The organism is Segatella copri, assembly GCF_026015465.1.
Lineage (GTDB): Bacteria > Bacteroidota > Bacteroidia > Bacteroidales > Bacteroidaceae > Prevotella > Prevotella copri_E.
Window position 1 is genome coordinate 980,417 of sequence record NZ_JAPDUQ010000001.1, and the last position, 461,373, is coordinate 1,441,789.

Sequence of the window (461,373 nt, forward strand, 5' to 3'; positions counted from 1 at the left end):
TTATCAGTCTTCTCGTAGTAGATATGATAATTATCTACGAATGCTTTCGGAGTAAGACGGTTGGCGGCAGAAAAATCTTCATTACCATCCATACGATACTGATAAACAGGTACTCTACCCGTAAACATCAGTTTAAAGATATAGGTAAAGAGATTCATCTTACCATCTGTTGGCTCTACAGGATAATACAAGGCTGCATTGGCATCATCTGTGAGATTGAGTTCACGATAGATGTCTCTTCTCCAAACCACGTCCTCATCCATCGGAATGGCTGTAGGGAAATAGAGTCTGGCACGCAAGGTCATATTGTCAGCATTCGACTGTTGTGCCTTTTGCTGAGCCTGCTTTCTGCGAGCCGCTGGCTGTGCCATGATGCTCTGCACCATTCCCAAAAGCATGAATATGAATAATATCTTTTTCATTACATTGAACTTTGAACATTGAACTTTATGATTAGCAAAGCCGTTGAATTCTTCACTCTTCGTTTTTCACTCTTCACTTACTTCACTTACCTAACGATAACTTCCATTGCTGCCGGCAGATTTCGGGTAATTCCATCAGGACCTACAGCCTTGATATGCGAGATATAGAAGCGTCGGTTTCTTGACAGTTTTCTGAACTCTTCGCGCTGTCGTTCTGAGAATTTGGAACCCGCCGAAGCCAAAGGTATGGCATTTCCCATATTATCGAAGAACACGGTTTCGAAGCCCAGCACCTTAAACGGAATATCAAGGAGTCCGTCATCTATGGCTGCATGAATGCCAGGAGCACCCATCAGAGCACCTTTTGATAGGGCACCACCTCTAAATCTGTCTGTACCCATCGCAATATAAGCTGTTGGGTCAGGAAGTTTTCTTACATGGAATACGAATGGAGGCAGACTTCTCACCTGTCCCTTATCGCGGGCTGTCACATGGATGGTAACATCCTTACCCACCGCTGAAGGTGTAGCCACGAAATGACCATTGCCCTTAGCTACGAAAGAACCGCCTGTCATGGAAGCAGAGATAGCATTTGCCGGAACACCAGGAACGCTGATGCTGATAGGATTGGCATAGCCTGCATAGAGCACATTCATCAGGTCGGCAGCAACGGTAGCTGTATTAGGAACAGGCAATACGGTGTATTTCTGAACGAAATTGCGTCGCATCATCTCGCCATTCTTGCCTCTCATCAGAATGTAACCGCCAAACTGATGCTCACCTACGCCACCTGCCACAAAACTGTATCTGCCATTCTCGGCATTCAGCCTACTACCATTCACATAGATTTCCGGGCGCTGTGTACTGTCTATTGCAGCCATCACCACATGCGAATTGAAACGTTCACCGGCATAGAGGGTTGTTTTCTCTGGAATAACGAATGCATCGAGTTCATTCACATTCAGTTCTACCAGATCTATATTTTTCTTCTCCTCATCCGATTTCTTCCCATCATCGGCAAGACTTTTCTTGATTTTCTCGACAATAGACTTGCCTTTGACACCGAATTCCTCATCTGTAGGAGTATTCAGCGCCAACATAGCCATCAGGATGACATACATCAGGTTAATCATCTTCTGGCGAGGCGAAACCGGTCTTTTCTTGATTGCCATGGATATAAATTTGCTTGATTCTATTTATTTTCTTCGTCTTTACTCTTCACTTGTTACATGAGGAGCCGCCACACGCATATTGATGGTCATGGCATCAATCATACGGGTATAAATCTTGTTCAACTGTTCTATCTGCTTTGCCATCATCTTGGTCTGCTCATTGATCTGGTCAATGGTACCAATCTGCTGGCTGGCACTTTTCAGCTGCATCTCGTATACCCTGCTGATACCTGTCAAGGTACGGTTCAGATTCTCCATCTCCTCGCTGTCACGAGTCAGTCGGCTACTCTGTTCGTTTACCTTACTCAAGGTTTCTACCAGGCTCTTCAACTGTTCTACGTAGCTGTTCTGAACTTCCACCACTTCAGGATTAAGTGGAGTCAGTTCTGGCGCAGCAGTCATTACAGGAGAGACAGGAGAAGAAACCTGAGGTTGAATGGTTTCAGAACGATTCTTGGCAGTCATCATTTCTTCAGCCGACACCTTTCCTTCCAAATACTCCTCTGTAGCATGGGTAGGCAAGTCTCTACCTTCGGCAGTCTTGTCGAAAGGACGGTCGAAAGCAGAAAGGAAGAACACGAGAATCTCGGTTCCCATACCTAAGAAAAGCATGAGATTGGCACCAGGAAGATGGGTCAACTTAAAGAGGGTACCAGCGATTACGATAGAGGCACCCCAGCTGTAAGCATAGTTAAGGAATGTCTGACCCGGCACACTATCCATCCACTTCTGCAAGCGGTATACGATATTGAATTTGCTATAATAGCTCATATTATTTATCTCCTATTCTTATTCTTCAATGGTTTCTGTTTTCCGCTTGCCGTAGTAGCAAGACTTCTCACACAACGGAATCCGATGTATGAGCGAGGCTGATTCTGGTACTCGAAAGTGCGCCATGCCGAACGGATAAACGACTCTGGGTCTTTCCAGGAACCACCTCTTACACTCTTCTTCTTCAAACGGTAAGGATCTTCTATGGCAGCATTATACTGTAAAGTTGGGTTAAAATCGCTCATTGCGTCAACACCCGCCTCTGTATAAACGGTACTTGTCCACTCTGCCACATTACCAGCCATATCGTAAAGTCCATTAGAATTTGGCGAATAGATAGCCACCTTGCTGGTTATCAGGTTGCCGTCTTTGGTATAGTTGCCCCTGTCTGGTTTGAAATTGGCGTAAAAACAGCCATCCCCATTCTTCACATCCGCATTGTCCCAAGGAAATTCATTCTGGTTCTTGCCTCTTGCAGCATATTCCCATTCTGCCTCGGTTGGCAGACGGTAACGCTGCACATATCTAGCTTCAGGACCTAAACCCTTCAACAGATAGTCTGTTCTCCAGGCGCAGAAGGCATTTGCCTGTTCCCAGGTAACACCTACTACCGGATAGTCATTATACGCAGGATTGCTGAAATAACTTCTCAGATAGGTTTCATTCTCTGCATTTCTGAAGTCGTTTACCCAACAGGTAGTGTCAGGATAAACATTCACGATATAGGTATTCAGGAAATCCCATGGTCCTGAAAGCGGACGGTTGATAGTCTCACGCACCACTCTACCCTCATCATCGTAATAAGCAGTATCTTTCGAAATCATCACCACCTCGTCCGGATTTATCTTCACATCGGTGTTGAAGGTACGTTCCTGTGGATTCAGGCGGAACTTACGCTGAGCCGCAGCTGTATAATCATAGATTTCGTATTTATAGTTGAGCTGGCGCCAGTCGATGAGTTTTTCTCCTGTAACCGGATTGGTTTCATACAAACTTTCAAAAGCTCTCTGCTCATCCTCATTAGGTTTCTTAGGCAGCGCTTTCTTCCAGTTTACATGAGGTGTAACCGGATCGCCATTCTTATCTTCAGTAATCATGTAAGTCTCGTCGCCTCCATAAGCAGGATCAGCCAGACGGGTACGAAGAATAGAATCGCGCACATAAGCCACAAACTGCTTATATTCTGAATTGGTGATTTCGGTATCATCCATCCAGAATCCATCCACCGACACATCCTTGCGTGGTGTTTTCATTCCCCAGAGTGAGTCTTGGGTCTCCATTCCCATTTTCAGGAAGCCACGGTTTATCTTTACCATACCATAAGGGGCTGGCTCTACAAAGCTTCTACCGCTCACGCCAACCACCTCGCCACCTCTGCCTGCAACAGAAGCTTGCTTGGCACCGAAGCAGCCGCTCAAGGTGAGCAATATAGCGAATGCACTAAGGAGCAATATACTTTTCTTCATTGTTTTATGATTCTACTATGTTCTTATTTCTATTTACATTATAATATTCTGACGCTCTGATGACGGTTTCTGCCTTTCTTGGTCAGGTTGATATCGGTCTGATACCCTACAAAGAGTTCATGACTGCCATTTCCGGCACTGAGTTTAGAGGTGTATGCCTCGTAACTGTAACCAAGCACTACCCCATGGAAACTACCGCCTACCAGCACGGTTACCGATCTGTCCGGACTATAGGTTACTCCACCATACAACATCCGTTTTTCATATTGGTAAACCAATCTTCCTGTCAGGTCGCCTCGCCATGTGGTACCATCTGTTGTAACAAGAACAGACGGCTTTATTGTTAAGAACGGATTTCTCAGTCGAATATTGTATCCACCTGTCAAATAATATGTGGCATCTATTTTCAATTCGTTGGTCTCACCTAGATTTATCGTAGGCGATGTAAGATGCTGGGCAGAAAGTCCTACGTACCAAGCCTTATGCTGGTAATACAGACCCAGGCTCAAATCCATTCCGCTTCCATTTACGTCTGAAGTAGAAAAGGCAGGGTCACCACTTTCTCCCAAATCCACCTTGCTTCCATCAAACTTCTCACTCAGCATGCCTCCTTGCACACCCACACTCAGCGTTCCACCCAGGAGTTTATTCTGCAAAGCATACTGTAAAGCCAGTCGCTGATGAGTAAAAAGACCAATCTGGTCATTCAGTAGCGACAAACCTACTCCATGCCGGTGATTGAGCAAGAAGAAAGGCATGTCAGCCGCCACCTGAAAGGTACGGGGGTTATGTTCGAATCCAGCCATATCAAGTGCGTAGGCCGCCGCAACATTAAGTTTCGACTGCTTACCCACAGCAGCAGGATTGAATGATGGTTCCATGTCAAAATAATGACTGAAGGAAGGATCATACTGTGCCCTCATTTCGAGCACCCCCACTAGCAGAATCCATATAATGATAAATCTTTTCAACACAATAAGATAACGGAATTTCTTACACATTATTATATATAAGCAAGAAACAAAAGATGAAAAAGGCTACCCTCTTATAAGAGAGCAGCCCTATCATCGAGATTAATACTCGTCATCATTCCAGAGGAATATTAGGGCTGAATACCAAACACTTATAGCCTTCTAACTTTTTTATTGAACATTTTATTAAGGAGTAAAAGTCGCTAAAAGGCTTTTCTAAACCTATCTTGCAACTCCTTGATTCGCTCTAAAAGTTTTTCGAAAGATAAAGTCTGACCATAGATAAAGTGGTTACACATCTCTGCATAATCACCCTCCCAATCCTTCATCAACTCTTGCCTAGGAACGAAATCAATCTCACTCGGCATCAACTTAGAATAATCTACATAACCTACAGCATAGTATATGGAACGATGCTTAACAATACGCTCATACAAGTCCATATCCTGCAGGGCTTGTTTGCCAAATTCTGTATCCATCAAGCGTTCTAAATCATAAAGATGCCTAGACATTCGGACATGACGAGGAGACTGTTTCTGAAACTCCTCACATAGCAAGAATGCCTTCTCCAGGAATGTTCGTGTAGGCACAACTGTTCTGACCGTAGCTGTAGCCGCCGCATCTTCTCCAGGGAAAGTCTGCTCAATATATGATGAAATCAAACGGTCTTCCGTAGGTTCATTCATAGACAAGCAACTAATCTCTATCTTAACTCTTGGCGGAATATACTCTATCGTATGACCAAGCATAGACTCATAATGAACGAGAATGACAGATGGATCCTTATCACTTGCAACGGGACTTGCCTTACCATCCTCATCAATTTCCTCTACTACATTTTCTATATGGTATCCTTCCACACCAAGTTTCTTTAGATTTTCATCCAACTCTGCTGAAACTGTATCAAGAAAATACCTACGTGCCTTCTTGCGAAGTTTTTCACGCTGATTCTTTGTCGTCTTCTCTATACCGAAGAATTCATGGCTTACAGATAAGTCTATATCCTCACTGAATCTTTCTATCAAATTCCATCCTTTACTGAGACTTGTACCTCCCTTAAAGATGAGTTGATCTGCACATGAACATTTGAAAAGAGCGTTGAGCACCACAGTTACCCACCAGTCCTTTTCAATTGCAACCTGATTAATACGAAACTTCTCTTCTGCACGTTGCAACATTGCTATTCGTTCATCTATTGTGTGATTTAACCAAAGTGTCATAATGCTCGTTTTTATCTATTATATCAGTTATCAGCTTTCTCATCCATACTGGCATGAGAGTAAGATCTTGTACAAACAAGTCTTTATGTTCCTCTTCATTGACCAATTTTCTAATGGTAGAGAGTTCTTGATTACCTACATTCTTTTGTCCTAATGTTCTAAGAGCTTGAACAAGAAGCGCTGCCAACACTGTCTGAAAAGCAAAGTTCTTAGGAACACTTCTTTTCAACACTATAGTTCGATTACCAAGAGTCAAGACTCTTCCACTTCCCGAGGTCAGATAAGTATATTTGGTAGGCACCTGTGTTGAGAGTCCAAGTTTGTTGAGCGCTGTAACTCCTGAAGGTTGTATTTGTACCTTATCTCGCTGGGCTATAGCCATCACCATTTCATCTATAGATGGATAGACTATCCCAAATCGGGTATTCTTAGGGCGAAGATAAACCCCATTAGCTAATCGAACTATATTTCCCTTTTTTTCTTCTACAGAAAGTGCACGACTTACCACCTTCTCATTATCATTGATGTCAGAGAAGTCTGAGATGAAGAGAATCTGCCCTTCACTTGTCTCGTATATACGGTTTGCTATTTCTGCCATATCGTTTTCTTTCTTTAATGGTGCAAAAATACAAAAAATCAGCGATATGTGTAACACCCCGCCAATTTAATTAACTTTTTTTATGTAGAAAACTTTGCAAATATTTTCCACAATCACTTATTTTTATTCACTCTTAGCTGTCTGTGGTACTCACGGCTCTTGCATTGTAGTTCTTCCTTATGACTGGCATAATATCGACGTTGATACTCTTTTTTCGTGGCAGTTTTTCACTCTTTAAGAGACATACAGGCAAATTCTCCGAATGAATCTGGATACTGCTTGATTATTGCAGTAAAGACTGCGGACAAGACCTGCACGACAATGGAGTTTCCGGCTCGCCAATATAGAGAATAGTCAGAAGTCTTACGATGACGACCATTTATAAACATAAGTTTCGCTATTTGTTCTTTTGTGTAACCTTCTTTACCTCAAATCCGCAACCTATAGGGTTTAGTGGGATTTTGCTTGCAAAGCGACAAAATTCATTTTATTGTACATATTTCTTGCACAACAGAAATGTCGCAGACACAAAATCCCCTTACCCCATAAAGCGACTTGAGGTAATACGCTGGTTTAACCAGAAAAGCATGGTCTTTAACCAAAGTCTGTCTTGAACAGGTTGGCATAAGCATTGTTGTCTGAGTAAATGTTCAATACATGCCTACGTGATGTCTTAATCCATTTCGCAGGAACAGAGATGAACTTGAAAACAAAGGTCTTGATTCTGCTGGTGGCACGCAATCCAAATTCATGGGTTTTCAATCTCTGCATAATAGCTTTGTAGAAGTTTCTGATGAGAGCTGTCATAAGCAGGAATACAGTATTCTGTGCCATGAACGATTTTGGCAATCGATTCCAGCCAAAGCCATTGTTCATGTCATCGAAGATGCGTTCCTTGCCACCACGAAGATTGTAGAATTCCACGATGTCTCTTGCACTCGACTTGTAATCGTTAGTCAGTATACATCTGTAGGTATATTCGCCTTCCCAAATGTCAAGGTCTCCATCTATTCGCCTTTGTCTCTGTATGACAAGACGATACGGTTTTCCTTTCCATTTCTCAACAAGGATGGAATTCAGCTCAAATTCAATACCGTTGATTTCAACAGTTTTCCATCCAGTCAAGGCAAACATGGAATCGTAGAAGGAAGAGCATCTGTTGGCACGAATATAAAAATGCCTGCAATGAGCCTCTACCATATCTACGATTTCCTCCGAGCATGAGCCGCAATCCATGCGGGCACGGGATATATATACTTCTGATGCCTCCAGTCGCTTGAAGATTCTTTCCAAAGTCTCTCTTTGGTTGAAGCGCACGTTTGTGTTGCCGTCTCTATTTTCAATACCGACAATCATGTCGTTAATGACTGCCACACCTGGACTATAGCCCAGGAACTTCTTGTAGGTTGGTTTTGCATCATGCTTCTCTGTTTCAATGAACTGATGGTCAAAGTCAAAATCATACTCTTGACCGGATTTCAATTGACCAGTAGCAAGCAGGGCTTTGATCAATAAGCAGTTCATCTTGTCTGCAGTATTGAAATCATAGGAGTTGCCAGAAGCAGATTTATAGGTGATGTTCTTACAAGTCAGTTCTTCGATAGTACGCAATATGGTGTCTGCGCTGCAAGTGCGAAGAGTTGGATGAAGAGACAAATGTTTCATCAAGTGAGTTGTAACATCCTCAATACATGAGCCGCCACAAAGATATACGCACATCAGAGAGCGTAGAATTTCGCTATATTGATAACCAAACATAGTGCATCTCAATCCCAAGGTGGAATCTATGGTTTGAGCTAAAAGAGCATCAAATTGCTCCATAATAGAAAAAATTCCTCCAAAAGGAGTGAGTTTCTCAGATTTTATTTGTATCTTTGCCATGTCATATTAGAGTTTTGCTTGTCTTCTTTTCGCAACACTAAGGTAAGTGAAAATTCTGACATGGCAAAATCCTGGGCAACTTTTTGTTGCTCAGGCACTTATAAATAATGTTAAACTATAGTGTTGCGGAATTAAGGAACATGAAAAAAAACAGAAAAAAGCAAATCGTAGTTTTGTGTATAGCTTTAGTTTGCATCTTCATCTTGGTGTTCTCATTGTCCCATAAATCAGCTACAAAAGGTAGCGCGAATCCTCCATTAACAGATGTTTTGACTGATAGCATTTCTCAGATTGTCTCGGCTTGTCCTGGTGAAATTGGTGTGGCGGTTATTATTAATAACACAGATACGGTTAGTGTTAATAATAAAAGCATTTATCCTATGATGAGTGTATTTAAGGTTCATCAGGCATTAGCTCTTTGCAATGATTTTGACAAAAAAGGCCTTTCCCTTGATACCTTGGTAAAGATAAATAGGGAAAAACTTGATCCAAAGACATGGAGCCCTATGATGAAAGATTATTCAGCACCAGTTATATCGTTGACAGTAAGAGATCTGTTGCGCTATACTCTTTCCCAGAGCGACAATAATGCAAGCAATATCATGTTTAAGAATATGCTCAATACTGCACAAACAGACAGTTTTATAGCGAAACTCATACCACGTTCGAGTTTTCAGATAGCTTATACAGAAGAGGAAATGTCCGCTGACCATGACAAAGCTTACTCTAATTACACATCTCCTCTTGGTGCTGCAATGTTGATGAATCGTTTGTTTACAGAAAGTCTTATCAGTAATGAGAAACAAGATTTCATTAAGAATGCATTGAAAGAATGTAAAACAGGTATAGATAGGATAGTAGCTCCACTTCTTGATAAAGAAGGGGTTGTAATAGCACATAAGACAGGTTCTGGTGATGTCAATGAAAATGGTATTCTTGCAGCTCAGAATGATGTAGCCTATATATGTCTGCCTAATAAGGTCTGCTATACCTTAGCTGTATTTGTTAAGGATTTCAAGGGAAATGAATCACAAGCGTCACAATTTGTTGCGCATATATCAGCGGTAGTATATTCTTTATTAATCAATACTGCGTTAAATTAATATTTAATCGTCTGTAAATCAATAACTTATATTAAGAAATGCTTATGAAAACTTAACTGTAAAAAGTTGGTCAAGTCGCTGATTTTCAGTAACTTTGTAGATCACGACAAATACAATATTACATGAATACAGGACTTGACCAATATATGGATATCTTTAAAGATGCAGTTGAAGATTCAGCTGCAAAGATAACAAAAAGTTTCGAGAAAATACTCATCGAGGTGATAATTTTGTTCATGGTAATACCAAGAAAGATAAATTTCACCCAAATGGGGAGGTATGGCTTGCATGTTGAGCAAACCTATCGCAACGCATTCGGCTTGAAAAAGTCGAAGTGCATTGATTGGCTCAAACTTAATGTCTCACTTGCCAAGCGCTTCTTGGGTAAACAGGGAAGATGGGCTATTGCCATTGATCCCAGCTACATCAGTAAAGCTGGCAAGAAAACACCACATATCGGTCGTTTTTGGTCAGGATGTGCTCAGTCTGTTAAACATGGTCTCGAAATCATGGGTATTGGACTCATTGATATTGATACCAAAGACTGCATGATGTTAAGAGCCCACCAGTCGCTAAATAATAAAGAACTGAGTCTTAGAAACAAGACTATGGTAGATTTCTATATCAGCGTCATTAAGCGTTACCGCAAGGAACTTCTTAAACTCTCAACCCTCATAGTTGCAGATACTTACTTCTCTACAAGTACATTTGTTAATGGGATAAAGAAAGAAGGTTTCTCTTTGATAAGCCGCTTTCGTGACAATGCTTGTCTCTTTTATGTCTATGCTGGTCCACGTACAGGAAAACGTGGTCGTCCAAAGACCAAGGATGGCAAGATTGATATGAAGAATCTTGACCTCACTCGAATGGAGAAGATGGAGATGAAAGATATAGAAGGAACAGCTTATACTTTGATAGCCTATTCCAAGGCACTCAAGTGTAAAGTTAGACTTGTCATCTGGCAGATGCCGAATGGCAAGAAGAAACTATTCTTCTCTACAGACACCTCACTTTCGGGTGAAGAGATACTTCTTTATTATAGAACCAGGTTCCAGATCGAATTTTGCTTTCGTGACGCCAAAGGCTATACTGGTCTTATGGACTGCCAGGCTCGCGATAAGTGGAAACTCGATTTTGCTTTCAATGCTTCGTTCACATCACTAAATGTTGCCAAGGTAACTATGAAGGAGATGGGAATGGAATATTCTATGTCTTCATTCAAGTCACTGATGACCAACACTTATCTGGTGAGACGAATTATTAAAGCATGTGGGTACAACCCGAACCGAACTTTAATTAGCAAGATTTTCAAAGATCTCTCGTGCTTACAGCGTATAGCTGCTTAGCACATTATTGAATTATTAACGAACTATTGTTATATGAATCATATATATTTATCTATAAAAGTCATGACTGCAGAAGGCTCTTACAACGCTTGACCGTATTTACAGACACACCGGTAGCTTTACTGATGTCTCGAAGACTAACCCCTTTGCCCAACAAACGAAACACATCTTTATATTGAGTTCGAAAGTCCTCATCACTTTTACGGTATCCGGTCTTGCGTCCTACCTTACCTCCATTGGCACGGAAGTTGTTATAACCGCTCGCCATTCTTTCTTTGATGGTTCTACGTTCCATACGTGCGACTTCAGCCAACAAAGTAATCATGAATTGACTCATTGGATTCACCTTGCCATCAGGTGTAAGAGTCTCTATATTATAGTTCATTATATACAACGAGACCTTTGCCTTATTAAGCATATCAATAGCAGCTAACACCTGGAGGGTATCACGACCCAAACGAGAAAGTTCCGTGACAAGCACCCTATTAATATAATGTACGCGCGCGTATGAGAGAAGAGAAGTAAGTTCTTTACGTTCATCATTCTTCTTGGCGCCACTTATCTTTTCAGTGAAAGTCTCTGCTATCTCCCATTGATGCTTCTTGGCAAACTGAGTTAAGTCTGATACTTGACGCTCGTAGTCTTGAACTTGGGTTGAGACTCTACAATACAAAACGACTTTTTCCATATCTTTACCTATGCTTATTTATCATTATAGCACGAAGATACACAATAAATGGGAATTAAGAAAGAATGGAGCACCTAACTGCATCAAAATAATCTTTTAGATTGAATCTATACGAAAAAGTAAGCTAAAACGAGCTCCTTTAAAGATTAAATTGATACGATTATCATTTTGATGCATTCGCGCTTGTTGCGGATAGTCTTTTCTTCTACCGATAGGCATAATTGTACAGACTGTGTTTCTTCACCTATATGTCATGACTACAGGCATAGTTATAGTTCCATGATACCGATTCTTTCTGATTATACCAGGTAGAAATTGAAGGTTTGTTACTGCCTGCCTGATTCTATACAGGTGCATTAGACTTTATCTGATAGCAGCATGGTTCTATGTATATTGTGGTAGATGTACTCCAGCATGAATTTATCATAAGATGGGATGAATACTTCTTTTAGTATTTATCTTCCCATAAAAAGACGGAACACTTTTACGTTTTAGATAGCAAGTATCCAGAGAACTAAAATCAAGATAACAATAATCCAGAGCTTTAATTCTTTAATATAGTATATGAATCAGAAGAAGTAACTTTTTATAGATGTCAGGGTGAGCGCAAAGCGCTCACAAGGGGGCTTCGCCCCTCTTATCCTAAAACCCTAAAACATAGAGACATAGTTTGTAAAACATAACATGTTGTTACATATATCTATAGTTTATGTTATATTACAGTGTATTCATTTATGTTGTATAATTGTATTGAATAGTTCATGTTGTTATTATATATACATGATATGAATATGTTGTATAGTAACATCTTACTTAGCTTTGTACGACATAGCATTGACTTGTTTTTGACTCATTAGTCTGACCTGTTTTTGACTCATTGCTTAATACTTTCAAATCATTTTTGATTCAAACATAATTTTTTCTCTAAAACAGGTCATTTTTCCAAAATACAGAGATAAATAAATAAAAAAAGATTATATGAAAATAAAAGAAATATTATTCGACTACACAAATCCGATTGACATTCCTACCAAAAATTTGGCAGATGACGCAAACACCATTCTCGATAATTTCAAGAAAGCATTGCATGACAATGTAGGTAGTCCTTATAACACAGAAAAAAGATACCGAGAGTATTTCAAGTCTATCAATAGCTGTTTCAAACATTGTATTTTACACAACAAGAAATCAAAAACTGGTATTTTCGTTAATCAATACAAGAACTATTCTATTGACACTGCAGCAAAAGAGTATTATGACTTTACGGTATCCCGCAACAATCTACTGATGGACTATACTTTTCAAAAACTATACGAAATGACACTCGTCGAAGTATCCATCCTACTTTTTACATATGAAAAGATCTATGACTTCCAAATTAAGTATGCCATCATACATTTACTTCGTAATCGATTCAAATATTACTCTGTAGATTGGGAGGAAAACTATACTATCCTACCATTCCAATATGATGGGGACGAGATAGAACGCGCCTATAATTGGATACTTAATACAGAAACTACAGACCTTCCAAAGATAGCCAATGAACAAGTCACAAAATTCCATAGGCAAAAAGCAGAGATACTTACACCCAAAAGTATCATGGAGCCTAGAAATAAAGATGATCTCGAATTCCTTATAAAAGATTGTACTTCACAAACCGAGAGAAAACAGATTATTGCAAACCATTTCGATATAAGCATATCCACAGCTCAAAGAATGATGAAGAAGTTCGGACTATTAAACAAATCATTCAAAGAGGTACATGAGGAAAGAAGCGCAAGGGAGCATGAGGAAATCAAAACTTTTATCACTAACCAACACGCAGAGACCAATGAGGTTATCAGTGAACAAGCACAGACTATCATTGATACACTTACTCAACAATTGAAAGCTATGTCTAAACAAGTAGATAAACTAAGTGATGAACTCGAAAGTCTCAGAGATGAGAACTTCAAGCTAAAAACATCTCAGAGTATGTTTCCAAACAACCAAAACAAAGACTGGTTTGATGATACAGACTTTCTCAACAAAACTACACCTATTATAAGATAATGTTTTTGAGATGAAGACGGTCTTTCTGTAGCAAATAATTATAAAAATACACTTTTTATGCGACCAAACATAAACTTTTTCGGTTTATGTTTGGTCATTTCAATTAAATTCATTATTTTTGTGCCGCAACTTCGTACCTTTACGTGCGATGATGCTAATAGCCCTACGCCGAAGTCACTTGAAAGAGTGTCGGTAGGTTGAGGGTAAACTTTAGAAAAGCGTTATTGGCGCTTGGTTTTCTGGCATCTTGAAACTTCGAACACTTCATGGTCAGCTAAGAAACCTCGCAACGGTGATGCCTATGGGTATGTAATATACGTACCTTTCATAAGTCAGCTCCCCAAAAGAGCTGGCTCTATGAGAGTGTATCTATACATATCGGCGTGGGGTCTCGTTGCTCGTTTCGGCTGACGGGTAAGTTCGAAGACCTCAAGATGTGAAGCGAGCGACAATGGGCTTCACGCTTTTTTGTGCTTCGACTAGCACTTAACTATTAACAATAACAGTCCGAATGGAGCCATAGGACATAAACTTGATGTCTGGCTCTATGGGCAACAAAATAAGACATAACAGCAAAGCTTTTACGACGTGCGAGCAAAATCGTGCAGTCGTAAAAGCTTTGTTGTTTTTTTATTTTGTCGAAATATGACCAGCCTGATAAAGATAAAAGACTTAATATGAGAAAGACTAACAACAACAATATCTGCAAAGTCATAGAAGAGTACATCAGCAGTTCACCAATACGCCCAGTACTTATATGGTTTCATTCAAATCCAGATATTGACAACGCAAGACATGCTATCAGCGAGATGAATGGTTGTGCAACCTGCGGACAAGCACTTTACGTAGATAAGGCTGGGGCAATCCAAACGCTCACTCCGTCTGGAGATGATGAACAGTTCATCATTCCTGGAACATACAACGAGAGCACTAAGTTCTTCTTGTTCCACCGCTATGAGGAACAGTTAAGAGGAGAATATCTTAAATATGCTCTAGACTTAATGTATGAGACCAAGCTTCCTGTGGTATATCTCGCCAACGACTATTCTAAGGAGGAAGAGCCACAGACTAATGTCTCAGCGTTTGAACAATGGGAGTATTCACAAGAATAACAATCATTAGAGATAAAGGTCATGGAAAAAGAAAAGGACTATGCTTCTGTCACTAATGATGAATTTCTGTTGCAGAAAGAAAAGAAGACTCTTGAAGCGATAGAGTCGAAGTTCACCGCCGTTGTGTGTTACCCGCATTTTATGATAGGAATAACTCCAAAGGGAATATACCTCATCAAGAAAAAGAACGAGGAGTATTACATTGAGAAGGAAATTCCTCATGATTGGGAAGTGGCATTTGGCAATCCTGTCATGTTGAATGGAGAATTGTATCTGTGGACACATGGAACCAGCTATGCTTTGGTAAATACCAGCAATACAGGGCTTCTCTCAAATCCTAAGGCAAGGCTGTCCAAGCCATTATGGACTCTGAGAAATCGCGAAACTTTGTCTGACTACGACATAGAAGAGATGCGAGACTGGCATTGGCATGAGATTGATGCCGATGACTTCTTGTTCGGCTATCTCGGGGCGTCAGGTCGTAGCGACCTTAACACAAGAGTCACAGACAGAGAGTCAAGAGCGCGCAACCGAGAGTATGCATTGGAAGAATTGTGTTCCAAAGACTGGGCAAGAAATGTAGAAGTCAGAGAGAATCAGGCATGGTCTATACAACAGGAAATCCTTAAAATAGACAAAAAACTCAACTCTATCAAATGGGAACGTGAGAAGAAGGTTCGTGAAGAGAAGAAGAATGCGGAACGTGAAGAAATCGGTGCAAAGAAGAACCATATCATTGCAGCATTGCTTGCCATCTTTTTGGGTGGTATTGGTGCTCACAAGTTCTATATGGGCAAGATTACTCATGGTGTGATTTACCTCATTTGCTGTTGGACATGGATACCAGCACTCCTTGGTGTGCTCTCTGGCTTAAAATGGTTGGTAAAAGGCAAAGATTGCTTCATTGATGACATTATAGAAGACGATATACTGTCTTTTTAAAGCTGTAGTATAAAATCATAATAACGACTAATATGGGATTATTTGGAAAGAAAAACAACTGTAAGTTTAAAGACATGTGCAACATTGCAGGTGTCGACGGAACATGTCGCTTTTGTGCGACAGAAAACTATCAAGACTGCGACTTGTATCAAGACTGGTCGGGCGGTGGCATTAACGAGAATAACCAATGTCCCCATAAGGACAAGTGTCCTCATTTTCCTGTCACATGCTTGTGGGGAAACGACCCTGAAAGTTGTTTTCATTACGATCAATTTGAACCTACAAGCTATGACAACTCAGATTCGTCTTGTGTAAGCAATTATGACTGCTATGATTCTGAAAAGAACGAGTATGAACAGGCATTGCAGCGTGAAGTGGAAGTTGATGAGTCTGTAAAAGCAGCAAGGGCTAAAGCTGAAGTAGAACGCATCAAACTTCAACAGCAGATTGATGCAGCAGAACAAAGAGCGAAACTTGCAGAACTTGAAAGAGAGCGCAAGAACGAAGAAGAATGGCAAGAAAGACAGGACAAGAAGAAAGCAGCTATTGCCAAACACCGAGAAGAACTGGAAAATAGCAAAGACTATCGTATTGCCGCAGTACTTGCAATACTTCTTGGATGGATTGGTGCACATAAGTTTTATATTGGCAAGTATACATCAGGTGTTGTCTATGCCATCTTCTGTTGGGCATGGATACCAGGCATCCTCGGAATCATTACTGGACTCAAATGGTTATCTAAAGGGCAAGACAAGTTTATAGATGAGTTAATAGACGATTGGGATTGTTAAATTCTAAAAGGTTTAAACATATGTCAAAATTAAGAATCACTTATTATGCGGAAGGACATCGCAACGGATGTAAGGTAACGCTTCACGATGTGTGCGGTATGGTTTATGACGACTTCATCATTGATGCAAATCGTTGGAATTTATGTGGTGGAGCGAGCGGACAAGAAGCTATCATCTTGGCAACAGCACGCATCAGATACCCGGAAGTAAATTGGGAGAGTGCGCACTATACTGAGATTCATAACGCATAGTAAAGAACATCAAAGAGAAAACCGAAACGCTTTGAAGGAAGTAGGCAATAGAGAAAGTCGAACCGCTCGATAGGAAGTAGACATGAACGAATAAAATTATTAACTTATGCCACGATTAAGAATCAAAGGTCGTGCAAATTATGATGGAATAGTTGGCAAAAGCTTTGATGTTGTTGTTGAAGTTTCTGACACCGTAGGAAGTTCAAAGAAAATTGAAGCTATTCGTGCCCAGCATCCTAATTGGACAGCTATCATCTGTGATAGTTGGACAGAAGTATAATTTGCATGTAGGTCATTAGTAAATATCCTAATGGCTAAGAGGGTGTACCAATCAGGTACACCCTCATTAACCTTTAGATATTGAGATTTTTAGACAGTAATAAAGATAGAAACGATATAGCTATTATAAGAAAATGGCAACAGAAAACTTAACCGAACAGGACATAAAAGACCTGATTATCAAATTCAACCTTGACGAGTCGATTAATGACTTGAAAAGGTATTATTCCACGCCCACGACATGGGAAATCATCAACCAGTCAAGAAAGGAGACAAGACACACCCAATTCTTGGCTTGGTTCTTCGGCAACAAGGATTTTAATGCCGACCCCAATGCTGGACCTATCAAGAAACTGATAGTTCTGTTGTTGAAATGGGCAAACATGCAAGAGAATGCAGCTTTTGATGAAGAACTGGAAAACAGTATTTATTCACAAAGTCTGTCCATCTTGTCATACAATGTCATTGCAGAATATCCCATCTTTATAGAGCGAACATCGAAAGGTAAGCCTGCATACGAAGAAGGGGATATTGACATTGTAGTCAGGTGTGTAGCGAGAGTCTACAATATGGTGAGAAATATCAATATTGCCATAGAGAACAAAATCGGTGCACCCGAAACGACCAAGTGCTTTGACAAGGACGGCATTAGACAAAGCAAGCCCAATAAAAAAAACACAGAAACAATTCTGTATCAAACGGAAGCATACTATCAGTATATTACAGAGAAATACAAGGATGACATCAACCTCTTTGTATTTCTGAAACCAACTGACTGCAACTTGGAAGATATTGAGCGAGCAGAGTGTAAGTGCGACAAATACATTCAGATAAACTATCAGGAAATTCTTGACAATATCCTTCAGCCTGTCAGTGATCAAAAGGACATCTCGGTAGAGAATATGTACAGACTGAAAGACTACATCAAGACTTTGAGCAAGCCTGCCGAAACAGATGACGATACTAATAATAAAAACATAATAATTATGGCAATTACACAGAAAGAAAGAGAATTGTTGACAACATTCTTCAAGAACAATGAGGATCTTATCCGTGCGGCAATCAACGCCCTTGGTGATGAGGAACTCTCAAAGAGCATGGCAAATGTGGAGCGCAAAAGCCGTTCAAAGAACACATATAGCATCAATGGTAAGGGTTGTTACTCTATGTATGAAGTTCTGGAGAAATTTGTGGAATTCCGACTCGCTGACACTTCTGTTAGTGTTCAGGACATTGACAAGGAGATTGCCAAGTTTATCAGCAGTAAACGTGTGAATGTGAGTGACACTCAAGGATACCTGGTTTTTCAAGAAGGTAAGAAGTCTCATGGCACATTCACTTTCAATGGTCGTGAAATCAGATATACTAAGCAATGGAGTGACGGTGGTAGCAATCCTACATTCACCAGATTCCGTGAGGGGGTCAGCGGCAAATATACCAAAGACTTTCAGATAGATGTCATAGGTATAGCGTAGTTTAACTTATTTCCTGTTTTTCCGACACCTCATTCCGCTTTTTCCGAATACGGTATGCAGAGTAAGATGAAGAAAAAGCTGTACCTTTGCACCCGAATTAATAACTTAACGATTTTCTACAATGGAGAAATATCATATAGGACAAGAAATTCTGAAAGAGGTAAAGGCTAAGTTTCCTTCGGTGGCAGCCTTTGCCAGAGAACTGTGCAAGTCGAACTCTGCCACATACGAGATATTCGGAAAGACGAGTCTCGACACCGACCTGTTGCTGAAAGTCTCAAAGCTTCTCGACAGAGACTTCTTCCGCGAGTTCTCGGAGAAATGTCTGAACGGAGAAGTTGCGGTAGTAGACAAGCAGACGGCAGAAAACAACATCTCGCTACTATTGCCAGAAGATAAACTACATACAGTATTGCCAAGCCAAACAATGGATGTGGTGGAAGAGTTTTTTCTGATACCTCGCAAAAAACCGCTCGTAGTGTTCTTCAGTGAGGCACGCAACCGCAACCTGCCCCGTCTTGTATGCAAAAAGGGCGAGGAGATATATGGCAAAGGTATGGTAAGAAGGATTGTGCTCGAACCAGCAGAACTGATGCATTTTGAGCTTGGCGTGATGTCGCTTGCCAAAATGCCGCAGAAGGTGGTCGTGATAAAATGCACTATGGCAAGAGACTATAACTCCCATGTACTCATTGCCGAAAGACTGTCCCAGGAGTCGGGAAAGCACGTCGTGCTGCTATGTCTTGACCCTATTCATATTCCCACACTGCCAAATGGACAAGTGGTGCTGAAGTCGCTCGCCTTATCTACTTTCAACTCTTGGAACCAACGTGCACATATATTCATAGCCGATGATATTGAGAAGCGTTTCGCTTACCTCATTGAACTATTCCATGCCATCAAAGGAAAGGGATATATGGACAGAATATACGATAGCATAGAGGGCAACGAGAATTGGGCAGACACCTTGACAGACTTGCTAGCAGAGGCAAAGCAGAATCTCACCACTTACGAAGACATAGTGTTGGAAGAAAGCAACGATGAGGACAATCGTCAGGTGGAATATCATCAGGTGAGCACCATTCAGCCTACTGTTAACGACTTGAATCGTCCAGAGGGGATTTCACATATCCGCACCCATCTGCGTTATCGTATGATTAAGGAGACTGGTGAGATATTAGAGTATGAACCAATGAGTTTCGACAAAGTGAAGGTAATGAATAATACAGAAGATATGTAAGTTCAAGACTCACTGTTCTATTATTGATTCAACTAAAAAATACAATAAGATATGAATACAAGATTGACAAAAGAAGATCAGGCAATGATCAAGGAAGCCAAAGGCAACAAGGTTTCCGGACCAATCTACAGCGAGGACGGACTTCGCTTGTTGAAAGTACTCGGTAATCCAGAATTCCTTGAAGTGAAAGACGGTGTGAAGGCAATCTGTGACGAGGCATTCCAAGGACTTGACAATCTTCAAGATGTGGTATTGCCAGCATCAGTTACCGACTTGGGCACAAGAGCTTTCGCAAGCTGCATAAAGCTCTTCAAGATAACAATGCCTGGAGTAGATTTCATCGGAACAGAGAGTTTCGCACATTGTGAAAATCTGAAGGAAATTGCCTTGCCTGAGACTTTAGGTAAAATTTGGGAAGGTGCCTTTGCTGACTGCAAAGCTTTGGAAGAGATAAATATTCCAAGCCACATGAAGATTATCGACAAGTCTGCGTTCAGAAATTCCGGACTGAAAAGTCTCAACATTGAGATAAGTGATGGAGGCAAATGTCTTGTTTATGACAAAGCCTTTGCAAGTTGCAAGCATCTGGAGTCTGTATATCTAAACAAGAATGTAAAGATTCTGGAGCGAATGGCGTTTGCCGACTGCACTTCACTAAAGACGATTGAGTTTGAGCAGCCGTCATTGACATGCTGTGCTGGTGAAATAAACGCAACGATGCTCATTGGCTGCACATCTCTCGAAAAGATTATCGTGCCGAAAAACAAGTACAACAAATACCCAGACTTCAACATCCAAGCCTATGAGTCTGCTCAGTTTGAGACTCGCGACTTCAATAGTCTTGTGACTCCGAAGGAATAACCTATGAGATTATGCCTCGTGTGCGCTACAAAAGAAAGTCACATTTAAAATAGAATCATGCTTTATGGAGTATTTGACCACAGTATACTATCGCATTGAAGGCAAACCAAATGACCTTCAAGAGATATATGACCAGTATAGGACGCTTCTAAACAAGAAACTGCTTGAAGAGGGTAAAGACAAGTCTGTATCTTACGCAAGTATGGTGTATAGTCTCGGAGTAGATACCAAAGAACAATATCTTCGGGGCAACATTATAAAATGTGAGTTCGTAGATAATTCATTGAGTATTGAAACCGAGGAAGATTGGGTGACGGCAGACTTCCGACATCCGCTTGAAAGCCACTATGAAGGTATGACCATATACTATATGGTGGAAAGTTATTGCGATGAGACTTATGCAACAAATGATGCAGAGGGGAAATATTTCCCGACACGCGTCAGTGTGGACATTCATTTGAAAGAGCCGGTTTTGTGTGGTTACGAACGGTTCAACAGTATGGATGAGGCATTAGCCTATTTCGCACATGTCTTGAAACGTGACACTCTTACTGTTGATGACATCCACAAGTGGAACTGTGAGCATTGGAAGGACGGCTTCATCTATTTCAATGAGTATGAGGTTGATTTACGATGATGCAGTTGTCGAGATAATAACAGAGACTGCCGAAACGCTTTAAAGGGAGTAGGCAAAACTTTTAAAAAAACGTGAGACATGTTTCTCTTTATATGCGGATTCATAAAAGAGAGCAACAACTAATAATCAATTTAATTTTTAAATAATATGGCAAACAAAGCAGAAAAGCTAAGTCCACGTATATTCATTGACGAAATGGACGCTATCAACACAAAAGCTCAGAAAGCAGCTATTGACTTATTAAGCCAACAAGGCGACAACAGATACATTGTCGTTATGGACAGGGAAGAGGAATACGTAGAATACTACACTGATGATAAAGCCATATCTTTATCAGTATTTGGTGTAGGATTGAACGAAGACAACAACCTTTGCATCGTTGCCACTGTTGACAACCAAGGATATGGCTGCAGTGAAGATGATTTCGAACAAGATTGGGTAGAGACATCTGATTTGGACATACCCAACTATGCCAACCTCTATAGATTCGTTGCAGATAATATAGACAAGGCTACGACGAAAAAAGAAGCCGATAGACTGACAAAAAAATACTGGGATGGAGATGATTACGGCAAGTATGACAGCCAAAATTTTTTCCAATGTGGTTTTGCTATGGTTAAACTTGACGGAAAGACTGGATTCATTAATGAAGATGGAGAAGAAATCGTGCCTTGTAAATATGATGATGCTTCGAATTTCTGGGAAGGATTTGCAAGTGTTAAAACTAAAGGTTTATGGGGATTTGTCAACGAAAATGGTGAAGAGTCAATACCATGCAAATACAAGGTGGTATATGATTTTTCCGGAGGATTAGCTAGAGTAAAAACTAAAGAAGGATGGGGATTTGTCAATAAAGACGGCGAAGAAATCGTGCCTTGTAAATATGATAATGCTCTGGATTTCTATGAAGGATTGGCAAAAGTAAAGTCTAAAGAAGGTTGGGGCTTAGTCAATGAAAATGGAGAAGAAATAATCCCTTGCAAATATGAAGATGCTGATGCTTTTTCAGGCGGATTAGCACGAGTAAAATCTGCAGAAGGTTGGGGCTTTGTCAATAAAGACGGCGAAGAAATAACCCCTTGCAAATACAAGGAGGCAGTTCCAGATTTCTCCGAAGGGTTAGCTAGAGTAAAAACTAAAGAAGGATGGGGATTTGTCAACAAAAATGGTGAAGAAATAATCCCTTGCAAATACAAGGAGGCATACGGTTTTTCCGAAGGGTTAGCTGGAGTAAAAACCCAAAAAGGATGGGGCTTCGTTAATAAAGATGGTGAAGAAATCATCCCTTGTAAATATAAAGAAGTGAGTCTCTTTACAATGCCAGGCGGATTAGCATTGGTAAGATCTAAAGAAGGTTATGGCTTCATCAATAAAGATGGCGAAGAAATAATCCCTTGTAAGTACAAAGATTATAATATTTTATGGTCCGGACCAAACTTAGCAGAGGTCAAACTGAATGGTGAATGGATTACCATTGACAAAACAGGCAAACAGGTAACAGAATAACAAGTGACAACAGAGACTGCCGAAACGCTGCAAAGGGAGTAGGCAAAACTTTTTAAATGATGTGAGACATGCTTTTATTTCTATTTGGGTTTTTGATAGTCGTATTAGGCGGTTACATACTGATAAGTCTCATACAACTCGCCTTTATGATTCTTGGCTGGATTATCCAAGCCATATTCAGTATGTTTGAATAAGTCTGCATATAAAGAAACTTTCATCGTATGTTAAGGAGGCATTACCCAACCCCATCTGATATTCAACAAAAATTCAGAAGTTTTATGATTTCTTTGCTGCCTTTATTTTCTTTTCTCAGAAAAAAGGGATACTATTCGCGCGACAGACAACATCTAAAAATATTAAAAGTATGGCAAACAACAACACTACAACAAACAAGGTAAAGAAGCCTATCATCAACAACGAAGAGGCTCTACGTATAATAACCCTTATCCAGCAGGGAGACTCCCATGCGGAGAACGAGTTGGCAGAACTCGGTTCTGTCTTTGTCAAGGCAGTAGCAAAGCAGTATGTGGGCAAGGGACTGTCTGACGAAGAGCTGATTGCTGCCAGTCGTTACGGAATGTTACGTGCCAGCCACAAGTTCGACAAGTCGCGCGGCTTCAAGTTTGCCTCTTATGCCGTATGGTGGATGCGCGAAGCTATTCTGCAAGCTATTCACAAAAAGAAAATAACTAAAGAAGAAAGAATATGATATACAAAGATTTAGGCGACATCCGTGCGCTAACACTCATCAGAGTGGTTCTTGAACGGACTGAGGACGAAGAGTTAAGAAATCAACTGGAGGAGTATCTTCAGAACAACGAAGAGCTATGGGACGATGCTCACATAGCAGACTTCTATACGTTTGCTACCACACTCGCTAAAGAGTGGCTGGCAAGTAATCAATCATAAAGTAACAAAACAATATAAAAAACAATGAAAGAGATTAATGCAGAAATATATTTAAATGGGAATAATGATGGTACTACCGTCAAGCTCTCTGACAGGGAAGCAGAAAAGTTGCTTGCGCTATGGAGAGAAGCCCAAGATACAATTCTGAAAGACATGGAGGAAGAGGATTATTGGGAAAAGTTCGACCCTTGGCTAAAGGAAAAGAGTCCTAATCTGCATGAGAAGATAATGGATGCCTATTACCAGGAAACCAGCGAGCGATTGAGCGTAGGAGATTGGGCTGAGAGTGATGAATTCATGTCTGTATGTCATGACATAGACGGGGCGTATCTTGGAGACGACAATGAAGTTGTCATCAATCAGATTTTTCCTCCTTCAGAATAAAACTATAAAGAGTACACTATGAAGATATATCTAAGAATACACAAGGACCTAGGACAGTACGTTGCCCACCTTTGGAGCAAACATATCAAGGAACAAATCATAGAAACTGTAAACGCTATGTGTGACTATAGTGAGGGCTATATCGGTTATGGCGATTACTTCCCTACATTCTGGCAAGAGGACATCCATGCCCGTTGCATCAATGTAGGTCGTCTTTCCAGCAGAAAAGGATGGCTCGTTTCTTCCATGTATGTGCTCAGCTTCGTATGGGAGAAAGCCGACTTTGACTTTGAGGATGACTACTATCAGCTGTGCGATGAGGCAAAGTTGCCGTATGACTTCACCTATCAGCCGAGAATCAACGAATTCTACACCGACGACGTATATATCGGTTCGTACGTCAAAGGGCAGGAAGAACCGCTTACCCTCCCCGGACTCCTCTTTGACCCGGAATATGCTGAGGATGGTGAAGTGTTGGCTGACAGTATGTTTGTAGAACTAAAAAAGAACAGAGGATGAAAACTGTTGTTGCTGTTATTGTCGCTTTTCTCATGCTTCTCGCATCATGTCAGCATAAGTCACAGAACACAAGTCTCGATAAGAGTACAGATAAGTCTGACTCTATCGAGACTTACCACTCTATCGTCTCTGATGACAGTCTCGTGACTGCCATCTGGCATGATACTGGCGAAGGGGGAACGGCACCAGACATCGATTGTGTGGTTAAGTTCAAGTCCGAAGATGGTAAGCTACATGAAGAGCATCGCCCATTGTTGCAGCTCGCCCATCCAAAGGATGACTACAGTCACCATGAAGTACAGAAAATTATAAGTCTTGATGATGAATATGGACCGCGTTCATACATATTCTTCCTATCTGCCAAGGTGGGAAGCAACGAGTATGCTCACGACATCGTAGCTTTCGAAATAAGTGGTGACAGTCTCAGATATTTGTATAACTATAAGATTGACTGACGAAATATGGAGAAAGAGTTAGAAGATTTCATAGCATCACAAATGCATAATATAAAAGTACGCTACCACATTGTGGGAAAACAAGAAGAGTTGCAAGAGATATATGACCTCTATCAGACTTTCATACAGAAAGAACGCCCTGCTATGGAAGAAGACGAGGCCGATGATTGGGAAGGAAACATCATCTTAGCTCTTGGTGTGGACTATGGGACTTGCAATCTCTGTGGTAATATCAAGAAATGCGAACTTTCAGAAGGCTTTCTCTATATAGAAGCGGAAGAACTCGCATTGATTACTGACTTCCGCGTTCTTCTCAAAAATCGTTTCAAGGATTTGGAAATCTATTTCGCTACAGAAGATCCAGAAAACGAAACATATGTGACTAATGATGCAGATGGCAAGTATTTTCACGACCTGCCTGATGATCATTTCATAGCTCCATTAGATTATTGACGTATGGGACCAAAAACATTTCTAGCAGCTCTAATGTGCCTAATCATCGTAGCCCTCATGTGCTCACCCATTTTCCTCGTATGGCACGGTTTTACTATGGGCGGTTCAGTAATAGTCAGAATAGCATTTATCGTGATAGGGCTCATTCTATTGCGTTTATTCAAGCCAATTTCTAATCTTACTGGCAAGGACTACAAGATATTCTGATAGTTTCGACTATAAATGCTACAAATTTGATCGAAGGTGGTATCACTCTGTTTAGCGTGATACCACCTTCTTTTGTTTGGCATTCATATCAGGAATGAAGCAGAAGCCAAGTTTGCTTACTACAGTCGCAAGGTTGTCTGGCAAGAATTCTGCATAAACTCGCTCTGTGACGCCTGTTGAAGCGTGACCTAACAATCTGCTTATCTCACTGATTTCAGCTCCGTGTGCAAGCGCTAAAACTGCCCAAGTGTGTCTTGATACATGGAAAGTCAAGTCTTGATTCCATTTTAAATCATGAGATATACAGCGAAGCGAAGTATTGATGGTATTATTCCAGGAATTTCTACGACGGTATATCGCCTCATGGTCATTTATATAGAAGTTCTCTGGCAATAGATCAAAAACAAAGACTTTGTTTCTACCCTTCCATTTTTCAAGAATACGAATGAGTGGTTCACTCAAAGGTATGGTGTTTCGGTTTCTCGTCTTGACTTGTATTTTACTGATGAAATTCTTGTTGAAATCAATGTCTTTCCATCGGAGCGTCATCACATCAACCATTCGCATACCGCAAGCATGGAAGGCAAACAGCCACATCTCCAAAAACTCTTTTCGTCGAGGTTGTTCGATGGTATTATAAACGGAAACTAACTCAGCAAGTCTCTCTTCAGTGAGATACTTGATATTCCTCTCTTCTTCATCAAGCCGGTCCTCTTCTTTCATATACAAGTCCTGGAGAGAAGCATTAAGCTGATGAGAGATATAACCTAACTGACAAGCATATTCACACGCCTGAAGAATCGGACATAGAGTCTTGTTGACTGTTGTTGCTTTCTTTTTTGCCAAGAGTCGATACTTACGGAAGTCAAGCAATAAGTCTTCACTAATATCTGAGACATAAATGAATTCCTTATGCTCACCATGTGTACCTTTGTGTTCAAGCAACAGGTATTCCTCAAACTGATTGAGATATGAAATACCATTCTTGCAAGTACTGAAACCTATCTTACCTTTCTCATAACGTTTTTCCATCAACTCTTTAGCAAACTCTATGAAGTCTTTTCCTTCATCAGGTCGCAAAGCATTATCATTGTCTTCGAGAAAAGATCGAATCACATCACAAGTAATATGTTGATGCATTTCATAATACTTATGTATCTTCACATCTATGTCTTCGATACGCTTATGAAGAGCATGATTATAATACTTATAGTCAATATCAGTCGTGGCACGTATTTCACCAATACCGCAATAGCCTTTCTCATTCCATTCCTTTACTGACACACTTATACCAGTTGATTTACGAATAGAATTAGCATGCCAATTGTATTCTATATACAATGGATACTTTTTACCAGACTGCACCATCTTTGGTATACGCAGTCTCAATCGTCCTTTCGGATAAAGTCTTGAAATTCTTCCCATATTAAAATACCTTTTTATTAATTATGGCACTATGTACGCAAAGATAGTAGAAAAGTTTATCATATCACTCCTTTTTTATAAACTTCAGATGATTTTAGTATGAAGTAAGGAGAATAATAAGAGAAGAAAAGATGAAATTAACCGATCAGAAAAGAAAGAATTTCAGGATATACCGATTATTGATCATTTAATTATGTAAAATAAGGCCATTAGAACGGTAAAATTGGCGGTAAAAGACGGCAAAAAGCCATATAGGAATTTCCGAAGAAATCACCTATATGGCTCATTTCCATTATCTTATACTGATAATCGTAATCGATGAACGATTAATACTCGTCATCATTCCACAAGAAGTCATCCTTTGAAGGATAATCAGGCCAGATGTCTTCGATGCTTTCGTAAACATCGCCTTCGTCTTCTATCTCCTGCAAATTCTCTAGAACTTCTAGAGGCGCACCAGAGCGAGTTGCATAGTCAATCAACTCTTCTTTAGTTGCAGGCCATGGTGCATCTTCAAGCTTTGAAGCCAATTCAAGTGTCCAATACATAGCTCTATAATTTAACGTTTCTATTATTTTGGCTGCAAAAGTAATACTTTTATTTTAAATTCCAAATATTTATGGAACAAATTTACGCACAAATCAATAATTTACATTAAAATTCTGCTTATATTTGGTTTTATCGAAGAAAACTATACCGCAATCAACCAAATTAAAGGTCAAAATCGTACGATTATCTGTTACAAGTCGGAGCCATACTTTCCCATATTCTGCATCAAGATTGATGTCTGTAACTACTAAAACCGTATCATCAGACACATTCCAGAGAAACTGCTGGAAATCCTCTCTCTTTAGCAGGGAAGATGCAGAGAGTTCTACTACATTAGGATAAACAGTTCTGATGCGGAAGAGAAGACGTTTCTGTTTGGAGGCATCTTGGGGATAGGAGGAGGAGATTTCAGAATGAGTCTGACAATAGATTCTGAGAAATCCCTTTTCGTTAACCACCTTGCGCAGGAAAGAATAGGCTGTAGGTGATTGTACTCCGAATCCTCGGGTACGAGGCATCCGTAGCATACGCTGACCTAAACTAGCAAACTTCTTTTTAATTCTTTTCCTATTCATGCTGCAAAGATAATAAAAATCTGCGAAATTCCAGACCGAACAGGTCTAAAATCTGTGAGCATCTGTGAAATCTGTGGGAAAACAAAAAAGCCTCAGAAATCTTTCGAAATCTGAGGCTCTTGATAAAAGGAGGCGGCTACCTACTCTCCCGCATTGCATTGCAGTACCATCGGCGCAAGTGAGCTTAACTTCTCTGTTCGGAATGGGAAGAGGTGGGACCTCACCGCAATAACCACCTGATAATGGGTTATGACGTATTTGCACACAAGCAAACTGTTTATCAAGTAAAGAACCACCGTCCCTCTCGATTTTATCGAGAGTCAACAGCTGAAACTATGAACTTTCCTAAAGAAAGTGTTCGGGCAATTAGTAATGCTCGGCTTTGACATCGCTGTCTTTACACCTGCATCCTATCAACGTCATCGTCTCTGACGACCCTCAATGGAGTTCTCATCTTGCGGCTGGCTTCGCACTTAGATGCTTTCAGCGCTTATCCAATCCAGACTCAGATACCCAGCGGTGCGCCTGGCGGCACAACTGGTAAACCGGAGGTCTGTCCATCACGGTCCTCTCGTACTAGTGACGGCACCACTCAAAACTCCCACGCCCACGATAGATAGAGACCGAACTGTCTCACGACGTTCTGAACCCAGCTCGCGTGCCACTTTAATGGGCGAACAGCCCAACCCTTGGGACCTTCTCCAGCCCCAGGATGTGACGAGCCGACATCGAGGTGCCAAACCACCCCGTCGATATGAGCTCTTGGGGGGGATCAGCCTGTTATCCCCGGAGTACCTTTTATCCTTTGAGCGACGGAGTTTCCATACACATCCGCCGGATCACTATGCCCCAGTTTCCTGCCTGCTCGGCATGTCTGCCTCCCAGTCAAGCGCCCTTATGCCATTGCACTCTTTGAGGTCGGTTACCAATCGACCCGAGGGCACCTTTGGAAGCCTCCGTTACGCTTTTGGAGGCGACCACCCCAGTCAAACTACCCACCAAGCAGTGTCCGCGCAACTGCGCGTTAGACCTCAGACAGCCAAAGGGCCGTATTTCAAGGATGGCTCCACGAAAGCTGGCGCTCCCGCTTCGAAGCCTCCGGCCTATCCTACACATCGGATGACCAAGGTCAATGCTAAGCTGTAGTAAAGGTTCACGGGGTCTTTTCGTCCCATCGCGGGTAATCGGCATCTTCACCGATACTACAATTTCACTGAGCTCATGGTTGAGACAGCGTCCGGATCATTACACCATTCGTGCAGGTCGGAACTTACCCGACAAGGAATTTCGCTACCTTAGGACCGTTATAGTTACGGCCGCCGTTTACCGGGGCTTCAATTCAATGCTTCCTCTTGCGAGTGACATCTCCTCTTAACCTTCCGGCACCGGGCAGGTGTCAGGCTGTATACGTCATCTTTCGAGTTTGCACAGCCCTGTGTTTTTGTTAAACAGTTGCCTGGACCTATTCTCTGCGCCTCGCTCATCACGAGGACCCTTTATCCCGAAGTTACAGGGTCAATTTGCCTAGTTCCTTAACCATGAATCTCTCAACGCCTTAGTATGTTCTACCCGACCACGTGTGTCCGTTTGCGGTACGGGTGCCGCATGGGTTAAGCTTAGCGGATTTTCTCGGGAGTATGATTACCCACACTATCAGATTCCTCCGAGGAGGACTCCGTACTGTCAGGTTCAGCTCGGATGGTGGATTTGCCTGCCATCCTCAACGCCTACACCCTTCAACGGGGACTTCCGTCGCCCCGCGGTGGTTTCACTGCTCCGTCTCCACGTCGCCCCATGCGGCAGTGACGGAATATTAACCGTCTCTGCCATCGCCATCGCCGTTCGGCTTAGACTTAGGACCCGACTGACCCCGGGCTGATTGGCATTGCCCGGGAAACCTTGGTCTTACAGCGGGAGGGAATCTAACCCTCCTTATCGTTACTTATTCCTACATTTGCTTTACTCACCGCTCCAGGATAACTTACGTACACCATTCGACGCTGTGAGTATGCTCCCCTACCGATACTTTTAAAATTGCTATCCCGCGCCTTCGGTGTCTGCCTTATACCCGATTATTATCCATGCCCGGACCCTCGACTAGTGAGCTGTTACGCACTCTTTGAATGAATGGCTGCTTCCAAGCCAACATCCTAGCTGTCATAGGGACCAGACTTCGTTAGACTAACTCAGGCAGAACTCCGGGACCTTAGACGGCGGTCTGGATTCTTCTCCTCTCGGGGACGGACCTTAGCACCCGCCCCCTTACTGCCGGACTGCAGACCGTGAGCATTCGGAGTTCGTCAGGACTCGATAGGCGGTGAAGCCCTCTTGTCCTATCGGTCGCTCTACCTCTCACGGTGACCATCCGACGCGGCACCTAAATGCCTTTCGGGGAGTACGAGCTATCTCCAAGTTTGATTGGCCTTTCACTCCTACACTCGGCTCATCCAGAAGCTTTTCAACGCTTATTGGTGCGGACCTCCATCCCGTGTTACCGGGACTTCATCCTGGCCAAGTGTAGATCACTTGGTTTCGCGTCTACCCCCACTGACTGTGCGCCCTCTTCAGGCTCGCTTTCACTGCGGCTACGTGTCTCATGACACTCAACCTCGCCAGTGACGGTAACTCGTAGGATCATTATGCAAAAGGCACGCCGTCACACATTGCTGTGCTCCGACCGCTTGTAGGCGTATGGTTTCAGGAACTATTTCACTCCCCTGCTCGGGGTTCTTTTCACCTTTCCTTCACAGTACTCGTTCGCTATCGGTCTCACGGGAGTATTTAGCCTTACCGGATGGTCCCGGCAGATTCGCGCAGGATTCCTCGTGTCCCGCGTTACTCAGGATACCGCTATGCCTGATCTGGCTTCGTGTACAGGATTATCACCTTCTGTGATGTAACTTTCCAGATACTTCCACTCACCATTTCAGTACAATGTCGCGGTCCTACAACCCCAGCCACGCCTTGCGACGCCACTGGTTTGGGCTGTTCCCCGTTCGCTCGCCACTACTGGGGGAATCATTCATTTATTTTCTCTTCCTGCAGGTACTAAGATGTTTCAGTTCCCTGCGTTAGCTCTCTTACACTGGTAAGAGTAACCGTCCTTCAGACGGCTAGGTTGTCCCATTCGGAAATCTCCGGATCAAGGGTTATTTGCACCTACCCGAAGCTTATCGCAGCTTATCACGTCCTTCATCGCCTCCGTGAGCCTAGGCATCCGCCATACGCCCTTTCTTACTTTCTTTACGACTGTATTCTTGTTACTCGTTTCCGAATAACGAATAAGTAGCTCATACTTTCAGCTGTATTCTAACAAAGTGAAATCTCATCTTGCGATTTGATTTACTTTAGTCTGAACTAAAGTTCATTACTTACAGTTTTGCTTGTGTCAATATGTCAAAGATCTTTTTAAGTGAAGAGTGAAGAATTCACTTGTCTTACTCAACCTTAGAGTGGAGATTGTGGAGTTGAACCATTTTGCTTGAGCCATCCCTATATATATAATGTATAAGGAATCCCAGTCTCCTATTTAATTAAACAGATGGTGCGTACAAGAAGAGAAGCGAACTTTAATCAGTCACTATCTCAATAAATATAAGTGAAGGGATAATCAATAATAATTAATCACTAATCACTAAATATATTCGTCTCTCCAGAAAGGAGGTGTTCCAGCCGCACCTTCCGGTACGGCTACCTTGTTACGACTTAGCCCCAATTACCAGTTTCGCCCTAGGCCGCTCCTTACGGTCACGGACTTTAGGCGCCCCCGGCTTTCATGGCTTGACGGGCGGTGTGTACAAGGCCCGGGAACGTATTCACCGCGCCATGGCTGATGCGCGATTACTAGCGAATCCAGCTTCGTGGGGTCGGGTTGCAGACCCCAGTCCGAACTGAGACAGGCTTTAAGGATTTGATCCGTTTTGCAAGGGACCGTCTCTCTGTACCTGCCATTGTAACACGTGTGTAGCCCCGGACGTAAGGGCCGTGCTGATTTGACGTCATCCCCACCTTCCTCACACCTTACGGTGGCAGTGTCCCCAGAGTGCCCAGCTTAACCTGATGGCAACTAAGGAGAGGGGTTGCGCTCGTTATGGCACTTAAGCCGACACCTCACGGCACGAGCTGACGACAACCATGCAGCACCTTCACAGAGGCCCCGAAGGGCGTCATTGTCTCCAAATCCTTCCTCTGCAATTCAAGCCCGGGTAAGGTTCCTCGCGTATCATCGAATTAAACCACATGTTCCTCCGCTTGTGCGGGCCCCCGTCAATTCCTTTGAGTTTCACCGTTGCCGGCGTACTCCCCAGGTGGGATGCTTAATGCTTTCGCTTGGCCGCTGACCTATTCAGGCCAACAGCGGGCATCCATCGTTTACCGTGCGGACTACCAGGGTATCTAATCCTGTTCGATACCCGCACTTTCGAGCTTCAGCGTCAGTTGCGCTCCAGTGAGCTGCCTTCGCAATCGGAGTTCTTCGTGATATCTAAGCATTTCACCGCTACACCACGAATTCCGCCCACTTTGTGCGTACTCAAGGAAACCAGTTCGCGCTGCAGTGCAGACGTTGAGCGTCTACATTTCACAACACGCTTAATCTCCGGCCTACGCTCCCTTTAAACCCAATAAATCCGGATAACGCCCGGACCTTCCGTATTACCGCGGCTGCTGGCACGGAATTAGCCGGTCCTTATTCATAAGGTACATGCAAAAAGTCTCACGAGACTCACTTTATTCCCTTATAAAAGCAGTTTACAACCCATAGGGCCGTCTTCCTGCACGCTACTTGGCTGGTTCAGACTCTCGTCCATTGACCAATATTCCTCACTGCTGCCTCCCGTAGGAGTTTGGACCGTGTCTCAGTTCCAATGTGGGGGACCTTCCTCTCAGAACCCCTACTGATCGTCGCCTTGGTGGGCCGTTACCCCGCCAACAAGCTAATCAGACGCATCCCCATCCATCACCGATAAATCTTTAATCTCTTTCAGATGTCTTCTAGAGACGTCATTGGGTATTAGTCTTACTTTCGCAAGGTTATCCCCAAGTGATGGGCAGGTTGGATACGCGTTACTCACCCGTGCGCCGGTCGACGCCTATCGGAAGCAAGCTTCCAATATCGTTTCCCCTCGACTTGCATGTGTTAAGCCTGTAGCTAGCGTTCATCCTGAGCCAGGATCAAACTCTCCATTGTAAAATATCATTTTTACTTCATTTCTTCCGAAGAAGAAAGTCGGTGTTTGTTGTCTGTACTTAGGACGAATATCCTTTTTCGTTTATTGAAGCTTAGTAAACCTGACTTGTCAATTGCTTGACGGTTCGTTTCTTTTACCCAGTCAACTTTCTTATTTCTAAGAAGTTAACCGCTTCTTGTACTACTTGTCTGTTTATGTAAAATCTTTCAAAGAACTCTTTCTTTTGTTGCTAAGAGAAAGTGTATTTCTCAAAAGCGAGTGCAAAAGTACTAACTATTTTTCATTCCACCAAATCTTTTCGCAAAAAAGTTGCTTTTTCAGTTAGTTTTTAACATCTATAAAGACTTTATACAAGAGATTTTAGCTGCTTACATTATTGTATATATGCGCTTGCCTATGCACACACTTAGGCGTATACGCAAGCGTATACTATAATAATTGTTAATGATTGAACATTCGCAAGTTTGCACCACACGCTCTGAAAGGGCGTGTGGGACGAAACTTGAAGAAAAATTGCTAATGATTTCACATTAATTCACGTTTAGAAGTTTACGCTTACCCATAGCCATTAACTTTATTTCGCTGATAATATTTTAACGGATTATACATCAGGGATACCGATTAGGCTGGGATTTTAGGAGTTTCTGCAGAAAGAAATCATAAAAAAAAGAGGACTCTCTAAAAAAGATACCCATTTCGGAATCGAAAATAAACGCTTAAAATATGTAAAAACGGAGTGGATTCTTAAAATATGTTTATAAAAAAGCAAGAAACACCCTTCACCACCCTTCACCTATAACTATTTGACACATAAAACGTTAAATAAAAAGGTGAAGGGTGAAGGTTTGAAAACTCTTTTTTATATATACGCGCGGCAAGGGAAAATTAAAGGGGTACCCTAGGGTCAAAAATCGGAAAAACCCTAAAAAAGAATATAATATAAGATTTAAAATATACCCTTCACCCTTCACCTCGTTGCCACAACCCAGTTTCAATATCTTCGTCATCGGAGTACCTACATTTGTCATCTTGGTTTATCCTTCGGAGATATTCTGCTATCTTTCGGAGATATTTTCTTATCCTTCGGAGATATTTTGCTATCTTTCGGAGTTATGTTCTTATCCTTCGGAGATATTCTGCCGAATGATTCCATGATTTTTTCGCACTTTATTTCCCGAATCCACGCAAATCGCACAAATCGCATAGGTAGAAAACGGAAAAGACGTATCTTTGCATTCGAAATAAAACGAATAGCGTATGAGACTGGTAGAAGAAAGAGAAGATAAGAGATTAAGATGGCAATGGCAGATCAATTTCAACCGCAAGGAGACTGACATGAAGTCAGACATCACCATCATTCCTAGCGGCAACTATCATATCCTGATAAAGGGTCTGGAACAGAACGACATCATCAGAATATACGGAGCCTCAGGTGTCCTGGCGCTTCAGAAACAGGCAAAATCTGATACAGAACAGCTTCGCACACCAATAAATGGGACTGTAGCCGTAGAGGTAACACGAGGCGGAAAACAGATAGCCGTAAAGAAGATAGCCCTTAAACAAAGGAATGAATGACGTAAAATTACGGAATAAATGTTAATAAAGCGCAGAGATTATCGTTCGTTTCAATAATTGGCATTATCTTTGCGCTTATTATATTATTCAATAGACCATAAATAACAAAAGAAAATAGAATTATGACAGAAAAGGAAATGTACAATCTGATAAATAGTCAGAACAACCAGCAGAGCAATGGCTTTGCTGTTAATGAGAAAGAGCGAGGTATAAGCGGTGTTTTCTCTGCTTTGATGCGCAAAGTGTATACATGGATGACCTTAGCTCTCCTGATTACGGGCGTTACTGCCTATGGTGTGGCTAGCAGTCCTACCCTGCTGATGACCTTGATGACAAGCCGCGGCTTGCTCTTTGGCCTGATTATCGCAGAGCTCGCCCTGGTATTCATCATTACCGGTGCCCTACAGAGACTCTCCCTGACTACGGCCACCCTACTCTTCATCGTCTACTCGGTTTTGAATGGTGCCATGCTTTCATCCGTATTCGTAGTTTATACGATGACCAGTATTGCCAAGGTATTTTTTATTACAGCCGGCACATTCGGAGCGATGGCTTTCTATGGTTACACTACCAAGAAGGACTTGACCTCTTTAGGAAAAATACTCTTCATGGCGCTGATAGGCCTGATTATCGCTACCATAGTAAACATGTTCCTGAAGAGTTCGGGATTTGATTACATTTTGAGTTACGCAGGTGTAGCCATCTTCGTTGGCTTGACCGCTTGGGACAGTCAGAAAATCAAGCAGATGCTCCAGACACAATACGACATGAGCGAAGGCGCACAGAAACTGGCACTCATCGGAGCCTTGACTCTGTATCTCGACTTTATCAATCTCTTCCTCTACTTGCTCCGCATCTTCGGAGGCAGTAACAAGGAATAATGAAAACGAGAACCGGGAATAAAGTAAAAAACAAAAAGAATAACATACATAACGAGAAAGGTTGGCTTGCCCTCAACGGGTTGGCCAACCTTTATTTTTTATTCCTAGAAAAAGTAAATGCTAGAGTTATATTCTCTTCAAAAAGTTCTATGGTGCAAAGATAGAAAAAAAATTGAGAACCATGGTTTCAAAATAGCAAAAATTAGTTTCAAATGGACAAAAAGTGTCTTTTGACATTTTTCAGTGTAACACTGACTTTTCAGAACAACCTACACATCAACAACTTACACATTTGTCCTATATTTATTAGGAGAGCAACCAAAAGAGGCAAAAAATACTCTTCTGAACGTAGAAATAGAATTAAATCCCGATTTGATGGCGATTTCCGGCAAAGGATAGTTCGTTGACTTCAACAAATTCTCAGCATACTGTATACGATAAGTATTCACATAATCATAAAACGTCTGCCCATTCTGCCGGTTAAAATAGCGACTCAGATAAGTACGGTTCGTACCTACAGCCAGTGCCACATCAGACAATTTCAGTTTCGGATTGAGATAGATTTTATCTTCCTCGAACAACCGCTGCACCTCAGCAGCCATCCCCGAAACATCTACTTCGTTCTGCTCTAACGGTACAATTTCAACATCGCTCAACTCTTCTATCACTGACTCATGCCTATAAACAAAATAATCTATCAGCATCCAGAGTATCAGAGAACTTACCATATAGATATTGTCGTAATCCACATTAATAACGAAACAGCTCAGCGTCCATAAAAACAGAATCAGGAAGAAGGTATTGAGAATGGCAAGAAGCCAATTCAGATTAATATTTTCCTGATAAGAAAAGCGCTCTTTCAGCTGGCGATGATACCTCCGAATCATAAAGATAAGCAATATAAAGGTAGAGCATCCATAAATGGCTCCCCAGACAGAAAGCACATAAAACCAGATGATATTATGGGTAAAAATATAGAACACCGGCAACAAGAGGAAAGGCAATTCCAGCATCAAAGCTTTCACCCATCTGAACCAGCCCGGCTTCACCAGTTCCATCAACACAAAGCTGTAGAACGGAATAATCATCATATCCAACGAAGACGTAAGATACCACGCATGCTCATTGTCAAAACCATAAATCAGAAAGAAAACCATGTCCTTTAACAACTGTAGGTCGACCACAATCATGAGCCACATAATCATCCGAAAGAGCATCTCCTTTCCTTTTCTCCAAAACAGGAAAGCCATCATGGAGAAGAACATCATGCTCATACCATAAATAAAACTCGTTACCGAATCCATGTCTACTTTCTATATAAATAAACAAAAAGGCACACCTATGGAGAGATATTCTAACATTCCAAAGGTGTGCCATGATATAAATTAATGCCTTATATATAATAAGGTGTAATATTAAATGAAATAACCTAATTAGTCGATTTCCTCATCGGCTTCGTAACCACCCATCTCACGGATAGCATTCTTCAGCATCGTATACTGCTGGTAGAGATGGTTTACAGGCTCTTCACCCTTAGTATAATCGTGCATAGGTGCCTTGAGGAAGAAACTCAAGAAACGCTGGATTCCGAAACGGCCTGCACGAGCAGCAAGATCGCTCAACAATGTAAGGTCGAGCAGCAATGGAGCAGCAAGGATAGAGTCGCGGCAGAGGAAGTTTATCTTAATCTGCATTGGGTAACCCATCCAGCCGAAGATATCGATATTATCCCAACCCTCCTTGTTATCGTTGCGAGGTGGATAATAGTTGATACGTACCTTGTGATAGTACTGAGTATCTTCGTCGTTACCATGACCATAGAGATCTGGCTGAGCTTCTGGTTTCAGGATTGTCTCAAGAGTAGAGAGTTTACTTACCTCCTTGGTATGGAAATTAGCTGGTTCATCGAGAACGAGACCATCACGGTTGCCGAGAATATTGGTAGAGAACCAGCCATTCAAGCCGAGACAACGGGTACCGATGATAGGAGCGAAACCACTCTTGACAAGAGTCTGACCTGTCTTGAAGTCCTTACCGGCGATAGGCATCTTGGTCTTCTCTGCGAGTTCCCACATAGCAGGAATATCAACAGTTGTATTAGGAGCACCCATGATGAAAGGAGCACCCTCTGTCAAAGCAGCATAAGCGTAGCACATGGATGGAGCTACATGCTGGCGGTCGTCAGCCTTCATTGCAGCCTCAAGTGCTGCCAATGCACCATGAATCTCCATATCTACAGGAACGTAGATTTCAGTAGATGCTGCCCAGATAACAACGATACGGGCACAACCGTTCTTCTCCTTGAAGTCGCGGATATCCTGACGAAGAGCCTCTACCATCTCCCAGCGGGTCTTGCAATCCTTCACATTGCCGCCATCAAGACGCTTTGCATAGTTCTTGTCGAATGCAGCCTTCATTGGTACTACCTTCTCCAACTCCTCGCGTACAGGGTTGATATCTTTTTCCTTCAATACCTCAGCATACATAGCTGCCTGATAAGCATTCTGCGGATAAACATCCCAAGTACCGAATACGATATCATTAAGGTCAGCAAGTGGAACGATGTCCTTATAGTGCAAATATTTCTTGTCTGCACCCTTGCCAACACGAATTTTGTCGTACTGAGTCATTGAACCTACTGGCTTCGCAAGTCCCTTACGAGTCATGAAAACACCGGTCATGAAGGTAGTAGCTACTGCGCCACAACCAACAACCAAGATTCCCAGCTTACCTTCTGCTGGTTTAACATTCATTTTTTCCATCTTCTAAAGGTTTATTTTTATCAAGTTGATTATAATCAAAGAATTGTGTCTGCAAAGATAACAAAAACTAATTGAACCGATGCGGTTTTCGTAGTCTTTCTTTCAATAATTTACAATAATTAGCTTAAAATAGACAAAAAAGGCTTTTTTGCATCAAAAGCCTTGTGTAGAAAATCTGTATAAAATAACTGAATGTATGCATATTTATTCTATATTCATACATAACAAAAGACAAAATAATGTTATTTTACGCATTTTTCTTTCATTTTATTTGGCTATTTGCAAAATATATTGTAATTTTGCAGCCGTTAAACGAATAAAAATACAGCATATGAAGGCAAAGAATAGCAGATTGGAAACTTTGAAGATGCTTATATCAAGTCAAGAGTTGAGTTCGCAAGACCAACTTTTGGAGGCTCTTCACAAAGAAGGCTTTAAGATTACGCAAGCCACATTGAGCCGTGACTTAAAACTGCTCAAGGTGGCAAAGGCAGCATCTTCGAGTGGAAAATATGCGTATGTTCTGCCCAACGATACATTATATAAGAGAGTATCAAACCATATTCCAGTGAGCAAGATGATGGTGAATACCGGATTCCAGTCTATCAACTTCTCTGGAAACATGGTCGTGATCAAAACCCGTCCGGGATATGCAAGCAGCATTGCCTATAATATAGATAATAGTGATATTCCTCAAATTCTGGGAACCATCGCTGGCGATGACACGATCTTTCTGGTTAAGAAGAAAGGGACAACAGAAGAGGAAATCATCAATGCACTAGCAGAGGTAATTCCAGACGTTCACCATAAATATGTATAAGGTAGTTGCATTTTAATGCAAAACATACACCTTATTATATATAAAGAAAGAATATTAAAACAAAAACATTTTAAGATAGAAGAGAAAAAAATGGAAGAAGCAGAAGTTAAAGTAATGGTGGCTGACGAAAGTCACATCAAGTACATCGACACCATTCTGACTACAATTGCAGAAGCTGCAAAGAAACGTGGTTCTGGTATCGCCAAGCGTTCACCAGAGTATGTTGCCACCAAGATGCGCGAAGCCAAGGCGGTCATCGCTCTCCAGGGAGAGAAGTTCGCAGGTTTCAGCTACATCGAAACATGGGGCAACAAGCACTATGTCACCACATCAGGTTTGATCGTTCACCCAGACTTCCGTGGTTTGGGATTGGCAAAGCGCATCAAGAACCTGACCTTTACGCTCGCCCGACAGCGATGGCCTCATGCCAAGATTTTCTCTTTGACTTCCGGTTCGGCTGTCATGAAGATGAACACCCAGTTGGGTTATCTTCCAGTTACTTTCGCCGACCTGACCGATGACGAGTCTTTCTGGCGTGGTTGCGAGGGTTGCATCAACGTAGATGTGCTCCATCGCACCAACCGCAAATACTGCATCTGCACCGCCATGCTCTTCGACCCAGAAGAACATCTGCCTATCAAGCTTCCTCAGGAGGTAATTGAAAGAATCCGTAAGATTGACGGTCCATCTGCAGAAATTTAAATCCTTATATATAAAAGGTGTTGGCAAGAATGCCAATTTAACACTTAACATTTCACACTTAACATTAATCATAAGGTTATGGCAAATAAAAAAGTAGTAGTCGCTTTCAGCGGCGGTCTCGATACATCATACACAGTAATGAAGTTGACCCAGGATGGCTGGGATGTTTATGCAGCATGCGCTAACACAGGTGGTTTCTCTGCCGAGCAGTTGAAGACCAACGAGGAGAACGCATATAAATTGGGTGCCAAGGCATACGTCACTCTCGACGTTACCCATGAGTATTACGAGAAATCATTGAAATACATGATTTTCGGTAATGTGCTCCGCAACAACTGCTACCCTATCTCTGTATCTTCTGAGCGTATCTTCCAGGCTATCGCCATCGCTCGTTACGCCAAGGAGATTGGTGCTGACGCCATCGCTCACGGAAGTACAGGTGCCGGCAACGACCAGATTCGTTTCGACATGACATTCCTGGTGATGGCTCCTGGTGTAGAGATCATCACCTTGACACGTGACAAGGCGCTTTCTCGTAAGGAGGAGGTTGATTACCTGAACGAGCACGGCTTCTTTGCAGACTTCACCAAATTGAAGTATTCTTATAACGTAGGTATCTGGGGAACCAGTATCTGCGGCGGTGAGATTCTCGACCCAACCCAGGGTCTCCCAGAGGAGGCTTACCTGAAGCACGTTACTGCCAAGGAAGAAGAGGCTGAGTTGAAGATTACCTTCGAGAAGGGTGAGATTGTGGCTGTCAACGGCGAGAAGTTTGATGATAAGATTGCAGCCATCCAGAAGATTGAGGAGATTGGTGCATCTTACGCTATCGGTCGCGACTGCAACGTGGGTGACACCATCATCGGTATCAAGGGTCGTGTAGGTTTCGAGGCTGCGGCTCCTAAGCTCATCATCGAGGCTCACCGCCTGTTGGAAAAGAGCACATTGAGCAAGTGGCAGCAGTATTGGAAGGATCAGGTAGGCAACTGGTACGGAATGTTCCTCCACGAGAGTCAGTACCTGGAGCCTGTAATGCCGGATATCGAGGCAATGCTGACTTCTTCTCAGCGCAACGTAAACGGTACAGCCATCCTGAAGCTCCGTCCATACAATTTCCAGACTGTAGGTATCGATTCACCAGACGATTTGACCAAGTCTAAGCTCGGTGAGTATGGTGAGATGCAGCACGGTTGGACAGCAGAGGATGCGAAGGGCTTCATCAAGGTAAGCTCTACCCCACTCCGTGTTTATTATGGTATGCACCCTAACGAGGAAAGATAAATTAAGTGAAGAACGAAGAGTGAAGAGTGAAAAATTCAAATGCTTTTGTGATGGGAACAAAAAATATCAACGAGTATAATAGAGAGAATTCTCCTTTACATACCAAGAGTTATCTCTTTGCAGTGAGAATTGTAAAAATGGTCAAACATATCAATTCTTGCAAAAAGGAGTTTACCATTACAAATCAAATTCTTCGCTCAGGAACTGCCGTAGGAGCTTTAGTAAGAGAAGCAGAATTTGCCCAGAGTCCACTAGACTTTGCTAACAAATTATCTATTGCCCTCAAAGAAGCAAATGAGACATCCTATTGGTTAAACCTTCTTCATGATACAGATTATATTGATGAAAATGCATTCAAAAGCATAATCATTGACTGTAATGAATTAATAGCACTCCTCGTTTCATCCATAAAAACTATAAAACAAAGAAATAATAAATAACAAGAAGGACAAGAGAATTCTTCACTCTTCGTTCTTCACTCTTCACTTAAATTATGATTAGAGTAGGTATTTTAGGAGCAGCTGGTTATACAGGAGGTGAGTTGATTCGCCTCCTTATCAACCATCCTGAGGCAGAGATTGTATTCGCCAACAGCGAGAGTAACGCCGGCAACCTGGTGGCTGAGGTTCACGAGGGATTGTATGGCGAGACTGATTTGAAGTTTACCGCCGAGATGCCTTTCGACCAGGTGGATGTTATCTTCTTCTGCTTCGGTCACGGCAAGAGCGAGGCGTTCCTGAAGGAGCACAATGTTCCGGAGAACGTGAAGATTATCGATTTGGCACAGGACTTCCGTCTTGCCCCAGAGACAGTGGTTGCTACCCAGCAGCCAACCCCAGCAGCTCACGATTTTGTATATGGTCTTCCAGAAATAAATGAATCAAAAATAGCCGTAGCTCAGCACGTGGCAAACCCAGGTTGTTTTGCAACTTGCATTCAACTTGGTTTGTTGCCTGCTGCCAAGATGGGCCTCATCAACAGCGATGTATCTGTCAACGCCATTACCGGCAGCACCGGCGCAGGTCAGAAGCCAGGCACCACTACCCATTTCTCATGGCGCAACAACAACATGAGCATCTACAAGGCATTCAACCATCAGCACGTGCCAGAGATTCGTCAGAGTCTGAAGCAGACACAGGGTTATCTCGATGCAGCCATCGACTTCATCCCTTACCGTGGCGACTTCGCCCGTGGCATCTTCGCTACAGAAGTGGTAAAGACCGACAAGCCTATCGAGGAAATCGTGGCAGGTTACAAGGAGTTCTACAAGAATGCCAAGTTCACCCACTATGTGGATAAGGCAATCGACTTGAAGCAGGTTGTGAATACCAACAAGTGCTTGGTTCATGTGGATAAGTATGGCGATAAGCTACTGATTACTTCCTGCATCGACAATCTTCTGAAGGGTGCCGTAGGTCAGGCTGTTCAGAACATGAACATCATGTTTGGTCTCGACCAGACAGCAGGTCTCAGGCTAAAGCCATCGGCTTTCTAAGTGAAGAACGAAGAGTGAAGAGTGAAGAATTCAAATGCTTTTCCGGATGAGTCACGCTTTACTCTTACACTATACTTCACTACATAATAATATCAGTTTAACAATAGAAGAACAAAGACTAAGACCATCTCAAAGCAAGAGAATTCTTCACTCTTCGTTCTTCACTATTCACTTAAATTATGATTTTATACGACGTATATCCTCTTTTCGATATTAATATTGTAAAAGGACAAGGCTGCAAGGTATGGGACGACAAGGGTCAGGAATACCTCGACCTCTATGGCGGTCATGCCGTTATCAGCATCGGTCATTGCCATCCTCACTATGTAGAGATGCTCACCAACCAGTTGAACAATCTGGGGTTCTATTCCAACTCTGTCATCAACAAGTTGCAGGTGAAACTCGCAGAGCGTCTGGGCAAGATAAGCGGTTATGAAGATTATCAGTTCTTCCTCATCAACTCAGGTGCCGAGGCAAACGAGAACGCCTTGAAGCTGGCTTCTTTCACCAACGGAAGAACCCGCGTGCTTTCTATAGAAAAGGCTTTCCACGGCAGAACATCCCTTGCCGTAGAGGTAACAAATAATCCTAAGATTATCGCTCCTATCAATGATAATGGTCACGTAACCTATCTTCCTATCAATGATTTGGAGGCTTGGGAGAAGGAACTTGCCAAGGGCGATGTATGTGCTTGTATCATCGAAGCTATTCAGGGCGTAGGTGGTTGCAACATGGTAACTCCTGAGTTTGCCCAGGGTTTGCAGGCAGCCTGCAAGAAATACGGTACTTTCCTGATTTGCGATGAAATCCAGTGTGGTTATGGCAGAAGCGGTAAGTTCTTCGCACACCAGTGGTTGGGCATCAAGCCAGATCTCATCACCGTTGCCAAGGGTATCGGTAATGGTTTTCCTATGGGTGGCGTGTTGATTTCTCCAGAGTTTACTCCTGTATATGGTCAGCTGGGTACTACTTTCGGTGGCAACCACCTGGCATGTACAGCAGCTCTCGCCGTTCTCGATGTATTCGAAAAAGAGAATCTGGTAGAGAATGCGCATGAGGTTGGTGAATATCTCATCGCCCAGCTGAAGGAGTTGCAGAAGCGCAACAGTCACATCACAGAGGTTCGTGGCCGTGGTTTAATGGTAGGAGCCGTACTCGATATTCCTCACAAGGAAGTTCGCAGCAAGCTCATCCACGAGCAGCATTGCTTCACCGGTTGCGCCGGCACCAACATCCTCCGTATCCTCCCTCCATTGGTATTGACCAAGGAAAATGTAGATGACTTCATCGAAAGATTGGAAATCGTATTAAAGGAAGTATAAACCCATTGAGATAAGGGTATAAAGAAAACTCAACCCATAAAAGAAATAGGAATCACTCCTATCGTGAGCAGCAAGCCCTTTGCGGTTTGCTGCTTTTTTGTTCCCCTTATAGGAAATCATCTTAAATGTCTCTACTTTCGAATAAAAGTAATAAAAAATATTTATAGTCGATTCAGCTCTGCATTACCGGCACCAGTTCCCTTGTACTTGCTACGTGTGGTATTGAACTTATAGCGAAGGGTGAATTGCAGGTCTCTCGTACCTCGCTTAGATACTTGCAGGAGTTCCATCTTTTGGTTATAGAGCAAGTCGGCATCCCAACATTTATAAAGCAGGTCGTTGCCTTTTAATTACGAGTTTGGTGGCTACCATCTTATTGCTCACACGATTCTTGGAGTTGATGTTACGAGAATCGTGCTCCTGGCTCTGTTCATCGCTATAGGCATAAGCCCTGTTTGTACTGAAATAGAGGTCGGTATTCAGGTCAATAGTGGTCTTGCCCCAAATGCCGTTGTAGTAGGCATTCAATTGATGGCTAGGGTTGTTCTTGTCGACCGTCAGACCATCGGTTTTGATATAGTCGTAAAACTTACCGTCGGCAGTTACCTGACTATCGAAAAAATCTTTTGAGCGAGAATAGCCTGGCGAGGTCAAGGTGTATCTCGCACCAATGGAATGATTAGCATTGAAATCATAGCTAAAACCACTGATAAGACGGTGCGATTCTATACGACCTGTTACTTCGTTGTTGTTATGCTGTTGCCAAAGCGTATCTACATGTACAGTCTGATTGTAGGTGGCCTTTTGCATCCATGTTGCATCAGAGAACTTATAAGTGGCAAAGAGATTCAGTCCATTATGACGATAGTTCATGTTAACCTGTTGGATGGTATTGTCGTGCTTATTGTACCAATACACAGAGCGAGTATCAAAGCCGAAACCTTCGCCTTTCTTCTTGATGGTCTTGATTTTGATTACCGCATTTACCGAAGCATCGTAGGTCGCTCCTGGATTCTGGATGACTTCCACACTCTTGATGTCGGAAGATTTGATGTTATCCAACTCACTGATGTCTTGCATCTTCCTGCCGTTGATATATATAATAGGTGTACCCTTGCCGACCACCTCATATCCATCTTTCTTCTTCACGATACTCGGCACATGCTTCAATACATCTTCTGCCGTACCCATCTTGCTAAGCACGGTTCCTGCCACGTTGGTCAGCAGTCCTTCGTGTGTCTTCTTATATTGAGGAAGATGAGCTTTCACCACCACTTCGCCAAGTTCTTTGGAGAACTTATCAAATAGGGTCGTGTCGGAAATCTGTTCGCCGTTGATGTTCTGTGCCATCATCTGTGTTATAGTAATGCCACAGAAGGATGCTACTAACGCAAGTCTTTTCATTTTCTTACTATTCTTTATGTTGTTACTATTCTTATTTGTTGCAAAATAGCAAGGCAACGGCTATGCCAAAAACATAAACGACTGATTATCAGAATATATAGAAAGAAAGTCCATAAAAGGACCTGTCTAAATACTTGACACTGCTGTCTAGATATTAGACAGAAAACCCATCAAAAAGGTTACGATGCGACACCATCTCCTTAATATATTCATGGTATTTTCACTTATTTTCCTACATTTCGCAAGCAATTTGTCGCATAACTCAGAAATTTTCCATCCCTTGGCCTACGCTCATGCCGAAGGAACTCCTTCAGGCGCATTGCCAGAACAACCGAGCCGTGATATAACTTTACAGATTAAGATATAGCGAAAATATCTCTTAAGGGAAAATTTTCAATCTCTTCTTTCCCCATTATATAGGTGTTTCTTCTTGATTGTCTATTTCTAGAATATCATTTTACATAGTTTCATCTCCATCATCTATAAGATAGGTAAGTACAAGGAGAAGAGAACCAAGGACGTGGATACTTCCAGAATGGGAGTAAACTAGCGAATTTCTTAAAAAATCGTCAGTAAACAAGCGTACTTTCTTAAAAAATCGTCTACAAAATGCTCTTTTTTCTGATAAAAGTAGTATCTTTGCACCGTAATTGCATTTTAACTATAAGACGACAATGAAAATAACAATTATCGGAGCAGGTGCTATGGGCGGTGCCATGGCTGAAGGACTCTTGCAGAGCGAGAAGTTCACTCCATCAGATATTACGGTATCTGACCATAACCAACCAGTATTGGATCACTTCGCAAGCGAAGGAGCCTGCGTAACCCTCGACAACCAGTTGGCTTGCCACGGCGCAGACATCATTTGCGTAGTAGTAAAACCTTGGTGCGTGGAGAAGACATTAAAGGGAATCAAGGATGCACTCAACTACAAGAGTCAGAAACTCGTCGTGGTAGCAGCCGGTGTGCCATCAGCCAACATCAAGGAGTGGTTAGACAAGGATGGCATCACCCCAACCTTCTTCCTCGTGATGCCAAACATCGCCATCGCCTACAAGCAGTCGATGACCTTCATCACTCCTGTAGATGCATCTGCTACAGAAATCCAGCAGATTACAGAAATCTTCGATGAATTGGGCGAAAGCCTCATCATGGAAGAACGTCTCTTCCCTGCTGCCACAGCCATGTCGTGTGCCATCGCTTACGCCATGCGCTATGTAAGAGCCAATGTGGAAGGCGGCGTAGAAATGGGATTCAAGGCAAAGGATGCCCAGAAGATTGTGCTCCAGACCGTAAAGGGAGCCGTAGAGCTTCTCCAAGCTACAGGCGAGCATCCAGAGGCTGCCATTGACAAGGTTACCACTCCAGGCGGCTGTACCATCAAGGGCTTGAACACCATGGAACAGGGCGGTTTCACCAGTGCAGTGATTAATGGTTTGCTGGCAGGAAAAAGATAAAAGACTTCTCTTAAAAAATGACGAAACAAGAAGACTTCTCTCTGATGAAAATCTGGGAAGAAACCGAAGGGGATGCTGCACAAATTTAATTATTTGTGCGGCATTTTCTTTTTATTGTATTTCTATATTAGAAAAAAATGGCATGAATGTGTGAGATTCAGAATATTTTTCGTACCTTTGCGCCAACATGTCAACTTCTACTTTTCGTAGCAGTTTGACAAATTAGACAAACAATAAAAAAGAGATTTTTATGGATGAAGCAATTAAGCAAATCGGTGAAAGACTGAAAGGTCTACGCGAGGTTCTCAACATTCCAGCAGAGGAGGTGGCTGAACTTTGCGAAATCAGTCTTGACCATTATCTCAAGATTGAATCAGGAGAAGCAGATCCTTCTGTGTATCGACTTTCAAAGATTTCCAAGCGATACGGCATCGATCTCGACGTATTGCTCTTCGGCGAAGAACCTCGCATGAAGGGATATTACGTAACCCGCAAGGGACAGGGACCGGAGATAGACCGCAACAACCAGTATAAATACCAGAGCCTTGCCGTAGGGTTCAAGGACAGAAAGGTAAATCCGTTCATGGTACAGGTGGATCCGTTGCCAGGCGACAAGAAGCCAAACAAAAACGGACACGATGGACAGGAATATGATTATGTGATAGAGGGACAGCTCGAAGTTACCATCGAAGAGAAAGTGATGGTGCTGAACCCGGGCGACAGCATCTACTTTGACAGTAGAAAATCGCATTGCTTCCGCTCACTCAACAATGAGCCAGCCAAGTTCCTTTGCATCATCATTTAAGTTTCCTTATATCATTATTTAGAAGAGTAACTATGATTGAGAGATTTCTTAAACAGACAAAATTCACTTCAGAACAAGACTTCAAGGAGCATCTGGAGTTTATCATACCAGAAGATTTCAACTTTGCCTACGACGTGATGGACGAATGGGCAAAGATCAAACCAGACCACGTGGCGCTGCTTTGGGCAAGCGAACGAGGTGAAGAAATCCGTTTTACATACAAGGACTTGAAGGAGCAGAGCGATAAGGCTGCCGTTTACTTCCAGAGTCTCGGTATCGGTCACGATGATAAGGTGATGCTCATTCTGAAGCGTCACTATCAGTGGTGGCTTGCCATGCTCGGTCTCCACAAGTTGGGCGCCGTAGCCATCCCTGCCACCCACATGCTTACCAAGCACGACATCGTTTACCGCAACAATGCGGCAAGCGTGAAGGCCATCATCTGCTGCGGCGATGATTACGTGGTGGAGCAAATTAAAGAGGCAATGCCAGAGAGTCCTTCTGTAAAGACTTTGATTAGTATCGGTCCGGATATTCCGGAAGGTTTCCACGACTGGATGAAGGAATGGAACGAATGCGCTCCTTTCGTTCGCCCTGAACATGTAAACTCTAACGAAGATACCCTGCTGATGTACTTCACATCGGGAACCACAGGCGAGCCAAAGATGGTGGCACACGATTACCTCTATGCCCTCGGCCATCTGACCACAGGTGTATATTGGCACAATCTACACGAGAACTCCATCCATCTCACCGTAGCCGATACCGGTTGGGGCAAGGCTGTATGGGGCAAGCTCTACGGACAATGGTTTGCCGGAGCAACCGTCTTCGTTTTCGACCACGAGAAGTTTACGGCAGATAAGATTATGCGACAGATTGAGAAGTATCACATCACCTCTTTCTGTGCCCCTCCTACCATCTATCGCTTCATGATTCAGGAGGATTTCTCTAAGTATGACCTCAGCAGTCTTGAATACTGCACCACAGCGGGCGAAGCTATGAACCCATCTGTGGCAGAAACCTTCCAGAAGCTGACGGGCGTTCAGATTTACGAGGGTTTCGGACAGACCGAGACCACCATGACATTGGGAACCTTCCCTTGGATCAAGCCAAAGCCAGGCAGCATGGGCAAGCCAAATCCACAATATGATGTTCACATCCTCCGCCCAGACATGACTGAATGCGAGGATGGTGAAAAGGGTGAGATTTGCATCCGCATCGGCGATGACAAGCCTATCGGTCTCTTCAAATATTACTATCGCGATGAAAAGCAGACCCAATCGGTTTGGCATGATGGTTACTATCACACGGGCGATATGGCCTGGCGTGATGAGGAAGGCTACTTCTGGTTTGAGGGAAGAATCGACGACGTGATCAAGAGTTCGGGTTACCGCATCGGTCCTTTCGAGGTAGAGAATGCCCTGATGACTCACCCTGCCGTAGTAGAGTGCGCCATCACCGGTGTGCCAGACCCAATCCGCGGCATGGTTGTCAAGGCTACCGTCGTACTGAAGGATGAATACAAGAGTATGGCAGGTCCAGACCTCATCAAGAAGTTGCAGGATCATGTGAAGCACGAGACTGCCCCTTATAAATATCCTCGCATCATCGAATTCGTAGATGAACTGCCAAAGACCATCTCCGGCAAGATTCGAAGAGTAGAGATTCGAGAAAAAGACAATAAAAAGAAATAATGATTGAAGGGGCAAGGAATTTTAAACAACAGATTCCTTGCTCCAAATAAATATCGGCATAAAATGGGAAAAAGAATCGTAGTAAAGGTGGGCAGCAACGTGCTGACCCGAGAAGACGGAAAACTGGATGTAACGAGAATGTCGGCGATTGTTGATCAGATTGTCTGGCTCAGAAAGCACGACTATGAGGTGATTCTGGTTTCTTCTGGAGCCGTGGCTGCCGGAAGAGCCGAACTGCATGTTGACCATCATTTGGACAGCGTGGAGCAACGCCAGCTGTTCTCTGCCATCGGACAGGTGAAACTCGTAGGTCTCTATTACAACCTTTTCCGTGAATATAAAATAAAAATAGGTCAGGTATTGACCATGAAGGAGAATTTCGGTGCCGAAGAGCAGTATAAGAACCAGGAGGCCTGCATGCAGGTGATGCTGGAAAACAACGTACTCCCTATCGTCAACGAGAACGATACCGTGTGCATCACCGAGCTGATGTTTACGGATAACGATGAGTTGTCTGGCTTGATTGCCAAGATGATGAATGCCGACACATTGATTCTATTAAGTAATGTGGATGGCATCTACAATGGTGACCCAAGCGAGCCTACCACCCGCATCATCCCATCGGTTTATTACGACCGTGACATCAGTGAGTACATCCTTGCCAGCAAGAGCCGTCACGGCAGAGGCGGTATGACTTCTAAAGTAAAGACCGCCCACGATGTAGCCAATGCCGGCATCAAGGTAATCATCGCCAACGGCAATACGCCAAACATCCTCATCAATCTGAAGGAGCATCCGATGGAGACCCTTCATACTGAGTTTGTGGCAAGACCGCTAAACAAGTAAAATCATTAGGGAAAAAAGATACAGATACCTAAAAAAAAGCAGCAAGCCTATTATAGACTTTGCTGCTTTTCGTTTTTATTATGAATAGTTGATACGTTATTCTAATACCAATACATGGCTGGTTCCATCGGTCTGGCTGAATACATTCAAGCCGACTTTCATCAGATAGTCACCGCTGTACTGCTTGCCATTGCACTCCAAATCAGATTCCTTGCCAGGCATCAGATTGGTCTCCTTTACGGTATAAACCTTATCGGCATCCAATCCCTGCATCTTCACATTCATCACAGGCTCCTTGTAGCGTGGATGCAAGTCGTATGCAAAGAGAACGGCACGCTGCTTGTCCTTACTTACATAGTTAATGGCACAATGGTTGCCTTCGTAAGGAGAAACCAGGCGATACTGGTCGCCCTCGAGAATCATAGGCTTCATGCTATCGTAGTTCTTGACAGCATTCTGCACAAACTTGTAGTCATCACCTGAAAGTGACTTGAGGTCGATATCAAAGCCCAACTTACATGAACTGCAAACATCGGTGCGGAACTTCACACTGGTATTCTTGTTCCAATTGGTTACATGCGAGCCCATGGTCTTGGCTGGGAAGAACTTCGACAGGCTCCACTGGATGTAGAGGCGCTCGTATGGATCCGTATCGTCTGAACACCAGAATTCAGTGAAATACTTAAGCATCTCGTAATCCATTCTGCCACCACCACCAGAGCAAAGCATCATCGGCAACTTAGGATACTTGTTATGAATACGGGTAAGCACCTTGTAGATACCACGGACATGATCGATATAGAAATTACCCTGATTCTCCTTATGATATGGAGAATAGATATTGGTTATCACACTGTTGCAGTCCCACTTGAAGTAAGCCACATCCGGATTCTCCGTCATGATACGATCCACGATACCGAACACATAATCCTGTACCTTAGGATTACTGATATCAAGTACCAGCTGGTTGCGGTAATAATAGGTATCACGCTTTGGCTGCATAATCACCCAGTCGGGATGCTTCTCAAAGAGTTCACTCTTAGGATTCACCATCTCAGGCTCAATCCAAATACCAAACTTTACACCAGCCTTTTTGGCATCTCTAACCAATCCTGGTATTCCATCAGGCAGCTTGCTCTTGGTAGCCTCCCAGTCGCCGAGACCTGCATGGTCGTCCTTGCGAGGATACTTGTTGGCAAACCAACCATCATCAAGCAAGAACATATCTACACCCAGGTCCTTGGCATCCTTCATCAACTCAGCAAGACTCTGCTGGTTGAAGTCGAATCCGGTATTCTCCCAGTTGTTCAAGAGCGTAAGGCGATCTTCCATACCCATGTTTACCTGATACTGGCGAGCCCAATTGTGCAAATTACGGGAAGCCTCACCGATACCATTATCGCTCATGGCAAAGATAAACTCAGGGGTAGTGAACGTCTCACCAGCCTTCAGTTTATAGTTAGAGGCGTATGGATTGATGGCAGGGATAACACGAAGGGCTCCCACGTTATCTACCTCGAAGGTAAAGCGGAAGTTGCCAGGCCATCCGATGGTTCCAAGCATCACCTTGCCCTCATTCTCCTTGGCAGGCTCATCGAATCCCAGTTCAAAGAAAGGCTCCTCCTGCATGGCTGCACGGGTACCCAACTTGGTATCAACAATCTTCTTACCAGCAGTCAACTGGCAAGTCTCTGGCTGTCCTTCCTTAGCCCAGTCGCTATGATAATTGGTTACGAAATACTTGTTTGCCTTGAAATAAAGCATTGTAGAGCTATATCTCCAAAGCGTAACCGGAGCTTTCTCCTTATGAGAGATTTCGCTCCATGCCTTGATGACGTTCTCCTTAGGATAAGCTGCATAGTGGAGCTTCACGGTCAGCGGATACACCTTGTCCTTAAGAGTGATGATGGTCTCAACACCTCCACTGATAGCCTTTTCTTCAGAAGACTGATAATACAAATAGGTGGTCATGTTACCATCGGCATGGGTCACTGCCACTGCCGGCTCGAAGAAATCTTCAGCACCAGAGGTTGCATAAACCTCATGACCTCGCTGGCAGACGGAACCATCAGAGGCTGCATATACATCCCACTTCAGATGATTGTAATCTGAAGGATTCTTCAACTTGTCACCCAGATACACTTGGTAGAGGCGACCCTTAGGAGAAACCTGCATCACGAGGTCGGTCTTGTCGGTTGACACTCGGATGGTCTTTTGAGCAGATGCCATGATAGATGTCATGCACATCGCTGCGATAATCATAAATACCTTTTTCATCGTTCTTTGGTTTTTATGTGATTGCTTTGTTATAATTAAACGCTATAATTCTTTCGTTATTATCTTAGAATTTGATTCCTGCAGAGAATTCCACCGTGAACGGACGGAGATAGCTGCCACTCATGTACTTGCCGTCATATTTGCCAGCTTCCTGCTTGGTAATCAGTTCAGAGCCGCTAATGGTACCCTTGGCACCCTTCTCGTTGAAGATATTGATGACACTCACGCCAAGGCTCAGTTTCTTGTTCACATTCCAGTTGATTCCGCCGAAAGTCTCCCAGTGACCATTGAAATAGAGTGCCTCCTGAAGGTTGGCATAGGTCTTACCGAAGTAACGGAAGCTCAACCAGGCATTCAGATTCTTGGTGATATCATACTTAGGGTCCAACTCGATAAGAACCTGAGGTATCTCCTTGACAATCATATTGTTGGCATTCACACCCATAGACTGACCGTCATTGAACGTTACGCTCGCATTATAGTTCTTATACACCGGCTTCTGATAAGTGAAGAGTGCATGCATGTGGAAGTTCTTGAACGGATTGATTTCTGCCGAGGTTGTCCAACCCAAAGTCTGGATATTATAGATGAGCAACACGGTCTTGCCCTCTGTAGTGCCAGGCTTGGTAAGATTCTGCTGGTCGATATTGTTCGACTTTGATATGTAGGTCACCATTGAAGAAAGGTCAATCCAATCGTTCTTGTAGAAAATACCACCACGAATCAATGGAATGGTTACTCGCTTATACTGCTCCTCGGTAGGTCCTGTTCCTGCATACTCGCTGATGCGTGGGAAACGGGTGGCGATGGTAGCATCGGCAGTCAAACCAAACTGGCGGGTAAGGTTATACGTCAACTGTAAGGTGGCTGCATAATTCAATTTATCCTTGGTTACGTTCTTTGCTTCGATGCTGTGCTCGGTAGCAACAACAGAACCATCAGCAGCAGTGGCGTATGTATTATAGTTACCCATGTGGAATCCTGAGAAACGTGGAGTAGAAATCTGCTCGGCAGACATGCGGTAGTACTCCAATCTACCACCATAGAACACCTTGAACTTAGGACTTACCTTCCATTCGTCGGTAAAGTAGAGTGCCAACTTGTTCTCTGATCCCTTGGTGTATTCTGGACTCAACTCATTATAACCGAAAGTCTCAGAACGATGAGCTGTCTGCGTAGGATCAAGGGGATTGACATACATCTGGCTCAATGTGCGTGGATAAGCTTCTACGGTGCCTGCCCACTGGAACGAAGACGAATAGTAATTGAGATGGTAATACCACTCGTTCAAACCAATCATTAACTTATGGTTGTTCAACTGCTTGGAGATTTCGGTAGTCAAAAGCGCATTGCTTACCTTACCAACATGCAACCAGGTGCGACGGCCTTCTATATAGCCACTGTAGGCAGACCCATCAGAAAGCTGATAGCCATCAGCCTCGCTCACCTGAGAGATGGTACTTCCTCCGAAATCCACAAAATTGGCACGTGGAGCATTCATATACTTGGCGTTGAATTTCCACAACCATCCATTATCAAACTGATACTGGCTGATGAGGGCAATCTCGTTGGCATGATTCTCACTGCCATCGCTCATATTCCATGTCTCCATCTTTCCTGACTTAGTATTCAAGTATTGGAAAGAACCTTGACGCTGCACGTATGAGTCCATACCTGGGTCAAAGCCATCAATCTTCTTGATGCTGCCATCGCCAGAATAGATAAATGGGGCTGCATTGGCAAAATTGCCAGGGTTTTTGCTGTTGGAATACTTATATAATAAGGAGACACGTCCCTTTCCATCATTCAAGATACGAGTGATACCGAAATGATAAAGTTGGGTACGGTCGGCATAATCAGTAAAGCGAAGCTTGAAACTACCTGGATCGAAATTCTGATACATACTGGCAGTATAAAGCCAATTGTCACCGATTCCACCAGACAGGTTGAGGTCTACATTCTGCATACCAAAATGGTTTGCCTTATAGTTGAGCTTGCCTTTGAACTCTTTCTGTCCCAACTCGCTGAAAGAAGAAACTGCGTATGCAATATTACCTGTAGCAATGGCAGACTCAGATGGAGTCATCAAGTCGGTACCTTTCAGTGAGGCATCGCTACGCCAATGGGCAGACAGTCTGTGTACGGAAGAAGAGTAAACGGCTGGAAGACCGTTTTCATATACGGTTACATCCTCGCTTGGCAATCCTATCTGGATTTCACGAGGCTTGTTGGCATCAGATGCGTTGAGCATCACATTACGCTCTTCCTTTTTCTCCTTGTTTTCAGATTCGTCAGAAGGAAGTGCATACACTTGGCTTGCAGCAGACATCGCTACCAAAGCCATAGAAAATGTACGGATTCTTAAGTTCATAATCTTACAGTTGTTTATTCTTAGTTTTACATGATTTCACTTGCCACCGAATGCGATTCGATTGCGGTTGCAAAGTTAAGGAGATTTTTCAGACATTGGCATCATATGTAGGTTATGAGTAGATAAATATTAGGTTTATTAAGTCTATAACCTTCTAATAATCAAGCTATCAAAGATATTAATACTTTTTAATAGAGTAGATGGTAAAAAGAGGAATAAATGTAGTATCTTTGCAGAAAAATACAATTATAAGGCACTCTAATAGTCTATCAGATAGTAACAATAACAATTAAAAAGATAGTTATGAAAGTAGTATTGTGGTTCTTAATGATGTTTATGCCATTAATGGCAAATGCTTCTTCCGTAAACGAGGAACAGCTGTTCCATCGTTTAGACAGTTACATCGCTCAGCGAAGCAAGTTTACCCAAAGAAAAGAAGCGAAACTGCTAAGACTCAAAAAGCAACTATACATGACTTCCGACAAGCACAACCAGCTTAGGCTCTATAACCAGATCTACAGAGAGTATTATACCTACCGTTACGACTCTGCCATGACATACGCCAAGAAGGGCTACCAGCTGGCAGTACAACTTCAGGATGATTATTTCATCAACCTGAATAAAATCAATCGTGCGGCAGTGCTGTCAACAGGCGGTTTCTACAGCCAGGCAGAAGACTTAATGCTAGCAATGGATGTGGAGAAAATGTCACCTAAGTTATTGCAATACTATTATTATACCTTGACTTGGGTATATAACTACTGGGAAAATTTCTGCAACAAGTCGGAGTTTCAAGAAGGATTGGCAGCCAAGAAACGTTTTTATTTAGGCAAGACTCTTGAGCATATCGGCAACAAGGAATCCGCTCTTTATTACTATCTGTCAGGAGAGGTTGAATATCTTAAGCAGCGTACAAGCAAAAAAACACTTCAGTTCTACATGAAGGCGCTTTCTGCCTGTCCCCTGAACAGCCGTGTGTATGCCTCATCGGCTTATTGCATAGCCCGCTATTATTATGATACCGACCAAAAGGATTTATACGAAAAGTATATTGTAGAAGCAGCCATCTCAGACCAGATATGTCCCCTGAAGGAGAATCTGGCCCTTCAGGAGTTTTCCACCTATCTATATAATAAGGATGCCTCCTATGCAAAGAGGGCTTCCAAATACATCTATTGCTCCATGGAGGATGCCCAATTCTACAACAACCGTCTCCGTATGGTTGAGATTTCCCGCATACTTCCCCTTATCACAGAAACAAACCATCAGGCAGAAGTACGCAAGAACCGCATCGTAACAGCATCCCTCGTCATCGTGAGCATCCTGTCGCTAGGATTCCTTGCCATGGCTTTCTTTGCATTCAAGATGAACAAGCGTCTGGCCAAGAGCCGTAGGGAGATAAAAAGCCAAAATACACTCTTGGACGAACTGAACCAGAAGCTGCTCAACACCAATAAGCGAAGAGAGACCTATATGCATTTATTTATGGACATCAGTGCCGTATATATCAAGAAGCTGGATGATTATCGCAAATTGGTAAGCCGCAAAATCAAGGCAAAACAAACTGCCGATCTTCTGACTGCCATCAACAGCTACAAGCTGGCAGAAGAAGAGGCAGCCAACTTCTATATTCGCTTCGACAAGGCATTCATTGACTTATATCCGAATTTCGTGGAAGAATTCAACCAACTGCTGTTGCCAGAAAAACAGATAGTTCTCCCTGCCCCTAACAGTCTCACCAAGGAACTGCGTATCTATGCACTGATGCGACTGGGAATTACGGATGGTCAGGAACTGGCCACCCTCCTGTTCTATTCTACCCAAACCATCTATAATTACAAGGCAGCCATCAGAAAGCGAGCCAAAGAGCTCACCTCTTTTGATGCAGCCATCAACCGACTATGCAATGTGATAGGCTAATCAGAACATATCCTGCTTCGCATCAACCATCATTCCAGTTTTCTTATTGATTTTGAAAACTTGAATCACATGAATGTCACGACACGCCACAAGCATGAACTGTCCGTTAGGCGTGATGGCGAGGATGATATACTTTAAACGTGCGGAATGTACTTAAAAAAGACACATTCCGCACGTTTAAAGCACATTTTCTTAGATATCGCATCATTTTTGGGCTATTCTACATACTCTTTTCTTTACTTTTTATAGCAACAAACGTTAAAAAAACGCTTTAAACGTGCGGAATGTACTTAAAAAAAGATAGATTCCGCACGTTATCTCACTATTTTTTCGTATATTTGCCCCAGAAATATAACTATTTGAACTATGTTAATAGGTAGAAAAGAAGAACTGAAGACACTTCATCAAGCATTGATTGCTGATGAGTCGAAGTTTGTTGCCATATATGGGCGCAGACGAGTGGGAAAGACTTTCCTGGTAAGGGAGGCCTTCAACAATGACTTTGCCTTTTATCATACAGGATTGGCAAATGAGACCAATTGCATACAATTGGCAGAGTTCAACCGTTCACTCACATCATATAGCAAACAGAAACAGTCGAAGTTAAAAGATTGGTATGATGCTTTTGACAGGTTGGAGCAACTGTTGGCACAATCTACTATCCCCAAGAAAGTAGTGTTCATCGACGAGATGCCATGGATGGATTCTCCACGCTCCAATTTTCTTTCGGCTTTGGAACATTTCTGGAATGGATGGGCTTCCGCCCGCAAGGATATTCTCCTCATCGTTTGCGGCAGTGCTACCTCATGGATTATCAATAAGGTGATTAAAAATCATGGTGGATTGCACAACCGAGTGTCTGTCCGTATTCATCTGAAACCGTTTTGCTTAAGGGAATGCGAACTCTATTCCGAAGAAATGGGACTGCGCTTTAATCGCCGACAGGTTTTGGAAGGCTATATGATCATGGGAGGTGTTCCGTTTTATTGGTCTCAACTGAAACCGGGAATGAGTCTGGCACAGAACATCAACCAGTTATTTTTCTCAGAAGATGGCAATCTTCGTCACGAGTTTGATGACTTATACGACTCTTTGTTCAAACAGCCTAAGCCTTATCTCTCGATAGTAGATGCTTTGGCAACCAAGAAAGTCGGAATGACCAGAACAGAAATCTTACAAGCAACCAAGTTGACCGACAATGGCAAGTTGACGGAATACTTAGAGAACTTGGAATACTGCGGATTTATCCGAAAATATAATTGCATCGGAATGAAAGCTAAGAATGCCTTGTTCCAGTTAATGGACAATTACACCTTGTTTTATTATAAGTTTATCAAGGACAGCTATATCAATGACGCACAATATTGGACCAAGATTACCGGCAAACCCGAGTACAACACGTGGTGCGGTTTGGCTTTTGAACGAGTATGCCTACAGCATGTGGAGCAAATCAAGACAAAGCTAGGCATTCAAGGAGTTATCACCACGGTTTATTCTTGGAGTGTAGCTGGGAGCAAGGATAAGCCGGGAGCACAGATTGACTTGCTGATAGACAGGAGCGATGATGTCATCAATCTCTGTGAAATCAAATACTCCAAGGCTCCATTTCAGATAACTAATACGATAGATGCGAGTTTACAAAACAAGCGAGAGCGTTTCATCCAAGAAACTGGCACCGAAAAAGCCGTGCATCTTACAATGATTACGACCATGGGATTATCCGACAATCCTTATGCCTGGGATGTTCAGTCGGTAGTAACAATGGACGACTTGTTTGTTCTCTAAACGTCCTAACTATATTAAGTTGGAGGAGATGGCAACGTCTTTGCGTGAATTAAACGATGCTTGGGAATATCTCCACAACTATACGATGGATATGTAGATACAGCCATAGTTTCTCGAAGTTTGTCACTAGGTTCAGCTGCTCTTCTGAGCCTAGTGACAAATCCAAGCTAGAAGATTTCTACTTATAAATTCAGTAGATTCCATCTGCAGATTGCAATTCCATGACCACATCATCAACAATATACAAATTGCCAACAAAGTGCATATTCTGCCTATCTTCATCCAAAGCTGTGAATCTCTTAACATGACTTTACCTCCTTTCTTGCTAAATCATTTAACGGCTCCGCAGATATTATCATCGGCAATTCCACTATTCGAGTTGTACCATGAAAAACCGTACGCATAGTATTAATTATTTGCTGTTTCCAGACGACGAAGGGCAGTTTGTAAAGCTGCTACAACATAATCTTTACTCTGTGTATGAAGGGCATCAAGCCTTGTGGTAAGACTATGTATCAGTCCAACCTTTTTCATCCGCAAGTACATTTCCTATCTACTGCATCCTTCTGCCTTTGCAGTAAGATCGACACACATCGCTGCAAAAGCCAATGCCTGTTGAGTTTCTGCTGTACCCATAATATTTGTGTTTTATATTAAACGATGATGCAAAGATACTACTTTCTTTTGGAAATACAATTTTTATCTGCAACTTTTTAAACGAAAAAACGAACTTTCTTTGATATCCTGATTTAGAACTCACTATCCTTATGAAAGTTTTGAAACAAGTCACGACTCACATTTCACTACACACAAATACAGCATATCCCCAAATCCCAATTCTAAAAAGAAAACGGTCAGACAACGCCTGACCATTTTCTTTTTAGTTCACACTCTCTATTTTTTTGTGCGAACGTAGCTTGCTACTTCAACAAAACCTTTTTGCCATTAACTATATTTACCCCTTTCGTTACATGATTCAAACGATTTCCTTTTAAGTCATAAATCGTCTTATATTTCGTGTCCATAGTTACATTAGGAGCATCTATAGCAGTAACTATTTCTAGAAGTTTTACAACTTTTCCATTTCCATCGGTCTCATAAGACCAATATCTCTTTTTACAATCACAATCCAAGTTTATAAGTACTTTTTTTGCCCAATCAGTATCGGGAAGATTCACATACTCCACTGCATTACAGCTTTTGAACCCGTAAGTAGAAACATAATTATAATCTTCTGACAGAATATCAATTTCTTTCAGCTCTCGATTACCATAAAATGCATGCATCCCTATTTCTGACACACTATTTCCAAGTACCAAAGACTTCAGTTCTGTACAGCCAGCAAATGCTTGACGTCCTATAGTTGTCACACTGTTCGGAATAACCAATGATGTCATTTCCCAGCCATTAAAAGCTTCATCCCCTATTTCTACCAAACCGTCAGGAAGCCTTAAATCATTCATTTTCCGGCAATACCTAAAGGCACTTTTCCCTATACTTGTCACTGTAGATGGTATATTTACTTTCTCCAACTTATAACCATACTCAAACAAGCCTGGAGATATTGCTGTTAGTTTTTCTGGAAGATGTGCTTCCTTTAAGTTATAGCAACGTGAGAATGCACTTTCACCAACAAATTCCACACTATTTGGAACATCTGCCTTTGCAAGCTTTTCACACAAAAAGAAAGCATAGTCATCTATAGAAAGAAGTTTGTCATGAAAAATTACTTCATTCAACTGATTGCACTCAAAAGCGAGCTCTCCTATTTTCTCGACCTTTTCAGGTATAGAAAAGCTCTCCACCTGCTTCTTCGCAGGGAAATGTAACAGTTCTGTCTTATCCTTGTTGAACATTATGCCATCTTCAGAAGAATACACAGGATTATCAGGGCTAACCTCATAGGCACTCATACCTCCTTCAGAGAAAGCTTTCGCACTTAAATCGGTTAAAGATGCCGGAATATAAATGTTTGACAAAGACAGACTCTTCCAAAAAGCATACGAACCAACACTTTTTAATGTTGCTGGGAGTTTTACACTTCTCAAATAACGACAGTAATAGAATGCACCCATCTTTATATCCAAGACTCCATCCTCTATTGTCACACTTTGTAACTTATCATTTTTCCAAAATGCTTTTTCCCCGATAGACACTACCGTATACGACTTACCAGCTACAGTAATTGCAGACGGAATTGTCACATAGGAAGACGACTGGTCATACCCTATTGCCTCGGCAGTTTTCTTTTCTTCATCTATAGAATAAGAAATACCATTCTGCACGACCTCATTTCCAAACAAGAAAGAGGGCAAAAGCACAAATAATAACATTAAAATATTTTTTCTCATAGAGCCTCATTTTTTAATATTTCAACAAATTCACGTAACTGTTCCAATGTACCTTCAAAAGACTTTACCTGCCAACCGTCAACTACACTATCAATTACTCGATAAACATTTTTAGCTTTCTCTTCAAAGATGCTTCCAAACCAAACCGAACATTTTTCCAAAGAAATAGTCTTAGGTTCTGGTGTAGATATAGAGAAACATGAGCAGTCTCGTATGGTCAAAGAACCAAAATATCCTCCATCAGCGCAAGAAAAACTTAGTTGTCTATCACTTCCCTTCGTGTCAAGAACTATATTATTGATTTTTGCTCCTACAGTATATAATTCGCTTCCCCAAATTTTTTCTACTCCCCCTACAGTTACAGAATGAAGTAGAGCATCTTCGATAACGACATTATCGATTTCACAATCTGACCCAAAATTTACATGTATGCTTTGCGAATTACTTATTGTGAGAGAGGAACACTTAACCAAGTGCATTTGAAAATCTTCAGACAGCACATTATCCTTCAAAGATATTTCATTAACGTTCAGTTTTCTATAAATTTCATATTTATCAAGATTCCCTCCGATCCTGTCATATCCTCTGACACCTGGAAAATTTGCACATTTTTCTACATGGATGGTATTTACTTTGTCTGAGTTAAATTCTATAGCATCTCCATGTTCTTCAAAAGTACAATCGCTAAAGGAGGCATCAGATATTGTACAGCCTGTAGTATGAAAATTTAGCCCCAAAGTAGGAAGAATCTTGACATGATTCATAAAGATGTTCATACCACCCCTTGCCTTATTGTTTTCTATAGTAAATCTACCACCCCAAGGAGCAATACTTCCACCTTCAATTTTAAACGATTGTAAAGTATTATCACTCAGGTCTATATTGTAAATATTATCAATATTCTTCAATATAGCATCACCGACCAAATTGTTATCGTTCAGTTTTAGGGATAATTCCGAATTATACATATTTACCCCATACCAATAATCCAAAGGTTTAGTATTATCCAGCCATCCTCCATTTTGCTTCCAATTTGCTCCACCAGTTGACTCATAAAAAAGAGCAAGACCTTCTTTAAGAGAAGTTTCGTCCTTTTCTTTCTTCAATGTCGTAAATGACAATGTATCAGCATATACTATTTCCCCATCAAGTTCTGCTTTAGCCACATATAAGTATTCCGTTTCATCTTTCAAGCCAGAAAGAGTTTGCTCAAAGACACGACTTGGACTTCCATTTACTGTTCCACATGATACATAAGTAGCGTGACCTTGCATGAAAGCATCTTTCGTGCCATAAACCAGCCCCACCTTAGGATTTTCCGTATTCTTGTCATAGCCAATGAGCCCGCCCGAAATCTTAGCAGAAGATTCGGTCACATCAGTTGCCTCATAAGTACTTAATGTCAATGTCTTTTCCACATCAACAGAAGGATAAGCCTTCAGCTCATGCCCAAAGAGCTTGATGACAGGACTTAACTCATAATCTTTTACCGTGCTCATATTTTCCAATGCTACGGAATAATCAGAGAATGAGGAGTTTTCATTCGCAAACTTTTTGCTATAATACTTAGAAGCTACCTTGTTTCCATTAGAATCAAATGCCCCAAAGCCAACCTCAACAGGCATCAAGCAATCCCCTTCCACATCAGCCTTTGCAGTAATGGTAGAGAAATCACCATGCTCACGATAAGCATTGGGGCTTGTTATTGTTGGAGCCAAACACTTGTCAAATAAAGGTTCACCTATATGACCCTCCCATTCTATTTCTTGACCAAAATTCAAATTAATAATAGGCAAGTCTAACTGATAACCTATTGCTGCGCCCCAATAGAAGTTTGACCAAATGCCACTATTTCTCAAAGTCTCATAAGCCTCTGTATTCTTGATACCTTCTTTCAGAAACTTACTGTTGACCTCAAGATCTCCTCCCACATGAATACCAACCTCGCCCCTTGCATAGAGCTTGGCAATGTCATTTTTACAAAATCCAATATCATTGACAGCAATACCTATTTCTGTATATACGCCAGCATTCAATTCTCCCTTTACGCTACCACCAACATCAAAATTTGTCTCTTGAATTTTAAACGTAAGAGGCTGGTTCCTCAAATTTTCTCTTCTCTTGGTACTCATATTGAGTAGAAAAGCAGAAGATACCTTTTGATTAACAGTTGCATCTACACTTGCAGACAACGAAGCATCCACAAACACGCCAGGGTCTACAAATGCCACTAACAATGGACAATTAGGTATGCATGCTTGCCATCTTTTTTCCCCTGTAAACCTCCAAACTTTATCTACTTTTAAAGAACCATTCAAAGAAAAATTACTCGTTACATCGAAAGTTCCATTACTGGATACACAAACATAAGTACCTTCTTCTGGGGTTACGATCAAAGTTCCACGAAGGGAAACTTTTGGTGAGAGACTAATGGAAGCATCATTATCAACGCTAAAGGCATCGTCATCGTCACTTTCTTCTGAAATAAATGGTAAAAGTTCATCTGTTAATGGATAAGTCAAATCTTTTGCCTCCCATATTGCCTCACCGTGACCATATATAGGATTTATCGCACGAGTTTGTACATTATCATTACTCGTACTATAATATCTCACAAAAATATCACTTAAACTCGCAAGGGTGCAATCGACCTTATAACCACTATTCTCTTTTACAACTTCGACGACCTCACCCGCAAAGCCTGCTGGGAACAAATCCGTTTGTCGCAAGTAAACCAATTTATCCTTTTTTCTCGGCAATAAGTCACTTGGAGTATCAGTCCTAAAAATGATAGTTAGCGAATCTTGTGATACCACATAATTCTCCAACCCATCCTCCAACTTTACCACCCCAGGCTGATAAATTGTCGATGGCGTTACAAAACTAACACTGTCAATATCTGCCAGTGCATAATTAAATACCGTGTCATTCATCCACACTTGCTGTGTGACAAAATCATCATGCTCTATACCGTCGAGGTCAACTTTTGATACAGTCATACTATCTACCATATCGGTATAAAACACTTGTATTCCTTTATCATGGAAATGAAAATAATATGCATTCTGAGCTTTTGACACGAAACAAGCCATCAGCATACAACTACATATTATCACTTTATAAAATATCTGTCTCATCATTTTGCAAACTTATAAGAAAACGAACCTATTTTAATCACATATACACCACTTTCGTAGCCATCAAGAGAGAACGACACCCTACCATCAACTCCAACTCGATGTGTATTAACCTCATAACCCTCAGCCTTATACACATGAACTTCTGAGTTTTCAGGAGCATTAGATATCATAATTTTTCCGCTATTTATAGAAACAAACAACTTATTTTGGGTTAATTTACCCACTATCCCGGTTGAAGTATTTGCAAAATAATATTTTCGGATATTTGAAAATAAAAGACGCACATTCATCTGCTCATTTGTAGTAATGACAACTTCATTATCAGCAAAAGAAATTCTTGGTTCTTCATTCAACACATAGTTAACCTGTTGTCCATCCAACATTTCAAACACTAATGTTCGACTACTCTTATCATTTGCCAATGATGATAACGGTAGTAGTGATGAAAGCAAAAAGAGTGTAATACTCCTAACTTTGTTCTTAGATTTTAGAATACTTATCATAATTATCACAAGCAACCACAGGCTTCTATTGGCCGATTTTTAGTTAAAGACTTACATATAAAAAAAGCGTGAAGCCTATCAGTCGCCCGTTCCACGTGTTGAGGCCTTCGCATTGCCCTATTAGTCGAAACGAGCAACGCTGAAAGCCCCACGCAAAAGTGAATATATAGTACACCATCTTGCGCCATGCACTTTAGTACATAGCGACAATTAGGATATATATAATACACCCCCTGGGGCGTCCCCGCTGCTTTGTTTTTGACTAATAGTTTGAAGTTGCGAAGTTCCAACACGTCAAACACAAAGCGTTCAGTACGCCTTTATGTATATGTATCAATCCCTTAGCTTCCACCCTTAGGGCTTCCAGCTTGGATATGACACCGCAAATTTATGAAATATTTTCGAAACCTCCAAACTTTTATCGAAAAAAGTGAAGAGAAAGATTGCTTTTTCGATATAAAATCGTATCTTTGCACTTTGAACAGCTAAAATCAGTAGCATCATGAAAGAACCCGAAAAGAAATATAACGATGAAGACAACATGCTCGTCAACGACTTGCGCTCCATCGTCAGCAAGGCTCGCAGCAAAGCATTTGCTGGCGTCAATTATTCTCTGGTGGAAAGAAACTGGAGAATTGGACAACGTATGTGGAACAGGAACAGAACGGAGCATCACGTGCTGAATACGGAAAGCATGTAATAGAAGTCGCTTCGGCTGCTCTTACAGAGGAATTCGGAAAAGGATTCTCGGAGACAAACATCATGAATTTCAAGAAGTTCTACCTGAAATTCAAAGAGTTAGCAATTCCTCAGACAGTGTCTGAGGAATTCAAAAAGCAAAAACATCAGACACTGTCTGATGAATCTTCTTTGCTACCCCAAAAAGGTCAGACACAGCCTGCCCAATCCGAGTTACGCCTTCTTCCTTGGTCTCATTACGAGCGTCTTATACGAGTAGAAGACAAGAAGGCTCGTGAATGGTATGCAAAGGAGGCATTCGAGCAAGGTTGGAGTTTCAGAACCTTGAACCGCAATATCAACACCCTATATTATGAACGTCTTCTTATGTCAAAGAAGAAGCAACCTGTCGTTGACGAGATGCAAGACAAGACAAAGGCTTATCAGCAAGACAAACTCGAATACATCAAATCACCAGTTGTCTTGGAATTTCTTGGATTGCCGGAAGACACATCCCTCGCTGAATCAAAATTAGAGACTGCCGTCATCAACAACCTAGAGAAATTCTTGATGGAAATGGGAAAGGGATATGCGCTTGTGGCTCGCCAGCAACATATCCGAACCGAGGAGAATGACTACTATATCGACTTGGTATTCTATAATTATCTTATCAAGAGTTTTATCCTTGTAGATTTAAAGGTCAACCGCATCACCTATCAGGATGTCGGTCAAATGGACATGTACCTACAAATGTATGACAAGATGAAGAAAGGTCCAGACGACAACCCAACTATAGGTATCATCCTCTGCACCGAAACTGACTCTGATGTTGCCAGATACTCCACCCTTGCCAAGAACGACCAGATGTTTGCTGCCAAATACAAGCTCTACCTGCCAAACGAGGAAGACCTCAGAAGAGAGATAGAGCGACAAAAGGAGTTGTACCTCATGGCGCATCCTGACAAATAAGATATAAAATCGCCAAGGGAATATCAGACAAACATAGAGAAGTTTATATCATTTCTTAGCCCAGTATATACTTTCTGGGCTTTTTATTTGTTCTATTCAGAAAAAGCCGTATCTTTGCCATTACAAAAAAGTTGTAACATAAAAAATGTAATGGCGTATGAAACTAGGCAACAGGAAATTAGTGCTTAAACTAGCCAGAGAATATGGTTGCTTAAGTAAGAGAATATGATTGTTTAAGCTTACGGACACTGAATCTCGGGTTAACGGAGATAGTTTCTTGAGTTAGCGGAGACAATTTCTTGGGTAAGAGAATACTGCTTCTCGGAGTTTGCCACTAGGCTCAGCAGCTCTGCTGAGCCTAGTCAGCAGGTCTGCCGACTGCAGTCAGCACATCTGCTGACTATAGTGACAACACCTTATAGTTGTACAATAACACACCTTATAGTTGTACAACCTTATACACTATAGTTGTACAACTACAAACTCTGATACAGAGATACTACTTTCTTTTGGAAATACAATTATTATCTGCAACTTTTTATCGAAAAAAGTGAAGAGAAAGATTGCTTTTTCGATATAAAATCGTATCTTTTAAGAAGTTCTACCTGAAATTCAAAGAGTTAACAATTCTTCAGACACGTGTCTGAAGAATTCAAAATCGGGTAGGAGGTAAATGCTAATCATAAAAGGCATTTGCCTCCTATTTTCACATTTACCGACCTCCCACACCACCGTACGTGCGGTTCCGCATACGGCGGTTTCGTGCTTTCTCATCTTGCGATGTGTGGCAAGTTGATTTCAGTTATCCCTATGAGTAGCGTCACTTCTATCCTATTGTCGGATTCCGTCCTATCGTCTTGGATAGAGAGTTCCTTTCGGACATCTGACGAGGAGTCTCACAAGGTAACATTCAATTACTATTGCACTGCACGATTCAGTCCTTCCCTATAAGCACACGTGCCTTGGGTACTATGACCTCTGCTGACTTCTCACGGCAAGCTTTACTCCGTCATGGTACATCGAATGATTCATCTTCACCCATGCGTCCGTGAGACCTCCTCGGATAAGGGCTTATTCTTTCCATATTATACCCACTTCATTTACACCAACCTTTCCGAATAGCTATGGGACTTTGATTTGTCTTGCAATCTCATCCATGGTCATATGCCTTGTATGAAGTTTCTGTACGTTAGGTCAGATGTTTGCCGCCAGCTTCTTTCAGATTCCACCTCGCGGTGGACACCCTTGCTATTGGCTATACGATTCCCGCTATTAGGGCTCATTAGGGACTTGCACCCATTAGAATAAGCTCATGCCGAGCATACAAGAAAAAACAGCAGACACTGTCTGCTGAATTTTCTTTGCTACACCAAAAAGGTCAGGCGCTGCCTGACCTTTTTAAATCTCATTTTCCGTATAACTATCCATTTATCTATAAAATCATTACTTTTTCTTGCATAAAGTTTGCAATTTCCGATATTTATGCTTACCTTTGCCGTTGTTAAGAGGGAACTCGTAACACATTACAAAATATCTTATCATAAAAATAAGAAAGGAAATAGCGAATGGAACAGAAAGAGACTTTCCAAAAAGTGAAGGCAGCTAGCAAAACACTTGGTTTGCTAACTGATGAACAACGTAATGAAATCCTGCAGGCGGTGGCAGATACCATCATCGCAGAAACTCCTGCGCTTCTCAAAGCGAATGCAGAAGACTTGGCGAAGATGGACAAGGCGAACCCGCTCTACGACCGATTGCAACTCACAGAGCAGCGACTCCAGGATATTGCTTCGGATATGCGACACGTCAGTACCCTGCCCTCACCGCTCGGAAGAGTTCTCAAAGACAAAACACTCGAAAATGGTTTGCATCTGCAGCGAGTTGCCGTTCCATTCGGAGTTATCGGCATGATTTACGAGGCTCGTCCTAACGTAACCTACGATGTTTTCTCACTCTGTTTCAAGAGCGGAAATGCGTGCGTACTGAAAGGTGGAAAGGATGCAAACGCCTCAAACTCAGCGGGTGTCGAACTTATCCACAGGGTGTTGATAACTTTTGGTATTGATCCGAATGTTGTTACACTGCTCCCTGCTACCCATGAGGCTACCGGCGAAATGCTGAATGCCGTGGGCTATATTGACCTCTGCATTCCTCGTGGAGGAAAGAAGCTTATCAACTTCGTTCGAGATACAGCCAAAGTTCCGGTTATCGAAACCGGAGCCGGTGTGGTACATTGTTACTTCGACAAGGATGGCGACCTGGAGATGGGCAAGCGCATCATCACCAATGCAAAATGCCGAAGAGTGAGCGTATGCAATGCGCTCGACTGTCTGCTGATTCACGAAAGCAGATTAAGCGACCTCCCTGTCCTCTGTGAAGGACTCGCCGAGAAGCAAACCAAGATTCATGCTGATGCTAAGGCTTACGAAGCTTTAAAGGGTCACTATCCTGACACCTTATTATATAAGGCAGAGGAAAGCGAAGCGAAGATGAAGGAAACAGATACTAACGTGAAGAGCATCTGGAACACCGAATGGCTCAGCATGCAGATGGGCATCAAAACCGTTGTTTCAGAAGATGAGGCACTCGAACACATCGCTACCTACGGCAGTGGGCACAGCGAGAGCATCGTTTCCAACAATGAAACTGCCCAGAAGAAGTTCCAGGCAATGGTAGATGCAGCCTGCGTTTATGTAAACGCTCCTACCAGCTTTACCGATGGCGCACAGTTCGGATTGGGCGCAGAGATTGGCATCAGTACCCAGAAGCTCGGAGCCCGCGGACCAATGGCACTCGAAGAGATTACCACCTACAAGTGGTTGATTACAGGAAATGGACAAACAAGGAAGTGAAGAACGAAAAGTGAAGAGTGAAGAATTCAATAGCTTTATATCAGAAATAACAAACAAAAAACGAAATAACAATGAAGACATTCTTTAATGTTGAAGACCTTGACGACCTGAAAGCAGCGCTCGCCGAGGCACAGGAAGTAAAAGCAAACCGTTTCGGTTATCAGGAGTTGGGCAAGAACAAAACCTTGCTGATGATATTCTTCAATAACAGTCTCCGTACCCGTTTGAGTACACAGAAGGCTGCGATGAACCTGGGCATGAATGTTATCGTACTCGATGTGAATGCCGGTGCATGGAAACTGGAGACAGAGCGTGGCGTTATCATGGATGGCGACAAGAGCGAGCACCTGCTGGAGGCTATCCCAGTGATGGGTAGCTTCTGCGACCTTATCGGTGTGCGTAGCTTTGCCGGTCTGAAAGACCGTGACTACGATTATGCCGAGACCATCGTCAACCAGTTCGTAAAGTACAGCGGCCGCCCAGTCTTCGCTATGGAGACAGCTACCGTTCACCCTCTCCAGGCATTTGCCGACCTCATCACCATCGAGGAGCATAAGAAGGTGGCTCGTCCTAAGGTAGTTCTGACTTGGGCTCCTCATTGCCGTGCCCTGCCTCAGGCTGTGCCAAACTCATTCGCCCAGTGGATGAACGCAGCCGATGTAGATTTCGTGGTTACTCACCCAGAAGGCTACGAACTCGATCCTAAGTTCGTAGGCAACGCCAAGGTGGAGTACGACCAGAAGAAGGCGCTGGAAGGTGCAGACTTCGTTTACGCCAAGAACTGGAGCTGTCCGGGCGTGAAAGACCCAGCACAGTATGGCGAAATCCTGAGCAAGGATATGAGCTGGACCATCGACGAGGAGCACATGAGCTGGACCAACGATGGTTGCTTCATGCACTGTCTGCCAGTTCGCCGTGGCTTGATTGTAACCGATGATGTCATTGAAAGCAAGAACAGTCTGGTGATTCCAGAGGCAGCAAACCGTGAGATTTCAGCCGAGGTTGTCATCAAGCGTATGCTCGAATCACTCTAAAGTAGGAAATAAGAAAAAGATAGGGGGAAGTAAAGGAAAACAAGCCTTTATTTCCCTCGTTTCCGTTCTATCCAGCCTGTTCCTCTCCCCATATCTCGGTATTTTTATCTTTTCATCCTGTCTATATTCTTATATCTCAGATATTATCCGTACCTTTGCTGCCGAAAAAAAAGAAAAACAAGATGGACAAATACATAATACTTTCACCAGAAGCTAAGGGTTCATTCAATGATCGCCTTAACTTTCTGTATCTAAAACTAGGTAACTTTCTCGATACAGAGAAACTGGAAAACCGTACCTTGCAATATTGTAAGGTATTCCTCAGCGACGCCCAGAACCAGATAAGAGAGTTCGAAGAATCTCTCCTTTATCAGGAGTTTCTGAAAGGCGCAAACCTCACTATCGTGGAACAGACTCCACTGAATGGCAGCAAGGTGAGTCTGCTGATCAAGACAACGGACTCCCAGACTTCCATTCTCTTCCACAGTCTTCGCCTTACAGAGGAGGAGGCTAAGGGAAAGGATTCGTACGAACAGACCCGTCTTCTCTTCAATAAATACCTGAAGACTATCGAAGGTACGGATATGACAATGGAACGCAACCTGATTCGCACCTGGATATACGTCACCAACATCGATGTAAACTATCAAAGCGTAGTAGAAGCCCGTAATGACATCTTCGATAAAGAGGGATTGACAGCCGACACCCACTACATCGCCAGCACAGGTATCGGTGGCGCCACTCCGGTACGCCATGCAGCTGTAGCCATCGACTTCCTCACCATCCCCCATATCAAGGAAGAGGACAAGAAGTATCTTCAGGCACTCGAACATCTGAATCCTGCCCATGAATATGGAGTAGCCTTCGAACGAGGAACCCGGCTTACGCTACCTACCCATACTCTCCATCCAGAAGGAAGCCAGCAGTTCAAGCAACAATACTTCATCTCCGGTACAGCCAGTATCGACAAGCATGGAGATGTGGTCTATGAAGGAGACATCGTGCGCCAGACCGGCAGACTGCTTGAGAACATCGGCGCCCTGCTGAAAGATGGCGATGCCACGATGAATGATATCCAATACTTCATCATCTATCTGCGCGACATCTCCGACTATCATACGGTTGACAGACTGATGCAGCAGTTTTATCCACAAATCCCCCGCATCATCGTGGAGGCAAAAGTATGCCGCCCCGGCTGGCTGATAGAAATGGAATGCATTGCAGAAAAACAAGAACAGAAATAAATGCTGATAAATGCAGGAATTTACAGCCAAAAGCTCTTCACTCTTCACCTTACGCCCTGAAACGCCCATAAACAGGGCGTTTCAAGGGGTGAAGAGTTATCAGCGACTCTTCACCCACTCTTCACCACTCTTCACCTAGGCACGAGGCATCGAGGCATAAGAAGAAACGCAAATCCGCCGAAGCAAAAAGGTGAAGAGAGGTGAAGAGTAGGTGAAGAGTATCCGAATACTCTTCACCTCTCGGAATGCCGATAAACACAGGGGATTCCGAGCGAAAGGTGAAGAGTGAAGAGTATTTCTTCGTAAGCCTTGTATAAAAACGAAACAAAGGCATTGGGGATGGCTGTTTTAGGCGAACAGTCCACTAGCGGCTATAGCGCCAGTAGGCTGTCTGTGGTTTGCCTGTTAACTGTCTGTCGTAAACAGCTTATGAATTACCAATTAGGAGTCTGATTAAAACAGGCAGATAATAACAGTTTCCAACATCATCAAACAGAAAAAGTATTACCTTGCCGCTATTGAGCAGCAAGGTAATTACGTACAGGATTGGCATACATCTCGAGAATTCTCTCTCTCAAGTAAGCTTCATCCTTGTTTGGAAGGTCTATTTTCGCAAGCTGACCAGCCATATATTTTTCAAATTTTGCCTTATCTTCGGCAGTATATTCAGCCTGATGAGCAGTTGAGTTTTCAAGCAAATCAAGAGCCACATAGTTGCCCGGATAGAGGCGGTAGTTCTTGAATATCTGCTCATCCATATAGGCGGCTACCTTATTATATATATCCTGCTTAGGCATATCAGGATCAAGACTGTCCAGATAATCATCAAGACATGGAGCTGCATGATAATGCACATGACCCTTATAACCGAAGATACCGGTCTGCATGCTTACCAGGTCATCCATTGGTCCCTTCTTCCAGTCGGCATTATCGCGCTTCTGCTGGAACTCCTTTGCCTTCAGGAAATCGCATGGATCATATTCGTAACTGATAGAGAGCGGTACAAGATGAAGCTGTTTCAGGCGGTCGATAATGCTGCCCTCACCGCCCATCGACATCATCTGCAGAATACTCTTCTGGGTGCGGTCATTACTGTCCTTGGCTCTACCCTCGCGCTGGGCTATCCAGATGTTCTCGTTCTTCTCCTTGATGGCAAAATGCATATAGTCAGAGAGGCGCTTGCTCGACATCAGCATCTGTCGCATGCTCAGGGCACGCTCTACGATAAACGCCTTGTTGACACGTACCAGGTCCTTGACCCAAGGAAGAGAAAGGAGATTATCACCGATGGCAATCTCACAGGTGGTCTTAAACCCGTTATCGATAAGAAGGACATCGAGAATGGCTGAATCGAGCACGATATCACGGTGATTGCTGATGAAAGTATAATTACGGGTATTATCGAGCGATGTGCAATCCATCTCGCAGCCTGTTGCTGCCTTCTTCAGAATGCCATGAACAAAATCGTAAGCAAAAGCCAACTGGAAATCCAGATTGGTCTTACATGCCTTCAACTTCTGGGCAATCATCTCGAAAGGTACTTGTGGATAGAGATAGGCAAGCACTTGTTTAAACTGATCGTTTGAAAGCAAACGGTCGAATACCTCTGGGAGATCTTCAGGCTCCCAAGGACGGATGGTATCAAATTCTTGAGGGATATTCATAATACATACCTATTAATATATATATATGGCTCTGCGAAAAAATCGCAGAACCATATATGAGTTTGTTATTCTAGAACTGATTCTCCACGATTTCGCTGAGCACATCCTTGATATCAAGACCTGCTGCACGAACCTGCTGAGGAATGAAACTGGTAACGGTCATACCTGGAGTGGTATTGATTTCCAGCATGTTCACCTTGTCTTTACCATCCTTATCCTTAGAGATGATATAGTCGATACGGATGATACCGTTGGCATGAAGAATGTCGTAGATGCGTGATGTGGTCTTGGCTACCTCTTCTGCAGTCTCTGGAGAGAGACGGGCTGGAGTGATTTCCTGTACCTGACCGTTATACTTGGCATCGTAATCGAAGAACTCGTTGGTGGTCACCACTTCGGTAGCCGGCAACACAACGGTCTTCTCGGCTGTCTTGTAGATACCCTGTGAAATCTCTGTTCCATCAAGAAATCCCTCGATCATTACCTCATTACTCTCCATGAAAGCCACACGGAGGGCTGGAGCCAGCTGGTCAGCATTCTTCACCTTGCTCACACCAAAGCTACTGCCGTCAGCAGCAGGCTTTACGAAACAAGGCATACCGATGCGCTTGGCAATCTCTTCTTCATCATAAGCTTCACCGCGACGGAGCAAGATACTGTCTGCTACGTTTATACCGAAACCGCGCAGATAATTATTGAGCACATACTTATCAAAAGTCATTGCCTCTACCAGAACACCGCTTGTAGAGTATGGCAGATGGATGAGGTCGAAATAGCCCTGCATCACACCATTCTCACCAGGCTGTCCGTGGATGGTGATATAAGCATAATCGAAATAGACATGCTTGCCGTTCATAACGAAAGAAAAATCGTTCTTGTCAATCTCGATAGTCTCACCATTATCCAAAGCGACATGCCAGTCGGTACCCTTCACATCGACGAGATAAATATTGTAGCGCTCTTTATCAAAGAAAGAGTACAAACCCTGTCCTGAGCGCAATGATACGTCGTGCTCAGAAGAATCACCACCACATACGATGGCTATCGTTCTCTTGCTATTTTCCATAATTACTAAATATTTTTGAATGTATCTTGTGTGGTGCCAGCGATGAAGCCGCGCCACTTTTCTATTAATTGTCTAAAATCTTCCGGCCACTCACTGTCAAAATCCATCTGCTGCTTGGTTGTAGGATGCACGAAGCCGAGTGTCTTGGCATGGAGAGCCTGACGCGGACAAAGTTTGAAGCAGTTCTGGATAAATGCCTTGTAGCTGCTACTGCGCTGACCTCTCAGAATCTCTGTTCCGCCATACGTTTCGTCCATAAAGAGCGGATGACCGATATGCTTCATGTGAGCACGAATCTGATGGGTACGGCCTGTTTCAAGCACACACTGCACCAAGGTGGTATAACCGAAACGCTCCAACACCTTGTAATGCGTAACTGCCGTCTTGCCTATTCCGCTGTCCGGATCGAAGACCTTCATACGGAGGCGGTTCTTCGGATCACGGCCGATATTGCCTTCTATGCGACCTTCATCTTCTACAATGTTGCCCCAAACGAGCGCATTGTAACTGCGATGGGTAGTCTTGTTGAAGAACTGCTTACCCAGTGCGGTCTTTGCCGTAGGAGTCTTTGCCACAACGAGCAATCCGCTGGTATCTTTATCGATGCGATGCACCAAGCCCACTTCCGGATCATTTGCATCAAACTCTGGCATATCTCTTAAATGCCAGGCTACGGCCTGAATCAAGGTTCCATGAAAGTTGCCCGCACCTGGATGCACCACCATACCGGCTTCCTTGTTAACCAACATCAGCTGGTCGTCTTCATAAACCACATTGATAGCGATTTCTTCAGGTTTGATACTCGTTTCATGACGAGGACGGTCGAGCATCAGAGTAACCAGATCATTAGGGCGCACCTTATAGTTGCTCTTTACCGGTTTACCATTGACATGGATGAATCCGGCATCAGCAGCCTGCTGAATACGGTTACGGCTCTGATAGGCCATCTTATCAGCCAGGTATTTATCGATGCGGACCGGATCCTGGTTGGCATCCACCTGCACCTTCCAGTGCTCATAGAGTTCATCTCCTCCTTCACCAGCAGCAGCGTTTCCTTCCTCCATCCGGAGTTCATCATCCAGTTCGTCCATATCTCCTGCATCATCAAACCCGAAATCATCCTCTACAGGAGCATATACCTTATTATATATATAATCTAAAAATATCATTCGTATTACTATTGAATTCTTCACTCTTCACTTTTCATTTCTCCTACTCCACCACTTCCTTCTGATGGTGTTCATGCGAAGGAGCAGGCTCTGTGGTTTCCGTTCCAGGAACCACCTCGAAGTTGTCTTCATGAGTTTCTCCGCTCATGTCACCTTCGCCTTCCATCACATCTTCTTCGCCGTGATAAACCGGATCTACCACATCGATGGAATCATCAACACTCCGTTTACCATTGCCAACCTGTATGACAAGCACATCATCGATAGAAACTTTATCACCAGCCACAACATGCTTACCCTTTACGAGGATACCATAAACCCAATCCTCTTCACCAGGAATATATTCAGGTGTACCCAGTTTGAATCCCATAGCAGTAAGTTTAGCCATTGCCTCTCGCAACGAACTGTTGTCAATGACATCAGGAATGGTGATACGTGGAGAATGATCAGAATTGATGGTAACATAGATTACATGTCCCGACTTTACCACTTCTCCGAAAACCGGAGTCTGCTCCAGAATGACATCAGGCGGCAAAGAGCGGACATATCCCGTATCCGTTACAACAATTTCCAATCCCGCATCGTCGAGGATATGTGTAGCATCATCGATATTCTTATATCGAATATCCGGCACACGGATGGCCTCACCATGATGGGTATAGATATCAATGCCGTACTTGACACCGGCACAGAGCAACACCAGCACCAGAATCATGGCACCGATATTCCCCCAAAGGAACTTACTCTTAAACTTATTTATAAACTCTGATGAAGTCATATATTATTTTTTGGTGCAAAGATACAAGTATTTGGGGGAAGAACAAAATAAAAAGGAAAGTTTTTGCACTCTCACCACCTAATTTTATGATATAAAAACAAAACATCTTTGTTCCCAAAAGAGCAATCTCAGAAAAGGAAGGGGCGTTATAAACAACAAAAAGCAGCAAAGAATACATCCTTGCTGCTTTTAATGTCATCGTCAACAGACGAATCTTTCCTCGGAATTACTTTCCGTGGTGCTCGTCAGATACAGTTAACTTCTTACGGCCATGAGCACGGCGAGAAGCCAATACGCGACGACCATTCTTAGTTGCCATACGCTCACGGAAACCATGCTTGTTTACGCGACGACGATTGTGAGGCTGAAATGTTCTTTTCATTTTTCTTATTTATTTTTTAATTAATATTCTTCACAAAAGTGCAAAACACGCCCTTTTTGGGCTGCAAAATTACGCATATTTTCTGAAATAACCAAGAAAACTACCAAATTTAGCTTAAATATTTATGTTTTTTTCGATATTTCCTTTGATTTTTCATGTTTTTGCCGTAACTTTGCACTCGATTTTGAGATTATTGTAATAACATTCAAGATAAACAAGAAATGATTAATTCACAGGAAATTAAGATTGGTACTTGCATCCGCATGGATGGCAAAGTATGGGTTTGCATCGACTTTCAGCACAGAAAGCCAGGTAAAGGTAACACCGTAATGAACACAAAATTGAAGAATGTTGCCGACGGTCGTGTATTGGAACGTACATTCCAGGTAGGTTTCAAATTGGAGGATGTTCGCGTTGAGCGCCGCCCTTACCAGTACCTCTACGAGGACGCTACTGGTTGCATCTTCATGAACCAGGAGACTTTCGAGCAGGTGCCTATCGCTAAGGAGAACGTTACTGGTGGCCAGTACATGAAGGAGGGTGACGTTGTTGAGGTGGTTACTGATACAACTGATGGTACTATCCTCTTGGCTGAAATGCCAGTGAAGACTACTTTGAAGATTACTCACTCTGAGCCAGGTGTAAAGGGTAATACTGCTACCAACGCTACAAAGCCTGCTACATTGGAGACTGGTGCTGAGGTTCGTGTTCCTTTGTTCATCAACGAAGGCGAGACTATCCAGATCGATACCCGTGACGGTAGCTACCTTGGTCGTGTAAGCGAGTAATACATCCTCCAACAGGAAGATTGTGCTCTTATTGAGTAAAACTAACCCTTAATAGTAAGAAGAATGAAATATTCCATCATAGTACCTGTATTTAATCGTCCTGACGAAGTGGACGAACTTTTAGAGAGTCTGACTCATCAATCAGAGAAAGACTTCGAGGTTGTCATCGTAGAGGATGGCTCACAGACTCCCTGCGAGGATGTGTGCAAGCGATATGAGCACATGATGGATATACATTATTACTATAAGGAGAACTCTGGTCCGGGCCAGAGTCGCAACTATGGTGCCGAGCGCGCCAAAGGTGAGTATCTTCTGATACTCGATAGCGACGTGGTCTTACCAGAAGGTTATCTGAAGGCTGTAAGTGATGAGTTGAGCCGTGAGCCAGCCGATGCTTTCGGCGGTCCCGACAAGGCGCACTCATCATTTACAGATACTCAGAAAGCCATTTCTTATTCCATGACTTCTTTCTTTACCACCGGTGGTATCCGTGGCGGAAAGAAGAAGATGGATAAGTTCTATCCCCGTTCATTCAACATGGGCATCCGCAGGGATGTTTATCTCAGGTTGAATGGCTTTTCCAATATGCGTTTCGGTGAAGACATAGACTTCTCTATCCGTATCTTCAAGGCAGGCTGCCGTTGCCGTCTGTTCCCTGAAGCATGGGTATGGCATAAGCGCCGCACCGACTTCCGCAAGTTCTGGCGACAGGTTTACAACAGTGGCATCGCCCGCATCAATCTCTACAAGAAATATCCAGAGAGTCTCAAACTCGTGCATCTCCTTCCTATGGTTTTCACCGTGGGTGTAATAGGCACGCTGCTTCTGCTCTTCTTCGGCTTCCTGCCATACATGCTTGGCACCGTTCACGTATTCCCAACCTTGGGCAATGCGATGGCAGCATTGGGCTGCATCGGTCTCGCCGGCATCATTCTCTATACCATCGCACTGTTTATCGACAGCAGCAGAGAGAATCACAGCGTGAAGATAGGCTTGCTGAGCATTCGCGCTGCCTTCACACAGCTGATGGGTTACGGATGTGGATTTCTTTCTGCATGGTGGAAGAGATGCGTACTGGGACAAAGCGAATTCAGCGCATACAACAAGACTTTCTACAAATAAGACTTCCCCGCAAAAAGAGAAGCCAATAATAATCTACTAATCAGTTATTATTATGGCAGAGAAACTAACCATTGCCAATTGGGCAGAAGAAGACAAGCCCCGCGAGAAACTGGAGCGCTTGGGAGCCTCAGCTTTATCCAATGCCGAGCTCTTAGGTATTCTGATTGGTTCGGGATCTACTGACGAAAGTGCCGTAGACCTGATGAAACGCATTCTGAAGGATTGCGACAACAACCTGAACCAGCTAGGAAAGAAGACCATCAGAGAACTGACACAATATAAAGGAATGGGACCCGCCAAAGCCATCACCATTCTTGCAGCCTGCGAACTGGGCAAGCGCCGTGCTCTCGATAAGATTGGCACACGTCCCGACTTAGGCTCATCCCTTTCCATCTACAACTATATGCTTCCGAAGATGCAGGATTTAGACACAGAGGAAGCATGGCTCCTGATGATGAACCAGAACTTCAAGCTCATCAAAGCGAGCTGCATCTCAATAGGCGGCATTACAGAAACGGCAACCGACATCCGGCTCATCATAAAAGAAGCGGTGCTCAACAACGCTACCATTATAGCCCTCTGCCACAATCATCCCAGCAACAATCCTCAGCCAAGCAAAGCCGATGATGTACTTACCCAGAAGATTGCCAAAGCCTGCGAAATCATGCGCCTCTTCTTTATGGACCATGTCATCATAACCGATGGTGCCTTTTATTCATATCACGATAAAGGTAAATTGTAGTCTATTTGGGGTATATTAGACCTTCGGCAAGAAAAAAACAGCTTTTCTTTTTGTTTTGTCTGCAATAATTATTATCTTTGTAGGCAAAAACAAAGATTATTATGACACAAGAAGAAAAGACAAAGATAGAAGAAAAGATCGTAGATGTGCTTAAGACCGTTTACGACCCAGAGATTCCTGTCAACATCTGGGACCTCGGTATGATTTATAAAATAGATGTGAAGGACGATGCCACCGTAGATCTCGACATGACCTTCACAGCCCCTTCATGCCCTGCTGCCGACTTCATCCTGGAGGATGTAAGAAGCAAGGTAGACAGCGTGGAAGGCGTAAAATCTGCCAATGTGAACCTTGTATTCGAACCGGCTTGGGATCAGAGTATGATGAGCGAGGAAGCTCGCGTAGAACTCGGCTTTGAATAAAGACGAAGCTGTTGAACTCTTCACTCCTCATTCTTCACTCTTCATTTAAAAAGAATCGCTTATGAAAAATGTATATTTCCTCTCAGATGCGCACCTTGGCTCATTAGCCATTCCGCATGCCCGCATGCAAGAACGCCGCCTGGTCCGTTTCCTGGACAGTATCAAGACGAAGGCTGCGGCAGTTTATCTCCTGGGTGACATGTTTGACTTCTGGAACGAATATAAATATGTCGTACCAAAAGGCTATACACGCTTCTTAGGTAAGCTCTCGGAGTTGACCGATATGGGAGTGGAAGTACATTTCTTTACGGGTAACCACGACCTCTGGACCTATGGCTACCTGGAGGAAGAGTGTGGCATTACCGTACATTACAAGCCTCAAACCGTAGAGATATACGATAAAGTGTTCTATCTGGCACATGGAGACGGACTGGGTGACCCAGACAAAAAATTCAAGTTTCTGAAAAGAATGTTCCAGAACCAGACCTGCCAACGCCTCCTTAATACGATTCATCCTCGCTGGGGAATGGCTTTGGGCTTGAACTGGGCTAAGCATAGCCGACTGAAACGTGCTGACGGAAAGGAAGAGCCTTATATGGGCGAAAAGAAGGAGTTTCTGGTGCGCTTTGCCAAACAATATATGCAAGGTCACAAGGATATAGATTACTTCATGTTCGGCCATCGCCACATCGAACTGGATCTGATGTTGAGCAAAAAGACCCGACTGATGATTCTGGGCGACTGGATATGGCAGTTCACCTATGCCGTGTTTGATGGCGAACACATGTTTATGGAAGAATATGTGGAAGGCGAAAGCCAACCGTAAATATAATTTATAGTTGATAGTTTATAGCAGGAACCGCTTTAAGCAAGATTGCCCTATAAACTATTAACTATCAACTATCAACTCTTAACTATCTCTGTATGCGCCCTCCCGAAGAAGTCATGTTATTGATGATTTCTTCTTCTGTAACCAGATTCTGATCACCCGGAACCGTATTCTTTATCGCGCTTGCTGACAGTGAGAAGTCCAGGCAATACTGGTTCTTGTCGCCCCACTTCTGATGGGCATGAATATAGGCAGCAATAAAGGCATCACCTACACCCATCGGGTCAACAATCGGCTCAATATCATAGATTCTTGTAGTATAGAGCTGATCTTCTACAGCATCATAGAGCAAGCCGCTCAAGGTATGATGACTGCTGGCAATCTGATTTCTTACCGCCATCACCATCTTCTTACACTTAGGGAAGAGCTGATGCATCTTGCGGAAATACTCCAGATAAGCCTCCTTGTCAATCTCATAGTCTGCATCCAAAGCCTCGAAAGGAATATGAGGCACACCGCTGGCTACCTCCCACTCATTCTGGTCACCAAAGATGATGTCGCTATACTGCATCATCTGGAATAGCACATCATGAGGCTCCAGACCATATCCCCAGAGATTCTTACGGTAATTGATATCGCAGGCTATGATCAAGCCGTCAGAAACTGCAAGTTTGATGGCATCCATAGTTGACTCCATCGCATCACGACTGATAGCACAGGTGATGCCCGAGCAATGGAATACGGCAGCATCAGCCAGCACCTTTTCCCATTTCACCATTCCGCGCTTCAGCGTATAGAAAGAAGAATTCTTGCGGTCGTAAACCACACGGGAATTGCGCATAGCCACAGCTTCCTCGAAATAATAAGTTCCGAGACGTTCACCGCCACGCACAACATGAGAAACATTCAGACCGTACTCTCTGAGATGCATCAACGCCGCCTCACCCATCTCACCGTATGGCACACGGGTTACATACTCTACATTATCGCCTAAATAAGCCAAAGAGATGGCTGCATTAGCCTCACTGCCACCATAATTGCCAAACATATGATGTCCCTGAAATAAACGTTGATAACCAGGCTTAGAAATCCTAAGCAATATTTCTCCGAAAGTTACAATCTTTGTTTTCATAATTCTAAAAATTTAAAAAGGTGAAGACCATTCACTTATGTTTCTAGTCTTCACCTTATTATATATAGCGTATGATTACTTGTTAGCAACCAACTCCATTGTATCGCGAGCGATAACAATCTCCTCGTCGGTAGGAACTACCACTACCTTCACCTTACTGTCGACAGTAGAGATGATAGCTTCCTCACCACGAACCTTGTCATTTACTTCCTTGTTAATCTTGATGCCAAGATACTCCAGGTTCTTGCAAGCTTCCTCGCGCAAGTCGGTCTGGTTCTCACCCACACCAGCAGTAAATACGATTGCGTCAACGCCACCCATAGCTGCTGTGTAAGCACCGATGTACTTCTTGATGCGATATTCATACATGCGGAGAGCCAACTGAGCCTTCTCGTTACCCTCGTTGGCAGCGTTCTCGATGTCGCGCATATCAGAAGAAATACCTGTAATACCGAGCACACCACTCTTCTTGTTCAGGAAGTCAGCCATCTCCTGTGGCTTCATGTTCAACTTCTCCATCAAGTAGGTAACGGCAGAAGCATCGATGTCACCACAACGTGAACCCATCATCAGACCAGCCAATGGAGTCAAGCCCATTGAAGTATCCAATACCTTACCATTCAATACAGCAGCTACAGAGCCACCGTTACCGATGTGGCAAGTGATGATCTTAGAGTTGTTCTGGTCGAGATCGAGAATCTCGCAAACACGCTTAGAAACATAGCGGTGAGATGTTCCGTGGAAACCATAACGGCGTACGTGATACTTCTCGTACAACTCGTAAGGAATTGCATAGAGGTAAGCGTAGTCAGGCATTGTGCTGTGGAATGCGTTGTCGAATACGCAAACCTGAGGAGTGCCAGGCATCAAAGAGTCAACGGCACGGATACCCTTCAGGTGACCTGCGTTGTGAACAGGAGCGAGGTCGCAAAGTTCCTCGATACCATCCTCTACGCTCTTGTCAACGATAACGCTCTCCTTGAACTTGTCACCACCCTGTACGACACGGTGTCCTACAGCGTCGATTTCTTTCAAATCCTTGATAGCGCCGATTTCCGGGTCGAGCAAGCACTTGAACACGAAGTTCACACCTTCCTTGTGGTCAGGCATGTCGTGCATAATCTGCTTCTTCTCGCCGTTAGGCAATTTCACCTTGATGAAAGCGTTATCAAGACCGATACGCTCTACACCACCCTGTGCCAATACAGACTCATCGTCCATATTATATAATTTGTACTTGATAGATGAACTACCACAGTTCAGAACCAATACTTTCATTTTGCTTTCAATTTAAAATTTATAGTTTACAGTCTATAGCATAAACCACCCATCTTACAGCAGCTTAGCCCTATAAACTGTTAACTGTTAACTATTAACTATATACTTACGCCTTCTTTGCATCCTGTGCCTGGCAAGCTGTGATGGCTACCATGTAGTAGATGTCATCAACAGAGCAACCACGAGAAAGATCGTTAACAGGACGGGCAATACCCTGGAGGATAGGACCGATAGCGATGGCACCACCCAAGCGCTGAACGAGCTTGTAGCCGATGTTACCAACCTCGAGGTTAGGAACTACCAAAACGTTAGCCTTACCAGCAACGTCAGAACCTGGAGCCTTCTTGGCTGCTACCTCAGGAACGAGGGCTGCATCAGCCTGAAGCTCACCGTCGAGATGAAGCTCTGGGAACTTCTCCTTAGCAATAGCTACGGCATCCTTTACCTTGTCAATGATATAAACGCTCTTGCCTGTCTCCTTGTTGATGGCATCCTTTGCGCTACCCTTTGTAGAGAAGCTCAACATGGCTATCTGTGGATCAGCAATACCTGCCACTGACTGAGCTGTATGAGCTGTAGTATAGGCAATCTGAGCAAGCTGGTCTGCTGTAGGGTTTGGAGTTACAGCAACGTCACCCATTACTACAATGCCATCCTGACCATACTGCTTCTGGTCTGAGATGAGCAACATAGCACCACTTACGCAAGTGATACCTGGACTGCACTTGATGATCTGAAGAGCTGGACGGAGAGTATCGCCAGTAGTGCTCAACGCACCAGAAATCTGACCGTCAGCGCCCTCAGTCTTGATAATCATACAACCGAGGTAGAGGTTGTTCTTAGTTACGAGTTCACGAGCCTGCTCAACAGTCATGCCCTTCTTTTTACGAAGTTCGGCGAGCTTCTCAGCATACTCCTCTGTCTTAGGGTTGTTTTGTGGATCAACGATAGTAGCCTTGTCGATGTTGTTAAGACCCCACTGAGCAGCGAGATTCTTAATATTGGCAGGGTTACCGATGAGGATGATGTCTGCGAGATCATCAGCCAAAACTTTATCGGCTGCTTTCAATGTACGCTCCTCTTCTGCTTCAGGGAGCACGATGCGCTGCTTGTCAGCTTTAGCGCGAGCTACGATTTGCTGTAATAAATCCATTTTACTTTTTAATATTTTATATATTTTGTTGTTTCCTAAGTAGATCTGTCAAAGTGTAAGGCGCTGTTATCTTGTTTTTCACCTTTTTGCCACATCGACTTTGCAAAAGTACACATTTTCTTTGAAATAGCAGCGATTAAAATGTGTAAAAAAAGCTAAATCGGGAGATTATTCATATCGTAAAGGTTTACGTAGCAGGAAAAGTGATGAATTCTTCACTCTTCGTTCTTCACTCTTCACTTAACTTATATCATTTCCAGAGTAAGGATGCTTTCCAGTTCCTCGGCAGAGAGTCGGAGTTTGAACTCGCCCTTGATGGCCACGCTGATTCGTCCGGTCTCCTCGGATACGATGACGGCGATGGCATCACTGCTCTGTGATATTCCGAGAGCGGCACGATGGCGGAGTCCCAGTTCCTTCGGAATATCGAGGTTATGACTCACAGGCAAAATACATCCGGCTGCCATGATGCGCTTATTGCTCACCACCATGGCTCCATCATGAAGCGGCGAATTCTTGAAGAAAATATTCTCTATCAGCCGCTGGTTAATCTTGGCGTCTATCTCCTCACCCGTATCCATGATGTCCTTCAGTGGAACGCCTCGCTCTATAACGATAAGAGCACCTACGTATTTCTTCGCCATACTCATACACGCCATCACAATCGGCATGATGGTCTCCTTGTTAGCCTCCTTCTGGCTTTCCTTGCTGGAGTGGAAGAAGCGAACCAGCCGGCGCATACCTTTCTGCGAACCTATCTCATAGAGGAATCTACGGATATCCTCCTGGAAGATGACGATGAGGGCGATGACTCCCACGCTCACCAGTTTATCCAGGATAGAACCCAGCAGGCGCATTTCCAGTATCTGACTCACAAAGAGCCAGATAAGAACGAAGAGCATGATGCCCACGAAGATGTTCAGTGAGCGCGATTCCTTCATCAGACGATAAACATAGAACAGCAGCGAGGCTACCAGGAGAATATCGAGAAAGTCTTTGATTCCAAATTCTATCATGTGCGTCCCTCCTTCATTGCTTCTATTATCTTCACAGCCTCAGCAGCTTCTTTTACATCGTGCACTCTGAGGATACTGGCGCCCTTCATCAGAGCGATGGTGTCGAGAACGGAAGTTCCATTGAGCGATGTCGTAGCATCTCCACCCAGCAGCTTGTATATCATACTCTTGCGGGAGATGCCTACCAGAACCGGAAGTTCCATCACGTTCAACTTCTCCATCTCATTATAAATCTGATAATTCTGGATGAGATTCTTGCCGAAGCCGAAGCCTGGGTCGAGAATAATATCCTTGGCTCCCAGATCGCGCAACTGCTGCACCTCTCTGGCAAAGCCCTTCATCATCGTTTCGAGCGTAGGCTGCACCGACATTAATATATAAGGTACCTTCAGTTCGCCCACCACCCGGAACATTTCAGGATATTCCTCCTGTCTCTGCTCCAGCGGCACATTGGCGATGCCTGTAATTCCACCTTCTGATACATCGTTGATGATGTCAGCTCCCCACTCCTCGATACACTTGCGTGCCAAGGTAGGGCGATAGGTATCTACGGAGACGGCAGCATCCGGCTGCTCTCTGCGAACGATGTCGAGAGCGAACTTCAGGCGTCTTCCCTCCTCCTCTTCCGATACTTCATCGGCACCGGGACGGATGGAGAAAGCGCCCACATCAATGATGCTTCCACCTTCTTCTATAATCTGATTAGCTCTCTGAGCTATCTCCATTTCTGTCTGTTTTCTACTGCCAGAGTAGAAACTGTCGGGCGTAACGTTCAGGATGCCCATCACCTGAGGGGTACTCAAATCCATCAAGCGCCCCTTGATATTAATCGTATATTCCATCGGATTATAACTCCTTAAGCCATTTCTTACCAGGCTTTGTATAACTCCAAGCTATAAGAGCAATAACAACAATAGAAGTTATCATAAAAAATAATGCTAAATAGCTCATGATTCTACAATTCTTTAAGCCACTTTTCACCCGACTTAGTATAAGTCCAAGCAATAAAACCAAGACTAAAAATCGAGCATACTAAAAAAAACAATGCCAAATAGCTCATAATTCTACAATTCCTTAAGCCACTTTTTACCTGGCTTTGTGTAAGTCCAGGCAAGAAAGCTTCCACCTATGATTGTTCCAACCACAAAGAAAAACAATAGTCCATTGTAAACTTCCATAACTTAATATTTTAAAATTCGATTAGCAATGCCCGCAAAAATGAAGGTCATTACTATACCAAATATAATTACTACATAATTTTTTACTCCAAACTCTCCTTGCAGAATTGGAGCAATACCACCAACCCCAGTTCCAGTAAACGTCAACTGAGATAAATTAAAGAAATAGCCTGCCAGCTTTTCCTTCCTTACTTTCGTTTTATCTTTTTCATCTCTACTACCCATAAAGAGCCTCACTTTCTAAAGATTCATCGAATATTTCTGCAAAAATAGAAAGAATATTCGAGATTACCATCATTTTTTGGGAAAATTGTTTGTTATGTCCATAATTTAGATTACTTTTGCACCCAAAATAACAGTTATAGACTATGGATATTTCAGAACTCTATCAGATTTACCAAGCGCACCCAGTGATTACCACTGACAGCCGCGACTGCCCAGAGGGCAGCATCTTCCTGGCTTTGAAGGGCGCATCGTTTGATGGCAACAAGTTTGCCGACATGGCTTTGGAGAAAGGCTGTGCCTATGTGATTGTTGATGAAAAAGAGTATGCCAAGGAAGGCGACGAGCGCTACATCCTCGTAGAGGATTGCCTCACCACCTTCAAGGAACTAGCCCGTGAGCATCGCCGCCACTTCGATATTCCTGTAGTAGGAATCACCGGAACCAACGGCAAGACCACCACCAAGGAACTCGTCTCTGCCGTTCTCGGCGAGAAGTTCAACGTGATGTTCACCCAGGGCAACTTCAATAATGATGTAGGCGTACCAAAGACCCTCTTCCGTCTCTCACCAGAGAATGAGATTGCCGTTGTAGAGATGGGTGCTTCCCATCCTAGTGACATCCGAAAACTCGTGGAATACGTGGAGCCAACCTGCGGTATGATTACCAACGTAGGCCGTGCCCACCTGCAGGGATTCGGCAGCTTCGAAGGCGTGAAGAAGACCAAGGGAGAGCTCTATGATTACCTCACAGCCAACGATGCCCTCGTCTTCATCAATGCAGACAACGAGCATCTGATGCAGATGGCAGAGCAGCGCAACATCAACCGCCTCATCACCTACGGCAAGGATGAAAACTGCGATGTATGGGGAGAAGTCATTTCCTGCGCTCCTTTCCTGAAGTTCCGCTGGCGCACCGAGAGTTTCGACTGGCATGAGGTTCAAACCCATCTCATCGGCTCTTACAATATCGACAACATGCTTGCCGCCATCACCATCGGTCTTCATTTCGATGTGAAGCCTCAGCAGATAGATCATGCCCTGGAGAACTACATCCCGAGCAACAACCGTTCGCAGTTGGAAGAGACGGCGCACAATAAGCTGGTGGTAGATGCCTACAATGCCAACCCATCTAGCATGGCAGCCGCCATCGAGAACTTCCGCGTGATGGATGTGCCTCATAAGATGGCAATTCTCGGACAGATGGGCGAGCTCGGCGAAGTGAGCCACGAGGAGCACCAGAAGGTAGTAGACCAGTTGCAGGCAGCCGGTCTGGAGAATGTATGGCTGGTGGGCGATGAGTTCAAGGATATTCCATGCAGCTACCGCAAGTTCCAGAATGTAGAGGAAGTGAAGGAAGCGCTCAAGGCGAACCAGCCTCACGACCATTACATCCTCATCAAAGGCAGCAACAGCGTGAAGCTCTTCCAGCTTCCGGAGTTGTTATAAGAAATTTGAATGCACCCTGAAAAATTGATTTCAAGGATATAAAGAAGAATAAAAAAGTATCTTAGGATACTTGCTCATGTATCTTAAGATACTTGGCAATGTATCCTAAGATACTTTGCAATATAGCTTCATGTGCCCATGAAGCTGTTTCATCGGCTAGCGAAATAAGTTTCATCTCTGGATGAAGCCTACTTGCTGCACATCCCCAGAAAATACTTATGAATCTCCAGACTTTCGTTCAGTTCCGGATGGAAGGCGGTAACCAGCTGGTTACCCTGACGGGCAGCCACAATCTTGCCATCTACCTCCGCAAGAACCTCAGCATCTCCCCACACCTCTTTAATATAAGGAGCACGGATGAAAGTCATAGGGACATTTCCCTCGATGCCCTTCATCGGAGCCTCGATGTAGAAACTGCCCAACTGGCGACCGTAGGCATTTCTCAAAGCCGTGATGTCCATCGAAGCAATGCACTGACTAGGCTCGCCCTCAATCTTCTTGGCAAGAAGAATCAAACCGGCACAGGTACCATAAACTGGCAAGCCGGCAGCAATCGCCTCCTTTACTGGCTCCATCAATCCCAGTTCATTCAAGAGTTTCGCCTGAGTGGTACTCTCACCGCCCGGAATAATCAAGCCATCCTTAGGCTGGTCCCAATCCTTCAACTGGCGAACCTCAAAACTATCCACGCCCAACTGAGCCAACTTCTGTCTGTGCTCAGCAAAAGCGCCTTGTAAAGCTAATACTGCTATTCTCATAACATACTTATCTAATATAAAAGCCCCTTCTTGTGCAGGAGGGGCTCTTATCCATTATCTCATCTATTACTTACCTCTTTCAGCCATGAGCAAAGCAATCTCCTGCTCATTGATACCTACCATTGCCTCACCGAGATCCTCGCTCAACTCAGCCAGCATCTTAGGGTCGTTGTAGTTGGTAACAGCCTTCACGATAGCCTGTGCACGCTTAGCTGGGTTACCGCTCTTGAAGATACCAGAACCTACGAATACACCCTCGGCACCGAGCTGCATCATCAGGGCAGCATCAGCTGGAGTAGCCACACCACCGGCAGCGAAATTAACCACTGGCAACTTGCCGTTCTCGTGAACATACTTCACCAGCTCGTAAGGAGCCTGCAACTGCTTGGCTGCCTCGTAAAGCTCATCCTCGCTCATAGAAACCAGGCGACGGATTTCGCTCTGCATCATACGCATGTGGGTAACAGCCTGAACCACATCACCTGTTCCTGGCTCACCCTTGGTACGGATCATGGTAGCACCCTCAGCAATACGGCGGAGCGCCTCGCCCAGGTTCTTGGCACCACAAACGAATGGCACGTCGAACTGAGTCTTGTCGATGTGATAAACATTATCAGCAGGAGAGAGCACCTCGCTCTCGTCGATATAGTCGATTTCGATAGCCTGAAGAATCTGAGCCTCAGCAAAGTGACCGATACGGCACTTAGCCATTACAGGGATAGAAACAGCCTCCTGAATACCCTTGATCATCTTAGGGTCGCTCATACGTGAAACACCACCTGCTGCACGGATATCAGCTGGAATACGTTCCAGCGCCATTACTGCGCATGCACCTGCTGCCTCTGCGATTTTTGCCTGTTCTGGAGTTGTTACGTCCATAATCACACCACCCTTGAGCATCTGAGCCAAGTTGCGGTTCAATTCTTGTCTATTTTCTGTCATAATTCTTTTAATTTTATCTATTTATGCTTGCAAAGGAAACACTTTTCAGCGAAATAGCAGAAAAATATTCCATTTTCTGCAAACATTGAGTCATTTTGTATAAAGGATGATTCGCAAAAGTATAAGCCAAATTCCGAAATATACAAAACACAACACAGATTGAGCGACAAAGAACAATCTACAGAAAGCTTTCCTTTAAAACTTATATAAATAAATAGGTAAAACCTTGACTTTATATCCGGAAAATGTTAAACATTAATAATTCAAAGGAGTTTATCTTCTAAGCATCTTTATTTTTCGTATCTTTGCGAAAAATTTCGTTACGAAAAATTTCGATCATGGAAAATCCGTTTAAATTTGGCTCATTAGTTGATGCCCCATACTTTACAGACAGAGTGAAAGAACTGGACTACATCGTACAGTTTCTCAAGAGCGAGAACCATCTCGTTCTTATGTCTCCACGACGTTTTGGCAAATCAAGTCTCGTAAAAAAGGCTGTTGTCCAAACCCAACGACCATACCTATGGCTCAATATGCAAGCCGTGCTCAGCAAAGAAGATTTTGCGGCAAAGCTTCTGAAGGAACTGCTCAATCAATTCAAACTGGAAAAGATGAAGCACTATCTTCGTAACTTCCGCATCATTCCATCTATCAACATGAACCCGATGACAGACGAGGTATCGGTTTCATTCCAACCATCAACCGACAATGGATCAACCGCAATAGAAGATGTTTTAAATACAATTCAGAAGGTTTCTACACCTCAAAACAAACTGATTGTTGTCCTGGACGAGTTCCAAAGCATTCTGGAAATCGACAAAAACATGGATAAGCAGCTCCGTTCCATCATGCAGGAACAGACTGGCATCAATTACATCTTTCTGGGTAGTCAGGAATCGATGATGACAGATATCTTTGAACGTGTGAAGTCTCCGTTCTATCATTTTGGAATGCTGATGAGACTCAACAAGATTCCATACGAAGATTTCAAGTCATATATTGCAGACAGATTGGAAGATGTATCAGAACAGCCTACCCAAATTGCAGACGAGATACTGGCCTTTACAAGTTGCCATCCATACTACACGCAGCAGCTTTCATTCGCAGTTTGGAACAACCTGGTAGCTGGTAAAAACGAGAATGTACTCCAACTCTCCATAGAAGACATCATAACGACTCATGATTTAGACTACGAACGTTTATGGTTGAATTTCAACAAGACAGACAAGTATGTAATGGTCAGTATCTGCGAGGGCAACAATCCTGCACAAGACAGGAACCAACCTACCAGCACGATGACCAGTGCCCTATTGCGTTTAAGCAAGAAAGGCTACATCATCCGAAGTGACAGATATGAAATAGAAGACCCCTTCTTCAGGAAATGGATACTCAAGAATATGATTGAGTAAGATTATATACTGAGAAATCGCCAGCGAAACTGTAGAAAGGCTTCGCAGGCGATTCTGCAAGAGAGACTTATCTATGTGTTAAAAAAGCCAACTCATAGTTTTTTGATGCGAAAGGCATAGCTTTTCGGCTCGAAACTCACTATTTTTTGCATCGGGAGGGAATGAAAAATGTATCGGGAGGAAATAAAAACAGCCTGCATGATGGCTGATTATCGCCCTCATGAGGCATCATTTAAGCCTCCTACCGGTCATCATTGATGGCACTTATCTGTCTTCATATAAGGCACTTAGCTATCTTAAGAAGGAACACAAAATGGGTAAGGAAAACAGCCAGGGGTTAACAGGGTTAACAGTTAACACCCCAAAAATGCATACTTCCCCCTACTCACATATAAAAATAAGTATATATATATTTATTATTATATAGGTAAAAAGGAGGGGGACCATGCAAAAAACAGCTGTTAACTGTTAACCCTGTTAACCCCCCAATGAAAAAGTTAATAGTTGATAGGGCGTAGCCGTTAGCAAGATTGCTATAAACTATAAACTTTCAACTATAAACTAACTTATCCTTTCTGCCGGAAAGCAGAAGGCGTAACCCCTCTCATCTTCTTGAAGAACTTGGTGAGATGAGCCTGGGATGAGAAACCGAAGGTATTGGCTATCTCCTGAACCGTATGCGTAGTGGTAGAGAGCTCGCGCTCTATCTCCTTCACGATGTATTCATCGATGATTGCCTTCGGGGTCTTGCCGGAGATGCGGCGGGTAACCTGAGCCAGATAACGGCCACTCACATTCAGCTGGTCTGCATAGAAATGAACATCGCTGTAAGTGCGGCAGAAGTTATTGACCTGCGAGATAAACTGATTGTAGAGTTCGGAACTCCTGCCCTGCAGATTGCTCTGGCGCACGAGTTCTACATTGATGAAATCCTGCGCCTTCGCCAACGCCTCCTCCATCTTCTTGCCCAGATTCAGATAGACGGCAAGAGCTGAAGAGAAACGGTTGATGAGACCATGCGAATTGGCATTGTCGAGGCGATAGATCCGGAGTCCCTGCTTCTCGGCAAGGCTCAGCAGCTTGGAATTCTGCAGAATGATGTCGCTCTCCTTCTTGCGTGACACGACGACAGAACAGAGCGGCAGCAGACGGTATTTGATCTGGCTCACCACATCTTCCGTCATCAGCGCATCGCCCTGGCTCGACCAGATGGCAGGGGCATAGATGATATGGGCAGGACGGTACTTGGTCAGGGCATCGATGACCACATTCAGCGTCTCCACCCTGCGTATCATACCAATCTTCACAATATCAGGCTGCATATCGTTCATGATAGCCTCTATCTGCCCCGAAACAATCTCGGCAGGAATATCGAAGAACTCCTGAATACCGAGCGTATTCTGCACAGTGATGCTGGTTATTGCCGAAACAGCATAACCGCCCAACTCGGCAATCGTCCTGATGTCCGCTTGCACACCAGAGCCTCCGGTGCTGTCTGAACCTGTAATCGTTAATATCATATCCTTAAACTTTGAACCCGATGATAAGTTTGAGGGCAAAGATACAAAAAAAGAGCGAATAATCCGCAGAATTTGCAGATAATTCGCTCTTTTTTTTATTCTTCAGTGAGATCTTTACAATCCTTGAGTATCTCGGCAGGTACCTCATCGCAACGCTTGTAGCGGCTGATGTCGGTAACATCGTCCTTGGCAGTCCATATCATGGAACCCGATGCCAGGAGGCGGGTTACGAGATAACTCTGGTTCCAGTCGCCCTTACCGTTATCATAGCTTCCGCTGATGATGTAGCCCTGGTATGGATCGTTCTTGATAGCGAACGAACCGGTGATATGGCGACCATACATACTGTCAAACTTCTGATACATCTCGAAAGTCTGGTCCTTGCGGTTGAAAACGATGTAGCAGTAGTGCCCTCAGCAAGAGGTTCACCGTTCCACTCAGCCAACTCCCATGTGCCATGAAGATTGGCAGGTGTAACTTCCAGAGAAGGCTCCTCCGGTTCCTCATCATCGCTGCTGCAGGCTGCAAAGCCGCAGGCAAACAAAGCAATCACCAGGAGGGTGAAGAGTTTTTTCAAATATTTCATTGTCTTGGTATTTTTTTCTTTTTTACTTTTTTACCCTTTTACCTTTCTAACTTTACAACGACCTGTATCGTTCTGTCAGACGGACGGGCATCCAAGCCCTCCAGAATAACAGGGAAGGTGAAGGATTCGGGCATCGTAGCCGGAATCTTATCGGCTATGATGGTGATGACGAGGTCAGCCTCATCACCCGGTTCTATCACCTCAGGCTCTGTCGTAAGACGGGCATAAGGAGGAAGAAGGAGGCTGGATATACGGAGCGGCTTGTCACCGCTGTTTCCGCAGAGGATGCGTGCCTCAGGCTCTGTGCCCGGCTTTACCTCTGTGATACTTGCCTTCGCCTGTTTCAGTCTGAGTGCGCCCATCTTGTGCGGATAGCGCGCCCACTGGTCAGCACCCGGCAGCACCTTTCCCGTTAAGGCAAGCTTAACGGCAGGCTGTCCCTCTACCTCTTTCAGATAGAGATAAGCACCTGTATTGATGGTGCCCGGATAGCGGTTAGGCGTGAAGGTGAGCTGCACCTGACAGGTATCGCCAGGCTTCATCACATCGCCCCTGACATAAGAACTGGTACATCCACAGGTGGTTCTCACCTGTGTGATGTGCAGTATCTTCTTGCTCACATTCTTACCTACGAAGGTGAAGGTGCGAGGCGCATCGTCCTCGGTCATCGTACCTGCATCGATAAGCGGATGCTCAAACTTCAGCAGTTCCTTCTGCGCATTCACCGTAACAGGCAAAGCCAGGAAGAAAAGCGATAGGAAAGCAAATATCTTCATATTACATCCAATTACATCCAACCATTGTTACCGGCACTCTTTCTAACGGTCACAACTACGGTCTGGCTGGTACCATCGGCAGCTGTTACAGTGAGCGATGTGCTTCCGGCAGCGAGTCCCTTCACGGTGAGCGTCTTGCCTTCTACCGAAGCAGAAGCTACGCTGCCATTCGCTACAGAGCAAGAGAAGCCCTCTGTCCGACCTGCGAAATATGCAGCGAGGTTGAGAGAAACAGTCTTCTCGATGCCCACATACACGTTAGGCAACTTCATATCAGAACTGAGTTCCTTGTTCTTGATGTTATTCAAGAGCTGAGCTGCATCAATCAGACCAGCACCCATCTTGCCGATGTACTTAGAGAGCTGTACAATCTCTGGCGAAGCACCCACGGTAGTATGGTTCATATAGTAGGTCTTGGTTGCACCATTTCCGTAATGGCTATCCAGTTCCTTCACAGATTTCTTCATCAGGGCTACGAAGTCGGCAGCACGATAATGACGGTTCGTCTTGGCAGCATAAGCGAGACCCAAGGCAGCCACACCAGAAACGTGAGGACAAGCCATAGAGGTTCCCTCCATGTAGCCCCAAGCAGGGTGACCGTTCTGGATCATCGTAGAGAGCACAGCACCTTTCTGCTCGGTTGTCGTCTCTGCCCAGTATTCATCTTCCTGCTCGCCAATCTTGCTGTAATATTCCAAGTCGCCACCAGGAGCACTCAGGGTTACGAGCGAACCGAAATCGGTGTAGCAGGCTGGAGTAAAGTCGGCAGCTAATGAAGATACGCAGACGCACTTAGAGTAAGCACCTGGGAAAGCAGGATTGCCAGCATACTCGTTACCGGCTGCGAAGATTAGCCGACGGAGTCATATCCGTAACCCAATGCTGTCATATTCTTAACCCCACGCAGCCATATCTATAGGCAAACGGAAGCACATCATTTATTTACCTCTTCACCTTCATATATTCCGTAGGAGTCATGCCATACTCCTTGGAGAAGCATTTGGAGAAATAACTGCTGTTGGAAAAACCAACGGTATACATCACCTCGGAAACACTGAACTTACCCTGGCTCAGGAGCTCGGCTGCACGCTTCATACGCATCTCACGGATATACTCTACAGGCGTACGGCCCGTTATCGCCTTCATCTTGCGATACAGCTGTTTGCCACCTATGCCTATCACATCCTGCAACATCGAAACATTGAAGTCAGAATCAATCATATGCTTCTCTATCGCCTCATTGATCTCTTCGAGCAGACGCTTGTCTGCCCCATCCAACTCGCTGACATCTACCGTCTTCTTTTCCTCTTCAGAAGATTCAGAGCGTGCAGGAACTGGTTCTGAGGATGATGACTCAGGCTCAGATACAGGCGAAGCGGATAACCCAGTGGCAACAGAAGATGACACATCAGGTATCTTCACGTTCAGGTAGCGAACCATCAGAGCTGTCACCTCATCAAATGAATGATGAGCTACGGCAGCCTTCAAATCTTCCGTCAGACGGTTGAAGAAGTCCATACGCATCTGTACCTGCTCCAACACCTCAGCCTTCTGCTTCTGGGCATCAGCCAGTTCCTTGCGCAGGAAATACCAGCTTACCAGCCATGCCACAAACACGATGAGTGCCGTGATATAGAAGAGCTTGCACCACCAGGAGAGATACCAAGGCGGCAGAACGGAGATGTCGAGCGAATAAACCTCGGCAGCTATCTTGCCTTCACCATCCACGGCATGAACCGTAAGATGATAATCGCCATAAGACAAACCATTGTAGGTGATATCGATATTGCCGGAGTTCAGATAATGCCAGTCGTGGTCGCTGCCTTCGAGCCTGTAAGCATAAACGGCTGAAGGATGATCGGCAAAAGGAAGGTCGGTGAGCTGCAGGGTGAAGTTGTTCTCATCACTCTTCAGTTTCAGGATTTCTCCACGCTCCTCACGAGCCTCTCCGTTCACGATGATTCCAGCCAGCATCAGGCGGGTAAACTGCTTAGGCTTCTGTGCTACATCGGAACTGATTGCCACATAGCCGTCATTGCCGCCCATCATTACCTCATGAGTCTGTCTGCTGTAACAGATGTTGAGCGGCACAACAGAAGGAATCATGAAGCGCTGGCTCTCGCCCTCAGGATTGATTACGCAGCATTCATTGCCCGATACCACCCATATCTTGCCTTCCACATCGCACATGGTACTTACCTTGCCACCAATCTGCCATGTCTTGGAAGAAAAGCTGTTACCCAGCACAGAACCGGCTGCATAATAACAGGTTACCGAACTGTTATCACCCATCCAGATATTGCCCTTGCTGTCTGCCATCAGATAGTTGACAACATCTGAGTTAGCTACCTGCACCACCTTCATATTGTTCGGATTGATGCAGTTGAGACGGGTATAGGTAGAAACCCAAATCCTACCCTTTCCATCCATCACCATCTGACCCACATGCAGACCAGAGAGCGCATTCTTTCCCTTGTCCGAGTAATGCCAGTCGGCTATGGTCTTGCCGCTCAGAAGAGCCGCCTTATCCATCACGAAGACACCGCCCTGATAAGAACCCATCCATATCCTGCCCTTCTTGTCCTGGAGAATATCGTAAGCCCAGGCTGTAGAATACTTGCCACTCTTATCGTAGACGATGAAGTTGCGCATCTGACGGGAACTGCGATCATAGAAGTTGATGCCATGGTCGGTACAGATCCATACATCGCCGTCATGGTCTTCATAAATCTTGCGTACACGGTTATGACTCAGCGGGAAGGCAGAGCTGTTCTGCTTGTACCATGCCACATTCTGATAACCTTCAGCATTCCGGGTGAAATGAATCAGACCGTTGGTACCGCCCATCCACCATTCGCCGTTACGGGTCTGGAGCATGGCATGCAGACAGTTACCTTCACCCGATATCGTAATCTTATCGAGCGATACATAGCGGTAATAGGTATGGGTAGTGAGACGGGAGAGTCCATTGTCAGTACCCACCCATACATTCTGCCATTTATCTACAAAGCAAGCCCAGACGATGTTGTTAGGAATAGAAGCATCATCGCGGGAATCGTGGATATAATGGATGATGGCATTGGAGAGTGCCATCTGATAGAGTCCGTTATCTGTTCCGATATAGAGATTGCCGGCAGCATCTGTAGAAAGACATTTGATGGAATTGCCGTTCAGAGCTGGAATCTGTGAGAAGTTCCTGAGTTGCAGATCGGCACAATAGAGAGCCCCCTCGGTACCAATCCAGTAGCATCGGCGCTTAGCATCATAGGCGAGTGCATTGACCAGCGGCTGTTCTCCGGCACGGAGCGGAATCAGTCTGCTGCCGAGATGCAGACCTGCGAGCGAACCTACGAGCAAGCCTCGCGGAGTAGAGAGCAAGGCATAGACATCGCCACCGAAGTCAGTCTTACCACCCTTGATATCGAGCACACGGAGTTCCTTCAGCTGCTTGCGCTTCGCCTCATCGGCAAAAGCCTTCATAGCTGGTGTTTCGGCATATTGATAAGATTGCGTATCGAATTTCAGGATGCCGTTGCCAGTAGCCAGATAGAGCATTCTGCCCTCGAAACCGAGCGCATTGACACGCGTATTGCTGAATGTATGTTCCTGAAAATGGCGATAGCCATGATAACCATCATAGCTGTAAAGACCATTGTCGGTTCCGAGCCATATCATACCATCACTGTCCTGGGTAATGGCACAAACGGACTGAGCACCTTCAAGGGAGGTGTTAACGAAACGCTGCGCATGGATGGCGAGCGAAACAAAGAGCATAGCAATTGCCATGCTGATGCGGTTTATAGGTTTTGTTGACTTTTTCATGCGTGCAAATTTACACAATATTCATGATAACGCCAAAAAATATCGGAGGAAATTCATAAAAAAAGAAGAGGGTGTGTCATAAGTATCATGCCAAGAGTATAAATAAGGCACGGATTACGCGGATTACACGGATTTATGGCGCCATTATATAAAGCGATTATCATCTCATAAAGAATCCGTGTAATCCGTGTAATCCGTGCCTAAATTAGTCTATCATCTTATATTGCCTGGAGCGTAATCGACTTTTCGATATTTCGCTTGCTGTCTTTTACCGTCAGGATGATGTCGCCCTTCTGCTTGCTGCTCTGTACGATGACAACGAGTTTGCCGGAGAAGAGTTTCATCTGAGGCTGGGTGAACGGTTCGAGCGATGTGGCATCGCCGTTGCAGGCAGCCTTGAAAGTGCCGGCACCACTCACCTCGAAGGTCAGTTCGTCATCGGCAAGCGGACATTCATTGCCGTCCTTATCCTGCAGACTCACGGTGATGAAGGCAAGGTCGTTGCCATCGGCATTCAGAAGCACATTGTGCTCATCGGTACAACCTTCTACCATGCAGGCAATAGGCTCATGATCAGGAGTTTCTACACTGAACTTCATCTGTGCAGGCTCGCCGGCAGTACGCTTCACGTCCTCGCCAACCTTATCGCCATACTGGTTGTAAGTAACCACGCGAATCTCACCCGGTTCATACTTCACATTGTTCCAGCGCAAACGGTAGCGGTCCAGACGGCTTGACTTGTCCTTGCGCACTCTGCCCTGGCTCTTGCCGTTTACGAAAAGTTCGCCTTCCACACCATCGGTATAGCAATATACAGGGGTAACCTGTCCTTCTCTGCCCTTCCAGTTCCAGTGAGGAAGAAGATGGGTAGTATGCTGCTGCTTGTTCCAGCGGGCACGATACATATAATATCTATCCTTTGGAAGTCCGGCAAGGTCGCAGATGCCAAAGTAGCTGCTGCGGCTTGGCCAGTAGGTATCGTAAGGAGTCGGCTCGCCCAGATAGTCGTAACCGGTCCATACAAACTCACCGATTACCCAACTGTAGTCATCCTGCATCTTCCAGTCATCATCCGGAAGATTGCTCCAGGAACAGTATTCGGTATCATAGCTTGAGCACTGACCATCAGTGTATGGGTTGTTATCGTTGGCACGCACCTCGACAGGGAACTTATACACGCCACGGGAGCTGACCGTAGAGGCGGTTTCTGAACCGAGAAGGAAACCCTGAGGCAACTGCTCAATATTCTTATAATACTTATGTACGCGATAATTGAAGCCCGGTACATCCATGGTCTGGGCAAAGCCGCTCTTCAAGGCATCTTCTGCCCTATCCATGCCCTGGGTAACAGGACGGGAAGGGTCATACTGATGACAGAGGTCCTGCAGATGCTTGGCTATCTCCATACCTTCCTTGCTCCACTGCTCAGGAATCTCGTTACCGATGCTCCACATGATGATGCTAGGATGGTTGCGGTGGTGTTTCACCAAATTGGTGATATCCTTATCGCTCCACTCCTTGAAGAACTTGGCGTAGCCGTTCTTGCACTTAGGATAAATCCACATATCGAAACTCTCTGCCATGACCATCATACCGAGGGAATCGCAGATTTCCATCTGCATGGTAGAAGGCATGTTGTGGGCAGTACGGATGGCATCGCAACCCATCTGCTTCATCATCTTGATCTGACGGATAAGGGCTGCCTTGTTCTCAGCTGCTCCCAACGGACCGAGGTCGTGATGCAGGCAGACACCCTTGATTTTGCGGGTGATGCCATTGAGCTGAAAACCATAATCCTTGGATACGGCAATGGTGCGGATACCGGTCTTCAGGGTCTGCACATCAGCCACCTTCTTTCCTTCATATCGGGTAAGCTTTACCTGATAGAGATAAGGAGATTCCGGAGACCAGAGCTGAGGATTCGCTACCTTCAGAGTAGTCTTGATTTCAGGATTGGCACCTGTGACGGTCTGCTCGGCAACCTTCTTGCCAGCCTCATCCAGCAGGGCTATGACGGTCTTACCCGACTTACCAGTTTTTCCTTCCAACAGCGCGTTTACTTCTACTTCAGCCTCCTGCTTATCAGCCTTCAGGGTACGGACGAAGGTATCCCAGGTAGAGAAGTTCTCGTTACCATAAAGTTCTACGGAAACCGGACGGTAAAGACCGCCTCCCGGATACCAACGGCTGCTCTCCTCTACATTATTAAGATGTACCTCGATGAGATTACTCTTACCAAACTGGATGAAAGGTGTGATGTCGATGCGGAAGGCATTGTAGCCGTAAGCCCACTTGCCTGCCTCCTTGCCATTGACGCTGACAACAGGCTGGCTCATGGCACCGTCGAAGACGAGTACGGCACGTTTATAGCCCTTAGGAGCCGTCCAGTTCATCTTATACATACCCTCACCAATCCAAGGCAGTGCACCAGAACGTCCCGACTTCTCGGTCTTTTCGGTTTCGCCATTCTGCTCGATGGCCACCATCTGCAGGTCCCATTTCTTATCGAAAGGACCCGAGATAGCCCAATCGTGCGGAACAGCTACCTGCTGCCACGCCTTGCCATCACGGGAGAAGTTCCATGAAGGCAGGTTGATAACCTTTCTGCTCTGCGCCTGGCACAGCGTAGTGAGTGCCAGGGCAAGAGTCATGAAAGTAATGCTTCTCTTGATCATATTGCTATTTAATATTCTTATTTATATGCATCGAATACGGCAGTTGGTTTGCCACTGTTGTCGAACGCTCCCTTGGTATATGCGGACCAACCCAGAGTGGTATAGTTGGCTGGCTTCCAGTTGTTGTAAACTTCTGGTTCCCAATAGAAGATACCCTCGCAGGTAGAAATTGCCTTGCAGCCATCCACCATTTTCTTCATCATTGGCGCAGCCTGGTCAGAGCCCCACCACATACCGATTTCAGAGATGATGACATTGCAGTTGTACTGTTCTGATAAAGTCTTAATATTATTCAGACAATTGGTGGTTAAATCCTGCCAATTGTTATCTTCTGGATAAAGTGACATGCCGATGACATCCCATTTTCCACCCTTCTTCTTCAATTCACCAAAGAGCCAGGTATAACGGCCGAGGTTATTACCCTCATCCACATGCACGATGACTTTAGCTTGTGGATAAACCGCCTTTACAGCATCATAACCGGCGTTGATATAAGCAGCAAAGTTGGCTGCATTCTTAGATACCTGACCAGTTACAGCCTCATCGCTGTTGAAGAGCATTCCGTCGCGGGTTTCATTACCCACCTGCACCCACTCTACGTTGGTTACACCTTTATCCTTCAGGGCTGTCAATACATCCTTGGTATGATCAGCCACAGCTTGTTTCATTTGTTCGGCAGTATAGCCCTGCCATGCAGCAGGAACTTTCTGGTTGCCCGGGTCAGCCCAGGTATCAGAATAGTGGAAGTCAATCATCAGACGGAAGCCGAGCTGCTGAGCACGCCAAGCCTTGGCGATGACATCATCCTTGCCACACCAGCCACCTTCCGGATTTACCCAGACACGCAGACGGATAGAATTGGTTCCCTCTTCGCGGAGGAGCTTCATGCATTCTGTAGCCTTGCCATTCTGATTATAGAATTTCACACCATCCTTCTCCATCTCTGTGAGCCAGGAAACATCGGCGCCCTTGGCAAAACCGCTCATATCGTATGTTTTCTCCTGCTCATGAACAGGAGAATCGTCGCTGCTGCAACTTGTTCCCGTAATAGAGAACAAGAGCGCTGTAGCCAGCAACATGGCTTTTCCTAAAATATTCTTCATTGCTATTTTTCTTATTAATTATTCATATTTCCATGTCATGGTGTTGAGGTCGGCGGTAACGGTAAACTCTGTTTCGCCATTCTCATCGCCAAACCAGATTTTCCAAGCGCCATCACCAGAAGTCAATTTAAACTGCTCGCCATCGGCACCATACCAGGTCTTCTTGTCGTCCTTGTTCTCGCCTACGTAGATGAAGTAGAAGTTCTCCCAGGAAGTTGGCTTGTACTTGCAGGTATAAACACCATCGCTCACCTTGTTCATCACGGCAAGAAGGGTGTTACCATTCTCAGAGAACATGCAGAGAGTATTGCTAGCCTCTGGCTCTGGAGTTGTCTGGTCGCCCTCAACGATGGTATATTCCAATTGACTGTGCTCACCAACCTTCACAGTTATGGTATAAGTACCAGCTGAAGGAATAATCACGCTACCAGCACTTTCAGAGTCTGTCATCTTGCCATCAGCCAAGGTATAGTTCATGGTCTTCACCACAGCTGCAGCATCTTCTGTACCAGTAGCCTTGCTGTACTCAGCGCCTGTAGCTACGATGCTGACTGGAGTATTATCGGCTGTAGTTGTAATGACCTTGGTCCAAGCATAGTTAGGAGCATCGTAGGTCATATCTTCACCATTCAGTTGGAAAGATTTGAGGAGAGTTGGCTTAAATTCCTTAGCCTTTGTATCAATAACTGCATAATAGATACCAGCCTGACCTGGGAACCAGAAACTCCATGCAGACTCGGTATTATCCATTTCGTACACATGACCATCCTGTCCTACATTACCCCAAATGGTACCATCGTTTTCCTTACCCCAGAAGTTGAGCCAAGAAGAAGCATTCATATAGCCGGAATAAACTCCATCAGAATTAGGAGAATAGAGATAGGTAAGGGTTTGTTCCTTAGTATCCTTATCCAAGATATTGATGTAGCTCATATCAATGAGGTATGGAGTAACCTTTACCTGGCAGACATTGCTGTAAGCGGCATCAAGATTGTTACCCATCTGACTCTTGATACGGAAATAGAGAGGTGAACTCACATCAGGAGACAAGCCGAGATCCTTGGCTGCAGCATTGAGGTCTGCACCGGTGAAAGCCTTGGAAAGGTCGGTTACGGTGTATTCCTTTTCTGAAGTAAAGTTCTCTGAGGCTGATACCTGCAGATAAGTTTTAAGCACTCCACTGCCCGCAGGCTTGGTCTCGTCGCTCGAAAGCAAGGTAGGATTCTGCCAAGCCAACGAGAGGACAACGTCCTTACTGTTATCTACAGACAGCTTCACATCGGATGCCGATGCCATCAGATCGGATGCCTTGAAGCCATCCAGATCTATCTTGTCGCCACTCTCGTCGCAACTCACCAGGGCGGTGAGTGCGCAGAGAAGCATCATCAGGTTTCTAAATATCTTTTTCATTCTTTTATCCTATTAATAGTTGTCGTTATGAAGATTTGGATTTGCGGTAAGCTCGGTGTTAGGGATTGGATAGATGTTGTACTTGCTGTCAACAGCCTGTCCATCGTGGGTGCCACCCTTCCACTGCCAGATGTACTTATTAGTAGTAAACTGACCATAGCGAATCAGGTCGGTACGGCGATAACCTTCATGATAGAGTTCACGGGCACGCTCATCGAGAATGAACTGGAGGAAGGCATCATCGTTGGCAAAGTTGCTTGCCCATACATCAGAAGCATTAGAGCGTTCACGAAGCTGGTTAATCCAATAGATAGCACCCTGCTTGCGGGAAGCAATCACGGTTGGATCTGTAGCATCACTACCACCAGCCCAGTTATCCCAGTCACCACCAGTACGAACCACGCACTCGGCATACATCAGATAGACATCTGCCAAACGGAAGAGAGGGAAATCGGTTTCTACACCTGCATCAGCAGTATTAGATGCAGTGGTTTTATCATCCTTCAGGTTGCTCCACTTCTCTGAGAGATAGCCGGTGGCTTCATCTGCCATGCTGGTTACATCCTTGCTCTGACCATTGGTGAAGAACTTGCAACGCTTGTCGCCATTGCCATCAATATCGGTCTGAGAAAACTTATCCACGAACTCAGGACGGAGACGGAACTCACTCCAGCCGGCAGTAACACCATAATCGGCTACATTCTGGTTGGCATTCGACATACTTACCTGTCCACAAACCAGATAAGTAGATGAACCCCAGCTTACAGTATGCTCTGCACTTATCGGCAAGGCAAAGATAATCTCGTTGGTACGCTTGTCGTTATCTGCATTGAAGAGCTTGCTGTAATCAGACTCCAGAGAATATCCCATACCCATCACCTTCTCGCAAGCCTCCTTGCACTCGGCATACTTGGCAACGCCGGTATAAACCTCGCTGTTCAGATAAAGCTTGGCAAGCAAGGTATAGGCAGCGCCCTGAGAAGCCTGACCGTAAGGACAGGTGGATGCCGGAAGCATATCGCCTACACAATCCTTCAACTCGCTCTCAATATAATCGAATGTCTGCTGTGGAGTATAACGAGGAGGGATAAAGCTACCCACAGGGTCATTCTCTGTCACCATCGGAATGTTGCGATAGAAATCGAGGGCATGGTAATAGAACAGAGCACGCATAAAACGGACTTCTGCCTTATACTCCTTCATCTTCTCAGCATCAGCACCTGAGAAACTGGCACTGTTGGCATTGCGCAGGAACTCGTTGCAGAGGGCGATGTTGTAATAGATACGATAATACATATCTGATACCCAGGCATCGTTGGCATCCCAGGAAAGATAAGTAAGACCCGTAGTCTGCTCACCTGTCAGCCAGGTAGAGGCAAATTCATCGGTACCACACTCCTGCATATTGATAAACATACGCATGTAATCGAAACCACTACCATTGTTCAATACGGATTCCATATCCTTATTATCGCCGCCCTTGCCCTGACCACTGGTCACCATGGCAGCGTAAATTTTGCCCAGCACTGCCTCGTAATTGGCAAGTGAGGTATAAACATCCTTAGAGGTTGTCTCTGTATGAGGATATTGGTCGAGATCGGAAACACAGCTGGTTGTGCCTGTCAGCACCGCTGTTCCCATCATCATACTATATAATATATTCTTAAGTTTCATTGTTATTTCTACTTTGAACGTTGAACTTTGAGCTTTATGATCAGGAAAGCCTCAATCTATTAACTATTAACTGTCAACTATTAACTAAAACTGAAGTCCGAGGCTTACTGAATAGGTGCGAGGACGTGGATAGAACGAGTTGTCCATTCCGTTTGGCACCTCAGGATCTGTACCAGAGTAACCGGTGATGGTGAATACATTCTGTACCATTGCCGATACGGTAAGCGAAGCCCACTTGTTGATTTTGCCTACATTGTAACTCAAACTCAGGTTGTCGAGTTTCAGGAAGGAAGCATTCTCTACATAGTAATCTGAGAGATACTGGCGGGTCTTGAAACCTGTCTTCAGGAAGCTGGTGTTGAGGTTGTTGAGCTGTGAGTTGTTGTAGCTTACAGTCTCGAAAGCACCTGTACTCATACCCATGCCGTTGTATACATAGTTGTCGATGTTGGCACGGAAACTCATACCGAGTGTCAGCTGCTTGTATCTCAAGGATGTGCTCAAGCCCATGATATACTTAGGGGCTGGAGAATGATAGCGGTAGAGATCGGCATCATTGATTTCGCCATCGTTGTTGAGATCGGCATAAGCACCCTCGATTGGCTTGCCTGTCTTAGAGTCGTAGAGCTGATGGTATACATAGAACATGTATGGCTCATATCCCTCTGAGAGTACCTGGAACTGGTAAGCATCGATAGATGGACCTACCTTCACGTTGGTCTGGCTTCCACCCTTTGTCAATGAAAGGTTCTTCACTTTCATGTTCTGCCAGGTAAAGTTGTAGCTCAGATTCCACTCCCAGTCCTTGGTCTGGATAGGGGTTGCATTCAGAGAAATCTCGATACCCTTACTATCTACATTACCTACGTTGGTAAGAATAGTCTTTGAGAAGTTGGTACCTGCTGCTGTTGGTACTGATGCCAACAGGTCCTTGGTCTTACGGGTATAGAAATCGATGGCACCACCGATACGGCCATTCAGGAATCCGAAATCAAGACCGAAGTTCCAGGAGGTTGTAGTCTCCCACTTCAAGTCTGATACGTATGCCTCAGGACGGTAAGTATTGATATACTGTCCGTTGATGAATGCTTCGGCACCTGTCACACTGTAGGTATAAACCGGCAGATAGTTGTAGTTGCCGATACCTTCCTGCTGACCGGTAACACCATAGCTGGCACGGAGTTTCAAGTTAGAAAGTACCTTCTGGTTCTTCAACCAAGGCTCTTCTGTCAAAGTCCAGCCCAAAGCAACAGATGGGAAAGTACCCCAACGGGTATCCTTAGAGAAACGGGAAGATGCGTCTCGACGAACGGTAGCCGTCAGGAGATACTTTCCATCGAATGAATAGTTGATACGTCCGTAATATGACAACATTACATGACGGTAATCTGATGCCTTTACGGTTGACAGGTTCGTGCCTGCCGCACTTTTGGTATAATAAAGAGGTGTAGTACTCTTCCAGTACTGGTAATCGTAACCGGCTGTCAGATCTACATTACTCTTGATATCTTCGAAATACTTTGCATAGTTGGCATAGAGGGTAAGCAAGCGGTTCTCGTTCTTCTGAGGACCATACTTGTAATCGCTACCGCCCAAAGATTCATCCTTGTTGTAGCTCTGTGCTGCGTAGGCAGGAACATAAACGGTTCCGTCGCCCTTGGCATAGTCAGCACCCACGGTAGCATGGAGCTTGAGGTCTGGCAGGAAATGAACCTTGTAATCTACATCCATAGAACCGATGAAGCGGCTTACCTTACTCTTTGAATCATACAGATCCACCAGACCGCGAGGGTTTCTTACACCGGCATTCACTGGAACACCATCAGCATCGAGTGCCTCATTATAGCCACCATACTTGTCGTTACCGGAATAAACCGGGATGGTTGGGTTGAATGTGGCTGCTGCCCAAACGGCACCACCATTATTGAATGAGTTGTTATTGAGGGTTCCCTTGGCATTGATGGTCAACTTCAGGTGATCCTGGAAGAAACTAGGAGTCAATACCACGTTACCTGTCCAGCGCTCTACATTGTCCTTGCGAACCAGACCGCTCTGGTTGTAATAGCCTACAGACACGCGGAATGGCAACCACTTGTCGATGCTGCCGCTCACGCTGAGGTTATTATCTGTACCGAAGGCAGTACGGTAAACCTCATCGTTCCAATCGGTATTGGCAGTACCGAGCAATGACTTTTGGTTATCTGTACCAAACTGGTTGATGACATTCACGAATTCATCACGGCTCAGCATATCTACCATCTGCGCACGGGTCTGCAAACTGTTGGTGGTATTGAAGTTCACCTTTACAGCCCCCTGCTGTCCCTTCTTGGTGGTAATGATGATGACACCGTTAGATGCACGGGAACCATAGATGGCTGTAGAAGAAGCATCCTTCAATACAGTCATGCTCTCGATATCAGAAGGATTGATCATGCTGAGGAAGTTGCTGCTGTTACCAGAGATACCACCCTGCTCCAATGGCACACCATCGAGCACGATAAGAGGGTCGTTGCTGGCATTAAGAGATGCACCACCACGCACACGGATGGTACTACCGGCAGAGGCAGAACCACTGTTGGACATAATCTGTACACCCGAAACCTTACCGTTGATCAACTGTTCTGGAGAAGAAACGAGACCTTTATTAAAGTCCTTCGATTTCACGGTAGCTACGGAACCAGTCAGGTCACTCTTTCTTGCCGTACCATATCCGATGACCACGACATCAGCCAGCGCCTTGCTGTCAGATTCGAGTTTCACCTTCATATTGTCAGAGATAGAAAGTATCTTATCAATATAACCGATATAAGATACCTTGATCTTCTTGGCTGAAGAAGATACCTGAAGACTGAAGTTACCGTCAAAATCAGTAACTGTACCGCCCTTTTCGCCTTCCACCATGACAGTGGCGCCAATCAGAGCCTCACCATTCTGCGCATCAGTCACCTCACCTTTGATGGTTCTTGTCTGCGCCATGAGTTGCAGACATCCGATGACGAACAATGCCACGAGAAGCAAACTTCTCTTTGCTAAATTCTGGATTGCTTTCATTGTTTTACTTTTAGGTTACGTTTTACGTTTAAATGCGATTACGTTTAAAATTGTTTTCGGTTGCAAAAGTAGAGAAAAGAGAAAAAAACAGCAGATAGATTTAAGACAAAAATAAAGAAAAAACGGACAAAAGCAAATCTTTATCTAGCTTTTGTCCGTTTTGTCATTAAAGAGACAGGAATCTTTAAATCAGTTCTATACCTTTAGTCTTTAACAGGTACAAGTTTAGTACTGCCACCTTCTGTACTACCAGTAGAACCACCAGTCTCGCCACCTTCGCCAGAAGCACCTTCGCCAGAAGCATTGCTTTCACCGAACACCTTAACAACACCAGAAGTATAAGCGTCAAGAATACTTGCCAAAGCAGGCAATGGCTGCTGGTGACCGTTTGTTACGACTGTTTCATCAGGAATAACGAAATCAATGTCACCATGATTCAAACGACCTGCACCATAGAAGCCTTCTACGATAGAAGGAACATCTTCTGCCTTATCTGCAGCGTATGCATACATGAGGCTTGGGTCCGTATCGAAGTTGTTGTAAGAAGTACCACCAACCAAAGTCTTTACGCTTGCAGGAACCTGCTCACTTGGATCAGAAACCTCGTAGGCATCAAAGCTTGTATTGTTTTCTGCGTATGGGATATAGCTGAAGTTATCAGGCTTGTTGGTAAATACATTGCCGTATGCCTTAATCAAACCACCTTTCTCACTAGAGAAAGTACCATCACCCTTGGCATCAGTACCCTGCAGAGAGCTCATGATAGGACGCTTAACAGCATCAAAGTAGTTAGACTCCATGAATATACTTGAACCACTGGTTGCACCAATACCATAAACATCATTGTGCTGATAGTAGTTGTTGTACATGTGAACACTCATAGTACGAATACGAGCCATACGAGAGTCTGAATGGTCGAACCAGTTGTGATGATAAGTAATATAGTTAGGACCAGTTTCACTCTTCATACCGCACATAGAAGCCTTACCATTATCCCAGAAGCGGTTGTATGCTACAGTAACATACTTAGAATCGCCCTTGATGTCTACAGTACCGTCACCCTTAGCCTGGTCGGCAGCACTACCCTTTTTACCATAGAAAAGATCCATGTTGTGAATCCAGACATGGGAGTTATTGGTATCAAGAGACATGGCATCATCCAGGCAACGCATGATAGCAAAGTTACGGAACTCTACACTCTTGGTATTACGAAGCAAGAAACCAAATCCATATACAGTAGCATCATCACCGACTCCTTCGAAAGTCATGTTCATTACAGAGTGAGCACCCTTACCCTTAACCTGCAAACCTTCTGCAGAACTTGAAATGTGATCCAAATCAGAAAGATTTACCTTACCGATGATACGGAAGGCGATAGGAGTAGTATCCTTGCCCTTAGAATAAGCATCAATAATAGACTGAAGACCTGTAATCGTCTCAAGCTTACCAGTATTAACTGTTGTAGAAACGGTCTTAGCTGTCTTGGCTGTAATATACAGAACCTTAGCACCAGCCTTCAAAGTACCATCATTATTATAAGCACCTACACCATCATACTTGAAATGAGCAAAACCCTCACGGTTGTAGTTCTTTACTACCAAATTAGAAACTGTATTTGCACCAGCAATCTCTTTACCGTCAGCATTTACAGGAACAACCTTTACAGAATAAGTACCAGCCTTCAAACCGAGGACATCGGCACGATAGTAAGAAGCATACTGACGAACCAGCTGAGCATCAATCTTCTTGTCACCTACATATACATTATAAGAAGAAGCACCCTCGAATGGAGCCCACTTCAGGTAAGCAGACTCCTGCCAGCCCTTTGCCTCAGAAATCTGAATCACACCTGCAGGATTGTCAATATCACCACTTCCGCCCTGATCTACTTTCTTAACGAAACTGATTTTCTGAACAGAAGCATCATACTCATCATTCTCTGAACCTGATTTAGGTGCTATGATTGCCTTGTCACCTTCGAACTTCACACTTGTCAAGTCTGCAGTATTATAATACTTCACATCACCCGACTTGGTGGTAACATACATCTGGTTAACCTTGCTGTTACGAGCCACGGCATGGGTAATCTTAAATGTCCATGTCTGTGCCAAAGCTGCACTCAAACTCATCAGGAGGAGTGCCAAAGTAAATACGATTTTCTTCATTTTGCGTTCCTCCTTTTTTTATTTGATAATTACTTTCTTACCATTAATAATATAAACACCCTTAGACAAACCCTGGAGGGAAGAACCTACACACTGGCCCAGAAGGTTATAAACCTTTCCTTGCAATGCTTTCTTAATATCTTCTATCTGGCTGATGCCGGTAGTTTGATAAGTGAAAGAAAGGGTTACGAGCGACATGTCTGCCTGATCAGATGTATTATCTGAATACTGAAGAACAACATTGTCTCCATCAAAGGTAATCTCTGAGACAGTCTTTTCTATGACCTGACCATCAATCTTAACCGTCTGTTTGCTGCCGGCAAATACTGCCGTAGACAACATTCCAGCCAACAATAATAAATAAGCTTTTTTCATTTTAACGAATGTTTGTTAGATTAGTTTGTTTTTGAATTTTACAATGCAAAAGTAGTGAAAAAATAGCTATTATAAAACATCCTGGCGCATTTTTCATACGCAAACGTTTGCACAAGTGTAAAATGGAGTATTATAAAAAAGGGCATAAAAAAAGACTGAATCCTGTTACGAAGATTCAGTCTCATAAAGAAGTGGTACCACCAGGAATCGAACCGGGGACACAAGGATTTTCAGTCCTTTGCTCTACCAACTGAGCTATGGCACCAACTTTCACAAATCGCGATTTATCATTTGCGGGTGCAAAGGTAATACTTTTTTCTGGTTCCTGCAAATTTTTCGGGAAATTTCTTTCAAAAAAAGATAAAAAAGTCTATTTTTGTTGGTGTTATCCATTATTTAATGTACCTTTGCAGCAGAAATCGGGATTTAGCGCAGTTGGTAGCGCACGTCGTTCGGGACGATGAGGTCGCTGGTTCGAGTCCAGTAATCCCGACCAAAAGCCGTCAGATGTGCCGTAAACACTGAGGATTTGCCTTGGTCGTGGTCAAAATGGTCGGCGAAAATTCGGTATCACAAGAACTTAAAAATCCGTAAGCCTATGAAGTTTTTAAAGGATTTTTTTTATATCAATTACCATGAACGGCGAGCATTACTCATAATCCTGACCCTGCTCGTTGTCAGTACCACAATGATTTTCATTGTAGGTTCTAAAGAAACTATGCCCTCAGAAAAACAACAAGCCCATAACGATAGTATCATCAGACATGCCACGCGGCAACAGCCAGGCTATTATGACGAAGGACTTCAGTCGAGCGAAGTATTCGCCTTTGACCCCAATACAGCAAGCCAATCTGATTTCCAACGGCTGGGCCTTGAATCATGGCAAGCCAGAAGCATCATCAAATATCGAAATAAAGGAGGTATCTTCAGGACACCTAGAGACTTTGCACGGGTTTACGGACTAACCAAGAAGCAATTCGAAAAACTGCTGCCCTTTATCAGAATTGGTAAAGACTATCAGCCGGCTGCCAACTTTTACCCAAGAGAAAGATACAACTACGGCTATCAAGAGACAGCTATAAGAACTAGAGATGAAAGGAAGAAAGACACTACCCAATACAGTTATCCACGGAAGCTGAAAGAAGGTCAGTATATCAACATCAATTCTGCTGATACGACCGAACTGCAGAAAATTCCCGGCATAGGCTCTTACTATGCCAGAAGCATCATCCGTTACAGAGAGCGGTTAGGCGGTTTTGTTTCCATGAGCCAGATACAAGAAGTGGAAGGCGTGCCCGAGACAGCCCTCCACTATATGAATATTGATGCAAAACATATCAGAAAAATGAATGTCAACCAGCTCAGTTTAACCGAATTGCGCAAACATCCTTACCTGAACTTTTACCAGGCAAAGGAAATCGTAAACTACCGCAGAACCCATGGTCCGCTGAGAAGTGTGAATGATTTGCGTCTTCTCAAAGACTTTCCACCTGCCGAAATAGAAAGAATCAAGCCGTATCTTGCCTACTAGGGGCAAGATAGCCTGTCTGTAAGTTTGCCGGTTTTGCTAAATGACACCAAACTGGTGCAGGAAGATAAGGAAAATACAGATTGGACAGATAAAACGGATGGTGAACAGGAAAACAGGGAAGAGAGTTCCCTTCAAGGTTCCCCAGTTGGTAAACTCATCACGCACAATCTTCTTTGGCACATACCATCCCAGGAACAGACAGGTGATGAACGACCCCAACGGCATGAGCAGCTGGGCAGTAAAGTTGTCACAATTGCTCAAGAAATCCTTGCCGAAGAAGCCCAAATCAGGTACGGCACCCTGAGAGAGCGAACAGAATACAGCTATGATGCAGCAAACGACGGTCTCGAACCAGGCTCCCTTGGCACGGCTTATCTTACCCTCCTCATAAATAAAGGCGGTACCTATCTCGTGCATCGAGATGGTAGAAGTCAGGGCTGCCAATACAAGCAAAGCATAGAACAACACCGAAATCACATAACCGACAACCGGCATGTTACCGAAAGCCTCCTGGAATACGTTTGGCAAGGTAATGAAGATGAGCGAAGGACCGCTGTCTGGCTGCACACCTACCGAGAAAGCTGCAGGGAAGATCATCAAACCTGCCAATACGGCGATTACCGTATCAATGGTCACAATCTGAGTAGCCGACTTCAAGAGATTGGTCTGTCTGTTGAAGTAAGAGGCATAAGTACACAGACAAGCCGTACCCATGCTCAAAGAGAAGAACGCCTGTCCCAGCGCTTCGAGCAACACGTTTTCATCTACCTTAGAGAAATCCGGCTTCAGCAGGAACTCCACTCCCTTCATCGCTCCCGGCAGAGAGCAGGAAGCTATCACAATCACAATCAACAGGAAGAAGAGCATAGGCATCAGTATCTTGGATGCTTTCTCTATACCATTGCGCACACCGCGTACTACCACCATGTGGGTAAGCAGGATAAAACCTACTGCCCATAAGGTAGGACGGATAGGATCGGCTGAAAAGGTCTGGAAATAGGTCTTCACATACTCTGCATCGCCATGAACACCGCCCATGATACTGGCATAGAGATACTGCAGGCACCAGCCAGCCACTACGGCATAGAAACCCAAGATAATCATAGAGGTGATGATACCCATCAAGCCCAAAGCACCCCAAGCCTTATGCTTACCCAGATTGGTATAAGCACGGGCTGCATTGGATGCAGAATGACGGCCGATGATGAATTCACTCATCATGCCAGGCAATCCGAGTAGGATGATACATACCAAATAGATGAGAATGAAGGCGGCGCCACCATTCTGACCTGCCATATAAGGGAAACGCCACACATTACCCAAACCGACTGCCGAGCCGGCTGTGGCAAGAATAACGCCCAACTTACTACCAAAATTTCCTCTTGTTTCCATTATCTAAATCTTTAATGTGTAGTGTTTGTTGTTTTCCGACGAAACGGGAGATGCTACACCTTATTATATATAGTTATATCCGATTACAAATACTTTATCCGAAGACACCAAACTGGTTCAGGAATACCAGGAAGATGAGGACAGGACAAACGAACTTAATCAGGAAAAGATAAATACCGAAGAGACGGCCCTTCAAGGTTCCCCAGTTAGTAAACTCATCCTGTACGATCTGCTTAGGTACATACCAACCCAGGAACAGGCAGGTAAGGAATCCTGCCAGAGGAAGGAATATCTGACCCGTAACGAAGTCGAACCAATCGAACAGCGCCTTTCCGAAGAACGAAAGTTTATCTGTTGCACCCAAAGAGAGCGAACAGAAGGCTCCGATGATGGCACAGGAAACCGTAACGATGGTAGCACCCTTCTTGCGGTCTATCTTCAACTCCTCGTAGAAGAAAGAGGTATTCACCTCATGAAGTGACATCAGCGAGGTCAAGGCTGCAACCGACAGCAACACGTAGAAGAGCAGCGAGATAATCCAACCCAGTACAGGTAACGATGCAAACGCCTGATTAAAGACATTCGGCAAAGTGATAAAGATGAGCGAAGGACCACTATCCGGTGATACCCCTACAGAGAAGGCTGCAGGGAATATCATCAGACCAGCCAGTACTGCTACCAGCAAATCGATGATGGAAATCTGCAAAGCACTCTTAAAGAGATTGGTCTGACGGCTGAAGTAAGAGGCATAGGTACAGATACAGCCCATACCGATACTCATAGAATAGAACGACTGACCCAAGGCATTCAGGAACACGTTTCTGTCTACCTTTCCGAAATCAGGCTTCAACAGGAACTCCACGCCCTTACCTGCATCCGGCAACAGACAAGCTGCTACCACAATGATCAAAAGCAGGATGAACAGGAGAGGCATCATCACCTTAGAAGCCCTCTCTATACCGCCGCGCACACCATGAATAATCACGAAATGACAAATCAGGAATATCGCTACCGTCCACATAACCGGACGCACAGGATCAGAAGAAAACTCCTTGAAGTAATTCGCCACAAAGGTTGGGTCACCATGCAGTTCGCCCATGATGCTGGCATAGACATACTGCAGACACCAGCCCGAAACCACCGCATAATAGCCCGTAATCAGGAAACCGGTAAGCACCTCAAGATAGCCTACCCACTTCCAAGCAGTACCATTAGAGAGTTTGGTATAGGCACGTGCGGTATTAGAGGCACCATGACGGCCAATGATAAACTCAGAAATCATACATGGAATGCCCAACAGGAGCACACTTCCGATGTATACCAGAATAAAGGCTGCGCCACCTTCCTGACCAGCCATATAAGGGAAGCGCCATACGTTACCCAAACCTACGGCGCCACCTGCTGTAGCAAGAATCAATCCAATCTTGCTACCAAAACTTCCTCTATTTGAATCAGTCATTTCTATCTTTCTATTACTAATTTCTTATTTTTTAATTTTTCTTCGTGCAAAATTATAAAATAATTCTGAAATATATGAATTATTTGAAAGCAAAAATACAATTTTAGTAATATTTATGCAATTTAATCCGTTTTAGGACGAAGAAATGACCTTTTCGATACATTTTCTAACGATATTCAGCCGGCAAGGTATCACGCCACTTCGAGAAAGGATTGCCCAAGAGATGCGAATTGTAGAACCGCTTGTCACCTGTTACCTCCATGCCGATGAAATCAGGTTTCTCATAGGCTTCGGTCTCGCTAGCCAACTCCACCTCTGCCATGACCAGACCTTCGTTATCGCCATAGAACTCATCTACCTCGAAGGTATGACTGCCACTTTTCACCAGATAGCGACGCTTATCGATGACGCCACCCTGACAAAGTTGCAGAAGATGCTGCGCCTCGTCCATCGTTATCTCCTTTTCAAACTCATAGCGGGTCATGCCGCCATTTACCGACTTGCCCTTAATGGTAAGGTAAGCCTTCTCATCCCGTGTGCGAACCCGCACCGTAGCCCCCTCGGCAGGAATATATCCCTGCTGGATATGACTAGAAGAAAAGGCGGCACTTTTGTAAGCGTCGCCCTTCTTAACGAGGAATTTTCTTTCTATCTCTAATCCACTCATAGTTTTATGCTAATGATGCTGCATAGATGGCAAAAAGAATACCGAGGACTATCAAGCCACCGAATATCCACTTGATTACTTTCTCGCCTTTTGCAGCCTGTTTCTTCTGATAAGCCTCATGTTTGGCTCTTCTTAAGTCTTTATTTCCACTCATAGTCGTATATTTTTTAGATTATTATTGTTGTTCGTCATCATTCGTAGGGAACTCCATCAGGTATGCCTTGATGAAATCATCTATCTTGCCGTCCATCACGCCATCTACATCCGATGTCTGATAGTTGGTACGGTGGTCTTTCACACGACGGTCGTCGAAGACATAACTTCTAATCTGGCTTCCCCACTCTATCTTCTTTTTACCTGCCTCAATCTTAGCCTTAGCCTCCAGACGCTTCTTCATGGCGCGGTCGTAGAGTTGGCTCTTCAAGAGCAACAGGGCTTTGGCACGGTTCTTTGGCTGGTCACGGGTCTCGGTGTTCTCGATGAGGATTTCTTCTTCCTCGCCGGTATCAGGGTCAGTATACCAATAACGCAGACGGACACCGGATTCAACCTTATTCACATTCTGACCACCGGCACCACTCGAACGGAAGGTATCCCAGGAGAGCTTGGCTGGGTCAACATATACCTCGATGGTATCATCTACCAGCGGAGTTACGAAGACACTGGCGAAACTGGTCATTCGCTTGCCCTGGGCATTGAAAGGAGAAACACGCACCAGTCGGTGCACACCATTCTCGCTCTTCAGATAACCATAAGCGTACTCGCCGCCCTCTATGGTCATGGTGACGCTCTTGATACCAGCCTCATCGCCTTCCTGCATATCGGTGATAGTAACCTTGTAGCCATGAGCCTCAGCCCAGCGCATATACATACGCATCAGCATCTGTGCCCAGTCCTGGCTTTCTGTACCACCGGCACCGGAATTAATCTTGAGCACGCAGTCCATCGGATCTTCCTTCTGGCGAAGCATGTTCTTCAACTCCAGGTCTTCGATGGCTTTTATCGCCTTGGCATAATCGGCATCCACCTCTTCCTCGGTTACCATTTCGTCTTTATAGAAATCGAAGGCAAGCTGCAGTTCATCGGCATAAAGACGTACGGTCTTATAACCGTCGAGCCATTTCTGGATACCTTTCACCTTCTTCATCTGCTCCTGTGCATACTTCGGGTCTTCCCAGAAGTCTGGAGCCTGAGTGCGGAGCTGCTCCTCTTCGAATTCTACTTTCTTCTGGTCTATATTGAGATAGCGATGCAGAGCGTCAGCTCTGTCCATCACATCCTTCAATTGGTCAGCTGTAATCATTAACTATTAACTTTTAACTTTAAACTTTAGATTACTCCTCATACATCTTGTCAATCTCCGCCTTGTAGTTCTTGTTGATGATAGGGCGGCGAATCTTCAAGGTATTGGTCAACTCACCCGACTCCATAGAGAAGTGGTGAGCCAGGAGGGTAATGCGCTTAATCTGCTCATAATAAGCCAGATTTTGCTGGAGAATCTGGATACGGTCCATCAGCATCTTCTGCACCTTCTCGTTAGCACACAAATCTTCACGGCAGGTGAAGGCGATATGATGCTCACGTGCCCAGTCCTCCACGAGACGGAACTCTGGAACGACGAGGGCTGATACGAACTTGCGCTGGTCGGCAATAACAGCCACCTGATCGATAAACTTATCTACCAGGAGCAACGATTCTACCTGCTGCGGAGCGATATATTTACCATTCGATGTCTTGAACAAGTCCTTGATACGCTCGGTGAGATAAAGCTCGCCATCCTTCATGTAGCCGGCATCACCGGTATGGAAGAATCCATCCTTGTCGAATGCCTTCGCATTGGTGGTATCACGATGATAATATCCCGGAGTGATGGTAGGACCCTTGAGGAGCACCTCATTATCCTCACCTATCTTTACCTGAATGCTGGAGATAGGGCGACCCACCGAACCCAGACTGCGTTTCTTGTCAGAATGATCGCAGGATACGGTGGCAAGACTCTCGGTCAAACCGTAACCCACCACCATATTGATACCGATGGCATGTACAAACTCCTCTACTTCCGGACTTACATAAGCACCCGCTGTAGGGAAGATATTCGGTTTTTCCAAGCCCAACTGCTTGCGAACCATGCTCAAAACGGTCTTGTTGATAATCTGATATTCCAACTCCAATGTCAGAGGAGGGCGCTTGCAGTTTGCCAGATATTCTATATTCCGCTTCTTTCCTACCGCCAAAGCATGGTAGAAGAGTTTCTTCTGGATAGGACCGGCATCATCCATCTTAGCCTTTACGGCGATATAAACCTTCTCCCAGAAACGTGGCACACTACACATACAGGTAGGATGCATCTCTCTCATACTCTCCTGAATTTCATGAGGATAAGTATTGATGGTGAGTTCGGCACCTTCGCTCAAGCAGAGATATGCCCATCCACGCTCAAAGATATGGGTGAATGGAAGGAAGTCAATGACACGGTCCTTTTCGGTAACAGGAATGCACTCGTCGTTTGCCTTCAAAGCAGCATAATACTGGCTATAGGTCAGCATCACGCCCTTGCTATCTCCCGTTGTTCCACTGGTATAGAGGATATTAGCCAAGTCATCCATACTAGCCTGCTTGTAGAGTTCCTCCACTTCTGTCTGACGAGGAAGATTCTCACCCAGCTTCAGGAAGTCCTTGAAATAGAGGGCTGCAGGGTCGTGGGTACTGATGCGCACGCTTGAATCGAAGATGATGATACGTTCCAGAGATGGACAGAGGGCAAAGATACGGTGAGCCTTGTCATACTGCTCCTGTTCGCCAACAAAGAGGAAGCGAATCTGCGCATCATTAATCATATATTGAATCTGCTGCTCGCTGCTGTTGGCATAGAAAGGCACAGAGGTAACTCTGATACCGTACGCACCGAAGTCGGTGTACAGATAATGCACACAGTTCTGCGAGAAGACTGCGATTTTGTCAAGAGGTTTAGCCCCAAGATTCAGGAGGGCATTGCTCACTTGTTTCACTCTTAAGGAAAAGAGGTTGAATGAAATCGATTGCCACTGGTCGCTGCCAAACTTTCTGAAAGTTAAAGCAGTTTTCTCTCCCCATTTCTTGGCGAGATCATGTACCAGTACCGAAAGATGACTATTAATCTGCATAAGCTTATATTTATATTCTGATGCAAAGATAATAGAATTTGTCAAGAACACAAAATAAAAAGATATTTTTTCCACTTTATCTGCTCTTTTTTTCGTATCTTTGCAGAAAAAAACAAAGAATAGGGAGATTATGATGACACAAGAAGAATATGTAAGCGATGCCGTGGATTTGCTGAAAAAGCTCATCGCCACCCCATCTGTAAGCAGAAACGAGAAGGATGCTGCCGACATCATGGAGCAGACCATCCGCAAATATGGTTTCGAACCTCATCGTGTGGCGAACAACATCTGGATTATCGACCCTCATTACGATGAGAGCCGACCTACCCTGCTGCTCAACGCTCACATCGATACCGTGAAGCCTGTGGCTTCATGGACACGCAACCCGTTTTCACCGGATGTAGAAGAGGGTGTACTTTACGGCTTGGGCAGCAACGATTGCGGCGGTGGACTCTGTTCGCTCCTCCAGATATTCAGAATGCTGACCGCAAAGCCTCAGCAGTATAATCTTATCTATCTGGCATCCGCCGAAGAAGAGGTGTCGGGAAAGGATGGCATTACCCGTGCCCTGCCTTTGCTTCCGCATATCGACCTTGCCATCGTAGGTGAACCTACCGGCATGAACCCGGCTGTTGCCGAAAAGGGACTGATGGTGCTGGATGTGATTGCTCACGGAAAGAGCGGTCATGCTGCCCGCAACGAGGGAGTAAACGCTATCTACGAGGCATTGGATGATATGCGATGGATTCGTGACTATAAGTTTGAGAAGGTAAGCGAGTTCCTGGGACCTACCAAGATGACGCTTACCGTAGTGAATGCCGGAACCCAGCACAATGTGATTCCGGATAAGTGTACGATGCTTGTGGATATCCGCACCAACGAGTTCTATGACAACGAGGAGGTTTACAAGTTTATCTGCCAGCACCTGAAGAGCGAGGTGAAGGCGCACAGTTTCCGTCTGAAGTCATCCCGCATCGACCCGGCGCATCCTCTTATCAGGAAATGTGTAGCCATGGGCATGAAGCCATTCGGCAGTCCTACCCTCAGCGACCAGGCTCTGATGCACTTCCCTTCGTTCAAACTGGGTCCGGGCGAGTCCTCCCGCTCCCATTCAGCCGATGAATTTATCAAAATAAGCGAGATTTCGGATGCCGTAGCTAAATACCGGAAACTCTTGGATGGAGCCAGCATCTGAAAGAGACATTCGTTCTGACATTTGAAAGCTTTTGCCCTTACTATTATATTTGCACTTGGAAAAATAAAGAGGTGAAAATCTTTATATCTGCAAACTTTTGTTAACTTTGCAGAAAATTAGATAAGTACAATAAAAAAAGAAGAATACTCCATATCCAGCGTTAACCCTGTGCCCTTTCTAGCATAGTAAAGGCTTAGCCCTGTTTGGGGAACTGGATATTTTCTGAGCAGAAGCTTGAGAGTAAATTAGCCTGCTTGTGTAGAACAAGACAGGACTCGTAGTATAGTTGTAGCCGCTCAGAACGGAGCACCCTTCTTATTAAAAACTTCATTCAAAATGCAAATATACGGAATAGATTTGGCAAAAGAGAAATTTGACGTAAGTTTTTTCGACTTGACATCAAAAAAAGTATCAAACCAACCTTCACATAAGGTTGTAAAGAACAATTTTAAGAGTATCGGAAGGTTTTTAGAAACCCTTCCAAGCGATGCTGTATTGGTTGCTGAGCATACCGGAGTTTATGGTGATACTCTCTTGAAGTGCTGCATGGATAGCAATGTGAAGATTGCCTTTGTGGGTGGATATGTCATCCATAGATACAGAGCTACACCTGACCGTGCCAAGACGGATGTCCTGGATTGTGCACTGCTCAGAGATTTTGGAGAGAGATATCCTGATAAGCTGAAATACAAGACGTTTCCAGAAGAGGCTCTATATGAGCTTCGTCAATTGGCACGCCACCGAGAAATGCTCGTAGAACAGCGTAAGCAGCTAATAACAGCCGACAAGAGCGAGGATTGTCGTCCTATCAGAAGTCTTGCCGTCAAGCGAAGCATGGACCGCATCAAAGAGATGTTGGACACGGAAATTGCAGAGACGGAAAAAGAAATGTTGAAAGTCATAAATGGACATGAGAGCATTCGCCACAACTATGAGCTTGTTAAAAGTGTCGATGGAGTTGGGCTGATTACCGCAGTAGAACTATTGGTAAAAACAGAGAATTTCACAAAAATAACTACAGCGCGCCAATATGCTGCTTATGCAGGAACTGCGCCATACGAAAAATCATCGGGGAAAATGGACAAGGGAGCACATATATCCAAGATTGGTAATAGACGGTCAAAGACCTTGTTGTACATCTGCGCAGAAAGCGCCAGATTGCACAACAAGGAGATTAAACTGTATTACGAGAGGCGTACTTTAATAGATAAAAAGCCGCGTCATTATGTGCTAAATGCCATAGCAAACAAGTTGCTAAGGATCATATTCACCCTCGTGGAAAAAGGTGAATACTATGACGCAAACTTCATCAGGCAAGACCCAAGGGTCGTTAAATATAATTAACGTTAAAAAATACGCTCAAAGCTTGCTCAATTAGAGTAAAACAGGGCGTGCTGCTTCTAGCTGCAACTATTCATACATTATCGGCTCATTCATACATTATCGGCTCAGCCAAGCCTCCGGATTGAGCTTGGCAGTCTCCTTGCGAAGCTGGAACTGGAGGATGTTATCAGAGCCAACACTACCCAAAGCCTGACGGGTACTTACCTTCTGACCCTTATGAACGCTGACCGATTTCAGATTACAGTAAACAGAGATGTAGGCACCATGACGGACCAGCACATTCCACATGCCACCATAACCGAAGACGGCACTCACCTCACCATCGTAGATGCTGCGAGCCACACAACCCGGCTTGCCCTGGATATTGATACCCTTATTGTCGAGCGTTACACCCTTCAAACCTTCTACATGATACTGACCGAAATGACTCACCACACGGTAACTGCCGCTGATAGGCATCGGCAATCGGCCACGGTTAGCCTCGAATCCACCGCTCAGCATGCGGTCTACCGAACTCAAGGTAGAAGCCTCCTGTGCCTCCTTCTTGGCAGCGGCAATCTCACGGGTACTGCGTTCCGCATCCATCTTCGCCTTTAACTCGGCAGCCTGTCTTTCAGCCTCTGCCTTTCTTGCAGTCTGTTCGGCAGCAGCCTCACGGGCAGCCTGTTCTGCGGCGGCACGCTTGGCAGCCTCGGCAGCAGCACGCGCCCTAGCCTGCGCTTTTGCCTTCGCCTGAGCAGCAGCCTGGGCAGCAGCCTCCTCCTGAGCCTTTCTTGCAGCCTCGGCAGCCAGTCTTGCTTCTTCGGCAGCCTTTCTGCGGGCAGCTTCGGCAGCAGCCTCACGCGCCTTGGCTTCGGCTATACGACGGGCATTCTCCCTGGCAGCAGCCTCGGCAGCAGCTTTCTTGCGAGCCAGTTCCTCGGCACGCTTCTTGGCGGCAGCAGCGGCAGCAGCCTTTCGCTTAGCCTCGGCAGCAGCACGGGCTCTCGCCTTGGCAACTTCCCGAGCAATCAGACGGTCAATCTGTGCGTTGATTGCCGCATCTTTCTGACGCTGGTCGGCAATCAAAGCCTGAATGGTCTTCTGCTGTTTCTGCAATCCCTGCACCATTTCCTGCTGCTGGGTCTGCTTACCTTCCAATGCCGTCTTCTCCTGCTTACCCTTATATAATAAGGTGTTCTTATGTCCCTTTACATGCTGCAACTGCTGGTGCTTCTCGTTCACCTGCTTCTGCTTAGCCTTTACAGCCTCGCCCTGCACCTTCTGATAGGAAGAATACTGGCGGATGAAGGAAAGGCGGCGATACATCTGTGTCAGATTCTTGGCACTGAAGATGAACATCAGCTTGTCCTGAACCGTATGATGACGGCTCATATAGCGCATGGAACGGATATACTTGTTCTTGCGGTCCTGCAACTGTTGCTGAAGCGTTTTCAACTGTGCCTGCAGAATGCCGATATTGCCGTCAATATGATGGATATCCTTCTGGATACCGTCAATCTTCTTCTGACGCTGGTCTATTTCTCCGTTCAGCGCCATCAGGTCTTCAAGACGTTTCTTCACATCCGCCTTATTTCTCTGCAAAGCCTGCTCCTGTTCTCTGATCTTCTTCCGGATAGAAGCGCGCTGTCCCTGCAAACCTCGGATAGAGGCATTACTATAGGTTGCCGCCTTGCGTTCTGCTCTGGTTGACGCAGCTGATTTGGATGTTTTTCTGGACACATGCCTTCTGCTGTTCTTCTTTCTGGCAGGAGTAGCAGCCTTCTTTTTCGCAGTTACGGCAGTCTTCCTCACCGGCTTCTTCTGGGCAGTATGGTTCTGCGCAAAAGGTGCGAGCGAGAAGGTGATTGCCATGATGAATAATAAGATTCGCTTCATTTCTTATATTAAAAACCCATGTTCTATAATTTCAAACTCTTGATGAGTATTTACATACTCAATATCTTGCTGAGCACATCAGTTGGAGAAATCTGCTTGTATTTGCCCGAAATCTCGGTCTGAGTGCTCCATTTGCTGTCGGTCTTCACCTGATTCAATTCCAGATTGATCTTAGCCTCCTGCTTTTTCCTGGTAGCAGTAGTGGTCATCGACAGATTCAGGGAGGCAGGGAACATCTTGACGCCTACACTCTTGAAGTTGCCGTAGTCGACGTGGAGATTGGAGGTGCCGTTCAGCGCACTCTTATAGACAACATCTGCTGCTGTGATACGGCCGGTAGTGCGGTTGGCTGTCCAGGCATAGGTCATATTGCCGTTCCTGAAACTAACCGGCACAGCATCTCCTGCCACATCCAGTCTGGCATCAAACTTCTTCAGGTCTGATTCCTTCACAGTTCTTTCGCCCGGCAGGAGCAGCTGGTTCCAGAAGAGAGCCTGCAGAGAATAGAAGGAGATGCCCTGCTTCTTGAGGAAGTCTACCTGGGTATAATCTGCCTTGATATATTCCTTGTGCAGACGGTCGATGATAAGTACATGGTCGGGAGTAAACTCCAGACGGCCCACCTCTGTACCCAAGATAGGAATAAAGAGCTGGATGCGGATGATTTCATCCTTACGCATGCTCAGTTTGCCCGGCACAGTAATGTCCTTATCACCAGCCTGGAGAGTAAACGACATGTTGCCTACAATATTCTTGGTATACACCTGATTGTCTGAAACCTTCTGTACGAAAGCCAACTTCTTGAGAGTCTCACTCTGACGAGAGTCAGAACCCTTGGTGGCATTCTCTTTCTGATGACTGGCTGATGATGAGCCAGAGCCCTGTACATTCTTGCTGGTTCCACAAGAACCGAGGAGCAGGATGCTGCAGGCTGCGGCAAGCAGCATCATCTTATTCTTCTTCATTATATATTTCATCTTTCTTGATTTTTCTACTTTCCGTTTATTTCTTCTTACCTTTTCTAACTGACTTTTTCGTAGCGGCAGGTTTCTGCTTTGGCGCATTACGCTTCTTCAGTTCTTCTCCGGTAATATATTGTCTGTTCTTAATCTTCCATGCCAGCACCTCAGTCTGGTTCTCGCCGGTATAGGCTTTCTTCCAGAAATCTACGGATTCATCGGCCATACCATTCATATAATAGATATCGCCGGCATGTTCCAGAACCGTACTGTTATCCGCGGTGGAATCGCGGTTTTTGAGTGCCTGATCTATATAGGTCTTGGCATCAGCATAGCGTTCTTCCATAAAGAGAATCCAAGCATAGGTATCCAGATAAGTACCGTTGTTCGGCTCTGCCTTGATGGTCTTGTAGCTCATCGACTCAGCCTTATGCAGGTCAACGCCCTTCTCGCTCAGATAGTAGGCATAGTTGTTCAGCGCCATCACGTTGTCATCTTTCCATAGCAGGCAGGAGTCGTAAGCCGCAAAGGCTTCCTGCTCTTCACCTTTCTTATGAAGGATATCGCCGGTTACGGCATAGAGGTCGGAAACCAGGTCAGCCGGCGACTGTGCATTCACCTGCGCCAATCCGAGACGGAACTCACGGAGCGCCTCTTCTTCCTTATCTTTCTGATAATACGCCATTCCACCGAAGTAATAGAACACCATTTCTTCGGGATTATACTCCTGAGCCGCCTTACATTGCAGGGAAACCAGGTCATATTTCTTCTCGTTCCAGAGCATCTGTACGAGTTGCATTCTGGCATTCACATTATCCGGCGCTATGGTAAGCACCTTTTCGAAGGCACGGCATACCGAGTCGGCTGGCATTTTCTTCAAACTCATGTAAGCAGCTCTCATCTCTGCCACTTCAGCAGACGGATGAGCTACGTTGAGTGCCTTGTCGAACAGCGCAATCACCTTGGTAGAATCGCCACCTTCGCTCTCGTTCTTCTGAATGAAAGAGCGGTACATCATCACCTTGGTCTCCAGATCCGATTTCGGACTCATCAGGATTTTATCGAGCATCTGCTCGGCAAGCTGCTCCTGACGGGTGGCATTATAATAGTCGTAAAGCGACATCTGGGCATAGGAGTTATCAGGTTCTTCCTTCAGCACATCGGTAAAGCACTTGTAGGCTTCCTTCTGGCGGTTGTGCTGTACGAGCCAATTGCCCAGCATCGTCTTGTACTGCATATCCAGCGGATGCTGGTCTACCAGCGACTTCAGTTCCTGATAGGCAGCCTTCTTGTCGTCCATCAGTTCATAAACTCTCATTTTAGAGAGGGTGAACTGTTCGCTTTCACCTTCTTCCACTTCAAGACGCGAAATGGTTTTGAGTACCGATTTATAATCCTTGTTCTGTGAATAAAGCTGAACCAGAATGCGGAGGGCATCGGTATTATCGTGGTTTTTGGCATACAGATTCTCATAGGCATCGATGGCAAGATCGTATTTCTGGTTACCTATATAATATCTGCCCAACTGCTCTGCATAGGTCTGGTTTTCCGGATTCAGTTCTATTGCCTTCTGCATATAGGCAAGTGCCAGAGAATCCTGTTTGAGCTGAGAATAGAAAAGCGACTCATAGAAATAGGTCTCAGCCGCCTTCGGGTCAATCTTCCTGGCATGTTCAAAGAGGTCGAAAGCCGCCGAATAATTGCCGGCAGCCTGCTGGCGTGCTCCCTCCAGGAAGAAATAGTTGTAGCGCTGGCGGTCGTCCGGAGAGAGATGGTCCTCCTGAACCACCGGCTTCTGAACCGGCTGCACCTTCTTTTTACGGGCAAGCGACGGCATGGCTACCATGCCCAGCAAGACCAGCCCCAATGCCCAACTGATATTTCTAAGATTCATCTTCACGATTCTAATCCTTTCTATTCTATCTTAAACAATTTGTTATTTTACACCCGTATGACCATATCCACCGGCTCCACGTTCGGTCTCATCGAGTTCATTAACCTCGATGAAATCGCATTGTTCGTGCTTAGCCAGCACCATCTGGGCTATACGCTCGCCATCATTGATAACGAAATTCTCTGTAGAGAAATTGATGAGCAGAACCATGATTTCACCGCGATAATCGGCATCGATGGTTCCCGGCGTATTCAGTACGGTAATGCCATGCTTCAAAGCCAGACCGCTGCGAGGACGAATCTGCGCTTCATACCCTGCTGGCAAAGCCATATAAAGACCAGTTGGCACCAATCGGCGCTCCATAGGATGAAGCACGATTGCCTCATCGATGTTTGCACGCAAATCCATGCCGGCACTCTGTGGTGTAGCAAACGCAGGTAGAGGCTGATGCCCCTTGTTGATAATCTGTACTTTTATCATGAATTTTTCTTTTTTATCTGTGTCTGAGTTTAACAATCTGCAAAAATAAGCAATTTTGATGGAATAAATGAATTTTTGAGGATAAAAACATGTAATTTATCATATTTTATTTTGATTTGTGCTTACTTTAGTGTATTTTTGCGCTACAGAATCAAGTAATACAATAATATGGAATGGAAACAACTGATATCCAACAAGCGTTTCGGACAGGAGCATAAGCATGCCGAGCGCCATGATGATCGCTCTGAATTCAAGCGCGATTACGACCGTCTTATCTTTTCATCGGCATTCCGCCGCCTGCAGAACAAGACGCAGGTTTTCCCTTTGCCGGGCAGCATCTTCGTTCACAACCGCCTCACCCACAGTCTGGAGGTGGCGAGTGTGGGCATGTCGATAGGTAACGACATTTCCCGACACGTCATCCGGAAGCGGCCTGAACTGAAGGATACGCTCGTTGAGGAGATAGGTACCATTGTAAGTGCAGCCTGTCTGGCACATGATTTGGGCAATCCGCCTTTCGGTCATTCCGGCGAGAAAGCCATCCAGACTTTCTTCTCTGAAGGACCGGGTCAGAAAATAAAATCAATGGTTTCATCGGAGTTTTGGGATGATATTACGCATTTCGAAGGCAACGCAAATGCCTTCAGAATCCTGACCCACCGGTTCAAGGGGCGCCGTCAGGGAGGCTTCGTGATGACCTATTCCATGCTTGCTTCTATCGTAAAATACCCGTTTGCAAGCAGTCTTGCCGACAACCACGGCAAATTCGGTTTCTTTGCTTCCGAAGCGGAATCTTACAGGAAAATTGCCGATGAATTGGGCATTTTTTGCAAATCTGCACCGGGTGAGCCTCTCAAATACGCCCGCCATCCACTTGTATATATGGTAGAAGCTGCTGACGATATCTGCTACGAAATCATGGACATCGAAGACTCCCATAAGCTCAAGATTCTTTCCTTTGCCGAGACGGAGCACTTGCTGCTGAGTTTCTTCGATGAAGATATCCAGCAGAAGATACGCCAGCGCATCATCGACGAAGAAATGACTGACGAAAACGAGAAAGTGGTTTACATGAGAGCCAGCGTCATCGGCAAACTGGAGAACGAATGTGTGGCAGCCTTCCTGGCGCACGAGGAAGAAATCCTTGCCGGAACTTTCGAGGGCAGTCTCATCGACCACATTTCCGAGCGCCAGAAAAAGGCATACAAGGAATGTGAGAAGATCTCCTACTCTAAGATTTACCAAAGCAAGCCGGTGCTCGACATAGAACTGTCGGGTTATAAAATCATGGCAACTCTGATGGAGGTTTTCATAGAGGCAGCCGTCAACCCATCGCGTTTCTACTCCAAGCAGCTCTTGCGCCGGGTAAGCAGCCAGTATGATATAGAGAACGAGAATCTGGAGGAGCGCATCATGGCGGTAATTGATTATATCAGCGGCATGACCGACATCTATGCGCTCGACATCTATCAGAAGATCAACGGAATCAGTCTGCCTATTGTATAAGGAAGCGGAGTTCAAACATACATATCTTTACACGTTTAGACACATGAAAATGCCAGAACGATACACTTTTCGACACATAAAACCAAAATTCCGCTGCCTTTTCCGAGATTCATTAAGACTATTTAACCGAGGCAAGCAGTTTTTACAGAAAACAAAAATCCCATGTTTCTATTGCCAATAAGCAATAAGAACATGGGATTCTGCGGTATAGTCTAGATACCTTTTTCCTTATAAATCACATTATTGGCTCCGCTCGTAATCTTCAGAGCCTCAGGATGTTCCTTAATAAAACTATTGATATGGCGAACTCGCTTCTCTTCCAAAATCTCATCGATGGCGATGAGGATACCGGTCTCCTCCACATCACCAAAACCATAGTTGATGGCGGTACCGAAAAGCTTCATCGTAGGACTCAGACTCATGTAGGCATTAACAAGAGGAGGAATATTATAACCCAACTTGCGAACTTCACGGTTCAGGATGCGATAGTCTGCCTTGAAGTCATCTTCTGTAAAGATGGCAGCCAAATCACTCTCTGGAGTATCCAATTTCAGCGGTTTCATCGGGAGTACGAGGTTCTCCTTGTCATCGAAATGCTTCTTGAGGAAATAGAGAATCATGTCGCGGCCACGACGGATGTAAGACGGATACATCGTCATCTTGCCGAAGAAATATTTTACTTCCGGATAGAGAACCGTCAAAGCGCCCAAACCATCCCAGAGATTGTCGAGAGCAAAGATACTCTTGGTGTTGGTACGCACATTCTGATATTCGAGCGAAACGAAGGAACGGCCCAACTCTACGGTATAAGGCATATACTCCTTGAGGAACTTGTCGGAGAAATGGAACATGTGGCTGGTTGCCAGCTTAGGCTGTCCCTTCTCATCGAGCTGCCAGTCCCTACCCAGGAGATAACGGTAACCGCCGATAATCTCATCGGCTTCAGGATTCCAAACTATCAGCTGCTTGTAACAGTTGTCACCAAAGTCGAACTCATCAAGATCCATAGATTTGCCCGTTCCGCCTCCCGCTTCGCGGAAAGCGATTTCACGAAGTCGACCAATCTCTTTCAGCACATTAGGCGAATCATTTGCCGTAACGATGTAAATCTCGTTATGGCTCTTATTGGTCATTCTCAGTTGCTTGTCGGGTGTAAGCTCGCTCTTCAGGAGCTCACGGTCAATCGGTTGGATGATTTCTTCTTCCATATTACTCTTCTTCTATGCTATGATTCTACGATTTCGTTAATATAAAACAATGTTCCCGGGTTTTGTAAACCATTAAAGTTCATAAACCCTGTCTTCAACATACTGCGCCCACTCGGTAGCCGACTTGCTCTTATCAAAAGTCTGCCAAGGAATCGGTTTGCCGATGGAGATGCGGAAATGCTTGCCCACATTCCTGTACATCTCGTCAACCAGAAACAGCATGGCGAGATTGAACGGCAGATACTTGTCGCTAAATCGGGCGATGCTGTAGAAACGTTCAGAGTTGCGCCCTCCGAAATGGATAGGCACCACATCGCGCTGATATTCTATACTCTTAGAGATAAACGTCTTCTTCCAAGGCAGGTCGTGGATGGTTCCATCCTTGCGCTTGCGGCTGTTCAAGCCTGCCGGAAACATCAGCATGTGGCTGTCACTCTTGAAGCCCGCCTCCACCATCCGTGGGAAATCGCGACTCTGGCGACCCGTCTTGTTGATGCCGATACTTACAGGTTTCAAACCCGGCAAGTTGAGCAGAAGATCATTCACCAGATAGCGGAACTTGCCATCATAGTGCTTGCCGATGATGGAACCGAGACATACACCGTCCTGTCCGCCCAGAGGATGATTGGAAACAAAGGTATAGAGTTTGCCGTCGTTCTTGTCAGGCAGGTTTTCCAAGCCTACGATTTCAACATCCATCTTCAGATAGCGCACACATTCGGTGAGCCATTCAGTACCCGAAAGGCCACGGCTCTCCCACAAGAACCTGTTCACCTCGTCCTCGTGAATAATCTTCTTGAGCCAGGAAACCAGGAAGCGCGGTACGAATTTCACCTTGCTTCCCATCTTGCTCTTAAGAATCTTATCTATGTCTATCGTTTTCTCTATTGATTCACTCATGTTTGCTAAAACTTATATAAGTTAGTGCAAAAGTAACTCAACTTTTTCAAATACGTGCCATTTTTTCCAAAAAAATAGCAAAAAAGCGAAAATTTATTAGTTTTTTTAAACTATCACGACAAATCGAGCCCATTTTGCACGTATTTTTGCAAAAACATCACACTTGATGAGACCAAAAAGGCGATGCCCGAAACTGGAAGGTGAAGTTGACCAAAAACAACTTTTTCATTAAGTTTTATAAATTTTGTGGGAAAATGTAAGGCTATATGGAGATTTTTATGTACCTTTGAACCCAAATTTATACATTAATAAGTACGCACGCAATATTATAACGCGATAAGACAGCAAAAAGATATATGATAAAGACAGCAGAAACATATCACGTACCGGTGCTCCTCAAGGAGAGCGTTGACGGGTTGAACATACAGCCAGGAGGCATCTATGTAGACGTAACCTTCGGTGGTGGCGGACATTCCAGAGAGATTCTGTCGCGCCTGACTGAGGGAGCGCACCTGTACAGTTTCGACCAGGATGCCGATGCAGAGCGCAACGTGGTGGCAAACGAGAACTTCACCTTCGTATGCTCCAACTTCAGATTCCTGAAAAACTGGATGCGCTACTACGGGGTAGACGGACTCGACGGACTGTTAGCCGACCTGGGCGTATCGAGCCACCACTTCGATGACGAGACCCGCGGTTTCTCCTTCCGTTTCGACTCCCCACTCGACATGCGCATGAACAAGCGTGCAGGCAAGACTGCTGCCGACATCGTAAACGAATATGACGAAGGTGCCCTTGCCGACATCTTCTACCTATACGGTGAGCTGAAGAACTCGCGCCGCATCGCCTCGGCACTCGTCAAGGCAAGAACCGAGAAGCCCATCCTTACCACCAAAGACTTCATGGCAGCCGTAGAGCCCCTCTTCAAGCGGGAACGCGAGAAGAAAGACATGGCAAAACTCTTCCAGGCGCTGCGCATAGAAGTGAACCACGAGATGGACGCCCTGAAAGAGATGCTCCGCTCAGCCACAGAACTTCTGAAACCGGGAGGCCGACTCAGCGTCATCACCTATCACTCGCTGGAAGACAGAATCGTAAAGAACATGATGAAAGCGGGCAATGCAGAAGGCAAGATAGAGCAGGACTTCTTCGGAAGAATAGAAATCCCTTTCAAACTCGTGAACAACAAGGTAATCGTTCCCGATGCCGACGAGCAGGAAAGGAACCCTAGGAGCAGAAGCGCCAAACTAAGAATAGCAGAAAAGAAATGATAAACGATAAAGACATAAACATCAGTGAGAAGCCTATAGCCGAAGAAAAGGCACAGGCATCACAGGAACCGCCGAAGCAGGAAACTCCGCAGCAGGAGCCACAGCAGCAGGAGGCTCCACAGGCTTCGCTCAAGGAAGTGATTGCCAAGCAAGCCATTGAGGAAGAGGCGTCAGGATCATCGAGCTTTACGCTGCGAAAGATTCTGGGTGGAGACATTCTTACCGCACAAATCATACGCCGGCAGATATGGCTCGTTATCCTCATCGTGTTTTTTGTCATTATCTACATATCCAACCGATACAATATCCAGAACGATATCATCGAGTTGGACAAACTGCAGAAAGAACTGCAAGACACCAAATACAAAGCGCTGTCTACAAGCAGCCAGATAACAGAGAAGAGTCGTGAAAGTAATGTGCTCGACATGCTGAAGAACAACAAAGACAGCGTGCTGCACATCGCCACCCAACCTCCATACATCATAAACGTACCCGAAGAATGAGCAGCAAATTTGATCACAAGAAAGTAATGCCCCGCTACAGCGCCATCGCCATCATCATGACGATTTTCGCCATAGCCGTAGTGGGTAAAGCGCTCTACATCATGACCGCCAAGCATGATTACTGGATGAAGGTGGCAGAACGGCAGAAGAAGGATTCCGTGACCGTAAAACCAAACCGAGGCAACATCTTGAGCTGCACAGGACAGCTGATGGCAAGTTCGCTGCCGGAATTTAAGGTTTTCATGGACTTCAAGGCGCTGAAAGATGCAGAAAACGACTCGCTGTGGGATGCCAAGCAAGACTCCATCTATCTTTGCCTGCACCAGATATTTCCGAATCTGAGCGAGTCTGATTTCAAGAAGCACCTCACCGAAGGTCGCGCCAAGATGAGCCGCCACTGGCCGGTTTATCCGAAGCGTGTAGACTATAACACCTTCACCGAGATAAAGAACATCCCTGTATTCCGCCTGAAACCCTACCAGAGCGGTTTCCACTGGGAAGAATATAATGCCCGAACCAGAACTTACGGTTCGCTGGCAGGCCGTACCATCGGAGCCATGTATGGCGCCAAGGATACCGCCCGCTTCGGTCTGGAGCTGAGTTACGACTCCATCCTGCGAGGCACCAACGGTATCGTGCATCGCCGCAAGGTTCGCAACAAGTTCCTCGACATTACCGATACCCCTCCTATTGACGGAGCCGATATCGTGACCACCATCGATGTGAGCATACAAGACCTTGCCGAACGCTCACTCATCGACGAGCTGAAGGAAATCAACGCCAATGTGGGTGTAGCCATCGTGATGGATGTACCTACGGGCGACATCAAGGCCATCGTAAACATGGAGAAATGTTTCGACGGCGAATACAGAGAAATCCACAACCATGCCGTGAGCGACCTTCTGGAGCCAGGTTCAGTGTTCAAGCCAGCCTCTATCCTCGTAGCGCTGGACGACGGAGTGGTAGACACGACCTGTCACGTAGAAACCGGTGGCGGTATATGGCCGATGTACGGCAGAGAAATGAAAGATCACAACTGGCGAAAAGGCGGATACGGAATGCTGACCCTCGCACAGACCCTGTGGTACAGTTCGAACATCGGTGTGAGCCGCATCATAGACGACCATTACCGCAACAACCCGGAGAAATTCATAAAGGGTATCTACCGTACCGGTCTGCACGACGACCTGAAGATTCCACTGGTGGGAGCAACACCAGCCAGAATCCGCATGCCGCACAGAAACAAGAACGGACAATATGACAACTGGGCAAAGACCAGTTTGCCATGGATGAGTATCGGATATGAGACCCAGGTACCGCCTATCTCTACCCTCACCTTCTACAACACCATCGCCAACAACGGCAAGATGATGCGACCAAGATTCGTGAGCAAGGTAGTGAAGAACGGAGAAACCATCATGGAATTTCCTCCTGAAGTGATGCGCCAGCAGATAGCCAAGGAGAAGAGCATCAAGGAGCTGCAAACCATCCTGGAACAGGTGGTAAGCGTGGGACTGGGAAAGAAAGCCGGTTCGCCTAACTTCAAAGTGGCAGGAAAGACCGGTACAGCCCAGATTTCAAAAGGTGCCGGTGGATATAAGAGTGGCGGAACCAGCTATCTCATCAGCTTCGCAGGCTACTTCCCTGCCGATGCGCCACGCTACAGCTGTATCGTCTGCATACAGAAATCCGGTTTGCCTGCTTCGGGCGGTACGATGTGCGGTAAGGTCTTCCATCAGATTTCAGAAGGCATCATGGCGCAGAGTCTGAAAGTTGACGTAAAGGACGCCCGCGACTCAGCATCCGTCTTCGTTCCTGACGTAAAGGCAGGCAATATCCTTGCTGCCAACTATGTGCTCAGCCACCTCGGCATCAAGACCAATGCCAACTGGAGTGGCAGCTATGCCGACGGCAACCCTATCTGGGGCAAGGCAGAGCGCGTGGGTAACCACAGCATCAAGCTCATCAGGGAGAAGCAATACGGCAAGACGATCGTACCCGACATTACCGGAATGGGAGCCCGAGACGCTATCTACAATATGGAGAGCCGGGGCATCAAGACCCAGATTATAGGTAGAGGAAAGGTAGTAAAGCAGAGTCTGGTGCCGGGAACGGTCATCAAGAAAGGTGCCGTATGCAGCATTGTGCTCGAATAAAACTCAGAAACAGTTATCTGAAACCCTATATATAATAAGGTGCAGATAAAGAAATATTTAGAATATAAAACAGAAACAGGATATGAAGTTACAAGAATTACTCAAAAACATCGAGCCGGTTCAGATAATCGGCGATGCTGATGTAGAGGTTACGGGAGTAAACATCGACTCTCGCAAGATTAAGGAAGATCATCTCTTCGTTGCCATGAAGGGAACGCAGGTTGACGGTCACAAGTTTATTCCAAAGGCATTGGAACTGGGCGCAAAGTCGGTTTTGTGCGAAGACATGCCTGAAGAGAAAGTTGAGGGCGTAACTTACATTCAGGTCGCTTCGACCGAGGATGCTGTCGGCAAGGTAGCAACCCTCTTCTACGGCGACCCTTCAAGAAAGCTCAAACTGGTAGGCGTAACAGGTACCAATGGTAAGACCACCATTGCCACCTTATTATATAATATGTTCCGCAAGTTCGGCCATAAGTGTGGTTTGCTCTCTACCGTCTGCAACTACATTGAGGACGAGGCTATCCCTGCCGACCATACCACCCCAGACCCTATCGAACTGAACATGCTCCTGGGCAAGATGGTAGAGGCTGGCTGCGAGTATGCCTTCATGGAGTGCTCTTCTCACGCCATCGCACAGAAGCGTATCGGAGGTCTGCAGTTTGCCGGAGGCTTGTTCACCAACCTGACCCGCGACCACCTCGATTACCACAAGACATTCGAGAACTACCGTAACGCCAAGAAGGCTTTCTTCGACGGACTGCCTAAGACAGCCTTTGCCATTACCAATGCCGACGACAAGAACGGCATGATCATGGTACAGAACACCAAGGCTACCGTGAAAACCTACTCTACCCGCAGCATGGCAGACTTCAGAGCCAGGATTCTGGAGTGTCACTTCGGCGGCATGTATCTGGAGATTGACGGCAGAGAAGTGGGCGTACAGTTCATCGGTAAGTTCAACGTGAGCAACCTGCTCGCCGTATATGGTGCAGCCATTATGCTCGGCAAGAAGCCAGAGGATGTACTCGTAGTGATGAGTACCCTTCACAGCGTAAGCGGAAGACTGGAACCAATCCAGTCACCAGAAGGTTATACCGCCATTGTTGACTATGCCCATACACCAGATGCACTGGAGAACGTATTGAACGCCATCCACGAAGTGCTCGAAGGCAAGGGCGGAGAAGTCATCACCGTTTGCGGTGCCGGTGGCAACCGTGACAAGGGCAAGCGCCCATTGATGGCACAGGAGGCTGTAAAGCAGAGCGATAAGGTAATCATCACCAGCGACAACCCACGTTTCGAAGAGCCACAGGACATCATCAACGACATGCTTGCCGGACTCAATGCCCAGCAAATGAAGAAGGTAATCAGCATCGTAGACCGCAAGGAAGCCATCCGCACAGCCTGCATGCTGGCAAAGAAGGGCGACGTGATTCTCGTAGCCGGTAAGGGACACGAAGATTACCAGGAGATCAAGGGCGTAAAGCACCACTTTGACGATAAGGAGGTGATTCGCGACATCTTCGGAATTTCACAGAAGTAAAAGCAATTAAGAAAAGAAAGAAAAATGTTATACTATCTCTTTAGATTTCTGGAGCAGTGGGGCATCTCAGGTTCTCACATGTGGGGCTACATCTCATTCCGTGCCCTGCTTGCGCTGATTTTATCATTGGTAATCTCTGCCTGGTTCGGCGAGAAATTCATCAAGTATCTCAAGAGCAAGCAAATTACAGAGACACAGCGCGATGCCAGCATCGACCCGTTTGGTGTCAAGAAGATTGGCGTTCCTTCTATGGGTGGTGTCATCATCATCCTGGCTATCCTCGTACCGGTACTGTTACTCGGACGTTTGCGCAACATCTATCTGATTCTGATGATCATCACCACCGTATGGCTCGGCTTTCTCGGTGGAATGGACGACTTCATCAAGATATTCAAGCGCGACAAGGAGGGATTGAAGGGCAAATATAAGATTATAGGACAGATTGGCATCGGCCTGATCGTGGGACTGGTACTCTGGTCTTCACCTGATGTAAAGATGAACGAGAACCTCGCCATTGAGCAACAGGGACAGGAAACGGTGGTAAAGCATCGTACGGAAGCAAGAAAATCGCTGAAGACCACCATCCCATTCGTCAAGGGACACAACCTCGACTATTCCAGCATCACCAGTTTCTGCGGTAAGTACAAGGTAGCAGCAGGCTGGATTCTCTTCGTCATCATGACCATCTTCGTTGTAACAGCCGTATCAAACGGTGCCAACCTCAACGATGGTATGGACGGAATGTGTGCCGGAAACTCCGCCATCATAGGTGTGGCGCTAGGCATACTTGCATATGTGTCGTCGCACATCGAGTTTGCCGCCTACCTCAATATCATGTATATTCCTGGTTCTGAGGAACTGGTAGTATTCTTCTGTGCCTTCATCGGAGCCCTCATCGGTTTCCTCTGGTACAACGCCTACCCTGCCCAGGTATTCATGGGCGATACGGGTTCGCTGACCATCGGCGGTATCATCGCAGTAGGTGCCATCATCATCCACAAGGAGCTGATGCTGCCTATCCTCTGCGGTATTTTCTTCGTAGAAAGCCTCAGCGTGATGATACAGGTTTACTATTACAAGATAGGAAAGCGGAGAGGTGTGAAGCAGCGTATCTTCAAGCGCACACCTATCCACGACAACTTCCGCACACAGGACAGTCAGCTGGATCCTGACTGCAAGTATCTGTGGAAGAAGCCTCGCAACTGCTTCCATGAATCAAAGATTACCATCCGTTTCTGGATTGTAACCATCATTCTGGCAGCATTGACCATCATCACATTGAAGATCAGATAAAATACAGGCTCTTATCAGCCCGACAAGTATAGAGAATAAGACAATGAGCAAAATTGTAATTTTAGGAGCTGGCGAAAGTGGCGCAGGTGCAGCCGTGCTGGCAAAGAAAGAGGGATTCGAGGTCTTTGTTTCAGACATGTCAAAGATCAAGGATAACTACAAGAAGTTGATGGATGACCACAACATCGAATGGGAAGAAGGTCACCATACAGAAGAAAAGATTTTAGATGCAGATGAAGTCATCAAGAGTCCGGGTATTCCTAAGGAAGCACCTATGATACAGAAACTGATGGCTAAGGGTACACCTATCATCAGCGAAATAGAATTTGCGGGCAGATATACTGATGCCAAGATGATCTGTATCACGGGAAGTAACGGTAAGACAACCACTACCTCGCTGATTTACCACATCATCAAGTCGGCTGGCTATGATGTAGGTCTGGCAGGCAACATCGGAAAGAGTCTGGCCCTTCAGGTGGCTGAAACTCCTCATAAGTACTACGTCATCGAGCTGAGCAGTTTCCAGCTCGACAATATGTATGAGTTCCGTGCCAATGTGGCCATCCTGCTCAACATCACTCCAGACCATCTGGACCGCTATGAGTTTAAGATGCAGAACTATACCGATGCCAAGATGCGCATCACCCAGAACCAGACAGAAGAAGACTGCTTCATCTTCTGGAACGATGATCCTATCGTTACAAAGGAGCTGGCTAAGTACAACCTCAAGTCACATCTCTGCCCATTCTCTGAGTTCAAGGAGGAAGGTTGCGTTGGCTTTATCGAAGACGGCAAATACAAACTCAACTTCCCTTCAGACTTCGAAATGCCACAGGAAGACATGAGTCTACGCGGCAAACACAACATCTATAACAGTCTGGCTGCAGGTCTGGCATGCAACATCGTAGGCATCGACCACGAGACCCTGCACAAAGGCTTGAGCGACTTCCCTGGTGTAGAGCACCGTCTGGAGAAAGTGGGCAAGTTCCAGGGCGTTTACTATGTGAACGATTCAAAGGCTACCAACGTAGATGCCTGCTGGTATGCGCTGGAGAGTATGACCACCCCTACCATCCTTATCATCGGCGGTAAGGATAAGGGAAATGACTATAACCAGATCAAGGACCTGGTAAAGGAGAAATGTGCTGGTATCGTATATCTCGGAGCCGACAACCAGAAGTTGCACGACAACTTTGACGCACTCGGCATCCCTGTACGCGACACTCACAGCATGAAGGATTGCGTGGCAGCCTGCCAGGAATTGGCAAAGCCGGGCGATACCGTACTCCTCAGCCCATGCTGCGCAAGTTTCGATCTCTTCAAGAACATGGAAGATAGAGGCGAGCAGTTTAAGACGCTGGCAAGAGCTATCGGAGAATAACAGTTTTCAAAAAATAGAACAGATAGAACTATAAAGAAATGAATAACAAGAGCATTGGTAATATTTTCAAGGGAGACAAGGTGATCTGGATGGTCTTCTTCTTTCTCTGTATGATAAGCATCGTGGAGGTATATTCTGCCTCCAGCTCCTTGTCGTACAAGACAGGAAACTACATGGCACCTGTCATCCGCCACATCTTGCTCTTGGGAGGCGGTCTGTTCACCATGATTTGCATGCTCAAGGTGAAATGCAAGTACTTCAAGATTGTTACCCCCGTCGTGATGGGCATCTCATTACTGTTGCTCGTTCTGGTCTTGGCTACCGGTCAATCTACCAACGGAGCCTCCCGATGGTTCTCTCTGATGGGCATACAGTTCCAGCCTTCAGAAATAGCAAAGGGAGCGGTAGTACTGGCTGTAGCTCAGATTCTTAGTGCTATGCAAACAACTCAGGGAGCCAACAGGAAGGCATTCAAGTTCATACTTGTAGCAACTGCTCCATTTGTAATTCTCATCGGACTGGAAAACTTATCCACAGCCATGCTCCTCAATATCACAATCTTAGCCATGATGCTCATCGGACGAGTGCCGATGAACCAGATTGGCAAGCTGGTGGGACTGGGCATGATTGTCATCGTCACAGCCTTTGCAGGTATCATGATAGTAGGACAGGACAAGGGCGAAGAGGGCAATAAACAGGAAAATATGCTGACCGAGAAGGTTGAGCAGGAACAGAACAAGCCTAACATGGCAGAAAAGATGTTCCATAGAGCCGACACCTGGAAAGCCCGTATTGACAAGTTTATGAACTCAAAGCCTGTAGCCCCACAGGATGTCGATCTCGACAAAGATGCCCAAGTGGCACATGCCAACATCGCCATCGCCTCTTCCAACATCGTAGGCAAAGGGCCTGGAAACTCAGTAGAAAGAGACTTCCTCTCACAGGCGTTCTCAGACTTCATCTATGCCATCATCATCGAAGAGATGGGTATATGGGGAGCCGCACTGGTTGCATTCCTCTACATCATCCTCCTGTTCAGAGCTGGCAGAATAGCCAACAGGTGTGAGAACAATTTCCCTGCCTTCCTCTGCATGGGACTCGCCATCATGCTGGTTACCCAGGCACTCTTCAACATGGCAGTAGCAGTAGGTTTGGCTCCTGTTACAGGACAGCCACTACCACTCATCAGTAGAGGTGGTACATCTACCATCATCAACTGTCTGTACCTGGGCATCATCCTGAGTATCAGTAGAACAGCCAAGAAGAAAGAGATACCTCAAAATGAGCTCGACGACAGCAAAATGGTGGCTGCCTGACAAGAGTTTTATAAATTAAGGTGAAAAAATGGCAGAAAATGCCGTTAAATCGATATTTTTTTATACCTTTGCGTTATAAACATGAACGGATATGAATAATAAATTAAGAATTATCATAAGCGGAGGCGGCACAGGTGGTCACATCTTCCCTGCCGTATCCATTGCAAACGCCATCAAGGCGAAGCGCCCTGATGCTAAGATTTTGTTTGTAGGTGCACTCGGCAGAATGGAAATGCAGCGTGTACCTGCTGCGGGTTATGAAATCAAGGGCTTGCCTATCTGCGGCTTCGACAGAAAGCATCTGCTCAAGAACATCGCCGTACTCTTCAAGATATGGAAGAGCCAGCACATGGCAAAGAGCATCATCAAAAACTTCAAGCCTATGGCGGCTGTGGGCGTAGGTGGCTATGCTAGCGGTCCGACTCTCAATGTTTGTGCCAGCAAAGGAATACCTTGCCTCATCCAGGAGCAGAATTCATACGCTGGTGTAACCAATAAACTCTTGGCCAAGAAGGCTGAAAAAATCTGTGTGGCTTACGAAGGAATGGAGCGTTTCTTCCCTGCAGACAAGATTATCATGACCGGTAATCCTGTTCGCCAGAATGTATTGGAAACTACCATCACCCCGGAAGAAGCACGCAAGCAATTCGGTCTCGACCCAGAAAAGAAGACCATCTTGCTCGTAGGTGGCAGCCTTGGTGCAAGAACCATCAACGAGAGTGTGCTCCAGCACCTCGACCTGGTGAAAGAAAGCGGCGTACAGTTTATCTGGCAAACAGGTAAATACTATAATGCTGCCATCATGGAGCAACTGAAAGGTCAGGAGCTGCCAATGCTCAAGGTTACTGATTTCATCAGCGACATGGGTGCAGCTTACAAGGCAGCCGACCTGGTTATCAGCCGCGCAGGTGCCAGCAGTATCAGCGAGTTCTGCCTCATCGGCAAACCGGTTATCCTGGTTCCAAGCCCTAATGTGGCTGAAGACCACCAGACCAAGAACGCCATGGCATTAGTCAACAAAGATGCTGCCATCTACGTAAAGGATGCCGATGCACCAGAGGTATTGCTCAAGAAAGCAGTTGACACGGTAAAAGACGAGGCTAAGCTCGCTTCGCTCTGTGAGAATATCAAGAAATTAGGATTAAAGAACTCTGCCGACGTCATCGCCGACGAAGTAATCAAATTAGCAACAAAGTAATGGAAATAAAAGATATTAAAGCAGTTTATTTTGTAGGAGCGGGCGGCATCGGAATGAGCGCCATCGCCAGATACTTCCTCAGCAAGAAGCTGGTTGTAGCCGGATATGACAAGACTCCATCCAATCTAACTCATGAGTTGGAGAAAGAGGGAATGCTTATCCACTATGAGGAGAATGTTGACCTCATACCAGAAGCCTGCAAGGACGCCAAGACAACATTGGTAGTCTACACACCGGCAATTCCTGCAGAACACAAGGAACTGGTTTTCTTCCATGAGAATGGCTTCACCATCGAGAAGCGAGCTCAGGTTCTGGGTACATTAACCCGTACACATAAGGGACTGTGCGTAGCGGGTACACACGGAAAGACATCAACATCTACCATGTGTGCTCACATCATGCACCAAAGCCATATTGACTGTAATGCCTTCCTGGGAGGTATCTCAAAGAACTATGGCACCAACTATATCCTCTCCGACAAGAGCGACTATGTTGTCATTGAAGCAGATGAGTTTGACCGCAGTTTCCACTGGTTGCGCCCATGGATGAGCGTCATCACGGCTACAGACCCAGACCATCTCGACATCTACGGCACCAAGGAGGCTTATCTGGAGAGTTTCCGTCACTATACAGAACTGATCCAACCGGGCGGTGCACTCATCATCCACAAAGGTCTGGAGATGAAGCAACACGTACAAGACGGTGTCAAGATATACGAATACAGCCAGGACGAGGGCGACTTCCACGCTGAGAACATCAAGATTGAGAATGGAGGTATCACCTTTGATTTCATCTCTCCTTTCGAGAACGTAACGGGCGTAGAACTCGGACAGCCTGTGCCTATCAACATCACAAATGGTGTGGCAGCAATGGCAATGGCACAGTTGAATGGTTGTACAGCCGATGAACTCCGTAACGGCATGAAGACCTACGGAGGAGTTGACCGCCGTTTCGACTTTAAGATCAAGAATAACAAACTGGTATTCCTGTCTGATTATGCTCATCATCCAAAGGAGATATATCAGAGTGCTAAGAGTATCAGAGAGTTATACAAGGACCGTAAGATAACAGCCATCTTCCAGCCTCACTTGTATACTAGAACCCGCGATTTCTATAAAGATTTCGCAAACAGTTTGAGTCTCTTGGACGAGGTTATCCTCTGCGACATCTATCCAGCTCGCGAGCAGCCTATTCCAGGAGTAACCTCCAAGCTCATCTATGACAATCTGAAACCAGGTGTAGAAAAGAGCATGATTCACAAAGAAGACGTTCTTGACCTGGTAAAGAATCGAGACTTCGATGTTCTAGTTATCTTAGGAGCTGGCGATTTGGACAACTATGTTCCACAAATTACCAAAATACTTGAAGAGAAATAAATGCATATCAATTGGAAGAAAACCATCATCATCGCACTGGATTTAGTACTCGGTACTTATCTGGTATTCGCTTTCACCAGGTTTAACAAACCTGATGAAACGAAGTTGGTATGCACCAAGGTGAACATCAATATTCAAGATGAGATGACGAATGGCTTTCTGAATGCGAAGGAAATCAAGAAACGACTGGAAGCCAGGAAACTCTATCCGCTGGGGGAACCGCTCAAAGAGGTGAACGCCCGCATGATAGAAGAAACCTTGAAGACCAGTCCTTTCGTCAAGACGGCAGAATGTTCAAAGACTCAGGATGGTCTTGTTGACATCTACCTCACCCAACGCATGCCAATCGTCAGAATCAAAAGCATCAGCAACGAGGACTATTATATTGATGACCACAATCAGATCATGCCCAACACGAACTATACATGCGACATTATCATCGCAACGGGCTACATCAACAAGTGGTATGCTAAAAAATACATCTCATTACTAAGCAAAGCGCTGATGACGAATGAACTCTGGCGAAACCAGATAGAACAGATCCATGTCCTGCCTGATAGAGGAATAGAACTGGTACCGCGAGTAGGCAACCACATTATATATATAGGTAACCTGCCAGAGACCAACCTCATCGACAAACGAGAGCAAGCCATCAACGATTTCGTCAACAAGAAGATGAATCGATTAGAGAAATTCTATAAGTATGGACTCTCACAAGCTGGCTGGAACAAGTATTCGTATATCAATATCGAATTCGACAACCAGATCATATGTAAAAAGCATCAAAATAGCTAATTAGAAAATAGAAACAGATTAAGATAACATATAAGAACTATGCCAAAGGAATTTATTGTAGCTATCGAACTTGGCTCATCTAAGATGACAGGTATAGCAGGTCAGAAGAATTTGGACGGCAGCATCACCGTACTTGCCACCGTAGAGGAAGATTCATCTTCTTGCATCAGAAAGGGTGTGATCTATAACATTGACAAAACCTGCCAATGCTTGACCAACATCATCAAGAAGTTAAAGAATATACTGAAACAGGATATTACCCAGGTCTATGTAGGCGTGGGCGGTCGCTCTATACGCAGTATCAAGAATGTCATTGTCAAGGATCTCCCAGGTAACACCATCATCTCACAAGAGATGATCAATGAACTGATGGATATCAACCGCAACATGACCTATCCGGACCAGGAAATCCTGGATGCTGCAACTCAGGAATACAAGATAGACAACCAATACCAGATAGACCCTGTAGGAATACAGTGTAACCATCTGGAAGGCATCTTCCTGAATATACTTTGGCGCAAGAACTTCTATAACAATATCAATACCTGTTTTGAAAATGCCAACATTCCTATTGCAGAAATGTACCTGGCTCCTTTAGCTATGGCTGACAGCGTTTTGACAGACTCAGAAAAGCGTGCAGGCTGTATGCTTGTTGACTTGGGTGCCGATACGACAACCGTTTCTGTATATTATAAAGGTATACTTCGTCATCTCTCTGTCATCCCATTGGGCGGCGGCAACGTGACCAAAGACTTAACTTGTCTTCAGATTGAAGAGCCTGATGCTGAAAAGATGAAACTCAAGTATGCCAAGGCTTATACCGATATCAACAATATCGACCCGACCCTGAACTACCCTATCGACAAGGATAGAGTGGTTGAAAGCAAGAAGTTCATCGAAATCGTAGAAGCACGCGTAGAGGAAATCGTAGAAAACGCATGGTTCCAGATTCCTGTGGAATTCTCAGATAAGCTGTTGGGGGGTATCATCCTTACAGGTGGCGGCAGCAACATGCCTGAAATCGATAAGGTTTTCAAGACACATACCCACATCGACAAAGTACGCATTGCCAAGTTTGTTTCTCAAACAGTCAACTCCAAGGATCCTAAGATTACCAATCACGATGGTACAATGAACACCGTATTGGGACTCCTGGCAAAGGGAGACATGAACTGTGCAGGTGACGAAATCGGCACTGATCTCTTCAGCAATTCTGCAGAAAAGCCAGTAGCAGCCGAGCAGCACAAGGCTCCTAGAAACCCTAACGAGACTGCCGGCAAGGGCGTTGTTCTTACTGCGGCAGAAAAAGCGGCTGCTGACGAGGCTGCCCGCAAGCAAAAAGAACTGGAAGAAGCTGAGGCAAGACTTCTGGCAGAAAAAGAAGCCGAAGAAGAAGAAAAGAGACGCAAAGAAAACAGTCTCATCCATAAAATGATGAGAGGTTTCAAGAAGTTTGTGAAAGATACCATTTCTGAAGAAGAATAAGATGCCAAAGACCAGGCTATCAGAAAACAGATTTCACAACAGGTTAAATAAAAAATCAGATAGATAAACCCTATAAAGATTATACGACTATGCTAGATAATGGAAACGCTCCTCATATTCTTGACTTTGGGGAACCTGAAAAAGAAAATAGCATCATCAAGGTGATTGGTGTTGGTGGTGGCGGTGGAAATGCCGTCAACCACATGTACCGCGAAGGTATACACGATGTAACATTCGTACTCTGCAACACAGACAACCAGGCACTTAACGACTCACCTGTGCCTGTACACCTGCAGCTAGGTAAGGAAGGTCTGGGTGCAGGAAACAAACCTGCCAAGGCACGCCAGGCTGCCGAAGAGACTCTTGAAGATATCAAGAACATGCTCAACGATGGAACAAAAATGGCATTCATCACAGCGGGTATGGGTGGCGGTACCGGTACTGGTGCAGCACCTGTCATCGCCAGAGTAAGTAAGGAGTTAGGTATTCTTACCGTTGGTATCGTAACCATCCCATTCCGTTTTGAAGGTCCTAAGAAGATTGACCAGGCATTGGATGGTGTAGAGGAAATGTCGAAGCATGTAGATGCCTTACTGGTAATCAACAATGAACGTCTTCGCCAGATTTATCCAGACCTTGCCGTTCTCGATGCCTTCGGCAAAGCTGACGACACCTTGAGTGTAGCTGCCAAGAGTATCGCTGAAATCATTACCGTACATGGTCTCATCAACCTCGACTTCAATGATGTGAAGACCGTACTGAAAGATGGCGGTGTGGCTATCATGAGTACAGGTTACGGTGAGGGAGAAGGAAGAGTAAAGAAAGCGATAGAAGATGCCTTGAACTCACCACTCCTTAACGATAATGACGTATTCAACTCTAAGAAGATTCTGCTCAGCATCGCATTTGCAAGCGAGAAGAAAGATAATCCTGGCTTGACCATGGACGAGATGAATGATGTCAACGACTTTATGGAGAAATTCGGTGACGACTTCGAACTGAAATGGGGTCTTGCCATTGACCCTGAATTGGGAAGCCGCGTAAAGGTAACCGTTCTCGCAACAGGTTTCGGACTCGAGGATGTAGAGGGAATGAACCGCCACCTCAAGAAACATACTGAGGAAGAATCTCGCCGTCTCGCTGAAGAAGAAGAGAAACGTGCTGAAAGAGAAGACCGCCGCAAGCGCTATTATGGCAGCGATGGCAATACGACACAGTATAAGCGTCATCCACACATATTCCTGTTCCGCCAGGAAGATTTGGATAACGAGGATGTCATCCTTCAGGTAGAAAACACGCCTACCTATAAGCGTACCCGACAGACTCTGGAAGAAATCCGTAATATAGCTTCCGGTAATACAGAACCGAAAGAAGACAATAATGATGATGCTACAGTACAGGGCGTTATCAGTTTTGCCTAAACAGAGGACATAGCCAACGTCTGTTTCCCGTTTACATCAAGCAAGCGAGGAAGCCTGAAAAGACTAAGCAAACAGTTCCTGAAGAACAGCAAAACTCTTCATTTCCGGGAAGCCTGGCAAATGAAGTTTATAATACTCCAATATCACCTCTACACACCTGTTTCGTTCCATACGAGACATTGTGTAGAGGTGCATTGTTTTATAGTCTAAACGGAACAAAGACACAAGCCGCATAGAATCTTCCTTATTTAAATAATGTACATGCGAAGGAACATGAGCTGCAAAACATCCATCTACCAAATCAAAATAATCGCCAGACATACCGCTCTCTATATTGGGCATAAAACCCAAATGAAAAGAGAGCTGAATCATAAAGACTATATGGAAATTGGCAATAGCACCTTTAGCATGGTCTAACCATTCGATACTGTCCTGTATGAAAAGATAGAGCGCACCATTAGCCTGCTCATGACGGGTAGCATATGAAAGCAGTTCTGCCAAGAACATGGAAATGCCAAGTTTGTATGGAGAAAAAGGGATATCAGAGAATGGAATCTGAATCGAAACATCCCTAAGGCGCTGCAGATTTGATTTGGGACGATAATCAAATTCTAAATTCAAGACCATGAGCGGTTGGAAAAGCTGCCGTTTCATCTTCCCCTTAGATGACTTAGGCACACGTACCATAAAGGAGAGTCTTCCCAACTTTTCGGTGAAGAAATCCACGATAAGTTGAGAGTCCCCATACTTGATGGTTTGCAATACGATAGCACTAGTTTTTATCTCCATTTTGCCTAATATTAGTGAAAAACAGGGCAAAAATACAAAAAAATGCGCATTTAGCGAAAATTTTCTATGAAAAATTTGCTAGATTCAAATAAAAGTAGTAACTTTGCACCTGCAAATAAGCAATGGTCCCTTCGTCTATCGGTTAGGACGAGAGATTTTCATTCTCTAAAGAGCAGTTCGACTCTGCTAGGGACTACAAACATTTAAGAAATAAAAAAAATAACATAAAGAAGATGGCAAATCACAAATCATCAATCAAGAGAATCCGTCAGGACAAGAAGAAGGCTTTGCACAACAAGTATTATGCAAAGACTATGCGCAATGCTGTCCGCAAGTTGCGCAACATGTCTGACAAGGAAGAGGCTGCAAAGCTCTATCCTACAGTTCAGAAGCTTTTAGACAAGTTGGCTAAGATCAACGTTATCCACGACAACAAGGCTGCAAACTTGAAGTCTGGTCTTACAAAGCACATCGCTAAGTTGGCCTAACTTATAAGTCAAAGCAAAGAAATAAATAAGGCTGCAATCCTATTATAGGGTCGCAGCCTTATTCTTTTCTATGAACCCGACTACCCATTTCCTGCATCATAAAATCTTCCCATCACAACCGGTTTATACTACAACATACCCTATAAAAATGCGCAAAACGATTATTAAATAGCTTTTTCAAGACACTTTTGCCGCTAAAGTTCACATTCTACGTTTTTTCTTCACTTTTTGGTGATTTTTCACAAACAAAAGTTCCTGTTTCTCAGCTTTTTTTAGTATCTTTGCACGGAAATAAGACAATACTAAAATGGCAGAAAATCAAAACAACGCAAATAATTACTCTGCGAGTAACATTCAGGTTCTGGAAGGCCTGGAAGCTGTTCGCAAACGTCCGGCGATGTATATTGGTGACATCTCCGAAAAGGGGCTTCATCACTTGGTAAACGAGACAGTAGACAACTCTATTGACGAAGCAATGGCGGGCTACTGTACCGACATCGAAGTTACCATCAACGAAGACAACTCTATCACCGTAGAAGATAATGGTCGTGGTATCCCTGTGGATATGCACGAGAAACTACATAAATCAGCCCTCGAAGTCGTTATGACCGTGCTTCACGCAGGTGGTAAGTTTGACAAGGGTTCTTACAAGGTATCTGGCGGTTTACATGGTGTGGGTGTAAGTTGTGTGAATGCACTTTCTACCCACATGTTGTCACAGGTGTTCCGTGGCGGCAAAATCTACCAGCAGGAATATGAGAAGGGTAAGCCTCTCTATCCGGTTAAGGTGGTAGGTGAAACCAACAAGCGCGGTACACGCCAGCAGTTCTGGCCAGATCCAACCATCTTTACTCACACTGTCTATAAGTGGGACATCATTGCCAACCGTATGCGCGAGTTGGCATTCCTCAATGCAGGTATCAAGATTACCTTGAGAGATTTGCGCCCTGACGAGGAAGGTAAGACCAAGGAGCAGGTTTTCCACGCTAAGGATGGTTTGAAGGAATTTGTCCGTTACGTAGACCGTCACCGCACTCATCTCTTCGATGATGTTATCTATCTGAAGACAGAAAAGCAGGGTATTCCTATCGAGATTGCTGTGATGTACAACACAGATTACTCTGAAAATATCCACTCATACGTCAATAACATCAACACCATTGAGGGTGGTACCCACCTGACTGGTTTCCGTATGGCGTTGACCCGCACCTTGAAGGCTTACGCAGAAGCTGACCCAACCATCTCTAAGCAGATTGAGAAGGCAAAGGTAGAGATTGCACCAGAAGACTTCCGCGAGGGCCTTACTGCCGTTATCTCCATCAAGGTAGCTGAACCTCAGTTTGAGGGACAGACCAAGACCAAGCTCGGTAACAGCGAGGTACAAGGTGCCGTTCAGCAGGCTGTAAACGAGGCTTTGTCTGATTATCTGGAAGAACATCCAGACGAGGCAAAGCGAATCTGCGAAAAGGTTGTCCTGGCTGCTACGGCCCGCATAGCTGCCCGCAAGGCACGTGAGAGTGTACAGCGCAAGAACTTCATGACAGGTGGTGGTCTTCCTGGTAAACTTGCCGATTGCTCAATGAAGGATCCTAAAGAATGCGAGATCTTCCTCGTCGAGGGTGATTCCGCCGGTGGTTCTGCCAAGCAGGGTCGCGACCGTTTCCGTCAGGCTATTCTCCCATTGCGTGGTAAGATTCTGAATGTAGAAAAGGTACAGTGGCACAAGGTATTCGAAGCTGAGTCTGTCATGAACATCATCCAAAGTATCGGTGTCCGCTTCGGTGTAGATGGCGAAGACAGCAAGGAGGCTAATACCGACAAGTTGCGTTACGACAAGATTATCATCATGACCGATGCCGACGTCGATGGTTCTCACATCGACACATTGATTATGACACTCTTCTATCGTTTCATGCCAAAGGTTATTGAAGAAGGCCATCTGTATATCGCTACCCCACCACTCTACAAATGTACTTATCGCAGCAAGGTAAGCGAGTATTGCTATACAGAGCAGCAGCGCCAGGCATTCATCGACAAGTATGGAGATGGAGTAGAAGACAAGAATATTCACACCCAGCGATACAAAGGTTTGGGTGAGATGAACCCAGAGCAGCTTTGGGAAACTACTATGGACCCATCTACACGCTTGCTCAAGCAGGTTACTATCGAGAACGCAGCCCAGGCTGATGAGATCTTCTCTATGTTGATGGGTGATGATGTGGAACCACGCCGCGAATTTATCGAGCAGAATGCCACATACGCAAACATCGACGCTTAAGACAATTCAACTAATTTACATAAGGGGCTGTGCCATTTACCTACAAATGACACAGCCTCTGCTTGTATAAAACCCAACAAACCAACTTATGAAACATTTACTTATCTCTTGCCTATTACTCTCTGCAGCAGGCACACTTCAGGCTGCCCCGAAGAGTAATATTCCACCGCTGAAGCTTTGGTACAATAAACCGGCTACAACCTTTGAAGAATCACTACCTATCGGTAACGGCAAGTTAGGTGCATTGATTTATGGTGGAGCCAACAATGACTCTATCTATCTCAACGACATCACCTTGTGGACAGGAAAGCCTGTCAATCGTGAGGAAGGAGGGGATGCCTACAAATGGATACCTAAGATTCGCGAGACTCTGTTCAAAGAAGATTACAAGGCAGCCGATTCTTTACAACTGCATGTACAAGGACACAATTCAGAATATTATCAGCCACTTGCCATCATCAACATCAAAGATGCAAATAAAGGACAATTCAGCAACTACAAGCGCGAATTGAGCCTTGACAACGCTATGGCTGCATTGAGTTATACAAGAGAGGGAATAAAATACCAGCGAGAGTATTTCGCATCACATCCGGACAAGATGATTGCTATTCGCCTGACAGCTTCCCAGAAGAAAGCCATCAACTGCGATATCTCTCTCACCTCTCTAATTCCTCATCAGGTAAAAGCTTCCAATAAGCAGCTCACCATCACGGGGCATGCTATGGGAAAGCCTGAGAACAGTACCCACTTCTGCTCCATCCTCAGCATCAAGAACCAGGACGGAACCATTACAGCCGATGATTCTACTCTCCATCTGCAGGACGTAAGCGAAGCGGTTATCTATTTAGTGAATGAAACCAGCTACAACGGATTCGACAAGCATCCTGTAAAAGAAGGGGCTCCATATATTGAAAAGGTTAACGACAATGCCTGGCACTTGGTCAACTATACCTACCCAGAGTTAAAACAGCGTCATATAACCGACTATCAGAACATCTTCAACCGTGCCAAGTTTGCACTCAAAGGAGCTAAGTTCGACAACAGACGAACCACCGACCAGCAACTCTTTGATTACACAGAGAAAGAAGAGCAAAACCCTTACCTGGAAATGCTATACTTCCAATATGGAAGATATCTTCTGATCAGCTGTTCGAGAACTCCCGGCATTCCGGCCAATCTTCAGGGTCTTTGGGCTCCGGCACGAAAATCTCCTTGGCGTGGAAACTACACCATCAACATCAATCTGGAAGAAAACTATTGGCCAGCAGAAGTTACCAATATGTCTGAACTAGTAATGCCTGTAGACGGACTGGTGAAAGCCATGTCTGTAACAGGAAAATATACAGCAAAGCACTATTATGGAATTGAAAATGGCTGGTGCGGTGGACACAACACTGATGCATGGGCGATGACAAACCCAGTTGGAACCCAAAAAGAAAGTCCTAAGTGGAGCAACTGGAACATGGGAGGTGCCTGGCTTGTACAAACCTTATGGGATCACTACGATTACACCCGCGATAAGGAATATCTGCGCCATACAGCCTATCCATTGATGAAAGGTGCAGCAGACTTCATGCTTGACTGGATGATAGAGAACCCAAAGAAGCCGGGCGAACTGATTACTGCCCCTTGCACTTCACCAGAGGCAGAATATATCACCGACAAGGGCTATCAAGGCTGTAGTTTCTATGGAGGTACCGCCGATCTTGCCATCTTGAGAGAATTGTTTAAAAACACACTCAAAGGTGCTCAGATCCTCGGTATTGATCAAGCTTATCAGGCAAAGTTACAGGATGCAATCAATCGTCTCCACCCTTATCAGATAGGAAAGCGTGGCAACCTGCAGGAATGGTATTACGATTGGGAAGACCAGGACTGGCATCATCGCCACCAGTCACACCTTCTCGGTTTACACCCATTCTATCAGATTTCATTAGATAAGACTCCTGATTTAGCTGCAGCTGCTGCCAAGACTCTTGAGATAAAAGGAGACTTCTCTACCGGTTGGAGCACAGGATGGCGCATCAGTTTATGGGCTCGCCTGCACAGAGCAGACAAGTCATATTCTATGATCAGGAAATTGCTTAACTATGTACATCCGGGCAATTACAACAATCCGAAGAATCGCCCTTCAGGAGGAACCTATCCAAATCTCTTCGATGCTCACCCACCATTCCAGATTGATGGCAACTTCGGAGGCACAGCAGGTATATGTGAGATGCTGATGCAATGCGATGGCGAGACTATGCATCTTCTTCCTGCTCTACCTAAAGAATGGCCTGCAGGCGAAATTAAGGGTATCAAAGCACGTGGAAACTACGAGATTAATCTCGTATGGAACAATGGAAAGGTCAGCAAAGCTTCCATCACCAGCAAGAATGCCGGAAACCTGACCGTCAAGTATAATGGTAAGCAGAAAGCATTAAATTTCAAGGCTGGCGAAACCAAACTCATAAAATAGACAAATTATCATCTATGAGATATTTTACAATTCTCATCTTTACAACTCTCTGGGTGCAGAATTCCTATGCACAGGAATTCGGTACCCATTGGGTATCATACCCATTCCCCAACGATTCTTCTGAGATATTATACAGGAAAATCTATCATCTTGATCAAAAGCCTTTAAAGGCTGAGATAAACATGGCTAGTGGAGGAAATACCCGCCTATACATCAACGAAAGAAATGCTACGCCAAGCATTTTCAACGAAGGAGCCAGAGACAGCATCCTTCTGATGCAAACCATAGATATCTCCAGATATCTGAAAAAGGGCGAAAATATTATTGCGGTCTGGTATGCACCAGGAAGAATAAGAAATAAGAGCAAACAACTCTCGCTGGAATTCCATGGCTGGTATATAGGCTCTGTTCCTTTTTATCATAAAGCAGACGAAACATGGTGGTGCAAACCCCTGAAGGGCGGCAGTTACAACGAAAAAGAACACTTTGACAATAGAATATACACTACTGAGTGGAAATCGGCTGAATACCAATCTGCAGGATGGGTTCATCCGACAGGTGCTTTCAAAGATTCAACAAACTATATCTTTGTTGACCAGCTGCCATACCTCACCCAGAACAAGCTTCAAATGGTATTAGAACCATACCAGGAGGAATTTGATCATCAAGGATGCCGTATAGACTTCGGACGTCCGTTCCGTGGAACCATCAGGCTCACGATACGCAATGCCAGCAAAGGAACAACACTTCATATTAACGGAAACCAATATGTATGCAGTGGCGAAATGGACGAGCAAGCCTATTACCGCATCCATGCTGAGCATCAAAAAGATTTCGTGATAACTTGGGATAAAGGTTTTAGAAGAAGTAATATTACAAATATAGAAGGATTAGAGATTTCGGAATAAGCTCAACAGCGTTTTGAAATCTCTTTTTTTATAAAACAAAAAAGACTTCGGAACAATTATCTTCCAAAGTCTCTAACTGAATTTAGTCTTCCAATTCCGCAAGCACTTGCTCTGCCACTTCGCAAAGTTCATCATACCATTCCTTGCCGAATTTCTCTACCAACGGACCCTCCAGGAATTTATAAACAGGAAGATTCAACTCCTCTCCTTTCTTGATGGCATCCTTGCAGATACGCCACTTGTTATAGTTGATGCCATACACCTCGTTGCCGAAATCCTTAGCACGGATAGGATACAAGGCACAGGAGATAGGCTTCTTGAACTTCGACTTTCCTTCGCGATAAGCACGCTCCAGGGCACAGAGGCAACAGTTAGGAATCGTATGTCCATCTCCCAAGTCTTTCAAATCCTGATAGCAGGTAAACACACAGTCCTTACCATTCACGATACTCGTTACCAAATCGCCTTCAATATCGGTATAAGCCACGCCCTGCTTATCTATGATAGCCTGGGCAGAAGCCGAGAGATCATCCCAAACCACATCGAGCGCATCCTCTATCTCCATGATTTCATCCAGGGTAACAGGAGCTCCCGCATCGCCTTCGATGCAGCACTCGCCCTTGCAGGCATCAAGGTCGCAACAGAATTTTTCGGTGATAATATCAGGTGAAACCAATACGTTGCCCACCTGCAGAATACGCAGTTCGTCTTTCTTCATAATGTTTTTTGAGATGAATAAATATCTTTGATATATTAAATAATGATAGCTACCCATGAGTGGATAGCTATATATAATTAGGTGTGCCTACCATTGGATAGGCGAAATACCATTCTGCTGCAGATACGCATTGCAGCGGGAGAAATGATGATTGCCAAACCATCCGCCACGGTTGGCAGATAATGGCGAAGGATGCACACTTTCCAATATCAGGTGCTTGCTCGTATCGATGAGTTTCGCCTTGCTTCGGGCATAACCGCCCCAGAGGATAAACACCAGATGTTCCTTATCCTTGCTGAGTGCCTTGATGGCTGCATCGGTAAACTCCTCCCAGCCTTTGCGCTGATGACTTGCTGCTTGATGGGCACGAACGGTAAGCGTGGCGTTGAGCAACAAGACTCCCTGCTTTGCCCAGCGGGTCAAATCGCCCGTGGCTGGCATCGGAGTGCCGAGATCCATCTGAATCTCCTTGAATATATTAATCAATGATGGCGGGAAGGTGATTCCATCCGGCACAGAGAAACTCAGTCCCATTGCCTGCCCCGGCTCATGGTATGGATCCTGTCCGATAATCACTACCTTTACATCATCAAAAGGACAGAGATTGAAGGCATTGAAAATCAAACGCCCAGGAGGATAGCAGGGTGTACGCAGGTATTCCTCTTTCACGAAGTTTGTGAGGTCAACAAAATACTGCTTGTCGAACTCTTCTCCTATATGCTGTTTCCAACTTTCTTCTATCTTTACGTTCATGCTTAATATAAATTCAAAAGTATCTTAAGATACTTACGCAAGTATCCTAAGATACGTGGCCAAGTATCTTAGGATACTTTTTTGAGGTATATAAAATCGTTTTTACTTGTTGTCAGAAATCAAGTTCTCACCAGTCATGTCTGCTGGCTGCTCCAATCCCATGATATGGAGGATAGAAGGAGCAACGTCTGCCAAACGGCCATCCTTTACAGTAGCTGAGTTGTTGTCAGTTACGTAGATGAATGGAACTGGGTTCAAAGAGTGAGCGGTGTTTGGTGTACCGTCCTCGTTGATAGCGTGGTCTGCATTACCGTGGTCAGCGATGATGATAGCCTCATAATCGTTAGCCTTGGCAGCCTCGATAACGTCCTTTACGCAGTTGTCAACAGCGTGAACAGCCTTAGCGATAGCGTTGTAGATACCTGTGTGGCCTACCATATCACCATTAGCGAAGTTTACAACGATGAAGTCGTACTCCTGTGTGTTGATAGCACCAACCAACTTATCCTTTACCTCGTAAGCGCTCATCTCTGGCTTCAGGTCGTAAGTAGCCACCTTTGGAGAAGGAACCAGAATACGGTCCTCGCCCTCGTATGGAGTCTCACGACCACCATTGAAGAAGAATGTTACGTGAGCATACTTCTCTGTCTCTGCAGTATGGAGCTGCTTCTTGCCCTGTGCGCTCAAGTACTCACCGAGAGTGTTCATTACGTTCTCCTTAGGGAAGAGGATGTGAACACCCTGGAAGCTAGCATCGTATGGAGTCATGCAGTAGTACTGCAAGTCCTTGATGGTGTGCATGCCTTCCTCTGGCATATCCTGCTGAGTCAACACCTGTGTCAACTCCTTGGCACGGTCGTTACGGTAGTTGATGAAGATAACAACATCACCCTCCTGGATAGTACCGTCAACCTTAGAGTTATTGATTGGCTTGATGAACTCGTCTGTTACGTCCTCATCATAGCTCTCCTGCATTGCCTTTACCATATCGTCAGCCTGCTTACCCTTACCCTCAACGAGCAAGTCGTATGCTTCCTTTACACGGTTCCAGCGCTTGTCACGGTCCATAGCATAGAAACGACCTACGATGCTTGCGATGTGTGCACCGTTCTTGTCGCAGCAAGCCTGAACCTCCTCGATGAAGCCCTTACCGCTCTTAGGGTCTGTATCACGACCATCCATGAAGCAGTGAACGTATGTCTCCTTCAAACCATATTCCTTACCAATCTCAATCAACTTGAAGAGGTGATCCAAAGAAGAGTGAACACCACCGGTAGAAGTCAAGCCCATCAAGTGGAGCTTCTTGCCAGTCTTCTGAGCATAGCTGTAAGCGTTGATGATCTCCTGATTCTTCAAGATGTCACCGCTCTCGCAAGCCTTGTTGATCTTAACGAGGTCCTGATATACCACACGACCTGCACCGATGTTGAGGTGACCTACCTCTGAGTTACCCATCTGACCGTTAGGAAGACCTACGTCCTCGCCACAAGTCTGGAGAGTAGAATGTGCTGAAACTGCTGTCAAATAATCGAGATAAGGAGTTGGAGTCTTGAAGATAACATCACCCTTATCATGCTTACCGATTCCCCATCCGTCGAGAATCATTAAAAGAGCTTTTTTTGCCATAATTACATAAAATAATTTAAATTCGAATTTCGACTGCAAAGTTACAGTAAATCGGAGACAAAACAAAACAAAAGAGGTTTTTTTTTGTTTTTTTATTGTTAAGAGGGATTTTAACTTTTTTAGTTCATTTTTATTTGGAACATAATAATCTTTTTTGTATCTTTGCAACTGATAATATCTTATTATTATCCCCATAATTATGCAAGAAACGAATAATATATTAGCAATATTAGATAACTACCTCCACGACAATCCTGATGAGATTGCAAAGGAGATGGCAAACGACTTCAGAAAACGAAGAATAGAGAAGAATCTGACACGTGAGCAAGTGGCAGACAAGTCAGGCGTTGCCGTCAGCAACATCACCAGATTCGAGCAAAAAGGCCTCATCTCCCTCAAGAATCTGATAGGTATCGCCATAGCTTTGGAATACACCTCAGAAATCAAGAACGTCTTCTCGCAACCCAAGTACTCCACCATGGAGGAGTTGCAACAGATAAAAAGAAACGCTAACAAGAAAAAGGCTTACAGACAATGAAACATATAGAATCTTTAGCCGTGAAATATCACCAGGAGAAAGTCGGCACACTGTCATTGAGTGCAAATGGAAAGATATGCACCTTCAAGTATGACAATCATTGGTTGGTCAAGTTTCGACATACCTACGGCCTCACCCATTGCACCGAGGGATATAATGGTGAACACGCAACATCTGTAAATGGAACTGGAAATCCGACCGTAGAGGATATGATTGCCGTTGGCGTAAAGAACAAAATGAAGGAAAAGAGATGCCGCGAAATCTACGAAGAGGTAACCGAACAATGCTAGAATAAAAGCGAACTATCTGCGTGCGCTGTGTGGTCTATTCCTTAAACGGAATTACAATAAAAACGCCTCTATCTCTTTTTCTAGGATAGAGGCGTTTCTGTTTAATCTATTTCATTTTGCACAAACCACGAATTATTTCTGCTTCAGATAGTTCAACTGAACCTTAGGAGCGCAAGCATTGCTTGTTTTCTCAGTGTATTCTGCCACCTTCAAAGTAGCAGTACCCTTGATGTTCTCTACATCACTACCTACCTTGAAGAGATAGTTACCTGCATCTACCTTCCACTGGCTGTTGGCCTCATCGAAGCTGGCAAGATCGCGCTTTTCGAGGGTCATCTTCAAAGTCTGGCTCTCACCTGGTTTCAGTTCTCTTGTCTTGCCGAAGGTCTTGAGTTCCTTGGCTGGTTTCTCGTAAGCGCCCTTAGGAGCGGTAACATAAACCTCAGCAACTTCCTTGCCGGCAACCTTACCGGTATTCTTGATGGTTACGCTTACCTCAATGTTATTGCCTTTTGCCTTGACAGATGGCTTGCCAAACTCGAAGGTAGTGTAGCTCAAGCCATAACCGAAAGGATAAGCCACATTTTTTTTGAAGGTATCAAAGTAGCGGTAACCTACGTAGATATCCTCCTCGTGGTTGCTATAGTCGTAACCCTTGATGTTGCCCTTGCTCCAATCCTGCAGATTCTTGTAGGTGTACATATCGTAATCCTTGGCGAAGTTGGCGGTAGAAGGATGATCGGTAGCTGCAATAGGCCAGGTCATGGTCAACTTACCCGATGGATTCACCTTGCCAGTCAGGATATCAGCTACAGAGTTACCACCCTCGATACCAGGCTGCCAAGCTACGAGAATAGCATCCACACGGTCTCTCCAGCTGGCTGTCTCCATCACAGAACCAGAGTTGATGATTACAATCACCTTCTTGCCTTTGGCATGGAAAGCATCAGATACACGGAAAATCATATCCTGCTCTATCTGACTGAGATTGAACTCACCATTGATCTGGCGATCCATTCCCTCACCTGCCTGACGGCCGATGGTGATGATGGCAGCATCCGCCTTTGGCTCCTCACCGGCTACACAACGCTCAGTAATCTCGATTTCATCGAGCTTTGGCTGTCCCTGATCCAGGAACCACATCATCGGATTCTTGTCTGCCTTCAACTTAGCCTTGGCATACTTTACATAATTCTGATAGATTTCTGTAAGCTGAGGAGTAGTTGCCACGCCGATGTTCTTCAAACCGGTAACCATATCCACAGAATAGCCAACATTAACGGCTCCACTGCCAAGACCACCCGACATGAAGTCGTAAGAGTTGACACCGAAGAGTGCCACGGTCTTCAAGCCCTGAATAGGAAGAGCGGCATCATTCTTCAGGAGCACCATACCCTCGGTAGAACTCTGACGGGTGATGGCTGCATGAGCCTTCAAGTCTGGCTCTCCACTATATTTATATCCCTTGAATCGAGGAGTCTTCACGATATATTCGAGCATACGGCGAACATTGCGGTCCACATCCTTGATATCCAGCTTGCCATTCTTTACGGCATCAACAATATCCTGTACCTGTGCAGGATAACCCGGCATCATCAAGTCGTTGCCAGCCTCAACTTCCTGCTCCAGCGGAAGGTCGGCACGCTTACCAATCCAGTCGGTCTCTACGATTCCCTTATATCCCCAGTCGTTGCGGAGAATATCTGTAAGGAGGCCCTTGTTGCCCTGGGCATACACACCATTAATCTTATTATAGGCAGACATGATAGTCCAAGGATTGCTCTTGCGAACCATCATCTCGAAACCCTTCAGATACAATTCACGGAGAGCACGCTGGCTCAATCGCTCATCCACCTTGGTACGGTCAGTCTCCTGGGAGTTCACGGCAAAGTGCTTGGCACTTACACCCACGCCCTGGCTCTGCACACCCTGTACAAAGGCAGTTCCGATAAGACCTGTTACGATTGGATCTTCTGAATAATACTCAAAGTTACGGCCACAGAGCGGATTGCGATGCAGGTTCATACCCGGTCCGAGCACAACATCACAGCCATACTCGAGGGTTTCATTACCGATAGCCTCACCCACCTTGCGCACCAGGTCGGTGTTCCAGGTAGAAGCCAGACAGGTTCCGATAGGGAAACCGGTAGCAAAGTAGCTACGGCTGTCACCTTCGCGATGAGCATCGATATGAACACCGGCAGGACCATCACACTGTACGGTAGTAGGAATACCGAGACGAGGGATGGCTACAGTAGTACCCGCAGCACCCGGCACGAACTTCTTCTGATGTCCGAGCATAGCGCCACTGCCCACGAATCCATCGTTACCACCACCCACCAGCATCTGGGCTTTCTCTTCCAAGGTCATCGCCTTGATTACTTCATCGATGTTGTTGGCATTCAGTTTTGGTGCAGATTGCGCCATCATTGTAGTTGCCATCGCTCCTGCCGCAATGGTAAGAGCCAATTTCTTGTAGTTCATCATTTTGTCGTTTATTTAGTTAGTCATTATTATTCTATTCTTTTAGTCGTTTCATCAGGCTTATGCAGCCCCAAAGGTTACTGCATTTCTTCAAAAACTTGCTGCAAATTTAATAAAATAAGGTGGAAACACCAAGCATTTCCACCATTTTCTTCTCGCTTTAACAAGATTCTTCCCGTAATTAACAAAAGATATAGTAAGATTATAACATACTATACATATCCCTAACCTAAGGCTAGTCCTGATATTTAATCTGGAAGTAATCGAGCAGACGCTTATAGAAATCCTGTGCTGTAAGACAAGTATCCATCAGATAACCTTTAATGTGATTCCACTCGTGCAATCCTCTACAATAAAACATCTTCAACTCATCTGTAATGATAAACGGAACGATACCATTGCTTAGGCACTCCTTGAACATGATCAGTCGTCCTACCCTTCCATTACCATCTTGGAAAGGATGAATAGACTCAAAGCGCTGATGGAAATCGATAATATCCTCCAACGTTTTTACTTTCTTGGCATTATACTCCATCAGCAACCTTACCATTTCCTTATGAACCATTTTCGGTTCACAAGTATCAATGTCCCCCACTTCATTTGGAAATCGCTTGTAATCTCCCACCACAAACCAATCTTTAGTGCTATCAGAAGTTCCTGACTTGAGGATAAGATGAAGTTTCTTGATGAAGTCTTCGGTCAACTTCTCATCAGCCTGCTCGATAATCAAATCGATACACCTGAAGTGATTGGTTGTCTCAATGATATCATCCACCCTTACACTTTGGTCTGTAATGCCTATCGTATTGGTTTCAAAAATAAAACGAGTCTGCTCATGCGACAACCTGCTTCCTTCGATATGATTGGAATTATAGGTTAAGTCTATTTGAGTACGATGATAAATGCCTCCTTTCAGCTTCATATTCTTCTGTTCCCGAAGGATAGAAAGAAGTGGAGAAACCTGTTGCTTCTTGGATTTACGCATAGGCAAGGTTGCATCGGCAGGAATATTCCATGTCTTTCCCACCAACACTACTCCCTCAATTTTCCCGGAAGCACAATAATTACGCGCAGTTCGTTCTGACACCCCATACTTCTGCGCAAACTCTTTCACTGATATATAGTCCATAAATTATCGGCAAGTTTATGTTTGAATTTCGACTGCAAATATAACACTTTTTGCCGATAACGGCAAGAAAATAACAAAAAAAGCGATTATTCTCCCTCTTTTTTTGCCGATAACGGCAAGAAAGCAACCCTCAAAAACGAATGCTTTTCTTAAGACAAAACCATTTCAATCTTTCGTAAGTTTCATCAAAAAGAAGAAAAAATACTAGAAAACCTTGTAGGAATCAAACAATTATCGTATCTTTGCCGAATTATCCAAAAGTTGGGTACTAGGCAAGGACATTTAAATAATGAAAGGTATGGAGCAGAGAAATTCTTCCATCGAAATCTATCGTTCCCCAGAGGGCAACATAGAGCTGAATGTAAAATTAGAAAATGATACTGTTTGGCTTACACAAAGCCAAATGGCAGAGTTGTTTGCTGTTGACAGAACATCTGTTACACGACACATTCGCAACATTTACAAGAGTCAAGAACTAGACGAAAAGTCAACTTGTGCAAAAAATGCACAGGTTCGTTTTGAGGGTAAGAGACAAATCATTCGTGATATTCCTTATTATAATCTTGACATGATTATTTCGGTAGGGTACAGAGTGAATAGCAAGAATGCGACCTCTTTCCGCCGTTGGGCAACCTCTATCTTGAAGCAATACATTATCAAGGGTTATGCCATCAACCAGAAACGCCTAGACAATTACAACGAACTGAAAGAAGTGGTTCGTTTGATGTCACGTGCGATTACATTGCAAGATCAGGTTTCAGAAGGTGAATATAACGGACTATTCAATGTCATCAGCGACTATGTTTATGCCCTGGATACTCTCGACAAATATGATTATCAGACATTGCTTATAGACAAGACGACTCAAGCCGAGCCGTTCCATGCCACCTACGAAAATGCAATGGAAGCCATCAATGCTTTGAAAGAAAAGTTTGGAGGCAGTAAATGGTTTGCCAATGAGAAGGATGATTCTTTCAAGAGCAGCATAGGTCAGATTTACCAAACCTTCGGTGGTGAAGAACTCTACGCTCCGGTAGAAGAAAAAGCAGCCATGCTGCTCTACCTTGTCGTAAAAAACCATTCATTCAACGATGGCAACAAGAGAATTGCGGCCATGCTTTTTCTTTGGTTTATGGAGAAGAATGGCATTCTGTATGCAGAAAATGGAATAAGAGAATTGCCGACAACACACTCGTTGCCCTGACACTGATGATTGCAGAAAGCAGAACTGAGGAAAAAGATGTTATGGTAAAAGTGGTAGTCAACTTGATTAATAAAGACAATCAATAGAATTGCCATTAAAAAACCGCACAACAGCTGTTCTACGCATGCACAACAGCTGAAAGACAAGCGCACAACAGCTGATGTGCGACCGCATATCAACTGTTGTGCGCTTCGAGATACTTACTGTTCCAACAACTTCTATTGTATCTCCGAACAACTTCAGTTACTTCTTTCAGATACTTATGAAGCATTCTTCAAACGCCAATAACGCTTGAGAAAAGGCATTCAAAGCATTGCGGAAGCTTATTCAAATCATTGTAGAAATCTACTTCGCTGTATCCTTTGAACTTCTCTTATCACGGCGATAACTGCGATAATCATCCAGCGGAATCTCAATATCAGGTTCCACCAACTCACCCTCACGTGGCAAGGCGAACTTCTGATACTTGATGTTCAAGCCACGCTCTATCCACATACTCTCATAATAGGTCTGGATAGAGAGAATCTTACGGGTTTCCTCATCGATACCCTCCTGATGATAGAGGTCCTCTGTGCGGAAGAGCACAGGCAGATGGTTGCCATCCACCATATAAGTGGTATAGGTGAAGAGGAAGTTGGAGTCCGTCTTCAGATGGATGATACCGCCATCCACAAGGAAGTGGCGATAACGGTTCATAAAGTAAGTAGATGTAAGACGCTTGCGAGGGTTCTTCATCTGCGGGTCAGAGAAGGTGAGCCAGATTTCCTGCACCTCATCCTCGGCAAAGAAGCGGTCGATAATCTCGATGTTGGTACGGAGAAAAGCCACGTTCTTCTGTCCTTCCTCTATCGCCTTCTTGGCACCGGTCCACATTCGTGCACCCTTGATATCCACACCGATGAAGTTCATTTCAGGATAGAGCTTGGCAAGTTCCACGGTATATTCACCCTTGCCGCATCCCAACTCCAGCACGATAGGGTTATCATTGTGGAAATACATCTCACGCCACTTGCCCTTCATATCGAAAGGCACGTCATCTACTACACTATATGGATACTGGAACACGTTCTCGAAACGCTCCATATCCGCAAACTTTGCTAATTTTCCTTTGCTCATTGATTCTTTTTTTCTTCGTTTGAGTGCAAAGGTAAGCATTTAACGATAATTATACAAATCATATCATGGAATTTGTATAATATTAACGGAAAAAGTTTATTCCGCCTGAATACCGAAGTACTCGTTGAGTTCGGCGATGGCAGCACCATCGGCATTAGGAAGATCCTTCACCAGCTTGCCTTTCTCCAGCAGAAGGATGCGGGAGGAGATGTCAGCAACGAAGTTGAGGTTATGGCTGGAGATGATGACCGTGGTGCCCTGCTCCTTGCAGATACGCTGAATCATGTGGGCGATAGTCATCTGAGAAGATGGGTCAAGATAGTTGAAAGGCTCATCCAGGAGAAGAACCTTCGGATTGATGATCATCGCTCCGATAATGCCAATCTTCTGTCGGTTACCCTGAGAAAAATCACGGAGATACTTCTTGGTTCCCATGATTTCATCGTGCATAAAGCCCTCAAACTGAGCCAATCGTTCCTGCAAGGTTTCATCGTCAATGTGATAAACATCAGCGATGAAATCGAAGTATTCCTCAGGGGTGAGGAAGTCAATGAGGAATCTGCCGTCGATGTAACTGCCGGTATATTCCTTCCAGGTTTCACTCTCGTTCACCTTCTGTCCATTGCTTTCCACGAAACCGTCATCAGCCTGAATCAGGTCGAGAATCAGACGGAGCAAGGTGGTCTTGCCCGCACCATTATTACCTACGAGTCCAATCAACTCGCCCTTTGCAACACCCAGATTATCAATATCGAGTACGGTATTGCCATTATATATCTTTTTGAGATTCTGAATCTTGATCATATTACTTTGAACTTTGAATTTTGAACATTGAACTTTATGATTACCTTGAGTTTTGAACTATATGATTAGTAAAGCTATTGAATTGGCTTTCCCTTCGGCCGCCGAACGTTGTTTCTTCACTCTTCGTTCTTCACTCTTCACTTAATTCTCTTAGCTTTCCATAAACTTCTCCATGCGCTTATACTTGTTCTTCTCGAAGATGGCAGCTATCTTGGCGATGAACCATTTGTGGATGGCGATGCTGAAGACTGACAGCGTTACGCAGGTGATAAACCATGCCGTCTCACCGAAGAAATAATAGACAGCACAGACACCTGCCAGCGGGAAGAGAAAGGCGATGGCATAAAGATTAATCTTCAGATTCGCTCCCTGCATGCTGAACATGGAAGTCTGGAATATCTCCAGACGGGAAGAGAAGAGTGCCGTAGGCAGATTGAAGAGATTGATGAATACTGCCAGACAGAAACCACTGATAAGCACCTGGATTCCGATTCCTGCCTGCAGGAAAAGGAACGGAAGGGTGAGCAACAAGGCGACAGCACTCACTACCATATAATAATAGAAGCAATTCTGCAGCATCTGTTTAACCTTAACAGGCTTGGTCATCAAACCATGGAAGAAGTTTGCCTCAATGCCAAAGGTCCACTGCGACAACACCACCGATGGCAGCAGGATGGCACCCGCCACATAGAGGGTAGTCATAGCCACCTTGTCCCCCATTTCCTGTCCCGCTTCTGCCGGTAGCAAGGCAAAGAGATAGGCATCGAAAAGGAAGATGGCAGTAATCATAATCACCATCGTACGGACACGCTTTGCTCTCAATGTGCCGATATATTGCAGACTGAAGAGGTTGATATGGCTGAAACCACGGAACTTGGAAACCTTCTGCTTCTGCTCGTTATAAATCTTTTCGTGATAGAGATAGATGGTAAGTCCGGCGAATACCGTTCCAGCAAGGAAAAAGATACCTATCCATCCCATCCATACCGGGAAGAAGGAAGCCACAAACATATACCCTATCAGCACGGCAAACATTCCCATCCATCCCAATATCAAGGGCCATTTCAGAATCCACTCTGTTGCCTTGCGGTAACAGGTGATGTAGATGCCGTTGATGAAAGAGAACCCCAGGAACAGGAAGAAGCTGGCAACAACCTCACTTGCAGGCAGGAAATAGATAAATACCGGAAGCATAAGCACCGGAAGCACATAGTTCCAGAAACTCACGAGATTGGTAGTGAGCAGGAACTTGTTCCAGATTTTCTCCGGCACAGGGCGCGACTTCACATAATCATCCATCGCCGTAATATCCCGCTTCATCACCATCTTCATGATGATGTCAGGAATCAGCATACCGACAACGATACCAGCTCCCAACAGGGCAGGCATGTCTTCGCCCCCAAGTTCTCCCCCATTCTCGGTGAAGCTGAGAAAGAAGCTCACGCCCATCACCACATACAGGAAGATGATGTAGCACGCCACGAAGGCATCTCTCTTATGGAAGTTACGGCGCTGCTGCAACCACCAAAGCCTTAAAAGTAATCTCAACATAAATTATTCTTTTACGATTTACGGGCACAAAGGTAAACAAAAATATCCGAAATCTCCCACAAAATGATAGAAATAACTTAAAAATAACATTAGATGAAAAGCAAAAGAAAGCAGAAAGAGAAGAAAAGAAAGAATAGGAACATACGCAAAAACGGCATCTCCTCACGAAGATGCCGTTTCTTCCAAACTAACATTAACTTATATATCAACTATTTATCAAAACTATTATAAACCTAAAAGTCAACTAAAACGTATAATACTCTTATTCTGGCTGAACCGGCAAGATGTTATCATCCTCATCATAGAAGAGAGGAGCCACCTTTACACTGCGAAGCCAGGTAGTATCATTAGATGGCACGCAGTCGTGATGGAACAGATACCACTGTCCCTTGTACTCACAGATACTGTGATGGGTTGTCCAACCTACTACCGGTTCCAGGATGACGCCCTTGTAAGTGAACGGACCATAAGGATTATCACCTACAGCATAGCAGAGATAATGAGTATCACCGGTAGAGTAGCTGAAGTAATACTTGCCCTTATACTTATGCATCCAGCTGGCCTCGAAGAAGCGATGCGGATCATCAGCTGGCAATACATTACCCTCTTCGTCAACGATGACAACAGGCTTTGGCATTTCAGCAAACTGCTGCACATCATCCGTCATCATGGCTACACGAGATGGCAATGGATTCTCCTTGCCCTCTGGAAGATGCTCATCCTTCAGTGCCTTGTTGTCCTTGTACCACTGAAGCTGACCGCCCCAAATACCACCGAAGTAGCAGTAAATCTTGCCATCATCATCCTTGAACACGCAAGGGTCGATGCTGTATGACTTGCGGATTGGGTCGGCATTCGGAACGAAAGGACCTTCAGGCTTATCAGCCACAGCCACACCGAGATGGAACACGCCATTATAATCCTTGGCAGAGAAGATGAGATAGTACTTGCCATCCTTCTCTACTACATCGTTGTCCCACATCTGCTTCTCAGCCCATGGCACATCCTTCACATCGAGAATCACACCATGATCGGTTACCTCACCATCCATCACATCGTCCATAGAGAGAACATGATAGTCTTTCATCTGGAAGTGACCGCCATCATCGTCGAAGCTTTCGCCGCTGTCCCAGTCATGAGATGGGTAAACATACAGGCGACCGTTAAACACATTGGCAGATGGATCTGCCATATAATCCTTTGGGAACAAATATCTTGCTTTCATTGTTGTTTATTATTTTAAGAGATGTACAATATTATCTAAAGAGATTTTACTTAAAGAGATTGACGATTTCCTTCACCACTGGCTTCACCTCGTTGTTACGATCGATAAGCAGTGGATAGTTGGTTCTGCCAGGGATAGGCCAGCCATTCAACCAAGAGTGACCATCGTTGACACCCCAGAAGGTAACACGACTGATGACATCCTTATGACGCTCTACAATCTTAAAGAGATCGAGATAACGCTGGTTGAAGAGCTTCTGCGCCTTCTTGTCAAGTCCCTTCACGTATGGATTGTACTTTTTCTGAAGTTCAAACTTCTGGCTGATTTCCGCTCCGCCGAATCCTTCCGGATTAGGAAGCATGTTCATATCCAACTCAGTCAGCATCACCTTCACGCCTTCACCAGCAAAAGCCTCGATGCTCTTCTCATACTCAGCATAGTCAGGATAATCAAAACCATTGTGGCTCTGCATACCTACTGCATCGATGCGGAGACCCTTCGCCTTCAAATCGCGAACCAGTTTGCAGATAGCCTCTCGCTTAGCTGGCTTCGAAGTAGAATAATCATTGTAGTAGAGTTCTACGTTTGGATCAGCCTCATGCGCAAAGCGGAAAGCCAGTTCGATGAACTCCGGACCGATAATCTTATAATATAGAGACTTGCGGTAAGAGCCATCATCCTCGAATGCCTCGTTCACTACGTCCCAACCCTTTACTCTACCTTTATAATGAGTAACCACATTCATAATATGGTTATACATTCTGCCGATAAGCACTTCACGGCTTACCAGATTACCCTTATCATCGGTAAACATCCACTTAGGTGGCTGAGAATGCCAAACCAGACAATGCCCGATCAAGGTCTTGCCGTTCTTCTCTGCCCAGTCAGCGAGTTTATCGCCATCAGTGAAATCAAAGCGATTCACCTCCGGATGATTCTTCTCACCCTTCATACAGTTTTCGGCAACTACCTGGTTAAACTGTTTCTTCACTACTTCCTCACCTGCAGGGTCTTGTCCATTAGGCAAATCTGTATTAATGGCAGCACCTACCAGGAAGTACTTACCCATAGTTTCCTGGAATGTTGGGATTTGAGCTGCTGAGTTCGCTTTTTGAGCGAAAGCTGTTGAAGCAAGCATCAGCCCCAGTGCCAGAGTTGTGATCTTTTTCATATCTTATATCTATTTTTCTCGTTAATAATTATAGTCTCTAGTTTTCATCCTTGTGTCGGGCCTCAATCTTCTTGTTGATGTCGTCGATGACCTCATCGGTCAACTCATACTTAGAGATGATGAACATCGCCAAGCCCAGCAAGATGGCAGGAATCACACATACCAGCCAACGGATACCCTCCTGTGCCAGAGGAGTCTGCTGCTCCAAATCATTCATGAAGTAAGCACCGGCAGCATTACCTACAGACATCATGGCGAAGGCTGTAATGAAGAAGAGCGCCACGATACGGAGAGGACGGTTGTGGAAGAATTCTGTCCACAGGTCGCTCACCTTCACGTTCTTGGTTTCCTTCTCATCCATCACCACACGTTCCTTGGTTTGGGTAAAGCAGAATACCAGAAGGGCAAAACCTACCAGAGCAAAAATCAGCATGGCAACAAACCAGGCATTACTGTCGGTAGGAAGCGAGTTGCTCTCTTGAGCTGCCGCTGCCTGATAACCGGTCCATGCAAGAACGGCACCAGGAACAACACCACCCAAAGCCATACCAGCCTTATAGAAGATACCGGTCAAGGCATTGACGATACCGGCAATACGCTTGCCGCTGGTATATTCTGCAAAAGAGATAACCTCCGGAATCAGAGCCCACATATATCCTGTAGCTACGATTACGCCTGTTGATTTGATGAACTGAGCGATATAAACCAGCGTGATATGATCCTTTACAGGTCCCATCTTGCTGATGATATAAAGCATCGCCATACCCACGATAGCCACAGTAAGGAAGATGTAGAACATATTCTTCTTGCCCACCTTTTTCTTGATGGCAGGAACGAGTGGCATAAAGATGAAAGATGGCAAAGAGCCCAAACCCATGAAGAGCGCCATCTCAATAGGAAGATCCTTGGCTGCAGCGAGCATCGCTACCAGGATTGGAACACCTGCCGATACACAGAGTCCACCCACATTTGCCATGAACATACGTACAGAGGTGAGAATGGTTATCTCGTCTGTATCGCGGGTCAGCGAAGAGTTCAAGGCTCCGTAAGGTACATTGATCAATGTATAGAGCATAGACAAGCCTACGTATGTTACATAGGCATAGATAAGTTTGATGGTTTCTGTCTGTCCTTCCATACCATTCCAAAAACAGAGGATGGCAAGTACGGTGAGTGGCAAACCCGCCAGGACGAGATAAGAGCGATACTTACCCCAACGTGGATTATGCTTATCTACATAAGTTCCCACCAATGGGTCCCAGAGTACATCGACCAAGCGAACCACCAAGAACATGGTGGCAGCAACACCAGGATTAAGTCCATAGATGTCGGTGTAGAAGAACAACAGATACATGCAGATGGTCTGGTAGATGAGGTTTTGCGCCAAGTCGCCAGATCCGAATCCGATGCGTTGTAGCCAATTCAGTTTGTAGAATCCCTTAGATTCCTGTGTTACAGATGTCTGTTCCATATTTTATTCTGTCATTAAGTTTACACCTTATTATATATAATATAAAAGATGCATATAATATATTTACTTCAATTTCTCTGCGGCAAACTTGCCCATTGCCTCATATCCCTTCGGATTGAGATGCAGCCAGTCATCTGAATACTCTGCCTTCAGACGCTGAGGATCTTTCGGGTCGCGGGTCAATTCATCGAAATCGATAACCCCGTCGAAGGCACCGCTCTTTCTGATCCATTCGTTCACGGTCTGACGCATAGCCTCATGCCAGAAAGAATACCATCCGTTGCCCTTGGTTGGGGTGATGGTTCCGCCATATACCTTGATGCCTTTTGCCTTGGCTTTTGCTATCAGCACCTTGTAGCAGGCAATCAGGGTATCTGTTACATGCTCATAATTTCCGCCGCAGCAACCGATATCGTTGGTTCCCTCGAAGATGATGAGTTTATCTACACCAGCCTGTCCCAGGATATCACGGTCGAAACGTTTCATGGCTGGTTCGCTCAATCCACCTTGCACCACGCAGTTGCCACCGATTCCAAGATTCAATACGCCGTATGGCTTCTCTGCATTCAGAGCATCCGAGAGGAAATCGGTCCAGCGGTTCTGATGGTTGGTGGTACTTCCACGGCCATCGGTGATAGAGTTTCCGAGGATAGCCACCACAGGGGTAGCCTTATCGGTCTTCACATCAATGGCAGAAAGATTGTACCAGTGGTCAGCCTTTTCCTGCTTATCGAAAGCTGCATCTGCAGGTTTCACCGCCTTGCCCTTCACATTACTTACTATATAAGAGGTAGTACGCGAACCACGATGGGATGTTGCATTCACTGGAGTCTGCTTGCCATAGTCGATGGTAATCGTAAGGCGCTGTCCACTCTTCAAGGCATATTTCAAATCATCTGAGAAGATAGCCTTGCCCGGAGCAATGGTTACATTCTTCTTGCCATTAAACTTGAGATACTTCACCGTCTTGGCATTGATTCCCCAATTGCTTGGAACATCAGTATCTGCAATATACACCGATTTGATTTCTACCGGCTCCTTACTCTGCTCGTTGCTGAGCTTCACTCTGAGTTCCTCTCCTCCAAAAGATACATGAACTATCTGTCGGCAAGAACGGTTGCTCAAGCTTTCCTTAGGCATATCTCCTTTACCAGTCCATTCCACTGCAGTAGCCCAAGTTCCTTTCCATACCTTCTGGGCAAAAGCTACAGAACTTGACGTAGCCAATACGAGCGCCAGCGATAAGATTTTGATTGCTTGTCTATTCATTGTTATTATGATGCTTTTAATGTTTCTATTGTTGTTGACGATGCAAATTTACTGATAAGTAATGAAATAACAGGTATTTAATAGTTACCATTACTTTTCTATTTGTTTCATACTTGCAAAAAGGGCACAAAAAGATAAAGAAACAAAAAGAAATGAAACATTTTGTTGCATTAGAATTTGTTTCTTTCATTGTTTTTTGTTATTTTTGCAGCCGTAACAACCTATTTTAAACAAGAAAACGGACAGAAAATATGAAGCATATCAGACATTGCCTAACGGCACTCTTCGCTATCACCATCTCGCTCATGGTATGGGCTGACAGTGGTGAACTTTTCACATCGGGCAAACTGTCAAGTTCGCTTATCAACTGCATTGTGCAGGATAAATACGGATATATCTGGGTGGGAACCGAATACGGACTCAGCAAGTTCGACGGCTACCGCTTTACCAACTATCTGCACAACGAAGAAGATACAACCTCCATTACTGACAACATTATCTCCGACCTGCTGGTAGATAAGAAAGGTAACCTGTGGATAGGTTGTGCCAAGGGACTGATGCGCTATAATTATGAGACGAACGATTTCACCCGTCTCCAGTTTCCTGATGGCAGAAAGCCACGTATCTATTCTATGGTAGAAAGTCACAATGGCGATATCCTGCTGGGTACTGCAGGATATGGTCTCTATTCTGTAAAAGACAGAAATACCCAGAAAGGAACAGACAACCTTTTCACTATCAGACAGGAAAGGCAATACGCAGAGCGCGATTCTGATGTATTCTTTACCCATATCTACGAAGATAAGCATCATTATCTCTGGCAGAGTAGCCACCTTTCTATCTTTACCCGTTTCATCAAGAAACAAGGCAAGGTGCAGCGCAAAGACTTCAAATCGCCATGCGGAGCACCTGTGGCTTTCATCCAGCATCGTCCGCAGACCATGCTCATCGCCTGTATGTATGGCATCATCTATTATGATTACCGGACAGGCCGCATCGCTGATGCCGGCTACGACTTTGGCGGTTATCAGAATAATGTAACCATCAACAATGCTACCTTCGACCACGAAGGCAACCTCTATATCAGCACCTCTGAGCATGGTGTTCTCATGATCAGGAAGGGAAGCAACAGGGTAGAACAGTTGGAGAACAGCAACAGCAGTTTCAATCTGGCTACTGCCTTCGTCAACGATATCATCGAAGATAAGGACAACAATCTCTGGATAGGATGTTACAAGAAAGGTCTGTATCTGATAAACCAGCGCCAGCAGGCTTTCAACAGCTGGAGCTTTTCGGCACAGAACTACATCATCGGCAGCAGCGTTTCATCTATTGCACAAGGCGAAAATGGTGAAACATGGTGTACGGTACAGAACAGTGGTGTGTTCTGTTTTGATGCTTCAGGCAAGATTATCGCCCACCCTCAGTCACCTGCCGGTACTTGCATCATCTATAAAGACCGACGTGGCGATTACTGGATCAGTAATGGCAGCGCACTCTACAGCTACAACCCTCATACAGGTACATACCAGCAGAAACTCACATTTACCAGTGCCGGCATCTACTGTATGACCGACGATGCACAGGGCAACCTTTACATTTCTGTATACAGCAAAGGTCTCTATATATATAATGTGGAAAGCGGCAAGGTTACCGTTCTGAATATGCAGCAAAGAGGCGATAAAGGATTTCTCTGCAACGACTGGGTGCGAAGCATGGCGCTCGATCATACAGGCCATTTATGGATAGGAACCTCTAATGGAGTTTCCTGCCTCAATACCAGAACGCTCAGTTTCAAGGATTTCGGATGGCACAACATTCTGAAAGACAGACAGGCAAATGGTATCTGCGAAGGAAAGAACGGCGATATTATCATCGGTACCGAAGAAGGACTCTATCTGTTTGACAGAAAGAGCAACAAGACGAAGAACTTCCCTCATGCGGAAGCGTTGAAAGGCAAGCAGGTATGCAGCATCATCAAAGACCAGAAGGGTGACTTGTGGGTAAGTACAACCATGGGCATCTGGCAGTACGAACAGAAGAACAGACAGTTTATCGGGCACATCAACGGCAACGGACTTACTACCCGTGAGTACGTGCTGGGCTCTTCCATGCATACCGCCAGCGACCTTATCGCCTTTGGAACCAGTGATGGTATCACAACCTTCTATCCTGACGTTGTCAGAGCCAAGAAGATGGAATTGGGAGATGTACATCTCACCAACTTCATCATCAACGGAAAGCCAATCAACTGTACGGTCAAAGACTTCAGCATTCCTTACTCCCAGAATTCATTCACTCTGGAGTTCTCGCTGCTCAACTACAGGAACACCGATAATATCAGTTTCCAATACCGCATCAACGACGGCAAATGGAACAGCACCAATGAGGGAGCCAATGCCGTAGCATTCAACAAGTTGAAACCGGGCGACTATACGCTGGAGGTGAGAGCTACCAGCAATGGCAGATATTCCAAGAATCCTACCATCATCAACATCAAGGTATGCGACCCTTGGTATGCATCACCCGAGGCATATCTCCTCTATATCCTGATCATAGCAAGCGTCATCCTGTATGTTATCTATACATACGAGCGCCGCCGCAAGGCAGACCTGGAAGAGACCAAGATGCAGTTCCTCATTAATGCCACCCACGACATCCGCTCGCCGCTGACATTGATCATGGGACCGCTCAACAAGCTGAAAACAAGATTAACAGATGCCGAAAGCAAACAGGATATCGATACCATCGACCGCAATGCCCAGCGCCTCCTGCTTCTGGTAAACCAGATACTTGATGAGCGAAAGATAGACAAGAACCAGATGCATCTTCACTGCCAGGAGACTCCGCTCAAGGATTTCCTGCATGGCATCGTATCGCTCTACCGCTTCAATGCACAGGAGCGCAACATCACCCTTTCGCTCAAAGAAGACGAAAGCCTCAGCAGCGACAAAGGCAAGCTGAAGGTTTGGATAGACCGCATCAACTTTGACAAGGTTATCTCCAACCTGCTCTCCAATGCCATGAAGTATACCTTTGATGGCGGAAAGATTACTGTTATCATAGGTAAAGACGAAAAGAATGCCACCATCAGGGTAGAAGATACAGGAATCGGACTGAAGGAAGAGAAGACTGACCGCCTTTTCGAACGTTTCTATCAGGGAAACAACAGCAGCGGTCTCCATATCGAAGGAACCGGTATCGGGCTCAACCTCTGTAAGGCGTTTGTAGAAATGCACGGAGGCAAGATTAAGGCCTACAACCGTACCGACGGCATCAAGGGTTCCTGCTTCGAAGTAAGCATTCCGCTGGGCAAGAGCCATCTGCAGCCAGGCGAGATACTGGAAGAAGAAGACAAGAAGGAGCAGGAGATTACCAAAAAGAAAGTACAGGCCAACCGCAACTTCAAGATCCTGATAGTTGACGATGACAACGAGATTGCCCAATACATCAAGACCGAACTGAGCGACTGGTACCGCTTTGAGCATGCCTGCAACGGCAAGGAGGGTTTGAAGATGCTGCTCACCAGCAAGTACGACCTCGTGATAAGCGATGTGATGATGCCGGAGATGGATGGAATCACGATGCTCAAGAGTATCAAGAGCAACAGCAACATCAGCGATATTCCAGTCATCCTGCTCACCTCGAAGAGCGAGGTGGAACACCGGTTGGAGGGACTTCGCAGAGGAGCCGATGCTTTCCTGGCAAAGCCTTTCAACATGGAAGAGTTGCATATCCTTATCGACAACCTGGTGGATAATGTGCGACGCATCCGCGGCAAATACAGCGGAGCACAGGGGCAGAAGGCGAAGATTGAGCAGATTCAGGTAAAGGGCAATAACGATGCCCTGATGGAACGCGTGATGAAATATATCAACGCCCACCTTGCCGATCCCGACCTCAATGTAGAGAAACTTACCGAGGAGGTAGGTATCAGCCGTGCACAACTCCATCGTAAACTAAAGGAGATTGCTGGTGTTTCTGCCGGAGAATTTATCCGTAACCTCCGACTGGAACAGGCGGCACGACTCATCGAAGAGGGGCAGATTAATATCACGCAGGTAGCCTACTCTGTAGGTTTCAACAACCAGACCCACTTCTCTACCGTGTTCAAAAAACACTATGGCATGTCGCCTAGCGAGTATGCTGAAACAAAGAGAAATGAGAAATAAACAACAAATAGAAGAGAATAAGGTATTTTTTCGTATCTTTGCAGCAGAAACAATAATAATACAAACTAACGATCTGGAAAGATATGAAGAAATACCTCATTTTATTATTTACGGTACTTACATCACTCCATGTTTCTGCACAGAGTGATGGTTCACAGTTATGGCTCGGAAAGCAGTATGCTAACTCATGCCAAGTTATCTCACAGTTGCCTGATGATGCAACAGCCAAGATTGCCAAGCAGGAGTTGGAAAACAACTGGCGTGGCAAGAATGTTGAGCTCAAGATAGACAAGAGTCTCAACCTGGGCGAAGGCTATAATATCTACGCCCGTCCTGCCCAGCAAGGCGACAATATTCAGTACGAAGCAACTATCACCGCCAGCAATCCTATCGGTTTGCTCTATGGTGCCTACGAGTTAATTCGACTTCAGAACACCGATGCCTACAACACAGGTAGCGGTAATCAGCAGAACTTCAGCAAAGCTATCGATGAGACCGAGAAACCACAAGTGGGTCTCCGCATTCTCAACCATTGGGATAATCTCGATGGCAGCATCGAACGTGGCTATGCCGGAAAGAGTATCTTCAAATGGGAAGAAATCAAACTCGGAAAGAACGGCAAAGGCGGCAGCATCAGCAAGAGTCTGCACGACCGTCTTATCACCTACGCCCGTGCCAACGCCTCTTTGGGCATCAACGGCAGCGTGCTCAACAATGTGAATGCATCGCCAAAGATGATGACTGCTGAATACATTAATAAGGTGAAAGTCATCGCCAACATCCTGCGTCCTTACGGCATCCGAGTGTATCTCAGTATTAACTTTGCTTCTCCTATGGCATTGGGCTATACCAAGACTGCAGATCCATTGGACAAAAAGGTACAACAGTGGTGGAAGAAGAAAGCAAAGGAGATTTATGCTGCCATTCCAGACTTTGGCGGTTTCCTCGTAAAAGCCAATTCTGAAGGACAGCCTGGTCCTGGCGACTACCACCGCACACATGCCGATGGAGCCAACATGCTTGCCGATGCCGTCAAACCATACGGAGGCATCATCATGTGGCGAAGCTTTGTATATGGTGCTAACCATAAGGGAGAAGACCGTGTAAAGCAAGCTGTCAGCGAATTCAAAGGGATGGATGGAAAGTTCCGTGGCAACGTAATCCTCCAATCAAAGAACGGTCCGCTCGACTTCCAGCCTCGTGAGCCATACGCTCCCATCTTCGACAACATCAAACAGACTCCACAGATAGCAGAACTACAGATTACCCAGGAATATCTCGGTCAGTCTAAGCACCTCACCTATCTCGCACCTATGTGGAAAGAGTTCTTTGAGTTTGTTAATCCAAACAGAGTGAAAGGTATTGCGGGTGTAGCCAATATCGGTGATGATGCCAACTGGTGTGGTCATCCTTTCTCACAGGCTAACTGGTATGCTTTTGGCCGATTGGCATGGAATCCTTCACTTACAGCCGAGGAGATTGCTCACGAATGGCTCGTACAGACCTACGAAAACCAGGACGAGAAATTTACCAAGCCGGTAGAGATGATGATGATGACTTCCCGTGAAGCTTGCGTCAACTATATGATGCCATTGGGTTTGCATCATATCTTCAAGTTCGATCACCACTACGGTCCGGAACCAGATGGTTTCATCGCAAGTTATCCTCTGGAATGGTGCCCAGTATACTATCACAAGGCAGATGCTCAGGGTGTAGGTTTCGACCGCTCATCCAAAGGTACAGATGCCGTTGGTCAGTATCCGGAACCATATCGCAGTCTGTATGATAACATTGAGACTTGCCCAGAAGAATATCTCCTATGGTTTCATCATGTAGCTTGGGATTACAAAATGAAATCAGGAAGCACCCTCTGGCAGGAACTCTGCATGAAGTACAACATGGGTGTGGCGATGGTAGAAGTTTACCGCGACTTCTGGCATACCTCAGCCAAGCAGTACATGAAGGGGCATGAGCAGGAATGGCAACATACCGACTCTCTGCTCAATGTACAGTTGGAGAATGCAAAGGAATGGCGCAATACCTGTCTCAAGTATTTTCAAACCTTTTCAAAAATGAAGATTTATGAATAAGATCGTATTATCTTTTCTAGCATTATTATGCTGCATCAACATACAAGCTGGAGTGAAACTGCAGAAGCAAGGCTCTGCAACCCAGCTTGTTGTCAATGACAAGCCGATGCTTCTCCTGGCTGGTGAGTTGAGCAACTCTGCCGCAACGAGTCCTGCCGACATCAGGAAAGCATTGAAACAGATGAAGAATAGCGGAGTCAACTCTGTCTTCGTTCCTGCATATTGGGAGTTTGTTGAACCTGACGAGGGCAAATATGATTTTGCACTTGTAGACAGCGTCATCACAACTGCCCGTAAGCATGACTTGAAGATTGTCTTCCTATGGTTTGGTGCCTGGAAGAATTCCATGAGCTGCTATGCTCCACTATGGGTAAAGGAAAACACCAAGCGTTTCCCTCGTTCACTCACAGAGAACAGCAAGCCATTAGAGATATGCACAGCCTTCAGCGATAACCTGCTTCAAGCAGACAAGCGAGCATTCTGCGAACTGATGAAGCACATCAAAGCAGTAGACAGTCAGGAGAATACCGTTATCATGATGCAGGTAGAAAACGAAATCGGCATGCTCGAATCTGCCCGCGACCACTCTCCTCTTGCCGAAAAAGCTTACAGACAACCCGTTCCTGCTTCATTGCTCAAGGCACTCAAGCTCAAGAAGAAAGGTACATGGGCAGAAGTTTTCGGAACAGACCGTTATGCTGACGAGAAATTCCAAGCATATTATTATGCCAAGTATGTAGAGCAGCTAGCCTCAGCAGGCAAAGCCATCTACAATATTCCGATGTATGTAAATGCAGCAATGAACAGTCGTGGCAGAAAACCAGGCGAATATCCTTCTGCCGGACCACTTGCCCATCTGATTGACATCTGGAAATGCGGTGCACCAAGTATCGACATCTTTGCACCAGATATCTATGATACCGGTTACAAGGGATGGGTAGAGAAATACAAGCGTGCCGACAATCCTTTCTTCACTCCAGAAGTGAAATGCGATATCAATAGCGGTGTAAAAGCATATTATACCTTCGGCGAAACAGATGCCATCAGTTTCAGTCCGTTTGCTCTCGATGAAGCTAACTACAAGGTGAAGAACAGTCTCAGACGTTCATACAAGGTTATCAATCAGCTCTCTCCTCTCCTGCTCCAGCATCAGGGAAAGGGTAAAAACTGGGGATTACTCTTCGACCAGAAAGATAAAGAGCGCATCATCGAAGATGGAGATATCACCATGACCTGCCGTCATTTCTTCACGCTACCATGGGATCCACGTGCTACAGATGGCAGTAAATGGCCTGAAGGCGGTGGCTTGATTGTGAAACTAGCCAAGAACGAATACATCATAGCAGGTAATGGAATCGTCGTAGTCTTCCAAAGCAAGACTGAAAAAGCGCAAGCTGAAGAAAAGAAACTCGGTGAGGACGGATTTGTAGACAATGGTGGAACCGAAACAAAGAAACAAGCCACAACCTTCAAAGGTAAGCGTATCGGTATCGGATATGTTGACCAGGTTGAAGTAGACAAAAACGGCAAATTACAGTTTATCCGTCGTGATAATGGCGATCAGGACCACCAGGGGCGCCATGCCCGCATCTCATGTGGCGATAATAAAATACTCCACATCAAGCTATACGAATACTAAAACATCTATATATAATAAGGTATAAAGGGGATCTGCAGCTGCATATCCCCTTTTTTCTGCTCTAATATGTCTATTTTATTGCTCATGAAACATTTTAACAATACTGCGTTAAATTAATATTTAATCGTCTGCAAATCAATAACTTATATTAAGAAATGCTTATGAAAACTTAACTATAAAAAGTTGGTCAAGTCGCTGATTTTCAGTAACTTTGCAAATCACGACAAACGCAAAATTATATGAATACAGGACTTGACCAATATATGGATATCTTTAAAGATGCAGTTGAAGATTCGGCTGCAAAGTTAACAAAAAGTTTCGAGAAAATACTCATCGAGGTGATAATTTTGTTCATGGTAATACCAAGAAAGATAAATTTCACCCAAATGGGGAGGTATGGCTCGCATGTTGAGCAAACCTATCGCAACGCATTCGGCTTAAAAAAGTCGAAAAGCATTGACTGGCTCAAACTTAATGTCTCACTTGCCAAGCGCTTCTTTGGTAAACAGGGAAGATGGGCTATTGCCATTGATCCCAGTTACATCAGCAAAGCTGGCAAGAAGACTCCACATATCGGTCGTTTTTGGTCGGGATGTGCACAGTCTGTTAAACATGGTCTCGAAATCATGGGTATTGGCCTCATTGATATTGATGCCAAAGACTGCATGATGTTAAAAGCCCACCAGTCGCTAAGTAATAAAGAACTGAGTCTTAGAAACAAGACTATGGTAGATTTCTATATCGGCGTCATTAAGCGTTATCGCAAGGAACTTCTCAAACTCTCAACCCTCATAGTTGCAGATGCTTACTTCTCTACAAGTACATTTGTTAATGGGATAAAGAAAGAAGGGTTCTCTTTGATAAGCCGCTTTCGTGACAATGCTTGTCTCTTTTATGTCTATGCTGGTCCACGTACTGGAAAACGTGGTCGCCCAAAGACCAAGGATGGCAAGATTGATATGAAGAATCTTGACCTCACTCGAATGGAGAAGATGGAGATGGAAGATATAGAAGGAACAGCTTATACTTTGATAGCCTATTCCAAGGCACTCAGGTGTAAAGTTAGACTTGTCATCTGGCAGATGCCGAATGGCAAGAAGAAACTATTCTTCTCTACAGACACCTCACTTTCGGGTGAAGAGGTACTTCTTTATTATAGAACCAGGTTCCGGATTGAATTTTGCTTTCGTGACGCCAAAGGCTATACTGGTCTTATGGACTGCCAGGCTCGCGATAAGTGGAAACTCGATTTTGCTTTCAATGCTTCGTTCACATCACTAAATGTTGCCAAGGTAACTATGAAGGAGATGGGAATGGAATATTCTATGTCTTCATTCAAGTCACTGATGACCAACATTTATCTGGTGAAACGAATTTTTAAAGCAAGCGGGTACACCCCGAACCGAACTTTAATTAGCAAGATTTTCAAAAATCTCTCGTGCTTACAGCGTATAGCTGCTTAGCACATTATTGAATTATTAACGAACTATTGTTTTAAAACACGCAAGATACAAATTTTAACTGCACTTTACGAAAAAGGACATATCTTTGCAGCCATAAACCAATTAACAAAATAGTAAGTAGAAAACATTTTATATACCTATAAGCTGTTAAACTATGAAGTTATATTTTAAACAAACAACAATCTTGATGGGTATGTGTTCCACACTTGGAATGTATGCTCCAGAGGTACAAGCTAGCAATGGAGAAGCAAATTCTCTGATAGCAACTTCAGTACAACAAACAAAAAAGGTTACAGGTAATATCAGCGATTCTATGGGCCCGCTGATTGGTGCAACAATCAAGGAGAAAGGAACAGGTAACGGTGTAGTAACCGACCTTGATGGTAATTTCTCTATTAATGTAAAGCCTGGCGCTACGCTCGTGATTTCTTATATTGGTTACAACACCAAAGAAGTCGTAGTCGGCAATCAGACAAACATTAAGATTTCAATGGAGGAAGAAGGTCATAGCCTCAACGACGTTGTCGTTATCGGTTATGGTACCCAGCGTAAGGAAGCCGTTACTGGTTCTGTAGCTAACGTTACTGGTTCGTTGGTACGTGAGGTTCCTGGTGCCGACATCACCAACGCCCTCCAGGGCCGTATCGCAGGTGTACAGATGGCACAGACTTCATCAAAGCCAGGTGCGTCCATGCAGATTCGTATCCGTGGTACACGTTCCCTGACAGCCAGCAATGACCCATTGATCGTACTCGACGGTATTCCATTCGCAGGTAGCATCAGCGACATCGATCCTAACAACATCAAGAGCATGGACATCTTGAAAGATGCCTCTGCTACCGCTATCTATGGTTCTCGTGGTGCCAATGGTGTCATCATCATCACTACTTATAAAGGTTATCAGGAGCAGCGCCCTACTGTAACTTATAATGGTTACATCGGTGCCAAGACTCTCTTCCACCGTTATCCGATGATGAACGCAGAACAGTTCACCAAACTCCGTCAGTATGCCAACAAGTTCCAGAATGGTCCTGATGAGAAGTATTGGGGCGAAGATGGTGCTGTGGATATGGATTGGCAGGACGAATTGTTCAAGACTGGTATCACAACTAACCATGACATCGGTGTATCTGGCGGCTCTTCCAAAGGAAGCTACAACTTCGGACTCTCATACTATCGTGATGAAGCTGTTATCCCAACACAGAACTTCAACCGTTATGCTATGCATGCAGCCATCGATCAGGAGATAGGTAAATACGTGAAGATTGGTTTCAGCACCAACAGCAACTACAGTATCACCAATAATAGCGACCTCGGTCTCTACAACACATTGAGTGCAACTCCAATCGCCAACCCATATAATGAGGATGGCTCATTGAAGACACGTATTCGCATGTCTAGTGATGATCAGTGGGTTTATACCAAGAATACCATCGAAAGTCTTGGTGACAGCCACAAGGACCAGACCAAGGCATACGGTACCTATAACAACTTCTATGGCGAAGTGAAGATTCCTCACGTAGACGGATTGAAATATCGCATCAATCTCGGTTTGAACTATCGTTCCAGCGAATATGGAAACTATGTAGGTCAGGGTGTATTCTCTGACAAGGATAATGCAGACTCTCATGCCACTTCCCGCTATCAGCGCACAACCAACTGGGCTATCGAGAACATGCTGACATACGACAAGACATGGGGCAAACATACAATCAATGCGGTAGTACTTTACTCTGCTGAGCAGACCAACTATCGCCAGACCTATATGTATGGACTCGATATTCCGAACGACAAGTTCCAGTTCTATAACATCGGTTATGCAAAAACGGTAACAGTAGATCCTGCAAATCAGGCATATTACAAGAGTGGTCTTGAGTCTGTCATGGGACGTGTGATGTACAACTACGACAACAAGTATATGGCAAGCGTAGCCTTCCGTTCAGATGGTTCTTCCCGTCTGGCAAAGGGACACCAGTGGCATACTTATCCTGCCGTATCTCTCGGTTGGAATATCTCTCGTGAAAACTTCATGAAGGATATTACTTGGCTGGAAAGCTTAAAACTCCGTGTGGGTTATGGTGAGACATCTAACCAGTCAGTAAACCCATATTCAACCCTCGGTGCATTGAGCACACGTGCCTACAACTTCGGTAGCGACCCTAATGGTTATGCGGTAGGTATGTACGTTTCTTCTCTTCCTAACTCAGAACTCGGCTGGGAATATTCCAAGACTTGGAACTATGGTATCGACTTTTCTCTCTTCGGTGGTCGTTTGAGCGGTACTGCAGAGTACTATGTTCAGAATACAGAAGACTTGCTGATGAGCGTTAACTTGCCATCAACATCCGGCGTAAGCAGCTATATGGCAAATGTAGGTAAGACCCGCAACAAGGGTTTCGAGCTTTCTCTGAACGGAACCATCATCGACAATAAGAATGGTTGGACATGGGATGCAGGTGTAAACTTCTATACCAATAAGAATGAATTGGTAGAATTGGCATCAGGAGCAACACGTGACGAAAGCAACTGGTGGTTCGTTGGTAAACCAATCAACGTCATCTATGATTATGAGAAGATTGGTATCTGGCAGACAGACGAAGAAGACATCCGCAAGGTTGCTGAACCTGGTGGTAACGCAGGTATGATCAAGATTAAGTACAATGGTGACTATAATGCAGATGGCACTCCTACCCGTCCATACGGTGAGGCTGACCGTCAGATCATGAAGGTAGACCCAGACTGGGAAGGTGGTTTCAATACCCGTGTAGCTTACAAGAACTGGGATCTCTCAGTAGTAGCTTCATACCGTCATGGTGGTACATTGATTAGCACCATTTATGGTTCACAGGGTTATCTGAATATGCTGACCGGTCGTCGTAACAACATTGACGTAAACTACTGGACAGAGGACAATCCTACAAATGATTATCCAAAGCCAGGTGGTATCGAGAGCAGTAACAACCCTAAGTATGGAAACTCACTGGGTTACTTCAGTGGTTCTTATCTCAAGATTCGTACCATCACATTGGGTTACAACTTCAATCAGTCATGGCTCAAGAAGTGTGGAATCAGTAAGGCTCGCGTTTATGCAACCGTACAGAATCCGTTTGTTCTCTTCTCTCCATACCATGATGAATCAGGCATGGACCCAGAGACCAACTCATACGGTAACGAGAATCAGGCTGTAACCTCATTCTACAAGTCAAACTTGCTCGTAGTAGGTTTCAACACTCCTTCTACCCGCAACTGGTTGCTCGGATTAAACATAACCTTCTAAAAATTGACAACAATGAAAATTCGCAGTTATATATTAGCAGCAGGACTTCTTGCATCTGGCCTTGCTTTTACAGGTTGCTCTAGTGTGCTCGAAGAAACCGACCGTCAGGGATATACCCCTGAATATTTTAAGACAGAAAAAGGTGTACAGGCAGGTATCACATCACTCTATGCCAACCTTCGCTATTATTGGGGCAATGGTTATTGGCTCATAGCTACAGAGGAAGGCACCGATGAGTATACCTACGGACATGGTGGTAACGGAAACGATTACCCTATCGATATGACAGAGCAGATTCTGAATCCAAGCAACTGTCGAGCAGATGTTTTATGGAACGTAGCCTTCTCTGATATCAATACCGCAAGTGGTGTAATTGAGAATGGTTCTACTGCAGGCATTACTGAAAGTCTTTTGTCAGAAGCTCGCTTCTTCCGTGCATTCGACTACTTCGAGTTGGTTCAGACCTTCGGTGGTGTTCCATTGGATTTAGGTGCCGGTGAGTTGAAGTTCAACATCAATGCTACCCGTACTTCTACCCGTAACACAGTACCAGAAGTTTATACCAAGGCGGTATTTCCTGACTTGAAGATTGCCATCGAACAGCTTCCTGACGCAGGTCGTGTCACAGGTGGTGTCACCAAGACCGCAGCTCGTCTGGTACTGGCTAAGGCTTATCTGACATACGGATGGTGGTTGCAGAATCCAAACAACATTCCAACCTACCCTACCTGCGACCGCCAAGACCCAGATGGTCATGATGCAGCATGGTACTTCCAGCAGGCATACAATATTGCAGTAGAAGCCATCAACAATCCTGCAGGATTTGGTTTGCAGAAATCATTCTATATGGTTAACGTGGGTACAAACGACCGCAACAACGAGATTTTGCTCTATGCAGACCACAACGAGTCTAACAACTACTATGATGGTGGTACCAACTTCGACTGGGCAGGTGGTAATGCGCCTGGTAACTTCGCCCGTTGGATGTGCCGTTGGGACTATACCTTCCTGGAGACATCCAAGAATGCCACAACATGGGATGCATTCCGTTCTGTACAGCGTGAAGCTGTGCAGGGAAAGGACCGTCCTTGGAAGCAGATGGCTACTCCTATCGAGGTAATGACCAAGACCTTCGCTGAGAAGAAGATGGACTCTCGTTTCGACGGAACATTTGCTTATCAGTTCCGCAGCAACTGGGATAAGTCTGGTGCTATTTCAGGCACAGCATATAATGCCAACAACCTGCCTGTAAATGCACAGGATTCTATCCTTACCTTCATCGACGACAGTGAAGCTGCTGGCATCGTTTATCCACAGGAAGGTGTACAGAATGCAGCTGGTGATGGTACAAAGGGAGCTGGCTACAGCAATGTAGGCGCAGGTGTGCTTCCTGGTCGTGCCGACTGGGTGATTGCAGCAAGTGGTATCAGTCGCTATGCATGGTTGAACAACTGGAAGAATGGTATCTACCGTTCAGACAATGGCAACACATTGGGTAAGCCAAATGGTGACAGCCCACGTCCATACCCTGTATTGAAGTTCTCTGAACTCTACTTCATCGCTGCCGAGGCTGCAGTAAAGGGTGCAACAACAACTGGCAACTGGACCGCTCGCAATCTGATCAATGAGATTCGTGGTCGTGCCGGTGTCTGGACATACGACAACAACCGTCAGCGCGAGAAGGTGGCAGACTACAGTCAGCAGATGAAGGATGCTACACCTCAGAATATCACCATCGAGTATATTCTGGCAGAGCGTTCACGCGAGTTCTTCGGTGAAGGTTACCGTTGGTGGGATCTCGTCCGCACCCAAACATGGAAGCAGATTGCAGGAACCTATACCATCTGCGGTCTTACTGCAGGCGATCATACTCCTAAGACATGGGAACGTGTGCTCATCACTCCAGAGAAGTATCTCCGCCCTATTCCACAGGGACAGATAGATGCTCTCCAAATGTCAGCAGAGGAAAAGGCTGCTTATCAGAATCCAAGCTATACAGAATAAGAGAAACTATAATGATAAAATAACATATTTTCGACAAACGTATTAGAATATAATAAATAGATGTCGAAATACACTTAATTAACAAAAGAAGGAGATATATTGTTTCATCTTTCCTTCTTTTGTTTTTTTATTTATATATTAATTCGTATATAAACCAACGAACGAGTTTTAAACCAATTAAATCATAAAAACCAATGGTACTCCTGGTGGTAGTAGTACCATCCGCATCCGCGGTACGAACTCTCTGAATGCCAACCGCATCATCCTCAACTTCGGCAAGGTAGGCGCTACCTATTATATAGATAACATCAAGTTCGGTCTTGCCAAGGATCAGAGTACCGCAACAAGAGGCATCCAGTATGTTCTGGCTAGAAACGGAAAGGCAAGAAAGGCCACCCGTGCCGGCAGCAAGATGTACTACGTACTGAAGACTCCTGCCGAGAAGCAGGCTGCCCTCGAAGGTGCAATGGATGCATGGGTTAGCGGCGTAGCTAATCACTTGAAGGAAAAGAACGTGGTGCCTTTCGGCTACGATGTCATCAACGAACCTATCGCCGACGGCAGCAATGGCCGCCGTGGATATGATGGTGTATTCGGAACGAGAAGAACAATGTTTCTTCTACCGTAGACAAGTAATTAAAGAGAAAATTCATGAAAATCTGTCGTAATCTCACTTTTTTATCGAGATTACGACAGATTTCTCGTTTAAAAGTTGTCGTAATCTCATATTTTTTGTAACTTTGCGACAGGTTTCACTAATATGAGATAGATATGAAGGAGAATATTATAGGCAGAGAACAAGAGATTGGAAAGCTTGAAAACTATATTTCAAGCCGCAAATCAGAATTTATAGCCATCTATGGCAGACGCCGTGTAGGCAAGACTTTTCTTGTAAAAGAACTGTTCGAAAACAGGTTTACATTCCGCATTACAGGCAAAGACAATGTTACAACCAAGGAGCAACTTGCGAGTTTCAGCTTCGCACTCAACGACCAGTTAGGCATAGAAACAGATGCTTCTAATTGGCCGGAAGCATTCCGGCTTCTGCAGAAAGCATTGGAAAAAATGCCAGAAGGAACAAAAATCATCTTCTTCGATGAACTTCCCTGGTTCGACACGTATGCCTCCCACTTCATCAGTGCACTGGAACATTTCTGGAACGACTGGGCATCGTACCGCAGCGACATCAAACTGATAGCCTGTGGAAGTGCTACCACCTGGATGCTCAACCAGGTTATCAATTCACGGGGAGGGCTCCATAATCGCATTACTCACAACATTCTGCTCTCTCCCTTCAAGCTGCATGAAGTAGAAGAGTATTTCAAAGCACAGGGTTTTTATTATGAGCGCCCGGAAATCATTGAGTGCTATATGGCAATGGGCGGTGTAGCTTATTACCTGTCTCTTTTCGAAAACAACAAAAGTGTGGCACAGAATATCCAGCAGCTTTGCTTCACCCGTGGCGGCGAACTCACCGAAGAGTTTGACCGTCTGTTCAGTTCGCTCTTCAAGAAAGCCGACAACCATCTTACCATAGTTACAGCCCTGAAAAGCAAAGGCAAAGGAATGACCCGACAAGACCTGCTGGACGCCACGGGACTGGCAAACAACGGAAGGTTCAGCCAGATACTCAAAGAACTTGAGCAATGTGATTTCATCCGCAGTTATACTCCTTTCGGCAAGTCGAAGAAAGATATGATGTATCAGCTCATAGATCCTTTCTGCCTGTTTTATTTCAAATTCATGCATAATAAGGGGGCATTCCTCGACAACTATTGGGTCAAGATGCAAACCACTGCAGAGTATGAATCATGGTGCGGTCATGCCTTTGAAATCGTATGCCTTCACCACATCAACGAAATTATCAGAGCTTTGGGCATAGATGGCAGCATCAATACCCCTTGTTCATGGTCTTACCGACCTACTGCCAAAGTTATGGCAGACGAGGAGGCAGACGAAGACCTGAAACGTGGAACACAGATTGACCTGCTGATAGACCGCTCGGATAAATCCATCTCTATCTGCGAGATGAAATATTGCAATGGGGAATATGAAATCAGCAAGGCATACGATGCCCATCTGGCACACCGCCTGAAGGTTTTCAAGAAAGTGACGAAGACCACCAAGACGCTCATACCAACTTTTGTCACCCCTCATGGACTGTATAATAATATGTATGCAAGAAAGATCAACAGACAGGTAACAGGAGACGACTTGTTTTGAAAAATGTGGGATTTCCAGTCAAAAGTCCTTAGGAAAATGTGATGATTTAACAGAAAAGTCCTTAGGAAAATGTGATAAATATACTTAAAAGTCCTTAGGAAAATGTGATTTTACTTGCGTAATTCACTGTTTATTAGTATCTTTGCCAAAACATAATTTTTAGCGTATGGAAAGACTACTTATATCCCAATTGTTAAAATGGAAAGACAGTCAAGGAAGGAAGCCACTCATACTGGAAGGTGCAAGACAAGTTGGCAAGACTTGGCTACTGAAAGAATTTGGGCGCAAGTACTTCAAAGACGTATGTTACATCAACTTCGAACAGAGTGATGTACTCGAAGAGATATTTGCTGGCGACTTATCACCACAACGCATTATAGAACAGCTCTCTATATATAATGGTAAGATGATAATACCCGAGGAAACTCTTATTATCTTCGATGAAGTACAAGAAATGCCAAGAGCACTCACCTCTTTGAAGTATTTCTGCGAAGAGGCACCAGAGTATGCCATCTGCTGCGCAGGCTCATTGCTAGGCATAGCCCTGCACGAAGGCACATCCTTCCCTGTAGGAAAGACAGATTTTCTACATCTATATCCCATGTCCTTTAAAGAGTTTCTGCTAGCAAACGGAGAGAACATGCTGGTAGACTATATCGATAAAGGAAACAGAAACCTGGGAGCATTCGAGGCTCGCCTTACAGATTATCTGAAAAAATACATGATAATAGGAGGTATGCCTGCTGTTGTAACAGAGTGGCTGGGCAGCAAAGACTACAACAAGGTAAACCGCATCCAGCAGGAACTGATAGCAGCCTACCAGAAAGACTTCTCCAAACATGCTCCAAAGAATATGGTCGAGAAAATCCGTTATGTATGGAACAGCATCCCTTCGCAACTGGCGAAGGAAAACAAGAAGTTTGTCTATGGACTGGTGAGAGAGGGAGCCAGAGCACGGGAATATGAGGATGCCATCATGTGGCTTTCTGATGCAGATGAAATCATCAGAACCAACAATGTCAGCAAGCCCGACATCCCGATTTCAGCCTATGCTGATCTCAAATCGTTTAAGGTATTCTTACTGGATGTAGGTCTGTTGAGGGCAATGAGCAAGATTTCGCCGAAAGTAATATTAGAAGGAAGCAGAATCTTTGAAGAGTTTAAGGGAGCATTGACAGAACAGTATGTCTGTCAGGAACTTCAGAACTTTACAGAAACTCTGGAAACCAATTATTATTGGTCTTCCTCAGCCACTGCAGAGGTTGACTTCCTTATTTCCGACGGTTTGGATGTATATCCACTGGAAGCAAAGGCAGGAGTAACCATGAATGCCAAGAGTTTGAAACTGTATCGGGAAAAATATTCACCCAAATGGTCGGTTCGCACCAGTCTCTTGCCATACGAGAGAAACAACAGTTCAAAAACCATCAACATCCCCCTCTATATGCTCTTTGTTCTAGACAAAGAATTAAAGGCAGAAAGTTAGTATTTCAGCGAAAGCGGCAGTTTTTGACAAAACTGCCGCTTTCGCTTGTTTTTCATAAGCAAAAGTGTATAAAAACCGCATATTTATAACAAAATATCGAGCAAAGTGCAACTTTTCTAGAAAAAAGTTTGGTGATTTCCTAAAAAATGCTTATTTTTGCAGCCGATTAAAAATATTATTAAAATTTAGTGAAGTTTGAGATACTTCCCTATATATAATAAGGTATGGCAACATACCCACCCCCACCAGTTCGGAATAAGAGTTGGAGACGGGAAATGAGCCCCCACGCTCAATAAAAGTTGGGAGGATATGTAGTGAGAAAGAAATATAAAACATTATATATTTATTAATTAATTAAACGAGAGAGATTTATGGAAAAAAGACTCATGACGTTTATTGCCTGCCTCTTCCTTAGTTTAGGAATGGCGTTGGCGCAAACTCAAGTTTCCGGTACTATTACCTCTTCTGAGGATGGAAGCCCAGTCATTGGTGCCTCTATCAAAGTTGCTGGTACACAAACCGGTACTATTACCGATGTTGACGGTAATTTCTCACTGGCTGCTCCAGCAAATGCCAAGTTGGAGATTTCTTACATCGGTATGATCAGTAAGACTGTAAAGGCTGGCAAGAACATGAAAATTCTAATTTCCGCAACACTATAATTTAATATTTTTTATAAGCACCTGAGCAACAAAAAGTTGCTCAGGATTTTGCCATGTCAGAAATTTCACTTATCTTAGTGTTGCAAAATAAAAACAAACAAAATTCTGAATGACATGGCAAAAGTACAAATAAAATCTGAGAAACTCACTCCTTTTGGAGGAATTTTTTCTATTATGGAGCAATTTGATTCTCTTTTAGCTCAAACAATAGATTCTACCTTGGGATTGAGATGCACATTGTTTGGTTATCAATATAGCGAGATTCTACGTTCTCTGATGTGCGTATATCTTTGTGGTGGCTCATGTATTGAGGATGTTACAACTCACCTGATGAAACATTTATCTCTTCATCCAACTCTTCGCACTTGCAGCGCAGACACCATATTACGTGCTATCGAAGAACTGACCTTTAAGAGCATCACCTATAAGTCTGCTTCTGGCAAATCCTATGATTTCAATACTGCAGACAAGATGAACTGCTTACTGGTCAATGCCCTGCTTGCTACTGGTCAATTGAAATCCGGTCAAGAGTATGATTTTGACTTTGACCATCAGTTCATTGAAACAGAGAAGTATGATGCAAAACCAACCTACAAGAAGTTCTTGGGCTATAGTCCAGGTGTAGCTGTCATTAACGACATGATTGTTGGTATTGAAAATAGAGACGGCAACACAAACGTGCGCTTCAACCAAAAAGAAACTTTGGAAAGAATCTTCAAGCGATTGGAGGCTTCGGAAATATATATTTCTCGTGCCCGCATGGATTGCGGCTCATGTTCGGAGGAAATCGTAGATATGGTAGAGGCTCATTGCAGGTATTTTTATATTCGTGCCAACAGATGCTCTTCTTTCTACGATTCCATGTTTGCCTTAACTGGATGGAAAACTGTTGAAATCAACGGTATTGAGTTTGAGTTGAATTCTATCCTTGTTGAGAAATGGAAAGGAAAACCGTATCGTCTTGTCATACAGAGACAAAGGCGAATAGATGGAGACCTTGACATTTGGGAAGGCGAATATACCTACAGATGTATACTGACTAACGATTACAAGTCGAGTGCAAGAGACATCGTGGAATTCTACAATCTTCGTGGTGGCAAGGAACGCATCTTCGATGACATGAACAATGACTTTGGCTGGAATCGATTGCCAAAATCGTTCATGGCACAGAATACTGTATTCCTGCTTATGACAGCTCTCATCAGAAACTTCTACAAAGCTATTATGCAGAGATTGAAAACCCATGAATTTGGATTGCGTGCCACCAGCAGAATCAAGACCTTTGTTTTCAAGTTCATCTCTGTTCCTGCGAAATGGATTAAGACATCACGTAGGCATGTATTGAACATTTACTCAGACAACAATGCTTATGCCAACCTGTTCAAGACAGACTTTGGTTAAAGACCATGCTTTTCTGGTTAAACCAGCGTATTACCTCAAGTCGCTTTATGGGGTAAGGGGATTTTGTGTCTGCGACATTTCTGTTATGCAAGAAATATGTACAATAAAATGAATTTTGTCGTTTTACAAGCAAAATCCCACTAAACCCTATAGGTTGCGGATTTGAGGAAAATTGTTCTTGACCCAGACAATCATGCATTGGATGAAGTCATGGTTGTTGCTTTCGGTACTGCTAAGAAGAGTGCATTTACCGGTTCTGCAGCCGTAGTAGGTTCTGAAGAACTTTCAAAGAAGATTTCTACCAACGTAACAGACGCTTTGGTAGGTTCTGTGCCTGGTCTTCAGTTGCGTGGTGCATCTGGTCAGCCTGGTTCAGACAACAATGGTGTCAATATTCGTGGTATTGCTTCTATGTATGCTGCTACCGACCCATTGGTAATCGTTGATGGTGCTCCTTATCCAGGAAACCTTTCTTCTATCCCAACAGATGATATTGAATCTGTAACCGTATTGAAAGATGCTGCATCTGCTGCACTTTATGGTGCTCGTGGTGCTGCTGGTGTTATTCTGATTACAACAAAGAATGGTAAAAACAAGGAAGCTGAGGTTTCTATTGACATGAAGTGGGGTTCTAACTCCCGTGCCGTTCCAGAGTATGACGTAATCAAAGATCCAGGTCAGTATTATGAGGCATATTATGCTCAGTTGTACAACAACTATTACTATGGTCAGGGTATGAGCGCAGCCAATGCAAACTTGAAGGCAAATTCTTCTATGCTTTCACAGTTGGCTTATAACGCATATACTGTACCTGAGAACGAACAGCTTATCGGTATTAATGGTAAGTTGAATCCAAATGCTACACTTGGACGTACATACGAATTGAATGGTGAAAAGTATTATATGACTGCTGACGATTGGAACAAAGCTGCCTATAAGGATGCTCTCCGTCAGGACTATAATATTAGCATCAAAGGTGCTACAGACCGTTCATCTTATTATACAAGTTTAGGCTATTTGAGCGATGATGGTGTTATTGCCAACAGTAGCTATGAGCGTATCAGCGCTCGTTTGAAGGCAGATTATCAAGCTAAGAAATGGCTGAAGGTAGGTGTCAACGCTCAGTACGTTCATTCTACAACCCAGTCAAACCCTAATCTGAGTGATGAGACCAACTCAACCAACTTGATGTATTTCGTTTCTTCAATTGCACCAATCTACCCTATCTACGTGCGTACAATTGATGCTAACGGAAATGTAGCAATCAAGAAAGATTCATATGGTCACGACATGTATGATTATGGTTTGCCTAAGAATTATGGCGTAACTCGTCCTTTCCTTTCTACTGGTAACCCATTGGGTAGCAATCGTTACAACAAGGTAGAAAAAGGTATCAACCAGATGAATGGTTCCGTTTTCGCTGATATTAAAATTACAGATTGGTTGAAATTTAATGCCACAAGTACTGTTATTTATGGCATGGAAGACTTCTCAGATTACGAGAATGCATACGAGGGACCTAAGGCTGGTGTTAATGGTCAGTTAACTAAGTACAACTTAGCAGATCTTCGTACCAATAATACTCAAACTTTGACTTTCATGAAGAACTTCGGCAAGCATAATGTTGATGTTCTCCTCGGTCATGAGTATTATAAATTGACTCGCAAATACCTGAATGCGCAGGGTGAGGGTGGTTTTTCACCTTCAATTACAGAGTTGAATGCTTTCGCTAACAAGAAGGACAATGGTTCATATAAGTTGAATTACAACGTTGAAGGTTTCTTTGGCCGTGCACAATACAACTATGATGACAAGTATTTCGCTTCTGCTTCTTACCGTCGTGATGCATCTTCTCGTTTCGCTAAGGAGAATCGTTGGGGTAACTTCTGGTCACTCGGTGGTGCTTGGCTTATTACCAAAGAGAAGTGGTTTAATGCTCCTTTCGTTGATGAGTTGAAGGTTAAGGCATCTATCGGTCAGCAAGGTAATGATAACATCGGAAACTGGGCATATACAGACCTCTATACGGTTTCTAAGGCTTCCAATACATTAATGTCACCAACCTTCTATCGTATGGGTAACAAAGACATTACTTGGGAGACAACTACCAATTTGAACCTTGGTGTTGAGTTCAGTTTCCTCAAGCATCGTTTGATGGGTAGTTTTGACTTCTATTCAAAGAAGACCACAGACTTGCTCTTCTGGTTGTCAATTCCAGAGTCACAGGGTTCCCGTGGCTACTACACCAACATTGGCGATATGCGTAATACAGGTATCGAATTGGTACTCACAGGAGTATTGGTACGTACCAAGGACATCGACTGGTCAATCACTGCAAATATGTCACATAACGCAACAAAGGTATTGAAGTTGCCAAAAATGAAGACAGAACAATATGGTGGTTTTAGTGAGTCAAACACTGGTAAAACATACCAGTATTGGTATCGTGAGGGTGGTCCTATGTATAACGCATTCCTTCCTTCATACGCTGGCGTAAACGAGAAGGGTGAAGCTCTCTACTGGGTAGATGAAAAGATTGACGGCAATGCAACTACAACAGGTGCACAGCCAGGTAAGTCAAAGGACTATACTACAACTGACATCAACAAGGCATCTTACTATGAGCAGGGATCTTTGCTCCCTAAGGTGTTCGGTGGTTTGTCTACAAGTTTCCGTTATAAGGGATTCGACCTCGCTGCAACATTCGATTATCAGATTGGCGGTAAGGTATATGATATCCAGTATGCGACATTGATGGCACCAGCCCAGAGTGGAACTGATGCAGGTCACGCTATACATAAGGATTACATTAAGTCTTGGAGTCCTAACAACACATCAAGCAACATTCCTCGTTGGCAGTATGGCGACCTATATAGCACAGCTAAATCAGATCGTTTTTTGACGAATGCCGGCTACTTCAACTTCCAGTCATTCACCGTAGGTTATACATTACCAAAGGGTCTTATCCCAATGGTTTCCAAGATTCGTGTTTATTGTGCAGGTGAGAATCTCTGTTTCTGGTCAGCACGTAAGTAAGCATCCAACCCCTATTTTGGCGGTTTGAACAATAAGTGCTACCTTTGCGCCATGTTAAACATTAAATGTTATAAGTATGGCAATAAGTAGTAAAGATCTTGAGAGCCTGTGGCAACGCTATAAAGCGGAGGCGGTACCAGCAGGCATTTCGGTAAATCAATTTTTCGAATCCAATGGAGTTCCTTATCATGTATTTGAAAAGTGGTACAAGAAGAAGTTCCAGGCTCCAAATGTTGTGGAGTGTGTTGTTGCAGGTGCGCCAGATTCAACCAGTGCAGTTCCAACACCATCCAAGCAGGGTAATCCTTCAGCCGGTTTATCTCCAGCTCCGACCGAGGATGCCGTTGTCATCAAGTATGTCAATCTTGGGCTTAGCAATGGTATGAAGATAGAGCATCATAATTTGAGCTATTCTGGTCTTCAAAGTTTTATCTCTAAACTTCAAGCCTTATGTTTAGCTTAAATGGTGCCGTAAAATATAAGTATATTCCCAACTATCAGGATATGCGTGGAGGTTATGACAAGCTTTGTGGAGTGATACGCTCTTTGGGCGAAGATCCAGAGGATGGCACCGCTTACGTGTTTACTTCCAAGGATCAAAAGATAGTAAAAATCATCAGACATGAACATAATGAGTGTCAGATGTATTATCAGAAGTTTGACAAGAACATGAGTTTTGTCCGTCTAGAGTTTGAAGGTGTCCTTCCAATTTATGTGTTGGAGTGGAAGTATCTAGTGGCTATGCTTTCATGCCCTGTTGTAAAAAGCATAGGTCCAATAGAGCTAAAATGCTATGAGGAAGCAGCTTGATGGCGAAAATGATAGTTAATTTTCTGAAAAAAAGTATTCATTTTTTGGGTAAAATAGAGTTAAGTAAATGATATTCAGAGTGTTGTAGAAAGCTTTAAGGTTGGCTTGTTAAGCCCTGTTTTCGATGTTTTGCGATACTGCAAACATGTCTGACATAGGGTGGTATTACGACTAATGTTAAGTCTCTAAAACAGCGTAAAATACTGAATATTAGATTGTTAAATAAGTTTTATGCATTTTGTGGAGTCTCATAATATGATTATCTTTGCATCTGCAAACGTTTCATATTATGGCAGATATACATATAGACATAGAGCGCATGATAATGCATTCCAATTACTTGCTGGAGGTAGACAATTCTTCGGCAAGTAATGGATTATCGGATATGGAACGTAAGCAATATCTAGATCAGATAAAGGAATTGGTTCAGACAGTCCAGACACTTCTGGATGCCAATATTGCCTTGGGTAATAAGCAGAAGGAACTACAGGCAGAGGCAGATCGTAAGATTGCCGGTTTGCAGGATCAGGTTGACAAGCTTACTGGAGAACTGCAAGCCCGTAGGCGTAAGATGCATGGCAAGAACAATGAGAAGCAAACTGGTGACAAGTCGGTAAATACAGGCAAGACCAAGGATGAGGAAGAGGGGGAATACATCGAGAATGAATGTGAGCAACCTTCCGATTCTGATGATTCAGACGAAGTTACCGACACAGAGGCGACCAATCCCAAAAAGGATTTGAGCCAACGCCCGGACCACTACAAGACTATGAAGGCTGAAGTTCTTGTGGTTCATGATTGTGACAAGGACAAGCTTAAGGCTATGGGTTTGGAGTTCATTCGCTATACCAGACCTGTCGACCAGTTTGACCGAATCAGTATGACACGTCAGGACCGCTACCTTTATGCTTGGGTACGTGACAAGGACGGCAACGAGTTCGCTTTCTTCGTGCCAAAAGATGAAGGGGTAGAGCAGCGTGCTTGCACTTTTGTCGATGAGTCAAAGTATGACATGCCAAGCATGGTTCCTCATACCAGCAGTACGAGTGGCATGCTTTCAGACTTGATTGTCAATCGCTTTCAGTATGCGATAACGAGTGGACGTGAGATGTATCGCATGGTCAATGAGAAGATGCGTATGTCTAAGTCTACTATTTTCAACTGGTTGCGACATGGGGCAGAGTTCTTGGAGAATTGTCAGGAGACCATCAAACAATGGCTATTGAAACCTGGCTCAACGATTTATTGTGATGAGTCCTGGGTTGACACCAAGGTGACGGATGCCAATGGTGAGGTGCATTATAAGAAACGATATATGTGGGTCATTGTCAACTTGACCACCAAGGTCTGCTATTATCTGTATGGCAGTCGTAAGAAAGAGGTTATCAAGGAGTTTCTTGGTGACTTCAAGGGCACGTTGATGACCGATGCCTATGCTGCATACCTTTACTTCAATAAGTTGAAGGACTGTACTCATGTATGTTGCTGGTCGCACGTTAGAAGACTGTTTGTCTCGGCGAGTCGTGACTACAAGGACTCCTTGGCACAGGCATTCATAGACTTGATCGGTATATTATATAAGGTCGAAGTTGAAAATCAAGTGTTGGGTCGCACAGAAAAAGAGATAGTCAAGCATCGAGGTGAGGAATCCCTACCAGTTTTACACGACCTCTATCAGCAAGCGACGGCACTGTTGAAACAGTTTGAGAAAAACGAGATTAAGCTCTCTGCTAAGTTGCAACAAGCCTTGACATATATGACCAAGCATTGGGAAGAGCTGATGGCATATACGAAGATAGGCAGCGTCTTGATAGACAACAACTGTTGTGAACGCGCAGTCCGCCCATTCACAAATCTCCGAAAGAACTTCGGTGGATTTAGTAGTGAGCAGGGAGCCAGGGTCACTGCGACCTACCTTAGTTTCGTAGAAACCTGCAAGCTAATGGCAATGGCTCCACTGGATTTCTTCAGGAGATTCTTCGACATGATTGTAGCTGGCAGAAGGGATTATGCCTTGATGACAGAGGCACTTTTAGTTAAACCTGTTTAAAAATCAGAAAAGTCCAATTTCTTAAAATACCCTGTATCCCCAGTAAACACTGGGGATGGAGTTGTATTGTCATAGGGGTTGGATGCTTACGCACGTAAGGGTCTTGACCCACGTTACTCATACGAAGGAAGTGGTTATACTAGCGTTTACTCTCCAACACGAAACATCTCTGGAGGTATCCAAGTAACATTCTAAGTTGTTATTTAATAATAAAAAGAACTTCAATATGAAAAAATATATAGTTTCTTTGGCTATTGCCACATTTACACTTTCTTCTCTTACTGGCTGTATAGAAGAATATGAGCCAGAAGGTTATGGCAACTATGTCACAACAGACCAAGCAGCACAAGCTCCAGGAGCTTTCGATAACTTTGTCAATAACATCACCTCTTCTTTGAGTGGTCAATTTACTTATAGTGGCAGCGACATGTCCCCATGGGATTTTGGTTACACATCATTCTTCTTGCAGCGTGATGTCATGGGACAGGATATTGCCTTGGCAAATGATGGTAGCTGGTACCAGAGTTGGTATGCATGTGGTGTCGGTTTAGGACCACGCTATGCGGTATGCCAGTTGCCATGGACATATTACTATGGTTGGATTAAGAACTGTAATACTGTTCTTTCACTTGGTGGTGAAAACCCTGATGAGAAATTTAAGGCCGGTGAAGGTATCGCATATGCAATGCGTGCTATGTTCTACATGGACTTGGCTCGTATGTATGCACCTGAAACTTATGGCAAGAATAAAGAAGCACTAACTGTTCCATTGATAACAGAAAAGGGTACTGAAGACATGTATAACAACCCTCGTCTGACCAATGAGAAGATGTTTGAGTTTATTCTTTCTGACTTGAATAAGGCTGAAGAATACCTTGCAGGTTATAAGCGTGAGAACAAATATACTCCTGATCTCTCTGTTGTATATGGTTTGAAGGCTCGTGCATATCTCACAATGGAAGATTGGGCTAACGCTGAGAAATATGCCAAATTGGCTCAGCAAGGCTATACCGAGATGACAGGTGAAGAATATACAAGCAAGACCACAGGTTTCAATACAGCCAACAGCTCATGGATGTTTGCTACTCACTTCAAGTCTGATGATCCAAACTTGCGTGACAATGATGGTGATACATCTTGGGCTTCACAGATGATTATCGAAATCGGTGGTAGTAAGGGAGATTGTGGTTATGCCGCAAACTATGGTTATCCTCTTGTTGTGGATCGTCATCTTTATGAGACAATTCCAGCAACTGACTTCCGCAAGAACTGCTTTGTTGACTTCAATATCGACAATTTAACAACAAACGCAGAAAAACTCGAAGCTTTGGCAAAATATAGCAATGAACCAAGCTATATCTTAAAAGCTGGTGCCGCTGCTGCTACATATGGTGGCAATGTAGGCGGTCTTTCTGTGAAGTTCCGTCCAGTAAATGGTGCATGCGATCAGCCATTAGCAACTGCTGGTGCAGTAGACGTACCATTGATGCGCGTTGAGGAAATGAAGCTCATCGAAATCGAAGCAGCTGGTATGCAGAATGAAAGCAAAGGTATTGAGATGCTTACAGAATTTGCAAAGAAGCGTGACCCACAATATGAGTATGGTAAGCACAATGAAGCATATGGTAATACTTCAACATCTAAATTCCAGAACGAAGTATGGTGGCAGCGTCGTGTTGAACTCTGGGGTGAGGGATTTGCAACATTCGACATCAAGCGTCTTAACAAGGGTATCATCCGCAGCTATGCTAACTCTAACCATTTCGATGGTGATAAATGGAACACAACTAAGGTTCCTGATTGGATGACACTCTGTATCGTTGGTTCTGAAGCTGATGTAAACCATGCTTTGGTTAACAACCCTACACCAGTTGCTCCTACAGAAAACTCAGAAGAGTATGTTTGGTAAACATTGTATAATTAAATAAAGAAAGAAGAATATGAAAAAATATATTTATGGTTTGTTCTTTGCTCTTATCTCAGTAGCAATGTTTACAGCATGTTCTGCAGATGAGGGAACAGATGAAGGAAATGATGGCAGTGCTCGTGTAACTTTATATAATTATACAGCAGAGCAACCATACGATGCAGATTGTGATGCTTATATTCGTGTAGTAGCAAATAGTGCTACTACAGAAGCTTATGCTTTAGCAGAAAAAGTTTCTGAAAAGGAAGCTAACATTGCTAAGATGGGTGAATCAGGATATGCCGACTACGTTATAAACAACGGAAAGAAACTTGAGAATATTAAAGGGGCATCCGTTCAAGAAGTGGTTTTCCAAAAACTTCCTGCTGGAGAAAACGCTGTTACAGTAGTTGCAGTTGGTAAGGGAGGAAAGTTTGCAAGCTCTGTTATTTTTAACAGTATAACATGGTCTGATGTAATAAAGGGAACTTATACATTTAGCGTAGCAAACATTCAACAAGCTTATGCAGCTAATACTGAGACAACTTTACAGGTTTGCGATTCAGATCCTAATACCTATCGTTTCAAAAACCTGTTTGGCGCAGGCAAGCACTTATTACTTACAGCTGTTGGCAAAGGTACAGATGAGAATGGTAACTACATTATGGTTAAGGTTCCTTCACAGGCAACCGGTCTTACCTTCGCCAGTCATGGAGAAATCAGTGTACGCGATGTAGCAGAATGGCAGAACGATGAAAGTTTGCTCGACTGCAAAATTTACGAAGATCATAATGCTGCATTATGGGTTCAATATTTTGTAAGTGCAGGTAACTTAGGTTATGGCTATGATGAGTTCACACCTGAAAATTAATAAGGTGTAATTCTGAAATATAATTAAGGTGTATCCTTATTGCTCAATACAATGGGCAAAGGGATACACCTTTTTTTATTTATCTCCCTCTCTCTCAAACATTTTCCCAAAAAATCCTTGCATCTTTCAGAAGAATTATAGGGCATTCTTGCTATTGGGCAGGTAACAAACCTGACCTCCCAGTTATCCCTTGCTAAAACTTTTCTTCTCATTTCCTTGCATCTTTCAGAAGAAAAACGTCTCTTTGCATAAGATTAGCGAGGGTGATTTACAAGCAAAGAGTGGTAGTTTTACCACTTTTCGTCACTTTCCCATTTTCTCGTTCCCAAAAAATGACATAAATGGGCTCAGGAGAGATTGTCTATACACGGACAATCTCCCCTGAACCGAAATACAACAAATGAATTGTGACTTTGTAATCACTGCATGTAGATCGAAAGGCCAAACAATAGATGTCGTCGAAAATTTTCTTTTTATCTCTCTCAAATATTTTCGACCTGTATGGTTGAAATTGTTTTATATCTCCTCGCAAGCCACCATTTCCGCTCCGCGGTAGATAACCACCAGCTTGTGGAGCTTTGTAGTCTTTACTGCCTCTCTGACCATATCACTGTCCGCATAGCGGGAGATTTGAGCTGAAGCCTCCTCGAAGAGCTTTTTTACTTGCTCATCTGTGGTCTGGCTCTTGCAATATTTCAACTCGATGATATATGAATCTACCATGTCCTTGTAGATGTCACAGAGCGGAGAGAGGAAGATGTCGGCATAGCCGCCGTCATTGTCCAGCTCAGAGATAGGGCGATAGAACTTGTTCTGGCTTGTCATCGCCAAGGTGAAGCCATGCACGAAAGCCTCTCCCTTCTGCTTGTCTCGCTGGGAGGAGTACTTCTTCAGGCAGTCGGCTATATACTCAAAGTATGGCTTGTATTCTCCATGATAAGCCAGTTTGCTCTCCAGTTTACCCTTGCTATATCTATCATATACCAAATCGTCCTGCTTGGATGAACTGGCCAATCTCTATCAACGAAGTAAACAACAATGCAGCAGTTAGAGACTACAACAATCCAAGTTGTACTGATGCATACAAATAAAAATCCGAACAAGATTTAAATATCAATAAGGTGTATCCTTCTTGCCCAACATGTCGGGCAAGCGGGATACACCTTTTTCTTTTTATCTCCCTCAGTCTCAAATATTTTCCAATAATTCCTTGCATCTTTCAGAAGAAAAGCGTATCTTTGCAGTCGAATAGTATTAATCCTTTAAAATAGGAGGTAAATATGGAATTATTTGATAGCAAAAGACAAGAAAGGATGCAAGCTGTAATCAAAGAGATTACTGCTAGCAAAGAAAATGCGATAAAGTTTCTTAAGGAAGCAGGCATCCTGCTCCCTGATGGGCAATTAGCACCACACCTACGATGAAAGAGTCTCTATATTCAAGAAGATCCAACCTTGTTGTTGGGTTTCATGGCTGTGACAAATCTGTAGTGGATGCAGTGATTGCTGGCAAAACAGAACTTCTTGCTAGCGCCAATGACTATGACTGGCTAGGCAATGGTATATATTTTTGGGAAAATAATGAAGATAGGGCCTGGCAATGGGCTAAACAATTGTCAACAAGAAAAAGCTCCAGTGTAAAAGAACCAGCCGTAATAGGTGCAATTATAGACCTTGGCTATTGTCTGGATTTAACAGATAGTTTTTATTTGCAAGAATTAAAAACTTCTTATTCTGTACTCAAAGAACTTTATGCTGATGCTAACATGCCATTACCTAGAAATGAAACAATTGGCAAATCAACAGATTTGTTGATTAGAAAATTAGATTGTGCTGTTGTTCAAACAGCCAGAAGAATTAATGCAAAAGCCAACCAGCATCCTTACGATTCCGTGAAGGGTGTATTTTGGGAGGGGCAAGAACTTTATCCTAATGCGGGATTTAGAGAAAAGAACCATATTCAGATATGTGTCTGCAATCCAAACTGCATCAAGGGATATTTCCTGCCTAGAGGTATTAATCCAGATTATCCTAATCCATAACTATTACTCGTTTGTAAAAAACTACACGAACAGTTACAGATAGTAACAGCCAAGGCGGGCTGAATGAGCAATGAGCCACATAGCTCAGGACACCGCACTAGGTGAAATATCGCCATGCAAACTACACCCTATAAGGGCAAAAGCTTTGGTATATAATATATTCCATCAGCATTCTGTACTTTGATCTGGGAAAGGGAAAACTATAATGTAATAAGGTATATCCTTCTTGCCCCATACATCGGGCAAGCGAGGATACACCTTTTTCTTTTTATCTCTCTCAAACATTTTCGACCAGTATGGTTGAAATAGTTTTATATCTCCTCGCAAGCCACCATTTCCGCTCCGCGGTAGATAACCACCAGCTTGTGGAGCTTTGTAGTCTTTACTGCTTCTCTGACCATATCACTGTCCGCATAGCGAGAAATTTGAGCTGAAGCCTCCTCGAAGAGCTTTTTCACTTGCTCATCTGTGGTTTGGCTCTTGCTATATTTCAACTCGATGATATATGAATCTACCATATCCTTGTAGATGTCACAGAGCGGAGAGAGGAAGATGTCGGCATAGCCGCCGTCATTGTCCAGCTCAGAGATAGGGCGATAGAACTTGTTCTGGCTTGTCATAGCCAAGGTGAAGCCATGCACGAAAGCCTCTCCCTTCTGCTTGTCTCGCTGGGAGGAGTACTTCTTCAGGCAGTCGGCGATATACTCAAAGTATGGCTTGAATTGTCCATCGTATGCCAGTTTGCTCTCCAGTTTACCCTTGCTATATCTATCATATACCAAGTCGTTCTCCTTGTAGGTGTCGAGCAGGTAGGTGTACATCTGGTCTCGCACCACCTCATTCGGGATGATGAACTTGGTCTCACCATCATAAGTTCCGTCTATCGTCACCATGCCGAAATAGAACAGCAGGCTGAGGAAGTTGTCTGGGTCGTTGATTCGCTCGGCAGGGAAGTTCTCGTTAAGCGTGCCTATCACGAATCCCTGGGTCACCAACTGCTGGATGATGCTGGCATCGTGGGCGAACTCCTTGTCGTGGCGGATGAGCATCCGCAACTTGTCATAGTCGATACGGATGTTGGTCTCCACCATCTTCTTAGTGATTTGGTATTCGTAATCAATATAGTTATCTACGAAGTAGAGCACCATCATCGAGTTGTACATCGTGGTCTCACCATATCTCTCCTCGGCGAAGCAATAGTTGTCGTACCAAGGCTTCATCACCTTGATCAGCTCATCGGTGGTATGATTAAACGGCAGAACGCTGCCGTAATAATCCAGCATCTTTCTCACTTCTTCCTCGGTAAATCCCGTCATCTCATTGAAGTCAGATGAGAGCGAGTAGTTGGTTCCGATGTTGAATCCGCTGGTCAGGTTATCCATGGTCACAGGGGTTACTCCCGTGACGAACACTCTGCCCAGGCTATTGCCAGCCGTACCCTTGATGGTGTTGAAGAACTGGCGCAAGTATCCCTCTCCGTGGGTCTGGTTGCGATACCCCACAAGATGCTCCTCATGGGCGAGAATCATGTTGGTGAAGTTGTCGTACTCATCGATGAAGAGATAAATCTTCTTTCCTACCTCCTGGCATTTCTGGCAAAGAAATCTCAGTTGAGACACTGCATCTGTTAACTTTTCCATTCCTTCCTTGGTATCAGCAGGAAGAATATGTGCATAGATGTCACAAAAGAAATTGAACACAAGGCTACAATGGTTGTCCAGTCCATCCTTATAATCATCCAATCCTGCTGCCACCTCGGCAAAATTGAGGTGGATGATGAGATATGTATTATGCTCTGGTGTAGGATTCTGCCCGATGTATAGCTTGCCAAAGATTTCATCAAACTTGTCTTTCTTGTTGATGTCATAGTAATTCTCAAGCATGGAGAGGGTAAGTGTCTTGCCGAAACGGCGAGGGCGAATGAAGAAGAAATACTTGTTGGATTCTTCTATTTGCTCTATGAAAGGAGTCTTGTCCACATAGTAACAATCCTCTTTTATGACATCCTCAAAATTCTGCATGCCGTATGGTATGCGCTTGCGATAAATGCGCTTTGGTCTTACTATCATAACTCTGTTTGATTATTCGTTTTTGAATCTGATGGCAAAGATAATACTTTATCTCCTAATCTCCAAAACTTTTCCCGAAAAACTTCTACCATACAGCTAGAACATTTTCCCAAGAAGAAACGATGGCAATAGTATTTATACCAATCGGATTTTGATGGAATATTTGAGAAACAAAGATCCTTTACGCATAGGAACATGTTTTCTCAATTTATTGCCACATTTGCCACGCTTATTATAAGTAGCTGATACTAAGAGAATAACGGGTGGCAATAAGGGGCTTTTTTATTATCACCTTATTGCCACCTATTGCCACGTTTTGCAAAAAGCAGCGTTTTTCGGGCGTTCTAGAGGCGTTTTGGGAGCTAAAAGGTTGAAAACATTGAGCAAAAACGCTTATTTTCTATTCATTTTTTAGTATTTTTCTATGCTTTTTATCGAAAAACCTCCCACTATGCAGCAAAAATTACGTCACGACGTAGCATTTCCTACGTCCCGATGTAGCAACAGACGCGTCCCGACGTAGCAACAGATACGTCCCGACGTAATTTTTCGAAAAGATCTTTGGTATATTCCATTTTAATTATTATCTTTGCAGCGCAGTCCCGGTAAGACCCTCTCCCAGATTATTCGATGCTGGTGATGACCCCGGGGGTTTAATTCTTCTGTTTATTTCCCTCATCCTCAAACATTTTTCAATAATTCCTTGCATCTTTCAGAAGAAAAGCGTATCTTTGCAGAAGATTAGTGGCGCTCGGCAATATGAAAGTAAACTTTCATTGCACTCGCTGGCATAATCTTTGCAGAAGATTAGCGGCGCTCGACAATCTGTAAGCAAGCTTACATTTCGCTCGTTTGCATAATCTTTGCAAAAGAAATGTTCAACTTTTAAAACAAGGAGGTAGAATATGGATTTATTTGATAGCAAAAGACAAGAAAGATTAGAGGCTGCAAGAAAGGCTTCTACTGCCAGTAAAGAAGCAGCACGTGCCTTTTTAATTAGGGCAGGAATTCTTTTACCTAATGGAGAAGTTGCACCACATTTGAGATAATTATGGATAAGTCTTTATATTCAAGGCGCTCCAACCTAGTAATAGGATTTCATGGCTGCGACAAATCAGTAAAGCGGCACTCGCCTTTTTAATTAGGGCGGGGGATGCTATTGGGCAGGTAACAAACCTGCCCTCCCTGTGCTTACTTGCTTCCTAAGGACTGCTCGAACAGATGCCTCTACTTAAAATTTATGGCACATGTGCCACTTTTTTTAAGTGCAAAGATATGCGAAAGTAGAGTTCTAACCAAAAATTTTTAGATTTATTATACTAAAAAGGTGTGCGCACTAGCTGCGCGAATTCAACAAGGTGGCTAAATCACCATTAGAAGAATGGGTTGAGCATAGAGCAAATTGCTTTTATCACCGGTTTGACTGAAAAGGAAATAAAAGAACTATAATATAAAAAGGTGTATCCTTCTTGCCCCATACATCGGGCAAGCGGAGATACACCTTTTTCTTTTTATTTCCCTCATCCTCAAACATTTTTCAATAATTCTTTGCTTCTTTCAGAAGAAAAGCGTATCTTTGCAGAAAAAAGAAACGATGCCAACAATATTCATATTTTTCGGATTCAGATTCATGTTTTATTCTAATGATCATGAACCAATTCATGTCCATGTCATCAAGGATGGAAATGAAGCAAAATACAATGTATCTCCTCTAACCCAGATTTATAATCATGGATTCAAAAAGCATGATATTGCCTTGATAGAATCTATTATTTCTGAGAATGAGGCGGTCATTATAGATAGATGGAAAGAGTATTTTAATCAAAAATAAGATATTATGGAGCAATATAGAGTAAATCGCGTTTGGGTTGACGATGCCCATATTTGGGCAGAAACCCAAAATGGCTGGAAGGCTAACTATCCTTTCAGTCGTTGGAGCCGTCTTGCTAACGCCACACCTGCCCAGCGTAAGGCTTTCGTATTGAGCAGATATGGTATCCATTGGCCTGAATTAGACGAAGATTTATGCTTTGAAGGACTATTCGCAGATGCTGGCATATACAAACCGTCAAATGCAGAAGATACTATTTATTATCAAGCATAACAATGCGGCTGAATAAGCGTAACGAGACGGCTCATCTGGCGCAAGGATACGACTGCGCTGGGTCAAAGATATAGATTAGGAGGTTCAAGCAGTCGGTATCTGAGGTTCAGAGAGACTGTATCTGAGGTTCAAGCAGACTGCTTCTTGATGATTTCCACTAGGCTCGACAGCTCTGCTGAGCCTAGTCAGCAGGTCTGCCGAGCCTAGTGACAACACCCCATTATCGTACAACTACACACTCTTTAGTCGTACGACTGTATACCCTTTAGTTGTACAACCATAAACCTACTGTTGTACAAGTATAAACTCATTGACAGTACAATAGTAGTTTACAACTCAAACATTTTCCCAAAAATCCTTGCTTCTTTCAAAAGAAAAGCGTAACTTTGCAACCGAATATTAATTTTAGGAGGAAATCTATATGGAAGAGCTAAAAGATAAATACATTCGATTCGATTGGGCAATCAAACGATTGCTTCGTCAGAAGGCTAACTTTGGAGTACTTGAGGGATTCCTTACAGTGTTTATCGGTGAGCCTATCAAGATTATCGACATATTGGAAAGCGAGGGTAATCAACAGGAAGCCGACGACAAGTTTAACAGAGTTGACATCAAGGCGAAAAATAGCAAAGGGGACATCATCATCGTGGAGATACAGAACACAAGTGAGCTGTATTATCTGGAGCGCGTGCTCTATGGGGTGGCAAAGGCTATTACCGAGCATATCAATCTCGGCAACACCTACAAAGAAGTAAAAAAGGTATATTCCATTAGTATACTTTATTTTGACCTTGGCAAAGGGTCGGACTATATCTATGTAGGACAAAACAATTTTATCGGCCTGCATACGCAAGACCAACTCATCATCAGTACCAAGGAGAAAGATACAATCGTGAGAAAGTCGCCTGCCGAAATATTCCCAACCTATATGCTAGTGCGCGTCAATGAATTCAACAAGGTTGCCAAGTCTCCATTGGAGGAATGGGTTGATTACCTCAAAAACGGAGTCATCAATCCTGACACAAAAGCACCAGGATTGCAAGAAGCTCGCGAGAAGCTGAAATACTACTCTATGTCGAATGCCGAACGACACGCCTACGATGAACATGTCAATGCCATCATGATTCAAAATGACGTTCTTGGAAACGCTAGATTAGAAGGGCATGCGGAAGGTAGAGCAGAAGGTAGAGCAGAAGGTAAAACTGAAGAAAAAAATGCCATCGCCCTAAAAATGCGTCAAGCTGGTCTGCCTATAGAGCAAATCATGCAATTCACAGGGCTATCGGAAGAAAATATCAAATCATTATAAACAGAATTGGTCGGTGCCTCCAATGGCATCGACCCTTTTTATGAGATAATGCATAACGAGACGGCTCATCGGGCGCAAGGATTATAATTAAAAAATACAACAAGGTGAAAAGATTTATAATGATACTATGCTTCATCTGCACATACACACTACAGATGGCGGCACAAACATGGATTGGAACTTGGGCTACGGCACCGCAGACTGTGGTGAAAGCGTTTATGCCCTATAATAACAACATGACAAACCGTTCGGTTCGCCAGATAGTAAAGGTAAGCGTGGGAGGCGACGTGATAAGACTGAAACTGAGCAATATCTACTCGATGCAACCCGTAGTGATACGCTCCATCTATATCGCCCACGCCAAAGACTCCTTCAAGATTGATGCCAAATCGGCCCAATACTTCAAGTTCGGCAACAGCTACAAGGCTACTATCCCTGCCGGCAGACAGATAGTGAGCGATGCGCTGAAGTTCAATCTCAAGAACCTGGAGCGCGTAGCCATCACCATCAACTACACCTCGGCTCCCGATGTGCCTACCGTTCACATGGGCTCACGTACCACCTCTTATATCATGAAGGGAGTAACCAATGCCCACTCCAACTTCGAAAAGGCTTTCCGCGAGAACCACTGGTACAACATCAGCGGCATCGATGTGTATACGATGAGCACCAACATGAGTGCCATCGCCATCATGGGAAACTCCATCACCGATGGGAAATGCTCCACGGATAATGCCCAGAACCGGTGGCCCGACGTGATGTCAGAGATGCTGCAGCTGAAGCATAAGATAACCAACCAGGGTGTACTGAACCTAGGCATCGGCAACAACCGCGTAACCGTGCCGGGCGGTTTCGGGGCACTCGCCAAGGAACGCTTCGACCGAGACATTCTGATGCAGAGCGGCGTAAAGAAGGTAATTATCTTTGAAGGCATCAACGACATAGGTGCTGCCAAGAGCGGAAACAGCGAGACGGTAGCCCGCCAGATTATAGAGAGCATACAGGGAATGATGAGGAAGGCGAAGGCACGGAAGATGAAAGTTTATCTGGGCACCATCACGCCTTTCAAGGGTGCCGGCTACTACAGCCACTTCCACGAAGCAGCCCGACTCTATGTAAACGATTGGATTCGAAGTCAGGCAAAGAAAGCAGATGGCATTCTAGACTTCGCCAAGCTGCTTCAAGATCCGAATGATGACAGAAGGATGAAGCGGGAATATGCCAGCGGCGACTGGCTCCATCCGAACCCTGCAGGCTACAAGGCGATGGGAACCTATGCCGCTGATATCGTCAAGTAAGAAAAAAGCCGCCCTATTACAGGCGGCTTTTACTATATATAATAAGATGTTTTACTTCAAGACAATCTTGCAATCATCCAGGCTCTCTACGGTAGCGAGCGCCTCATAACGGATTCCCTCCTTGCGCAGGAAGTCACCACCATGCTGGAAAGCCTTCTCGATGATGAAACCCATCGCCTCAATCTTGGCACCAACCTTCTCGCAAAGGTCCATCACGCCCTTAGACGCATTACCATTGGCAAGGAAGTCATCGATAAAGATAACATGGTCCTCAGGAGTAAGATAACTGTTGCTCACACAAACCGTATAATCGCGGTCCTTTGTAAAAGAGTGAACCACAGAGGTAATCATACCCTCCATAGTCTTAGGCTGCTTTTTCTTCACAAATACAACAGGAAGATTGGTCAGATAACCTACCATGATGGCAGGCGCGATGCCCGAAGCCTCGATAGTAATAATCTTGTTGTACTTGATGTCCTTGAAAAGGCGCACGAATTCCTTAGCTAAGTCCATCATCAGAATAGGGTCCATCTGATGGTTTACAAAGCTGTCTACTTTTAAGATTCCACCAGGAAAGCATCTGCCCTCCTGCATAATTCTTTCTTTCAGTAAATCCATTATGACTTGAACTTTAATATGGTTATTGGGTGCAAAATTACTACTTTTTTCGCAAACAAGGAAGTTTATCGCCCAATAATTTTGTTTTGTCTGCAATTTAGCGTAATTTTGCAGCAGAAATGAATAAGATGTTCAGGGAGCATGATATGATACCCCCTATAAAACTATAAGAATATGAATCCATATATCAAACAATTCCCCGACCTCATGGCGGGCAAGAAAATCATGTATGTTCACGGTTTCCTCTCTTCTGCACAGAGCGGCACCGTAAAGATGTTGCAGGAACTGATGCCGAATGCCACCCTCGTGGCTGAAGACATTCCGGTACATCCGGAAGAGGGCATAGAGATGCTGCAGAAGATGGCGGAGACTGAGAAGCCTGACCTCATCATCGGTACCTCGATGGGAGGCATGTATACCGAACTGCTGAAAGGATTCGACCGCATCCTCGTAAACCCTGCCTTCGAGATGGGCGATACGATGAGCAGCATGACCGGCAAGCAGGAATTCCAGAACCCGAGAAAGGACGGAGTGAACGAACTGATGGTTACCAAAGGCCTCATCAAGGAATACCGTGACTTTACCGAGCGTTGCTTCCAGGACATTACTCCCGAGGAGCAGCAACGTGTTTACGGTCTCTTCGGCGATGCAGATCCGCTGGTCCATACCTTCGACCTCTTCCATGAGCACTATCCACTCGCCATCCCATTCCATGGCGAGCACCGACTTATCGACAAGGTAGCATTCCACTATCTCTGTCCGGTTATCCGCTGGATTGACGACAAGCAGAACGGCAAGGAGCGCCCTATCGTATACATCGACTTCGATGCCCTGCACGACAGTTACATGAAGGCAACCAGCTCGATGCACAAGGCTTACGAGATGCTGATAGAGCATTACAACGTATATATCGTAGCCCCAGCGCCAACCAACGACCATGAATACATGGCGAAGGTGCAGACCTGGGTGGAGGAATATCTCTCTACCCCAGCCTACAACCACATCATCTTCTGCAACCAGAAGAACCTGCTCTACGGCGATTACTTCATCGACCCTAGTCCATGCGACGGTTTCATGGGTACGGCGATAGAATACGGCAGCGATGAATTCAAGACCTTCGAAGAAATCATCACCTTCTTCGAAAGACTGGGAGGACAGTGATTTAGTTAATAGTTTATAGTTTATAGTTAACAGTTTATAGCAAAAAAGGTGCAACTCACTTTCTTACTTGTGAGTTGCACCTTTTTATATATAAATATCTTTAATTCTTATGCCTTATCCAAGTTTTTTGGCAACACGAGGTTCAGGATAACGGCGAGCAGGAAGACTACTGCCACACAGTTATCAGCAAAAACGGTGCGCACAATCTCCGGGAAGATGTTGAACATACCTGTTGCAGATGTGAAACCGAGACCTACGCTGAGAGAAAGACTCACGATAACCATGTTGCGCTGGGAGAAGCCTGTACGCGCCATCATACCGAAACCGGCAAAAAGGATGCTACCAAACATCATAATGGTACAGCCGCCCAATACAGCCTGAGGAATCGTAGTCAATACATAACCGATAGCAGGGAATACACCACCGATAATCATGATGATGGCACCCATGGCAATGGTAAAGCGGTTCACTACTCCCGACATCGCTGCCAAACCCACATTCTGACTGAAAGAAGTGATAGGAGTACAACCGAAAAGACCGGAAACCGAACTGACGAAACCATCGCAGCAGACTGCCGCTCCCATCTCCTTGGTCTTAGGATCACGCTTCAACGCACTGTTGCAGAGCGCAGAAGTATCACCAATCGTTTCTGTGGCAGAAACCAGATATACAGCTACAACTGAGAGAATAGCACCGATATTGAATTCAGGAGTGAATGGCAAAATCTTTGGCAAAGCTACGATAGAGAGACCAGAAAGTCCGCTGAAATCTATCATTCCCATAAACAGCGCCAGGATGTAACCTACCAGCAGTCCTACCAATACAGAGAGAGAACGCAAGAAACCCTTGGCGAAAATCTGACAAAGCAGACAAGCCAGCAAAGTGACAGAACCCACAACCCAGTTGTTCATGCTACCGAAATCAGCTGCACCCTGACCACCCGCAAAAGAGTTGGCACCAACAGGAAGGAGCGAGAAACCGATGGCTGTTACCACGGTAGCGGCTACTACAGGCGGAATGAGTTTGATCCAATACTTGGCAAAGAGACCGAGCGTACCCTCAATCAGACCGCCGATGATGACGGCACCCACCAATGTTCCCATGCCATGAGAACCCGCAATGGCGATGGCAAGTGAAAGGAAGGTGAAGGAGATACCCATCACGATAGGAAGGCGAGAACCGATGCGCCATACCGGATAAAGCTGCACCAAGGTACCGATACCAGCTATGACCATACAGTTCTGGATAAGCACGGCGCTCACCGAACTGTCCAGACCTATCGCACCAGCGAGAATCATGATTGGCGCAATATTACTGACGAACATCGCCAGCACATGCTGAAGACCAAATGGGAGTGCTTTACCTACGGGCACTCTGCCGTCTAATTTGTAGAGATTTTCTATTGACTGTTCCATTGTCGTTATAATAATTAGAGAAATTCCATTATCCATCAATTCAGGGTCTTTTCTGAATTTGGCGGCAAAATTACAAAGAAAATCTGAGAAATTGTTCCTTTTCTCCATTTTTCTCTATCCCGCATGATAGAATACAAGAAGAATCTACGAAAAAAGGAAGGCTGCAGTTCATATTCCGTGCAACCTTCCCTTTTTATCTTATCTCATTAATACTCTGTCTTTTCCGCATTTTCCTCCCACATGCGGAAAGCACCGAGCGCCTCATCGCGCATCAAGGCAATCATCGGCTTGTGGCGGTCTTCTATCTTGCGGTCTATCTCCTCGTAGATAAACTCATCATCGAAACCTATCTTTGCCGCATCCTTCCGGTCGTTGGCATAATAGATGCGGTCGAGATGTGCCCAATAGATGGCACCTAGGCACATCGGACAAGGCTCGCAAGAGGTATAGATTTCGCAACCCTCCAGATTGAAGGTCTTCAGCTTGCGGGTAGCCTGTCGGATGCAGTTCACTTCGGCATGAGCCGTAGGGTCGAGGTCGATGGTTACGCTGTTAGAAGCCTCAGCAATGATGATACCATCCTTGGCAATGACAGCACCAAAAGGTCCGCCACCCGTCTTCACGCTATTCTTTGAGAGCACAATGGCTCTATGCATCAATTCTTCTTTTGTCATTGTTTAATATTTTTAGATTAATAATACCCCTTCTTTTCAATTGGGGCTACAAATATACTAAAAAGAAATGATACGACAAGCATTTCTTACGAAAAAAAATACTTAATAGAACACTTCTTATTCCCATCCCACGTTAATTATCCATAATTATAAATACATTTATTATAAGAGTATTTATAATTTTTGTAACTTTGCGCCATCACTTATAAAAAATTGATTATGGATATACCCTTTATTTATGGAAGACTCGCTGAGAAAGAGAGTTTTATCGACAGAGTAGAAGACCGAAGGGAACTGAAGAATTTCCTTCGCCACAGCATCAACGTCATCTTGGTATCTCCAAGAAGATGGGGAAAATCTTCGCTTGTCAGAACCTCTATGGAAGAATTAATGCAGGAAGAACCGAAGACAAAGGTTTGCTTCATGGATGCCTCCAAGATTCATACGGAGGAGGAATTCTACAACAAATTTGCCTCCATCGTGATACAAGGAGTTTCTTCCACATTGGAACAGAAATTATCTGACTTGGTGAAGTTTATCAATCGTTTTACCCCAAGCATCACGATAGCTTCCGACCCAATGAATAGTGTAGAGGTCAACCTAAAGGTGAATCCTGTAAAGGAAAGTCCTGAAAACATTCTGCAACTCCCCGAAAGGATAGCCGAAGCTAAAGGCATCAAGATTATCGTCTGCATCGATGAGTTTCAGCAACTCGCCAACCTGCCAAAATGGAAGAACCTTGAAGCTATGCTGAGGGCTGAATGGCAGTTGCAGCACCATACCACCTATTGTCTCTACGGCAGCAAGATGCACATGATGAAAGATATTTTCAACAAGACGAACAGCCCTTTCTTTAAGTTCGGACAACTGATGAACCTGAAGAGAATAGCCAAGGAATATTGGATTCCATACATCATGAGCAATTTTAAGAAGACAGGAAAAAGTATCTCTGAGAGTCAAGCAGAATGTCTATGCGAAAGAGTGAAATATAACTCTTGGTACGTACAGCAATATTGCTTCTTCCTATGGTCACACACAGACAAAGAGGTGACGCAAGAACTCCTCGACAACCAGCTCCAACTGGTTTTGGACACCAACGAAGACTTGTTCTTGACAGAGATGGACGAGCTCACTCCCACCCAAATCGGCATGTTGAAAGCCATTGCTTCTGGCGAAAAGCACTTCAATGCCAAGGATGTCGTAGAGAAGTATGGTCTGGGGCAGCCACAGAGCATCACAAGAAATAAGAAAGTATTAGTAGAGAAAGATCTCGTTGAGAAACATCTTCAAGATTTCTCATTCGTCGATCCTGTCTTCGAGCTTTGGCTGAAGAGAGAATACAACATTTTACCATAATGGGAATAAAAACAGCCAATAATCGCATTTTCGAGGATAGAGATGAGGTAAACATCTCTCAAGATTAAGCAATATTTCATGAATCAAAACAATATCAGCACCGCTGAACTTTTCCAGCGGGTAAGGGAACTCCTGACGCTCCCCGAACTGGAGCCGAAGACACGCAACAAGATGATGCACGATACGCTCATCCTCTGCTGCCACGAAGGAGTGAAGGAAACGAAACAGGCTTTCGGTAACCTTTTCTCCCAGGTAGATTATCTCTGTAAGGCTCACGGCATCAAGGTGGCAGACAAGATTGCCATCCAGACCATGCGCCGGCACAGTAATTCGCAGGAACCGCTCTCAAGCGAAGATTTGAAATATGATGCACGTGCCCTAGCCATCTTCATCTCTGCCGTATTCGGAGTGGATGTTCCCCACGAGCTGAACGTGCTCATTCCCCATACCAACCGCCCTTATCAGAAAGGACTGGAAATCAACAACCGCCGCATCCGCTGCATCGTGAAGAACTGGGACAGCGATTTCATCCGCGTGGATATTGACCAGGATGCTGACGAAGAGGAATATCTCGTTCAACTGAAAGATGAAGAGAACCATATCGACCATACCTACCTCTGGGATATCCTGAAGGAAGGTATGCAGCTCAACCTGCTCGACTGTCAGGTGAAACAGCCCATCATCACCCCCCGACTCATCGTGGTGGAACCCGATTATCTGGTAGATATCAGTAGCATTGCCACCTGCTTCACGGCTTTCGGTCATCATCCCCTGCTCTATCTGCTGAACCAGATGAAACCCCGTGCCAACACCCAGGCTACCCTGCTCGGTAACTTTGCCGGTGCTGCGCTGGATGACATCATCAATACAAACGGCAAATATCAGATGAACGAAACCATAAAGACGAATTTCAGGGAGAAAGCACTGGAGTTCTGCACCTGTCCCTGGTTTGATGCCAAGAAATTCTATACAGATGCCAACCAGCAGGCATTCAATCTGCAGCAGGTAGTGGATATTCTCTTCCCCCGCACCGCATCGCAGGCACAGATGTCAGCCTTCCGTGGCGAAAGTCTTTACGACAGGAAGAAAGCCATCCTCGAACCTTCGTTCGTCTGCGAAGCACTCGGCATACAGGGACGTGTGGACCTGATGACCACCGACTGCAAACTGCTGGTGGAGCAGAAATCGGGACGCAACATGAATATCGAAACCCATCAGGTAGATCCGGGTTATCACAGTTATCAGCTGGAGCCCCACTATGTACAGCTGCTGCTCTACTATGGCGTATTGCAGCACAACTTCAAGCTGAGCAACGACCGCGTGAATATCCGTCTGCTCTATTCCAAGTATCAGCCTCAAGACGGACTGATGGTAGTGGCTTACTACCAAAAGCTCTTCAAGGAGGCCATCGAATACCGCAACCAGCTCGTTGCCGCCTCCTTCGAGATAGCCAAGGAGGGATTCGAGCATGCACTGAATGAATTTACCCCCGAAGTTTTGAATGTGGCAGGTACCCAGGACTTCTTCTACAACAAGTATCTGAAGCCGCAGATAGAAGCCATCACCAGTCCGCTCCACAACCTCACCCCATTAGAGGAGGCTTACTTCTGCCGCATGATGACCTTCGTGTTGCGGGAACAGATGATCAGCAAGGTGGGCGCACAGGAAGGAACGAACACATCCAGTTCCGACCTCTGGACCATGCCACTCGCCGAAAAGAAAGATGCCGGCAACATCTATACCGACCTGCACATCATCCGGAAGGAACAGAGCAGCGCAGGAAGCGGATATGATACCATCACCCTGAGCGTGCCCGACCAGGGAAAGGACTTCCTGCCCAACTTCCGTATCGGCGACATGGTGTATCTCTATACCTACAAGCTGAAGGAAGAACCCGATGTAAGAAAGGCTATATTATATAAAGGTGTACTACAGGAGATTCACAGCGATGAGATTGTGGTGCATCTCACCGACGGACAGCAGAATGCCGATATCTTCGAGATGAATCTGCCTTACGCCATAGAACATGGAACGAGCGATGCATCAACAGGCGGAAGCATACGTAACCTGCACCAGTTTATCTGTGCACCCAAGGAGAAACGCGACCTGCTGTTAGGGCAGCGTGCTCCGCAAAGAGATGCCTCGCTTACATTGACCAGACATTACGATGATGTACTGGACGACATCATTCTCCGTGCCAAGCAGGCACAGGATTACTTCCTGCTCGTGGGACCTCCGGGAACAGGAAAGACCAGTCGTGCCCTGAAGTTTATGGTAGAAGAAGCATTGAACGATGGAACGGGAATGCCCGCAGCAGAAAGCATCGCCTCGGGAGGCAAGACGGCTCAGCAGCCTGCATCCTCCATCCTCCTGATGAGTTATACCAACCGAGCCGTGGATGAAATCTGCGAGATGCTGGTAGATTCCGGCATCCCATTCCTTCGCCTCGGCAGCGAGTACTCCTGCGATGAGCGGTTCCGCCCTTATCTGATAGAGAAAGCCATCAGCGACTGTCCGAAGCTCGAAGCCATCAAACAATATATAATAGGAACGCGTGTAATCGTGGGCACCACTTCGATGATGACCTCCAAGCCGTTCATCTTCTCGCTGAAGCACTTCAAGCTTGCCATCATCGACGAGTCGAGCCAGATACTGGAGCCTAATCTCATCGGTCTCTTATCAGCAGTAGATAAGTTCATCCTCATCGGCGACTACAAGCAGTTGCCAGCCGTGGTGCAGCAGAGCGAGCAGGATTCAGGCATTCCTACCATCAACGACAGTCAGAAAGGTGGCGTCATCGACATGAGCATCCTGCAGGACATCTGTCTTACCAACTGCCGCAACTCCCTCTTCGAACGTCTGATTCATTGGGAAGATCACGAAGAACGCAGCGAATTCATCGGCATTCTGCGCCGCCAAGGAAGAATGCATCCCGAGATTGCAGAGTTTCCTAACCGGATGTTCTACCGTCGGGAGAAACTGGAACCCGTGCCATGCCCACACCAGTTGGAGACGGAGCTGTCATATACTCTCCCGTCAGAAGATGCGCTCGACGACCTACTGAAGGAGCACCGCATGATATTCCTCCCATCCAAATTCTGCAAGGAACCGAATGTATCCGATAAGATCAATGCCAACGAGGCAGCAATCGTGGTAGACCTGCTTCACCGCATCCACCGCTTCTATGGAGAGCGTTTCGATGCCAAGAAGACGGTAGGCGTCATCGTTCCTTACCGCAACCAGATAGCCATGGTACGCAAAGGCATCGAAAAGCTCGGTATTCCGGAACTGGAGAAAATCAGTATCGATACCGTAGAGCGGTACCAGGGCAGTCAGCGCGATGTCATCATCTACAGCTTTACCATCCAGAACATCTGGCAGCTCGACTTCCTTGCCGGCAACAGTTTCGTAGAAGACGGCGCCATCATCGACCGCAAGCTGAACGTAGCCATCACCCGTGCCCGAAAGCAGATGATTATGACAGGCAACCCGGAGATATTGCGCAATAATCAGATTTTTAGCGAATTAATGAACTATGTGAAGGAAAAAGGAGGATATTTTTAAAATTTCCCCCAAAAAATTTGGTGATACGGAAATAAAGTCCTATCTTTGCATTCGGATTATACACAAAAGGATAAACAAGAGACATAAATACAGATATAGGATTCCGGTGCTCCACTGGCACTGGAATTCTTTATTTTTTATGCTACTTGCCAACCGATTATTAATAACATTAAAACAACAAGAAAATTATGGCTTACATGTCACAAGAAGGCTACGACAAACTCGTAGCTGAGCTGAAACAGCTCGTATCTGTAGAGCGCCCTAAGGCATCAGCCGCAATTGCTGAAGCCCGCGACAAGGGTGATTTAAGTGAGAATTCTGAGTATGATGCCGCTAAAGAGGCACAGGCTCATCTGGAAGATAAGATCAATCGCCTGAAGCTCACCATTGCCGAGGCTAAGATTATCGATACCAAGCAGCTCAGCACCGACAGCGTGCAGATTATGTCGAAGGTAGAGATGACCAACATGGCTAACAAGGCAAAGATGACTTATACCATCGTGAGCGAGAGCGAGGCAAACTTGAAGGAAGGCAAGATTTCCATCAAGACTCCTATCGCACAGGGATTGCTCAACAAGAAGGTAGGTGAGATTGCAGAAATCAAGATTCCTCGCGGCACCATCAATCTTCGCATCGACAAGATTTCATTTGAATAAAACGGAATAAAAGGAACTATCATATCGGCAGCGATGCCCGTATGACGGTTCCTTTTATGTTATATGTAAGCCAACCCGATATACTCTATAGAAAATGAAAGTAGCCGATGCAACGACTTCAAAAAGAGAATAAGATAATATGAATTGTAAATTATAAATTATTAATTATAAATTGATTAGCGATTATGGCAAGCATTTTTTCAAAGATTGCAGCAGGAGAGATTCCTAGCTACAAGTGTGCAGAAAGCGACAAGTTCTATGCTTTCCTCGACATTAGCCCTATCGGCAAAGGTCATACTTTGGTGATTCCCCGCAAGGAGGTGGATTACATCTTCGATATGGAAGACGAAGACCTGGCTGAGTTTGAGGTTTTCGCCAAGAAGGTAGCCAAGGCTATCAAGGCATCCTTCCCATGCAAGAAAGTGGCGCAGGTTGTTTTGGGTCTGGAGGTTCCTCATGCCCATATCCACCTCATCCCAATGAACAGCGAAGCTGATGTAAACTTCCGCAAGGAGCATCTCAAACTCACAGAGGAAGAGTTCAAGGAAATTGCTGATAAGATTTATACAGAATTCAAGAAACTTTAAATGCAAGAAGTTTCAAACAGAAAAAGAGCTGCGAATATGCTTCGCAGCTCTTTTTATATCTTTATTTCATAAGCTCTTGCTTAGACAAACTCATCGCCTTTCTTCATCTGCACCTCGTTTACATATTTACGCACCAGGGCAGAAGAATCTTCTTTCTTGCATATCAACAATACATTATCATTCTCGGCTACTATGAAACCGTCCAGTCCGTTCAATACAGCCAGCTTTCCTTTAGGCAACTTGATTACATTGTTGTGACAATTCTCCATCATCACATCGCTGTCAACAACCACGTTGTCATCGCTGCTCTTCTGCATCGCCTCGTAGATACTGTGCCAGGTACCCAAATCAGCCCATCCGAAGTCACACTTCATCATATAGACATTGCTAGGCTTGTCAAGAATCCCGAAATCTACTGATATATTAGGATAAGAAGAGAAGCTCTCTTTCATGTATGCATTCTCAGTCTCCACACTGAATTCCGGATACTGTTTATCGTAATCACGGAGTACAGGGGGCAGAATCTTGCAGAAACACTCACGCAGATACTTCACATTAGAAAGGAATAAACCCGTATTCCAATAGAACTCTCCACTTTCTACAAAAATCTTGGCAAACTCTCTTTCCGGTTTCTCTGTAAACGACTGCACCTTGTACAATCCGTTGCCGATAGCTTCACCCATCTGAATATATCCATATCCAGGTTCAGGACGGGTTGGTTTCACACCCATCGTCAGGAAACGGTCATGTTCTGCCACAAAAGCCAGACCTTCCAATACGTTTTCCCGGAAAGCATCTTCATTGAAGATAGCCTGATCCGAAGGAGTGGCGATGATGCAGGCATCAGGATTGAGCATCGAGATGCGATGATTGGCCCATGCCATGCTAGGTGCCGTATTGCGATGAATAGATTCCGCCAATATTCGTTCTGCAGGAACCTCAGGCAACTGTTCCTTTACCAGTTGAACATATTCTTCATTTGTGTTGATAAATATATGGTCGGCAGGCACGATCTTTGCCATACGGTCAAAGGTTTGCTGAAGCTGGGTGCGCCCTACTCCAAAGAAGTCGACAAACTGCTTCGGATAGTTGCTGCGGCTGCAAGGCCAGAGTCTGCGGCCCTTACCTCCCGCCAATATCACACAATAATTATTTCCGTTACTCTTCATATCTTGAGTCTAATATTTTGTTGGTTTTCAAAATTCATCTGTAAAGTTAGTGATTATCCGTGAAAGTGCCAAAGATTTTCTTGAAATTTAATAAAGTGGACTATAAAAACAACAAAAATTTAATGTTTCTGCATCAAAAATGCATTTTTCGAAAAAAAAGTTCCCAAAAAGTTTGTCAGTTCAAAAATTATTAGTACCTTTGCAACCGCAAATAAGCTAAGTGGTATTTGCCCAGATGGCGGAATCGGTAGACGCGCTGGTCTCAAACACCAGTGGAGCAATCCATCCCGGTTCGATCCCGGGTCTGGGTACCAAGATGGAGAGAAGTTCACTTCTCTCCTTTTTTCGTTTATATACCTTATTATTATATATGCACTTATAACATCATTATATATCCGCTTATATCTTATCATACCCCCCACTTCACGAAAACGTTTACAGCGATTTATTTAGAATAAGTCTTTCTATTTTTGGCTTTTCAAAAGATAATACTTATCTTTGCAGAAGAAATAACTTATATATAATAACCCAACAAACCGAAAAAATAGATGAAGAAATTTTTTAGCATGGTATGTGCTTGCTTGTTGGCGCTAAGTGCCCAGGCAACAGACATCAAGAAGTATGATGCTCTTTACGAAAATCTACCATTCCAGATGGAGAAGGTGACTCGTCCGCAATTCCCAGCCAATGAGGTAAATCTCAAAGACTTTGGTGCTATTGGCGATGGCTCTTCTCTCTGTACCACAGCCTTTGCCAAGGCTATCGATGCGCTGACTCAGAAAGGCGGCGGTAAACTCATCGTTCCACAGGGCGTATGGTTCACAGGTCCTATCGTATTGAAGAGCAATATCAACCTGCATCTCGAAAAAGGTGCTGTTATCCTTTTCTCACCAGACGATGCCCTCTACCCTTTTATAGAAACATCGTTCGAGGGTCTGGATACACGCCGCTGCCAGTCGCCTATCTCAGGTCATCATCTTACCAACGTGGCAATTACCGGTCAAGGTTGCATTGACGGAAACGGAGAATACTGGCGCCCATTAAAGAAGCAGAAGGTTACCGCTGCACAGTGGAAGCAGATTACTTCACGTGGCGGTGCATTCAAGAGAGCTGACTACTGGTTCCCATCAGAAGGTGCATTGAAGGCAGACAACAGTGCCAACATGAATGTGCCTAAAACTCCAGCTTCAGAAGAAGAATGGAACGAGATCAAGCGTTTCCTCCGCCCTGTAATGATCAGTCTCGTAAGCTGCAAGAACGTTTGGCTCAATGGTGTTATCTTCCAGAATTCACCAGCATGGAACATCCATCCGCTGATGTGCGAGAACGTTCTTATAGAAGATGTATTGGTCCGCAACCCTTCTTACGCTCAGAATGGTGATGGTCTTGACCTGGAGAGCTGCAAGAATGCACTTATCGTCAATTCTACTTTCGATGTAGGCGATGATGGTATCTGCATCAAGAGTGGTAAGGATGCTGACGGAAGAAAGCGCGGCATTCCTTGCGAGAATGTCATCGTAAACGGCTGTACCGTATTCAAGGGGCATGGTGGTTTCGTTGTTGGCAGCGAGATGAGTGGTGGCGTAAAGAATATCAAGGTGAGCGACTGCCAGTTCCTCGGCACCGATGTAGGTCTCCGTTTCAAGAGTACCCGCGGTCGTGGTGGTGTAGTAGAGAATATCTACATCGACAACATGTCAATGTTTGATATTCAGACAGATGTCATCACCTTCGACCTTTACTACGGTGGCAAGTCTGCCGTTGAGGTTCTCAACGATGGCGATGAGGCTAAGAGCCAGAAGGTACAGAAGTTCAAGATAGACGAGACAACACCTTGCTTCCGCAATATCGACATCAACCATGTCATCTGCCGCACAGCCCGTCGTGCAGCTTACTTCAACGGTCTCCCAGAGATGCCGGTAAGCAACATCCACATCAGGGATATGGAGGTTAACAATGCTGAATATGGTATCGTCATCAACCGTACTGACGGCGTAAAGCTCGAAAACATCAAAGTTAGTGCAAAGAATCACACCTTCGATGCTAAGAACTCGAAGAATGTGACTGTAAACGACAAGACATACAAGAAGATTGACGAAAAGGGTATCACCCTCGATTTCTAATATCGCCTTGATGACAAAAGACAGATTAGACATTCTCCGTATCTGTCTGAAAAAACGAAAAGGAGGTAAATACCCATCGATGGCATTTACCTCCTTTTCGTTTATAATAATCGACAGAAAAAACAGACTTCGTTTTAAATTAAAGGACCAAATCTGTAGCCTCTAATCCTTGAAATCTATACTCAATTCGCCAGTTCCTAAAAGATTGTAACTCATGCGATGATATGGAGTGACTCCAAATTCCCTGATGGCAGCACGATGCTTCTTGGTAGGATAACCCTTGTTGCCTTTCCAGTCGTACTGCGGATATTCTTCTGCAAGCGCATCCATGTAATCATCACGATAGGTCTTGGCAAGGATGCTGGCAGCTGCAATAGACAGATACTTGCCGTCACCCTTTACGATGGTTGTATAAGGCAAATCCTTGTAGGGTTTGAAGCGGTTACCATCCACGATAACTGCCTCCGGACGAACCTTGAGCTGGTCCAGGGCACGGTGCATAGCCAGAAAACTGGCGTTGAGGATATTGATTTTATCGATTTCTTCGGGAGTAACAATGCCCACAGCCCAAGCTACAGCATCACGCTCTATCTGCTTGCGGAGCGCCTTGCGCTTCTTATCTGTGAGCTTCTTACTGTCGTTCAATTCGGCATTCTGATAACCGGGCGGAAGGATAACGGCTGCTGCATATACGCTGCCTGCCAAACATCCTCTGCCAGCCTCATCGCAGCCAGCCTCTACCATATCCTTATAATAATGACTTTCTAACATAATTATGATGAATTTTACGTTTATCTCTTCACTCTTCACCTCTATTTTGTAACCGCCTAATTATAGGGCAGTTACAAAGATAAGAGCATTTCAACTCTTCACCCACTCTTCACCCACTCTTCACCTACTCTTCACCTACTCTTCACCCTCATAGCACCAGGCGGTGAAGAGTGGGTGAAGAGTGGGTGAAGAGTCAGAACGTCTCTTCTGCGCGTAAGTCTCAGTATAACAATACGTTACGATAAAAGGGTGAAGAGTGAAGAGTATTTGGGCATTCCAACCTCAACTTTCTGATAACTGCCAAACGCAAACAGCCAACTGTCCGCAGTAGCGCCAGTTGGCTGTTCTTTGCTTGCCAGTGGGTTGTCTTTCGCTCGCCAGTTGGCTAAATAAGGCTTTTACGTGCGCTGTATGCGGCTAAAAAGTCTTTATCTTTAGAACATCATAGCCACGCGTTTTACGCCCGCTACAAGCGCATCTATTTCTTCCTTTGTATTATATAGGGCAAAGCTGGCACGAACAGTGCCGAGAATGCCGTAGCGGTCCATCAAAGGCTGAGCGCAATGATGACCGGTACGTACAGCGATGCCCAGACGGTCGAGCAAGGTGCCCATATCCATATGATGAATATCACCAACCAAGAAGCTGACAACGGCATCTTTGCCCTCCTGTTCACCAAAAAGTCTGATTCCATCGATGGTTCGCATCTGCTCCATACAGTAGCGGGTGAGTTCCTGCTCATGCTTGGCAATGTTATCCATGCCGAGTGCAGAAACATAATCGATGGCTTTCGCCAGACCGTGGGTAGCTACATAATCAGGAGTACCAGCCTCGAACTTGAAAGGCAACTTCTCGAAAGTAGTCTTCTCGAAACTTACGCTCTCAATCATTTCGCCACCGCCCTGATAAGGAGGCAACTTGTCGAGCCATTCTTCCTTGCCGTAAAGCACACCGATACCGGTAGGACCATAAATCTTATGTCCGCTGAAAGCGAAGAAATCGCAATCCATATCCTGTACATCCACAGCAAAATGAGGAGTACTCTGAGCGCCATCCACCATGACAGGCACATCGTGCTCATGAGCAATCTTTATCATCTCTTTTACCGGATTCACCGTACCCAACACGTTGCTTACCTGGGCAATGCTCACGATTTTGGTGCGTTCGGTAAATAAATTGGCGAATTCATCGAGGTTAATCTCACCTTTATCGTTGATAGGGATTATTCGGATGGCGATTCCCTTCTTGGCAGCCTGCAACTGCCAAGGCACGATATTGGAGTGATGCTCCATGGTAGAGATAATCACCTCGTCGCCCTCACTCATAAAGGCATCGCTGAACGATGAAACCACGAGATTCAGACTTTCGGTAGTACCGCGGGTAAAGATGACTTCCTCAACCTTAGGCGCATTGATAAACTTGCGCACGGTTTCGCGGGCTGCCTCATGAAGGTCGGTAGCCTGCTGAGAGAGATAGTGAACACCACGATGCACATTGGCATTTACGTTGAGATACTCGTCGCGCATGGCATCGAGCACGCACAATGGTTTCTGCGTGGTTGCCGCATTATCCAGATACACCAATGGCTTATCATAGACCCTTCTCGATAAAATCGGGAAATCTGCTCTTACTTGATTGATATCATACATATTTTTAAGAACTTAACTCCTTTAAAAGGATATTATCTACTTGCAAAGCTTGCAGCCCTCACACTTATTGAGTTCACCACGGAATCGCTTCTCTACGAGATGATGCAGGCGATCACGCAATGGCTCCAGCTCCATCTTGTCGATGACTTCGTTGACAAATGCAAACTGAAGGAGCAACTTAGCCTCCTCGCGGCTCACACCACGCTGCTGCATATAGAACAATGCGGCATCGTTGAGCTGACCTACAGTACTTCCGTGCGCACACTTCACATCATCGGCATAAATCTCCAGCATCGGCTGGGTGAACATGCGGGCAGTCTTCGTAGCACAGAGGTTCTGGTTGGTTTCCTGAGAAACAGTTTTCTGGGCACCATGACGAACCAACACTCTACCGGCAAAAGCACCACGTGCCTCACCATCGAGTACATACTTATAAAGCTCGTTGCTGATACAATGACCCACCTGATGATCGATGAGTGTATTGTTATCAACCACCTGGTTCTTGTCGGCAATCACACAACCATTGCAGAAGCACTCGGCTCCCTCGCCCTTGAACACGAGGTCGAGTCGGTTGCGGGTGATACCGTTATGAAGGGTGATGACGTTATGGTTTACACGGCTGTTAGCCTGCTGCTCAATGTAAACGTTGCTGACACGACGGTTCTTGTAATGAGTCTCTTCCAGACAATAGAGGTCGAGACTGGCATTCTCGCCAACATAAGCCTCGATAACCTGGGTTGCGAGGAAGTTCTTGTCATCGGCAGCATGATCGCAGAAGAGGAACTTAGCCTCAGCACCCTGTTCCATCACGATGAGCACACGACGGTTTACCATCAAATCTACATCCGAACGAAGAATATTGATGACCTGAATGGTTCGCTCCACCTTCACGTTCTTTGGAACATAAATCAGCAAGCCATCCTGCGCCAGGAAAGTATTCAATGCGGTGATGCCATCTTCATCGGTTTTGGCAATCTTAGCGTAGTATTTCCCGATGAATTCTGGGTTTTCTGTAGCAATCTTGCTCAAAGAATCGACGATAACACCCTCTGGAAGCTCTACTTTTGGCAATGCCTTGTTATAGAAAGCATCGTTTACCACAAAGTAGAGCGAAGTGCTCAGGTTAGGCACATCGCAGCGGAAAGCCTCGTATGGATCTACCGGAATTTCCAGACGATTCAAGTTCAAGCCATAGTCTGGCTCGAAGATGGCGCTCATATCTGTGTACTTGTATCTTTCTACCTTTCGGGAAGGGAAGCCCAGGCGACGGAAGTCCTCGAAAGCAGCATCACGCACCGCATTGAGCACCTCAGCACTGTTCTTCTTGATCATTCTCGAAGAAGACTGATACAAGTCTAAATATTGTTTTTCTGAAAGCATAGCCATCCTCCTTATTTATTTCTCATCTACTTCAGCCTTGATCCAGTCGTAGCCGCGAGCTTCAATCTCCTTGGCAAGTTCAGGACCGGCAGTCTTCACGATTCTACCCTTATAGAGTACGTGAACCACACTTGGCTTAATCATATCGAGCAGACGCTCATAGTGAGTGATGACAATGGCAGAAGTCTGGTCGGTATGCATCTTGTTTACACCGTCAGCCACAATACGCATCGCATCCACGTCGAGACCCGAGTCGGTTTCATCGAGGATAGAGAGCTTTGGCTCCAGCATCGCCATCTGGAAAATCTCGTTGCGTTTCTTCTCACCACCAGAGAAACCTTCGTTTACAGAACGGCGAGCCAACTTGCTGTCCAATTCCACCAACTCGCGCTTCTCACGCATCAGTTTCATGAATTCGCTTGTATTCAATGGTTCCAAACCCTGATACTCACGCTTGGCATTGATAGCCGCACGCATAAAGTTAGTCATGGATACACCAGGAATCTCCACCGGATACTGGAAAGAGAGGAACAAGCCTTCACGGGCACGGTCCTCTGGCTTCATATCCAGAAGGTTCTTGCCGTTGAAGATAGCCTCACCCTCGGTTACGGTATAGAGAGGGTTACCTGTAAGCACAGCGCTCAAGGTTGACTTACCGGAACCGTTAGGTCCCATGATAGCATGTATCTCACCATCGTTGATAGTCAGGTTGATACCTTTCAATATTTCTTTGCCTGCAATAGTTGCATGCAGATTCTTTACCTCTAACATATTATTACTTAAAAAATGCGTTCAAAATATTGGAACATAACTCTTCAAAGAAAGATGGTGGCTTCTCCCAGCCCCATTGCACAAACAACGAAGGAGGGTCTAGTACCCAAAATGAGCACTCACCTGGTCGTATGACCTTACCCTTCATCTGCGGAACATAACTCGATGTCTGCATAATGGACTTGGTCAATGTAGGGTCAGACTCATCAACATGACAATATCGACCACAACGAAGATACACATTTTGCTCTTGCTTGCATTTCGCAACAAAAGATGCAACGATGGAATCTTGCTGTGCCGTCAAGCCATTTTTTTGATGATTGAAAAGGTCTTGAGCCGTTAAGTTCAAGCTATCAACTAACAATAACATCAACAACATTCTTTTCATAACCACCTCTCTTTCTTATTATTCTTAGCCAACGGTGCCTTCGAGTGAAACACTTAGGAGTTTCTGTGCCTCAACGGCAAACTCCATAGGCAACTTATTGAGCACATCCTTGGCATAACCGTTTACGATCAAGCCGACAGCCTCCTCGGTAGGAATGCCTCGCTGATTGCAATAGAAGAGCTGGTCTTCTGAAATCTTCGAGGTGGTTGCCTCATGCTCGAACACGGCTGTGTCGTTATGGGCATCCATATATGGGAAGGTATGCGCTCCACAATCGCTACCCAGCAACAAGGAGTCGCAGGAACTGTAGTTGCGCGCATTGTCGGCATTGGACGTGGCACGAACCAGACCTCGATAGGAGTTCTGGCTATGACCTGCCGAGATTCCCTTTGAGATGATGGTACTCTTGGTGTTCTTACCCATGTGAATCATCTTGGTACCGGTATCAGCCTCCTGATAGTTGTTGGTAACAGCCACACTGTAGAACTCAGCCACAGAATTGTCACCACGCAAGATGCAAGAAGGATACTTCCAAGTGATAGCCGAGCCAGTCTCTACCTGAGTCCAGCTCAACTTAGAGTTGACACCACGCAAGTCACCTCGCTTGGTTACCAGGTTCAACACACCACCCTTACCATGTTCATCACCAGGATACCAGTTCTGAACGGTAGAGTACTTCACCTCAGCATTATCCTTGACGATAATCTCTACGATAGCCGCATGGAGCTGGTTCTCATCACGCATTGGTGCTGTACATCCCTCCAGGTAAGAAACGTAAGCATCATCATCGGCGATGATCAATGTACGCTCAAACTGACCGGTGTTACGGGCATTGATGCGGAAGTAACTGCTCAACTCCATCGGACAGCGGACGCCCTTAGGAATATAAACGAATGAGCCATCGCTGAATACGCAACTGTTCAAGGCTGCATAGAAGTTATCACGATAAGGAACTACGGTTCCCAGATACTCTCTTACCAAATCAGGATGCTCCTTCACTGCCTCGCCGATACTGCAGAAGATGACGCCCTTCTCACGGAGTTTCTCCTTGAAGGTAGTCTTCACCGACACAGAGTCCATGATGGCATCCACGGCGGTGCCGCTCAAAGCCAGACGCTCCTCCAGAGGAATACCAAGCTTGTCGAATGTTTTCTCCAACTCAGGATCAATCTCCTTGTTTTTTGGCTTCTTTGCCAAAGGGTCGGCATAGTATGAAATCTCCTGGTAGTCAACAGGTGGCACGTGCACATGTCCCCACTTTGGCTCCTTGAGCGTCTTCCAGTAATGGTAGGCTTTCAGACGAAATTCGAGCATCCAATCTGGCTCTCCCTTCTTCTGTGAGATCAGGCGCACAACATCCTCGTTGAGACCCTTTTCTATGATTTCAGTATGCACATCGGTGGTAAAACCATACTCATATTTCTGGTCTATCACGTCCTTGACAACCTGATTCTGTTCTTTCTCTATTTCTGCCATTTTATTTAGAATAACCTTTCGTTATTTTAACCCTAAATAGGGATAAGCCGCTGAGGACTCATCCCTACCTTATTATATATATGATAGAGCGAAAAACAAATGAATTCTTCACTTTTCGTTCTTCACTCTTCACTTTATTAAAGCTTCTGCTCTACCTCGATCTCAGTGAAGGTCTCGATAACGTCGCCCTCCTGAATATCGTTGTAGTTGACGAGGCTCAAACCGCATTCCATACCGGTAACCACCTCCTTAACATCGTCCTTGTAACGCTTCAAGGCACCGATTTCAGCAGTACGTATCACGATACCGTCACGGATGACGCGAGCCTTATCCTTAGCGTGTACCTTACCCTCGGTAACGAGACCACCGGCAATAGTACCCACCTTAGAAATCTTGAAGGTCTGCTTAACCTCAACCTGACCGGTAACGATTTCCTTCTTCACCTTGTCGAGCATACCAACCATCGCACTCTTGATATCGTCGATAGCATCGTAGATGATAGAGTATGTGTTGATTTCAACACCCTCACGGTCGGCAGCCTTACGAGCATCGGCAGATGGACGAACCTGGAAGCCAACAATGACTGCATCTGAAGCAGATGCCAGCATCACGTCGTTCTCTGAAATCTGACCCACAGCCTTGTTCACCACGTTCACCTGAACCTTCTCGGTAGAAAGCTTGATGAATGAGTCGCTCAATGCCTCAACAGAACCGTCGGTATCACCCTTCACGATGACGTTCAACTCATGGAACTCACCACGTGCGATACGGTGAGAGATATCACCCAGGGTCAAGCGCTTCTGAGTACGCAAGCCCTGCTCACGCTGCAGCTGCTCACGCTTGTTGGCGATTTCGCGAGCCTCCTGCTCTGTCTCGATTACGTGGAACTGGTCACCTGCAGTAGGCGCACCATTCAAACCGAGGATGATAGCTGGCTCAGCAGGAGCTGCTGACTTGATGTTGGCATTACGCTCATTGAACATCGCCTTGACACGCCCCCAAGAAGTACCGGCGAGTACGATGTCGCCTACCTTCAGGGTACCGTTGGCAACCAATACGGTAGAAACATATCCACGACCCTTGTCGAGAGAAGACTCGATGATGGTACCTGTAGCACGACGGTTAGGGTTAGCCTTCAAATCGAGCATGTCAGCCTCGAGGAGCACCTTGTCGAGCAAATCGTGAACACCGATACCCTTCTTGGCACTGATTTCCTGGCACTGATACTTACCACCCCACTCCTCAACGAGCAGGTTCATGTTAGCCAAGTCCTCACGGATACGGTCTGGGTTAGCACCTGGCTTATCAATCTTGTTGATTGCGAATACCATAGGCACACCGGCAGCCTGGGCATGAGCGATAGCCTCCTTGGTGGTAGGCATCACAGAGTCATCGGCTGCGATGATGATGATGGCGATATCGGTAGCCTGGGCACCACGGGCACGCATGGCGGTAAACGCCTCGTGACCTGGAGTATCAAGGAAGGTAACCTTGCGGCCACTGTTCAGCGTAACACTGTATGCACCGATATGCTGGGTAATACCACCTGCCTCACCGGCAATCACATTGGTATTGCGGATATAGTCGAGCAAAGAGGTCTTACCATGGTCTACGTGACCCATGACGGTTACGATTGGAGCACGTGGAACCAAGTCGTTCTCATCATCCTCTTCCTCGCTCACGGCCTCCTGAACCTCGGCACTCACGTATTCGGTCTTGAAACCGAACTCCTCAGCTACCATATTGATGGTCTCTGCATCCAGGCGCTGGTTGATAGATACCATGATACCTACGCCCATCAGCGTAGAGATAACCTGAGTAACGCTGATATCCATCATCGTAGCCAACTCGCTAACGGTAACGAACTCAGTAAGTTTCAGGATCTTGCTTTCCTTCTGCTCCTGACGAGCCTGATCCTGCAACTTCTCCTGAACAGCCTCACGCTTCTCCTTACGGTACTTAGCACCCTTCTTGTTCTGACTCTTGCTGGTCAAACGTGCAAGAGTCTCCTTAACCTGGCGTGCTACAGCCTCGTCATCAACCTCGATCTGGCGCTGGTTGCTGCGGTTGTTGTTATTGCCGCGATTATTATTGTTATTATTTCTGTTGCGGTTCTTGTTCTTCTTGTTATTACCGCCGTTGTTGCCATTACCTCCGCCATTATTCTTAGCTTCGGCAATGATGTCAACACGTTCTTTGTTGATACGAACACGCTTTTTGCGCTCATTGTGCTGTTGAGCCATTTTCTCCTCACGTTCCTTGCGGCGCTCCTCCTTGGTTTTCTTCTTAGGACGAGTGCTCTGGTTGAGGGAAGACAAATCTATCTTGCCCAACACCTTAGGCTCATTAGCAGTAAACTTCTTCTCACTCTTGAGAGTAAACACGCTGTTGTCTGCTGCGCCAGCTGAATGCTGTGCAGTTTCATTCTTAGCATGATGATGCTCTTTCTTTCCCTGAGGAGCATTCTGCTTATTCATCTGAGCGTTTGACTGCTGTGATTTCTGATGATTTTCCTGTTTCATTTGCTGTTTATGCTGAGAAGCCTGTTGTGGCTTCTGTTCCTTCTTTTGCTCAGCCTTAGGAGCGTCTTTCTTCTGCTCAGGACTGACGGCAGCAGTCTCAGGCTTTTCCGCAACAGACTCTGCAGCAGGCTTCTTACCGATATTGTCCAAGTCTATCTTTCCCAGCGGCTTATACAGCTGCTGTCCATTAGACTCCAACAAGCTTTCAGCGCGATTGTCCTTCTGCTCTGGCGCACGCTTCTTATCTTTTGCTTTTTTGGTAAAGAGTTTCTCAGCCTGATCACGAACCTCTCTGTCCTGACTGAAGGCATCATTCAATGCCTTGTATTGCTGGTCGGTGAGTTTGAAGCTCGGTTCTGCCTTGACATCTCCCAGGTCTTTTCTTTTCTCTAGGAATTCAACTGCCGTCTGAAGTCCTATATTTAATTCACGTAGTGCTTTATTTAATCTGATGCTCATAAATTATTTATTCTCCTATTTTTAAAGTTAGATTCCCTGCAAGCACTCGCTGGCAAGGGAATTATTGTTCGAATTCGGCGCGCAACACGCTGAGTACATGATCAACGGTCTCCTCTTCGAGGTCGGCTTTCTCAATCAGCAAGTTGCGAGGTGCATTGAGTACCTGCTTGGCTGTATCAAGACCGATGCCCTTGATAGCATCGATAACCCACTGGTCAATCTCATCAGAGAACTCATCCAAGTAGATATCCTCATCGGCCTCATTCTCGTCTACCTCACGGAATACGTCGATGGTATATTCTGTAAGCATAGAAGCCAGTTTGATGTTCATACCGCCACGGCCGATAGCCAAACTAACTTCCTCAGGCTGCAAGTAAACCTCTGCTTTCTTGTTCTCATCATCAACATTGATTGAAGAAACCTTGGCTGGAGCCAACGCACGCTGAATGAAGAGTTTGGTATTGCTTGAGTAGTTGATAACATCGAGATTCTCGTTGCAAAGTTCGCGAACGATACCGTGAACGCGGCTACCTTTAACACCTACACATGCGCCAACCGGGTCGATACGCTCATCGAATGTTTCAACAGCAATCTTAGCACGCTCTCCCGGAAGACGGGCGATACGGCGGATTGCAATCAGACCGTCTGCAATCTCAGGAACCTCAGCCTCCAACAGGCGCTGCAGGAAGATTGGAGCAGTACGGCTCAAGATAATCTTTGGATTATTGTTCTCGTTGTCTACACGAAGGATGACCGCACGAACAGTCTCACCCTTGCGGTAAGTATCACCAGGAATCTGCTCAGTCTTAGGCAACATGAGCTCGTTGTTCTCATCATCTACAATCAGAACCTCGCGCTTCCAAACCTGATAAACCTCACCAGAGATAACCTGACCTACGCGATCCTTGTATTTGTTGTAGAGTGAATCATGCTCCAACTCAAGAATCTTGGAAGCCAAAGTCTGACGAAGAGTCAAGATGGCACGACGACCAAACTTATTGAAGTCAACCGTCTCACTTACATCCTCACCAACCTCGTAATCTGGCTCAATCTTACGAGCCTCAGAAAGTGTAATTTCCTTATTTTCATCTTCAACTTCGCCATCAGCAACAACTATACGGTTGCGATAAATTTCGAAGTCACCCTTGTCAGGGTTCACGATGACATCAAAGTTTTCGTCACTACCAAAAATCTTGGCAAGTACATTACGGAAGCTCTCCTCCAATACACTTACCAATGTAGTACGGTCGATATTCTTTGTTTCTTTAAACTCGCGGAATGTATCAATCATACTCGCTGTCAATTCTTGCTCTTTTTTAGCCATAACTTAATTGAAACTAATTATGTATTTTGTATATTTTACTTTATCCATCTGGTAAACGTGATCAACCTCCTGCTTAACCGGACGTTTTTTACCTTCAACCTTTACCTTTTCTTCAACGCCAACTGTGAAGTCATTTCCTTCAACAGCTTTCAAGATACCCTTCACCTTCTTGCCGTCGGCATCAAACACCTCTACCTCCTTGCCAATGAAATTGATATACTGCTGCGGAACTTTGAACGGTTGACCCAAGCCTGCAGAGCCAACTTCGAGCTCATAGTCTTCCTCGTCACGGTTCAAATGATCCTCAATATACTTACTCAAGGCAACACAATCCTCAATCCATACTCCATCGGCATGGTCAATCTCAACAACGATTCTATCGTCGGGACTGATTTCTATACTTACCAAGAAATATTCCTTATCTTGGAGCCATTCTTCAACTAATTTTTTTACGACGTTTTTATCAATCATATATACCTTATTAAAATAAAATGAGGAACTCTTGTGAGCCCCTCATTCCACTGAACGTTGCAAAATTACAAATATTTTTGTGATTTACCAAAAAAAATGCAACTTTTTATTCGCAACGTGCACATTTTTAATCGATTGTGCACGTTTTTGTACTTATTTCTTCACAGGATGCAGTATTTTTTCGTATTCTGATGGAGAATTCAGCAATTTTACTGCTTCCTTAATCTGCTTGTCATAGCGCATGGAATTCTGGATGGCACCGCGCTGGAAATAATAGGCAGAAACGATGTCATTTTCCAACAGATGCTTGATGTAATCCTTGTTATAATCCAGATCCTTTGCCACATTGTGACTCAGTTTTTTCTTCAAAGCTTCAAACTCTGCCTTGGCATCATCGTAATAGCCTTCAAACTTAGCGAGTTTTTCCAAGTCCTTGAGATACTTTTCTGTTTCACGGTCGTACTGGAAGTTAGCCTTCAATACGCGTGCCTTGAATTCATCATAGTCGGCATCGGTCAGCGAGAATTCCTTCGCTGGAGCGATAGTAGGATGTTTGGCAATATAATCAATCTCATAATTGAGCATCACCTCATTACTGTCGCGGGCACCAGCCAGATAGAAAGCGATGTTTGGCAAAGAATCAGGCTTTACCTCTACATCCGGTTTCACACCACCGCCATCTCTCACTTCTCTGCCGCCAGCGGTATAAAACACCTTGGTAAGAGAGTCAGGAACATGCTCCACATAACCGCCCTTATCGTGCTTATAGTTGAGTGCCTGAACGCATCGGCCGCTAGGAATGAAATATTTAGCAGTAGTGAGTTTTACCTGTCCGTTATAAGGCAAATCCATGGTAGTCTGCACCAATCCCTTTCCATACGTGCGCGTACCTAATATTACAGCACGGTCATAATCCTGCAGACTGCCGCTCATGATTTCACTGGCACTGGCAGAATTCTCGTTCACCAATACCACCATCGGCATAATGGAATCTATCGGTTCAACCGTGGTCTTATAAACATGATTAGAACGCTGCAACTTTCCCTTCATCTCCAAGACTGTCTTACCTTTAGGCAAGAACATATTGATGATGCTGACCGCTTCGGTAACAGAACCACCACCATTATTACGCAGATCGAAGACAAGACTCTTGGCACCTTGCTTTCTCAAATCGATGAAAGCGCGACGCACTTCCTTGGCAGACTGCTCGGTAAAGGAATTGAAGTTGATGTAACCGATGCTACCCTCCAACATGCCATAATAAGGCAAGAACGGCAACTGGATGGTACGGCGGGTTACCTTCACCTTCATCGTCTTGCCTGTACTTGGACGCTTAACTTTCAGCATGAAAGAAGAACCCGGGTCACCACGAAGATGATCGCTAACATAGCTCACCTCCTTATTGGTCATATCCTCATCATCAATACTTAGGATGATGTCACCCTTCTTCAGTCCCACTTCTGCAGCAGGCATATTCTCGTAAGGCTCGCTGATACAGACGCGCTGCAACTGGAAATTGTAGCGTATCACCGCACCTACACCCGCATACTTGCCGGTGAGCAGGTTCTTGAGTTCCTTCATCTTCTGCTCAGGATAATAGGTAGTATAAGGGTCGAGACTACGCAACATGGCATTGATACCATTTCCGACCACAACTTCAGCATCGAGCGTATCAACATACATCAAATCGAGATTCTTGTAGATGGCATTGAATATTTCCATATTCTTTGCGGCTTTGAAGTCATGATCTTTGTCAACCTGGGCAAAAATAGGAACTGCCAGGAGCACCATAAGCAAGGAGAACAGTATTCTTTTCATTGTTACCTTATTTAATTGTATATGATTCAACTTATTGGTTATTTCCTCCCCCTCTTCACGGCATTCGCCCTCAGGAGAAGATTTCGACCACAAAAGTACTCATTTCTTTGCGAAAAACACCATAAAATAGGCAAAAAGTGGCACAAAGATAAGAAAAAATACACTTTTTTAGGGAAAAAAGCGAAAAAAGTCAGCAAAAAATTTGGCAGAATGAAGAAAAGTTAGTACTTTTGCACACGCAAATAAGGAACATCATGTTCTTTACAGAAAAAACGCTTCAATAGCTCAGTTGGTTAGAGCACCTGACTGTTAATCAGGGGGTCGTTGGTTCAAGCCCATCTTGAAGCGCAAGAGAGTTTCAGGTTAGCCTCGTAACTCATCTTCTTTCATAGCAAATTGCTTCAATAGCTCAGTTGGTTAGAGCACCTGACTGTTAATCAGGGGGTCGTTGGTTCAAGCCCATCTTGAAGCGCAGAAAAGAGTCACAAGTTTTACTTGTGACTCTTTTTGTTTATCCACATTTTATCCCACTTTGCATTCTCCATTCCCATTTACAAATACTATATCCGGCAATAACCAGAGAAAGCAAAATTTAAAAAGAGGGTGTGTCATAAGTCTATGGCGCACCCTTTTCGTTTTTCTTCTTTTTCCAGATACAGAACTGAAAAAATTGTTTTTATTTACAACAAAGCCCAAACTTTCACAAGCTCGGGCTTTGCCTTTCCGCAAAAGATTTGTATCTTTGCAGAAAACTTCTTTAAGTATGGCAAAGATACAAATAAAATCTGAAACTCGGCACGAATTGAGCTTTTTTCCTAACTCTTTCGATGATTATGTGCCAAAAGACAGCAAAGTTCGTATGGTGGATCATATTATTCGCAGTATGGACATCAACCCTCTCATGGATACCTATGATGGGATTGGTGCTCCTCCTTACAGTCCGAAGATGCTTCTAAGTTTAGTTGTTTTTGCCTATATCAATGGCGTTTATTCCTGTCGTGGCATAGCGGACGCACTTAAATACGATGTTCGCTATATGTGGATTTGTGGAGGTAAGCAACTATCTTTCGCAACAATCAACCGCTTTAGATCCAATCATATGATTAAATGCATCGACTTTTATTTTGATGCAGTCGTCTCCATATTGGTTGAAAAGGGCGTGATTAGTCTGGAGGAACAATATGTTGATGGCACTAAGATAGAGTCGAAAGCAAACAAGTACACGTTTGTATGGAAGAAGACTGTGGAAAAGAACAGGGCTAAGCTCTTGGAAAAGACCTCTGCTGCATTGGCTCAGATAAAAGAACAAATTCGCCTGAATGGCGGGAGTGACATTAAGGAAGAAGACAGCGAGCCAGCCACTTCCGCCAAGGATGTAGAGAGAAGTGCACGTTTGTGTGAGAGGCAAGCTAAGAACCTTCCTAAGGCAAAGCTTACAGGAAGAGAGAAGCAAAAGCTAAATACTCAGATAGATCACTTGTTCAAAGCCTCGGACAAACTGTGCGAGTATGAAAAATCACTGGATATACTGGGCGAGAGAAACAGTTACTCCAAGACTGATCCCGATGCGACCTTCATGCGCCTCAAGGAAGATGCCATGAACAATGGGCAGACAAAGCCTGCCTATAACCTTCAAATTGCGACAGAGAATCAATATTGGACGAATTTCGCCCTTTATCCCAATCCAACAGACACCCTGACCTTCAAGCCTTTTTTGGATAAGTACAAGAAAAGATATGGAAAGCAATCCAAGAGCGTCACCGCAGACTCAGGGTATGGCTCGGAGGAGAACTACGAGTACCTAGAGATGGAAGAAATGATGGGTTATGTAAAGTACAACTGGTTTCACAAGGAACAGCATAAGCCTTTCAAGGAGGATGCCTTCAACCAAGCGAACTTCTACTACAACAGGGATGATGACTATTATGTCTGCCCCATGGGACAACACATGGAACCTTGTGGACAACGGCAAACGAAAAGTGACTCCGGCTATGTGTCTGTCATTACATTATATAGAGCACAACGATGTGATGGATGTCCGCTTGGAAGTCTCTGCAAGAAATCCAAAGGCAACAGAACCATATATGTCAACCATAAACTGAATGCATATAAAAAGGAAGCCTTCCTGCTACTAACGTCTGAAGAGGGCTTGAAACACAGAAGCCAGCGACCGATAGAGCCGGAAGCTGTATTTGGGCAGATGAAGGCGGATATGCATTATAAGCGATTCAGGCATTTTGGAATGGACAAGGTTTATATGGATCTAGGATTGTTCGGAATGGGATTCAATTTGAAGAAATATTTGGGTATAAAACGATAAAACTCAATTTTGGTTGTTTTATCGTCAGGGATAACTATGCCCTTTTGTGAACTTCTTGCCTGTTTATAATAGAGAAGATCGGAAAAAGTAAAATTTGCAGACGATATAATATGATTCCCGTTTTGGAATAGGCTACGATACTTCTAGGATTATGCAATAAATAACATAAAAGAGGGTGCGCCATAGACTTATGACACACCCTCTTTATATATAATAATGTGTCTAATACGCAGATTATTCTACATCATTGTTGTGATCCAAAGAGTCGTTGAACTCCTTAGGAGCCTGCTCATCATTACGATGCTCGTAACGACGTGGCTGACGAGCTGGACGCTCACCACGACCTTCATGACGATCATCACGACGACCGCGACGCTCACCGCGCTCAGGACGTGGACGACGCTCACGCTCTACATAACCCTCTGGCTTCTCCATCAATACACGATGAGAAAGTTTGTACTTGCCAGTCTTAGGATCAATCTCCATCAACTTCACCTTGATCTTGTCGCCTTCCTTGATGCCAGCCTCTTCAACTGTCTCAAGACGCTTCCAATCAATCTCAGAGATGTGGAGCAAACCATCCTTACCAGGGAGAATCTCTACGAAGCAACCGTAAGGCATGATAGAGCGAACTGTACCCTCGTAAACCTCACCAACCTCAGGAACAGCTACGATAGCCTTAATCTTAGCCAAAGCTGCATCGATAGAATCCTTGTTAGGAGCAGATACCTGGACGTGACCCTTACCATCAGTCTCCTCGATAGTGATTGTCGCACCAGTATCCTCCTGCATCTGCTGGATAATCTTACCACCAGGGCCGATAACAGCACCGATGAACTCCTTAGGGATATCGAATGCTACGATACGTGGAACCTGTGGCTTCATCTCAGCACGTGGCTCAGAGATTGTCTCCATCATGCAGTTGAGGATGTGCTCACGACCAGCCTTAGCCTGCATCAAAGCCTCCTCAAGAATCTCGAAGCTCAAACCATCACACTTGATATCCATCTGTGTAGCGGTCAAACCATCGCGGGTACCAGTGGTCTTGAAGTCCATATCACCCAAGTGGTCCTCATCACCGAGGATATCACTGAGGATAGCGTACTTGTCCTCACCTGGGTTCTTGATAAGACCCATAGCGATACCAGAAACTGGCTTCTTCATAGGAACACCTGCATCCATCAGGGCGAGAGTACCAGCACAAACAGTAGCCATAGAAGAAGAACCGTTAGACTCCAAGATCTGGCTTACCAAACGTACTGTGTAAGGGAAGTCTGTAGGAATCTGACCCTTCAAACCACGCCATGCCAAGTGACCGTGACCAATCTCACGACGGCCTACGCCGCGCTGAGCCTTAGCCTCACCTGTAGAGAATGGAGGGAAGTTATAATGAAGGAGGAAGCGCTGGTAGCTCTTCTCGAGCACACCGTCGATAAGCTTCTCGTCCATCTTTGTACCAAGAGTACATGTAGAGAGAGACATGGTCTCACCACGCTGGAAGATAGCGCTTCCGTGAGGCATTGGGAGTGGAGACACCTCGCACCAGATAGGGCGGATATCTGTAGTAGCACGACCATCAAGGCGCAAGCCCTCATCGAGGATGCAACGGCGCATAGCATCGCGCATTACGTCATCATAGTAACGGGTAGCCTCAGCGTGCTTCTCCTCCAGGTCTTCCTCAGAAAGATCGGTATGAGCAGCGTCATACTTCTCGAGGAAATCAGCCAAAACCTTGCCGAAAGCATCCTGACGTGCATGCTTCTCCAAAGCCTGATGATTGATATCATAAGCTGGCTTGTAAAGCTCAGACTTGATCTGCTCACGGAGTTCCTCATCGTTGATCTCGTGGTCATACTCACGCTTCACGTCAGTACCCTTCTCCTTAGCCAACTCATACTGGAGCTCGCACATAGGCTTGATAGCCTCGGCAGCCACCTTGAGGGCACCAATGAGATCCTGCTCAGAAACTTCCTTCATCTCACCTTCTACCATCATGATATTGTCCTTGGTAGCACCAACCATGATATCCATGTCTGCCTCTTCCATCTGCTGGAATGTAGGGTTAACAACATACTCACCATTGATACGAGCTACACGAACCTCAGAGATATAGTACTCGAAAGGAATATCTGAACAAGCCATGGCAGCTGAAGCAGCGAAACCTGCGAGGGCATCTGGCTGGTCAACACCATCGGCTGAGAGCAACATTACCTGTACGTAAACTTCTGCATGGTAGTTAGAAGGGAAAAGTGGACGCAAAGCACGGTCCACAAGACGAGAGGTAAGGATTTCCTCATCGCTGGCTTTGCCTTCGCGCTTGGTGAAACCACCAGGGAAACGACCTGCAGCACTGTACTGCTCACGATAATCTACTTGCAAAGGCATAAAATCTGTACCCGGAACTGCATCCTTTGCTGCACAAACAGTTGCGAGAAGCACTGTGTTACCCATGCGGAGAACCGCAGCACCATCAGCCTGTTTTGCAACTTTTCCGGTCTCAATTGTGATGGTTCTTCCATCAGGCAACTGAACACTTTTTGTAATTACGTTCATCTAAATTTAAAACTTATTGTTTTGTCTAACATCTAAAATATCTAAAACGCTGCAAAGATACCTCTTTAATTATTAATAAACAAATAAATCAGCAATTATTTTCCACTTTTTTAAATAATTTATCTATAGAAGGTGCATTATTCGCAATTTTATTACTATCTTTGCACTCGATAATTTTGCAAAATAATAAAATTCATGAAGATAACTAGACTCTTTTCAGTGGCAGCGATTATGGTAGCTGCACTGGCTTTGACTTCTTGTAACAACAAGAAATTCCACATCAACGGCAATATCACAGAGGCTCAGGACTCTATGCTCTATCTGGAGAACATCAGCCTGAACGGTCCTGTGAAAATCGACTCTGTGAAACTGGGCGAGGATGGTGCCTTTGCCTTCGACGAGGCTGCCATGGACTCTGTTACCCCAGAGTTCTACCGCTTACGCATCGCCAACCAAACCATCAATCTTTCCATCGATTCTACAGAAACCGTCAAGGTAAAGGCGGCTTATCCGCAGATGAGCTTCAAATACGAAGTGGAAGGTTCTGAAAACTGCAACAAGATCAAGGAGTTGTCTCTTAAGCAGATGACACTCCAGAGCAATATCAACGGGCTCGTGAAAGATCCTAACATCGGCAACGATTCTATCGAATCCATCGTAGGCCGCATGCTCCAGGCTTACAAACAGGACATCAAGACCAACTACATCTTCAAGGAGCCTATGAAGGCATACGCTTACTATGCGCTCTTCCAAACGGTACAGTTGGGCAATGTGAATACACTTATCTTCAACCCTCGCAACAACAAAGACGACGTGAAGGTATTTGCTGCCGTAGCAACCAGTTGGGATACCTACTATCCTGGCGCTGAGCGTGGCAAGAACCTCCACAATATCGCCATCGAGGGAATGAAAGACATCCGCATCATCGAGAACCAGATGGCACAGCAGCAGATTGAGGCTGGCAAGGTGAGCGTAAACGGATGCATCGAACTTGCACTTCAGGACAACAAGGGACAGGTACGCCGTCTCTCCGACCTCAAGGGCAAGGTGGTACTGCTCGACTTCCATCTCTTCGCCAGCAAAGAGAGCACCAAGCGCATCATGATGTTGCGTGAACTCTACAACAAGTATCATGCTGCCGGACTGGAGATTTATCAGGTATCAGTAGACCCTGACGAGCACTTCTGGAAGACCTCTACCGCTGCCATCCCTTGGATTTGCGTACGCGATGAAGATGGCATTCAGGGCAAAAGTCTGGCTCTCTACAATGTCCAGAGCATTCCTACCTTCTTCCTGATCGACCGCACCAACACCCTGCAGGCACGTGATGCACAGATTAAGGACATAGAGGCAGCCATCAAGAACCTTCTTTAAGATAACCATAAGATAACCAGGAGTTAGAAGTTTGGAGAGAACAGTTTCGGCTTTTCATCTTCCAGCTTCTAACTCTTATTCTTTAACGTCAGTTCTGTATCTGCTTTCATGATAACATAGATGGCAATATCAGAATACGAACCATACAAGGAACTTAAGAACAAAAAAAACGATAAACTTTTAAACCCTAAAAAATGAATAAGAAATTTTTAGCAATGGCAGCCTTGGCGCTTATCACAACAGGAGCACAGGCTAAAGTAAAGTTGCCACACATCTTGGGTGACAACATGATTTTACAGCAAAACACAGAGGCTAGCCTCTGGGGATGGGATAAACCAGGAACTACCGTAGAGGTAACCACCTCATGGTCTGGGCAGAAATATTCTGCCAAGACCGGAAAGGATGGCAAATGGGCTATCAAAGTACAAACCCCGAAGGCGAGCTACACCCCACTCTCCATCACTTTCGATGATGGCGAAAAGACCACTCTCAACAATGTGCTGGCAGGAGAAGTATGGGTTTGTGCAGGTCAGAGCAACATGGAGATGCCTGTAAAAGGATTCGGCAACTGCCCTGTAGAAGGTTACAACAAGGCGGTGCTCGAAGCAAACCAGTACAAAGGCGTACATTACGTAAAGATTCCTAGCGTAATGAGCAGTAAGCCGTTAGATGATGCCAACTGCGAATGGAAGGAGGTTAACCCGGAAACCGTAGGCGATGCATCTGCTACAGGATACTTCTTTGCCCAGGTAATAAACAAGACTCTTGATATTCCGGTAGGTCTGGTCATGGCAAACAAGGGTGGAAGCCGTGTAGAAAGCTGGCTCGACCGCGACTACCTGAAGAAGAACACCAAGGAAGATCTCGACTCTGTAAAGATGACCAAGAACCCTAAGTTTAAGTGGGATTTCCTCTACCCTCTTCTCTGGGGTAACGGAACTTTCCACCCTATCCTCAACTATAGCGTAAAGGGTATTCTCTTCTATCAGGGATGTTCTAACGTGGGCGACCCGGACGGCCAGTATACCAAACGTCTTGCCGACCTCGTTGCCCAGTGGCGCAGAGACTTCAAGCAGGGCGAACTGCCATTCTATTTCGTACAGATTGCACCTTATCATAATGGCGACGTAAATGGCGATTGGGGACCTAAGCTCCGTGAACAGCAGTTCAATGCAGCCAAGGTGATTCCAAACAGCGGCATCGTCTGTACCGAAGACCTGGTTTACCCATACGAGGTTGAGCAGATTCATCCATGCCAGAAACAGCCTGTAGGCGAACGTCTTGCACTCCAGGCACTCAGCAAGACCTACGGAGTGAAAGGACTCTTCAGCGAAAGCATGACCTTCAAGGAGATGAAGATTGTTGGGGACACCGTGAAAGTTCACTTCGACAACACCTACGGAGCCTACAACCGCTTTGAAGGTATCGAAGGTTTCGAAGTTGCAGGCGAAGATAAGGTATTCCATAAGGCTACAGCCAAGCACTTCTGGCAGGAAGGCAACGATTCTTGGAATGAGTGCGTCATCGTAACCAGTCCTGAGGTAAAGAAACCGGTAGCCCTTCGCTACTGTTTCCGCAACTTCCAGCTCGGCAATATGGCAAATGCAGGCAACCTGCCTCTCTTCCCATTCCGTACAGATAATTGGTAAATAACAGATAACCAGCGGCCGATCTTTGTTCAGCAGTCAAAGACCGGCCGCTTTTCAATTATAACATGAAGATAAATTCTTTTCCATTAAACATCAATCATTATACATTAATCATAATATGAGTCACGTATTAGATAAGTTTCAGTTTTGCCCGGTTTGCGGCTCTAATCATTTCGAAATCAACAACATCAAGAGCAAGAAGTGTAAGGACTGCGGATTCTCTTATTACCTCAATCCAAGCAGTGCTACGGTAGCTCTCATACTCAACAGTAAGGAAGAGCTTCTGGCAGTAAGGCGCAAGAAAGACCCTGCCAAGGGGGCACTCGATTTGCCAGGCGGTTTTGTTGACATGGATGAAACAGGTGAAGAAGGTATGGCAAGAGAGGTAAAAGAGGAAACCGGACTGGATGCAACTGAGGTTAAGTATCAGTTCAGCTACCCAAATCTCTACCTTTACTCAGGTTTCATGGTTCATACCCTCGATATGTTCTATGAAGTGAAGGTGAAAGACGACACTCATATAGAAGCAATGGACGATGCAGAAGAATCATTCTGGATACCATTGAGCAGACTCAATCCTGATGAGTTTGCATTCGATTCCATACGCAAGGGGCTCCATCGTTATTTGGAAACAAAATTGGGATAAAAAGGGTTCAATACAGCCAAATATGGCTCCCAAACATTAAAAAAACCAAAAAAAACACCATATAATAAGGTATAAGCAAAAAGTTTACTTACTTTTGCCAACCGAAAAAAATTGTGTATAAGCTTATGCAAGAGAATTTAGTAATCGTCGAGAGCCCTGCGAAGGCTAAAAAGATCGAAGAGTTTTTAGGTAAGGACTATAAGGTTATGTCTTCTTACGGTCATATCCGTGACCTGAAGAAGAAGGAACTTAGTATAAACGAGAAAACCATGGAACCTGATTATGAGATTCCAGAGGAAAAGAAAAAACTCGTTACAGAATTGAAAACGAATGCGAAGAAAGCCAAGAAAATCTGGTTAGCATCCGATGAGGACCGCGAGGGAGAAGCCATCAGCTGGCATCTTTGCGAAGTACTGGGATTGGATGAGGAGAAGACAAACCGTATTGTCTTCCACGAGATTACCAAACAGGCTATTCTTGACGCAATCAAGAACCCACGCCATCTGGACATGAACCTGGTGAATGCCCAGCAGGCACGTCGTGTACTCGACCGACTGGTAGGTTTCAAGCTTTCTCCTATCTTGTGGAGAAAGGTTAAGCCAGCCCTTTCTGCAGGTCGTGTACAGAGTGTTGCTGTCCGTCTGATAGTAGAACGTGAGCGTGAAATCCAGAAGTTCCAGAGTGTTCCATACTATCGCGTTACCGCTATTTTCGCCCTGATCAGCGACAGCGGCAATGCAACAGAGGTAAAGGCAGAACTGGACCAGCGTTTCAATACCCACGAAGAGGTTGAAGCTTTCCTTGAGAAGTGTAAAGACGCTAAGTTTATGGTTGAATCTGTAACCAAAAAGCCTTTAAAGCGTTCTCCTGCACCACCTTTCACTACTTCTACTCTGCAACAGGAGGCAGCACGCAAGCTTGGTTTCACCGTTGTACAGACCATGATGATAGCCCAGAAACTTTACGAAAGCGGACGCATCACTTACATGCGAACCGATAGCGTAAACCTCTCTACGCTCTGTTCCAACGCCAGCAAAGATGAGATTATCAGAGAATATGGCAAGGAATACAGCCAGACTCGTGCCTACCACACCAGTTCAAAGGGTGCACAGGAAGCGCACGAGGCTATCCGTCCTACATATATGAATGAACCAACCATCGAAGGAACCGCTCAGGAGAAGCGCCTTTACGAACTCATCTGGAAGCGTACCATCGCATCTCAGATGGCTGACGCACAACTCGAAAAGACAACCATCAACATCAATATCGGCAACACAAACGAAAAGTTTGTTGCTACCGGCGAGGTTGTTTCATTCGATGGTTTCCTCAAGGTTTATCTTGAGTCAACCGACGATGAAGAGCATGCTGAGGATTCTTCCCACATTCTTCCTGCCCTGAAAGAAGGCGATGAATTGCAGCGCAGAGAAATCCTTGCTACAGAGAAGTATTCTCTGGCACCTGCAAGATACACAGAGGCCAGTCTGGTGAAGAAACTGGAAGATCTCGGCATCGGCCGTCCATCTACCTATGCTCCAACCATCAGTACCATCCAGCAGCGTCAATACGTGGTAAAGGGTGACAAGACGGGTGAAGAGCGCACATTTACCATAGATTCTCTGAAGGGCATCAAGATAACCCAGAAGTTGAAAAAAGAGATGGCAGGCTCTGAAAAGGGCAAGCTTCTGCCTACTGATATCGGTATCGTAGTAAACGACTTCCTGATGGAGAACTTCCCGAACATCATGAACTACAACTTTACGGCAGACGTAGAGAAGAAGTTTGATGATATTGCAGAAGGAAAGACCGAATGGACCAACTGGATGAAGGATTTCGACAAGGGCTTTGAGCCTGAAGTGAAGGAAGTTCTGGAAGCACGCAACCAGCACAAAGCCGGCGAGCGCAATCTCGGAAATGATCCAAAGACAGGAAAGCCAGTATTCGTCAAGATTGGCCGTTTTGGACCTGTGGTACAGATTGGTTCTGCTGAGGATAAGGACAAGCCTCAGTTTGCCCAGCTGCCATCAGACAAGAGCATAGAAACCATCACCCTGGAAGAGGCTTTGGAACTCTTCAAGCTGCCAAGAGAACTCGGTGATTATGAAGGAATTACTGTAACAGTTGGCTCTGGCCGATACGGCCCTTACATCCTCCATAACCGCAAGTATGTTTCTATTCCAAAGGAGGATGATCCACTGACCATCACCCTGGATAGAGCCATCGAACTGATCAAGGAAAAGCGCGAAGCCGAAGAGAAGCGCCATCTCAAAGTTTTCGATGAGGACGATAAGATGGAAATTCTCAATGGCAAGTATGGTCCATACATTGCTTACGACGGCAAGAATTACCGCATTCCAAAGGCAAAACATGAGAGTGCAGAGGAGCTTACATACGAGGAGTGTATGGAAATTATCAAAGCTGCTCCAGAACCAAAGGCTAGAGGCAGAAAGAAATCATAAACATGCCTCATTGACATAGAAACAGAAGAAAATGAAGTCAATCATCATCATAGGATACATGGGCGCCGGCAAGACAACGGTCGGCAAAGCCCTCGCCAAAGACCTTGGCGTTATGTTCTACGATCTCGACTGGTATATCGAGAGCCGAATGCGCAAGACCGTTAAACAGATCTTCGACGAAGTTGGAGAAGAGGGATTTCGCAAGATAGAGCACAATATGCTACACGAAGTGGCAGAGTTTGAAAATGTAGTGGTAAGTTGCGGAGGAGGAACACCATGTTTCTTCGACAATATGGACTACATGAACCAACTTGGCGAAACGTTTTACCTGAAGGCATCTCCAGAAACCCTTCACGCTCATCTGAAGATGGGCAAAGGCGTACGCCCTCTGCTGCTCAACAAAACACCGGAAGAGGCAGACAGGTTTATCCATGAGCAGCTGAAACTTCGAGAGCCTTACTACGAGAAGGCAAAACACATCATCGATATCAACGTGATGGACAATTATGATAAAATCAACGCTATTGTTCAGCAGATCAGAGACCTGCTGAACATTTAGCCGTATCCAATAAAGTAATATATAATAAAGGTAACAAACAAAACTGATTTCCAGCAAGCAAGATTAGAAAATGAAGAAATGGACTATTGAAGACTCGAAGGAGCTCTACAACATCTGTGGTTGGGGTACTTCTTACTTTGGCATCAACGACAAGGGTGATGTCTATGTAACTCCATGCAAGGACAACACGCAGATAGACCTGCGCGACATCATGGACGAGTTGGCATTACGCGACATCAACGCTCCCGTACTGCTCCGTTTCCCAGACATCCTCGACAACCGCATCGAGAAGACAGCCAGCTGTTTTCAAAAGGCAAAGGAAGAGTATGGATACAAGGGAGAAAACTTTGTCATCTATCCTATTAAGGTGAACCAGATGCAGCCGGTCGTTGAGGAGATTATCTCTCACGGCAAGAAGTTCAACCTCGGACTGGAGGCTGGCTCTAAGCCTGAACTCCACGCCGTCATCGCCGTACAGGCACAGAGCGACTCGCTCATCATCTGTAACGGCTACAAGGACGAGAGCTACATCGAACTTGCCTTGCTGGCTCAGAAGATGGGCAAGCGCATCTTTATCGTAGTAGAAAAGCTCAATGAGCTGGATATCATCGAAAAGGTAGCCAAAAAGCTCAACGTAAAGCCAAACATCGGTATCCGCATCAAACTGGCTTCTTCAGGCTCAGGCAAATGGGCTGAAAGCGGCGGCGATGCATCTAAGTTCGGTTTGACCAGCGCAGAACTGCTCACAGCCCTCAAGAAGATAGACGAGATGGGATTCCACGACTGTCTGCGCCTTATCCACTTCCATATCGGAAGTCAGATTACCAAGATTCGCCGCATTCAGACTGCTCTCCGTGAGGCAGCCCAGTTCTATATTAGTCTCCACAAGATGGGCTACAATGTAGATTTCGTAGATTGCGGTGGCGGACTCGGTGTAGATTACGACGGCACCCGCTCTTCAAGCAGCGAGAGCTCCGTAAACTACTCTATCCAGGAGTATGTAAACGACTGTGTCTATACATTCGTAGATGCAGCCAACAAGAACAATATCGAGCACCCTAACCTCATCACCGAGAGCGGCCGTTCGCTCTCTGCCCATCATTCTGTCCTGGTTATCGATGTCTTGGAGACAGCTTCCCTGCCAGAAATGCCAGAGGAGTTTGAGGCGAAGGAGACCGACCACCAGCTGGTGAAGGATCTTTATGAGATATGGGACAACCTGAATCCTCGCAACATGCTGGAAGACTGGCATGATGCCGAGCAGATTCGCGAAGAGGCATTGCAGCTCTTCTCTCACGGCATCGTAGATTTGAAGACCCGTGCAGAGATTGAGGCAATGTACTGGAGCGTGTGCCACGAGATCAACAATCTTGCCAAGCACATGAAGCATGTACCAGAAGAGCTCAGAGGATTGGATAAAATTCTTGCCGACAAGTATTTCTGCAACTTCTCTCTGTTCCAGAGCCTGCCAGACAGTTGGGCTATCGACCAGCTCTTCCCTATCATGCCTATCCAGCGTCTGAACGAGCGTCCTACCCGCAACGCTACCTTGCAGGACATCACCTGCGACAGCGACGGAAAGATTGCCAACTTCGTTACCGACGGACATATCGGCAACGTTCTTCCTCTTCATCCATTGAAGAAGAACGAGCCATATTATCTCGGTGTATTCCTCGTTGGTGCCTACCAGGAGATTCTGGGCGACATGCACAATCTCTTCGGTGACACCAATGCTGCCCACATCTCTGTAAAGGACGGCAAATATTGCATCGACCAGATATTCGACGGCGAGACCGTAGAGGAGGTATTGGATTACGTACAGTACAATCCGAAGAAGCTCGTCCGCCAGTTGGAGCAGTGGGTAACCAAGAGTGTGAAGGAAGGCAAGATTTCGCTCGATGAGGGCAAGGAATTCCTGGGCACCTATCGCAATGGCCTCTTCGGATATACATATCTTCAGTAAGAATTAACAGTTGATAGTTAATAGTTTACAGCAAGATTGCCCTATAAACTATTAACTATAAACTATAAACTAAACTTAAAGATGGAAAAAGTAACAGTAGTAAAGGTAGGCGGTGCCATCGTTGAAGACAGCGAGCAGCTGGCACAGCTCTTGAAGGATTTCGCAGCCATTCCTGGCAAGAAAGTATTGGTACATGGCGGTGGCCGCCGTGCCACTAAGGTAGCCGCAGCCCTCGGCATCGAGAGCAAGATGGTGAACGGCCGCCGCATCACTGATGCAGACATGCTGGAAGTGGTAACAATGGTTTATGGCGGTCTGGTCAACAAGAACCTGGTTGCCAAGCTCCAGGCTAACGGCGTGAATGCTCTCGGTCTGACCGGTGCTGATATGGACGTAATCCACAGTCACAAGCGTCCGTTGAAGGACGGTATCGACTTCGGATACGTGGGCGATGTAGAACGTGCCAACGGCAAGATGCTCCAGACCCTTATTAATGAAGGCATTACTCCAGTGATGGCTCCATTGACCCATGACGGCAAGGGCAACATCCTCAACACCAATGCCGACACCATAGCCAGCGAGACAGCCAAGGCTCTGGCTCCTTACTACGACGTGACATTGATATACAGTTTTGAAAAGAAAGGCGTGCTCAGTAATCCTGAGGATGACGACAGCGTGATTCCAGTGATTACCCATGCCGATTTTGAGAGATACAAAGCAGATGGTACCGTGGCAGGCGGCATGATTCCTAAGTTGGAGAATGCCCTTGCAGCCATTGATGCTGGTGTGAAAGAGGTGATTATCACCCTTGCTACCGCCATTGACGGAAAGCACGGAACGGTGATTAAGTGAAGAACGAAGAGTGAAGAGTGAAGAATTCATCACCTTTTTTCTTAACAAGAGTTAAAAATAGAAATAAATCAAGATTGGTTGTAACTTTCTTATAACATAGTCGTCATTAATTATAGAGGGATGAAAGAAATCAGTTTCCAAAACGATGTTTTGCCGCTGAAGAACAAACTCTTCAGGCTGGCCCTTCGCATTACTCTCAACCGGGAGGAAGCGGAAGACGTTGTACAGGATACGCTGATTAAAGTCTGGAACGCCCGCGACAGATGGCAGGAGCTTGACTCCATCGAGGCATACAGCCTCACCATCGCCCGCAACCTCTCGCTCGACCGCATCAAGAAGATGGAAAATCAGAATGATTCGCTGGAAGAGCAGAATACAGAAAGGTTAGACGAAAACACTTCCACCCCCTCAGAAAGGATGATTCAGAAAGACAAACTGGACATCGTAAGGAATATTATCGACGAGTTGCCTGAAAAGCAGCGCAGCTGTCTGCAGCTTCGAGACATCGAAGGAAAGTCCTACAAGGAAATAGCAGACATCCTCTGCATCACGGAAGACCAGGTCAAGGTGAACATCTTCAGGGCTCGTCAAACAGTCAAACAAAGATTTCAACAATTCGACAGATATGGATTATAAGTACATCAACCAACTTTTGGATCGCTACTGGAAGGGCGAGACTTCTCTCGAAGAAGAGGAGATTCTCCGTGCATTCTTCAGTCAGGACGAGTTGCCTGCCGAGCTGAAGCCATACCAAGCGCTCTTCTCTTACGAGATGGGCGAGGCTAAGCAAGAGGCGCTGGGTGATGACTTCGACCAGAAGATGATGGCGATGATTGAGGATGAATACACCAAGAAGCCTAACAAGGCAAAGGTGATTTCTTTGACAGAGCGCCTGAAGCCTCTCTTCAAGGCTGCTGCCGTGGTAGCTATCATCCTGACATTGGGCAATGCTGCTCAGGTACCTTTCCAGAGCAATGACATTGATTCTGTTGAAAACGTAGGATACATCAAGAGTGGCAAGGGCGTGTCCGTAGCCATGGGAGATTCTGCTTCGGTTGATTCTATGCAACGCACAGGCATCGATCAGGTAAGCACTCCAACAACGTCTCCAACGTTATTAAAGTAGATTATTTCTATGCTTTCTCTATAAAAAAATCATGTTTAGTAAAACAATTCTGAAGCTGTGAAGTTTCAATTCTCTCAAATTTTTCATAACATACTAACGTAATAGGGCTGCCAGGATGTACTGGCAGCCCTTACTTATTTTATATATTTTGCACGCAAGCGTATGATAAAGGATACACAAGTGGCTCAATTTATCGCCACTGCGAGGCTTCATTTAAGCCTCCTTCCGGTCATCATTGATGACATTTACTAGGCTTAATATAAGCCACTTAACCTATTATCAAGAAGCATCTGAAAGGCTATTTCCCCTAATGGGGGTTAACAGAGTTAACAGTTAACAGCCCAAAATGCCTACTTTCCCCCCACTCACATATAATAATAAGTATATATATTTATATATAATATAAGGTATGGGAGAGGGGGAGGATGCAAAAAACAGCTGTTAACTGTTAACCTGTTAACCCTTTGTCCCTTTTGTTAAAAATCCTAACTCGCTCTAAATTGGACTTTGATTGAAAATCAAGAAGTTGGGCGTTTGCCTATATTATATAGGTAACAATATGGAAACGAGCGGACTTCTGCTCGTTTCTGTATTTTGCAATAAGCAAAGAACGCCTTAATTCGGGAACAAAGATACGATATTTTTCTAAATATCCAATGATTTACAAGAGGAATTTTATGGAAATTAGAACTTTTGCGTAAAATCTGATGCTTACCAACACAATATGCATCCAAAAACAAACAGCAGGAGGGTGTGTCATAAGTTTATGATTCACCCTCTTCTTGTTATTGGATGAGATAGGATATGTTGTTGGAAGAGATAGGATATGTTGTTGAGACAGTCAGTATCTTCGGCCGCACAACAGCTGTTGTGCGCTTGCATAACAGCTGATATGCGCATACACAACAGCTGTTGTGCATGCGGTGGTCAACTGTTATGCGCCAACTATTATTCAGACTTATGACACACCCTCCTGTTGCCATAACGTTTTATTGCTGACGATGATTCTGACATCGGCTTTCATGTACTGTTGCAATATTGGGGTATTTTGTCCCTGTGTGCTCACAGTGGCTGTAGCCATAAAATAGTTGCCATCTTCCCTATGTATGAGTTTGGCATTATGGCTTATGATGTTGCAGTTATAAGATGCATTGTCGTTGCCCTCGAAAGAAACATGAGCTGTCCTTGGCTCATCGAAAATATGCAAATACTTATATGGTACAAACACTTGCATTGTTCTATGATTGAGAACCTCACCATTAGCCTCTATGGATATAGGATAAGGTATCTTATATGACGATAGCGCTGTATCGGTACCAAGCGTAGCGGTGTAATCGGTACCATGCTATCACTGCAATCGGTACCGCTTGTATCGCTGCAATCGGTACCAAGATTTCAGTTCTGCTTTTCAATTTGCAAAGGTAATTTATTTTTTCAATTTCTGGCGCATAGAATCGCCTTTTAACTCTATTTTACTTGCATTTGCCACCAAACGGTCCATAATGGCATCTGCCAAGGTAGGATCACCTATGTAATCATACCATTTGGCAATGGGAAGCTGTGAGGCGATAATGACGGACTTTCTTTCGTATCTCTCTTCTAGGATTTGAAGCATTGCGAGTCTGGTCTTGTCATCCATTGGCTGCAACCCGAAGTCATCCCATATGAGCAAGTCATACTTTTCCAGATTGGTTATCATCCTCAGGTACGACCCATCCAGCTTGCTGAGTGCAACTTTCTCCACAAAGCTGTTCATATTGAGATAGAGAGTTCTGTAGCCTAGCATGCAAGCCTGTCTTCCAAGGGCACAGGCAAGGAAGGATTTTCCGCAGCCGCACTTTCCTTGTATGAGCAAGTTCTCATGTCTGCGTATGAAGGCACAGTCGGCAATGGCGGCAAGGTCATCCTTGGTGAAGTTGCGGTCTGTTCCACAGATGACATCCTCTAAGAGTGCCGTATATCTAAGCTTGCTGATTTTTAGATACATGGCGGTCTTTCGATCTCGTCTGTCCTGCACCTCTGCATCCACCATCTTGGAGATGGCGACTTCCAGGGATGGGCGGTTCTGTACAGGAAGGCTGGTCATGGCCTCGAAGGAGGATGACATACCTCTGAGTTTCAACTCGTTGAGTTGTATGATGGTTTCTTGTAAGTTCATGTTACTATATATGTTTAAATGTTCATAAATGCCTCCGCGCCTCTCACATAGTCGTTCTGTGGCACATTTGAGACTGTTTCTTCCCCGTCAACTTGGTCAAGGTTCTTCTCCAATACGTTGCGGATGGTCGTGTAGGTGATGGATGAACAACCTGCCAGACGCTTGCAGGCCTTCTCCAGGCGCTCCTTGCCATACTTGCGCTTGAGAGACAGGACTCCTTGGCAGGACTTGTACGACTGCTCGACATGCTTCGTGCGATTGAGGATGGATTGGACTGCGGAAGTGGTGTTGCTGCCAACCAATGCTGCCTCCTCCAGAAAATAGGCGGCGTTATATCCCTGTCCGTGCTTGTAGGCAAGATGTTTGTCTGGCATATGCTCGTCAAGCGTGCTGTATCCAGATCCTTGGCGACGCTGATGGATGGCTATGCGAGAACTCCCGGAGTAAACCTCCACGGTATCTAAGTCCCACAGTACGCTCACCTTTTGCCCGACATACTGGTATGGCACGCTATAGTTGTGCTTGTCAACCATGACGTGATAGGTACCGGACAGTTTCACCTCCTTGCGATATCTGAAGCGGTATGGAGTCATGGGCAGTTTGCCCAACGTAGGTTGCTCTTCCGCCTCGAAGATGTCACGTCTGCTTCTCCCTGTCGTTCTGGACGGCTTTTCATTGAAGCCGTCCATCAACTCATAGATACGGGCATTCATACTCGGTAGATTGTAAAACACCTCGTCATGTAGCAGAGCGTAGACGGCATTGTAGGTCTTTTGGACGAGTCCCTCGACTGGACCTTTGTCCCTGGGAGTGCGAACCCTGCAGGTTTGGAGGGTTGTATCGTAGTAGGCGGCCCATTCCACGGCTGCATCATTGAACGCTGGCTCGTAGCGGTCGTATTTCTTCACCCACTGCTTCATGTTGTCACTCTTGGCTATGCGAGTTGTTCCGCCGAAGTAAGAGAAGGCATCGGATATACCGCCGAAGAAGTTCTCCATGGAAGCGTTGTACATAGCCTTGGCAAATCCCAAGCCGCTGTATGGCAGGATACAGACCAAGACGACAACCTTGGTTAGCTCACCTGTCTTCGGGTCGGTAAGCCACAGGGTATCGCCGGCGAAGTCAATCTGCATCTCTTCCCCAGGAATATAGGTGTTATGGAAGCTGAGGTTGTGTGAGTACTGATACTTACGGATTGACTTCTTGAACTGGGTGTATCCATATCCGTCGGGATGCTCCTTCTTGTATGACTCGTGCAGGGCTTGAATGGTGAGGTAGCGGTTATGCGACAAGTCTGACACATATTCAGGCAACAGCCCGTCCAGCACCTGACGTTGGGAAGATGGGGCTGCTGTGGGTTTGGACAACTGGAGGAAAGATTCTATTTCCCCGTCACTCATGCGGCCTATCACGCCATAGGACAAACCTTGGGAATCCGCCAAGGTCTTGTAACGGTTCAGTACGCCACGTCCCATGTGTAGTTGCTCGCAAATGGTGCGTTGCGGTATTTTTGCCGCTAGCATTTGAAATGAACGTTTTAATTTGCTCATGTTTACATTACTTTGTGCCATATCTATACAGATTTAAAAATTCTTCTGCAAAGATAGGCGGTTATTATTATACATGAGCAGAACTTTACATCTTTTTGGTACCGATTGGGGCGCTATGATGGTACCGATTCAAGTGATACGATGGTACCGAATGCAGTGCTATGATGGTACCGATTCATGCGCTATAGTGGTACCGATTCGCCGATACTGTCATCTTATAGAAAGCGACTGCGAGGGCGATGACGATGACGGTAATGATTATAGTCCCCAAGCTGACGAGGCGAGGAGGAACTTTGCCTATCACGCTCCTCACCTTCTCACTTCTCAACTCGATATTATCTGATTCTTTTTTTTCTGTTCCATGTCAAAAACATTTTAGTTTCCCAATTCCAACTGATTCTTCACAAGATTATAGTATGCCCCTCGTTTGGCGGTCAAAGACTCATGGTTGCCTATCTCAACCACCTTTCCATGGTCGATGACCACGATTTGGTCGGCATTCTTCACCGTGCTTAGGCGATGAGCCACAATCACAACAATCTTGCCCTTATAGAACTTATCCAAGTTCTCCACGATGCTTCTCTCATTATGAATAAAACAAGAAAACGTAAGTAGTAAAGCCTATGCTTTCTCTAAAAAATCAGGTTTAGTAAAAAAATATGAAGCTGTGAAGTTTCAATTCTCCCAAATTTCATAACATACTAACGTAACAGGGCTGCCAGGATGTACAGGCAGCCCAAATTATTTTAAAGCTTAAATTTCCAGTTGATTCTTGACCAACTCATAATAAATGCCTTTTTGTCTAATTAGCGAAACATGCTTGCCTTGTTCTACAATCCGGCCATTTTTTAATACTATAATATTGTCTGCATCCTTAACTGTACTCAATCTATGTGCGATTACAATAGCAGTCTTTCCCTTTATAAAAGTATTCAAATGATTCATTATTTCACTTTCATTATTGGCATCCAAAGAATTTGTTGCCTCATCCAAGAATACATAATCAGGATTTTTATATACTGCACGCGCAATAAGAATACGTTGTTTTTGACCTAAGCTTAGTCCATGTCCATCTCGACCAATTTTTGTGTTATATTGAAGTGGTAAGCTCTCTATATAATTCTGAATATTAGCAATCTTTGCTGCTCTCTTAACACGTTCTATATCTAACTTCATCGTATCCAAAGCTATATTCCTTGCTATCGTATCAGAAAAAATAAAGCCATCTTGCATGACTACCCCACATTTCTTACGCCAGTTACGTTTATTCAAGTCTGCTAGTTGTTCATTCCCAACCATTATACTTCCCCCATCAAGATTGTAAAAGCCTAATATCAATTTTAGAAGAGTTGTCTTTCCTGATCCACTAAGTCCAACTATTGCAGTAACTTTACCTTCGGGTATTTGAAAACTAACATCATTTATTGTTGGAATATCACTTAGTTTGTCATAGCTAAATTTTACATTCTTCAAAATAATATCACCACGCATTCTATCAGAAAAATCAACTAAATTTTTCTGGTCTTCATCGTCATCTAAATAAACATCACAAAGTCGATTTAAACTTAGTTTCGCATCTTGTAATTGACGAGCAAAATTCACTAGTTGTTCAACCGGACTATTCATCATGCCTATAATATATTGTATACTTAACATCATACCCAAGGTAACATTGCCTCTAATGACAAACATTGCTACCATTGAAGTTATTGACAAATTCTTCATTTGGTTTATGAAGGTTCCGCCCAATTGTTGGTATTGGGCCAACTTTAATCCTTTCAAAGACAGACGATATAAATTGCGCTGAATGCGTTCCCATTCCCAATGTTTCGTCTGCTCGCAAGCGTTCAATTTTATTTCCTGCATTCCTTCTATTAGTTGAATTATAGAACTTTGATTGGCAGAATTCATCGCAAACATTTTATGATCTAGCATTTCACGTCGCCTCATAAACATTTTTACCCACAATAAATACAAGACACTGCCACCCCAAAATATCAGAGCCACAACCCAATTATACGTCAAAATTATAATACCAAACACTATTAGGCTTATAATAGAGAATATGGTATCCAAACTAGAATTAGTCAAAAAACTTTGTATTCTAGTATGGTCATTGATACGTTGCGTTATATCGCCGGTCAACTTTGTTTCAAAGAAAGACATAGGAAGACGCATCAACTTTGACAAGTAATCAGAGATTAACGATATGTTTATTTGTGTACTTGCCTTTAGTAATATCCAATTACGCATAAAATTTAATGTGGTACATCCAACTTCCAGAAACATTTGCCCTAACAGAATCAGAAAAATGATTTTCATTTCTTTATTTGCGATACCTTCATCCACAATAGCCTTAGATAGAATGGGCAAAACAAACTGGGAAAATGTTCCTAGAGCTACAGCTCCGAATAAAAGACAAAGATGTTTTTTATATGGAGCGACATATCTATACAGGAAGTTCATCGTATTCCTTTTAAAGATACCTTTTTCGGATATACTTTCATTATTTTCATAAAACTGTTGGGAAGGCTCTAAATATAAAGCCACCCCAACAGGTAAGCCATTCTCATTTGTGGTACAAAGAAAAGAGTTAGCAAATTCTGCTTCTGAGAATTTCAATCTCACACCACCTGCAGGATTAGCTATATAATACTCATAACCTGTTTTCTTGCTAGTAATCTCATATAGTACAACAAAATGGTTCTTGTTCCAATATATAATACAAGGCAACCGCATTTTTTCTGCAAGTTCTTGTATAGTCAACATTGTCCCAAAAGATCTAAAGCCAACGGATTCTGCAGCCAAAGCTATACCATACAAGGATACACCTTCGGTAGTGATAAAACACAAATTATGCAAAAAGCTGACAGGATAATATTTTCCATAGAACTTGCATATCATAGCTAAGCATACAGGACCACAATCCATACTATCTTGCTGTTGTATAACTGGAAATTTACTCATTGTCTACTTATTTGTTTCCAATATCTTTTCAGAGATTTTTTTATCATGTTCCAACACTTGCCCTAAACTTTGAATATTCACAAATTTAGTAACATCCCAATTCATTCCACGAGGATAGCCCTTACGAGAAGAATTTATAATATAAACAATTCCTACAAATTTACCTTTTATTATCATACGATCTACACAAACAACAAATTTGTTCTTACCATACTTGATAAGATTGCGCCAGATTATATTACCAGAAGGTTTAACGAGATTTGATTGTCCCATCCCGATTGCCTCGATATTCCAAACAGGACGCTTGCCATTTTCGACTTCTCTGATTTCGTAATTGGGAATCCACGCCGTATTCTCTTCCTTCAACCGTAAGACTAGAAATTGGTCTGCTATAGCAAAATACACGGTGTCTATCTGCTGCGGAATTGATTTCAGCACTTTTGTAATTAAGCTATAAGCAGAGTAATGCTTGTTATAATTGTCTGCTGTAACAAAATGTATAACACTATCACCTGTCAAATTGTCCTCTGTACGATACCCTTCAACAAATTGGAAAGTACCCTTACCATCATAACTCACAGCCTTTGCACCAGCACTATAAAATACCCAATCCGATGCATTTGAAAATATCGGTGCAATAGAGCCACAACCTGCGACAAAGACACATGTTAAGATAAGCGCAAAAAAAATAATATTTCTTTTCATATCCATATATAATTTAAAATCTGTTCAACTCAGAAGTTTTTACTCGCGTGTTATGCCTTTTATTCTTATAGTCAAAATTATAAGACAACAACAAGCCTATATTTCTTCGGTCATTATCATTATAAGTCGCTTGACGAACCCAACCACAATAAGTAATGGAGGCATTCCTGTTGGAACAAAAAAGATTGTAGGCAGACAACTGCATAAACCAACCTCCCTTAAAGGATTTGCCAAGTGACAACTGGGTGCTCCATTGCTCCGTATGCATTCTGAACGCCTCATAATTTTTACCTTCATAATTGACAAACAACATAGCCTGAAAGTTATTTGGAAGACGGAAAGTATGATGAACTTTAAAGTTATAAAAAGGTCTATCATATTTCGTACTTGCACCCATAAATTCATACTTGAAGTCCTGTTTTCCAAAGCCAAATTCAATATAAGGAGTATAAAATCCGAACTGCTGCCACCAATTGACTCCAATGTTCATGCGTCTAAACTTTTGCAAGTTTATAGTCTGTGTCAAAATAACATCTTGTTCATTCCCATAAATACCACGATTGGCCATTATCTTTCCATCTATGAAATCATAACTTCCAATAACCCGAAGGTTCGTATAGGAAGCTAGAATATACAAAGAGTTCGTATAAGTTGGTTTCAACTTTGAATTTCCTTGAACGTATTCATACCTGCTATGATATTGGAGATTATCATTAAGCAAAGCATAGTTAGGCCTCACTATAGACTTACGATACCCTACACTAGCATTGAATCCCTTAGAGTTTCTAAAGGTAACATCAACTGTAGGTAAAATATCATCATAGGTACTACTTTGCATGTCACTTTTCACTCCATTTTCATAATAATTCAACTTTGTATGCTCATAACGTAACCCTGCAGTAAAATTCCATCTCCCAACACCATAAGAGAAAGAAACATACTCTGCTTTCAACAATTGACGACGTTCGTTATTACTAGCATTCAAGCTGGTTTCTATATTTTGTTCCGTAAAAGAGAATTTCTGTTTCTCTTGCGAATAAGTTAACTCTATACCATAACTCATAGAAATAGTTTTTCCTAACAGCGTACTAGCATCTGCTATAAAAGAATTCATAAAGTTATGATTCATTCCATTTGTACAAACCTGAGAATTATTTTTTTCCACATAATCAAACAAATGGCTTTGGTTTCCTAACAACAAATCGTTCGTCACTTCCAAGTGCGTTTTCCTCAAATTCACTAAATAATATACGCTAGTTAACCACTTCAATGGTTTCATACAAGAGATATTATCTGCAGAGGTACTAAAATCTTCCATACCTGCAACACTATGAACCAAAGAATTTATCCGAATGTCATGGGTTATTTTGTTCCAATTTATTTGCGTATTAGCCCCAATGCTACTCTTGTCATTAACTTTATAATCAAACTCAACGTTTGCATTCGGGGTTACCCCTTTATAATTCATCTCAACATCATCAGTCGTTACAGATTGAGGACGCAGAATCTCACTATAATCGGAAGCTTTTTGCAAAGCTCTTATATCATTGAAAGACAAACCGCCTGCTACCTGCAACTTGTTATGATTATAAGTCAAGGACACATTTTCTACGTCAAGGAATTTTCTTCCTTGTCGAAGATACAACATAGCATTTCCACCTAATCCATTAGGATTGTCCTTTGTATAAATTTTAATAACTGCATTTACATCAGATGCATACTTGGCACCTGGGCTAGTTATTACTTCTACTTTTTTTACCCGTTCGGACGAAAGACTGTTCAGTTCATTGGCATTATATAATTTTCTGTCGTTCAGGTACAATAATGCCTTTCCCCTACCAAAAACATAAAATTCTCCATCACTACCCGAGACAAAAGGTATCTGGTTCATCAGATTATTTATCGTACCACTTTTACTAAGAATTGAATTTTGTACATCTGCAACTATTATGTTACCTTGATTTTTAAATATTTGACGCAAACCGACAACCGTCACGCCTTCAAGCATACGAGCATCAGAAGACATACGAATAACTAGATTGTTTTGTGGCAAAGACTTCACCTCAACAGTATCCGTCTTCATTCCCACATAGCTAACTGTCAAGAAACAACTTTTTATCGAATCAGGTAACACAAAAGAAAAAGAGCCATTTTCATGTGTTGACATTCCAGTTATGAAACGAAAATCATAATTAAGAGCAGCAACATTTACCATCCCAAGTCCTTTTCCGTCTTGTCCCAAAATGTTACCATTTATTGTTTGAGAATATACACCCAGCACCTTCAAAAGTATAAATGTTATAATAAAAACACTTTTTTTCATTTTCTTATAATTTATGACAAATCTAAAGTTTTATTCATATAAAGTCCTTGCATTATCAAATGAAAGACAGATTGTCTCAATTGTTCTAATGATATCGAAGGAAGTAAATTTTGCGCCATTACATATTGACAAACTTCCTCACCTGTAGCTGCGCTCTCAAAGAAAAGCAATAACTTGCCCCAATTTTTCAACTGATGTCTTTCTATTTCATCTTGCAAATAAATACTATCATCTATCCTCTCTAGAGAGTACTTCGATTTCAGTTTTACGGAAACATCACATAATATATCATCGCGCCCTTTTATGGATTTAATTTGGCTGTATATATCATTAAAATCATCATATTTAGACATTGACTGTTCATTCTCTGGGTAAGATAATCCTCTTGACTTCAAATAGTCTATAATGCTATTATAGTATTCAGGAAAATCACTTTTCATTCTATATTCTATCTGCTCACAAATATAAGGAGACTTTTTTAACGCCCCTAAACTATGCATAAACTTTCCTTCATATTGTGCTGCTTCTATAGACAAGAACTTTGTTATATCCGTAGTCTTTGACTCTTTTAACAAATAACAGATTGCTTTGTTCTGCTCTTGTGCATATTTAGTAAGAAACAGCTGTTCAAGGATGACATTAAATCTTCCCTTATTTTTTCCTGAACAAAGAATATCCTCATACATTGAATGCACATTATTCATTGCCTCTAAAGAGTAATGATGAATAAATTGTAAATCATTTCCTCCAAAGATGCCCATATTGGCAGCATGAGTATTCTCGCCTTCACGAAAAATGCGAGGAATGCTTTTGAACTTTTTATGCATATAACCCAAAGCACGTATATAATCATCAGTTGAATTAGGTACAATTTGCTCTATATTCTGACAAGCTACTCTTGCTTTAATTATCTCATCAGGAAACACGCCCCAAATAAATATATCATTATCTACATGAAGAAAAGATTCCTGTTGTAAGGAATAAGTAAACATTTTTGCATAAGCCCATAATGCAGGATCCAAATCTATAGCATTAAGGTCTGCATGAAAGACCTTATATGGCAAGCATAGTTCTTCCCCCAATAGTTGGAGGCCATAATCATCTGTATAGATTTCTAGTTCTGGATAAACCTTAGAAATCGTCAAACAACTATAAGCCATAGAAAGAAGACAATAACGATAGTTTATCCATCCTCCATTGTATCTATTTTGATAGATATTTTGTTCATCTGCAAAAAGAGGTTTTGTCCAAAAAGATTGTATTATTTTCATACCCAACATTCATTTAAGTTTCTTATTAAAGAACATAATTGCATTTCGTCGGTGCAGAGTAGATATTTTCTTTATCTTTTATGTATGCCCGACAATCTTGGCACATATACCGCAATTCACATTCTTTACATTTATCTATATCATCCTTCTTAATAAACCATATTTTTTGAAATTCCTTATTATTAGCTACTTCTGAGAGTGTATAAACACCAAACTTCCCCCATGACTTAGCCATCGAAGGACAATTTTTAATATTTCCAAATCTGTCTATTGATATTTTTGCATTTAAGCAATTATTAAAAGAGAGAGACTCCATATAGAGCTCTATCTTTGGCAAATAATACCAAGGAGAAAATATGGTCATTTTGGTCTAGGTAAAGATGACGAACAGATGTTCGATGTAAACCACCATGTCCTTTGTCTGGCCGTTCATACTGAACAGTCAGCATAATCTGCTCTTCATTATTTGCTGTAAAAGCAAACATAGGAACACATAGCATTACACATAATAATACTCCAAATTTCTTCATATAACATTTTGTTTATATTCGATTGCAAAATTATAATCTTAAATTAGAAGCGCCAAAATTTCAGAGCTAAATCAGTACACTTTTTTACACATCATAGCAATAAGAAGCTTCGTATTGTCCTAATATACAACGACATAAACAAATATTAAACATAAGATACACATCAAGAGCAATATTGAAGATTATGCATCAGATTACCAGCATTGTGCTCTCCAAACATTTTAAAATTAGCACTCGCTTTTGCATTTGTAACACGCTGATTTGACGTATCTAAAATGACAGAAATTTCTGTATTTGAGAATCCTGCACAAACCAAAATACAAATGCGTTGTTCTTGTTTTCCTAAAGAGGCATCTCCCATAACATTTCTAAACTGCATAGGCAAACACTGTCCAAACATTGCCTCTAACAAGCTCCAATCATTTTCTTTGGCCTCTTGTCTAGACAGTCTTGGCTTAGCCATATTTTTAAACCTGACTACAATATCACAACTTTGCCACACTTTAAACTTTTTCAAAATATCGAGGCTTGCGTATTTATCTTGATTCTCCTTTAATTGCTTTTCCAATTCATTTATTCGACATATTTTGTTCTTTATTGCTATGTCTTTATTTTTTCTAATCACATCTATATCATTTTTTAATTGAACACAATCTTGCATAACTCCAACATAAGCAACATTGAGTTTCTCTAGTTCTTTTTCTTTTTTCGTTTGCTTTTCCTTATACCAAACAGATAACAGCACAACAGCACATAATAATATTATGAAACCTATTATTAATTCCATTTTTGCCATTTTCACTTTCTGTTCACTATGAGTAATTTCCCTTTGCATTTTTGAATAATTATACAAAGAAGCTGCCTGTTTTACCGCATCTGTTTTCATGTTTGCAAGAATAGTATCCATTCCTTGCTCACTCAATCTTGCATATTTTATAATAGAATCTACATTATTTTTTTCTTTAAACACAGCCAATAACCCTCGATAGGCTTCATACATAAAACCTGCATTACGAAGTTTGCGAAAATAAAATTCAGCAGAATCCAACTTTTCTATTCCCAAATAGTATCTCCCAAACAAATCATAGCAATGTTGCCTGTCTTGAATAAGTTCACCATCCTTATTAAATAATCCAGACATCGTTCTAAACTCCATTAGTTTTTTTCTCACTAAATCATATTGATGATTTTTCAAAAATATTCCGATTAATGTTGGCAAAGCACGAACTGCAGCAGAATGCATTCTGTTTTTTTCATACAATTCAACACATTGCTTTGTTAAAGATATTGCTTTCGTAGTATCGCCCATCATGTAAAAAATTACCTCAGTTCGGGATAACGAACTCTATCTAAAGGCTTTATAATGTTTTTATATAAGGGATACAGAGGCTTGGCAACCATCTATATATCTTGGATGGTTGCTGAGACAAAATCCTCCTGTAAAATATGCAATGTTAGAAAAGACTAAGCTGTTTCGTATCTTCGATAACGTATCCAGTAAGTGCCTTGGGCTTGTTGTCAAAGAAACAGTATGCCCCTAATGCAGAAATAATATTTATGATGAAATTCGCAACAGACCTGTGACGTGAATGTACTATCTGAGCCGTATTTTTCAACAGGTCATTAATCGTTTCAATGATGTATCTTTTGCGTAGCATCATCTTGTCATAGAACGGCATTAGTTTGTTCTTCATGTTCACTCTCAGTCCTGTTACCAACTGGATGCCTTCCTCAAAAAGCGAATCGAAGAGTTTTTGCGAGATATAGCCTTTGTCAGCAAACAGCTTGCCATACAGACGTTTAGCCAACACATCGAATACCGCTGGATCTTTGTCGCTGACGTTTGCACCAGTGAGAACAAAAGCAATTATCTCACCTCTATCATTACAAGCCAGATGTAGCTTGAACCCATGACACCATCCCATTGTTCCCTTTCCGTCTGTGGCAATGCCTTTGAACACTTTGTTGGCATAACGCCTGAGATTGTGGCATATTGGTATCATGGTTGAATCAACAAAGGTTATACCTGTACATCTGCCAAAAGCACGGAGATTCAGGAAGAACATGAGAGGGAAGAATACGCGACTTTCAAGTTCTACAAAACGGTTATAAGACACCGCATTTGGAAAATATGACTTCAAAGTTCCTCTAATAAAGAATAGGTAATAATGCTTGAAGTTTCGGAACGAGCCGAAATGGAAATACAGCAAAATCGTCATGATTTCACTATCAGATAAAGAGGCTTTACGTCGTCTGCGCTTTACTCCATCTTCACCCAAAAGCAATTTTCCTGCATTTTCAGCATCAAAAACTTTGTAAAATTCATCAATAATACAAAATAATTCTGTAACTTTGTCCTTGGTAATCTCCATAATGATATCTTTTTATGTTTGTAACTAATTGGATTTCAACTACAAAGATACAAAAAATATCGGAGATTACCAACTTTTTTAGGCACTATTTCTTATCCCGAACTGAGGTAAAAAATTGGAACAGATAGTTCTTTACCTCTAATATAATTATAAACATCATGGTCTCTTAAGGCATACGAACTAGATTTAGTATACGCTATCAAAGATTCTTCTAGCAAATTTTGGTCAACATAGATTTCGCCCATTTGTCCATAAATACATGACAATACATTAAAGTTACATTTTTTGTTTAACGTATCAGCAAACTCGGTAGCAACCAAGAAAGTAGCTATAGCACGTGGAGCATCTTTCTGGTCTCGATATATGCAACCCAACAAATAATGCGCCTCCATTTTCTCATTTGCAGTTCCTTTGCTATCATAGTAGGAAACTACCTTCTGAAAGGTAGAATCAGATGGCATTTTGAGATAAAGTTTGTTCTGTACCTTAGCCTTCAACAAACGAAATTTCATAACCACACACAGCTCTTGACTAGGTAAATTTTCCTTCTCAAAACGACATATACTATCATATGCTATTTGCGGATTACTCCCCATCAAACTATCTATCTGTTCCAATTTTACTAATCTAGGATTATTATTGGAACATGACACAAAGACAACCAATAACCAAAATATTAAATTTACTTTTTTCATCATCACTATATTTATAATTTGGCACAAAAGTAACAAAATAAAATGAAACTTACAACAATTCTTATGATTTTTTGCCTCAAGCTCCAACTTTGAATGATATATTTTATATAAGTAATTTCTTTTTGCCATACGTATTATTATATAACTAAAATTTCAAAAAGCCCCGACTACATCTTAGTAGCCGAGGCTTTCTTTCAAAATCTTGTATATTTTTATGTTTCTTCTATCTTCCAATCCCCTATAGTTCGCTTTTGGCTATCATAATTAATTCCCACTTTAACCAATCGCTTTCCATCTGTCGAATAAGGTATCAGATATCCCTTATCGTCTATCTGCCTCAAAGCCTCATCTGCCGATTTATCATATTTCAACTCTATTACATACACGGTATCAGGCATGTGCAGAACGGCATCAGCCCTACCTATTGCACTATCTTCTTCCACCAGGATATAAGCACCCAAGAGGTTGAAGATGAGATAGAACACCGTTTGAAAATCTTTCTCGTTTTTATTAGACAGACGGTTGGAGATACTAGCAAGATAAGCTTGCATCTTCTGAAGGGCGCCATCTATGTTGTTGCCATAGAGCTGTTCCAAAAAGGCAAAGATAAAACTATTATTATCCAATTGAATTGGAGACAGATAGTTTGGCGCCAGCGATTTCAACATTCCTATGCGCACTTCCCTGTTAGGATAGTCCAGCTGATAGCATTGCAATAGCGGATTATACTTCTTGATGGTAAGATAACCACTCTGGTAGAGCAAAGGAAGCGCTGAAGTCATCTGCTCTGGCGAAACATCAAAGTCATCAACCCCTACACTTTTCTGCTCTATATCCATTACTCCCACATGATACTTCTGCAAAGTCTTGATGAGATAACTTGGCGTACCGGAACTGAACCAATAAGCCGAAACCTTTTTGTTCTTCAAGGCCTTCACAAGACTGAAAGGATTGAATATATCTTCAGAATGATCACTGAAATGATAGCCATCATAATATGACGTCAGTTCACCTATTGTCTCTTCAAAGGTTCTGCCTAAATGCTTTGCCAACAACTCCACATCGGGCTTCATATCATTCAGAAGTTCCGCCTTACTGATACCGCAGATAGCAGAATACTGGTCGAACATGCTGATATTATCCAGGTTGTTGATTTCACTAAAGATACTTAATTGAGAGAACTTGGTAATACCAGTAATAAAAACGAAACGCAACCAAGGGTCCAAGTATTTTATAGGGCTATAGAAGTTCTTCATGATCAAACGGAGTTCTACCAGATTTTCCTTCTCATGCACGACATCCAGCAATGGAGCATCATACTCATCAATGAGAATGACTACCTTCTGTCCCGTCTGCTTATAAGCACGTTTTACCAGACATTCCAAACGCTGATTAGTCTTAATAGCCCAATCTTCCGTACCATAGATTTGTTCCAGCTGGCTTAGCTTACCTTCCAATTCATTGATTAAGTCAGCAGGATTCATGTGCTTTGCCGTACTCATATCAAAATGAAAAACTGGATACTTTACCCATTCCTTCTCATAATCCCCAAGGGCAAGCCCATTAAACAGATTCTTCCTTCCTTCAAAATAAGCCTGAAGCGTAGAGACAAAAAGAGACTTTCCGAATCGTCTTGGGCGACTCAGAAACAGATATTTGGATCCATTTCTTACGAAATCCACAATATACTTAGTTTTATCCACATACACATAGTTTTCTTCTCGTATCTCAGAGAAGGTTTGTATGCCCACCGGATATTTTCTAATCTCTTCCATAGTTTTCCTTCTTTATATTCCGCTGCGAAGTTACGAAGAAAAATGCATATACGCAAAGGTTTCATCGAAAAATTTCAATGTTAACTATTCCTAACTCATAGTTTTCTCCTCCAGAACTCACCGTTTCTCGGTGCAGAAGTCATCGTTTTCTTCTTGGGAATACATCGCTTGCCGGATAGAAATCCTTGCCATTACTTGTCATTTCATGCTAAAAAAATAACACGGACAAATTGAATTTGTCCGGACAAATTGTCTGAACGCTTATAATCTACTGATTATTAGTATGTTACAAGCCTTCAGGCAAACAAACCGGACAAATTCAATTTGTCCATGTTATTTTTTTTCTGGCGGAATCAGCCATTTTTGTTTATTGCCAATAAATAAATCTGCGGTTTTTTATTTACTGGCAATAAACAAATCGAATATAAGTTCTATCATCAAAGCTCTTATTGCCCTCTACGATGCCCTTGGTGGCGATAAAGGAACGGATGTTCTGAGGGTCGTTGGCAATCTGCTCTGCCAATGCCGCCTCGCTCGCTGCCAAGGTTGGCTTCAGGAACGGATAGCCATCGCTCGCCAATACTATCTCGGAGGAAGAAGATGGAATTATATCTGATGCAGAAGCGGAACCTGAGCAGGAAACAGGATCTTGAACAGAACAGGAATCTGAAACAGAGACAACCTTCACTCCCTCCCGATAGATAGGAAATCCATCGATAACCGTATAGGTCTGGTTCTGCCCGGAAAGCATCGCCTCGATCAATAATGGCTCTATCTGCTTTCTAGCCTCAGCAGGCGAAAGGCCCTGCTCTATCAACTCTACCCTCTTACGGGCAATCTTCTCCTCATAAGGCTTGCCGTTCTCATAGAGTTTTCCATCGATGATTGCCTGGCAATCGCCCACCATCCATACTTCATTCCTTGTCCGGCTATAAAGGATAGCCGAGGCGGTAAGCCGCTCTTCGGGATGCTTCTTCAACCGCTCTTCTACCCCAAGCTTTTCATACACCTTATTATATATATACGCCGTTACGCCCTGGCAGAAATCATCTACCGAGACATCCGCTTTCAGTTCCTCCTGGATGTATTCCGAGATAAGCATCATGGCGTATCTTCCGTTCTTCATATCAGGATTGAGATGCTTCGGCGTCTTGCTCGTACTGCCATCAATCACTGCGATGAAATCATCGGTAACTACCATTCCATCCTCACAAGCCTCAGGGCTCTTCTTTCCTATGATACTGCTTTCTATTATCTTCATTGTATTTATTGTCCTTTTTTAAAAAAACACCCCAAAGGTACTTCTTTTCTATGAGACGACCAAAGAATATGCAAAAAAAAAAGCAGCAGTTTTCTTATGTTCGGTGCTGCCCCTCAAAAAGTAGACACAGAAAGGTGGAAAACTGATGGAAAATGATTACCTTTGCAAGCAGATAGAGTTGTGTGCCCTGTAGAGAGGGCGTAGCCCGAACGTAAGGGCACACAACTTGCCGAAGCACGGTTATCTTATCGTCAAGTATTCACCAGAAAGGAAACTTTTTATGGCAAAGCATTTAAATCCATTGGAAAAGGAGTTCTTGATTCGTAAGTTCAAGGGAAACTCCAAAGTTAAGCTCAGTGATTTCTGCAGGGCAAACAATGTCTCGGAAACTTCTTTTAAGAAGTGGCTGAAGCAATATGAAGAAGCAGGCATAGAGGGGTTGGCTCGTGCTGATGCTGAGATTGGGAACATACTTCCTGAGGGCATTGACAAAACCAAGGAGGGGTATAAGCGAGAAATCCTACGCTTGCGTATTGAGAATGAACGGCTCAAAAAAAAATATCTGGTGAGGCAGAACGAGGATGGGCAAACGGAGTATGTTCGTTTAAAAATGAAGAGTTCAAAATAGTGGACATGCTATCGCACGAGTATCCTGTCAAGGATATCTGCAAGATGATGGGAGTAAGTCGGTCGGGGTATTACAAGTGGCTTAGAAGAGAGCCTTCATCCCGTGAGATCAATCGTGAGTTCATGGTGGGTGTGGTTGAGGACATACACTCGGAACACCCTACACATGGCTACAGGTGGGTGGCGGCGTACATAAGAATCAATTTACAGTTGAGTATCAGCGACAATTTCTCTTATAAATGCTTCCAATATCTTGGTATTCAGTCACAAACGAGACACAAGATACATTACAAACCACGTAAAGTAAAGGATAAGTACCCCAACCTCATTTATTCCACGTGGGACACGGTAGACAGACCTCGACAAGTTATCGTCTCTGACATGACAGTCATCAAATACTCTTGGTTCTTCTTTGAGTTGACCATGTATTTCGATGTCTTTACGAAAGAAATCCTAACGTGGCATGTGGCTGAGAGACGTGGACATAGAGACCAGTACATTGATGGGCTAAATGATGTCATCAACCTGTTGAAGGGCACAGATGAGCCAACTGTTCTTCATACGGACCAAGGTAGCGTGTATGCTTCACTCGCCTATAATGAGCTGATAAAGGACACGTTGATTGTGAGGTCTATGTCCAGGGCAGGAAAGCCTACAGACAACCCTGTGAACGAATCCCTCAACGGATGGATAAAAGAGGAATTGTTCATAGACTTCAAGATTGAGACATGTAATTCAAGAAAGGAGTTCGAGGAGGCCTTGGACGCATACGTGGATTATTACAATGAGAAAAGACCATGTTATGCTATCGGCTATGATACGCCAAATAATTACAGGAAGAGGTTTTATAAAGGGGAGCTTCCAAGAATGGACACTTTTGGGAAGCGAGAGGCTAATGCAACACCGAAGTTCGTCACAGAACGGAAGAAAATGGCTGGAAATGAGAAAAATAAAGAATAATGTTCACTTTTATAAAGAAAAACTTGCAAATATGGATGAGATTGTCTACTTTTGCAAATGAAAAGGAACGAAATTTGATAGATATGTGTACTTTTAAAAATATAAATAATTAATAATCATTTTTTGTGTCCACTTTGGGGAACTGCTACATCGGAATGTCTTTAGCCCTGACTTTTGGATAAAAACAGCCCTCTATTGCCTTGACTTTTGGATAAAATTAACTGTTTTTAGCCTTGACTTTTGGATAAAATATGTATCTTTGCACTGTAAATCAATAAATTAGCACAACATGACGTATTACAGAAGAAATATAGATCAAAAATTATTGGAATGGAAAGACTCCCCACGCCGCAAGCCTCTCTTAATAAGGGGTGCAAGACAAGTGGGCAAATCATCTGCCGTCAGACATTTTGCCAAGTGTTTCAAATACTTTGTTGAAGTAAATTTAGAACGCCAACCTTCTATCCGTCAGCTCTTCACAAAAGATATAGACGTGAAACGTACCTGTGAAGACATCAGCGCATCAACTGGCATCCCAATAGTAGCAGGCAAAACCTTGCTCTTTATTGATGAAATCCAAGTAAGCCAAGAAGGCATTATGTCGCTTCGTTACTTCAAGGAAGATTATCCTGAGTTGCATGTCATAGCGGCAGGCTCTCTCTTGGAATTCACCTTAGAGGAACTCCCTTCATTTGGAGTGGGCAGAATACGCTCTTTGTATATGTACCCATTCTCTTTCGATGAATTTCTTTTGGCGCAAGGGTTGGATTTAACTATAGATTATAAGCGAAAAGCCACACCAGGAGCCCCCATTCCAGAGGCAGTTCATAATAAGCTGGTGAATCAACTGAAGACATTTTACCTGGTTGGAGGTATGCCTGCGGCAGTAACGGAGTGGATAGAGACAAACAGCTATCTGGAGTGTGCTCATGTACATAACGACATTCTTGACACCTATCAAGATGATTTCTCTAAATACAAGTCACGTATCTCCCCAACCCTGCTAAGAAAGGTGTTACGTTCTGTAGCCTTGCAGGCTGGAAGCAAGTTTGTCTTCAGACAGGTGGATAACGAGCTACATTCTTCTGTCATAAAGGATGCCTTGCACCTACTAACGTTGGCTGGTCTAATCAAGCCCGTTACCCACACCGATGGCAATGGCCTTCCGTTGGGTGCAGAAGAAAACAATAGCTACACGAAGTATCTCTTTCTTGATTTAGGTTTGATGCAAACGATGCTCGGCACACCTGCTGCCGACATCCTGTTATCATCAGATGTTGATTTCGTGAATAAGGGAGCAGCCTCCGAAATGTTTGCTGGTTTGGAACTGATGAAGGGCCATGACTGCTTCCAAAAGTCAGAAATGTACTACTGGCAGAACTTAAATCGAGGTGCTAACGCTGAGATTGACTATATCGAGGCTATAGAGGGAAAAATTCTCCCAGTAGAAGTCAAGGCTTCCACAAGAGGAAGCATGCAGAGTTTGTGGCTTTTCATGCGCAAGAAAAATCTACATCATGCCATACGCACTTCCTTGGAAAACTTTGGCAGATTTGAATATATCGACAAGGATGCAGACGATGCTGTGCGCCAAGTAGATGTCATTCCCCTCTATGCATTAGGCAATCTATACAAATAAAGAATATCTACTCAAGACCTCCTAAAGTAAGAATTTTAATAGGCTTCAAATGCCATCCTAACAGCATTTGAAGCCTAATATTTTTACTTTACAAGGGGTTTCAAGTTGAACTTCGATTCCTTCAACTGATAGCTATGGTGTTGTATCCTCTTCAAGCCTTCATCCAACTCCTCCATGTCGAAATGGATGAGGGAGCAGCCTTTTTTGTGTTAAGCCTTTGCTTTCTTTAATCTGATAATCATCTGTATAAAACTTGGAATCATGATGCAGAGAGAGAAGCCTACGGCATAATACATGGTTTTCTCATCGCCATGGAAGAGGTCGATGAGTTTGCCATCGCTCTGCGGCATGATATTAGACAGGACATACGCCATCGTATTATTCACCCAGTGGAGCAGGATGCCCGGAACAAGACTCTTGGTGCGATAATACATCCAACCCAGGAGTAAGCCCAGCAGGAGGGCATTGACAAACTGCGCTACGTTGGCGTGAGCCAGACCGAAGATGGCAGCCGAAATCATGATGGCTACCCAATGGTTCTTCTTGCTCATAAGACCCAGCAGGGTGCGGAGAACGGCTCCACGGAACACAACCTCCTCAGCAAAAGGCGCCAGAACGCCAATAGCCACATAGCCCCAAGGCTCCTTCATGAGCGATGCGAATATCTGCTCGGTATTCTCGTCCATCTCGATGCCTATCTGCTCATATATGAACTCCAGAGGAATGATGGTTCCCAGAGTGAACAATGCCACCCAGAGAAGCGTTGTCCAAGGCTTGGAAAGCAGATAATCGCGGGTCAGCGGTGTCCACTTCGTCTTCAGGAAGATGACGAGGGTGATAACGTTGCTGAACGCTGAGGTAAGCGCCATCAGGATAGGATTGCTGCCCGAACTGACAGCCAGGAGCGTTGCCTGGTAACCTTCGCCCTTAATGCCCGCCCAGATTCCTGCGCCAGCATACATCACGATAATCTGTACTACTATAAATATAATCATGTAGAGGACGATATCCGTCAAACCTCTCTTTAAATTAATCTTTGCCATTGCTTTTACTGTTTATAATTAATCGTTTATAGTTAATCGCATTCTTGCAATCATTCCGCTTCCTTTTCAAAGAGATCCAGCACGGTCTGCTCATCCTCTTTCAGCTGCGCCGCCAACTCCTCGGGACTGTCAAACTTCTGTTCGCCCCTTATTCGCTTCACGAAGCTTACGAGCAAGAGCTGGTCATAAATATCCCCGTCGAAATTGAAGATGTGCGTCTCTAGCGTCAGTAGTCTGCCATTGAAGGTTGGGCGATTGCCCACATTCATCATTCCCCGTTTCCATACCACCGTATTCTCCAGTCTTACCCTTACGGCATAGACGCCAGGGGCAGGAATCAGCTGTCCGAAGTGAGAGATGTCGAGATTGGCTGTAGGGAAACCGAGTTTTCTGCCTTCATGGAATCCATTCACCACCTTTCCGATGAGGGTGTAAGGGAAACCGAGGCACCGGGCTGCCATCTCCACTTCTCCCTCTTTCAGGAAAGAGCGGATGACGGAAGAAGAGATGTTGATGCCATCTATCTGGAAGGCTTCGTTCCTGATTACCTCGATGCCCATCTCCTTGCCGTAGCGCACGTAATCTTCGAAAGTCTCCTCGCGGTTATGACCGAAGCGATGATCGTAGCCGATGAAGAGTTTCCTTACGTTGAGATGGTCATGGAGCACCTGCTGCATAAACTCCCTTGCCGACATCGCAGCCATCACCTTGTCGAAATGCAGCACCACAGCATTATCCACTTCCGTCTTCGAAAGCAGCAGCAGCTTGGAATCAAGCGTACTCAGCATCTCTGGCTGGTAATCCGCCTGCAATACCTTGCGGGGATGCGCATCGAAGGTGATGACGGTGGATTGCAAGCCATCCATTCGTGCCGTCTCTACGAGATGATGAATCAGGAACTGATGTCCCCGATGCACTCCATCGAAGAAACCAATCGTTGCCACACAAGACTGCAACTGCATGGTATCGTTATAATGTATTGTATTCATAAGGACTGACTTTAACATTCATATCAGAAGAAGAACTCTGATGGATTATCTTCTCTTTGCTATCATTCTCTTAAAAGTTCTCCACAGCTCGCCCGCCCAAAGTACAACGGAGGTTGAGCCGATGATGAGCAGCCACTCGTGGAGCGACAATGGTGTGGTGCGGAACATTTCGCCACCAAAGGTTACGATAATCCACTGACCCACCAATACCAGTACAAGCACCAGAATCATTCCCTTATCCTTCAGGAAATGGCGGAAGGCGGTGTGATGACTCATCAGTGCCTTGGCATTGAAGAGGTTCCAGAACTGGATCATCACGAAGGTGGTGAAGAACATGGTCAGTTCATGCACATCTACTCCACCCTTGCCTCTGCGCTCGCAGTAAACCAGCAGGGCAAACATAACGAGGAAGAAGACGATGCCGCAGAACAGAATGCCGAAACCGATGCTCTTGTTGATAATGAAATCGGATGCCTTGCGTGGCTTATCCTTCATCACCTCGTGAGATGGAGGCAATGAGGCGAGTGCCAGGGCTGCAAAGGTATCCATGATAAGGTTCACCCAGAGAATCTGGGTTACCGTCAACGGCATTTCAGTTCCGATAACAGATCCGCCAAGCACCAGCAGGAGGGCTGCCACGTTTACTACCAACTGGAAGAAGAGGAAACGCTGCAGGTTGCGATAGAGCGAGCGTCCCCACATCACGGCGTTGGCGATAGACTTGAAGGAATCATCGAGCAGGGTCATATCCGAAGCCTCCTTAGCCACGGAAGTTCCCGAACCCAGCGACAAGCCCACGTGAGCATAGTGAAGCGCCGGAGCATCGTTGGTACCATCACCTGTTACGGCAACCACCTCGCCACGCTTCTGGAGCATCGCCACCAGTCGCTGCTTATCGGTAGGACGGGCACGGCTCATCACACGGATATCCTTCGCCCGTTCGTAAGCCTCTTCGTCAGAAAGTGCCTCCCACTGTTCGCCCGTAATCATCTGCTGGTCGAGCGAGGTCAGAGAGCCATCTGCTCCGATATTCTCAGGTTCATCTTCGAAGACACCTATCTGCTTACCTATCTCCAAGGCGGTGGCAGCCGTATCACCCGTAACCACCTTCACCTCGATACCCGCATGGCGGCACTCCTGCACGGCGGCAGGAACATCCGGACGGATAGGATCGGCAATGGCTGCAATGGCCTGCAACTGAAGGTCGTTGGCATCGAGAAGTGCTACCACTTCGGCAGTAGAGGTTCTGGAAGTTCTCATGATAGAAGCTTCTATCTTCTTATAGGCGAACGCCAGGGTTCTCATTGCCTTATGCTGCCACTCATCGAGTTCTTCGGCTGACTGTCTCAGCATTCTATCTTCGATGATGCATTTCTTCATCACGATTTCAGGCGCACCCTTCACGAAGAGATAGGTCTCGCCATCAACTTCTGCCAAGGTTGCCATCATCTTTCTCTCGGTAGAGAAAGGCAACTGCTTGAGCACGTTCACCTGCTTGCGGAGTTCTTCATAATCCTTGCCCTGGGCATCGAGCCAGAGCAGGAGAGCCGACTCGGTAGGGTTTCCGATAGGTTTGCCGTCATTCAACTCGGCTGTAGAGTTGAGGGCGATGGCAGTATCGAGCTGCACCTCATCGCCCTGCTTGAGTTCCAGGGCGCTCACCTGCATCTTGTTCTGGGTAAGCGTACCGGTTTTATCGGTACAGATCACGGTAACGGCGCCCATGGTTTCGCAGGCATGAAGCTTGCGCACCAGATTGTTCGACTTCAGCATTCTTCGCATGTTGAGTGCCAGAGAAAGGGTAATCGCCATCGGCAATCCCTCCGGCACCGCCATCACAATCAGGGTAACAGCCATCATGAAGTATTTCAGCACAATTTCTGCCATATAGAAATAATCCTTGCCGCCCCATGCCGGGTTGGTGAGGATATCGTGAATCAGGAAGATGAAGAAGGCTGCCACAGATACTACGGAGCCCACCTTGGAAATCATCTTCGCCAACTTATCGAGCTGCATGTGAAGCGGTGTCTCCACCGAAGTCTGCTCAGTAGATTTCTTCGCCACCTTACCAATCTCGGTAGCATCGCCCACGGCAGTAACCACGAACTCGCCCCTGCCATTCATCACCATGGTAGAACGGAGGATGACGTTGCGAGGATAGGCTCCATCGCCACCGCCTTCCAGAGATTTCTCGGCAACAGGTTCGCCCGTAAGGGCAGATTCATTAATCTGCAGGTCGTTGCAGACGATGAGTTCTCCATCGGCAGGCACCTCGTCGCCCACTTCCACGAGCACAACATCTCCCACCACCACATCGTGGCGCGGAATCTCCATCACCTTACCATTGCGGCGCACCTTAACCGGCTGTTCTTCGCTGAGCGCCGTGAGCAGATTAAACTTCTTGGCAGCATCGCGCTCAAAATAGAAACCTACGGTAGTAGCAAGAAAAACAGCCACGAAGATACCGATGGTCTCCATGAAATTCTTTTCGATAAAAGCAAGGATGAGGGATACGAAAGCCGCCACAAGAAGTATCTGGATAATCGGGTCGCGATATTTATCCAAATACAGTTTCCATAATGAAGTACGTTGAGGAGGGGTGAGCACGTTCTTGCCATGCTGTTCCCTACTCTGTTTAACTTGTTCATCGGTAAGACCGATTCTTCTATTTTTGTCTATGTCCATTTCTGAATAGAAATTCTTTTTTGTACGATTAATAAGTACATACGCACGTGTGCGCACATAATTTGGTGCAAAGATACGCTATTTTTCTGATTCTAAGAAAATTTTTAAGATTTTATTTGGTTATTTGCCCAAAATCTAGTATCTTTGCACTCGAATTTGATAAAAATTCAATGGACTTGTAGCTCAGTTGGTTAGAGCAACAGACTCATAATCTGGAGGTCCTAGGTTCAAGCCCTAGCTGGTCCACGCTTCTATTACAGCGACTTACGAGCAATCGTGGGCCGCTGTTTTTCTTTTTGCACAGAACTTATCCGGCAAGAAAAAGAGGGCAACTGGAGCTTTTGCAACCAAGTTGCAGAAACCTTTTCGTAATTTTGCAACCGAAATAGAAAAAGGAACTGAATGTTCCTGGTTATATAGAACTAAAAGTATTGTAAAATTATGGAAGAAATGAAACTTTCTCACGAACATCATCATGAGCACAATCATGATTGCTCATGCGGCACAGAAGAACATGAGCACCAGGGGTGCGGTTGCCACCACCATCACCATGAAGAAGGCAGTTTGAAATCCAAACTCTTTCTGATTGGAGCAACCATCATCCTCCTGATTATCGCTGTTTTCATCGAAAAGGAATACAGTCTGGCTACCTGGCAGTTACTCCTCGTCTATCTCATTCCTTATTTATTGATAGGACATGAGACGCTGGGCGAAACTGCAGAAGGTATTGCCAAGGGCGATATGTTTAACGAAAACTTTCTGATGGCTATTGCAACCATCGGAGCACTTTGCATCGGATTCTTCCCAGGATCAGATACAGAATTCCCGGAGGCAGTCTTTGTGATGCTCTTCTTTCAGGTGGGCGAACTCTTCGAAGGATATGCGGAAGGAAAGAGCCGTGACAGTATTTCGCATCTGATGAATATCCGACCAGACGTGGCGAATGTTGAAAGAAACGGAAAGGTAGAGGCCGTTTCGCCTGAAGATGTAAGAATTGGAGAAACTATCGTAATCCGTCCGGGAGAGAAAGTTCCATTGGATGGTATTGTTGTTGAGGGAAGCTCAGCCTTGAATACCATTGCCCTGACAGGTGAGAGTATGCCACGGGATTTGAATGAAGGCGATACTATCATGTCCGGTTGCATCAACCTTTCAGGAGTAGTTCGTGTACGCACCACCAAGAGTTTTGGCGAGAGTACCGTATCCAAGATTATTGCGCTGGTAGAGAGTGCAGACAAGAACAAGTCGAAGAGCGAGGCTTTCATCACCCGTTTCGCCCGAGTCTATACTCCTATCGTTGTTTTCGCAGCCATTGCCCTGGCGGTTATTCCTCCATTCCTGGCAGCAACAGGAATCGTAGGTGAAGGAACCTTTGGCGAGAACTTCCCATTATGGCTCAACCGCGCCTTGATATTCCTGGTAGTTTCCTGTCCTTGCGCCCTGGTCATCAGCGTGCCCCTCACCTTCTTTGGCGGCATCGGCGGAGCATCCCGGAACGGTATTCTCATCAAGGGCAGCAACTATATGGATGCTTTAGCCAAGGTGGGAACCGTTGTGTTCGACAAAACCGGAACTCTGACCCACGGAGAGTTTGCCGTAGCAGCTGTTCATGCTGACAGTTCCTGCCCAGATCATTCATCCCACGATGCAGATAATGTACATATTGGCGAATATTCTGACAAGGAGAAAATCCTGCTGCATCTGGCAGCTCATGCCGAGCATTTCACTACCCACCCTATCGGCGCAGCCCTGCGTACTGCCTTCCCGCAAGAAGCAACGGATGGCTGCGAGGTGACCGATGTAGAGGAGATTGCAGGACAGGGTATCCGTGCAAAAGTGAACGGCAAGGTGGTTTGCGTGGGCAACAAGAAGATGATGGAATGCATCGGTGCCCAATGGCACGACTGCAACCAGGTGGGAACCATCATCCACGTCGCCATTGATGGCAAGTATGCGGGACATATTGTGATCAACGACACCCTTAAGGGAGGAAGCGCCCATGCCATCAGAGAGCTGAAAGAACTTGGAGTAGAGAAAACGGTAATGCTGACGGGCGACCGCAGAGAAGTGGGAGAAGATGTAGCCCACAAACTGGGACTGGACGAGTGCCGCGCAGAACTGCTGCCAACCGACAAGGTTTCGCATGTAGAACAACTGCTGAAGACAAAACCAGCAGGCAAGACGCTCGCTTATGTAGGCGATGGCATCAACGATGCTCCTGTATTGAAGCGTGCCGATGTGGGCATTGCCATGGGTGGATTGGGTAGCGATGCAGCCATCGAAGCTGCCGATGTAGTACTGATGGATGATGATCCTAGAAAGATTGCCCTTGCCGTAAAGATAGCCAGAAGAACCATTCATATCGCTCACGAGAACGTGATATTTGCCATCGGAGTAAAGATTGCCGTACTGATTCTCGCCACCATTGGTCTCGGCACCATGTGGATGGCAGTCTTTGCCGATGTAGGTGTTACGGTACTGGCTGTATTGAACGCCATGAGAAGTTTGGGTAAAAATCGTCTTTTTTATCGTTAAATACCAAAATAAGTTGTATCTTTGCAACCGAATTTTAATATACAATACTGAATGGTTATGTATAAAAAAGACATTTTGACTATGAATAAGATTATCAAACTCATCTTCGTGCTCTGCTGCTTCTGCGGCATTGCACAGGCTCAGCCTCAACGTCCTAAGCTCGTTGTAGGCATCGTTATCGACCAGATGCGATGGGATTATCTCTATCGCTACTACGCCCGCTACGGCGAAGGCGGATTCAAGAGAATGCTCGGAGAAGGATTCTGCGTAGAAAACTGCAAGATTCCTTACATCCCTTCGGTTACAGCCATCGGCCACTCTTCTATCTGGACCGGTTCCGTTCCTTCCATCCACGGAATTGCAGGAAATAACTTCGTGAAGGATGGAAAGGTAGTGAATTGTACTGCCGACGATACCGTCAACCCTGTAGGTTCTGACAGCAAGGCTGGCAAGATGTCGCCTCGCAATCTGTGGGTAACCACCATCGGCGATGAACTCCGTCTGGCTACCAACAACCGCTCTAAGGTGATTGGTGTAGCCTTGAAAGACAGAGCATCCATCCTCCCTGCAGGCCATCACGCCAATGGCGCTTTCTGGTTTGATGACAAGTCGGGCAAGTTCATCACCAGTACTTTCTATATGGATAAGTTGCCTGAGTGGGTGAACAAGTTCAACAAGCAGAAACTCCCAAACAAGTATCTTTCACAGAAATGGGAGACGCTCTACCCTATCGATTCCTACAAGGAGAGCACCAGCGATGACACCAACTACGAGAATGGAATTGTTGAAGGCGAAAAGGCAGTATTGCCACTCGATCTGCCTACCTTATATAAAAAGCATGGTTATAAGATTCTCCGCAACACCCCATTCGGCTGCAATCTGACTTTCGATATTGCCAAGGCTGCCATCGAGGGCGAGAACCTGGGTAGAAACACAGATACTGACCTGCTGACCATCAGCTGCTCCAGCACCGACTACATCGGACATCAGGTGGGCGTGAACGCCATCGAAACAGAAGATTGCTATCTCAGATTAGATAAGGCATTGGCAGATTTCTTCGCTTATCTCGACCAGACCGTGGGCAAGGGAAACTATCTCACCTTCCTCACCGCCGACCATGGAGGCGTGAACAACGCTACCTTCCTGCAGGATCAACGAATCCCTGCTGGCATCTGGAACAAGAAGGGACTGGTAGATGAATTGAACAAGAATCTGAAGACAAAGTTCAACACCAACAAGGACCTAGTAAAGACCATTATGAACTATCAGGTATTCTTCAACACAGATATCATCGAAGAACTCGGTTTGGATTACGCAGCCATCAAGCAGGCAGTGGTAGATAGATTGAAGAAAGACAAGGATGTGCACTATGCCTTCGACATGGAGAAGACCTCTATCGAGAGCATCCCTGAAGAGCTGAAGTTCCGCGCCATTAACGGTTATAACCGTGAGCGCAGCGGAGGTGTTCAGATTGTACTGAAACCAGGTCACTACGATTATTACAGCAGCAAGGGAACTACCCACGGAGCATGGAATCCATACGATATCCATATTCCTTGCCTGTTTATGGGTTGGGGCATCCAGCATGGCGAGAGTGCCCAGCCTCACTATATGACAGATATTGCCGCTACCGTTTGTGCGATGCTGCATATTCAGGCACCAAACGGCTGCATCGGCACACCGATATTCTAATAAAAAGCAAAAAGCCAGATAATAACAAAGGCTAGGTTCACGATTCTGGGAACCTAGCCTTTATTTTTTATTCAAAAGAGAGGGTGTGTCATAAGTCTGTGACGCACCCTTTTTTTGTGTGTGTTTCTATATATTCTAGTTGAATCGTAGTCTTTCTTCACAAAGGGAATCTTATTATATTGTATAGAAACTTTACTTTTCTTGTTTTATCGATAACAAAACAGCCCCAAAGCCCACAAAAGGGCATAGTTATCCCTGACGATAAAACAACCAAAATTGAGTTTTATCGTTTTATACCCAAATATTTCTTCAAATTGAATCCCATTCCGAACAATCCTAGATCCATGTAAACCTTGTCCATTCCAAAATGCCTGAATCGCTTATAATGCATATCTGCCTTCATCTGCCCAAATACAGCTTCCGGCTCTATCGGTCGCTGGCTTCTGTGTTTCAAGCCCTCTTCAGACGTTAGTAGCAGGAAGGCTTCCTTTTTATATGCATTCAGTTTATGGTTGACATATATGGTTCTGTTGCCTTTGGATTTCTTGCAGAGACTTCCAAGCGGACATCCATCACATCGTTGTGCTCTATATAATGTAATGACAGACACATAGCCGGAGTCACTTTTCGTTTGCCGTTGTCCACAAGGTTCCATGTGTTGTCCCATGGGGCAGACATAATAGTCATCATCCCTGTTGTAGTAGAAGTTCGCTTGGTTGAAGGCATCCTCCTTGAAAGGCTTATGCTGTTCCTTGTGAAACCAGTTGTACTTTACATAACCCATCATTTCTTCCATCTCTAGGTACTCGTAGTTCTCCTCCGAGCCATACCCTGAGTCTGCGGTGACGCTCTTGGATTGCTTTCCATATCTTTTCTTGTACTTATCCAAAAAAGGCTTGAAGGTCAGGGTGTCTGTTGGATTGGGATAAAGGGCGAAATTCGTCCAATATTGATTCTCTGTCGCAATTTGAAGGTTATAGGCAGGCTTTGTCTGCCCATTGTTCATGGCATCTTCCTTGAGGCGCATGAAGGTCGCATCGGGATCAGTCTTGGAGTAACTGTTTCTCTCGCCCAGTATATCCAGTGATTTTTCATACTCGCACAGTTTGTCCGAGGCTTTGAACAAGTGATCTATCTGAGTATTTAGCTTTTGCTTCTCTCTTCCTGTAAGCTTTGCCTTAGGAAGGTTCTTAGCTTGCCTCTCACACAAACGTGCACTTCTCTCTACATCCTTGGCGGAAGTGGCTGGCTCGCTGTCTTCTTCCTTAATGTCACTCCCGCCATTCAGGCGAATTTGTTCTTTTATCTGAGCCAATGCAGCAGAGGTCTTTTCCAAGAGCTTAGCCCTGTTCTTTTCCACAGTCTTCTTCCATACAAACGTGTACTTGTTTGCTTTCGACTCTATCTTAGTGCCATCAACATATTGTTCCTCCAGACTAATCACGCCCTTTTCAACCAATATGGAGACGACTGCATCAAAATAAAAGTCGATGCATTTAATCATATGATTGGATCTAAAGCGGTTGATTGTTGCGAAAGATAATTGCTTACCTCCACAAATCCACATATAGCGAACATCGTATTTAAGTGCGTCCGCTATGCCACGACAGGAATAAACGCCATTGATATAGGCAAAAACAACTAAACTTAGAAGCATCTTCGGACTGTAAGGAGGAGCACCAATCCCATCATAGGTATCCATGAGAGGGTTGATGTCCATACTGCGAACAATACGATCCACCATACGAACTTTGCTGTCTTTTGGCACATAATCATCGAAAGAGTTAGGAAAAAAGCTCAATTCGTGCCGAGTTTCAGATTTTATTTGTATCTTTGCCATACTTAAAGAAGTTTTCTGCAAAGATACAAATCTTTTGCGGAAAGGCAAAGCCCGAGCTTGTGAAAGTTTGGGCTTTGTTGTAAATAAAAATGTTTTTTAAAGATTTCGTATCTGTGAAAAGGCAAAAAATAAAAAGGGGTGCGTCACAGACTTATGACACACCCTCCTTATTCTTCGTTCATAATCTTCATATATTCCTCGTAAGAAATATATCTGCCACCCATCGATTTGAGATGAGGAGTCTCCAACTGACAATCTATCATCTTGCCACCGTGCTCCTGCAAGTATCTGGCAAGGAAGATGAGGGCAATCTTAGAAGCTGACGGAACCCTGGAGAACATGCTTTCTCCTATAAAAACCTTGCCGATGGTGACACCATAAAGTCCCCCCACCAGTTCATCGGTTTCATTATCCCATACCTCTACGCTCGCCGCAAAGCCCTGCTTATGGAGGGCAGTAAATGCCTGGATGATGTTCTCGCCCAGCCATGCGCCATCTTCCCAATACCGTCCGTTGGTCTTGCTGCATCCCCGTATCACACCATCGAAATCTTCGTTGATTCCTACGCTGTACCGGTTCTTTCTCATCAGGGTACGCATGGAATGACTGATGTGGATTTCATCAGGGAAGATGACGAAACGCTTCATCGGACAGAACCAGAGTATTTTAGGCTGGTCACGGAAACTATACCAGGGAAAGATGCCATTGCTATAAGCCAGCAACAGGCGGTCGATACTCAAATCGCCACCAATCGCAAAGCATCCATCCTCATCGCCATAATGCGGATCGGGAAAGTAAATCTCGTCCGCAGTATCATCTATCTGTAATATCATACGCTTATCTTTTATCAAGAATATTCTTGACTAGACTTTCATTCTAATAATTAATCACCAGTTCCTTTCCGTCAAAGTCGACATGCGCCTTGCCACCCTTCTTGAGTTTGCCGAAGAGCAGCGCCTTCATCAGGATCGGTTTCAGGCGGTTACCGATGACACGGTCCATCTCGCGGGCACCATATTCCTTGGTAAAACCCCATTTCAGCAACTGTTCACGCGCAGCATCGGTTAACGTTACGGTAACTCCCTTTGCTGCCAGTTTCGCATCGAGTTGACGAAGTTTCTTGGCAAGAATCAGCTCTGCCATGTGCTTATCCATATCGTTGAACACCACCATGTCGGAAAGTCGGTTGATAAACTCAGGCTTGAAAGTCTTCTTCACCTGTGCCAGCATCGCATCGCCACGACTTACGTTTCCATTGAAACCTACGCTAGCCCGTGAAGCATATTGCGCTCCGGCATTTGAGGTCATGATGAGAATCACGTTACGGAAATCAGCCTTCTGGCCCTTGTTATCAGTCAGACGGGCATAGTCCATTACCTGGAGCAGGATGTTGTAGATATCGCTATGCGCCTTCTCTATCTCGTCGAGCAGGAGTACACAGTTTGGCGTCTTGCGGATGGCATCGGTCAGAAGTCCTCCATCCTCATAACCCACGTATCCGGCTGGCGAACCGATGAGTTTTGCCACGGTATGCTTCTCGGTATATTCACTCATATCGAAGCGTACCAGTTCGATGCCGAGTTCCTTGGCCAACTGTCGTGCCACCTCGGTTTTTCCTACTCCGGTAGGTCCCACGAAGAGGAGCGAAGCCAATGGTTTGTCATCATCTGTCAATCCCGCCTTTGCCATCATCACAGCCTCAACCACCTTGTCTACAGCCTTGTCCTGACCGTAAATCTTGTCGAGTATGCGCTGGCGGAGCGTAGCCAGAGCATCGTTATTCTCATCTTTCATCGCAGCCGCATCAATCTTGCAGACTTTAATCAGAATCTGCTGGATGATAGACTTGGTAACATAAGAGCGCTGGCGAGATTCTACCGGATGCACCTCCAGATAAGCACCCGCCTCATCCATCAGGTCGATGGCCTTGTCTGGCAGACAACGGTTGCTGATATATTTGGCGCTGGCACGAACGGCATATTCCAGGGCGTCCTTGCGATAGGTTACATTGTGGAACTTATTGTATTTATACTGCAAGCCCTCCAATATTTTGATAGCCTCCTCCTCGGTAGGTTCCTTGATGTCAATCTGCTGGAACCGGCGCACGATGCCCTTGCTCTGAGCCATGTAACGGTTATATTCCTCGTAGGTGGTAGAACCGATGAAACGGATATCACCTGCCTCCAGATATTGCTTCAGCATATTGGATGCATCAGGTCCGCCATCTGAGCCACGACCGGCACCTATCATATTATGAATCTCATCGATGTAGATAATGGTATTGCCTTCCTTCACGGCTCCCTCCATCACCATCTTGATGCGTTTCTCGAAGTCGCCACGATATTGGGCACCGGCAAGCATCTGTCCCATATCCATGCCGTAGATGCGAGCCCCCTTGAGGCGTTCAGGGACCTGGTTTTCGTTGATGAGTTTGGCGAGACCATAGACCAGAGCTGTCTTGCCGACTCCGGCTTCTCCGATGTGGAGCGGATTGTTCTTCTCGGCACGGCAGAGCACCTGGATGGTTCTGTCCAGTTCCTGTTCTCTTCCGATGAGCGGATTGTGCTCTTCTACCTTGTCAGAAATACAGGTAACCAGCTGATGCCAATCCTGTACAACCTGTCTTCTGCCTTCTTCCTCGTCGTCGTCATACTCGTTGGCATAATCGTCATCATCAAAGTCTGCTCCCATGCCCATGCCAGCCTCTCCAGTATCTTCTCCAATAGGATAATAACTGTCAACGCTCGCCAGGAACTCGCCCTGCCGGTCGCCCACATTCTTGCACAGCAGGAAGGCGGCTTCTGAATTCTGCAAGCCAAACATCGCCTGCACAAAATGGGGTACATTCACCAGTTGCCTGTCGGCAGCAGCAGCCAGGGCGCACGCCGTTCCAAACATGGTTTTGAAGAGCGATGACGGCTCTGGCAGATATTTGATGGTTTCAGGCACACGCTCCTGCTTGGCGAGCCATCCCACCAAGTCTTCGTGCATCTTGAGGCTGTCTACGCCTTCTTCCTGCAGCGCCTGACAGAATGCATACTGCCTGAGCAACGCCAGCAGCATGTGCTCAGGCATCACGAACTCGTGATCGAAGAACCGGGCTTGCTTCATGGCATCGTCCATCAGAACACTCATATATCGGGTTAATCCCATACTATCCATTCTATTCTTTCCTTTCTTTTTCTTAGCATATATTGGGGATATTTCCCCGAAATCAACGCCTATTCCGGCATATAAGTGAGTTTAAGCGGAAACTTCTGCGTACGGGCTTTCTCCATCGCTTTCTCCACTTTACTCTTGGCGATGTCATAGCTGTAGGTGCCCACCACGGCTTTCTCTTCGTGATGAACCTTGAGCATGATTGCTTCAGCCTCAGCCTGCGACTTGAAGAAGATAGATTCGAGGATTTCTACCACGAAGTCCATCGGCGTGAAGTCGTCGTTGAACATCATTACCACGTAACGCCCCGGCTCCTTGAACCTGGTTTTCTGGCGTTCACGAATTGCTGTTTGTTCTTGAGCCATATTTTAATTCTTATTTTTTATAAGCATTGGTAATCTCCACAACATAAACATCGTGGAATCCACCCTTGGCACCATACCACTGGAGCAGGTCCTTGTCGAGGAACTTCTCGGCGGTCATACTGTCCTTATAAAGTTTGCGGCATTCCAGGGTGAGTCGTGACTGCTCGAAGGCGATGCTGCCGTTATCAGTTTCTACAGGAATCAGTCCTGTTTCCTTCACCTTATCCAAATCGCGTCCGCTCTTAGAGCCGCAGAAGTTATAAATCTTCCGAGCCTCCTCGCTGTTGCCGAGGAAAGAGAGAGTCATGAATTCATTCTCCTCGATGATGCCGTGGGTGAAACGCTCCGGACGGATAAAGACCACAGCCACCGGCTTGTTCCAAAGCCATCCCAAACAGCCCCAAGAGGCGGTCATCATATTGAAATGATCCTTGTTGCCGGCACATACCAGCATCCACTCCTTACCAATAGTCTCGAAGACGTTGTCATTCAGTTCTTTTACGTTGATCTTTTCCATCTTATCTGTTCCTTTCTTTTTAATTTCTAATTACCATAAAATTGCGACAGCAGTATTCTGATTGCTGAATGCTGCCCATATCAACTGCAAAGATACAAGAATAATCTGAAAAAGCGAATGTTTCTTTAAGAAAATCGCATCACCCTATTGAGGATTATGCCTAATTAATACTTTTTTATGCCACAAGAAGGCTGAATTGAATACGATTTGTGAGGTAGGAAACCGACCTTGATTTACATTAACTTTGTATCGGCAGTTGAAAAAATAATTCACATTTTATTTTGTCAGTTGCCCAAAAGGCAGTACCTTTGCACCCCGAATGCCGAAAGCCGGGAAGGCGGAAGGCTTCGATTTATTATTCATTTATAAACATTTAATTTAATGTACAAAACAATTTTCAACAAGCGCAACAGCTTGAAGTTCAACCGATTCTCTAACAAGAACTACTCACTCTTCGCAGTTTTGGGAAGAGAGGTACTTGTTGGTGCACTCAGCGTTGCTACCCTGAGCCATGCTAAGGCAGCAGGCGTAAGCACAGAGGGAGCCAAGGTTGATTCTACCCTCTACAAGGGCGGAAAGGCTTACGAGCTGGATGCGGTGAGCGTTACCGGATCTCGTGCGCCGATGACTGTAGAGCAGTCACCTAAGATTGTGTCTGTCATTACCCGCGACGATATTCATCGTGCGGCTGCGCAGACTATCAACGATGTATTGAAATTAGCTACCGGCGTGGATGTCCGTCAGCGTGGTGGCTTTGGTGTTCAGACGGATATCTCCATCAATGGTGGAACCTTTGACCAGATTACCATTCTCTTGAATGGCGTCAACATTTCCAATCCTCAGACTGGTCACAATGCTTCTGATTTTCCTGTAGCTCTTGCCGACATCGACCACATCGAAGTGCTCGAGGGGGCAGCATCGCGCGTATTCGGAACTTCAGCCTTCAATGGTGCCATCAACATCGTAACCAAGAAGGCTAAGAGTGAGGGGGTATCTGCAAGTGTAGAAGGCGGAAGCTTTGGAAGCTTCGGAGCACAGGGACGCATTCAAACAGCTTTTGAAACGGGCAAGTGGACCCAGGCTTATTCCGTAAGCGGAGGCTACAAGCGCTCGGATGGCGGCACGGAGAACAGCGACTTCGAGAAGGGACAGGGCTACGGCAATCTCTCCTTCTCTTACGACCAGCGTTTCGACATCATCGCCCAGGTGGGTATTGCTACCCAGAGCTACGGTGCCAACACTTTCTACAGCGCTAAATATAACAACCAATATGAGAAGACTGACCATGGTCTGGCTTCGCTCAACCTGAGTCTGCACAACCAGGAGAAGACCTGGGAGATTGCTCCACAATTCTATTATAACAAATTCAAGGATCACTATCAGCTGATTCGTGGAAAGGCTGGAGCTGCAGCAGGCGAGAACTATCACGACCTAGATGTTTATGGTGGTGGACTGAATGCCAACGTGGCTTGGGCATTGGGTAAGACCGCTGTGGGTTTCGACATCAGCAAGGAGTGCATCTACTCTACTGCATTGGGCGAGGAACTCGCAGAGAAAGACTATAAGGATATCTCAGGTTCTGACCGTCAATATACCCGAAAGGGCGAGCGCACCAATACCAACATCATGCTGGAGCACAACTTCATCTTCGGCGGTTTCACCTTGTCGGCTGGTGTCTTGGCTAACAAGAATACAGGTCTTGACAACGACTTCCGTTTCTATCCTGGTGTGGATATGAGTTATCGTCCTAACGACAACTGGAAGTTCTACGCTTCCTGGAACAAGGCTTTGAGAATGCCTACCTACACCGACTTATACATTAGTAATGCGGTGCAACAGGGCGACCTCACCCTGAACCCGGAGAAGAACTCAACCTTCAAGGTGGGAACGCAATATCGCCAGACTGGTTTTGCAGCAACCGTTAGCGGATTCTACGCACACGGCACCAACATGATTGACTGGGTTCAGACATCCGTGACCGAGCAGAAAGACAGCAAGTATCACGTGATGAACATCGGAAAGCTCAACAACATGGGCTACAACGTAGATGCTACTATCTACATGAGAGAATTGGTACCAAACAGTTTCATCACCCGCATCAAGTTGGGTTATGCTTACATCTATCAGGATCATAAGACCGAGACAAACATTCTGAAATCACTCTATGCATTGGAGTATCTCAAGCACAAGGCTGTATTCGGTCTGGATCATCAGATTTGGAACAAGCTTTCAGCTTCGTGGAGCGTAAGATGGCAGCAGAGAATGAATGGCTATCATCCATATACCAAGGTAGATTGCAAACTGATGTGGGACGAGAAGAAATACAATATCTTCGTGAAAGCCGACAACATCACTTGCCACCGCTACTACGACCTCACAGCTGTTAAGCAGCCAGGTTTGTGGATTATGGCAGGAGCCAGCGTAAATCTCGGCCGATAATATAATCAGATAATAATCATCCCAAAAGATGATAAATATCCGAAACACGATTCGGATATCAAATAAAAAAACGAGCCTTGATGGAGGTTTCTTCCTTCCGTCAAGGCTCGTTTCCTTTTATTCCGGCTATTTTCTTTTATTTCAGTTATTCCGGTTTCTGATATTTTCCGTTCACTTTTATCGGTTCGAGATGGATTCCCACATGGGTATCTGCGCCGAAGTGCTGCTTCAGTTTTGTTTCTATATGAGTAGCATGCTCATGCGCCTCATAAAGCGAAAGAGAACCCGGCATGCGGACATGCATTTCTATCGCAATCTTGTTTCCGATGCGACGGGTACGCAGGTTATGAATCTCTCCCACTCCCTGCTCTTCATTTGCAATCTTCAGGATTTCATCTTCCTCAGTTTCCGGAAGACTGGCATCCGTCAGTTCTTTCACAGACTGCATCACCAGTCCCCAGGCTGCCTTGATGATGAAGGCACTCACGATGATGGCAGCCAGCGGATCGAGCACCGCCCATTTTTCTCCCAGGATAATGGCGCCACCAATACCGAACATCGTTCCGATACTCGATAAAGCATCGCTGCGATGATGCCAGGCATTCGCCACTACAGCCTCGGAATGATATTTCTTTCCGGCTTTAACCGTAAACTGATAAGCCCACTCCTTCATCACGATACTTACGATGGCAGCAATCAAGGCTACAACGCCCGGCTGTTGCAATGTCTCGCCGCAGATGGCACGATAAGTCTTGGTTACGCCAGAATAACAGATCATCACACCCACCACGAAGAGCGAAATACCGATGATGGCTGTGGCAAGCGTCTCGTATTTGCCATGCCCATAATCATGGTCCTTATCCTTCGGCTTATTGCCCAGTTTTACGAATACCAGTACCACCACATCGGTGGCAAAATCGGTAAGCGAGTGGATGGCATCCGCTATCATGGCTGCCGAATGTCCGAGAATACCTGCAGCAAACTTCAGTACAAGCAGCACCACATTGATGATGCTTCCCGCTATCGTCACCTTATATACTTCCTTTACTCTATCCGCATCAGCGGAATGATTCTTTTTCGTTTCTGCGGGCATCTCTTGCTCGTTATATATTCTCTCATTCTTGTCCATACTATAAAATATAACAGAAGTCCTTTGCTTCCTTAATAATGTTTTTGTATAACCAAATTTCTGTCTTTCATGAATTGAGCGGCAAAAGTACATCTTTTTTCTGAAATCGGATAAAAAGAGAGATTAAAAAAGTATAACGAATAGGGAATAATGTGATAGCGAAGAGAGAAAAGCATGGAATTTTGTGATAAAACGCCTTAAAACAATAGGAATTTTGTGATTTTCAGTCCGATAGAGACAAATATCTACCTTTGCTACGTATAGACGATAGTTTTATGATTCTGTATTTACCATTATAAGTTAACGAACTTAAAATATCAAGCCGTAATCGTTAATTCTGCAAAAGAAAACTGCGGAAATCCGCAAAAATTCTACATAGAATTAATAAAAGTATTATTTTTGCAAAAGAAAAATGCGGAAATCCGCAAAAATCTTTCCTGTTATGATTGTAAATAGAGACAAATATCTACAAGAGTTGGTTAGTTCACGCCATAATGGACTGGTAAAAATCATTACCGGTATGCGCCGTTGCGGAAAATCCTTTCTGCTGTTTCGTCTCTTCAAGCGTTTCCTTGAAGACGATGGAGTCATGCCCGACCACATCATAGAAATGGCATTCGATGACTATGCATTCAAGGAGTTTCGCAATCCTGACAAGTTTTATAAGTATGTAAAAGAGAAGATTGCTGACGACCAACCTTATTACATTCTGCTTGATGAGGTACAGATGCTTGACGAGTTTGAAGATGTACTAAATGGATTATTGCATATTCCCAATGCTGATGTTTATGTGACGGGAAGCAATGCACGCTTCCTATCCAAGGATATAATAACCGAATTTCGTGGACGAGGATACCAAATACACGTTTCACCACTCAGCTTTGCTGAATTTATGACCGTATATGATGGCGACAAGCAGGATGGTTGGAACGAATATTTGCTTTATGGTGGTCTTCCGCCTGTTGTTCTACAAAAGACAGAAGAAGAAAAAGTGAGACTTCTGAACAGCCTCTTGACTGAGACTTACATGATAGATGTCATCAACAGAAACAAGATAAAGAACGATGCAGAACTCAACGATTTATTCAAGATTCTCGCATCGGGAATTGGCGGACTTACCAATCCGCAACGACTTGCCAACACTTTCCAATCTGTAAAGAATGTCTCTATAAGCTCTGCAACCATCAAGAAATACATCGAATATCTTGCAGATGCGTTCTTGCTTGAGCCATGCAATCGCTATGACGTAAAAGGTCGTAAGTATATCGGAACGCCATTGAAATATTATTTTTCTGACTTAGGCATTCGCAATGCACTTCTCGGCTTTCGCCAACAAGAGAAAACCCATCTGATGGAGAATGCCATCTATAATGAACTTCGCTACCGTGGATATAGTGTGGACATTGGCAACGTAGAAATCAACGGCGTGGACGAAAAAGGAACCAAAGTGAGACGGATGCTTGAAGTTGACTTTGTTTGCAACCAAGGCTACAAACGCTGCTACATCCAGTCGGCTCTCAGTTTGCCAGACAAGGAGAAGACGAAACAAGAACTTGCCTCTTTGCTACGTATAGACGATAGTTTTATGAAGTATGTGATAACAGGCGACCTCATCAAGAAATACCAAAACGATGACGGCATCGTATTTATGGACGTATTTGATTTCTTGTTGGATAAAGATTCTATATGATAATTTATAAGGAAAAGGCTAATGGCAATCTTGGATATTTCCCCTCCAAGATTGCCATTTATCCCTAAGTAAATCGAGAGTTATAAACTCGAATATTTTATGAAAGCCCAAAGACTATCGGGATAGTATATTTCACCCTAACACAGTTTCCCTTAAGCTTCCCTGGTTTCCATTTAGGCATAGCCTTGACTATTCGCATAGCCTCTTTATCCAAAGTAGGATCAACACTTCTTGTAATCTCAACATCTGTAATTCTTCCATCTTTATCGACAACAAATTTTACTATCACCCTACCTTGGATTCCATTTTCTTGTGAAACTACAGGATATTTGAGATTAGCCGCAATGAAGGATAATAAGGCATTAGAGCCACCAGGGAATGAAGGCATTTCTTCTACTTGTTCGTAAATTTTATCTGTATCAACCAATTCCGAATTGCCATCTATAGGCATCATAATCGACTTGACATGTTCCTCTTTTTTTTAAGACATAGACATAATTTGTAAGATACTTGTTTTTTATCCCCAAATCATTAAATTTTACGACCAAAGGCTTGGCATCTTTATACGTTACCTTTGCTGTATCTGCATCTATGAAGAAATCATCATTTATTTCACCATAATAACCTTCTCTATTGCCTCCACGCCAAATCCAATAAGGCTTTCGATTTACGAGTATCGAGGTCGGACAAATCATATTCTGAACATAAACGAACTTGCCAAAACGACGTAGTGGCTCTGCAGTCTGAAATCCCCCATGCTCATTAAAATCCTCTTGAAATTGTGGAGCTTCCGCTATAGGCACAGATACATATATGGTAGCTCTTATTTCATTAAAATTACATGTAATAGGAAAATATTCTTTGTCGGCATTATACTTTTCCAAATCCAAGCTCCAATTTTTCCCCATTCTATCCTTAATTGCGTCATAGCAAATGGAGTCAAACACAAACTTTGAAGATTGCTGTAAACGTTGTTCGTAAGCTGTAGTCTTCTCGAATTCTCTTATCTCATTCCATGCACTAAATTTTTCCTTCACATTTTTCAAGACTCGTCCTCTGTCGGTCATTTCATATCGTTCGCGTTCTGATTCTTTTGCAGCATTCTCAATAAGTCTTTGCCAAAACAGAGTATTTGAATCCACCGACTTTTTATTTCTTGCACCTCTATTGTTCTTACCAATAGAAGTGGTCTTACCCTTAACCGTTTGAGACGTTTGCCCCATTTTTCTCATTTGAGGCTTTCTCGTTTGAGCATTGCTACCAACCATACATAGCAAAGCTACTATAAGTAAAATAATATGTTTCATAATTTTCCTTATTTTATAGAAAAACATTAGTACTATTTATTTCCATCTTTATCCCATCATTTTCTCCTCGCGAAAATCTTACGAACCTTTGTCCATCCCATTCTTGAGATTTTCTGACGCAATAAGTTTGGAAGCCATATCCCTTATCTACGATTCTTACCTGAAAAGGATTCCAATCGTAATATGCTTTGTTTATCACTTCTGTTATATCCACGCCATCCAATTCCTTCCGTTCTTTCATCGGAAGTTCCATCACGCAGCTTCCATATTGGTTAAAAGCATCAACGGTATGACGTTCACACTCTGCAGAATGCCAAAACGTTTTACTAGGATACTTCATCTCCATTATCAGAAGCAATCTTCTTTTCAACTCGCCTGATACAATTGCAGGAAAGACAAAATCCTCGTATGATGTTTCATCGTCATAAACGTACACATTATCACCTCCATCCGTCAAATACCAGAAATAGTCATCACCCTCTTTCAGCATTTTAAATGCATATACTTCTTGTGCTTCGTCAGATAAAGTATCACCTTTTGTAGTTTGTGCTTTTGCTGCTTCTTTCACAAGCTCTCTGCCCCCTTCTTTCAGTCCTACTTTTATCCCAACAAACAGAATTACCACAAGTATAGCAGAAAGCACCTTCCAAGACTTTCGCCAGAAAGATGTTTTCTCCTCACGATCAATTGTGGTGCTTGCCTCTTCAGGCTCTATACTATCTACTTTTTGAGTCATAGACTTTTCTGTGTCAGCATCAAGCCATTCACCGCAATATCTACATTTTTTTGCCACGGCAAGGATTTCCTCCCCACAATAGGGGCAACGTTTATGCTTTGTATCCATACATTTCTATTTGTCAAACAAATCTTGATAAACCTTAGCCCATTCTCGCCAAGAATATCCACGAGAAGGATGACGCTGGCGAATCATAAGAGCCTTATCTTCGCCGCCAGTGCTAAACCAACGAGTATTAACCTCATCACCATTAGCCAGAAACAGTTTCTCACCATCTTTCTCGCCAAGAGGATAAAGTCTATTGAAGAGACCATAACCCCAAGTTATGATAACATCAGGTTTCAACTCTTCAAGAATTTCCTTGAATGCCGAAACAGAGCTATTAAACTCGTCAGAAGTATCCTTTACACCTGGTCTTGCTATATTGAACTGAATAAAATTGTAAAAAGCAAGTTGATTCCAAACGCATTCTCTATCATCTACAGATATTTCCCTGTTCAACAAAGCCTTTGTTTGGCTAGTATAGCCTCTATAGAAAGAGGCATCTTCACCACTTACAAAACCGTCCACAATTTCTTGAGTAAATGTATGGTGACAAGGAGCACCAGCATTTTCTTCATTATAATGGCTTAGTCCTAACAACAACACTTTCTTGCCACTATTCAAGAATCCTTTCTCGTAATCCTTACCAACAAAAGGATAAGCATTTACATGTTTCATACGCTATTCTATTTTAAAGTTATTAAATGTCGAGGACAAAGATAGTGGTTCTATTTGAAACTATCAAGTCCATAATGGTTCATAAGCGAAATTTCTTGATTTCGGCTTAACAAAAGTAGTAAAAATCGTTCTGTTTCATTGGTATATTATCATTTTGCCAGGTGTTCCCGAGACTTGGCGGGTTAAGATTTCGGTTTCGGCAAAATAAAAAAGCGTGGGAACTTACCCGTCACTCGTCCCACTCTCTGAGGCCTTCGCATTGCCCTGCACTGTTGAACGAGCAACGTCGAAGCCCACGCCGATATGTATACACTTTTCCCTATACGGATATAAGACCTATCGCTTTGACGCAATAAGCCATACCAGTAAAGGGATGTGAATTAACACATCCCGAGAGCACCTACCGTTGCTATGTTCATTGACAGTGCATGAAGTTTGCGAAGTTTCAGAAAGTCAAGAACAAAGCGCTAAGTATGCGCCTTTTCCATTATGTCGTGATCCTTACTCAGAATCATCGGCAAATATACGAATAATGTTTGAAAGAACAAAAGTTTTTTGCAAAAAATCCTCATTGAGGGATAAAATTCATCAAAATCCTCCCTCTCTGAGGGATTTTTCTGTATTTAACCACGCTATGCGAAATTTTTATTGTACTTTTGCACCCGTGCTTGGAAAAGCAACAAATAAAACAGAAGAGTAAACGATATGGCAGAAAAGAATAGCATACCCCAATTCGTGAATAGCGAATCTATTATGTCGGATAGCAACTATGTGAAGTGGCTCTCCGATTTGAAAGAGCAATCCGCAAAGAATTCCACTAGCAATAACAACGATTAAGAAAGCATAAACAGAATATGGTTTTAAATTACATTTGGATAGCATTTTTCGTGATTGCGTTCATCTTCGCACTCATCGGATTGGCAATGGGAGATACAACTATCTTCCAGAAGATTGTAGATTCCACCTTCGATTCTTCCAAGAATGCCTTCGAGATTTCTCTCGGACTGACGGGCGTGCTCGCCCTCTGGCTTGGCATCATGAAGATTGGAGAGAAGGCGGGAGTTGTGAATGTGTTGGCACGAGCACTCAGCCCGGTCTTCACCCGTCTCTTCCCCGATATTCCAAAGAACCATCCGGTGATGGGAAGCATCTTCATGAATATCGCTTCGAATATGCTGGGACTCGATAATGCGGCAACACCTACAGGATTGAAGGCGATGCAGCAGATGCAGGAGCTCAACACGAAGAAGGATACGGCGACGAACCCGATGATTATGTTCCTGGTTCTGAACACCTCAGGACTCACCATCATCCCTACCACCATCCTCGCCTTCCGTGCCTCCTACGGAGCAGCCCAGCCTACGGATGTCTTCATCCCTATCCTGATGGCTACGCTCGTGGCTACACTTGCCGGAATCATCATCACTTCGCTCTGGCAGCGCATCAACATCCTGCAGCCGGTATTGCTCGCTACTCTGTTGGGAATGTGCGCCTTCGTAGGCATCATCATCTGGGGATTCGGACAGATGGACAAGGATACGATGAACACGGTTACCACCTTGGCTTCTAACATGATTCTCCTGGGCATCATCCTCTGCTTCATCCTGGCTGGTTTCTGGAAGAAAGTGAATGTATATGATGCATTTATCGAGGGAGCGAAGGAAGGTTTTACTACTGCGGTGAAGATTATCCCTTATCTCGTAGCTATCCTTGTGGGCATCGGCGTGTTCCGTGCTTCTGGAGCGATGGACATGGTGATACAGGGCATTTCGTGGTCGGTAGAACAATGCGGCTTGAACGCCGATTTCGTAGGCGCCCTGCCTACCGCCATCATGAAACCGCTGTCGGGAAGTGGTGCACGAGGCATGATGCTGGAGGCGATGAAGAACTATGGTCCTGATTCGTTTGTGGGCAGATTGAGCTGCATCTTCCAGGGTTCCACCGACACCACCTTCTATATATTGGCAGTATATTTCGGAAGCGTTAGCATCAGGAATACCCGCCACGCCGTGGCTTGCGGCTTGCTCGCCGATTTGGCAGGAGTCATCGCAGCAATCGCTATAGCATACCTTTTCTTTTAAAGGTAAAAAAGTAAAAGGGTAAAAAGGTAAAAAAGACTTAGATTATATATTCATCTAAAAAATGAAAATATGGGCAATAATGTCATTTATGAATTAAGCCTCAAATCCGCAAGCAATCTCAATCGCAGTAAAGAGCTTGAACACTATGCATCATGATAGTATGAGCGTGAATTTTGTCCGATTTTTGCACACCTTCCCCTTCCCCCACAATGCGACTTGAGGTAATACGCAGATTAAAACCATAAGGAACGGATTTTATCCGAATCCAGTTTTGAAGGGTTTTGCATAAGCGCGGTTCTCAGTATAGATATTCAGCACGTATTGCCTTGCTGTCATGATCCACTTGGCAGGTACGGAGATGAATCTGAAGACAAAAGCCTTTATGCGACTCGTTTTCTTGAGCCCAAAAGCCTTGGTGTCAAGCCTGCTCATGATGGTCTTGTAGAAATTGTGTATCAATGCAGTAAACAGAAGAAAGACAGTATTCTCCGCCATGAACGACTTGGGGAGCCTGCTCCAACCGAATCCGTTGTTCATGTCGTCAAAGATACGTTCCTTGCCGCCACGCAGATTGTAGAATTCAACAATGTCCCTTGTCGATGACTTGTAATCGTTGGTCAGAATACAACGGTAAGTGTATTCGCCTTCCCACAGGTCAAGGTCGCCACTGTTGCGTCTTTGTCTCTGGATGACAAGACGATAGCACTTGCCTTCCCATTTCTCAACGAGAATGGAATTGAGTTCGAACTGGATGCCGTTAATCTCCTCCGTCTTCCATCCTCTCAGAGCAAAGATGTCATTGTAGAGCGAACTGCATCGGTTGGCACGGATGTAGAAATGTTTGCAATGCTTCTCTATCTCACTGACGATTTCCTCCGAGCAGGAACCGCAGTCTGCCCTGAAGCGATTTACACGGATGTTCTGGGATTCCAGAAGAGCGAAGAATCTCTTATGGGTGTCTGCCTGATGAAAACGCACATTCGTGTTGCCATCGCTGTTCTCGATATAGACTATCTTGTCACCGATAACATATACGCCAGGCCTGTAGCCGAGGAACTTCTTGTAGGTCGGTTTTGCATCATACTTCTCCGTTTCAAGGAACTGATGGTCAAAGTCAACATCGTATTCCTCAATTTCCTTCAACTCGCCTGTAGAAACCAAAGCGTTTATAAGCAATGTGTTGAGTTTGTCTGCAGTATTGAAATCATAGGTCTTGCCTTGGTCGGAAGTATAGGAGATGTTTTCCTGTGTCAGTTCCTTGATGGCTCTGAGGATGGTATCAGAGCTGCATGTGCGCAAGGTCGGATGATACGAGAGATGGCGCATCAGTTGTGACGTTACATCTTCCACGCATGAGCCGCCACAGAAATAAACGCTCATCAGCGAACGGACTATCTCGCTGAACTGATATCCGATGATACTGCTGCATCTCTGACCAAGTGTCTGGTCGATAATAGGTGAAAGCATGGAGTCAAATTGCTCCATGATTGAAAAAAATCCTCCAAAAGGTGTGAGTTTTTCGGATTTTATTTGTACCTTTGCCATGTCTTGTTACGATTTACGCTTGTTTTCTAATTGCAACACTAAGATAAGTGAAAAATCTGACATGGCAAAATCCTGGGTAACTTTTTGTTGCTCAGGAATTTATAAATAAAGTTAAATTATAGTGTTGCGGAATTAAGGTTAAGCAAAAAGTTTGCCATACGAATAATCAAACTTTATGTTTTCCTCAAAGAAGAGAAACATGAATTCGTTATGTCTAAACAAATATACAGATGTGGTACAAGCATTGGAGCAAACATTGCAGAAAGCACTTATGCTCAAAGTACACCAGATTATATAAGCAAACTTAGCATCTCCCTAAAAGAAGCAAGTGAAACTCAATATTGGCTGGATTTACTTCAAGAAAGCAATTATATAACAACAGAACAATACGAATCAATATCCAATGATGTTAAGACAATCATAGGAACTCTCGTAAATATCATCAATAAATTGAAACAAAAAAATAATCAATAAACAAAAGTAAAAAGCGAAAAGGCAGAGAATCAAGCTTTCTTTTACCTTTTTACCTTTTTACCCTTTTACTTTTAAACATATGGCAAACCTCAAAAGTTTAGCAAAGGATACCGCCATCTATGGTTTGAGCAGTATCATCGGCAGATTTCTCAACTATCTGCTTGTACCACTCTATACGGCTAAGATCAGTGCCGCCAGTGGTGGTTATGGTGTCATCACCAACATGTACGCCTATACGGCGTTACTCCTCGTTATCCTGACCTACGGAATGGAGACCACCTTCTTCCGCTTTGTCAACAAGGAGGGCGAAAATTCTGAAAAGGTTTATCACACGGTATTGAGCATGGTGGGCTTCACTTCCCTACTCTTCATCGCCCTGGTATTCCTCTTCATCACGCCTTTGAGCGAAGCGATGGGCTACGCCGACCATCCGGCTTACGTATGGACCATGTTCGTAACCGTGGCTATTGATGCTTTCCAGTGCATTCCTTTCGCTTATCTCAGATACAAGAAGCGCCCGCTGAAGTTTGCAGCCTTCAAGTTGCTCTTCATCGGTCTGAACATTGCGCTCAACCTGGTTTACTACGTCATCATGGATGGTCACGATGTGGGTTATGCTTTCTACATCAACCTGGTTTGTACCGCCTCCATCACCTTCTGTTTCTACAAGGAACTGAAGGAAGGATTCATGGGCGAGAAATGCTCCTGGAGCGAATGTAAGGTGCTCGTCAGGAAGATGATGGGCTACAGTTGGCCAATCCTCGTGCTCGGTATTGCCGGTATTCTGAACCAGACAGCCGACAAGATTCTCTTCCCTTACATCTATGAGAAGGGCGATGCTCATGCGCAGCTCGGAATCTACGGAGCAGCCAGCAAGATTGCGATGATCATGGCGATGATTACCCAGGCTTTCCGCTATGCTTACGAGCCATTCGTTTTTGGCAAGGCGAAGGATAAGGACAACCGACAGACTTACGCTTCGGCGATGAAATATTTCGTCATCTTCACCCTCTTGGCTTTCCTTGTAGTGGTAGGCTATCTGGACGTATTGCGCCACATCATCGGTCGCGACTACTGGGATGGATTGAAGGTAGTGCCTATCGTAATGGCTGCCGAAATCATGATGGGAGTATATTTCAACCTCAGTTTCTGGTACAAGCTCATCGACAAGACCATCTGGGGAGCCTATTTTTCAGGCATCGGCTGTGCGGTATTGATAGCCATCAACGTTATCTTCGTACCAGTCTATGGTTACATCGCCTGTGCCTGGGCTGGTTTTGCAGGATATGGAACGGCGATGCTTCTCTCCTACTTTGTAGGTCAGAAGAAGTATCCTATCAACTATCCGGTGAAGGAGATTATGATTTATGTGGTTCTCGCCCTCATCCTCTTCGCAGGAATGACCGAGGCTAACAGATACTTCTCCAGTGGAATTGCCTGCCTCATCAACACGGTGCTCATCCTCATCTTCGCCGCTTATCTCGTGAAGAAGGATTTCCCATTAAAGAGTCTGCCAGTGGTGGGAAAGTACTTCAGAAAGTAAGAGATTCCAATCATTGAGATTATATTCCAAGAAGTCCGTGGACAATCTGCAAGTCCACGGACTTCTTTTGTTTATATTATACAGAACCTTCGCATGCGGTTCAAGAATAGACAAAAGGACCCAATGTTCCTGGTCCCGAGCAATACCCAGAATATAATAGCAGCCAGCAAGGCGCCCTGTAAGAGCTAAAGCAAACGGCTGAGTAAACGAAACGAGACGACTGAGTATTTTGAAGGATATGACTATGCAAGCTGAAGGATACGGCTCAGTTAACCGAAGGATACGGCTCCGTAAGCTGAAGAATATGACTGCGCAAGTGAAAGAAGGCGTCTGATCAGGTTCAAAGAGATAGAATATGGAGTTCAAGGAGACTGCTTCTGGAAAGTTGCCACTAGGCTCATCAGCTCTGCTGAGCCTAGTCAGCAGGTCTGCTCACTGCAGTCAGCAGGTCTGCCGAGCATACTAAGAAAGCAGCTGGTATGCGCACTTGCATATCAGCTGTTTTTGCACTTTTTAGTTCGACTTGTTGTAAAATATCACACTTTTAAGGATGACCTTTTGTGGTTTTACACATTTTTAAGGACGTTTTTTGTGGTTTTTCAAAAGAAATTGCTGCCCCTCAAAAAGTAGACACAGAAAGGTGGAAAACTGATGGAAAATGATTACCTTTGCAAGCAGATAGAGTTGTGTGCCCTGTAGAGAGGGCGTAGCCCGAACGTAAGGGCACACAACTTGCCGAAGCACGGTTATCTTATCGTCAAGTATTCACCAGAAAGGAAACTTTTTATGGCAAAGCATTTAAATCCATTGGAAAAGGAGTTCTTGATTCGTAAGTTCAAGGGAAACTCCAAAGTTAAGCTCAGTGATTTCTGCAGGGCAAACAATGTCTCGGAAACTTCTTTTAAGAAGTGGCTGAAGCAATATGAAGAAGCAGGCATAGAGGGGTTGGCTCGTGCTGATGCTGAGATTGTGAACATACTTCCTGAGGGCATTGACAAAACCAAGGAGGGGTATAAGCGAGAAATCCTACGCTTGCGTATTGAGAATGAACGGCTCAAAAAAAAATATCTGGTGAGGCAGAACGAGGATGGGCAAACGGAGTATGTTCGTTTAAAAATGAAGAGTTCAAAATAGTGGACATGCTATCGCACGAGTATCCTGTCAAGGATATCTGCAAGATGATGGGAGTAAGTCGGTCGGGGTATTACAAGTGGCTTAGAAGAGAGCCTTCATCCCGTGAGATCAATCGTGAGTTCATGGTGGGTGTGGTTGAGGACATACACTCGGAACACCCTACACATGGCTACAGGTGGGTGGCGGCGTACATAAGAATCAATTTACAGTTGAGTATCAGCGACAATTTCTCTTATAAATGCTTCCAATATCTTGGTATTCAGTCACAAACGAGACACAAGATACATTACAAACCACGTAAAGTAAAGGATAAGTACCCCAACCTCATTTATTCCACGTGGGACACGGTAGACAGACCTCGACAAGTTATCGTCTCTGACATGACAGTCATCAAATACTCTTGGTTCTTCTTTGAGTTGACCATGTATTTCGATGTCTTTACGAAAGAAATCCTAACGTGGCATGTGGCTGAGAGACGTGGACATAGAGACCAGTACATTGATGGGCTAAATGATGTCATCAACCTGTTGAAGGGCACAGATGAGCCAACTGTTCTTCATACGGACCAAGGTAGCGTGTATGCTTCACTCGCCTATAATGAGCTGATAAAGAACACGTTGATTGTGAGGTCTATGTCCAGGGCAGGAAAGCCTACAGACAACCCTGTGAACGAATCCCTCAACGGATGGATAAAAGAGGAATTGTTCATAGACTTCAAGATTGAGACATGTAATTCAAGAAAGGAGTTCGAGGAGGCCTTGGACGCATACGTGGATTATTACAATGAGAAAAGACCATGTTATGCTATCGGCTATGATACGCCAAATAATTACAGGAAGAGGTTTTATAAAGGGGAGCTTCCAAGAATGGACACTTTTGGGAAGCGAGAGGCTAATGCAACACCGAAGTTCGTCACAGAACGGAAGAAAATGGCTGGAAATGAGAAAAATAAAGAATAATGTTCACTTTTATAAAGAAAAACTTGCAAATATGGATGAGATTGTCTACTTTTGCAAATGAAAAGGAACGAAATTTGATAGATATGTGTACTTTTAAAAATATAAATAATTAATAATCATTTTTTGTGTCCACTTTGGGGAACTGCTACAAATCAGTATCTTTGCAGCAATATTCCCTCACAAAAGTGTTGGTAATAAGGCATTATTCCCTCACAAAAATGTACAGACACAAATATCATTCCCTCACAAAAGTGTAGCAAACATGAAAAGATTCATATACAACCATCTGAAAGACTGGAAATTATCCAGTAACAGGAAGCCACTCATCATGTATGGAGCAAGACAAGTTGGCAAGACCTATATCATCAAAGAGTTTGGCGACAACGAATTTGAGAATATGGTTTACATCAACTGTTACAAAAACAAAAGCATTGCTCAACTTTTTCAAGGTGACGCAAATGCAGAAAGACTTTCCATCGGCCTTGCTGCTTATGCACACCAAGACATCACTCCTGGCAAGACCCTTGTATTTCTCGATGAGATACAAGAGATTCCACCTGTTTTGTCCTCGCTGAAATATTTCTGTGAAGACAAGCCAGAATTGCATATCATCGTAGCAGGATCATTGCTTGGTGTCATGAACATGAAAGGAGAATCCTTCCCTGTCGGTAAAGTTGACATCATGCACCTCTACCCCATGACTTATGAGGAATTTCTACTTGCCAATGGAGAGAAACAACTTTTGGATTTATTGCAAAGCGGAGATAAGGAACTTATCAACAGCCTCGCCCCAAAATTCATAGAATACCTTCGACGATACTACTTTGTTGGAGGTATGCCCGAAGCAGTATTGGAATTTACACAAAATCACAACCCAATGCAAGTAAGGCAAATTCAACAAAACATCTTGAATGCATACGAGGCAGATATCAGCAAACACACCGAAGAACAGACACAAAGAGTAAGAATGGTATGGCAATCAATCCCAGCCCAACTGGCTCGCGAGAACAAGAAGTTCATCTATGGTGCAATAAGAAAAGGAGCTAGGGCTAAAGATTTCGAGATTGCAATACAATGGCTCATTGACGCAGGACTCGTCCATAAGGTAGAAAGAACAAGAGATGCCAAATCTCCATTAAAATTCTATGCAGACATGGATGCTTTCAAATTATATGTGCTTGATGTAGGTTTGTTGGGAGCACTCACAACGGCACAACCTGACCAGATTCTCATTGGCAACAACGTGTTTAGCGAATACAAGGGGGCGTTTACTGAGAATTTCGTGCTTCAACAGCTGAAATCTCTTCCTTACTTACCCATATATTATTACAGTAAGCCAAGCTCTACCCAAGAAATTGATTTCATAGTACAAGCCGGCAGCGAAATCTTACCAATAGAAGTAAAGGCTGAGGAGAATGTAAAGGCAAAATCACTAGCAGCATTTATCACTCACGATTTTGCCTCCTATCATCTCAAAGGTATCCGTTTCTCCATGCGAGGTTTCCAAGACCAAAAATGGATGGAAAATGTACCACTATTCGCAGCTAGAGAATTTGTTAAACACAAGGTAGAGAAGAGTTTCATCATCAAATAAGCCATAGAAGCATGAGGAAGAAACTGAATAAGAAACTTTGCATGGATGACATCTATGAGATTTGTATTCTTACCCATGGTAATAACCGTAAAAAAGCTCATCTTTATCAACTAACATTTGATGAGGACGAGCGAATATCCACAAATGCCCTGTGGGTATTCACTCATTTCGACATGCAGAACAACGAGTGGCTCTATGCCAAGCACGATGACTTAATAGACCGAGTTCTCGTAGAGAAGAATGAGACCAAGCGCCGCCTGATGCTCCAACTCCTTCTCCGTCAGCCATTCGAGGAAGAATCACTCCGTTCTGATTTCATCGATTTCTGCATCGCCAAGATTACCGCCTGTTCCCAGCCCTACGCCATCCGCTGCTACTGCATGAAGCTCGCCTACGAGCAGATGAAGTACTATCCCGAACTCCTCGAAGAGTTAAGAATGGCATTGGATATGCTGGAACAAGAGGTTCTCTCTCCAGGATTGCAGCCGGCAAAAAGGCAAATTATGAAGAAAATCAAGCGAAGCCTTGGAAAATTCGAGAAATAGTCGTAACTTTGCAAACGTAATATTCTAACAATATAATACATAAATGGATGGAGATACAACTGAACGATTATCACAAGAAAGTCAATGCCCAAAAGATGGCTTCAATGGCTTATTGGCGAGAGCATCCGCTTTCGCTGGAGGAGTGCTTAGCTCAATTCAAGCGCTTGCGGGAACAACGGCTTGCAAGGGAGTCCAAATTGCAAGGCTAAAAGACTGGGCTAAGGAGAATGATTGCTGGATTGAAGATCCGGAATCATTAGGTGTGTTCTCTGACCGAGGTTCAGAGAACGAGGTTTATATGGCCTATGATGGAATACACGTTTATAAACTTAACGACTTCCGTTATTCTGACGACAACCTTACTCCATTCTTTGAACGAATTCCTGCCCATAACCAATACTTTCCAGATTGCGCCTACGATTTCATCGGTTTCTCACAGAATCGAGATGGAAAAGTTTGTGCTGTCCTTCGCCAACAGCTTGTTGTAAATGCGAGGGAAGCTACTCCCGAAGAAATCAAGGCTGAGTTCGAGCGCATCGGTTTCCACGCAGAAGACAATGGAGAATATTTCACCAATGGCATTCACGACATCTTCGATGCCGTGCCCAATAATGTATTGGTTGGAGATGACGGCAACTTCTACTTCATTGATACCATTATCTTTAAACCGGATATGAATGGATTAGATACTTACAAGAAATACTCTCCGAACTATTCAAAAAAAGAGTGAAGCTCATGCCTCACTCATTGTCTCTTCTACGTAATTTATCAAAACTTTGCTCAACTAATTACAGAGCAAGTTATTCGGGAACTAATACAGATGTTGGAATTATCATATTAAAAGCTTCACCCTCTATATGAACAACAGCATTTCCCCGTATAATTTTAATAAATCTTGCCCGACGTCCAGCAGGTATCATTTTTGCTCTACCATCAAGTAACATCTGGGTAACGCCCATATCATTCTGATCCACAGAATATTGTGTTAAAAGCGCATTGTTTTCCTTATCATAAGTAGCTATTGTGTTCTGTTGTATGACATATTCTTTGTTGGGAATTAATTCATCCATACAACCTATTGCATCAAGACTCGGTTTACTTGAAAACTTTATCAACAGTCCCAAGACAATACATAGTAAAACTATCACATAAAACTTTTTATTGTTACTTTAGCTTTTACCTTTTGTTGAGTTTTCGTTATCAACTATAGGCTTTATTAATTCTCCTTTTTCTCTATCATTTAACACAAAATCATCCGACGCAGGAGTCTTAACCAGATTTGCTTCCACCAATATAGCTAGTGCTGGAGATTGCACACCACCAACATAAGGCTTGAGAGTCGTTGTATTGATAATAGGTAAATCTATATAGGCATTATATAGTTTTGCCAATTTAATTTGAAAAGAGGTTCCGATTCCTCTTTTGCCGCATATCAAATTATCAATGACATGAATATCATAATATTTCTGACCAGTCACACTTGTCGCACTAGTAACCTTAGATAATGTGCAGACAAATTCGTTATAAGATAAATACATTATTACCAACTATTTTGCCAACTGTTTCCCAGAAGTATAGCGGTTAATAAATAGGAAAAGCGTGGGAACTATTGCTTATATGCCAGGACTGAGGTTGTGGAAGGACCTACTTGTTGACAATGAAACAATAGCCCACGCTATGAGATATATTATGCCCTAAAGAAAAGGGTACAATAATCCTTATGCGTGAGCTGGATTGCCATTATCCAAACAAGTATTGAAACTTCCACATTTCAGTCCTTGGATAATATCAAAACGCTCTATATTAAATTGAGCCTTCATCACGACAAGTCTTTTCATGCCGCTCCAACTCGAATGCAAAGGTAGTTATTATTTCTGAAAATCGTATCATTTTAAATAAGTTTTTTCCAAGAAACATAATGTTAAGGTACACAAGTAAGCTATAAATGGGCAATTCTTTAATATTTTACCCTAAATCATTGGTAATCTCGGGAAATAGTCGTAACTTTGCAAAGTTAAATATCAAGCATTACATCTATGAATAAAGATAATATCAACGAGTTCGCATCCTTCGATGAATATCTTCGACAAGGAGAACCTTCGCAGAAGGAAAGCGCCGAGAACTGGAAGACGGCTATCGGATTGCAGGCTGTAGATGGGCTGCAACCATCGGCGTATCTCATAGATGTGGCTAAACGAAACATCGAAGGAGAAATCTCTCTGGATGAAACCAGAAAACTGATTGACTCTTACTATCAGAGCAAGACGGTCCGTACACCTAAGGATGAAGACGAGGAAGAGGCAGATAAGGTTTCAGCCAACATCGCGAAGATTCTCGCCAGCAAGACCTTTGCCTTCAATACCAACGGATATGTTTCCCTGCACCGAAGAATTTTCGAGGGGGTATTCAAGCACGCAGGAGAAATCCGCCAGTATGATATTTCCAAGAAAGAATGGGTGCTCGAAGGAGATTCCGTAAACTACCTGAATTGGGAAGACTTGCGAAGAGCATTGGACTGGGATATTGAGCAGGAGAAGAACTTCTCATATAAAGGTCTGACGGATGATGAGAAGATTGAGCATATTGCCAAATTCATTTCAGGCATCTGGCAAATCCACGCTTTCAGAGAGGGAAACACCCGAACCACGGCAATTTTCACCATCCAATATCTCCGTTCGTTAGGATATGAAGTGAACAACGAAATGTTTGCCAAACATTCCTGGTATTTCCGCAATGCCCTGATTCGTGCCAACTATCGCAACATTCAGAAAGGCATTGATTATTCTCCTATCTACCTGGTTCGTTTCTTCAGAAACTTACTCCTAAAAGATGGTTGGGTTCTCAAGAACAGATATTTGCATATCCGGCCGACTGATGATTGGAAAGAGCAGCCGAACTTAAATTCTCAAACAGGAAGTGGACAGAAAAACAACTTCATAAATAAAGAAGGAGAAGAAAATGTCCCAAGTTTGTCCCAAGCTTGTCCCAAGTTCGTCCCAAGTTCGTCCCAAGTAGAAGAACTCATAATACGTATAAATAAAGATTATCTATCCATCGGCGATATAATGAACCTGTTTGGATTAAAGAACAGGACAAGATTTAGAAAGGAGTACATTACCCCTGCCCTAGCCGAAGGAGCCTTGGAGATGAAATATCCAAACACCCCAAGACATCCACGCCAGCAATATCGAATGACAGAGCTGGCAAAGACTTGGAAAGAATGGTATGAGAAAAAGAATAAATAACATCATAATAAAAATAGAAAACAAAAACAAGTAATGAAGAAAAAAGCAACGGTCCTTATCGCCTCTATCATGGCGTTCTGCGGAATCAACACCGCTCACGCTGACGAGGGAATGTGGACAATTTACAACTTGCCTAAAGCTGTGTATGAGATGATGCAGCGCGAAGGCTTCAGTATGACTTACGACCAGCTCTACAACGGCGAGAACGCCTTGAAGAATGCTGTGGTTAACTTCTCGGGCTATTGCTCAGGCGTAGTCGTTTCTCCAAACGGTTTGGTATTTACCAACCACCATTGCGGTTTCGAGGCTATCAGAAGCCACTCTACCGTGGAGCACGACTATATGCTCAATGGTTTCTTTGCTAAATCTTACGCAGAGGAATTGCCTAACGAGAATATGTTCGTCAGCTTCATGGTTGAACAGAAGGATGTAACCGATAAGGTGATGAGCCTCGGATACGACAAACTCGACAACAAAAAGCGCGATGAACTCATCGATTCTCTGGAGAACGAGATGACTAAGGAGGTGAAGAAGAACGATTCTACCCTTCATATCACCGTTCAGCCTTTCTACGAGGGCAACAAGTGGTACGCTACTACCTATCGCGACTTCACCGACCTACGCCTGGTTTTCACCGTACCAAAGTCTATGGGTAAATTTGGTGGCGATACAGACAACTGGATGTGGCCTCGCCAGACCTGCGACTTCTCTGTATTCCGCATCTATGCCGACCCTAAGACCAATGGTCCTGCTGCCTACAGTAAGGATAATGTACCTTACAAGCCAAAGCGTTGGGCTCAGGTTTCTCTCCAGGGTTATAAGGATGGCGACTATGCGATGACCATGGGTTACCCAGGCAGCACAGAGCGCTATCTTTCAAGCTACGGAATCCAGACCATGCGCGATGCTGAGAATGCTCCTCGTGCCCAGGTTCGTGGCGTAAAGCAGGAGGTGATGCAGAAGCACATGCGTGCCGACGAGGCTGTCCGCATCAAGTACGACAGCAAGTACGCCAGCTCTTCCAACTACTGGAAGAATGCCATCGGTATGAACAAGTGTATCGACTCTATCGGCATCGTGAATCTGAAGCGTGAGTACGAAACCCGTCTCCGTGCTTGGCAGGATACAGCCAAGGCTGCCAACGACCTCGCCCACAAGGTAGATTTCGACAAGCTCGCCAAGCTCTACAAGGAGAGCGCAGACGTGAAATACGCCTGGACCAACTTCGCTGAATCTTTCACAAGAAGAAGCAACATCGAGTTCTCTACCCGTGCCATCAAGCTCCAGACCGACATGGAGGTGAAGGGTCCTGAGAAGAACAAGAAGAAACAGTATCATGAGTTTGAAGATAACTCTGCAGAATGGGATATGGCGCTCGATAAGGAAGTGCTCGCTACCCTTCTGAAGAACTACAAGGAGCACGTAGATGCCAAGTGGTTGCCTAAGTTCTACAAGACCATCGACACTGAGTTTGGCGGCAACTACGCCAAGTATGTGGATTATCTCTGGGAGAAGTCGCTCATCATGAAGAAGGGCGCCAAGCTCTATTTCAACAAGAAGGGATATGAGAAGGATCCAGGCGTAAGCTTCGGTATGGATCTGAACGATGTATTTGCAGATTTCGCTGCTCAGATGGGCAGCATCAACGACAGCATCGCTGAGCAGGAGAAGTATCTCTGTGCTGCCAAGCTCCGTATGGAGGAAGACATGCCTCACTACAGCGATGCCAACTTCACCATGCGATTGAGCTACGGTCAGGTAGGCGGTTTCGACCTCGGTGGCAAGCCATCTGGCTATTATACCACAGCCGAGAGCCTCGTCGAGAAGATGAAGCAGGGCGATAAGGTAATCGATTACTACGCTGAGCCTATCATGCACGAGCTCCTCTCTGAGAAGGATTTCGGCAAGTATCAGGATAAGACGACTGGCAAGATGCAGCTCTGCTTCCTTACCAACAACGATATTACCGGCGGTAACTCTGGTAGCCCTATGTTCAACGGCAAGGGTGAGTTGATTGGTCTTGCCTTCGATGGCAACTGGGACAGCCTCAGCTCTGACATCAACTTCGACAAGCGCCTGGCTCGCTGCATCGGTGTGGACATCCGCTATGTGCTCTACCTGATGGATAAGTGGGGACACGCAGACCGCCTCTTGAAGGAGATCAATGCGAAGTAAATCCTATCTCTGAATCAACAGAGATGATATAAAGGTTTATCCTGGAATAAAGATTAGTCTCAGGATGATATAAAAAGAGCGGAAAATCAGCTGTTAACTGTTAACCTGTTAACTCCTGGCTTTCCGCTCTTGTTTTTTCTTATAGGTTCTCAACTAATATTGCGAGATATTATTCAGCTCCTTCAAAGAAACCTGACGAGGCTTCTCGGCAAGTTTCTTCTTCAATTCATCCACCGTTATTTCTGCAGATGGATTGAAATCGGCAGAGCGCATGTAATCAATTACACTCTGATAGAAAGCCTTGCCTTCCGGATATTTGGCAGCCTTCTCCAAATCGCTCATGCAGACGAGGAGCTTTCCGGCTCCCACCTTCCATTCCATCACCAAACCCAACTTATGATTCCGCTCGATATTATCGATCACCTGAACAATCGGGCGATAATCCTTGGCGAAGTTGTCAAGCACCAGCGGATGCGATTCCTTGATAACTGGGAACCATTGCCAGTTGGTGTGCATCTCCGTAGGGAATCCCTTGAATATCGGATGTTCCGGATTCGTCAGAATGCCCAGGGTTCCTGGAGAAACCTTCTTCTTGTTGTTCTCGCAGATGGTCTTGAACATGCGATAGTTCCAGTAATCGGTCTGGAAGAGTCCGCCAACAGTATAAGGAGTAGCATTATCTGCCTGCGAAAGCGTATCATCGGCAGCCACGAAATGGCTGGAAGCCGTAGGCATCCAAAGCACCTTTCCACCCTTTTCCAAGACTTTCACTACTTCCTCATTCAAATCCTTGGCTATGATAACGCCCTTCTTTTCCAAAGCCTTCTTCGGATAAATCCAAAATTCGTAGGAGTTTCTCGCCTCTGTTCCTTCAATGTTTAATGTAAGAAGCAGCTTGGTAGATTTCTGCACGTGGAAAACACCATTCAGTTCACCCACATCTACCAAACCTTCATCGTATGGAAAGATGTTCAATACTCCCTCATCCTCAGCCATCAAATCGCTCACATTCTTTCTCACTTCACCATCCTTGGTGCTGAAAGTTCCATCATCCATACAGAACAATCCGTTCTCGGCAGCCAGATGCCATTTCAGTTTCTTGCCCATCAGCGAAGAACCGCCATAATTGGCTACCTTTACCTTAGCCTGAATCTTCTCGCCATCCTCGAAGCAGAACTTCTTCATTTCCAGCAGAGGAACCACTGGCGAACACCACTGGCGCCATTCCTCGGGCGTAGTGATTCCCTTGCTCTCCATAAACGCATCCAGAATGCCTACGAAAGCACTTCCCTGACCGGGATAATCCTGAATATCGAGCAGTTGGAAGCCCGCCATATTCCGGGTTCTCAAATCCATCTCTATATCGGCTTTATAGAGTTTCACGCTCCATAAGCCCGAAGCCTTGTGGAAATCATCAGCCTGCGAAAGCATTCCGGCAGCAGCCAGCCTGCGGCGGAATACTTCAAAGTTATAAGGATGAAGCACTCCGGTGTATTTCTTTACTTCCCGATAGTCAGGATAGGTCTGAAACTGGCCTGTTTCGTGAGAGATGATTGGGATTCCTGCCTTATCGCAAGCCTCATCAAAATTCATCGTAGAATTAGGATGGAAATGATTGATCATTCCGCCATCGTAGGCATCAGCAAACGAGAAAGAACCACGGGTATGGGTATTGTATTTGCCCCATCCCTCGCCTCCGATGCGGCAAGTGGTAAAGTAATCCATTCCTTCTTTTATTCCCTGATAACCGAGATAGTAATTGCTTCCGAAAGTATAGTATTTATCTGGCGCAATCTTGCGGAAATCATCCACAAACTCCTTCATCTTGTCGATGTCGCCCCAGAGTTCATTACCCAGCGCCATCATTCTGAAAGATGGATGATGACCGTATTCTCTGAGGATATTCTCGCCTTCCTGATGCAGGAACGCCATCAGCCTTTCATCCTTCTTATCGAAAGAACCCCAGAAAGGAAGTTCCGGCTGGAGATAGATTCCCAGACTATCCGCTGCCACGAAAGCCGCCTCCGGTGGGCACCAGGAATGAAAGCGCACATGGTTGATTCCATATTCCTTGCAGGTTCCGAAATATTTCATCCAGCCTTCCACGCTCATCTCTACATGTCCCGTCAGCGGCCATACAGCCGCATCGTGCTTGCCACGAAGGAATATCCTATGACCATTGGCATAAAAGTGAGTGCCCTTGATATGAAAATCCTTGGCGAAATCAGGCAATACATTTGAATTTTTCATTCTTCGTTCTTCACTCTTCACTTCCAGGCGTATCTCGCCGATAATTCCATTCCAGTTGGTCTGCGTATCTTCTGTATAAGCATGGCTGGAGCCGTAAACCTGCTCTGGCACACCTCTTCCATTATCCACCACGATTTCCAGGAGATGCTTGCCTGGCTTCACCTTCTTAGGCAGAAGATAGCGCTGAGGAGTAGAGATGAAGTTGCAGGAATCCACCAGTTCTCCATCCACATACACCCAGGCTGGTCGGGTACGTTCCAGGAAGAGTTCTACCGGCTTCTTCTTCCAGTCCTTCGGGATATTGATGGTTCTGGAATATCTTGCAGCTCCTTTATAGGCATAGAGTCTCGTAAGATGCGTTGTTTCCATTGTATCTTTCGGAGCGAATCCCAGATGGTTCGTGTCGATGGTGCCTGGGAGGATGGCACGCTTCACCTCACCTTGCGAGGCACGCTTACTTTTGGCGAAAGCACTACCGCTCTTTCCCAACTCCACATTCCATTCACCAGCGAGCGAAATGCTCTGTGCTTGCAAGCCCAGACTTACCAGTCCCAGACAAGCGATAAGAATAGTTTTCTTCATTTACTTATAATTGTCTAATAGTTCATACCAAAAGCCCAGAGAGGAATAACATTGCCCATGCCTGTCTCTATATCATCCTTCACAACATATCCTTCTTTAGCCTCAGAAATCTGCTTCTGACCTTTCTTTTTACCACCAATTTCAAATGTCTTGTCTTCTATCTGAAAATCAGAAATTGGAGAATTGAAGACAGCATGATTCACACGCATCTGATTAAAAAAGAAAGTCTCTCGTTGATTGCCAATATCAGGTACCGAAGAAGAGAGAGCAAAGGAGAGGTTGGTATTATCAAGATACACCTTTTCTACCTTGCCCAAACCACGCACTCCTCCTGTGGACTCGTGAAGTTGGGCTATCAAACCTGCACGCTCCATCAGTTCGAAGTAATCGGGCAGATTATTGCGATCCACCTTGATAGTTGTAGCAATGGTACTCATGTTTGGCTTGAAAGGCACACTATCAGCTATTACCTGCATCAGTTCCTTCAATTTTCTGGACACCATCACCGTATAATTGGCATATTGTGGAATATCCGTCTCCAAAGTCATACTCACTACTTGATTCAGTCGCATCCGATAGCCCTCATCCTTAGAAAAAGGATAGTAGCCCTTGCGCAGATATTCATTAAACAATGCCAACGGATGCTCAATCTCCTCCGGCAAAACGACTTCATTATTTACGATTTGTTCCAATGTAGAAACAGGAATATCTAGGCCCTTTTCCATACCGATGTATTCGCGAAAAGACAAACCTTGCATCGTAAAGACCAGTACTCGTCGACTTAAATCTGCTGTACCTTTATAAATATCAAGCACAGAAGAACCGGTAAATATCACTTGCAGAGTTGGCAGATTATCGTATATCATTTTAAGTTCTGTAGCCCATCCCTTATATTTATGTATTTCATCGATAAAAAGATGCTTGCCTCCAAGTTGGCTAAACTTCATTGCTGTTTCAAAGAGAGTATGATTAGCGAAATAGATGGATTCCGCACTCACGTAGAGTGTGTCTTTCATCTGAAGATTCAATTTGATATACTGCAAAAGAAGTGTTGTCTTGCCGACTCCACGAGGTCCGACAAGAGCCGTCATCCGATTCGACCAAGGAATCTGATGATACATATATCGTAGGTATCGAGTATCGGTACGCTTGATAAGATTGTCTGAAAGTTGCTTCAATAATTCCATATTTCTTGCCTTATTTGATGTTTACGGCTGCAAATATACAAAAATTGCGGTAAAAACACCGCAATTTACCAAAGAAATTGCTGTATTTTTACCGCAAAATATGGATATTGCATCAAAACATCCCATTTGATGCATATCTATCATAATTCGTCAGACTCTACATTTTGAGAATAATCCTCATATAATTCTAATTTCAGGTTTAGCTCTTGAAGTAGTCTGTAAAGTCTAAAAGTTGGGTAAGATATATATACTGCATCATTGAATATCAACAAAAATGGATGTTGTTTTATGCAACTTTTAGACACTTTACAGACTACTAGGAATAGAGTCCCAAGCCCCACGCAACACTTACCTTCTAAAGTTTCCCACCCCCTACAAAATAGGGCTTTTTCAGATATAAAACTCTGCTAAGCCCTGTAAACAGGGAGTTTTAACTCTTACCTAAAAAGTGTTTCATGCAACATTTTTCGTTCGTTCTCCATCTTCCAGCGCTTTAGCCATGACAAGATAAGCGGAGGCAGCTTCGTCATCATTAATCAGGCTCTCTTCCAGTTCGTCAATGGTAACACCAAGATGCTCGCAAAGAACTTCCAAAAGACGCTTTATGCAGTATAGCACTCGTTTCCAAAGAGTCAACGCCATAAGGTCTTCCTCCATATTTCCAAACAGTTCTCCCATGGTTTCATATTCAAAGAATCTCTTCTCTAAGGCCATAGTTATATATGTAAGGAAGCAGAGAGTACAATCGGCTATTTGCTCATCAAAGTCTCTACCAGCACATGCTCCGAGACCAAGATACTGCTTGCATTCCTTGTTCAGAACCTCTATGTTCCATCTAATTTGGTAAACCTCAAATGCCCTGACAAAAGACATACTGAGGTCTGTGCTCAACAAAACATTCCATCGATGGTTTCTGCCATATCTTATAAGAAAGATACGTACAGGCTGGTCTCCCAGTTTTCCTCTCAATGCGATATAATGGCACTTGTACCGTCTGCAGTTATGGCAAAATTGAGAATTGCCTTCATATAATGCTATCAGTTCCATTGCATTGTGCAACTTCCCATTTACAGAGTACTTGGTGTTGCCCATCTTTGCCAATCCAACAAGGTTCAGATCACCCTTGCCGAGTTTGAGAACCTCGCTGATGAAGTATTCGCAGGTGAACCAGCTGTCACAAAGCACATACTTGGCACGTAAACTCTTGTGAGCCCATGCTCGTTTTAGCATTTCCACAGCAACTTGAAGCTTTGAATCCGTTGATTCTTTGAATCTCATGAAGTTAGGATCCTCTTTCTTGCGTTTTTTAGAGAAACGATTCTTACGTTGCTTTGCAGTAAGTCCGAAGTCCTTCTTCTTGCCCTTCTCGCAGTGAAGGGACATATCTATAGGTATCGTACTCTTTCCGTCAAAAAATGCGCATACCAACAGTTTGAATCCAAGGATACATTTACCCTGCACATGGTCAAAGACACGGCTGATTTGCTCTATGCCATAGCCTGTTTTCTCCAACGTAGTGTCGTCAAATATGTAACTTGCGTTATCAGAAGATACTTCGGCATGTTCCTTACGAAGAATTGCCAAAAAGCGAAGAGCCATCCCTATAAGGAGTTTGCGCCAGTCCATGGTAGCTCTGCGCATCATTCGATAATAGCAATTGTGACCTGTATTCAGAAGGTCATAATATGACTTCTTATACATGGAGTGTATGCTCTCACCTGCTATACGGAAAAGACAGAGAGACAGGATTAGCAGAACGGTAGGAATGCCTGCTTGCTTCTCCAAGGACATTCTACAGAGCAGATGACCAAGCCCAAATCGGGTGAAAAGAGACATTAAATTCGTTCTCAATGAACTTTTAACACTTAATATGTTGGACAACTCAGAAAAATTGCTTAATTTTGCATCAATAACAGTTACTCTTTAAATCGTTGTTTTATTGTTGTTTGACGATTACAAAGATACAACTTTTTATTGAGAAACTGTTATTTTTACCCCATTATTTTGGGATGGGAAACTTTAGTTACCTTCTTTTATTTTACAGTTCATCATTAGAAGCTTTTTTTCCTTTTTTTGTCCAATACACTAATCTTGTCCCTATCATTATTTTCTTTTCTACAGCTTCATATCTAAAACAAGAGAGAGTTGAATAAACCTTATTCCTGCCCAAATAATAAGTTTCTGCATAAATCGTAGTATCCGTTGTAGCTATCGCTGATGGAGAATACTTTGCTTCCATTGCAATTTTTATATCTTTATAAGTACTCAATGCCGCTGCCTTATCTAAACCACTATTCATAAATCGAACAGCACTAAGAATATTATTGGTTCTTTCTACATCTAGCATTTGCCAACTAAGCCCACCAAAAGAAAAATATTGACTTTGACCTGATCTAAAATGCAACAACTCATCCGTGCTGTATTGTTTATTCCAATAAAACCCATGGCTTTCTAATGTTGTAACAATTTTATCAACAGAAGCTTCTTTCCCTAAAACAAGACCATAAAATGTATCTTGTACTCTTTCATTCCATACTGTATCGAGTTTATCCTTACCAGATGTCGTTTGCTTATTGCCACAAGAGTTCATACCTATAGCCAACAACAAACAAAATATAACAAAAATCTTATTTTTCATAAATTATGTATCTATCATTAACCTAAAATATACTTCCAATCAAATGCATTACGCTTTAATTCAAAATCCTTCTCGAAGTTCATCCTTAAACCTTTCAGGATAAAGCCTTCTCTGAATACTTAACCACGATAAATATAAAACGTAGCTAAATTCATTGTTTTTAAAGACTTTATCCAATGGTTTACTTTCCGTTTGAAAGCGTACCTTTACTATTTGCCCTTCGATAATCTCTTTAAGTTTCTCTTCTTTTATCTCGAAAAACACAACAGCTCTATAACGATAAAAGACCTTACCATCTAAACGCTGTTCCTTTTTTATGTTACCACCATTTGCACCACATGAAAGTTCTATGACTTCACCTTTGTCGGTTTTCAACAAGAGAATACCTCTTGGAGGAAACTCACAAGGAGAATATAGACTTAAAAGACATGACACATGATATATATTCTTTGCACTTTCACACTGGACTAATAACGATAATGGAACCTTATCAAAAAAAGAGCCACAAACATGATAGCCTGTTGCAACCAATTGTCCCATATACTCTCCTCCCCATCCATCCTGCTCTATCTTGTATTGAGCATAGGTTTCCGTAAAAGAAAAGCAAAAAGCAAAAATTACAAAAATCTTAGATAACACTTTCTTCATAACGCTTCCTTTTTGATTCTTAAAATATACCCCAAACATTATAAACTAATTTCTGATTTGTATATACGTCCTTCTAAATATGGATTACTTTCCTCTAATTTATGTTTCAGAACTTGTGCACTGTTGCCACGCATAAAGGGAGATAATATCACCTCATCTATCAAAACATCAGAATCAATATCAAACACTGCGTAGTTTTTATCATAATTAGCTGATTCGTCATTAAAAATACCATTCAAAAAATAAAAACGAACCTCTTTTTCTCCTTTATATTGGTTCTGTTTTTGAAATAAGATTCCTTCAACTTCCTGTAAACTTGAATATCCGTTATAATACATCGGAGAACAACATATCAAATAAGGTTTAATTGCGTTTGGATCCAATGCTGCTATTACATTTCCCACTGTTGATTCAATACAAATACCACAATTGCCATGTGTATATGCTTGCCACATCAAAATGTCATCTTTGTTCAAAGTCCAACAAGAGGTAAGATAGTTTTGTGACTTCTTGAACATTTCTATCAATTCTATAGATGTATAGTTTTTCAGTACCACGCTTTTGCCTTCACATACATTCACAAAATTCTTAAATATGTCCTTCAATGGGACTTTTGTTCCTGCATCATAACAATCAGAAAAATGTTTCTTTGCAGAAATATAAAACTTTTTATCTAAGATTTGCAAGAAGCAATCAAAATCCATATAACGATAAATTTTAGTATCGTTATTGAATTCCTTTGCAGACTTATTTATGAAGAATTCTATCTGACTCTTAGGTTTAACATTTTCTTTCACCATCACATCATTTTTAAGATTTTCTATAAACAAAGCAATACATATACATTTCTCGTCCGAACTAAATTTAAATGGTTTTAAAGTTACTCATTAGTCTATTCTCCATCATCATCCCAGCACTTCGGATGAACCTCTAATTAAACGTGAAGCGTGGTACTGACTATGCCACGTTCTGAATTGGAGGTCCTAGGAAACCTTAACGCACGAATGTGAAATAGCAGCCCACGCTTGCGTGAGAACCACTATGCCACCCTTGTGCGTTTGAGAAATTTTCTAGGTTTCCAATTCACAAAATAAGCATAACGCTTCTTATTAATTTCTAACATGTCTGGAGATGATTTTCACCAAATCCGCCTCAAAGATACAAAAGATATTTGAAAACACAATAACTTTTGTAGAAAAGTTTAGAATTTCATGAAAAAAACTTGGAATGTTAGCTAAAATGTGTACTATCACAGAGTGCACCAATTGGCAATATCGTCTACATGCGTAGTATTAGGCATACATTATAAAATAGCAAAAGCCTGCATCAAACTGGGAGAATCATCCCATTCGATGCAGGCTTTCATCTTATTATAAATCGCTGCCTAAACTACTTCTTCTTAGGTCTGCGACGAGCCCAACCTTCTTCCTCGAAGTTTGGCTCCTCACCCTTGAACTTCACGTTGTCGTTGTTCTGGAAGAACTGGCGCCAATCGCCTGTATCCTCCTGAGGGCGAGACTTTCTGCCGCCACGAGATTCACCACGGCTTCCACGTCCTCCCTTTCCACGAGAATCACGAGAATCTCTTGCATCATCAGAAGAACCTCTGCGGCTGCGGCCGCCTCTTTCTGAAGAACGGCCACCTCTGCCTTCAGAACTGCGGCCGCCACGGGCTGCTCTGCCATGACCTTCCTCATCAGCATCGTTACATCTCACGGTTCTGCCCTTATACTCAGTACCGTTCAAAGCCTTCATCACGCGCTTCGCATCCTCCTCAGGCACCTCGATGTAGGCAAACTTACTCAGCAGGTCGATGTGACCAACCTCCTGGCGACCCTTCACGTACTTGTTCAGATACTGCATGATTTCGCCCGGATAGAAACCATCCGCCTTACCCAGGTTGATGAACAGTCTCTTGAAACCAGCCTCAGTCTCATGCTTTCTGCGACCATTGGAAACCTTGCCACGGCCCTCGCCACGACTTCCACGACCTTCGCCGCCACGGGAGCCCTTGCCGGTTTCTGGCTTGATAATTTCAGGAGCATTCTTATAGTAATCGAGGAACTTACCGAAGGTGATGGTTACCATCTTCTTGATGATGTCCTCCTTGTCGATGTACTCAAACTGGCGGTTGATTTCAGCCATATATGGTTCAATCTGATCCTCATCCACATCGGTCTTCATGATGTCGTCCATGGTCTTGAAGAGCTGCTTCTTGCAGATTTCCTCTGGGGTAGGCAAAACGCCGTCCACGAACTCCTTGCCAATCTGCTCCTCAATCTGGCGAACCTTGAACTTCTCTCTGGTATGGATGATGGAGATGGATGTTCCTTTCTTGCCGGCACGACCGGTACGGCCGCTTCGGTGTGTGTAGCTTGCCACATCATCAGGCAAACCATAGTTGATAACGTGAGTCAGATCATCTACGTCCAGACCACGGGCAGCCACATCGGTAGCCACCAGGAACTGAACGGTATGGTTGCGGAACTTCTGCATGGTGAGGTCACGCTGCTGCTGACTCAAGTCGCCGTGCAGCGCCTCTGCATTATAACCATCCTTAATCAGCTTATCCGCAATATCCTGAGTCTCCAGCTTGGTGCGGCAGAAGATAATCGCAAAGATGCGTGGATAGAAATCCACCACGCGCTTCAGGGCGAGATACTTATCCTTGGCATTTACCAGATAGTAGATGTGGTTTACATGCTCAGCACCCTCGTTGCGCGAACCCACTACGATTTCCTTGTGGTCGTGCAGGTAGTTGAGGGCAATCTTCTCGATGTCCTTGCTCATGGTAGCCGAGAAGAGCAGGGTGTTTCTATCCTCAGGCACGTTCTCGAAGATGGCATTGATGCTCTCAGAGAAGCCCATGTTCAGCATCTCGTCAGCCTCATCAAGCACCACGTTGTTCACGTTCTCCAACTGAGCCACGCCACGATTAATCAAATCGAGCAGACGACCAGGGGTAGCCACGATAATCTGCACACCATGCTTCAGGGTGCGAATCTGGCTTCCGATGTCGGTACCGCCATAAACTGCGGCAATATGCAAACCGTCGATGTACTTGGCAAAGCTGTTCAAATCGTCTGCTATCTGGAGGCAGAGCTCACGTGTAGGACTGAGGATGATAGCCTGTGTCTGCTTGCTGCTGGCATCAGTTTTCTGGATTACCGGAATACCGTAAGATGCAGTCTTACCCGTACCGGTCTGCGCCAACGCAATCACGTCGTTCTTATTACCAAGCAAATATGGGATTACTTCTTCCTGAACTGGCATTGGATTCTCAAATCCAAGCTCTTCAATGGCACGGCGAATCTCCTCGCTCACGCCTAATTCTTCAAATGTCTTCAAATCTTTTTAACCTTAATTCATTATAATCTAAATGGAAGGCCGAATTCACCCTCCCAGCCATGAATTAGGGTGCAAAATCCTTCCGAAACGCTTGCGGCAATCCCACGCATTTATTAAGATTGCCTAAATTCGGGTGCAAAGATACGAAAAAAATGTGAGTTTCTTGCAGATTTCTGCAATATTTTATTACCTTTGCATGAAAGTTACAACAAACAGATAACCAAGAAAACTTGAAATATATGAAAAAAGTTATTTTCACCCAAGAATGGATTGCTTTGCATCCATACGAAAAAGCAGACGAAACAGATCTGTATTATACAGAACTCGCCAACGAAATATACCACGCTCTTGACGAGGCGTGCTACACCCATAACTTCAAGAATATGGATGAAGCCAAGCAGCTGGCACTCAGCATTGCCGGTTATTTCGAAGATGTGATTTCGGGCACAGGCATTTGGAAGACTTTCACGGAAGAATGCAAGCAGCGCTACGGCACCTACATTCCTTTCTATGAGAAAGAAAGCGAATTCATCAAGAGTACGCTCAACGAAGATGACCCGGCTTACGACCCTGAGGAAATCAACATCGCTGATGTCAAGTTCCTGCTCTGGCACCATTACCAGCAGAGCAGTTTCGTACAGGAAGCCGTTCCTTTCCTCTTCGGAACCCTGGAACTGGCTGCCAAACTTGCCTACAACATTCTCGACAGAGAGTATGAAACGGCTCCGGAAAACGAGCGTCTTCTGACTTATCTCAGCGAAATGCCTGAGATAGAGGGCAACGCTGAAACAACCGAAGAGGAAATCGAGAAGAACAAGGAGTTGGATGAGATTCACCGTCGCGACACCCTGGCGTGGTTCCATTATGGTTGCTATTTCAACGTGGGCAACCAGAAACGCCTGCAGTTTACCCTCCAGCAGATGGCAAACTCGCCTCAGGGTCTCACCGAACCGCTCGCTTATTCTGTGCAGATGGAAATGACCATCGCCGGCAGAAACAATCTTCTGGCGCTCACTTCTTACGAATGGCTCTGCAAGATTTGCAGGAACATGCCTACCCACAAGCTTTGGGAGGATGAGGAGTTCAGAAAGAAGGCTACTGAGCAATATGAAAAGGTGGATCATGAGAAGGCGATTCACGACTACAATCTACTCAAGGCGAAAGGATACGAAGACAAGTTCATCTTCCTGGAAGATGTGAAGACGCTGAAGGAATTCCTCAAGGAGATTGAATTCGAGTTGCCAAAGGACATCCGATTCCCTCAGAAATACGAGAAAGGCATCATCTTAAGCGGAAGTCCATACACAGGCATCAACATCAGTTTCGGTCTGGCTCATTGCATCGCATCGCCTGAGAACCCTTACTATGTACAGGAGCGTGCAGAGACCGACAGCTTTGGCATTATCAGCGGCAATGGTCTCCCATTCCCTTACGAAATTGTCTGCAAACTGATAGAAAACAACCTGATTCCTGACGCAAACATCTTTACAAGCCAGTATGTAAAGGAAGAAGGCTTGAAGATTACGCAGGCAAACCTCCAGTTCCTTGCCGATTACTACTTGATGGGCAGAAAGGATAAAGACCTGTCGCCTAAGGAGTTGTGGTAAAGATGCATTCAGCATACCCAGAAAGTTCACTACGCTAACGCCATTAAGGGGTTAGCGTAGTAGACTTTTACAGATTTATAAAAGAAAGAGCGGAAAATCAGCTGTTAACTGTTAACTCTGTTAACCCCAGCTGTTCTTCCGCTCTTTTTATTATAAATGTTGACAGACATTCTTTTGCTGTCTTCAAACAACATTAAAGAGCTATCAGCTTGCAGCAATTATTAAATATACGTAATTTTCCATATAAATATGTAACAAAGTACAATCTCTTCATTATTTTTTAGTAATTTCGCAGTTAGTAATTCTAAAATCACTAATTATGAAATTCGTAGATAGAATCAGGGAACAAGCTGTTTTACAGACAGCTTTGGAGTCTAAAGCTTCAAGCTTCATTGTGATATACGGACGAAGGAGACTTGGAAAATCAACTCTCATCAGAAGAGTGTTGAAAGATGGAGACATTTACTTTGAAGCCAACCTAAGCGAGAAAACTACCCAGCTAAGTCTGTTGGCACGCACCATAGGCACGGAATATCCGGGCTTCGAAAGCCCTGTGTATTCTTCCTGGGAAGACATCATCATGGCTTTCAACTACCGTTGCAAGGAAAACGCAACACTTGTCTTGGACGAGTTCCCATATCTAGTTCAGAAAGATCCAGCATTACCTTCTACTCTACAACGAATCCTCGATAGGCGTATTACCGGAGTAAATGAATTGCGCTGCAACATCATCATCTGCGGCTCTTCACAGAGAATGATGCACGGTCTCTTACAAGGTTCAGAACCTCTTTATGGCAGAGCCGACCGTATTTTCATCCTACGTCCTGTCAAGTTGCCTTGGTGGCAAGAAATCATCAACACCTCAGCCAAGGAACTTGTAGAAGAGTACTCTATATGGGGAGGAGTGCCTCAGTACTGGAGTCAACGAGAAAGATTCTGCTCTTTGGACGAAGCCATTCAAGAACTGATATTAGACGAAATGGGAAATCTCTATGACGAGCCTGCCCGTCTGTTTATGGATGAGGTATCAGATATCGCACCCTATTCATCTATCATGCTTGCGGTGGGTAGTGGAAAGCAGAAGTATTCCAGCATTTCTGATGCTCTTGACAAGACTACGGCAGAGCTTGCCAAACCGATAAAAATTCTGACTGAAATGGCTTTCCTCAGAAAGGAAGTACCATTTGGCGAAAATCCGCAGAAGACAAAGAAGATTCTTTATCGGATAGATGATCCATTCATGGCTTTCTACTACAGATTCATCGAACCAAACAAGTCTATGATTGCCTTGGGACGTGGCAACATTGCAAAGAAATTCATCAATGACGGTTTCAACGGTCATGTTGCCGAGGTTTGGGAAAGACTGTGCCAGTTGGCTGTCTGTGGTAGCGACATAGAAGGTCACACATGGGGTGAAGCCTCACGCTGGTGGGGCAAGGTTCCCATCTTTGAAGAAGGCAAGAAAACCCCTGTCGGCAACGAGGAACTTGAATTTGATGTTGTTGCAGAAGACCTCTTTGACAAGAACACAATACTTGTAGGAGAATGTAAATGGACAGCCCCTGATTATGCCGACCGACTCTTGGAAAAGCTGAAGAGAAAGGTGGCTCTCGCCCCATTTGCCCAGGGAAAGAATGTAATATACCTCCTTTTCCTAAGAGAAAAGCCCCTACCTGGTCCTCAGCCTTGCAAGGTGATATTGCCAGAAGAAGTGGCAAGTTTGCTGCATCATTGAGCTAACCTAAATTATGTTCCGTAAGGTAATGATTTAAAACTTGGTTGCAGTAAAAACACAAAAGTCTACTACGCTAACCCCTAAAAAATGGCGTTAGCGTAGTAGACTTTTAATATTTAAGAGAAGAAGGTACAGAAAAACAGCTGTTAACTGTTAACTCTGTTAACCCCTATTTCAAATTCTTATCCAGGAACTCCAGCATTTTCTCCTGTGCCTTCAGGCCGCAGGAATGAGGAATTTCCCAAAGTGACGATAGCGCTGTATCGGTACCAAGCGTAGCGGTGTAATCGGTACCATGCTATCACTGCAATCGGTACCGCTTGTATCGCTGCAAGCGGTACCAAGATTTCAGTTCTGCTTTTCAATTTGCAAAGGTAATTTATTTTTTCAATTTCTGGCGCATAGAATCGCCTTTTAACTCTATTTTACTTGCATTTGCCACCAAACGGTCCATAATGGCATCTGCCAAGGTAGGATCACCTATATAATCATACCATTTGGCAATAGGAAGCTGTGAGGCGATAATGACGGACTTTCTCTCGTATCTCTCTTCTAGGATTTGGAGCATTGCGAGTCTGGTCTTGTCATCCATTGGCTGCAACCCGAAGTCATCCCATATGAGCAAGTCATACTTTTCTAGATTGGTTATCATCTTTAGGTACGACCCATCCAGCTTGCTGAGTGCAACTTTCTCCACAAAGCTGTTCATGTTGAGATAGAGAGTTCTATAGCCTAGCATGCAAGCCTGTCTTCCAAGGGCACAGGCAAGAAAGGATTTTCCGCAGCCACACTTTCCTTGTATGAGCAAGTTCTCATGCCTGCGTATAAAGGCACAGTCAGCAATGGCGGCAAAGTCATCCTTGGTGAAGTTGCGGTCTGTTCCACAGATGACATCCTCTAAGAGTGCCGTATATCTAAGCTTGCTGATTTTTAGATACATGGCGGTCTTTCGATCTCGTCTGTCCTGCACCTCTGCATCCACCATCTTGGAGATGGCGACTTCCAGGGATGGGCGGTTCTGTACAGGAAGGCTGGTCATGGCCTCGAAGGAGGATGACATACCTCTGAGTTTCAACTCGTTGAGTTGTATGATGGTTTCTTGTAAGTTCATGTTACTATATATGTTTAAATGTTCATAAATGCCTCCGCGCCTCTCACATAGTCGTTCTGTGGCACATTTGAGACTGTTTCTTCCCCGTCAACTTGGTCAAGGTTCTTCTCCAATACGTTGCGGATGGTCGTGTAGGTGATGGATGAACAACCTGCCAGACGCTTGCAGGCCTTCTCCAGGCGCTCCTTGCCATACTTGCGCTTGAGAGACAGGACTCCTTGGCAGGACTTGTACGACTGCTCGACATGCTTCGTGCGATTGAGGATGGATTGGACTGCGGAAGTGGTGTTGCTGCCAACCAATGCTGCCTCCTCCAGAAAATAGGCGGCGTTATATCCCTGTCCGTGCTTGTAGGCAAGATGTTTGTCTGGCATATGCTCGTCAAGCGTGCTGTATCCAGATCCTTGGCGACGCTGATGGATGGCTATGCGAGAACTCCCGGAGTAAACCTCCACGGTATCTAAGTCCCACAGTACGCTCACCTTTTGCCCGACATACTGGTATGGCACGCTATAGTTGTGCTTGTCAACCATGACGTGATAGGTACCGGACAGTTTCACCTCCTTGCGATATCTGAAGCGGTATGGAGTCATGGGCAGTTTGCCCAACGTAGGTTGCTCTTCCGCCTCGAAGATGTCACGTCTGCTTCTCCCTGTCGTTCTGGACGGCTTTTCATTGAAGCCGTCCATCAACTCATAGATACGGGCATTCATACTCGGTAGATTGTAAAACACCTCGTCATGTAGCAGAGCGTAGACGGCATTGTAGGTCTTTTGGACGAGTCCCTCGACTGGACCTTTGTCCCTGGGAGTGCGAACCCTGCAGGTTTGGAGGGTTGTATCGTAGTAGGCGGCCCATTCCACGGCTGCATCATTGAACGCTGGCTCGTAGCGGTCGTATTTCTTCACCCACTGCTTCATGTTGTCACTCTTGGCTATGCGAGTTGTTCCGCCGAAGTAAGAGAAGGCATCGGATATACCGCCGAAGAAGTTCTCCATGGAAGCGTTGTACATAGCCTTGGCAAATCCCAAGCCGCTGTATGGCAGGATACAGACCAAGACGACAACCTTGGTTAGCTCACCTGTCTTCGGGTCGGTAAGCCACAGGGTATCGCCGGCGAAGTCAATCTGCATCTCTTCCCCAGGAATATAGGTGTTATGGAAGCTGAGGTTGTGTGAGTACTGATACTTACGGATTGACTTCTTGAACTGGGTGTATCCATATCCGTCGGGATGCTCCTTCTTGTATGACTCGTGCAGGGCTTGAATGGTGAGGTAGCGGTTATGCGACAAGTCTGACACATATTCAGGCAACAGCCCATCCAGCACCTGACGTTGGGAAGATGGGGCTGCTGTGGGTTTGGACAACTGGAGGAAAGATTCTATTTCCCCGTCACTCATGCGGCCTATCACGCCATAGGACAAACCTTGGGAATCCGCCAAGGTCTTGTAACGGTTCAGTACGCCACGTCCCATGTGTAGTTGCTCGCAAATGGTGCGTTGCGGTATTTTTGCCGCTAGCATTTGAAATGAACGTTTTAATTTGCTCATGTTTACATTACTTTGTGCCATATCTATACAGATTTAAAAATTCTTCTGCAAAGATAGGCGGTTATTATTATACATGAGCAGAACTTTACATCTTTTTGGTACCGATTGGGGCGCTATGATGGTACCGATTCAAGTGATACGATGGTACCGAATGCAGTGCTATGATGGTACCGATTCATGCGCTATAGTGGTACCGATTCGCCGATACTGTCACCAAAGCTCCGTATCCAGCAGATTATCTGCTCCCTGACTCTTCCAAACCTTGTGCATTTCGGCGAAAGCATCCTTTACACCAGGCACAGGGAAGAGCTTATCTTTTGTGCCATTGATGAAAAGCATCGGTTTCGGACAGGCGAGGGAGGCGATGTGAGGATAGTCGAGATACTGGCGAAGACCCGGAATGCAATTTGCAAAACCGCCATTCTCCTTTCTTCCGAATCTTCGGGTAAGCTGAGCATCGGTGGTAATCATCCAGCAGATGGAAGCACCCGCCTTGATTCTATCCGATAAAGCCGAGAGCATCCACGAGCGATAGGCTCCCATCGAACACCCCACGCATCCGATACGCTTCGCATCCACCATCGGCAGCGAAGCCAGGAACTCGGTACTGGAAATATCATCGTAAGTCATGAAGGCAGAGAGGTCTCTACCCAGCATCATCATGTTGCCGGCTATCAGGTCGTATTTGTTTCTATCCACGCCCTCCTTCCGGCCTCTTTCTCCCCACATCGGAGCATCTGCCGAAAAGACTACGTAGCCATGTTTCGCCAAATAATCGCCCACGTACTGATTATCATAAAGCTGCCTTGCCCAAGCATCCGCATCATCCAAGATCTCCTGACAGAGTGCCTGTTTCGCCGGAGCATCTTGTTCTTCCGGAGTGAAGAAAGGACGAATCATCTTCTCCTTTCCGATAAAGAGATGAGCGCCATGATCATGAAGCGCATTGACAGTTGGGAATGGACCCTTGCCATCTGGAATCAGGAGATAAGCCGTAATTCGGGAATAGGCGTTGATATTAAAGGCGATTTTCTGCGCCTTATATCCGTCTCTCTGTTCCTCACCGAGCACTTCCATATCCCACGCTGCAGCCGCCTTCGGAGGCGTCATCATGCATTCGAGAACCTTCGCCCTTGCCGTCTTTTTCCACTTTTTGAAGTTCCTGATCGGACTGTTTCCCCAAGCCATCGGATAGGTCAGTTCCTTCTTCAGCGTTTCTACGTAGGTAGGAATCTCTCCCTGCCATTCATACTTCTCCCGCTTCTGAAGCTTCGGCTTCGAAGAGGTTTTTGCAAGCGACACAGAGGTCTGTGCAAGCGCCACCGACGCCTGCAACAATGCAATGATACTATATGTGATAATCCTTTTCATTCTCTTGTCTTGTTTTGTTAGAAATCTTTCTTCCTGTTTATAAGATTAGTTATTGTTTGCAAAATTAAGAAATTATCCGCAAAAAGAGCCCAATAATCTCGATATTTTTGTGTACCTTTGCCTAAAACATTTATAAATAACGGATAAAACATCTATAAACAACAGATAAAACATCATCAAATAGAAAATAAAGACATGAAAATAGCAGTTTTTTGTTCAGCAAATAAGAATATCGACCCCGACTTCTTCACGTTGACAGAAGAGATGGGAAAGTGGATGGCAGAGAACGACCACGACCTGGTTTTCGGCGGCTGCAACTCCGGTCTGATGGATTGCATCGGCAAGGCAGTAAAGGCGAATGGCGGCAGAACCATCGGTGTGGTTCCTACGCTTGTAGAGCGAGGCGGCAGAACCTTCCCAGATCTCGACATCGAGATTCCGTGTGATAATCTCAGCGACCGCAAGGACCTGATGCTTGCCCAGAGCGACATCTTCGTAGCCCTTCCTGGCGGCATCGGCACCCTGGATGAAATCTTCACTATCGCCGCCGCCCACACCATCGGCTACCATCACAAGATGGTGATTCTCTACAACATGAAAGGCTTCTGGAACTCCACCATCGCCCTATTGGATGACATGGCAGAGAAAAGCATGATTCGTGGCAATTGGCGAGATGTGATAGAAGTAGCGGATAACCTGGAAGAGTTAAAGGCGATAGTTGAAAATTCCCATTAATATGATTTTTCGGCAAACTTGCACATTTTTGATATTAAGGAAGGAATAGAAACCTATAAACGAAATACTCAGAAACAAAAGAAAGAGCAGAAAAACAACTGTTAACTGTTAACTCTGTTAACCCCAGTTGTTCTTCCGCCCTTAAACTTTATTCCGCCAGCAGCTTCTCAGCCATCGCCTTACCCAGAGCCTCGCACTGCGCCTTTACCTCTGGAGTAATCGCCTGCTTCATATCTACAGGTTCGCCCACTGGCTCGTAGTGGAGCTTGGTGTCGTTCCACTCCTGAATCTTTGCTACTGCCTTGCTTGCCCAGCAATGAGAACCATACCAGCCAAGGAGGTGGTTCTTGACGTCCTTATTGGCAAGCTCGGAGAGGAGAACCTCCATTTCGTGATAAAGACCGGCATTGTAGGTTGGAGCACCCACGATAAGACCCTTGTAGCGGAAGATGTCGCGCAGGATGTAGCTGTGGTGAGTCTTCGAGATGTTGTACATTACGATGTTCTTCACGCCAGCCTTGCTTGCCGCACGGGCGATGATTTCAGCCATGCGCTCAGTATTACCGTACATGGTGCCGTAGCAGATAACGAGGCCCGGCTCCGTCTCGTACTTCGACATCTTATCATACATGCCGATTACCTTCTCAATATGCTCGTGCCAAACCGGACCATGGGTTGAGCAGATGTAATCCAGCTCCACGCCAGCCAACTTCTTCAAAGCATTCTGAACAGGGATTCCATACTTACCCACAATGTTTGAGTAGTAGCGAACCATCTCCAGCCAGAAAGTCTCGCAGTTGATTTCCGTATCGATGATTCCGCCGTTCAGCGCACCGAAGCAACCGAACGCATCACCTGAGAAGAGCACCTTGTTCTTCGCATCGAGGGTTACCATGGTCTCTGGCCAGTGAACCATAGGGATGAGAACGAAGCTCAGCTCGTGGTTGCCCAGAGAGAGTGTTTCGCCATTCTTCACCTCTACCACATCATCAGTTACGCCGTAGAAGCCTTCCAGCATTCCCAGCGTCTTCTTGTTGCCCACAATCTTGATGTTAGGGTAATATTTCTTGATGAGGGCGATGGAGCCGCTGTGGTCAGGTTCCATGTGGTTGATGATAAGGTAATCGATTTCGCGGTCGCCAATCACCTCGTGGATGTTCTCCAGGAACTGGGTGAAGAAATCCACCTCTACTGTATCAACCAGCGCTACCTTCTCATCGTCAATGATATAAGAGTTGTAGCTCACTCCGTTAGGCAAAGGCCAGAGGCCCTCAAAACGATGCTTGTTGCGGTCGTTTACACCTACGTAATAAATTTTGTTTGTAATTTCTGTCATATCTTTTATATTTTTATAATTCCTTCTTCTTTTCTTCTCCGAATTCCTTGGAAACATAATTGTAGATGTCCTTGCAGCATTCGGTGGAGAATTCTTGAGCCGAAACAAGGAGACTGTCCCATTGCGCCTCAGATAAGCCGCGGTCGATGTCCTCGCGGGTGATTCCATCCTTAATCAGTCCGAAAACGAAACCGGCATTGAAATTATCGCCGGCTCCGATAGTGCTCACCGGTTTCATCTTCTCCGAAGGATAACTCTTGGCAAAGCCGTTCTCGGCACGAACCTCTACAGGCTCAGCGCCCTGGGTGCAGATAAACTTCTTGCAGTAGAAACTGATTTCGGCATTATAAACCTTATCCGCCTCCGGTTTCTTGTAGAGGATTCCAAAGTCCTCGTGGCTTCCGCGTACGAAATCAGCCATCTCCAGGTTCTCTATCAGATTAGGCGTAATCTTCATGATTTCGTTCTGATGAGAAGCACGGAAGTTGATGTCGTAATAAAGAATGGCGCCGTGCTCCTTCGCATACTCCAGGAAGCCGGCAACCTGAGGACGGACCACAGGATTCAGGGCGAAGAACGAACCGAAGAGCACGATGTCGCCAGGATTGATTTCCGGTGTGGCAAACTCCAGCTGGTCGTGAGGATGATCTTTATAGAAGATGTAGTCGGCATTGTTGTTCTCGTCGAGGAAAGCCAGCGAGAGCGGCGACTTGGATTCCGGGAAGATGCTCACATTGTCAGCATTCACCCCATTATCTCTCAAAAACTGAATCACATACTCTCCTATGCGGTCGTTGCCCGCCTCGCTGATAAACGAAGCATTTACGCCCGCACGCCCCAACGAAATGACTGCATTGAATGATGAGCCACCCGGTACTGCCTCTATCGGCTTGCCGCCCTTGAAGATGATGTCAAGCACGGTTTCTCCTATTCCTATTATTTTGCGCATTGTTTTTGTTGTCTATATTTTATTTTTGGTGGCAAAGATAAGTCTTTTTGGCGATAATGCAAAATAAATGACTATTTTTTTGGATAAATTACATTTTCAGTGTAACTTTGCACCTTGAAATGAAATACAATACTTATACACTCGATAATGGCCTCCGCATCATCCACCTGCCTTCAGACAGCAAGGTGGTGTATTGCGGTTACCAGATTAACGCCGGCACCCGAAACGAGGAGCCGGGCGAAGAAGGACTTGCCCACTTCTGCGAGCACGTTACTTTCAAGGGCACAGAGCGCCGCAAGGCGTGGCACATTCTCAACTGTCTGGAGAGCGTGGGAGGCGACCTGAATGCCTACACCAACAAGGAGGGCACAGTTTATTACTCCGCCATCCTCAAAGAGCACATCGCAAGAGCCGTAGATCTGCTCACCGACATCGTTTTCCATTCGGTTTATCCGCAAGCGGAAATCGACAAGGAGGTAGAGGTAATCTGCGATGAGATAGAGAGTTACAACGATTCTCCTGCCGAACTGATTTATGATGAATTCGAAAATATCATCTTCAAGGGTTCGCCGCTGGGCCACAATATTCTGGGCACAGCTGAGCAGGTTCGCTCGTTCAAGACAGAAGATGCGCTGCGCTTTACAAGAAAACTTTACCGGCCGGATAATGCGATATTCTTCGCTTACGGAGACATTGACTTCAAGAAGCTGCTAAGACTCTTGAAGAAGAGCTTTTTAAGTGAAGAACGAAGAGTGAAGAGTGAAAAATTCAATAGTCCAGAGGCGCAAACCCAATTCAATATTCAACACTCAACATTCAACACTCAACACTCCTTCGAGGGGCAGACGATTGTGATGCAGAAGAATACGCATCAGGCTCATGTGATGATTGGAACCTGCGCCTACGATGTGAACGACAGCCGCAGAATGCCGCTCTATCTGCTCAACAATATGCTGGGCGGACCGGGAATGAACGCCAAGCTGAACCTAGCCCTGCGCGAGCACAACGGACTGGTTTACACCGTAGAGAGCACGATGGTGGCTTATGGCGATACGGGCATTTGGAGCATTTATTTCGGCTGCGATGAGCACGACGTGAAGCGCTGCCTCAGACTGGTTCGCAAGGAACTGGATAAGTTCATGCAGAAACCGCTGAGCGAGGCGCAGCTCAAGGCCGCCAAGAAGCAGATTAAGGGACAGGTAGGCGTGGCTTGCGACAACCGCGAGAACTTTGCCCTCGACTTCGGCAAGAGCTTCCTTCACTATGGCTGGGAGAAGAATGTAGACCGACTCTACGAGCAGGTGGATGAGATTACTGCCGAACAGATACAGGCCGTGGCTCAAGAATTGTTTGATAAAGACAGGCTCACCACGCTGATTTTCAGATAATGTTGATTTTCAGACAAATAGCTCAAGCAATAAGAAAATAAAGAAGGCAACAACTTGGGGCGTCATGCGACTTCCCTCGTTGTTGCCTTCGTAATTTAATGAATTAAAAACTGCTTTTTTCTTAAAAACAACTAACAATTAACCTAAAAACTTAAACCTAAAAACCTAAAATGAAAATCTATAAAACCTAAAACGAATTCTTAACAATCTATATATGAAATCCCCAATCAGAATTTATCACGAAAACTCTCAGGGGACAGTATGAATTTCAAATGAAAAGGAGTTTTTACTCTCCTCTCTGATTTCGGAAGCCCTTTTGGCTCCCTACTGTTTTTTACTCAGCTGTGCATTGCTGCCAGCCATTTTTAATCTCGGCTCTTTTGGAGCCCTTCGCATGGCTAATCTCCGATTAAGCCAACTTGTTGCTAATAGCACCAACTTCAGCTACACATGCAACAACTACTGCGAAAATCATTCCTAATACTAACATAATCTTTTCCTTTCTTAAATTTGTTATCTTAAATATACAATCTTGTAGTTTTACCTAACAAAATCTTAACTCTCTTTATTTCTTACCTCCCGGAGGAGGATTTCTATGCTCTCTTAGCTTCGTAGCTTATTTACCGCAGTTCATTCCGAGGTTCATACCTGCGCAAGCAACTACTGCGAATGCTACTACTGCTACTGTCATTATCCCGAACATTACCATAATCTTTTATCCTTTTTTCTTTTTCTGGTGCAAAGGTACAACTTTTTGTGTGCGCACACAAACATTTTAGGAGAAAAGTTTCAAAAAGCCCTTTTTTCTTGATTAAGGTCAAGGACATTTACATTCTCATTACAAAATCAGGCACGGATTACACGGATTACACGGATGTTCTACAAGATTATAAATACGCTTCTGACATAAGAGACTTAAAATCCGTGTAATCCGTGCCTAATCTATACTCCCCAAGTCACCGCTACGCAGCCACTCCTGGCGTTCCGTAGTGCCCGTACTTGGCGATGAAACGGGCGGTCTTGGTGAAGGTGCCGTCCTCGTTCTTCATGATGAAGCCACGCTTCTTCCAGTTGCACAGCAGGATGGCAAGCTTCGTCTTGGTGCCATGAACCTGACAGATGTTCTGAATCTCAGTCTTGTCAAAGGTGTCATGAACATAGAGAAGAAGATTGCTCACACCGGGAGTATGACACACAGAGCGGCTGTCTGCATCTATCGCCTCCTGCATCTGATTGCCGAAGAAACGCATCTTGCACCACAGATCATACTTCACGCTCCATACGATGAAATCCTCTATCGCCTTCTCCCACTTCTCGCCATTCGCCAGATAAAGCACCATCGCGCGGCGGAAACCATTCGCCAGACCACGCTTGGCAAACTCGGCGTAAGGCTTGTTGTAAGCCAGCTGAGCCATCTCCATAATCTCATTCTCCAGGCGCTCGATAAGCTGGCGAGCCTTACGGCACTCCTTGAAACCGCTGGCTGCGTTCAGCTGCTGGATGTAAGGAGAAAGCTGCGACTTGAACTGCGCATCATAACTGCCCACCTCCGGACGCGGAGCGAAATCGGGACGGATGATGGTGGCGAGCGACAGGCGGCTCACGGCTCCATCAGCCACCTCACGAACCGAGAAGAACTTCTGCGTAACGGCAATGGTGCTTGAAGCATTCCAGTTGAAACGGGTCTTTACGCGGGCTGTAACGCTCTTGGTTCCTACTCGCTCCTGGCCGTCCTCTGAATTGTCCCAGCAGAGGCGAATCAGCTGGCTAGGGTCGTTAAACTTCCTGAGCATGTCTACCTCGTCCATCTTGCAGTAGAGATAAGCATCGCCAGCCTTCTGCACATCGTCGAGACGCTGGATGTAGGCAGCGCGGGTAAGGTCGGGCGAAACGATGCGGATGCAGATGTCTTCCGGGCGCACAGGCTTCTTCTTGTTGTCGCCCATGGTGTTCACCTCGTCTTTCCAGTCCTGCTCCTTCTGGCGGTTCACCTTATCCATCTGAACCAGGTCTTCGATGATGCAGTCGATGGGTCCGTTGACGAGCGATTTGCCTGACGACATGGCTGCAATGAGCAGATTCATCATCGCCGCCTCGTGCACCTGATTATCCGTGTAGCGGAAGGTTACGCCCTTAAGATGAGCGGCAAGCGCAGGGAAGACCGCCATTGCCACAGCCGCCTTGAAATCGGCAGGCACCTTGCTGGTGAGCAGCTTGATGAGCTTAGGCAGCTTGGCTGGCAACTGAGGAGGAACATCGGCATAGATTCCCGCCTTCTCGGTGGCCTGCTTGGCAAGATGATTCTTGCGGGCTGTCTCTACAGCCTGCTTTACCAAATCCGGAATCGCGGTAGATTGCGCCACCTTGCAGGCATTCTCTACGGTGGCGAACGCCTTCGCCTCGTCTTCGCCAAAGGTTTCTATTACCTGCTTGATCCAAGCCGCCTCACTATTACAGATGTATCTCAGCAGGCAGGCTTCACGATAGATGAAGTTGTTGCGGTTGCCGTGGACAGGAGCGCCGCCCATCAGCTCTACCAGCGCCTTCACAATCTCCTCGTAAGGAACGCCGTCGTAAGTCTGCTCATACTGCACGGCATTGGCAGCCCGTCTCGCCTTCTCCTCCTCGCTCTCGATGGGTTCGAAATCTACGGTTGGAGCAGAAGATGCATTCTGAAATGCCTGGTTCTGAGAAGAAGCATTCTGAGAGGCTGAGCTCTGAGATGCTCCTGACCGGGCTGAATCTACATCCAGCGGACGTCCGTCAATATCCAGTCCTCTCTTGCGGTAAGCCTCACGATATTCAGCCACGGCTTCCTTATCCAGGCGCTTGTACCAGTCGTCGGCAGTATAAATCTGACTTGCCGCATCGGTGATGAAGATGATGCGCTCCGGGGTTACGCAGCTAGGGTCTTCGGTGGCGTGGATGAGTTTGCAGAAGGCGCTCTGAGCCTCAGCGATGGTCATTCCTACCGGGATGCGGATGTCGATGTGGGCCTTGTTGCGGGCTGAGCGCTCGATGTGGAGCACCTTTCCCTTCCAGAGTTCAATGTCTTCGGCTGAGAAGATTTTCTCTCTGAAGAGCTTCTCTGTAGGCTCATCAAAAATTCCGTTCAGCAGAAGGGCGTTCTTCACCGCTGGCTCAACCTCCTCAGGATTGTCAATGTCTACGGTTGTCTGGAAGGTGAAGGCCTCTGGGTCGATGAATTTCTGGGCGCGATGGTCTTCGAGGAAGTGGAAGTAGTGAGGTGAGCGGAAAGGCAGCTGCTTCTTGAGGTCAGAAACCTTCCGGTCTAGCTGCTGGTAGGTTTCGCCTGCCTTCATCTCCTCCTGCTTCTTGATGATGGCGAAGGCGAGCGCATCCTCGTTCTCAAACTGCGCAGCATTTACTGCATCAGCCACCTGCTGCATCATCTGGTTCTGCTGGGCGGTGAGGTCACGAATCTGACCAACGAGCTGTGCGAGCCAAGGCTGCTTGGTAAGCTCGGTGTAGTAATCGAGGAGATGGGATGAAATCTGTCCCATGTTCGCTCTGCGGTTAGGGTTCATTGCGATGAGACGGCTGCTGAGCTGCTTGCATTCATCAAAGGTTAATGATTTTTGTGTCATAAATCTATATTTTTTTAGTTGTAAAAGACAGGCTCTTTTTGCAGAAACCTGCCGCCTTCCATTCTGAAAAGCGATGCAAAGATAAGGAAAAAGAAAGTAACTCCATTATTATACCTCTGCCGGTAAAAGCTGTATAAAAATATCGGGTAAGAGGGATAAAGTTTTTAGATTCAGGTATAAAGAGAGGTATAAAACAAGGGAGAAGAAAAGAAACAGGCTACAAGAAAAAAGCGTTGGCAACAGATTACAAATCCGCTGCCAACGCCCATTATTCTTTTAGCCAATCATCTAACATAATCCCCTTCTTAAAAGCTTCTTCTCCCAGGATTTTCATAAAAATATCAACAATCTCACAATAACGGTTGAATTTTGCCTCTTGTGTATTAATCAATTCTTCCTGCTCCAGATCTTTCCATTTCAAAGCTTCATGGTTGGAAAAGGGAGCGATTCCTGCTTGCCTCAAATCATCCCTACCGCAGAGACGAGCTTTCGGACCGGATATTTTTTTGCCTTCAAATAGCTCTTCCAAGAATGTACAGAACGATTGAGGAGAATTGGGTGGGAGTAATTCCCAATCGCCCATCAGGCGGAAAATAGGATACCAATAGGCCTGTTTTGAAAGAAACACGCCATAATATCCCCTCTTCTGATAAACAGCAATCTTCAAGACTGCCTTTTTCACTAGTGCCATGAGTTCCTTCTTATGCTCTCCAATCGCAGGTTTCTTCCCCACAGTCTTCATCGCTATCAGCGACTCCTCATCGCCGTGCTTGCCCCACTGCTTCACATCGTTCACCCTGCCGTTCATAATCATCAGTACGATGCCCGAGAGCAGCTGGAGCATCTTCTTTCTAGGCACACGCTTATAGAACACCTGACGGAGGAAATCTACCGGGTCGGCCTTAAATGTTGGGTAGAGATTGTGGGGGAAGGCGTGCAGCTGCTGTTCTATGGCGTCCAGCTGGTCTTTATAATCGTAGGTGCCCGTCTGCTTCTTCTTGATGGCATTCGGGGCTTCTACGAAGAAAGAATAGGCCGCACGCTCGCGGTAAGCCGAACTGGTGATGAATCCCATCTCGGTAAGCAGAACGGCCCGGAGGCGCTGCAGTTCCTCATCGTCTATCTGCTCCAGCTTATGAAGGATGCGGTTTCTGGCCTGCGTCATTTCTCGGGAATAATCGCTGCGCTGGATTTCGAGGAAACTGCTGAGCCGCTCTCTAGCCTCAGAAAGGCAATCAGAAAGTTCCTCGCGCAGCATCGTCTCAGTTTCTTTATCAAGAGAACGGTTCTCTGACTCAGAAGAGGTTTTATCGGATGCAGAAGAGGAGTTATCGGATGCAGAAGAGCTCTTATCCGAAGCGCCTTCAGAGAGCGTATTCCTGAGGCGGATGATGCTGTTGATGACGCCTTCGAGCATCATGGTGCAGTCACTGAAGCGGGTAAGCTGTTCGATGGGCAACACAGGACCGGAGTATTGCCAGTCATCATAAATCTTATCGTCATATATTTCGCGGCGCGCCTGCTCCATCTCCTCATCAGAAACATCAGAGAGCACCCTCACCATGAGCTGCAATCCAGCCTTATCGCCCTCATTCTTGCTGTTGCAGCCTATGCACCGGGTGCGCAGGTTCCGCTCCTTGCGGGCGATGATGAGGGCGCGTACGTCCTCGCCTTCCAGGGCTGAAACATAGCCTATGAGCTGCTGTTTGTCATAAGCTTTCACCGCCAGCATGTCGAAGGTGTTGGCGTCATCGGGCACGAGGCAGATGGTTCTTCCCTCTGCTTCTTTAGCATACTCTACCTCATGGCCTTTCACGTCATTATGGGTGAGTCCTACGATATGGAATGTGAGATTCTTCATTTTATGTTGTTATTATTGTTTTTACGTTTGTTTGCAGTCAGGTTACAAAAGTAAGGTTTTTCGGTGAAACCACCAAGCATTCTTGTTTAAATTTCCTAAAAGAGGGGACGGAGAAGAGGGTGTTTTAAACTTCGGTTAGTTTATAGATGATAGTTTATAGCAATCTTGCGAACGGCTACGCCCTATCAACTGTTAACTATAAACTATTAACTTGTTGTTGGGGGGTTAACAGGGTTAACAGTTAACAGCCGTTTTTTGCATGGTCCCCCTCGCGTACCTTATTATATAATAATATATATATACTTATTTTTATATAAGTGTGTAGATGGAAGTATGCATTTTTGGGGTGTTAACTGTTAACCTGTTAACCTTTTGCTCTCAGAGCGCCCCCTTTCATCTGAAATGCGCTCTCTCCCGATGCTTGTTAAAGATGGCTGGCTGAGCCTTGGCAGAAAAAAGTTCAAACGCCCTGATACAGCCCGTTTTACGGGCTTATATGATGACTAGAGAGAGGCATAAATGATGGCTGGCGAGAGGCATAAATGATGGCAGAAAGAGGGCATAAATGATGCCTCACGAGGGGATGGATCATGCATCGCGAGGGAAGAAATGTTGCGTCGCGACGGAACGGGGAATGCATCGCGATGCAGAAAAAAGGGCTTTTTAGAGCGGAAAACTATGAGTTGCGGGGCAGAAAGCTATGAGTAAGTTTTGTTAACGGGAGGGGAAACAACAAGGCGATACTCTTCTCTTATAGGAAGAATATCGCCTCGTTGCCTTCATTAAAAAGGAGGTCAAGGATGCTCATATTGGGCTGAAAACCGTATTTCTGCCCGTAAACCTGGTAATAGCGCTTCGACTCGAATTCGGGGTCAGGAAGAGGTTTCTTGGGGCGAATCGCATCGCGGAAATCAACTATCTGAGTGTTGAATGTTGAATGTTGAATGTTGAATTGGGCTTGCGCCTTTGGACTATTGAATTCTTCACTCTTCACTCTTCGTTCTTCACTTTCTTCGCTCTTCACTCTTCGTTCTTCACTTAAAACGTATTCGTCAGTGACGCTTATCTTCGGGCGGATGTCGAGGAGCTCTATCATCTTCTCGGTAGTCTCCATATTGAAATCGAAGAGGAACTCGTATTTCTTCTCGTAGAAGGGGCGGATGTCGTCCTGATAATACTCGAAGAAAGGGCTCTCGCCGTAGGCGGAGAGGAGCGCATTCCAGTGGACGTGGCGCCAGTTGGCGTGGTCGGAGATGCGGATGTCCTTCATCGACAGGGAGATGTCGTGATTGGTGGGGATGGTGAGCGAGAGGGAGCCGTTGGTGGTAGGGATGATTATACGGTTACGATAGGTTTGCTTGATAAAGCTCTCGTGGCGCTCTATCAGGCATTCATCGTAGCGGTTCAGCTTCTGGTACCACTGGATGGGGCCGAAATATGTGGAAGAAAGAAGGGCTTTCAATTTCTGCTTTGTTATGAAGGGTTAATGATGAAGAGGGGGACGAGCGATGGAATCGCTCGGAACGGGGACAGACGGGGGACAAGCTTCCGGCGGGGCTCTAAGCAGCGGCGAGGGCGCGAGAGAGCGAGGAGCGAGGGGAGCTAGAACAGCTTATGGGCTTTGCCTATCATCTGGTGCTTGTGGACGAGCTGCTGGCCGGTTGGCGTCTTCAAGAGATAGAAGCGGCAATCCTTGCAGCCGCAGCGCTTGCAGCAGATGGTTGGAATGACGAACTGCACGGTGTCGATGCGCAGCGTATCGCCCGGAAGCTTCTCTATCCTGCCTATGAAATGAGACTCGAAGATGCGCTTGCGGCGCTGGTTCTTGGGCTGGTAAACCACCGTATCGGTGAAAACAACCACATCGCCACGCCCGAAATTTTCGCAGTCAATCCTGTTCACTATCACCCGGTTGCCTGCCTTCAGCTGGGGCGGAAGCCCACCCTGAGGCACCGAGAAGATAGTGAAGACATAGGTGCGCACTGCCCAAGCCAGGAGCAGCGACAACACCAATGCTATTAGGAATTTGACGGCAGTCTTCAATTCTTATTTCTTTTTTCTTACTTAATATTGTCTACAAAAGTGAAGAGGCGGTTCCAACGAATGCCTGAGAAGCCCGGATGATCAGGGCTGTGGCTCCACCAGATGAAGATAGGCTTGCCCACGATGTGGTCCTCAGGCACGAAACCCCAGTAGCGGCTGTCGGCTGAGTTGTGGCGGTTGTCGCCCATCATCCAGTAGTAGTCGAGCTTGAAGGTGTAGCTCTTCGCCTGCTTGCCGTTGATGAAGATGCGGCCAGCGTTGTCTACCTTCAGGTCGTTGCGCTCGTAAACCTTGATGCAGCGCTCGTATACAGGCAGATTCTTCAGCGTAAGAGCGATGCTCTCGCCCTTCTTCGGAATCCATACCGGACCGTAATTATCTCTTGTCCAGCCGGTATAGGCGTTGAGCGGATAAAGGTCGCCATAGGTTGCATCCGTATTGATAGAGATGCTCTCTACGAGGTTTCTGTTCGCCTTCAGCGCCATATAAGCCTTCTTGGTGAGCGGAATCACGCCACTCTGATTATACATCAGCAGGTCTTCGTTGGTGATTCCCAGTTCATCGGCAAGGTCGATTGGGAACTCGCCCTTGAGCTTCATCTTATAAGTATACTGCACGTTATCAGGCTCCTTGTTTGCCTTTCCGTTCAGATAAACGATGCGGTTCTTGATCTGCAGGGTCTGACCAGGCAAGCCCACGCAGCGCTTTACATAGTTCTCGCGGCGGTCGGTAGGACGGCTGATGATGTCGCCATATTCGCCCGGCATACTGCTGATGTAGTTGCGGCCTGTAGCATAAACCTGCTCAAAATAATGGCGCTGCTGCAATGGGTTCATCGCGCGCACATCCTTTTCCTGTCCGTTCTGCTGCATCAGCTGGTCGCCGATGCTGTAAACCATCTGGTAGTAATCATTCGCCTGATAGCGCTCCTCATTGACGAGCGTATCGCCTGCAGGATAGTTGAACACCACGATGTCGTTGAGCTTCACGTTGCCCAATCCCTTCACGCGGCGGTAATCCCAGTGAGGCCACTCTATGTAGCTCTTCACGTTGACCAGCGGCATGGTGTGCTGGGTGAGCGGCATGGTGAGCGGAGTTTCAGGAATGCGAGGGCCGTAGCTTACCTTGCTCACGAAGAGATAATCGCCCGTAAGGAGACTCTTTTCGAGAGAGGAAGACGGAATGACGTAGTTCTGGAAGAAGAAGAGGTTGATGAAATAAACCGCTACGAGAGCGAACACCAGCGCATCTACCCAGCTCATGATGAAGCGCACAGGGCCTTCTTCATCCTTCCACCACTGCCAGTGAATCTTCTTGGTGATGTAAACATCGAAGATGAACGGAACCACGATGAGTCCCAACCAGCTTTCTACCCAAACCAGAAAGAGAAGATAGAGGGCGAGAACCACTGCGAACTTCGCCCACTGTACCTTCATATTGAGTTTTTGTTTCTCTTTATCTATCATAACTTCTGCTTAGAACTTAAACAAATCTGATGTGGTGAGCAAGCCGGAATGGTTGGCTGTAAACTCAGCTGCGAGAACGGCTCCCAGGGCAAAGCCCTTGCGAGAATGGGCGCTGTGCTCGATGGTAATCATATCAGCATCGCTGTCGTACATCACGGCGTGGATTCCCGGAACCTCGCCATCGCGTACGCAGTTGATGACCAAATCCTCATCGGTGATGTTTGCATCGCCCTCATCGTGATGGCCATCCTCAGTCCAGTAAGTAACGCCACGCTTCCAATCCTTCTTTCTATCGATATTGTCGATGATTTCCTCGGCAAGCGTGATGGCTGTACCTGATGGCGCATCGAGCTTATGCACGTGGTGGGTTTCCTGCATGCATACTGAGTACTGTGGGAATCCGTTCATGATTTTAGCCAGATAGCGGTTTACGGCAGAGAAGATAGCTACACCGATGCTGAAGTTAGAGGCCCAGAAGAGGGTCTGCTTACCGTCGGCGCAGAGTTTCTCCACGTCTTCCTTATGGTCTTTCATCCAACCTGTAGAACCAGAAACCACCTTCACGTTGTGTGAGAAAGCCTTCAGATAGTTGCCGTAGGCGGCAGTAGGGTTGGTAAACTCAATGGCTACATCGGCAGAGCAGAACTCCGGGCTATCGATGTCTTGAGGGTTATTCACGTCAATCTTACAAACGATTTCGTGGCCACGCTGCAGGGCGATCTCCTCGATCATGTGTCCCATCTTTCCGTAGCCGATCAAAGCAATTTTCATCTTTATCTATTTTTGTTTTTGTTCTTATTTCTAAACCTTTCGGCAAAAATACACATTTTTCTTCGAAAAACCTTGAAAAATCCTTGTTATTATAATAATAAATAGAAAATTTTGGTTATTTTTGCAGTGATTTAAGGCTTTTAGCCTCATTTAGTAACTAAAAAAGAGAAAATTATGAGCAGATATATATTTGAGACGAAGATGGAAGTAAGAGATTATGAGTGCGATATTGAGGGCATCGTGAACAATGCCAACTATCTGCACTACATAGAACATACCCGCCATCTCTTTCTGAAGGAATGCGGCCTCAGCTTTGCCGAAATGCACAACAAGGGCGTGGATGCTGTGGTGGCGAGAATGAACCTGCAATATAAGGTTCCGCTGCAATGCGATGATGAATTCTTCTCGCGTCTGTGGCTGGAGAAGCAGGGCGTAAGATATGTTTTCCATCAGGACATCTTCCGTGCCAAGGACGAGAAACTCTGCCTCAAGGCAACCGTAGAACTCGTTTGCCTCATCAACGGAAAGTTGGGCAACAGCGAGGACTACGACAAGGCATTCGAGAAGTTTTTTAAGTGAAGAGTGAAGAACGAAGAGTGAAGAATTCAATTGTCTTGCAGCAATGGAGTTCACCCTGCATTCTATCCCTCTCGGAACAGCTGGAGTTAACAGGTTAACAGTTAACAGTTGATTTTTCAATACCCCTTCCGCACACGAGCGAAAAAACTTGCACCATCAAAGGACAAGCATCAAGCTTGCGATTCCTGCAAAAGGACAAGCATCAGAACTTGCGATCCGAAAGAGGCAATCCTATAAATCCATAAACCCTATAAAGCCGAAACAACATGGAGCAACTTCTTCATTATGTGTGGAAGCACAAGCTCTTCCCACTCTCTCCACTCACCACTACCTGGCACCAGGCTGTGGAAGTTATTGACCCCGGACTACACAACCGCAATGCAGGGCCCGATTTCTTCAATGCCAAAATCAAACTCAACGGTACCCTATGGGTGGGAAACGTGGAGATTCACGACAAGGCAAGCGACTGGTATGTGCACGGACATGATAAGGATGAACGCTACGACAACGTTATCCTGCACGTTTGCGGAACCATCGATGTAGAAGCCAAGAACTCGAAAGGCGAGCCCCTCGTGCAGTTGCAGCTCGACATCCCCGAAAACGTATCGAAGCATTATCAGGAGCTGCTGAGCATCGACCAGTATCCTCCCTGCTACCAGATTATCCCATCGCTCACCCGCCTCACCGTGCACAGTTGGATGAGCGCCCTGCAAACCGAGCGCTTATCGCAGAAAACCGATGCAATAGAGGCGCGCGTAAAGCAATGTAACGGCGATTGGGAAAACGCTTACTTCGTGACCCTGGCGCGCAACTACGGGTTCGGAATCAACGGCGACGCCTTCGAGCAGTGGGCTTACCATCTGCCGCTGAGAGCCGTAGACCATCATCGCGACGACCTCTTTCAGATAGAAGCCATCTTTCTGGGGCAAGCCGGACTGCTGGAACTGAACACTATTCCCGAAAGATATCAGAAAGACGCGCTGAACGACGGGTATTTCTCCCGGTTGAGGAACGAATATCTCTATCTCTCGCATAAATTCTCGCTGCAGCCGATGGATTACAGGCAGTGGCGCTTCCTGCGCCTGCGCCCGCAGAACTTCCCTCACATCCGCATCTCGCAGTTAGCCAATCTTTATTATAACCGCCGTGCGGGGCTGAGCCAGCTGCTCGAGGCAAGCACGGTGAAGGAGGCGAAGCAGGTGCTCTCAACCAGCGTTACGGAGTATTGGGAAACCCATTATACCTTCGGCAGCACGAGCATCCGTAACGAGAAGCATCTCTCCCCTTTCTCGCTCAATCTGCTCATCATCAACACCGTGGTTCCCATCCTCTTTGCCTATGGAAGGCACCGGGGCGAGGAGAAATACTGCGACCGCGCCTTCGACTTCCTGGAGGAACTGAAGGCTGAGAATAACCACATAGTAAGGATGTGGAAGGAATGCGGACTGCCGGTGGAGAACGCCGGGGATAGCCAGGCGCTCATACAGCTGAAGAAGGAATACTGCGACAGGAAGGAATGCCTGAGGTGCAGGATAGGTTACGAATACTTGAAAAGATAAAGATTATGGCTGATCAACAGGAAATACTGAACACCATCCTCCTGACAAGGCTCAATTACTTCAGCCTGGCAGGAATGCTGGAGCTATACAGAAAGGTAGGCTCCGCTACGCTCATCTTGGAGCATAAGAACAACCTCAGAGACATCCTCCCCGATGCCTCGGATAAACTCGTGAGCGCTATCCAGAACTGCGAAGAAGCCCGAAAACGCGCTGAGGAAGAACTGGAGTACGACATACGCTACGGAATAGAACCCATTCCGATGAACGACGACCGCTATCCGCAACGCCTCAAGGATTGCGATGACGCACCCCTCATCCTCTTCTATAAAGGCAACGCCAACCTCAACCAGCAGCGCGTCATCAACATCGTAGGAACCCGCCACTGCACACCTTACGGCGAAGACCTCATCCGCCGCTTCATCACCGACCTGAAGCAGCTCTCACCCAACGTGCTCATCATGAGCGGACTTGCCTACGGAGTGGATATCGTGGCTCATCGCCAGGCACTCGCCTGCGGCTACGAAACCATAGGCGTACTGGCTCACGGTCTGGATGACCTCTATCCCCGTCAGCACCGGGAAACGGCGGCAAGAATGATAGAACAGGGCGGACTGCTCACCGAATTCCTTACCCGTACAAACGCTGATAAGATAAACTTCGTGCGCCGCAACCGCATCGTAGCGGGAATGTCGGATGCCTGCATTCTGATAGAGAGCGCAGCTCATGGCGGCGGACTCATCACCTGCGACATTTCGCAATCCTACGGTAGGGACGTCTTCACCTTCCCGGGCAGGATAGGCGACCACTACAGCGAGGGCTGCAACAACCTGATAAGGAATAATGGTGCCACGCTCATCACCAGTGCCGAGGACTTTGTGAAGGACATGCGCTGGCAGGATGACGCCACCCTGATGCGAGCCAAGCAGCAAGGCATCGAGCGCAGCCTCTTCCCGGAATTATCGCCCGAGGAGCAACTCGTCGTAGAAGTCCTCTCCAAGACCAACGACCTGCAAGTGAATCTCATCTCCGTAAAGACGAATATCGACATTTCTCGCCTCACTTCCCTCCTCTTCACATTGGAGATGAAGGGAGTCATCAAGACCTTTGCAGGGGGAATGTATCATCTTTTGAAGTGAAGAGTGAAGAGTGAAAAGTGAAGAATTCAAGTGCGAAATTGCGCTTATTCCACTCTTTCTTCTTTTATTTCAAAAAATTGATGTAATTTTGCAGCCGCAAAAATGATAACAATAAAGAACACAGAGTACAATATATCCACAAAGCTATTGGATTCTTCACTCTTCGTTCTTCACTCTTCACTTAACTCATGACTCATGAAAATAGGAAATATAGAATTTGGGCCTCAGCCCCTCTTCCTCGCTCCGATGGAAGACGTAACGGATATTGGCTTTCGCATGCTCTGCAAGCGATTCGGAGCTGCCATGGTTTATACTGAGTTCGTATCGGCGGAAGCCTTGGTGAGAAGCATCAAGAGCACCGTCAGCAAGCTTACGATAAGCGATGAAGAGCGCCCTGTGGGCATTCAGATTTACGGCAGAACCACCGAGGACATGGTGGAAGCTGCCAAGATCGTGGAACAGGCGAAGCCGGATGTGATTGATATTAACTTCGGTTGCCCGGTGAAGAAGGTTGCCGGAAAGGGTGCAGGAGCCGGAATGCTCCGAAATATCCCATTGATGCTGGATATTACAAGAGAAGTGGTGAAGGCGGTAAACGTGCCCGTAACCGTGAAAACCCGACTGGGTTGGGATTGCGAGAACCTCATCATCACCGACCTTGCCGAGCAGCTGCAGGATTGCGGAATCCAGGCGCTCACCATCCACGGCAGAACCCGTAGCCAGATGTACACCGGAGAAGCCGACTGGAGCCTTATAGGAGAGGTGAAGAATAATCCCCGCATCCATATTCCTATCATCGGCAACGGCGATATTACGACCCCGGAAGAAGCCAAACTTGCCTTCGAAAGATACGGCGTAGATGCGGTGATGATTGGCCGCGCTACCTTCGGAAGGCCATGGATTTTCAAGGAAATGCGTGATTATCTGGATAATACGGGTGCAGCCCCATTAACCGTGGATGAGAAGATTGACCTCCTGGAGGAGCAGCTGCGCATCAACGTAGAGCGCATCGATGAGTACAGAGGCATTCTCCACACCCGTCGCCACCTAGCCGCCTCCCCTATCTTCAAAGGCATTCCCGACTTCCGCCAGACGAGAATCGCCATGCTGAGAGCCACTACCGTGGAGGAACTGACTGGGATTCTGAAAGAATGTAGGGAGAGAATCAAAAGTTTAGAAAGTTGATAAGCCAATATACTGACAAAGGGAGAATCCAACAATACATGCTGGGTTCTCCCTTTATCATTAAACTTTTTAGAAACATTGTAGCCTCCTTTCTTATCTCATTCCTGCTTTCTCCAAGATACTATGAGCCATTACACAATAAGGGTGATTATCGATGTTTTGGAATCCCTTAAAGTTGCGCTCGGCTTCTTCTGCTTGGCGAAGAAAGACTTCTGCCTCCTTGCCTTCCAATGTAGGAATCGCCTTAATTGCTGTTGCCATAATTATGTCTCCTATCTTTATAATGTTAACAGGTTAACAGTTAACAGCTGTTTTTCATTACCTTACTTCTTCAATATCGAAGCACCTTCGAGCAGGGCGAGTGCCTTGTTCTCATTATCTTCCATGATTTCTCGCTCTCCCGGTCCCTTGTCGTTGATGCCGCAGAGGTGCAGGATGCCATGGATGATGACACGGTGAAGCTCATCATCGTAGGTCTTACCAAACTGCTCGGCATTGGTGCGCACAGTATCGAGCGAAATCACGATGTCGCCGTTAATCACATCATCCTCATCGTAATCGAAGGTGATGACATCGGTATAGTAATCATGACCCAGATACTCGTTGTTCACTTCGAGAATCTTCTCGTCATCTACAAACATATAGCCAATCTCACCCACCTTGCGGCCATGAGAGGCAGCTACCTTACGAATCCAGGCACTCGTATCACGCTTCTTGATCTTTGGCATTTTCACGCCATCTACATTGTATGTTATCATACGCTTCTTCCTCCTATTTTTATTTTTGGTAAAAATTCATCTACATCTCTTCCGAAAAATCTCAATTCCCTGACCAGCGTTGAGCTGATGCTGCTGTATCTTGGGTCAGAAAACAGCAAGATGGTTTCTACGCCGCCCAACTGCTTATTGATGTCAGCCTGCTCTCGCTCGTATTCGAAATCCTTGGCAGAGCGGACGCCACGCACCAGGAACTTGGCTCCCATACGGTGCGCCAAATCGATGGTAAGGTCATCGTAAGAAACCACCTCCAGGCGATAACCCTTAGATGCATCCTCCGCATCTACCAGTTCCGAACATTCCTTCGGGAAAACAGCCTTGATATCCTCCACACGCTTCGAGATTTCCTCGCTGGCGTGCTTCAGTTTGCTCACCGCCACTGCAATCACGAGTTTGTCGAACATCGGCAAGGCACGCTCAGCAATGTTCTGGTGTCCTATCGTAAATGGGTCGAATGTACCCGTAAATATTCCTATCTTCATGTTTTTCTTCACTCTTCGTTCTTCACTCAAACAAGTCTCCCTGCATAATATTGCTTGTATACGGATTTCTGCCGAGATGCTCGTAGGCAAGCGGCGTTGCCATTCTGCCTCGCGGCGTGCGCTTGATGAAACCCTCCATGATGAGGAACGGCTCGTAAACCTCCTCTACGGTGCCGCCATCCTCGCCTATTGCCGTGGCAATGGTGCTTACGCCTACCGGACCGCCACGGAACTTGTCGATGATGGTGGTGAGAATCTTATTATCAATCTCATCCAAGCCATACTGGTCGATATTCAGCGCCTTGAGCGCCATCTGGGCAATATCGTAAGTGATGGTTCCGTTGCCCTTTACCTGGGCAAAATCACGCACTCTCCTGAGCAGAGAGTTGGCGATACGAGGGGTTCCGCGCGAACGGCGGGAGATTTCCACTGCCGCCTCATCCTCTATCGGCACCTTCAGGAGCATCGCACTTCGCTTGATAATCTTCTGAAGCGTAGCTGGGTCGTAATATTCGAGATGCAGATTGATTCCGAAACGGGCACGGAGAGGAGCTGTAAGCAGACCGCTTCTCGTTGTCGCTCCCACGAGGGTAAACGGATTCAGATCTATCTGGATGCTTCGAGCCGAAGGACCCTTGTCTATCATGATGTCGATGCGGTAATCCTCCATCGCCGAATAGAGATACTCCTCTACCACAGGCGAAAGTCGGTGGATTTCATCGATAAAGAGCACATCGTTGGGCTCCAGCGAGGTAAGGATTCCCGCTAGATCGCCCGGCTTATCAAGCACAGGACCCGATGTAATCTTGAATCCTACGCCCAGTTCATTGGCGATGATGTTGCTCAGCGTGGTCTTACCCAATCCCGGCGGACCGTGGAGGAGCGTATGGTCGAGTGGTTCGCCACGATATTTGGCAGCCTCAACAAAGACCTCGAGATTTTCTACCACGCCATTCTGTCCGCTGAAATCAGAAAACTTCAGCGGGCGCAGCGCCTTCTCGAATTCCTTTTCGGCAGGCGAAACCATTTCTTGTCTTATATCAAAATCTTCGTTCATTCTATGACTATTATCGATAATATGGGTGCAAAGTTACACATTTGTTGCGGAATTAAAGAAGAAAAGCCGAATTATTTTGCCCATGATTTTGCACAATCCCAAAAGATTCGTGCAGATTTGCAAGCGCTAACCTATAAAAATGTTATAATTTATCATTTTATTGCAGAATAATTTGTTTATCCGAAAGAAAAGACGTACTTTTGCACTCAATATTGAAAGAGAGGAAAGAAATAAATAAGAGAGAAATATCAGGATTTTAAAAGAAATAGAATTATGCTAAAGTTATTTCAAGGGCTCAGCAAGCTGCTGGCCAATTACACATCTATCTTCGTGATAGGTGTTGCAGTGTTCACATTCTTCTTCCCACATACCTTTGACTGGGTGCGCGGAACTACTCAAACCGTCATTCTCGGCATCATCATGCTCACCATGGGTCTGACCTTGACCACCAACGACTTCAAGATTCTGGCTCAGCGCCCGCTGGATGTCTTCATCGGAGCCTGTGCCCAGTTTATCATCATGCCTGGCGTGGCTTACACCCTGGTTCATGTGTGGCATCTTGACCCAGCCCTGGCACTCGGAATCCTGCTGGTAGGTTGCTGTCCGGGCGGCGTTTCGAGCAACATCATGAGTTATCTGTGTCATGGCGACGTAGCTTTCTCCGTAGGAATGACCTGCGCCTCAACCATTCTTGCACCGGTGATGACTCCGCTGCTGATGAAGATTACGGCAGGCGAGATTATCCATGTAGATGCTGTGGGAATGTTCATCAACATCCTCATCGTAACGATTATTCCTGTGGCCATCGGCTGCGCCCTCAACTATATTTACGGCAAGAAAGACTGCTTCCCTACCATCCAGAGTCTGATGCCGGGCATCAGCGTTACGTGTCTGGCAATCATCGTAGGCGGTGTGATTTCTACGGTTCATGATGACCTCGTAGCCCGCGGCTTATCGCTTTTCCTCTGGACTTTCGCCGTGGTTTTCTGCCACAACACGCTGGGCTATCTTCTCGGTTGGCTTGCCGGCAAATGTGCCGGATTCAATACTGCCAAGAAGCGTACCATCAGTATTGAGGTAGGAATGCAGAACGCCGGTCTTGCTACGGTACTGGCTGGCAATTTCTTCGCAGCCCAGCCTCTCGCCGTATTGCCTTGCGCCATCAGCTGCGCCTGGCACAGTATTTCCGGTACCATCCTTGCCGGAATCTATCTGAAATGGGACCATCTGCATGAGAAGAAGTAAATGACTTCTGAAAAAGATAAAAAAAGGTCGTGAGATTTCTGATTGAACCTCACGACCTTTTCTTATATCATTACCTCACGGGGTTAACAGGTTAACAGTTAACAGCCGTTTTTTCTATGGTTACATGAGCAAAGCACTTGAATTGGCTTTCCCTTCGGACGCCGAACGTTGTTTCTTCACTCTTCGTTCTTCACTCTTCCTTAATCTACTTCCCTGTAGTCAGCAGCTGCACGGCGCGCTGAACAATCTCATTGGTCTCGTTCCAAACCTGGAAGTATTGGCTCATATCCCAGATATCTCGCGCTACAAGGGCTTTCAGCTGCAGGGCGAGGTATTTCTTCGTCTGAATTAATTCAGCCTCATCCTTTGGCTCTATCTTATCCTTCTTTCCCTCGGCGATAATACCATCTATCAGCGAAGAAGGAACCTCGTAGGTGGCGAGGAACTTATCGAAATCCTTATACTGGCTCTTCAGTTCCTTACGATGCGCATCGATGAACTTCAGACTGTGGTTGATGACGATACTCTTGGCTGCCAACTGACGGTGCATCTTGGTGTACTTGGTTGTATCCAGCGGCACGAAATAATCTGGCATGATTCCACCACCACCATAAACTACACGATGCTTGCGCAAGGTGTAATACTTCAGACTGTCTGAAAGATGGATGCTGTCCTGATTGGTGAACTCGCCATGCTTGTAACGTTTGTCCAGATCCATCGCATAATCCAACCTGTCACCTTTCTTATATGGCTTCTGGATGCATCTGCCGCTAGGCGTATAGTAATGGGCGATGGTGAGACGAATCTCGCTGCCATCATCGAAGGTCAGCGGACGCTGCACCAATCCCTTGCCGAAGGTTCTGCGACCAACCACTACGCCACGGTCCTGATCCTGGATGGCTCCGGAAACAATCTCGGCGGCAGAAGCGGTAAACTCATTGGTGAGCACCACCACCTTGCCATTGCGCCATCTGCCGTTAGCCTGCGCCTTGTATTCCTGGCGAGGCGCTGCACGACCACTGGTATAAACGATGAGATCGCCCTTCTGCAGGAACTCGTTGGCAATCTGAGCCGCAGCCTGAAGATAGCCTCCGCCATTATCCTCAAGGTCAAAGATAAGGTCCTTCATTCCCTTCTTTTTCAGCGAATCCATCGCTATTGTTACCTCTTTATGACTGGTAAGACCGAAGCTTCCCAATCGGATGTATCCGATGCCCGGACGAATCATATAAGCCGCATCCATCGTAGTTACCGGAATCTTATCGCGCTTTACCTTAAAGATGAGCTTATCCTTGATGCCACGGCGCACGATGGTAAGGTTCACCGTGGTTCCCTTAGGACCACGAAGGCGCTTCATGATTTCCTCCTTGCTCATCTTGACGCCCGAAATGGCAGTATCGTTTACAGCCACAATGCGGTCGCCGGCAATGATTCCCACCTTCTCGGAAGGCCCGTTCGTAACCGGTTGGATAACGAGCAGCGTATCATCTACCATGTTAAACTGCACGCCAATGCCATCAAAACTGCCGTTCAGCGGCTCGTTCATCGCCTTGGTTTCCTTGGCTGTGGCGTAAGAAGAATGAGGGTCGAGCTTTTCGAGCATGCCTCGGATGGCGTCCTCTACGAGCTTATTCTCATCCACACTATCCACATAGAGGTTGGTAATGGCGATTTCAGCCCTTCCCAACTTCTCTATCGGGCTGTTCTTGCCCATCTTGATACGCAACTGGGCACTGGCAGAAGTTACTGCCAGGAATGCTACCAGTGCTATGAATAGATATTTCTTCATTTCTTAAAACTTAAAGTTTATGAAAGAGAGAAATCCTTCAAGAGTTAACAGGTTAACAGTTAACAGCGCTTTTTTCAATGGTTACCCCCGAAAGCACTTGAATTCTTCACTCTTCGTTCTTCACTCTTCACTTCATTTAATCCAGCGGCTCAGAGTCCTCCTCCGGAATATCCTCTTCTATCACCAGATTTTCGATGATGAAGTTCTGGCGCTCCATCGTATTCTTACCCATATAATATTCCAGCAGTTTCTGCACCTGATCGGTTTTATGCAGCGTAACCTGCTCCAACCGCATGTCGGGACCGATGAAATGGGCGAATTCATCAGGCGAAATCTCTCCCAATCCTTTGAATCGGGTGATTTCAGGGTCAGGACCCAAATCGCGAATCGCCTGCTGGCGCTCCTCATCGCTGTAACAGTAATGCGTGATGAAATCGCTCTTTTTCTCCTTGCTTCCCAGTTTCGCATCCGCATCAGCCACCGCCTGCTTGTTCTTGATCTTGGTTCGCTTGTTGCGCACTCGGAACAATGGGGTCTGAAGCACGTAGACATGGCCCTTCTTGATGAGATCTGGGAAGAACTGAAGGAAGAAGGTGATGATGAGCAGGCGGATGTGCATTCCGTCGACATCCGCATCGGTTGCCACAATCACCTTGTTGTAACGCAAAGAATCCAAGCCATCCTCTATGTCGAGAGCCGCCTGAAGCAGATTGAATTCCTCATTCTCATAAACCACCTTCTTGGTAAGACCGAAGCTGTTGAGCGGTTTACCACGAAGAGAGAACACCGCCTGGGTATTCACATCGCGGCTCTTGGTGATGCTTCCGCTGGCAGAATCGCCCTCGGTGATGAAGATGGAACTCTCCTCCTTGCGCTCGTTCTTGGCGTCGCTGAAATGGATGCGGCAGTCGCGGAGCTTGCGGTTGTGGAGATTCGCCTTCTTGGCACGTTCACGGGCGAGTTTGGTAACGCCCGCCATCGCTTTGCGCTCGCGTTCGCTCTCCTTAATCTTATTCTCCAGAACCTCAGCTACATCCTTGTGGATATGGAGATAGTTGTCTACTTCCTTCTTCAGGAAATCGCCTACATACTTATTAATGGTTTCGCCACCATTCGGAGTCATCGTGGTGCTGCCGAGCTTAATCTTGGTCTGACTCTCGAAGACCGGTTCTTCTACGTTGATGGCAATGGCAGCCACCAGTCCGTTTCGGATGTCAGCATACTCATACTTGCCGTAGAACTCCTTGATAGTCTTGGCAATATGCTCCTTGAAGGCACTCTGATGCGTACCTCCCTGGGTGGTGTGCTGACCGTTGACGAAGGAATAATACTCCTCGCCATACTGGTTGGTATGGGTGAAGGCAATCTCGATATCCTCGCCCTTCATGTGGACGATGTCGTAGAGGCCTTCATTGGTCATATTATCGCTCAGCAAATCCTGCAGACCATGGCGGCTCAAGATGCGGCGGCCATTGTGCATGATGGTGAGTCCGGTGTTCAGATAAGTATAGTTGCGGAGCATCGTTTCCACGAAATCATCGTGGAAGGAATAGTTCTTGAAGAGTGTATTATCCGGCTCGAAGAAGATAAAGGTACCGTTCTCGTCCTCAGTATCTTCCGTCGTGTCGCTCTTCAGAATACCTTTCTCGAACTTCAGATGGCGCACCTTACCGTCGCGGTACGACTTTACCTCGAAGTGGGAACTGAGGGCATTGACCGCCTTCACACCCACACCATTCAGACCAACGCTCTTCTTGAACGCCTTGCTGTCGTATTTACCGCCGGTATTCAGCACACTTACAGCCTCAACGAGCTTGCCCTGAGGAATACCACGGCCATAGTCGCGCACGCTGACACGCAGATTGTCCTCGATATCGATTTCCAGACGGGCACCTGCGCCCATCTTGAATTCATCGATAGAGTTGTCTACCACCTCCTTCAAGAGCACATAAATACCATCTTCCGGCAGATTTCCATCTCCCAGACGGCCGATGTACATACCCGGACGGGTGCGTACATGCTCCATATCGCTCAAGTGGCGGATGTTATCGTCGGTATATTCTACCGGCGGCTGCTGCTCCTGAGGGGCATTGGTAAGCTCATCAGCGGCATTCAATTCGCTGTTACCTAAGTTTTTATCTTCAGACATGATTTCCTCCTTAGTTATTCTTATTTATTTTCCTATAACATAGCAAATAATGTTGCAATATTCTGTTTATCAGATAATTGACAACACAACAATTGCTATTTACCTGATACTCTTAATATAGCAGTTGCGGCGCTTGTGAAGGACTGGATCCAAGACACCCCATTGTCCCTGCACGGCAGCATTATCTTCCATTTCCACCTGCGTTTCTCCCCACTCTATTCCATACTTCTGATAGATAGGAATCAGGTCGGCAAAGAGCAGCGCATTGGCACCCTTAGCACGGTATTCCGGCTGGATACCGATGAGCAGAAGGTCGACAATCTTGGTTTTATGGAACTTGATGGCGCGCAGCAGATGCCACCAGCCAAAAGGAAGCAGCCTGCCCCTATGACACTTCTGCAGAGCTCTGGAAAGGGAAGGCATCGTAATACCGATACCTATCATCTTATGATCCTCGGTAGTCCAGTCTTCTATGGCTGTTACAAAGTTCAGGTCGAGCAAAGACAGATACATCTTGATGTACTGGTCTATCTGCTTCTGTGAAAGTTCGGAATAACCATAGAGATTCTTGTATGTATCATTGATGAGGTCGAAAATCTTCTGTCCGTATCCGCCCTGATAAATATCCTTACGGGTAAGTTTGCGGACATGGAGATTGTATCTTTTCTCTATCATCGCCGCTATCTTGGAATATTTCTCCGGGATGGTATCTGGCACCATCAGTTTATACTCTACATACTTATTATCTACGGTAAAACCCTCCAGAGCCTCGATGTGCTCCGGATAATATGAATAATTATAAATGGTAGGCATGGTGCCTAGCTGGTCAAAGCCCCAGGTAAGCATGCCTTCTGGATCCATATCGGTAAAACCCAGCGGACCTACAATATCTTCCATACCCTTCTCCTTACCGTATTTTTCTACAGCATCGAGAAGAGCCCTGGAAACCTCGCGGTCGTCAATGAAATCAATCCAGCCGAAACGGACCGACTTCCTGTCCCATTTATTGTTTGCCTTATGATTGATAATGGCAGCGACGCGACCTGCCAACTTGCCATCCTTATAGGCAAGAAAATACTCTGCCTCGCAGAACTCGAACGCTGCGTTCTTGTCCTTGCTCAGAGTATTCATGTCGTCGCTGAAAAGATTAGGCACATCATATTCGTTGCCTTCGTAGAGGTCGTAATGGAAGTCGATGAACGTCTTCAAGTCCTTCTTTGTTTCGACCTTTTTAATTTCTATTAATGACATGATTTTCAAACTAGTTTGCAATATTATAAATGCAAAAGTAGCAATATTTTGGCAAATTACCAAATATTGCTACTTTTTTTGCAGTTTTTTAGGGGTTAAAATTTAATTACAGCCCCCAAACTAGCCTATATCACCCATTTAGTGGTGGTTTTGGCGGAATATCTTTACCTGATGGATTGTTCGTTCCGGAAAAGGAATCTCTTACTTGATGAGATGCTCCTTGATCCAGACCATCTGCTGGTAATTGGTCTCGCTGGCAGTCCAATGCTCGTTGATAGGAGTAAGCAGCGATTCCTTCTCACATTTCAGGGTATTCCACACGGCATAGCTGGTGGTTGGCGGACAAGTATTGTCGTTGTATCCCCAGGTGAGATAAGTTGGCACCTTCACCTTCCGGGCAAAGTTTACCACGTCATAATAAGCCATCGTGTTGAAACAATCCTTATTCTTCAATATCTCATGATATTTGGTGAAATGAGGATAACCGCCCGTTCTTCCCTTCTCGGCGTAGGCAGCCATGTCGCTGAGCGCCGGATGATTGGCAACACACTGGGTTACGCGCTTGTCTAAACCGGCTGCAATAATAGCCAAGGCTCCACCCTGACTTCCGCCCTGCACAGCCACATTCTTTCCGTCCCACTCTGGAAGAGAGGTTAGGAAATCGATGCAGCGCACCAGTCCCTGATAAACATGGCGCATGTAGTAGCGGTTCTTATCTTCCAGTCCGTTAGACAAATATCCGCCATTTGCATCGTTGAATCCCCTGCTTATTTCATTGAAGGTTTCGGTAGGGATGCGCGGGTCGAGACCATGAATCTCTATCTCCAGGCGGATGAAGCCATTCTCGGCATAATATTTATTGCGCATAGGCTCCTTGATGGTTTTGATGCCGGCTCCAGGAGGGGTGAGAACCACAGGATGGCTACCCTGCTTGGCATTCTTGGGATAGAAGAGGTAGCCGTACATCGCATGACCTTTCTTATCTATCTGAAGTTTAACGAGATAACAGTCTATCTTGTCGGTACAGTATTCCTTGGCGAGTTCCTTGGTGTAACTCAGGGGAACATTCTTCAGTTCGTCCTTTGCCTGCTGCCAGAATGCATCGAAATCCTTAGGCTCCTGGGTATAAGGCTGAATCTTATCTACCGAGAATCCTACTTTGATATGATGCTGATAGGTCTTGCCATCGAGTTTATAGAATAATCTCAAATCGCGGAAGCCCGGTGTCTTTCGGGTACCGATGTTCAGGATGGCGCGCCCGTTCTTCAGTTTGAAGCTTCCTTTCTTGTCTGCCTTCAGCATGTCATCGCCTATTTCATAGTTCACCTCGCCGTCACGGGGAATTCCATACTTATAGAAACTTACTTCCACCTTAGCCTGTTCGCCCGTCTTGTAGAGCCAGTCGGCATGATCGGGCACGGTTAGCCAAAGATAATCACTGCGATAGGGATAGTTCTCCGCCATCACACTTAACACACTCGTCATGTTCATCGCCAGGATAAACAGAAGCGATAGATAGATTGTCCTTAATCTGTTCATAATTTTATAGTTTGTTTTTTAATTATAATATTCAACTACCATAGCGCAAAAGTACAAAATTCCATTGAGATAACAAAACGATTTCAAGAGGGTGTGTCATAAGTCTGTGACGCACCCCTTTTTATTTTTTGCCTTTTCACAGATACGAAATCTTTAAAAAACATTTTTATTTACAACAAAGCCCAAACTTTCACAAGCTCGGGCTTTGCCTTTCCGCAAAAGATTTGTATCTTTGCAGAAAACTTCTTTAAGTATGGCAAAGATACAAATAAAATCTGAAACTCGGCACGAATTGAGCTTTTTTCCTAACTCTTTCGATGATTATGTGCCAAAAGACAGCAAAGTTCGTATGGTGGATCATATTATTCGCAGTATGGACATCAACCCTCTCATGGATACCTATGATGGGATTGGTGCTCCTCCTTACAGTCCGAAGATGCTTCTAAGTTTAGTTGTTTTTGCCTATATCAATGGCGTTTATTCCTGTCGTGGCATAGCGGACGCACTTAAATACGATGTTCGCTATATGTGGATTTGTGGAGGTAAGCAATTATCTTTCGCAACAATCAACCGCTTTAGATCCAATCATATGATTAAATGCATCGACTTTTATTTTGATGCAGTCGTCTCCATATTGGTTGAAAAGGGCGTGATTAGTCTGGAGGAACAATATGTTGATGGCACTAAGATAGAGTCGAAAGCAAACAAGTACACGTTTGTATGGAAGAAGACTGTGGAAAAGAACAGGGCTAAGCTCTTGGAAAAGACCTCTGCTGCATTGGCTCAGATAAAAGAACAAATTCGCCTGAATGGCGGGAGTGACATTAAGGAAGAAGACAGCGAGCCAGCCACTTCCGCCAAGGATGTAGAGAGAAGTGCACGTTTGTGTGAGAGGCAAGCTAAGAACCTTCCTAAGGCAAAGCTTACAGGAAGAGAGAAGCAAAAGCTAAATACTCAGATAGATCACTTGTTCAAAGCCTCGGACAAACTGTGCGAGTATGAAAAATCACTGGATATACTGGGCGAGAGAAACAGTTACTCCAAGACTGATCCCGATGCGACCTTCATGCGCCTCAAGGAAGATGCCATGAACAATGGGCAGACAAAGCCTGCCTATAACCTTCAAATTGCGACAGAGAATCAATATTGGACGAATTTCGCCCTTTATCCCAATCCAACAGACACCCTGACCTTCAAGCCTTTTTTGGATAAGTACAAGAAAAGATATGGAAAGCAATCCAAGAGCGTCACCGCAGACTCAGGGTATGGCTCGGAGGAGAACTACGAGTACCTAGAGATGGAAGAAATGATGGGTTATGTAAAGTACAACTGGTTTCACAAGGAACAGCATAAGCCTTTCAAGGAGGATGCCTTCAACCAAGCGAACTTCTACTACAACAGGGATGATGACTATTATGTCTGCCCCATGGGACAACACATGGAACCTTGTGGACAACGGCAAACGAAAAGTGACTCCGGCTATGTGTCTGTCATTACATTATATAGAGCACAACGATGTGATGGATGTCCGCTTGGAAGTCTCTGCAAGAAATCCAAAGGCAACAGAACCATATATGTCAACCATAAACTGAATGCATATAAAAAGGAAGCCTTCCTGCTACTAACGTCTGAAGAGGGCTTGAAACACAGAAGCCAGCGACCGATAGAGCCGGAAGCTGTATTTGGGCAGATGAAGGCAGATATGCATTATAAGCGATTCAGGCATTTTGGAATGGACAAGGTTTACATGGATCTAGGATTGTTCGGAATGGGATTCAATTTGAAGAAATATTTGGGTATAAAACGATAAAACTCAATTTTGGTTGTTTTATCGTCAGGGATAACTATGCCCTTTTGTGAGCTTTGGGGCTGTTTTGTTATCGATAAAACAAGAAAAGTAAAGTTTCTATACAATATAATAAGATTCCCTTTGTGAAGAAAGACTACGATTCAACTAGAATATATAGAAACACACACAAAAAAAGGGTGCGTCACAGACTTATGACACACCCTCATCCCGATAGTTTTAAGCGCTGGCGGAAAACTAACATTCTTCAAGGAATCACAATAAGAAAAAGCTCGATCATCTATTCTCTCCAACACTGGCGAGAAGTGCGAAGTGTCGGATGAAGCGAGAGATGGTTCATCAAATGAGTAGTGAAATTCTGAGGGTTGAGTCGATTACAGATGACAATGTGGAGTCAAATTGCTCCATGACCCGAAAATATTCCTCAAAAAGGAGTGAGTTTCTCAGATTTAATTTGTATCTTTGCCATGTCATATCAGAGTTTTTGCTTGTTTTCTTTTCGCAACACTAAGATAAGTGAAAATTCTGACATAGCAAAATCCGGAGTAACTTTCTGTTGCTCAGGCGCTTAAAATGTTTAATTAATAATAGTGTTGCGAAATTAATGGAATAACTAGAAATGAGATTAAAAAGACATCTACTGACAGCCGCCCTGACACTCTTTTGCCTATCGGCAGCTAACGCCCAACTGCTAAGAACAACGGTGGAGCAAGGAGAAATTGAAGGTGTGGAACATGAAGGATTCGCCCTATACAAGGGAATCCCATACGCTGAAGCACCAGTGGGCAACCTCAGATGGAAAGCCCCAGTGAGCAAGAAGCCTTGGAAGGGAGTATTCAAAGCAGACAAATGGGGAGACCGTCCACCACAGCCCATCGACCCTAACCAAAATGGTGGTGAGCAGGGCATGAGCGAGGACTGCCTATACCTCAGTGTGGAAACGCCAGCCAAGAGTAAGAATGACAAACTCCCTGTATTTGTGATGATTCATGGAGGAGCCTTTCTTTCTGGCTCCTACAGTGGAACTCAGGAAAGCTTTGTCAAGGAAGGCATCATCTATTGCAGCATAGAATACCGCTTGGGAGCCTTGGGATTCATGGCACATCCAGAGCTGAGTAAGGAATCAGGCAAGAACATATCTGGTAACTATGGCATCCTTGACCAGGTGATGGCCTTAAAATGGATTCACGACAATATCGCTGCCTTCGGTGGAGACCCAGACAAGATTACCATTGCAGGAGAATCTGCCGGTGGTATCTCGGTAAGTATACTATGCGCCTCTCCCCTTGCCAAGGGACTCTTCCGAGGAGCCATCAGCGAAAGTGGTAGTTCCTTCTGGCCTGTGGGTGAAAGCAGAAATGGTAACACGGCCATGCTCACCAACAAAGCGGCAGAAGCAGGTGGACTTATCCTTCAAAAGAGACTCAAGGCTAAGAACTTGAAGCAGCTAAGAAAAGTTCCGGCTATGGACATCGTGAAGAATACCGCCATGGAATCCTTCTGGCCTAATGTGGATGGCTACAGCATCACAGATGATCAGTATAAGCTCTATGAAAAGGGAAACTACAATGATGTAAATGTCATCATAGGAACCAACAGCGACGAAGGAAGTATGTTTAGCCGCCCTGTCAGTGTAAGTGACTATGAGAAAAGAATCCATGAGATATATGGAAGCTGGGCAGACCAGGTTCTCAGCCTCTATCCTGCCAAGACAGAGGAAGAAACCTACTTCGCCCAATCCGACATTTTCCGTGATGGCTCCTTTGCATGGGGAACGTATGCCTGGGCTAACCTGCAGAGCAAGACCGGCAAGGGCAAGGTGTATATGTATTACTTTGACCAAGACTCAGAGAACACCATCGTGAAAAGCCGCAAGGGAGGAGCCAGCCATGTGGCAGAGATGCCATTCATCTATGGCTATAAGTTTGGCTCTGGAAAGATGACCGAGACGGAGCAGCACATGGAACAAATCATGTCACGCTACTGGATCAACTTTACCAAGACTGGCAATCCAAATGGGGATAGCCTTCCTTTCTGGACTACCTACCAGGAAGGTAAACCAACGGTGATGATTATGAAGGAAGGACTGCATTTGGGACCTGTTCAAAATCAAAAGCAAATGGACTTCTTCGAGAAGTTCTTCAAGGAAAAAAGAAAATAATACGTCAAGTTCCAAGTGGCATTCCTCCCACTTGGAACTTTTTCATTAAAGAGATAAAACGCCACATTGTTCACCATAAAATGGCGCATAGATACGAATGCTCGCATGATGCGGATGTTTGCTTCAACAGCAGTTGTAGACTTCCAAACTCCACTAAGCATGGCAACTCCTTGCTCTGTGAAAGCATAAGGCAGTTTTCTTACACCGCCCCAACTTGAAGTCGCAATTTGCGACTTCAAGTTATCAAATTCATTTGGGGTCAATGAAACATAAAGTCTTCAGGGAAACGCTCTATATTACGTTTTACCTGCTCATTCAATCTTTTTGTTTCTACTCCATACAGCTCAGCCAAGTCACGGTCAAGCATCACTTGTTGTCCTCTGATAACTCGTATCAGAGACTCCACTTTATTTTCTACAGACAGTTGCTGTCCTTCCACCTGTTCCAATTCCTTTTCCTTTGCCATTTCCTTTGGTTTTGAATATTTTGGCAAAGATACAACTATTATTGGAAACAAGCAAGGATTTTCTAGAATGTTTTTGTTTGAGGTGTCAAATTGGAACCTCAAACGATACAATAGGAAGGTTTCAAAGTCGCAATTTGCGACCTTGAAGAAGTTTGGAAGTCGCAATTTGCGACTTCCAAACACAAATGTTACCTAACAGCTATCTTCAAATCATTGCCCTTTATTTTGGCGATGACGATGCTTTCATTCGGCTTAGCAAAGTGAAGAACACCTTGCACCGCCTTGGCACTTCCGAGATTCACGCCATTTACTGAATAGAAGGTTACCATCTCTCCGTCATTCAGGCCAGAAATAGTAATGTCGCTATCCGTCGTTACCATTACCCCTCTTGTTTTCACAAGATTGATGTTATTGGTATCGTCGCCCTCGGCATTGAGCCAATAGAGCGTGGCCGTCGCCTTATCCGATGCCTTATAGCCATCGGCTGTCGCATAGACAGAAATGTCCAACTTACTATTCAGCTTCACTTTCCCATCTGTATTATATTTATCGGTTGCCACATCTGCATCCTTGATGGTATAATGATATTCTGCGCCTGGGGTTGAACTTTCGAAAGAAAGATTGCCTAAAGTATAGGTAATGGCTGGGACAGAACAAGGTTTTTCATCTTCATTATCTCCTTCTATTGTATTGATTATTCCAAAGCCTCCCCACCAACTATTCTGTTTGTAAAATTCTATACTAGCTTGTGGAACTGACAATATACAATCTTGTCGAGAAAATCCGTCTTGACGACTTCCAATTGATGGGGGATTTAAAGCATCACATCTTATTTCTTTTAAATTGGTACTTCCATCAAACACATCATTCCCAAGTTCTTCCAAACTTTTCGGCAATTTAAGAGTCTTTAAATTCGTGCAATCAGAAAAGCATCCCAGTTTCAAACTTATTATACCTTCCGACAATTCTATATTTTTCAACCCATGAGAATAAGCAAAAGCATAGCTTCCGATAGAGGTAACAGAAGATGGTATCTTTATAGATGCCAAACTACTACAATACCAAAAACAACCATAAGGAATTTCAGCTATACTATTAGGTAAGATTACATCACACAAAAAGTCACATTGGCTAAAGCATTTTTTTCCTAACGTTGTTACAGAAAAAGGTATTATTATAGATTGTATTCTCGATTTTTCGAAACAGCTCTCTCCCAATTTCACAACCGTTCCAGGAATTTTTACAGCAGACACCCCGCTATTATAAAAACATTGATCTGAAAAGGCAACAACAGGATAATCTACACCTTTCCACGCTACCTTTTCTGGGACGACCATCTCACCAGAATAATTGTTTGGTAACAACGTTGCCTCATCCTTGTCTGTATCGACAAGGAATTTGAATCCATCAACAGTGACAAAATCGGATGCCATTGCCGTACCACAGCAAAGCATCATAAGAAAAGCTATCAAAAGCTTTGAAATTGTAAATTGTCTCATACTTTTATGTTTTTAAATTATTACTAAAATCCTCATTTTTTTTATATAAACTGCCAAAGAGTTTTTTCACTTCGTCTTTATTTTTAAGTCCTCCAAACAATTTCATATGAGTAAGAACATAATAATTAACAACATTGACTTCATACGCTGTCATTTGACTTTTAAGTAAATCAGCATAATAATTAAAATTAGATAGATGTTTATCAGCAAATAAGAGAGACTGATAAATTTGACGAAAATAGAATTCCAAACTCCAACCATATTTTTTTAGGAATAAGCCAAAACATCCTTTCCACCTTTCTTCCAACGATGTTACAGTTTGAGCCTTATTATATTTAACCTCATCTATATCATAAATAAGGTTTGTCAATCTACATTGATAGCGCTCTTTTATCTTCTTGCGTATAGATTCATCATCATTATACAAATCTATATTTTCCCTTATTTCTTCAATTGCCTCATTTGGCGAATTCTGCGTTGCCTGTTTTTCGTATTTTCCATGGTTGAACAAAGACATATAAATATTATTTACCTCGCTACATATCATTATGAAGCTATCATTGGCATTATAATCACGATAAATAGAATCACTTTCATCCCACACTTTGCTGCGCATCTTCAAGCCTTCCACTATTTTGCGTTTTTGTTCTAGCATATTGAAGAATGTTTCTTCATATCGTTTCTGACTAGAAGAATAATAATTAAAACAAAGAGAAAAAATAGAAAACACCAAACTAGCAACAGCTATCATATTACCAAACTGGGAAGAAATTTCCACATTGCTTTTACACAATAAGAAGCATACAGTACCCCCCAAGGCACATCCCAGCAACGCCCCCAAAAAACTTGCAACAAAAAAATATGTATTATTATCACAAACAAGTTTACCCATATAATCTCATTTACACTTTGCCACCGAATCCCCAACTGGCGATTAATATACTCTTAGCAGACGGCAAAATAAAAAAACGTGGGATTCTACCTGTTACCCGTCCCACGAATCGAGGCCTTCGCATTGCCCAATGTAGTTGAACGAGCAACGTCGAAGCCCACGCCGATATGTATACACTTCTCCCTATACGGATATAAGACTCATCGCAAGACGCAATAAGCCATACCAGTAAAGGGATGCGAAATATATCACATCCCGAGGGCATCTACCGTTGCAATGCTCAAGACTACATTTGAAAGTTGCGAAGTTCCGATTCGTCAAGAACAAAGCGTCAAGTAAACGCCTTTATATTATGTCGTGATACCTTTATCCCACTTACCTTTTCTCCCATCTTAGTACTAGAAAGTCGCTTAAAGCAGCTCCAAATACCTCGACACGGCGTGAGCGAGTGTGGTATCGGTTGCAAAGGTAATGAAAAAAATGATTACTCACGTATTTTTAGTTGATTATTTTTCGTTGTTTGGATAAAAACTGATGGTTGGGAACATTAAGAAGCCCTATTGCTACCATACATAGTAAAAGCGTAAAGTCTAAACGAAACAGTTGAGTTAGCGAAATGAAGTAGTTGAATTGGTGAAATGAAGTGGATGAGTTAGCCGACAGATATAGCTGAGTTAACCAACAGATATAACTGAGTTGACCAACAGATATAGCTGCGGTAACTGATAGGGTCGAATCCAGTGGCAAATAGAATCGAATTCGATTGCTGGCAGAGTCGAATCCGATGGCTAGTAGAGACGAATCATCTTGTTCGATGAACCACAATATTCTCTACCATCAAACCTTCATCCCTCCTAGCTTATACATTTTCGAGGTTTTCGCAAGCTCTTTCCTGGTTTTCTTTAAGACTCTAATCTTTTAAAACATCAAGAAAAAACCTGGAAATCTCCTTATCCTAAGCCTTCTCCGTAATCATCAGCACATGACTTTCATCGCTTAGCGTGGTAGCGAAGATATAGGTTTCGCCACCATCTTTCAGCTTCAATCGCTTGCGCAATTCTGCTACGGAAAGGGGGAAGTTGCGGGTGGCGATGTTCGCCTTGGTGATGCCTGAGAGATGACGCTTCAACTCCTTCTTATTAAAGGAAGAGATGGCGATGATGCGAAAACTTCTGCCTGGGAATGCTTCGATAGGTGCCTGGCTCACGAAAAGATGGCTGTTCTTGGAAAGCATCCTTGCATCATAACGACCGGAAAGAACACCGAAACAGCCGGCTTTCATCAACGACGCATTCGGCTCGTAAAGATACTGCATCTCTTCAAGGGTAGATGGGGCTATCTTGACGGAAGAAGTCTCCATATCCAACTCGTTGCAGACGAAGGATTGTGCATCATTGATGCAATAAATGCGGAGATTTCCGCCCATATTTCGAGATGAGAGCACTAAAAGGAGTTCCTTGCACTCATTATTCACGGAGATAATATGAACCTCTTGTACGCAGTTTAATTCGCTTACGGCACGATGCCAGTCGAGCATCGGAGAGAGTTTGATGATGACGTAATCTGCCTTAGAAAGCATCTCTTCCTGCAAAAGGGTTACATCGGGCGTACAATCTTTCAAGGATACTACCTTGTTGCCCGCATCGTCTCTACGGGCAGGATCGATGAAGATCAGCTTAAGACCAAGGTTGGTCTTAAGTAATGACTGAGACTGCTCTTCAGTTATGCCTAAAGAATCTGATGCAGCAGCCTCTTTCTTTGAAGCAAAAGAATGCAGCACCTCTATTCCGTCTCCATTCTTCACGATGGCGTTCTTCAAGCCCAACCGCCCAAAGTTTTCCTTCGCTGCTTCACAGAGATGAGCCTGACGCTCCACATACATCGACTTCATGCCCAATCGGGAAGCGATGTAAGAGAAGTCTACTCCGAAGCCGCCGGTCAGGTCAACAAACCCGATTTCTTCAGAAAAATCTCCTTCATGAGGTTCTTCTTTTATTTCATTAACATTCTCTTTTGATTCTGTTAATATCTGTTGCTTTTTGCAAGTAGCTTCATTTTTGGCGAATTCTGAATCAACTGCCCCTTTGTCCGCAAATTCGCAAATTTCAGAAAGATGAAGATTTGAGGCGTTTTCGCTCTCCTTCTCCTTTTCTTCTCCGTTTTCGGATGATGAAGGAGACAAACCGAGCAGTCGGGCAGCGAGTTCAGCCTTATAAAGTGCCGTTTGCTCTGACGAACATTGCTCCATCGAAATATGAGGGGGATAGATGATGCCATCGATGCTTGCCCAACGGGGCAGTTTCACACGAGCCATCTTTCGCCCGCGAATCTGGTCGAGAGCGAAAGGCATATCTACCTCGGGATACTTGCTGCCGAGGAAAGCCAGCTGGCGAACATCATCGTCCTGATGCTGGCGGATAAAATCGAACGTTGCTTGGTTCATGATTTCTGTTGAGTGATTCGTCATTAAATTACTTATTCTTAATAACCGCAAATTTACGATATTCTGATGAGATAACAAAATATTTCTCAGAATATCTGATAATTTATGTCGGGATGCACCGAAAACAGGATGCTCTCGGCTATAATCTACCCTTTTTCCGGGCTATATGATTCTAACAGCAGGCGTAAATAAATAAATAACTGTCGGAGATAGAACAACTGCCTAGGAAAAACAGCCGGCTAGTAGAAGGCAAACAGAAAGCTGGCAGAAGGCAAACAGCCGACTAGCGCAACAGAGGCTAGTCGGCTGTTCCTGTATAACAGTTTGCCAAACATCCTTTCTCTTATTTCAAGAGAAGCATGGTTGGCAGGAATATCGCAATCAGCTCTTTACTCTTCACCATTCCAACATAAAGAACTGAAACACAACATATTACATAGGTGAAGAGATTTTCAGCACTCTTCACCCACTCTTCACCACTCTTCACCTTTTACGATTTTGGGAAAGGTATAAACGCAGAGCCGCTTAGCTGTCAACAGCCTAAAAAGGTGAAGGGCAGGTGAAGAGTAAAAAAACACTCTTCACCCGCCCAACTTCTTATCCTTCAACCACTTACATCCAAAAGATGAAGTGTGAAGAGTTGTTGGGAAAATTCTCTCGCATCCGTAAAGATGCAGAGAGAAAATTCCTGTGTCTCAAAAGAAACGATGGATTAGTCAGCCAACTTAGCCTTCAAGAACTCACGGTTCAAGCGGGCGATGTTAGCGATAGACTCGTTCTTAGGACAAACAGCCTCGCAAGCACGAGTGTTTGTACAGTTACCGAATCCGAGCTCATCCATACGTGCAATCATCTTCTTAGCACGGGCAGCAGCCTCTACACGACCCTGTGGGAGAAGTGCCAGCTGGCTAACCTTTGAGCTGACGAAGAGCATAGCAGAACCATTCTTACATGCAGCAACACAAGCACCGCAACCGATACATGTAGCGCAATCCATTGCCTCGTCTGCATTCTCCTTAGGAATCAGGATAGCGTTGGCATCCTGAGCCTGACCTGTACGGATGCTGGTGTAACCACCTGCCTGGATAATCTTGTCGAATGCTGAACGGTCTACCATACAGTCCTTGATGATAGGGAAACCAGCAGAACGCCAAGGCTCAACGGTGATAACATCGCCATCGTTGAAACGACGCATGTAGAGCTGACATGTTGTAGCACCACGCTCAGTCTTACCGTGAGGTGTACCATTAATATAGAGAGAGCACATACCGCAGATACCCTCGCGGCAGTCGTGGTCGAAGACGAAAGGCTCCTGACCTGACTCGATGAGCTCCTCGTTCAAGATGTCGAGCATCTCGAGGAATGAAGTATCATCTGGGATGTTCTTCATCTCATGTGTATCGAAGTGACCCTGTGCTGTAGGACCGTCCTGCTTCCAATACTTAACTGTGAAACTTATATTTCTTGCCATTGTCTTGTTCGCTTTTTAATTCTTGTAATTTCTTGTCTGTACCTTAATTGCCTCATACTCGAGAGGTTCCTTGTTGAGCACTGGAGCAGTTGTATCATTGCCCTGATACTCCCAGCAACCTACGTAGAAGAAGTTCTCATCATCACGCTTAGCCTCGCCTTCCTCTGTCTGGTACTCCTCACGGAAGTGACCACCACAGCTCTCGTTGCGGTGCAATGCATCGTAAGCGATCAACTCGCCCATCAAGATGAAGTCACGCAAGTGGATAGCCTTATCCAACTCTACGTTCAAGCCTTCCTTCTTACCTGGAATGAAGAGGTTCTTGTTGAATTCCTCACGGAGAGCCTTCATCTTCTTCAAGCCTTCCTCAAGACCTTCCTTGGTACGACCCATACCTACATGCTCCCAAAGGATGTGCCCCAACTCCTTGTGGATAGAATCTACAGAGCGCTTGCCCTGGATACCCATCAGGCGGTCGATTTCCTTCTGAACACCTGCCTCTGCCTCTGCGAACTCTGGGAGATCGGTAGAGAGCTTTGGCCACAATGCCTGGTCGGCCAAGTAGTTCTGGATGGTGTATGGCAATACGAAGTAACCGTCAGCCAAACCCTGCATCAAAGCAGATGCACCAAGACGGTTAGCACCGTGGTCAGAGAAGTTACACTCACCAATAGCGAAGAGACCTGGGATAGTGGTCATCAACTCGTAGTCAACCCAGATACCACCCATTGTATAGTGGATAGCAGGGAAGATCATCATTGGGTTGTAGTACTTCACGCCGTTAATCTCGTTAGCCAACTCACCTGGGTTAACGTCAGTAATCTCCTCATACATATCAAAGAGGTTGCCATAACGCTGCAGGATAACGTCGATACCGAGACGGTTGATAGACTCAGAGAAGTCGAGGAATACGGCAAGACCTGTGTTGTTAACACCGAAGCCCTTGTCGCAACGCTCCTTAGCTGCACGAGAAGCCACGTCACGAGGAACCAGGTTACCGAATGCTGGGTAACGGCGCTCCAAGTAGTAGTCGCGGTCTTCCTCTGGAATATCAGAACCCTTCTTGGTACCAGCCTGCAATGCCTTGGCATCCTCAATCTTCTTAGGTACCCAGATACGACCATCGTTACGGAGTGACTCTGACATCAAAGTCAACTTACTCTGGTTTGTACCGTGAACAGGGATACATGTAGGGTGAATCTGAACGTAAGATGGGTTAGCGAAGTCAGCACCCTTGCGGTAGCACTGGATAGCTGCTGTACAGTTACAACCCATAGCGTTTGTAGAGAGGAAGTAAGCGTTACCATAACCACCGGTAGCGATAACTACGGCGTTGGCAGAGAAACGCTCCAACTCACCTGTGATCAGATTCTTGGCGATGATACCACGAGCGTGACCGTCAACGATAACTACATCCTCCATCTCGTAACGGGTGAAGAGCTTAACCTTACCAGCCTCAACCATGCGGCTCAAAGAAGAGTAAGCACCGAGGAGAAGCTGCTGACCTGTCTGACCCTTAGCATAGAATGTACGAGATACCTGAGCACCACCGAAAGAACGGTTAGCCAGCATACCACCGTACTCACGAGCGAAAGGAACGCCCTGAGCTACGCACTGGTCGATGATATCGTTGCTCACCTCAGCCAAACGGTAAACGTTAGCCTCACGAGCACGGTAGTCACCACCCTTTACAGTATCGTAGAACAGACGGTAAACAGAGTCACCATCATTCTGATAATTCTTAGCTGCATTGATACCACCCTGTGCTGCGATAGAGTGAGCACGACGTGGAGAGTCCTGGATGCAGAAGTTCAAGATATTGAAGCCCATTTCGCCGAGAGAAGCAGCAGCAGAAGCACCTGCCAAACCTGTACCTACAACGATAACGTCGAGCTTTAACTTATTCTTTGGGTTAACCAAACGCTGGTGAGCCTTATAGTTGGTCCACTTCTCAGCAACTGGTCCTTCAGGTATTCTAGAATTTAATGTTTTTGCCATAATCTTTTTTAATACTTAAATGATTACACGAATTATGCGCAGCACAAAGATGGAGCGCAACCGAAAGCGAATGCCAATACAACTACGATGAAGAGGAGAAGCAGGATGGTAGAGTAAATCATACCGATCATCTTCCAACGGCAGAACCAAGTCTTACCGCTCCAACCGAGAGTCTGAATAGCACTCCAGAAACCGTGAGTGAGGTGGAACCAAAGAGCTACCAACCAGATAAGGTAGAGAACTACGAATACTGGGTTAGCGAAGGTGTCCTGAATGAATGCGAAGCCATCTGATGGGCTGTGGCCGAAGCTTGTACCCAAGAATTCAGCAAACATCATGTTGTACCAGAAATTGAAGAGGTGAAGCAACAAACCGAGAACGATGATGATACCGAGCACCAACATGTTCTGGCTAGCCCACTCTACCTTCTCTGGCTTTGCTGTTACCTCGTAACGCTGGTTACCGCGAGCACGACGGTTTTGTGCTGTCAGGATGAAAGCGTAAACGATGTGACAAACTGCCAAAGCTGCCAAACCCAAAGTTGCAACTACGGCGTACCAGTTAGCACCCAACAATTCGCAGATTGTGTTGTAAGCTTCTCCAGAGAAAAGCGCAACAACATTCATGCAACCGTGGAATGTCAAGAATAGAATAAGAGCGATACCAGTTACTGACATCACTACTTTTCTACCAATAGATGAATTGATTAACCACATAAATGATTGAAATTTAATTATTTAACTGTTTGAAACTAATTTATATTCCACACTTTTCGTCCCTGCTATACCTATTTTCAGGCATTCTGCAATCCTCATTTCTAGGTATATTTTCGCAAGTCTGCTGCAAAATTACTATATTTTAATGATTTATCAAAGTATTTTTGCTAAAATTTCGATTTTATTTCTTACTTTTGCCGAAAATTAGAAAAAATATAGATTAAACGAAGTATGAAATTCAATTATGACGTGCTCGTTATCGGTGGAGGACATGCCGGATGCGAGGCTGCAGCAGCCTCTGCAAACATGGGTGCCAAAACCTGTTTGATAACGATGGATATGAACAAGATTGGACAGATGAGTTGCAACCCCGCCATCGGAGGTATTGCCAAGGGACAGATTGTGCGCGAAATCGATGCATTGGGCGGACAGATGGGTATCGTAACGGATAAAACCGCCATCCAGTTCCGAATGCTCAACATCGGCAAGGGGCCTGCCGTATGGAGCCCCCGTGCCCAATGCGACAGAGGAAAGTTTATCTGGGAATGGAGAACCATCCTCGACCATACTGACAACCTCGACATCTGGCAAGACCAGGCTGACGAACTGCTCGTAGCTAACGGAGAAGCCATCGGCGTAAAAACCATCTGGGGAGCCGAATTCTATGCCAAGAGCATCATCATCACCGCTGGAACATTCCTCAACGGACTGATGCATGTAGGAAGAAAGATGGTTGAAGGCGGAAGATGCGCCGAACCTGCCGTACACAACTTTACGGAGAGCATCACCCGATGGGGTATCACTACAGCCAGAATGAAAACCGGAACTCCGGTCAGAATTGACAAGAGAAGTGTTCATTTCGAAGATATGGAAGAACAGCCGGGCGACAGCGATTTCCACCAGTTCTCTTACATGGGAGAACATCGGGTTCTGAAACAATTGCCTTGCTGGACTTGCTACACCAACAAGAAGGTACACGAAACTTTAAAAAGCGGTCTCGCTGACTCACCTTTATATAATGGACAGATTCAGAGTACCGGTCCACGTTACTGTCCGAGTATAGAAACGAAGCTCGTCACCTTCCCCGACAAGGATCAGCATCCGCTCTTTTTGGAACCGGAAGGCGAAGATACAAACGAGATGTATCTGAACGGTTTTTCTTCAAGCATGCCGATGGATATCCAGCTGAATGCACTTCACGAAATTCCTGCTTTGAGAGATGCCAAGATTTACAGACCGGGATACGCCATCGAATACGATTACTTCGACCCTACCCAACTCAAACATTCACTGGAGTCGAAAATCATCAAAGGTCTCTTCTTTGCCGGACAGGTGAACGGAACTACCGGCTATGAGGAAGCAGGAGGACAGGGAACCGTGGCCGGAATCAACGCAGCCTTGCATTGTGTTGGCGACAAAACATTCGAGATGAACCGCGATGAGAGTTATATCGGCGTACTCATCGATGATCTCACCACAAAGGGAGTTGACGAACCATACCGCATGTTTACCTCCAGAGCCGAATACCGCATTCTGCTCCGTCAGGACGATGCCGATGCCCGACTCACCGAAAAAGCATACGAACTCGGAATTGCCAAGCGCGACCGCTACGACTGGTGGATCGAGAAAAAAGAAGCCATCGGAAGAATCATCGAATTCTGCGCCAACTATCCTATCAAGAAGGATGAGATAAATCCAAAACTGGAGGCGCTCGGCACTACTCCACTTCGCGCCGGCTGCAAGCTCATCGACCTCATCGCTCGCCCGCATCTGAACCTCACGAATCTTTCGGAGATTATTCCGGACCTGAAGGCTGCACTGGATGCACCAGCTAACCGAAAGGAAGAGATAACGGAAGCTGCAGAAATCAAGATGAAGTACAAAGGTTACATCGAACGAGAGCGTCTCATCGCCGACAAGATGCACCGCTTGGAGGATATCAAGATAAAGGGCCGTTTCAACTATTCCGAGCTCCACGAAATCTCCACTGAAGGACGCCAGAAACTCGAGCGCATCGACCCGGAAACTTTGGCACAGGCAAGCCGAATTCCGGGTGTATCACCAAGCGATATCAACGTGATGCTCGTATTACTCGGAAGATAAGCCGTTTCACAGCGAGAAACAAGGGAATTCCCAATGTTTCACGTGAAACAGACTATCAACAAAACATTTGATGCTCAACCGATTAAGGAAGGTTGCATCAAGTGTTTTGCGGTTAAAGTAAAACTTCAGCAATTTGTGAAACAAAAGCTGATTAAATCAAGCAAAACGCAAAAACAAACGGGCAAAAAGCCCATAAAAAGAAACAAGAAAAAAGAACAAAATAAGTATCAATTTAAAGCATAAAAAGTAATGAACAATCAGCTATTATTAGACAATCTGCGTTGCATTCCAGATTGGCCAATCAAGGGTGTGAACTTCCGCGACGTTTCAACCCTTTTCAAGAATCCTGCATCTTTAAAAGAGATCAGCGATGAGATGTATGAACTCTACAAAGATAAAGGAATCACCAAGATTGTAGGCATCGAATCACGCGGTTTCGTAATGTCTTCTGCCCTTGCTATTCGTCTCGGAGCCGGCGTAGTTTTATGCCGCAAACCGGGCAAACTTCCATGCAAAACCGTACAGGAAAGTTATGCTAAGGAATATGGCATCGATACTATCGAAATCCACGAAGATGCCATCAATGAAAACGATATCGTACTCCTCCACGACGACCTCCTTGCCACCGGTGGAACCATGAAAGCAGCATGCGACCTGGTAAAGAAATTCCATCCGAAAAAGGTATATGCCAACTTCATCATCGAACTCGTAAACGAGAATTTCGAAGGCAGAAATTCCTTTGATCCAGACGTTGAAGTAACTACTTTATTACAGTTATAAGCTGCAAAAAGACTGCAAGAAATACTGCGAGAATGCAGCAAGGAAGCAGTAAAAGACACTAGAGCGTTGCCGTTTCACGTGAAACAGTAACGCTCGTTTTCCCTTTAAAAACAAGTAAAAATATGACGAAACAAGAGAATGAGGAGCGCTTGGCTAGGCTTAAAAACATCGTTTTAAGTATGCCGGAAAAGCCAGGAAGCTACCAATATTACGACGAAAATCATACGATTATATATGTGGGAAAGGCGAAAAATCTGAAGAGAAGAGTATCTTCCTACTTCCATAAAGAGGTAGACAGATACAAGACAAAGGTGCTTGTTTCTAAGATTCACGACATATCTTATACGGTCGTAAACACAGAAGAAGACGCACTTTTGCTCGAAAACAGCCTGATCAAAAAGTATAATCCAAGATACAATGTCCTGCTGAAAGACGGCAAGACATACCCCTCTATATGCGTAACAAACGAGTATTTTCCACGCATTTTCAAAACTCGTCATATCAATAAAAAAGTGGGAACCTTCTTCGGTCCTTACCCTCATATCGGCAGCATGTATACCGTTTTAGAGGTTATCAAAAAGCTTTATAAGCCCCGTACCTGCAGAATGCCTATCACCAGAGAAGGCGTTGCAGAAGGCAGATACAAGCCGTGTCTGGAGTATCATATCCACAACTGCGGAGCACCCTGCATCAACAAGCAGAGCTATGAGGAATATCAGGAAAACATGCGCCAGGCACGTGAAATTCTGAAGGGAAACACGCGGGAAGTAAGCAAATATCTCTACGATTTGATGATGAAAAATGCAGAACTTCTACGTTTTGAAATAGCCGAAGAATATAAGAAAAAGTACCAATTACTGGATGAATTTGAGGCAAAAAGCGAGGTAGTAAGCCATACCATTACAGATGTAGATGTCTTCACCATCGTAAATGATGATGCCAACAAAAACGCCTTCATCAACTATATTCATGTAAAAAACGGAACCATCAACCAGAGCTTCACCTACGAGTATAAGCGCAAGCTGGAGGAGAGCGACGAGGAACTTCTGATTACTGCCATTCCGGAAATCAGAGAGCGTTTCCACTCCACATCGAAGGAGATAATCGTGCCCTTCGAAATGGAATGGAAGCTGAAAGATGCAACCTTCTTCGTACCCCAGAGAGGTGACAAAAAGCACCTTCTGGAGCTGTCGGAAATGAACTGCAAGCAGTATAGATTCGACCGTCTGAAGCAGGCAGAAAAGCTCAATCCGGAGCAGAAACAGACCCGATTGATGAAGGAATTACAAGCCAAACTGAAGCTTCCAAAGCTGCCTTATCAGATAGAATGTTTCGATAATTCGAACATATCCGGTACTGATGCCGTGGCAGGTTGCATCGTATATAAAGGTATGAAACCATCCAGAAAAGACTATAGGAAATACAACATCAAGACGGTGGAAGGACCGGATGATTACGCATCCATGCAAGAAGTGGTAAGACGCCGGTACAGTCGCATGATAGAGGAAGAAACTGCACTTCCAGACCTCATTATTACCGATGGCGGAAAGGGTCAAATGGACGTAGTAAGAGAGGTTATTGTTGACGAATTACACCTGGATATTCCTATCGCAGGTCTTGCCAAGGACGACCGCCATCGGACCAACGAACTTCTCTTCGGATTCCCTCCTCAAACCATCGCCCTACCACCCGAAAGTGAACTGTTCAAGGTTCTGACGCAGATACAGGATGAGGTGCACAGATACGCCATCACCTTCCATCGCGACAAGCGCAGCAAACATGCTCTTCACTCAGAATTAGACGATATCAAAGGCATCGGTCCGAAGGCTAAAGAAGCCCTGCTGAGCAAGTTTAAGAGCGTGAAAAAGATGAAAGAAGCATCATTGGAACAACTTTCAGAAGTATTAGGTCCTCATAAGGCAGAAATTCTTTCAAAATATTTCGAAGAAAAAGGCGAGAATATGAAATAAAAGTTGTATATTTGCAGTTCAAACTATACTATATATATATTAATAATAAGAAGAAGAACAGAACCGAAGCAAGCATTCCACAAATGCTATTCATAAAGTTCTATGTTCAACATTCAAAGTTCAAAGTAGTAATATGAGAATCGTAATACAGCGTGTCTCTCACGCCTCAGTAACCATCGAAGGAGAGATTAAATCTGCTATCAGGCAAGGCTATCTGATCCTTTTGGGAATAGAGGAAAGCGACACTTCAGAAGATGTAGACTGGCTGGTCAGAAAGGTAATAGGACTCCGTGTTTTCGACGACGAAAACCATGTTATGAACCGCTCCATCATGGATATAAATGGTGAGATTCTGGTCATCAGCCAGTTCACCCTATTCGCCAGCTACAAGAAAGGAAACCGCCCAAGCTGGCTCAGAGCAGCCAAGCACGAAATCAGCGTTCCACTCTATGAGGAGTTCTGCAAAAAGCTATCCGATGCACTCGGAAAGCCAGTAGGAACAGGCGAATTTGGTGCCGATATGAAGGTAGATTTACTGAACGATGGACCGGTAACCATCATGATGGATACTCACAACAAGGAATAATGCCCTACTCTGAAAGAAAGGCATCTTTCCCCCAAAAAGAATTAGGAAGATGACAATAAAAGAAGCACAAGAAGCTGTAGATCAGTGGATTAAAGAATATGGCGTACGCTATTTCAGCGAACTGACCAATATGGCTTGCCTCACGGAAGAAGTGGGCGAACTGGCACGCGTCATTGCCCGAACATACGGTGACCAGAGCTTCAAGAAAGGCGAGAAACCTAACTTGGGCGAAGAGATGGCCGATGTTCTATGGGTGCTTATCTGCCTGGCAAATCAGACTGGGGTTGACTTGACAGAAGAACTCCAGAAGAGTTTTGACAAGAAGACCAAAAGGGATGCTGAAAGACATAAAAACAACCCAAAACTATCTGAACATCAGGAAGATAAAGAACAAGATAACAAGAATTAAAATTGCTATTCATATAAAAACTTAACTTTAATAATTATATAAATAACATTAAGTATGAGCAGTATTAAAGAACAGGTTCTTGCACAGCAGGGACAGTATAAAGAGTCAGACGACAAGTATTTATCAGTTTTAAAGCAGTACAACTGCAACCTCAACGATGAGGAAGTAGCTGCTGCAGTAAAGAAGATTCTCGATGAGAAGGTAGCAGAGAATGAGACCATGGAGGTCAAGAAGTTCCTCTTCGGTAGCATCGAGTTGACTTCCCTCCATACAGAAGATACAGAAGAAAGCATCCTGAAGATGATTGAAAAGGTGAACCAGTTTGCCAAGGATTATCCTCAGCTTCCTCACGTAGCAACCGTATGTACCTACCCTAACTTTGCCGGCCTTATCAGCCAGAGTCTGGAGGTTGACGGCGTAGAAATCGCGGTAGTAAGTGGCAATTTCCCATCCTCTCAGACCTTTATCGAGGTAAAGATTGCAGAAACCGCTATGGCTATTAAGGATGGTGCTACAGAGGTGGATATCGTAATGCCTGTTGGCAAGTTCTTCAGCGAAGATTACGAGGGTCTCTGCGATGATATTCAGGAACTCAAGGAGACATGCGGAGAGCATAAGATGAAGTGCATTCTGGAGACAGGCGATCTGAAGAATTGCAGCAACATCATGAAGGCCTCTATCCTCGCAATGTACTCAGGTTCAGACTATATCAAGACCTCAACAGGCAAGGAGAAGGTTTCTGCTACCCCAGAAGCAGCATACGTCATGTGCCAGGCAATCAAGGCATATTACGAGAAGACTGGAATCCAGATTGGTTTCAAGCCTGCAGGTGGTATCAATACCGTTCATGATGCCGTAGTTTACTACACTATCGTGAAGGAAGTTTTGGGCGAGAAATGGCTGACCAACCAGTGGTTGCGCCTCGGCACATCACGCCTGACTAACCTCCTCTTGAGCGAAATTCTGGGCAAGGAAATCAAGTACTTCTAAAGATAATTTCAAAGTAACATTAAACATACTTAGAAAGATAGTTTTAAAGTACCATTTAAGATACTTCTAAAGAGAATTCTAGAGTATTGTTTAAAAGAAAAATCTAAAGAAAAGTACCTGATTTTCAATAGAATACAAAAAAACAAAGGGTTGATTCTCTCTGAGAACCAACCCTTTTTATATTAAGCTTTTCTTTCAATCACAAAATCCAAGTAAGCCTTCAAGGCATTGTAAATATCCTTATCCTCCACATAAGTATCGAGGAAATTCATGGCTTCGGCATGGAAATCCCACATGCGCTTATCCGCATATTCAATACCTCCGTTTGCCTTTGTAAATGCCACTAACTGAGCTATTTCATCAGCCGTTACAGTATGAGCCTTTACCTTTCTGGCAAGCTTCATCATCTCCTCATTACCGGTAGACTTCAAAGCATATATTACAGGCAAAGTCAGTTTTCCTTCAACCATATCATTACCAGTAGGTTTACCTATCTCCTTGGAATCATAATAATCAAAGATATCATCACGGATCTGGAAGATGATGCCCAAGTTCTGTCCGAAACGTTTCGCCTCTTCAACCTGCAGTTCTGAAGCATTGGCAGACATCGCTCCGATACCGGCGCAAGCCTCAAAGAGAGCAGCCGTTTTCTGCTTAATCACCTGATAATAAATATCTTCCGATATCTCTTCATTACTGATACTGTTGAGCTGAAGAATCTCACCATTAGACAGGATACGTCCCAACTCAGCAAGATAACGCACGATTTCCTCTGAATGCGAATAAGATACATGAAGCAAGGCGGTGGAAAGAATGAAATCGCCCACAAGCACAGCCACCTTATTATTATAAGTAGCATTCACGCTAGCCTGTCCGCGGCGCTCCTCACTCTCATCAACCACATCATCATGTACCAGCGAAGCGGTATGAAGAAGCTCCAGACCTACCGCAGAATGCTGGGTAACACTGGAAACCTTTCCAAAATTACGTGCCATCAACAAGATGAGTATAGGGCGCATACGTTTTCCAGCGCGCTGACGGATATGGTCGAGCACCTGGGAAAGAAGGCCATCGCTATGCATGAGAGACTTGTTGAACAAATCTATAAAATCTGCTAATTCTGCCTCTATAGGCAGCTTGATAAGTGATAAATAGTCCATTATATGTGAGTAAATCTACTTAATTTCTGAAATTTGTTACAAAATTAATCAATTCTTCTTGAAATATCGCATTTTTTTAGTAATTTTACACCACAAAAATGAATATTATGGATAAATTGTTCCTTTTAGACGCGTATGCGCTCATTTATAGGTCGTATTACGCCTTTATGAAAGCCCCTCGAATCAATTCGAAGGGACTCAATACTTCGTGTGTAATGGGGTTCTGCAATACCCTCAACGAGATACTTACCAAGGAGAAACCTACCCATATCGCGGTGGCTTTCGACCATGGCAAGACCTTCCGTCATGAGGCTTTCCCTGCATATAAAGCTCAACGAGAAGAGACACCGGAAGACATCAAACTCTCTGTGCCTATCATCAAAAATATCCTGGAGGCATATCATATCCCTATCCTTCAGGTAAATGGTTTCGAGGCGGATGATATCATTGGAACAGTTGCCTTGAAGGCAGGTGAAAAGGGGATGGAAACCTACATGCTCACACCCGATAAGGATTACGCACAACTGGTTCGTAACAATGTTTTCATGTTCCGTCCTCGTCATGGCGGTGGATACGAAAAGTTGGGCGTACAGGAAATTGAAGAGAAATACAGCATCACTTCCCCACTCCAGGTTATCGACCTCCTTGCTCTGATGGGCGACTCAGCTGATAACTTCCCAGGCTGTCCGGGCGTGGGAGAAAAGACAGCCATCAAACTTATCAACGAGTTCGGTAGTGTAGAAGGTCTTATCGAGAACTCTTCTCAAGTGAAAGGCAAGCTCCGCGAAAAAGTGGAGGGTGCTGTAGAAGATATCAGGATGTCAAAGTTCCTGGCAACCATACGAACCGATGTTCCGGTAGAGATCAAGATGGAAGATTTGAAACGGGTAGAGCCAGACAATACAAAATTGGATGAAATCTTCACCGAGTTAGAGTTTAAGTCGTTTGCTAATCGAGTTCTTAACAAACCTAAAAAGGTGCAAACAAAGCCTACAGGAGAACTCGATTTATTTGGCGTACAGCTGGCAGATAGTAAGGGAGAGCCAAAAAACGCGAGTTTTGAGACCATTAAAACGACCTCTCATTCATATAAACTCATTGATACAGAAGTAGATGCAAAGAGACTTTATGACTATTTATTGACATTCAATATTATCAGTCTAGACACAGAGACCACATCTACCGCTGCCATTGATGCAGAATTGGTGGGTTTGAGCTTTGCCGTGAAGGAAAAAGAGGCTTTCTACGTAGCAATTCCGGCAAATCGTGAAGAAGCCTTAAAAATCGTAAACATCTTCAAACCTCTCTACGAGAACCCGGAAATCTTGAAAGTGGGGCAGAACATCAAATACGATATCGAGGTGTTGATGAACTACGGCATAGAGATTCAGGGCAAGATGTTCGATACGATGCTCGCCCACTATCTCATCCAGCCAGAACTTTACCACAACATGGATTACTTGGCAGAAGTATTCCTCAACTATCAGACCATCCACATCGAAGAACTGATTGGTCCGAAGGGAAAGAACCAGAAGTCTATGCGCGATCTCGCCCCATCAGACATTTACGAATATGCTGCCGAAGATGCCGACATCACCTTGAGATTGAAAAATGTGTTCGAACCAAAACTCAAAGAAATAGATTGTGAAGATCTGTTCTGGAATGTAGAAATGCCGCTTGTACCTGTTTTAGCCCACATGGAGATGACGGGAGTATGCATCGACACCGATACCCTGAAGGAAACATCCGAGAAACTCACCAACCGCCTCAATGAGATAGAACATCATATCTATGAGTTGGCAGGCGAATCGTTCAATATCGCTTCCCCACGCCAGGTTGGAGAAATACTCTTCGGAAAGATGAAGATTGTGGAGAAGCCTAAGAAGACGAAGACGGGCCAGTACGTAACAAGCGAAGAAGTTCTTCAGCAGCTGCGCAGCAAGAGTCCAATCATCGATGAGATACTGAACTACAGAGGTTTAAAGAAACTTTTGGGAACCTATATAGATGCCCTTCCAAAGCTTATCAACTCTCGCACCGGTCACATTCATGCCTCTTTCAACCAAGCCATCACAGCCACAGGACGTCTTTCTTCAAGTGATCCAAACCTGCAAAATATTCCTGTACGCGATGACGATGGCAAGGAGATACGCAGATGCTTCATCCCAGAACCAGGCTGCCTGTTCTTCTCTGCCGACTATTCACAGATAGAACTTCGCATCATGGCACACCTGAGCCAGGATCCAAACATGGTAGAAGCATTCCGTGAAGGCTCTGATATTCATGCAGCTACAGCTGCCAAGATTTGGCACGAAGACATCAAAGAAGTAACAGATGCACAGCGCAAGAAAGCAAAAACTGCCAACTTCGGCATCATCTACGGCATCACGACCTTCGGTCTTGCCCAACGCATGAACATCGAAAACCGAGAGGCAAAGCAGATCATAGAAGACTACTTCCGCACCTTTCCTGGTGTTCAGGCTTACATGGAGAAGGCAAAGGAAATGGCAAGAGAGAAAGGCTATGCCGAAACCCTCTTTCACCGCCGTCGCTACCTGCCAGACATCAACAGCAAGAATGGTACTGTAAGAGGATTTGCCGAGCGCAATGCCATCAATGCCCCTATCCAGGGCTCAGAGGCAGACATCATCAAAGTGGCTATGATCCGCATCTTCAACCGATTCAGAGCAGAAGGCATCAGGAGCAAGATGATTATCCAGGTGCATGACGAACTCAATTTCTCCGTATATCCGGAAGAGAAGGAAAAGGTAGAGAAGATTGTGGTAGAAGAGATGCAGAACGCCTACCAGCTCAGTGTGCCTCTGGTTGCTGATGCCGGATGGGGAAACAACTGGCTAGAAGCACATTAGAAAAACCAGAAGGCGGCTGCAGAAACCGCAAGGCAACTTAAATACAAAGAAGCTCGCAAGATACCAAACAATCATCTTGCGAGCTTTTCTTTTTCGAGATGTTTCACATGAAACAATCAAATCTTCTATCAAAACACCACTAAAAAGACAAATAACTCCTTTATTCACAAGTACATCTAGAAATCTTTGTTTATTTAGATTAAAAAGGATAATAAAATTATAATATTTTCATATTTATTTGGTTCTTACAGAAATAAAGTGTATATTTGCATAGTAAATCAGAAAGATATGCAAACGCACCTGTCTGATTAAAAGTGAATAGATAACAGTAATCAATCAAATTAAAAAAGAAAGGAACATTATGAAGAAATATGTTTGCGACGTGTGTGGTTGGATTTATGATCCAGAAGTAGGTGATCCAGAGGGCGGCATCGCTCCAGGTACAGCATTCGAGGATATCCCAGATGATTGGGTTTGCCCTCTTTGCGGAGTAGGCAAGGAAGATTTCAGCCCTGTAGAGGAATAAGGCTCTTTTGAAGGAATCACCCGAAGGAAATCCTCACAAAGGAATCATCTGAATGAAATGCCTGATATTCAGGCAACACATTCATAAAATAATAGGAGGAACCATTATGACAAAAGTTAGAGAAATCTACCGCTGCCAGATTTGTGGCAATGTTGTAGAAGTTGTAAACCCAGGAGCCGTGCTCAGTTGCTGTGGCGAGCCGATGAAGCTGATGAAGGAAAACACCAACGATGGCGCCAAAGAGAAGCACGTGCCTGTGATAGAACCTATCGAGGGCGGCTATCGCGTAACAGTAGGAAGTGTGGAGCATCCGATGCTACCAGAGCATTACATCCAATGGATAGAATTGCTCACCCCTACCGATGTGCTTCGTCACGAGTTGAAGCCGGGCGAAAAGCCAGAGGCCATCTTCATGACAAATGCTGAAGCCAAGGATGTTACGGCTCGCGAATACTGCAATCTTCACGGGTTGTGGAAAGGATAAAGTACAGAGAAAAGATATAAGAGATCATTTTCCCGACATTGGGAAGATGATCTCTTTTTATCGCACAACAGCTGTTGTGCGGTCGTAGGCATTAACTCTTCCGGCAATTACTCCTATATCTTCCAGCAACTTCCATTATATGTCTCAAAGACTTCTATTATATCTTCCAGGTACTACCTCTATATCTTTCGATGACTTTCCGTATATACCTCAACGTTCTCCCCTATATCTTTCTGCATCCGCAAGCGTTTCAACGTTTTACTTGTTTTTTCTAACATCTATTTTCCCTCACCTATAATTTTTAGTTAATTTTCCACGATTTCCTTGTATCTTTCATTTATAATGTGTAACTTTGCCTCAAATATATTTAAACGTTTTAAATAAAGCAACACAACAATGGCAAAGAACAATAAGCAGGTAGCTGGTCAAGACGGCAACAGCACCAAGAAGACCAACAGGAAAAAGAAGAAAAACAAGGTTTCGCATATCGTGAAACCCGAAAACATGACTTTGGAAGAATGGCAAATCAAACTGCGCAAGCAGGTGACCGATATCGAGCACTTCGATATCAGTTGTGTTGATGACGCCCTTTGCCCTGGAGAGTATATCGTTCGCAACCCTGAAAAGAACAACGAGTACAAGGTGGTGTATCGTGGAGCCAACAGCGAATGGAATTATTGTTCCTGCATGGATTTCAAGACTTCGAGACTCGGCACTTGCAAACATATCGAAGCCGTCAAGAAATGGTTTGGCGGAAAGAGGGGCGTACATGTACATCGGGAATTGCCACCTTATACTTCTGTCTATCTCTCCTATCGGGATGAGCGATGCGTAAAGATTCGTATCGGCTCAGACAACAAGGAGGCATACGAACAGTTAGCCAAAGATTACTTTGACAAGAACCATGTCTTGAAGAAATCAGCCTATGCCCGCATTGGCTCTTTCTTGAAACAAGCTCGCCAAATCAGCGATACATTCAGATGCTATAAAGATGTCATTGACTTTATCATCGATATTCGCGAAAAAGCGAAAAGAATGAAGATTGTGAAGACATACGATGACGAGAAACTCAACAATCTTCTGAAAGTAAACCTCTATCCTTACCAGAAAGAGGGCATCCGCTTTGCTGCAAAGGCAGGAAAGGCTATCATTGCCGACGAGATGGGTCTCGGAAAGACAATCCAAGCTATAGGTACTGCCGAACTGCTACGCAAGGAAGGTCTTATTGGCTCTGTACTCATCCTCTGCCCTACCTCGCTCAAATATCAATGGCGAAGTGAAATCAAGAAGTTTACTGATGCCGAAGTCTTCGTCATAGAGGGAAGTCATCTCAAGAGAAAGGAAGCGTACAACCGCCCGGAACCTTACAAGATTATTTCCTATAATAGTGCCGCCAATGACATCAAGATACTCGGCTGTTTGCAAACCGATATGCTCATCATGGACGAGGTGCAGCGCCTGAAGAACTGGAACACGCAGATTTCCCGTGCGGCAAGAAAGATAGAATCAGACTATTCCGTGATTCTATCAGGAACGCCTTTGGAGAACAAGCTCGATGAGCTCTACTCTATCGTAGAGTTTGTTGATAATTTCCGCCTCGCCCCTTACTACCTCTTCAAAGACAAGCATATCATTACAGATGAAACGGGAAAAGTACTAGGTTATAAGAACTTAAACGACATAGGCAAGAAGCTGAGTGATATTCTCATTCGTCGTCGAAAGAAGGATGTGAAACTCCAAATGCCTGAGCGTTCTGACAAGAACCTTTTCATTCCGATGACCAACGAGCAGATGGAGATGCATCAGGAGTGGCAGAACCAAGTACGTATCCTGGTTCTGAAATGGCGCAAGATGCATTTTCTGTCCGATAAAGACCGCAAGCGTCTTCTGCTCTTCCTCTCGCAGATGCGCATGGTATGTGACAGCAGTTATATCCTCGATCAAAAGACGAGATACGACACCAAAGTGGAAGAATGCGTGAACATCATCAGCGACATTATCAGCGAGGAAGGTGAAAAGGTTGTGGTATTCAGTCAATGGGAACGCATGACCCGCCTCATCGCCAAGGAACTGGAGAAAAAAGAAATAGGCTTTGAATATCTGCATGGTGGCGTACCATCCGAAAAGCGTAAGAACCTAGTAGATAATTTCATGAACGAACCATCGAGCCGGGTTTTCCTCTCTACCGATGCCGGCAGCACAGGCTTGAACCTGCAATCTGCCGCAACTATCATCAATATCGACTTGCCTTGGAATCCTGCCGTTCTCGAACAGCGTATTGGTCGCATCTATCGCCTTGGGCAGCAGAACAACATCCAGGTTATCAATCTTGTAACACCTGATTCCATTGAGGAGGAGATGCTCGGTAAATTACGTTTCAAGACCTCTATGTTTGAGGGTGTCCTTGATGATGGCGAAGATTCTGTATTCATCACAGATGATAAGTTCAGCAAGATGATGGAAACCGTGAGCGGTATAGTGGAAGAGGACGAAGAAACAGAGAAGGTCAAGAAAGTCAAGGATGCTGATAACGTTAAAGATTCCAAAGGTCAGACAGAAAAGCCAAAGGCCGAGGAAAGCTTTGCAACTATCAATCCTAAGGATTTGGAAACAGACAAGGCTTGCGACGAACATAAATCTGATGAGAATAAAGAAGAGGTTTCCATCCAGCAACAAACGAATTCATCTTCGAACAGAGAATCCGTTACTAATCGCTCAAGTCATCCTAAGGATTTGGTTGCCCAAGGAATATCTTTCCTCTCAGGCTTAGCCGAAACCTTAAAGTCGCCAGAAGCCACTGCCCATCTGGTTGATTCCATTGTTGAGAAAGACGAGCAGACAGGCGAAACCTCCATCAAGATACCTGTGGAGAGCAAAGAGACTGTCTCTAATCTCTTGAATCTCATAGGAAAGTTGTTTGCAAAATAAGTCATGGGTAAAAAGAAACATAAGCATCAAGGACATTATTGCAAGATGTGTGGAGAGTATAAATCCAACGAGTCGTTCAGTGGTAAAGGACACAAACTGCACATCTGCAAGGAATGTATGTCCAAAAGAAACAAAGCTAAAAAGGAAAAGAAACGTTTAGAACATGATAGAATTAACGAAGTCTCAGAAGAAAACAGCTCGCAAGCTTATTAATTTGGGCTTGCAGCGAGAGTGCGCCAAGTTCATGCAATCTACCAAAGATTTCATGAATCTAATTTCCGCAACACTATAATTTAATATTTTTTATAAGCACCTGAGCAACAAAAAGTTGCTCAGGATTTTGCCATGTCAGAAATTTCACTTATCTTAGTGTTGCAAAATAAAAACAAACAAAATTCTGAATGACATGGCAAAAGTACAAATAAAATCTGAGAAACTCACTCCTTTTGGGGGAATTTTTTCGATTATGGAGCAATTTGATGCTCTTTTAGCTCAAACCATAGATTCCACCTTGGGATTGAGATGCACTATGTTTGGTTATCAATATAGCGAGATTCTACGCTCTCTGATGTGCGTATATCTTTGTGGTGGCTCATGTATTGAGGATGTTACAACTCACCTGATGAAACATTTATCTCTTCATCCAACTCTTCGCACTTGCAGCGCAGACACCATATTACGTGCTATCGAAGAACTGACCTTTAAGAGCATCACCTATAAGTCTGCTTCTGGCAAATCCTATGATTTCAATACTGCAGACAAGATGAACTGCTTACTGGTCAATGCCCTGCTTGCTACTGGTCAATTGAAATCCGGTCAAGAGTATGATTTTGACTTTGACCATCAGTTCATTGAAACAGAGAAGTATGATGCAAAACCAACCTACAAGAAGTTCTTGGGCTATAGTCCAGGTGTAGCTGTCATTAACGACATGATTGTTGGTATTGAAAATAGAGACGGCAACACAAACGTGCGCTTCAACCAAAAAGAAACTTTGGAAAGAATCTTCAAGCGATTGGAGGCTTCGGAAATATATATTTCTCGTGCCCGCATGGATTGCGGCTCATGTTCGGAGGAAATCGTAGATATGGTAGAGGCTCATTGCAGGTATTTTTATATTCGTGCCAACAGATGCTCTTCTTTCTACGATTCCATGTTTGCCTTAACTGGATGGAAAACTGTTGAAATCAACGGTATTGAGTTTGAGTTGAATTCTATCCTTGTTGAGAAATGGAAAGGAAAACCGTATCGTCTTGTCATACAGAGACAAAGGCGAATAGATGGAGACCTTGACATTTGGGAAGGCGAATATACCTACAGATGTATACTGACTAACGATTACAAGTCGAGTGCAAGAGACATCGTGGAATTCTACAATCTTCGTGGTGGCAAGGAACGCATCTTCGATGACATGAACAATGGCTTTGGCTGGAATCGATTGCCAAAATCGTTCATGGCACAGAATACTGTATTCCTGCTTATGACAGCTCTCATCAGAAACTTCTACAAAGCTATTATGCAGAGATTGAAAACCCATGAATTTGGATTGCGTGCCACCAGCAGAATCAAGACCTTTGTTTTCAAGTTCATCTCTGTTCCTGCGAAATGGATTAAGACATCACGTAGGCATGTATTGAACATTTACTCAGACAACAATGCTTATGCCAACCTGTTCAAGACAGACTTTGGTTAAAGACCATGCTTTTCTGGTTAAACCAGCGTATTACCTCAAGTCGCTTTATGGGGTAAGGGGATTTTGTGTCTGCGACATTTCTGTTGTGCAAGAAATATGTACAATAAAATGAATTTTGTCGCTTTGCAAGCAAAATCCCACTAAACCCTATAGGTTGCGGATTTGAGGATGAACAAGAACGCATCAGCAGAGGATGCACACGATGCATACCTCAAACTATATGATAAGGTATACCAATTCGACAAGCATATCGCTCGCCGATACGATGGGATGTCAGGAGGTAGATATTACATCACCGTATGTTACCTATACTATGACGGAGTATTGACTGACGAAGACATCCGAGAGTTTGACGATGAGCTAATCGGGTAGGAGGTAAATGTTACTCATAAGAGGCATTTACCTCCTACTTTCGCATTCACCGACCTCCCACACCACCGTACGTGCGGTTCCGCATACGGCGGTTCCTACTTTGGGTGCCATTCGAGATACGAACCCATCAGCGTGACATACCCTGTCTTACGAAGACTATCATTGCTGATAGCCATTTTCAAAATAGGACTGTCTGCTACACGCCAATACCCAAGACGGCTGTTGCCCCACATATAGGCTTGGTATTTATCTATACCACACCTTACGAGGTTGGCAATTCTCGTCTTGACTCTCTTCCAAGACTTCCATATACACATACGTATTCGCCTACGCAGCCATTCGTCCGTTTCTTGAAGCAGCCGCTTCATATTAGCTAGGTGGTAGTACCCCACCCAACCTCGTATGTATTCCTTTAGCTTTTGCTTCCGTTTGGCATATCCCCATCCATTGCTCCGACTCGTAAGCTCTTTTAATCGGGCTTTCATCTTTGCTTTGGATTTGGGATGCACAGTCAGTTGGCATTTGCCTTTGGATACATAGAAGGAGTAGCCGAGGTATTTCACACCACGCACATACGAGACAACCGTCTTCTCCTTGTTCACCTTGAGGTATAGTTTGCCCTCTATGAACTTGGTGATGGACTCCTTGACTCGCATTGCTGCTCGCTTGGACTTACAGAATATCATCGAGTCATCTGCATACCGAACAAAGGGGAGACCTCTGCGTTCGAGTTCCTTGTCCAAGTCGTTGAGCATGATGTTGCTCAGCAGTGGACTCAACGGTCCTCCTTGGGGAGTTCCCTCCTCACTAGCCTCGAACAAGCCCTTGTTTATCACACCGCTGCGAAGATATTTGTGTATAAGGCTGACAACCCTCCCATCCTTGATGGTTCGGCTTAGGATTTCTATGAGTTTGCTATGACTCACCGTGTCGAAGAAGCGTTCCAAGTCTAAATCGACAACGTATATATAGCCATTGTCGATTATCTTCTGCGCTCCCCTAAGTGCATCGTGGCATCCTCGCCTTGGGCGGAAGCCGTAACTCCGTGACGAGAACTGTCGCTCATAGATGGGTGTCAAGGTTTGGTTGATGGCTTGTTGCACCAATCGGTCAACCACGGTGGGGATGCCCAACAGGCGCTTCTTGCCATTGTCCTTCGGTATCTCTACTCGACGGACTGGGTTCGGACGGTATGAACCGTCCTGCAAGGAACGTATCAGAGAATCCTTGTTAGCCAAGAGCCAAGGGAGGAGTTCCTCACAAGACATCTTGTCGATACCGCCGCATCCCTTGTTGAGAACCACCGCTTTGTAGGCTTGGTTCAGGGTATCGGGACTAAGGATTCGCTCCAACAAGTGCTCCTTGTCGAATGGTACTTCCACGATGTTGTCTTCACACATCCACATGAAAGTCTGCGCTACCCCATACCATTCGGATTCCGTCCTAGCTCTTTGGGGGCAGCCATTAACTTCTGCCAATGTTTTCTGCGTTCTTACTTTCATAAGGTATGTTTCAATTACTATCGTTTAATATAGGTTCTGTCCTTCATGCGCTATATCGAAAAGCACACTACTATGACATCTGCTGACTTCTCACGGCTAGCTTTACTCCTGAGCCCACTTGAAAAAGTCCAGAATCATATTTTTATCTTTGTAACTTATTGACAATCAATGGCACGTTTTCGTAAAAATGACTTTTTCAAGTGGACTCACTCCTTGCCTTTCGCAACATAGCTATTCGACAAGTCCGTGAGACCTCCTCGGATAAGGGCATTGTCTTTCCATCTTATACCCACTTCATTTACACCAACCGTTCCGAATAGCTATGGGACTTTGATTTGTATAGCAATCTAATCCACGGTCATATGCCTTGTATGAAGTTTCTGTACGTTAGGTCAGATGTTTGCCGCCGGCTTCTTTCAGATTCCAACTCACGATGGACACCCTTGACATTGGCTAGGTAATTCCCGCTATTAGGGCTTACTAGGGACTTGCACCCATTAGACAATGCTCATGCCGAGCATACTATCAGCAAAAGCTTTAAACCGTCGTTGCGGTTTGAAGCTTTTGCTGTTTCATGAAGTTCTATTCGGAATCTCCAAATTACTTTCAAACAAAATTGCCCGGCAAACAGAAATTGAACCGTTTTGAACCAATCCACTTTCATTTTTTTATGTAAAATTCTTCAAATTACTTGAAATGTGTATCTTTGCATTTGAAAGAATATCATCACCGTAACCTTTCTAGGGATAGCTCCTTAAAAAGAGTAACCTAGTTAGGTATAATGGGTATTCGCAGACAACCCATATAGTGATAAAAATAAAAATGCGTAACTCATTTAGTGATAAGAAAAATAGATAGTAACAAATTTAGTTTAACCATCCTAAAGGTGACAACTTTTTCACGTATAAGACACATCAGGCTTCAACGATTTCAATATCCACCACTGACCGTTGCGCTTGGCATGGAGCAGGACATTAAAACCGCTGGTAGAGAGCTCGAAGATTTTCGTGAATCTATTCGAAACTGCATCTACAGGAGACAATATAAAACCTGAAACTTGAGTCATAGCTGCAAAGATAATACTTTCTGATGAAGAAACGAAAGAATTTAAAATAATTTTAGCATAACATGGCGGATAACTCATGAAAAAATAGTATCTTTGCAGCCAAAATTGCAATTTTATAAATAATTAATGAAGATTCTAGTAACGGGTGCGTCGGGCTTTATCGGCAGCTACATCGTGGAAGAGGCCTTAAGACAGGGCATGGAAACCTGGGCGGCAGTACGCCCTACCAGTTCCAGAAAGTATCTGCAAGACGAGCGCATCCATTTTATCAATCTCAATCTTTCTTCAGAGGAAGAGTTGGAGAAAGAACTCGCCCCGCACGAGTTCGACTATATAGTGCATGCAGCCGGCGCAACGAAGTGCCTGCATGCAGAGGACTTTTATAAGGTAAACACAGAGGGAACCAAGCATCTGGTGAACGTCCTTCTGCGCCTCCAGATGCCTATCAGGCGATTTGTCTTTGTCAGTTCGCTCAGCATCTTTGGAGCCATCCGCGAAGAGCAGCCTTATCAGGAAATCTCAGAACATGATACTCCTAAGCCAAATACTGCATACGGAAAGAGTAAGCTGGAGGCAGAACGCTATCTGGACAGCATCGGCAATAACTTCCCTTATATCATCCTCCGCCCTACAGGAGTTTATGGTCCTAGGGAGAAAGATTATTTTCTCATGGCGCAGAGCATCAAGCAACATGTTGACTTTGCTGTAGGATTCAAGCGTCAGGACATCACTTTTGTATATGTACAGGACGTGGTACAGGCTGTATTCCTGGCTCTGGATCATGGAATGAACGGCAGGAAATACTTCCTCAGCGATGGAGAAGTATATCAGTCAGCTGCCTTCAGCGACCTGATAAAAAAGGAGTTAGGCAATCCTTGGATGCTACGCATCAAGGCACCTGTCTGGGTGTTGCGCATCGTAACCTTCTTCGGAGAGTATCTCGGAAGGATGACGGGCAAGATGTCGGCCCTGAACAATGATAAGTACAACATTCTGAAACAGCGCAACTGGAGATGTGATATTGAGCCAGCCATGGATGAACTGGGCTATCATCCTCATTATCCACTGGAAAGAGGTGTGAAGCTCGCCATCAAGTGGTACAAGGATAACGGATGGCTGTAAACTAGTTAATAGTTGATAGTTGATAACGGCTACACCGTATAGCGAGATTGCCCTATAAACTGTAAACTATAAATTATAAACTAATAAGAAGCGTGATAAAAGATTATTTCAAGATAGACAAGAACCCGAAGAAGGGACTGATGACACTGGAATGGGTCATGCTGGGATATATGGCAATCACCATTATCACCATGCTCTTTACCTATACCAAACTCGTAAACCCGGAAGCTATGCTTTGGGGACGACTGAGAGTGCTCGTCATGACCATCGCTCTTTGGGCAGTATACCGCATGATACCTTGCCGCATCACCAAGATGGTGCGCATCATTGCCCAGATGGCTTTGCTTGCCTGGTGGTATCCCGACACCTACGAAATCAACCGCATGTTCCCAAATCTCGACCATATCTTTGCAGGTTGGGAGCAGGATCTTTTCGGCTGTCAACCCGCCCTGCTCTTTGCCAAAGCCCTGCCTTGGGCTGTAGTAAGCGAACTGATGTCGATGGGCTACTTTATGTATTATCCGATGATTGCATTGGTTTCATTCTATTATTTCTTCTGCAGATATTATGAGGCTGAAAGAGCTGCATTCGTCATGCTCACCAGTTTCTTTATCTACTATCTCATCTACATCTATGTACCGGTAGCGGGTCCGACCTTCTACTTTGATGCAGTAGGGATATCAGAAATAACCAAAGGCATCTTCCCGGCTTTGGGCGATTACTTCAATACCCATACCAACTGCCTGCCGACACCGGGCTACACCGATGGAATCTTCTACCAGCTTGTAGAAGACGCCAAGAACGCCGGCGAGCGTCCTACAGCCGCTTTCCCAAGTTCGCATGTGGGCGTGAGCACCATCTGCATGCTCCTGGTCTGGCATGCCGGCAACAGAAAAATGCTATACGTGATGCTGCCATTCTACATCTTCCTGTGTCTGGCTACCGTATATATTCAGGCGCATTATCTCATCGATGCCATCGCCGGCCTCATCTCTGCCGTCGTCATCTATTTTGTATTGATGGCAGTATCGAAGGGAATGATAGAGCATCATACTCCTTCTTCGCGACTGAGATTCAGATAGTTATATATTTTAATTACAATAACATTATAAACGAATAGAATTCATCTAGAACAATGAAGAAACTATTTATTGAGACTTATGGCTGCCAGATGAACGTGGCAGACAGTGAGGTAGTTGCCTCTGTGATGCAGATGGCTGGCTACGAAATTTGTGAGAAAGAAGAAGAGGCTGATGCCATCTTCCTGAACACCTGCAGTATCCGCGAGAATGCAGAGAACAAGATTTATCATCGCCTCGACACCCTGCATGCAGAGCAGAAAAAGGGAAGAAAGGTGATTCTCGGCGTTTTGGGCTGTATGGCAGAGCGCGTGAAGGATGACCTCATCCAGAACCACTATGCCAATCTCGTTTGCGGACCAGACAGCTATCTCAACCTGCCGGATATGATTGCGCAGTGCGAGATGGGAACCAACGCCATCAACATCGAACTCTCTAAGACCGAGACTTACCGTGACATCGTACCTCAGCGCATCGGTGGCAACAGAGTGAGCGGTTTCGTAAGCATCATGCGTGGTTGCAACAACTTCTGCCACTACTGCATCGTGCCTTATACCCGTGGACGTGAACGCAGCCGCGATGCTGAGAGCATCCTGCGTGAGGTTCGCGATTTGCAGCAGCGTGGCTTCAAGGAAGTTACCCTGCTGGGACAGAATGTAAACAGTTATGGTCTCTCGCCATCGGGCAAGCGCGAGGAAGGCAGTCTTTCCTTTGCCGAGCTCCTCCACATGGTAGCCCAGGCTGTACCGGATATGCGAGTGCGCTTCACCACCTCTAACCCAGAGGATATGACCGAGGACATCCTCCACGCCATTGCCGAAGAGCCAAACCTCTGCAAGCACATCCACTTCCCTGCACAGAGCGGAAGCAACAAGATTTTGAAGCTGATGAACCGCAAATACACCCGTGAGGAGTATCTGCAGCGCATCGCCGATATCAAGCGCATCATTCCAGGCTGCGGCATCACCACCGACATCTTCGTGGGTTATCACGACGAGACCGAGGAAGACCATCAGGAAACCCTCTCTCTGGTAAAGGAAGTAGGCTTCGACAGCGCCTTCATGTTCAAGTATTCAGAGCGCCCGGGCACCTACGCAGCCAAGCACCTGCCAGACAACGTTTCTGAGGAAACCAAGATAGCCCGCCTCAACGAACTTATCAAGTTGCAAACCGAGGTGAGCGCCGAACAGAACAAGAAGGATGAGGGCAAGGTATTCACCATCCTCATCGAGAACTTCAGCAAGCGTAGCCGCGAGCAGATGATGGGTCGAACAGAACAGAACAAGGCGGTTGTCATCGATAAGGGCAACCACCACATCGGAGAGTTCGTGAAGGTTCGCATCACCGGTTCTACCTCTGCTACTCTCTTCGGAGAAGAAGTAAAGGAGTAAACCCCAACTCTTCAGAACAGCTTTTTCTGAATAAAAAGACTCTTCTGAAAGAAAAAACAGAATATAAACAAGAAAAACCGCCAAAAGTTTGGCGGTTTTCTTAAAAAGCACTATATTTGCACCTATGAAGGAATTCTTGCAAATTTTACGCCGATTCGTCCCTCCATACAAAAAGTATCTGGGACTGTCTATCCTGTTCAATATCCTGTCTGCGGTATTGAACATCTTTTCGTTTGCAGCCTTGATACCAATCCTGCAAATCCTGTTCAAAGTAGATGGTGGTATCCGTGTCAACGAGTATATGCACTGGAATGGAGATTGGGGTAGCATCAAGGAGGTTGCAACCAATAACCTGTATTATTATATTCAGGAGTTTATTGTTGTACATAGTGCATCAACAGCCCTTTTGGTCATCGGCATATTCCTAGCCTTCATGACATTCCTCAAGACGGGAGCCTATTTCCTCTCGTCAGCCACCATCATACCTATTCGTACAGGTATCGTAAGAGACATCCGCAACCAGATTTACCAGAAGATAAACAGTCTCTCGCTCGGTTTCTTCAGCGAGGAGCGCAAGGGAGATATCATTGCCCGCATGAGCGGTGATGTGCAGGAAGTGGAGAACAGCATCATGTCGTCGCTCGACATGCTCTTCAAGAACCCTATCCTGATTCTCTTCTATTTCGTTACGCTGATCTGCATCAGTTGGCAGCTCACCCTCTTCACCATTCTCTTTGTACCACCTTTCGGCTGGTTCATGGGAGTAGTGGGCAAGAAACTGAAGGCACACAGTATCGAGGCACAGGCACTTTGGAGCGACACGATGAGTATGGTAGAAGAAACCCTGGGCGGCTTGCGCATCATCAAGGCGTTCTGTGCAGAAGAAAAGATGAACAAGCGTTTCAATCAGGTTAACAGCAGCTACCGCGACAACATCATGCGCGTAAATATCCGCCAGCAGATGGCACACCCGATGAGTGAGTTCCTGGGAACCATCCTCATCGTAGTGGTATTGTGGTTTGGCGGTATCCAGGTTCTGGATTACGGCAGAATCGACGGTCCTACCATCATCTTCTATCTCGTGATGCTCTACAGCATCATCAACCCGCTGAAGGAATTCTCCAAGGCGAGTTACAATATCCCAAAGGGATTGGCAAGTATGGAGCGTATCAACAAGATTCTGCAGGCTGAGGTGGAAATCAAGGACAAGGAAACCCCTGAGCATATCAGCAGTTTCGAACATCAGATAGAGTTCCGCCACGTTTCCTTCGCCTATACCGACCGAAAGAGCGCAGAACTGGTATATGTATTAAAGGATATCAACCTCGTGATACCAAAAGGCAAGACCGTGGCTCTCGTTGGTCAGAGCGGTAGCGGTAAGAGTACGATGGTAGATTTGATTCCTCGTTACTATGATGTACAGGAAGGCGAGGTGCTGATTGACGGCATTAATGTGAAAGACCTTGCCGTACATGACCTTCGCATGCTGATAGGAAATGTAAACCAGGAGGCTATTCTCTTCAATGCAAGCTTCAAGGACAACATCCGATTCGGCAAGACCGATGCTACGGATGAAGAAATAGCCAATGCAACTAAGATAGCCAATGCTTACGAGTTTATTACCAAGTCGGAGCATGGTTTCGATACAAATATCGGAGACCGAGGCGGCAGACTTTCCGGTGGCCAGCGCCAGCGTGTCAGCATCGCCCGTGCCATCCTCAAGAATCCTCCTATCCTCATCCTCGATGAGGCAACATCAGCCCTCGATACCGAGAGCGAGCGCCTGGTTCAGGATGCCTTGGAGAAACTGATGAAAACCCGTACCACCGTGGCTGTGGCTCACCGATTGAGTACCATCAAGCATGCCGATGAAATCTGCGTATTGCACGAGGGTAAGATTGTGGAGCGCGGTACTCATGAGGAACTGATTGAAAAAGAAGGATATTACAAGAAGTTGCATGATATGCAGCAGGTGTAATTGAGTAAATAGTTAATAATTTATAGTTTTACAGATGGTTAAGATTGTTTATGCATTCTTTTATGCAATATCGCTGCTGCCTTTCAGGCTGCTCTATTGCATTGCCGACTTCGAGTACTTCATGATGTATTACGTCATCAAGTACCGCAGAGGCATTGTGCGTAAGAATCTCATCACCTCCTTCCCTGAGAAATCAGAAGAAGAGATTGTTGACATCGAGAAGAAATTCTACCGCTGGTTCAGCGATTACTTCTTCGAGGCAGTTAAACTTCTGAGCATCAGCGATAAGGAACTTCGCCGCCGATTCAAGGTATATAACAGCGAAGAAGTGGAACAATGTTTCCAGGAAGGTCAGGATGTGGCAGCCATCCTCGGTCATTACTGCAACTGGGAGTGGCTCTCATGTGTAGGCATCAAACTGCCTAAAACCCGCATCATAGGCCTCATCTATCATCCTCTGCGTAACCAAGCCTTCGATGAACTCTTCAAGCGCATCCGCTCTCATGAAGAAAACGGAGTGCCTGTCCCAAAGAAGGACATCCTCCGCTATCTCGTAGACTACAAACGCAAGAACATCCGCAGCATCTTCGGCTACATCAGCGACCAGGGTCCCAAGTGGGAAAACATCCACCTGTGGCTTCCTTTCCTCAACCATCCCGAAACCCCAGTGTTTACGGGTGGCGAGAGAATCATGAGGAAGATGAACGATGCCGTGTTCTATGTAGAGATGTCGCGCCCGAAGCGAGGCTACTATACAGCCACTTACAAGCTCATCACCCGCAATCCAAACTCTCTGCCAGAGCACGAGATTACCCGTCGCTTCTTCCAGATGCTGGAAGAAACCATTCGTCAGAATCCACCTTATTATTTATGGACGCATAACAGATGGAAGCGAACCCGGGAGGAGTTTGACAAGCGATATGAAATTAAAAACGGTAAAGTAATTCCTATAGAATCATGAGAATAGTTCTTTTCTGTGAAAACAAGTATGCCATAGACATACTTAATCCGATACAAGAACATGTGACAAAGCAACATTTGCCACACGAAATATTGTGGTATATCCACAAACCAAAGATAGACAGTTTTCCATACGCCAACCAGGTGAAATGGACCAACTCTATTCAAGAAGTCTATGACTTCCAGCCAGAGGCTATCTATGTGCCAGGCAACATTGTGCCTTACTATCTGCCAGGCGTCAAGATACAGGTATTCCACGGCTATGCCGCAGAGAAGAAAGACCACTGGATTATCCGCCGTTACTTTGACACCTATTTCACCCAAGGTCCTTACTTCACTTCCCACTTCGAGGCTCTGGCCAAGAGATATGGAGATTTCGAAGTATTGGAAACGGGATGGCCTAAGCAGGATTGGATCAAGGAAAACCTGCATAAATATGATGCCGACAGAGAGAAACTGCTCAGGGAAAGCGGCAAGGAGGCCCTGATTCTTTACGCTCCTACCTTCTCGCCAAAACTCACTTCGCTTCCTTATATCAAGGAAGAGCTAGGAAAGCTGGCTAAGGAGCGCAAAGCCCTGGTAGTAATGAAGTTCCATCCGCTTACCCGTCAGGAATGGGTAGATGAATACCGTGAATGGGCTGCAACCAAGAAGGATGTTCTCTACATTGACAAGGGAGAGAACGTAACCAAATATCAGCTGATGGCAGATACGCTCATCAGCGATACCTCTTCTACCATCTATGAGTTCCTGCTGCTCTCTCGCCCAGTAATCACCCTCGGCACCATATCCAAGGATATCTACTGGGAGAACATCACGGAACCAGGTCAGCTGATTGACGCCTACGACCATGCCCTCACAGACCCTGAGGCGATAGCCAAGAGACAGTGGATAGTAGACAACTACGATCCATATCTGGACGGCAACGTATGCCAGCGCATGCTCGACGGAGCAGAAGACTACCTCCGTCGCCATGGTGTACCAAAGAAGAGAAAGCTGAATCTCTGGCGTAAATATACCAGCATCAAGACATTTGGAAGAATCAAAAAAGAATAAAGATATGCTTAATTTTACAGTAGGACCTGTGATGGCAAGCGATGAGGTTAGAGCCATCGGTGCTGAGCAAGTGCCTTATTTCAGAACAGCAGAGTTCTCCGCTATCATGAAGGAGAACGAACAATTGATGAAGCAGTTTGCCAAGGCATCAGACGATGCCCGCACAGTTTTTATCACAGGTTCGGGCACAGCCTCTATGGAAGCCGTGGTCATGAATGTATTCACTCCTGCCGACAAAGTACTGGTAGTGAATGGCGGTAGCTTTGGTCACCGATTCGTACAACTCTGTGAAATTCATGAGATTCCACATACAGAAATCAAGCTTGAGATGGGGACTCCACTCACGGCAGAAGATCTCAAGCCATACGAGGGACAAGGCTACACCGGCTTCCTCGTCAATCTACATGAGACTTCTACCGGCGTACTCTACGACATCCAGATGATCAGCGACTTCTGTCATCGCAACCATATTTTCCTGGCCGTAGATTCCATCAGTTCTTTCCTCGCGGATCCATTCAACATGAAGGAACTCGGCGTGAACGTAATGATTACGGGTTCACAGAAGGCACTGGCATGTCCTCCAGGCATCTCTGTCATCATTCTCGATACAGAGGCAATCAAGCGAGTAGAGGCAAACAATGTTAAGTCGATGTATTTCGACCTGAAGGATGCCTTGAAGAATGGTGAGCGTGGACAGACTCCTTTCACCCCAGCCGTAGGAACCTTACTGCAGATTCATGCCCGCCTGAAGGAGATAGAGCGCAATGGCGGTGTAGAGAGCGAGAACCAGCGCATGAAAATGCTTGCAGAAGATTTCAGAAGCAAGATCAAGGACCTGCCATTCACCATCGTTTCCCAATCGATGTCAAATGCCGTTACTCCTCTGCATCCACAGAACGCCTCAGCCTACGACATTTTCCTGAAACTGAAAGACGAATATGGCATCTGGGTATGTCCTAATGGTGGCGACATGGCAGAAAAGATATTCCGTGTAGGTCATCTCGGCAACCTGAGTCCAAAAGACAACACCACTCTCGTTGATGCACTGAAGGATATGCAGGCTAAGGGACTGCTATAAAGGGGCTGCTATAATATATATAATAAGGTATAGAGAACTTTCAAGATAGAGAAACTTATGGTTAAAGTCATCACATATGGTACTTACGACCTGCTTCATTATGGTCACATCCGCCTCCTGGAACGCGCCAAAGCTTTGGGCGACTACCTCATCGTGGGCGTAACCTCGGATACCTTCGACCGTGAGCGTGGCAAAATCAATGTACAACAATCCCTCATGGAACGAGTGGAAGCCGTGCGTGCCACTGGCATTGCCGATGAAATCATCATCGAGGAATACGAGGGACAAAAGATTGACGACATCAAGCGACTGGACGTAGATATCTTTACCGTAGGTTCTGACTGGAGAGGCAAGTTTGACTATCTCAACGCCTATTGCAAGGTGGTTTATCTAGACCGCACTCAGGGCGTATCGAGCACGGAGATCAGAAGCGAGCAGCAGGTGGTTCGCCTCGGACTGATTGGCGAATCGCCTATCCTCAACAAGATAGAGCGGGAAAGCCAATTTGTCAATGGATTGGAGGCAGGAAAGGTTTTCTCCCTCAACGACCAATATCTCTCAGAGAATCTGCAGGCAGCGGAAAAGCAGGCAGCCAGTTTTCAGGAACTCCTGGATGAAAGCGATGCGCTCTATGTTATCTCTGCCCCAAGCAAGCACTATGCTCAAATAAAGGAGGCATTAGAAGCTGGCAAACACGTATTGTGCGAATCGCCTATCACTCTTCAGCCTCAGCAATGGAAAGAACTCAAGAAAATAGCAAAAGATAAGAAGGTAGTCTTGATGGATTCTATCAAGACCGCCTATTCCGTAGCCTATTACCGACTCTTACTCTTGGCTAAGGGCGGTATCATCGGTGATATCATGTCGGTGGATGCAACCTGCACCAGTCTCGTAGACTTTGACCCGACCCAGGATTCACAGAAGAGTCTTTACGAATGGAACAGTATCTGCGCCTGGGGACCGACGGCACTCCTGCCTATCTTCCAGCTTCTGGGCACAGAATACAGCAGCAAACAGATAGCCACTCACTTCCTGGACGAGGCAAAACGCTATGATGCCTTTACCAAGATATCCTTCCTCTATCCTCATGCCGTAGCTTCGCTGAAGGTTGGTCAAGGCGTGAAGTCGGAAGGCGAATTGATTATCTCGGGCACCAAGGGATACATCTACGTACCAGCCCCATGGTGGAAGACCGATTACTTCGAGGTGAGATACGAGAATCCGCAGAACAACAAGCGCTACTTCTACCAGCTGGATGGAGAAGGGTTGCGCTATATGCTCCTCTCCTTCCTCAAAGCCATCCGCACCGGCAAGGACTTCTCGTATGTATCCGATGACATATCAGAAGAAATCGTCAAGACTATCGCCAATTTCGAGGCAAGAAAAGACATGGTCATCATATAGATTCGTCTACATGACGTCCATTTCCTTTCTTGAAAGCTTTTTCCTTTTAGTCTTAACGGCATTTATATAATTTAACAACTATTAGTGCAAGAAAGCACAAGTTTCTCTGTTATTATACATATAAAAATAAGCAAAAACAATAATACGATGAATCAGAAATTGTTAAAAAGCCATACGATATTGGCGATTTGTATTCTAATCTTATCCATCATCCCTGTTGTGGCAATAGGTCCCTATCTCCATCAGTTTGCAGATGACTATGTATTCGGAGCTCCTGTCTACAAGGCTTGGACTGCCACCCATTCATTTGGGGCATGTATTCAGGCGGCCTGGGCTGAATCCATGCATATCTACCAGACATGGCAGGGTACCTATTCGGCATGTTTCCTGATGGCATTACAACCTGGAATTTTTGGCAAATACTGGCTTGTACCGATTATTCTATTGGGAAGTCTAATTCTTTCCACCTATACACTGGGATACACAATATTACGCAGATTGCTACATATCAGCAAATTGGAATACACTTTCATTTCTACTCTATTTGTATTAATGACCGTACAGTTCGTATGGTCGTTCTACGATGCATTCTGCTGGTATAACGGAGCGATGTACTATACCTTATATTATAGTATTTCTTTGTTTCTTGCCTCCCTACTCATCGAATTCCATCTTACAAAATCTATCATAGCGAAAATCATCATCACGCTGGTTTCCGCAGCACTCGCCATATTCATTGCCGGCGGCAACTTTGTTACCGGTCTGGGTATGCCAGCCATTCTCTTTATGGCAATCGTATGGATGTGGGTGGAGAGGAAGAAGACTCCTTTCTTCTTGCTTTCTATCCTTATCATTTATGCCTGCGCTTTTGCTTTCAGTGTATTTGCACCAGGCAATACTGTCCGCCAATCCACAGTCACCAGTCAACCGAATGTGGTTTCAGCCTTCTTTATTGCGATAGCAAAGGGCATAGAATTTCTCGCTGATGCCATTAAAATCACAGAAATACTCATGTTTACCATTCTCATACCTTTTCTTGCAAGATTAGCCAAGGCATCCCACTTTAGGTTTTCTCATCCATGGCTTTATCTGCTCATCTCTTTCCTACTCTATTGCGCCTTCTTTTTTCCAAACAGCTATGCCATGGGAACCAAAGGAGCAGACAGAACACAGAATGTATACTTCTATGTGCATCTGTGGATGATTTGCTTCAATATCTACTATCTTTCTGGTGCTCTTCAGCGCAGAGCGGCTGATCTGGAACCAATAAGCGTTGCTATTGTAAACTTGAAAGAGGCAATCAGACTGAAATATAATAAATACTTCAGATGGCTACCGGTATATTACTGGCTTGTGTTGGTACTTTCTATCACAGCAAAGCCAACTACTACCAACAGAACACTCTCCTTGCTGCGTAGAGGAACAGCACAGAAGTTTGATCTAGAAATGCAGCAGCGCGAAATTGCCGTAAAGCAAAGCAAGGCAGATCATCTGGTATTAAATCCGCTTACCGTAAAGATGCCATCCGATGCCTTCCATGATATCACTATTTATCCAGGTTATTGGATTAACCGAGGTATGGCAAACTATTATGGCAAGAAAACGGTAGTAGCATTACCTTTCGATGATGGCGAAGAAACGCCAGCCAAGTTGTTAAAACGCTGCCGTGATGAAGTAGGTCCAGGCGGAATGACCTTTATCGAAGGAAAATAAATCAGAAATAACAATACCATTCATTAAACAAAAAAGGTAAGTAGCCAAAACTGCTACTTACCTTTTTTATGTTTCAAGCGATCTTCTATAATCTTGCTGACAGCAACAAACTGATAGATGCCTTCATAGCAGGCACATACAAATCCTTCCTTACCATCACGGAAGCCACCCTTCTGAATATAAGCACGGAAGAAACGCACCAACGGACGATAGAACAAAGCTGCCATTCCATAATTGCGATCTTTCTTCTTTTCTATCTCGTTAGCTGTATACTGGTTGATTTTCCCCATTCTGCTGGCAATGCTGTCGTCTGCCAGATGAACCAAAGCCATATCTACATGGGTTGCTGGTATCTTTTCTATCCTGCCCTTGATAATAGGGTCGGCATGGATGACAGCAGGCCATACCGTATCCTTCCTGATAAAGAAACGCAACTGATAGTCGGGATAGAAACAATGCATGAATCTTCCCATAAAGCGACTCTTGCGTGGCACATACAATCCCAATGGAGCATTCTCCTTCCCTATTAGGGAATAAAGATATTGTTTCAGTGCTGGGGTGACCAGTTCATCTGCATCCACCACCAGTACCCATTTGCAGGAAGCTGCATCTATGGCTGTCTGTCTTGCCGGTTCACAAATCTGATAACTGCCTCTAGGGAAAACAACTATCTTGCAACCATTACGCTTTGCAATATCCAAGGTATCGTCGGTACTTTCCATGTCGCAGACAACCACCTCGTCAAAGCCCTTCACTGTATCCAGCACCTGCTGAAGATGGCAGGAGGCATTATAGGTATTAATAACCACCGAGATGCCATTTCCCTGCTCTTGTTCTACACTTGTCTTATCCATATATCTATGCTCTATAAATATTGATCGATACCATTTGTGCAACGAACCAAACGCTCCTTCTTCACCTGGTTCAAAACATTTTTATGCATGTTCTCTTGGGCTTTAGACGCCTCCTTGTGATAAAGATGGTACATGATTCCTCCCATCTTCAGCGCCTTCTTCCGAACGCCAGCAAAATGCAGGCGATAGGCAAACTCGGCATCCTCATGTCCCCATTCCAACAGATCCTCATTGTAACCATTTACCTTGATGGCATCCTCTTTCCAATAAGCCATGTTGCAACCTCTGAGATGGTCGATTCTACGGGCATAGCGAAAAGCCAGCAATCTGCGGAACACATGAGAACGGAAGCTGTTGCTTACATAACTGAAAGGCATGTTCCAAAGATTCACATTGACTACCTTTGTATCCAAAATTTTTTTGGAAATCTGGGCAGACAGCAGCACTCTACTTCCACAGACGAAACATCCTTTCTGAGCCATTTCTATATGGTCTTCTACAAAATGAGAACTCAAAACAACATCTCCATCAACTTGGATGATATAATCACCCGTAGCCTTTGCTATTGCCTTATTCAAAATGGAAGTTCTTCTGAATCCCTTATCTTCCTGCCAAACCCAAATTACCGGTACTGGCATTTTTTCAGCATAACGGTCTATCAGTTTTTTAGTCTCTTCGGTAGAACCATCGTCAGCAATAACAACTTCATCAGGCATAACATGCTGATGCAACACGCTATACAACACGAGTTCTAAGGCTTTAGGCCAATTGTAAGTCGTAATCAATAATGTTGTTTTCATAAACCTAACTTTCTGTGTTTAAAATAATGTAAGATACCTTTGCGATGTGCCCATCGCCAATCGTGTATCTTCTTTGCTCCTATTATTTTTTGTAATATTTTCTCATCCATTCCCCGCAGTTTCACATACTCTCGTGCCACACACTCGAAGACATCCATTCTTCCGGTAAACCTCGTCAGGTTTTCCACACATTCCTTCATCGGCGGATAGCCTGAGTAAAACCTCATACGATTGATATCGATAAGCGAGAACGTATAATGACCATCAGCCTGAAGCTGATACAGCACATTGCCGGCATTCAAGTCAATATCGATGATGCCTTTCTGGTGCAATCGATTCACAAAGTGCGCATAATCTGCCGCCATCACCCTGTTGAATTCCTCTGGGGAGTTCAACTGATCGTTGATAGGCATACTGTTATCAATATCAGAGACAAAGTAGCAATAGTCAATAAGTCCCTTTACCCTCGTTTCAATATATCCAAAGCCTTCGGGAGTGGCAAAGCCATCTGCCATCAGCCTAAGGGCATTCTCATAGGCACGGAAAGCCTTGGTAGAGCGGAAGAAGCTATATCCTATCTTCTGAATGAAATTAGGCTGCTTGTATCTCTTCACCACAACTTCTTTCTCTTTTCCATCAAACTTTACATGAAAAGCCTTGATAACATTTCGTCCTTCAAAGATACAACGTCCCTCCTGCTCGAATACATCTGGGATGCGTTCGATGAAACTTCTCATCTCTTCGTATTTTGGGTTTATCTTTATCTTCATTTCTTTATAGTACTTTTATATTTTTGCCTAGGATGGTTAGGAACACCAGGGAATAGCATTTCCAGGCTATTATCTTCTAACATCTTAGGAATTATAAAATTTCTTAAATAAATTTTATCTCGCCTTACAATTGCCGATAATTCATCTAAAGATAGCCACTCAGAACAAACAGAACAAATCAAAGTCTTTAAATTTTGATAAGACATTCTTTGTTTTACACGAGCACTTGCAATATTAGCCCCAGAACTTGCAATATTAGCCCCAGAGCTTGCAATATTAGCCCCAGAGCTTGCAATATTAGACTCGGAACTTGCAATATTAGCCCCAGAACTTGCAATATTAGACTCGGAACTTGCAATATTAGACTCGGAACTTGCAACCTTAGAGCCGGAACTTGCAACCTTAGAGCCGGAACTTGCAACCTTAGCATTCATAGGCAACCGATACTTGGTTCCTCTACCATATCCCTCTTGAACCAGCAATTTATGCTTACACATATCTTTCAACAAATCGGCAACTTCTGCCTTATGCTGGTTAAGGACAACCCTTAAGCTCTCATTTGTAATATATCCATCTGTACAAGTTGCATTAAGAGTCAACAGGCGTTCATGTCCCAAAGAAAAAACTTCTGTTCCAAATATCAGAACCAATCTTTCCTTTGTTCCTTCATCCATCATCGACTCCATCATCATTGTGAGTTCCACTAAGTCAGGCTGACTTAATGTTCTCAACATAGGTGCTCTCCAATTTGCAAATCGCCAACCAGCCAATATCTTATCAACTCCACTTCCCGCTTTTTCAGCAGAGCCAATCAACATAAACATCTTTTGAAGAGTCTTGTTGCGACATACGCTAGCACTTTCTCCATAATATTGCATTTTAGAAACCAACAGAGTTCCCGGGTTAGTAAAAACAATTTTATTGCTATACAATCGCACTACCATTGTTGCATTTTCCGAATAATCGGTATGAATACAAAAATTCACCAGAGCTTCGCGAACAGCCACATGCGCAGGAGTTTCATCACGACGAATATTGCCCTCCAAGATGAAAGGTTTTGGCAAGACCGCTGATAATCTTGGAAGAACACGAAGATAGAATTGGAATAAATTTGCCTCCCAAGTTCCATCAGGACAAATACGATTGGTCCATCGTATCTCAGGATTATCTGACAGCTTTTCTTGGTAATCAGGAAAGAAGTCGGGGCAACATTCATTATCAGTAATGGCATCTTCTTTACCAAACATCAAAACTCCTGCCACAGTAAAACCTTCTTCTTTCGTTCCACGATCAGTACGATAAGCACCTATCTTTTTAAGAAATTCAAAATCAGGCAAAACAGACCAAGGATGATCTGGCTTGGCTAACTTAAATAATTGCCGATATTGAGCAACAGACTCCATATCTAAATCATCCACTGAATAATTTCTCAAAATGCGGCTATCAGCGGGATTAGAAACATTCGCATCTGAAAACATACGCTGCACTTCTCGCTCCGTACATTTATAATCACCTTCATGATTGCGCTTAAAAGTACCATTATAGGGTTGAGACGTTCTATAAACAGGACGCTGTTCTCTAGATGCACGAGGAATAAAGAATAACATAAGTTTGTGACCATTGTAATCTTCTACAACGACATCTTCTGTTTTTAACAAATTACAACTAACCGTAGCTCGATTATTCACATTATTCCAAAAGTCCTTGGTATATTTCTCTATCTGTTCATCAGATAGATAATCTATATAGAACTTACCTTTTCTTTCTATAACTCCAAGCACGATAACTCCTCCTTCGCTATTAGCGAAGGCTGAATAGGTATCCCAAAAGCTACCAGGAAATCCACCGGCAGCACTTTTAAACTCCAAGTCATCACTCTCTACGCTATTCAAGAGTGAATCCAGATAATCCTCGAAGTTTAATCTATCACGTACTTCTAACATACAATTCTTTTATATTCTTTAACAAGATACCTTCCTAGTATCTCATAGGTTGCAAAGATACGAAAAACTATCAGAAACGCCAAATTTTAGGAAGATTATCTTTCTTCCTTCATTGATACTTGCTTTTTTTATCCATTTTCTTGCAAGATTAAAGTATATTTCGTATTTTTGTACCCAATAACATCATCATCGTTTTCATAAACAAAAAGAAATCCTATGAATATTCAAAAAATGAAATATAAATTCCATAGCGGAAAAAACAGCAAACCCTGGTATTACATCAAGGAATACGCTCGTCTGTATACACCTGCCTGCATCTTGATATGGAGGGGGCAGCATTTACTTGACAAAGCCAAGAAACGCAAAGACTACGATTATATCCTGAACCGAGTAAACTACTACAACAAGCTTACAGAAGATAATATCCTTCTCAACAAAGGTTTATGGGAAAAGAAAGCTGTTAAAGTTGCAGAACAGCCGATGACCCGCCAGAAGGTATATTATCTGGATACTTTGGAATATGCCCGCTGTTTTGACGGCAATAACAAATGGAATCTCCTCCCTGGTGACATCACGTATGTGGAAGATATTCCTACCATTGTAAAAAGCCGCCCAATTCATGGAGAAAACCAGAACTCCGTATTGCTCAAGATGGACAAGGTACGCCATTTCATCTTCGTGAAGGACAAGCTTTCATTTGCAGAAAAGAAAGACCAGGCTATCTTCAGAGGAAAAATAGCCTGCAAGGACATACGTGTGCAATTCGTAGAGAAGTTTTTCGGAAATCCTCGCTTCGATATCGGAACCATAGATCTGATTAAGCCAGAATGGAAGAGCGACAAGATTTCCATCTACGACCATCTGAAATACAAATACGTGATGGCGCTGGAGGGAAATGACGTGGCAAGCAATCTGAAATGGATTATGTCTTCCAATTCCATCGCCGTGATGCCTAAGCCATATTATGAAACTTGGTTTATGGAAGGAACTCTGAAGCCAGACTATCATTATATAGAAGTAAAGCCTGATTTCTCTGATCTTGAGGAAAAGATGGACTATTATACTGCTCATCCTGATGAAGCGCAAGCTATCATCAACCACGCTCACGAATATGTAGAGCAATTCAAGGATAAGCAGCGTGAGGATATCATCTCGCTGATGGTTCTGGATAAGTATTTTTCTCTGTTAAAATCTAAGGATTAATGTCTAGAAAGGATTCTATCAATTATGAAAGAACAATCCTGCCGATTATTCGATGGGCAGAATGATGACAGATAAGACGCCTAGACTATGGCATGTAGTAGGCAGCAATCTGAACTATGCCTTCATCATCAACAACGACACCATTCTGGAGAAGACTGCCGATGGTGCCCTGGATGTTTATGATGCCCACATGAATCCTGTAAAGAACTACCGTCTGCCAGCCAAGCAGTTCGACCAGACCATCAAACAGCTCAACAGGTTCTTTAAATAAGAAAAGGTAAATTCCCCAAAAGCCCCTTCCGCATCCCAGGTTTTCATATACCCAGAATACAGAAGGGGCTTTATCCTTTTATACTTCCTTCCACACTCTTCTCTTGAGCCGAATTACATTGGCAGTAATACCAAGGCGACATTTTTTTAGATGAAACCACCACTAAACAGCGGATTATAGATTTTTGAGAGCTTACAATATTAAGCCATGAACTTGCAACCTTAGAGCCTGAACTTGCAACCTTACGGAACAGAAGTTCACAATATCCTTCTGTTTTTTCGTCAATAGCACTCTTTTATAGTGTCATGGTCTTCGACTTAGTTACTTTCTCCTCTCCAAACCGTGACGACAAATTCCAGTGTTAACACACGGCATAATGACTGTTTTTTCTACACATCTGCTCTTTCTACTGCAAAAACAGTCGCAATTGCGACAATTTTTGCAGTACAAATGATAAAAGGCTAAGAAATTTACGTCAACTTCCACACTCTTCTCTTGAGCCACAACGCCAAAATGGGGTCACTCATTTCCAGATGCTTTGGAGCAGGTATTGCAATCAGATCTTTCACCATCAAGGACTTCTTGAGGCGGGTTACATTGGCTGCAGATACAGAACTTCTGCAAAGATAGCAAAAAAACAAATTAAACAAGGTTGTTTTAAACAAAGTTGTTTAAAACTAGCATTTTTATTACGAATTAACTAATAGTCAATGGATTACGGGTAAGACACCAAAGAATTTAACGGGGAGATTTTTAAAACACGGACAAATTGAATTTGTCCGGATGGTTGTCCGGCAGGCTTATAAGTACCAGAAAAACAATACGTTATGACGCTCCGGACATTTTGTCCGGACAAATTCAATTTGTCCGTGTTATTTTTTTATGAGAAAGGAAGAAGAAGAAAAAGGGGGTTACGGATTGAGACGAAAACCTGTTATCCGAGAAGCTATAACCTGGCACCCGAGAAACTATGATTTAGCACATAAGAACCTATGTTTTCCGCCCCACAAAACTATGACTTAGATTTTTTAACACAATTTGCTCCAAATGGCTGCTGAATTTCGGACCTTATCACACACTCAAATTTGGCGGTTACAGAAGATAGTCGTATTTTTGCCGCCGTTTACCGGATATTCCGACAAGCTAACTTTTAAACATTAAATAATTATGGAGAATGAAAATTTAAGAAACATAGAGAACCTTTTAGCCGCTAAGGCAAGTACACAGCCTCTTTACGAATTCCCAGTAGACCAGCTTCCACTCGGACTCCGCGACTCGCTCTCTGGCGTAGCCGCAGAGGCACGCGTGCCTGCCCTCTTCTCAGCTCTTCCTATTGCAGCAACTTATGCTGACCGTCTGAAGGCGAAGTATTGCGACGGCAGCGATACTCCGATGGCACTCATGTCTATCATCATCGGCGAGCAGGCATCGGGTAAGGGCGTATGCCGCCGCATCGAGAACATCTGGGCAAAGAAGATGGATAAGGACGATGAGAAACCTCGTGAGGATGAAGCCTGGTACCAGCAGCACAAGGGCAAGAAGGGTATAGTGGATCCAAAGCCTTGCATCCGTCACATTGGCGATACTATCTCGAAGTCGGCATTGATGCGTCGTCAGCTCTGTGCCGATGGCCACACCATGTATATGTTCAGCGAGGAGCTCGGTTCGATGAAGAGCGTATGGAAGGTGTTCGGCGACTACTTCCGTAAGGCGTTCGACCAGAGCGAGGTGGGTCAGGACTACATCACAGCCACCAGCGGCGTAACCCACGCCCAACTCAACTTCACCGGCTGCTGCACCCAGAACATCTTCCAGAAGTTCTTCACCGATGATAACATCGAGGACGGATCTTCTTCAAGAATGATGCTCGCCAAGATGCCCGATACCTCCTTCGCACCCCTCAGTCAGCACCACGGCTACACCGAAGAGGAGCAGGCCAACATCCTCAAGGCGGTAACTCTCCTTGAACGTAGTCACGGTGTGATGGAGCTGCCCCGTATGTGCGAGGAGTTCTGCCTGTGGCTCGAAGCGAAAAGACAGCTTGCCCTGGCGAATGCCGACCGTGTGATGGATGTGTATCGTCGCCGTTCTGCCGTCATCGGCTTCCGTTGTGGCGTCATCTTCCACATCCTGGAGCAGACCGGAGAGGAGACCGATGCCTGCATCCGTTTTGCCAAGGCTGTAGCCGACTATGTGCTCGCTATGCAGATGGAGATGTTTGGCTTGCGTCTCGACAAGCAGCAGCAGGACAACGAGGCTATCCCAGTCTATAAATCTCGTAACACCCTGCTCTTCGCCCAGCTCCCGGAGCAGTTCACTCTCTTCGATGCCAGCCGTGAGCGTGGCGACGGAGCCAGTCGTGAAACCATCCGTAAGATGATAAGCCGCTGGACCAAGCGTGGTCTCTGCAAGAAGCTGAAAGGTGGCGACACCGAGATCTGGCAGAAGCTTACCCTCTCGGCATAATGCATCTTGAATCTCCAGAAACTGTTAATCCCCCATCACGCAGCCATAGCGTGGTGGGGGATTACTGTTTATATAGTTTTTCTATATTTTATTGAGGTAAGATGTTGCAGTATTCTCGTTTGAACCACAGTTCGAAGACGGGGTCAACCATTTTGAAACCATCGCCCGATTTCTCTATGAAGTCTCTTTCTACAAGAGTCTTTTTGTTCTTGGTGATGGTCCGTGGAGCACCGAGTCCATATTCTGCTACTACCTGTTGGGCATTGAAATGAATCTCTCCCATGCAGACGGCACGCAGGAATGCTATCTGAGAGGCAGGCATACCATCAATATCGGTAATGAACATATCGGCATTGGTATCCAGAAGTTTGGCGAGTTGTGACTGATAGATTTCCTCTGTTACTTCTGTTGCTGTACGAGTCCAGATGAGAAAGCAGAATTGCTGCATGTACCAGGAGTGGCATTGCATGGCATTGCAGATTCGCTCTATCATATCATCGCTGATAGACTTGCCGTGATTGTAGAAACTGTCGTGAATAAAAGGTTTCCAGTATTCCTTGGCTATCTTCTTCAAGGTCATCATCTGTCCAAAACGATAGAATGGATTCTTCGAGTTGCCGAATATATCCATCATCATATGGCGTTTACTGCCATAGAGACAGTAGGTCGTACTGTGTTGTCCTTGCCACACCGAACGCATGGTTCCTTCCAGTCTCTTCCAGTCGGGCAGGTTTGCCAATTGTTGGAACTCATCAATACACACGATGACATGGATGCCTTTTGCCTTGGCAATCTTTTCTGGTAGATTGAGAATTTCCTCGGCACTTTCCTTCAAAGGTTTGAAGTTTAGATTTACTTCTACAGCATTCACCGGGTCGCTATTGATGGTAAGGCTTGGAGATATGGATTGGACGAACTTTACGATGTCGGCCCATCTCTTTTCCATCGTGGAAGAAACTCCTTGGAGTATTGCACTTGCAAACTTGTTGTAGAACTCTTCCTCGGAGAAAATCTTGAAGGCATCCAGATAGCATACTCTTATGTCCTTCTGCTCTTGCTTCAGCTCTTCCATTGCTGCTTTGACAAGTGAAGACTTGCCCCATCGTCTTGGAGAAATCAGCATCACGTTGATGCCTCCTCCAAGAAAAGTCTTGAGGTCTCTTCTATCTTCGATTCTATCTATGAAATATTCATTTTCTGCGATAGAACCATATTCAAATGGTATCTTGTTCATATGCTTAAAGTCTTGATTCTCTGCAAAGTTACAAAATTATACCCAAAGGTATTATACCCTAGGGTATAATTTATGAAACTTTATATTTTATCTCCATCAGAAACAGTTAATGAGGGTGTGTCATAAGTCTGTGACGCACCCCTTTTTATTTTTTGCCTTTTCACAGATACGAAATCTTTAAAAAACATTTTTATTTACAACAAAGCCCAAACTTTCACAAGCTCGGGCTTTGCCTTTCCGCAAAAGATTTGTATCTTTGCAGAAAACTTCTTTAAGTATGGCAAAGATACAAATAAAATCTGAAACTCGGCACGAATTGAGCTTTTTTCCTAACTCTTTCGATGATTATGTGCCAAAAGACAGCAAAGTTCGTATGGTGGATCGTATTGTTCGCAGTATGGACATCAACCCTCTCATGGATACCTATGATGGGATTGGTGCTCCTCCTTACAGTCCGAAGATGCTTCTAAGTTTAGTTGTTTTTGCCTATATCAATGGCGTTTATTCCTGTCGTGGCATAGCGGACGCACTTAAATACGATGTTCGCTATATGTGGATTTGTGGAGGTAAGCAATTATCTTTCGCAACAATCAACCGCTTTAGATCCAATCATATGATTAAATGCATCGACTTTTATTTTGATGCAGTCGTCTCCATATTGGTTGAAAAGGGCGTGATTAGTCTGGAGGAACAATATGTTGATGGCACTAAGATAGAGTCGAAAGCAAACAAGTACACGTTTGTATGGAAGAAGACTGTGGAAAAGAACAGGGCTAAGCTCTTGGAAAAGACCTCTGCTGCATTGGCTCAGATAAAAGAACAAATTCGCCTGAATGGCGGGAGTGACATTAAGGAAGAAGACAGCGAGCCAGCCACTTCCGCCAAGGATGTAGAGAGAAGTGCACGTTTGTGTGAGAGGCAAGCTAAGAACCTTCCTAAGGCAAAGCTTACAGGAAGAGAGAAGCAAAAGCTAAATACTCAGATAGATCACTTGTTCAAAGCCTCGGACAAACTGTGCGAGTATGAAAAATCACTGGATATACTGGGCGAGAGAAACAGTTACTCCAAGACTGATCCCGATGCGACCTTCATGCGCCTCAAGGAAGATGCCATGAACAATGGGCAGACAAAGCCTGCCTATAACCTTCAAATTGCGACAGAGAATCAATATTGGACGAATTTCGCCCTTTATCCCAATCCAACAGACACCCTGACCTTCAAGCCTTTTTTGGATAAGTACAAGAAAAGATATGGAAAGCAATCCAAGAGCGTCACCGCAGACTCAGGGTATGGCTCGGAGGAGAACTACGAGTACCTAGAGATGGAAGAAATGATGGGTTATGTAAAGTACAACTGGTTTCACAAGGAACAGCATAAGCCTTTCAAGGAGGATGCCTTCAACCAAGCGAACTTCTACTACAACAGGGATGATGACTATTATGTCTGCCCCATGGGACAACACATGGAACCTTGTGGACAACGGCAAACGAAAAGTGACTCCGGCTATGTGTCTGTCATTACATTATATAGAGCACAACGATGTGATGGATGTCCGCTTGGAAGTCTCTGCAAGAAATCCAAAGGCAACAGAACCATATATGTCAACCATAAACTGAATGCATATAAAAAGGAAGCCTTCCTGCTACTAACGTCTGAAGAGGGCTTGAAACACAGAAGCCAGCGACCGATAGAGCCGGAAGCTGTATTTGGGCAGATGAAGGCAGATATGCATTATAAGCGATTCAGGCATTTTGGAATGGACAAGGTTTACATGGATCTAGGATTGTTCGGAATGGGATTCAATTTGAAGAAATATTTGGGTATAAAACGATAAAACTCAATTTTGGTTGTTTTATCGTCAGGGATAACTATGCCCTTTTGTGGGCTTTGGGGCTGTTTTGTTATCGATAAAACAAGAAAAGTAAAGTTTCTATACAATATAATAAGATTCCCTTTGTGAAGAAAGACTACGATTCAACTAGAATATATAGAAACACACACAAAAAAAGGGTGCGTCACAGACTTATGACACACCCTCATTTCTGTTGTTTATTGCTGATGTCGCTCGATATATTCAGCAGCCTGGATATTCGAGAACACATAGTTCTTCAAATCCTGGAACTTAGATTCCTGCTTGGTTTCCTTCAGATTACCATTCGGCAACACATCATAGCAGAAACTGCGGTTCATCGACGGATTATAGACAAAGCAACGCTGATGGTCTCTTGCCACAATCTGGTTATCTGCCGAATAGAATACCATCGGGCGCTCCTGTTTCAGCAAATCCACGCCGAAGCCCTCGTACTCATAATTCAGATTCATCAGACCGAAAAGCGTAGGCATTACATCTACCTGCATACCCAAACCGGCATACTGCTGCTGCGGAACACCAGGACCGAAGATGATGAGCGGAATGTGGTTGTAAGACTGAGGCAACTCGCCCTCGCTCTTACCCACCAGTTTGCCATGATCTGCCTGAATCACGAATATCGTGTTCTTATACCAAGGCTCCCGGCTTGCCTTCTTCAGGAAGTCGCCTATCGCCCAATCGGCATACTCCACAATCTGCGTTTCCTTCTCCTTGGTCTTAGGCTTGAAGAAATCAGGGATGATATATGGCGGATGATTACTCACGGTGAGGATGGTAGCCATGAAAGGCTTGCCCGTCTTCGCCTTCTGGTTGATGGTGTTGAGGGCGTAGCCCATCTCGAAATGGTCGCTCACACCAAAGCTGTTCACCACCTCGCTCTTAGGATAGTTCTCCTGAGAGAAGATGTCATCATAGCCATTGGTCTGGAAGAAGGCCTTCATGTTGTCATACTGTGCCTCGTGGGTCATGAAGAACATGTTCTCGTAACCATACTTCTTCAACACCGTGGCGATACCCTTGCGGCGTGGAGTAACCGTTCCCTTCATCAGGTTGCGGAACATGAGGGCAGGGAAACTGTAGAGCGTAGCCGTCATGCCATGGTTGGTATGGATGCCGGCACTATAGAAGTGGGTGAACGCCAGGGAATGATGATAGAGCGAATCGAGCGTTGGGGTGAGCGGCTGCTGATTACCGAAAGTGCCCAACAGGTTTGCCGACATCGATTCCATCAGTATCACCACCACGTTAGGATGATTCTTCTTCGCAGGAGATTGCCCCATCATCATCACCAGGGAATCGTTCACCACCTCACGCTTCAGAATATTCGTGCTATCCACCTTTCCCGTGATACCCAGCCACTGGCGGGTATTCGTGATAGCCTCAACGTATGGCATGAGATGCAACTCCTTGTTCTCCTTGCGCATATCATCGAGTGCCGAAGTAAGGAGATTGAATGCCGGATTAATGCCAAGCTGGTTGAGGAAAGAATCCTCGCAATAGTAAGCCTGGCTCACCTTGATAGGGTTATAGCCCATTCTGCCACGGATGCCGAAGAGACAGGCACCTATCATCGCAGCAGAAATAAGGAAACGGCTTACCACCAGCACCAGGTGCATATTGTCCTTTGGCAACAGGAAGAGCCCCTCGAAGTAGCGGCGCAGACGGACAAGCGCATAGATAAACGCCCCCGTAAACACGAAATAGAGGGCGATATAGAGCCAGTAGGAAGACTCCTGCAAGAGCATGCCCGATGTGGTGGCTACATAGCCGAACCACCCGAAGATGCTGGAATTGATGTTCTTGAAGAAATACTGGAAATAAGGAGTATTGGCTGCCGAAGGCATGAAGGCGATGGCAAACCATGCCGCATACCAGATGTTGATGCCACGCAGCAAACGGCGATGACACCACCCCAGGCTGGCTGCTATCAGGAGCACAGCCACAGGCAATACCGAAATATAACAAGCTATGACATTGTCAAACCATACACCCTTGACAAACGCCATTACCCTACTCGCCTCTGCATCTACAATCATGCCATGCAGGGCGATGAATTCTACCAATCTGAACAGAGTCATCACCAGCAATGCCAATACATGCACCGAAAGGAGATACCCAAAAGCCTTAAAATCCTCAAATCCGCAACCTATAGGGTTTAGTGGGATTTTGCTTGTAAAACGACAAAATTCATTTTATTGTACATATTTCTTGCATAACAGAAATGTCGCAGACACAAAATCCCCTTACCCCATAAAGCGACTTGAGGTAATACGCTGGTTTAACCAGAAAAGCATGGTCTTTAACCAAAGTCTGTCTTGAACAGGTTGGCATAAGCATTGTTGTCTGAGTAAATGTTCAATACATGCCTACGTGATGTCTTAATCCATTTCGCAGGAACAGAGATGAACTTGAAAACAAAGGTCTTGATTCTGCTGGTGGCACGCAATCCAAATTCATGGGTTTTCAATCTCTGCATAATAGCTTTGTAGAAGTTTCTGATGAGAGCTGTCATAAGCAGGAATACAGTATTCTGTGCCATGAACGATTTTGGCAATCGATTCCAGCCAAAGTCATTGTTCATGTCATCGAAGATGCGTTCCTTGCCACCACGAAGATTGTAGAATTCCACGATGTCTCTTGCACTCGACTTGTAATCGTTAGTCAGTATACATCTGTAGGTATATTCGCCTTCCCAAATGTCAAGGTCTCCATCTATTCGCCTTTGTCTCTGTATGACAAGACGATACGGTTTTCCTTTCCATTTCTCAACAAGGATAGAATTCAACTCAAACTCAATACCGTTGATTTCAACAGTTTTCCATCCAGTTAAGGCAAACATGGAATCGTAGAAAGAAGAGCATCTGTTGGCACGAATATAAAAATACCTGCAATGAGCCTCTACCATATCTACGATTTCCTCCGAACATGAGCCGCAATCCATGCGGGCACGAGAAATATATATTTCCGAAGCCTCCAATCGCTTGAAGATTCTTTCCAAAGTTTCTTTTTGGTTGAAGCGCACGTTTGTGTTGCCGTCTCTATTTTCAATACCAACAATCATGTCGTTAATGACAGCTACACCTGGACTATAGCCCAAGAACTTCTTGTAGGTTGGTTTTGCATCATACTTCTCTGTTTCAATGAACTGATGGTCAAAGTCAAAATCATACTCTTGACCGGATTTCAATTGACCAGTAGCAAGCAGGGCATTGACCAGTAAGCAGTTCATCTTGTCTGCAGTATTGAAATCATAGGATTTGCCAGAAGCAGACTTATAGGTGATGCTCTTAAAGGTCAGTTCTTCGATAGCACGTAATATGGTGTCTGCGCTGCAAGTGCGAAGAGTTGGATGAAGAGATAAATGTTTCATCAGGTGAGTTGTAACATCCTCAATACATGAGCCACCACAAAGATATACGCACATCAGAGAACGTAGAATCTCGCTATATTGATAACCAAACAATGTGCATCTCAATCCCAAGGTAGAATCTATTGTTTGAGCTAAAAGAGAATCAAATTGCTCCATAATAGAAAAAATTCCTCCAAAAGGAGTGAGTTTCTCAGATTTTATTTGTACTTTTGCCATGTCATTCAGAATTTTGTTTGTTTTTATTTTGCAACACTAAGATAAGTGAAATTTCTGACATGGCAAAATCCTGAGCAACTTTTTGTTGCTCAGGTGCTTATAAAAAATATTAAATTATAGTGTTGCGGAAATTAGAAAAATATCGTTTCATTTTTATTCTACTTTAGAAATCGGGTGCAAAGTTAATAATTATATCCCAATAAAAGCAAAATTTCTAGCCTTATTCTGTCTATAAACAAATAATTATATGTAACTTTGCAGCCAAAATAACATAATAAGACTTCGATAAGACATGAACATCAAGTACAACAAAGCCCTATGGCTCATCATCATCCTGGCTATCGTGATGATGATTCCATTCCTTGGACTCACAGATTTCAATACCAAAGGAGAACCGCGCGAAGCGGTGGTTGCCTACACCATGCTGGAACATGGCAACTGGATTCTGCCTATCAACAACGGAGGTGATATCCCTTACAAACCGCCATTCTTCCACTGGTGCATCGCCTTCTTCAGCCTCTTCATCGGCCATGTGAATGAGTACACCTCACGCCTGCCGTCAGCCGTATCGCTGGTATTGATGACCATTGGCGGCTTCGCATTCTATGCCAAGCGCAAGGATACACAAACCAGCCTGATCGCAGCCATCATTCGCTCACTAGGTGACAAGGCATTGTTTAATCTCGACACGGCTCTTCTCAAACGTAAATTGGGTGCTCCTTACAGCCGACCTCTCGCCGATTTCCTTCCAACACTAAATATTAAAGCTAAAGATTTTGCTGCAGAAATGACTCCTGTCAACGTTCAGCAAAAGGATTTACATGGTCAGCAATCTATCTGTCAAGAGCATGTCGATAATAATAAGGCTGTTCGTAATATGATGCTCCAACGTGGCATTGTGCCAGAAAATCTTCCTGCAGATGAAGACGTCAAGAAAGTAGAACGCAGATTAAAATCTGACGAAAAGACATTGACCAAAAAGAATAGCAAAAAGAAATAATATCTATCATAATTCTATAACAAGAGAAGATGTAAGGATTTCACTCGTCATCTATGATTTTTAGATAATTTTCCACTATTTCTTCGTATCTTTCATTTATAATGTGTAACTTTGCAGCGGAAATTTAAACGTTTAAAGATAAAATGGCATTAAAATGTGGTATTGTAGGCCTCCCAAACGTGGGTAAGTCTACACTGTTCAACTGTCTGTCTAGTGCAAAGGCACAGGCAGCTAACTTCCCTTTCTGTACTATCGAACCAAACTTGGGCGTCATCACCGTACCAGATGAGCGACTCAACAAGTTGGCAGAGATTGTTCACCCAGGACGCATCGTCCCAGCTACTTGCGAAATCGTAGATATCGCAGGTCTTGTAAAGGGTGCCAGCAAGGGCGAAGGTCTTGGTAATAAATTCTTGGGAAATATCCGTGAGTGCGATGCTATCATCCACGTAATCCGCTGTTTCGACGATGACAACATCGTGCGCGAGGGTGGCGCTAAGGTTGATCCTTTGGAGGATAAGAGCGTCATCGATACAGAGTTGCAGCTCAAGGACCTGGAAACTATCGAATCTCAGCTCACCAAGCAGAAGAAGACTGCTGCAGCAGGCAACAAGGATGCTAAGACGATGGTTACCGTTCTGGAGGCTTACAAGGCCGAACTGGAGCAGGGAAAGAACGCTCGTGGCGTTACTTTCGAAAGCAAGGAAGAGCAAAAGGTGGCTCACGACCTCTTCCTCCTCACTACCAAGCCTGTGCTCTACGTAGCCAATGTTGACGAGGCTTCTGCCAAGACCGGCAACGAGTATAGCAAGAAGGTAGAGGAAATCGCCAAGGAAGAAGGTGCTGAGTGCATGGTCATCGCTGCCAAGACAGAGGAAGACATCGCATCGCTCGAAACCTACGAGGACAAACTGATGTTCCTCGAAGAACTCGGACTGGAAGAGAGCGGCGTAAACCGACTCATCAAGAAGGCATATGCCTTGCTGAACCTCGAAACATTCATCACCGCTGGTGAGATGGAGGTCAAGGCATGGACCTATCACAAGGGCTGGAAGGCTCCTCAGTGTGCCGGCGTAATCCACACCGACTTCGAGAAGGGATTCATCCGTGCAGAGGTTATCAAGTATGATGACTATATCAAGTATGGCTCAGAAGCTGCAGTACGCGAGGCTGGTAAGCTCGGCATCGAGGGCAAGGAGTACGTCGTACAGGATGGTGACATCATGCACTTCCGCTTCAATGTATAATCCTATTCTTCTACGGTTATGATAGCAAATCTGCTTAATTATATCGTATGGGACCCAGATCCTATTCTGGCTCATCTGGGTCCTATGACCATCCGCTACTACTCCACCTGCTGGATGATTGGTCTGCTGCTGGGCTATCTGCTCATGAGCAAGCTTTACAAGCAGCAGGGGCTTTCAGATGAGAAGTTCTCCCCACTGTTTCTCTACATCTTCTTCGGTGTACTGATAGGTGGCCGTTTGGGACATTGCATCTTCTATCAGCCGGAATATTTCCTCACCCAGTGGGATCACTTCATCGAGATGCTGATACCTGTTCACCACATGCCAGACGGCAGCTGGAAGTTTACGGGTTATGAGGGATTGGCGAGCCACGGAGGCGTATTCGGCATGTTCGTCGGCATCTGGCTCTATTGCCGCAACATGAAGGTGAGCGGCTGGGTAGTGCTCGATAATATGGGTATCTGCTCAGGCATTACAGCCACCTTTATCCGTTTGGGCAATCTGATGAATTCAGAGATTATCGGCAAGGTAACCGATGTGCCTTGGGCATTTATCTTCGTTCGCGAAGACCAGTATCCACGCCATCCGGGTCAGCTCTACGAGGCATTGGCTTATTTCTGCTTCTTCCTCTTCATCCTCTTCATCTATAAGAAGAGAGGACCTAAGAGCGTAGGCACCGGTTTCTATTTCGGTCTTTGCCTTACTCTCATCTTCACCTTCCGTTTCTTCATCGAATATACCAAGGAGATTCAGGTAGCATTCGAGGCAGGTCTGCCAATGGATATGGGACAGATATTGAGCATTCCGCTCATCATCGCCGGTGTATGGAGCATCGCTTTCAGCACAAAGAGAGCGAAAGAAAAGAACGTAGAGACAAAATAATATTAGACGACTTATTTTCAGATTATAAAAATCCCTCCTCGTGCAACAGCATCTGCTGCCACGGGGAGGGATTTATATTTTTATCTTCCCAGCAGAATCTTCTTGATGTCATTGAGCTTGTTCAATGCCTCTACCGGAGTGAGATTGTTCACATCCAGCCCGAGTATTTCATCACGTATCTGCGTCAGTACAGGATCATCGAGCTGGAAGAAACTGAGCTGTACACCATCCTTAGGTTCATCGATGTGCTGTACGTTCGGTTTACCGGCACCGCCAACCCCGGCATTGTCATCCTCCAACTGTTTGAGAATCACATTGGCACGGTTCACGATGCTGCGAGGCATACCGGCAATCTCTGCCACATGGATACCGAAAGAGTGCTCACTGCCTCCCGGCTCCAGTTTACGCAGGAAGATTACCTTTCCGTCCACCTCTCTCACACTCACATTGAAGTTCTTGATGCGAGGGAAGTTCTTTTCCATCTCGTTGAGCTCATGATAGTGGGTAGCAAAGAGCGTACGTGCCTGCGCCTTCTTATGTTCATGCAGATATTCCACGATAGCCCAGGCAATGGAAATACCATCATAGGTAGAAGTACCTCTTCCCAGCTCATCAAAGAGCACCAGCGAGCGCGGAGAAACGTTGTTCAGGATGTTTGCTGCCTCGGTCATCTCTACCATGAAGGTCGATTCACCGAGCGATATATTGTCGCTTGCACCAACACGTGTGAAGATTTTATCCACCAGTCCAACTCGGGCGCTCTCTGCGGGCACAAAACAGCCTACCTGTGCCAGCAGCACGATAAGGGCAGTCTGGCGCAGCAGAGCCGATTTACCAGCCATGTTAGGACCGGTAATCATCATGATCTGCTGTTTCTCGGTATCGAGCAGCACATCGTTAGGTACATAGCGTTCGCCCAGCGGCAGTTGGGTTTCAATCACCGGATGCCTGCCCTGCTTGATGTCGAGCACCTCAGAATCATCGACGATAGGGCGCACGTAGCGGTTCTCGTCAGATGTCTTTGCAAATGACAAAAGACAGTCCATACGGGCGATGAGGTTGGCATTGATCTGTATCTGCGGAATATACTCCTGCATGGCAGCTATCAGTTCGTTGAAGAGCTGTGCTTCCAATACTAGAATCTTCTCATCAGCACCGAGAATCTTTTCCTCATATTCCTTCAGTTCCTGGGTGATATAACGCTCTGCCTGAGCCAGCGTCTGCTTGCGTATCCACTCCTCAGGCACCTTGTCCTTAAAGGTATTTCTCACCTCCAGATAGTATCCGAAAACATTATTGTAACCAACCTTCAGACTCGAAATTCCTGTCTTTTCTATCTCCCTTTCCTGTATCTTGAGCAGATAATCCTTGCCGTGGCGGCTGATGGCACGAAGGTCGTCAAGTTCAGCATTGAATCCGTCGGCTATCACGTCACCCTTGTTGACCAGCTGTGGCGGATCGGGCTGTATTTCCCTGGCGATGCGGTCTTTCAGGGTCTCGCATACGTTCAGCTGCTCGCCTACCCGCTTCAGAGCCTCGTTCGTAGCATGCTGACATGCCACCTTGATAGGCTTGATGGCTTCGAGTGCATTCTTCAGCTGAACCACTTCGCGAGGCGAAACTCTACCCACGGCTACTTTGGAAATGATACGCTCCAGGTCGCTGATGCGATGCAGCTGGTCATCGAGAAGCTGACGGAATTCCGGTTCCTTGAAGAAATATTCCACGATGTCGAGACGCTCGTTGATTGGTTTAACGTCCTTCAACGGGAAGACCAGCCAGCGTCTGAGCATACGTCCGCCCATCGCCGTTACCGTACGGTCGATGACATTCAGGAGAGAAGAACCATCTTCCTGCATAGGGGCAACCAGCTCCAGACTGCGGATGGTAAACCTATCCATACGCACGAACTTATCTTCTTCGATACGTGAAAGGGCGGTGATATGATTAATCTGTGTATGCTGGGTAATCTCGAGATACTGCATGATGGCACCACTGGCTATCACGCCGTTCTTGAGATGCTCTACGCCGAAACCTTTCAGAGATTTTGTCTTGAAATGTCCCAGGAGTTTCTGCAGGGCTGTCTGTTCGGTGAAAACCCAGTCATCCAGTTCGAAGGTACAGTATTTGCTGCCGAAATATTTCTCGAAGTCATTCTTTCGGGCGCGGTCGTAGAGCACCTCTTTCGGCATGAAGTTGCCCATCAGTTTTTCTACATAGTCGTAGGTTCCCTCGCCGGTAAGAAACTCTCCGGTCGAGATATCCAGAAAGCTCACACCGCAGGCGGTCTTGCCGAAGTGTACGGCTGCCAGGAAGTTATTCTCCTTGTAGTTCAGGACGTTATCTCCCATCGCCACACCCGGTGTAACGAGTTCGGTAATACCTCGCTTCACCATCTTGTCCATCTGGCTCAATCCCTTCTTACCTTTTATTTCGAGTCGTTTCTTCTTCGGGTCTTCCAGCTGGTCGCATACCGCTACGCGCTTACCCGCCCTGATGAGTTTAGGCAGATAGGTATCCAGAGCATGATGAGGGAATCCTGCCATCTCGGTCGTGCCCGTAGAACCGCCATTGTTGCGTCGTGTCAGCGTAATGCCGAGTATACGGGATGCCTCCACCGCATCTTCGCAGTAAGTTTCGTAGAAGTCACCGCAACGGAAGAGCAGCAGCGCTTCGGGATGTTTCGATTTCATCTCGAAAAACTGTCTCATCATCGGTGTAAGACCTTTATTATCGTTTGCCATTATCTTAGTTTTTATTTCTTATTCTCTTCATTTCCGGTTGAAATCGGTTTAACCGGCGAATCCTTTATAATAGAAATGCAAAAATAAGAAAAAACGGGCAGATAGCAAAGGATTTAATCTATTTTTAATGTTTTTTCTTTGTATCACCATGATAAAAGCGTACCTTTGTGGGCATGAAAAAGAAACAATTATACATAGGGGGCCTGTCGGTTGCTTGCTGCGCGCTCGTAGCAATAGGCATCACCTTGCACCTGCTCTACCCCAAGAAACAGATACAGAACCTGGTGAAAACTCCACCGGTTCTCCGGCTCAAACCACAGCCTGCTGATACACTGAAGAAGAAACCTGTGAAGAAGATGGATTTCAATATCTCCGGAACTTTAAGAGATAAGGAAGGAAAGGGAGTGGCTGGCGTCATCGTGAGCGATGGATTCAACTGTGTGAAAACCGATGCACAGGGCAGATATAAGATGAAGCGAGACAGCCTGGCAAAATTCATATACTATTCTGTTCCAGCCGATTGCGAGGTTCCTACCCATTCTAAGACCGATCGCACGGCTTTTTTCTATCAAAAGGTATCCAAGGGGAAGAAAATCTATAACTTCACCCTCACCCGACTGCCGGGCGGCAAGGAGATTCACTATAAGATGATTGTCATCGGCGACCCGCAGGTTACCAATGCCTACAGCCCTTACTATACTTCTCCGGATGATAATCCCATCAAGAAGAGTGATGTAGAAAGATTCACTACCCAGACGATGGCGGACATCAGGCAGACCATCAGTTCGCTGCCTGCCGGAACACCGGTCTACGGGCTCAGCATGGGCGATGATGTCCAGTATTATGGCGGTTACAACGCCAAACTGGAGCGTCAGATACGCCAGGCATTGGGCTCTTCAGAGATGCGTCTCTTCTCCGTCATCGGCAATCACGACCAGGATGGTAAGGCGCTCTACCGCAGGAAATGGGAGGAAAATTTCGGTCCTACCGATTTTTCCTTCAATCGTGGCGATGTGCATTATGTCTGCATCAACAACTGCTTCTTCCACCGCGGCATGTCCTATTATTCGCCGGGCGAACTGCGTGAACGGCAGGTGCGCTGGCTGAAGCAGGATCTCGCCCTCACGCCAAAGGATATGAAGGTGGTACTCTGTTATCATATTCCTTTTACCTTTGGTAATGCGCCTTTCAGCAAGGCGAAGCCGCTGACCAATGCCCATGAGGAAGGACACTATTCTTCTTCTCGTCTCTCGCTCCTGCTTTCTTTGCTAAAACAGTTTAAGGGCGGTTACGAACTCTTCTGCGGACATACTCATTTTGCCTGCAACCACGAAATCAACTATGAGGGAGAGGATGTGATGGAGCATTGTCATGCTGCCGCCTGTGGCAATATATGGCAGTCGAATATCAACATCTGCGGAACTCCAAATGGATATTATGTATACAGTTTTGTGGGTACCAGCATCAGCAACTGCTATTACAAGGGAACTTTCTGGGATAAGAGCAAGCAGATGACCTTGTTCCGTGCGCAGACCGATTTCAACGGCGAGAAATACTCTAGGGATTGGCAGTTGGCAAACAACAGGAATATCCTGATAGCCAATGTCTTCAATGCTACCAGTCATTGGCGTGTTGTAGCCGTAGAGGATGGCAAAGAATATCTGATGGGGCGCCTCTGCGGAAAGGGGCAGGATGCCTTTGCCGCTGGCTATCATCATAAGTATAGCGAGAGTGTATCCTATCGCTTCGTGAGCAAGGGGAATGGTTATCTCATCATGAACCACCTATATTATTATACTCCTAGGAATCCGAATGCCAGAATCATCATCAAAGCATCCGATCCATACGGAAATACCTATACGGCATCGAGCGACGAGGCGATAACAGAGCCTTTCGCCAACTTTGCCCATTATTACGAAAAAGAGTATAAGGAATATAAGAATAAGAAAGATAAGATGTTGCGGGATTCTATATCTGGCAGACAGAAAGATTCACTTGCTGCAAGGAAGAAAGATTCTGCAGCAGTACAAAAATAAAAAGAGAGGGTGCGTCATAAGTTGATGATGCACCCTCTTTTTAAATATTATTTGTTCAATTTCCAGGTAACACCATCCTTGGTGTCCTTTACCTCGAAACCGGCTTCAGCCAGGGCATCGCGAATCTGGTCGCTGGTAACCCAATCCTTATCAGCCTTAGCCTTGGCACGCAGGTTGAGAACCATATCCACTACCTTGCCATAAGCCTCTTCACGAGCATCATTGTTGGCTCCCTTCTCACTCTTCAGACCGAGCAGGTCGAAGGTGAAGAGATGCATGGTGTCTGAAAGCTCCTTCAGGTCTTCAGCAGAGATGTTTGCCTTGTGGTCGAGGGCTGTGTTGATTACGTGGCAAGCCTCGAAGAGATAGCTGATAACGAGCTGAGTCTGGAAGTCATCGTTCATCGCATCGTAGCAGCGCTGGCGCAACTCGCTTACAAACTTCTTCACCTGCTCATCGCTCTGCTTAGCCACAGGCACACGCTCCAGGTCGTTCAAACCATTCATCAGGCGCTCCAATCCCTTCTGGCTGGCCTTCAAGGCATCATTAGAGAAATCTACGGTGCTGCGGTAGTGAGCAGAGAGGATGAAGAAACGGATGGTCATTGGCGAATAAGCCTGCTCCAGACTGTCGTGATTGCCAGTGAAGAACTGCTCCAGAGTGATGAAGTTGCCAAGACTCTTACCCATCTTCTGACCGTTGATGGTAATCATATTGTTGTGCATCCAGTAATGAACCATCTGGTCGCCCTGAGAAGCCACAGCCTGTGCAATCTCGCACTCGTGGTGAGGGAATATCAAATCCATGCCGCCACCGTGAATATCGAAGTGGCTGCCCAAGTACTTGCGTCCCATCGCAGTACACTCGCAGTGCCAGCCAGGGAAACCATCACTCCAAGGACTAGGCCAGCGCATGATATGCTCAGGTGAAGCCTTCTTCCAGAGGGCGAAGTCAGCCTGGTTCTTCTTCTCGCCGATACCAGCCAGCTCGCGGCTCTCGTTGATAACGTTCTCCAGGTTACGTCCGGAGAGGATACCGTACTTATGATCCTTGTTATACTTCTCGATGTCGAAGTAGATAGAGCCGTTACTCTCGTAGGCATAGCCATTGTCCAGGATTTCCTGAACCAGTTTCTCCTGTTCGATGATATGGCCTGTGGCATGAGGCTCAATGCTAGGAGGGAGCACGTTCAGCGCCTCCATGGCATCGTGGTAGCGGTTGGTGTAGTACTGCGCAATTTCCATTGGCTCCAACTGCTCCAGGCGAGCCTTCTTTTCAATCTTGTCATCGCCCTCATCTGCATCGTGCTCCAGGTGGCCCACGTCGGTAATGTTTCTAACGTAGCGAACCTTATAGCCCAGGTGCTTGAGATAGCGGAAGAGTATATCGAATGTGATGGCTGGTCGTGCATGACCGAGATGCGGATCGCCATACACGGTAGGGCCACAAACATACATGCCCACGTTAGGAGCGTGAAGCGGAGTGAATCTCTCTTTCGTACGAGTGAGAGTGTTGTAAATCAGTAATTTCTGTTCCATCTTGTATGAACCTTTCTTTTATATTATTTATATTTTGAGTGCAAAGTTAACTCATTTTTCTGATATATCCGACAAATCATTCGCAAAATGTTATTAAATTCCTCGAAAATATCAATGGAACTGATTTTCCATGGTAAATTCTCTCTGTATGATGCTGCTATATTTGGCTGCAAATATATAAAAAATACCACTTGGAGCCAAACGAATAGGTGGCAAAGTGGCTCTAAGTGGTAATTTTAACATACTTAGAGCCAAAAAGGTATTATATAAACTTATATAAAGCTTGTCATAAGTTGTTCAAGTGGGTTAAGCAACATTTTATGATAACCAACTCTATTTCGACTTCATGTTCAATTAATATATTTTAAGAGAAGCTTGTGATCTAAATCAATTATTATTAGTAATTTTGCAACAAAATTTAAATGGCACTACTCCGTAATGGTGCGAATAGATATCAATTCAGAATGAAGCAAGAAAATGAACTAAAATCGCTTTTGACAGATCAAGAGTTTGAAGCCTCGGATAACAGGGAACTATTACTCGCTCAAGCAAAAGCGTGTGCAAATGGTTATGCATTAGCAACAGAAGGCATAGCAGTTGTATCAGATTTTCAAAATAAAGAATGCCATATTTATTCTGGAAGATTCGGTCAAACTATAATGAATCTTCCAGAATATATGGTAGATCGTAATTCTGCCTTTGAGGACATCGTATTCTGTCATATAAAAGAAGACGAACTTATTGAACGTCATGTACTGGAACTTCGTTTCTTCAACTTTATAAAAGAACGTTCAATAAAAGAAAAGACAAATTTTTCAGCTTCATGTATCCTTAATTTTTACCAGGCCGGAGACAATGAAAAAGTCAAGATACTCCATACAACGAGATATTTCAGCTGTAGTGCCAACGGTAGTGTTTTACTCGGTCTATGCACTTACATCCCGTACCCTATTTCCCATAACCGACAAGATGGAATAATTGTTAATCTATTGACCGGGGAAACGGTTGGACGAGACATATACGAAGCGAGTGACCGTAAAATTCTTAGCCGCCGACAACTTGAAATACTGTCATTGATAGCTAAAGGAGTACCAAGCAAACAAATTGCTGACAAGTTAAACATATCCATTTATACGGTTAATCGCCATCGTCAGGATATTTTAGCATCGTTAAAAGTTGCCAATACCGCAGCCGCAGTAGAAATTGCATTAAGAATGAACCTTATTTAATGTGCATGCCTGATTCGAAAATTGGTTAGAAATCAGTATTGCACATATCGTAAATTTTCTCTAATTTTGCAACCGCAAATAAATCATAAGGAAGTTGCAATTTAATAAACATCAAATCAATGTTACAATGAGAAAATTAGTATTTATCGCAATCATAGCAAGTCTTGCTATGACTGGATGCACCCAGAAAGAGTCAGAGAAAAAAGAAGGAAGTTCTGACAAGAAAGTCTTAACGGAAAACGTTAAACTCGCTACATGCAATATCAATGTAGGAGGAATCCGTTTTACAAAGTCTAAAAACGGCGGAGAGAATGGTATCACACTTCTTGGCGACACTCTCAAGTTTGTGGCCGGTCCCCAAACTGATTATTTCTGCTCTCCGGATGGAAGCGTTGTCAATAGCTCTGCAGTCATTTTTACAGAAGTTGACAACACTAAGCCTTTCACTTTTACGGCTAAAGTACAGCCGAACTTCACCAAAACTGGAACATATTCGGCAGGTGTGTTATACGCATACGAGAATGACACTCATTGTCAAAAACTGTGTTTCGAACAGGATGAATATGGTGTTCACCGTGTGGTGTCAGTTCGCACAATAGGCACTTCTGATGACAATAATCATCAGGCGATTATCGGTCGGTATGTTTATATGAGATTATCATCCGATGGCACTACTCTAGGCAGTTATTTTTCAGAAGATGGGAATATATGGCACATGGCTCGTCTCTACAAGAATGATTTTCCGAAAAAACTGCTTCTTGGCCTAAGTTCCCAAAGTCCTAAAGACGATGCACACACCTGCTATTTTACGGAAGTGTCGCTTAAGCAAGAGGCTGTTGCCAATTTTCGCATAGGTAAGCTCGACGGGGAATAAACACCATACCTCAGCACTATTATCAGATTTTAACAAACATATTAAACATTTCGACAAATGAAGAGAAATCAATTTTTCATAGCATTGTCGCTGCTTGCATGCACTCTGCTGTCATGTCAAAATGAGAAAAAACAACAATCATCAATAGCAAATAAATCGAATATGGAAAAAAATGACACAATCTTAAAGCCATTTGTGGCTGAAAACTTGTTTTGGATTCGTGAGCCCAAACAATACACTATCACGGACTCTTTGATTACAATCGTTTCAGAACCTCACACAGACTTGTGGCAGCGCACCTATTATGGGTTCAGCAACGACAATGCTCCGGTGCTGCAAATGAAAACCTCCAACAAGTTCTTTTCTTTTACTGTAAAGACATCGTTCAACAGTTCGGCCCTGTTCGACCAGTGCGGTATCGCAATCTATCTTGACAGTGACAATTGGATGAAGGCGTCAATCGAATACGAGAACGAGGAATACCAGAGATTGGGCAGTGTGGTGACAAACAACGGATATTCCGATTGGGCTACGCATGATATTCCATCTTCCATAAAGGAAATGTGGTATCGCCTTAGCCGTCGGGGAAGCGACTATTATATAGAGACAAGTCCTGACGGTATTGTTTTTCACCAGATGCGTACATTCCATTTGGATAAGGGTGATGGGGAAATCTCGTTCGGAATATATGCGGCAAGCCCGGTTGACCATTCATTCACCGCACAGTTCTCTGAAATGGAAGTAGGCGAGTGTAAATGGCAACCATGGTCAGCGGAAGATACAGGATTCAAACAGACTGCAAACAAGTAAACTGTAATCCAAAGAAAAATTAAGGCCATACACGCTTATAGGGCAATGTCATCCAAACTTTCGGCTATCTTATTGCATAAAGTAAGCAGTTTTTGTATATCTATTCACTATTTGTAAGTTTTTTGCCTAATATATGCATAAAATTATCAAATTATTAGCGTATATCGAAAATAATGTGTAACTTTGCAGCCGCAAACAGTTATCAATTATCAAGAAGGCGGCTATAAGTTCCGCTAATGAGTATTAAGTTAGAAGAAAATGGCATATACAAGATTGAGTGCTGCCGAAGCGGCAGCGATGATTAACGATCAAGATACAATCGGATTGAGTGGTTTTACACCAAACGGCGTGCCTAAGGCAACCTTCCGCGAACTCTCCAAGAGAGCCGTGGCTGAGCACGAGGCGGGCAGACCTTTCCAGGTGGGCATCCTCACGGGTGCTTCTACCTCGCAGAGTATCGAAGGTGACATGGCAGCAGCCCATGCCATCAAGTTCCGTGCGCCATTTTCTACCAACAAGGACTTTAGAACTCATACCAACCTGGGCGAGATTGATTATGAGGATATGCACCTCGGCCACATGGCTGAGCGCCTGCGCCGTGGTTTCTATGGCGAAATAGACCTTGCCATCATCGAAGTTTCTGATTTGGAAGAAGGCGAAACCACCTGCAAGGCATTCCTTACCTCTGCCGGCGGCATCGTTCCTACCATCGTCCGCCTTGCCAAGAAGGTGCTCATCGAGAAGAATACCTTCCACAGCCCTGCTTCCCGCTATCTTCACGATGTATATGAGATAGCAGAATGCCCATTCCGCACACCTATCCCAATCTTGAATGTGGGCGATAGAATAGGTAAAGAGTATGTGGAGATTGATGCACATAAGATTGTGGGTGTGGTGGAATGCAACATTCCGGAGGAGGCGCGTGCCTTCAAACCGCTCGACCCTGTGACGGAACAGATGGGCCACAACGTTGCCGATTTCCTGGTCAGCGACCTGAAGAAGGGACATATTCCTCCTCAGTTCCTGCCTTTGCAGAGCGGAGTGGGAGTAACTTCCAATGCCGTTCTTGAGGCACTGGGACAGAACCCTAACGTGCCGGTATTCAGCGTTTATACCGAGGTGGTTCAGGATGCCGTGGTAAAATACATGCGCGAGGGAAGAATCAAGGATGCTTCCTGCTCTTCGCTCACCGTAACAAACGATACATTGAAAGAGGTGTATGATGATATTGATTACTTCAAGAAGCATCTCACCATCCGCCAGAGCGAGATTTCAAACTCTCCTGAGGTCATCCGCCGTCTGGGTGTCATCGCCATGAACACCGCCATTGAGTGCGATATCTACGGCAACGAGAACTCCAGCCACATCTGCGGCAGCAAGCTGATGAATGGTATCGGCGGTTCCTGCGATTACGAGCGCAATGGTTTCATCTCTATCTTCACCACACAGAGTACCACCAAGAACGGTTGCATCTCTGCCATTGTTCCGATGTGCAGTCACGTGGACAGCACCGAGCACGATGTGGATGTGATCGTTACCGAACAGGGAGTAGCCGATCTCCGTGGCAAAGGCCCATTGCGCCGTGCCAAAGAGATTATCGAAAACTGTGCCCATCCAGATTACCGCCCTATGCTTCGTGAGTATCTGAAGTTTGCCGAGAAGGGCCACGAGCCACAGAGCATGCGTGCTGCCCTCGCCATGCACGATACCTTCCTGAAGAAGGGAGATATGAGATTGACTGATTTCGGAGAATATCTGAAATAAGAGAAGGCCGAAAGATTGTGAAAACCGAGAAGACAAATCTTTCATAGATGACTCAGAAAAATATTGAATTATATGATAAGCATATAGAAAACACTTTAATTCTATATGAATAAACTATACTCCCAGAAGAAAGTTCCGCATAAAGACGCTGAACGGAGAAGTAATTAGGCATCAAAACTTTTTCTTATCAGAACAAGAATAATTTCAATTAACATAGGAGAAAGTTTATCCCTTAATCGAGCTATCGCACGACGCTTCTGTACCTTCACCGTCTCAGCGGAGATGTCCAGTTGCTCTGCAATCTCCCTGTTTTTCTTCCCCTCCATGCAAAGAAGAAAGACTTCCTTTTGGCGAGGAGGCAACTCATCTATCGCAGCAAAGAGTTGACGATAGATTTCTTCCTTATTAAAAATATCCAAGGTATCATCCACCAGCATAAACTCCTGCAGATTATCAACTATACTCTGCCGATAGTTGTTGTGTACCGCTTGATGACGCAGGTAATTGAGAGCAGAGTTATGCACCGTATTATATAAATAGGCGGAAAACTTGGAAATACTGTTGAAAAAAGGGCGACGTTCCCATAGAACAGAGAAAAGATCCTGCACGATATCTTCTGCAATGGTCATTTCCACAAACTGACAACCATAACTCACCAAGGCACGATAATATTTATCGTACAACAACTCGATGGCCTGATTATCCCATTGGCAAATTATTGCAATTTCAATATCACTTTTCTCACTCATGAGTGCAAAGATACGCATTTTTATGCAGTAAAATTTAAAAATGCAACTTTTTTTCACTTTTTTCTTGATTTTTGTAACCACAAACGCACCCAAGTGTGTTATAATAGTAAATAAGAGAATAATTCTATCACAAAAGTATTAGAAAATATGAATAAGAATATTGATATCAATACACTCGTCAGTAAATTACTGACTGGCGAAATCTCAGAGGAAGAAGGCAAGGAGCTCTTATCAAGAGTAGAGCAAGATGCGTCGCTAAAAGACAAAATAGAGCATCTCATGAATGAAGATGATTTTCTCCAACGCTACCATCTCTACAAGAGCATTGATGCCGAGAAAGCAAAAGCTACATTCAAAGCATCTCTCCAACATGCAGAGGAACAGGAAGATAGAAATGATGACAAAGCTGCTACCATCATCTGGTTGCGACGCATAGCCGCTGCAGCAGCTATCGCCCTCATATTAATGGGTACATGGATGTATTTCGGACATCAAGGTTCCACCCCACCAGCCGTCATCACCGCAGAACTGCATCAAGCCATAGAACGGGTTCAGCTGAATGACATGAATGGAGCTACACTTACCATCAACGGCAAAACCATCAAGGTGAAAGATGCACAGAGTGCATTGGCACAAGCAGAAAAAGTAGCTGACAGTAAGGATGGAAGCAGTTTCTTTGGAAGCGACGAAATAACAGAAAGCTCCCTGATAACAAAGAAAGACAAGGAATTCTGGATGGTACTGGACGACGGAACCTACGTGCATCTCAACTACAATACCACCCTCATCTATCCTAATTACTTCGTAGGCAGCGAGCGTAAGGTAAAGCTCAAGGGAGAAGCCTATTTCATCGTGGCCAACGACTCGAAGAAACGACCTTTCATAGTAGAGACTGCCAACGGAGATGTACACGACTATGGTACCGAGTTTAATGTCAACACGATGAAGGAAAAAGGTGTAACCAGCGTTGTTCTGGTGAAAGGTAAAGTTGGTGTGAGCAGCAAGTACGGTAAAGAATACCTGTTGAAACCAGGCGATATGGCAACCCTGAAAGCAGGCAGAACACCAGACATCCAGCAAGTGGATGTTAATCTTTACACCTCTTGGAACACGGGCAACTTCTTGTTCGACGGCTGCACGCTGCAAGATCTGATGGAAGTTATCTCCCATTGGTACAACATGAAGGTGGAGTTCTCATCCGAAGACATGAAAGAACTGCGATTCACAGGAAGCATTGACAAATACGAACCGATGGGACAGACTCTCAATGCTATAGAGAATATCACAAGATTGAAGATAACTGCCAAGGAAGGCATCATCAACATCAGAGAATATAAACATTAATATTATATACAACATGAAAAGATTTTTATCAATGATGGCAATAGCCTTGTTAGCGTGCATCGCAACAATGGCTACCACAGCCAAAAAGACGAATCTGAAAATACTCTATGTAGGAGGTCATTCCGACATAGAGACTTTAGGAGTAGCAGACTATGACAAGGAAGCTCATGCCAAGAGTATTGAGACAAGAACTGCCGCCTGGAAAGTCTTTCTTGAAACATATTTCACTACAGTGAAAACGGTACAAGGAAAAGACTACAACTACAGGATGTCATACGACTATGATGTAACCATCATTGATGGCGACCCAACTCCTATTGAGCCACGTCGCACAATCATTGAAAATGACAGATTCAGCAAGCTGATACCAGCCAAGTATTTCCCAGAGAACTTTGACCGCCCTGTCATCACCATCGCAGACGAAAGCGAGACAACAGGTCGCTATATCGGTGTGAAAAACGACTGGTATTGTCTCTGCCTTCTTGGTCATGCTTACAACATGAATACCAAGAGTGCCATCTTCAAAGGTCCTTATAAGGTGAAGATAACCACCACAAAACGCCCAACTCCTGCAGGCGCAAAGGAATATGCAGAAATATGCCAGGAGAAGCTTCCAGATATGATTCCGATGTGGAAAGTACAGAATAAAGACTATAGCAACACCAAGGGTTATAAGGCAGGTTTGGTTACTCGCCAGTGGGGCTATCTGGATTCTCCTGATACAGAAATCATGTCGGGTGGCGAAAGTGCCAAGAGCTATGGAGCCATCGCCATCGGTCGCCATGCCAACTTCTTGCATTGGGGTTTCTCTGCGTCTCCTGCAGATATGACAGAAGAAGCTAAGCCGGTTTTCCTCAATGCAGTTATTTATATCAACAAGTTTAAAGGTCATCATATCATTGCCCGCAAACTCAATGAGGGAATTTCTACCCGCACTACAATTGATGAGCACAAATATACCGTAAGCAAAGAAAACTACGAAGCTTACAAAAACTCGATTGAAGATTTCAACAATCAGATTAAGCATCTGGCGGATTCACTTCAAAAGGTGGTTGCTGCTGGCGGCAAGATGAGCGAAACAGACAAGATGTATATGAAAATGGCAGAAAATCCTCAACCCATTTCATCCTATATTGACTATGTAAAGGAAAGGGCAGGAGAACTGTATGAAATGTTTGGCACCGATGTTGACAAATATTCAAGCTATTATACCGAAAATCGCCCATATTTCTATTGCAAGCTCAATGAATATGGAGAAATTCTTGACGAAGATGCCAAGAGCATCGGCATCGCCAATAACGACAAGCGTATCCTTGACAAAGCTATCTCCATGTGGGAAAAAGGCAAAGACATAGAGAAGGCAAAGCGCATCCTCTATCGCTATACGTTGCTCCGTTACGACAATGCCAAGCAATGGCGAGAGTGGTATAATAAATATCAGAGCAAACTCTTCTTTACTGAGAGCGGAGGCTGGCTGTGGCTGGTCAATGATCTCGATCCGAAGACTCCAGGCAATGACTACAGCGTTCTCAAATTCTATGAATTCAATGAAAGCAACATCGCTCCTATCCAAGAGAAAGCAACCAAAGAAGAGCCTGTTGCCCTATCATCCGCTGTCAGCACTGTGGGCAAAGACAAGGAACTCATCATCCGCATGAAGATATATCCAGGCTATCACATCTATGCAAAGGTAAGCGATCAGGACCCTTATATCCAAACGACTTATGACCTCAAGGCAGAAGGCGATGTCAAACTGGTAGGCGAACTTCAGAAACCTGTTGGCAGACCTATGGCAGGCTCTAAATCTATCATCCTTGAAGGTGAGCAGATTTTCCGTCAGAAGATAGAAGGCAAATCGGGTAAGATTACCTTTATAGTCAACTATCAGGCTTGCGATAGCCATGCTTGTCTGATGCCAAAGAGCAAGACTATCACGATAGAATTATAAAAATATTGGTTTAATTTTATAACAAGAGAGAATGAAAGAATTTGGAAGAATGAAACGAATCCTTTTCGCTACCTCCCTGCTTGTAGGAGCAACCCTATGTGGAGGAACCAGTACTGCTATGGCTCAGCAGCCAAAGCACCAGACGGTAACTATCAATGCAAAGTCGATGAGCGTGAAACAGTTCTTCGCTGAAGTCAAGAAACAGACTGGCTTGAACTTCATCTACAGTACAGATTTGGCAGCCAAGTTGCCACACATCACGGTGAATGCCACCAACCGCCCGTTGCGCCAAGTACTTGACGAGGTGATGAACAAGGTGAACTGCCGTTATGAGATTGAGGGTAATATCGTGACTATCACTCGCCGTATGGCAGGTGAGAGAGTTCGTAATGTATCCGGTGTCGTCACCGATGAAAGTGGCGAGCCACTGATTGGTGTGTCCGTATGCATCGACGACAGCAAGGTTTGCACCATCACCGACAGCAAGGGTTTCTATACCTTGAAGGTGCCAGCCAATGCTTGCACCTTAAAGTTCAGCTACCTCGGTATGAGCAATGCAGAATTGCGTCTGGGAAGCGGTAGAGCACCTTTAAGCCGTAACATACAGATGGTTACCGACAATCAGCTTTCTGATGTTGTGGTAACAGGTTATCAGGAGATTTCCAAACCTAAGATGACAGGTTCTGTCACTACCATCACCTCAGCCAAATTGGACGAGCGTTACACCACCAACATCATGAACAACCTCGAAGGTCGCGTGGCAGGTCTTTCCACTTATAATGGAAAGATGACCATCCGTGGAACCTCCTCTCTCTATGCCGAAACCACCCCATTGCTGGTAGTGGATGGCGTACCTGTAGAGGGAAACATCGACGATTTGAACCCTTACGACATCGAGAGCGTAAACATATTGAAGGATGCCGCAGCCAATGCCATCTATGGTGCCCGTGCATCCAATGGTGTCATCGTTGTAACCACCAAGAATGCCAAGAAGGCAGGCAAGATTGACATCGACTTCGCAGCCAACCTCACGGTATATGAGAAGAAGAACGTAGATTATGCCGACAATTTCTATATGACTCCAGAACAGCAGGTGGATACCGAGGCCAAGTATTGGGACTACTATTTCTTCCATAATGATGGTGAAGTGGCTGACCCTATCGGTACTACTGCTCAGTCAATCTCTATGGGTACCCAAGCAGTAACTCCTATCGAATATGCCTATTACCAGCGAGCTAAGGGAGAAATTTCCGAGGAAGAATTGCAGAACCAGTTGGCTTCTTTCAAGAAGAACAACTATGCCAAGGAGTATGCAGATGCCGTATATAAGCAGAGAGTGATGCAGCAGTACAACCTCTCGCTTCGTGGCCGCAGCGATAAGTTCACCAACAACCTGACTATCAACTATAAGTATGACAACAGCGGACTGATCAATCATTTCGCCAATCAGTTCAATGCCCAGTATAAGGGTTCATACAATGTAGCCAAGTGGCTCACAGCCTCCATGACTATCAATGGTATCTATAGCAAGAGTAAGGAAGTAGGTTACGACAACAATAGCTACTATAGCGATATCTGGAAACAACCAGCCTATATGCCATTCTATAATGCTGATGGAAGCGTCAAAGGACAACACTATTGGTATGATGGCAATGATTACATGACCTTCGATTCTCCTTTTGAGGATTTAAGCTCCAATCCAGTGGATGAGTATTACAATAACACCCAGGTTACCCGCCGTCAGTATATGCGCTATCATGGAGATTTGCTCTTCAAGATTATTGACGGATTGACTGCCAATGCCCAGTTTGTATATGAAACCAATCATAACACCGTAGAATGGAATACAACACAAGATAGTCATGTGATGCGTACCATGCGTAATGCTTATTATTATCAATCTGCAGATGGCACTATCAAGAACTACGTTCCTACCACTGGCGGTCTGCTCCGTACTACAAATAGTGACGGACGTTATTGGACTGCACGTGGACAGTTGAATTATGCCAAGACCTTTGGCAAGCACGACATCATGGCGATTGCCGGCTTGGAATTCCGTGAAACCAAACTGACAGGTTCTAAGGCCTTAATGCTGGGTTATGACGACCAGTTGCAGACAAGCTCTACCCACACGATAGACTTGGGAACATTGAGTACCATGAACTATTCACCTCTTTTCTTTGGCGCCTCAGGTGGTTTCCCTGCAAGCCAGTTTGTATTCGATCCTTATATCAAGGAAGGAATGGGAGTTGTTCCTGAGACTCACCACAAGTATGCTTCTGGTTATTTCAACCTCACCTATACTTATGATGAGAAATACAACGTGTTCGGTTCGTTCCGTAAGGACTATGCTGATGTATATGGCTTGAACGCCAAGTTCCGCGGCACGCCACTCTGGTCTGTAGGTGCAGGATGGTTGATTCATAATGAAGACTTCATGAAGGATATCAAGTGGGTAAACTTCCTGAAACTCCGTGCCAGCTATGGTGTAACTGGTAACATCTATCAAGGTGCAACCAGTTATATGACAGCTACATCAGGAGAACTCAATCAATATACCAACTTGCCATACGGCACCATCGAAAGTCCTGCCAACCCTAACTTGAAGTGGGAGCAGAGCCGCACCACCAACATCGGTATTGACTTCGGATTGCTCGACAACCGCTTGCGTGGTTCCATCGATTATTATAACAAGGTGGCAAAGGATGTGTTCTCTTATCGCACCCTCGACCCAACAACGGGTTTCACCTCTATGTTCGTCAACATGGCTTCTATGCGCAATCGTGGTATAGAATTGCAGATTACTTATAATTGGCTGAGAGGGGCAAGCCGTAAGAATTGGAGTTGGACCACCAACTTCACCATGTCACACAACAGTAATATTGTAACCGATGTAGAGAACCCATCAAACAGCGCATACGAGTTGATTGAAAGACCATACGTCAAAGGAAAGCCATCCAGTGCCCTCTGGTCATACCGCTTTGCTGGCATCAGCGACCAAGAAGGCGAGAAGGGTCAATCTCTGTTCTACATTGAGGATGGGGGCAAATCTCACAGTGCAACAGGCAAAAGTATAAGCATATTGGAATACTCTGGTCAGAGCGAGCCAAAGGTTATCATGGGTATGGACAACAGCGTAAGATGGAACGGATTCTCTTTCAGCATTCTGATGGCTTACTATGGCGGTCACATGATGAGAGCCATGGCGCATAATGAAAGATTCTCAAGCACCTGGAGCACCGCTATCGCCAGCTATTTCCTGAATGCATGGACGCCAGAACACCCAACAGATATTCCAGGCATTGGCAGATACGCCTCTACAACGATTGGCTCTGAAACAACCTATAGCAATAATGCTATTCATCATGCAGACTTCCTGAAAATCAGAAACATCGTATTGGGCTATGATTTTCCACAAGAGTGGTTCAGAGGAACAGGCATTAACCGCCTCTCTCTCCGCTTCCAGATAGACAACCCTAAGTATCTATGGGTAGCCAACGATGTGCATGTTGACCCAGAGACTCTTGGACTCCGCAATCCAAGTTCATACATCTTTGGTCTGAACATCAGTTTCTAATCTTTAGAATCATATAACATAAAAAGTAAGATCACAATGAAAAAAACAATATACAGTTTACTGGCAATCACAGCATTGCTGTTCTCATCTTGTGAGAGCTTCACGGAATTGGAGCCAAAGGGCAAGAACTTGCTTACCACAACCGACCAATTAGAAATGCTTCTCAACAAAGAGTATGAGGGATGTTCCTCTGATATGCGACAAATGGCTGGTGATATGATATATGCCTACAGCAATGTAGCAACAATCATCAGTCAGCCAGTTAAGACCCGCAACGTCATCATCTGGACTTATGATGAAGCCAATATGGACAAGATGGCAGAATTGACTTCCAGTGATCAAGACTACACTAATTTCTACGGCTACATCGGCACGATTGCCAACCCAATTCTCTCAAAGATTGATGCCGCATCTGGTACGGAAGCAAACAAGAAACTTTTGAAAAGCGAAGCCCTGACGTTGAGAGCCTGGTCATTCTATATGTTGGTCAACAAGTTTGCCAAGGCTTACAATCCAGCTACAGCTGCTACAGATCCAGGAATTATCCTGATGACAGAGTATAAAGATATCCAGACTGCTCAACCTAAGAGTACGATTGAGGAAGTTTATCAGCAGATACTCAAGGATGCCAATGAAGCAATTGAGATAGATGGTCTTCCTAACTCTGCCGTTAACAAAATGCGCTTCAGTAAACCCGCAGCTTATGCCGTAAAGGCATTGGCATTGCTCAACATGCAGAAGTATGATGAGGCAGAAGAAGTGGCCAAACAGGCTATCGACATCAATGGCACTATTAACAACTATAATACCTCATATCTTGGTAGTACCCAAGGTTATATAACAGGCGGGACTTATCCTGTTATCAATCGTGGCAAGAAAGGAACCGATGAGGATTATTTCCTAAATGGAAATCTTGAATCCTTCAATGCTTACACCCCAACTACCATGGCAAACTTTGAAGCTGGACATGCCTATAAGGACAAGATGAGCAATATGAATATGATGTATGATTACATGATGGATGCCGGAGTAAGTATGCTGGGTGAAACTGGTTTCAATTTTACTTATGATCTCAACTCGTTATGGAATGATGGTGGTCTTCGCTCTACCCAGATGTATCTCACCATCGCCGAATGCGAGACCCACAAAGGCAACTACGATACAGCCATGGAATATCTCGACAAGGTACGCGTAAACCGCATCGATCCTGCCAAGTATCAGCCCCTCAAAGGCACAGTCAGCACCAAGGAAGAAGCCATTAAGCACGTGAAGCAGGTGACCATGAATGAGGACATTTACTCTGTCAATATCTTCATAGACAAGAAGCGCTGGAACCAGTGCGATGGCTGGAAGCAGAACTATAGCCGCACACTTGCTGGAAAGACTTATACCATCACTCCAGACAGTAAAATGTGGATATTCCCATTCCCTCAGAGCGTGATAAACAATAATGGTAATATCACACAGAACTACAAAGAATAAGAAAATATGAATAAAAAATCTATTTTATTGATACTTTTATCAACTTTAGCCTTGGGCGCAAATGCCCAAGGCAAATATACCATCAAGAGTAATCTTCAGAATGCTGAAGGTCAAAAAATATATCTGTATTCTGGCGACATGGGGAACATGGATATTGACAGCACCATCATCGCTAATGGCAAATTTACCCTGAAAGGCGAACTCGATACTCCTTTCAAGTGCGGTAATCTTATCTTGGGCAATCCCAAAGACTATCTCAATGCCAAGTCTTGGCAAATTGCCCTGGAACCAACTACCATCACGATTACAGGTGATGCGAACAAGCAGGACGCCGTAAGCATAAAAGGAGGAAAGGTACAAGACGATCTCAACAAGATGAAGGAAGAAATGGAACCATTCCAAAAGCCATTGACTGAACTTAACAAACAGTACTATGCGCAACAGACTCAGGCTGGCCGCGATTCCATCAGTGCCCTGATGGAGCCTTATCGCAAACAATATAAGGATTATACTGACAAGTTTATGAAAACTCGTACCGACTCTTACTTTGCCACTCAGTTTTTAAACATGAGTAAAGGATACATGACATACGAGGACGTCAAGGCGATATGGGAAAGCTATTCTCCTGATGTTCAGAAATATGGAGTCTGCGCTCAGGACATCAAATCAGAACTGGAAGTACTGGCAAAAGTAAGACCTGGCAAGCCTGCACCTGATTTCACAGCCAAAGACATCAATGGCAAGCCTTTCACCCTCTCTTCTTTGAAGGGTAAGGTTGTCATCATCGACTTCTGGGCAAGCTGGTGTGTACCATGCCGCAAGAGCAATCCTCATATGCGTGAACTCTACAACAAGTATCACAAAAAAGGATTGGATATGGTCTATGTATCCGATGATGATAGCAAGCCAGAAAGATGGAGAAAGGCTGTAGAGCAAGACCAGCTCATTGGCGATGGCTTCCATCATGTACTCAGAGGCTATAAGGTTATTGACCCTGCGAAAAACACAGCAGACAAGGCCAACGACATCTCCGACAAATATGCTATCCATTTCTTGCCTACCAAGTACTTGATTGACAAGAAGGGCAATATCGTCTGCAAAATCAATGAAGGCGAGGATGCCAAGTTGGATGCTATGATAGAGAAGCTGCTGAATGAGAAATAACTCTCTCTCATAATATAACAAAACAATATACAAATATCCGAAAACGAAAAGAGGTCAAGCAAAGCATTTCAACAAGCTTTACTTGACCTTTCTTTATCTCCCTTTACCTATACCGATAAAGCAGTCGAACCCTTTTTGTCTGCATCTTACAGGAATCCGGAGGATCGCCTACTGACTGGTAATGTGTAGTGAGAATATCGTGAGGGATAACCTCAAATCGTGATGGATGATAGATGATTACATAAAACTTATTCACGAATACGGCTGCATCGGGTTACAAATATGGCTGCATCGGGTCACGAATATGGCTGCATCGGGTTACGAATATGACTGCATCGGGTTACGAATATGACTGCGTAGGCTAACGGAGACGTATCTGTAAGCTTATCGAGACGTCTGCATCAGCTAACAGAGACGTCTGAACTCGCGGACTGAACTACTTGAGTTGCTTGATTGAACCACTTGAGTTGCTTGACTGAACCACTTGAGTATTCTTCTTCATGTGCTTGCATGCAACCATAAAACTTTTTCAGCAACTTTTCCCGGAAGTATGGAAGAAGGCAGAGTTGAAGGCAAACATGAGGCCAACACAGAAACAGCACAACGTTTGCTGGCGATGGGACTTTCTGCCGAACAGGTAGCCAAAGCTACCCAGCTACCTTTGGAAATCATTAAGAATCTGAGCAATTCAAAAAACTCAAGTTTCGCATGTAAGCTCCACACGCTCCAGGTATCAGAACACCATGGTATCCCCACATGCCCCAGGCATCAGAAGAGCATCACGTCCCCACACGCCCTGAAAGGAGCTTTTGGACCTTCAGCCCGTACTTAAACCACATGCGAAAGTTCACGACTCTAATAATTCATGCCGAAGTACCAGAGAGGGATGATGATTCCATGCCCCGTCTCTATATCGTCTTTTACGATACGTCCGTTTTTTACATCCTCTATCTGCTTTTTACCTTTCTTCCTTCCGCCAATCTCAAAGGTATAATCACCAATGGTAAAGTCGGAAACCCTGGAGGAAGTAACGTCTTGTTTTTCTCTCATCTGATTGTAGAAGAAAGTTTCCCTTATGTTTCCTATGTTGGGATTAGAGGTGAGTACTGACATCAGACTTGGGTTATCGACATAAACTTTTTCCACCTTCCCCAGATTGCGCATACCCGAAGTATCATCTCTGAGCAGACCTATCATTCCTGCACGCTCCAGATAGACGAGATAATCAGGCACGTTGTTCTTGCTTACCCCGATTTCTGTGGCGAGGTTCTCTACGCTTGGCTTATAGGGAGCCAACCCGGAAAGAATGACGAGCATACGCTTCAGCTTGCGTGCTGTTGAAGCTTTCATATCAGCATATTGCGGAATGTCAACTTCTACCGTCTGGTCTATCACCTGCAGCATTCTTTGCGTAAAATCTCCCTCTATGGCAAATGGGTAATAGCCATGGTCGAGGTACGCTCTGAAAACAGGCAATGGATGGTCCAACCCCGGAATCTCTACCTGGTGATTGAGTATTTCGTTGAGACTGAAAACTCTGGTCTTGATGCCTTCAAAAAGTTGCAGGTATTCCCTGAACGACAAGCCTTGCATCATATACATCAGCGCCCGACGACTCAGATCAGCTTCGCCCTTCTTGATATCCAAGACCGATGAACCGGTAAAGATAAGGTTCAGGGATGGGTGCATGTCGTAAATTTGCTTCAGTTCTCTGCTCCAACCGGCATACTTGTGAATTTCATCTATATAAAGATGTGTACCACCCTCCTTGATAAACTCGTCAGCAAAGTCAATCAAGGAATGATTTGAAAAATAGATATTGTCGGCAGACACATACAGATGATGGCCTTCCTTAGACAGCTTGATGCGCTGAAGTATCATGGTGGATTTTCCAACACCTCGCGGACCAACGATACCTACTAATCGTCCATTCCAGTTGATTTCATCATATTTATATCTGATGAAATCAAGCGGAGTACGTTTCAATAACTCCGCCATGTATTCATAAAGTTTATTGTCTATCATATCTTGCTCTTTTAGATGAATATCGTTTAAAACTGCAGCAAAGATACAAATAATCCCTCAATGAGGGACGGATTCTTTTGAAAAGCTCCCTCATTGAGGGATGAATTTAATTATTTTTATCCCTCATTGAGGGATTTTTGCACATTGTTATTACCAAAATGAGTTCGTGCCAAACTTGGCAAAAAACGCAAGTTTGGCACGAACTCAACTTATAGTTTCAGGAGTTTGGCAAACTCCCAGACTACGATGCCGGCTGTTACGCTGACATTCAGGGAATGCTTGGTACCGAACTGGGGAATCTCCAGACAGCCATCGCTCATATCCACGATGTTCTGCTTGACTCCCTTCACCTCGTTACCGAAAATCACGGCGTAGCCTTTGGAGAGGGAAGGGTGAGCCTCAGGCAGGTTCTGGAGCTTGGTGGAGCCTTCTACCTGCTCGATGCTATATACAAAGTAGCCTTTCTGCTTCAACTTCTCTACAGCCTCTTCGGTAGTCTTGAAGTATTCCCAATCCACGCTGTCTTCGCCACCCAATGCCGTCTTATGAATCTCGACATTGGGAGGGGTGGCGGTGATTCCGCAGAGATACACCGCCTCTACACGGAAGGCATCGCAGGAACGGAAAACACTTCCTACATTATATAATGAACGCACATCATCCAGGACTACTATCAGGGGCAGCTTCTCGGCTTCCTTGAATTCCTCCAGGGTAAGGCGGTTCATCTCTATCGTTCTTAATTTGCGCATTATAATATACCTTATTTATATAATATAATCAGAGGCGGTTAAGCCTCTGCCTCTTTGGTCTTGTAGGCAAGGGCGTACATGCGAATCTGCTTGATCATCGCCAGAAGACCATTGCTGCGGGTTGGACTCAAATGGTCTTTCAGACCAATTTTCTCTACGAAATAGAGGTCGGCATCCATAATCTCGGTTGGGGTATGACCGCTCAACACACGGATGAGGAGGGCGATGATACCCTTTACGATGAGCGCATCGCTATCGGCAGTGAATACGAGCTTGCCATCTACATAATCACATTGCAGCCATACGCGGCTCTGGCAGCCGTCGATAAGGTTCTGCTCGTTCTTGTATTTCTCATCGAGAGGAGCCAACTCGTTGCCCAAGTCAATGAGCATCTGATACTTGTCCATCCAGTCGGTGAAATCCTGAAACTCCTCTACTACTTCATCCTGCAATTCATTAATTGTTGCCATTATTTTATTTCTTTAATTTCGTTTACTGTAATCAACTTATAGAGCTTGTCGTTAGGGCGTACCTTATCTGGTACAGGGATGGAAACTCTCCAGCCCTGCTGCGCTGTTTCTACCGGTTTCAGGTCGTAGCGGATTTCATCGGCATGGAGATACATCACACCGGTGGTGTTACCCGTAATCAGCAGTTTCTCGCCCTTGTCGAAGGTAGATGCCTCTACGGCTACTTCTGCCACACCCAACTTAGAGAAATATTTCATCACCTTGCCCACGAGCACCTTCTTCTCGGTAGCTACGGAACCGTAATGCTTGTTCCATTCACCGAGAGTCTGCCCCTGGTAATAACCATCCCAGAAACCACGGTTGAAGACGGTGGCGAGTTTCTCATCCCACTCATCCTTCTTCTCCTCGGTAAAGGTTCCGTCGAGCACGGCAGCTATCGCCTCCTTATAACATTTCACTACGGTATATACGTATTCAGGACCACGGGCACGGCCTTCAATCTTGAAGACGCGCACACCGGCATCCATCATGCGGTCGATGAAGCGGATGGTCTTCAGGTCCTTCGGACTCATCACATACTTGTTGTCGATTTCAAGCTGGTTGCCAGTTTCGTTATCTGTAACAGTATAGCTGCGGCGGCAAATCTGAACGCACTCGCCACGGTTGGCAGAGCGGTTGGCATTAGCGAGACTCATGTAGCACTTGCCCGATACAGCCATGCACAGAGCACCATGACAGAACATTTCGATGCGAATCTGCTTGCCCATAGGTCCGCAGATGTTCTGCTGCTCTATCTGCTCATGGATGTGCTTCACCTGGTTCATGTTCAATTCACGTGCCAGTACGGAAACATCAGCAAAGCGTGCATAAAATTTCAAAGCCTCTGTGTTTGAGATATTTAACTGTGTAGATAAGTGAACCTCCTCGCCCACTTCATTGCAATAGCTCATTACAGCCACATCGCTGGCGATGACAGCAGAGATGCCTGCCTCCTTGGCAGCATCGATGATTTCCTTCATCGTTGGGATATCGTTATCGTAGATGACAGTATTGACGGTGAGATAGGTCTTGATACCATGCTCGTTGCAGGTAGCAGCAATCTCACGCAAATCATCGATAGTAAAATGGTTGGCTGAATGGGATCGCATGTTCAACTTGCCGATACCAAAGTATACGGAGTCGGCGCCAGCCTGTATGGCAGCAGCCAGTGACTCGCGTGAGCCCACTGGTGCCATCACTTCAAATTCGTTTATCTTTGTATTCATGAATGCAATTTTCTAATTTCAGGTGCAAAGTTACACCAAAATGAAGACAAAACACAGAAAAATGGAGAAAAAATGACAGAAATTCGATTATATTGACAAATCAATCACGATTATTTGTCTATATTTGCCTATAAATAAGAATATATCCCTAGGATATACTTCTTTTTATATGAATCCAATCCAGTTTTACGGCTGGTATTATTAATTAAAATTAAAATGAAAGCGTATGAAGAAAGCTTTTACCTCAGGAATGATTCTGTTCCTGGCAATGACCACAATGGTTAGTTGCACACAAGAAAACGTGATGTTTGAAACAACACCACAAGTCAAGAACCAAGAAGTAAGATTCTGCTTCTTCGAAAGCTCCATTGTGCCTATCGGGCAGGATGAAGAGAGCAATCTTGCCAGAACGAGAGCCGACGGGAGCGAGAAATCGCTCAAGGATGCAAACCTCTACACAGATCTGCAAGTATGTCTCATTCCGAAAGGAGATGAAACTACTGCCGGTTATACCGTAAGACAGGAAAACTGGGATGACGAATTCGGAAACGTCAGCCTGCAGGTGCCGGCAGGAGAATACACACTCGTTGCCGTAGCAGCAAAAACTGATTTGCAGCAGGAAGAACGAATCGAAGTTAAATCAAGGTATGAAATGACCTTTGCCAACAATATCGTACGCGATATGGCGTATACCCTGCAGGATATCAAGGTGGAAACGGGCAGCAAAGCCGTAACACAGAATGTTTCGCTGAAACGTGCCGTCAGCTGTTTCAGACTGGAAGCTACCGACCCGATGCCTCTTACTACCAATACGCAGGATATCACGATAAGCGGAAGCTGCGGTACGGTATTCAATCCTTCTACCGGATTCTGCAAAGAAAAGGCTACCATCACCCGAAGTTGGACTTTTGACCCCAAAAAATACCAGAACCCATACATCAAATTCACACTCTACACTCTTCTGACCGACAATGATGTAACCGACATTCATATAACAACTACCGGAAAGGACAAGGAAGGAAAAGCAGTAAAGACCGTCAGCTTTGACAACGTACATCTGGTCATCGGAAAGAAGACTACCTATACCGGTCCGCTCTACACCTACCCTGCCAACAACACGTCGTTCACGATTGACCAGCCGGAGATTCCTGCATCAGGCTATGACAAGGAATTTTGATAACCCATGGCGTTTTAAGAAAGATTAATGCCACAGATTAAAATCTTTTTTGTATTTTTGCGGCATGGAAAGAAAGAACATTATAACCATAGGACTCGCTCTGCTTGTATTCGCCGGTTGCGGATACAGACAGCAGCGAGCCGGTATCTCAGAGACAGGTGGAGGCGAGGATTATCTTCCGGAGCATATCCACCTGATCAGTACTACGCCCGTCAAAGACCAGGGCAACAGCGAACTCTGCTGGGCATACGGCATGCTTGCCACCATCGAAAGCGAGCACATCATGAAGGGGGATTCCGTGAATCTCTCCATCGCCTACATAGCCCGCATGATGCTGGAAGAACAGGCACTGGAATATTACTTTGCACAAGGAAAGAAGAACATCAGCTTGCGCGGTACTGCCCCGATGCTGATACATTATATAGATAAGTATGGTGCACAACCTTACGACAGCTATGAAGATCCGAAGCACGTGAACTACAAGGTGCTCTGCCGCAAGGTGCAGAAACTGTGCGATGGCGCCATCTTGAAGAAAGCGGGCATCAGCCAGCTCAAGGAGGAACTGAACGACCTGTTTGACGCAGAAATAGGCTACATGCCTGCCAAGGCCGTACACATGCTGGGTGCCGAATATACCCCTCAAGAGTTTGCCCACAGCGTATGCTATCCCGAGGAGTATGTATCGCTCACCAGTTTCTCGCATCATCCTTACAGAGAATACTTTGCGCTCGAGATTCCCGATAACCGGATGCACGATGCCTATCTGAACCTTCCGCTCGACGAGCTGATGCTCCACATCAGGAAGGCGGTAGAAAAAGGACACCCGGTATGCTGGGAAGGTGACATCAGCGAACCTGGCTTCAAGGAACCAAGGAAGAACTGTGTAGACATACAGCCGATGGAACGCCCCGTGACCCAGGCATCGCGACAGAAGGAGTTTGAACAGCTTCGCACCACCGATGATCATGTGATGGAAATCATAGGTATCTTCATGAAAGGCAAGCAGAGATTCTACGTCTGCCGCAATTCATGGGGCAAGAACTGGGGCAACAAGGGACTCATCTACCTATCGGAAGACTATCTGCGCCTTAAGACCATCGCCGTGTTCATGAGCGAAGAGGCATATCTGTACAACCGGTCAGGGCGATGAGGCGTACCTTACTCATCTCCCAAAGACAGCATAAACCTCCTCTCTATATATAATAAGGTATAAGCTTAACTATAATCAGGAATAAGCTCCCAAACAGGCTTCAGACATAAGAAATGTGTTAAAATGGTTGACATACATCAAATAGCTGTTAAATAGCACGTGTGTGCGCACACACATAGTTGATTTATATCAAAAAAGAGGCTTTTTTATGTGATTTTCTCTTAAAACATTTGGTGGGTTCGGAAAATCGTCGTACCTTTGCATCGTCAATAAGACAAAAAGGTTATTAGGTTTTTAGGTTAAGATTGTTAGTTGTTTTAGGTTATTAGTTAGTTTAAAGGTAAATTTAAGATTGTTTATTCAGAGAAACGGTATTAGTTAAGGTAAAGAAAAGATTGTTTATTCAAGGACGACAAAAAGTTTAGGTTATTAGGTTTTTAGGTTTAAGATTGTTAGTTGTTTTTTTATTAGGTTTTAGTTTAAAGGTAAATTTAAAGATTGTTTATTCAAGGATTAACAGGATAATTTCAACAGGTGAGTTGAAGGTAAAAAGATCCAAATGTATGGGATAACCAAAGATGACGCCTGAGCAGAATTGCTGCTTCGGGCTCCGTAATGGAAAGGGTAACAAAAAACCCTTGAGTTATGAGAAATTTGGGAATATCGTATTAGAAGAGCGCAATTTCGAAATCATTCGAAGTTGCGCTCTTTATTTTATCCCCTAGGTAAAGAAGCTAGGACATATGTATTACTACATAAAAACTTAGCCAAAGACTATAGCCATAACTCCTTAAAGTACTTAACTCATTTACTCCTAGACTGGAGAAAGTACAGTTTGAGAAAAAATAACCGCCAAATTATTTTGTTTTACCAACGAAAAGTCGTAATTTTGCAGAAGATATATAAAGATAAGAAATTATGGCAAGACATCCTCTCTGGAACGAAGAATACTGGCTCCTGCTGTTGCAGCTGTACCAGAAGAAGCCCATGGGCGTGAAACCTCTCTATTCGAAAGGGATGGTCGACTTGAGCCTGGAACTGCATATTCCACCTGAGTTTCTGCACGAACAGATGTTCAAACTCAGAATGGTGACTCCGAGAATCAAGCGACTATGGGAGAAATATGCCGATAAGCCACAGAAACTGAAGCGCGATATACAGCGCATCAGGCAGATGAACGGCTGCGGAAACGCCATACAGTTCTTCGAGGGAGTGGAAGTGAAGGAAACATTCGAGAAAAACTGGGAACCACTGGAAAGTGAACCATCGCTCACCCCCGTGAAACTCATCATCATCCTCGATCTCTACTTCCAGCTTACGCCAATCACCATGGTGCCGGAAACACCGGAAATCATCGACCTGGGAAAACTCATCAGGACATCACCGAAGGTCATTGCCGAGGCGATGGGCGTATTCATGTACTGCGACCCCTATCTCAACCGCGAAGACGTGCTGATACACCCGCTGCTAGAAGCATGCAGCGACATCTGGCACCAATATGGAAACGGAAATCCAGACAAGCTTTACCAGCTTGCCAACGAACTAAAAGAATATTTTAAGTAATTATGGCTCAAAAACTCATACAGACACAGGCACAGAAGTTACAGCAACTTCAAAGACTTTCAGCCCAGCAAATGCTGCAGGTGAAACTGTTGGAAATGCCGCTCACGGAACTGGAAGACAGTATCAATGCAGAACTGGACGATAATCCCGCTCTGGAAAGCGAGAACCCAGACGACATGCTCAACGAGAATGTCGCCAATGATGATTCGCCCGCAGATGATGAGTACGACAACAGCAGCGATGAGGATGCCTACGAGGCTGAATCTGAAAAAGAAGAAAGAAAAGACGAACTGGACCAGGCACTGGAAAGCATCGGAAAAGACGACCAGATGCCTGACTACAATACAGACAGATACAACAACCAGGACAGCGCTGACTACGAAGAAATGGTTTACGGCGACACCACCTCTTTCTATGATAAGCTGAAGGAACAGATGGACATGCAGCCGCTCAGCGACAAGGAGAAGGAAGTAATGGAATATCTCATAGGTTCACTGGATGACGACGGACTGCTCCGCAAGGACCTGGACAGCATCTGCGATGAACTCGCTATCTATCACAACATCGATGTTATGGAAAAAGACATCGAGCACGTGCTCCACATTCTACAGACCTTCGACCCAGCCGGTGTAGGAGGAAGAAGTCTGCAGGAATGTCTCCTGCTGCAGGTTAAGAGACTGCCGAGAGGTGTGCTCCGCAAGACGATGGAAGAGGTGTTTACCGACTATTTTGACGAGTTTACCAAGAAACATTGGGACAAGATCAAGGCAGGACTGGAACTGAACGATACACAGGTAGAAACCCTACAGGCAGAAATCAGAAAGCTGAACCCGAAACCGGGCGCATCGATGGGCGAAACAGAGGGAAGAAACATGCAGCAGATTACCCCCGACTTCATCATCGACACCAATGACGACGGAACGATTACATTCTCGCTGAACCGTGGCAACATTCCGCAACTGACGGTTTCGCCATCATTCACCGACATGATTGACACCTACAGGAAGCATAAAGACAAGATGAGCCGGAGCGACAAGGAAGCCCTGCTCTACGCCAAGGAAAAGGTGGACAAGGCACAGGGATTCATCGAAGCCATCAAGCAGAGAAGACATACCCTCATCGTCACCATGAAGGCAATTATCGACATACAGCGGCAGTTCTTCCTGGATGGAGACGAGGCTGACCTGAAACCGATGATCCTGAAGGATGTAGCAGAACGCACGGGACTGGACATCAGTACCATCTCGAGAGTGAGCAATGTGAAGTATGCCCAGACTAAATGGGGCACCTTCCCGCTGAAGTTCTTCTTCACAGACAGCTACACCACTGAAGACGGCGAAGAGATGTCTACCCGCAAAATCAAGATTGCCCTGCACGACATCATCGAGAAAGAAGACAAGAAAAAGCCGATCAGCGATGATGCACTCGCCAAACTGCTGAAGGAGAAGGGATTCCCTATCGCACGACGTACGGTGGCAAAATATAGGGAGCAACTGGGCATACCGGTGGCACGACTCAGGAAATAAGATAGTGGTATGAGTCAGGAAGAAACCGGGGCCCACTACAAAATATTTGAGAGATAAAAAGAATATATACGTTATTAGTGTTATGAAAGAGAAGAATATCATATTGACAGCACGCATCATGAGCATGATCTTCACGCCCTTCTATCTGCCGATGGTAGGACTGATTGCTCTGTTCATCTTCAGTTATATGTCGCTGTTACCGATAGGATACAAACTGGTGATGCTGGGCATGGTCTACCTCCTGACCGTCGTAGCTCCATCGCTACTCATCCACCTCTACCGCATGGTTCAAGGCTGGACCTCGCGTGAACTGGGCAAGAAGGAGCGTCGTATTGTGCCTTACATCCTCTCTATCGTATGTTACTTCGGCTGTTTTTTCTGGATGGAATACCGCAATACGCCTCGCGTCATCAGTATCATCGTAGTGGTAGCGCTGGCGATACAGATGATTTGCGCCTTCATCAATGTATGGTGGAAGATCAGCACCCATACGGCAGCCATCGGAGGTGTGGCAGGAGCTCTGGTGTCTTATTCTGTAGCCTTCAATTTCAATCCGCTGTGGTGGCTCTGCCTTGTGCTGATGATGGCAGGCGCAGTAGGAAGTGCCCGCATGATACTCCGACAACATACGCTGTCACAGGTAGTTGCAGGATTTCTGATAGGCACCGCCTGTGCTATTTTGGTAATATAAAGTTTATAATAAAATATAAGAAGAAATGAAACCATTAGTAAGCATTATTATGGGCAGTACAAGCGATCTGCCTGTTATGGAAAAAGCATGTAAGTGGTTGAACGACAACCAGATTCCTTTCGAGGTTAATGCCCTCTCTGCTCACCGCACTCCAGATGCAGTAGAGTCATTCGCCAAGGGAGCCAAGGAGCGTGGCGTGAAGGTTATCATCGCCGCTGCCGGTATGGCTGCCGCCCTTCCTGGTGTTATCGCAGCATCTACTCCTCTGCCAGTAATCGGCGTGCCTATCAAGGGTATGCTCGATGGTCTTGATGCCATGCTCAGCATCATCCAGATGCCTCCTGGCATTCCTGTAGCTACTGTTGGTGTGAATGCGGCTCAGAACGCTGCCATCCTCGCTGCTGAAATGATTGCCCTTGCCGACAAGGAAGTGGCTCAGAAGGTAGAGGCTTGGAAGGCGGGGCTCGGTGCCAAGATCGAGAAGGCCAACAAGGACCTGGCTGAGGTGAAATACGACTTCAAGTGTAATTAATCTAATATGTGATATGCCCCATTCTTTTGGGGCATATCTTATCTTATATATTATGGTAGATTTATTCAATTATACCCGCCGTGCCTCTTCTGTGGCACATATCGGAGCCATCGACCTGGGTGGCGATAATCCTATCCGCATCCAGTCAATGACCACCACCAACACCAATGATACCGAGGCTTGCGTTCTCCAGGCAGAGGAAATCATCAAGGCTGGTGGCGAGCTGGTGCGCTTCACCACTCAGGGTTCCCGCGAGGCAGAGAACATGAAAAACATCAATGCCGGCATTCGTGCCGACGGCTATCAGACTCCGCTCGTAGCCGATGTTCACTTCAATCCTAATGTTGCCGACGTGGCTGCTCTCTATTGTGAGAAAGTGCGCGTCAATCCTGGCAACTACGTGGATCCTGCCCGCAAGTTCATCAAGCAGGAATATACCGACGAGGAGTATGCCCACGAACTCCAGAAGATTGAGGATCGCTTCATACCTTTCCTCAACATCTGCAAGGAGCATCATACTGCCATCCGCATCGGTGTGAATCATGGTTCACTCTCCGACCGCATCCGTAACCGCTACGGCGATACGCCAGAGGGCATCGTAGAGAGCTGTCTCGAGTTCCTGCGCATCTGCAAGAAGGAGAATTTCCACGATGTGGTTATCAGCATCAAGTCATCCAATACCGTTGTGATGGTTCGCTCCATGCGCCTCCTGGTAGAAGAAATGGAGAAGGAAGGCATGAACTACCCACTCCACCTCGGCGTAACCGAAGCCGGCGAAGGTGAGGATGGCAGAATCAAGAGTGCCGTGGGTATCGGTGCCCTGCTGGCCGATGGCATCGGCGATACCGTTCGTGTAAGCCTCAGCGAGGAACCGGCTGCAGAGATTCCTGTGGCACGCCATCTGGTAGATTACATCGGCAAGAAGAAGGGGCATCTGATGATTCCTGCCGCAGCTTGTCCTTCATTCGACTGGCTGCGCCCTACCCGCCGCGAAACCGTAGCTGTAGGCAATATCGGCGGCAGCAACGTTCCGGTAGTTATCAGCAACCGAATCAACTGCGAGAGCACCGCTTGTGAGAACAAGGATGCTACTCCAGACTATATCTACATCGGCAGCAAGATGCCTAAGCAGTTTGTGGCTGGCCAGAGCTACATCGTAGATTACAACGTTTACGAGACGCTGAACAGCAAGCCAGAGACGACTGGTGCCAAACTCTACCCTATCTTCCCTACCATGGCGATGCCGCTCATCGCCAGCATCAAGGCAGACGTGAAGTTCCTCACCCTGCAGTTTGGTACTCCAGCCGAGGAATATATCGCCTGTCTGAAGGCTCATCCTGAGGTGGTGGTTATCTGCGTAAGCAATCATCAGAACCGCCTGGGCGACCAGCGTGCATTAGTTCACGAGATGATGAATGCCGGCTTGAAGAACCCTGTGGTTTTCGCCGAGATGTACCAGTACGGCAAGGAGGAGAAGAGCTACTTCCAGTTGGAGGCTGCTGCTGATATGGGAGCCTTGGTGATTGATGGTCTGGCCGATGGTATCTGGCTGATGAACAATGGAGACATCCCTGCCCAGACAATAGATGAAACCGCTTTCGGAATACTTCAGGCAGCCCGTCTGCGCACCAGCAAGACCGAGTATATCAGTTGTCCGGGATGCGGCAGAACCCTCTACGATCTTCGTGAAACCATCGCCAAGATCAAGGAGGCAACCAAGCATCTCAAGGGTCTGAAGATAGGTATCATGGGCTGTATCGTGAATGGTCCAGGCGAAATGGCGGATGCCGATTACGGCTACGTAGGTGCCGGTCCTAACCGAGTAAGTCTCTACCGCAAGCAGGTTTGCGTAGAAAAGAATATTCCCCAGGAGGTGGCAGTAGAGCATCTACTCGCCCTCATCGACTCGGACAAGCAATAATTATTTAGGCACGGATTACACAGATTACACGACTCTTTATTAGAGATTATGATATGGTTTATTAGCAGTTGCGCCATAAATCCGTGTAATCCGCGTAATCCGTGCCTAATTTATACCCGCCCCTAATCACTCCCCGCTCCTAATCCATAGTGCCTTCAAAAGTTCAGGAATGAATGTTATCTTTAAGTTAATCTCCACCTCCTTATATGGCTCTTTCACAAAAAAAATGTATCTTTGCAACTGTAATCATCAAAAACTGAAAAGATTATGGCAAATACTACCTCAGTTCGGGATAAGAAATAGTGCCTAAAAAAGTTGGTAATCTCCGATATTTTTTGTATCTTTGTAGTTGAAATCCAATTAGTTACAAACATAAAAAGATATCATTATGGAGATTACCAAGGACAAAGTTACAGAATTATTTTGTATTATTGATGAATTTTACAAAGTTTTTGATGCTGAAAATGCAGGAAAATTGCTTTTGGGTGAAGATGGAGTAAAGCGCAGACGACGTAAAGCCTCTTTATCTGATAGTGAAATCATGACGATTTTGCTGTATTTCCATTTCGGCTCGTTCCGAAACTTCAAGCATTATTACCTATTCTTTATTAGAGGAACTTTGAAGTCATATTTTCCAAATGCGGTGTCTTATAACCGTTTTGTAGAACTTGAAAGTCGCGTATTCTTCCCTCTCATGTTCTTCCTGAATCTCCGTGCTTTTGGCAGATGTACAGGTATAACCTTTGTTGATTCAACCATGATACCAATATGCCACAATCTCAGGCGTTATGCCAACAAAGTGTTCAAAGGCATTGCCACAGACGGAAAGGGAACAATGGGATGGTGTCATGGGTTCAAGCTACATCTGGCTTGTAATGATAGAGGTGAGATAATTGCTTTTGTTCTCACTGGTGCAAACGTCAGCGACAAAGATCCAACGGTATTCGATGTGTTGGCTAAACGTCTGTATGGCAAGCTGTTTGCAGATAAAGGCTATATCTCGCAAAAACTCTTCGATTCGCTTTTTGAGGAAGGCATCCAGTTGGTAACAGGACTGAGAGTGAACATGAAGAACAAACTAATGCCGTTCTATGACAAGATGATGCTACGCAAAAGATACATCATTGAAACGATTAATGACCTGTTGAAAAATACGGCTCAGATAGTACATTCACGTCACAGGTCTGTTGCGAATTTCATCATAAATATTATTTCTGCATTAGGGGCATACTGTTTCTTTGACAACAAGCCCAAGGCACTTACTGGATACGTTATCGAAGATACGAAACAGCTTAGTCTTTTCTAACATTGCATATTTTACAGGAGGATTTTGTCTCAGCAACCATCCAAGATATATAGATGGTTGCCAAGCCTCTGTATCCCTTATATAAAAACATTATAAAGCCTTTAGATAGAGTTCATTATCCCGAACTGAGGTAAATACTAAACTGCTCCTGGTAGAGGATGATGAAAACCTCGCCTATATGGAGAAAAGTTGCTTCGAAGATATCATCGGAGGATATGAGGTGAAAACCACCGTTAACGGCAAGGAAGGACTGAAGGTTTGGCAAGACTTTCAGCCCGATGTCATCGTATCTGATATCGACATGCCTATCATGGATGGAATAGAAATGGTGAAGAAAATACGCGAGGTTGACGGAAAAACCATAATTCTGTTTACCACCGGACTCACCTCGCCGAAAGACCTGAAGGCAGGTTATGCCGCCGGGGCCAACAACTATGTGAAGAAGCCGTTTATTCCGGAAGAGCTTGATGCTCATATACATAGCCTACTCCAACTGAAAGCCGGAGCCCGCAGCGAAAACGCCAGCAACCAGATAAAACTGGGTAAATACATTCTAGATGCCGACCATGCTACTCTGAAAGATACGCAGGATGGTAAACAGAAAATGCTCACCGCACGAGAGGCAAAGATTCTGGAACTGCTGGCAGTAAACAAAAACGAGGTGGTACGCCGCGAAGCCGTATTGAGCCGGTTCTGGGGAGTGGAAGACAAAGACTATTTTGCTTCCAGAAGTTTGGACGTATTCATCAAGAAAATCCGCACAGCGCTGGAAGACGAACCGGGCGTAGAACTGAAAACCATCAGAGGTGTGGGATTCAAACTCATCGCAGAATAAGCATCCCCCCTCTAATAACATCATACGAGAATCAAATTAGAATAAAGAAAAAAAGACAGAAAAAACATCATCATGCTGAAAGCGATATTATACTATATACTATTCCTGGCGGAATATCTCATCACCATCTTCATAGGAGGATTCCTGGTGGGATTCTACATGGCCATAAACATCCCTTCGGGCTCCCACAGCCAGCAGATAGAAGGTCCGGAAGAATCCATCTATCCAATCATACAGGAAGAATCCATCTATCCATTTATAATGGTCATCGGATTTCTGTGCATACTCATTGTATGGTTTACCTTCGGACATTACAAGTTCTCCAGGTTCTCGCTTGGAAAGGTGATTCCTGCCGACAAATGGAAGGCAATGACCATTTGCACCATGCCGATTCTTGGCTTTACCATGGTCTTCTATTCCATCATGAACCTCTTCCATCTCGACTTCCTGCCCAAGCAGATGATGGAGATGAGCTATCTCGGCTTCCTGCCTTACAATATCATCGAATCGTTTATATCAGTCTATATCTTCTACGGCGCCATTCAGGAGGAACTCATCCGCTGCGGCAAGAAGAAATGGGTGCAGCTGCTCACGCTCTCGATCATGATGCTGCCTGCATGCATGATGTCGGTAACACCCAGTGGTGATATCAATGTAGATCTGACTGTGATCGGTTTTATCACCCTCTGCTACTGCAGCTGGATATACGGCAAGACACGCAGCACCATCATTCTCATCGTGCTCTATTTCATATCCAATCTGGTTCCCTTCCATTTTGAATCGAAAGTGCTCGGCATATTGCTCCTGATAGCCGGTGCGGCATTAAGCATAGGCGGATTCGCTGCCCTGAGCAGGAAACTGCCTGAAATGCTTGTGAAAGATGAAAACGAATAGAGCCAAGGCACTCAGCACCACGGCACTGATAGCCGTGCTCTGCATGCAGCTGTTCTGGATGTGGAACTCGCTGCAGATAACCGTTCACCAGATGGGATATGAGACGCCCTGGAACCTGGCACCAGATGTCAGGGTACAGGCATTGCTCGCAGCCTTCTACGAAAGCAAGTTTACGGTTCTCACCTCGCTCCTTACCACGGTAGTAATCATCATGAGCCTCATCGACCAGATCAACTACATCGATGAGCAGGAAAGGGTTCGCCTGCTGCGCGAGGATTTCTCCTATGCAATGGTTCACGACATGAAGTCGCCGCTCACCTCTATCATCATGGGAACCAAATATCTGCACAGCGGCGTACTGGAGAAGAAGCCGGAAATGAAGGAGAAATATTTCTGTATCATAGAAGACGAGGCACAGCATCTGCTTGCTCTCATAAACCGCCTGCTTACCATCTCAAAACTGGAACATGGTAAACTGAACATCCAGAAGGCTGAAATAGATCTGGAGGCGATGATAGAGGATGTGGTGGATAAATACAAGGCGAAATCGGCGAAACCGATTCATATCACCACTCTATTCGGAGCCACTTCGGCACTGGCAGATGAGGAATATCTGAAGGAGGCTATCAGCAATATAGTAGATAACGCCACCAAATACTCGAAGGAAGAAATCAATATTCAGATTTCCACCTCCGAGAATGACAGAAATGTATATATCAAGATATACGATGAGGGTATCGGCATAGCCAGAAGTGAGATGAAAACAATCTTCAACCGCTTTGAGCGTGCTGCTGAGCACGAAAGAGATGCCCGGAAGACCCGTGGCGGCTTCGGTATCGGTCTGAACTACGTGCTGCAGGTTATTAATGCCCATGGCGGAAAAGTAAGCGTTAATAGCGAAAAAGGCAAATGGTCGGAGTTAACCATATCGCTGCCGAAATAATCAACTTACACAGCCATATTAATAACAAAGCTCCCGATGCATCATGCACCGAGAGCTTTGTTTTATCTTATTTCACGATAGAAGAAACCGGATTTCTCACACCCTTCATTCCTACGAGGAATGCCTTGGCAGCACCAAACTTGAGGAACATATCCAGACGGATAGGAATATGATTCTCATCATCGGTTACATAGAAATCTACTATTCTCTTATACTTACGATCCTCATACTCCATATAGGCAAGGCGCAGGCAACGGTACTTCACACCATTATCTGCCTTGATGGTAACCTTACCGTCGAACTTAATCTGGGCTGGAGTGCGGTTCTTGCCATCAGCAATAGGGAATTTTACGGTGTAACCCTTCTTCCAGTTGGCAGGATCGAAACTGCGGGCACGCAGGAAGATGTTCATCATGTCGAAAACACAATCATCGTAAGTGGCATTCTTCCATACATGCTTACCATCATGCTGCTGACGGTGCTGTTTGAGATGACACCTACCGCCAGAATAGCTGTAGAAGACCTCATCTACCGTATAGCGCTTGCCCTCGTGAGCTCCCTTACGGAAATACATAGGTGCCAAATCGGTGCCGCTGTAGCAGAGCAGAGTGTCGCGAAGCACAAAGATATCATCTACACGCTTATTGCCTCTTGTAACAAGAGAACCGCGATAAGCAGGCTTACCATGACGGGTGGTTTGTACGATAGACATACTGGCATTACCAGCTTTTACCCAAACAAACTTCCAATTGTAATACAGATTGTAAGTAAGGAACTCACCCGACTTGAAGGCTGTATTACGGAAGGTACACTGGGCAGACACCGTAGTGCTGACTAGAAGTAGCAATAATGCAATCCCGAATGATTTGATCGTTTTCATAACTCTTTATAATTTAGGAATGTACTCGATGCCAAGTTTCTTGGCACGTTGCGCATTCTGGTTCTTAACTTTCTTTTCTTTATCAGGCTTCTGCTTGGTAATGGCACCAGGCTTCTGACGGGAAAGTTCACGGGCCGTAGGATCCCAACTCTCGGTTAAATCCCATTTAGCCTTGCATTCTATCACGTCTGGATAGTAATACACCTCTTCTGCCTGTTCATCCTTATCATAGCAGCCTGTATCCCACTTGCCGTTGCCGTTGCGGTCTACTATCAGACGCATGTAATACTTCTCCGGCTTGAGATAATAGAATTCGGCTACTCCGTTCACTGCCTTCACTTCTTTCACCACCTGATCCTGCGCATTGAGTAGCTGAACGAGGAGCGGATGATTTTCGAAATCGTGCGTTACATTAATGAGCAGCGTGCCGTAAGTATCCAGGGAATTGACCTTGAAACCCTGTTTCACAGGTTTAGATACAAGTCCGTAGATGTCCTGGAACGCGGCAGAATCAACCTCCAGACTATATTCTATGTCCGGACGCCACTCGCCTCTCAGAATATACTTGCGGTTGCCCAGCGGCTTAAACTCCATCGGTGCCCTATACCATAGCGTATCATGCTTGGCATAGAGATGAATGCCTGCCGTATCGGCCTTGGCAAGCGGAGTATTGAAGGTGAAGATAACATTCTTGTCAGGATCGAGCTGAGAAGAGACACTCATCTGAACATCAAGCGGTTTTACAGCCATCACGCTATCATAAGGTTCACCCTTCTTCTTCAGTTTTTCCTGCTTCTTGGTCCATTTCTCCAGTTCCTTAGCCTGCGCCTTCATACGCTTTTCGTAAGGTTCTTTCGAAAGAATTTCGAGCGTATCAGTCTGGTTGCGGAGCACGCCCGTACTGTCTGTCATACGGTAAGTAAGCTCTATATTCAGCGTATCCTGATTGACCAGCGCCGTATCCTTGAGCCAATAGGTAAGCGTATCGTTCTTCTCCGATTTTTCCAGAATAAAGGCATCTTTCTCATTAAAATTCAAGCCCTTGATCTGTGGCAGGATAGAATCACCATAACTGTAATAGAGCGAGAAGCAGTTGGCCTTCTGACGCTCTGCCTTGAGGAAGAAGCGGTCGGAAACCAGTTCGGTAAAGGCACGGAGCACTACATTATCCGGTAGGAAATGAGTATAATTAACCTGATCTATCGACTTGATATGCAAGGAATCAATCCATGTAGTATCCTGTCGTACATCCGGCTTGCTTGACGGCACGATAATATCATGAGAAAAAGCGAGTTTTTCGCTTTTCTGGCTGAACATATAGTTGCCATCCATATCCTGCAGGGCATAGATGCGGTAAGAGCCCGGAGCCACACCTTTTATGACGAAGCGACCACGGCTGTCGGTACGGCTTACACGCAGCATAGGCTTGGTCTTGAAGGCTGAATCGGCATGATCAGCGTAAAGACCTACCAGAATACCCTTGATAGGCTCCAGATTCTCTGATTCGAGCACATATCCCGACACCTCCATCGTATCGATGACCTCGCCGGTAGAGAAACTGTAGGTATAGTTTCCCATCGGATTGCCCTCGTTATTATCGCTGATGGCATCGGAAAAGTCGATGGTATAGGTAGTATTCGGCTTGAGCGAATCTACCAGAGAAACCTGAATATGCTTGCCCGAAGCCTTGATTTCAGGCACTTCGAGCTGCGGAGGCGAAACCACCACTTTCTCGGTAGGATTATCTACCTTGATATATTCGTCGAAATAGATATTCACCTTCTTCTGCTTCACATTTACGCCCTTGTCGGCTGGCGAAGCTCCAATCACCTTAGGAGGAGTTTCGTCGAACCAGCCACCATCCGGCTGTCCCATCTTGGCACAGGATGCCAACATGAGGAAAGCTAAGACGTAGAAAGGCAGAAACAGAGAATTTGCCTTCAACTTGCTCTTTATGTCGTTCAATTGAATCATTCTTTATATCTTCTTAATATCGCAGCATCACTTCAACTTCAGGCAGAAGAAGCATGCAGCTTGTTTTATTTGTTCATCATGAGCATCTCATCAATGTTCTTGCGGCTGTTGCTCAAGCGTGGAATCTTATGCTGTCCACCTAACTTGCCCTTGCTCTTCAGCCATTCATTGAAGAGTCCCGGCTTGGCCTTCACTATCTCCAGATGCTGGAGGGTAACGTCGTGAAAGCGCTTGGCCTCGTAATCGCTGTTGATTTCCTGCAGCTTCTGGTCTAACAGACTGGCAAATTCATCGAGGCTGGCTGGCTCCTGAGAGAACTCTATGAGCCACTGGTGACGGCACTTGGCATTACTGTCCATATAAACCGGCGCAGCGGTATAATCAGAAACCTGAGCACCCGTCTTCTCGCAGGCATAAGCCAATCCCTTCTCGGCATTATCCATGATCAGTTCCTCGCCAAATGCATTAATAAAGTACTTGGTACGGCCGGTAATGACAAACTTATAAGGATTCTTGCTGGTAAACTGAACCGTATCGCCGATGAGATAGCGCCACAAACCACAGGAAGTGGTGATGATCATAGCGTAGTTCTTGCCTACCTCAACACCCCAGAGAGGCACAACGGTAGGATTCTCGCTGCCGAATTCGTCCATAGGGATAAACTCGTAGAATACATCATAATCTATCATAAGCGACATGGCTGGGTCTGCCGGATCATCCTGCAGTCCGAAGAATCCCTCGCTGGCATTATAAGTCTCCATATAATGCATGTTCGGCGAAGTGATGAGCTGTTCATACTGCTTGCGATAAGGAGTAAAGGCAATACCGCCATGGAAGAATACCTCCAGATTAGGCCATACCTCTTCCAGATGCTTCTTGCCGGAAAGTTCCATGACACGCACCAGCACACTAAGCATCCAGCTAGGAACACCCGAAATATTAGTTACGTTCTTATTCATCGTTTCGCGGGCAATAAGGTCGCGTTTCACTTCGAAATCGCTCAGGAGAGCAGTTGACTTCTTAGGAACACGCACCAGATTGGCAAGCGGATTGATATTTTCGATGAGGATAGCGCTCAGGTCACCCACCAGACTATCCGACACATTATAGTTAGGCGAATGGCTTCCACCTAAGATAAGGCTCTTGCCATCAAAGAGTCTGCTCTTCGGATTATTGCGCAGATAATAGGCTACGGCATCAAAACCTCCGGCATAATGAATGCCATGCAAGCCATCATGAGAAACCGGGATAAACTTACTCTTATCGTTGGTGGTGCCAGATGACTTGGCGTACCATTTTACCAGTCCCGGCCATAGAATATCCTTTTCGCCATGACGCATACGGTCGATATCCCCCTTCAACTCCTCGTAGGTATTGACAGGAATATTCTGTGCAAATTTATCATAACTGTTGGTGGTATTTAATAAATGCTTGACACCATATTCAGTATTTTTTCCTTTATTTATAAGGTGCATAAGCACTTTATGCTGCAAATGTTCTGCATCATAGACATACTTCTCCAACTCCTTCTGCCGAGGTTTGAAGACGTTACTTACTATCGTTGTTAAACTCATATCTAGATATATATCATTTAAGTAGATGCAAAAGTAAATCAAACTTTTGATATAGAGAAAGTTTTTACTATTTTTTAATACAAAAGGGTAAGATAAAGTATACAAAAAGGAAATATACAACACAAAAGACTCTCATAAGTGGCGATATTTACCATCTTATGGGAGTCTTCTGTTAAATCGTATTTTCTATCCGGAAAGAGATACAGTTTACTCATCGTTACCGAAAGCTGCCGCTTCGGCAGCGGCAATAATCTCTTCTCTTGATAATTCCTTAGGCTGAGCCGTGATGTCGCTCAAATCGAACTCATCACTCTCCTTCTTTTCATCCT

Annotated in this window: 357 protein-coding genes, 6 tRNA genes, 3 rRNA genes and 10 pseudogenes (2 of these 376 only partly in view); 194 read left to right on the forward strand and 182 right to left on the reverse strand. The window is 44.8% G+C overall.

Going from position 1 to position 461,373, the window contains the following annotated elements:
- From gldN to ONT08_RS04200, 8 genes and pseudogenes are all read right to left on the reverse strand, one after another.
- Nucleotides 1-422: the 5' portion of a gliding motility protein GldN gene (gene gldN / locus ONT08_RS04165; RefSeq protein WP_264959304.1), read on the reverse strand. It extends 637 nt beyond the left edge of the window; the window shows 422 of its 1,059 coding nt (coding positions 1-422); the start codon lies at nucleotides 420-422; its stop codon lies beyond the left edge, outside the window.
- Nucleotides 423-508: 86 nt separating this feature from the next.
- Nucleotides 509-1,405, reverse strand: a pseudogene (gene gldM / locus ONT08_RS04170) (gliding motility protein GldM); the annotation flags it as partial.
- Between the two features lie 228 nt (nucleotides 1,406-1,633).
- Nucleotides 1,634-2,365, reverse strand: a complete 732-nt coding sequence (gldL, locus tag ONT08_RS04175; RefSeq protein WP_118085877.1) for a gliding motility protein GldL — start codon at nucleotides 2,363-2,365, stop codon at nucleotides 1,634-1,636.
- A gap of 5 nt (nucleotides 2,366-2,370) precedes the next feature.
- Nucleotides 2,371-3,831, reverse strand: coding sequence for an SUMF1/EgtB/PvdO family nonheme iron enzyme (locus tag ONT08_RS04180; RefSeq protein WP_117587694.1), 1,461 nt, complete (start codon nucleotides 3,829-3,831; stop codon nucleotides 2,371-2,373).
- A gap of 38 nt (nucleotides 3,832-3,869) precedes the next feature.
- Nucleotides 3,870-4,832, reverse strand: coding sequence for a PorP/SprF family type IX secretion system membrane protein (locus tag ONT08_RS04185; protein ID WP_153085979.1), 963 nt, complete (start codon nucleotides 4,830-4,832; stop codon nucleotides 3,870-3,872).
- 173 nt (nucleotides 4,833-5,005) lie between these two features.
- Entirely contained in the window at nucleotides 5,006-6,022 is a 1,017-nt protein-coding gene (locus ONT08_RS04190) for a nucleotidyl transferase AbiEii/AbiGii toxin family protein (RefSeq protein WP_264959306.1), read from the reverse strand.
- Nucleotides 5,991-6,620: a DUF6088 family protein gene (locus ONT08_RS04195; protein WP_203041052.1), complete on the reverse strand. Its 630-nt coding sequence runs from the start codon at nucleotides 6,618-6,620 to the stop codon at nucleotides 5,991-5,993. Before ONT08_RS04195 ends, ONT08_RS04190 begins: the two co-directional genes overlap by 32 nt.
- A gap of 594 nt (nucleotides 6,621-7,214) precedes the next feature.
- The gene (locus tag ONT08_RS04200) at nucleotides 7,215-8,501 is read right to left on the reverse strand and encodes an IS1380-like element IS942 family transposase (RefSeq protein ID WP_264959307.1); all 1,287 of its coding nucleotides are present in this window, start codon (nucleotides 8,499-8,501) and stop codon (nucleotides 7,215-7,217) included.
- 140 nt (nucleotides 8,502-8,641) lie between these two features.
- Here ONT08_RS04200 and ONT08_RS04205 point away from each other — a divergent pair, with 140 nt between their 5' ends.
- Together ONT08_RS04205 and ONT08_RS04210 are read left to right on the forward strand one after the other, a co-directional pair.
- Nucleotides 8,642-9,604 carry a CfxA family broad-spectrum class A beta-lactamase gene (locus ONT08_RS04205; protein ID WP_117694737.1) on the forward strand — a complete coding sequence of 321 codons (963 nt, stop codon included), beginning with the start codon at nucleotides 8,642-8,644 and terminating at the stop codon, nucleotides 9,602-9,604.
- 122 nt (nucleotides 9,605-9,726) lie between these two features.
- Nucleotides 9,727-10,950, forward strand: coding sequence for a transposase (locus ONT08_RS04210; protein ID WP_264959308.1), 1,224 nt, complete (start codon nucleotides 9,727-9,729; stop codon nucleotides 10,948-10,950).
- Nucleotides 10,951-11,011: 61 nt separating this feature from the next.
- Here the strand turns inward: ONT08_RS04210 and ONT08_RS04215 are convergent, their stop codons facing one another.
- The gene (locus ONT08_RS04215) at nucleotides 11,012-11,638 is read right to left on the reverse strand and encodes a recombinase family protein (protein ID WP_217745064.1); all 627 of its coding nucleotides are present in this window, start codon (nucleotides 11,636-11,638) and stop codon (nucleotides 11,012-11,014) included.
- Nucleotides 11,639-12,616: 978 nt separating this feature from the next.
- On the opposite strand from ONT08_RS04215, the gene ONT08_RS04220 reads away from it, so the two are divergent.
- The 17 genes from ONT08_RS04220 (at nucleotide 12,617) to ONT08_RS04300 (ending at nucleotide 25,507) form a co-directional block, all read left to right on the forward strand.
- Nucleotides 12,617-13,693 carry a hypothetical protein gene (locus ONT08_RS04220; RefSeq protein WP_264959309.1) on the forward strand — a complete coding sequence of 359 codons (1,077 nt, stop codon included), beginning with the start codon at nucleotides 12,617-12,619 and terminating at the stop codon, nucleotides 13,691-13,693.
- A gap of 677 nt (nucleotides 13,694-14,370) precedes the next feature.
- Complete coding sequence (locus tag ONT08_RS04225; protein ID WP_264959310.1) at nucleotides 14,371-14,805, forward strand: hypothetical protein; 435 nt, start codon at nucleotides 14,371-14,373, stop codon at nucleotides 14,803-14,805.
- Between the two features lie 21 nt (nucleotides 14,806-14,826).
- Nucleotides 14,827-15,747, forward strand: a complete 921-nt coding sequence (locus tag ONT08_RS04230; RefSeq protein WP_264959311.1) for a TM2 domain-containing protein — start codon at nucleotides 14,827-14,829, stop codon at nucleotides 15,745-15,747.
- Nucleotides 15,748-15,779: 32 nt separating this feature from the next.
- Complete coding sequence (locus tag ONT08_RS04235) at nucleotides 15,780-16,538, forward strand: TM2 domain-containing protein (protein ID WP_264959312.1); 759 nt, start codon at nucleotides 15,780-15,782, stop codon at nucleotides 16,536-16,538.
- A gap of 20 nt (nucleotides 16,539-16,558) precedes the next feature.
- Nucleotides 16,559-16,789, forward strand: a complete 231-nt coding sequence (locus ONT08_RS04240; RefSeq protein ID WP_264959313.1) for a hypothetical protein — start codon at nucleotides 16,559-16,561, stop codon at nucleotides 16,787-16,789.
- A 106-nt stretch (nucleotides 16,790-16,895) separates the two neighbouring features.
- A complete protein-coding gene (locus ONT08_RS04245) occupies nucleotides 16,896-17,069 on the forward strand; it encodes a hypothetical protein (RefSeq protein WP_264959314.1) in 174 nt (57 codons plus the stop codon).
- A gap of 133 nt (nucleotides 17,070-17,202) precedes the next feature.
- On the forward strand, nucleotides 17,203-18,543 hold the full coding sequence (locus tag ONT08_RS04250) for a PD-(D/E)XK nuclease family protein (protein WP_264959315.1): 1,341 nt from the start codon (nucleotides 17,203-17,205) through the stop codon (nucleotides 18,541-18,543).
- 121 nt (nucleotides 18,544-18,664) lie between these two features.
- Nucleotides 18,665-19,783: a hypothetical protein gene (locus ONT08_RS04255; RefSeq protein ID WP_264959316.1), complete on the forward strand. Its 1,119-nt coding sequence runs from the start codon at nucleotides 18,665-18,667 to the stop codon at nucleotides 19,781-19,783.
- 51 nt (nucleotides 19,784-19,834) lie between these two features.
- Nucleotides 19,835-20,644: a leucine-rich repeat domain-containing protein gene (locus ONT08_RS04260; protein ID WP_264959317.1), complete on the forward strand. Its 810-nt coding sequence runs from the start codon at nucleotides 19,835-19,837 to the stop codon at nucleotides 20,642-20,644.
- 64 nt (nucleotides 20,645-20,708) lie between these two features.
- Nucleotides 20,709-21,281, forward strand: coding sequence for a hypothetical protein (locus ONT08_RS04265; protein ID WP_264959318.1), 573 nt, complete (start codon nucleotides 20,709-20,711; stop codon nucleotides 21,279-21,281).
- A gap of 147 nt (nucleotides 21,282-21,428) precedes the next feature.
- On the forward strand, nucleotides 21,429-22,787 hold the full coding sequence (locus tag ONT08_RS04270; protein WP_264959319.1) for a WG repeat-containing protein: 1,359 nt from the start codon (nucleotides 21,429-21,431) through the stop codon (nucleotides 22,785-22,787).
- 364 nt (nucleotides 22,788-23,151) lie between these two features.
- Nucleotides 23,152-23,496, forward strand: coding sequence for a sigma factor (locus ONT08_RS04275; protein WP_264959320.1), 345 nt, complete (start codon nucleotides 23,152-23,154; stop codon nucleotides 23,494-23,496).
- Entirely contained in the window at nucleotides 23,493-23,696 is a 204-nt protein-coding gene (locus ONT08_RS04280; RefSeq protein WP_264959321.1) for a hypothetical protein, read from the forward strand. Before ONT08_RS04275 ends, ONT08_RS04280 begins: the two co-directional genes overlap by 4 nt.
- Before the next feature lie 24 nt (nucleotides 23,697-23,720).
- Nucleotides 23,721-24,080, forward strand: coding sequence for a hypothetical protein (locus ONT08_RS04285; protein WP_264959322.1), 360 nt, complete (start codon nucleotides 23,721-23,723; stop codon nucleotides 24,078-24,080).
- An 18-nt stretch (nucleotides 24,081-24,098) separates the two neighbouring features.
- Nucleotides 24,099-24,599, forward strand: coding sequence for a hypothetical protein (locus tag ONT08_RS04290; RefSeq protein WP_264959323.1), 501 nt, complete (start codon nucleotides 24,099-24,101; stop codon nucleotides 24,597-24,599).
- On the forward strand, nucleotides 24,596-25,054 hold the full coding sequence (locus ONT08_RS04295) for a hypothetical protein (RefSeq protein WP_264959324.1): 459 nt from the start codon (nucleotides 24,596-24,598) through the stop codon (nucleotides 25,052-25,054). Before ONT08_RS04290 ends, ONT08_RS04295 begins: the two co-directional genes overlap by 4 nt.
- 6 nt (nucleotides 25,055-25,060) lie before the next feature.
- Nucleotides 25,061-25,507, forward strand: a complete 447-nt coding sequence (locus tag ONT08_RS04300; RefSeq protein ID WP_264959325.1) for a hypothetical protein — start codon at nucleotides 25,061-25,063, stop codon at nucleotides 25,505-25,507.
- A gap of 258 nt (nucleotides 25,508-25,765) precedes the next feature.
- Here ONT08_RS04300 and ONT08_RS04305 read toward each other — a convergent pair whose 3' ends face one another.
- The 6 genes from ONT08_RS04305 to ONT08_RS04330 all read right to left on the reverse strand — a co-directional run bounded on the left by ONT08_RS04305 (nucleotide 25,766) and on the right by ONT08_RS04330 (nucleotide 33,451).
- Nucleotides 25,766-27,139, reverse strand: coding sequence for a tyrosine-type recombinase/integrase (locus tag ONT08_RS04305; protein WP_264959326.1), 1,374 nt, complete (start codon nucleotides 27,137-27,139; stop codon nucleotides 25,766-25,768).
- A gap of 326 nt (nucleotides 27,140-27,465) precedes the next feature.
- The gene (locus ONT08_RS04310) at nucleotides 27,466-27,687 is read right to left on the reverse strand and encodes a DUF2795 domain-containing protein (protein ID WP_006848869.1); all 222 of its coding nucleotides are present in this window, start codon (nucleotides 27,685-27,687) and stop codon (nucleotides 27,466-27,468) included.
- Nucleotides 27,688-27,780: 93 nt separating this feature from the next.
- Nucleotides 27,781-28,263 (reverse strand): hypothetical protein, encoded by a 483-nt coding sequence (locus ONT08_RS04315; protein WP_147330183.1) that lies wholly within the window; start codon nucleotides 28,261-28,263, stop codon nucleotides 27,781-27,783.
- A 127-nt stretch (nucleotides 28,264-28,390) separates the two neighbouring features.
- Nucleotides 28,391-28,503, reverse strand: a 5S ribosomal RNA gene (rrf, locus tag ONT08_RS04320).
- 106 nt (nucleotides 28,504-28,609) lie between these two features.
- Nucleotides 28,610-31,507 (reverse strand): 23S ribosomal RNA (locus tag ONT08_RS04325).
- A gap of 412 nt (nucleotides 31,508-31,919) precedes the next feature.
- A 16S ribosomal RNA gene (locus tag ONT08_RS04330) occupies nucleotides 31,920-33,451 on the reverse strand.
- Together the 16S, 23S and 5S rRNA genes form the textbook arrangement of a ribosomal RNA operon.
- Nucleotides 33,452-34,709: 1,258 nt before the next feature.
- On the opposite strand from ONT08_RS04330, the gene ONT08_RS04335 reads away from it, so the two are divergent.
- Both ONT08_RS04335 and ONT08_RS04340 read left to right on the forward strand, forming a co-directional pair.
- Nucleotides 34,710-35,027 (forward strand): hypothetical protein, encoded by a 318-nt coding sequence (locus ONT08_RS04335; RefSeq protein WP_264959327.1) that lies wholly within the window; start codon nucleotides 34,710-34,712, stop codon nucleotides 35,025-35,027.
- A gap of 122 nt (nucleotides 35,028-35,149) precedes the next feature.
- Nucleotides 35,150-35,908 (forward strand): Bax inhibitor-1/YccA family protein, encoded by a 759-nt coding sequence (locus ONT08_RS04340; RefSeq protein WP_228114366.1) that lies wholly within the window; start codon nucleotides 35,150-35,152, stop codon nucleotides 35,906-35,908.
- A gap of 284 nt (nucleotides 35,909-36,192) precedes the next feature.
- Here ONT08_RS04340 and ONT08_RS04345 read toward each other — a convergent pair whose 3' ends face one another.
- Nucleotides 36,193-37,212: a helix-turn-helix domain-containing protein gene (locus ONT08_RS04345; RefSeq protein WP_118201623.1), complete on the reverse strand. Its 1,020-nt coding sequence runs from the start codon at nucleotides 37,210-37,212 to the stop codon at nucleotides 36,193-36,195.
- Nucleotides 37,213-37,341: 129 nt separating this feature from the next.
- A complete protein-coding gene (locus ONT08_RS04350) occupies nucleotides 37,342-38,670 on the reverse strand; it encodes an inositol-3-phosphate synthase (protein ID WP_264959328.1) in 1,329 nt (442 codons plus the stop codon).
- 331 nt (nucleotides 38,671-39,001) lie between these two features.
- Between ONT08_RS04350 and argR the strand changes: the two genes are divergently transcribed.
- The 6 genes from argR (at nucleotide 39,002) to ONT08_RS04380 (ending at nucleotide 44,290) form a co-directional block, all read left to right on the forward strand.
- A complete protein-coding gene (gene argR / locus ONT08_RS04355; protein ID WP_117587358.1) occupies nucleotides 39,002-39,490 on the forward strand; it encodes an arginine repressor in 489 nt (162 codons plus the stop codon).
- 90 nt (nucleotides 39,491-39,580) lie between these two features.
- Nucleotides 39,581-40,192, forward strand: coding sequence for a GNAT family N-acetyltransferase (locus tag ONT08_RS04360; RefSeq protein WP_117587359.1), 612 nt, complete (start codon nucleotides 39,581-39,583; stop codon nucleotides 40,190-40,192).
- Nucleotides 40,193-40,270: 78 nt separating this feature from the next.
- Complete coding sequence (locus tag ONT08_RS04365) at nucleotides 40,271-41,473, forward strand: argininosuccinate synthase (RefSeq protein WP_264959329.1); 1,203 nt, start codon at nucleotides 40,271-40,273, stop codon at nucleotides 41,471-41,473.
- 50 nt (nucleotides 41,474-41,523) lie between these two features.
- Nucleotides 41,524-41,913, forward strand: a complete 390-nt coding sequence (locus tag ONT08_RS04370; RefSeq protein ID WP_117587360.1) for a four helix bundle protein — start codon at nucleotides 41,524-41,526, stop codon at nucleotides 41,911-41,913.
- A gap of 53 nt (nucleotides 41,914-41,966) precedes the next feature.
- Nucleotides 41,967-42,968 (forward strand): N-acetyl-gamma-glutamyl-phosphate reductase, encoded by a 1,002-nt coding sequence (gene argC, locus ONT08_RS04375; RefSeq protein ID WP_117587361.1) that lies wholly within the window; start codon nucleotides 41,967-41,969, stop codon nucleotides 42,966-42,968.
- Nucleotides 42,969-43,147: 179 nt separating this feature from the next.
- Entirely contained in the window at nucleotides 43,148-44,290 is a 1,143-nt protein-coding gene (locus tag ONT08_RS04380; protein ID WP_264959330.1) for an aspartate aminotransferase family protein, read from the forward strand.
- Between the two features lie 161 nt (nucleotides 44,291-44,451).
- Here ONT08_RS04380 and ONT08_RS04385 read toward each other — a convergent pair whose 3' ends face one another.
- Both ONT08_RS04385 and ONT08_RS04390 read right to left on the reverse strand, forming a co-directional pair.
- The gene (locus ONT08_RS04385) at nucleotides 44,452-44,580 is read right to left on the reverse strand and encodes a hypothetical protein (protein WP_254972699.1); all 129 of its coding nucleotides are present in this window, start codon (nucleotides 44,578-44,580) and stop codon (nucleotides 44,452-44,454) included.
- 34 nt (nucleotides 44,581-44,614) lie between these two features.
- Complete coding sequence (locus tag ONT08_RS04390) at nucleotides 44,615-45,694, reverse strand: hypothetical protein (RefSeq protein ID WP_264959331.1); 1,080 nt, start codon at nucleotides 45,692-45,694, stop codon at nucleotides 44,615-44,617.
- A 674-nt stretch (nucleotides 45,695-46,368) separates the two neighbouring features.
- Between ONT08_RS04390 and ONT08_RS04395 the strand changes: the two genes are divergently transcribed.
- The 4 genes and pseudogenes from ONT08_RS04395 to proB all read left to right on the forward strand — a co-directional run.
- Nucleotides 46,369-47,151: a pyrroline-5-carboxylate reductase family protein gene (locus ONT08_RS04395; protein ID WP_264959332.1), complete on the forward strand. Its 783-nt coding sequence runs from the start codon at nucleotides 46,369-46,371 to the stop codon at nucleotides 47,149-47,151.
- A 250-nt stretch (nucleotides 47,152-47,401) separates the two neighbouring features.
- A complete protein-coding gene (locus ONT08_RS04400) occupies nucleotides 47,402-47,956 on the forward strand; it encodes a helix-turn-helix domain-containing protein (RefSeq protein ID WP_117587364.1) in 555 nt (184 codons plus the stop codon).
- 32 nt (nucleotides 47,957-47,988) lie between these two features.
- On the forward strand, nucleotides 47,989-49,650 hold the full coding sequence (locus ONT08_RS04405; RefSeq protein WP_264959333.1) for an AMP-binding protein: 1,662 nt from the start codon (nucleotides 47,989-47,991) through the stop codon (nucleotides 49,648-49,650).
- Between the two features lie 63 nt (nucleotides 49,651-49,713).
- A pseudogene (gene proB / locus ONT08_RS04410) lies at nucleotides 49,714-50,484 on the forward strand (glutamate 5-kinase); the annotation flags it as partial.
- Nucleotides 50,485-50,592: 108 nt separating this feature from the next.
- Here proB and ONT08_RS04415 read toward each other — a convergent pair.
- Both ONT08_RS04415 and ONT08_RS04420 read right to left on the reverse strand, forming a co-directional pair.
- Nucleotides 50,593-52,773, reverse strand: a complete 2,181-nt coding sequence (locus ONT08_RS04415; RefSeq protein WP_153137792.1) for an alpha-galactosidase — start codon at nucleotides 52,771-52,773, stop codon at nucleotides 50,593-50,595.
- Nucleotides 52,774-52,837: 64 nt separating this feature from the next.
- On the reverse strand, nucleotides 52,838-55,117 hold the full coding sequence (locus tag ONT08_RS04420) for a TonB-dependent receptor (protein ID WP_264959565.1): 2,280 nt from the start codon (nucleotides 55,115-55,117) through the stop codon (nucleotides 52,838-52,840).
- A gap of 330 nt (nucleotides 55,118-55,447) precedes the next feature.
- On the opposite strand from ONT08_RS04420, the gene ONT08_RS04425 reads away from it, so the two are divergent.
- Nucleotides 55,448-57,064 carry a DUF6377 domain-containing protein gene (locus tag ONT08_RS04425; protein ID WP_118200513.1) on the forward strand — a complete coding sequence of 539 codons (1,617 nt, stop codon included), beginning with the start codon at nucleotides 55,448-55,450 and terminating at the stop codon, nucleotides 57,062-57,064.
- Here the strand turns inward: ONT08_RS04425 and ONT08_RS04430 are convergent, their stop codons facing one another.
- On the reverse strand, nucleotides 57,065-57,193 hold the full coding sequence (locus tag ONT08_RS04430) for a beta-propeller fold lactonase family protein (RefSeq protein WP_367398949.1): 129 nt from the start codon (nucleotides 57,191-57,193) through the stop codon (nucleotides 57,065-57,067).
- A 237-nt stretch (nucleotides 57,194-57,430) separates the two neighbouring features.
- Between ONT08_RS04430 and ONT08_RS04435 the strand changes: the two genes are divergently transcribed.
- Entirely contained in the window at nucleotides 57,431-58,849 is a 1,419-nt protein-coding gene (locus ONT08_RS04435; protein WP_254972721.1) for an AAA family ATPase, read from the forward strand.
- A 408-nt stretch (nucleotides 58,850-59,257) separates the two neighbouring features.
- On the opposite strand, the gene ONT08_RS16415 is transcribed toward ONT08_RS04435, so the two are convergent.
- From ONT08_RS16415 to ONT08_RS04450, 4 genes are all read right to left on the reverse strand, one after another.
- Nucleotides 59,258-59,395: a DUF3791 domain-containing protein gene (locus tag ONT08_RS16415; protein WP_287618175.1), complete on the reverse strand. Its 138-nt coding sequence runs from the start codon at nucleotides 59,393-59,395 to the stop codon at nucleotides 59,258-59,260.
- A gap of 374 nt (nucleotides 59,396-59,769) precedes the next feature.
- A complete protein-coding gene (locus ONT08_RS04440) occupies nucleotides 59,770-61,200 on the reverse strand; it encodes a leucine-rich repeat domain-containing protein (protein WP_264959334.1) in 1,431 nt (476 codons plus the stop codon).
- Entirely contained in the window at nucleotides 61,197-64,340 is a 3,144-nt protein-coding gene (locus ONT08_RS04445) for a hypothetical protein (RefSeq protein ID WP_264959335.1), read from the reverse strand. Before ONT08_RS04445 ends, ONT08_RS04440 begins: the two co-directional genes overlap by 4 nt.
- Complete coding sequence (locus tag ONT08_RS04450; protein ID WP_264959336.1) at nucleotides 64,337-64,843, reverse strand: hypothetical protein; 507 nt, start codon at nucleotides 64,841-64,843, stop codon at nucleotides 64,337-64,339. Before ONT08_RS04450 ends, ONT08_RS04445 begins: the two co-directional genes overlap by 4 nt.
- Nucleotides 64,844-65,345: 502 nt before the next feature.
- On the opposite strand from ONT08_RS04450, the gene ONT08_RS04455 reads away from it, so the two are divergent.
- The 5 genes from ONT08_RS04455 (at nucleotide 65,346) to ONT08_RS04475 (ending at nucleotide 71,620) form a co-directional block, all read left to right on the forward strand.
- The gene (locus ONT08_RS04455; protein WP_118086097.1) at nucleotides 65,346-65,543 is read left to right on the forward strand and encodes a hypothetical protein; all 198 of its coding nucleotides are present in this window, start codon (nucleotides 65,346-65,348) and stop codon (nucleotides 65,541-65,543) included.
- Complete coding sequence (locus ONT08_RS04460) at nucleotides 65,492-66,490, forward strand: PDDEXK nuclease domain-containing protein (protein ID WP_264959337.1); 999 nt, start codon at nucleotides 65,492-65,494, stop codon at nucleotides 66,488-66,490. Before ONT08_RS04455 ends, ONT08_RS04460 begins: the two co-directional genes overlap by 52 nt.
- Nucleotides 66,491-68,055: 1,565 nt before the next feature.
- Nucleotides 68,056-69,342 carry a glutamate-5-semialdehyde dehydrogenase gene (locus ONT08_RS04465; RefSeq protein WP_264959338.1) on the forward strand — a complete coding sequence of 429 codons (1,287 nt, stop codon included), beginning with the start codon at nucleotides 68,056-68,058 and terminating at the stop codon, nucleotides 69,340-69,342.
- A gap of 71 nt (nucleotides 69,343-69,413) precedes the next feature.
- Nucleotides 69,414-70,376: an acetylornithine carbamoyltransferase gene (locus tag ONT08_RS04470; RefSeq protein WP_264959339.1), complete on the forward strand. Its 963-nt coding sequence runs from the start codon at nucleotides 69,414-69,416 to the stop codon at nucleotides 70,374-70,376.
- Nucleotides 70,377-70,558: 182 nt separating this feature from the next.
- Nucleotides 70,559-71,620, forward strand: a complete 1,062-nt coding sequence (locus tag ONT08_RS04475) for a Rid family hydrolase (RefSeq protein ID WP_117587520.1) — start codon at nucleotides 70,559-70,561, stop codon at nucleotides 71,618-71,620.
- Between the two features lie 515 nt (nucleotides 71,621-72,135).
- Here ONT08_RS04475 and ONT08_RS04480 read toward each other — a convergent pair.
- The 5 genes from ONT08_RS04480 to rpmH form a co-directional block, all read right to left on the reverse strand.
- Complete coding sequence (locus ONT08_RS04480; RefSeq protein WP_117694657.1) at nucleotides 72,136-73,284, reverse strand: 1-acyl-sn-glycerol-3-phosphate acyltransferase; 1,149 nt, start codon at nucleotides 73,282-73,284, stop codon at nucleotides 72,136-72,138.
- Between the two features lie 70 nt (nucleotides 73,285-73,354).
- Nucleotides 73,355-74,350 carry a D-alanine--D-alanine ligase gene (locus tag ONT08_RS04485; protein ID WP_006847565.1) on the reverse strand — a complete coding sequence of 332 codons (996 nt, stop codon included), beginning with the start codon at nucleotides 74,348-74,350 and terminating at the stop codon, nucleotides 73,355-73,357.
- Between the two features lie 5 nt (nucleotides 74,351-74,355).
- Complete coding sequence (locus ONT08_RS04490) at nucleotides 74,356-75,414, reverse strand: RluA family pseudouridine synthase (RefSeq protein ID WP_264959567.1); 1,059 nt, start codon at nucleotides 75,412-75,414, stop codon at nucleotides 74,356-74,358.
- 148 nt (nucleotides 75,415-75,562) lie between these two features.
- Nucleotides 75,563-76,297: a PASTA domain-containing protein gene (locus ONT08_RS04495; RefSeq protein ID WP_117587521.1), complete on the reverse strand. Its 735-nt coding sequence runs from the start codon at nucleotides 76,295-76,297 to the stop codon at nucleotides 75,563-75,565.
- Nucleotides 76,298-76,523: 226 nt separating this feature from the next.
- A complete protein-coding gene (gene rpmH, locus ONT08_RS04500; RefSeq protein WP_004351099.1) occupies nucleotides 76,524-76,679 on the reverse strand; it encodes a 50S ribosomal protein L34 in 156 nt (51 codons plus the stop codon).
- Nucleotides 76,680-76,900: 221 nt separating this feature from the next.
- Between rpmH and efp the strand changes: the two genes are divergently transcribed.
- From efp to ONT08_RS04525, 5 genes are all read left to right on the forward strand, one after another.
- A complete protein-coding gene (efp, locus tag ONT08_RS04505; protein ID WP_006847569.1) occupies nucleotides 76,901-77,467 on the forward strand; it encodes an elongation factor P in 567 nt (188 codons plus the stop codon).
- 63 nt (nucleotides 77,468-77,530) lie between these two features.
- Complete coding sequence (locus ONT08_RS04510; RefSeq protein ID WP_144154457.1) at nucleotides 77,531-78,589, forward strand: glycosyltransferase; 1,059 nt, start codon at nucleotides 77,531-77,533, stop codon at nucleotides 78,587-78,589.
- Between the two features lie 52 nt (nucleotides 78,590-78,641).
- Complete coding sequence (radC, locus tag ONT08_RS04515; protein WP_264959342.1) at nucleotides 78,642-79,331, forward strand: RadC family protein; 690 nt, start codon at nucleotides 78,642-78,644, stop codon at nucleotides 79,329-79,331.
- Between the two features lie 101 nt (nucleotides 79,332-79,432).
- Complete coding sequence (locus ONT08_RS04520) at nucleotides 79,433-79,753, forward strand: metal-sulfur cluster assembly factor (protein WP_006847572.1); 321 nt, start codon at nucleotides 79,433-79,435, stop codon at nucleotides 79,751-79,753.
- A 61-nt stretch (nucleotides 79,754-79,814) separates the two neighbouring features.
- The gene (locus ONT08_RS04525) at nucleotides 79,815-80,579 is read left to right on the forward strand and encodes a UDP-2,3-diacylglucosamine diphosphatase (protein ID WP_118154634.1); all 765 of its coding nucleotides are present in this window, start codon (nucleotides 79,815-79,817) and stop codon (nucleotides 80,577-80,579) included.
- 88 nt (nucleotides 80,580-80,667) lie between these two features.
- Here ONT08_RS04525 and ONT08_RS04530 read toward each other — a convergent pair whose 3' ends face one another.
- From ONT08_RS04530 to ONT08_RS04555, 6 genes are all read right to left on the reverse strand, one after another.
- On the reverse strand, nucleotides 80,668-81,714 hold the full coding sequence (locus tag ONT08_RS04530) for a sugar kinase (RefSeq protein WP_118415894.1): 1,047 nt from the start codon (nucleotides 81,712-81,714) through the stop codon (nucleotides 80,668-80,670).
- Between the two features lie 75 nt (nucleotides 81,715-81,789).
- The gene (locus ONT08_RS04535; RefSeq protein WP_264959343.1) at nucleotides 81,790-82,992 is read right to left on the reverse strand and encodes an acetate kinase; all 1,203 of its coding nucleotides are present in this window, start codon (nucleotides 82,990-82,992) and stop codon (nucleotides 81,790-81,792) included.
- Nucleotides 82,993-83,098: 106 nt separating this feature from the next.
- The gene (gene pta / locus ONT08_RS04540; RefSeq protein ID WP_119236025.1) at nucleotides 83,099-84,145 is read right to left on the reverse strand and encodes a phosphate acetyltransferase; all 1,047 of its coding nucleotides are present in this window, start codon (nucleotides 84,143-84,145) and stop codon (nucleotides 83,099-83,101) included.
- Nucleotides 84,146-84,390: 245 nt separating this feature from the next.
- Nucleotides 84,391-85,161 (reverse strand): diadenylate cyclase CdaA, encoded by a 771-nt coding sequence (gene cdaA / locus ONT08_RS04545; RefSeq protein ID WP_006847577.1) that lies wholly within the window; start codon nucleotides 85,159-85,161, stop codon nucleotides 84,391-84,393.
- The gene (gene folP, locus ONT08_RS04550) at nucleotides 85,158-86,003 is read right to left on the reverse strand and encodes a dihydropteroate synthase (RefSeq protein ID WP_264959344.1); all 846 of its coding nucleotides are present in this window, start codon (nucleotides 86,001-86,003) and stop codon (nucleotides 85,158-85,160) included. The genes cdaA and folP overlap by 4 nt, the downstream gene beginning before the upstream one ends.
- Before the next feature lie 339 nt (nucleotides 86,004-86,342).
- Complete coding sequence (locus ONT08_RS04555; RefSeq protein WP_089544490.1) at nucleotides 86,343-86,564, reverse strand: hypothetical protein; 222 nt, start codon at nucleotides 86,562-86,564, stop codon at nucleotides 86,343-86,345.
- A gap of 143 nt (nucleotides 86,565-86,707) precedes the next feature.
- On the opposite strand from ONT08_RS04555, the gene ONT08_RS04560 reads away from it, so the two are divergent.
- Nucleotides 86,708-88,009, forward strand: a complete 1,302-nt coding sequence (locus ONT08_RS04560; RefSeq protein ID WP_264959345.1) for a UDP-N-acetylmuramoyl-tripeptide--D-alanyl-D-alanine ligase — start codon at nucleotides 86,708-86,710, stop codon at nucleotides 88,007-88,009.
- 188 nt (nucleotides 88,010-88,197) lie between these two features.
- Here ONT08_RS04560 and pdxT read toward each other — a convergent pair whose 3' ends face one another.
- Both pdxT and pdxS read right to left on the reverse strand, forming a co-directional pair.
- Complete coding sequence (pdxT, locus tag ONT08_RS04565) at nucleotides 88,198-88,767, reverse strand: pyridoxal 5'-phosphate synthase glutaminase subunit PdxT (RefSeq protein ID WP_264959346.1); 570 nt, start codon at nucleotides 88,765-88,767, stop codon at nucleotides 88,198-88,200.
- Between the two features lie 66 nt (nucleotides 88,768-88,833).
- Nucleotides 88,834-89,709, reverse strand: a complete 876-nt coding sequence (gene pdxS / locus ONT08_RS04570; protein ID WP_264959347.1) for a pyridoxal 5'-phosphate synthase lyase subunit PdxS — start codon at nucleotides 89,707-89,709, stop codon at nucleotides 88,834-88,836.
- Between the two features lie 338 nt (nucleotides 89,710-90,047).
- Between pdxS and ONT08_RS04575 the strand changes: the two genes are divergently transcribed.
- On the forward strand, nucleotides 90,048-91,118 hold the full coding sequence (locus tag ONT08_RS04575) for an AAA family ATPase (RefSeq protein WP_264959348.1): 1,071 nt from the start codon (nucleotides 90,048-90,050) through the stop codon (nucleotides 91,116-91,118).
- A gap of 566 nt (nucleotides 91,119-91,684) precedes the next feature.
- Here ONT08_RS04575 and ONT08_RS04580 read toward each other — a convergent pair.
- The 13 genes and pseudogenes from ONT08_RS04580 to ONT08_RS04640 all read right to left on the reverse strand — a co-directional run bounded on the left by ONT08_RS04580 (nucleotide 91,685) and on the right by ONT08_RS04640 (nucleotide 110,540).
- Complete coding sequence (locus ONT08_RS04580; protein ID WP_264959349.1) at nucleotides 91,685-92,638, reverse strand: hydroxymethylpyrimidine/phosphomethylpyrimidine kinase; 954 nt, start codon at nucleotides 92,636-92,638, stop codon at nucleotides 91,685-91,687.
- Nucleotides 92,639-92,733: 95 nt separating this feature from the next.
- A pseudogene (locus ONT08_RS04585) lies at nucleotides 92,734-93,215 on the reverse strand (lipocalin family protein).
- Nucleotides 93,216-93,262: 47 nt separating this feature from the next.
- Complete coding sequence (locus tag ONT08_RS04590; RefSeq protein WP_119227503.1) at nucleotides 93,263-94,000, reverse strand: DUF1573 domain-containing protein; 738 nt, start codon at nucleotides 93,998-94,000, stop codon at nucleotides 93,263-93,265.
- 11 nt (nucleotides 94,001-94,011) lie between these two features.
- Nucleotides 94,012-94,851 carry a S8 family serine peptidase gene (locus ONT08_RS16480; protein WP_264959568.1) on the reverse strand — a complete coding sequence of 280 codons (840 nt, stop codon included), beginning with the start codon at nucleotides 94,849-94,851 and terminating at the stop codon, nucleotides 94,012-94,014.
- 91 nt (nucleotides 94,852-94,942) lie between these two features.
- The gene (locus ONT08_RS04600; protein WP_264959350.1) at nucleotides 94,943-97,822 is read right to left on the reverse strand and encodes a two-component regulator propeller domain-containing protein; all 2,880 of its coding nucleotides are present in this window, start codon (nucleotides 97,820-97,822) and stop codon (nucleotides 94,943-94,945) included.
- 218 nt (nucleotides 97,823-98,040) lie between these two features.
- On the reverse strand, nucleotides 98,041-100,497 hold the full coding sequence (locus ONT08_RS04605) for a glycoside hydrolase family 2 TIM barrel-domain containing protein (protein ID WP_264959351.1): 2,457 nt from the start codon (nucleotides 100,495-100,497) through the stop codon (nucleotides 98,041-98,043).
- Nucleotides 100,498-100,514: 17 nt separating this feature from the next.
- Nucleotides 100,515-101,600: a glycoside hydrolase family 53 protein gene (locus tag ONT08_RS04610; protein WP_264959352.1), complete on the reverse strand. Its 1,086-nt coding sequence runs from the start codon at nucleotides 101,598-101,600 to the stop codon at nucleotides 100,515-100,517.
- Between the two features lie 18 nt (nucleotides 101,601-101,618).
- Nucleotides 101,619-103,010 carry a DUF5114 domain-containing protein gene (locus ONT08_RS04615; RefSeq protein ID WP_264959353.1) on the reverse strand — a complete coding sequence of 464 codons (1,392 nt, stop codon included), beginning with the start codon at nucleotides 103,008-103,010 and terminating at the stop codon, nucleotides 101,619-101,621.
- 12 nt (nucleotides 103,011-103,022) lie between these two features.
- The gene (locus ONT08_RS04620; protein WP_264959354.1) at nucleotides 103,023-104,684 is read right to left on the reverse strand and encodes a RagB/SusD family nutrient uptake outer membrane protein; all 1,662 of its coding nucleotides are present in this window, start codon (nucleotides 104,682-104,684) and stop codon (nucleotides 103,023-103,025) included.
- Nucleotides 104,685-104,768: 84 nt separating this feature from the next.
- Complete coding sequence (locus tag ONT08_RS04625) at nucleotides 104,769-107,735, reverse strand: SusC/RagA family TonB-linked outer membrane protein (RefSeq protein WP_264959355.1); 2,967 nt, start codon at nucleotides 107,733-107,735, stop codon at nucleotides 104,769-104,771.
- 203 nt (nucleotides 107,736-107,938) lie between these two features.
- Nucleotides 107,939-109,900, reverse strand: coding sequence for a pectate lyase family protein (locus tag ONT08_RS04630; protein ID WP_264959356.1), 1,962 nt, complete (start codon nucleotides 109,898-109,900; stop codon nucleotides 107,939-107,941).
- A gap of 18 nt (nucleotides 109,901-109,918) precedes the next feature.
- Complete coding sequence (locus ONT08_RS04635) at nucleotides 109,919-110,275, reverse strand: subtilase (protein WP_254972756.1); 357 nt, start codon at nucleotides 110,273-110,275, stop codon at nucleotides 109,919-109,921.
- A gap of 192 nt (nucleotides 110,276-110,467) precedes the next feature.
- Nucleotides 110,468-110,540: transfer RNA gene (locus tag ONT08_RS04640), tRNA-Phe, on the reverse strand.
- A 155-nt stretch (nucleotides 110,541-110,695) separates the two neighbouring features.
- On the opposite strand from ONT08_RS04640, the gene ONT08_RS04645 reads away from it, so the two are divergent.
- Nucleotides 110,696-110,771 (forward strand) — tRNA-Pro (locus ONT08_RS04645).
- 222 nt (nucleotides 110,772-110,993) lie between these two features.
- Nucleotides 110,994-111,806 (forward strand): helix-hairpin-helix domain-containing protein, encoded by an 813-nt coding sequence (locus ONT08_RS04650; RefSeq protein WP_259301879.1) that lies wholly within the window; start codon nucleotides 110,994-110,996, stop codon nucleotides 111,804-111,806.
- Between the two features lie 36 nt (nucleotides 111,807-111,842).
- Here ONT08_RS04650 and ONT08_RS04655 read toward each other — a convergent pair whose 3' ends face one another.
- From ONT08_RS04655 to ONT08_RS04680, 6 genes are all read right to left on the reverse strand, one after another.
- Nucleotides 111,843-113,198, reverse strand: a complete 1,356-nt coding sequence (locus tag ONT08_RS04655; RefSeq protein ID WP_022120224.1) for a sodium-dependent transporter — start codon at nucleotides 113,196-113,198, stop codon at nucleotides 111,843-111,845.
- 94 nt (nucleotides 113,199-113,292) lie between these two features.
- Nucleotides 113,293-114,657: a sodium-dependent transporter gene (locus ONT08_RS04660; protein WP_022120223.1), complete on the reverse strand. Its 1,365-nt coding sequence runs from the start codon at nucleotides 114,655-114,657 to the stop codon at nucleotides 113,293-113,295.
- A 166-nt stretch (nucleotides 114,658-114,823) separates the two neighbouring features.
- The gene (locus tag ONT08_RS04665) at nucleotides 114,824-115,324 is read right to left on the reverse strand and encodes a CYTH domain-containing protein (RefSeq protein WP_006847608.1); all 501 of its coding nucleotides are present in this window, start codon (nucleotides 115,322-115,324) and stop codon (nucleotides 114,824-114,826) included.
- A 4-nt stretch (nucleotides 115,325-115,328) separates the two neighbouring features.
- Nucleotides 115,329-115,478: a hypothetical protein gene (locus ONT08_RS04670; protein ID WP_181985920.1), complete on the reverse strand. Its 150-nt coding sequence runs from the start codon at nucleotides 115,476-115,478 to the stop codon at nucleotides 115,329-115,331.
- 21 nt (nucleotides 115,479-115,499) lie between these two features.
- On the reverse strand, nucleotides 115,500-116,627 hold the full coding sequence (gene prfB / locus ONT08_RS04675; RefSeq protein ID WP_117586931.1) for a peptide chain release factor 2: 1,128 nt from the start codon (nucleotides 116,625-116,627) through the stop codon (nucleotides 115,500-115,502).
- A 31-nt stretch (nucleotides 116,628-116,658) separates the two neighbouring features.
- Nucleotides 116,659-118,467 (reverse strand): AMP-dependent synthetase/ligase, encoded by a 1,809-nt coding sequence (locus ONT08_RS04680; protein ID WP_117586930.1) that lies wholly within the window; start codon nucleotides 118,465-118,467, stop codon nucleotides 116,659-116,661.
- Between the two features lie 130 nt (nucleotides 118,468-118,597).
- Here ONT08_RS04680 and ONT08_RS04685 point away from each other — a divergent pair, with 130 nt between their 5' ends.
- Nucleotides 118,598-119,662 carry a M20 family metallo-hydrolase gene (locus ONT08_RS04685; protein WP_117586929.1) on the forward strand — a complete coding sequence of 355 codons (1,065 nt, stop codon included), beginning with the start codon at nucleotides 118,598-118,600 and terminating at the stop codon, nucleotides 119,660-119,662.
- 336 nt (nucleotides 119,663-119,998) lie between these two features.
- On the forward strand, nucleotides 119,999-121,006 hold the full coding sequence (locus ONT08_RS04690) for an IS110 family transposase (protein WP_119235899.1): 1,008 nt from the start codon (nucleotides 119,999-120,001) through the stop codon (nucleotides 121,004-121,006).
- A gap of 96 nt (nucleotides 121,007-121,102) precedes the next feature.
- On the opposite strand, the gene ONT08_RS04695 is transcribed toward ONT08_RS04690, so the two are convergent.
- From ONT08_RS04695 to dut, 4 genes are read right to left on the reverse strand one after another with little or no spacing between them, the layout of a single operon-like run.
- Complete coding sequence (locus ONT08_RS04695) at nucleotides 121,103-122,884, reverse strand: murein hydrolase activator EnvC family protein (RefSeq protein WP_264959357.1); 1,782 nt, start codon at nucleotides 122,882-122,884, stop codon at nucleotides 121,103-121,105.
- A gap of 50 nt (nucleotides 122,885-122,934) precedes the next feature.
- Nucleotides 122,935-123,849, reverse strand: coding sequence for a DUF4292 domain-containing protein (locus ONT08_RS04700; RefSeq protein WP_264959358.1), 915 nt, complete (start codon nucleotides 123,847-123,849; stop codon nucleotides 122,935-122,937).
- A 37-nt stretch (nucleotides 123,850-123,886) separates the two neighbouring features.
- Complete coding sequence (locus ONT08_RS04705) at nucleotides 123,887-125,737, reverse strand: tetratricopeptide repeat protein (RefSeq protein ID WP_264959359.1); 1,851 nt, start codon at nucleotides 125,735-125,737, stop codon at nucleotides 123,887-123,889.
- A 42-nt stretch (nucleotides 125,738-125,779) separates the two neighbouring features.
- Nucleotides 125,780-126,217 (reverse strand): dUTP diphosphatase, encoded by a 438-nt coding sequence (dut, locus tag ONT08_RS04710; RefSeq protein WP_117587302.1) that lies wholly within the window; start codon nucleotides 126,215-126,217, stop codon nucleotides 125,780-125,782.
- Between the two features lie 168 nt (nucleotides 126,218-126,385).
- Here dut and ONT08_RS04715 point away from each other — a divergent pair, with 168 nt between their 5' ends.
- Nucleotides 126,386-127,723, forward strand: a complete 1,338-nt coding sequence (locus ONT08_RS04715) for a deoxyguanosinetriphosphate triphosphohydrolase (protein WP_117587289.1) — start codon at nucleotides 126,386-126,388, stop codon at nucleotides 127,721-127,723.
- 212 nt (nucleotides 127,724-127,935) lie between these two features.
- Here ONT08_RS04715 and ONT08_RS04720 read toward each other — a convergent pair whose 3' ends face one another.
- Together ONT08_RS04720 and ONT08_RS04725 are read right to left on the reverse strand one after the other, a co-directional pair.
- Nucleotides 127,936-128,931, reverse strand: a complete 996-nt coding sequence (locus tag ONT08_RS04720) for a GNAT family N-acetyltransferase (protein WP_117587290.1) — start codon at nucleotides 128,929-128,931, stop codon at nucleotides 127,936-127,938.
- A gap of 72 nt (nucleotides 128,932-129,003) precedes the next feature.
- Nucleotides 129,004-129,831 (reverse strand): glycerol acyltransferase, encoded by an 828-nt coding sequence (locus ONT08_RS04725; protein WP_117587291.1) that lies wholly within the window; start codon nucleotides 129,829-129,831, stop codon nucleotides 129,004-129,006.
- Between the two features lie 356 nt (nucleotides 129,832-130,187).
- Between ONT08_RS04725 and rsmH the strand changes: the two genes are divergently transcribed.
- The 12 genes from rsmH to ftsZ all read left to right on the forward strand — a co-directional run bounded on the left by rsmH (nucleotide 130,188) and on the right by ftsZ (nucleotide 145,572).
- The gene (gene rsmH, locus ONT08_RS04730; protein ID WP_264959360.1) at nucleotides 130,188-131,102 is read left to right on the forward strand and encodes a 16S rRNA (cytosine(1402)-N(4))-methyltransferase RsmH; all 915 of its coding nucleotides are present in this window, start codon (nucleotides 130,188-130,190) and stop codon (nucleotides 131,100-131,102) included.
- Nucleotides 131,099-131,605: an FtsL-like putative cell division protein gene (locus tag ONT08_RS04735; RefSeq protein WP_153083273.1), complete on the forward strand. Its 507-nt coding sequence runs from the start codon at nucleotides 131,099-131,101 to the stop codon at nucleotides 131,603-131,605. The genes rsmH and ONT08_RS04735 overlap by 4 nt, the downstream gene beginning before the upstream one ends.
- Nucleotides 131,602-133,761: a penicillin-binding protein gene (locus ONT08_RS04740; RefSeq protein ID WP_264959361.1), complete on the forward strand. Its 2,160-nt coding sequence runs from the start codon at nucleotides 131,602-131,604 to the stop codon at nucleotides 133,759-133,761. The genes ONT08_RS04735 and ONT08_RS04740 overlap by 4 nt, the downstream gene beginning before the upstream one ends.
- Before the next feature lie 82 nt (nucleotides 133,762-133,843).
- Entirely contained in the window at nucleotides 133,844-135,307 is a 1,464-nt protein-coding gene (locus ONT08_RS04745) for a UDP-N-acetylmuramoyl-L-alanyl-D-glutamate--2,6-diaminopimelate ligase (RefSeq protein WP_118253889.1), read from the forward strand.
- Nucleotides 135,308-135,331: 24 nt separating this feature from the next.
- Complete coding sequence (gene mraY, locus ONT08_RS04750; protein ID WP_118085860.1) at nucleotides 135,332-136,600, forward strand: phospho-N-acetylmuramoyl-pentapeptide-transferase; 1,269 nt, start codon at nucleotides 135,332-135,334, stop codon at nucleotides 136,598-136,600.
- 43 nt (nucleotides 136,601-136,643) lie between these two features.
- Nucleotides 136,644-137,981, forward strand: a complete 1,338-nt coding sequence (gene murD / locus ONT08_RS04755; protein WP_119237211.1) for a UDP-N-acetylmuramoyl-L-alanine--D-glutamate ligase — start codon at nucleotides 136,644-136,646, stop codon at nucleotides 137,979-137,981.
- 38 nt (nucleotides 137,982-138,019) lie between these two features.
- A complete protein-coding gene (locus tag ONT08_RS04760; protein ID WP_254972782.1) occupies nucleotides 138,020-139,297 on the forward strand; it encodes an FtsW/RodA/SpoVE family cell cycle protein in 1,278 nt (425 codons plus the stop codon).
- A 91-nt stretch (nucleotides 139,298-139,388) separates the two neighbouring features.
- Nucleotides 139,389-140,495, forward strand: coding sequence for an undecaprenyldiphospho-muramoylpentapeptide beta-N-acetylglucosaminyltransferase (murG, locus tag ONT08_RS04765; RefSeq protein ID WP_118085859.1), 1,107 nt, complete (start codon nucleotides 139,389-139,391; stop codon nucleotides 140,493-140,495).
- A complete protein-coding gene (gene murC, locus ONT08_RS04770; protein WP_264959362.1) occupies nucleotides 140,495-141,871 on the forward strand; it encodes a UDP-N-acetylmuramate--L-alanine ligase in 1,377 nt (458 codons plus the stop codon). Before murG ends, murC begins: the two co-directional genes overlap by 1 nt.
- A complete protein-coding gene (locus ONT08_RS04775) occupies nucleotides 141,872-142,666 on the forward strand; it encodes a cell division protein FtsQ (RefSeq protein WP_117587299.1) in 795 nt (264 codons plus the stop codon). It begins immediately after the preceding gene.
- Nucleotides 142,667-142,705: 39 nt separating this feature from the next.
- Complete coding sequence (gene ftsA / locus ONT08_RS04780) at nucleotides 142,706-144,151, forward strand: cell division protein FtsA (protein WP_022121277.1); 1,446 nt, start codon at nucleotides 142,706-142,708, stop codon at nucleotides 144,149-144,151.
- Between the two features lie 89 nt (nucleotides 144,152-144,240).
- Nucleotides 144,241-145,572: a cell division protein FtsZ gene (gene ftsZ, locus ONT08_RS04785; RefSeq protein WP_117692949.1), complete on the forward strand. Its 1,332-nt coding sequence runs from the start codon at nucleotides 144,241-144,243 to the stop codon at nucleotides 145,570-145,572.
- Between the two features lie 63 nt (nucleotides 145,573-145,635).
- Here the strand turns inward: ftsZ and recO are convergent, their stop codons facing one another.
- Nucleotides 145,636-146,361 (reverse strand): DNA repair protein RecO, encoded by a 726-nt coding sequence (gene recO / locus ONT08_RS04790; RefSeq protein WP_022121275.1) that lies wholly within the window; start codon nucleotides 146,359-146,361, stop codon nucleotides 145,636-145,638.
- Nucleotides 146,362-146,594: 233 nt separating this feature from the next.
- On the opposite strand from recO, the gene rpsT reads away from it, so the two are divergent.
- The 4 genes from rpsT (at nucleotide 146,595) to ONT08_RS04810 (ending at nucleotide 152,496) form a co-directional block, all read left to right on the forward strand.
- On the forward strand, nucleotides 146,595-146,849 hold the full coding sequence (rpsT, locus tag ONT08_RS04795; protein ID WP_006847644.1) for a 30S ribosomal protein S20: 255 nt from the start codon (nucleotides 146,595-146,597) through the stop codon (nucleotides 146,847-146,849).
- A gap of 307 nt (nucleotides 146,850-147,156) precedes the next feature.
- Nucleotides 147,157-149,127, forward strand: coding sequence for a DNA topoisomerase (ATP-hydrolyzing) subunit B (gyrB, locus tag ONT08_RS04800; protein ID WP_006847646.1), 1,971 nt, complete (start codon nucleotides 147,157-147,159; stop codon nucleotides 149,125-149,127).
- Nucleotides 149,128-149,215: 88 nt separating this feature from the next.
- Nucleotides 149,216-151,588: a glycoside hydrolase family 95 protein gene (locus tag ONT08_RS04805; RefSeq protein WP_118085857.1), complete on the forward strand. Its 2,373-nt coding sequence runs from the start codon at nucleotides 149,216-149,218 to the stop codon at nucleotides 151,586-151,588.
- 14 nt (nucleotides 151,589-151,602) lie between these two features.
- Nucleotides 151,603-152,496, forward strand: a complete 894-nt coding sequence (locus tag ONT08_RS04810) for a hypothetical protein (protein ID WP_264959363.1) — start codon at nucleotides 151,603-151,605, stop codon at nucleotides 152,494-152,496.
- Between the two features lie 82 nt (nucleotides 152,497-152,578).
- Here the strand turns inward: ONT08_RS04810 and ONT08_RS04815 are convergent, their stop codons facing one another.
- From ONT08_RS04815 to gpmI, 3 genes are all read right to left on the reverse strand, one after another.
- Entirely contained in the window at nucleotides 152,579-153,214 is a 636-nt protein-coding gene (locus tag ONT08_RS04815) for a DUF3109 family protein (protein WP_022121271.1), read from the reverse strand.
- An 87-nt stretch (nucleotides 153,215-153,301) separates the two neighbouring features.
- Nucleotides 153,302-153,967 carry a uracil-DNA glycosylase gene (locus ONT08_RS04820; RefSeq protein WP_264959364.1) on the reverse strand — a complete coding sequence of 222 codons (666 nt, stop codon included), beginning with the start codon at nucleotides 153,965-153,967 and terminating at the stop codon, nucleotides 153,302-153,304.
- Between the two features lie 102 nt (nucleotides 153,968-154,069).
- Nucleotides 154,070-155,593: a 2,3-bisphosphoglycerate-independent phosphoglycerate mutase gene (gene gpmI / locus ONT08_RS04825; RefSeq protein WP_117587081.1), complete on the reverse strand. Its 1,524-nt coding sequence runs from the start codon at nucleotides 155,591-155,593 to the stop codon at nucleotides 154,070-154,072.
- A gap of 199 nt (nucleotides 155,594-155,792) precedes the next feature.
- On the opposite strand from gpmI, the gene ONT08_RS04830 reads away from it, so the two are divergent.
- Complete coding sequence (locus tag ONT08_RS04830; RefSeq protein WP_117587082.1) at nucleotides 155,793-156,131, forward strand: helix-turn-helix domain-containing protein; 339 nt, start codon at nucleotides 155,793-155,795, stop codon at nucleotides 156,129-156,131.
- Nucleotides 156,128-156,421, forward strand: coding sequence for a hypothetical protein (locus ONT08_RS04835; protein ID WP_259301850.1), 294 nt, complete (start codon nucleotides 156,128-156,130; stop codon nucleotides 156,419-156,421). The genes ONT08_RS04830 and ONT08_RS04835 overlap by 4 nt, the downstream gene beginning before the upstream one ends.
- A 132-nt stretch (nucleotides 156,422-156,553) precedes the next feature.
- Here ONT08_RS04835 and ONT08_RS04840 read toward each other — a convergent pair whose 3' ends face one another.
- Entirely contained in the window at nucleotides 156,554-158,905 is a 2,352-nt protein-coding gene (locus ONT08_RS04840) for a beta-glucosidase (protein WP_264959569.1), read from the reverse strand.
- A 235-nt stretch (nucleotides 158,906-159,140) separates the two neighbouring features.
- Nucleotides 159,141-160,034, reverse strand: coding sequence for a DNA-binding protein (locus tag ONT08_RS04845; protein ID WP_264959365.1), 894 nt, complete (start codon nucleotides 160,032-160,034; stop codon nucleotides 159,141-159,143).
- A 289-nt stretch (nucleotides 160,035-160,323) separates the two neighbouring features.
- On the opposite strand from ONT08_RS04845, the pseudogene rhuM reads away from it, so the two are divergent.
- Nucleotides 160,324-161,324 (forward strand): annotated as a pseudogene (rhuM, locus tag ONT08_RS04850) (RhuM family protein).
- A gap of 259 nt (nucleotides 161,325-161,583) precedes the next feature.
- Here the strand turns inward: rhuM and trmB are convergent.
- The 7 genes from trmB to ONT08_RS04885 form a co-directional block, all read right to left on the reverse strand.
- On the reverse strand, nucleotides 161,584-162,354 hold the full coding sequence (trmB, locus tag ONT08_RS04855) for a tRNA (guanosine(46)-N7)-methyltransferase TrmB (RefSeq protein ID WP_022121261.1): 771 nt from the start codon (nucleotides 162,352-162,354) through the stop codon (nucleotides 161,584-161,586).
- 96 nt (nucleotides 162,355-162,450) lie between these two features.
- Nucleotides 162,451-163,158, reverse strand: a complete 708-nt coding sequence (locus ONT08_RS04860; RefSeq protein WP_118190176.1) for an ABC transporter ATP-binding protein — start codon at nucleotides 163,156-163,158, stop codon at nucleotides 162,451-162,453.
- A 150-nt stretch (nucleotides 163,159-163,308) separates the two neighbouring features.
- A complete protein-coding gene (locus ONT08_RS04865; protein WP_264959366.1) occupies nucleotides 163,309-164,709 on the reverse strand; it encodes a DUF5687 family protein in 1,401 nt (466 codons plus the stop codon).
- 262 nt (nucleotides 164,710-164,971) lie between these two features.
- Nucleotides 164,972-165,934, reverse strand: a complete 963-nt coding sequence (locus ONT08_RS04870) for a glycoside hydrolase family 43 protein (protein WP_118085853.1) — start codon at nucleotides 165,932-165,934, stop codon at nucleotides 164,972-164,974.
- Nucleotides 165,935-165,980: 46 nt separating this feature from the next.
- A complete protein-coding gene (locus ONT08_RS04875; protein ID WP_118085852.1) occupies nucleotides 165,981-167,105 on the reverse strand; it encodes an endo-1,4-beta-xylanase in 1,125 nt (374 codons plus the stop codon).
- Between the two features lie 37 nt (nucleotides 167,106-167,142).
- Complete coding sequence (locus tag ONT08_RS04880) at nucleotides 167,143-168,576, reverse strand: MFS transporter (RefSeq protein WP_118200368.1); 1,434 nt, start codon at nucleotides 168,574-168,576, stop codon at nucleotides 167,143-167,145.
- A gap of 63 nt (nucleotides 168,577-168,639) precedes the next feature.
- A complete protein-coding gene (locus ONT08_RS04885) occupies nucleotides 168,640-169,845 on the reverse strand; it encodes an SGNH/GDSL hydrolase family protein (protein ID WP_181985885.1) in 1,206 nt (401 codons plus the stop codon).
- Between the two features lie 251 nt (nucleotides 169,846-170,096).
- Here ONT08_RS04885 and ONT08_RS04890 point away from each other — a divergent pair, with 251 nt between their 5' ends.
- The 17 genes and pseudogenes from ONT08_RS04890 (at nucleotide 170,097) to ONT08_RS04970 (ending at nucleotide 198,935) form a co-directional block, all read left to right on the forward strand.
- Nucleotides 170,097-174,017 (forward strand): hybrid sensor histidine kinase/response regulator transcription factor, encoded by a 3,921-nt coding sequence (locus tag ONT08_RS04890; RefSeq protein WP_264959367.1) that lies wholly within the window; start codon nucleotides 170,097-170,099, stop codon nucleotides 174,015-174,017.
- A gap of 83 nt (nucleotides 174,018-174,100) precedes the next feature.
- Entirely contained in the window at nucleotides 174,101-176,107 is a 2,007-nt protein-coding gene (locus tag ONT08_RS04895; RefSeq protein ID WP_264959368.1) for an alpha-glucuronidase, read from the forward strand.
- Nucleotides 176,100-177,746 (forward strand): DUF5597 domain-containing protein, encoded by a 1,647-nt coding sequence (locus ONT08_RS04900; RefSeq protein ID WP_264959369.1) that lies wholly within the window; start codon nucleotides 176,100-176,102, stop codon nucleotides 177,744-177,746. Before ONT08_RS04895 ends, ONT08_RS04900 begins: the two co-directional genes overlap by 8 nt.
- Before the next feature lie 239 nt (nucleotides 177,747-177,985).
- Nucleotides 177,986-179,209: a transposase gene (locus ONT08_RS04905; protein ID WP_264959370.1), complete on the forward strand. Its 1,224-nt coding sequence runs from the start codon at nucleotides 177,986-177,988 to the stop codon at nucleotides 179,207-179,209.
- 154 nt (nucleotides 179,210-179,363) lie between these two features.
- Complete coding sequence (locus ONT08_RS04910) at nucleotides 179,364-182,486, forward strand: SusC/RagA family TonB-linked outer membrane protein (RefSeq protein WP_264959371.1); 3,123 nt, start codon at nucleotides 179,364-179,366, stop codon at nucleotides 182,484-182,486.
- Nucleotides 182,487-182,498: 12 nt separating this feature from the next.
- Nucleotides 182,499-184,490 carry a RagB/SusD family nutrient uptake outer membrane protein gene (locus ONT08_RS04915; protein ID WP_264959372.1) on the forward strand — a complete coding sequence of 664 codons (1,992 nt, stop codon included), beginning with the start codon at nucleotides 182,499-182,501 and terminating at the stop codon, nucleotides 184,488-184,490.
- A 412-nt stretch (nucleotides 184,491-184,902) separates the two neighbouring features.
- Complete coding sequence (locus ONT08_RS04920; RefSeq protein ID WP_118255317.1) at nucleotides 184,903-185,118, forward strand: hypothetical protein; 216 nt, start codon at nucleotides 184,903-184,905, stop codon at nucleotides 185,116-185,118.
- A 143-nt stretch (nucleotides 185,119-185,261) separates the two neighbouring features.
- On the forward strand, nucleotides 185,262-186,713 hold the full coding sequence (locus tag ONT08_RS04925) for an AAA family ATPase (RefSeq protein WP_217745650.1): 1,452 nt from the start codon (nucleotides 185,262-185,264) through the stop codon (nucleotides 186,711-186,713).
- Between the two features lie 166 nt (nucleotides 186,714-186,879).
- Nucleotides 186,880-188,199, forward strand: coding sequence for an ATP-binding protein (locus ONT08_RS04930; RefSeq protein ID WP_264959373.1), 1,320 nt, complete (start codon nucleotides 186,880-186,882; stop codon nucleotides 188,197-188,199).
- A 371-nt stretch (nucleotides 188,200-188,570) separates the two neighbouring features.
- Nucleotides 188,571-188,846 (forward strand): annotated as a pseudogene (locus tag ONT08_RS04935) (carboxypeptidase-like regulatory domain-containing protein); the annotation flags it as partial.
- A gap of 129 nt (nucleotides 188,847-188,975) precedes the next feature.
- Nucleotides 188,976-190,262: an IS1380 family transposase gene (locus ONT08_RS04940; RefSeq protein WP_264958933.1), complete on the forward strand. Its 1,287-nt coding sequence runs from the start codon at nucleotides 188,976-188,978 to the stop codon at nucleotides 190,260-190,262.
- Between the two features lie 162 nt (nucleotides 190,263-190,424).
- A complete protein-coding gene (locus ONT08_RS04945) occupies nucleotides 190,425-193,298 on the forward strand; it encodes a SusC/RagA family TonB-linked outer membrane protein (protein ID WP_264959374.1) in 2,874 nt (957 codons plus the stop codon).
- Nucleotides 193,299-193,374: 76 nt separating this feature from the next.
- Nucleotides 193,375-193,761, forward strand: a complete 387-nt coding sequence (locus ONT08_RS04950; protein ID WP_154480917.1) for a hypothetical protein — start codon at nucleotides 193,375-193,377, stop codon at nucleotides 193,759-193,761.
- A complete protein-coding gene (tnpB, locus tag ONT08_RS04955; protein WP_117587742.1) occupies nucleotides 193,749-194,108 on the forward strand; it encodes an IS66 family insertion sequence element accessory protein TnpB in 360 nt (119 codons plus the stop codon). Before ONT08_RS04950 ends, tnpB begins: the two co-directional genes overlap by 13 nt.
- Nucleotides 194,109-194,397: 289 nt before the next feature.
- Nucleotides 194,398-196,158 carry an IS66 family transposase gene (tnpC, locus tag ONT08_RS04960; protein WP_264959375.1) on the forward strand — a complete coding sequence of 587 codons (1,761 nt, stop codon included), beginning with the start codon at nucleotides 194,398-194,400 and terminating at the stop codon, nucleotides 196,156-196,158.
- A 226-nt stretch (nucleotides 196,159-196,384) separates the two neighbouring features.
- Nucleotides 196,385-198,067 (forward strand): RagB/SusD family nutrient uptake outer membrane protein, encoded by a 1,683-nt coding sequence (locus ONT08_RS04965; RefSeq protein ID WP_264959376.1) that lies wholly within the window; start codon nucleotides 196,385-196,387, stop codon nucleotides 198,065-198,067.
- A 31-nt stretch (nucleotides 198,068-198,098) separates the two neighbouring features.
- Entirely contained in the window at nucleotides 198,099-198,935 is an 837-nt protein-coding gene (locus ONT08_RS04970; protein ID WP_264959377.1) for a hypothetical protein, read from the forward strand.
- Nucleotides 198,936-198,958: 23 nt separating this feature from the next.
- Here the strand turns inward: ONT08_RS04970 and ONT08_RS04975 are convergent, their stop codons facing one another.
- Nucleotides 198,959-199,147, reverse strand: a complete 189-nt coding sequence (locus ONT08_RS04975) for a hypothetical protein (protein ID WP_264959378.1) — start codon at nucleotides 199,145-199,147, stop codon at nucleotides 198,959-198,961.
- A gap of 304 nt (nucleotides 199,148-199,451) precedes the next feature.
- Nucleotides 199,452-199,949 carry a PD-(D/E)XK nuclease domain-containing protein gene (locus tag ONT08_RS04980; RefSeq protein WP_437181625.1) on the reverse strand — a complete coding sequence of 166 codons (498 nt, stop codon included), beginning with the start codon at nucleotides 199,947-199,949 and terminating at the stop codon, nucleotides 199,452-199,454.
- Between the two features lie 266 nt (nucleotides 199,950-200,215).
- On the opposite strand from ONT08_RS04980, the gene ONT08_RS04985 reads away from it, so the two are divergent.
- Both ONT08_RS04985 and ONT08_RS04990 read left to right on the forward strand, forming a co-directional pair.
- A complete protein-coding gene (locus ONT08_RS04985) occupies nucleotides 200,216-200,359 on the forward strand; it encodes a hypothetical protein (RefSeq protein ID WP_153089775.1) in 144 nt (47 codons plus the stop codon).
- Nucleotides 200,356-200,976, forward strand: a complete 621-nt coding sequence (locus ONT08_RS04990; protein ID WP_117588248.1) for a hypothetical protein — start codon at nucleotides 200,356-200,358, stop codon at nucleotides 200,974-200,976. Before ONT08_RS04985 ends, ONT08_RS04990 begins: the two co-directional genes overlap by 4 nt.
- A gap of 311 nt (nucleotides 200,977-201,287) precedes the next feature.
- Here ONT08_RS04990 and ONT08_RS04995 read toward each other — a convergent pair whose 3' ends face one another.
- Complete coding sequence (locus ONT08_RS04995) at nucleotides 201,288-203,045, reverse strand: ATP-binding protein (RefSeq protein ID WP_264959379.1); 1,758 nt, start codon at nucleotides 203,043-203,045, stop codon at nucleotides 201,288-201,290.
- 905 nt (nucleotides 203,046-203,950) lie between these two features.
- On the opposite strand from ONT08_RS04995, the gene ONT08_RS05000 reads away from it, so the two are divergent.
- The 5 genes from ONT08_RS05000 to ONT08_RS05020 all read left to right on the forward strand — a co-directional run bounded on the left by ONT08_RS05000 (nucleotide 203,951) and on the right by ONT08_RS05020 (nucleotide 207,756).
- On the forward strand, nucleotides 203,951-204,094 hold the full coding sequence (locus ONT08_RS05000) for a hypothetical protein (RefSeq protein WP_006847677.1): 144 nt from the start codon (nucleotides 203,951-203,953) through the stop codon (nucleotides 204,092-204,094).
- 581 nt (nucleotides 204,095-204,675) lie between these two features.
- Complete coding sequence (locus ONT08_RS05005; RefSeq protein ID WP_287624802.1) at nucleotides 204,676-204,876, forward strand: DUF4160 domain-containing protein; 201 nt, start codon at nucleotides 204,676-204,678, stop codon at nucleotides 204,874-204,876.
- A 6-nt stretch (nucleotides 204,877-204,882) separates the two neighbouring features.
- The gene (locus ONT08_RS05010; protein ID WP_006847687.1) at nucleotides 204,883-205,149 is read left to right on the forward strand and encodes a DUF2442 domain-containing protein; all 267 of its coding nucleotides are present in this window, start codon (nucleotides 204,883-204,885) and stop codon (nucleotides 205,147-205,149) included.
- 421 nt (nucleotides 205,150-205,570) lie between these two features.
- Nucleotides 205,571-206,458, forward strand: a complete 888-nt coding sequence (locus ONT08_RS05015) for an Rpn family recombination-promoting nuclease/putative transposase (protein ID WP_264909460.1) — start codon at nucleotides 205,571-205,573, stop codon at nucleotides 206,456-206,458.
- A gap of 104 nt (nucleotides 206,459-206,562) precedes the next feature.
- Nucleotides 206,563-207,756: an SGNH/GDSL hydrolase family protein gene (locus tag ONT08_RS05020; RefSeq protein ID WP_118201756.1), complete on the forward strand. Its 1,194-nt coding sequence runs from the start codon at nucleotides 206,563-206,565 to the stop codon at nucleotides 207,754-207,756.
- 51 nt (nucleotides 207,757-207,807) lie between these two features.
- Here the strand turns inward: ONT08_RS05020 and xpt are convergent, their stop codons facing one another.
- Nucleotides 207,808-208,374 (reverse strand): xanthine phosphoribosyltransferase, encoded by a 567-nt coding sequence (gene xpt / locus ONT08_RS05025; protein WP_264959380.1) that lies wholly within the window; start codon nucleotides 208,372-208,374, stop codon nucleotides 207,808-207,810.
- Between the two features lie 174 nt (nucleotides 208,375-208,548).
- Here xpt and ONT08_RS05030 point away from each other — a divergent pair, with 174 nt between their 5' ends.
- Nucleotides 208,549-209,535 carry a YqiA/YcfP family alpha/beta fold hydrolase gene (locus ONT08_RS05030; RefSeq protein ID WP_118201757.1) on the forward strand — a complete coding sequence of 329 codons (987 nt, stop codon included), beginning with the start codon at nucleotides 208,549-208,551 and terminating at the stop codon, nucleotides 209,533-209,535.
- A 107-nt stretch (nucleotides 209,536-209,642) separates the two neighbouring features.
- Here ONT08_RS05030 and ONT08_RS05035 read toward each other — a convergent pair whose 3' ends face one another.
- Nucleotides 209,643-210,950, reverse strand: coding sequence for a nucleobase:cation symporter-2 family protein (locus tag ONT08_RS05035; protein ID WP_118201758.1), 1,308 nt, complete (start codon nucleotides 210,948-210,950; stop codon nucleotides 209,643-209,645).
- A gap of 206 nt (nucleotides 210,951-211,156) precedes the next feature.
- Nucleotides 211,157-211,624 (reverse strand): nucleoside deaminase, encoded by a 468-nt coding sequence (locus ONT08_RS05040; RefSeq protein WP_117587865.1) that lies wholly within the window; start codon nucleotides 211,622-211,624, stop codon nucleotides 211,157-211,159.
- Between the two features lie 219 nt (nucleotides 211,625-211,843).
- Between ONT08_RS05040 and ONT08_RS05045 the strand changes: the two genes are divergently transcribed.
- The 4 genes from ONT08_RS05045 to ONT08_RS05060 all read left to right on the forward strand — a co-directional run bounded on the left by ONT08_RS05045 (nucleotide 211,844) and on the right by ONT08_RS05060 (nucleotide 217,787).
- On the forward strand, nucleotides 211,844-212,980 hold the full coding sequence (locus ONT08_RS05045; RefSeq protein ID WP_264959381.1) for an AAA family ATPase: 1,137 nt from the start codon (nucleotides 211,844-211,846) through the stop codon (nucleotides 212,978-212,980).
- A gap of 78 nt (nucleotides 212,981-213,058) precedes the next feature.
- Nucleotides 213,059-216,544 carry a DEAD/DEAH box helicase gene (locus ONT08_RS05050; RefSeq protein WP_264959382.1) on the forward strand — a complete coding sequence of 1,162 codons (3,486 nt, stop codon included), beginning with the start codon at nucleotides 213,059-213,061 and terminating at the stop codon, nucleotides 216,542-216,544.
- A 188-nt stretch (nucleotides 216,545-216,732) separates the two neighbouring features.
- Nucleotides 216,733-217,200, forward strand: a complete 468-nt coding sequence (greA, locus tag ONT08_RS05055) for a transcription elongation factor GreA (protein ID WP_022120765.1) — start codon at nucleotides 216,733-216,735, stop codon at nucleotides 217,198-217,200.
- A 185-nt stretch (nucleotides 217,201-217,385) separates the two neighbouring features.
- The gene (locus ONT08_RS05060) at nucleotides 217,386-217,787 is read left to right on the forward strand and encodes an HIT family protein (protein ID WP_117587867.1); all 402 of its coding nucleotides are present in this window, start codon (nucleotides 217,386-217,388) and stop codon (nucleotides 217,785-217,787) included.
- Nucleotides 217,788-217,867: 80 nt separating this feature from the next.
- On the opposite strand, the gene ONT08_RS05065 is transcribed toward ONT08_RS05060, so the two are convergent.
- On the reverse strand, nucleotides 217,868-218,956 hold the full coding sequence (locus ONT08_RS05065; RefSeq protein ID WP_264959383.1) for a mannose-1-phosphate guanylyltransferase: 1,089 nt from the start codon (nucleotides 218,954-218,956) through the stop codon (nucleotides 217,868-217,870).
- Between the two features lie 229 nt (nucleotides 218,957-219,185).
- Here ONT08_RS05065 and ONT08_RS05070 point away from each other — a divergent pair.
- Both ONT08_RS05070 and ONT08_RS05075 read left to right on the forward strand, forming a co-directional pair.
- Nucleotides 219,186-219,270: transfer RNA gene (locus ONT08_RS05070), tRNA-Leu, on the forward strand.
- A 234-nt stretch (nucleotides 219,271-219,504) separates the two neighbouring features.
- Nucleotides 219,505-221,079 carry a glycoside hydrolase family 28 protein gene (locus ONT08_RS05075; RefSeq protein ID WP_264959384.1) on the forward strand — a complete coding sequence of 525 codons (1,575 nt, stop codon included), beginning with the start codon at nucleotides 219,505-219,507 and terminating at the stop codon, nucleotides 221,077-221,079.
- 162 nt (nucleotides 221,080-221,241) lie between these two features.
- On the opposite strand, the gene ONT08_RS05080 is transcribed toward ONT08_RS05075, so the two are convergent.
- The 10 genes from ONT08_RS05080 to ONT08_RS05125 form a co-directional block, all read right to left on the reverse strand.
- A complete protein-coding gene (locus tag ONT08_RS05080; protein WP_118139284.1) occupies nucleotides 221,242-221,850 on the reverse strand; it encodes a ribonuclease HII in 609 nt (202 codons plus the stop codon).
- Between the two features lie 434 nt (nucleotides 221,851-222,284).
- Nucleotides 222,285-223,499 (reverse strand): cysteine desulfurase, encoded by a 1,215-nt coding sequence (locus ONT08_RS05085; RefSeq protein ID WP_254974733.1) that lies wholly within the window; start codon nucleotides 223,497-223,499, stop codon nucleotides 222,285-222,287.
- A 36-nt stretch (nucleotides 223,500-223,535) separates the two neighbouring features.
- Nucleotides 223,536-224,879 (reverse strand): Fe-S cluster assembly protein SufD, encoded by a 1,344-nt coding sequence (gene sufD / locus ONT08_RS05090; protein ID WP_264959385.1) that lies wholly within the window; start codon nucleotides 224,877-224,879, stop codon nucleotides 223,536-223,538.
- A 15-nt stretch (nucleotides 224,880-224,894) separates the two neighbouring features.
- Nucleotides 224,895-225,650 (reverse strand): Fe-S cluster assembly ATPase SufC, encoded by a 756-nt coding sequence (gene sufC, locus ONT08_RS05095; protein WP_089544837.1) that lies wholly within the window; start codon nucleotides 225,648-225,650, stop codon nucleotides 224,895-224,897.
- Nucleotides 225,651-225,654: 4 nt separating this feature from the next.
- A complete protein-coding gene (locus ONT08_RS05100) occupies nucleotides 225,655-226,038 on the reverse strand; it encodes a hypothetical protein (protein WP_264959386.1) in 384 nt (127 codons plus the stop codon).
- Between the two features lie 24 nt (nucleotides 226,039-226,062).
- Nucleotides 226,063-227,514, reverse strand: coding sequence for a Fe-S cluster assembly protein SufB (gene sufB / locus ONT08_RS05105; protein WP_117587910.1), 1,452 nt, complete (start codon nucleotides 227,512-227,514; stop codon nucleotides 226,063-226,065).
- A 137-nt stretch (nucleotides 227,515-227,651) separates the two neighbouring features.
- Nucleotides 227,652-230,495 (reverse strand): translation initiation factor IF-2, encoded by a 2,844-nt coding sequence (gene infB, locus ONT08_RS05110; RefSeq protein ID WP_118200841.1) that lies wholly within the window; start codon nucleotides 230,493-230,495, stop codon nucleotides 227,652-227,654.
- Nucleotides 230,496-230,556: 61 nt separating this feature from the next.
- Nucleotides 230,557-231,819 carry a transcription termination factor NusA gene (gene nusA, locus ONT08_RS05115; RefSeq protein ID WP_022120775.1) on the reverse strand — a complete coding sequence of 421 codons (1,263 nt, stop codon included), beginning with the start codon at nucleotides 231,817-231,819 and terminating at the stop codon, nucleotides 230,557-230,559.
- Nucleotides 231,820-231,822: 3 nt separating this feature from the next.
- Complete coding sequence (gene rimP / locus ONT08_RS05120; protein WP_264959387.1) at nucleotides 231,823-232,290, reverse strand: ribosome assembly cofactor RimP; 468 nt, start codon at nucleotides 232,288-232,290, stop codon at nucleotides 231,823-231,825.
- Between the two features lie 153 nt (nucleotides 232,291-232,443).
- Nucleotides 232,444-234,108 carry a S41 family peptidase gene (locus tag ONT08_RS05125; RefSeq protein ID WP_117587631.1) on the reverse strand — a complete coding sequence of 555 codons (1,665 nt, stop codon included), beginning with the start codon at nucleotides 234,106-234,108 and terminating at the stop codon, nucleotides 232,444-232,446.
- Between the two features lie 274 nt (nucleotides 234,109-234,382).
- On the opposite strand from ONT08_RS05125, the gene ONT08_RS05130 reads away from it, so the two are divergent.
- The 3 genes from ONT08_RS05130 to ONT08_RS05140 all read left to right on the forward strand — a co-directional run bounded on the left by ONT08_RS05130 (nucleotide 234,383) and on the right by ONT08_RS05140 (nucleotide 236,428).
- Nucleotides 234,383-234,456: transfer RNA gene (locus ONT08_RS05130), tRNA-Asn, on the forward strand.
- A gap of 50 nt (nucleotides 234,457-234,506) precedes the next feature.
- Nucleotides 234,507-234,580 (forward strand) — tRNA-Asn (locus tag ONT08_RS05135).
- 291 nt (nucleotides 234,581-234,871) lie between these two features.
- Nucleotides 234,872-236,428, forward strand: a complete 1,557-nt coding sequence (locus ONT08_RS05140) for an IS1182 family transposase (RefSeq protein WP_264959388.1) — start codon at nucleotides 234,872-234,874, stop codon at nucleotides 236,426-236,428.
- Between the two features lie 234 nt (nucleotides 236,429-236,662).
- On the opposite strand, the gene pnp is transcribed toward ONT08_RS05140, so the two are convergent.
- The gene (pnp, locus tag ONT08_RS05145) at nucleotides 236,663-238,981 is read right to left on the reverse strand and encodes a polyribonucleotide nucleotidyltransferase (protein ID WP_264959389.1); all 2,319 of its coding nucleotides are present in this window, start codon (nucleotides 238,979-238,981) and stop codon (nucleotides 236,663-236,665) included.
- Nucleotides 238,982-239,176: 195 nt separating this feature from the next.
- On the opposite strand from pnp, the gene ONT08_RS05150 reads away from it, so the two are divergent.
- From ONT08_RS05150 to ONT08_RS05190, 9 genes are all read left to right on the forward strand, one after another.
- Nucleotides 239,177-240,355 (forward strand): TlpA disulfide reductase family protein, encoded by a 1,179-nt coding sequence (locus ONT08_RS05150; RefSeq protein ID WP_264959390.1) that lies wholly within the window; start codon nucleotides 239,177-239,179, stop codon nucleotides 240,353-240,355.
- A 194-nt stretch (nucleotides 240,356-240,549) separates the two neighbouring features.
- Nucleotides 240,550-242,004, forward strand: coding sequence for a sialate O-acetylesterase (locus ONT08_RS05155; protein ID WP_264959391.1), 1,455 nt, complete (start codon nucleotides 240,550-240,552; stop codon nucleotides 242,002-242,004).
- Between the two features lie 118 nt (nucleotides 242,005-242,122).
- The gene (locus ONT08_RS05160; protein ID WP_006849196.1) at nucleotides 242,123-242,650 is read left to right on the forward strand and encodes an NUDIX hydrolase; all 528 of its coding nucleotides are present in this window, start codon (nucleotides 242,123-242,125) and stop codon (nucleotides 242,648-242,650) included.
- Nucleotides 242,651-242,775: 125 nt separating this feature from the next.
- On the forward strand, nucleotides 242,776-245,106 hold the full coding sequence (topA, locus tag ONT08_RS05165) for a type I DNA topoisomerase (protein ID WP_119236001.1): 2,331 nt from the start codon (nucleotides 242,776-242,778) through the stop codon (nucleotides 245,104-245,106).
- A 31-nt stretch (nucleotides 245,107-245,137) separates the two neighbouring features.
- Complete coding sequence (locus ONT08_RS05170) at nucleotides 245,138-245,665, forward strand: shikimate kinase (RefSeq protein WP_118085983.1); 528 nt, start codon at nucleotides 245,138-245,140, stop codon at nucleotides 245,663-245,665.
- A 70-nt stretch (nucleotides 245,666-245,735) separates the two neighbouring features.
- Entirely contained in the window at nucleotides 245,736-247,628 is a 1,893-nt protein-coding gene (speA, locus tag ONT08_RS05175; RefSeq protein WP_117587635.1) for a biosynthetic arginine decarboxylase, read from the forward strand.
- An 81-nt stretch (nucleotides 247,629-247,709) separates the two neighbouring features.
- A complete protein-coding gene (argB, locus tag ONT08_RS05180; RefSeq protein WP_118063343.1) occupies nucleotides 247,710-248,480 on the forward strand; it encodes an acetylglutamate kinase in 771 nt (256 codons plus the stop codon).
- Between the two features lie 120 nt (nucleotides 248,481-248,600).
- Complete coding sequence (locus tag ONT08_RS05185) at nucleotides 248,601-249,116, forward strand: RNA polymerase sigma factor (RefSeq protein ID WP_117587637.1); 516 nt, start codon at nucleotides 248,601-248,603, stop codon at nucleotides 249,114-249,116.
- The gene (locus ONT08_RS05190; RefSeq protein WP_118153548.1) at nucleotides 249,106-249,606 is read left to right on the forward strand and encodes a pyruvate ferredoxin oxidoreductase; all 501 of its coding nucleotides are present in this window, start codon (nucleotides 249,106-249,108) and stop codon (nucleotides 249,604-249,606) included. Before ONT08_RS05185 ends, ONT08_RS05190 begins: the two co-directional genes overlap by 11 nt.
- A 958-nt stretch (nucleotides 249,607-250,564) precedes the next feature.
- Here the strand turns inward: ONT08_RS05190 and ONT08_RS05195 are convergent.
- The 3 genes from ONT08_RS05195 to istA (ONT08_RS05205) form a co-directional block, all read right to left on the reverse strand.
- Nucleotides 250,565-250,840: a hypothetical protein gene (locus tag ONT08_RS05195; RefSeq protein ID WP_264959392.1), complete on the reverse strand. Its 276-nt coding sequence runs from the start codon at nucleotides 250,838-250,840 to the stop codon at nucleotides 250,565-250,567.
- Nucleotides 250,841-251,032: 192 nt separating this feature from the next.
- Nucleotides 251,033-251,764: an IS21-like element helper ATPase IstB gene (gene istB, locus ONT08_RS05200; protein ID WP_118201903.1), complete on the reverse strand. Its 732-nt coding sequence runs from the start codon at nucleotides 251,762-251,764 to the stop codon at nucleotides 251,033-251,035.
- 14 nt (nucleotides 251,765-251,778) lie between these two features.
- The gene (gene istA / locus ONT08_RS05205) at nucleotides 251,779-253,335 is read right to left on the reverse strand and encodes an IS21 family transposase (protein ID WP_264959393.1); all 1,557 of its coding nucleotides are present in this window, start codon (nucleotides 253,333-253,335) and stop codon (nucleotides 251,779-251,781) included.
- A gap of 52 nt (nucleotides 253,336-253,387) precedes the next feature.
- On the opposite strand from istA (ONT08_RS05205), the gene ONT08_RS05210 reads away from it, so the two are divergent.
- Entirely contained in the window at nucleotides 253,388-253,657 is a 270-nt protein-coding gene (locus ONT08_RS05210) for a hypothetical protein (protein WP_264959394.1), read from the forward strand.
- 32 nt (nucleotides 253,658-253,689) lie between these two features.
- On the opposite strand, the pseudogene ONT08_RS05215 reads toward ONT08_RS05210, so the two are convergent.
- The 12 genes and pseudogenes from ONT08_RS05215 to ONT08_RS05270 form a co-directional block, all read right to left on the reverse strand.
- Nucleotides 253,690-253,908: pseudogene (locus ONT08_RS05215) on the reverse strand (peptidase domain-containing ABC transporter); the annotation flags it as partial.
- 159 nt (nucleotides 253,909-254,067) lie between these two features.
- On the reverse strand, nucleotides 254,068-256,281 hold the full coding sequence (locus ONT08_RS05220; RefSeq protein WP_264959395.1) for a peptidase domain-containing ABC transporter: 2,214 nt from the start codon (nucleotides 256,279-256,281) through the stop codon (nucleotides 254,068-254,070).
- A 3-nt stretch (nucleotides 256,282-256,284) separates the two neighbouring features.
- The gene (locus ONT08_RS05225) at nucleotides 256,285-256,986 is read right to left on the reverse strand and encodes a hypothetical protein (RefSeq protein WP_264959396.1); all 702 of its coding nucleotides are present in this window, start codon (nucleotides 256,984-256,986) and stop codon (nucleotides 256,285-256,287) included.
- Nucleotides 256,987-256,999: 13 nt separating this feature from the next.
- Nucleotides 257,000-259,309, reverse strand: coding sequence for an outer membrane beta-barrel family protein (locus ONT08_RS05230; RefSeq protein ID WP_264959397.1), 2,310 nt, complete (start codon nucleotides 259,307-259,309; stop codon nucleotides 257,000-257,002).
- A gap of 11 nt (nucleotides 259,310-259,320) precedes the next feature.
- On the reverse strand, nucleotides 259,321-260,580 hold the full coding sequence (locus ONT08_RS05235; protein WP_264959398.1) for a DUF6734 family protein: 1,260 nt from the start codon (nucleotides 260,578-260,580) through the stop codon (nucleotides 259,321-259,323).
- Between the two features lie 25 nt (nucleotides 260,581-260,605).
- Complete coding sequence (locus ONT08_RS05240; RefSeq protein WP_367398948.1) at nucleotides 260,606-260,944, reverse strand: SPASM domain-containing protein; 339 nt, start codon at nucleotides 260,942-260,944, stop codon at nucleotides 260,606-260,608.
- Nucleotides 260,877-261,110 carry a hypothetical protein gene (locus tag ONT08_RS05245; RefSeq protein ID WP_264959400.1) on the reverse strand — a complete coding sequence of 78 codons (234 nt, stop codon included), beginning with the start codon at nucleotides 261,108-261,110 and terminating at the stop codon, nucleotides 260,877-260,879. Before ONT08_RS05245 ends, ONT08_RS05240 begins: the two co-directional genes overlap by 68 nt.
- Before the next feature lie 163 nt (nucleotides 261,111-261,273).
- The gene (locus ONT08_RS05250) at nucleotides 261,274-262,422 is read right to left on the reverse strand and encodes a hypothetical protein (RefSeq protein ID WP_264959401.1); all 1,149 of its coding nucleotides are present in this window, start codon (nucleotides 262,420-262,422) and stop codon (nucleotides 261,274-261,276) included.
- Between the two features lie 142 nt (nucleotides 262,423-262,564).
- Nucleotides 262,565-263,482, reverse strand: a complete 918-nt coding sequence (locus tag ONT08_RS05255; protein WP_119250497.1) for an IS982 family transposase — start codon at nucleotides 263,480-263,482, stop codon at nucleotides 262,565-262,567.
- A gap of 92 nt (nucleotides 263,483-263,574) precedes the next feature.
- Nucleotides 263,575-264,306, reverse strand: coding sequence for a hypothetical protein (locus ONT08_RS05260; RefSeq protein WP_264959402.1), 732 nt, complete (start codon nucleotides 264,304-264,306; stop codon nucleotides 263,575-263,577).
- Between the two features lie 83 nt (nucleotides 264,307-264,389).
- Complete coding sequence (locus tag ONT08_RS05265) at nucleotides 264,390-265,952, reverse strand: ATP-binding protein (RefSeq protein ID WP_264959403.1); 1,563 nt, start codon at nucleotides 265,950-265,952, stop codon at nucleotides 264,390-264,392.
- A gap of 400 nt (nucleotides 265,953-266,352) precedes the next feature.
- Nucleotides 266,353-267,213: a hypothetical protein gene (locus ONT08_RS05270; RefSeq protein WP_264959404.1), complete on the reverse strand. Its 861-nt coding sequence runs from the start codon at nucleotides 267,211-267,213 to the stop codon at nucleotides 266,353-266,355.
- Nucleotides 267,214-267,493: 280 nt separating this feature from the next.
- Here ONT08_RS05270 and ONT08_RS05275 point away from each other — a divergent pair, with 280 nt between their 5' ends.
- From ONT08_RS05275 to ONT08_RS05285, 3 genes are all read left to right on the forward strand, one after another.
- Nucleotides 267,494-267,841: a helix-turn-helix domain-containing protein gene (locus ONT08_RS05275; RefSeq protein ID WP_117695123.1), complete on the forward strand. Its 348-nt coding sequence runs from the start codon at nucleotides 267,494-267,496 to the stop codon at nucleotides 267,839-267,841.
- Nucleotides 267,842-267,846: 5 nt separating this feature from the next.
- Complete coding sequence (locus ONT08_RS05280) at nucleotides 267,847-268,800, forward strand: IS3 family transposase (protein ID WP_264959405.1); 954 nt, start codon at nucleotides 267,847-267,849, stop codon at nucleotides 268,798-268,800.
- 289 nt (nucleotides 268,801-269,089) lie between these two features.
- The gene (locus tag ONT08_RS05285; RefSeq protein ID WP_118086174.1) at nucleotides 269,090-270,439 is read left to right on the forward strand and encodes an ATP-binding protein; all 1,350 of its coding nucleotides are present in this window, start codon (nucleotides 269,090-269,092) and stop codon (nucleotides 270,437-270,439) included.
- A gap of 209 nt (nucleotides 270,440-270,648) precedes the next feature.
- Here ONT08_RS05285 and ONT08_RS05290 read toward each other — a convergent pair whose 3' ends face one another.
- The 3 genes from ONT08_RS05290 to ONT08_RS05300 are packed head-to-tail and all read right to left on the reverse strand — an operon-like array spanning nucleotide 270,649 to nucleotide 275,156.
- Nucleotides 270,649-271,482, reverse strand: a complete 834-nt coding sequence (locus tag ONT08_RS05290; RefSeq protein ID WP_117587639.1) for a CPBP family intramembrane glutamic endopeptidase — start codon at nucleotides 271,480-271,482, stop codon at nucleotides 270,649-270,651.
- A gap of 50 nt (nucleotides 271,483-271,532) precedes the next feature.
- Entirely contained in the window at nucleotides 271,533-272,471 is a 939-nt protein-coding gene (locus ONT08_RS05295; protein WP_264959406.1) for a bifunctional riboflavin kinase/FAD synthetase, read from the reverse strand.
- A gap of 45 nt (nucleotides 272,472-272,516) precedes the next feature.
- Nucleotides 272,517-275,156, reverse strand: a complete 2,640-nt coding sequence (locus ONT08_RS05300) for a calcium-translocating P-type ATPase, PMCA-type (protein ID WP_264959407.1) — start codon at nucleotides 275,154-275,156, stop codon at nucleotides 272,517-272,519.
- 172 nt (nucleotides 275,157-275,328) lie between these two features.
- Between ONT08_RS05300 and ONT08_RS05305 the strand changes: the two genes are divergently transcribed.
- The 3 genes from ONT08_RS05305 (at nucleotide 275,329) to pafA (ending at nucleotide 279,383) form a co-directional block, all read left to right on the forward strand.
- Nucleotides 275,329-275,402, forward strand: a tRNA-Ile gene (locus ONT08_RS05305).
- A gap of 318 nt (nucleotides 275,403-275,720) precedes the next feature.
- Nucleotides 275,721-277,691 carry a heavy metal translocating P-type ATPase gene (locus ONT08_RS05310; RefSeq protein WP_437183622.1) on the forward strand — a complete coding sequence of 657 codons (1,971 nt, stop codon included), beginning with the start codon at nucleotides 275,721-275,723 and terminating at the stop codon, nucleotides 277,689-277,691.
- Nucleotides 277,692-277,772: 81 nt separating this feature from the next.
- Nucleotides 277,773-279,383 carry an alkaline phosphatase PafA gene (pafA, locus tag ONT08_RS05315; protein WP_264959409.1) on the forward strand — a complete coding sequence of 537 codons (1,611 nt, stop codon included), beginning with the start codon at nucleotides 277,773-277,775 and terminating at the stop codon, nucleotides 279,381-279,383.
- Nucleotides 279,384-279,666: 283 nt separating this feature from the next.
- Here pafA and ONT08_RS05320 read toward each other — a convergent pair whose 3' ends face one another.
- The 5 genes from ONT08_RS05320 to ONT08_RS05340 all read right to left on the reverse strand — a co-directional run bounded on the left by ONT08_RS05320 (nucleotide 279,667) and on the right by ONT08_RS05340 (nucleotide 285,264).
- Complete coding sequence (locus tag ONT08_RS05320; protein ID WP_118200255.1) at nucleotides 279,667-281,223, reverse strand: IS1182 family transposase; 1,557 nt, start codon at nucleotides 281,221-281,223, stop codon at nucleotides 279,667-279,669.
- Between the two features lie 167 nt (nucleotides 281,224-281,390).
- Nucleotides 281,391-282,056, reverse strand: coding sequence for a leucyl/phenylalanyl-tRNA--protein transferase (gene aat, locus ONT08_RS05325; RefSeq protein WP_264959410.1), 666 nt, complete (start codon nucleotides 282,054-282,056; stop codon nucleotides 281,391-281,393).
- A 43-nt stretch (nucleotides 282,057-282,099) separates the two neighbouring features.
- A complete protein-coding gene (locus tag ONT08_RS05330; protein WP_437183621.1) occupies nucleotides 282,100-284,334 on the reverse strand; it encodes an AAA family ATPase in 2,235 nt (744 codons plus the stop codon).
- Nucleotides 284,335-284,444: 110 nt separating this feature from the next.
- Entirely contained in the window at nucleotides 284,445-284,747 is a 303-nt protein-coding gene (locus tag ONT08_RS05335) for an ATP-dependent Clp protease adaptor ClpS (protein ID WP_117729418.1), read from the reverse strand.
- A 10-nt stretch (nucleotides 284,748-284,757) separates the two neighbouring features.
- Nucleotides 284,758-285,264 carry a flavin reductase gene (locus ONT08_RS05340; RefSeq protein ID WP_006849242.1) on the reverse strand — a complete coding sequence of 169 codons (507 nt, stop codon included), beginning with the start codon at nucleotides 285,262-285,264 and terminating at the stop codon, nucleotides 284,758-284,760.
- Nucleotides 285,265-285,645: 381 nt separating this feature from the next.
- Between ONT08_RS05340 and ONT08_RS05345 the strand changes: the two genes are divergently transcribed.
- The gene (locus ONT08_RS05345) at nucleotides 285,646-287,703 is read left to right on the forward strand and encodes a TonB-dependent receptor plug domain-containing protein (RefSeq protein ID WP_264959411.1); all 2,058 of its coding nucleotides are present in this window, start codon (nucleotides 285,646-285,648) and stop codon (nucleotides 287,701-287,703) included.
- Nucleotides 287,704-287,848: 145 nt separating this feature from the next.
- On the opposite strand, the gene ONT08_RS05350 is transcribed toward ONT08_RS05345, so the two are convergent.
- Nucleotides 287,849-288,832 (reverse strand): cation diffusion facilitator family transporter, encoded by a 984-nt coding sequence (locus tag ONT08_RS05350; protein WP_418323665.1) that lies wholly within the window; start codon nucleotides 288,830-288,832, stop codon nucleotides 287,849-287,851.
- A gap of 442 nt (nucleotides 288,833-289,274) precedes the next feature.
- On the opposite strand from ONT08_RS05350, the gene ONT08_RS05355 reads away from it, so the two are divergent.
- Nucleotides 289,275-290,522 (forward strand): ATP-binding protein, encoded by a 1,248-nt coding sequence (locus ONT08_RS05355; protein WP_235390668.1) that lies wholly within the window; start codon nucleotides 289,275-289,277, stop codon nucleotides 290,520-290,522.
- 97 nt (nucleotides 290,523-290,619) lie between these two features.
- Here the strand turns inward: ONT08_RS05355 and ONT08_RS05360 are convergent.
- From ONT08_RS05360 to ONT08_RS05375, 4 genes and pseudogenes are all read right to left on the reverse strand, one after another.
- Nucleotides 290,620-290,925, reverse strand: a pseudogene (locus ONT08_RS05360) (energy transducer TonB); the annotation flags it as partial.
- A 16-nt stretch (nucleotides 290,926-290,941) separates the two neighbouring features.
- Nucleotides 290,942-291,829 (reverse strand): hypothetical protein, encoded by an 888-nt coding sequence (locus tag ONT08_RS05365; RefSeq protein WP_264959412.1) that lies wholly within the window; start codon nucleotides 291,827-291,829, stop codon nucleotides 290,942-290,944.
- Nucleotides 291,830-291,842: 13 nt separating this feature from the next.
- Nucleotides 291,843-292,673, reverse strand: a complete 831-nt coding sequence (locus ONT08_RS05370) for a zinc ribbon domain-containing protein (RefSeq protein ID WP_119236476.1) — start codon at nucleotides 292,671-292,673, stop codon at nucleotides 291,843-291,845.
- A gap of 6 nt (nucleotides 292,674-292,679) precedes the next feature.
- A complete protein-coding gene (locus ONT08_RS05375) occupies nucleotides 292,680-293,285 on the reverse strand; it encodes a hypothetical protein (protein WP_118139235.1) in 606 nt (201 codons plus the stop codon).
- A gap of 854 nt (nucleotides 293,286-294,139) precedes the next feature.
- Here ONT08_RS05375 and ONT08_RS05380 point away from each other — a divergent pair.
- Nucleotides 294,140-295,366, forward strand: coding sequence for a nucleoside recognition domain-containing protein (locus ONT08_RS05380; protein ID WP_200756657.1), 1,227 nt, complete (start codon nucleotides 294,140-294,142; stop codon nucleotides 295,364-295,366).
- Nucleotides 295,367-295,621: 255 nt separating this feature from the next.
- Here the strand turns inward: ONT08_RS05380 and ONT08_RS05385 are convergent, their stop codons facing one another.
- Nucleotides 295,622-296,911, reverse strand: a complete 1,290-nt coding sequence (locus ONT08_RS05385; RefSeq protein WP_264959413.1) for an IS1380-like element IS612 family transposase — start codon at nucleotides 296,909-296,911, stop codon at nucleotides 295,622-295,624.
- Between the two features lie 105 nt (nucleotides 296,912-297,016).
- On the opposite strand from ONT08_RS05385, the gene ONT08_RS05390 reads away from it, so the two are divergent.
- From ONT08_RS05390 to ONT08_RS05420, 7 genes are all read left to right on the forward strand, one after another.
- Entirely contained in the window at nucleotides 297,017-297,385 is a 369-nt protein-coding gene (locus ONT08_RS05390; RefSeq protein ID WP_264959571.1) for a four helix bundle protein, read from the forward strand.
- A gap of 79 nt (nucleotides 297,386-297,464) precedes the next feature.
- A complete protein-coding gene (locus ONT08_RS05395; protein ID WP_264959414.1) occupies nucleotides 297,465-298,928 on the forward strand; it encodes a lipopolysaccharide biosynthesis protein in 1,464 nt (487 codons plus the stop codon).
- A 786-nt stretch (nucleotides 298,929-299,714) separates the two neighbouring features.
- Nucleotides 299,715-300,062, forward strand: a complete 348-nt coding sequence (locus tag ONT08_RS05400; RefSeq protein ID WP_264959415.1) for a helix-turn-helix domain-containing protein — start codon at nucleotides 299,715-299,717, stop codon at nucleotides 300,060-300,062.
- A gap of 5 nt (nucleotides 300,063-300,067) precedes the next feature.
- Complete coding sequence (locus tag ONT08_RS05405; RefSeq protein WP_264959416.1) at nucleotides 300,068-301,021, forward strand: IS3 family transposase; 954 nt, start codon at nucleotides 300,068-300,070, stop codon at nucleotides 301,019-301,021.
- Nucleotides 301,022-301,283: 262 nt separating this feature from the next.
- The gene (locus ONT08_RS05410; protein ID WP_118417172.1) at nucleotides 301,284-302,615 is read left to right on the forward strand and encodes an ATP-binding protein; all 1,332 of its coding nucleotides are present in this window, start codon (nucleotides 301,284-301,286) and stop codon (nucleotides 302,613-302,615) included.
- Between the two features lie 11 nt (nucleotides 302,616-302,626).
- Nucleotides 302,627-303,160 carry a hypothetical protein gene (locus ONT08_RS05415; RefSeq protein ID WP_264959417.1) on the forward strand — a complete coding sequence of 178 codons (534 nt, stop codon included), beginning with the start codon at nucleotides 302,627-302,629 and terminating at the stop codon, nucleotides 303,158-303,160.
- Between the two features lie 142 nt (nucleotides 303,161-303,302).
- On the forward strand, nucleotides 303,303-303,890 hold the full coding sequence (locus ONT08_RS05420) for a hypothetical protein (protein ID WP_264959418.1): 588 nt from the start codon (nucleotides 303,303-303,305) through the stop codon (nucleotides 303,888-303,890).
- 70 nt (nucleotides 303,891-303,960) lie between these two features.
- Here ONT08_RS05420 and ONT08_RS05425 read toward each other — a convergent pair whose 3' ends face one another.
- Complete coding sequence (locus ONT08_RS05425) at nucleotides 303,961-304,230, reverse strand: hypothetical protein (RefSeq protein ID WP_264959419.1); 270 nt, start codon at nucleotides 304,228-304,230, stop codon at nucleotides 303,961-303,963.
- Between the two features lie 99 nt (nucleotides 304,231-304,329).
- Complete coding sequence (locus ONT08_RS05430) at nucleotides 304,330-304,698, reverse strand: hypothetical protein (RefSeq protein ID WP_264959420.1); 369 nt, start codon at nucleotides 304,696-304,698, stop codon at nucleotides 304,330-304,332.
- Between the two features lie 498 nt (nucleotides 304,699-305,196).
- Here ONT08_RS05430 and ONT08_RS05435 point away from each other — a divergent pair, with 498 nt between their 5' ends.
- Nucleotides 305,197-306,405, forward strand: a complete 1,209-nt coding sequence (locus tag ONT08_RS05435; RefSeq protein ID WP_264959421.1) for a Fic family protein — start codon at nucleotides 305,197-305,199, stop codon at nucleotides 306,403-306,405.
- A gap of 33 nt (nucleotides 306,406-306,438) precedes the next feature.
- On the forward strand, nucleotides 306,439-308,580 hold the full coding sequence (locus ONT08_RS05440; protein ID WP_118200252.1) for a S46 family peptidase: 2,142 nt from the start codon (nucleotides 306,439-306,441) through the stop codon (nucleotides 308,578-308,580).
- Between the two features lie 153 nt (nucleotides 308,581-308,733).
- Here ONT08_RS05440 and ONT08_RS05445 read toward each other — a convergent pair whose 3' ends face one another.
- The 7 genes from ONT08_RS05445 to ONT08_RS05475 form a co-directional block, all read right to left on the reverse strand.
- Nucleotides 308,734-311,412, reverse strand: a complete 2,679-nt coding sequence (locus ONT08_RS05445; protein ID WP_264959422.1) for a beta-glycosidase — start codon at nucleotides 311,410-311,412, stop codon at nucleotides 308,734-308,736.
- A 14-nt stretch (nucleotides 311,413-311,426) separates the two neighbouring features.
- A complete protein-coding gene (locus ONT08_RS05450; protein WP_218434935.1) occupies nucleotides 311,427-312,599 on the reverse strand; it encodes an ATP-binding protein in 1,173 nt (390 codons plus the stop codon).
- Nucleotides 312,600-313,052: 453 nt separating this feature from the next.
- Nucleotides 313,053-314,510, reverse strand: a complete 1,458-nt coding sequence (locus tag ONT08_RS05455; RefSeq protein ID WP_234564684.1) for an IS4 family transposase — start codon at nucleotides 314,508-314,510, stop codon at nucleotides 313,053-313,055.
- A 127-nt stretch (nucleotides 314,511-314,637) separates the two neighbouring features.
- A complete protein-coding gene (locus ONT08_RS05460; protein ID WP_264959423.1) occupies nucleotides 314,638-315,237 on the reverse strand; it encodes a hypothetical protein in 600 nt (199 codons plus the stop codon).
- A 60-nt stretch (nucleotides 315,238-315,297) separates the two neighbouring features.
- Nucleotides 315,298-315,885: a hypothetical protein gene (locus ONT08_RS05465; RefSeq protein WP_234564674.1), complete on the reverse strand. Its 588-nt coding sequence runs from the start codon at nucleotides 315,883-315,885 to the stop codon at nucleotides 315,298-315,300.
- A 38-nt stretch (nucleotides 315,886-315,923) separates the two neighbouring features.
- Nucleotides 315,924-316,685 (reverse strand): hypothetical protein, encoded by a 762-nt coding sequence (locus ONT08_RS05470; RefSeq protein WP_147334308.1) that lies wholly within the window; start codon nucleotides 316,683-316,685, stop codon nucleotides 315,924-315,926.
- Nucleotides 316,686-317,274: 589 nt separating this feature from the next.
- Complete coding sequence (locus ONT08_RS05475; protein ID WP_264959424.1) at nucleotides 317,275-319,233, reverse strand: DEAD/DEAH box helicase; 1,959 nt, start codon at nucleotides 319,231-319,233, stop codon at nucleotides 317,275-317,277.
- Between the two features lie 239 nt (nucleotides 319,234-319,472).
- On the opposite strand from ONT08_RS05475, the gene ONT08_RS05480 reads away from it, so the two are divergent.
- Both ONT08_RS05480 and ONT08_RS05485 read left to right on the forward strand, forming a co-directional pair.
- Nucleotides 319,473-320,840: a DUF3843 family protein gene (locus ONT08_RS05480; protein ID WP_264959425.1), complete on the forward strand. Its 1,368-nt coding sequence runs from the start codon at nucleotides 319,473-319,475 to the stop codon at nucleotides 320,838-320,840.
- Between the two features lie 319 nt (nucleotides 320,841-321,159).
- Nucleotides 321,160-322,575, forward strand: a complete 1,416-nt coding sequence (locus tag ONT08_RS05485; RefSeq protein WP_264959426.1) for an ATP-binding protein — start codon at nucleotides 321,160-321,162, stop codon at nucleotides 322,573-322,575.
- 379 nt (nucleotides 322,576-322,954) lie between these two features.
- On the opposite strand, the gene istB (ONT08_RS05490) is transcribed toward ONT08_RS05485, so the two are convergent.
- From istB (ONT08_RS05490) to ONT08_RS05500, 3 genes are all read right to left on the reverse strand, one after another.
- Nucleotides 322,955-323,686 carry an IS21-like element helper ATPase IstB gene (gene istB / locus ONT08_RS05490; RefSeq protein ID WP_264959427.1) on the reverse strand — a complete coding sequence of 244 codons (732 nt, stop codon included), beginning with the start codon at nucleotides 323,684-323,686 and terminating at the stop codon, nucleotides 322,955-322,957.
- A 14-nt stretch (nucleotides 323,687-323,700) separates the two neighbouring features.
- Complete coding sequence (gene istA, locus ONT08_RS05495) at nucleotides 323,701-325,257, reverse strand: IS21 family transposase (protein ID WP_264959393.1); 1,557 nt, start codon at nucleotides 325,255-325,257, stop codon at nucleotides 323,701-323,703.
- Nucleotides 325,258-325,446: 189 nt separating this feature from the next.
- Nucleotides 325,447-326,607 (reverse strand): dienelactone hydrolase family protein, encoded by a 1,161-nt coding sequence (locus ONT08_RS05500; protein ID WP_264959428.1) that lies wholly within the window; start codon nucleotides 326,605-326,607, stop codon nucleotides 325,447-325,449.
- Between the two features lie 195 nt (nucleotides 326,608-326,802).
- On the opposite strand from ONT08_RS05500, the gene ONT08_RS05505 reads away from it, so the two are divergent.
- The gene (locus tag ONT08_RS05505; protein ID WP_264959429.1) at nucleotides 326,803-327,342 is read left to right on the forward strand and encodes a TIGR00730 family Rossman fold protein; all 540 of its coding nucleotides are present in this window, start codon (nucleotides 326,803-326,805) and stop codon (nucleotides 327,340-327,342) included.
- A gap of 148 nt (nucleotides 327,343-327,490) precedes the next feature.
- Here the strand turns inward: ONT08_RS05505 and ONT08_RS05510 are convergent, their stop codons facing one another.
- On the reverse strand, nucleotides 327,491-328,678 hold the full coding sequence (locus ONT08_RS05510; RefSeq protein ID WP_117587603.1) for an FprA family A-type flavoprotein: 1,188 nt from the start codon (nucleotides 328,676-328,678) through the stop codon (nucleotides 327,491-327,493).
- A gap of 13 nt (nucleotides 328,679-328,691) precedes the next feature.
- Nucleotides 328,692-329,627: a PfkB family carbohydrate kinase gene (locus ONT08_RS05515; RefSeq protein ID WP_264959430.1), complete on the reverse strand. Its 936-nt coding sequence runs from the start codon at nucleotides 329,625-329,627 to the stop codon at nucleotides 328,692-328,694.
- Nucleotides 329,628-329,746: 119 nt separating this feature from the next.
- On the opposite strand from ONT08_RS05515, the gene ONT08_RS05520 reads away from it, so the two are divergent.
- On the forward strand, nucleotides 329,747-331,015 hold the full coding sequence (locus tag ONT08_RS05520; protein ID WP_264959431.1) for a M16 family metallopeptidase: 1,269 nt from the start codon (nucleotides 329,747-329,749) through the stop codon (nucleotides 331,013-331,015).
- Nucleotides 331,016-331,977: 962 nt separating this feature from the next.
- Here the strand turns inward: ONT08_RS05520 and ONT08_RS05525 are convergent.
- The 6 genes from ONT08_RS05525 to dapB all read right to left on the reverse strand — a co-directional run bounded on the left by ONT08_RS05525 (nucleotide 331,978) and on the right by dapB (nucleotide 340,764).
- Nucleotides 331,978-334,623 carry a hypothetical protein gene (locus ONT08_RS05525; protein WP_264959432.1) on the reverse strand — a complete coding sequence of 882 codons (2,646 nt, stop codon included), beginning with the start codon at nucleotides 334,621-334,623 and terminating at the stop codon, nucleotides 331,978-331,980.
- A gap of 268 nt (nucleotides 334,624-334,891) precedes the next feature.
- On the reverse strand, nucleotides 334,892-336,484 hold the full coding sequence (locus ONT08_RS05530; RefSeq protein ID WP_264959433.1) for a hypothetical protein: 1,593 nt from the start codon (nucleotides 336,482-336,484) through the stop codon (nucleotides 334,892-334,894).
- A 751-nt stretch (nucleotides 336,485-337,235) separates the two neighbouring features.
- Nucleotides 337,236-337,946: a WbqC family protein gene (locus tag ONT08_RS05535; protein WP_264959434.1), complete on the reverse strand. Its 711-nt coding sequence runs from the start codon at nucleotides 337,944-337,946 to the stop codon at nucleotides 337,236-337,238.
- A 140-nt stretch (nucleotides 337,947-338,086) separates the two neighbouring features.
- Entirely contained in the window at nucleotides 338,087-338,527 is a 441-nt protein-coding gene (locus ONT08_RS05540; RefSeq protein ID WP_151200765.1) for a S26 family signal peptidase, read from the reverse strand.
- A gap of 17 nt (nucleotides 338,528-338,544) precedes the next feature.
- Nucleotides 338,545-339,993, reverse strand: a complete 1,449-nt coding sequence (gene lepB, locus ONT08_RS05545; RefSeq protein WP_264959435.1) for a signal peptidase I — start codon at nucleotides 339,991-339,993, stop codon at nucleotides 338,545-338,547.
- Nucleotides 339,994-340,002: 9 nt separating this feature from the next.
- Nucleotides 340,003-340,764 (reverse strand): 4-hydroxy-tetrahydrodipicolinate reductase, encoded by a 762-nt coding sequence (dapB, locus tag ONT08_RS05550; protein ID WP_006848940.1) that lies wholly within the window; start codon nucleotides 340,762-340,764, stop codon nucleotides 340,003-340,005.
- Between the two features lie 174 nt (nucleotides 340,765-340,938).
- Between dapB and ONT08_RS05555 the strand changes: the two genes are divergently transcribed.
- The 4 genes from ONT08_RS05555 (at nucleotide 340,939) to dusB (ending at nucleotide 345,223) form a co-directional block, all read left to right on the forward strand.
- Complete coding sequence (locus ONT08_RS05555) at nucleotides 340,939-341,343, forward strand: acyl-CoA thioesterase (protein WP_264959436.1); 405 nt, start codon at nucleotides 340,939-340,941, stop codon at nucleotides 341,341-341,343.
- 266 nt (nucleotides 341,344-341,609) lie between these two features.
- A complete protein-coding gene (locus ONT08_RS05560) occupies nucleotides 341,610-342,902 on the forward strand; it encodes a DUF2851 family protein (protein ID WP_264959437.1) in 1,293 nt (430 codons plus the stop codon).
- Nucleotides 342,903-342,907: 5 nt separating this feature from the next.
- Nucleotides 342,908-344,038, forward strand: a complete 1,131-nt coding sequence (dprA, locus tag ONT08_RS05565) for a DNA-processing protein DprA (RefSeq protein WP_264959438.1) — start codon at nucleotides 342,908-342,910, stop codon at nucleotides 344,036-344,038.
- A gap of 195 nt (nucleotides 344,039-344,233) precedes the next feature.
- Nucleotides 344,234-345,223 carry a tRNA dihydrouridine synthase DusB gene (gene dusB, locus ONT08_RS05570; RefSeq protein WP_264959439.1) on the forward strand — a complete coding sequence of 330 codons (990 nt, stop codon included), beginning with the start codon at nucleotides 344,234-344,236 and terminating at the stop codon, nucleotides 345,221-345,223.
- Nucleotides 345,224-345,316: 93 nt separating this feature from the next.
- Here the strand turns inward: dusB and ONT08_RS05575 are convergent, their stop codons facing one another.
- The 4 genes from ONT08_RS05575 to ruvB all read right to left on the reverse strand — a co-directional run bounded on the left by ONT08_RS05575 (nucleotide 345,317) and on the right by ruvB (nucleotide 347,538).
- Complete coding sequence (locus ONT08_RS05575; protein WP_264959440.1) at nucleotides 345,317-345,484, reverse strand: hypothetical protein; 168 nt, start codon at nucleotides 345,482-345,484, stop codon at nucleotides 345,317-345,319.
- A gap of 62 nt (nucleotides 345,485-345,546) precedes the next feature.
- Complete coding sequence (gene ybeY / locus ONT08_RS05580; RefSeq protein ID WP_264959441.1) at nucleotides 345,547-345,981, reverse strand: rRNA maturation RNase YbeY; 435 nt, start codon at nucleotides 345,979-345,981, stop codon at nucleotides 345,547-345,549.
- On the reverse strand, nucleotides 345,978-346,481 hold the full coding sequence (coaD, locus tag ONT08_RS05585) for a pantetheine-phosphate adenylyltransferase (protein WP_264959442.1): 504 nt from the start codon (nucleotides 346,479-346,481) through the stop codon (nucleotides 345,978-345,980). Before coaD ends, ybeY begins: the two co-directional genes overlap by 4 nt.
- Before the next feature lie 22 nt (nucleotides 346,482-346,503).
- Complete coding sequence (gene ruvB / locus ONT08_RS05590; protein WP_117587145.1) at nucleotides 346,504-347,538, reverse strand: Holliday junction branch migration DNA helicase RuvB; 1,035 nt, start codon at nucleotides 347,536-347,538, stop codon at nucleotides 346,504-346,506.
- A gap of 21 nt (nucleotides 347,539-347,559) precedes the next feature.
- On the opposite strand from ruvB, the gene ONT08_RS05595 reads away from it, so the two are divergent.
- Together ONT08_RS05595 and ONT08_RS05600 are read left to right on the forward strand one after the other, a co-directional pair.
- Nucleotides 347,560-347,709, forward strand: coding sequence for a hypothetical protein (locus tag ONT08_RS05595; RefSeq protein WP_264959443.1), 150 nt, complete (start codon nucleotides 347,560-347,562; stop codon nucleotides 347,707-347,709).
- A 102-nt stretch (nucleotides 347,710-347,811) separates the two neighbouring features.
- Nucleotides 347,812-348,783 carry a bile acid:sodium symporter family protein gene (locus ONT08_RS05600; RefSeq protein ID WP_006848929.1) on the forward strand — a complete coding sequence of 324 codons (972 nt, stop codon included), beginning with the start codon at nucleotides 347,812-347,814 and terminating at the stop codon, nucleotides 348,781-348,783.
- A gap of 205 nt (nucleotides 348,784-348,988) precedes the next feature.
- On the opposite strand, the gene ONT08_RS05605 is transcribed toward ONT08_RS05600, so the two are convergent.
- The 4 genes from ONT08_RS05605 to ONT08_RS05620 form a co-directional block, all read right to left on the reverse strand.
- Nucleotides 348,989-350,572, reverse strand: a complete 1,584-nt coding sequence (locus ONT08_RS05605) for a S41 family peptidase (RefSeq protein ID WP_254973608.1) — start codon at nucleotides 350,570-350,572, stop codon at nucleotides 348,989-348,991.
- Nucleotides 350,573-350,708: 136 nt separating this feature from the next.
- On the reverse strand, nucleotides 350,709-352,721 hold the full coding sequence (locus ONT08_RS05610; protein WP_264959444.1) for a DNA topoisomerase IV subunit B: 2,013 nt from the start codon (nucleotides 352,719-352,721) through the stop codon (nucleotides 350,709-350,711).
- Nucleotides 352,722-352,820: 99 nt separating this feature from the next.
- The gene (locus tag ONT08_RS05615) at nucleotides 352,821-353,972 is read right to left on the reverse strand and encodes an N-acetyltransferase (protein WP_117587142.1); all 1,152 of its coding nucleotides are present in this window, start codon (nucleotides 353,970-353,972) and stop codon (nucleotides 352,821-352,823) included.
- Nucleotides 353,973-354,173: 201 nt separating this feature from the next.
- The gene (locus ONT08_RS05620; RefSeq protein ID WP_264959572.1) at nucleotides 354,174-355,463 is read right to left on the reverse strand and encodes an acetylxylan esterase; all 1,290 of its coding nucleotides are present in this window, start codon (nucleotides 355,461-355,463) and stop codon (nucleotides 354,174-354,176) included.
- A gap of 301 nt (nucleotides 355,464-355,764) precedes the next feature.
- Between ONT08_RS05620 and ONT08_RS05625 the strand changes: the two genes are divergently transcribed.
- Nucleotides 355,765-357,321 carry an IS1182 family transposase gene (locus ONT08_RS05625; RefSeq protein ID WP_264959388.1) on the forward strand — a complete coding sequence of 519 codons (1,557 nt, stop codon included), beginning with the start codon at nucleotides 355,765-355,767 and terminating at the stop codon, nucleotides 357,319-357,321.
- 301 nt (nucleotides 357,322-357,622) lie between these two features.
- On the opposite strand, the pseudogene ONT08_RS16515 reads toward ONT08_RS05625, so the two are convergent.
- A pseudogene (locus ONT08_RS16515) lies at nucleotides 357,623-357,787 on the reverse strand (IS1380 family transposase); the annotation flags it as partial.
- Nucleotides 357,788-357,937: 150 nt separating this feature from the next.
- Here ONT08_RS16515 and ONT08_RS05630 point away from each other — a divergent pair.
- Nucleotides 357,938-359,479, forward strand: a complete 1,542-nt coding sequence (locus ONT08_RS05630; RefSeq protein ID WP_264959445.1) for a carboxylesterase/lipase family protein — start codon at nucleotides 357,938-357,940, stop codon at nucleotides 359,477-359,479.
- A 68-nt stretch (nucleotides 359,480-359,547) separates the two neighbouring features.
- Here the strand turns inward: ONT08_RS05630 and ONT08_RS05635 are convergent.
- From ONT08_RS05635 to ONT08_RS05670, 8 genes and pseudogenes are all read right to left on the reverse strand, one after another.
- Nucleotides 359,548-359,846, reverse strand: a pseudogene (locus tag ONT08_RS05635) (ORF6N domain-containing protein); the annotation flags it as partial.
- A 287-nt stretch (nucleotides 359,847-360,133) separates the two neighbouring features.
- Nucleotides 360,134-361,444 carry a leucine-rich repeat domain-containing protein gene (locus ONT08_RS05640; RefSeq protein ID WP_264959446.1) on the reverse strand — a complete coding sequence of 437 codons (1,311 nt, stop codon included), beginning with the start codon at nucleotides 361,442-361,444 and terminating at the stop codon, nucleotides 360,134-360,136.
- Nucleotides 361,445-361,448: 4 nt separating this feature from the next.
- A complete protein-coding gene (locus ONT08_RS05645; RefSeq protein ID WP_264959447.1) occupies nucleotides 361,449-362,336 on the reverse strand; it encodes a putative phage abortive infection protein in 888 nt (295 codons plus the stop codon).
- A gap of 955 nt (nucleotides 362,337-363,291) precedes the next feature.
- A complete protein-coding gene (locus tag ONT08_RS05650; RefSeq protein WP_264959448.1) occupies nucleotides 363,292-364,779 on the reverse strand; it encodes a class I SAM-dependent methyltransferase in 1,488 nt (495 codons plus the stop codon).
- A 343-nt stretch (nucleotides 364,780-365,122) separates the two neighbouring features.
- Complete coding sequence (locus ONT08_RS05655; protein ID WP_264959449.1) at nucleotides 365,123-365,266, reverse strand: hypothetical protein; 144 nt, start codon at nucleotides 365,264-365,266, stop codon at nucleotides 365,123-365,125.
- Between the two features lie 225 nt (nucleotides 365,267-365,491).
- Complete coding sequence (locus tag ONT08_RS05660) at nucleotides 365,492-366,250, reverse strand: succinate dehydrogenase/fumarate reductase iron-sulfur subunit (protein ID WP_022120108.1); 759 nt, start codon at nucleotides 366,248-366,250, stop codon at nucleotides 365,492-365,494.
- A 15-nt stretch (nucleotides 366,251-366,265) separates the two neighbouring features.
- Nucleotides 366,266-368,248, reverse strand: coding sequence for a fumarate reductase/succinate dehydrogenase flavoprotein subunit (locus tag ONT08_RS05665; RefSeq protein WP_119236260.1), 1,983 nt, complete (start codon nucleotides 368,246-368,248; stop codon nucleotides 366,266-366,268).
- 32 nt (nucleotides 368,249-368,280) lie between these two features.
- Complete coding sequence (locus ONT08_RS05670) at nucleotides 368,281-368,964, reverse strand: succinate dehydrogenase/fumarate reductase cytochrome b subunit (protein WP_118254486.1); 684 nt, start codon at nucleotides 368,962-368,964, stop codon at nucleotides 368,281-368,283.
- Between the two features lie 231 nt (nucleotides 368,965-369,195).
- Here ONT08_RS05670 and mnmG point away from each other — a divergent pair, with 231 nt between their 5' ends.
- The 7 genes from mnmG (at nucleotide 369,196) to deoC (ending at nucleotide 375,802) form a co-directional block, all read left to right on the forward strand.
- On the forward strand, nucleotides 369,196-371,067 hold the full coding sequence (gene mnmG, locus ONT08_RS05675) for a tRNA uridine-5-carboxymethylaminomethyl(34) synthesis enzyme MnmG (protein WP_117587138.1): 1,872 nt from the start codon (nucleotides 369,196-369,198) through the stop codon (nucleotides 371,065-371,067).
- Nucleotides 371,068-371,109: 42 nt separating this feature from the next.
- The gene (locus tag ONT08_RS05680) at nucleotides 371,110-371,310 is read left to right on the forward strand and encodes a hypothetical protein (RefSeq protein WP_147379943.1); all 201 of its coding nucleotides are present in this window, start codon (nucleotides 371,110-371,112) and stop codon (nucleotides 371,308-371,310) included.
- Nucleotides 371,311-371,316: 6 nt separating this feature from the next.
- Nucleotides 371,317-371,847, forward strand: coding sequence for an adenine phosphoribosyltransferase (locus ONT08_RS05685; protein WP_117587136.1), 531 nt, complete (start codon nucleotides 371,317-371,319; stop codon nucleotides 371,845-371,847).
- A 122-nt stretch (nucleotides 371,848-371,969) separates the two neighbouring features.
- A complete protein-coding gene (gene uvrC / locus ONT08_RS05690) occupies nucleotides 371,970-373,817 on the forward strand; it encodes an excinuclease ABC subunit UvrC (protein ID WP_264959450.1) in 1,848 nt (615 codons plus the stop codon).
- Nucleotides 373,818-373,950: 133 nt separating this feature from the next.
- On the forward strand, nucleotides 373,951-374,403 hold the full coding sequence (dtd, locus tag ONT08_RS05695; protein WP_118200224.1) for a D-aminoacyl-tRNA deacylase: 453 nt from the start codon (nucleotides 373,951-373,953) through the stop codon (nucleotides 374,401-374,403).
- A 49-nt stretch (nucleotides 374,404-374,452) separates the two neighbouring features.
- The gene (locus ONT08_RS05700) at nucleotides 374,453-374,812 is read left to right on the forward strand and encodes a nucleotide pyrophosphohydrolase (protein ID WP_118200223.1); all 360 of its coding nucleotides are present in this window, start codon (nucleotides 374,453-374,455) and stop codon (nucleotides 374,810-374,812) included.
- 54 nt (nucleotides 374,813-374,866) lie between these two features.
- Complete coding sequence (deoC, locus tag ONT08_RS05705; RefSeq protein WP_117729280.1) at nucleotides 374,867-375,802, forward strand: deoxyribose-phosphate aldolase; 936 nt, start codon at nucleotides 374,867-374,869, stop codon at nucleotides 375,800-375,802.
- Between the two features lie 182 nt (nucleotides 375,803-375,984).
- Here deoC and ONT08_RS05710 read toward each other — a convergent pair whose 3' ends face one another.
- Nucleotides 375,985-376,962 carry a polyprenyl synthetase family protein gene (locus ONT08_RS05710; protein WP_264959451.1) on the reverse strand — a complete coding sequence of 326 codons (978 nt, stop codon included), beginning with the start codon at nucleotides 376,960-376,962 and terminating at the stop codon, nucleotides 375,985-375,987.
- A 107-nt stretch (nucleotides 376,963-377,069) separates the two neighbouring features.
- Between ONT08_RS05710 and polA the strand changes: the two genes are divergently transcribed.
- The 6 genes from polA (at nucleotide 377,070) to ONT08_RS05740 (ending at nucleotide 385,835) form a co-directional block, all read left to right on the forward strand.
- Nucleotides 377,070-379,832: a DNA polymerase I gene (polA, locus tag ONT08_RS05715; RefSeq protein WP_264959452.1), complete on the forward strand. Its 2,763-nt coding sequence runs from the start codon at nucleotides 377,070-377,072 to the stop codon at nucleotides 379,830-379,832.
- A 361-nt stretch (nucleotides 379,833-380,193) separates the two neighbouring features.
- The gene (gene rd / locus ONT08_RS05720) at nucleotides 380,194-380,358 is read left to right on the forward strand and encodes a rubredoxin (RefSeq protein WP_022120120.1); all 165 of its coding nucleotides are present in this window, start codon (nucleotides 380,194-380,196) and stop codon (nucleotides 380,356-380,358) included.
- 106 nt (nucleotides 380,359-380,464) lie between these two features.
- Nucleotides 380,465-380,842: a desulfoferrodoxin gene (locus tag ONT08_RS05725; protein WP_254974466.1), complete on the forward strand. Its 378-nt coding sequence runs from the start codon at nucleotides 380,465-380,467 to the stop codon at nucleotides 380,840-380,842.
- A 396-nt stretch (nucleotides 380,843-381,238) separates the two neighbouring features.
- Complete coding sequence (locus ONT08_RS05730; RefSeq protein ID WP_254974467.1) at nucleotides 381,239-383,770, forward strand: DEAD/DEAH box helicase; 2,532 nt, start codon at nucleotides 381,239-381,241, stop codon at nucleotides 383,768-383,770.
- Nucleotides 383,771-384,176: 406 nt separating this feature from the next.
- The gene (locus ONT08_RS05735; RefSeq protein ID WP_264959240.1) at nucleotides 384,177-385,463 is read left to right on the forward strand and encodes an IS1380 family transposase; all 1,287 of its coding nucleotides are present in this window, start codon (nucleotides 384,177-384,179) and stop codon (nucleotides 385,461-385,463) included.
- 168 nt (nucleotides 385,464-385,631) lie between these two features.
- The gene (locus ONT08_RS05740) at nucleotides 385,632-385,835 is read left to right on the forward strand and encodes a hypothetical protein (protein WP_264959453.1); all 204 of its coding nucleotides are present in this window, start codon (nucleotides 385,632-385,634) and stop codon (nucleotides 385,833-385,835) included.
- Nucleotides 385,836-385,930: 95 nt separating this feature from the next.
- On the opposite strand, the gene ltrA is transcribed toward ONT08_RS05740, so the two are convergent.
- A complete protein-coding gene (gene ltrA, locus ONT08_RS05745; RefSeq protein WP_264959454.1) occupies nucleotides 385,931-387,337 on the reverse strand; it encodes a group II intron reverse transcriptase/maturase in 1,407 nt (468 codons plus the stop codon).
- An 898-nt stretch (nucleotides 387,338-388,235) separates the two neighbouring features.
- Nucleotides 388,236-388,403, reverse strand: a complete 168-nt coding sequence (locus tag ONT08_RS05750; RefSeq protein ID WP_181985866.1) for a hypothetical protein — start codon at nucleotides 388,401-388,403, stop codon at nucleotides 388,236-388,238.
- Between the two features lie 126 nt (nucleotides 388,404-388,529).
- Between ONT08_RS05750 and ONT08_RS05755 the strand changes: the two genes are divergently transcribed.
- From ONT08_RS05755 to ONT08_RS05795, 9 genes are all read left to right on the forward strand, one after another.
- A complete protein-coding gene (locus ONT08_RS05755; RefSeq protein ID WP_117693260.1) occupies nucleotides 388,530-389,525 on the forward strand; it encodes an NAD-dependent epimerase/dehydratase family protein in 996 nt (331 codons plus the stop codon).
- Nucleotides 389,526-389,665: 140 nt separating this feature from the next.
- A complete protein-coding gene (locus ONT08_RS05760) occupies nucleotides 389,666-390,607 on the forward strand; it encodes a phosphatase PAP2 family protein (RefSeq protein WP_264959573.1) in 942 nt (313 codons plus the stop codon).
- 53 nt (nucleotides 390,608-390,660) lie between these two features.
- Nucleotides 390,661-391,995: a tRNA (N6-isopentenyl adenosine(37)-C2)-methylthiotransferase MiaB gene (gene miaB, locus ONT08_RS05765; protein WP_006848118.1), complete on the forward strand. Its 1,335-nt coding sequence runs from the start codon at nucleotides 390,661-390,663 to the stop codon at nucleotides 391,993-391,995.
- A 124-nt stretch (nucleotides 391,996-392,119) separates the two neighbouring features.
- The gene (locus ONT08_RS05770; RefSeq protein ID WP_264959455.1) at nucleotides 392,120-393,973 is read left to right on the forward strand and encodes an ABC transporter ATP-binding protein; all 1,854 of its coding nucleotides are present in this window, start codon (nucleotides 392,120-392,122) and stop codon (nucleotides 393,971-393,973) included.
- A 34-nt stretch (nucleotides 393,974-394,007) separates the two neighbouring features.
- A complete protein-coding gene (locus ONT08_RS05775) occupies nucleotides 394,008-394,934 on the forward strand; it encodes a lysophospholipid acyltransferase family protein (protein ID WP_264959456.1) in 927 nt (308 codons plus the stop codon).
- A complete protein-coding gene (locus ONT08_RS05780; RefSeq protein WP_264959457.1) occupies nucleotides 394,931-395,989 on the forward strand; it encodes a CDP-glycerol glycerophosphotransferase family protein in 1,059 nt (352 codons plus the stop codon). Before ONT08_RS05775 ends, ONT08_RS05780 begins: the two co-directional genes overlap by 4 nt.
- Before the next feature lie 4 nt (nucleotides 395,990-395,993).
- The gene (locus ONT08_RS05785; RefSeq protein ID WP_117728787.1) at nucleotides 395,994-397,067 is read left to right on the forward strand and encodes a pyridoxal-phosphate-dependent aminotransferase family protein; all 1,074 of its coding nucleotides are present in this window, start codon (nucleotides 395,994-395,996) and stop codon (nucleotides 397,065-397,067) included.
- 57 nt (nucleotides 397,068-397,124) lie between these two features.
- On the forward strand, nucleotides 397,125-398,471 hold the full coding sequence (locus ONT08_RS05790) for a Gfo/Idh/MocA family oxidoreductase (protein WP_264959458.1): 1,347 nt from the start codon (nucleotides 397,125-397,127) through the stop codon (nucleotides 398,469-398,471).
- A gap of 147 nt (nucleotides 398,472-398,618) precedes the next feature.
- Complete coding sequence (locus tag ONT08_RS05795; protein ID WP_153114358.1) at nucleotides 398,619-400,184, forward strand: DUF6056 family protein; 1,566 nt, start codon at nucleotides 398,619-398,621, stop codon at nucleotides 400,182-400,184.
- Between the two features lie 53 nt (nucleotides 400,185-400,237).
- Here ONT08_RS05795 and ONT08_RS05800 read toward each other — a convergent pair whose 3' ends face one another.
- The 4 genes from ONT08_RS05800 to ONT08_RS05815 are packed head-to-tail and all read right to left on the reverse strand — an operon-like array spanning nucleotide 400,238 to nucleotide 404,551.
- Nucleotides 400,238-401,038 (reverse strand): glycosyltransferase family 2 protein, encoded by an 801-nt coding sequence (locus tag ONT08_RS05800; protein WP_264959459.1) that lies wholly within the window; start codon nucleotides 401,036-401,038, stop codon nucleotides 400,238-400,240.
- Nucleotides 401,039-401,049: 11 nt separating this feature from the next.
- Complete coding sequence (locus ONT08_RS05805; RefSeq protein ID WP_233400031.1) at nucleotides 401,050-401,838, reverse strand: glycosyltransferase family 2 protein; 789 nt, start codon at nucleotides 401,836-401,838, stop codon at nucleotides 401,050-401,052.
- Nucleotides 401,835-402,608, reverse strand: a complete 774-nt coding sequence (locus ONT08_RS05810) for a lipopolysaccharide kinase InaA family protein (protein WP_264959460.1) — start codon at nucleotides 402,606-402,608, stop codon at nucleotides 401,835-401,837. Before ONT08_RS05810 ends, ONT08_RS05805 begins: the two co-directional genes overlap by 4 nt.
- Nucleotides 402,605-404,551, reverse strand: a complete 1,947-nt coding sequence (locus tag ONT08_RS05815; protein WP_264959461.1) for an RNA-binding domain-containing protein — start codon at nucleotides 404,549-404,551, stop codon at nucleotides 402,605-402,607. The genes ONT08_RS05810 and ONT08_RS05815 overlap by 4 nt, the downstream gene beginning before the upstream one ends.
- Before the next feature lie 216 nt (nucleotides 404,552-404,767).
- Between ONT08_RS05815 and ONT08_RS05820 the strand changes: the two genes are divergently transcribed.
- From ONT08_RS05820 to ONT08_RS05830, 3 genes are all read left to right on the forward strand, one after another.
- A complete protein-coding gene (locus ONT08_RS05820) occupies nucleotides 404,768-405,754 on the forward strand; it encodes a glycosyltransferase family 90 protein (RefSeq protein ID WP_264959462.1) in 987 nt (328 codons plus the stop codon).
- Nucleotides 405,755-405,815: 61 nt separating this feature from the next.
- Nucleotides 405,816-406,025 carry a hypothetical protein gene (locus ONT08_RS05825; RefSeq protein ID WP_147379996.1) on the forward strand — a complete coding sequence of 70 codons (210 nt, stop codon included), beginning with the start codon at nucleotides 405,816-405,818 and terminating at the stop codon, nucleotides 406,023-406,025.
- Between the two features lie 1,167 nt (nucleotides 406,026-407,192).
- The gene (locus ONT08_RS05830) at nucleotides 407,193-408,491 is read left to right on the forward strand and encodes a hypothetical protein (protein ID WP_264959463.1); all 1,299 of its coding nucleotides are present in this window, start codon (nucleotides 407,193-407,195) and stop codon (nucleotides 408,489-408,491) included.
- 88 nt (nucleotides 408,492-408,579) lie between these two features.
- On the opposite strand, the gene ONT08_RS05835 is transcribed toward ONT08_RS05830, so the two are convergent.
- A complete protein-coding gene (locus tag ONT08_RS05835; RefSeq protein ID WP_118064696.1) occupies nucleotides 408,580-409,725 on the reverse strand; it encodes an AAA family ATPase in 1,146 nt (381 codons plus the stop codon).
- A 277-nt stretch (nucleotides 409,726-410,002) separates the two neighbouring features.
- On the opposite strand from ONT08_RS05835, the gene ONT08_RS05840 reads away from it, so the two are divergent.
- Nucleotides 410,003-411,559, forward strand: coding sequence for an IS1182 family transposase (locus tag ONT08_RS05840; protein WP_118200255.1), 1,557 nt, complete (start codon nucleotides 410,003-410,005; stop codon nucleotides 411,557-411,559).
- A 215-nt stretch (nucleotides 411,560-411,774) separates the two neighbouring features.
- On the opposite strand, the gene ONT08_RS05845 is transcribed toward ONT08_RS05840, so the two are convergent.
- Both ONT08_RS05845 and ONT08_RS05850 read right to left on the reverse strand, forming a co-directional pair.
- Nucleotides 411,775-413,673 (reverse strand): LTA synthase family protein, encoded by a 1,899-nt coding sequence (locus ONT08_RS05845; protein ID WP_264959464.1) that lies wholly within the window; start codon nucleotides 413,671-413,673, stop codon nucleotides 411,775-411,777.
- Between the two features lie 221 nt (nucleotides 413,674-413,894).
- Nucleotides 413,895-415,181 carry an IS1380 family transposase gene (locus tag ONT08_RS05850; RefSeq protein ID WP_264958933.1) on the reverse strand — a complete coding sequence of 429 codons (1,287 nt, stop codon included), beginning with the start codon at nucleotides 415,179-415,181 and terminating at the stop codon, nucleotides 413,895-413,897.
- A 292-nt stretch (nucleotides 415,182-415,473) separates the two neighbouring features.
- On the opposite strand from ONT08_RS05850, the gene ONT08_RS05855 reads away from it, so the two are divergent.
- The 3 genes from ONT08_RS05855 (at nucleotide 415,474) to lgt (ending at nucleotide 418,310) form a co-directional block, all read left to right on the forward strand.
- A complete protein-coding gene (locus tag ONT08_RS05855) occupies nucleotides 415,474-416,181 on the forward strand; it encodes a hypothetical protein (protein ID WP_264959465.1) in 708 nt (235 codons plus the stop codon).
- A 143-nt stretch (nucleotides 416,182-416,324) separates the two neighbouring features.
- On the forward strand, nucleotides 416,325-417,428 hold the full coding sequence (gene ychF, locus ONT08_RS05860; protein ID WP_006848895.1) for a redox-regulated ATPase YchF: 1,104 nt from the start codon (nucleotides 416,325-416,327) through the stop codon (nucleotides 417,426-417,428).
- Nucleotides 417,429-417,446: 18 nt separating this feature from the next.
- Nucleotides 417,447-418,310, forward strand: coding sequence for a prolipoprotein diacylglyceryl transferase (gene lgt, locus ONT08_RS05865; protein WP_254974795.1), 864 nt, complete (start codon nucleotides 417,447-417,449; stop codon nucleotides 418,308-418,310).
- An 80-nt stretch (nucleotides 418,311-418,390) separates the two neighbouring features.
- Here the strand turns inward: lgt and mutS are convergent, their stop codons facing one another.
- The gene (gene mutS / locus ONT08_RS05870) at nucleotides 418,391-421,054 is read right to left on the reverse strand and encodes a DNA mismatch repair protein MutS (RefSeq protein WP_006848893.1); all 2,664 of its coding nucleotides are present in this window, start codon (nucleotides 421,052-421,054) and stop codon (nucleotides 418,391-418,393) included.
- A 173-nt stretch (nucleotides 421,055-421,227) separates the two neighbouring features.
- Here mutS and ONT08_RS05875 point away from each other — a divergent pair, with 173 nt between their 5' ends.
- Nucleotides 421,228-423,090: a calcineurin-like phosphoesterase C-terminal domain-containing protein gene (locus ONT08_RS05875; RefSeq protein WP_117586113.1), complete on the forward strand. Its 1,863-nt coding sequence runs from the start codon at nucleotides 421,228-421,230 to the stop codon at nucleotides 423,088-423,090.
- A gap of 47 nt (nucleotides 423,091-423,137) precedes the next feature.
- On the opposite strand, the gene cysS is transcribed toward ONT08_RS05875, so the two are convergent.
- The gene (cysS, locus tag ONT08_RS05880) at nucleotides 423,138-424,628 is read right to left on the reverse strand and encodes a cysteine--tRNA ligase (protein WP_118067360.1); all 1,491 of its coding nucleotides are present in this window, start codon (nucleotides 424,626-424,628) and stop codon (nucleotides 423,138-423,140) included.
- 464 nt (nucleotides 424,629-425,092) lie between these two features.
- On the opposite strand from cysS, the gene ONT08_RS05885 reads away from it, so the two are divergent.
- The 4 genes from ONT08_RS05885 to ONT08_RS05900 all read left to right on the forward strand — a co-directional run bounded on the left by ONT08_RS05885 (nucleotide 425,093) and on the right by ONT08_RS05900 (nucleotide 429,305).
- Nucleotides 425,093-425,857, forward strand: coding sequence for a response regulator transcription factor (locus tag ONT08_RS05885; RefSeq protein WP_264959466.1), 765 nt, complete (start codon nucleotides 425,093-425,095; stop codon nucleotides 425,855-425,857).
- A 127-nt stretch (nucleotides 425,858-425,984) separates the two neighbouring features.
- The gene (locus tag ONT08_RS05890; RefSeq protein WP_264959467.1) at nucleotides 425,985-426,731 is read left to right on the forward strand and encodes a DUF1349 domain-containing protein; all 747 of its coding nucleotides are present in this window, start codon (nucleotides 425,985-425,987) and stop codon (nucleotides 426,729-426,731) included.
- 162 nt (nucleotides 426,732-426,893) lie between these two features.
- A complete protein-coding gene (locus ONT08_RS05895; protein ID WP_181985865.1) occupies nucleotides 426,894-427,541 on the forward strand; it encodes a DUF1349 domain-containing protein in 648 nt (215 codons plus the stop codon).
- A 258-nt stretch (nucleotides 427,542-427,799) separates the two neighbouring features.
- The gene (locus ONT08_RS05900) at nucleotides 427,800-429,305 is read left to right on the forward strand and encodes an acetyl-CoA hydrolase/transferase C-terminal domain-containing protein (RefSeq protein ID WP_117586095.1); all 1,506 of its coding nucleotides are present in this window, start codon (nucleotides 427,800-427,802) and stop codon (nucleotides 429,303-429,305) included.
- Nucleotides 429,306-429,469: 164 nt separating this feature from the next.
- Here the strand turns inward: ONT08_RS05900 and ONT08_RS05905 are convergent, their stop codons facing one another.
- Complete coding sequence (locus tag ONT08_RS05905; RefSeq protein ID WP_264959468.1) at nucleotides 429,470-430,135, reverse strand: RNA polymerase sigma-70 factor; 666 nt, start codon at nucleotides 430,133-430,135, stop codon at nucleotides 429,470-429,472.
- A 66-nt stretch (nucleotides 430,136-430,201) separates the two neighbouring features.
- On the opposite strand from ONT08_RS05905, the gene ONT08_RS05910 reads away from it, so the two are divergent.
- The 6 genes and pseudogenes from ONT08_RS05910 to ONT08_RS16520 all read left to right on the forward strand — a co-directional run.
- Complete coding sequence (locus ONT08_RS05910; protein ID WP_264959469.1) at nucleotides 430,202-431,398, forward strand: FecR family protein; 1,197 nt, start codon at nucleotides 430,202-430,204, stop codon at nucleotides 431,396-431,398.
- 13 nt (nucleotides 431,399-431,411) lie between these two features.
- A complete protein-coding gene (locus ONT08_RS05915; RefSeq protein WP_264959470.1) occupies nucleotides 431,412-433,346 on the forward strand; it encodes a protein-disulfide reductase DsbD N-terminal domain-containing protein in 1,935 nt (644 codons plus the stop codon).
- 31 nt (nucleotides 433,347-433,377) lie between these two features.
- The gene (locus ONT08_RS05920; RefSeq protein WP_264959471.1) at nucleotides 433,378-436,923 is read left to right on the forward strand and encodes a SusC/RagA family TonB-linked outer membrane protein; all 3,546 of its coding nucleotides are present in this window, start codon (nucleotides 433,378-433,380) and stop codon (nucleotides 436,921-436,923) included.
- Nucleotides 436,924-436,959: 36 nt separating this feature from the next.
- On the forward strand, nucleotides 436,960-438,405 hold the full coding sequence (locus ONT08_RS05925; protein WP_264959472.1) for a RagB/SusD family nutrient uptake outer membrane protein: 1,446 nt from the start codon (nucleotides 436,960-436,962) through the stop codon (nucleotides 438,403-438,405).
- A 6-nt stretch (nucleotides 438,406-438,411) separates the two neighbouring features.
- Nucleotides 438,412-439,569 (forward strand): TlpA disulfide reductase family protein, encoded by a 1,158-nt coding sequence (locus ONT08_RS05930; RefSeq protein ID WP_264959473.1) that lies wholly within the window; start codon nucleotides 438,412-438,414, stop codon nucleotides 439,567-439,569.
- 550 nt (nucleotides 439,570-440,119) lie between these two features.
- Nucleotides 440,120-440,260 (forward strand): annotated as a pseudogene (locus tag ONT08_RS16520) (Rpn family recombination-promoting nuclease/putative transposase); the annotation flags it as partial.
- 164 nt (nucleotides 440,261-440,424) lie between these two features.
- Here ONT08_RS16520 and ONT08_RS05940 read toward each other — a convergent pair.
- The 4 genes from ONT08_RS05940 to ONT08_RS05955 form a co-directional block, all read right to left on the reverse strand.
- Nucleotides 440,425-441,594, reverse strand: coding sequence for an ATP-binding protein (locus ONT08_RS05940; protein ID WP_118085719.1), 1,170 nt, complete (start codon nucleotides 441,592-441,594; stop codon nucleotides 440,425-440,427).
- A gap of 209 nt (nucleotides 441,595-441,803) precedes the next feature.
- Complete coding sequence (locus ONT08_RS05945; RefSeq protein WP_022120523.1) at nucleotides 441,804-442,343, reverse strand: RNA methyltransferase; 540 nt, start codon at nucleotides 442,341-442,343, stop codon at nucleotides 441,804-441,806.
- Nucleotides 442,344-442,381: 38 nt separating this feature from the next.
- Complete coding sequence (locus tag ONT08_RS05950; RefSeq protein ID WP_006848257.1) at nucleotides 442,382-442,813, reverse strand: SufE family protein; 432 nt, start codon at nucleotides 442,811-442,813, stop codon at nucleotides 442,382-442,384.
- Nucleotides 442,813-444,078: a peptidase U32 family protein gene (locus ONT08_RS05955; RefSeq protein WP_117586086.1), complete on the reverse strand. Its 1,266-nt coding sequence runs from the start codon at nucleotides 444,076-444,078 to the stop codon at nucleotides 442,813-442,815. The genes ONT08_RS05950 and ONT08_RS05955 overlap by 1 nt, the downstream gene beginning before the upstream one ends.
- A 226-nt stretch (nucleotides 444,079-444,304) precedes the next feature.
- Between ONT08_RS05955 and ONT08_RS05960 the strand changes: the two genes are divergently transcribed.
- From ONT08_RS05960 to ONT08_RS06010, 11 genes are all read left to right on the forward strand, one after another.
- A complete protein-coding gene (locus ONT08_RS05960; protein WP_264959475.1) occupies nucleotides 444,305-445,255 on the forward strand; it encodes a FimB/Mfa2 family fimbrial subunit in 951 nt (316 codons plus the stop codon).
- Nucleotides 445,256-445,319: 64 nt separating this feature from the next.
- Nucleotides 445,320-446,405 carry a C1 family peptidase gene (locus ONT08_RS05965; RefSeq protein WP_119236140.1) on the forward strand — a complete coding sequence of 362 codons (1,086 nt, stop codon included), beginning with the start codon at nucleotides 445,320-445,322 and terminating at the stop codon, nucleotides 446,403-446,405.
- Between the two features lie 918 nt (nucleotides 446,406-447,323).
- Nucleotides 447,324-447,968, forward strand: coding sequence for a hypothetical protein (locus ONT08_RS05970; protein ID WP_119229500.1), 645 nt, complete (start codon nucleotides 447,324-447,326; stop codon nucleotides 447,966-447,968).
- A gap of 2 nt (nucleotides 447,969-447,970) precedes the next feature.
- Nucleotides 447,971-449,494 carry an RNA polymerase factor sigma-54 gene (gene rpoN, locus ONT08_RS05975; RefSeq protein ID WP_264959476.1) on the forward strand — a complete coding sequence of 508 codons (1,524 nt, stop codon included), beginning with the start codon at nucleotides 447,971-447,973 and terminating at the stop codon, nucleotides 449,492-449,494.
- An 82-nt stretch (nucleotides 449,495-449,576) separates the two neighbouring features.
- Nucleotides 449,577-450,185: a phosphatase PAP2 family protein gene (locus ONT08_RS05980; RefSeq protein WP_006848251.1), complete on the forward strand. Its 609-nt coding sequence runs from the start codon at nucleotides 449,577-449,579 to the stop codon at nucleotides 450,183-450,185.
- A 25-nt stretch (nucleotides 450,186-450,210) separates the two neighbouring features.
- Nucleotides 450,211-450,717 (forward strand): 5-(carboxyamino)imidazole ribonucleotide mutase, encoded by a 507-nt coding sequence (gene purE, locus ONT08_RS05985; RefSeq protein WP_254974479.1) that lies wholly within the window; start codon nucleotides 450,211-450,213, stop codon nucleotides 450,715-450,717.
- A gap of 52 nt (nucleotides 450,718-450,769) precedes the next feature.
- A complete protein-coding gene (locus ONT08_RS05990; RefSeq protein WP_264959477.1) occupies nucleotides 450,770-452,638 on the forward strand; it encodes a 4-hydroxy-3-methylbut-2-en-1-yl diphosphate synthase in 1,869 nt (622 codons plus the stop codon).
- A 388-nt stretch (nucleotides 452,639-453,026) separates the two neighbouring features.
- Nucleotides 453,027-453,944, forward strand: a complete 918-nt coding sequence (locus ONT08_RS05995; RefSeq protein WP_264959478.1) for an IS982 family transposase — start codon at nucleotides 453,027-453,029, stop codon at nucleotides 453,942-453,944.
- A 142-nt stretch (nucleotides 453,945-454,086) separates the two neighbouring features.
- Nucleotides 454,087-454,779, forward strand: coding sequence for a response regulator transcription factor (locus tag ONT08_RS06000; RefSeq protein WP_264959574.1), 693 nt, complete (start codon nucleotides 454,087-454,089; stop codon nucleotides 454,777-454,779).
- A gap of 72 nt (nucleotides 454,780-454,851) precedes the next feature.
- Nucleotides 454,852-455,673: a hypothetical protein gene (locus ONT08_RS06005; RefSeq protein ID WP_264959479.1), complete on the forward strand. Its 822-nt coding sequence runs from the start codon at nucleotides 454,852-454,854 to the stop codon at nucleotides 455,671-455,673.
- Complete coding sequence (locus ONT08_RS06010; RefSeq protein WP_264959480.1) at nucleotides 455,660-456,616, forward strand: sensor histidine kinase; 957 nt, start codon at nucleotides 455,660-455,662, stop codon at nucleotides 456,614-456,616. Before ONT08_RS06005 ends, ONT08_RS06010 begins: the two co-directional genes overlap by 14 nt.
- A 67-nt stretch (nucleotides 456,617-456,683) precedes the next feature.
- On the opposite strand, the gene ONT08_RS06015 is transcribed toward ONT08_RS06010, so the two are convergent.
- The 4 genes from ONT08_RS06015 to rnc all read right to left on the reverse strand — a co-directional run.
- Nucleotides 456,684-457,496, reverse strand: a complete 813-nt coding sequence (locus ONT08_RS06015; RefSeq protein WP_117586077.1) for a DUF3108 domain-containing protein — start codon at nucleotides 457,494-457,496, stop codon at nucleotides 456,684-456,686.
- 6 nt (nucleotides 457,497-457,502) lie between these two features.
- Nucleotides 457,503-459,470, reverse strand: a complete 1,968-nt coding sequence (locus ONT08_RS06020) for an Ig-like domain-containing domain (protein ID WP_264959481.1) — start codon at nucleotides 459,468-459,470, stop codon at nucleotides 457,503-457,505.
- Between the two features lie 65 nt (nucleotides 459,471-459,535).
- Nucleotides 459,536-461,044, reverse strand: a complete 1,509-nt coding sequence (locus tag ONT08_RS06025) for a GH3 auxin-responsive promoter family protein (protein ID WP_117695485.1) — start codon at nucleotides 461,042-461,044, stop codon at nucleotides 459,536-459,538.
- 207 nt (nucleotides 461,045-461,251) lie between these two features.
- Nucleotides 461,252-461,373: the final stretch of a ribonuclease III gene (rnc, locus tag ONT08_RS06030; protein ID WP_264959482.1), read on the reverse strand. 961 nt of this gene lie beyond the right edge of the window; the window shows 122 of its 1,083 coding nt (coding positions 962-1,083); its start codon lies beyond the right edge, outside the window; it ends in the stop codon at nucleotides 461,252-461,254.

Excerpts from the sequence above, each read along its gene's own strand:
- gldL (WP_118085877.1), bottom strand. The coding sequence starts at position 2,365 with ATGAGCTATTATAGCAAATTCAATATCGTATACCGCTTGCAGAAGTGG.
- ONT08_RS05980 (WP_006848251.1), top strand. The coding sequence starts at position 449,577 with ATGAAAGAGAAGAATATCATATTGACAGCACGCATCATGAGCATGATC.
- ONT08_RS05170 (WP_118085983.1), top strand. The coding sequence starts at position 245,138 with ATGAAGTCAATCATCATCATAGGATACATGGGCGCCGGCAAGACAACG.
- ONT08_RS05230 (WP_264959397.1), bottom strand. The coding sequence starts at position 259,309 with ATGAAAAAAAGTGTTTTTATTATAACATTTATACTTTTGAAGGTGCTG.
- ONT08_RS05280 (WP_264959405.1), top strand. The coding sequence starts at position 267,847 with ATGCTATCGCACGAGTATCCTGTCAAGGATATCTGCAAGATGATGGGA.
- ONT08_RS05210 (WP_264959394.1), top strand. The coding sequence starts at position 253,388 with ATGAGCAGAACTTTACATCTTTTTGGTACCGATTGGGGCGCTATGATG.
- ONT08_RS04985 (WP_153089775.1), top strand. The coding sequence starts at position 200,216 with ATGGAATTATTTGATAGCAAAAGACAAGAAAGGATGCAAGCTGTAATC.
- ONT08_RS05030 (WP_118201757.1), top strand. The coding sequence starts at position 208,549 with ATGAATCCATATATCAAACAATTCCCCGACCTCATGGCGGGCAAGAAA.
- argC (WP_117587361.1), top strand. The coding sequence starts at position 41,967 with ATGATTAGAGTAGGTATTTTAGGAGCAGCTGGTTATACAGGAGGTGAG.
- ONT08_RS04360 (WP_117587359.1), top strand. The coding sequence starts at position 39,581 with ATGGAAGAAGCAGAAGTTAAAGTAATGGTGGCTGACGAAAGTCACATC.
- ONT08_RS04235 (WP_264959312.1), top strand. The coding sequence starts at position 15,780 with ATGGGATTATTTGGAAAGAAAAACAACTGTAAGTTTAAAGACATGTGC.
- istB (WP_118201903.1), bottom strand. The coding sequence starts at position 251,764 with ATGAACTTACAAGAAACCATCATACAACTCAACGAGTTGAAACTCAGA.
- ONT08_RS04805 (WP_118085857.1), top strand. The coding sequence starts at position 149,216 with ATGAAACATTTACTTATCTCTTGCCTATTACTCTCTGCAGCAGGCACA.
- ONT08_RS05225 (WP_264959396.1), bottom strand. The coding sequence starts at position 256,986 with ATGAAAAGAAATATTATTTTTTTTGCGCTTATCTTAACATGTGTCTTT.
- ONT08_RS04275 (WP_264959320.1), top strand. The coding sequence starts at position 23,152 with ATGGCAAACAACAACACTACAACAAACAAGGTAAAGAAGCCTATCATC.
- ONT08_RS04490 (WP_264959567.1), bottom strand. The coding sequence starts at position 75,414 with ATGGAGGAAGGAAACGCTGCTGCTGGTGAAGGAGGAGATGAACTCTAT.
- folP (WP_264959344.1), bottom strand. The coding sequence starts at position 86,003 with ATGGAATATACGATTAATATCAAGGGGCGCTTGATGGATTTGAGTACC.
- ONT08_RS04335 (WP_264959327.1), top strand. The coding sequence starts at position 34,710 with ATGAGACTGGTAGAAGAAAGAGAAGATAAGAGATTAAGATGGCAATGG.
- purE (WP_254974479.1), top strand. The coding sequence starts at position 450,211 with ATGAAACCATTAGTAAGCATTATTATGGGCAGTACAAGCGATCTGCCT.
- ONT08_RS05760 (WP_264959573.1), top strand. The coding sequence starts at position 389,666 with ATGACACTGGAATGGGTCATGCTGGGATATATGGCAATCACCATTATC.
- ONT08_RS04390 (WP_264959331.1), bottom strand. The coding sequence starts at position 45,694 with ATGAAAAGACTTGCGTTAGTAGCATCCTTCTGTGGCATTACTATAACA.
- ONT08_RS05150 (WP_264959390.1), top strand. The coding sequence starts at position 239,177 with ATGAAGATAACTAGACTCTTTTCAGTGGCAGCGATTATGGTAGCTGCA.
- ONT08_RS04690 (WP_119235899.1), top strand. The coding sequence starts at position 119,999 with ATGCAAATATACGGAATAGATTTGGCAAAAGAGAAATTTGACGTAAGT.
- ONT08_RS05140 (WP_264959388.1), top strand. The coding sequence starts at position 234,872 with ATGGCAAAGATACAAATAAAATCTGAAACTCGGCACGAATTGAGCTTT.
- ruvB (WP_117587145.1), bottom strand. The coding sequence starts at position 347,538 with ATGAACGAAGATTTTGATATAAGACAAGAAATGGTTTCGCCTGCCGAA.
- ONT08_RS05700 (WP_118200223.1), top strand. The coding sequence starts at position 374,453 with ATGACAATAAAAGAAGCACAAGAAGCTGTAGATCAGTGGATTAAAGAA.
- ONT08_RS05515 (WP_264959430.1), bottom strand. The coding sequence starts at position 329,627 with ATGCGCAAAATAATAGGAATAGGAGAAACCGTGCTTGACATCATCTTC.
- ONT08_RS05295 (WP_264959406.1), bottom strand. The coding sequence starts at position 272,471 with ATGAATACAATACATTATAACGATACCATGCAGTTGCAGTCTTGTGTG.
- ONT08_RS05195 (WP_264959392.1), bottom strand. The coding sequence starts at position 250,840 with ATGCAAGTGTTTGTACCATATAAGTATTTGCATATTTTCGATGAGCCA.
- ONT08_RS04580 (WP_264959349.1), bottom strand. The coding sequence starts at position 92,638 with ATGATATTAACGATTACAGGTTCAGACAGCACCGGAGGCTCTGGTGTG.
- istA (WP_264959393.1), bottom strand. The coding sequence starts at position 253,335 with ATGGCACAAAGTAATGTAAACATGAGCAAATTAAAACGTTCATTTCAA.
- polA (WP_264959452.1), top strand. The coding sequence starts at position 377,070 with ATGGATAAATTGTTCCTTTTAGACGCGTATGCGCTCATTTATAGGTCG.
- ONT08_RS05380 (WP_200756657.1), top strand. The coding sequence starts at position 294,140 with ATGGTTTTAAATTACATTTGGATAGCATTTTTCGTGATTGCGTTCATC.
- ybeY (WP_264959441.1), bottom strand. The coding sequence starts at position 345,981 with ATGATAACATACAATGTAGATGGCGTGAAAATGCCAAAGATCAAGAAG.
- ONT08_RS04670 (WP_181985920.1), bottom strand. The coding sequence starts at position 115,478 with ATGAGTGGAAATAAAGACTTAAGAAGAGCCAAACATGAGGCTTATCAG.
- ONT08_RS04845 (WP_264959365.1), bottom strand. The coding sequence starts at position 160,034 with ATGGACTATATATCAGTGAAAGAGTTTGCGCAGAAGTATGGGGTGTCA.
- ONT08_RS05650 (WP_264959448.1), bottom strand. The coding sequence starts at position 364,779 with ATGAACCAAGCAACGTTCGATTTTATCCGCCAGCATCAGGACGATGAT.
- ONT08_RS05340 (WP_006849242.1), bottom strand. The coding sequence starts at position 285,264 with ATGGAAAAGATCAACGTAAAAGAACTGAATGACAACGTCTTCGAGACT.
- ONT08_RS05710 (WP_264959451.1), bottom strand. The coding sequence starts at position 376,962 with ATGGACTATTTATCACTTATCAAGCTGCCTATAGAGGCAGAATTAGCA.
- mraY (WP_118085860.1), top strand. The coding sequence starts at position 135,332 with ATGTTATACTATCTCTTTAGATTTCTGGAGCAGTGGGGCATCTCAGGT.
- ONT08_RS05365 (WP_264959412.1), bottom strand. The coding sequence starts at position 291,829 with ATGAAACATATTATTTTACTTATAGTAGCTTTGCTATGTATGGTTGGT.
- ONT08_RS05615 (WP_117587142.1), bottom strand. The coding sequence starts at position 353,972 with ATGTCATTAATAGAAATTAAAAAGGTCGAAACAAAGAAGGACTTGAAG.
- ONT08_RS04440 (WP_264959334.1), bottom strand. The coding sequence starts at position 61,200 with ATGAGAAAAAATATTTTAATGTTATTATTTGTGCTTTTGCCCTCTTTC.
- ONT08_RS04975 (WP_264959378.1), bottom strand. The coding sequence starts at position 199,147 with ATGAGAAGAAAAGTTTTAGCAAGGGATAACTGGGAGGTCAGGTTTGTT.
- ONT08_RS05830 (WP_264959463.1), top strand. The coding sequence starts at position 407,193 with ATGGAGAATGAAAATTTAAGAAACATAGAGAACCTTTTAGCCGCTAAG.
- ONT08_RS04815 (WP_022121271.1), bottom strand. The coding sequence starts at position 153,214 with ATGAAGAAAGACGAACTGCGTATTCTGCAGGTGGGCAACGTATTGGTT.
- ONT08_RS04590 (WP_119227503.1), bottom strand. The coding sequence starts at position 94,000 with ATGAAGATATTTGCTTTCCTATCGCTTTTCTTCCTGGCTTTGCCTGTT.
- ONT08_RS05435 (WP_264959421.1), top strand. The coding sequence starts at position 305,197 with ATGAATAAAGATAATATCAACGAGTTCGCATCCTTCGATGAATATCTT.
- cysS (WP_118067360.1), bottom strand. The coding sequence starts at position 424,628 with ATGGAACAGAAATTACTGATTTACAACACTCTCACTCGTACGAAAGAG.
- ONT08_RS05625 (WP_264959388.1), top strand. The coding sequence starts at position 355,765 with ATGGCAAAGATACAAATAAAATCTGAAACTCGGCACGAATTGAGCTTT.
- ONT08_RS04425 (WP_118200513.1), top strand. The coding sequence starts at position 55,448 with ATGAAAGTAGTATTGTGGTTCTTAATGATGTTTATGCCATTAATGGCA.
- ONT08_RS04635 (WP_254972756.1), bottom strand. The coding sequence starts at position 110,275 with ATGAAAAAAGCTTATTTATTATTGTTGGCTGGAATGTTGTCTACGGCA.
- pta (WP_119236025.1), bottom strand. The coding sequence starts at position 84,145 with ATGGATTTATTACAGCAAATCGTAGCTCGCGCTAAAGCTGACAAGCAG.
- ONT08_RS04485 (WP_006847565.1), bottom strand. The coding sequence starts at position 74,350 with ATGGAAAATAGCAAGAGAACGATAGCCATCGTATGTGGTGGTGATTCT.
- ONT08_RS04510 (WP_144154457.1), top strand. The coding sequence starts at position 77,531 with ATGAAATATTCCATCATAGTACCTGTATTTAATCGTCCTGACGAAGTG.
- istB (WP_264959427.1), bottom strand. The coding sequence starts at position 323,686 with ATGAACTTACAAGAAACCATCATACAACTCAACGAGTTGAAACTCAGA.
- ONT08_RS05125 (WP_117587631.1), bottom strand. The coding sequence starts at position 234,108 with ATGAAAAGAATACTGTTCTCCTTGCTTATGGTGCTCCTGGCAGTTCCT.
- ONT08_RS05900 (WP_117586095.1), top strand. The coding sequence starts at position 427,800 with ATGGCATATACAAGATTGAGTGCTGCCGAAGCGGCAGCGATGATTAAC.
- ONT08_RS05840 (WP_118200255.1), top strand. The coding sequence starts at position 410,003 with ATGGCAAAGATACAAATAAAATCTGAAACTCGGCACGAATTGAGCTTT.
- ONT08_RS04835 (WP_259301850.1), top strand. The coding sequence starts at position 156,128 with ATGAAACATATAGAATCTTTAGCCGTGAAATATCACCAGGAGAAAGTC.
- ONT08_RS05450 (WP_218434935.1), bottom strand. The coding sequence starts at position 312,599 with ATGGAATTATTGAAGCAACTTTCAGACAATCTTATCAAGCGTACCGAT.
- sufB (WP_117587910.1), bottom strand. The coding sequence starts at position 227,514 with ATGGCAGAAATAGAGAAAGAACAGAATCAGGTTGTCAAGGACGTGATA.
- ONT08_RS05805 (WP_233400031.1), bottom strand. The coding sequence starts at position 401,838 with ATGAAAACAACATTATTGATTACGACTTACAATTGGCCTAAAGCCTTA.
- ONT08_RS05605 (WP_254973608.1), bottom strand. The coding sequence starts at position 350,572 with ATGAAGAAATATCTATTCATAGCACTGGTAGCATTCCTGGCAGTAACT.
- xpt (WP_264959380.1), bottom strand. The coding sequence starts at position 208,374 with ATGGATTTACTGAAAGAAAGAATTATGCAGGAGGGCAGATGCTTTCCT.
- istA (WP_264959393.1), bottom strand. The coding sequence starts at position 325,257 with ATGGCACAAAGTAATGTAAACATGAGCAAATTAAAACGTTCATTTCAA.
- ONT08_RS05825 (WP_147379996.1), top strand. The coding sequence starts at position 405,816 with ATGATGACAGATAAGACGCCTAGACTATGGCATGTAGTAGGCAGCAAT.
- speA (WP_117587635.1), top strand. The coding sequence starts at position 245,736 with ATGAAGAAATGGACTATTGAAGACTCGAAGGAGCTCTACAACATCTGT.
- ONT08_RS05555 (WP_264959436.1), top strand. The coding sequence starts at position 340,939 with ATGAGCAGATATATATTTGAGACGAAGATGGAAGTAAGAGATTATGAG.
- ONT08_RS04285 (WP_264959322.1), top strand. The coding sequence starts at position 23,721 with ATGAAAGAGATTAATGCAGAAATATATTTAAATGGGAATAATGATGGT.
- ONT08_RS05925 (WP_264959472.1), top strand. The coding sequence starts at position 436,960 with ATGAAAAAAACAATATACAGTTTACTGGCAATCACAGCATTGCTGTTC.
- ONT08_RS04715 (WP_117587289.1), top strand. The coding sequence starts at position 126,386 with ATGGAATGGAAACAACTGATATCCAACAAGCGTTTCGGACAGGAGCAT.
- ONT08_RS04665 (WP_006847608.1), bottom strand. The coding sequence starts at position 115,324 with ATGAGTGGATTAGAGATAGAAAGAAAATTCCTCGTTAAGAAGGGCGAC.
- ONT08_RS05065 (WP_264959383.1), bottom strand. The coding sequence starts at position 218,956 with ATGAAGAGTAACGGAAATAATTATTGTGTGATATTGGCGGGAGGTAAG.
- ONT08_RS04405 (WP_264959333.1), top strand. The coding sequence starts at position 47,989 with ATGATTGAGAGATTTCTTAAACAGACAAAATTCACTTCAGAACAAGAC.
- ONT08_RS05940 (WP_118085719.1), bottom strand. The coding sequence starts at position 441,594 with ATGATAGACAATAAACTTTATGAATACATGGCGGAGTTATTGAAACGT.
- efp (WP_006847569.1), top strand. The coding sequence starts at position 76,901 with ATGATTAATTCACAGGAAATTAAGATTGGTACTTGCATCCGCATGGAT.
- ONT08_RS04910 (WP_264959371.1), top strand. The coding sequence starts at position 179,364 with ATGAAGTTATATTTTAAACAAACAACAATCTTGATGGGTATGTGTTCC.
- ONT08_RS04210 (WP_264959308.1), top strand. The coding sequence starts at position 9,727 with ATGAATACAGGACTTGACCAATATATGGATATCTTTAAAGATGCAGTT.
- ONT08_RS04255 (WP_264959316.1), top strand. The coding sequence starts at position 18,665 with ATGGAGAAATATCATATAGGACAAGAAATTCTGAAAGAGGTAAAGGCT.
- ONT08_RS05330 (WP_437183621.1), bottom strand. The coding sequence starts at position 284,334 with ATGAAGCAAGCCCGGTTCTTCGATCACGAGTTCGTGATGCCTGAGCAC.
- ONT08_RS04655 (WP_022120224.1), bottom strand. The coding sequence starts at position 113,198 with ATGGAAACAAGAGGAAATTTTGGTAGTAAGTTGGGCGTTATTCTTGCC.
- ONT08_RS04555 (WP_089544490.1), bottom strand. The coding sequence starts at position 86,564 with ATGGGTAGTAGAGATGAAAAAGATAAAACGAAAGTAAGGAAGGAAAAG.
- pdxS (WP_264959347.1), bottom strand. The coding sequence starts at position 89,709 with ATGACAGAAAATAGACAAGAATTGAACCGCAACTTGGCTCAGATGCTC.
- ONT08_RS04270 (WP_264959319.1), top strand. The coding sequence starts at position 21,429 with ATGGCAAACAAAGCAGAAAAGCTAAGTCCACGTATATTCATTGACGAA.
- ONT08_RS04215 (WP_217745064.1), bottom strand. The coding sequence starts at position 11,638 with ATGGAAAAAGTCGTTTTGTATTGTAGAGTCTCAACCCAAGTTCAAGAC.
- ONT08_RS04895 (WP_264959368.1), top strand. The coding sequence starts at position 174,101 with ATGAAGAAATACCTCATTTTATTATTTACGGTACTTACATCACTCCAT.
- ONT08_RS04860 (WP_118190176.1), bottom strand. The coding sequence starts at position 163,158 with ATGATCAAGATTCAGAATCTCAAAAAGATATATAATGGCAATACCGTA.
- ONT08_RS05965 (WP_119236140.1), top strand. The coding sequence starts at position 445,320 with ATGGAAAGAAAGAACATTATAACCATAGGACTCGCTCTGCTTGTATTC.
- dut (WP_117587302.1), bottom strand. The coding sequence starts at position 126,217 with ATGATAAAAGTACAGATTATCAACAAGGGGCATCAGCCTCTACCTGCG.
- ONT08_RS05520 (WP_264959431.1), top strand. The coding sequence starts at position 329,747 with ATGAAATACAATACTTATACACTCGATAATGGCCTCCGCATCATCCAC.
- ONT08_RS05920 (WP_264959471.1), top strand. The coding sequence starts at position 433,378 with ATGAAAGAATTTGGAAGAATGAAACGAATCCTTTTCGCTACCTCCCTG.
- ONT08_RS05005 (WP_287624802.1), top strand. The coding sequence starts at position 204,676 with ATGTTTTATTCTAATGATCATGAACCAATTCATGTCCATGTCATCAAG.
- ONT08_RS04345 (WP_118201623.1), bottom strand. The coding sequence starts at position 37,212 with ATGGATTCGGTAACGAGTTTTATTTATGGTATGAGCATGATGTTCTTC.
- radC (WP_264959342.1), top strand. The coding sequence starts at position 78,642 with ATGGCAGAGAAACTAACCATTGCCAATTGGGCAGAAGAAGACAAGCCC.
- ONT08_RS05395 (WP_264959414.1), top strand. The coding sequence starts at position 297,465 with ATGGCAAACCTCAAAAGTTTAGCAAAGGATACCGCCATCTATGGTTTG.
- uvrC (WP_264959450.1), top strand. The coding sequence starts at position 371,970 with ATGACGAAACAAGAGAATGAGGAGCGCTTGGCTAGGCTTAAAAACATC.
- ONT08_RS05990 (WP_264959477.1), top strand. The coding sequence starts at position 450,770 with ATGGTAGATTTATTCAATTATACCCGCCGTGCCTCTTCTGTGGCACAT.
- ONT08_RS05285 (WP_118086174.1), top strand. The coding sequence starts at position 269,090 with ATGACGTATTACAGAAGAAATATAGATCAAAAATTATTGGAATGGAAA.
- ONT08_RS05485 (WP_264959426.1), top strand. The coding sequence starts at position 321,160 with ATGAAATTCGTAGATAGAATCAGGGAACAAGCTGTTTTACAGACAGCT.
- ONT08_RS06005 (WP_264959479.1), top strand. The coding sequence starts at position 454,852 with ATGCTGAAAGCGATATTATACTATATACTATTCCTGGCGGAATATCTC.
- ONT08_RS05080 (WP_118139284.1), bottom strand. The coding sequence starts at position 221,850 with ATGTTAGAAAGTCATTATTATAAGGATATGGTAGAGGCTGGCTGCGAT.
- ONT08_RS05460 (WP_264959423.1), bottom strand. The coding sequence starts at position 315,237 with ATGAAAAATAAGATTTTTGTTATATTTTGTTTGTTGTTGGCTATAGGT.
- ONT08_RS04840 (WP_264959569.1), bottom strand. The coding sequence starts at position 158,905 with ATGAACTACAAGAAATTGGCTCTTACCATTGCGGCAGGAGCGATGGCA.
- argR (WP_117587358.1), top strand. The coding sequence starts at position 39,002 with ATGAAGGCAAAGAATAGCAGATTGGAAACTTTGAAGATGCTTATATCA.
- ONT08_RS05890 (WP_264959467.1), top strand. The coding sequence starts at position 425,985 with ATGAGAAAATTAGTATTTATCGCAATCATAGCAAGTCTTGCTATGACT.
- ONT08_RS04995 (WP_264959379.1), bottom strand. The coding sequence starts at position 203,045 with ATGATAGTAAGACCAAAGCGCATTTATCGCAAGCGCATACCATACGGC.
- ONT08_RS04415 (WP_153137792.1), bottom strand. The coding sequence starts at position 52,773 with ATGAAAAAGGTATTTATGATTATCGCAGCGATGTGCATGACATCTATC.
- ONT08_RS04290 (WP_264959323.1), top strand. The coding sequence starts at position 24,099 with ATGAAGATATATCTAAGAATACACAAGGACCTAGGACAGTACGTTGCC.
- ONT08_RS04470 (WP_264959339.1), top strand. The coding sequence starts at position 69,414 with ATGAAGACATTCTTTAATGTTGAAGACCTTGACGACCTGAAAGCAGCG.
- ONT08_RS05370 (WP_119236476.1), bottom strand. The coding sequence starts at position 292,673 with ATGGATACAAAGCATAAACGTTGCCCCTATTGTGGGGAGGAAATCCTT.
- ONT08_RS05290 (WP_117587639.1), bottom strand. The coding sequence starts at position 271,482 with ATGGCAAAGATTAATTTAAAGAGAGGTTTGACGGATATCGTCCTCTAC.
- pdxT (WP_264959346.1), bottom strand. The coding sequence starts at position 88,767 with ATGAGAATAGCAGTATTAGCTTTACAAGGCGCTTTTGCTGAGCACAGA.
- ONT08_RS05665 (WP_119236260.1), bottom strand. The coding sequence starts at position 368,248 with ATGGCAAAAACATTAAATTCTAGAATACCTGAAGGACCAGTTGCTGAG.
- ONT08_RS05050 (WP_264959382.1), top strand. The coding sequence starts at position 213,059 with ATGAATCAAAACAATATCAGCACCGCTGAACTTTTCCAGCGGGTAAGG.
- ONT08_RS04650 (WP_259301879.1), top strand. The coding sequence starts at position 110,994 with ATGCCCTCAGAAAAACAACAAGCCCATAACGATAGTATCATCAGACAT.
- mnmG (WP_117587138.1), top strand. The coding sequence starts at position 369,196 with ATGAAATTCAATTATGACGTGCTCGTTATCGGTGGAGGACATGCCGGA.
- ONT08_RS04890 (WP_264959367.1), top strand. The coding sequence starts at position 170,097 with ATGAAGCATATCAGACATTGCCTAACGGCACTCTTCGCTATCACCATC.
- ONT08_RS04705 (WP_264959359.1), bottom strand. The coding sequence starts at position 125,737 with ATGAATCTTAGAAATATCAGTTGGGCATTGGGGCTGGTCTTGCTGGGC.
- ONT08_RS04240 (WP_264959313.1), top strand. The coding sequence starts at position 16,559 with ATGTCAAAATTAAGAATCACTTATTATGCGGAAGGACATCGCAACGGA.
- ONT08_RS04185 (WP_153085979.1), bottom strand. The coding sequence starts at position 4,832 with ATGTGTAAGAAATTCCGTTATCTTATTGTGTTGAAAAGATTTATCATT.
- ONT08_RS05640 (WP_264959446.1), bottom strand. The coding sequence starts at position 361,444 with ATGAGACAATTTACAATTTCAAAGCTTTTGATAGCTTTTCTTATGATG.
- ONT08_RS05060 (WP_117587867.1), top strand. The coding sequence starts at position 217,386 with ATGGCAAGCATTTTTTCAAAGATTGCAGCAGGAGAGATTCCTAGCTAC.
- ONT08_RS05800 (WP_264959459.1), bottom strand. The coding sequence starts at position 401,038 with ATGGATAAGACAAGTGTAGAACAAGAGCAGGGAAATGGCATCTCGGTG.
- dtd (WP_118200224.1), top strand. The coding sequence starts at position 373,951 with ATGAGAATCGTAATACAGCGTGTCTCTCACGCCTCAGTAACCATCGAA.
- ONT08_RS04700 (WP_264959358.1), bottom strand. The coding sequence starts at position 123,849 with ATGAAGAAGAATAAGATGATGCTGCTTGCCGCAGCCTGCAGCATCCTG.
- murD (WP_119237211.1), top strand. The coding sequence starts at position 136,644 with ATGAGCAAAATTGTAATTTTAGGAGCTGGCGAAAGTGGCGCAGGTGCA.
- ONT08_RS04420 (WP_264959565.1), bottom strand. The coding sequence starts at position 55,117 with ATGGCTTTGGTAGCGATGTCTGCTGCAAGCCAAGTGTATGCACTTCCT.
- ONT08_RS05510 (WP_117587603.1), bottom strand. The coding sequence starts at position 328,678 with ATGACAGAAATTACAAACAAAATTTATTACGTAGGTGTAAACGACCGC.
- ONT08_RS06020 (WP_264959481.1), bottom strand. The coding sequence starts at position 459,470 with ATGATTCAATTGAACGACATAAAGAGCAAGTTGAAGGCAAATTCTCTG.
- ONT08_RS05885 (WP_264959466.1), top strand. The coding sequence starts at position 425,093 with ATGAAGCAAGAAAATGAACTAAAATCGCTTTTGACAGATCAAGAGTTT.
- ONT08_RS04660 (WP_022120223.1), bottom strand. The coding sequence starts at position 114,657 with ATGACTGATTCAAATAGAGGAAGTTTTGGTAGCAAGATTGGATTGATT.
- ONT08_RS04600 (WP_264959350.1), bottom strand. The coding sequence starts at position 97,822 with ATGAAAAAGTCAACAAAACCTATAAACCGCATCAGCATGGCAATTGCT.
- ONT08_RS05405 (WP_264959416.1), top strand. The coding sequence starts at position 300,068 with ATGCTATCGCACGAGTATCCTGTCAAGGATATCTGCAAGATGATGGGA.
- ONT08_RS04295 (WP_264959324.1), top strand. The coding sequence starts at position 24,596 with ATGAAAACTGTTGTTGCTGTTATTGTCGCTTTTCTCATGCTTCTCGCA.
- ONT08_RS05425 (WP_264959419.1), bottom strand. The coding sequence starts at position 304,230 with ATGGATGAATTAATTCCCAACAAAGAATATGTCATACAACAGAACACA.
- ONT08_RS05685 (WP_117587136.1), top strand. The coding sequence starts at position 371,317 with ATGAACAATCAGCTATTATTAGACAATCTGCGTTGCATTCCAGATTGG.
- dprA (WP_264959438.1), top strand. The coding sequence starts at position 342,908 with ATGGCTGATCAACAGGAAATACTGAACACCATCCTCCTGACAAGGCTC.
- aat (WP_264959410.1), bottom strand. The coding sequence starts at position 282,056 with ATGATATTACAGATAGATGATACTGCGGACGAGATTTACTTTCCCGAT.
- ONT08_RS05385 (WP_264959413.1), bottom strand. The coding sequence starts at position 296,911 with ATGGCAAAGGTACAAATAAAATCCGAAAAACTCACACCTTTTGGAGGA.
- tnpB (WP_117587742.1), top strand. The coding sequence starts at position 193,749 with ATGTTTAGCTTAAATGGTGCCGTAAAATATAAGTATATTCCCAACTAT.
- ONT08_RS04940 (WP_264958933.1), top strand. The coding sequence starts at position 188,976 with ATGGCAAAAGTACAAATAAAATCTGAGAAACTCACTCCTTTTGGAGGA.
- sufC (WP_089544837.1), bottom strand. The coding sequence starts at position 225,650 with ATGTTAGAGGTAAAGAATCTGCATGCAACTATTGCAGGCAAAGAAATA.
- dusB (WP_264959439.1), top strand. The coding sequence starts at position 344,234 with ATGAAAATAGGAAATATAGAATTTGGGCCTCAGCCCCTCTTCCTCGCT.
- ONT08_RS04310 (WP_006848869.1), bottom strand. The coding sequence starts at position 27,687 with ATGTATTGGACACTTGAATTGGCTTCAAAGCTTGAAGATGCACCATGG.
- ONT08_RS05265 (WP_264959403.1), bottom strand. The coding sequence starts at position 265,952 with ATGGAAGAGATTAGAAAATATCCGGTGGGCATACAAACCTTCTCTGAG.
- ONT08_RS05505 (WP_264959429.1), top strand. The coding sequence starts at position 326,803 with ATGAAAATAGCAGTTTTTTGTTCAGCAAATAAGAATATCGACCCCGAC.
- ONT08_RS04475 (WP_117587520.1), top strand. The coding sequence starts at position 70,559 with ATGGACAAATACATAATACTTTCACCAGAAGCTAAGGGTTCATTCAAT.
- ONT08_RS05595 (WP_264959443.1), top strand. The coding sequence starts at position 347,560 with ATGGGTGCAAAGTTACACATTTGTTGCGGAATTAAAGAAGAAAAGCCG.
- ONT08_RS05960 (WP_264959475.1), top strand. The coding sequence starts at position 444,305 with ATGAAGAAAGCTTTTACCTCAGGAATGATTCTGTTCCTGGCAATGACC.
- ONT08_RS04300 (WP_264959325.1), top strand. The coding sequence starts at position 25,061 with ATGGAGAAAGAGTTAGAAGATTTCATAGCATCACAAATGCATAATATA.
- ONT08_RS04745 (WP_118253889.1), top strand. The coding sequence starts at position 133,844 with ATGAAGTTACAAGAATTACTCAAAAACATCGAGCCGGTTCAGATAATC.
- ONT08_RS05440 (WP_118200252.1), top strand. The coding sequence starts at position 306,439 with ATGAAGAAAAAAGCAACGGTCCTTATCGCCTCTATCATGGCGTTCTGC.
- ONT08_RS05770 (WP_264959455.1), top strand. The coding sequence starts at position 392,120 with ATGAAGGAATTCTTGCAAATTTTACGCCGATTCGTCCCTCCATACAAA.
- ONT08_RS05955 (WP_117586086.1), bottom strand. The coding sequence starts at position 444,078 with ATGAATACAAAGATAAACGAATTTGAAGTGATGGCACCAGTGGGCTCA.
- ONT08_RS04695 (WP_264959357.1), bottom strand. The coding sequence starts at position 122,884 with ATGAAGCGAATCTTATTATTCATCATGGCAATCACCTTCTCGCTCGCA.
- cdaA (WP_006847577.1), bottom strand. The coding sequence starts at position 85,161 with ATGATAGAATTTGGAATCAAAGACTTTCTCGATATTCTCCTGGTAGCC.
- ONT08_RS04625 (WP_264959355.1), bottom strand. The coding sequence starts at position 107,735 with ATGAAAGCAATCCAGAATTTAGCAAAGAGAAGTTTGCTTCTCGTGGCA.
- ONT08_RS04990 (WP_117588248.1), top strand. The coding sequence starts at position 200,356 with ATGAAAGAGTCTCTATATTCAAGAAGATCCAACCTTGTTGTTGGGTTT.
- ONT08_RS05530 (WP_264959433.1), bottom strand. The coding sequence starts at position 336,484 with ATGAAGAATCTCACATTCCATATCGTAGGACTCACCCATAATGACGTG.
- ONT08_RS04880 (WP_118200368.1), bottom strand. The coding sequence starts at position 168,576 with ATGGAACAGACATCTGTAACACAGGAATCTAAGGGATTCTACAAACTG.
- ONT08_RS04370 (WP_117587360.1), top strand. The coding sequence starts at position 41,524 with ATGGGAACAAAAAATATCAACGAGTATAATAGAGAGAATTCTCCTTTA.
- prfB (WP_117586931.1), bottom strand. The coding sequence starts at position 116,627 with ATGATTACAGCTGACCAATTGAAGGATGTGATGGACAGAGCTGACGCT.
- ONT08_RS05465 (WP_234564674.1), bottom strand. The coding sequence starts at position 315,885 with ATGAAGAAAGTGTTATCTAAGATTTTTGTAATTTTTGCTTTTTGCTTT.
- ONT08_RS06015 (WP_117586077.1), bottom strand. The coding sequence starts at position 457,496 with ATGAAAACGATCAAATCATTCGGGATTGCATTATTGCTACTTCTAGTC.
- ONT08_RS04775 (WP_117587299.1), top strand. The coding sequence starts at position 141,872 with ATGCATATCAATTGGAAGAAAACCATCATCATCGCACTGGATTTAGTA.
- ftsA (WP_022121277.1), top strand. The coding sequence starts at position 142,706 with ATGCCAAAGGAATTTATTGTAGCTATCGAACTTGGCTCATCTAAGATG.
- ONT08_RS05735 (WP_264959240.1), top strand. The coding sequence starts at position 384,177 with ATGGCAAAAGTACAAATAAAATCTGAGAAACTCACTCCTTTTGGGGGA.
- ONT08_RS04725 (WP_117587291.1), bottom strand. The coding sequence starts at position 129,831 with ATGAGTGAATCAATAGAGAAAACGATAGACATAGATAAGATTCTTAAG.
- ONT08_RS05400 (WP_264959415.1), top strand. The coding sequence starts at position 299,715 with ATGGCAAAGCATTTAAATCCATTGGAAAAGGAGTTCTTGATTCGTAAG.
- ONT08_RS04685 (WP_117586929.1), top strand. The coding sequence starts at position 118,598 with ATGATGACACAAGAAGAATATGTAAGCGATGCCGTGGATTTGCTGAAA.
- ONT08_RS04630 (WP_264959356.1), bottom strand. The coding sequence starts at position 109,900 with ATGAAGAAAATCGTATTTACTTTGGCACTCCTCCTGATGAGTTTGAGT.
- ONT08_RS04925 (WP_217745650.1), top strand. The coding sequence starts at position 185,262 with ATGAAGGAGAATATTATAGGCAGAGAACAAGAGATTGGAAAGCTTGAA.
- greA (WP_022120765.1), top strand. The coding sequence starts at position 216,733 with ATGGCTTACATGTCACAAGAAGGCTACGACAAACTCGTAGCTGAGCTG.
- rpmH (WP_004351099.1), bottom strand. The coding sequence starts at position 76,679 with ATGAAAAGAACATTTCAGCCTCACAATCGTCGTCGCGTAAACAAGCAT.
- ONT08_RS04905 (WP_264959370.1), top strand. The coding sequence starts at position 177,986 with ATGAATACAGGACTTGACCAATATATGGATATCTTTAAAGATGCAGTT.
- dapB (WP_006848940.1), bottom strand. The coding sequence starts at position 340,764 with ATGAAAATTGCTTTGATCGGCTACGGAAAGATGGGACACATGATCGAG.
- ONT08_RS04900 (WP_264959369.1), top strand. The coding sequence starts at position 176,100 with ATGAATAAGATCGTATTATCTTTTCTAGCATTATTATGCTGCATCAAC.
- ONT08_RS05350 (WP_418323665.1), bottom strand. The coding sequence starts at position 288,832 with ATGGACAAGAATGAGAGAATATATAACGAGCAAGAGATGCCCGCAGAA.
- ONT08_RS04195 (WP_203041052.1), bottom strand. The coding sequence starts at position 6,620 with ATGGCAGAAATAGCAAACCGTATATACGAGACAAGTGAAGGGCAGATT.
- ftsZ (WP_117692949.1), top strand. The coding sequence starts at position 144,241 with ATGCTAGATAATGGAAACGCTCCTCATATTCTTGACTTTGGGGAACCT.
- ONT08_RS04820 (WP_264959364.1), bottom strand. The coding sequence starts at position 153,967 with ATGAACGTAAAGATAGAAGAAAGTTGGAAACAGCATATAGGAGAAGAG.
- ONT08_RS05470 (WP_147334308.1), bottom strand. The coding sequence starts at position 316,685 with ATGGTGAAAGAAAATGTTAAACCTAAGAGTCAGATAGAATTCTTCATA.
- ONT08_RS05235 (WP_264959398.1), bottom strand. The coding sequence starts at position 260,580 with ATGAAAATAATACAATCTTTTTGGACAAAACCTCTTTTTGCAGATGAA.
- ONT08_RS04720 (WP_117587290.1), bottom strand. The coding sequence starts at position 128,931 with ATGGAAGAAGAAATCATCCAACCGATTGACCGTGAGCTCCTGAAGAGC.
- ONT08_RS04180 (WP_117587694.1), bottom strand. The coding sequence starts at position 3,831 with ATGAAGAAAAGTATATTGCTCCTTAGTGCATTCGCTATATTGCTCACC.
- ONT08_RS04305 (WP_264959326.1), bottom strand. The coding sequence starts at position 27,139 with ATGGGAAGAATTTCAAGACTTTATCCGAAAGGACGATTGAGACTGCGT.
- ONT08_RS05750 (WP_181985866.1), bottom strand. The coding sequence starts at position 388,403 with ATGACTCAAGTTTCAGGTTTTATATTGTCTCCTGTAGATGCAGTTTCG.
- ONT08_RS05300 (WP_264959407.1), bottom strand. The coding sequence starts at position 275,156 with ATGGACATAGACAAAAATAGAAGAATCGGTCTTACCGATGAACAAGTT.
- ONT08_RS05040 (WP_117587865.1), bottom strand. The coding sequence starts at position 211,624 with ATGACAAAAGAAGAATTGATGCATAGAGCCATTGTGCTCTCAAAGAAT.
- ONT08_RS05155 (WP_264959391.1), top strand. The coding sequence starts at position 240,550 with ATGAATAAGAAATTTTTAGCAATGGCAGCCTTGGCGCTTATCACAACA.
- mutS (WP_006848893.1), bottom strand. The coding sequence starts at position 421,054 with ATGGCAAACGATAATAAAGGTCTTACACCGATGATGAGACAGTTTTTC.
- ONT08_RS04315 (WP_147330183.1), bottom strand. The coding sequence starts at position 28,263 with ATGAATAGGAAAAGAATTAAAAAGAAGTTTGCTAGTTTAGGTCAGCGT.
- ONT08_RS04480 (WP_117694657.1), bottom strand. The coding sequence starts at position 73,284 with ATGAATATCCCTCAAGAATTTGATACCATCCGTCCTTGGGAGCCTGAA.
- ONT08_RS05620 (WP_264959572.1), bottom strand. The coding sequence starts at position 355,463 with ATGAACATGACGAGTGTGTTAAGTGTGATGGCGGAGAACTATCCCTAT.
- ONT08_RS05810 (WP_264959460.1), bottom strand. The coding sequence starts at position 402,608 with ATGAAGATAAAGATAAACCCAAAATACGAAGAGATGAGAAGTTTCATC.
- ONT08_RS05355 (WP_235390668.1), top strand. The coding sequence starts at position 289,275 with ATGATTGTAAATAGAGACAAATATCTACAAGAGTTGGTTAGTTCACGC.
- lgt (WP_254974795.1), top strand. The coding sequence starts at position 417,447 with ATGATAGCAAATCTGCTTAATTATATCGTATGGGACCCAGATCCTATT.
- ONT08_RS04930 (WP_264959373.1), top strand. The coding sequence starts at position 186,880 with ATGGAAAGACTACTTATATCCCAATTGTTAAAATGGAAAGACAGTCAA.
- ONT08_RS04530 (WP_118415894.1), bottom strand. The coding sequence starts at position 81,714 with ATGAAAACAAAGATTGTAACTTTCGGAGAAATATTGCTTAGGATTTCT.
- ONT08_RS05995 (WP_264959478.1), top strand. The coding sequence starts at position 453,027 with ATGGAGATTACCAAGGACAAAGTTACAGAATTATTTTGTATTATTGAT.
- ONT08_RS04915 (WP_264959372.1), top strand. The coding sequence starts at position 182,499 with ATGAAAATTCGCAGTTATATATTAGCAGCAGGACTTCTTGCATCTGGC.
- ONT08_RS04380 (WP_264959330.1), top strand. The coding sequence starts at position 43,148 with ATGATTTTATACGACGTATATCCTCTTTTCGATATTAATATTGTAAAA.
- pafA (WP_264959409.1), top strand. The coding sequence starts at position 277,773 with ATGAATAAGATTATCAAACTCATCTTCGTGCTCTGCTGCTTCTGCGGC.
- tnpC (WP_264959375.1), top strand. The coding sequence starts at position 194,398 with ATGGCAGATATACATATAGACATAGAGCGCATGATAATGCATTCCAAT.
- ONT08_RS04620 (WP_264959354.1), bottom strand. The coding sequence starts at position 104,684 with ATGAAACTTAAGAATATATTATATAGTATGATGATGGGAACAGCGGTG.
- nusA (WP_022120775.1), bottom strand. The coding sequence starts at position 231,819 with ATGGCTAAAAAAGAGCAAGAATTGACAGCGAGTATGATTGATACATTC.
- ONT08_RS04830 (WP_117587082.1), top strand. The coding sequence starts at position 155,793 with ATGCAAGAAACGAATAATATATTAGCAATATTAGATAACTACCTCCAC.
- ONT08_RS05910 (WP_264959469.1), top strand. The coding sequence starts at position 430,202 with ATGAATAAGAATATTGATATCAATACACTCGTCAGTAAATTACTGACT.
- ONT08_RS05575 (WP_264959440.1), bottom strand. The coding sequence starts at position 345,484 with ATGGCAACAGCAATTAAGGCGATTCCTACATTGGAAGGCAAGGAGGCA.
- ONT08_RS04465 (WP_264959338.1), top strand. The coding sequence starts at position 68,056 with ATGGAACAGAAAGAGACTTTCCAAAAAGTGAAGGCAGCTAGCAAAACA.
- ONT08_RS04520 (WP_006847572.1), top strand. The coding sequence starts at position 79,433 with ATGACACAAGAAGAAAAGACAAAGATAGAAGAAAAGATCGTAGATGTG.
- ONT08_RS04400 (WP_117587364.1), top strand. The coding sequence starts at position 47,402 with ATGGATGAAGCAATTAAGCAAATCGGTGAAAGACTGAAAGGTCTACGC.
- ONT08_RS05915 (WP_264959470.1), top strand. The coding sequence starts at position 431,412 with ATGAAAAGATTTTTATCAATGATGGCAATAGCCTTGTTAGCGTGCATC.
- ONT08_RS04230 (WP_264959311.1), top strand. The coding sequence starts at position 14,827 with ATGGAAAAAGAAAAGGACTATGCTTCTGTCACTAATGATGAATTTCTG.
- ONT08_RS06025 (WP_117695485.1), bottom strand. The coding sequence starts at position 461,044 with ATGAGTTTAACAACGATAGTAAGTAACGTCTTCAAACCTCGGCAGAAG.
- ONT08_RS04340 (WP_228114366.1), top strand. The coding sequence starts at position 35,150 with ATGACAGAAAAGGAAATGTACAATCTGATAAATAGTCAGAACAACCAG.
- ONT08_RS05525 (WP_264959432.1), bottom strand. The coding sequence starts at position 334,623 with ATGACACAAAAATCATTAACCTTTGATGAATGCAAGCAGCTCAGCAGC.
- ONT08_RS05630 (WP_264959445.1), top strand. The coding sequence starts at position 357,938 with ATGAGATTAAAAAGACATCTACTGACAGCCGCCCTGACACTCTTTTGC.
- ONT08_RS05930 (WP_264959473.1), top strand. The coding sequence starts at position 438,412 with ATGAATAAAAAATCTATTTTATTGATACTTTTATCAACTTTAGCCTTG.
- ONT08_RS05250 (WP_264959401.1), bottom strand. The coding sequence starts at position 262,422 with ATGATGGGCGATACTACGAAAGCAATATCTTTAACAAAGCAATGTGTT.
- ONT08_RS04610 (WP_264959352.1), bottom strand. The coding sequence starts at position 101,600 with ATGAAGAATATTTTAGGAAAAGCCATGTTGCTGGCTACAGCGCTCTTG.
- ONT08_RS05190 (WP_118153548.1), top strand. The coding sequence starts at position 249,106 with ATGGATTATAAGTACATCAACCAACTTTTGGATCGCTACTGGAAGGGC.
- rpsT (WP_006847644.1), top strand. The coding sequence starts at position 146,595 with ATGGCAAATCACAAATCATCAATCAAGAGAATCCGTCAGGACAAGAAG.
- ONT08_RS04220 (WP_264959309.1), top strand. The coding sequence starts at position 12,617 with ATGAAAATAAAAGAAATATTATTCGACTACACAAATCCGATTGACATT.
- ONT08_RS05730 (WP_254974467.1), top strand. The coding sequence starts at position 381,239 with ATGGCAAAGAACAATAAGCAGGTAGCTGGTCAAGACGGCAACAGCACC.
- ONT08_RS16415 (WP_287618175.1), bottom strand. The coding sequence starts at position 59,395 with ATGTACTTGCGGATGAAAAAGGTTGGACTGATACATAGTCTTACCACA.
- ONT08_RS05445 (WP_264959422.1), bottom strand. The coding sequence starts at position 311,412 with ATGAAGAAAACTATTCTTATCGCTTGTCTGGGACTGGTAAGTCTGGGC.
- ONT08_RS04265 (WP_264959318.1), top strand. The coding sequence starts at position 20,709 with ATGGAGTATTTGACCACAGTATACTATCGCATTGAAGGCAAACCAAAT.
- ONT08_RS05670 (WP_118254486.1), bottom strand. The coding sequence starts at position 368,964 with ATGTGGTTAATCAATTCATCTATTGGTAGAAAAGTAGTGATGTCAGTA.
- ONT08_RS05410 (WP_118417172.1), top strand. The coding sequence starts at position 301,284 with ATGAAAAGATTCATATACAACCATCTGAAAGACTGGAAATTATCCAGT.
- ONT08_RS04735 (WP_153083273.1), top strand. The coding sequence starts at position 131,099 with ATGATAAACGATAAAGACATAAACATCAGTGAGAAGCCTATAGCCGAA.
- lepB (WP_264959435.1), bottom strand. The coding sequence starts at position 339,993 with ATGATAGATAAAGAGAAACAAAAACTCAATATGAAGGTACAGTGGGCG.
- rimP (WP_264959387.1), bottom strand. The coding sequence starts at position 232,290 with ATGATTGATAAAAACGTCGTAAAAAAATTAGTTGAAGAATGGCTCCAA.
- ONT08_RS05335 (WP_117729418.1), bottom strand. The coding sequence starts at position 284,747 with ATGGCTCAAGAACAAACAGCAATTCGTGAACGCCAGAAAACCAGGTTC.
- ONT08_RS04965 (WP_264959376.1), top strand. The coding sequence starts at position 196,385 with ATGAAAAAATATATAGTTTCTTTGGCTATTGCCACATTTACACTTTCT.
- ONT08_RS05945 (WP_022120523.1), bottom strand. The coding sequence starts at position 442,343 with ATGCGCAAATTAAGAACGATAGAGATGAACCGCCTTACCCTGGAGGAA.
- ONT08_RS04615 (WP_264959353.1), bottom strand. The coding sequence starts at position 103,010 with ATGAAAAAGATATTTAGAAACCTGATGATGCTTCTCTGCGCACTCACC.
- ONT08_RS05415 (WP_264959417.1), top strand. The coding sequence starts at position 302,627 with ATGAGGAAGAAACTGAATAAGAAACTTTGCATGGATGACATCTATGAG.
- ONT08_RS05035 (WP_118201758.1), bottom strand. The coding sequence starts at position 210,950 with ATGGAACAGTCAATAGAAAATCTCTACAAATTAGACGGCAGAGTGCCC.
- infB (WP_118200841.1), bottom strand. The coding sequence starts at position 230,495 with ATGAGCATCAGATTAAATAAAGCACTACGTGAATTAAATATAGGACTT.
- ONT08_RS05785 (WP_117728787.1), top strand. The coding sequence starts at position 395,994 with ATGCTTAATTTTACAGTAGGACCTGTGATGGCAAGCGATGAGGTTAGA.
- ONT08_RS05600 (WP_006848929.1), top strand. The coding sequence starts at position 347,812 with ATGCTAAAGTTATTTCAAGGGCTCAGCAAGCTGCTGGCCAATTACACA.
- ONT08_RS05725 (WP_254974466.1), top strand. The coding sequence starts at position 380,465 with ATGACAAAAGTTAGAGAAATCTACCGCTGCCAGATTTGTGGCAATGTT.
- pnp (WP_264959389.1), bottom strand. The coding sequence starts at position 238,981 with ATGAACGTAATTACAAAAAGTGTTCAGTTGCCTGATGGAAGAACCATC.
- ONT08_RS05895 (WP_181985865.1), top strand. The coding sequence starts at position 426,894 with ATGGAAAAAAATGACACAATCTTAAAGCCATTTGTGGCTGAAAACTTG.
- ONT08_RS05970 (WP_119229500.1), top strand. The coding sequence starts at position 447,324 with ATGGCAAGACATCCTCTCTGGAACGAAGAATACTGGCTCCTGCTGTTG.
- ONT08_RS05875 (WP_117586113.1), top strand. The coding sequence starts at position 421,228 with ATGAAAAAGAAACAATTATACATAGGGGGCCTGTCGGTTGCTTGCTGC.
- ONT08_RS04740 (WP_264959361.1), top strand. The coding sequence starts at position 131,602 with ATGAGCAGCAAATTTGATCACAAGAAAGTAATGCCCCGCTACAGCGCC.
- ONT08_RS04535 (WP_264959343.1), bottom strand. The coding sequence starts at position 82,992 with ATGAAAGTATTGGTTCTGAACTGTGGTAGTTCATCTATCAAGTACAAA.
- ONT08_RS05075 (WP_264959384.1), top strand. The coding sequence starts at position 219,505 with ATGAAGAAATTTTTTAGCATGGTATGTGCTTGCTTGTTGGCGCTAAGT.
- ONT08_RS05240 (WP_367398948.1), bottom strand. The coding sequence starts at position 260,944 with ATGACCATATTTTCTCCTTGGTATTATTTGCCAAAGATAGAGCTCTAT.
- ONT08_RS05275 (WP_117695123.1), top strand. The coding sequence starts at position 267,494 with ATGGCAAAGCATTTAAATCCATTGGAAAAGGAGTTCTTGATTCGTAAG.
- ONT08_RS04445 (WP_264959335.1), bottom strand. The coding sequence starts at position 64,340 with ATGATGAGACAGATATTTTATAAAGTGATAATATGTAGTTGTATGCTG.
- ONT08_RS04560 (WP_264959345.1), top strand. The coding sequence starts at position 86,708 with ATGGATATTTCAGAACTCTATCAGATTTACCAAGCGCACCCAGTGATT.
- ONT08_RS04385 (WP_254972699.1), bottom strand. The coding sequence starts at position 44,580 with ATGGAACTCCTGCAAGTATCTAAGCGAGGTACGAGAGACCTGCAATTC.
- ONT08_RS04435 (WP_254972721.1), top strand. The coding sequence starts at position 57,431 with ATGTTAATAGGTAGAAAAGAAGAACTGAAGACACTTCATCAAGCATTG.
- ONT08_RS04810 (WP_264959363.1), top strand. The coding sequence starts at position 151,603 with ATGAGATATTTTACAATTCTCATCTTTACAACTCTCTGGGTGCAGAAT.
- ONT08_RS04680 (WP_117586930.1), bottom strand. The coding sequence starts at position 118,467 with ATGCAGATTAATAGTCATCTTTCGGTACTGGTACATGATCTCGCCAAG.
- ONT08_RS05795 (WP_153114358.1), top strand. The coding sequence starts at position 398,619 with ATGAATCAGAAATTGTTAAAAAGCCATACGATATTGGCGATTTGTATT.
- ONT08_RS04920 (WP_118255317.1), top strand. The coding sequence starts at position 184,903 with ATGTACTACGTACTGAAGACTCCTGCCGAGAAGCAGGCTGCCCTCGAA.
- ONT08_RS04575 (WP_264959348.1), top strand. The coding sequence starts at position 90,048 with ATGGAAAATCCGTTTAAATTTGGCTCATTAGTTGATGCCCCATACTTT.
- ONT08_RS05000 (WP_006847677.1), top strand. The coding sequence starts at position 203,951 with ATGGATTTATTTGATAGCAAAAGACAAGAAAGATTAGAGGCTGCAAGA.
- deoC (WP_117729280.1), top strand. The coding sequence starts at position 374,867 with ATGAGCAGTATTAAAGAACAGGTTCTTGCACAGCAGGGACAGTATAAA.
- ONT08_RS06010 (WP_264959480.1), top strand. The coding sequence starts at position 455,660 with ATGAAAACGAATAGAGCCAAGGCACTCAGCACCACGGCACTGATAGCC.
- ONT08_RS05160 (WP_006849196.1), top strand. The coding sequence starts at position 242,123 with ATGAGTCACGTATTAGATAAGTTTCAGTTTTGCCCGGTTTGCGGCTCT.
- ONT08_RS04760 (WP_254972782.1), top strand. The coding sequence starts at position 138,020 with ATGAATAACAAGAGCATTGGTAATATTTTCAAGGGAGACAAGGTGATC.
- ONT08_RS04395 (WP_264959332.1), top strand. The coding sequence starts at position 46,369 with ATGAAAATAACAATTATCGGAGCAGGTGCTATGGGCGGTGCCATGGCT.
- ONT08_RS04495 (WP_117587521.1), bottom strand. The coding sequence starts at position 76,297 with ATGACTTCATCAGAGTTTATAAATAAGTTTAAGAGTAAGTTCCTTTGG.
- ONT08_RS05645 (WP_264959447.1), bottom strand. The coding sequence starts at position 362,336 with ATGGGTAAACTTGTTTGTGATAATAATACATATTTTTTTGTTGCAAGT.
- ONT08_RS04245 (WP_264959314.1), top strand. The coding sequence starts at position 16,896 with ATGCCACGATTAAGAATCAAAGGTCGTGCAAATTATGATGGAATAGTT.
- ONT08_RS05835 (WP_118064696.1), bottom strand. The coding sequence starts at position 409,725 with ATGAACAAGATACCATTTGAATATGGTTCTATCGCAGAAAATGAATAT.
- ONT08_RS04455 (WP_118086097.1), top strand. The coding sequence starts at position 65,346 with ATGAAAGAACCCGAAAAGAAATATAACGATGAAGACAACATGCTCGTC.
- argB (WP_118063343.1), top strand. The coding sequence starts at position 247,710 with ATGGAAAAAGTAACAGTAGTAAAGGTAGGCGGTGCCATCGTTGAAGAC.
- ONT08_RS04280 (WP_264959321.1), top strand. The coding sequence starts at position 23,493 with ATGATATACAAAGATTTAGGCGACATCCGTGCGCTAACACTCATCAGA.
- ONT08_RS05740 (WP_264959453.1), top strand. The coding sequence starts at position 385,632 with ATGAACAAGAACGCATCAGCAGAGGATGCACACGATGCATACCTCAAA.
- gyrB (WP_006847646.1), top strand. The coding sequence starts at position 147,157 with ATGGCAGAAAATCAAAACAACGCAAATAATTACTCTGCGAGTAACATT.
- ONT08_RS04865 (WP_264959366.1), bottom strand. The coding sequence starts at position 164,709 with ATGTTGAGATTACTTTTAAGGCTTTGGTGGTTGCAGCAGCGCCGTAAC.
- trmB (WP_022121261.1), bottom strand. The coding sequence starts at position 162,354 with ATGAGCAAAGGAAAATTAGCAAAGTTTGCGGATATGGAGCGTTTCGAG.
- ONT08_RS05815 (WP_264959461.1), bottom strand. The coding sequence starts at position 404,551 with ATGTTAGAAGTACGTGATAGATTAAACTTCGAGGATTATCTGGATTCA.
- ONT08_RS05085 (WP_254974733.1), bottom strand. The coding sequence starts at position 223,499 with ATGTATGATATCAATCAAGTAAGAGCAGATTTCCCGATTTTATCGAGA.
- ONT08_RS05100 (WP_264959386.1), bottom strand. The coding sequence starts at position 226,038 with ATGAAAAGAATGTTGTTGATGTTATTGTTAGTTGATAGCTTGAACTTA.
- ONT08_RS05610 (WP_264959444.1), bottom strand. The coding sequence starts at position 352,721 with ATGTCTGAAGATAAAAACTTAGGTAACAGCGAATTGAATGCCGCTGAT.
- ONT08_RS04450 (WP_264959336.1), bottom strand. The coding sequence starts at position 64,843 with ATGATAAGTATTCTAAAATCTAAGAACAAAGTTAGGAGTATTACACTC.
- ONT08_RS04525 (WP_118154634.1), top strand. The coding sequence starts at position 79,815 with ATGAAAAATGTATATTTCCTCTCAGATGCGCACCTTGGCTCATTAGCC.
- ltrA (WP_264959454.1), bottom strand. The coding sequence starts at position 387,337 with ATGAAAGTAAGAACGCAGAAAACATTGGCAGAAGTTAATGGCTGCCCC.
- ONT08_RS04190 (WP_264959306.1), bottom strand. The coding sequence starts at position 6,022 with ATGACACTTTGGTTAAATCACACAATAGATGAACGAATAGCAATGTTG.
- ONT08_RS05480 (WP_264959425.1), top strand. The coding sequence starts at position 319,473 with ATGAAAAAAGTTATTTTCACCCAAGAATGGATTGCTTTGCATCCATAC.
- ONT08_RS05845 (WP_264959464.1), bottom strand. The coding sequence starts at position 413,673 with ATGACTCTGTTCAGATTGGTAGAATTCATCGCCCTGCATGGCATGATT.
- topA (WP_119236001.1), top strand. The coding sequence starts at position 242,776 with ATGCAAGAGAATTTAGTAATCGTCGAGAGCCCTGCGAAGGCTAAAAAG.
- ONT08_RS04250 (WP_264959315.1), top strand. The coding sequence starts at position 17,203 with ATGGCAACAGAAAACTTAACCGAACAGGACATAAAAGACCTGATTATC.
- ONT08_RS05755 (WP_117693260.1), top strand. The coding sequence starts at position 388,530 with ATGAAGATTCTAGTAACGGGTGCGTCGGGCTTTATCGGCAGCTACATC.
- ONT08_RS05850 (WP_264958933.1), bottom strand. The coding sequence starts at position 415,181 with ATGGCAAAAGTACAAATAAAATCTGAGAAACTCACTCCTTTTGGAGGA.
- ONT08_RS05245 (WP_264959400.1), bottom strand. The coding sequence starts at position 261,110 with ATGAAGAAATTTGGAGTATTATTATGTGTAATGCTATGTGTTCCTATG.
- ONT08_RS04875 (WP_118085852.1), bottom strand. The coding sequence starts at position 167,105 with ATGAAAAAGATCACAACTCTGGCACTGGGGCTGATGCTTGCTTCAACA.
- sufD (WP_264959385.1), bottom strand. The coding sequence starts at position 224,879 with ATGCTTTCAGAAAAACAATATTTAGACTTGTATCAGTCTTCTTCGAGA.
- ONT08_RS04365 (WP_264959329.1), top strand. The coding sequence starts at position 40,271 with ATGGCAAATAAAAAAGTAGTAGTCGCTTTCAGCGGCGGTCTCGATACA.
- ychF (WP_006848895.1), top strand. The coding sequence starts at position 416,325 with ATGGCATTAAAATGTGGTATTGTAGGCCTCCCAAACGTGGGTAAGTCT.
- ONT08_RS04870 (WP_118085853.1), bottom strand. The coding sequence starts at position 165,934 with ATGAAAGCAAGATATTTGTTCCCAAAGGATTATATGGCAGATCCATCT.
- ONT08_RS05500 (WP_264959428.1), bottom strand. The coding sequence starts at position 326,607 with ATGAAAAGGATTATCACATATAGTATCATTGCATTGTTGCAGGCGTCG.
- ONT08_RS05430 (WP_264959420.1), bottom strand. The coding sequence starts at position 304,698 with ATGTATTTATCTTATAACGAATTTGTCTGCACATTATCTAAGGTTACT.
- coaD (WP_264959442.1), bottom strand. The coding sequence starts at position 346,481 with ATGAAGATAGGAATATTTACGGGTACATTCGACCCATTTACGATAGGA.
- ONT08_RS04225 (WP_264959310.1), top strand. The coding sequence starts at position 14,371 with ATGAGAAAGACTAACAACAACAATATCTGCAAAGTCATAGAAGAGTAC.
- ONT08_RS05045 (WP_264959381.1), top strand. The coding sequence starts at position 211,844 with ATGGATATACCCTTTATTTATGGAAGACTCGCTGAGAAAGAGAGTTTT.
- ONT08_RS05185 (WP_117587637.1), top strand. The coding sequence starts at position 248,601 with ATGAAAGAAATCAGTTTCCAAAACGATGTTTTGCCGCTGAAGAACAAA.
- ONT08_RS04205 (WP_117694737.1), top strand. The coding sequence starts at position 8,642 with ATGAAAAAAAACAGAAAAAAGCAAATCGTAGTTTTGTGTATAGCTTTA.
- ONT08_RS04260 (WP_264959317.1), top strand. The coding sequence starts at position 19,835 with ATGAATACAAGATTGACAAAAGAAGATCAGGCAATGATCAAGGAAGCC.
- ONT08_RS04885 (WP_181985885.1), bottom strand. The coding sequence starts at position 169,845 with ATGAATAGACAAGCAATCAAAATCTTATCGCTGGCGCTCGTATTGGCT.
- ONT08_RS05015 (WP_264909460.1), top strand. The coding sequence starts at position 205,571 with ATGGAAGAGCTAAAAGATAAATACATTCGATTCGATTGGGCAATCAAA.
- miaB (WP_006848118.1), top strand. The coding sequence starts at position 390,661 with ATGAAGAAACTATTTATTGAGACTTATGGCTGCCAGATGAACGTGGCA.
- ONT08_RS05220 (WP_264959395.1), bottom strand. The coding sequence starts at position 256,281 with ATGAGTAAATTTCCAGTTATACAACAGCAAGATAGTATGGATTGTGGT.
- ONT08_RS05010 (WP_006847687.1), top strand. The coding sequence starts at position 204,883 with ATGGAGCAATATAGAGTAAATCGCGTTTGGGTTGACGATGCCCATATT.
- ONT08_RS05320 (WP_118200255.1), bottom strand. The coding sequence starts at position 281,223 with ATGGCAAAGATACAAATAAAATCTGAAACTCGGCACGAATTGAGCTTT.
- ONT08_RS05855 (WP_264959465.1), top strand. The coding sequence starts at position 415,474 with ATGAACATCAAGTACAACAAAGCCCTATGGCTCATCATCATCCTGGCT.
- ONT08_RS05660 (WP_022120108.1), bottom strand. The coding sequence starts at position 366,250 with ATGGCAAGAAATATAAGTTTCACAGTTAAGTATTGGAAGCAGGACGGT.
- rpoN (WP_264959476.1), top strand. The coding sequence starts at position 447,971 with ATGGCTCAAAAACTCATACAGACACAGGCACAGAAGTTACAGCAACTT.
- ONT08_RS05270 (WP_264959404.1), bottom strand. The coding sequence starts at position 267,213 with ATGAAGATAATAGAAAGCAGTATCATAGGAAAGAAGAGCCCTGAGGCT.
- ONT08_RS05950 (WP_006848257.1), bottom strand. The coding sequence starts at position 442,813 with ATGGCAACAATTAATGAATTGCAGGATGAAGTAGTAGAGGAGTTTCAG.
- ONT08_RS05375 (WP_118139235.1), bottom strand. The coding sequence starts at position 293,285 with ATGAAACATGTAAATGCTTATCCTTTTGTTGGTAAGGATTACGAGAAA.
- ONT08_RS05260 (WP_264959402.1), bottom strand. The coding sequence starts at position 264,306 with ATGGCAAAAAGAAATTACTTATATAAAATATATCATTCAAAGTTGGAG.
- ONT08_RS05345 (WP_264959411.1), top strand. The coding sequence starts at position 285,646 with ATGTACAAAACAATTTTCAACAAGCGCAACAGCTTGAAGTTCAACCGA.
- recO (WP_022121275.1), bottom strand. The coding sequence starts at position 146,361 with ATGGAGATAAAAACTAGTGCTATCGTATTGCAAACCATCAAGTATGGG.
- ONT08_RS04200 (WP_264959307.1), bottom strand. The coding sequence starts at position 8,501 with ATGGCAAAGATACAAATAAAATCTGAGAAACTCACTCCTTTTGGAGGA.
- ONT08_RS05775 (WP_264959456.1), top strand. The coding sequence starts at position 394,008 with ATGGTTAAGATTGTTTATGCATTCTTTTATGCAATATCGCTGCTGCCT.
- ONT08_RS04970 (WP_264959377.1), top strand. The coding sequence starts at position 198,099 with ATGAAAAAATATATTTATGGTTTGTTCTTTGCTCTTATCTCAGTAGCA.
- ONT08_RS05780 (WP_264959457.1), top strand. The coding sequence starts at position 394,931 with ATGAGAATAGTTCTTTTCTGTGAAAACAAGTATGCCATAGACATACTT.
- ONT08_RS05820 (WP_264959462.1), top strand. The coding sequence starts at position 404,768 with ATGAATATTCAAAAAATGAAATATAAATTCCATAGCGGAAAAAACAGC.
- ONT08_RS04350 (WP_264959328.1), bottom strand. The coding sequence starts at position 38,670 with ATGGAAAAAATGAATGTTAAACCAGCAGAAGGTAAGCTGGGAATCTTG.
- ONT08_RS04605 (WP_264959351.1), bottom strand. The coding sequence starts at position 100,497 with ATGATCAAGAGAAGCATTACTTTCATGACTCTTGCCCTGGCACTCACT.
- rsmH (WP_264959360.1), top strand. The coding sequence starts at position 130,188 with ATGATAAAGACAGCAGAAACATATCACGTACCGGTGCTCCTCAAGGAG.
- ONT08_RS04950 (WP_154480917.1), top strand. The coding sequence starts at position 193,375 with ATGGCAATAAGTAGTAAAGATCTTGAGAGCCTGTGGCAACGCTATAAA.
- ONT08_RS05255 (WP_119250497.1), bottom strand. The coding sequence starts at position 263,482 with ATGGAGATTACCAAGGACAAAGTTACAGAATTATTTTGTATTATTGAT.
- murG (WP_118085859.1), top strand. The coding sequence starts at position 139,389 with ATGAATAATAAATTAAGAATTATCATAAGCGGAGGCGGCACAGGTGGT.
- ONT08_RS05560 (WP_264959437.1), top strand. The coding sequence starts at position 341,610 with ATGGAGCAACTTCTTCATTATGTGTGGAAGCACAAGCTCTTCCCACTC.
- rd (WP_022120120.1), top strand. The coding sequence starts at position 380,194 with ATGAAGAAATATGTTTGCGACGTGTGTGGTTGGATTTATGATCCAGAA.
- gpmI (WP_117587081.1), bottom strand. The coding sequence starts at position 155,593 with ATGGCAAAAAAAGCTCTTTTAATGATTCTCGACGGATGGGGAATCGGT.
- murC (WP_264959362.1), top strand. The coding sequence starts at position 140,495 with ATGGAAATAAAAGATATTAAAGCAGTTTATTTTGTAGGAGCGGGCGGC.
- ONT08_RS05790 (WP_264959458.1), top strand. The coding sequence starts at position 397,125 with ATGGTTAAAGTCATCACATATGGTACTTACGACCTGCTTCATTATGGT.